The sequence below is a fragment of the Sinorhizobium prairiense genome, from assembly GCF_029201645.2.
In the GTDB taxonomy this organism is placed as follows: Bacteria; Pseudomonadota; Alphaproteobacteria; order Rhizobiales; family Rhizobiaceae; genus Sinorhizobium; species Sinorhizobium meliloti_A.
Map to the genome: position 1 here is coordinate 57,672 of NZ_CP104130.1, position 461,373 is coordinate 519,044.

The 461,373-nt window shown below is 58.7% G+C and carries 351 protein-coding genes and 94 pseudogenes (2 of these 445 running past the window's edge); 252 read left to right on the forward strand and 193 right to left on the reverse strand.

Features of this window, described 5'->3' with window-relative positions; genetic code table 11:
• The 4 genes and pseudogenes from N0Q91_RS00290 to N0Q91_RS00305 all read right to left on the reverse strand — a co-directional run.
• Positions 1–74, reverse strand: a pseudogene (locus tag N0Q91_RS00290) (SDR family NAD(P)-dependent oxidoreductase) (its annotated part extends 662 nt beyond the left edge of the window); the annotation flags it as partial.
• On the reverse strand, positions 71–610 hold the full coding sequence (locus N0Q91_RS00295) for a nuclear transport factor 2 family protein (RefSeq protein WP_275596241.1): 540 nt from the start codon (positions 608–610) through the stop codon (positions 71–73). The pseudogene N0Q91_RS00290 and the gene N0Q91_RS00295, both read right to left, overlap by 4 nt.
• A 124-nt stretch (positions 611–734) precedes the next feature.
• Positions 735–983, reverse strand: a complete 249-nt coding sequence (locus tag N0Q91_RS00300) for a ferredoxin (protein WP_275596242.1) — start codon at positions 981–983, stop codon at positions 735–737.
• 33 nt (positions 984–1,016) lie between these two features.
• Complete coding sequence (locus tag N0Q91_RS00305) at positions 1,017–2,195, reverse strand: cytochrome P450 (RefSeq protein WP_275596382.1); 1,179 nt, start codon at positions 2,193–2,195, stop codon at positions 1,017–1,019.
• 1,018 nt (positions 2,196–3,213) lie between these two features.
• Between N0Q91_RS00305 and N0Q91_RS00310 the strand changes: the two genes are divergently transcribed.
• Together N0Q91_RS00310 and rpoN are read left to right on the forward strand one after the other, a co-directional pair.
• Entirely contained in the window at positions 3,214–3,753 is a 540-nt protein-coding gene (locus N0Q91_RS00310) for a peroxiredoxin (RefSeq protein WP_085034634.1), read from the forward strand.
• 73 nt (positions 3,754–3,826) lie between these two features.
• Entirely contained in the window at positions 3,827–5,281 is a 1,455-nt protein-coding gene (rpoN, locus tag N0Q91_RS00315; RefSeq protein ID WP_275596243.1) for an RNA polymerase factor sigma-54, read from the forward strand.
• A gap of 37 nt (positions 5,282–5,318) precedes the next feature.
• Here the strand turns inward: rpoN and N0Q91_RS00320 are convergent, their stop codons facing one another.
• Positions 5,319–5,849 (reverse strand): nitrogen fixation protein NifQ, encoded by a 531-nt coding sequence (locus N0Q91_RS00320; protein ID WP_345774954.1) that lies wholly within the window; start codon positions 5,847–5,849, stop codon positions 5,319–5,321.
• A gap of 584 nt (positions 5,850–6,433) precedes the next feature.
• On the opposite strand from N0Q91_RS00320, the pseudogene N0Q91_RS00325 reads away from it, so the two are divergent.
• A pseudogene (locus N0Q91_RS00325) lies at positions 6,434–6,979 on the forward strand (hypothetical protein).
• Positions 6,980–7,305: 326 nt separating this feature from the next.
• Here the strand turns inward: N0Q91_RS00325 and N0Q91_RS00330 are convergent.
• Positions 7,306–7,695 (reverse strand): annotated as a pseudogene (locus tag N0Q91_RS00330) (IS110 family transposase); the annotation flags it as partial.
• A 185-nt stretch (positions 7,696–7,880) separates the two neighbouring features.
• Between N0Q91_RS00330 and N0Q91_RS00335 the strand changes: the two are divergent.
• The 5 genes from N0Q91_RS00335 to N0Q91_RS00355 all read left to right on the forward strand — a co-directional run bounded on the left by N0Q91_RS00335 (position 7,881) and on the right by N0Q91_RS00355 (position 11,357).
• Entirely contained in the window at positions 7,881–8,201 is a 321-nt protein-coding gene (locus tag N0Q91_RS00335) for an iron-sulfur cluster assembly accessory protein (RefSeq protein ID WP_275596246.1), read from the forward strand.
• Between the two features lie 135 nt (positions 8,202–8,336).
• The gene (locus N0Q91_RS00340; RefSeq protein ID WP_375341918.1) at positions 8,337–8,942 is read left to right on the forward strand and encodes an iron-sulfur cluster assembly scaffold protein; all 606 of its coding nucleotides are present in this window, start codon (positions 8,337–8,339) and stop codon (positions 8,940–8,942) included.
• A gap of 70 nt (positions 8,943–9,012) precedes the next feature.
• Complete coding sequence (gene nifS / locus N0Q91_RS00345; protein ID WP_275596247.1) at positions 9,013–10,203, forward strand: cysteine desulfurase NifS; 1,191 nt, start codon at positions 9,013–9,015, stop codon at positions 10,201–10,203.
• A gap of 21 nt (positions 10,204–10,224) precedes the next feature.
• On the forward strand, positions 10,225–10,437 hold the full coding sequence (locus tag N0Q91_RS00350; protein WP_275596248.1) for a hydroxymethylglutaryl-CoA lyase-like TIM-barrel protein: 213 nt from the start codon (positions 10,225–10,227) through the stop codon (positions 10,435–10,437).
• A gap of 50 nt (positions 10,438–10,487) precedes the next feature.
• Positions 10,488–11,357, forward strand: coding sequence for a hydroxymethylglutaryl-CoA lyase-like TIM-barrel protein (locus tag N0Q91_RS00355; protein WP_275596249.1), 870 nt, complete (start codon positions 10,488–10,490; stop codon positions 11,355–11,357).
• Positions 11,358–11,386: 29 nt separating this feature from the next.
• Here N0Q91_RS00355 and N0Q91_RS00360 read toward each other — a convergent pair whose 3' ends face one another.
• Together N0Q91_RS00360 and N0Q91_RS00365 are read right to left on the reverse strand one after the other, a co-directional pair.
• Entirely contained in the window at positions 11,387–11,626 is a 240-nt protein-coding gene (locus tag N0Q91_RS00360) for a hypothetical protein (RefSeq protein WP_275596250.1), read from the reverse strand.
• Between the two features lie 141 nt (positions 11,627–11,767).
• Complete coding sequence (locus N0Q91_RS00365) at positions 11,768–13,057, reverse strand: glycosyltransferase (protein WP_275596251.1); 1,290 nt, start codon at positions 13,055–13,057, stop codon at positions 11,768–11,770.
• Between the two features lie 1,109 nt (positions 13,058–14,166).
• Here N0Q91_RS00365 and nifW point away from each other — a divergent pair.
• The 11 genes and pseudogenes from nifW to N0Q91_RS00420 all read left to right on the forward strand — a co-directional run bounded on the left by nifW (position 14,167) and on the right by N0Q91_RS00420 (position 23,641).
• Entirely contained in the window at positions 14,167–14,550 is a 384-nt protein-coding gene (nifW, locus tag N0Q91_RS00370) for a nitrogenase stabilizing/protective protein NifW (RefSeq protein WP_275596252.1), read from the forward strand.
• A 191-nt stretch (positions 14,551–14,741) separates the two neighbouring features.
• A complete protein-coding gene (locus N0Q91_RS00375; RefSeq protein ID WP_275596253.1) occupies positions 14,742–15,593 on the forward strand; it encodes an electron transfer flavoprotein subunit beta/FixA family protein in 852 nt (283 codons plus the stop codon).
• Positions 15,594–15,608: 15 nt separating this feature from the next.
• Entirely contained in the window at positions 15,609–16,718 is a 1,110-nt protein-coding gene (locus N0Q91_RS00380) for an electron transfer flavoprotein subunit alpha/FixB family protein (protein WP_275596254.1), read from the forward strand.
• Between the two features lie 11 nt (positions 16,719–16,729).
• Positions 16,730–18,037 carry an FAD-dependent oxidoreductase gene (locus tag N0Q91_RS00385; RefSeq protein WP_275596255.1) on the forward strand — a complete coding sequence of 436 codons (1,308 nt, stop codon included), beginning with the start codon at positions 16,730–16,732 and terminating at the stop codon, positions 18,035–18,037.
• Positions 18,038–18,049: 12 nt separating this feature from the next.
• Positions 18,050–18,349: a ferredoxin family protein gene (locus tag N0Q91_RS00390; protein WP_275596256.1), complete on the forward strand. Its 300-nt coding sequence runs from the start codon at positions 18,050–18,052 to the stop codon at positions 18,347–18,349.
• Positions 18,350–18,517: 168 nt separating this feature from the next.
• Positions 18,518–20,202 (forward strand): annotated as a pseudogene (gene nifA, locus N0Q91_RS00395) (nif-specific transcriptional activator NifA).
• A 230-nt stretch (positions 20,203–20,432) separates the two neighbouring features.
• A complete protein-coding gene (nifB, locus tag N0Q91_RS00400; protein WP_275596257.1) occupies positions 20,433–21,914 on the forward strand; it encodes a nitrogenase cofactor biosynthesis protein NifB in 1,482 nt (493 codons plus the stop codon).
• A 31-nt stretch (positions 21,915–21,945) separates the two neighbouring features.
• A complete protein-coding gene (locus tag N0Q91_RS00405; RefSeq protein WP_085025965.1) occupies positions 21,946–22,140 on the forward strand; it encodes a 4Fe-4S binding protein in 195 nt (64 codons plus the stop codon).
• 75 nt (positions 22,141–22,215) lie between these two features.
• A complete protein-coding gene (locus tag N0Q91_RS00410) occupies positions 22,216–22,518 on the forward strand; it encodes a nitrogen fixation protein NifZ (RefSeq protein WP_275596258.1) in 303 nt (100 codons plus the stop codon).
• Entirely contained in the window at positions 22,515–22,727 is a 213-nt protein-coding gene (gene nifT / locus N0Q91_RS00415) for a putative nitrogen fixation protein NifT (RefSeq protein ID WP_085025963.1), read from the forward strand. The genes N0Q91_RS00410 and nifT overlap by 4 nt, the downstream gene beginning before the upstream one ends.
• Positions 22,728–22,765: 38 nt before the next feature.
• Positions 22,766–23,641, forward strand: coding sequence for an SIR2 family NAD-dependent protein deacylase (locus N0Q91_RS00420; protein ID WP_275596259.1), 876 nt, complete (start codon positions 22,766–22,768; stop codon positions 23,639–23,641).
• A gap of 143 nt (positions 23,642–23,784) precedes the next feature.
• Here the strand turns inward: N0Q91_RS00420 and nodD1 are convergent, their stop codons facing one another.
• From nodD1 to N0Q91_RS00485, 13 genes and pseudogenes are all read right to left on the reverse strand, one after another.
• The gene (gene nodD1, locus N0Q91_RS00425) at positions 23,785–24,729 is read right to left on the reverse strand and encodes a transcriptional regulator NodD1 (RefSeq protein WP_275596260.1); all 945 of its coding nucleotides are present in this window, start codon (positions 24,727–24,729) and stop codon (positions 23,785–23,787) included.
• 1,067 nt (positions 24,730–25,796) lie between these two features.
• On the reverse strand, positions 25,797–26,072 hold the full coding sequence (locus N0Q91_RS00430) for a hypothetical protein (protein WP_275596261.1): 276 nt from the start codon (positions 26,070–26,072) through the stop codon (positions 25,797–25,799).
• A gap of 701 nt (positions 26,073–26,773) precedes the next feature.
• Complete coding sequence (gene nodQ, locus N0Q91_RS00435; protein WP_018097134.1) at positions 26,774–28,675, reverse strand: bifunctional sulfate adenylyltransferase/adenylyl-sulfate kinase NodQ; 1,902 nt, start codon at positions 28,673–28,675, stop codon at positions 26,774–26,776.
• The gene (cysD, locus tag N0Q91_RS00440) at positions 28,675–29,574 is read right to left on the reverse strand and encodes a sulfate adenylyltransferase subunit CysD (protein WP_014989977.1); all 900 of its coding nucleotides are present in this window, start codon (positions 29,572–29,574) and stop codon (positions 28,675–28,677) included. Before cysD ends, nodQ begins: the two co-directional genes overlap by 1 nt.
• A 5-nt stretch (positions 29,575–29,579) precedes the next feature.
• Positions 29,580–30,338, reverse strand: coding sequence for a sulfotransferase (locus N0Q91_RS00445; protein ID WP_275596262.1), 759 nt, complete (start codon positions 30,336–30,338; stop codon positions 29,580–29,582).
• A 183-nt stretch (positions 30,339–30,521) separates the two neighbouring features.
• A complete protein-coding gene (locus N0Q91_RS00450; protein ID WP_275596263.1) occupies positions 30,522–30,659 on the reverse strand; it encodes a hypothetical protein in 138 nt (45 codons plus the stop codon).
• A 37-nt stretch (positions 30,660–30,696) separates the two neighbouring features.
• Positions 30,697–31,485 (reverse strand): nodulation factor ABC transporter permease subunit NodJ, encoded by a 789-nt coding sequence (gene nodJ / locus N0Q91_RS00455; protein ID WP_275596264.1) that lies wholly within the window; start codon positions 31,483–31,485, stop codon positions 30,697–30,699.
• Between the two features lie 4 nt (positions 31,486–31,489).
• Complete coding sequence (gene nodI / locus N0Q91_RS00460; protein WP_275596265.1) at positions 31,490–32,404, reverse strand: nodulation factor ABC transporter ATP-binding protein NodI; 915 nt, start codon at positions 32,402–32,404, stop codon at positions 31,490–31,492.
• 4 nt (positions 32,405–32,408) lie between these two features.
• Positions 32,409–34,118 (reverse strand): nodulation protein NodU, encoded by a 1,710-nt coding sequence (gene nodU, locus N0Q91_RS00465; protein WP_275596266.1) that lies wholly within the window; start codon positions 34,116–34,118, stop codon positions 32,409–32,411.
• 36 nt (positions 34,119–34,154) lie between these two features.
• A complete protein-coding gene (nodS, locus tag N0Q91_RS00470) occupies positions 34,155–34,772 on the reverse strand; it encodes a nodulation methyltransferase NodS (protein ID WP_275596267.1) in 618 nt (205 codons plus the stop codon).
• A gap of 17 nt (positions 34,773–34,789) precedes the next feature.
• A complete protein-coding gene (nodC, locus tag N0Q91_RS00475; RefSeq protein WP_275596268.1) occupies positions 34,790–36,148 on the reverse strand; it encodes a chitooligosaccharide synthase NodC in 1,359 nt (452 codons plus the stop codon).
• Between the two features lie 12 nt (positions 36,149–36,160).
• A pseudogene (gene nodB / locus N0Q91_RS00480) lies at positions 36,161–36,819 on the reverse strand (chitooligosaccharide deacetylase NodB).
• Positions 36,816–37,406 (reverse strand): NodA family N-acyltransferase, encoded by a 591-nt coding sequence (locus N0Q91_RS00485; RefSeq protein WP_085026084.1) that lies wholly within the window; start codon positions 37,404–37,406, stop codon positions 36,816–36,818. The pseudogene nodB and the gene N0Q91_RS00485 overlap by 4 nt, the downstream one beginning before the upstream one ends.
• A gap of 986 nt (positions 37,407–38,392) precedes the next feature.
• Between N0Q91_RS00485 and N0Q91_RS00490 the strand changes: the two genes are divergently transcribed.
• On the forward strand, positions 38,393–38,644 hold the full coding sequence (locus N0Q91_RS00490) for an acyl carrier protein (RefSeq protein WP_275596269.1): 252 nt from the start codon (positions 38,393–38,395) through the stop codon (positions 38,642–38,644).
• Between the two features lie 8 nt (positions 38,645–38,652).
• Entirely contained in the window at positions 38,653–39,864 is a 1,212-nt protein-coding gene (locus N0Q91_RS00495) for a beta-ketoacyl-[acyl-carrier-protein] synthase family protein (protein WP_275596270.1), read from the forward strand.
• A gap of 469 nt (positions 39,865–40,333) precedes the next feature.
• Here the strand turns inward: N0Q91_RS00495 and N0Q91_RS00500 are convergent.
• Positions 40,334–40,804, reverse strand: a pseudogene (locus tag N0Q91_RS00500) (NodA family N-acyltransferase); the annotation flags it as partial.
• Between the two features lie 239 nt (positions 40,805–41,043).
• Between N0Q91_RS00500 and N0Q91_RS00505 the strand changes: the two are divergent.
• Positions 41,044–41,970 carry a LysR family transcriptional regulator gene (locus tag N0Q91_RS00505; RefSeq protein WP_275596383.1) on the forward strand — a complete coding sequence of 309 codons (927 nt, stop codon included), beginning with the start codon at positions 41,044–41,046 and terminating at the stop codon, positions 41,968–41,970.
• Between the two features lie 196 nt (positions 41,971–42,166).
• Here N0Q91_RS00505 and N0Q91_RS00510 read toward each other — a convergent pair whose 3' ends face one another.
• The 4 genes from N0Q91_RS00510 to N0Q91_RS00525 all read right to left on the reverse strand — a co-directional run bounded on the left by N0Q91_RS00510 (position 42,167) and on the right by N0Q91_RS00525 (position 46,319).
• Positions 42,167–43,195: an LLM class flavin-dependent oxidoreductase gene (locus tag N0Q91_RS00510; RefSeq protein WP_275596271.1), complete on the reverse strand. Its 1,029-nt coding sequence runs from the start codon at positions 43,193–43,195 to the stop codon at positions 42,167–42,169.
• Positions 43,196–43,459: 264 nt separating this feature from the next.
• Complete coding sequence (gene hisC / locus N0Q91_RS00515) at positions 43,460–44,599, reverse strand: histidinol-phosphate transaminase (protein WP_275596272.1); 1,140 nt, start codon at positions 44,597–44,599, stop codon at positions 43,460–43,462.
• Between the two features lie 229 nt (positions 44,600–44,828).
• Complete coding sequence (locus tag N0Q91_RS00520; RefSeq protein ID WP_275596273.1) at positions 44,829–45,887, reverse strand: LacI family DNA-binding transcriptional regulator; 1,059 nt, start codon at positions 45,885–45,887, stop codon at positions 44,829–44,831.
• A 171-nt stretch (positions 45,888–46,058) separates the two neighbouring features.
• Complete coding sequence (locus N0Q91_RS00525) at positions 46,059–46,319, reverse strand: DUF2867 domain-containing protein (protein WP_375341914.1); 261 nt, start codon at positions 46,317–46,319, stop codon at positions 46,059–46,061.
• 895 nt (positions 46,320–47,214) lie between these two features.
• Between N0Q91_RS00525 and repC (N0Q91_RS00530) the strand changes: the two genes are divergently transcribed.
• Positions 47,215–48,483 carry a plasmid replication protein RepC gene (repC, locus tag N0Q91_RS00530; RefSeq protein WP_275596384.1) on the forward strand — a complete coding sequence of 423 codons (1,269 nt, stop codon included), beginning with the start codon at positions 47,215–47,217 and terminating at the stop codon, positions 48,481–48,483.
• Between the two features lie 1,546 nt (positions 48,484–50,029).
• Here repC (N0Q91_RS00530) and N0Q91_RS00535 read toward each other — a convergent pair.
• Together N0Q91_RS00535 and N0Q91_RS00540 are read right to left on the reverse strand one after the other, a co-directional pair.
• A complete protein-coding gene (locus tag N0Q91_RS00535; protein ID WP_275596274.1) occupies positions 50,030–50,539 on the reverse strand; it encodes a GNAT family N-acetyltransferase in 510 nt (169 codons plus the stop codon).
• 67 nt (positions 50,540–50,606) lie between these two features.
• Entirely contained in the window at positions 50,607–51,800 is a 1,194-nt protein-coding gene (locus tag N0Q91_RS00540) for a hypothetical protein (protein ID WP_244562497.1), read from the reverse strand.
• A 314-nt stretch (positions 51,801–52,114) separates the two neighbouring features.
• Here N0Q91_RS00540 and N0Q91_RS00545 point away from each other — a divergent pair, with 314 nt between their 5' ends.
• From N0Q91_RS00545 to tnpC (N0Q91_RS00555), 3 genes are all read left to right on the forward strand, one after another.
• Entirely contained in the window at positions 52,115–52,501 is a 387-nt protein-coding gene (locus tag N0Q91_RS00545) for a transposase (RefSeq protein WP_015008426.1), read from the forward strand.
• Entirely contained in the window at positions 52,498–52,842 is a 345-nt protein-coding gene (tnpB, locus tag N0Q91_RS00550) for an IS66 family insertion sequence element accessory protein TnpB (protein WP_003537853.1), read from the forward strand. Before N0Q91_RS00545 ends, tnpB (N0Q91_RS00550) begins: the two co-directional genes overlap by 4 nt.
• Positions 52,843–52,917: 75 nt before the next feature.
• Positions 52,918–54,537, forward strand: a complete 1,620-nt coding sequence (tnpC, locus tag N0Q91_RS00555) for an IS66 family transposase (protein WP_275596275.1) — start codon at positions 52,918–52,920, stop codon at positions 54,535–54,537.
• Here tnpC (N0Q91_RS00555) and N0Q91_RS00560 read toward each other — a convergent pair.
• A complete protein-coding gene (locus N0Q91_RS00560) occupies positions 54,534–55,391 on the reverse strand; it encodes a radical SAM protein (protein ID WP_275596276.1) in 858 nt (285 codons plus the stop codon). The genes tnpC (N0Q91_RS00555) and N0Q91_RS00560 overlap by 4 nt on opposite strands.
• Before the next feature lie 14 nt (positions 55,392–55,405).
• Positions 55,406–55,810, reverse strand: coding sequence for a hypothetical protein (locus N0Q91_RS00565; protein WP_275596277.1), 405 nt, complete (start codon positions 55,808–55,810; stop codon positions 55,406–55,408).
• Positions 55,811–57,023: 1,213 nt separating this feature from the next.
• Between N0Q91_RS00565 and N0Q91_RS00570 the strand changes: the two genes are divergently transcribed.
• The 5 genes from N0Q91_RS00570 to N0Q91_RS00590 all read left to right on the forward strand — a co-directional run bounded on the left by N0Q91_RS00570 (position 57,024) and on the right by N0Q91_RS00590 (position 62,584).
• On the forward strand, positions 57,024–58,049 hold the full coding sequence (locus N0Q91_RS00570) for a DUF3991 and toprim domain-containing protein (RefSeq protein WP_375341856.1): 1,026 nt from the start codon (positions 57,024–57,026) through the stop codon (positions 58,047–58,049).
• Positions 58,050–58,319: 270 nt separating this feature from the next.
• Positions 58,320–58,520 carry a DUF1419 domain-containing protein gene (locus N0Q91_RS00575; protein ID WP_275531946.1) on the forward strand — a complete coding sequence of 67 codons (201 nt, stop codon included), beginning with the start codon at positions 58,320–58,322 and terminating at the stop codon, positions 58,518–58,520.
• A 787-nt stretch (positions 58,521–59,307) separates the two neighbouring features.
• Complete coding sequence (locus N0Q91_RS00580) at positions 59,308–59,895, forward strand: hypothetical protein (RefSeq protein ID WP_275596279.1); 588 nt, start codon at positions 59,308–59,310, stop codon at positions 59,893–59,895.
• Positions 59,896–60,500: 605 nt separating this feature from the next.
• Positions 60,501–61,304 carry a sulfite exporter TauE/SafE family protein gene (locus N0Q91_RS00585; protein WP_275596280.1) on the forward strand — a complete coding sequence of 268 codons (804 nt, stop codon included), beginning with the start codon at positions 60,501–60,503 and terminating at the stop codon, positions 61,302–61,304.
• 254 nt (positions 61,305–61,558) lie between these two features.
• Entirely contained in the window at positions 61,559–62,584 is a 1,026-nt protein-coding gene (locus tag N0Q91_RS00590; protein ID WP_275596281.1) for an ArdC family protein, read from the forward strand.
• Positions 62,585–62,977: 393 nt separating this feature from the next.
• Here the strand turns inward: N0Q91_RS00590 and N0Q91_RS00595 are convergent, their stop codons facing one another.
• A complete protein-coding gene (locus N0Q91_RS00595) occupies positions 62,978–63,289 on the reverse strand; it encodes a winged helix-turn-helix transcriptional regulator (protein ID WP_375341855.1) in 312 nt (103 codons plus the stop codon).
• A gap of 209 nt (positions 63,290–63,498) precedes the next feature.
• Between N0Q91_RS00595 and N0Q91_RS00600 the strand changes: the two genes are divergently transcribed.
• From N0Q91_RS00600 to N0Q91_RS00635, 8 genes and pseudogenes are all read left to right on the forward strand, one after another.
• Positions 63,499–64,377 carry an SDR family oxidoreductase gene (locus N0Q91_RS00600; RefSeq protein WP_275596282.1) on the forward strand — a complete coding sequence of 293 codons (879 nt, stop codon included), beginning with the start codon at positions 63,499–63,501 and terminating at the stop codon, positions 64,375–64,377.
• A 519-nt stretch (positions 64,378–64,896) separates the two neighbouring features.
• A pseudogene (locus tag N0Q91_RS00605) lies at positions 64,897–65,201 on the forward strand (hypothetical protein).
• Between the two features lie 166 nt (positions 65,202–65,367).
• Entirely contained in the window at positions 65,368–65,640 is a 273-nt protein-coding gene (locus N0Q91_RS00610; RefSeq protein WP_085026101.1) for a CopG family ribbon-helix-helix protein, read from the forward strand.
• Complete coding sequence (locus tag N0Q91_RS00615; RefSeq protein ID WP_375341854.1) at positions 65,628–65,921, forward strand: type II toxin-antitoxin system RelE/ParE family toxin; 294 nt, start codon at positions 65,628–65,630, stop codon at positions 65,919–65,921. The genes N0Q91_RS00610 and N0Q91_RS00615 overlap by 13 nt, the downstream gene beginning before the upstream one ends.
• Before the next feature lie 49 nt (positions 65,922–65,970).
• A pseudogene (locus N0Q91_RS00620) lies at positions 65,971–66,971 on the forward strand (tyrosine-type recombinase/integrase); the annotation flags it as partial.
• Positions 66,853–67,815 (forward strand): tyrosine-type recombinase/integrase, encoded by a 963-nt coding sequence (locus tag N0Q91_RS00625; protein ID WP_375341865.1) that lies wholly within the window; start codon positions 66,853–66,855, stop codon positions 67,813–67,815. The pseudogene N0Q91_RS00620 and the gene N0Q91_RS00625, both read left to right, overlap by 119 nt.
• A gap of 94 nt (positions 67,816–67,909) precedes the next feature.
• A pseudogene (locus tag N0Q91_RS00630) lies at positions 67,910–68,017 on the forward strand (zincin-like metallopeptidase domain-containing protein); the annotation flags it as partial.
• 638 nt (positions 68,018–68,655) lie between these two features.
• Positions 68,656–68,967 carry a DUF736 domain-containing protein gene (locus N0Q91_RS00635; RefSeq protein ID WP_085026105.1) on the forward strand — a complete coding sequence of 104 codons (312 nt, stop codon included), beginning with the start codon at positions 68,656–68,658 and terminating at the stop codon, positions 68,965–68,967.
• Positions 68,968–69,262: 295 nt separating this feature from the next.
• Here the strand turns inward: N0Q91_RS00635 and N0Q91_RS00640 are convergent, their stop codons facing one another.
• A complete protein-coding gene (locus N0Q91_RS00640) occupies positions 69,263–69,388 on the reverse strand; it encodes a hypothetical protein (RefSeq protein ID WP_275531997.1) in 126 nt (41 codons plus the stop codon).
• Between the two features lie 342 nt (positions 69,389–69,730).
• Here N0Q91_RS00640 and N0Q91_RS00645 point away from each other — a divergent pair, with 342 nt between their 5' ends.
• Complete coding sequence (locus N0Q91_RS00645) at positions 69,731–69,865, forward strand: hypothetical protein (protein WP_275596284.1); 135 nt, start codon at positions 69,731–69,733, stop codon at positions 69,863–69,865.
• Positions 69,866–69,962: 97 nt separating this feature from the next.
• On the opposite strand, the gene N0Q91_RS00650 is transcribed toward N0Q91_RS00645, so the two are convergent.
• The 6 genes and pseudogenes from N0Q91_RS00650 to traC all read right to left on the reverse strand — a co-directional run bounded on the left by N0Q91_RS00650 (position 69,963) and on the right by traC (position 75,168).
• A complete protein-coding gene (locus tag N0Q91_RS00650; RefSeq protein ID WP_275596385.1) occupies positions 69,963–70,220 on the reverse strand; it encodes a WGR domain-containing protein in 258 nt (85 codons plus the stop codon).
• A 204-nt stretch (positions 70,221–70,424) separates the two neighbouring features.
• Positions 70,425–70,861: pseudogene (locus tag N0Q91_RS00655) on the reverse strand (thermonuclease family protein).
• 632 nt (positions 70,862–71,493) lie between these two features.
• Positions 71,494–72,537: pseudogene (locus N0Q91_RS00660) on the reverse strand (IS110 family RNA-guided transposase).
• A gap of 146 nt (positions 72,538–72,683) precedes the next feature.
• Positions 72,684–74,659 (reverse strand): annotated as a pseudogene (traG, locus tag N0Q91_RS00665) (Ti-type conjugative transfer system protein TraG).
• On the reverse strand, positions 74,652–74,867 hold the full coding sequence (gene traD / locus N0Q91_RS00670; protein ID WP_275596285.1) for a type IV conjugative transfer system coupling protein TraD: 216 nt from the start codon (positions 74,865–74,867) through the stop codon (positions 74,652–74,654). The pseudogene traG and the gene traD overlap by 8 nt, the downstream one beginning before the upstream one ends.
• 4 nt (positions 74,868–74,871) lie before the next feature.
• Entirely contained in the window at positions 74,872–75,168 is a 297-nt protein-coding gene (gene traC, locus N0Q91_RS00675) for a conjugal transfer protein TraC (protein ID WP_085026109.1), read from the reverse strand.
• Positions 75,169–75,421: 253 nt separating this feature from the next.
• Here traC and traA point away from each other — a divergent pair, with 253 nt between their 5' ends.
• The 4 genes and pseudogenes from traA to N0Q91_RS00695 form a co-directional block, all read left to right on the forward strand.
• The gene (traA, locus tag N0Q91_RS00680) at positions 75,422–78,733 is read left to right on the forward strand and encodes a Ti-type conjugative transfer relaxase TraA (protein WP_275596286.1); all 3,312 of its coding nucleotides are present in this window, start codon (positions 75,422–75,424) and stop codon (positions 78,731–78,733) included.
• Positions 78,730–79,296 (forward strand): conjugative transfer signal peptidase TraF, encoded by a 567-nt coding sequence (gene traF / locus N0Q91_RS00685; protein WP_275596287.1) that lies wholly within the window; start codon positions 78,730–78,732, stop codon positions 79,294–79,296. The genes traA and traF overlap by 4 nt, the downstream gene beginning before the upstream one ends.
• Positions 79,286–80,448 (forward strand): annotated as a pseudogene (locus N0Q91_RS00690) (carbon-nitrogen hydrolase family protein). Before traF ends, N0Q91_RS00690 begins: the two are co-directional and overlap by 11 nt.
• Before the next feature lie 16 nt (positions 80,449–80,464).
• Positions 80,465–80,769: pseudogene (locus tag N0Q91_RS00695) on the forward strand (lysozyme family protein); the annotation flags it as partial.
• 346 nt (positions 80,770–81,115) lie between these two features.
• On the opposite strand, the gene N0Q91_RS00700 reads toward N0Q91_RS00695, so the two are convergent.
• The 4 genes from N0Q91_RS00700 to N0Q91_RS00715 form a co-directional block, all read right to left on the reverse strand.
• Complete coding sequence (locus N0Q91_RS00700; protein ID WP_275596288.1) at positions 81,116–81,751, reverse strand: hypothetical protein; 636 nt, start codon at positions 81,749–81,751, stop codon at positions 81,116–81,118.
• A gap of 222 nt (positions 81,752–81,973) precedes the next feature.
• A complete protein-coding gene (locus tag N0Q91_RS00705; RefSeq protein ID WP_275596289.1) occupies positions 81,974–82,177 on the reverse strand; it encodes a hypothetical protein in 204 nt (67 codons plus the stop codon).
• A gap of 402 nt (positions 82,178–82,579) precedes the next feature.
• On the reverse strand, positions 82,580–83,275 hold the full coding sequence (locus N0Q91_RS00710) for a nucleotidyltransferase domain-containing protein (RefSeq protein ID WP_375341853.1): 696 nt from the start codon (positions 83,273–83,275) through the stop codon (positions 82,580–82,582).
• A complete protein-coding gene (locus tag N0Q91_RS00715; protein ID WP_275596291.1) occupies positions 83,163–84,146 on the reverse strand; it encodes a pentapeptide repeat-containing protein in 984 nt (327 codons plus the stop codon). Before N0Q91_RS00715 ends, N0Q91_RS00710 begins: the two co-directional genes overlap by 113 nt.
• Before the next feature lie 449 nt (positions 84,147–84,595).
• Here N0Q91_RS00715 and N0Q91_RS00720 point away from each other — a divergent pair, with 449 nt between their 5' ends.
• The 4 genes from N0Q91_RS00720 to N0Q91_RS00735 all read left to right on the forward strand — a co-directional run bounded on the left by N0Q91_RS00720 (position 84,596) and on the right by N0Q91_RS00735 (position 90,641).
• A complete protein-coding gene (locus N0Q91_RS00720) occupies positions 84,596–85,804 on the forward strand; it encodes an ABC-three component system protein (protein ID WP_275596292.1) in 1,209 nt (402 codons plus the stop codon).
• Positions 85,801–86,286: a three component ABC system middle component gene (locus tag N0Q91_RS00725; protein ID WP_275596293.1), complete on the forward strand. Its 486-nt coding sequence runs from the start codon at positions 85,801–85,803 to the stop codon at positions 86,284–86,286. The genes N0Q91_RS00720 and N0Q91_RS00725 overlap by 4 nt, the downstream gene beginning before the upstream one ends.
• Positions 86,283–88,253: a DUF3732 domain-containing protein gene (locus N0Q91_RS00730; protein ID WP_275596294.1), complete on the forward strand. Its 1,971-nt coding sequence runs from the start codon at positions 86,283–86,285 to the stop codon at positions 88,251–88,253. The genes N0Q91_RS00725 and N0Q91_RS00730 overlap by 4 nt, the downstream gene beginning before the upstream one ends.
• Positions 88,254–88,415: 162 nt before the next feature.
• The gene (locus N0Q91_RS00735) at positions 88,416–90,641 is read left to right on the forward strand and encodes a hypothetical protein (protein ID WP_275596295.1); all 2,226 of its coding nucleotides are present in this window, start codon (positions 88,416–88,418) and stop codon (positions 90,639–90,641) included.
• On the opposite strand, the pseudogene N0Q91_RS31170 reads toward N0Q91_RS00735, so the two are convergent.
• From N0Q91_RS31170 to N0Q91_RS00760, 6 genes and pseudogenes are all read right to left on the reverse strand, one after another.
• Positions 90,610–91,065 (reverse strand): annotated as a pseudogene (locus N0Q91_RS31170) (hypothetical protein); the annotation flags it as partial. The gene N0Q91_RS00735 and the pseudogene N0Q91_RS31170 overlap by 32 nt on opposite strands.
• Positions 90,986–91,282 carry an integrase core domain-containing protein gene (locus tag N0Q91_RS00740; RefSeq protein ID WP_527229540.1) on the reverse strand — a complete coding sequence of 99 codons (297 nt, stop codon included), beginning with the start codon at positions 91,280–91,282 and terminating at the stop codon, positions 90,986–90,988. The gene N0Q91_RS00740 and the pseudogene N0Q91_RS31170, both read right to left, overlap by 80 nt.
• A gap of 223 nt (positions 91,283–91,505) precedes the next feature.
• On the reverse strand, positions 91,506–92,306 hold the full coding sequence (gene istB / locus N0Q91_RS00745; RefSeq protein WP_275596090.1) for an IS21-like element helper ATPase IstB: 801 nt from the start codon (positions 92,304–92,306) through the stop codon (positions 91,506–91,508).
• A pseudogene (gene istA, locus N0Q91_RS00750) lies at positions 92,306–93,591 on the reverse strand (IS21 family transposase). The gene istB (N0Q91_RS00745) and the pseudogene istA (N0Q91_RS00750) overlap by 1 nt, the downstream one beginning before the upstream one ends.
• Positions 93,592–93,665: 74 nt before the next feature.
• A pseudogene (istB, locus tag N0Q91_RS00755) lies at positions 93,666–94,311 on the reverse strand (IS21-like element helper ATPase IstB); the annotation flags it as partial.
• Positions 94,312–94,350: 39 nt separating this feature from the next.
• The gene (locus N0Q91_RS00760; RefSeq protein WP_275596404.1) at positions 94,351–94,779 is read right to left on the reverse strand and encodes a hypothetical protein; all 429 of its coding nucleotides are present in this window, start codon (positions 94,777–94,779) and stop codon (positions 94,351–94,353) included.
• Here N0Q91_RS00760 and N0Q91_RS00765 point away from each other — a divergent pair.
• Positions 94,780–95,060 (forward strand): annotated as a pseudogene (locus N0Q91_RS00765) (transposase); the annotation flags it as partial.
• 238 nt (positions 95,061–95,298) lie between these two features.
• Here N0Q91_RS00765 and N0Q91_RS00770 read toward each other — a convergent pair.
• Together N0Q91_RS00770 and N0Q91_RS00775 are read right to left on the reverse strand one after the other, a co-directional pair.
• Positions 95,299–95,562, reverse strand: a pseudogene (locus N0Q91_RS00770) (transposase); the annotation flags it as partial.
• 180 nt (positions 95,563–95,742) lie between these two features.
• A pseudogene (locus N0Q91_RS00775) lies at positions 95,743–95,944 on the reverse strand (RHE_PE00001 family protein); the annotation flags it as partial.
• Between the two features lie 431 nt (positions 95,945–96,375).
• Between N0Q91_RS00775 and N0Q91_RS00780 the strand changes: the two are divergent.
• Positions 96,376–96,642, forward strand: a complete 267-nt coding sequence (locus N0Q91_RS00780; protein ID WP_275596296.1) for a lysozyme family protein — start codon at positions 96,376–96,378, stop codon at positions 96,640–96,642.
• Between the two features lie 64 nt (positions 96,643–96,706).
• Here N0Q91_RS00780 and N0Q91_RS00785 read toward each other — a convergent pair whose 3' ends face one another.
• The gene (locus N0Q91_RS00785) at positions 96,707–96,919 is read right to left on the reverse strand and encodes a helix-turn-helix domain-containing protein (RefSeq protein ID WP_275596297.1); all 213 of its coding nucleotides are present in this window, start codon (positions 96,917–96,919) and stop codon (positions 96,707–96,709) included.
• 205 nt (positions 96,920–97,124) lie between these two features.
• Between N0Q91_RS00785 and N0Q91_RS00790 the strand changes: the two genes are divergently transcribed.
• Positions 97,125–97,448 (forward strand): transcriptional repressor TraM, encoded by a 324-nt coding sequence (locus tag N0Q91_RS00790; protein WP_275596386.1) that lies wholly within the window; start codon positions 97,125–97,127, stop codon positions 97,446–97,448.
• A 3-nt stretch (positions 97,449–97,451) separates the two neighbouring features.
• Here N0Q91_RS00790 and N0Q91_RS00795 read toward each other — a convergent pair whose 3' ends face one another.
• The 13 genes and pseudogenes from N0Q91_RS00795 to traI all read right to left on the reverse strand — a co-directional run bounded on the left by N0Q91_RS00795 (position 97,452) and on the right by traI (position 108,486).
• Positions 97,452–98,156, reverse strand: a complete 705-nt coding sequence (locus N0Q91_RS00795; RefSeq protein ID WP_275596298.1) for an autoinducer binding domain-containing protein — start codon at positions 98,154–98,156, stop codon at positions 97,452–97,454.
• Positions 98,157–98,342: 186 nt separating this feature from the next.
• A complete protein-coding gene (locus N0Q91_RS00800) occupies positions 98,343–99,644 on the reverse strand; it encodes an IncP-type conjugal transfer protein TrbI (protein WP_275596299.1) in 1,302 nt (433 codons plus the stop codon).
• Positions 99,645–99,656: 12 nt separating this feature from the next.
• The gene (gene trbH / locus N0Q91_RS00805) at positions 99,657–100,094 is read right to left on the reverse strand and encodes a conjugal transfer protein TrbH (protein WP_275596300.1); all 438 of its coding nucleotides are present in this window, start codon (positions 100,092–100,094) and stop codon (positions 99,657–99,659) included.
• Positions 100,095–100,101: 7 nt separating this feature from the next.
• Positions 100,102–100,908 (reverse strand): annotated as a pseudogene (gene trbG / locus N0Q91_RS00810) (P-type conjugative transfer protein TrbG); the annotation flags it as partial.
• An 18-nt stretch (positions 100,909–100,926) separates the two neighbouring features.
• A pseudogene (locus N0Q91_RS00815) lies at positions 100,927–101,590 on the reverse strand (VirB8 family type IV secretion system protein).
• 20 nt (positions 101,591–101,610) lie between these two features.
• Positions 101,611–102,785 (reverse strand): annotated as a pseudogene (trbL, locus tag N0Q91_RS00820) (P-type conjugative transfer protein TrbL).
• A complete protein-coding gene (gene trbK, locus N0Q91_RS00825) occupies positions 102,779–102,970 on the reverse strand; it encodes an entry exclusion protein TrbK (RefSeq protein ID WP_275596301.1) in 192 nt (63 codons plus the stop codon). The pseudogene trbL and the gene trbK overlap by 7 nt, the downstream one beginning before the upstream one ends.
• Positions 102,967–103,770, reverse strand: a complete 804-nt coding sequence (gene trbJ, locus N0Q91_RS00830; RefSeq protein ID WP_275596302.1) for a P-type conjugative transfer protein TrbJ — start codon at positions 103,768–103,770, stop codon at positions 102,967–102,969. Before trbJ ends, trbK begins: the two co-directional genes overlap by 4 nt.
• Entirely contained in the window at positions 103,742–106,198 is a 2,457-nt protein-coding gene (locus tag N0Q91_RS00835) for a conjugal transfer protein TrbE (protein ID WP_275596303.1), read from the reverse strand. The genes trbJ and N0Q91_RS00835 overlap by 29 nt, the downstream gene beginning before the upstream one ends.
• Before the next feature lie 10 nt (positions 106,199–106,208).
• On the reverse strand, positions 106,209–106,508 hold the full coding sequence (gene trbD / locus N0Q91_RS00840; RefSeq protein ID WP_275596304.1) for a conjugal transfer protein TrbD: 300 nt from the start codon (positions 106,506–106,508) through the stop codon (positions 106,209–106,211).
• On the reverse strand, positions 106,501–106,887 hold the full coding sequence (locus N0Q91_RS00845) for a TrbC/VirB2 family protein (protein WP_275596305.1): 387 nt from the start codon (positions 106,885–106,887) through the stop codon (positions 106,501–106,503). Before N0Q91_RS00845 ends, trbD begins: the two co-directional genes overlap by 8 nt.
• Positions 106,877–107,854, reverse strand: coding sequence for a P-type conjugative transfer ATPase TrbB (gene trbB, locus N0Q91_RS00850; protein ID WP_275596306.1), 978 nt, complete (start codon positions 107,852–107,854; stop codon positions 106,877–106,879). The genes N0Q91_RS00845 and trbB overlap by 11 nt, the downstream gene beginning before the upstream one ends.
• An 11-nt stretch (positions 107,855–107,865) precedes the next feature.
• Complete coding sequence (traI, locus tag N0Q91_RS00855; protein ID WP_275596307.1) at positions 107,866–108,486, reverse strand: acyl-homoserine-lactone synthase; 621 nt, start codon at positions 108,484–108,486, stop codon at positions 107,866–107,868.
• Between the two features lie 372 nt (positions 108,487–108,858).
• Between traI and repA the strand changes: the two genes are divergently transcribed.
• The 5 genes and pseudogenes from repA (at position 108,859) to N0Q91_RS00880 (ending at position 114,070) form a co-directional block, all read left to right on the forward strand.
• Positions 108,859–110,076 carry a plasmid partitioning protein RepA gene (gene repA / locus N0Q91_RS00860; RefSeq protein ID WP_275596308.1) on the forward strand — a complete coding sequence of 406 codons (1,218 nt, stop codon included), beginning with the start codon at positions 108,859–108,861 and terminating at the stop codon, positions 110,074–110,076.
• Positions 110,073–111,110 carry a plasmid partitioning protein RepB gene (gene repB, locus N0Q91_RS00865; protein ID WP_275596309.1) on the forward strand — a complete coding sequence of 346 codons (1,038 nt, stop codon included), beginning with the start codon at positions 110,073–110,075 and terminating at the stop codon, positions 111,108–111,110. Before repA ends, repB begins: the two co-directional genes overlap by 4 nt.
• 234 nt (positions 111,111–111,344) lie before the next feature.
• Positions 111,345–112,601 carry a plasmid replication protein RepC gene (repC, locus tag N0Q91_RS00870; protein WP_275596310.1) on the forward strand — a complete coding sequence of 419 codons (1,257 nt, stop codon included), beginning with the start codon at positions 111,345–111,347 and terminating at the stop codon, positions 112,599–112,601.
• 129 nt (positions 112,602–112,730) lie between these two features.
• Positions 112,731–113,771: pseudogene (locus tag N0Q91_RS00875) on the forward strand (transposase).
• Positions 113,771–114,070: a hypothetical protein gene (locus N0Q91_RS00880; protein WP_275596311.1), complete on the forward strand. Its 300-nt coding sequence runs from the start codon at positions 113,771–113,773 to the stop codon at positions 114,068–114,070. Before N0Q91_RS00875 ends, N0Q91_RS00880 begins: the two are co-directional and overlap by 1 nt.
• A 1,314-nt stretch (positions 114,071–115,384) precedes the next feature.
• Here N0Q91_RS00880 and N0Q91_RS00885 read toward each other — a convergent pair.
• The gene (locus N0Q91_RS00885) at positions 115,385–115,819 is read right to left on the reverse strand and encodes a hypothetical protein (RefSeq protein WP_275596312.1); all 435 of its coding nucleotides are present in this window, start codon (positions 115,817–115,819) and stop codon (positions 115,385–115,387) included.
• Positions 115,820–116,042: 223 nt separating this feature from the next.
• Complete coding sequence (locus N0Q91_RS00890) at positions 116,043–116,960, reverse strand: recombinase family protein (protein ID WP_275596313.1); 918 nt, start codon at positions 116,958–116,960, stop codon at positions 116,043–116,045.
• Positions 116,961–118,399: 1,439 nt separating this feature from the next.
• On the opposite strand from N0Q91_RS00890, the gene N0Q91_RS00895 reads away from it, so the two are divergent.
• From N0Q91_RS00895 to N0Q91_RS00910, 4 genes are all read left to right on the forward strand, one after another.
• Positions 118,400–121,828 (forward strand): NACHT domain-containing protein, encoded by a 3,429-nt coding sequence (locus N0Q91_RS00895; RefSeq protein ID WP_275596314.1) that lies wholly within the window; start codon positions 118,400–118,402, stop codon positions 121,826–121,828.
• 964 nt (positions 121,829–122,792) lie between these two features.
• Positions 122,793–125,282 (forward strand): hypothetical protein, encoded by a 2,490-nt coding sequence (locus N0Q91_RS00900; RefSeq protein ID WP_275596315.1) that lies wholly within the window; start codon positions 122,793–122,795, stop codon positions 125,280–125,282.
• A gap of 9 nt (positions 125,283–125,291) precedes the next feature.
• The gene (locus N0Q91_RS00905; protein WP_275596316.1) at positions 125,292–127,127 is read left to right on the forward strand and encodes a GMC family oxidoreductase; all 1,836 of its coding nucleotides are present in this window, start codon (positions 125,292–125,294) and stop codon (positions 127,125–127,127) included.
• A 26-nt stretch (positions 127,128–127,153) separates the two neighbouring features.
• Positions 127,154–128,302, forward strand: a complete 1,149-nt coding sequence (locus N0Q91_RS00910) for a catalase family protein (protein ID WP_275596317.1) — start codon at positions 127,154–127,156, stop codon at positions 128,300–128,302.
• 88 nt (positions 128,303–128,390) lie between these two features.
• Here N0Q91_RS00910 and N0Q91_RS00915 read toward each other — a convergent pair.
• The 4 genes and pseudogenes from N0Q91_RS00915 to N0Q91_RS00930 form a co-directional block, all read right to left on the reverse strand.
• A pseudogene (locus N0Q91_RS00915) lies at positions 128,391–129,335 on the reverse strand (IS630 family transposase).
• 130 nt (positions 129,336–129,465) lie between these two features.
• Complete coding sequence (locus tag N0Q91_RS00920; protein WP_275596318.1) at positions 129,466–130,947, reverse strand: Dyp-type peroxidase; 1,482 nt, start codon at positions 130,945–130,947, stop codon at positions 129,466–129,468.
• A 1-nt stretch (position 130,948) separates the two neighbouring features.
• Positions 130,949–132,223, reverse strand: a complete 1,275-nt coding sequence (locus N0Q91_RS00925) for a hypothetical protein (RefSeq protein ID WP_275596319.1) — start codon at positions 132,221–132,223, stop codon at positions 130,949–130,951.
• A gap of 35 nt (positions 132,224–132,258) precedes the next feature.
• A complete protein-coding gene (locus N0Q91_RS00930; protein ID WP_375341919.1) occupies positions 132,259–132,681 on the reverse strand; it encodes a hypothetical protein in 423 nt (140 codons plus the stop codon).
• Between the two features lie 184 nt (positions 132,682–132,865).
• Here N0Q91_RS00930 and N0Q91_RS00935 point away from each other — a divergent pair, with 184 nt between their 5' ends.
• From N0Q91_RS00935 to N0Q91_RS00945, 3 genes are all read left to right on the forward strand, one after another.
• On the forward strand, positions 132,866–133,276 hold the full coding sequence (locus tag N0Q91_RS00935; protein ID WP_275596321.1) for a hypothetical protein: 411 nt from the start codon (positions 132,866–132,868) through the stop codon (positions 133,274–133,276).
• A 415-nt stretch (positions 133,277–133,691) separates the two neighbouring features.
• Positions 133,692–135,989: an AAA family ATPase gene (locus N0Q91_RS00940; protein WP_275596322.1), complete on the forward strand. Its 2,298-nt coding sequence runs from the start codon at positions 133,692–133,694 to the stop codon at positions 135,987–135,989.
• Entirely contained in the window at positions 135,986–136,897 is a 912-nt protein-coding gene (locus tag N0Q91_RS00945; protein WP_275596323.1) for an HNH endonuclease family protein, read from the forward strand. Before N0Q91_RS00940 ends, N0Q91_RS00945 begins: the two co-directional genes overlap by 4 nt.
• A gap of 200 nt (positions 136,898–137,097) precedes the next feature.
• Here N0Q91_RS00945 and N0Q91_RS00950 read toward each other — a convergent pair whose 3' ends face one another.
• From N0Q91_RS00950 to N0Q91_RS00975, 6 genes are all read right to left on the reverse strand, one after another.
• Complete coding sequence (locus N0Q91_RS00950) at positions 137,098–138,333, reverse strand: hypothetical protein (protein ID WP_275596324.1); 1,236 nt, start codon at positions 138,331–138,333, stop codon at positions 137,098–137,100.
• Positions 138,334–138,545: 212 nt separating this feature from the next.
• A protein-coding gene (locus tag N0Q91_RS00955; protein WP_275596117.1) for an IS630 family transposase occupies positions 138,546–139,491 on the reverse strand; the annotation gives its coding sequence in 2 pieces (ribosomal slippage) (positions 138,546–139,151 and positions 139,153–139,491; 945 coding nt in all).
• 164 nt (positions 139,492–139,655) lie between these two features.
• Positions 139,656–140,972: a hypothetical protein gene (locus N0Q91_RS00960; protein ID WP_275596325.1), complete on the reverse strand. Its 1,317-nt coding sequence runs from the start codon at positions 140,970–140,972 to the stop codon at positions 139,656–139,658.
• 71 nt (positions 140,973–141,043) lie between these two features.
• Positions 141,044–142,156: a T6SS phospholipase effector Tle1-like catalytic domain-containing protein gene (locus N0Q91_RS00965; protein ID WP_275596326.1), complete on the reverse strand. Its 1,113-nt coding sequence runs from the start codon at positions 142,154–142,156 to the stop codon at positions 141,044–141,046.
• Positions 142,157–142,222: 66 nt separating this feature from the next.
• Positions 142,223–143,569, reverse strand: a complete 1,347-nt coding sequence (locus N0Q91_RS00970; RefSeq protein ID WP_275596327.1) for a ComEC/Rec2 family competence protein — start codon at positions 143,567–143,569, stop codon at positions 142,223–142,225.
• Entirely contained in the window at positions 143,551–145,425 is a 1,875-nt protein-coding gene (locus N0Q91_RS00975; RefSeq protein ID WP_275596328.1) for a gluzincin family metallopeptidase, read from the reverse strand. The genes N0Q91_RS00970 and N0Q91_RS00975 overlap by 19 nt, the downstream gene beginning before the upstream one ends.
• 387 nt (positions 145,426–145,812) lie before the next feature.
• Here N0Q91_RS00975 and N0Q91_RS00980 point away from each other — a divergent pair.
• Positions 145,813–146,681 (forward strand): annotated as a pseudogene (locus N0Q91_RS00980) (RHE_PE00001 family protein); the annotation flags it as partial.
• Here N0Q91_RS00980 and N0Q91_RS00985 read toward each other — a convergent pair.
• Complete coding sequence (locus N0Q91_RS00985; protein ID WP_375341852.1) at positions 146,581–147,189, reverse strand: transposase; 609 nt, start codon at positions 147,187–147,189, stop codon at positions 146,581–146,583. The pseudogene N0Q91_RS00980 and the gene N0Q91_RS00985 sit on opposite strands and share 101 nt — an antisense overlap.
• A 104-nt stretch (positions 147,190–147,293) precedes the next feature.
• Between N0Q91_RS00985 and N0Q91_RS00990 the strand changes: the two genes are divergently transcribed.
• Positions 147,294–147,434 carry a phospholipase effector Tle1 domain-containing protein gene (locus N0Q91_RS00990; protein ID WP_375341851.1) on the forward strand — a complete coding sequence of 47 codons (141 nt, stop codon included), beginning with the start codon at positions 147,294–147,296 and terminating at the stop codon, positions 147,432–147,434.
• Positions 147,435–147,605: 171 nt separating this feature from the next.
• Here N0Q91_RS00990 and N0Q91_RS00995 read toward each other — a convergent pair whose 3' ends face one another.
• The 6 genes and pseudogenes from N0Q91_RS00995 to tnpA (N0Q91_RS01020) form a co-directional block, all read right to left on the reverse strand.
• Positions 147,606–148,226 carry a hypothetical protein gene (locus N0Q91_RS00995; RefSeq protein WP_275596329.1) on the reverse strand — a complete coding sequence of 207 codons (621 nt, stop codon included), beginning with the start codon at positions 148,224–148,226 and terminating at the stop codon, positions 147,606–147,608.
• A 451-nt stretch (positions 148,227–148,677) separates the two neighbouring features.
• Positions 148,678–150,743, reverse strand: a pseudogene (locus tag N0Q91_RS01000) (M3 family metallopeptidase); the annotation flags it as partial.
• Between the two features lie 146 nt (positions 150,744–150,889).
• Positions 150,890–151,168 (reverse strand): annotated as a pseudogene (locus N0Q91_RS01005) (IS3 family transposase); the annotation flags it as partial.
• A 268-nt stretch (positions 151,169–151,436) separates the two neighbouring features.
• Positions 151,437–152,999, reverse strand: coding sequence for an IS66 family transposase (gene tnpC / locus N0Q91_RS01010; protein WP_132082155.1), 1,563 nt, complete (start codon positions 152,997–152,999; stop codon positions 151,437–151,439).
• Positions 153,000–153,061: 62 nt separating this feature from the next.
• Positions 153,062–153,414: pseudogene (tnpB, locus tag N0Q91_RS01015) on the reverse strand (IS66 family insertion sequence element accessory protein TnpB).
• Positions 153,411–153,899, reverse strand: a complete 489-nt coding sequence (tnpA, locus tag N0Q91_RS01020; RefSeq protein ID WP_132082159.1) for an IS66-like element accessory protein TnpA — start codon at positions 153,897–153,899, stop codon at positions 153,411–153,413. The pseudogene tnpB (N0Q91_RS01015) and the gene tnpA (N0Q91_RS01020) overlap by 4 nt, the downstream one beginning before the upstream one ends.
• A 343-nt stretch (positions 153,900–154,242) precedes the next feature.
• On the opposite strand from tnpA (N0Q91_RS01020), the gene N0Q91_RS01025 reads away from it, so the two are divergent.
• Positions 154,243–154,878 (forward strand): DUF1326 domain-containing protein, encoded by a 636-nt coding sequence (locus tag N0Q91_RS01025; protein ID WP_275596330.1) that lies wholly within the window; start codon positions 154,243–154,245, stop codon positions 154,876–154,878.
• A gap of 2 nt (positions 154,879–154,880) precedes the next feature.
• Here the strand turns inward: N0Q91_RS01025 and N0Q91_RS01030 are convergent.
• A pseudogene (locus N0Q91_RS01030) lies at positions 154,881–154,991 on the reverse strand (non-homologous end-joining DNA ligase); the annotation flags it as partial.
• A 420-nt stretch (positions 154,992–155,411) separates the two neighbouring features.
• Here N0Q91_RS01030 and N0Q91_RS01035 point away from each other — a divergent pair.
• Entirely contained in the window at positions 155,412–156,017 is a 606-nt protein-coding gene (locus N0Q91_RS01035; RefSeq protein ID WP_275596331.1) for a hypothetical protein, read from the forward strand.
• A 155-nt stretch (positions 156,018–156,172) separates the two neighbouring features.
• Here N0Q91_RS01035 and N0Q91_RS01040 read toward each other — a convergent pair whose 3' ends face one another.
• Positions 156,173–156,316, reverse strand: a complete 144-nt coding sequence (locus N0Q91_RS01040; protein WP_275596332.1) for a hypothetical protein — start codon at positions 156,314–156,316, stop codon at positions 156,173–156,175.
• 300 nt (positions 156,317–156,616) lie between these two features.
• Here N0Q91_RS01040 and N0Q91_RS01045 point away from each other — a divergent pair, with 300 nt between their 5' ends.
• The 6 genes and pseudogenes from N0Q91_RS01045 to N0Q91_RS01070 all read left to right on the forward strand — a co-directional run bounded on the left by N0Q91_RS01045 (position 156,617) and on the right by N0Q91_RS01070 (position 161,686).
• Positions 156,617–157,078, forward strand: coding sequence for a transposase (locus tag N0Q91_RS01045; RefSeq protein WP_275596333.1), 462 nt, complete (start codon positions 156,617–156,619; stop codon positions 157,076–157,078).
• 262 nt (positions 157,079–157,340) lie between these two features.
• Positions 157,341–157,598, forward strand: a pseudogene (locus N0Q91_RS01050) (hypothetical protein); the annotation flags it as partial.
• Positions 157,598–158,941, forward strand: a pseudogene (locus N0Q91_RS01055) (conjugal transfer protein TraA); the annotation flags it as partial. The pseudogenes N0Q91_RS01050 and N0Q91_RS01055, both read left to right, overlap by 1 nt.
• A gap of 6 nt (positions 158,942–158,947) precedes the next feature.
• Complete coding sequence (locus N0Q91_RS01060) at positions 158,948–159,160, forward strand: hypothetical protein (RefSeq protein ID WP_275596334.1); 213 nt, start codon at positions 158,948–158,950, stop codon at positions 159,158–159,160.
• Positions 159,161–160,000: 840 nt separating this feature from the next.
• Positions 160,001–160,306, forward strand: coding sequence for a TRAP transporter small permease (locus N0Q91_RS01065; protein ID WP_275596335.1), 306 nt, complete (start codon positions 160,001–160,003; stop codon positions 160,304–160,306).
• Positions 160,307–160,708: 402 nt separating this feature from the next.
• The gene (locus N0Q91_RS01070; protein ID WP_085026239.1) at positions 160,709–161,686 is read left to right on the forward strand and encodes a winged helix-turn-helix transcriptional regulator; all 978 of its coding nucleotides are present in this window, start codon (positions 160,709–160,711) and stop codon (positions 161,684–161,686) included.
• Here N0Q91_RS01070 and N0Q91_RS01075 read toward each other — a convergent pair.
• From N0Q91_RS01075 to N0Q91_RS01090, 4 genes are read right to left on the reverse strand one after another with little or no spacing between them, the layout of a single operon-like run.
• On the reverse strand, positions 161,676–164,069 hold the full coding sequence (locus N0Q91_RS01075; RefSeq protein ID WP_275596336.1) for a xanthine dehydrogenase family protein molybdopterin-binding subunit: 2,394 nt from the start codon (positions 164,067–164,069) through the stop codon (positions 161,676–161,678). The two genes, N0Q91_RS01070 and N0Q91_RS01075, sit on opposite strands and share 11 nt — an antisense overlap.
• Positions 164,066–164,827, reverse strand: a complete 762-nt coding sequence (locus N0Q91_RS01080; protein WP_275596337.1) for an N-acyl homoserine lactonase family protein — start codon at positions 164,825–164,827, stop codon at positions 164,066–164,068. Before N0Q91_RS01080 ends, N0Q91_RS01075 begins: the two co-directional genes overlap by 4 nt.
• Positions 164,824–165,309, reverse strand: coding sequence for a (2Fe-2S)-binding protein (locus N0Q91_RS01085; protein WP_275596338.1), 486 nt, complete (start codon positions 165,307–165,309; stop codon positions 164,824–164,826). The genes N0Q91_RS01080 and N0Q91_RS01085 overlap by 4 nt, the downstream gene beginning before the upstream one ends.
• A complete protein-coding gene (locus tag N0Q91_RS01090) occupies positions 165,302–166,189 on the reverse strand; it encodes an FAD binding domain-containing protein (protein ID WP_275596339.1) in 888 nt (295 codons plus the stop codon). Before N0Q91_RS01090 ends, N0Q91_RS01085 begins: the two co-directional genes overlap by 8 nt.
• Positions 166,190–166,417: 228 nt before the next feature.
• Between N0Q91_RS01090 and N0Q91_RS01095 the strand changes: the two genes are divergently transcribed.
• On the forward strand, positions 166,418–167,218 hold the full coding sequence (locus N0Q91_RS01095; RefSeq protein WP_275596340.1) for an SRPBCC family protein: 801 nt from the start codon (positions 166,418–166,420) through the stop codon (positions 167,216–167,218).
• A 64-nt stretch (positions 167,219–167,282) separates the two neighbouring features.
• Here N0Q91_RS01095 and N0Q91_RS01100 read toward each other — a convergent pair whose 3' ends face one another.
• Genes N0Q91_RS01100 through N0Q91_RS01115 form a run of 4 tightly spaced genes read right to left on the reverse strand, consistent with a single transcriptional unit; the run spans position 167,283 to position 170,637 of the window.
• Positions 167,283–168,254: a branched-chain amino acid ABC transporter permease gene (locus N0Q91_RS01100; RefSeq protein ID WP_275596341.1), complete on the reverse strand. Its 972-nt coding sequence runs from the start codon at positions 168,252–168,254 to the stop codon at positions 167,283–167,285.
• 2 nt (positions 168,255–168,256) lie between these two features.
• Positions 168,257–169,144 (reverse strand): branched-chain amino acid ABC transporter permease, encoded by an 888-nt coding sequence (locus tag N0Q91_RS01105; RefSeq protein ID WP_275596342.1) that lies wholly within the window; start codon positions 169,142–169,144, stop codon positions 168,257–168,259.
• 34 nt (positions 169,145–169,178) lie between these two features.
• A complete protein-coding gene (locus N0Q91_RS01110; RefSeq protein ID WP_275596343.1) occupies positions 169,179–169,886 on the reverse strand; it encodes an ABC transporter ATP-binding protein in 708 nt (235 codons plus the stop codon).
• On the reverse strand, positions 169,879–170,637 hold the full coding sequence (locus tag N0Q91_RS01115; RefSeq protein ID WP_275596344.1) for an ABC transporter ATP-binding protein: 759 nt from the start codon (positions 170,635–170,637) through the stop codon (positions 169,879–169,881). Before N0Q91_RS01115 ends, N0Q91_RS01110 begins: the two co-directional genes overlap by 8 nt.
• A gap of 268 nt (positions 170,638–170,905) precedes the next feature.
• On the opposite strand from N0Q91_RS01115, the gene N0Q91_RS01120 reads away from it, so the two are divergent.
• From N0Q91_RS01120 to N0Q91_RS01160, 9 genes and pseudogenes are all read left to right on the forward strand, one after another.
• Entirely contained in the window at positions 170,906–172,114 is a 1,209-nt protein-coding gene (locus N0Q91_RS01120) for an ABC transporter substrate-binding protein (RefSeq protein WP_275596345.1), read from the forward strand.
• Between the two features lie 93 nt (positions 172,115–172,207).
• The gene (locus N0Q91_RS01125) at positions 172,208–172,975 is read left to right on the forward strand and encodes an enoyl-CoA hydratase-related protein (protein ID WP_275596346.1); all 768 of its coding nucleotides are present in this window, start codon (positions 172,208–172,210) and stop codon (positions 172,973–172,975) included.
• A 79-nt stretch (positions 172,976–173,054) separates the two neighbouring features.
• Positions 173,055–173,810: an SDR family NAD(P)-dependent oxidoreductase gene (locus N0Q91_RS01130; RefSeq protein WP_275596347.1), complete on the forward strand. Its 756-nt coding sequence runs from the start codon at positions 173,055–173,057 to the stop codon at positions 173,808–173,810.
• 21 nt (positions 173,811–173,831) lie between these two features.
• Complete coding sequence (locus tag N0Q91_RS01135; protein WP_275596348.1) at positions 173,832–175,358, forward strand: class I adenylate-forming enzyme family protein; 1,527 nt, start codon at positions 173,832–173,834, stop codon at positions 175,356–175,358.
• Between the two features lie 25 nt (positions 175,359–175,383).
• Entirely contained in the window at positions 175,384–176,544 is a 1,161-nt protein-coding gene (locus N0Q91_RS01140; RefSeq protein ID WP_275596349.1) for an iron-containing alcohol dehydrogenase, read from the forward strand.
• A complete protein-coding gene (locus tag N0Q91_RS01145; RefSeq protein WP_275596350.1) occupies positions 176,544–176,987 on the forward strand; it encodes an acyl-CoA thioesterase in 444 nt (147 codons plus the stop codon). Before N0Q91_RS01140 ends, N0Q91_RS01145 begins: the two co-directional genes overlap by 1 nt.
• A gap of 47 nt (positions 176,988–177,034) precedes the next feature.
• Positions 177,035–177,400: pseudogene (locus tag N0Q91_RS01150) on the forward strand (adenylate kinase family protein).
• A complete protein-coding gene (locus tag N0Q91_RS01155; protein WP_275596351.1) occupies positions 177,333–177,647 on the forward strand; it encodes an adenylate kinase family protein in 315 nt (104 codons plus the stop codon). Before N0Q91_RS01150 ends, N0Q91_RS01155 begins: the two are co-directional and overlap by 68 nt.
• Before the next feature lie 241 nt (positions 177,648–177,888).
• Entirely contained in the window at positions 177,889–178,242 is a 354-nt protein-coding gene (locus N0Q91_RS01160) for an acyl-CoA thioesterase (RefSeq protein ID WP_375341850.1), read from the forward strand.
• A gap of 210 nt (positions 178,243–178,452) precedes the next feature.
• Here N0Q91_RS01160 and N0Q91_RS31175 read toward each other — a convergent pair whose 3' ends face one another.
• The gene (locus N0Q91_RS31175) at positions 178,453–178,725 is read right to left on the reverse strand and encodes a hypothetical protein (RefSeq protein ID WP_527229542.1); all 273 of its coding nucleotides are present in this window, start codon (positions 178,723–178,725) and stop codon (positions 178,453–178,455) included.
• On the opposite strand from N0Q91_RS31175, the gene N0Q91_RS01165 reads away from it, so the two are divergent.
• The 5 genes from N0Q91_RS01165 to N0Q91_RS01185 all read left to right on the forward strand — a co-directional run bounded on the left by N0Q91_RS01165 (position 178,693) and on the right by N0Q91_RS01185 (position 183,697).
• A complete protein-coding gene (locus N0Q91_RS01165; protein WP_375341936.1) occupies positions 178,693–179,601 on the forward strand; it encodes an MBL fold metallo-hydrolase in 909 nt (302 codons plus the stop codon). The genes N0Q91_RS31175 and N0Q91_RS01165 overlap by 33 nt on opposite strands.
• 12 nt (positions 179,602–179,613) lie before the next feature.
• Complete coding sequence (locus tag N0Q91_RS01170; protein WP_104840808.1) at positions 179,614–180,741, forward strand: zinc-dependent alcohol dehydrogenase family protein; 1,128 nt, start codon at positions 179,614–179,616, stop codon at positions 180,739–180,741.
• Positions 180,742–180,759: 18 nt separating this feature from the next.
• On the forward strand, positions 180,760–181,536 hold the full coding sequence (locus tag N0Q91_RS01175; RefSeq protein ID WP_275596353.1) for an N-acyl homoserine lactonase family protein: 777 nt from the start codon (positions 180,760–180,762) through the stop codon (positions 181,534–181,536).
• Between the two features lie 111 nt (positions 181,537–181,647).
• Positions 181,648–182,337, forward strand: a complete 690-nt coding sequence (locus tag N0Q91_RS01180; protein ID WP_104840810.1) for a GntR family transcriptional regulator — start codon at positions 181,648–181,650, stop codon at positions 182,335–182,337.
• A gap of 130 nt (positions 182,338–182,467) precedes the next feature.
• Entirely contained in the window at positions 182,468–183,697 is a 1,230-nt protein-coding gene (locus N0Q91_RS01185; RefSeq protein WP_275596354.1) for an alpha/beta fold hydrolase, read from the forward strand.
• 33 nt (positions 183,698–183,730) lie between these two features.
• Here N0Q91_RS01185 and N0Q91_RS01190 read toward each other — a convergent pair whose 3' ends face one another.
• Positions 183,731–184,498 carry an SDR family oxidoreductase gene (locus tag N0Q91_RS01190; RefSeq protein ID WP_275596355.1) on the reverse strand — a complete coding sequence of 256 codons (768 nt, stop codon included), beginning with the start codon at positions 184,496–184,498 and terminating at the stop codon, positions 183,731–183,733.
• 134 nt (positions 184,499–184,632) lie between these two features.
• On the opposite strand from N0Q91_RS01190, the gene N0Q91_RS01195 reads away from it, so the two are divergent.
• The 19 genes and pseudogenes from N0Q91_RS01195 to N0Q91_RS01285 all read left to right on the forward strand — a co-directional run bounded on the left by N0Q91_RS01195 (position 184,633) and on the right by N0Q91_RS01285 (position 202,565).
• Complete coding sequence (locus tag N0Q91_RS01195; protein WP_275596356.1) at positions 184,633–185,142, forward strand: flavin reductase family protein; 510 nt, start codon at positions 184,633–184,635, stop codon at positions 185,140–185,142.
• 65 nt (positions 185,143–185,207) lie between these two features.
• Complete coding sequence (locus tag N0Q91_RS01200) at positions 185,208–185,621, forward strand: carboxymuconolactone decarboxylase family protein (RefSeq protein WP_199773440.1); 414 nt, start codon at positions 185,208–185,210, stop codon at positions 185,619–185,621.
• 60 nt (positions 185,622–185,681) lie between these two features.
• Positions 185,682–186,803: an LLM class flavin-dependent oxidoreductase gene (locus tag N0Q91_RS01205; protein ID WP_275596357.1), complete on the forward strand. Its 1,122-nt coding sequence runs from the start codon at positions 185,682–185,684 to the stop codon at positions 186,801–186,803.
• A gap of 127 nt (positions 186,804–186,930) precedes the next feature.
• Positions 186,931–188,100, forward strand: a complete 1,170-nt coding sequence (locus tag N0Q91_RS01210) for an ABC transporter substrate-binding protein (protein WP_104840816.1) — start codon at positions 186,931–186,933, stop codon at positions 188,098–188,100.
• Between the two features lie 73 nt (positions 188,101–188,173).
• Positions 188,174–189,451 carry an LL-diaminopimelate aminotransferase gene (locus tag N0Q91_RS01215; protein ID WP_104840817.1) on the forward strand — a complete coding sequence of 426 codons (1,278 nt, stop codon included), beginning with the start codon at positions 188,174–188,176 and terminating at the stop codon, positions 189,449–189,451.
• A 22-nt stretch (positions 189,452–189,473) separates the two neighbouring features.
• Complete coding sequence (locus N0Q91_RS01220; RefSeq protein ID WP_234828251.1) at positions 189,474–189,806, forward strand: GFA family protein; 333 nt, start codon at positions 189,474–189,476, stop codon at positions 189,804–189,806.
• A 400-nt stretch (positions 189,807–190,206) separates the two neighbouring features.
• The gene (locus tag N0Q91_RS01225) at positions 190,207–190,761 is read left to right on the forward strand and encodes an NADPH-dependent FMN reductase (RefSeq protein WP_104840819.1); all 555 of its coding nucleotides are present in this window, start codon (positions 190,207–190,209) and stop codon (positions 190,759–190,761) included.
• On the forward strand, positions 190,743–192,023 hold the full coding sequence (locus N0Q91_RS01230) for a bifunctional 3,4-dihydroxy-2-butanone-4-phosphate synthase/GTP cyclohydrolase II (protein ID WP_104840820.1): 1,281 nt from the start codon (positions 190,743–190,745) through the stop codon (positions 192,021–192,023). Before N0Q91_RS01225 ends, N0Q91_RS01230 begins: the two co-directional genes overlap by 19 nt.
• A gap of 294 nt (positions 192,024–192,317) precedes the next feature.
• Positions 192,318–193,001, forward strand: a complete 684-nt coding sequence (locus N0Q91_RS01235; RefSeq protein WP_375341864.1) for a GntR family transcriptional regulator — start codon at positions 192,318–192,320, stop codon at positions 192,999–193,001.
• Positions 193,002–193,092: 91 nt separating this feature from the next.
• Positions 193,093–193,980, forward strand: coding sequence for an NAD(P)-dependent oxidoreductase (locus N0Q91_RS01240; protein WP_234828232.1), 888 nt, complete (start codon positions 193,093–193,095; stop codon positions 193,978–193,980).
• Between the two features lie 94 nt (positions 193,981–194,074).
• Positions 194,075–194,503, forward strand: coding sequence for a carboxymuconolactone decarboxylase family protein (locus tag N0Q91_RS01245; RefSeq protein ID WP_275596358.1), 429 nt, complete (start codon positions 194,075–194,077; stop codon positions 194,501–194,503).
• A gap of 76 nt (positions 194,504–194,579) precedes the next feature.
• A complete protein-coding gene (locus N0Q91_RS01250; protein WP_275596359.1) occupies positions 194,580–194,963 on the forward strand; it encodes a hypothetical protein in 384 nt (127 codons plus the stop codon).
• Positions 194,960–195,856 (forward strand): alpha/beta fold hydrolase, encoded by an 897-nt coding sequence (locus tag N0Q91_RS01255; protein WP_275596360.1) that lies wholly within the window; start codon positions 194,960–194,962, stop codon positions 195,854–195,856. The genes N0Q91_RS01250 and N0Q91_RS01255 overlap by 4 nt, the downstream gene beginning before the upstream one ends.
• Before the next feature lie 25 nt (positions 195,857–195,881).
• Complete coding sequence (locus N0Q91_RS01260; protein WP_275596361.1) at positions 195,882–197,048, forward strand: ABC transporter substrate-binding protein; 1,167 nt, start codon at positions 195,882–195,884, stop codon at positions 197,046–197,048.
• An 89-nt stretch (positions 197,049–197,137) separates the two neighbouring features.
• Positions 197,138–198,694, forward strand: coding sequence for a sugar ABC transporter ATP-binding protein (locus N0Q91_RS01265; protein ID WP_275599827.1), 1,557 nt, complete (start codon positions 197,138–197,140; stop codon positions 198,692–198,694).
• Complete coding sequence (locus N0Q91_RS01270; protein WP_275596363.1) at positions 198,691–199,665, forward strand: ABC transporter permease; 975 nt, start codon at positions 198,691–198,693, stop codon at positions 199,663–199,665. Before N0Q91_RS01265 ends, N0Q91_RS01270 begins: the two co-directional genes overlap by 4 nt.
• A 12-nt stretch (positions 199,666–199,677) precedes the next feature.
• Positions 199,678–200,696, forward strand: a pseudogene (locus tag N0Q91_RS01275) (ABC transporter permease).
• A gap of 31 nt (positions 200,697–200,727) precedes the next feature.
• A complete protein-coding gene (locus N0Q91_RS01280) occupies positions 200,728–202,215 on the forward strand; it encodes an NAD-dependent succinate-semialdehyde dehydrogenase (protein WP_275596365.1) in 1,488 nt (495 codons plus the stop codon).
• 152 nt (positions 202,216–202,367) lie between these two features.
• Entirely contained in the window at positions 202,368–202,565 is a 198-nt protein-coding gene (locus tag N0Q91_RS01285) for a hypothetical protein (protein ID WP_275596366.1), read from the forward strand.
• 176 nt (positions 202,566–202,741) lie between these two features.
• Here N0Q91_RS01285 and N0Q91_RS01290 read toward each other — a convergent pair whose 3' ends face one another.
• From N0Q91_RS01290 to N0Q91_RS01305, 4 genes and pseudogenes are all read right to left on the reverse strand, one after another.
• The gene (locus N0Q91_RS01290; RefSeq protein ID WP_275596367.1) at positions 202,742–203,617 is read right to left on the reverse strand and encodes an N-acyl homoserine lactonase family protein; all 876 of its coding nucleotides are present in this window, start codon (positions 203,615–203,617) and stop codon (positions 202,742–202,744) included.
• A gap of 20 nt (positions 203,618–203,637) precedes the next feature.
• Complete coding sequence (locus tag N0Q91_RS01295) at positions 203,638–204,087, reverse strand: hypothetical protein (RefSeq protein WP_275596368.1); 450 nt, start codon at positions 204,085–204,087, stop codon at positions 203,638–203,640.
• A gap of 29 nt (positions 204,088–204,116) precedes the next feature.
• Positions 204,117–205,780: pseudogene (locus N0Q91_RS01300) on the reverse strand (GMC family oxidoreductase).
• Positions 205,781–205,853: 73 nt separating this feature from the next.
• On the reverse strand, positions 205,854–206,969 hold the full coding sequence (locus N0Q91_RS01305; RefSeq protein WP_104840833.1) for an NAD(P)-dependent alcohol dehydrogenase: 1,116 nt from the start codon (positions 206,967–206,969) through the stop codon (positions 205,854–205,856).
• Between the two features lie 294 nt (positions 206,970–207,263).
• On the opposite strand from N0Q91_RS01305, the gene N0Q91_RS01310 reads away from it, so the two are divergent.
• From N0Q91_RS01310 to N0Q91_RS01360, 11 genes and pseudogenes are all read left to right on the forward strand, one after another.
• Positions 207,264–208,373 carry an alcohol dehydrogenase catalytic domain-containing protein gene (locus N0Q91_RS01310; RefSeq protein WP_275596369.1) on the forward strand — a complete coding sequence of 370 codons (1,110 nt, stop codon included), beginning with the start codon at positions 207,264–207,266 and terminating at the stop codon, positions 208,371–208,373.
• Positions 208,374–209,080: 707 nt separating this feature from the next.
• The gene (locus N0Q91_RS01315; RefSeq protein WP_345774892.1) at positions 209,081–210,169 is read left to right on the forward strand and encodes a substrate-binding domain-containing protein; all 1,089 of its coding nucleotides are present in this window, start codon (positions 209,081–209,083) and stop codon (positions 210,167–210,169) included.
• A gap of 56 nt (positions 210,170–210,225) precedes the next feature.
• Complete coding sequence (locus N0Q91_RS01320) at positions 210,226–211,755, forward strand: sugar ABC transporter ATP-binding protein (protein WP_104840835.1); 1,530 nt, start codon at positions 210,226–210,228, stop codon at positions 211,753–211,755.
• A gap of 11 nt (positions 211,756–211,766) precedes the next feature.
• The gene (locus N0Q91_RS01325) at positions 211,767–212,708 is read left to right on the forward strand and encodes an ABC transporter permease (protein ID WP_275596371.1); all 942 of its coding nucleotides are present in this window, start codon (positions 211,767–211,769) and stop codon (positions 212,706–212,708) included.
• Between the two features lie 17 nt (positions 212,709–212,725).
• The gene (locus N0Q91_RS01330) at positions 212,726–213,712 is read left to right on the forward strand and encodes an ABC transporter permease (RefSeq protein ID WP_275596372.1); all 987 of its coding nucleotides are present in this window, start codon (positions 212,726–212,728) and stop codon (positions 213,710–213,712) included.
• A 67-nt stretch (positions 213,713–213,779) separates the two neighbouring features.
• Positions 213,780–214,877, forward strand: a complete 1,098-nt coding sequence (locus N0Q91_RS01335; RefSeq protein ID WP_275596373.1) for an NAD(P)-dependent alcohol dehydrogenase — start codon at positions 213,780–213,782, stop codon at positions 214,875–214,877.
• Positions 214,878–214,887: 10 nt separating this feature from the next.
• Positions 214,888–215,199 (forward strand): putative quinol monooxygenase, encoded by a 312-nt coding sequence (locus N0Q91_RS01340; protein ID WP_104840839.1) that lies wholly within the window; start codon positions 214,888–214,890, stop codon positions 215,197–215,199.
• A gap of 73 nt (positions 215,200–215,272) precedes the next feature.
• Complete coding sequence (locus N0Q91_RS01345; protein ID WP_104840840.1) at positions 215,273–216,538, forward strand: NAD(P)/FAD-dependent oxidoreductase; 1,266 nt, start codon at positions 215,273–215,275, stop codon at positions 216,536–216,538.
• Positions 216,539–216,602: 64 nt separating this feature from the next.
• On the forward strand, positions 216,603–218,483 hold the full coding sequence (locus tag N0Q91_RS01350; protein ID WP_275596374.1) for a methyl-accepting chemotaxis protein: 1,881 nt from the start codon (positions 216,603–216,605) through the stop codon (positions 218,481–218,483).
• Positions 218,484–219,146: 663 nt separating this feature from the next.
• Positions 219,147–219,299, forward strand: a pseudogene (locus N0Q91_RS01355) (iron-containing alcohol dehydrogenase); the annotation flags it as partial.
• Positions 219,300–219,389: 90 nt separating this feature from the next.
• The gene (locus N0Q91_RS01360) at positions 219,390–220,460 is read left to right on the forward strand and encodes an AraC family transcriptional regulator (RefSeq protein WP_275602496.1); all 1,071 of its coding nucleotides are present in this window, start codon (positions 219,390–219,392) and stop codon (positions 220,458–220,460) included.
• 793 nt (positions 220,461–221,253) lie between these two features.
• On the opposite strand, the gene otnC is transcribed toward N0Q91_RS01360, so the two are convergent.
• The 11 genes and pseudogenes from otnC to N0Q91_RS01415 all read right to left on the reverse strand — a co-directional run bounded on the left by otnC (position 221,254) and on the right by N0Q91_RS01415 (position 232,206).
• Entirely contained in the window at positions 221,254–221,895 is a 642-nt protein-coding gene (gene otnC / locus N0Q91_RS01365; RefSeq protein ID WP_104840843.1) for a 3-oxo-tetronate 4-phosphate decarboxylase, read from the reverse strand.
• Positions 221,895–223,168: pseudogene (gene otnK, locus N0Q91_RS01370) on the reverse strand (3-oxo-tetronate kinase). Before otnK ends, otnC begins: the two are co-directional and overlap by 1 nt.
• 4 nt (positions 223,169–223,172) lie before the next feature.
• A pseudogene (locus N0Q91_RS01375) lies at positions 223,173–224,648 on the reverse strand (aldehyde dehydrogenase).
• Positions 224,649–224,661: 13 nt separating this feature from the next.
• Positions 224,662–225,372, reverse strand: a complete 711-nt coding sequence (locus N0Q91_RS01380; protein WP_275596048.1) for a haloacid dehalogenase type II — start codon at positions 225,370–225,372, stop codon at positions 224,662–224,664.
• Entirely contained in the window at positions 225,372–225,698 is a 327-nt protein-coding gene (locus tag N0Q91_RS01385; RefSeq protein WP_104840847.1) for a putative quinol monooxygenase, read from the reverse strand. The genes N0Q91_RS01380 and N0Q91_RS01385 overlap by 1 nt, the downstream gene beginning before the upstream one ends.
• Complete coding sequence (locus tag N0Q91_RS01390) at positions 225,695–226,810, reverse strand: isocitrate/isopropylmalate dehydrogenase family protein (RefSeq protein ID WP_104840848.1); 1,116 nt, start codon at positions 226,808–226,810, stop codon at positions 225,695–225,697. Before N0Q91_RS01390 ends, N0Q91_RS01385 begins: the two co-directional genes overlap by 4 nt.
• Positions 226,811–226,822: 12 nt before the next feature.
• A complete protein-coding gene (locus N0Q91_RS01395) occupies positions 226,823–227,533 on the reverse strand; it encodes a GntR family transcriptional regulator (protein WP_085026216.1) in 711 nt (236 codons plus the stop codon).
• A 10-nt stretch (positions 227,534–227,543) separates the two neighbouring features.
• On the reverse strand, positions 227,544–228,413 hold the full coding sequence (locus tag N0Q91_RS01400) for an NAD-dependent epimerase/dehydratase family protein (RefSeq protein ID WP_104840849.1): 870 nt from the start codon (positions 228,411–228,413) through the stop codon (positions 227,544–227,546).
• Between the two features lie 31 nt (positions 228,414–228,444).
• Positions 228,445–229,386, reverse strand: a complete 942-nt coding sequence (locus N0Q91_RS01405; RefSeq protein ID WP_199773443.1) for an ABC transporter permease — start codon at positions 229,384–229,386, stop codon at positions 228,445–228,447.
• 28 nt (positions 229,387–229,414) lie between these two features.
• On the reverse strand, positions 229,415–231,025 hold the full coding sequence (locus N0Q91_RS01410) for a sugar ABC transporter ATP-binding protein (RefSeq protein ID WP_275596049.1): 1,611 nt from the start codon (positions 231,023–231,025) through the stop codon (positions 229,415–229,417).
• 50 nt (positions 231,026–231,075) lie between these two features.
• A complete protein-coding gene (locus N0Q91_RS01415; RefSeq protein ID WP_104840852.1) occupies positions 231,076–232,206 on the reverse strand; it encodes a substrate-binding domain-containing protein in 1,131 nt (376 codons plus the stop codon).
• Between the two features lie 131 nt (positions 232,207–232,337).
• On the opposite strand from N0Q91_RS01415, the gene N0Q91_RS01420 reads away from it, so the two are divergent.
• From N0Q91_RS01420 to N0Q91_RS01465, 10 genes and pseudogenes are all read left to right on the forward strand, one after another.
• Positions 232,338–233,063 (forward strand): haloacid dehalogenase type II, encoded by a 726-nt coding sequence (locus tag N0Q91_RS01420; RefSeq protein ID WP_085034743.1) that lies wholly within the window; start codon positions 232,338–232,340, stop codon positions 233,061–233,063.
• 30 nt (positions 233,064–233,093) lie between these two features.
• Positions 233,094–233,942: an SDR family NAD(P)-dependent oxidoreductase gene (locus N0Q91_RS01425; RefSeq protein ID WP_275596050.1), complete on the forward strand. Its 849-nt coding sequence runs from the start codon at positions 233,094–233,096 to the stop codon at positions 233,940–233,942.
• Between the two features lie 171 nt (positions 233,943–234,113).
• Positions 234,114–234,347: a helix-turn-helix domain-containing protein gene (locus tag N0Q91_RS01430; protein WP_275596388.1), complete on the forward strand. Its 234-nt coding sequence runs from the start codon at positions 234,114–234,116 to the stop codon at positions 234,345–234,347.
• The gene (locus tag N0Q91_RS01435) at positions 234,347–234,979 is read left to right on the forward strand and encodes a LysR substrate-binding domain-containing protein (RefSeq protein WP_275596051.1); all 633 of its coding nucleotides are present in this window, start codon (positions 234,347–234,349) and stop codon (positions 234,977–234,979) included. The genes N0Q91_RS01430 and N0Q91_RS01435 overlap by 1 nt, the downstream gene beginning before the upstream one ends.
• 63 nt (positions 234,980–235,042) lie before the next feature.
• Positions 235,043–236,140: a TRAP transporter substrate-binding protein gene (locus tag N0Q91_RS01440; protein WP_275596052.1), complete on the forward strand. Its 1,098-nt coding sequence runs from the start codon at positions 235,043–235,045 to the stop codon at positions 236,138–236,140.
• A gap of 55 nt (positions 236,141–236,195) precedes the next feature.
• Positions 236,196–236,759: a TRAP transporter small permease subunit gene (locus N0Q91_RS01445; RefSeq protein WP_275596053.1), complete on the forward strand. Its 564-nt coding sequence runs from the start codon at positions 236,196–236,198 to the stop codon at positions 236,757–236,759.
• A 12-nt stretch (positions 236,760–236,771) separates the two neighbouring features.
• Positions 236,772–238,109 (forward strand): TRAP transporter large permease, encoded by a 1,338-nt coding sequence (locus N0Q91_RS01450; RefSeq protein WP_275596054.1) that lies wholly within the window; start codon positions 236,772–236,774, stop codon positions 238,107–238,109.
• A 123-nt stretch (positions 238,110–238,232) separates the two neighbouring features.
• A pseudogene (locus tag N0Q91_RS01455) lies at positions 238,233–238,422 on the forward strand (hydrolase); the annotation flags it as partial.
• An 818-nt stretch (positions 238,423–239,240) separates the two neighbouring features.
• Entirely contained in the window at positions 239,241–239,795 is a 555-nt protein-coding gene (locus tag N0Q91_RS01460) for a FadR/GntR family transcriptional regulator (protein WP_275596055.1), read from the forward strand.
• A 175-nt stretch (positions 239,796–239,970) separates the two neighbouring features.
• The gene (locus N0Q91_RS01465; protein WP_275596056.1) at positions 239,971–240,852 is read left to right on the forward strand and encodes a beta-keto acid cleavage family enzyme; all 882 of its coding nucleotides are present in this window, start codon (positions 239,971–239,973) and stop codon (positions 240,850–240,852) included.
• 116 nt (positions 240,853–240,968) lie between these two features.
• On the opposite strand, the gene N0Q91_RS01470 is transcribed toward N0Q91_RS01465, so the two are convergent.
• Positions 240,969–241,670 (reverse strand): FadR/GntR family transcriptional regulator, encoded by a 702-nt coding sequence (locus tag N0Q91_RS01470; RefSeq protein WP_275596057.1) that lies wholly within the window; start codon positions 241,668–241,670, stop codon positions 240,969–240,971.
• Between the two features lie 149 nt (positions 241,671–241,819).
• Positions 241,820–242,611, reverse strand: coding sequence for an SDR family NAD(P)-dependent oxidoreductase (locus N0Q91_RS01475; protein WP_275602491.1), 792 nt, complete (start codon positions 242,609–242,611; stop codon positions 241,820–241,822).
• Between the two features lie 137 nt (positions 242,612–242,748).
• Here N0Q91_RS01475 and N0Q91_RS01480 point away from each other — a divergent pair, with 137 nt between their 5' ends.
• From N0Q91_RS01480 to N0Q91_RS01500, 5 genes and pseudogenes are all read left to right on the forward strand, one after another.
• Positions 242,749–243,237 (forward strand): four-carbon acid sugar kinase family protein, encoded by a 489-nt coding sequence (locus N0Q91_RS01480; protein WP_275596059.1) that lies wholly within the window; start codon positions 242,749–242,751, stop codon positions 243,235–243,237.
• Positions 243,165–243,425: pseudogene (locus tag N0Q91_RS01485) on the forward strand (four-carbon acid sugar kinase family protein); the annotation flags it as partial. The gene N0Q91_RS01480 and the pseudogene N0Q91_RS01485, both read left to right, overlap by 73 nt.
• Positions 243,408–244,100 (forward strand): nucleotide-binding domain containing protein, encoded by a 693-nt coding sequence (locus N0Q91_RS01490; protein ID WP_345774968.1) that lies wholly within the window; start codon positions 243,408–243,410, stop codon positions 244,098–244,100. The pseudogene N0Q91_RS01485 and the gene N0Q91_RS01490, both read left to right, overlap by 18 nt.
• The gene (locus tag N0Q91_RS01495) at positions 244,097–244,978 is read left to right on the forward strand and encodes a beta-keto acid cleavage family enzyme (RefSeq protein ID WP_275596060.1); all 882 of its coding nucleotides are present in this window, start codon (positions 244,097–244,099) and stop codon (positions 244,976–244,978) included. Before N0Q91_RS01490 ends, N0Q91_RS01495 begins: the two co-directional genes overlap by 4 nt.
• Before the next feature lie 165 nt (positions 244,979–245,143).
• A complete protein-coding gene (locus tag N0Q91_RS01500; protein WP_275596061.1) occupies positions 245,144–245,929 on the forward strand; it encodes an SDR family NAD(P)-dependent oxidoreductase in 786 nt (261 codons plus the stop codon).
• Positions 245,930–246,014: 85 nt separating this feature from the next.
• On the opposite strand, the gene pgi is transcribed toward N0Q91_RS01500, so the two are convergent.
• The 8 genes from pgi to N0Q91_RS01540 form a co-directional block, all read right to left on the reverse strand.
• Complete coding sequence (gene pgi / locus N0Q91_RS01505; RefSeq protein WP_275596062.1) at positions 246,015–247,640, reverse strand: glucose-6-phosphate isomerase; 1,626 nt, start codon at positions 247,638–247,640, stop codon at positions 246,015–246,017.
• Between the two features lie 58 nt (positions 247,641–247,698).
• Positions 247,699–248,961: a 3-oxo-isoapionate-4-phosphate decarboxylase OiaX gene (oiaX, locus tag N0Q91_RS01510; protein WP_275596063.1), complete on the reverse strand. Its 1,263-nt coding sequence runs from the start codon at positions 248,959–248,961 to the stop codon at positions 247,699–247,701.
• A gap of 33 nt (positions 248,962–248,994) precedes the next feature.
• A complete protein-coding gene (locus tag N0Q91_RS01515; RefSeq protein WP_275596064.1) occupies positions 248,995–249,861 on the reverse strand; it encodes an N-acyl homoserine lactonase family protein in 867 nt (288 codons plus the stop codon).
• 477 nt (positions 249,862–250,338) lie between these two features.
• Positions 250,339–251,379 carry an aldo/keto reductase gene (locus N0Q91_RS01520; RefSeq protein WP_275596065.1) on the reverse strand — a complete coding sequence of 347 codons (1,041 nt, stop codon included), beginning with the start codon at positions 251,377–251,379 and terminating at the stop codon, positions 250,339–250,341.
• A gap of 29 nt (positions 251,380–251,408) precedes the next feature.
• A complete protein-coding gene (locus tag N0Q91_RS01525; RefSeq protein WP_275596066.1) occupies positions 251,409–252,458 on the reverse strand; it encodes an aldo/keto reductase in 1,050 nt (349 codons plus the stop codon).
• Positions 252,459–252,514: 56 nt separating this feature from the next.
• Positions 252,515–253,498, reverse strand: coding sequence for a substrate-binding domain-containing protein (locus tag N0Q91_RS01530; RefSeq protein ID WP_275596067.1), 984 nt, complete (start codon positions 253,496–253,498; stop codon positions 252,515–252,517).
• A 37-nt stretch (positions 253,499–253,535) separates the two neighbouring features.
• Positions 253,536–254,522: an ABC transporter permease gene (locus N0Q91_RS01535; protein ID WP_275596068.1), complete on the reverse strand. Its 987-nt coding sequence runs from the start codon at positions 254,520–254,522 to the stop codon at positions 253,536–253,538.
• Positions 254,523–254,594: 72 nt separating this feature from the next.
• Complete coding sequence (locus N0Q91_RS01540; RefSeq protein ID WP_275596069.1) at positions 254,595–256,124, reverse strand: sugar ABC transporter ATP-binding protein; 1,530 nt, start codon at positions 256,122–256,124, stop codon at positions 254,595–254,597.
• 115 nt (positions 256,125–256,239) lie between these two features.
• Here N0Q91_RS01540 and N0Q91_RS01545 point away from each other — a divergent pair, with 115 nt between their 5' ends.
• Positions 256,240–257,253, forward strand: coding sequence for an L-threonylcarbamoyladenylate synthase (locus N0Q91_RS01545; RefSeq protein ID WP_275596070.1), 1,014 nt, complete (start codon positions 256,240–256,242; stop codon positions 257,251–257,253).
• Positions 257,254–257,432: 179 nt separating this feature from the next.
• Here the strand turns inward: N0Q91_RS01545 and N0Q91_RS01550 are convergent, their stop codons facing one another.
• Positions 257,433–258,413, reverse strand: a complete 981-nt coding sequence (locus tag N0Q91_RS01550; RefSeq protein ID WP_275596071.1) for an aldo/keto reductase — start codon at positions 258,411–258,413, stop codon at positions 257,433–257,435.
• Between the two features lie 184 nt (positions 258,414–258,597).
• Here N0Q91_RS01550 and tkt point away from each other — a divergent pair, with 184 nt between their 5' ends.
• From tkt to N0Q91_RS01585, 7 genes and pseudogenes are all read left to right on the forward strand, one after another.
• Positions 258,598–260,589, forward strand: a complete 1,992-nt coding sequence (tkt, locus tag N0Q91_RS01555) for a transketolase (RefSeq protein ID WP_275596072.1) — start codon at positions 258,598–258,600, stop codon at positions 260,587–260,589.
• Positions 260,586–261,607: pseudogene (locus N0Q91_RS01560) on the forward strand (class 1 fructose-bisphosphatase). Before tkt ends, N0Q91_RS01560 begins: the two are co-directional and overlap by 4 nt.
• 6 nt (positions 261,608–261,613) lie before the next feature.
• Positions 261,614–262,662, forward strand: a pseudogene (fba, locus tag N0Q91_RS01565) (class II fructose-bisphosphate aldolase).
• A 28-nt stretch (positions 262,663–262,690) separates the two neighbouring features.
• Positions 262,691–263,467 (forward strand): DeoR/GlpR family DNA-binding transcription regulator, encoded by a 777-nt coding sequence (locus N0Q91_RS01570; protein WP_275596073.1) that lies wholly within the window; start codon positions 262,691–262,693, stop codon positions 263,465–263,467.
• A pseudogene (locus N0Q91_RS01575) lies at positions 263,464–264,234 on the forward strand (triose-phosphate isomerase). The gene N0Q91_RS01570 and the pseudogene N0Q91_RS01575 overlap by 4 nt, the downstream one beginning before the upstream one ends.
• A 12-nt stretch (positions 264,235–264,246) precedes the next feature.
• Positions 264,247–264,721: pseudogene (derI, locus tag N0Q91_RS01580) on the forward strand (D-erythrulose-4-phosphate isomerase).
• Between the two features lie 144 nt (positions 264,722–264,865).
• A pseudogene (locus N0Q91_RS01585) lies at positions 264,866–266,154 on the forward strand (Re/Si-specific NAD(P)(+) transhydrogenase subunit alpha); the annotation flags it as partial.
• A gap of 419 nt (positions 266,155–266,573) precedes the next feature.
• Here the strand turns inward: N0Q91_RS01585 and N0Q91_RS01590 are convergent.
• From N0Q91_RS01590 to N0Q91_RS01605, 4 genes and pseudogenes are all read right to left on the reverse strand, one after another.
• Positions 266,574–266,765 carry a hypothetical protein gene (locus tag N0Q91_RS01590; RefSeq protein WP_275596074.1) on the reverse strand — a complete coding sequence of 64 codons (192 nt, stop codon included), beginning with the start codon at positions 266,763–266,765 and terminating at the stop codon, positions 266,574–266,576.
• Positions 266,766–267,929: 1,164 nt separating this feature from the next.
• The gene (locus tag N0Q91_RS01595; RefSeq protein ID WP_275596075.1) at positions 267,930–268,166 is read right to left on the reverse strand and encodes a hypothetical protein; all 237 of its coding nucleotides are present in this window, start codon (positions 268,164–268,166) and stop codon (positions 267,930–267,932) included.
• A gap of 488 nt (positions 268,167–268,654) precedes the next feature.
• Positions 268,655–269,202 (reverse strand): annotated as a pseudogene (locus N0Q91_RS01600) (flavin reductase family protein).
• Between the two features lie 21 nt (positions 269,203–269,223).
• Positions 269,224–269,494: pseudogene (locus N0Q91_RS01605) on the reverse strand (ABC transporter substrate-binding protein); the annotation flags it as partial.
• A 570-nt stretch (positions 269,495–270,064) separates the two neighbouring features.
• On the opposite strand from N0Q91_RS01605, the pseudogene N0Q91_RS01610 reads away from it, so the two are divergent.
• Both N0Q91_RS01610 and N0Q91_RS01615 read left to right on the forward strand, forming a co-directional pair.
• Positions 270,065–270,882: pseudogene (locus N0Q91_RS01610) on the forward strand (type IV toxin-antitoxin system AbiEi family antitoxin domain-containing protein).
• Positions 270,872–271,792 carry a nucleotidyl transferase AbiEii/AbiGii toxin family protein gene (locus tag N0Q91_RS01615; protein WP_275596391.1) on the forward strand — a complete coding sequence of 307 codons (921 nt, stop codon included), beginning with the start codon at positions 270,872–270,874 and terminating at the stop codon, positions 271,790–271,792. The pseudogene N0Q91_RS01610 and the gene N0Q91_RS01615 overlap by 11 nt, the downstream one beginning before the upstream one ends.
• A 222-nt stretch (positions 271,793–272,014) precedes the next feature.
• Here the strand turns inward: N0Q91_RS01615 and N0Q91_RS01620 are convergent, their stop codons facing one another.
• Positions 272,015–273,265, reverse strand: a complete 1,251-nt coding sequence (locus N0Q91_RS01620; protein WP_275596076.1) for an ROK family transcriptional regulator — start codon at positions 273,263–273,265, stop codon at positions 272,015–272,017.
• A 267-nt stretch (positions 273,266–273,532) separates the two neighbouring features.
• Between N0Q91_RS01620 and N0Q91_RS01625 the strand changes: the two genes are divergently transcribed.
• From N0Q91_RS01625 to N0Q91_RS01645, 5 genes are all read left to right on the forward strand, one after another.
• Positions 273,533–274,993 (forward strand): ABC transporter substrate-binding protein, encoded by a 1,461-nt coding sequence (locus tag N0Q91_RS01625; protein ID WP_275596077.1) that lies wholly within the window; start codon positions 273,533–273,535, stop codon positions 274,991–274,993.
• Positions 274,994–275,066: 73 nt separating this feature from the next.
• Entirely contained in the window at positions 275,067–275,996 is a 930-nt protein-coding gene (locus N0Q91_RS01630) for a carbohydrate ABC transporter permease (RefSeq protein ID WP_275596392.1), read from the forward strand.
• 1 nt (position 275,997) lies between these two features.
• Positions 275,998–276,828 (forward strand): carbohydrate ABC transporter permease, encoded by an 831-nt coding sequence (locus tag N0Q91_RS01635; RefSeq protein WP_275596078.1) that lies wholly within the window; start codon positions 275,998–276,000, stop codon positions 276,826–276,828.
• 29 nt (positions 276,829–276,857) lie between these two features.
• Positions 276,858–277,883 (forward strand): Gfo/Idh/MocA family protein, encoded by a 1,026-nt coding sequence (locus N0Q91_RS01640; protein ID WP_275596079.1) that lies wholly within the window; start codon positions 276,858–276,860, stop codon positions 277,881–277,883.
• Between the two features lie 76 nt (positions 277,884–277,959).
• Positions 277,960–279,126, forward strand: coding sequence for an ABC transporter ATP-binding protein (locus N0Q91_RS01645; RefSeq protein WP_275596080.1), 1,167 nt, complete (start codon positions 277,960–277,962; stop codon positions 279,124–279,126).
• A 664-nt stretch (positions 279,127–279,790) separates the two neighbouring features.
• Here N0Q91_RS01645 and N0Q91_RS01650 read toward each other — a convergent pair.
• Positions 279,791–280,504 carry a GntR family transcriptional regulator gene (locus N0Q91_RS01650; protein WP_275596081.1) on the reverse strand — a complete coding sequence of 238 codons (714 nt, stop codon included), beginning with the start codon at positions 280,502–280,504 and terminating at the stop codon, positions 279,791–279,793.
• Between the two features lie 459 nt (positions 280,505–280,963).
• On the opposite strand from N0Q91_RS01650, the gene N0Q91_RS01655 reads away from it, so the two are divergent.
• Complete coding sequence (locus tag N0Q91_RS01655; protein WP_275596082.1) at positions 280,964–281,647, forward strand: HAD-IA family hydrolase; 684 nt, start codon at positions 280,964–280,966, stop codon at positions 281,645–281,647.
• Positions 281,648–281,852: 205 nt separating this feature from the next.
• The gene (locus N0Q91_RS01660; protein WP_275596083.1) at positions 281,853–282,353 is read left to right on the forward strand and encodes a GNAT family N-acetyltransferase; all 501 of its coding nucleotides are present in this window, start codon (positions 281,853–281,855) and stop codon (positions 282,351–282,353) included.
• Positions 282,354–282,391: 38 nt separating this feature from the next.
• On the opposite strand, the gene N0Q91_RS31180 is transcribed toward N0Q91_RS01660, so the two are convergent.
• Positions 282,392–282,589, reverse strand: coding sequence for a hypothetical protein (locus tag N0Q91_RS31180; RefSeq protein ID WP_527229454.1), 198 nt, complete (start codon positions 282,587–282,589; stop codon positions 282,392–282,394).
• A 186-nt stretch (positions 282,590–282,775) separates the two neighbouring features.
• Positions 282,776–284,062 (reverse strand): DegT/DnrJ/EryC1/StrS family aminotransferase, encoded by a 1,287-nt coding sequence (locus tag N0Q91_RS01665; protein ID WP_375341935.1) that lies wholly within the window; start codon positions 284,060–284,062, stop codon positions 282,776–282,778.
• An 866-nt stretch (positions 284,063–284,928) separates the two neighbouring features.
• Between N0Q91_RS01665 and N0Q91_RS01670 the strand changes: the two genes are divergently transcribed.
• The 9 genes and pseudogenes from N0Q91_RS01670 to N0Q91_RS01710 form a co-directional block, all read left to right on the forward strand.
• Complete coding sequence (locus tag N0Q91_RS01670; RefSeq protein WP_275596084.1) at positions 284,929–286,020, forward strand: ROK family protein; 1,092 nt, start codon at positions 284,929–284,931, stop codon at positions 286,018–286,020.
• Between the two features lie 180 nt (positions 286,021–286,200).
• Entirely contained in the window at positions 286,201–286,803 is a 603-nt protein-coding gene (locus N0Q91_RS01675) for a hypothetical protein (protein WP_275596085.1), read from the forward strand.
• A gap of 213 nt (positions 286,804–287,016) precedes the next feature.
• Positions 287,017–288,047, forward strand: a pseudogene (locus tag N0Q91_RS01680) (IS110 family RNA-guided transposase).
• 1,100 nt (positions 288,048–289,147) lie between these two features.
• Entirely contained in the window at positions 289,148–289,741 is a 594-nt protein-coding gene (locus tag N0Q91_RS01685; protein WP_275596086.1) for a hypothetical protein, read from the forward strand.
• Positions 289,723–290,220: an L-histidine N(alpha)-methyltransferase gene (locus N0Q91_RS01690; RefSeq protein ID WP_275596087.1), complete on the forward strand. Its 498-nt coding sequence runs from the start codon at positions 289,723–289,725 to the stop codon at positions 290,218–290,220. Before N0Q91_RS01685 ends, N0Q91_RS01690 begins: the two co-directional genes overlap by 19 nt.
• Positions 290,221–291,045: 825 nt before the next feature.
• Positions 291,046–291,228 (forward strand): annotated as a pseudogene (locus tag N0Q91_RS01695) (carbamoyltransferase C-terminal domain-containing protein); the annotation flags it as partial.
• A gap of 121 nt (positions 291,229–291,349) precedes the next feature.
• Positions 291,350–292,636, forward strand: a complete 1,287-nt coding sequence (istA, locus tag N0Q91_RS01700; RefSeq protein ID WP_275596089.1) for an IS21 family transposase — start codon at positions 291,350–291,352, stop codon at positions 292,634–292,636.
• Positions 292,636–293,436 carry an IS21-like element helper ATPase IstB gene (gene istB, locus N0Q91_RS01705; protein ID WP_275596090.1) on the forward strand — a complete coding sequence of 267 codons (801 nt, stop codon included), beginning with the start codon at positions 292,636–292,638 and terminating at the stop codon, positions 293,434–293,436. Before istA (N0Q91_RS01700) ends, istB (N0Q91_RS01705) begins: the two co-directional genes overlap by 1 nt.
• A gap of 81 nt (positions 293,437–293,517) precedes the next feature.
• A pseudogene (locus N0Q91_RS01710) lies at positions 293,518–293,742 on the forward strand (type 2 periplasmic-binding domain-containing protein); the annotation flags it as partial.
• A 55-nt stretch (positions 293,743–293,797) separates the two neighbouring features.
• Here N0Q91_RS01710 and N0Q91_RS01715 read toward each other — a convergent pair.
• A complete protein-coding gene (locus N0Q91_RS01715; protein ID WP_275596091.1) occupies positions 293,798–294,856 on the reverse strand; it encodes a flavin reductase family protein in 1,059 nt (352 codons plus the stop codon).
• Positions 294,857–295,562: 706 nt separating this feature from the next.
• On the opposite strand from N0Q91_RS01715, the pseudogene N0Q91_RS01720 reads away from it, so the two are divergent.
• The 5 genes and pseudogenes from N0Q91_RS01720 to N0Q91_RS01740 form a co-directional block, all read left to right on the forward strand.
• Positions 295,563–295,610, forward strand: a pseudogene (locus N0Q91_RS01720) (hypothetical protein); the annotation flags it as partial.
• A 68-nt stretch (positions 295,611–295,678) separates the two neighbouring features.
• Positions 295,679–297,079 (forward strand): flavin-containing monooxygenase, encoded by a 1,401-nt coding sequence (locus N0Q91_RS01725; RefSeq protein ID WP_275596092.1) that lies wholly within the window; start codon positions 295,679–295,681, stop codon positions 297,077–297,079.
• A gap of 121 nt (positions 297,080–297,200) precedes the next feature.
• The gene (locus tag N0Q91_RS01730) at positions 297,201–297,626 is read left to right on the forward strand and encodes a transposase (protein ID WP_275596093.1); all 426 of its coding nucleotides are present in this window, start codon (positions 297,201–297,203) and stop codon (positions 297,624–297,626) included.
• Positions 297,627–298,202: 576 nt separating this feature from the next.
• Entirely contained in the window at positions 298,203–299,462 is a 1,260-nt protein-coding gene (gene ltrA, locus N0Q91_RS01735) for a group II intron reverse transcriptase/maturase (RefSeq protein WP_275596094.1), read from the forward strand.
• 80 nt (positions 299,463–299,542) lie between these two features.
• Positions 299,543–300,031, forward strand: a pseudogene (locus tag N0Q91_RS01740) (IS630 family transposase); the annotation flags it as partial.
• 104 nt (positions 300,032–300,135) lie between these two features.
• Here the strand turns inward: N0Q91_RS01740 and N0Q91_RS01745 are convergent.
• From N0Q91_RS01745 to N0Q91_RS01755, 3 genes and pseudogenes are all read right to left on the reverse strand, one after another.
• Positions 300,136–302,819 (reverse strand): annotated as a pseudogene (locus N0Q91_RS01745) (efflux RND transporter permease subunit).
• Positions 302,820–302,824: 5 nt separating this feature from the next.
• Positions 302,825–303,889 (reverse strand): efflux RND transporter periplasmic adaptor subunit, encoded by a 1,065-nt coding sequence (locus N0Q91_RS01750; protein WP_275596095.1) that lies wholly within the window; start codon positions 303,887–303,889, stop codon positions 302,825–302,827.
• The gene (locus tag N0Q91_RS01755; RefSeq protein ID WP_275596096.1) at positions 303,890–304,054 is read right to left on the reverse strand and encodes a hypothetical protein; all 165 of its coding nucleotides are present in this window, start codon (positions 304,052–304,054) and stop codon (positions 303,890–303,892) included.
• Between the two features lie 1,409 nt (positions 304,055–305,463).
• Here N0Q91_RS01755 and N0Q91_RS01760 point away from each other — a divergent pair.
• Positions 305,464–305,769: pseudogene (locus N0Q91_RS01760) on the forward strand (insulinase family protein); the annotation flags it as partial.
• Positions 305,770–306,026: 257 nt separating this feature from the next.
• Entirely contained in the window at positions 306,027–306,299 is a 273-nt protein-coding gene (locus N0Q91_RS01765; protein WP_275596097.1) for a hypothetical protein, read from the forward strand.
• 97 nt (positions 306,300–306,396) lie between these two features.
• Here N0Q91_RS01765 and hemN (N0Q91_RS01770) read toward each other — a convergent pair whose 3' ends face one another.
• Complete coding sequence (gene hemN / locus N0Q91_RS01770; RefSeq protein ID WP_275596098.1) at positions 306,397–307,842, reverse strand: oxygen-independent coproporphyrinogen III oxidase; 1,446 nt, start codon at positions 307,840–307,842, stop codon at positions 306,397–306,399.
• A 569-nt stretch (positions 307,843–308,411) separates the two neighbouring features.
• Between hemN (N0Q91_RS01770) and N0Q91_RS01775 the strand changes: the two are divergent.
• From N0Q91_RS01775 to N0Q91_RS01790, 4 genes and pseudogenes are all read left to right on the forward strand, one after another.
• Positions 308,412–309,495 (forward strand): annotated as a pseudogene (locus N0Q91_RS01775) (hydrogenase small subunit).
• A gap of 20 nt (positions 309,496–309,515) precedes the next feature.
• Positions 309,516–311,306 (forward strand): nickel-dependent hydrogenase large subunit, encoded by a 1,791-nt coding sequence (locus tag N0Q91_RS01780; RefSeq protein ID WP_275596099.1) that lies wholly within the window; start codon positions 309,516–309,518, stop codon positions 311,304–311,306.
• Between the two features lie 11 nt (positions 311,307–311,317).
• Positions 311,318–312,037 carry a Ni/Fe-hydrogenase, b-type cytochrome subunit gene (gene cybH, locus N0Q91_RS01785; RefSeq protein ID WP_275596100.1) on the forward strand — a complete coding sequence of 240 codons (720 nt, stop codon included), beginning with the start codon at positions 311,318–311,320 and terminating at the stop codon, positions 312,035–312,037.
• Positions 312,038–312,041: 4 nt separating this feature from the next.
• The gene (locus tag N0Q91_RS01790) at positions 312,042–312,647 is read left to right on the forward strand and encodes a hydrogenase maturation protease HybD family protein (RefSeq protein WP_275596101.1); all 606 of its coding nucleotides are present in this window, start codon (positions 312,042–312,044) and stop codon (positions 312,645–312,647) included.
• On the opposite strand, the gene N0Q91_RS01795 is transcribed toward N0Q91_RS01790, so the two are convergent.
• Positions 312,608–312,916, reverse strand: coding sequence for a hypothetical protein (locus N0Q91_RS01795; RefSeq protein ID WP_275596102.1), 309 nt, complete (start codon positions 312,914–312,916; stop codon positions 312,608–312,610). The genes N0Q91_RS01790 and N0Q91_RS01795 overlap by 40 nt on opposite strands.
• Positions 312,917–312,930: 14 nt before the next feature.
• Here N0Q91_RS01795 and N0Q91_RS01800 point away from each other — a divergent pair, with 14 nt between their 5' ends.
• The 13 genes from N0Q91_RS01800 (at position 312,931) to glmS (ending at position 324,613) form a co-directional block, all read left to right on the forward strand.
• On the forward strand, positions 312,931–313,227 hold the full coding sequence (locus N0Q91_RS01800; RefSeq protein WP_275596103.1) for a HypC/HybG/HupF family hydrogenase formation chaperone: 297 nt from the start codon (positions 312,931–312,933) through the stop codon (positions 313,225–313,227).
• Between the two features lie 118 nt (positions 313,228–313,345).
• Positions 313,346–313,786 (forward strand): thioredoxin domain-containing protein, encoded by a 441-nt coding sequence (locus N0Q91_RS01805; protein WP_275596104.1) that lies wholly within the window; start codon positions 313,346–313,348, stop codon positions 313,784–313,786.
• Positions 313,783–314,619 (forward strand): hydrogenase expression/formation protein, encoded by an 837-nt coding sequence (locus N0Q91_RS01810; RefSeq protein WP_275596105.1) that lies wholly within the window; start codon positions 313,783–313,785, stop codon positions 314,617–314,619. The genes N0Q91_RS01805 and N0Q91_RS01810 overlap by 4 nt, the downstream gene beginning before the upstream one ends.
• Entirely contained in the window at positions 314,616–314,828 is a 213-nt protein-coding gene (locus N0Q91_RS01815) for a rubredoxin (RefSeq protein ID WP_275596106.1), read from the forward strand. The genes N0Q91_RS01810 and N0Q91_RS01815 overlap by 4 nt, the downstream gene beginning before the upstream one ends.
• Positions 314,818–315,342, forward strand: a complete 525-nt coding sequence (gene hybE, locus N0Q91_RS01820) for a [NiFe]-hydrogenase assembly chaperone HybE (protein ID WP_275596107.1) — start codon at positions 314,818–314,820, stop codon at positions 315,340–315,342. The genes N0Q91_RS01815 and hybE overlap by 11 nt, the downstream gene beginning before the upstream one ends.
• Positions 315,339–316,451: a nickel-dependent hydrogenase large subunit gene (locus tag N0Q91_RS01825; RefSeq protein ID WP_275596108.1), complete on the forward strand. Its 1,113-nt coding sequence runs from the start codon at positions 315,339–315,341 to the stop codon at positions 316,449–316,451. Before hybE ends, N0Q91_RS01825 begins: the two co-directional genes overlap by 4 nt.
• Complete coding sequence (hypA, locus tag N0Q91_RS01830; protein WP_275596109.1) at positions 316,444–316,785, forward strand: hydrogenase maturation nickel metallochaperone HypA; 342 nt, start codon at positions 316,444–316,446, stop codon at positions 316,783–316,785. Before N0Q91_RS01825 ends, hypA begins: the two co-directional genes overlap by 8 nt.
• Positions 316,785–317,699: a hydrogenase nickel incorporation protein HypB gene (gene hypB, locus N0Q91_RS01835; protein WP_275596110.1), complete on the forward strand. Its 915-nt coding sequence runs from the start codon at positions 316,785–316,787 to the stop codon at positions 317,697–317,699. Before hypA ends, hypB begins: the two co-directional genes overlap by 1 nt.
• A gap of 3 nt (positions 317,700–317,702) precedes the next feature.
• Positions 317,703–319,979 (forward strand): carbamoyltransferase HypF, encoded by a 2,277-nt coding sequence (hypF, locus tag N0Q91_RS01840; protein ID WP_275596111.1) that lies wholly within the window; start codon positions 317,703–317,705, stop codon positions 319,977–319,979.
• On the forward strand, positions 319,970–320,197 hold the full coding sequence (locus N0Q91_RS01845) for a HypC/HybG/HupF family hydrogenase formation chaperone (protein WP_085026046.1): 228 nt from the start codon (positions 319,970–319,972) through the stop codon (positions 320,195–320,197). The genes hypF and N0Q91_RS01845 overlap by 10 nt, the downstream gene beginning before the upstream one ends.
• Positions 320,194–321,348 carry a hydrogenase formation protein HypD gene (gene hypD / locus N0Q91_RS01850; RefSeq protein ID WP_275596112.1) on the forward strand — a complete coding sequence of 385 codons (1,155 nt, stop codon included), beginning with the start codon at positions 320,194–320,196 and terminating at the stop codon, positions 321,346–321,348. Before N0Q91_RS01845 ends, hypD begins: the two co-directional genes overlap by 4 nt.
• Complete coding sequence (gene hypE, locus N0Q91_RS01855) at positions 321,345–322,388, forward strand: hydrogenase expression/formation protein HypE (RefSeq protein ID WP_275596113.1); 1,044 nt, start codon at positions 321,345–321,347, stop codon at positions 322,386–322,388. Before hypD ends, hypE begins: the two co-directional genes overlap by 4 nt.
• 398 nt (positions 322,389–322,786) lie before the next feature.
• Positions 322,787–324,613 (forward strand): glutamine--fructose-6-phosphate transaminase (isomerizing), encoded by a 1,827-nt coding sequence (gene glmS / locus N0Q91_RS01860; RefSeq protein WP_275596114.1) that lies wholly within the window; start codon positions 322,787–322,789, stop codon positions 324,611–324,613.
• Positions 324,614–325,442: 829 nt separating this feature from the next.
• On the opposite strand, the gene N0Q91_RS01865 is transcribed toward glmS, so the two are convergent.
• The gene (locus tag N0Q91_RS01865) at positions 325,443–325,868 is read right to left on the reverse strand and encodes a Ros/MucR family transcriptional regulator (protein WP_275596115.1); all 426 of its coding nucleotides are present in this window, start codon (positions 325,866–325,868) and stop codon (positions 325,443–325,445) included.
• Positions 325,869–326,145: 277 nt separating this feature from the next.
• Positions 326,146–326,355, reverse strand: coding sequence for a hypothetical protein (locus N0Q91_RS01870; RefSeq protein WP_085026051.1), 210 nt, complete (start codon positions 326,353–326,355; stop codon positions 326,146–326,148).
• A 614-nt stretch (positions 326,356–326,969) separates the two neighbouring features.
• Here N0Q91_RS01870 and N0Q91_RS01875 point away from each other — a divergent pair.
• The 4 genes and pseudogenes from N0Q91_RS01875 to N0Q91_RS01890 form a co-directional block, all read left to right on the forward strand.
• Positions 326,970–327,428: a transposase gene (locus tag N0Q91_RS01875; protein WP_275596116.1), complete on the forward strand. Its 459-nt coding sequence runs from the start codon at positions 326,970–326,972 to the stop codon at positions 327,426–327,428.
• A gap of 196 nt (positions 327,429–327,624) precedes the next feature.
• A pseudogene (locus tag N0Q91_RS01880) lies at positions 327,625–328,238 on the forward strand (hypothetical protein).
• A 722-nt stretch (positions 328,239–328,960) separates the two neighbouring features.
• Positions 328,961–329,906, forward strand: a protein-coding gene (locus N0Q91_RS01885) for an IS630 family transposase (RefSeq protein ID WP_275596117.1) whose coding sequence is annotated in 2 segments (ribosomal slippage) — positions 328,961–329,299 and positions 329,301–329,906 — 945 coding nt in all. Because the reading frame shifts where the segments join, the coding sequence is not laid out codon by codon here.
• Positions 329,907–329,914: 8 nt separating this feature from the next.
• Positions 329,915–330,094: pseudogene (locus N0Q91_RS01890) on the forward strand (hypothetical protein); the annotation flags it as partial.
• Positions 330,095–331,064: 970 nt separating this feature from the next.
• Here the strand turns inward: N0Q91_RS01890 and hemN (N0Q91_RS01895) are convergent.
• Entirely contained in the window at positions 331,065–332,417 is a 1,353-nt protein-coding gene (gene hemN / locus N0Q91_RS01895; RefSeq protein ID WP_275596118.1) for an oxygen-independent coproporphyrinogen III oxidase, read from the reverse strand.
• A gap of 254 nt (positions 332,418–332,671) precedes the next feature.
• On the opposite strand from hemN (N0Q91_RS01895), the gene fixL reads away from it, so the two are divergent.
• The 13 genes and pseudogenes from fixL to N0Q91_RS01960 all read left to right on the forward strand — a co-directional run bounded on the left by fixL (position 332,672) and on the right by N0Q91_RS01960 (position 345,284).
• The gene (gene fixL, locus N0Q91_RS01900) at positions 332,672–334,186 is read left to right on the forward strand and encodes an oxygen sensor histidine kinase FixL (protein ID WP_275596119.1); all 1,515 of its coding nucleotides are present in this window, start codon (positions 332,672–332,674) and stop codon (positions 334,184–334,186) included.
• Positions 334,179–334,790, forward strand: coding sequence for a response regulator FixJ (gene fixJ / locus N0Q91_RS01905; protein WP_275596120.1), 612 nt, complete (start codon positions 334,179–334,181; stop codon positions 334,788–334,790). The genes fixL and fixJ overlap by 8 nt, the downstream gene beginning before the upstream one ends.
• Before the next feature lie 101 nt (positions 334,791–334,891).
• Positions 334,892–335,251 carry a transcriptional regulator gene (locus N0Q91_RS01910; RefSeq protein ID WP_275596121.1) on the forward strand — a complete coding sequence of 120 codons (360 nt, stop codon included), beginning with the start codon at positions 334,892–334,894 and terminating at the stop codon, positions 335,249–335,251.
• 107 nt (positions 335,252–335,358) lie between these two features.
• Positions 335,359–335,997, forward strand: a complete 639-nt coding sequence (locus N0Q91_RS01915; protein WP_275596122.1) for a helix-turn-helix domain-containing protein — start codon at positions 335,359–335,361, stop codon at positions 335,995–335,997.
• A 292-nt stretch (positions 335,998–336,289) separates the two neighbouring features.
• Positions 336,290–337,906, forward strand: coding sequence for a cytochrome-c oxidase, cbb3-type subunit I (gene ccoN / locus N0Q91_RS01920; RefSeq protein WP_275596123.1), 1,617 nt, complete (start codon positions 336,290–336,292; stop codon positions 337,904–337,906).
• A 13-nt stretch (positions 337,907–337,919) separates the two neighbouring features.
• Positions 337,920–338,651 carry a cytochrome-c oxidase, cbb3-type subunit II gene (gene ccoO, locus N0Q91_RS01925; protein ID WP_085034713.1) on the forward strand — a complete coding sequence of 244 codons (732 nt, stop codon included), beginning with the start codon at positions 337,920–337,922 and terminating at the stop codon, positions 338,649–338,651.
• A 13-nt stretch (positions 338,652–338,664) separates the two neighbouring features.
• A complete protein-coding gene (locus tag N0Q91_RS01930) occupies positions 338,665–338,817 on the forward strand; it encodes a cbb3-type cytochrome c oxidase subunit 3 (RefSeq protein ID WP_085026062.1) in 153 nt (50 codons plus the stop codon).
• Between the two features lie 3 nt (positions 338,818–338,820).
• Complete coding sequence (gene ccoP / locus N0Q91_RS01935) at positions 338,821–339,690, forward strand: cytochrome-c oxidase, cbb3-type subunit III (RefSeq protein WP_275596124.1); 870 nt, start codon at positions 338,821–338,823, stop codon at positions 339,688–339,690.
• Between the two features lie 225 nt (positions 339,691–339,915).
• A pseudogene (ccoG, locus tag N0Q91_RS01940) lies at positions 339,916–341,486 on the forward strand (cytochrome c oxidase accessory protein CcoG).
• Positions 341,483–341,989, forward strand: coding sequence for a FixH family protein (locus tag N0Q91_RS01945; RefSeq protein ID WP_275596125.1), 507 nt, complete (start codon positions 341,483–341,485; stop codon positions 341,987–341,989). The pseudogene ccoG and the gene N0Q91_RS01945 overlap by 4 nt, the downstream one beginning before the upstream one ends.
• Positions 341,986–344,274, forward strand: a complete 2,289-nt coding sequence (locus tag N0Q91_RS01950) for a cation-translocating P-type ATPase (protein ID WP_275596126.1) — start codon at positions 341,986–341,988, stop codon at positions 344,272–344,274. The genes N0Q91_RS01945 and N0Q91_RS01950 overlap by 4 nt, the downstream gene beginning before the upstream one ends.
• Positions 344,271–344,432 (forward strand): cbb3-type cytochrome oxidase assembly protein CcoS, encoded by a 162-nt coding sequence (ccoS, locus tag N0Q91_RS01955; RefSeq protein ID WP_085026067.1) that lies wholly within the window; start codon positions 344,271–344,273, stop codon positions 344,430–344,432. Before N0Q91_RS01950 ends, ccoS begins: the two co-directional genes overlap by 4 nt.
• 162 nt (positions 344,433–344,594) lie before the next feature.
• Positions 344,595–345,284, forward strand: coding sequence for a Crp/Fnr family transcriptional regulator (locus tag N0Q91_RS01960; RefSeq protein WP_275596127.1), 690 nt, complete (start codon positions 344,595–344,597; stop codon positions 345,282–345,284).
• 420 nt (positions 345,285–345,704) lie between these two features.
• Here N0Q91_RS01960 and N0Q91_RS01965 read toward each other — a convergent pair.
• A pseudogene (locus tag N0Q91_RS01965) lies at positions 345,705–346,808 on the reverse strand (IS110 family RNA-guided transposase).
• A 369-nt stretch (positions 346,809–347,177) separates the two neighbouring features.
• On the reverse strand, positions 347,178–348,203 hold the full coding sequence (locus N0Q91_RS01970) for a leucine-rich repeat domain-containing protein (protein ID WP_275596128.1): 1,026 nt from the start codon (positions 348,201–348,203) through the stop codon (positions 347,178–347,180).
• Positions 348,204–349,094: 891 nt separating this feature from the next.
• Between N0Q91_RS01970 and N0Q91_RS01975 the strand changes: the two genes are divergently transcribed.
• A complete protein-coding gene (locus N0Q91_RS01975; protein WP_275596129.1) occupies positions 349,095–349,298 on the forward strand; it encodes a hypothetical protein in 204 nt (67 codons plus the stop codon).
• Positions 349,299–349,341: 43 nt separating this feature from the next.
• Here the strand turns inward: N0Q91_RS01975 and N0Q91_RS01980 are convergent, their stop codons facing one another.
• The 3 genes and pseudogenes from N0Q91_RS01980 to N0Q91_RS01990 form a co-directional block, all read right to left on the reverse strand.
• On the reverse strand, positions 349,342–350,007 hold the full coding sequence (locus N0Q91_RS01980; RefSeq protein ID WP_275596130.1) for a helix-turn-helix domain-containing protein: 666 nt from the start codon (positions 350,005–350,007) through the stop codon (positions 349,342–349,344).
• A 494-nt stretch (positions 350,008–350,501) separates the two neighbouring features.
• A complete protein-coding gene (locus tag N0Q91_RS01985; RefSeq protein WP_275596131.1) occupies positions 350,502–350,930 on the reverse strand; it encodes a helix-turn-helix domain-containing protein in 429 nt (142 codons plus the stop codon).
• A gap of 247 nt (positions 350,931–351,177) precedes the next feature.
• Positions 351,178–352,144 (reverse strand): annotated as a pseudogene (locus N0Q91_RS01990) (phytanoyl-CoA dioxygenase family protein).
• 780 nt (positions 352,145–352,924) lie between these two features.
• Between N0Q91_RS01990 and N0Q91_RS01995 the strand changes: the two are divergent.
• Complete coding sequence (locus N0Q91_RS01995; RefSeq protein ID WP_275596394.1) at positions 352,925–353,929, forward strand: LysR family transcriptional regulator; 1,005 nt, start codon at positions 352,925–352,927, stop codon at positions 353,927–353,929.
• A gap of 414 nt (positions 353,930–354,343) precedes the next feature.
• On the opposite strand, the pseudogene N0Q91_RS02000 reads toward N0Q91_RS01995, so the two are convergent.
• Positions 354,344–354,424: pseudogene (locus N0Q91_RS02000) on the reverse strand (type II toxin-antitoxin system VapC family toxin); the annotation flags it as partial.
• Positions 354,421–354,654 carry a type II toxin-antitoxin system Phd/YefM family antitoxin gene (locus tag N0Q91_RS02005; RefSeq protein WP_275596132.1) on the reverse strand — a complete coding sequence of 78 codons (234 nt, stop codon included), beginning with the start codon at positions 354,652–354,654 and terminating at the stop codon, positions 354,421–354,423. The pseudogene N0Q91_RS02000 and the gene N0Q91_RS02005, both read right to left, overlap by 4 nt.
• A gap of 976 nt (positions 354,655–355,630) precedes the next feature.
• On the opposite strand from N0Q91_RS02005, the gene N0Q91_RS02010 reads away from it, so the two are divergent.
• Together N0Q91_RS02010 and N0Q91_RS02015 are read left to right on the forward strand one after the other, a co-directional pair.
• The gene (locus N0Q91_RS02010; protein ID WP_275596133.1) at positions 355,631–356,710 is read left to right on the forward strand and encodes a glycosyltransferase; all 1,080 of its coding nucleotides are present in this window, start codon (positions 355,631–355,633) and stop codon (positions 356,708–356,710) included.
• 6 nt (positions 356,711–356,716) lie between these two features.
• Complete coding sequence (locus N0Q91_RS02015; RefSeq protein ID WP_275596134.1) at positions 356,717–357,013, forward strand: hypothetical protein; 297 nt, start codon at positions 356,717–356,719, stop codon at positions 357,011–357,013.
• On the opposite strand, the gene N0Q91_RS02020 is transcribed toward N0Q91_RS02015, so the two are convergent.
• The 5 genes and pseudogenes from N0Q91_RS02020 to N0Q91_RS02040 all read right to left on the reverse strand — a co-directional run bounded on the left by N0Q91_RS02020 (position 356,920) and on the right by N0Q91_RS02040 (position 362,316).
• A complete protein-coding gene (locus N0Q91_RS02020) occupies positions 356,920–357,165 on the reverse strand; it encodes an IS3 family transposase (protein ID WP_275599784.1) in 246 nt (81 codons plus the stop codon). The genes N0Q91_RS02015 and N0Q91_RS02020 overlap by 94 nt on opposite strands.
• A complete protein-coding gene (locus N0Q91_RS02025; protein ID WP_275596135.1) occupies positions 357,162–357,584 on the reverse strand; it encodes a DDE-type integrase/transposase/recombinase in 423 nt (140 codons plus the stop codon). Before N0Q91_RS02025 ends, N0Q91_RS02020 begins: the two co-directional genes overlap by 4 nt.
• 1,009 nt (positions 357,585–358,593) lie before the next feature.
• Positions 358,594–359,332 (reverse strand): annotated as a pseudogene (gene istB / locus N0Q91_RS02030) (IS21-like element helper ATPase IstB).
• Positions 359,333–359,362: 30 nt separating this feature from the next.
• A pseudogene (ltrA, locus tag N0Q91_RS02035) lies at positions 359,363–360,536 on the reverse strand (group II intron reverse transcriptase/maturase); the annotation flags it as partial.
• A 454-nt stretch (positions 360,537–360,990) separates the two neighbouring features.
• The gene (locus N0Q91_RS02040) at positions 360,991–362,316 is read right to left on the reverse strand and encodes a dicarboxylate/amino acid:cation symporter (RefSeq protein ID WP_275596136.1); all 1,326 of its coding nucleotides are present in this window, start codon (positions 362,314–362,316) and stop codon (positions 360,991–360,993) included.
• Positions 362,317–362,801: 485 nt separating this feature from the next.
• Here N0Q91_RS02040 and N0Q91_RS02045 point away from each other — a divergent pair, with 485 nt between their 5' ends.
• The gene (locus N0Q91_RS02045; protein ID WP_275596137.1) at positions 362,802–363,482 is read left to right on the forward strand and encodes an OmpW/AlkL family protein; all 681 of its coding nucleotides are present in this window, start codon (positions 362,802–362,804) and stop codon (positions 363,480–363,482) included.
• A gap of 543 nt (positions 363,483–364,025) precedes the next feature.
• Here N0Q91_RS02045 and N0Q91_RS02050 read toward each other — a convergent pair.
• The gene (locus tag N0Q91_RS02050) at positions 364,026–364,310 is read right to left on the reverse strand and encodes a helix-turn-helix domain-containing protein (RefSeq protein ID WP_345774953.1); all 285 of its coding nucleotides are present in this window, start codon (positions 364,308–364,310) and stop codon (positions 364,026–364,028) included.
• Positions 364,311–364,658: 348 nt separating this feature from the next.
• Entirely contained in the window at positions 364,659–365,909 is a 1,251-nt protein-coding gene (locus N0Q91_RS02055) for an MFS transporter (RefSeq protein WP_275596139.1), read from the reverse strand.
• A gap of 2,197 nt (positions 365,910–368,106) precedes the next feature.
• Here N0Q91_RS02055 and N0Q91_RS02060 point away from each other — a divergent pair.
• Both N0Q91_RS02060 and N0Q91_RS02065 read left to right on the forward strand, forming a co-directional pair.
• Entirely contained in the window at positions 368,107–369,249 is a 1,143-nt protein-coding gene (locus N0Q91_RS02060) for a cytochrome P450 (protein WP_275596140.1), read from the forward strand.
• An 85-nt stretch (positions 369,250–369,334) separates the two neighbouring features.
• A complete protein-coding gene (locus N0Q91_RS02065) occupies positions 369,335–370,096 on the forward strand; it encodes a flavodoxin domain-containing protein (RefSeq protein ID WP_375341920.1) in 762 nt (253 codons plus the stop codon).
• Here N0Q91_RS02065 and N0Q91_RS02070 read toward each other — a convergent pair.
• On the reverse strand, positions 370,093–370,389 hold the full coding sequence (locus tag N0Q91_RS02070) for a hypothetical protein (RefSeq protein WP_085027628.1): 297 nt from the start codon (positions 370,387–370,389) through the stop codon (positions 370,093–370,095). The two genes, N0Q91_RS02065 and N0Q91_RS02070, sit on opposite strands and share 4 nt — an antisense overlap.
• Before the next feature lie 1,294 nt (positions 370,390–371,683).
• Between N0Q91_RS02070 and N0Q91_RS02075 the strand changes: the two genes are divergently transcribed.
• Positions 371,684–372,493, forward strand: coding sequence for an EAL domain-containing protein (locus N0Q91_RS02075; protein WP_275596141.1), 810 nt, complete (start codon positions 371,684–371,686; stop codon positions 372,491–372,493).
• Between the two features lie 368 nt (positions 372,494–372,861).
• Here the strand turns inward: N0Q91_RS02075 and tnpC (N0Q91_RS02080) are convergent, their stop codons facing one another.
• Genes tnpC (N0Q91_RS02080) through tnpA (N0Q91_RS02090) form a run of 3 tightly spaced genes read right to left on the reverse strand, consistent with a single transcriptional unit; the run spans position 372,862 to position 375,261 of the window.
• Positions 372,862–374,451: an IS66 family transposase gene (gene tnpC, locus N0Q91_RS02080; protein WP_275596142.1), complete on the reverse strand. Its 1,590-nt coding sequence runs from the start codon at positions 374,449–374,451 to the stop codon at positions 372,862–372,864.
• 53 nt (positions 374,452–374,504) lie between these two features.
• Positions 374,505–374,858: an IS66 family insertion sequence element accessory protein TnpB gene (gene tnpB, locus N0Q91_RS02085; RefSeq protein WP_018857828.1), complete on the reverse strand. Its 354-nt coding sequence runs from the start codon at positions 374,856–374,858 to the stop codon at positions 374,505–374,507.
• Positions 374,839–375,261 (reverse strand): IS66-like element accessory protein TnpA, encoded by a 423-nt coding sequence (tnpA, locus tag N0Q91_RS02090; protein ID WP_275596143.1) that lies wholly within the window; start codon positions 375,259–375,261, stop codon positions 374,839–374,841. Before tnpA (N0Q91_RS02090) ends, tnpB (N0Q91_RS02085) begins: the two co-directional genes overlap by 20 nt.
• 1,236 nt (positions 375,262–376,497) lie before the next feature.
• Between tnpA (N0Q91_RS02090) and N0Q91_RS02095 the strand changes: the two genes are divergently transcribed.
• The 6 genes from N0Q91_RS02095 to N0Q91_RS02120 all read left to right on the forward strand — a co-directional run bounded on the left by N0Q91_RS02095 (position 376,498) and on the right by N0Q91_RS02120 (position 380,850).
• The gene (locus N0Q91_RS02095) at positions 376,498–376,800 is read left to right on the forward strand and encodes a hypothetical protein (protein ID WP_275596144.1); all 303 of its coding nucleotides are present in this window, start codon (positions 376,498–376,500) and stop codon (positions 376,798–376,800) included.
• A gap of 220 nt (positions 376,801–377,020) precedes the next feature.
• On the forward strand, positions 377,021–377,287 hold the full coding sequence (locus N0Q91_RS02100) for a hypothetical protein (protein ID WP_275596145.1): 267 nt from the start codon (positions 377,021–377,023) through the stop codon (positions 377,285–377,287).
• Between the two features lie 185 nt (positions 377,288–377,472).
• Positions 377,473–378,204 carry a calcium-binding protein gene (locus N0Q91_RS02105; RefSeq protein ID WP_275596146.1) on the forward strand — a complete coding sequence of 244 codons (732 nt, stop codon included), beginning with the start codon at positions 377,473–377,475 and terminating at the stop codon, positions 378,202–378,204.
• Positions 378,107–379,351, forward strand: coding sequence for an ATP-binding cassette domain-containing protein (locus N0Q91_RS02110; RefSeq protein WP_275596147.1), 1,245 nt, complete (start codon positions 378,107–378,109; stop codon positions 379,349–379,351). The genes N0Q91_RS02105 and N0Q91_RS02110 overlap by 98 nt, the downstream gene beginning before the upstream one ends.
• Positions 379,352–379,533: 182 nt before the next feature.
• The gene (locus tag N0Q91_RS02115) at positions 379,534–380,400 is read left to right on the forward strand and encodes an HlyD family secretion protein (RefSeq protein WP_275596148.1); all 867 of its coding nucleotides are present in this window, start codon (positions 379,534–379,536) and stop codon (positions 380,398–380,400) included.
• Between the two features lie 51 nt (positions 380,401–380,451).
• Positions 380,452–380,850 (forward strand): beta-barrel domain-containing protein, encoded by a 399-nt coding sequence (locus tag N0Q91_RS02120; RefSeq protein WP_275596149.1) that lies wholly within the window; start codon positions 380,452–380,454, stop codon positions 380,848–380,850.
• A 99-nt stretch (positions 380,851–380,949) separates the two neighbouring features.
• On the opposite strand, the gene N0Q91_RS02125 is transcribed toward N0Q91_RS02120, so the two are convergent.
• The 3 genes and pseudogenes from N0Q91_RS02125 to N0Q91_RS02135 form a co-directional block, all read right to left on the reverse strand.
• Positions 380,950–381,573 carry an FMN-binding negative transcriptional regulator gene (locus N0Q91_RS02125; protein ID WP_275596150.1) on the reverse strand — a complete coding sequence of 208 codons (624 nt, stop codon included), beginning with the start codon at positions 381,571–381,573 and terminating at the stop codon, positions 380,950–380,952.
• A gap of 154 nt (positions 381,574–381,727) precedes the next feature.
• Entirely contained in the window at positions 381,728–381,868 is a 141-nt protein-coding gene (locus N0Q91_RS02130; RefSeq protein ID WP_275596151.1) for a hypothetical protein, read from the reverse strand.
• Positions 381,869–382,506: 638 nt separating this feature from the next.
• Positions 382,507–382,670, reverse strand: a pseudogene (locus N0Q91_RS02135) (helix-turn-helix domain-containing protein); the annotation flags it as partial.
• Positions 382,671–383,094: 424 nt separating this feature from the next.
• Between N0Q91_RS02135 and N0Q91_RS02140 the strand changes: the two are divergent.
• A pseudogene (locus N0Q91_RS02140) lies at positions 383,095–383,396 on the forward strand (transposase).
• Between the two features lie 204 nt (positions 383,397–383,600).
• On the opposite strand, the pseudogene N0Q91_RS02145 reads toward N0Q91_RS02140, so the two are convergent.
• Positions 383,601–384,188 (reverse strand): annotated as a pseudogene (locus tag N0Q91_RS02145) (DDE-type integrase/transposase/recombinase); the annotation flags it as partial.
• Positions 384,189–384,252: 64 nt separating this feature from the next.
• On the opposite strand from N0Q91_RS02145, the pseudogene N0Q91_RS02150 reads away from it, so the two are divergent.
• Positions 384,253–385,060: pseudogene (locus N0Q91_RS02150) on the forward strand (IS110 family RNA-guided transposase).
• Between the two features lie 200 nt (positions 385,061–385,260).
• Here N0Q91_RS02150 and N0Q91_RS02155 read toward each other — a convergent pair.
• A pseudogene (locus N0Q91_RS02155) lies at positions 385,261–385,526 on the reverse strand (transposase); the annotation flags it as partial.
• A gap of 1,086 nt (positions 385,527–386,612) precedes the next feature.
• Between N0Q91_RS02155 and N0Q91_RS02160 the strand changes: the two are divergent.
• The 6 genes and pseudogenes from N0Q91_RS02160 to N0Q91_RS02185 all read left to right on the forward strand — a co-directional run.
• Positions 386,613–388,307: a carbamoyltransferase family protein gene (locus N0Q91_RS02160; protein WP_275596152.1), complete on the forward strand. Its 1,695-nt coding sequence runs from the start codon at positions 386,613–386,615 to the stop codon at positions 388,305–388,307.
• Between the two features lie 15 nt (positions 388,308–388,322).
• The gene (locus N0Q91_RS02165) at positions 388,323–389,582 is read left to right on the forward strand and encodes a glycosyltransferase (protein ID WP_275596153.1); all 1,260 of its coding nucleotides are present in this window, start codon (positions 388,323–388,325) and stop codon (positions 389,580–389,582) included.
• A gap of 3 nt (positions 389,583–389,585) precedes the next feature.
• The gene (locus tag N0Q91_RS02170) at positions 389,586–391,592 is read left to right on the forward strand and encodes a carbamoyltransferase family protein (RefSeq protein ID WP_275596154.1); all 2,007 of its coding nucleotides are present in this window, start codon (positions 389,586–389,588) and stop codon (positions 391,590–391,592) included.
• Positions 391,593–391,750: 158 nt separating this feature from the next.
• Complete coding sequence (locus N0Q91_RS02175; protein ID WP_275596395.1) at positions 391,751–393,478, forward strand: ABC transporter ATP-binding protein; 1,728 nt, start codon at positions 391,751–391,753, stop codon at positions 393,476–393,478.
• Positions 393,479–393,502: 24 nt separating this feature from the next.
• Positions 393,503–394,926, forward strand: a pseudogene (locus N0Q91_RS02180) (phosphomannomutase).
• Between the two features lie 24 nt (positions 394,927–394,950).
• A pseudogene (locus N0Q91_RS02185) lies at positions 394,951–396,024 on the forward strand (mannose-1-phosphate guanylyltransferase/mannose-6-phosphate isomerase); the annotation flags it as partial.
• A gap of 265 nt (positions 396,025–396,289) precedes the next feature.
• Here N0Q91_RS02185 and N0Q91_RS02190 read toward each other — a convergent pair.
• A complete protein-coding gene (locus N0Q91_RS02190; protein ID WP_275596155.1) occupies positions 396,290–397,297 on the reverse strand; it encodes a LacI family DNA-binding transcriptional regulator in 1,008 nt (335 codons plus the stop codon).
• Positions 397,298–397,411: 114 nt separating this feature from the next.
• Between N0Q91_RS02190 and N0Q91_RS02195 the strand changes: the two genes are divergently transcribed.
• The 6 genes and pseudogenes from N0Q91_RS02195 to N0Q91_RS02220 form a co-directional block, all read left to right on the forward strand.
• A complete protein-coding gene (locus N0Q91_RS02195; RefSeq protein ID WP_275596156.1) occupies positions 397,412–398,416 on the forward strand; it encodes a substrate-binding domain-containing protein in 1,005 nt (334 codons plus the stop codon).
• A 64-nt stretch (positions 398,417–398,480) separates the two neighbouring features.
• A complete protein-coding gene (locus tag N0Q91_RS02200) occupies positions 398,481–399,626 on the forward strand; it encodes an ABC transporter permease (protein ID WP_275596157.1) in 1,146 nt (381 codons plus the stop codon).
• Entirely contained in the window at positions 399,623–400,411 is a 789-nt protein-coding gene (locus N0Q91_RS02205; protein ID WP_275596158.1) for an ATP-binding cassette domain-containing protein, read from the forward strand. The genes N0Q91_RS02200 and N0Q91_RS02205 overlap by 4 nt, the downstream gene beginning before the upstream one ends.
• Before the next feature lie 42 nt (positions 400,412–400,453).
• Entirely contained in the window at positions 400,454–401,821 is a 1,368-nt protein-coding gene (locus N0Q91_RS02210) for an amidohydrolase family protein (RefSeq protein WP_275596159.1), read from the forward strand.
• Between the two features lie 31 nt (positions 401,822–401,852).
• Entirely contained in the window at positions 401,853–402,017 is a 165-nt protein-coding gene (locus tag N0Q91_RS02215) for a hypothetical protein (RefSeq protein WP_275596160.1), read from the forward strand.
• Between the two features lie 124 nt (positions 402,018–402,141).
• Positions 402,142–402,523: pseudogene (locus tag N0Q91_RS02220) on the forward strand (transposase); the annotation flags it as partial.
• A 107-nt stretch (positions 402,524–402,630) separates the two neighbouring features.
• Here the strand turns inward: N0Q91_RS02220 and N0Q91_RS02225 are convergent.
• From N0Q91_RS02225 to N0Q91_RS02255, 7 genes and pseudogenes are all read right to left on the reverse strand, one after another.
• Positions 402,631–403,419 carry a carbon-nitrogen hydrolase family protein gene (locus N0Q91_RS02225; RefSeq protein ID WP_275596161.1) on the reverse strand — a complete coding sequence of 263 codons (789 nt, stop codon included), beginning with the start codon at positions 403,417–403,419 and terminating at the stop codon, positions 402,631–402,633.
• 341 nt (positions 403,420–403,760) lie between these two features.
• Positions 403,761–404,768, reverse strand: a complete 1,008-nt coding sequence (locus N0Q91_RS02230) for a carbon-nitrogen hydrolase family protein (RefSeq protein ID WP_345774956.1) — start codon at positions 404,766–404,768, stop codon at positions 403,761–403,763.
• A gap of 6 nt (positions 404,769–404,774) precedes the next feature.
• Positions 404,775–405,157: pseudogene (locus tag N0Q91_RS02235) on the reverse strand (helix-turn-helix domain-containing protein); the annotation flags it as partial.
• 293 nt (positions 405,158–405,450) lie between these two features.
• Positions 405,451–406,903: pseudogene (gene istA, locus N0Q91_RS02240) on the reverse strand (IS21 family transposase).
• A gap of 174 nt (positions 406,904–407,077) precedes the next feature.
• Positions 407,078–407,430, reverse strand: a pseudogene (locus N0Q91_RS02245) (IS66 family transposase); the annotation flags it as partial.
• A gap of 80 nt (positions 407,431–407,510) precedes the next feature.
• Positions 407,511–408,134: a group II intron maturase-specific domain-containing protein gene (locus N0Q91_RS02250; protein ID WP_275596162.1), complete on the reverse strand. Its 624-nt coding sequence runs from the start codon at positions 408,132–408,134 to the stop codon at positions 407,511–407,513.
• Between the two features lie 68 nt (positions 408,135–408,202).
• Positions 408,203–408,562 (reverse strand): annotated as a pseudogene (locus tag N0Q91_RS02255) (IS66 family transposase); the annotation flags it as partial.
• Positions 408,563–408,876: 314 nt separating this feature from the next.
• On the opposite strand from N0Q91_RS02255, the gene N0Q91_RS02260 reads away from it, so the two are divergent.
• Complete coding sequence (locus tag N0Q91_RS02260; protein ID WP_275596163.1) at positions 408,877–410,058, forward strand: M24 family metallopeptidase; 1,182 nt, start codon at positions 408,877–408,879, stop codon at positions 410,056–410,058.
• 352 nt (positions 410,059–410,410) lie between these two features.
• Here N0Q91_RS02260 and N0Q91_RS02265 read toward each other — a convergent pair whose 3' ends face one another.
• On the reverse strand, positions 410,411–411,934 hold the full coding sequence (locus N0Q91_RS02265; protein WP_275596164.1) for a transposase: 1,524 nt from the start codon (positions 411,932–411,934) through the stop codon (positions 410,411–410,413).
• Between the two features lie 403 nt (positions 411,935–412,337).
• Here N0Q91_RS02265 and N0Q91_RS02270 point away from each other — a divergent pair, with 403 nt between their 5' ends.
• The 6 genes and pseudogenes from N0Q91_RS02270 to N0Q91_RS02295 all read left to right on the forward strand — a co-directional run.
• On the forward strand, positions 412,338–413,765 hold the full coding sequence (locus tag N0Q91_RS02270) for an ISNCY family transposase (protein ID WP_275596165.1): 1,428 nt from the start codon (positions 412,338–412,340) through the stop codon (positions 413,763–413,765).
• A 283-nt stretch (positions 413,766–414,048) separates the two neighbouring features.
• Complete coding sequence (locus N0Q91_RS02275) at positions 414,049–415,050, forward strand: IS30 family transposase (protein ID WP_275596166.1); 1,002 nt, start codon at positions 414,049–414,051, stop codon at positions 415,048–415,050.
• A gap of 124 nt (positions 415,051–415,174) precedes the next feature.
• Positions 415,175–416,545, forward strand: a complete 1,371-nt coding sequence (locus N0Q91_RS02280; protein ID WP_275596167.1) for an ISNCY family transposase — start codon at positions 415,175–415,177, stop codon at positions 416,543–416,545.
• A 358-nt stretch (positions 416,546–416,903) separates the two neighbouring features.
• Positions 416,904–418,330: pseudogene (locus tag N0Q91_RS02285) on the forward strand (ISNCY family transposase).
• A gap of 284 nt (positions 418,331–418,614) precedes the next feature.
• Positions 418,615–419,334 (forward strand): annotated as a pseudogene (locus tag N0Q91_RS02290) (IS30 family transposase); the annotation flags it as partial.
• 510 nt (positions 419,335–419,844) lie between these two features.
• A pseudogene (locus tag N0Q91_RS02295) lies at positions 419,845–420,503 on the forward strand (reverse transcriptase domain-containing protein); the annotation flags it as partial.
• Here N0Q91_RS02295 and N0Q91_RS02300 read toward each other — a convergent pair.
• Together N0Q91_RS02300 and N0Q91_RS02305 are read right to left on the reverse strand one after the other, a co-directional pair.
• The gene (locus N0Q91_RS02300; protein ID WP_275596168.1) at positions 420,455–422,497 is read right to left on the reverse strand and encodes a recombinase family protein; all 2,043 of its coding nucleotides are present in this window, start codon (positions 422,495–422,497) and stop codon (positions 420,455–420,457) included. The pseudogene N0Q91_RS02295 and the gene N0Q91_RS02300 sit on opposite strands and share 49 nt — an antisense overlap.
• Positions 422,484–422,663, reverse strand: coding sequence for a hypothetical protein (locus N0Q91_RS02305; RefSeq protein WP_015241704.1), 180 nt, complete (start codon positions 422,661–422,663; stop codon positions 422,484–422,486). The genes N0Q91_RS02300 and N0Q91_RS02305 overlap by 14 nt, the downstream gene beginning before the upstream one ends.
• Positions 422,664–422,969: 306 nt before the next feature.
• On the opposite strand from N0Q91_RS02305, the pseudogene N0Q91_RS02310 reads away from it, so the two are divergent.
• Both N0Q91_RS02310 and N0Q91_RS02315 read left to right on the forward strand, forming a co-directional pair.
• Positions 422,970–423,206 (forward strand): annotated as a pseudogene (locus N0Q91_RS02310) (transposase domain-containing protein); the annotation flags it as partial.
• Between the two features lie 3 nt (positions 423,207–423,209).
• Positions 423,210–423,778, forward strand: a pseudogene (locus tag N0Q91_RS02315) (IS1096 element passenger TnpR family protein).
• 66 nt (positions 423,779–423,844) lie between these two features.
• Here N0Q91_RS02315 and N0Q91_RS02320 read toward each other — a convergent pair.
• Both N0Q91_RS02320 and N0Q91_RS02325 read right to left on the reverse strand, forming a co-directional pair.
• Positions 423,845–425,255 (reverse strand): annotated as a pseudogene (locus N0Q91_RS02320) (aldehyde dehydrogenase family protein).
• A gap of 137 nt (positions 425,256–425,392) precedes the next feature.
• The gene (locus N0Q91_RS02325; protein WP_275596169.1) at positions 425,393–426,796 is read right to left on the reverse strand and encodes an aspartate aminotransferase family protein; all 1,404 of its coding nucleotides are present in this window, start codon (positions 426,794–426,796) and stop codon (positions 425,393–425,395) included.
• Between the two features lie 813 nt (positions 426,797–427,609).
• Between N0Q91_RS02325 and ehuB the strand changes: the two genes are divergently transcribed.
• The 4 genes from ehuB (at position 427,610) to ehuA (ending at position 430,724) form a co-directional block, all read left to right on the forward strand.
• Entirely contained in the window at positions 427,610–428,413 is an 804-nt protein-coding gene (gene ehuB / locus N0Q91_RS02330; RefSeq protein WP_275596170.1) for an ectoine/hydroxyectoine ABC transporter substrate-binding protein EhuB, read from the forward strand.
• A gap of 70 nt (positions 428,414–428,483) precedes the next feature.
• The gene (ehuC, locus tag N0Q91_RS02335; protein WP_275596171.1) at positions 428,484–429,155 is read left to right on the forward strand and encodes an ectoine/hydroxyectoine ABC transporter permease subunit EhuC; all 672 of its coding nucleotides are present in this window, start codon (positions 428,484–428,486) and stop codon (positions 429,153–429,155) included.
• On the forward strand, positions 429,152–429,817 hold the full coding sequence (ehuD, locus tag N0Q91_RS02340; RefSeq protein WP_275596172.1) for an ectoine/hydroxyectoine ABC transporter permease subunit EhuD: 666 nt from the start codon (positions 429,152–429,154) through the stop codon (positions 429,815–429,817). Before ehuC ends, ehuD begins: the two co-directional genes overlap by 4 nt.
• Positions 429,818–429,929: 112 nt before the next feature.
• Positions 429,930–430,724 (forward strand): ectoine/hydroxyectoine ABC transporter ATP-binding protein EhuA, encoded by a 795-nt coding sequence (ehuA, locus tag N0Q91_RS02345; RefSeq protein WP_275596397.1) that lies wholly within the window; start codon positions 429,930–429,932, stop codon positions 430,722–430,724.
• Here ehuA and N0Q91_RS02350 read toward each other — a convergent pair.
• The 4 genes and pseudogenes from N0Q91_RS02350 to tnpA (N0Q91_RS02365) form a co-directional block, all read right to left on the reverse strand.
• A pseudogene (locus tag N0Q91_RS02350) lies at positions 430,702–430,999 on the reverse strand (hypothetical protein). The gene ehuA and the pseudogene N0Q91_RS02350 sit on opposite strands and share 23 nt — an antisense overlap.
• Positions 430,999–432,522: pseudogene (tnpC, locus tag N0Q91_RS02355) on the reverse strand (IS66 family transposase). Before tnpC (N0Q91_RS02355) ends, N0Q91_RS02350 begins: the two co-directional pseudogenes overlap by 1 nt.
• Positions 432,523–432,677: 155 nt before the next feature.
• Positions 432,678–432,932, reverse strand: a pseudogene (tnpB, locus tag N0Q91_RS02360) (IS66 family insertion sequence element accessory protein TnpB); the annotation flags it as partial.
• On the reverse strand, positions 432,929–433,291 hold the full coding sequence (gene tnpA, locus N0Q91_RS02365) for an IS66-like element accessory protein TnpA (protein WP_275596173.1): 363 nt from the start codon (positions 433,289–433,291) through the stop codon (positions 432,929–432,931). The gene tnpA (N0Q91_RS02365) and the pseudogene tnpB (N0Q91_RS02360), both read right to left, overlap by 4 nt.
• A 95-nt stretch (positions 433,292–433,386) precedes the next feature.
• Between tnpA (N0Q91_RS02365) and N0Q91_RS02370 the strand changes: the two genes are divergently transcribed.
• Together N0Q91_RS02370 and N0Q91_RS02375 are read left to right on the forward strand one after the other, a co-directional pair.
• Positions 433,387–434,149, forward strand: a protein-coding gene (locus N0Q91_RS02370; RefSeq protein WP_275596174.1) for an IS5 family transposase whose coding sequence is annotated in 2 segments (ribosomal slippage) — positions 433,387–433,718 and positions 433,717–434,149 — 765 coding nt in all. Because the reading frame shifts where the segments join, the coding sequence is not laid out codon by codon here.
• 363 nt (positions 434,150–434,512) lie between these two features.
• Positions 434,513–436,027, forward strand: coding sequence for an ISNCY family transposase (locus N0Q91_RS02375; RefSeq protein ID WP_275596175.1), 1,515 nt, complete (start codon positions 434,513–434,515; stop codon positions 436,025–436,027).
• A 965-nt stretch (positions 436,028–436,992) separates the two neighbouring features.
• Here N0Q91_RS02375 and N0Q91_RS02380 read toward each other — a convergent pair.
• Entirely contained in the window at positions 436,993–438,162 is a 1,170-nt protein-coding gene (locus N0Q91_RS02380) for an MmgE/PrpD family protein (protein ID WP_275596176.1), read from the reverse strand.
• Between the two features lie 262 nt (positions 438,163–438,424).
• Complete coding sequence (locus N0Q91_RS02385) at positions 438,425–438,892, reverse strand: Lrp/AsnC family transcriptional regulator (protein WP_275596177.1); 468 nt, start codon at positions 438,890–438,892, stop codon at positions 438,425–438,427.
• Positions 438,893–439,065: 173 nt separating this feature from the next.
• Between N0Q91_RS02385 and N0Q91_RS02390 the strand changes: the two genes are divergently transcribed.
• Complete coding sequence (locus tag N0Q91_RS02390) at positions 439,066–440,271, forward strand: aminotransferase class V-fold PLP-dependent enzyme (protein ID WP_275596178.1); 1,206 nt, start codon at positions 439,066–439,068, stop codon at positions 440,269–440,271.
• A gap of 25 nt (positions 440,272–440,296) precedes the next feature.
• Complete coding sequence (locus N0Q91_RS02395; RefSeq protein WP_275596179.1) at positions 440,297–441,439, forward strand: M20 family metallopeptidase; 1,143 nt, start codon at positions 440,297–440,299, stop codon at positions 441,437–441,439.
• A 224-nt stretch (positions 441,440–441,663) separates the two neighbouring features.
• Here the strand turns inward: N0Q91_RS02395 and N0Q91_RS02400 are convergent.
• Positions 441,664–442,097: pseudogene (locus N0Q91_RS02400) on the reverse strand (DDE-type integrase/transposase/recombinase); the annotation flags it as partial.
• A complete protein-coding gene (locus N0Q91_RS02405) occupies positions 442,031–442,210 on the reverse strand; it encodes a hypothetical protein (RefSeq protein ID WP_275596403.1) in 180 nt (59 codons plus the stop codon). The gene N0Q91_RS02405 and the pseudogene N0Q91_RS02400, both read right to left, overlap by 67 nt.
• Positions 442,211–442,244: 34 nt before the next feature.
• Between N0Q91_RS02405 and N0Q91_RS02410 the strand changes: the two are divergent.
• From N0Q91_RS02410 to N0Q91_RS02435, 6 genes and pseudogenes are all read left to right on the forward strand, one after another.
• Positions 442,245–442,454 (forward strand): annotated as a pseudogene (locus N0Q91_RS02410) (transposase domain-containing protein); the annotation flags it as partial.
• Positions 442,454–442,721: pseudogene (locus N0Q91_RS02415) on the forward strand (hypothetical protein). The pseudogenes N0Q91_RS02410 and N0Q91_RS02415, both read left to right, overlap by 1 nt.
• Positions 442,693–443,160 (forward strand): IS66-like element accessory protein TnpA, encoded by a 468-nt coding sequence (tnpA, locus tag N0Q91_RS02420; protein ID WP_275596181.1) that lies wholly within the window; start codon positions 442,693–442,695, stop codon positions 443,158–443,160. The pseudogene N0Q91_RS02415 and the gene tnpA (N0Q91_RS02420) overlap by 29 nt, the downstream one beginning before the upstream one ends.
• A gap of 37 nt (positions 443,161–443,197) precedes the next feature.
• Positions 443,198–443,665 (forward strand): annotated as a pseudogene (locus tag N0Q91_RS02425) (IS66 family transposase); the annotation flags it as partial.
• A pseudogene (locus tag N0Q91_RS02430) lies at positions 443,665–444,004 on the forward strand (hypothetical protein). The pseudogenes N0Q91_RS02425 and N0Q91_RS02430, both read left to right, overlap by 1 nt.
• Positions 444,005–444,182: 178 nt before the next feature.
• Positions 444,183–444,354, forward strand: a pseudogene (locus N0Q91_RS02435) (transposase domain-containing protein); the annotation flags it as partial.
• 225 nt (positions 444,355–444,579) lie between these two features.
• Here the strand turns inward: N0Q91_RS02435 and N0Q91_RS02440 are convergent.
• The 10 genes and pseudogenes from N0Q91_RS02440 to N0Q91_RS02485 form a co-directional block, all read right to left on the reverse strand.
• On the reverse strand, positions 444,580–446,007 hold the full coding sequence (locus N0Q91_RS02440; RefSeq protein ID WP_275596182.1) for an aldehyde dehydrogenase family protein: 1,428 nt from the start codon (positions 446,005–446,007) through the stop codon (positions 444,580–444,582).
• 57 nt (positions 446,008–446,064) lie between these two features.
• On the reverse strand, positions 446,065–448,023 hold the full coding sequence (locus tag N0Q91_RS02445) for a hydantoinase B/oxoprolinase family protein (RefSeq protein ID WP_275596183.1): 1,959 nt from the start codon (positions 448,021–448,023) through the stop codon (positions 446,065–446,067).
• 3 nt (positions 448,024–448,026) lie between these two features.
• Entirely contained in the window at positions 448,027–450,078 is a 2,052-nt protein-coding gene (locus N0Q91_RS02450) for a hydantoinase/oxoprolinase family protein (protein WP_275596184.1), read from the reverse strand.
• 191 nt (positions 450,079–450,269) lie between these two features.
• Positions 450,270–451,595, reverse strand: coding sequence for an NAD(P)/FAD-dependent oxidoreductase (locus N0Q91_RS02455; RefSeq protein WP_275596185.1), 1,326 nt, complete (start codon positions 451,593–451,595; stop codon positions 450,270–450,272).
• Positions 451,596–451,988: 393 nt separating this feature from the next.
• Positions 451,989–453,116, reverse strand: coding sequence for a CapA family protein (locus N0Q91_RS02460; protein ID WP_275596186.1), 1,128 nt, complete (start codon positions 453,114–453,116; stop codon positions 451,989–451,991).
• A 57-nt stretch (positions 453,117–453,173) separates the two neighbouring features.
• Positions 453,174–454,032, reverse strand: a pseudogene (locus N0Q91_RS02465) (dipeptide ABC transporter ATP-binding protein).
• Entirely contained in the window at positions 454,029–454,913 is an 885-nt protein-coding gene (locus N0Q91_RS02470; RefSeq protein WP_275596187.1) for an ABC transporter ATP-binding protein, read from the reverse strand. The pseudogene N0Q91_RS02465 and the gene N0Q91_RS02470 overlap by 4 nt, the downstream one beginning before the upstream one ends.
• Positions 454,914–454,915: 2 nt before the next feature.
• Positions 454,916–455,826: pseudogene (locus tag N0Q91_RS02475) on the reverse strand (ABC transporter permease).
• Between the two features lie 13 nt (positions 455,827–455,839).
• Positions 455,840–456,844 carry an ABC transporter permease subunit gene (locus N0Q91_RS02480; RefSeq protein WP_275596188.1) on the reverse strand — a complete coding sequence of 335 codons (1,005 nt, stop codon included), beginning with the start codon at positions 456,842–456,844 and terminating at the stop codon, positions 455,840–455,842.
• An 889-nt stretch (positions 456,845–457,733) separates the two neighbouring features.
• A complete protein-coding gene (locus N0Q91_RS02485; RefSeq protein ID WP_275596189.1) occupies positions 457,734–459,344 on the reverse strand; it encodes an ABC transporter substrate-binding protein in 1,611 nt (536 codons plus the stop codon).
• Positions 459,345–459,610: 266 nt separating this feature from the next.
• On the opposite strand from N0Q91_RS02485, the pseudogene N0Q91_RS02490 reads away from it, so the two are divergent.
• Positions 459,611–460,518: pseudogene (locus tag N0Q91_RS02490) on the forward strand (DDE-type integrase/transposase/recombinase); the annotation flags it as partial.
• 574 nt (positions 460,519–461,092) lie between these two features.
• Here N0Q91_RS02490 and N0Q91_RS02495 read toward each other — a convergent pair.
• On the reverse strand, positions 461,093–461,373 hold the final stretch of the coding sequence (locus tag N0Q91_RS02495; protein ID WP_275596190.1) for a dipeptidase. Its footprint extends 715 nt past the window's final position; the window shows 281 of its 996 coding nt (coding positions 716–996); its start codon lies beyond the right edge, outside the window; the stop codon is at positions 461,093–461,095.

Below are 461,373 nucleotides of genomic sequence, written 5' to 3' on the forward strand. Positions count from 1 at the left end.
AAGTTCTCCTGACCAGCGTTAGTAATTTCACGCCAAAGGGAACCGTTGCGTACGGCGAGCAGCGATCGCCTCACCTTCGTGCAGGAGAGCGACGCTTGCAAAGCGCGTAGATCGGGTCGTCCGGATGCGATGTTCCGATCGGCTGTCGGAGACCGAACCGCTTTTTCTCTGAGGCCGTCTGCGGGGTCTGCTCCTCAAGCCAATCGTAGACCACCGTGCGCTCGGCAATTCGCCATTCCCCTTCCCTCTTCTCAAACAGGTCGCAGTATCGGCCGCAAAGGAGCGTCTGCCGGATTGTCCTTCCGCCGTCCGGTCCGCGTTGGAGCGCCGTGAAATAGCTCTCGACGGCGGCTTCTGTCGGGCTGATGAACTCGATCAGAACATTCGTGATCTGATGGACGTTGCGCGGTTCGGTCTTGAAGACACCGAGCGCGAACTCGATGAAGCCTTCCACGGAGCCGGAATAGGCGCCGTGATTGTCATTGGCATCGGGCCAGTAGGAGCTTCGCAGCGCCGCCTCGTCCGCCCGGTCTATTCCGCGGCAGTACCGATAGAGACAGTCGCGGATTGCCTCGCGGTCGAGCAATTCGGCGATTTTTTTGTGGTCCATGGTCTTGTCGCAAATTTTGAGTTGGAAAGAGGCGTTTCGGCGCAACCAGCCCAGCAGGTGCAATCTTCGTGTGTTCGGCGGTACGGCAGCCGCGCTCAGGCAAACCCGGCCTGGCCGCTGCGCTCTACTTGAACCCTCCACAGGCTTGATTGAACAATAACCGAGCAAGCAAGGCATCGGCTGTGCAATCGATTTCCAGCGCACGTTCGGGGCAGGATCGAGCGCCTCGTGACGCGAGGAGTTCGTCCCTCTCAGCTACCTCGATGTCTCCAGGTAGAACGTAACCCTCGTCATCCAGTTTGAAGATGTCCGGCGCTTGCGCCCAGCATCGGGCATGCCCTTGGCACTTGTCGTTGTGGACAATGATGCGCATGCGGTACCTCCGTGTGTTTGCCCGCGCCTATGGTCAGGACCAGTCCACAAACAGATTCTCGATTCCGAACACATGACCGCCATAGGTGATGGGTGCTGTACCTTCCTTGATACGGAAGTCAGGAATGCGGGATAGCCACTCCTCCAGGCCGATGACGATCTCCCGCCGGGCAAGGTGAGAACCAAGACACCGATGGGGGCCATAGGCAAAGGCGGTATGGCGGTTGTCTTCCCGTCCTAAATCGATCGTGTTCGGGCTCTCGAATTCGGCCGGGTCGCGATTGGAAATCATCGTGGCGCAGGAAACATAGTCCCCCTTGCGGATCGGCGCGCCATCGAAATCAATGTCTCTCGTTGCCACGCGGATCATCTGTACGGTCGAATAGGCGCGCAGCAATTCTTCGGCCGCGAGCCCGATGCGATCCGGTTCGCTCCGCAGCAATCGCTGGTCTTCGGGGTTGCGGGCGAGATGCGCGAGGTCAAATCCGATGGCCGTGGCGACCGTGTCGAGTCCTGCGACGAACAGAAGCACGCCAATGCCCCGGACTTCCTCATCGGTCAGCGGGCGACCATCGACCTGTGCCTCGACTGCGAAGGTCATGAAGTCATCAGCCGGTTCCTTGCGGCGCATGGCTGCAAGTTCGTCGATAAACGCCACAATCGCCAAGGCTGCCGCCGTTCGTTTGACATTATCTCCGTGGAGCAGATCCTTTCCCCAGCTGACAAATACGTCGAGCTGCTCGTCCGATAGCCCAAGAAAGCCGAGGAAAATACTGACGGCAAAGGGGAAAGCAAAATCTCTCATGACGTCGCAGCTTGTGCTCGCCTCGTAAAACCTGTCGATGAGCGAGACCGCGCGCTCACGGATGGCCGGCTCCAGAACCATGACCCGCTTGGGCGAAAACAGCGGGTTAAGTAGCGAGCGAAAAACGCCGTGGGCTGGTGGGTCGAGTTCCAGCGGTATCATCGGCCAGTTCTGTCCCAGAGCCGAGGCGAAGATGCTGCGATGGCTCGAGAACGTCGCGGTATCCTGTAACAATCGACGTTGGTCCTTGGCGCGAGTGATGACCCAGGTGCCCCGGCCATCTCGAGTGTTGTTTGGAGAATAAAAGATGGGCGGCCCGTCGTGGAGGCAAGCGACAGCTGCGTGAGGATCCCCGTTGGGCATGCGTTGCATGCCAGGCGACGTGAACAGGCTGAAGTCCCTCACCATTTCGGGCGGGACATGATCTGGAACCGGTTTGCGGGCCACGTGGTTTCTCCTCAAAGGTCATGCACTCATGCGCGCGTGTGAAATTGGCCCGGCGATCATCGGCGTTGATTACTGGCGAGGGCCGTTGGGCCTTGGATTCTGCTGCACCATGCGCCGACCCGCGCACCAGCGCAAAAGTGATCTGCCGCGAATCTAAGCAGCAGGGCATCCGGGTCGGTTCTCGTTCATGAAGGCTCAGCTTACGCGCGCTGAAGTTCAGATGTTGGTCAATCACCGGTGAGCTTTCCGAGGCACTGCGGACATCCGCCCTGCCACCATCGAAGCAAATTGCGTGCCGTTTAGGCCGCACCAATGGTCCACACCGGTTGCATGCCTTGCCTAACTGGTTAGGTCCGGTTTCCGACATAGTTGTTCCACTTCGAACATAAGGCGGTTTGCGGCTAGACACCGAAGAGCGCATGCAAACGCCGCGATGCAATCCGACCTCAAACACTCGCCTAAACATGAACCGGTGCAACCTGGATGATATGCGCCATTCGACAAACCTATCATAGAAATGGAGGCGACCCGTGACGGAAGAGTACAAGCCCCCTCATGACTTCGATTCTACGGCGCGCTTTTGGATACCAGTTCCTGATACCAATGCTGTTTGCGAAGCTAACCGCGAGCTTCACCCTGGACAACGGGCATAATTCCTCCTTTCCGCATTACTCATTGCTGCGTCATAGAACAGGCCGCCTCCCCTGGCGTACCCTTCTCTTGAGGTGGTCGCCAAGATATCTGACAGCTATCATTAGCCTCGACATTGTTGTCCGGCTTCGAACACATGAAGGTTCACTTCGGGACAACAAAGCAAACGCGACGACCCGCGCGAGCCAAGGCTGCTCGGCCTAAAAAGAGCGTGATCCCTCCCATCTCGAAATGGCATGGCAGTTGCACGACCGGCATGTAGTCGAAGGTCCGTACGCATCAGGCATCGAGAGCGATGCGTCCGTTTTCTTGTAGAGGAGCAATATTGATGACCATGAAGAGGAAGGTTCCCTTCGTCACCTTTCGCACGCGTGTTCGCGATGAGTCTATTGGTGGCGCAAACCCGTACCGTTGGGAAAACAAGACATCGGACGACTATTTCAGCGGCAAGCGCGTAATTCTGTTCTCGCTCCCAGGCGCCTTCACGCCAACCTGCTCCACCTACCAACTGCCTGATTTCGAGGACCTCTACACCGAGTTCAGGAAGGAGCGCATCGACGAGATCTACTGTCTCTCCGTCAACGATGCATTCGTCATGAACGCCTGGAGCAGGGCCCAGGGGCTGAAGAACGTGAAGCTCATTCCCGACGGCTCGGGCGAATTCACGCGCAAGATGGGCATGCTGGTTGCCAAGGACAATCTCGGATTCGGTATGCGCTCCTGGCGCTACGCTGCGATCATCAATAACGGCGTGGTGGAGCAGTGGTTCGAAGAGGAAGGCTTATCGGACAACTGCGAAGCCGACCCCTATGGCGTCACTTCTCCGCAAAACATTCTTGAAAGGCTTAAGGAACTGGCCGCCGCATGACCTAAGGAGCGATCATCTCACAGCTACCATCACGCACGGCCCAATGCGCCGCTCGGCAGGAGTTTCGCTCAACATGGAGTCCTCAGTAAGCCTTCTTCAGCGTCAGCAGCAATCGTTCGTAATGACGCCTCAACTCATCGCGTCGATTCGGCTGCTACAACTGGCGCATGCTGAACTGCATCAGTTCGTAGAGCAGGAGATGGAGAAGAACCCATTCCTGGAGTTAGCGTCGAACGATAGCGCGACCTCTGGCGATCTATCGTCGATGCCGGGAGAAGATCCAAACATCTGCACGCGGGAACACGACGTAGATGGGCCGAGGGCCGAGACCTCGGAACTGCTCACCCAGTGGAAATCGATCCGCGACACAGCCAATACCGCCGCGGCGGAAAGGCCTGCTCTAGAAGATTTTGTCGCCTCAACGGAAACACTGCACGACCACGTCGCTCGGCAGATCGCCCTCACTGCATTCACGCAGCAGGAGCGGCTGATTGCGAGCGAGCTTACCGATCATCTGGAGGACACTGGGTATATCCATGTAAACCTGTTGGAGCTGGCCCGGAGGCTGAATGTCCGAGAGGCTGATGTAGACCGGGTTCTCAAAACCTTGCAGCTCTTTGATCCACCGGGAATATTCGCACGAACTCTCAGCGAATGCCTTGAGATACAGTTGCGCCAGCGAGATCGATTTGACCCAGCGATGGCAGCGTTGGTCGCCAATCTTGAGATGCTGGCGCAACGCGACTTTCAGGCATTGACGCGGCATTGCGGAGTTGATGAAGACGACCTTCTCGACATGTTGCATGAAATTCGGACGCTCGACCCCAAGCCTGGTAACCGATATCAATCCGGAGGTCCGGACTATATCATACCCGACGTCTGGGTCCTGCCCTCGCCCGGTGGTGGATGGCAGATCGAGCTTAATCCGGACACGCTGCCCAAAGTGCTGATCAATCAGTCCTATTTTGCCGAAGTCTCTCGCCTGACCGCCCACAATCCAGCAGATCAGGCATTCCTGAACGAATGCTTGGAAAACGCAAGCTGGCTAGTTCGCAGCCTCGATCAGCGCGCCAAGACCATCCTCAAGGTAGCGACTGAAATCGTGCGCCAGCAGGATGTGTTTCTGGAACATGGCATCGCCCATCTGCGGCCGCTCAATCTCAAGACCGTCGCTGACGCGATTGACATGCACGAGTCGACCGTAAGTCGGGTGACATCGAACAAGTATATGCTCACTCCGCGCGGGGTGTTCGAACTAAAGTATTTTTTCACAGTCGCGATCGCCTCCACTCAAGGCGGGGATGCGCATTCCGCTGAGGCTGTCCGCCATCGTATCAAGGCGATCATCGCCGCAGAATCCTCCGATGAAGTGCTTTCCGACGATGAAATCGTCGCCCGACTCAAGGAAACCGGCATCAGCATCGCGCGCCGCACCGTCACGAAATATCGGGAGGCAATGAACATCCCCTCCTCCGTGCAACGCCGCCGCGAAAATCGTGTTCGCCGTCAAGGGCGATCAAGGGCCTGACTAAAGATCCCGCTCGCGATCCTGGTGAGCAGGTACCCTAGCCTTCCTCCGGACCGAAGCAACTCTTGAACTCTTTGCATTCCCGGCAAGTCGGTGCGGCACAGAGCGAAAAGCCTTCGGCCTCGCAGAGCTTGTGGTAGAGATACTTCTTCCACTTCATGTTGTTTGTGTTGCCCGCCGCCAATGTCGGGAAATGCGTCGCAAGCAAACGGCTGAGTTCGGACCGGTCGACGAGGCCGAGCTCCTCCCAGAGATGACCATCGCGCAAGGCACGCCGGGCGATGATTTTGGCAAAGCGGGCGCTTGTGGGGTCGGCGGGGCGGCCATGAGTCAATAGCAGGCGACGCAGAAGTTCTTCTTCCATGCCTGGCTCGGAGTCACGCACCTCTTCCAAGGAGAAGCCGTGAATGAGGCTTGTGGGGAAAATGCGGATCAGGATGTCCAGCAACTCGGCACGCGAAAGGCCGGTTGCCTCAGTCGCCGTAGCCTCACCGGCCTCTACCTCATCGAGCGCACGCGAAAGAACACAGGCAAGCACATGTTCCTCGAAATCCATCTCGAGGTCCATCCGCGGCCGTTCGCCAGTGCTGGGCGCTTGTGAGTGTCTTCGCCGACTGGGCTGATAGAATATTCGCACTCCGCGGGTGATGCCCGTTCCCGAGAAAATTCGCATCTGACGCCGATCTGACATGCTGCTTGTCCTTCCGTTGCCACCGATCGATGTCATATCGGTCGGCAGCTCCCGCCACCTTGTGACAAGGGACCTTCAAGAGTCGTGCCAGCCGTGCAGCAAGACTCTTGGAACTCATTTTCTACGCCTTTTCAATAACGTAGATGAGATACAGCAAGGATTGATCGAACAAAGTGTCTCGGAATCGACAAACGCGACATCGCCGCTCCTTTTGCCCCCGAGTACGGTTAGTCAGGGCTCTAGGCGAGAACGCGGCGCACCTGAGTGGCGATCGCGCCGTTACCCAAGACGGAGGACGAGGCCCTCGAGCCTGTGAGGCTGCGCAAGCCTGGGCGCTGCTTGGTACGGTCCTTGCTATTGACTCTGAAGCAGACGCAAGCGGTACGGCCGCAGTCGGGCCGCTCGCCGCAAAAATAAACATCTAGAAGGCTAGGTGCAGACCACAGGAGGAGCAGCAGCGGATGACGTGCATTGTCGGCTCAGTCAACAACGGGTCAGTTCACATCGGCGGCGATAGCGCTGCTTCGTCGGGCCACTCGCTTACCATCCGGGCCGATCGCAAGGTCTTCCGCAAGCAGGACTTCATCTTCGGTTTTACGACCGCTTTTCAGGATGGGCCAGCTGTTGGCGCACTCCTTCGAGCCGCCAGAAAGGCATGCCAAAACTGATGTTTTAGCTTTTATGGTAACCGAGTTTGTGAACGCACTCCGCCGATGTCTGCAAGATGGCGGCTTCGCACAGCGGCACAACGAAGCCGAGCAGGGTGGAACCTTCCTAGTCGGCTATGCCGGACGGCTCTTCAAAATCACCGCGGACTATCAGGTCGGCGAGTCGGTCGAAAGCCTTGAGGCCTGCGGATGTGGCCAAGAAATAGCATTGGGCGCGCTTTTTGCCTCCCCAACTCTCCGCCTCACGAAAAATTAACGATAGCTCTCAACGCGGCTGAGCGCTTTTCTACCGGCGTACGCGGCCCGTTTCACTTCGAAACGCTGGAACCGACCGAGTGAGTGAGGGTCGAAGTCAAGGTCGCCCTTATGGCACACTAGGTTAAGAGCAAGGTCCAGCAGCGCCGACACGCGCCCGACGGGCCCTTCCGCGGCGAGACTGCCGGGAGTGGCAGCCCCCGCAGGCAAAGCGTTATTCGACCCACCCCATCAAGGTGTCGAAACCTCCGGACAAGGGTTCGGCGAACCAATAACCGTATCGTGCAGAGCAGATGAAGTATTGACCGCGGCGAATTCGTGTTTGTCCTCTCTTCGACGATGTCGTCAATGGGACACAAACAGTGTTAGAGCCATCATGTTGTTTGTGCATGTTTTTTCCAAAAAAGAACTCGGAGCGCGACGCGAAGGTCCCGAGATTTCTCTTTTGGCGCCCAGGCTTCCGGCACCAGGTCGGCTCGAAGCAGATGCGCCAGCACTGTCGTATCGATCTTGTCGGTTTTGATCTTGGCGTCGGGGATCGCCTTGACCTTCAGCGGATGGGCGAGCACGACATCATCACAAATGTCGTCGAGCCAGTCGTACATCACCATCCAGTTGCGCGTCGCCTCGATGACCGCATGCGAGTTCTCGCGGTAGCGCTCGAGAAAGCCGCCAAGCGACTGGCGATCGTTCTTCACCCGACCTGAGCGCAGCGTCTTACCACTGCTGTCCTGCACAACCAGATGGCTGTAGGATTTGTGGTAGTCGACGCCGATATGGTAATTATAAGAGGCAGTCATGCTTCCAACTCCCTTATTGAGATCTGCGAAACCCCAATAGGATAAGCCGAAAGGCTGGAAGTGTGACTGTCCCTCGATCATCGACTGCATCTCAGTGATCCGTTCTCTCAACGGGCGCCACCTCTTTTGGCACGGTAGATGCTCGCTTACCCCCGAACGCATCCGGAACGAGGAGACACCGTCGAATGATCACGCTCACCGAGAACGCCGTCGCCATCATGAAGGCTGCGCTTTCCCGAGCCGCCGAGCCGGCGGAAGGTTTTCGCATCATGGTTCAGGCAGGCGGCTGCGCAGGCTTTAAATACCTGATGGGGTTGGAAAGCATGCCGCGGGAGGACGACACGGTCATCGAGGCCGATGGGGTTAAAGTGTTCGTAGACGCAGGCTCGCAGCCGCAGGTCGACGGTATGATCGTCGACTTCGTCACGGGCGTCGAATCCTCCGGATTTGTCTTCGATAACCCAAACGCGAGAGAGAAGTGCGCCTGCGGCAAGTCCTTTGGCTGAACACCTGACGCTGAGAGAAGGGTCATGTGGAACTCTTGGGAAATGGTCGAGGAATACTTCTTCGAGGTGATGAATGCTCGCGTTCTTGATGCCGCTAAGATTGGCGCCATCTCCTGCAGCGATGCGTTTGAACCGATGACTAGAAGCGATTCTGTTGCGGAAGCGATCACTACCGGGAAATCCCGGTTGTTGCGTTGCAGCTCTGCGATTGCCTCTTCGTCGGTATTTGCCGAACGCATCTTCGGAACGACAGGCTACGAAGCGCATCGACTCACTTATCGGGACACGGCGGGGTTCATCGACATAGTGCCGCAGGAAAGGACGCACCGTCCGGCAATGCGTTTTGCTGCGAGCGGCAATTTCCGCGGCATGGGGCGCGTCTGGTATCGCGAGAAATCCCTCTTCTGCGAGAGCTTCAGTGTCGATGAAGGGATGATCAGAAGGGCATCCGAACCAACTGTCTCACGGCCATCCCGCAAGTCACTTACGACACGGAGCCTCGTGGCAGCGAAGGCACGTGTTCCAAAGCAGTGGAGGAAATGCCCGTCGAGAGCAATGCAGCAGTGTTCGCCGAAGCCCTCGCTACCTGAGAGGAGGCGTGTACGCAAAACAAAGAACCCTGATGCAAATTCGACATATAGCATCACTGTCAAGGGCATGCGTTCACCTGGGGGCTGCCGAGACTGCGACACGCGTGGCCACCGCGGTGATCAAACTTCTGCCCGCCTCGGTCACCAATAACCGGACGCGCAACCAATGTGGTGGAGCAAATGAATGTTCATGTTGTTCGCCGCCGGCCGAGAGTGCATCCATGAGATCTGTCTATCTCGACAACAACGCGACGACACGCGTCGATCCTGAAGTGGTTGAAGCCATGCTACCATTTTTCACGGATCAATACGGAAATCCTTCTTCGGCGCACGCGTTTGGCTCTCCCGTCGGCGTGGCGGTGAGAAAAGCACGCCGGCAGTTGCAAGCGCTGATCGGCGCGGAGTTCGATTACGAGATCGTGTTCACCTCAGGCGGGACGGAAAGCGACAATGCAGCGATCCTTTCGGCGCTGGAGATGATGCCTGAGCGCACGGAGATGGTGACTTCTGCGGTCGAGCATCCGGCGGTGCTGACGCTCTGCGCGCATCTTGAGAAGACGCGCAGCGTCAAGGTATACAGGATCCCAGTTGATCGCCTCGGCCGGCTTGACCTCGACGCATACAAGGCCGCTCTGAGCCCACGCGTGGCAATCGTCTCGATCATGTGGGCGAATAACGAAACCGGAACAATATTTCCCGCGATCGAGCTCGCAAAATTAGCAAAGGAGGTAGGCGCCCTTTTCCATACCGACGCAGTCCAGGCCGTCGGCAAGGTTCCAATGGACCTCAAGTCGACCGCAATCGACATGGTTTCACTCTCCGGCCACAAACTGCACGGTCCGAAGGGGATCGGCGCCCTTTACATAAAGCGTGGCGTACGTTTCCACTCGCTGATTAAGGGAGGGCATCAAGAACGGGGCAGACGCGCGGGTACCGAGAATACGCCTGGCATAGTCGGGCTCGGCAAAGCAGCCGAACTCGCCGTGCAATTCATGCACGACGAGAACACACGGGTAAGATCGCTGCGAGACCGCTTGGAGAAAGGTGTTCTCAAGCGTGTTCCGTACGCCATCGTCACCGGCGATCCGCTGAAGCGGTTGCCGAACACTGCGAACATTGCCTTTGACCAGGTCGAAGCCGATGGCATGCTGCGCCTCCTCAGTCGTTATGGGATTGCCTGCTCCTCCGGCTCCGCTTGCAGCTCCGGCTCGCTGCAACCGAGCCATGTCTTGACTGCAATGGACTTCCCTCGTAGCGCGGCACACGGGACAATCCGGTTCTCCTTTTCGCGGCACAATAACGAGGAGGATGTGGACCGGGTTCTCGAAGTGATGCCTGGAATAGTCGAAAAGCTGCGCGACATGTACCGCTCTCGATCACCTGGCGAAGAACCACCGCCGGATCCGACCTGAGGAGAAGAGGCGGCCCGGCTCATGGAACGTCAAATCTTTTTCAACGACACGACCCTGCGCGACGGCGAGAAGGCGCCCGGCGTCGCCTTCACTACGGCAGAAAAGGTGGGAATTGCCGAGTCCCTCGCGGCCATCGGCGTCCCGGAAATCGAGATCCGCACGCCAGGCATGGGCGCCGAAGAGATGGAGGCAGTTCGCGCCGTGGTGACATTGGGCCTCCCGTTCGGCTCTTGACCTGGTGCCGGATGCTGTCAGAGGATCTCGACGCAGCAATTGAGAGCGGGGTGCCCGCCGTCAATCTGTCTCTGCCCGCATCGGATATCCAACTGACCCGCAAGCTCAGCCTTGACTGGGCAGGAGCGCTTGAAGTCGTCCAAAGGATGGTCGGGCACGCAGCCGCCCGCGGTCTCTTCGTCGCAGTGGAATGCGAAGATGCATCGCGGGCCGATCGGGCTCATCTCGCCGACGTAATCGAGACGGCTGCGCGCGCAGGCGCAAGCCGCGTTAGGCTCGCCGACACGATCGGAGTTCTCGACCCTTTCTCGACGTTCGATCTTGTATCCGAGATGGCGTCGCAATACCTGATGGATCTGGAATTTCAAGGCCGCAACGACTTCGGCCTTGCTACCGCCAACACGCTTGCGGCGATCCGCGCCGGGGCCCGTCATGCGAGCGTTACCGTCGGCGGGCTCGGCGAGCGCGCCGGCAATGCCGCGCTCGAAGAGGTGGCTGCTGCGCTGGCTATGCTCGACCGCGCGAATACCGGCATCGACCTCATAGCGTTACCCGAGCTCGCCGCCCACGTAGCCCGCGTTGCCGGCCGGCGGATACCAGCCATCAAGCCGGTGGTCGGCGCAGATGTCTTCACTCATGAAACAGGCCGGGATATCGCAGAGCTGCATAGGGAGCCCTGCACTTGTCAGAGACCCGACCCCGCCCTCATTGGCCGCCACCACCGGACTGTCATCGGCAAGCACTCCGACGCCACTGCCATTGCACATGTACTGAAGGAAAAAGGCCGCGAACTCGACCCGGACCTGACAGCCTCGAGTATCGCCCGCGTCCGCTCCAAGGCTTCCGAGACCAAGTCGACCATCGCTGAAACCCAACTGGTCAAGCTTTACGACGAACTGTGTCGTGCAGCACCTGATTGATCCCTTGGAAATGAGTGAGGCTGGTCATTTCACTCCACCAATTTCTTCGAATGGCAGCCATGTCGTGCGGCGAAAAAAGCCGTTTCGCCACCCTGCAGCCGGTCAAACAGGTTGATGAGCTGTTCGATATCGAGTGCAACATTGACGACCTGAGCGCCACTCAGCGGCGGGAGATCCGAAGAAACAAAGCACCCCATCGGCAAATCTGTTGCTCGGTTCGAAATGAAACACCTGACCGCCGCTACCCGGGCTGCCTGAGTATCGTCCAAGCTCGTCGAAATCACCTTAGCGCTGCCTGTGGCGGATTACGGGTAACGATATGCCGGTTCCTCCACTTTGCTTCAGGGGCGCAGAAACATCACGAAGCAACGTCTGCGTCAGGTATGCGCGGCCCGCTTAGCATGGAGCATCTACATGGACCTGATCACGTCGATCAGTGGATCATGCGGAAGGGCCGTCGATTCTATTGCACGCGAAAGAGCCTTGCCCTGATGAGAGAGGCTCGCTCGAATTTGGCGATCTGTGATAACCAGTTCTAAAAGCGACGCCAACTCAGCCACATCGTTGGGATCTTCGACGCGCAGGACATTTGTCCGATCCACCAGTTCGGCGGCGAAAGACACCTTCGAACAAATATCACCGCTCAACACCAGCGATGTGCCACACGCAAGCACCTCTCGGGGAACTTGAGGCTCATGAAACGTGATTGGAAAATTGTTTTCCAGGAATGTGATCACTGAGCAAGACCTTATAAAAGCCGGAACCTCCCACGGTGGAAGTGGTGGTAGGATGATTGTTCGACCTCTAAGCCGCTTCTTAGAGGCAAGGTGCTTAAATACCTGAACAAAGCGATTAGGTGCGGCACTCCACAGCGCGCGATACGCGACCGGGATGTTGCGACCCGCAAGAAGGTCCAGCGCATCAATTAGTCTGTAAGTCCCTTTCGCTGGGCCGATTTTCCCGTAACTGCCGACGATCGGATCTGAGCACCTCAACCCTTCCCTATTCCAATCTGTCAGCATCGTCAGGAAGTCGCGCTCGAAGCCGTAGTTGCTGAAGAACGCCTCCGCCTCTTCGACGAGTACCTCAAAGTCAAATCGGGTAGGGTCCCAGAACGAATCGTCGAGTCTCCTGCCGCGAGCTTGGACAAGGCTTTCTCGTCTGACGCCCGCATCCAAGAGAATCTGCACCGCATCTTGATTTTCGCTCGCCACCACGCGGCTTGCGGTCGCTAGGCAGTGGTCATAGAGTGGCGTCAAATCGGCAACTTTCCTCAACCGGCCAAGGTCGCTTCCGGCGTGCCGCAATACGACCTGTGTGTCGGCCAATCGACCAAAGATAGAAGCCGCAACGCCATAGGGTTCAAGATACCATCCAATCACCAAGTCGGGCGCACGCGACTTTGCGGCTGCGATGGCGTTTCCCAAAAGTTGACTTAGGTACGGCGATGCCCATGGAATGTAAGAGAGCCTTGGCACCGTCTTAACCTGCCGGATCACAAGCTTTCCCGCGAAGCGAGCAACCTTCGCCTCTATGCTGGATGCCGACGCCATTTGCCGGAATCCGTAACCCATGCTGTTGGAGTTAGAGATGAAGGTTACCGTGTGCCCCGCGGTCACAAGATCGGTTGCCGCTACCCAGGTTGCCTTGGAAACACCCCCCTGGATAGGAGGCATCTTGCCGAACATCAAAATATGCATGGCCCGTCCTGCTCGTTCTCAGCTGAGTAGCCTCGGCGAATGGCTCGGCTGATCTGGAAGCCGAGCCATTCGACGCGCTCCGTTTGCGTCGATGGAAAGCGGCACCGCTTCCACCTACTTGTTGGGATCAGCTGCCCTGCAGGGATCTTCAGCGGCTAGAGGGCGGTTATGCTCGATCCCGATCCCGTGCTCGCCCAGGAATAGAGTTTATTGGGAAGCGTGCGCCGTCGGCACCCGCTCGAGCCCGGGCGTGCCTCGTGGGCGGCGAGGACGCTGTGACACTACCGGGTACATGCCGAGCGTGATCCCATATCAAGTCGGCCGCCGGCCACCAAACGTTGGTCAACAATTGCGAGTGTCGACACCAATTGGCCAATCGGGGATCCCGATTCGCCGGCGTTGCTGCTTTGCCCTAGAAAGGGCATCTGACCCAGACCTGACATGAGGCTTTCCTTCCTTTGTTCCATGTATCCCGAGGGCGCCCACGACATGGTTTTCCATCGACAGTTTTGCCGCCTCGCCAAAATGGGGCTTCAACAGCCGTGCCAATTGCGCCGAAGCAAGCTCGGAAAGATCTTCTGCAGGCTGGTCAATGGTTTACGCAAGAGTTCAGCAGGAACTCAGGCCGAAGACACTTTGTCGCGGACTCGACAAACCCCCACAGTACGTGTCGGTTGCCCAACATCTTCCCGTCAATGGCGCACGAGATTCATGGCAGTGTCAGAGAGATTGCGCTGTGCCGCAGCGGTTTCTTCGTTTGGCACGGTCGCTGCAACATGACCGCAGACATGTGATGGACTGAGGAAAAATGGAGCCATTATTACGCCCACCGACACGCATTGCCGCCGCCAAGACTGCTTCTTCCCGCGCCAGCGAGCCGGCAGAAGGCTTTCGAAGCATTGTCCAGGCCGGCGGCTCGCGCGGGCTGCAAATACGGAATGGGCCTCTCCGACGTGCTTGGTGGGCATCCCGGTCGAATGCGGCGGGCTGCCGACGCGATCGCCCGCTTGCCGACCGCATTACGTCCCTCGAAGCCCGCACTTCGCGGCAGAAATCTCAGTTTGTAGGAACAAACTCGAGACCACTGTTTGCCGATCTGGGAGAATGCAATGAGCAGGTGTTCCAATAAGACTCATCATATTGGCGTAAAAGACGTCCTCGCGCGGCTGAAGAGCCTGTCGGCTGCAGAGGAGTTCTTCGCAGCGCTTGGCGTCTCCTATGACCCCAAGGTGCTTAACGTTTCGCGACTCCACATCATGAAGCGCATGGGCCAATACCTCGCGGAAGAGGACTTTTCCGGTCTACCCGACCAGGTGATCGCGGCCCGGGCCCACGCCATGCTGGAACGGGCCTACGAGGATTTTGCGACCTCCTCCCCGCTCACGCACCGGGTCTTCAAAGTGCTCAAGGACCACGATCCGGACAATCCCGCCACACCGGGCCGCGCCTTCATCCCGTTCGACTCCGCCCTGAAGCCGTTCGAAAAGGAATGAGCGCGTCGCGTTTGCGACACGACAAATGTCGGGAAGCCGACAAATCCAGTCATAATGCAGACACTCTTTGAAGGGAATACGCCCTTTTCTTTCAACTAGATAGAGGAGTTCGAAGCGTTTGGCACAAATGATGCTTTCAAGGAAATGAGTACCATGCGCGCTATCCAGATAGTCGGGAGTAAGACATCGCCATGCACATCGTAATCTGTATCAAGCAGGTGCCGGACTCCGCACAGATACGAGTCCATCCGGTGACGAACACAATCATGCGTCAGGGGGTGCCAACCATCATCAACCCCTATGACCTGTTCGCCCTGGAGGAGGCCCTCAGGTTGCGCGACTGCCATGGCGGCGAGGTCACCGTGCTCACCATGGGTCCGCCCATGGCAGAGGACGCATTGCGCAAGGCGCTTACGTACGGCGCCGACCGCGCCGTTCTTTTGACCGACCGACATTTTGCCGGCTCCGACACTCTGGCGACCTCATTCGCCCTTTCTCAAGCTATCGCGAAGATCGGCGAGACCTTCGGTGCGGCTGACATCGTCTTCACGGGCAAGCAAACGATCGATGGCGACACGGCCCAGGTCGGGCCCGGTATCGCCAAGCGCCTCGACCTTCTGCAGCTCACCTACGTCGCGAAGATCGTCTCGATCGATCTCAATGCGCGCGAGATCACGGTGGAGCGCCGCTCGGAAGGAGGCACGCAGACGCTGATGAGCAAGCTCCCTTGCCTCATCACAATGCTGGAAGGCACCAACGAGATCCGCCGCGGCTCACTCAACGACGCGCTACGCGCCGCGCGCAGCGAGATCGTGAAGTGGAGTGCGGCAGACGCCGGCATTGAGGACCTCACCAAATGCGGCCTGCGCGGTTCTCCAACCGTCGTCAAACGCGTCTTTGCCCCTACTGCGCGGGCCGACAAGGCGGAGCAAATCGACACCACCGAAAAGACGCCCCACGATCTTGCTGAAGAGTTGATCGCCGGGATCTTCTCGCGCCAGCCGGCGCTCGAAGACGAACTCGCCTTCGATGGCGACGATTGAAGGCAAGGAGCGACGATGTTGAGCACGAAACGAGACACCCCTCCTCCAGCCGCCGGCCGCGCCGGCATGAAGAAGGAGCTGCCCGAGCATTACAAGGACTATCGGCACGTTTGGGTTTTCATCGAGCTGGAGCGCGGCCAGGTCCATCCCGTCTCCTTCGAACTGCTCGGCGAAGGGCGCAAGCTCGCTGACAAGCTGGGTGTCGAGCTTGCCGGCGTCGTTCTCGGACCGCCGGGAGAGGCTACCTGGTGTGCCGTCTCCGAGGCCTTCGCTTATGGCGCCGACCTCGCCTACATCGTCGAGGCCCCGCTGCTCGCCGACTATCGCAACGAGCCTTTCACCAAAGCAATGACGGATCTTGTTGTTACCCACAAACCCGAGATTCTGCTTCTGGGCGCCACCACGCTCGGCCGCGACCTAGCCGGTTCCGTAGCGACGACCTTGTTGACAGGACTAACCGCCGACTGCACCGAACTTGACGTGGACACCGACGGCTCCCTCGCGGCCACACGGCCGACTTTTGGCGGCTCCCTGCTATGCACGATCTACACGCTGAACTGCCGCCCGCAGATGGCCACAGTGCGGCCAAGGGTGATGGCCATGCCGGAGCGCATGGATAAGCCGATCGGGCGTGTCATTCAGCACGACGTGCCGATGGTAGAGGAAGAGATCGTTACCAAGGCTCTCGGATTCCTGTCCGACGGCCAGTCGTTAAACGCCAATCTCGCCTATGCCGACGTCGTGGTTGCCGGAGGCCTCGGTATTGGCGCCGCGGAGAACCTGAAGCTTGTGAAAAATCTCGCACGTGCAATTGGGGCCGAATATGGCTGTTCGCGCCCCTTGGTACAGAAAGGCTGGATGCCGGCCGATCGGCAGATCGGCCAGACTGGCAAGACTATTCGGCCGAAGCTCTACATAGCGGCCGGGATCTCAGGCGCCATCCAGCACCGGGTCGGCGTCGGGGGCGCTGATCTCATTGTAGCGATCAACACGGACCCGAACGCGCCGATTTTCGATTTCGCTCATCTTGGCGTCGTAACCGATGCTATCCGCTTTCTGCCGTCATTGACGGAAGTCTTCACCCGTCGGCTGTCGCCGCACAGTCGCGACAAGCTTGCGAACTGAGGAACACGGCCATGACCGAGGAAAACTTCGACGCCATCGTTATCGGGGCCGGTATGGCCGGCAACGCAGCCGCTTACATGATGGCGAGCCGCGGCCTCAAAGTGCTTCAGCTGGAGCGCGGCGAGTATCCGGGCTCCAAGAATGTCCAGGGCGCCATCATGTACTCAAATATGCTCGAGAAGATCATCCCCGACTTTCGAGATGATGCGCCTCTGGAGCGGCATCTGGTCGAGCAGCGCTTCTGGATGATGGACGACACGTCCCACATCGGGATGCAATACCGGTCGGATGACTTCAATGAGTCAAACCCCAACCGCTACACGGTCATTCGTGCCCAGTTCGACAAGTGGTTTTCGCGCAAGGTGCGCGAGGCGGGAGCGACGGTTCTTTCCGAGACGACGGTGACGGAACTCGCCCGCGACACAGATGGAACGGTCATCGGCGTTCGCACCGACCGCGCCGGCGATGTGATCCTTGCGGACGTGGTCGTTCTCGCAGAAGGCGTCAATGGGCTACTCGGCACGCGGGCTGGCTTGCGTGAGACACCGAAGCCCGAAAATGTGGCGCTCGCAGTCAAGGAAATGCATTTCCTGCCCGAAGAGGTCATCGACCAGCGGTTCGGCCTTAAGGCCAACGAGGGCTGCGTCATCGAGGCAGCCGGCACCATCTCCCGCAGCATGGCGGGACTCGCCTTCCTCTACACCAACAAAGAGTCTATCTCGATCGGCATCGGCTGCCTCGTCTCGGATTTTGCCGCGACAATGGAGAGCCCTTATGTGCTGCTCGAAAACTTCAAGAACCATCCGTCGATTCAGCCGCTGATCGCGGGATCGGAGGTCAAGGAATATGCCGCTCATCTCATTCCGGAAGGTGGTTACAAGGCAATCCCGCAGCTCTTCGGCAATGGGTGGGTGGTCGTAGGCGACGCAGCGCAGCTCAATAATGCGGTGCACCGGGAGGGATCCAACCTCGCCATGACGTCGGGGCGCCTCGCCGGTGAGGCTATTCTTCAGGTCAAGAAACGCGGGCACCCCATGACAAAGGAAAACCTCGCCCTCTACAAGTCAATGCTGGACAAGTCCTTCGTCATAAAAGATTTGAGGAAATACAAGGATATGCCAGCCCTGCTTCACACCAATTCTCGCAATTTCTTCACGACTTATCCGCAGTTGCTGTCGCAGGCGGCACAGAATTTCATGCGGGTCGATAGCACCCCGAAGATCGACAAGGAACGGGCGACCATGGCCGCCTTCATCAAGGCTCGTTCGCGATGGGGGCTCGTCAGTGACGCACTACGCTTGGCATTCGCCTGGCGCTGAAGGAGAGATGAGATGACGATAGCAGTCACTAACTTGCGCGTAGAGGACAAGCTCTACCAGAACCGCTACGTAGTCGATCCAGGACGCCCGCACATTAAAGTGCGACCGCACCACTGGCCGAGCGCGAACCTGTTCGCCCTGACGAGTATCTGCCCGGCCAAATGCTATGAGTTGAATGACAAGGGCCAGGTGGAAATCACCGCCGACGGGTGCATGGAGTGCGGTACATGCAGGATCCTTTGCGAGGCAAGTGGTGAAATCGAGTGGAATTACCCGCGAGGCGGCTTCGGTGTCCTCTTCAAGTTCGGATAATCATCTCGCAGGTACTGCAAAACTCTCCCGCAGGTATTGAAAAAAACGCCGTCAGATTTTCAGGTTGTCAAAAATCTGCACAAAAGGACCTTGGAGTACTATGCTTCCAGAGTTCAGAACAAAAAGGTCGCTTGAGAGGAGCACCTGACAACCCCTGAGGAGTTTCAAATGCTGCACGGTCGGTTCGACGAAGGAGGGCGGTCTGAATCGACGGATCTCTCCGTCAGCGGAATTTACCAGATATCGAAAGTCCTGATGGCCCCCACCCGGCTGGAGATCACGCTCACTAATGTCGTGAACATCCTCTCCTCCATGCTGGAAATGCATCACGGAGCAATCGTCGTCCTCGAAGACGAAAACGAGCCAGTAATTAGTACGACTGCCGGGGTCACGCCCTCACCTCAATCCGGCGGTGACCGAGCTATACCGCAGACCATAGTAGACGAGATCGTTGCTACAGGGGCGCCCGTCGTCATACCGGATGCTAGCAAGTCGGAGTTATTCCAGGCTGATCTTCAGACGCCTCCGAGCGATGGCGTCATCCCCGGTAGCTTTATAGGTGTCCCGGTTAAGGCCGAGCGCAAAATTCTTGGGACACTATCGATCGTCCGCCTTAGGGGCGACGCCAGCTTTCCCCATGACGAGGACGTTCGCTTTCTCACAATGGTCGCCAACCTCGTCGGCCAGACGATTTGGCTTCATCGCGCTCGTGGCGTGGATGGTCAGCAGCTTCCGGAGGAGCAAGGCAGACGGGAGAAGTTCCCCGACAGTGAAAGGAACGACAACGGCGGGCGTCTGCCTGCCAAAGTTGACTGGATCGTCGGGGAAAGTCCCGCAGTCAAGCAGGTGCTCGCAATCGTTTCGGCCGTGGCACCGACCAATACTACCATACTCCTGCGGGGCGAAAGCGGCACCGGCAAGGAATTCTTTGCACAGGCCATCCATGAGCTTTCACGTCGAAGGACGAAACCTTTCGTAAAATTGAACTGCGCCGCACTGCCTGAAAGTGTTCTGGAGTCGGAGCTGTTTGGGCATGAAAAGGGCGCCTACACCGGGGCTATCTCGCAACGCGCGGGCCGTTTCGAACTCGCAAATGGCGGAACTCTGTTGCTTGATGAAATCGGCGAGATTTCCCCGCATTTCAGGCCAAACTGTTGCGCGTCCTGCAGGAAGGTGAACTGGAGCGTGTTGGCGGCACCAGAACGCTAAAAGTCGACGTTCGCCTCATATGCGCCACCAACAAGAATCTTGAGACGGCCGTGGCGAATGGGGAGTTCAGGGCTGACCTTTATTACCGCATCAATGTGGTGCCGATTGTCTTGCCGCCGCTCAGAGACCGGCCCGGCGACATTGCGCGTCTTGCAAGAGTGTTCCTCAAACGATTCAACAAGGAGAATGGCCGCGAACTCGCCTTCGCGCCGTCGGCGCTTGACCTCGTCTCGCAATGCCGCTTCCCGGGGAACGTCCGTGAGCTGGAAAACTGCATTCGGAGGACGGCCACGCTCGCCCAGTCAACGACGATCGTTCCGTCGGATTTCGCCTGTAGGAACAGCCAGTGCCTCTCTTCCCTCCTGTGGAAAGGAACCGATGGTTCAAACGACGGCTCCGCCATCGATGAGTTCTCGACCAGGCGCGCCGGCGCCTCGCAGGGCGAGCTATCCTCCAAAGCCTGTGATCCGAACGATTCTGGCTGCCCCGCGATAGGTCCCCGTCTGACGGAGCGCGAACGTCTGATCGACGCAATGGAGAAGTCGGGCTGGGTTCAGGCTAAAGCGGCTCGCCTCCTCCGCCTCACGCCGCGTCAGGTCGGTTATGCTCTCCGCAGGCACCACATCGAGGTAAAGAAGTTTTAAGCTGGGGTGAAGTCAACCGGCGGCCAGCCTCCCCCTCCTCCCCTCTTGTGCTTGAGGCACGACGCCTTCGGAACAGATATCTGTCCATTGTCGGAAGCCAGACAAAACGATGTCGGGAAGCAAATGGAGGAAATCGGACACGAGAACTAACCCATTGAAAAAAGCCCCTTTTTTTACTGGCATGGCGCTTGCTCTTTGAACCGCGACATTACGCAGCAACGGAGCCTTCAATGCCCGCACCGATGATTTCGCTTGAGAGCCTGACCAGCAGGTCAACAATGAACCAACTGCTGGCGACTGCGACGTCTGGTGCTTGCACATCCTCATCCTGCGGCTCGTCCGCAAAGCCGGACGACGTGGACTCGGCTATCTGGGAGAAGATCAAGGACCATCCCTGCTATTCAGAAGAAGCGCACCACTACTTCGCACGCATGCATGTCGCGGTCGCACCGGCCTGCAATATCCAGTGCAACTACTGCAATCGTAAATATGACTGCGCTAACGAAAGCCGGCCCGGGGTCGCGTCGGAAAAGCTGACGCCGGACCAGGCGCTCAGAAAGGTCATTGCGGTCGCCAATGAAGTCCCGCAGCTTTCCGTGCTCGGCATCGCCGGACCGGGCGATGCGTGTTATGATTGGGAGAAGACAAAGGCAACATTTGAACGAGTGGCCCGGGAAATCCCGGACATCAAGCTGTGCCTTTCGACTAACGGTCTAGCGCTGCCGGACCATGTCGGCGAGCTTGCTGCCATGAATGTTGATCACGTGACGATCACCATCAACATGATCGACCCCGAAGTCGGCGCGAAGATATATCCCTGGATTTTTCATGACCACCGCCGCTTCACAGGGCTGGAAGCCGCCAAAATTCTGCACGAGCGCCAGATGCTGGGCCTGGAGATGCTGACGGCGCGCGGCATCCTCACCAAGATCAATTCGGTGATGATCCCAGGCGTCAACGAAGAGCACCTGCTAGAGGTGAACAGATGGGTGAAGGAACGCGGCGCCTTCCTGCACAACGTGATGCCGCTGATTTCCGACGCGGCGCATGGCACGCATTACGGGCTGACCGGGCAGCGCGGCCCGCGGGCAACCGAACTGAAGGCGCTTCAAGATCGGCTCGATGGGGGCGCGAAGCTGATGCGCCACTGCCGGCAGTGCCGGGCGGACGCGGTAGGTCTGCTCGGCGAAGATCGTGGGCGGGAATTCACCCTCGATCAGATCCCCGATAAGGTGAGCTACGACGCCAGTAAGCGCGAGAGCTATCGGGAAGTGGTCGCGCGCGAGCGAGGCGATCACGTGGCGGCCAAGAGCGAGGCGATCGGAGTGGTCAAGGCGGCAGGCTCCGCCGGATCTCTTCTCGTCGCCGTTGCAACGAAGGGCGGCGGGCGAATCAACGAACACTTCGGACATGCGAAGGAATTCCAGGTTTATGAAGCCTCGGCGAGCGGGATCACCTTCGTTGGGCATCGCAAGGTCGAGCAGTATTGCCGCGGCGGCTGGGGTGAGGAACCCGCCCTTAAGACCGTCATCGCTGCGCTTGAAGGTATAGATGTCATACTGTGCGCCAAAATCGGAGATTGCCCTAGGGATCAGCTCACGGAGGCTGGTATCCGAGCAACCGACGATTATGGCTATGACTACATCGAGAGGGCCATCAGCGCGCTTTACGCCGCCGAATTTGCGGCCGAACCGCTGACGGCCACCGCTTGAGCCCTCATTCCAACCGAACCAGGAGCTGAATATGGCATTCAGGATCATCGCATCCCAATGCACCCAGTGCGGTGCCTGTGAATTTGAATGTCCCTCCGGCGCGATCAAGTTCAAAGGAGAGGCCTACGTGATCGATCCAAAAAAGTGCACCGAATGCAAGGGAGAATACGAGCTCCAGCAATGTGCCTCCGTATGTCCAGTGCCAAAGACCTGCGTTCCCGCCTAACCCGGACGGGTGTGCTTCCGGGGGCCCTCGAGCTCCTTCATCGACATCATGCACTTTAAAATGGGAAAGAACGCAATGGGCCTTTCACGCGAACAGGAGGTCGAGATCCGCAACCCGCCACGATTCATGCCGGGTGAGCGGGTCCGCGCTACCCGCCATATAAAGAATGACGGCACCTATCCCGGCAAAACTATCGGCGAAAACCTGGTGCGGAAGGGCGACGAGGGGTATGTGCGCGACATCGGTATCTTTCTCCAGCAGTTTTACGTCTATGCCGTCGAATGGGTCGATCGCGGCACCGTTGTCGGCATGCGCGCGCGTGAACTCAGGAGCGTCAAAAAAGCTGCCACCGTCCTCTCGGAAAGGATAGCCAAATGAAGGTCATGATCCGCAGAACCAGCACCGGTTTGTCGGCCTATGTTGCCAAGAAGGATCTGGAAGAGCCAATCATCAAGGTCGAGAAAGAAGACCTGTGGGGCGGGGCTGTAACGCTCAAGAACGGGTGGCGCATCGCCCTGCCCGATTTGCCACGCGATACGCGCCTGCCGATCACCGTCGAGGCCAAGAGAATCTTCGACGAGGACTGATACTGCAGATGCCAGGACACGCCGCAAGAGAAGACAGCATGAACTCGATCCTGACCTCGGAGCGGCTCTTGATCGTTCGCAACAGTAACGCCGGCAGGCGGCTTGAACTGCTGAAGGAAGCGCTGGCCGCCGACAGCATCATTCCCTATCTCGGTCCGGGTCTCCTGCTGCTCAACTCCGCGGAACCCACTATACCGCACACGCCGGAAGCCGTCGCCGCGGCACTTAACAGGCGGGCGCTCGCTCCTTCCAGAATACGCACCAATATGTGGTCGGTCGCGCAGTTCATTGAACAGCGTCGGCATCGCCGGACGCTTCAAACCTGGATGGCCGAGCTCTTCGCAGCCCCGGCGGCGCCGACCGCGCTTCATACCTGGCTCGCAACCCTGCCCCTCTCAGTCATCATCGATAGTTGGTACGACGGAACGATGCGCGCGGCCGTGGCGGAGACCGGCCGAACGGACGTGGTTGAGATACAAGGAGTCTCGCGGGCGAATGAAATCGGCGACATTTGGACGAAAGCCTACGATTTGTCCGGGAGGGAAGTCGAACTCGGATCAACGGCAAAGACGGTGCTCTACACGCCTCATGGCAGCGTCAGACCGGCCGCAAACTTCCTCGTCTCAGATTCCGACTATGTCGAAGTCCTGACTGAGATCGATATTCAAACGCCAATCCCTGAAGTGGTGAAAGACCGTCGCACCAGCCGCGGCCTATTCTTCCTTGGCTGCCGCTTCAACGACCAGATGCTGCGCATCTACGCCCGACAGATTATGAAGCGATCCAGCGGACCACGTTTTGCGGTGCTCGATGCGGCAGCGCTGACCAATAACGAGCGCCGTTTTCTTGCTGCAAGCGCGATCACGCTCATTGACATGCCGACTGGCGAAGCCGCGGCTCGGCTGGTCGGATGAGCCAAGTGCAGGGGACTGCCGACACGGAGATCCACCGAGACGCCGTTGTGGGCGCTCGACACGCGAATGACGTCGCAGGCGCATTTGCCGTGGCTTCGATCATCAAGGCTCATGAGACCGAAAAATGGCGAGCGGTTAGCATGTCAGGAACGTCTGAGACGTCTCTTGATCTCCCGTGGGGAGGCCATGCGGGACGCCTCCTGGAAGAACACCTCCCGCATCCAGAGGCTGGCCTGATCACTATTATGAAGGGCGGGCCACTGGACTGCCTGGGTGAATGCGGGCAATGGTAGCGGAAGTTCGACGATCCGCAGCGGTGTTGTTTTCGCGAATCGCTTGACCAGCCGCAAGGGCAGTGTCGCGATACGCTCGGTGCCCGATAGCATGAACGGAACCATGCCAAAACCCTGCACGACGACCTCGATATTTCTCTTGAGCCCATGCTCAAGCAGATACCACTCCTCGATAGAAGGCGTCCGGGCGTTCCCGAACTTCACCGCAACGTGCCCCATCGACATGTATTTCTCGAATGTAAGTCGATCTGTGAGTTGCTTGTTCGAGTGGCAGCCTACGCACACCAGGGTTTCGTCGAACAGCGTCGCCTTAGGATGCGTGCGCGACATGAACAATTCTGGGAAGATTAGAAAATCGGCGTTACCGCGCCGCAGGCACTCATCGAAATTATCGGCGAGAGGCAGCAATTCGAAGCAGACGGCGGGCGCTTCCCGAGCGACGCGCTTCACGACCTTTTCAAAAAAGACAAGTGCGGCGTAATCGGAAAGGATGACCCTGAAGCAACGATCCGATTGGGCTGGGCAAAACGGGTCGGAGGAAATGATGGAGATTTGGATGTGTAGCAGAGCCTCGCGGACTGCGGGCGCGAGCCGTTCCGCACGGGGGGTTGCAACGAGTTCGCGACCAATCATCGTAAACAGGTCGTCGTGAAAATAGGTGCGCAACCTGGCGACAGCCGCGCTCATGGCCGGCTGGCTCAGGTTGATACTGCGTGCCGCCGCCGTGAGGTTACGCTCGGTCATCAGGGCGTCGAGCGCGACGAGGAGATTTAGATCAAGGCCCTTGAACCGCATGTCTTCATCCGTGGCGAGGTGGCGAGAGAAAAGGTGACAAGGCTCGGCGTCGCGGTGCACGCCCGCGAAAGACCAGGAAGCAACGGCTCGCCTACATCGCAGCGGCCCTGCTTCGGACAGGATTTTCTCTTCGAGCGGGAGGATTGGAGGACCATGAGCCCGACCGCGCCGACTGCGCAGACGAAATAGGCAGCCGTCTAGTGACCAAAATCAAGCCGCTGCAGGAGATCTTTGTTTTTGGTTTAGTGGCGCAATCCATTCGCCCGGTGCCAGACAAAACTCCCGATCTGATCAATCGCCCCCGTCGGCATTTGCACTTAGACCATGCCGGTAAGGCCGGGAGCTCAGCCAGCCCAGGTTGACAGAGCGCAAGCGAGATTTCGGGCTTCTGAGAAAAGCAGAGAAAGTTGCGATAGGCCACTAGTGCTTCAGCCTCCGCCCGCCCTTCAACATCTGGCAAGCGTTGCGAGAGGCGTTTATGGGATCATCCGGTGTCCAGATGTCGACGGACTTGAGTACCGGCCCGTAGTGCGCAATGACAACGGTGAGCTTCGCCATCTTACCCCTCCGCTTCTTTAAAAGGGTTCGCTTAGTCTCGTCCTATCACCTCCGGCAGGAACCAGACTGGGGACCGAGCGGACACAAATCCGTTGCCACCCGGTGTAGAACCACAACGCGACGTATGAGTCGCACACAGACGGGCCTCAGTGCCCAGCTCCGTCAATGCAGCATTCCCCAAGACAGGTAAAATCGATTGTATGGATGGACTCCATTCTCGCGATGGATGCTAAAGACATGCGCCGGGAAGAGCAGCGAGCTTCACGGCTGAGGGGCCGAAGAGGTTTTCCGATCATGTGAAAGGATCGGGCGCTGAGACTAAACACTGGGCGCGGAAGGCTGCCTACCCGCGGATTGCCCCTCACTGGATTGAACAGACGGCGCAATCAAAGGAAAATTCCCTGCGCGAAGGGCCTCTCCCGCAGCGTCGCCGTCGAGCTTTCGACCGCGCGGCATCAATGGCCGCTCCAGCGGTGCGTGAGGCATGCGTCCGGTGAGGACCGCGGGTGTTACTGCTTCAAACCTTTACCCTTTGTCACAGGCTTGGGCGGCGCGTCACCCATTTCTCTGCGCACGTTGACGATGTGCTGAAGATTATCGACGCCGTCCTCCGTGAAGACAACGATAGGCTCGCTCAATTCTGAGGCTGGGAAGCTGTCGTAAGCGCTGAGGCGTCCGTCCTCGCAGAACATCTCGATGGAGCAATCGTGGAGAAAGTCCTCGTCCTCCTCGAGCATTTCGGCCACGTATCTAAGGGTGTAAAGAGAGGGGTTGCGGTATCCCATCGTCGGTCCAATCTCGATCAGGCAGCCCTCTTCGGCAGTCGCTTTATTTTAGAAGACCAATTTTCCACGGCAACAACTCTTCGTGCTATGCGACCGGCACGTCGGCAATGCGGGCCTCAGGTTCTGCAATCAGGTAGGGCAATCCTCGGTCTTCATTCAAGTGGAAGATTCTGCCACCCAAACGGATGCAAGTTCGTCCCAATAGCCAAAGGCGATGCGACTATCGCGCACAGCGAAGGCGCCACATCCTCGCCGGCCGATTGGATCGCGCCATTCAAGCACTGCGCTCATACCTATTTCATATATGAGCTCTGGAATGCAGGTCGTTCCCGCCACCGCGAAATCCTGCTCAAACATTTTCTAAATTGCAGAGCGACCTTCGATAGAACGCTGCTTTGCCGGAAGATGCACGGCGTCTTCACGATATAGTTCTGCAACGGCGACCGCGTCACACATCTTGAAGCGCCTAACCTACTTTTCGAGCACTTCACGCGGCTTCATCGGGATGTTCCTTTTCCGCCGGGTAGCATCATCGGAGCACGCCCTGAACTACGGCTCCCTGACAGTGATAGGAGCACTCGAAAACGCCTCGTCAGTTTCTTAAAAACGATTTTTCCGCATTCTGGCGCGGTCATCGTAGACGTCGAGAATTGCCGCACCCGCATCGAGCGCTATGCGCTCCAGCATTTCGCAAAGGGGCGTCATTTCTCCTCCATCCTGCGGTCAAGGAATTCCTCGATCGCGAGCGCCAGGTCGGTCGGTTCATGGCCGACGGTGCGTATATGGAGTTCCGGATTTTCCGGGGCCTCATAGGGCGAGGATACGCCAGTGAAGTTCGCGATCTGGCCGGCGAGCGCCTTCTCGTAGAGCCCCTTCGGATCGCGCCGCGCACACTCGTCGAGCGGCGTGTCGACGAAGATCTCGATGAACTCGCCCTCCTCCATCAATTCCCGCGCCATGCGCCGTTCGTCGCGGAACGGCGAGATGAAGGAGACGAGAACGATCAGACCGGCATCGGCCATCAGCTTGGCCACCTCCGCCACGCGACGGATGTTCTCTACCCGGTCCTCTTCGGTAAAGCCGAGGTCCCGGTTGAGGCCGTGACGTACATTGTCGCCGTCGAGCAGGTAGGTGTGCTTGCCCTGAGCGTGGAGGATCCTGTCGAGCTCGTTCGCGATGGTCGATTTTCCGGAGCCGGAAAGGCCGGTGAACCAGAGAACGGCAGGGAGCTGATTTTTCATGGCGCTACGCGCGCTCTTGTTCACCTCGAGCGCATGCCAGTGGACATTGTCTGCGCGCCGGAGCGGAAAATCGATCAACCCCGCACCGACCGTGGCATTCGTCACCCGGTCGACGATGATGAAATTGCCCGTCGCCCGGTTGTCTTTGTAGGCGTCGAAGGCGATCGGAGCCTGTGTCGAGATGTTGCAGACACCGACTTCATTCATCTGCAGCGACTTCGCCGCCTCACGGATGAAGCTATTGATGTTGACCTGGTGCTTGAGCGTGGTGACCGTCGCGCTGACGCTGTCGGTCTCCGTACGCAGGATGTAGCTTCGTCCCGGCATCATCGGGTTCGCATCGAACCAGATCACATGTGCCTGGAACTGGTCCGCCACGAAGGGCCGGGCACCGGGGGCGACGAGCATGTTGCCGCGGGACGCATCCACCTCGTCAGAGAGGACCAGCGTCACCGCTTCGCCTTCCCCTGCCGTCGCAAGCTCCCCGTCATAGGTCACGATCGCCTTGACCGATGTGCGCTGCCCCGTCTTCGCGACGACGACCGGATCGCCCACGGAAATCCTCCCGCAGGAGATCTGCCCGGCATAGCCCCGAAAATCCGCGTTCGGCCGCATGACCATTTGAACCGGGAAACGGAAAGGCTTTGCCTGGTCCGTTGGCTCGAGTTCTACCGTTTCCAGATATTCGAGCAGTGCCGCCCCTCTGTACCAGGGCGTATTGGCCGAAGCCGAGATGACGTTGTCGCCGTCGCGCGCCGAGATCGGGATCGGCCGTATGCTGGCAAAACCGAGCTCTTTGGCGAAAGCCATGTAGTCGGCGACGATTTCCTCGTACACCTGTTGTTGAAAATCGACGAGATCGATCTTGTTGACGGCCAGCACGACATGGCGGATGCCGAGCAGCGAGGCGATATAGGAGTGGCGCCGGGTCTGCTGGAGAATGCCCTGCCGGCTGTCGATGAGGATGATGGCGAGATCCGCCGTCGAAGCTCCGGTCACCATGTTGCGCGTATATTCCTCGTGGCCGGGCGTATCGGCGACGATGAACTTGCGTTTGGACGTGGCAAAATAGCGATAGGCCACGTCGATGGTGATGCCCTGCTCGCGCTCGGCCTCCAGCCCGTCGAGAAGCAAGGCGAGATCGATTTCCTTGCCGTTGGCGGCGCCGGGAGAGCCGACGCGCCCGAGGTTCGCGAGCTGGTCCTCGAAGACCAGCTTCGCATCATAAAGCAGCCGCCCGATCAGGGTCGATTTGCCGTCGTCGACCGAACCGCAAGTGATGAATCTGAGGATCGACTTGTTGTCGTGCTCGGCCAGATGCGCTTCAATGTCATGCGGCGGTATGGATTGAACATACGACATCAGAAGTAGCCCTCCCGCTTCTTTTTCTCCATCGCCCCGACTTCATCCGTGTCGATCAGCCGGCTCTGCCGTTCAGACGTGCGCACCGTCAGCATTTCCCGCAATATCTCGGGAACGGTGACAGCGTCGGACTCGACCGCCCCGGTCAGCGGATAGCAGCCAAGCGTGCGGAAACGCACGAGCTGTTCGGTAACCTCCTCTTCGGGTTGGATGGGCATGCGGTCGTCGTCGACCATGATCAGCATGCCGTCTCGCTTGACGACCGGGCGCCTGGCCGCGAAATAAAGCGGCACGATCGGAATTTCCTCGCGCAGGATGTACTGCCAGATGTCGAATTCGGTCCAGTTGGAAAGCGGGAAGACTCGCATCGTCTCGCCTTGCCCGACCCGCGTATTGTAGGTCTTCCACATCTCGGGCCGCTGGCGCTGCGGATCCCAGCCGTGCTGGGCGCTGCGAATCGAGAAGATGCGTTCCTTGGCGCGCGACTTCTCCTCGTCGCGCCGCGCGCCCGCGAGCGCCGCGTCGAAACCGTATTTCTCGAGTGCCTGCCGGAGCCCCATCGTCTTCATGACATGGGTGTGCACGTTGGAACCGTGCGTGAATGGGCCGATGCCCTGCTCGACCCCGTCCTGATTGACGTGGACGAGGAGATCGAAGCCGAGCTCTCGCGCCATCCGGTCGCGAAACTCGATCATCTCCCGGAACTTCCATTTGGTATCTACATGCAGGAAAGGAAAAGGCGGTTTGGCCGGATAGAACGCCTTCATCGCCAGGTGCAGCAAAACCGAGGAGTCCTTGCCGATCGAGTAAAGCGCGACCGGGTTCGAGAATGTTGCAACAACTTCTCGAATGACATGGATCGCTTCGGCTTCAAGTCGCCGAAGATGGGGAAGAGACATATCGCTCACCCCTGCGGGACTACTGCGTCATCAAGCTCGAAGAATCTGGCATAGGGTCCGCGAGCGAAGTGACGCCGCAACTCTTCGAAATTTTCGACCGTTTCGTCGAGCGGTCTGTTTTCTAGGCGCTGAAGGTTAGAGCGGCCAGAAAGTTGAAGTGCTGGAACGCCCAGAAATTGCCAAGCCACCTCCAGGCATCCGGCGGGTTCACGAATGAGCCTCTCGTAATCGATCTCAAGCAAGTTGGTCGAAGCGTAGGAGTGCGCCACTCGAGCGTGGAAATCATCAGCGGCCCTGAAGTAGTCTTCGCAGGAGGCGATCGACAATTTTACGCGTGGCGGTGGAGCCGTATCATCGCAGCTGAATTTCAGCCATTGCCGGCTTTGCCTTGCCTGCACCAGCGAGCGCAGCGATTCCAAGGTGTTTCTGCGAGATAACAGGATGACCTTGAGCCCTGGCCAACGGGCCAGCTCGTCAAAAAAGCGCGGACGTTCCTGAAACTGCGGTTCGTTGATCTTGCATCCAACATGCGTGACCTTCTTGTCGCTCGATGTAGGAAATCGCAAATAGGCGAGTTCCAGGAGCTCGCGATCGCTGCGTAGTAGGCGATCCTTATCCGGCCAATTCGCATCATACGTGTTGAGTAGCTCACCGTTGCTCAACACGTTCGGATGTTCATTCAGCAACTCTTCAAGGTAGTGCGTTCCAGTCCTTGGCATTCCAAGAATTGCAAATGGCTGAGGCGCCGGTTCGGTGTGGGTCATTGCATGTGTTCCCGACTTAAACTCGTTCGTGAAAGGTTGGGTGAAGCCCGCGCAACGAACTCCCCTCGCCCGAGTCGACGTGAGTTCCCCGCGGTTTCAACCCGCGTGACGCGTTGAGCAGTTCTCAAACACGCCCAGAGAGCGCCGACTTGGCGGCATTGCACCAGGAGGCCGCCGCCCGACTCATGGTGCTGTCGTTCCATAACGCTGATGGATCGATTGGATACCATCCAGGACTTCGCGTGACAGGCTGACTTCCAGGCTGCCCAGACCGAGCAGGCTTAACTTCAGACCGCTGGAGCCCAGTTCGCGAGACTGCATCGCGTTTCTCCTTCTCGTGTCGTGGTGGTGAGTAGCGTCAAGACATCAGGCGCCGACGAAACAATGCCGCGGACACGAAGAACGGCAAAAGTGCGTAGATGCAAAGCGCGCCGACATGCAGGCCCAGGCTATCCGCGGGGCGGCCAAGCATTGCCGGACGTATGAGGTCGATTGCATGCGCCAATGGCAAGAACTGCGCGACCTGCTGGAAGGCATGGGGCAACTGGGTGATTGGGAACACCGCACCGCACAGGAACAGCATTGGTGTGAGGACGAGCGTCTGGTAGAAAATGAAATAGTCGTAACTGGGTGCAAGCGCCGTGACGACCATCGCCAGGCTGGCGAAGGCAAACCCAGTCAGCACGATGATGGGCAGCGCATAAAGGACGGACGGCCACACCGCATACCCCAGCATGGTGGCGACGATCATAATTCCCGTACCGGCGAGAAATGCCTTGCTGGCGGCCCATGCCAATTCACCGAGAATAATGTCGCCGAGTGTCAGCTGTGTGTAGAGGATCCCTTCCCATGTGCGTTGAGCGTTCATTCGCGCGAAAGCCGCGTAAATCGTCTCGAATGTCGCAGACGTCATCGCGCTTGTCGCCACCATTCCGCCTGCCAAGAACGCAACGTAAGACGTGCCGTCAACGCGACCTACGACAAGGCCAAGGCCAAGGCCAAGGCCGAACAGGTAGATCATAGGATCGGCCAGGTTCCCGAGAATCGACGCAAGTGCCACTTTCTTCCAGGCCAGATAATTGCGTTGCCATACCGCGATCCAGTTCCAAGCATTGGCGGGCAGAGCCGCGGCACTTCCTTCACCCATCGGTTCACTTCTCCATCTCTCGCCCGGTCAGCCGCAAAAACACATCCTCAAGATTCGGCGGACGCTGCAGAACACGCAAACCCGCGCGCTCGCGCAGCCGCACCCGCACCTGCTCCGGATCGGCCGCGTAGCAAAAGAGTGTCTCGCCGCTCACTTCGATGCGATTTGCATATGGTCTAATCAGAGATTCCAATTCATGCGGATTGCCGCCGTAGATTTCGATGACCTCGCACCCGATCAGTTCATCGATCAGCGCATGAGGACGTCCTTCGGCAATGTTGCGGCCTCTTTCGAGCACGCAAATTCGATCGCATAACCGCTCAGCCTCTTCCATGAAGTGGGTCGTCAAAATGATCGTCTTGCCGCGCGCCAGCAGAGAGCGCAGGCGCTCCCAGATCAGATGGCGCGCGTGCGGATCGAGACCGGTGGTCGGCTCGTCCATGACAAGCAGCTGCGGGTCATTGATCAACGCTCGCGCCAATGTCAGACGCCGCTTCATGCCGCCCGAAAGTTCGGAGACGCGCGCATCCACCTTGCTCTCGAGGCGCGCGAACTCAAGAAGCGACGGCATGACCGCTTTGACCTCGCGCTTGTTCATGCCGAAGTAGCGCCCGTAGACCAGCAGGTTTTCGCGGACAGTGAACTCCGGGTCGAGGTTGTCGAACTGGGGCACCACGCCGATGCCCCTTCGCGCCAAGCGAGCCCGTGCCGGTACCGGCACCCCGAGCACCGTAATCTTGCCCGCATCGGGCGATGTCATGCCGAGGACCATACGCGCAATCGTGCTCTTGCCCGCGCCGTTCGGTCCGAGTAGCCCGAAGCATTCCCCCGGCGCAACGCTGAACGACAGCCCGTCGACCACGACCTTGTCACCATATGTCTTGCTTACGCCGGAAAGATCGATGGCTACCATGGACATGCGCTCATCTTACCGTGAGTGCGCCGTCGACTGGCGCTTCTTCGGTTGCGTGCGTTTTCGCGAACAGCAGGCCGTCGCACCATACGTGTTCAACGCGTCCCCACTCGCAGGCCGCAGCTGCATCCGGGAAAAAGCCCCTTCCATGGTAATTGGCACTGGTGTTGCAAAGCAGCGGAATGCCCGTGAGTTTTTCATACTCGACGAGTAGCTCGGCGACTTCATGTGGAGAGTGTCTGGATATCGTCTGCAGTCGCGCAGACCCATCAAGATGGACAACAGCCGGACTTTTGTCCTGCCACTCCACCCTCGTCTGATGATCGAACAACATGTAGGGATCCGGAGTTCCAGGGCTGAATATGTCCGGCGCGCGGTCCTCTAGGCATATCGGCGCCACTGGCCGGAAATGTTCGCGAAATTTGATTTCGTTGAGGAAATCTTTCATTTCCGGCGAAGTCGCGGCTGCGAGAATGCTTCTGCCGCCCAACGCCCGCGGTCCAAGCTCGGCACGCCCGGAAAGGAAAACCACGGGCTTATCGCTGGCGAGGATGGTCGCGAGTTCCTGCGTGCTGCACAGCAGGGCCTTCCATCCCGGCGGCACATACCCGATTTGCAAGGCCGGGCCATTGTAGACCGACCACTCCAGCGGCACGAAGCCTTGCTGCGCCACCATTGCACAGCAAGCCGCCCCGATTGCCGACCCGCTGTCATTCGGAAAAGGCGGTACCCAGACAGCATCGAAGACGCCGGTCTCACGAAGTGCACTGTTCCATTTGATGTTGAGTCCGCAACCGCCGGCTATACACAAGTTCTGCGGTCCCGGAAACGAATGCCGCCGCACGGCATCCGTCATTTCGAGGACAAGGAGACGCTCAAGAAAGATATGAAACGACGCGAGTACATCTTCCGGTGCCTTGGTCTCCAATCGGAGCACGCTGGCCTCGAAGAAATCATGCACAGCCGCGAGCGAGGACTCGGCGTCGGTGATGGTGGCGCGGTAGCGACTGGCAAGTTCCGTATCGGCCGCAAAGCGCTCCTCGTAAAGTTCCTGAAATATCGCGACGATCTCTTCATCAACCGACCCGAGCGCGATATAGGCCATCAGCTTTCCGGCCACCCCTAGATCCCAACCTACCCGGCTCGCCTTCTTATAGGGCCCGAAATAATGGCCCGCCGAAGCGTAGGCCTGGCCAATCATCGGGAAAAGGTTTTCGAGGAACCGTGCACCGCGGCCATCCACATGGTAAAGGCGCGGAAAGATACAGCCGTCCCACACCAGGCAGAACGCGGGCTCTCCGGCCTTGGCAAAGGGGCTGGTGCAGTATGCGGAGGCTACGTGGCCGGTAACATGTGGGTAGCTCTTATAAGAAAAAGCCAGGTCATCGAGAATCAGGCCGGAGCCGTCGAGGCATTCGAGAAGGCCGTTCGCATGGCGTTCGACATAAGGCGCCCCTTTGAGAACTAAGGGAGCCACGCCACTGAGAACTCGGAACTGCGTCTCGTCCTCGCCATCCCAGCCGTCGATCACGAATTGATCAACATCGCTCGGCTTTAGACCGTGTTGCGCCAAAGCGTCGACAACTGCGTCGAGATTATCGATGGTTTGATATCGCGGATTGTTGTCCCGCTTCTCCTGCTCTACGCAGAAGACGAGCCGTCCATCCTCGACAAGCGCGATCGCCCCGTCATGGGTCAGCTTGATACCACAGATGCGCATAGTGTCTCCATGTCTATCGTCGACGATTTGAATTCGTCAGGAAGCAGAAACCGGATTCCGGAAACGGGCGAGCAAGCAGTCTTCGTTGACCGCCTCACCCCGGCACTCGAGCTGCTCTACCTCGATCAAAGTTTCGTTCAGGATCGCGATGACCGTCTCAGCACCGGCAACGTGACCCCAGCGCCGGCAATTGGCATCCCGCGCCGATCCGAAAACCAGATGTCCGCCTGGCGCAAGCATCCGCACCAAATTGCGGACAGCCGCCCGCATCTCGGCTATTCCTCCAACATAGTAGAGCACTTCCGCCACAACGATCAGGTCGAAGACGTGATTGGTCGAGAACTGTTGAACATCGGAGACTATCCAGCTGATGTGCGGCGCGTCCTTCATCCGTCGGCGCGCCCTAGCAATAGCTTGAGGCACAACATCGATGACCGTGAGGCGTTGGCAGTGGGGTGCTAGCTGCACCGTGAAGGCGCCGGCAGCGCACCCCACTTCGAGCGCAGTTGCGATCAATCCTTGGGCAAGCGACAGCCGGAGCATTTGCGCATGACGCTCACGCTCGAACGGATTGGCATCGAGTCCCCATGGATCGTCTGCGGCCAGTTCCCGATCCAGCAATTGATAATTGTCGATCTGTGTCAAGGCGTTCACCCCGCGGTAAGTAGCTCTCACTCGTCCCTGCAAATGCACTCAGACGTCACGAGCCTTGAAGAATCGCGTGCAAGGTTGATCCTTCGAAGCGGCGTCGCACGTCCCGAGACTTCTGTACTGCGTGATTCAGTCTTCTGACGTTGGATCGGCGCCTGTTCCCCCTCTTTCTTAGAGGAGGGGCCAGCAGAGCCGCGCGACAGCCAGTCGCTATTGCTCAATGTGCACAAGGCGTAGGCCTTCAAGGGCAGCAACAGAAAGATGTTGATGAATGTGTGCAGAGAGAAGCCTAGAAATCGAAGTTGGCGGGCCCGAAACGCTACAATGCTGCAGCGAATCATGGTCATCGCCACAATCATCAGGACTGTCCACCAAGGCGGGGTCCCTGTCAGTGCGAGCTGTGCGAGCGCCGTTAGCACCGATAGCGCCAGCAGCAACGGTCCGAGATTCTGTCCGACCACGTCCAGCGTCAGAAAGCGATTAAGACCGGGCAATAGGCGCAGCCCAAGCAACGTATCCCGGAACGTGCTCCGCGCCCAGCGCAGTTGTTGGCGCAGATACGGTTTTAGCCTGTTCGGAACGACTGTTGCCGCGATGGCGCTTGGCACGTACTCGGTCCGGAAACCTGCCTTCAACATGAGAATCGTGAGATGGCGATCCTCACCGAAGTCGCTTGGCTTGCCCCGAAAAAATTGAGACTCGTACTGGTCCAGCAGCATGACGAGCGCAGAGCGGCGGTACATGGCACATGGGCCGCAGCAGCACATAACGGCACCGAAGCGAGCCTGTGCCGCGCGCTCCTCGTTGCAAGCCAGCCAGTACTCCATATCGATCAGCCGAGTCAGCCAACTCTCATTTCGATTACTGGCCGTCAACTGCCCCATGGCCGCGCCGACGGCCGGATCTTGCATCTTTGGTACAAGCTTCGTGATGACATCGGATGCGAGTATCGTGTCGGAGTCGACGTTTAGCACCATATCTCCAGCAGACCGGCGTATCGCGGCGATCTGTGCCTTGCGCTTTCCAACATTGTGGGGAAGCAGAATGATATTGAACCTGGGATCGCGTGCGAAGGTCTCGTGCACGGGTCGCAAAGCGTCGCGATTGCCAGAACCGTCATCAATCACATAGACGCGCATTTCCCCCGCGTATTCCTGATCCGCAATGGAAGCCAGGCACTCAGAAAGCGTGCCGGGATCCTCGTTGAAACAGGGGACGATGACATCCACGCTCGGCAGCTGGTCGAAGCCGGCCGGGCGCTCAGACGCCGATGAATCGGATACCGGCTGAGAGTAAACGGCTTGCATGCTTTTATAAGCAGTCGAGAGCAGCGCATAAAGCGAGATGGCGACAGTGCTGGTTGTATCAAGCAAGTTCATGGGATCTCTTCTTCAGTGATCTTGAGGAAGCGAGCGGATTACAAGGCCGCGGTCATGCAAGGCTGGGATTATGCTGGCTAGCGCCAAGATGGTCTGGTCGCGCAGATCGCGTCCAGTGCCGGGTTGCGACTCGCTGGGAGGACATCCGTCGTGCAAGAGCACGATTGCACCCGGCCGGATGGCGTCGAGCACTGATGAGACAATGGCGTCGACCCCGGGCGGGACCAGTCTCGAGGGTCTACCGACCAGTGGACCCCTCTCAGCCCAGCGTTCGCCGAGGCCGTGAGCACTTCATCGGTCCAGATGCCATACGGAGCTCGGATGTGCCGCACCGAGACATGCGAGGACGCAGTTTTGATGGCTCTGTTCGCCTCCAGGAGTTCACGCTGCACTTCGCCGGGTCCGCATTTGGACAGGTCCGGATGTGTCATCGTGTGGTTAGCGACTTCGTGCCCTTCCGCAATCATTCGTTGGATGAGGCTCGACTGGTCGGCGGCGTACTGGCCAATGACGAAAAAGGTCGCCGGCACCCGATGTTCAGCCAGAACATCCAGTATTGCCGGTGTGCAAAACGGATGAGGACCGTCGTCGAACGTCAAGTAAACGCTGCGCTGAGCGGCGCCGTCAGTGCACTCACTGTGCACCTCAGACAAGCAGTCGAGGTGGCTCATAGCTCTGGTCCGTTCCGGTCGATTATCTTGCCAGCGGGCCAGTCCGAGATCGACCGTCCAACAGGTAGGACGATGACAAGTGGGTCCTCGACGCGCGTGGGCGGCAGGTCGGTACGCGCGTGTGGGAGCGTGGAGCGTACACTAATCCCGGACATCACAGTCACCAGACCGTGTCGGCCGAACCGCTCAATGTGTTTGCGCAGCTGGTGGCGGACGGTACCGAATGCGAATGGAACTTGAAGCTCCTGCAGTGTTGGAAGCATGGCGTGGATCGAATGGGCGATTCCGAGTCCCTCAAGATCCGGACGCACCCCATACAAGCCGAGTTCAGCCACCAGCAGGTCGACTCCGTCAACCTTGATGAAACGGCGGAGTAAGCCCATGTGGGCCGCTACACCGCTCGAGTCATAGGCGATTGCACGAAGCTCAGGTCTTGCCCCGGCCCAGCTTTGACTGCCTTCGAACGGCTTCGCGTTAAAGGCCCCCGTCGGTCCATAGGTCCTTCGAAAGAACTCCGTGAGTTCGATATGCTCGGGGAGTTGCAACTCATTTTCCCAGCGTAGACTCCACCGCACCTCAGAGCGCATGCAAAGCCCTCCTTATTGTTTGCTGTCTTGCGAGAGGCCGATCACGCGATCGAAGCTGAGGGCGAATGGTGAATGTCACAGGCTGTCGTCAGCGATCGAAATGACATGTCATTAGACCACTTGAACCTTCGTAGCCCCGTTGCCGAGCTGATGGGCTGCCTCACCATTTCCGGTCCCTTCCTGCGCCACTCGTAAATGTGCCGTCCATGACCTTGATCTCTGTCAATTGTTGTTCTAATGCGGCAGGCTCATGAATTCGTAAAATCGATTGTTTGGATAGCAATCATCCACGGCATGGATACGTAAACCGCTTTGCTCTGGATCTCCTGATTGCGCTCGGCTCCCTGACGGGGCCTCACGGGTGAGGCGCGCAGCATCAAACGGAGCAAGCCGCAAACAGCGCGGCCGTCGCGGTTTTACACCTGTCTTCAATATGAACTGTGGACGATAAGAGCCTTCCCAATATCGAAGATTAAAGACGCGTGTCACCGCAGACGTTGACGTTACCAGCTGTCAATGGACATGGAACCTTGTTCCTCGCAAGCTCGTCCAGCCGCCCCCGCGTTGGACAGCCGGCAATTTGTGAGGGTCCCAAGCATATCTGCGATGCATTCAGCATATGGATGCATTGTATCCAAACAATTGATTTTACTAATCTTGGATTTAGCTACATGGATCAAAGCGCTAATTCTCGTGCGACGATACTTGAATCGTCGCGACCAACGTTAATTGCCGACATGTACGCTGGAAATGCGATCGCTACACAAAACAACATTGCAGTGGGCCTTCACTTCTAGGCACCGGACCTCACGCGAGATTCTTCGTGATTTTCTCGTCTAACCCGCCTTCGCTGCCACTAAAGCGGAATGAAGACTAACCATTCGTCCTGTTGAACAGACACAGAGTCCAGTCTGCAACGTCGGCAGACGTAACTAACTGGTCAGCTTTGTTGCGCAGGGAACTGAACGAGGAATTTGGGTAAGCTAATGGCTGATCAACTGGCAACCGAGATCATCGAAAAGATAAAAGCTCATGCGTACACCGACAAACAAATTACTATCCACTCCGAGCTCCAGTATCTCGAAATTCAGTCGCTCGAACTCACCGAGATCATGTTCGATATCGAGGAGTCCTACGGGATCCAAATTGAGTTGGATACTTCCGAGGCTTGGAGCAACCTCAAGAACGTCGGTGACCTCGTCGAGGCTGCACGTGCTTTGATTGCAGCTAAGGCTTAGCATTCATCATGGGCCGATCCCCTATCGTTATTACCGGCCTCGGCGGCATCTGCGGCATGGGCGTTGACGTGCCCGCCATCTGGGAGGCGATGCTCGCAGGCCGATCGGCCATCGGCGAGATCACCGCGGCGCCAATCCATCAGTCGAGAATCCGCACAGGGGCAGAGGTCAAGCAGTTGCCCGAGGTCGAGTTCGACCGCAAGCGTCTGGCGACGATGGACCGCTACAGCCTGCTGGCTGTTCTTGCCGCCGGCGAGGCGCTCCGCCAATCGGGGCTTACCGTGGACAAAACCAACACCGATCGCATTGGCGCGGTTGTCGGTACAGCCATCTTCGGCGCTGAGACGCTTGAAGAGAACTATCGCGGGCTCTTCATCGGCCGGAAATCACACACCAACGCCTTTGCGGTCCCTCGCGCCATGCCTGGCGCGCCGGCCAGTCAGGTCAGCATGGTCTATGGGCTGCGCGGGCCGGTGTTCGGGGTCACGTCGGCCTGCTCTTCGTCTAACCACGCGTTCATATCTGCGATCGACCAGTTGAGGCTCGGCAGGGCTGACGTCATGTTGGCCGGCGGCACCGACGCGCCGCTCGCCTTCGGTGTACTGAAGGGGTGGGAGGCCCTGCGCGCTGTCGCCCGCGAGACTTGCCGGCCGTTCTCGGCCGACCGGAACGGCCTGGTGCTCGGCGAAGGTGCGGGCATCGCGGTCCTCGAGACCTATCAGCACGCCCTCGCTCGCGGCGCCCCGATCCTCGCCGAGCTTGCAGGCACGGGAATGTCCGCAGACGCATCCGACATTGTCGCTCCGACCGTCGAAGGCCCGATGGCCGCGATAAAGGCCTGCCTCGCCGATGCCGGGCTCATGCCTGAGGACATTGACTATGTCAACGCGCACGGCACTGGCACCAAATACAACGACCGGCTCGAGACCCGGGCAATTCGCCGCGTCTTCGGCAGTCACGCCGATATCCTGTCGGTGTCCTCGACGAAGTCGATGCATGCCCACTGCATGGGGGCATCGGGCGCCCTTGAGCTGATTGCCTGTATCATGGCGCTCCGCGACGGGATCATCCCGCCGACAGCGAACTATCGGGAAAAGGATCCCGAGTGCGACCTCGACGTGACGCCCAACACTGCGCGCGAGCGCAAGGTGCGGGCAGCGATCAGCAATTCTTTCGCTTTCGGCGGCACCAACGCCGTGCTGGCAATTACCCCAACCTGATGGCTCCGGCGAAAAAAGTCGAACTGAAGCTAGAGCCATTTCTGCCGCAAATGCGGGCGGCCCGCGGGAGCTATTTTTCAAGCTCATGCAGGCCCGGCCTCACATGAACAAAGGGACGGCGGTCGTCGTGAACGCGATGACGGGCCCGCAACAGGCGCTTCGCACCGAAATTCCCAAAGGCATTAGGCGTAGTTGCTGGAGCAGCGCCCTGATGAGGCGGTTATCAGCAAGCCGATCAACCTAAGATAATCCGAAAGGCTGGGACCGGTTCAAAAGTCCCGCCATATAGAAGATCTAACGATTTTCATGACTGCACAGGCCTCGGCCAGGTAGGTACTCAGCCAAGCTGCCCGCGACAAGCATCCGAAATGCGTAGCCTGCAGGCATTCGCTGGGTCGGTTCGCTGGCCGCGTGTCTGGAATGGACGTTGTCTGGTGAGTACGTCAGGGCACTCTCGTACACAGGTCCCTCACAGCTCTGGCCCGTTACGTTCGATCATCGTACCGGCGGGCCAATCGGAGATTGACCGCCCCACTGGCAGAACGATGACAAGTGCATCTTCGATACGCGTGAGCGGCTTGTCGAGACGAGCGTCTGGCAGCGTGGAATGCACGCGAAACCCCGACAAAACGGTCACTGGGCTATCTCGGCCAAGCCTCTCCACATGCCTCTGTAGCGCGTGCCTAACGGTTCCGAAAGCGAATGGAACGTCGAGCTCCTTGAGTGTTGGAAGCAGGACCTGGATTGAATAGCCAATTCCGAGTCTTTCGAGATCCGGACGCACCCCATAGAGTCGAAGCTCCGCCACGAGCAGGTCGAGCGCGCCAACCTTGGTGAAGCGTCGCAGCACGCCCATATGAGCCGCTACACCGCTTGAGTCATAGGCGATTGCACGAAGCTCAGGCCGAGCCCCAGCCCAACTTCTACTGCCTTCGGCAGGCTACTCGGTTGAAAGCCACGCTCGATTGGTGCGCGTCTGCAGGGGGCGAGCGCGATGCGATGCCAGTCCATTGAGCTCGCACAACCCTCCAGCACTTACGGCTCCTTCCTGCGCCACTCGTAATTTGCCGTCGATGCCCTTGAATTCCTTGGATTGATAGCAATCTAATGCAGCAAGCCGATAAATCCGCAAATCGATTATTTGGATGGTACGCATCCTCGTCATGGATGGATGAAAACATGCGTTTTAAGGGTCTTGATCTAAATCTCCTCGTCGCGCTCGACGCCCTCATGGCCGAGCGTAGCCTCACTGCGGCGGCACGCAGTATCAATCTCAGTCAGCCGGCCATGAGCGCGGCGGTCGCGCGCTTGCGCACCTATTTCGACGATGAGCTCTTTACGAAGAGTGGCCGAGAACTGATCCCGACACCGCGCGCGGAGCGGCTTGCGCCCGCCGTGCGCGAAGCGCTGACGCTCGTGGAACTCTCAATCATTTCCTGGGATCCGTTTAACCCGGCCCAGTCGGATCGTCGCTTCAGAATCATCCTTTCCGATTACGCCACACTCGTGTTGTTCGAGAAGATCGTGGAGCGTGCGTCGCGAGAAGCTCCCGCCGTCAGTTTCGAATTTATGCCTCTTGCGGACGACTATGAGGATCTTCTCCGGCGTGGCGACATCGATCTCCTGATACTGCCTGAGATGTTCATGTCAGACGCTCATCCTCGAGCGAAACTGTTCGACGAGGTGCACGTGTGCATCGGTTGTCGCACGAACGAGGAGCTATCAGAGCCGCTTACATTCGAGAGATACATGTCGATGGGGCACGTTGCGGTCAAGTTCGGAAATACCCGCAAGCCAACCATCGAGGAATGGTATTTGCGCGAGCACGGCCTGACGAGACGTATCGACGTCGTCGTACAGGGCTTCAGTATGATTGCGCCCATGGTATCGGGTACCCAGCGTATAGGGACCATGCCTCTACGACTGGCGCAGCACTTCGCAAAAACGATACCCCTGCGGATCGTCGAGCTCCCGCTGCCGCTGCCCTCATTTACCGAGGCCGTGCAATGGCCTGCGCTTCACAATGGTGATCCGGCAAGCCTTTGGATGCGGGAGATGTTAGTACAGGAGGCATCCCATATGGATTTGCCGCCTAAGTTCACGTGATGTCTCGTCGCTCCTAGACTTCGAAGCTGCAGCGTCGGGTGCCGCGACTTGTCGAGTACGACGCGGGCCGAGGCCGGGCGATTCAGTTGGCGTTTCTTCGTGAAGCGCACCGGCGCAGGCGCTCATCGCTGAGGCCGCGGAGACCATTCATTGGAGACGGAGCGTGGCCGAGCTTTGAAGCTGAGGGTTTTCATCGTCAGCCAACTGGATCCATAATTTCCGATCGAATGATCGTTGCGGTGTATAGCGACGCCTCTAGGGGCAGATTTCCAAATGCGAGTTGACACAGAAGATAGTTAGCGCCTGCCGCTTCGAGCTGACCAAGAAGAGCTTGTCGCACAGAAGTCGCCGTTCCTACTACACACAATTCACTTTCAATCGCTGCAGCGAAGGTCAAGGGCAGGTTTGGTGGCGTCGGGATTTCATTGAGGTCGTAGAGGAATGTGAAGCTCTTGAGCCATTGTTCGTAAGCAGGCACCGCGAGCGCACGCGCTTCTTCCTCAGAGCGCCCAACGACGACCATGCGGAGCAAACCAAGGAATGGTGTTTGATCGTCCACGTCAATGCTGCGCTCTCGTTGGGCTCGGTAGGCGTCAGTTATCTTGCGGACTGTCCAGGAAGGACCAACGCACGCGATATTTGCGCCATTCGCAGCCGCCCAGCTTGCGGACTCGGGTCGGCTGGTGGCGATCCATGTCGGCGGATGCGGACGCTGATGAGGTCTGAGCGTCAACGGAACGCTGTTCAGCTCAAAATACTGACCTTGATAGGATAGCGTTCCGCCTCTCATGGCATCCATAAGTATCTTGGTAGCTTCCGCGTAGCGTTCCGGAGCCGCGTCCGCACCAATTCCGAAGTAACCCAACTCAATCGGAAGGGAGCCGCGCCCAAGGCCCAGCTCGAGCCTGCCGCCGCTCAATTGGTCCAACATGCAGATCTCTTCAAACGCGCGTAGCGGATGACAAAGACTAAGCAGCATTACCAGCGGGCCGACACGAAGATGGCGGGTTCGCTGTGCTACGCTCGACAGGAACAGATTTGGCGCCGGGCTCCTCCCATGAGGGGTAAAATGGTGCTCTGCGAGATGATACGCATAGAAGCCGAGGCGGTCACAGGTCTCGGCTAACGTCAGGCGATCCTCGTATTGTCGGGCGATATCGCTGCCATCCTCGTCCAGGTGATCGAAGATGCCGATGGCGAGTTTTGATGAAGAGGCGTTTTTCATTCAATTATCTCCAACTCTGGCGAAAATCTCGGCCGCTGCCCAAGCGACCACTGGCATTGATGTCTTTCTGGCTCGAGAATGGTCTTTGCTCCTCGGGTTGATATTGCTCCTCTCAGTGCGTCGCCGGCAGCGCCGTCTAGAAGCCGTCAACTCGCACGGCTTATCCCTATAGGAGCTTTGCTGAGCGGCTCCAGCGACAGGCGACGCCCCTTCCCCGTTCGCAGCGTTACGAAGCGAGGATGTCGGATTGCTTAAGTTTGAAGATCAGTGGAAGTGCACCCCTGGCTTAGCAGTCAGAACAACATCCGAGTCGTTTCGCAGCCGGCCGGAAATGTCGCTGACCGCGGCGAGAAATGCATCCATTTGGGGTTTTGTACCGATGCTCACTCGGATGCAGTTTTCCAGACCATCTTCAGGGAAGACGGCAACGAGTATCTTTCGCCTTTTCAGGGATGCTTGCCACCAAGTTCCGGCTTGTCCCGAAGGCGCTTGGGCCAGCAAGAAATTGGCGTGGGAGGGTGTTACAGAGAAACCAAGTTGCGACAGGGCGACGCTTACTCTCTGTCTTTCACTTTTGATATGTCTGTGGTTCCCTTCATAGGCGACGCGATGGGAAAGGATGCTGATGCCAACCGCGTGGCCGATCACGTTCATGTTGAAGACGTTCTGAAGATTGCGCAGCCTTCCAATAATCTCTGGATGACCAAAACCGAAACCAACGCGAATGCCGGCGGCGGCATAGCTTTTCGAGAATGTTCTCAAGACCAGAAGGTTGGAATAGCGATCGAGAAGGCGCAGCGCATTATCCGGTGCAAAGTCGACGTAGGCCTCATCGACGACGATCAATTGGTTCGATTGTGCTACGAGGCGTTCGATATCGGCCACCGGAACAAACGTGCCGGTAGGATTGTTCGGATTTGCTAAGAGAATGAACTTGGCATCTTTGGCGGGGCCGAAAAGCAATTGCTCTGTCGGCAGTGAATAAGCTTTGCTCAATGGGATCTCAAGAAATTGAGCACCCTGCAGCGTGGCGAGTTTGCGGTTAAATGAAAAACCTGGCGAAACCATCGCCACGGGGTCGCCAGGATTAAGGAAAGCCTTATAGATGAGCCCTAGCAGTTCAGATGATCCGTTACCGGCAATCACCTGTTCCCTGCCGAGGCCATAAGCTTTGGCGGCGGCTTCCCTCAAGCTGATGTTATCATCCTGCGGGTAGAGGTACTGGCGTTCGAGTGCCGCAAGGGCGCTTTGCATCACGGGTGGCGGCAGCGCAAATGGATTCTCATTCGTGTCAAGTTTGACACAGCGAGTATCAGGCACCGGCCAAGTAGACGGCAGAGCATTTAACTCACTCGCCTGCTGCGAAAGAGCTGAAAGCACGCTCTGCAATTTTGCGTCAGGCATATCTTTCTCCGTTTCAGTCCACTCGTGCGAAGCACCGCCGGTGGTTGAGTGATAAGCGGAGCGGGTGAGGCCCAGCTGGCGCTCCTCTCTGGAGAGCCGCCGAATCTTCTGCCTCAGATCGCCGCGCCGTAAAACACGCTCACGAGATCAGAGTGATGGAGGAGGGTCAACGAATTTTCTCAGCCAATGATAGGATTCTATCTTTAAATCTATCATCATGATAGTGTTCTCAAAACTCTCGGATCTCAGTCGGGTAGGAAATATTTTCCGGCAAGTAGATGTCGAACGGCAGGTCGATTTGCCCTGAAGGATCTGCAGTTCCGGTTTCGATTACCCGCGCCATCAACGTCGTCAGTTCGCGGCAAAGCCGCCGTAGCGGCGTGGCGATAGCCATCGTGATGACGCCTTCTACCAGCGCCGCCCGTGAGTCCGGTGTAATCTCATTGACGATCGCGACAAGATCCCGGCTTTCGCGCCCCTCGCGCAGAGCCGCGATGGCTCCCTCCATAGCGCCACCAGTCACATAAAGTCCGACGAGCTCGGGTTCATGGTGAATGAGATCGAGAGTAGCTTCATAGGTGAGCTGTCGTGTCCCAGGGCTGACCAACGTATCGAGCACCTCGAAGTTCCGCGCGTTCTCACGGAAATACGAACGGAATCCGATCTCCCGAAGCTCCTCTCCCTGGGAACCGTGACTCGCAACAAAGACCGCCACTTTACCCGACCGCCTTGCGGCTTTGGCTACCATCCAGGCGGCCGTTCGCCCAACCTGCCGATTGTTAAGCCCGACGTAGCCCGCGCGTGCGCCGGCGGCGAAATCGGAAAGCAGAGAGAAGACCGGGATGCCTTTTACCTTCAAATCTTCGACTGCTTCCGTGATCGTCGGGTGGTCCGGAGCGACCATGGCAATCGCATCGCAGCGTGCGCCCAAACTTTTCAGTAGCACGACCAGATCGCCGGGAGCGTTCGACGTTACGAACTCGATGGACGGAATGCCATGAAAAGAGGGTGCCGCATTCACTGCCGCCTGGACTTCGCACGCAAAGGCGGCAAAGAACGGGTGGGCGGGCTTCTTAAGAATAAAACCAAGCCGATAGTGAGGCAGATTGCGCTGCCTCCGCTGCTCCATGAGGAGAGCCGTAGGATAGCCGAGCGCGCGCGCCGCTTCGTAGACGCGCCGCGCGGTCTCTTCCCGTACCGGATGGCGGGCGTTCAAAAGCCGATCGACTGTCGCAACGCTGACTCCAGATTCGCGTGCGAGATCGCCAATTGTGGGACGCTTGGTCATGGCTTTATTTGATAAGTCGTCATTGGGAAGGATGCAAACGCATGATAGATATTGATGGGTGTCTATCAAACCATCCACGGCTTCTATGCTGACTTCCGATTGTATCGCGGCTGAAAAGCGACCGAGGCATAGACGCGAGAAAAGGAGCAAATGTGCACGGGCTGTTTCACTCTATGGTTGTTCATTTCCGTTCCTCTGAAACGCCATAGCCGGGTCGCAAACTCCCCTCAGCAAGGCCGGGACGATCGCCGTGAGCAAGGGCATCGCGGCGGCAAAACAGAGCCGCCCGACCGTGTTCCGGCGGCGCACCAAGGTAGTCATCCCGATGACCTGGCCGTCAGCAGGGCCTTCACGAACATCCACCACAATACGAAAATGCAAATGCCGGGCATCATACCCGAGCACAGTTTCCCGATCGTCGCTGTGCATCATCGGAATGCTGCCGATCAGGTCGGAATGCGTGGGTGCGGGGCTGCGTTCAGCCCGATGATAGCTGCCACACGGTTGCGCCATTCCAAAAAACTTTGCGCCCAGCCCGATGCGTTCCGAAGTGCTCGTAGAGCCGCTTCGGCGGCAGTCATCCGCTCGGCGAAAAGGAGAAGCTCGTGACGATCGGCCCAGTCTGCTCCCGGCAGCCAAGGGTTCGGCAGGCTGACGGCGACCCTTCGTGGTCTCATTAGTGCTTCCTTTCGGCTTTGCTGGCGCGTTGCCGGGGCGCTCGCCGCCACCCCGGATCGTCCATGATTGCTCCGGAAGCAGGTACCGGCTAGGAGGCGGCTCGTCGCAGCCGCGCGCAAATCGTCGCACAGTGCGTCCGACCAAAAAGCCGCAGCGGCTTTGGGATAACGACATGCATCAAAGCCCAAGGGCGTGCTGCATGAGCCATAAAGGCGCAACCCTGAGCACGGCGATGGCGTCAGTAGGCAGGCCGCATACTCAAATGCAAATCGGGTGGCAGCTCGCGTCCCGGCTTTGACGACGAGGCGAGCAGTCACGCTGGACTTTGCCGCCATTCATGGTCCACTCTTTCAGCGACGCCGCACGATTGTTGCCCCAAAAAGATCCTTCGGGTTATCGTCCGCCGCGAAAATGCGCCGAAGGTCATTCCGAGCTAGCAAAGTATTCCAATCTTACAACGGAGAAAAACCGGACCGGACCAGAAAAGAAAACCGCCCCGAAACGAAATCCGGAAGCGGTTTGCTAAAATCAATTTTGCCACAATCTGAGTAGCAAACCCCACTTCCCCCGTCAAGTTAAAAAACATCGTTTCGGTGAACGGGGTTGCTTTGTCTGGTCTCCAACACAGGAGACGACAGTGCAAGAACCGATGCCACCAAAGCGGTCGATCGGCCGTAGACAGACGCCCACTCGTGCCGAATTCCGCCGGCTGGCATTATCGGCTGAAATCGGGACCGTGACACGCGGACAGCTCGCCGTGCTTGCACAAAATCTGCCCTGCACGGGGATGGTCAATGCGACCGAAGCGTACCTTTTGACCACACTGATCAACACGGCACCTGCGGAAACGTTCGAGAAAGGCGGCCGGCCAATCATCTTCAAGTCGAACCAGCAACTCGCTTTCGAGATCAATCGTTCGGCCGGACGCGTGAGCCGGCTGCTGTCGAGCCTTTTTGACGCCGGGCTGATCACCATGCAGGACAGCGGCAACTACAAGCGATATCCCACCCGAGACGTCGAAGGAGTCATTGTCGACGGATGCGGGATCGACATGCGAATCCTCATCGTTCGTTACCGCGAGCTTAATGAACTCGTAAGGCGAGCCAGAGTCGAAAAGGCCGCCGCAAATGCCGCGCTGCGACGGTACCGTGGGGCGTTGCGTAACCTGCGACGTGCGCTTGCGTCCGCTTACTGCCTTCCCCAGCGCACGCGGGCGCGGCTTGAGGTGCGTCTTGAAAAAGTCATTACTTTGGTCGGCATCGCGACGCGGGCACCAAGCGCGCTATTACTTCGCGCGACCGCGCTTCTTGAGTGGTTTGTCGAGCGGGTCATGCGTCTCCCACGACGGCCTGAAGTTGCGTTCGTGCGATACGATTCGGCATGCAGGTGTGCCGGAAGCGGCATGCACAAACAGAATACAAGCCCTGATTCACTTGAAGAGAGTAACGATGACCAACGTTCGGCTACCGCTGGACCACTGACTTCGCCCAGGGTGGGCTCCGCCAGCGAAGGGGCTTCTGAAGCAAGCTCGAGGCGACGCAGGTGCGCAATCAATCAACCACGTCATTCGCGGCATGAGATGGTCGCACTGCAGGACATATTGCGAGCCATACCAGCACTAAGCACTTACGGTTTAGCGCCGCCCCGCAGTTGGTCCGATCTCGCCCGGCTCGCTCCGCAAATGTGCCGGATTGCCGGCATCTCGGACCATGCGCGGCGCCGCGCCGTCGATCAGATGGGCGAGCACCGGGCCGCCGTAGCCATCGCGATTACCCTGCAGAAGTTCGATCGGCAGGAAGTCTCCTCGCCGGACGGCTATCTGCGAGCAATGACGGAGCGGGCTGGCGCCGGCGAACTACACCTTTCCCGTTCGATCTTTGGGCTCGCAGCCCGCTACACCATGGAGCTGCTGCCTTAAGTTCGAAATGACATCTTGCACGGTAGACAGAAGAGCGTTCAAGTGCGCTCCTCCGTTGTCGCATGCCCGACAATATTCCGACAAACCTTACAACAGTCTTGAAGTATCACCCTGCTTCTAAACGACTTTCTCCTTTGGCACGGTACGTGCACGGCTATTCCCAGCCGCAGCACACGCAGGGAGAAGGGATTTGTCGCAAACTGATAGGCAACGACACGAGTGCTCCTCGTTTTCACACGCTGGCGCCGTGAGCGCCCCCCGCCGCCCTTCCTTACGCTGGAGGAAAGAAAGATGTGGCGCGCAAAATCCAATACATTCACCGGCAAAGCGGCGCTTGAGTCTGGGCATCGCTGGCAGCGGGAAGGGAACGCTGGTCGGTCAGTGGCACGCGACAGGCGCTTGGCCCTCGGACCAGTGGGAACTTGGTGCCGGATCGCTGCCGCACGATCCTGATGACAATGTCCGCATCTCCAGACGCGACTGCAGGATCGACAAGGACCGAACCTATACCGATTACCATAAGATGGCCAAGGAAGAAGCGGCTCGCCGAGATCGCATCGAAGCGGCAGCAATCTGCGCACGGCTACCCCTAGCGTCTATCGCCGGGGAGCAGGCCGGGCTCGACATCGTCGGTCTAAATATAAGCGCCGCTTTCCACGTCTGCGGAGCAACTGGCGGCCTGGACGACATCGCCTTCCTCATGTTTAACTGCAGAAATGGCGTCGCGGCCCTGTGGCTGAATAGGCGCTCAATGGCCGGGCAGACGATCGGCTGCGGGCTTCGCGGCCGGCGTTCGTCCCGCCGCCGGAAGTATAGTGGGTTTGCTCCGCGGCTACTGCAAACTTCGCTCCAAGGAGCCGAAAAGTTTCTGGCGGTCGCGCCAAAAGTCCGCACCAAGAGCGCCGCCGACGTCGTACAAAACTGCTCAAGGAGGACGCCGCGTCGGCCTCCATCACCGGCAGCACTCTCTCCCGGTGAGCGCGGGGCGAACGCAGTGAGTCGGGCATTTTCAAAGTCCGATGTGTCGGGCGAGCGAGATGCCGCAGGTCGCCGGCATCGTGCAGGGTCCACGCCCATGGCGTCAAAGCCGCTCTCCAACATATTCATGAAAGTGCGCCGGCCCTGACCGCCGCGCGCCTTCTCGTTAACACAATCCGCTCCATCGTCCGGCAGGTTTGAAACCGGGGCTTAGCTAAGGATTTCGTCCCCTCCCGCAAACGCCTCTCAAGCGGGTAAACTTGAGTTGGCTTTTCGTTTCGCAAAATCTCATCGAGGCCGGCGGCCATATACCGCGCGAAAGGCCGGACATGTGACCGCACCGGCCCAATGTATAAAATCGACCGAAAAAGCTCTTGCCACGCGTTCCACATATAGGGGCACGGTCAGGAGTCCATTCCGCTGTTGGCGGACTCGACGGTCCTATATCAGCAGCCGCGTGACCTGGGCATCATCAATTCCCTAAGCGGGTACCATTGCAGAATGGCCTACAATGCCCCAAGACGGCCTCGTCTGGGACGTCATGGCATTCATCGACTTCAGCATCGGCTCACAACCCATCGATCATGTGGGTGGGTCCTGCCTGGCCGGTGACGCGCTTCTCGTAGAAGATCACTGCATATCCGTGCAACATCCCTTCGCCGCGGCGAATATAGCCAGCCCTCTCATAAATTCTTTGAGCGCCTACTTGGATCTTTGTCGTGTCGAGCTTTATCCACTTGAATCCCAGAGCAACAGCTCGCGATTCCAATTCACTAAGAATCCTCCTTCCAAGCCCTCGTCTTTGAAAACCGGGATCGACCCGCATACGCTTCAGCTCTGCGACATCGTCGTCAACACGTTTCAATCCACCCATAGCAGCTAGCTGGGGACCAATATGCGCAACTACGAAGTCTCCACCTGACGCGATGTATGCTTCTTCGATATTGCGTAGATCATCCTCCCACATCCCTTCCGGGCCACGCACGCCAACAGCCTCAGATGCGCTTCTATGCAGATGCCATACATCATCGGCATCCCCTGACTCGAACCGACGAAAGGTCACTTCGACCTTAACCATCGCCCCTCCTTCTGATGTCCGACGTCTGCGAGCCTGTGACATGTTTTTACCTGGGCAAATGCCGCCGTTAGCTTTGACGTGCCGCCGTTAACAGCCGCTGTGAAAGCACAGCCTCAACACTTTCCGAAGCCTCAACTCCGACAATTGGACGGCCCGGATCAACCGTATATTTCAAAGCCGTACTGCGGTGCATCCGAGTAAACCGATCCAGCGCACAAACACAGGACGCGTGCAGCTTTCTGATTTCACTGTCGTGGCGTTCGATGACGGGCGAAACGGTTGCAACCTTGGGAAAGTCCGCTTTCCCTTCTAGCCAGCTTGGCTGGAGCCCCGCGCTGCCCTTGTCTGGTGACAACCAGCGGAATACCTCCTGAATGCATCCCTGCGGGTAGTATTCTGACAGCCGATATAAATCTATATAGAACTGCGGTTTCTGGTGGAAGAGTTCTTCACCGATCAGTAGCACCGAGACCGCCACGATGCGGGCAGAGAAACGCCCGCTTGGGCCCAGCCTATCCTTGTAAGGGTTTTTTCCATAAAACACACGAAATTGGCCGAATAGATCGGGCGCCATACGTTCATAAAAACGCGCCAGAACACAAATTGCTGACTCAAGGCGCTCCACGCATACCGCGAGGCATTGACGCGCATCCGCCCCGACCGCGTCACGCAACTCGAGCAGAGCGTCCATTGCTGACTGTAATTCACTCTCAATGAGTTGATGGCCCAGGCAAAAATCTCGCTCCTCGACTCCAGCCGAGCCGAGGCAATATACGCGTGGATCGCTCTGCAACGGATTGGTAAGAATCATATCCTCATAGGAGAGGACATCAATGCTCGGCTGCCTTTGACGACTTACGCGGGCAATATGGCTCAGCGGCTCTCCCACCGTCGTCGCGGCATCGACGGGATGAAGGCCGGCAAAGGCAGACATCTGATAAGCACAATTGACGAGGTACTGGATGTCTGTCTTAGCGAACCCGAACTCGGACTGGGGCAGATTCAGTAGCTGCGCCTCATAGTCCGTCTCCGCAATCATGGCGTTGATGCTGCATCCGAGCGCCTTAACCGCTTCATCTGGTCGTTCGCTGGCTTTTATCTCCGCAATACAGTACGGCAGTTGATCGGTGACAAAATTGCTGAGAAGCCCCAACGGGCGTATTCGCCCCCGGCGAGCAATGCTGTCGGTCAGATGAGAAAATATTCCCTGCGCCCCATAGGGCGGCTGTTCCGGCCTGGAAAGGGACAATTTGGTGACCATTGACGAGCGCGCTCCCGCTTCACCGAAAGACAGCTTGCATTTCTGCACTTGACCCGTATCTCGCCGCCGGCGAATAATCGTGCTTTTCGAGCAGATCAGTTCGTTTGTCTGTTATTCTGCTATCGTTGTACGCGACCCGTTCAAGCACATTGGCCGAGAAAAATAGCAGCGATACAGCGCCCGAATTGAGAATTCCGGCTGCAGTTAATGAAAGCACGCCATCGTTTGAGATGCAGAGTAAGCGCGTAGGGACCCCCACGTATCAATTGACGCGCTGATCGAGGATTTTCTGCATGAGTCATGCGGAGAATCCTATGAGCGACAGTGTGAATCAGCCACGAACATTCGAGGTTTTGACGGCGGCGCCGGTGCGGGCGCGGCGCAAGCCGCGAGACTGGCCGAACGAGGAGAAGGAGCGCCTGATTGCCGAGACGTTGTTGCCTGGAGCCAATGTCTCTGCGATCGCGCGCGCTGAGGGATTGGATCCCTCGCAGCTTTACGGGTGGCGTCGCAAGGCACTGTCATCGGGGTTGGTTGCGCCCCTGACGGAAACCGCGAAGAAGGAGGTCAAGTTCGCGCGCGTTGAGCCGGTGGCAAGCTCTGCGGTCGAAATCGTCCTCGGTGATGTCGTGGTGCGCGTCGGCGGCGATATCGAGTCGGATCACCTGGTGAAGATACTCCGAGCGGTCCGCAAGGCATGATCGCGTCCGGCGTTGTCGTTTACGTGTCGTGCCAGCCGGTCGACTTCCGCAAAGGTGCGGCATCCTTGATGGCTCTGGTCAGAGATGGCGGTCTCGACCCGTTCAACGGAGCGCTTTATGTGTTCCGGTCGAAACGGGCGGACCGTGTTCGCATCGTCTGGTGGGATGGCAGCGGTGTCTGCCTCTATTCGAAAACCCTCGAGGAGCAGAGCTTTTGCTGGCCGGGCATATCGGCCGCCAGGATACGTCTGGACCATTCGCAATTAATGGCGCTTCTGGCCGGTCTGGATTGGAAGAAGATCCGGCCAACCAAGGTCAGACGGCCGTTGCTGACGGGCTGAACAGGACTGCGGCAAGATGAATCATGTTGCTATAATGATTGGGAAAGCGGCTGTTTTTGTGCTCTATTCGCCCGCATGGATTTGCCCCTTAGCGACCTGCCGGACGACGTTGATGCGCTGAAAGCGATGGTTCTCGCGTTGGCGCGCGAACAAGCCGCGAAAGAGGTCCGGCTGAAGGTGGCCGAGGCTGAGATCGCGCGGTTGGAGGCGGTTGAGAAGAGCGCCACCGAGCGGATTGCCAACCTGACCTTGATCATGAAGGTTTTGCAGCGCACGCAAAATGGCAAGCGCTCTGAGCGGCTCCGCCTCGGGGTCAATGACGAGCAAGTCTCCTTTGCCTTCGAAGAGGTCGAAACCGGCCTATCGGCAATCCGCAGCGAGCTCGATCGCGCAGCCAAGGACAAGCCGAAGCGAGCGCCGCGTCCGCGCAAGGGTTTTGCCGCCCATCTCGAGCGCATCGAGGAGGTCATCGAGCCGGAAATCCCGGCCGGGTGCGAGGGGTTGTCAAAGGTTCTGATCGGAGAGGACCGCTCCGAGCGGCTGGACGTCGTGCCGCCGAAGTTCAGGGTTATCGTGACGCGTCGCCCCAAATACGCTTTCCGGGGCAGCGACGGCGTGGTCCAGGCCTTGGCGCCGGCACACATCATCGAAGGCGGCCTGCCGACGGAACGGCTGCTCGCCTATATCGCCGTTTCCAAATACGCCGATGGTCTTCCTCTTTATCGGCAGGAAGCGATCTATTTGCGTGATGGCGTCGAGATCAGCCGGTCGCTGATGGCCCAATGGATGGGGCATCTGGGCTTCGAACTGCAGATGCTGGCCGATTATATCCTGGAGAGGGTCAAGGAGGGCGAAAGGATCTTTGCCGACGAGACGACCCTACCCACTCTTGCGCCCGGTTCGGGCAAAACCACCAAGGCCTGGCTTTGGGCTTACGCACGCGACGACCGCCCCTATGGCGGAACCAGTCCGCCGATGGTGGCCTATCGTTTTGAAGACAGCAGAGGTGCGGATTGCGTGACGCGTCATCTCTCCGGATTCACCGGCATCCTGCAAGTGGATGGCTACTCGGCCTATACTAATCTCGCCAAGATGCGGGCCAAAACCGGCAGCAACGAAACGGTCCAGCTTGCAGGATGTTGGGCACATCTACGGCGCAAGTTTTATGACCTGCACATCAGCGGAGTCTCGCAGGCCGCCACAGACACTGTCCTGGCAATGACCGAGCTCTGGCGCATCGAGGATGAAGTTCGCGGTAAGGATGCCGACAGCCGCGCGGCCCGGCGCCAGGAGAAATCCTCGACCACCGTCGCCAGCCTCTTCGAGCTCTGGGAAAAGGAACTGGGCAAGGTCTCGGGAAAATCCAAAACCGCCGAGGCGATCCGCTACGCGCTCACCCGGCGCGAGGCGCTGGAGCGCTTTCTGACGGACGGTCGCATCGAAATCGACTCCAACATCGTCGAACGGGCGATCAGGCCCCAAACGATTACGAGAAAGAATAGCCTCTTCGCCGGCAGCGAGGGCGGTGGACGAACTTGGGCGACGGTGGCCACCTTGTTGCAGACCTGCAAAATGAATGGCGTCGATCCGCTCGACTGGCTCTCGCAGACCTTGACCCGCATCGCTCTAGGCTGGCCCGCATCCGAAATCGAAGCTCTCATGCCCTGGAACTTCAGGTCAGACGCCGTCAGCTAACCGCTTACGATGCAGACGAGTCCCGCCTCCCTCAGGATTTCAAGCTCCCGGCCAAAGCATTGTTCAAGGGGCACCCCAAATTCCCGCTCGAAGCGGGAGAGCAACACTCCGCTGCTTCGCAAGGCAAACATTAATGTTCTGCGCATGAGATCGTCTTGCGATAGTTCAACACCTTTCCACACTGGTTTTTCGCCCGCTTCGACTCTAGCCAGATAGCGATCTAAATCTGCTTCGTTATAGAACTGGCACTGACTCATGTAACCAAATCCTCCAACGCCAAACGGGACCAGATTATTGTCGTTCCAGGAATCGTATTTACGACGCTGTTGAACGGAGTGCGGCTGCGGCCGCTTGGTCCAGTAGAAAATCGGCCCATGTCGATAGCCAAGTCTCGTGAGGATGTGCTCTGCCATAAAATGCATAATGATGCGCTCTTTAGCCGGAGCGAATTGATATCGTCCTCGAGCCAATTGGCCGGCTATGGGATCCGTCGACTTAAACATCAACGGGAATATATTGAACTTCTCTATTCCCATATCCAATAGGCCGATAAGTGAGTCGTACCAGCTCCGGAGCGTTTGCTCAGGCAGCCCATACATGAGGTCGAGGGATAGATTCTCAACGCCCATCTCATTAAGTAATTTTACCGTTTGGGTCACCTCCTCCGCACCGTGCCCGCGATTTAATATGCGCAAGATATTTTGATCTAGAGTTTGAACGCCCAGAACGAAGCGGTTTACGCCGCCTCTAAGTAGAGTGGATACGCGGTCCGCAGCATCCGCATGCTTTACAAGTGAGGGATGCAATTCGAAACTTACTTCGGATTTGGACAAATCAAAGCGCTTGTTAATCATATCAAATAGCGATTTTAGTTGATGGTTGGCCAAATATGAGGGAGTGCCACCCCAAAAAAAGCGGTCTCAATAGCTCTGCCATCAAGCGCCGCCTCTGACCAACTCATCTCTTTATTCAAGGCCGCCAAATATCGTTCCACTCGCTCCGAGGAAGGATTTATTTCCTTGGCGAAGTGGCAAAAGGTGCAATACTGATGGCAGAAAGGAATGTGGAAATAGAGGTCAATTGACGATGCAACCTGAGTCAACAACTGTTCGCTGTTCAGCTCGCCCATTGCCTTGAGAGGAGGATATGTGCCGACGAGATAATCGTTGTACGTGTCAAGGTGCAAATTTCGCGACCTCAGCATATCTAGATTGATGTCGTACGAGCGGTCGATCGCAATTTCCAAAGCCTCGGAATAGCTCGGCGCGTTCATTTCTTTAGGACTCCTTTAGCTTTCGTGTGAAAGCAATGGGTGATGGCGCCACATTCGCGCTGCATCGCCGTCTTCTGATTGGGCAAAGAAGTGCGCTTCGATTCGCGCGATCCGGATTCCTTCTAACCGACGCTGCAAAGGCGTAGCATCTACGGTATTGGATCAAGCGATGAAGTGTCATTTGAACTCCTGCGGCGACTGGGGCACGTGGTCGTGCGGATCCTTTGCCGTCCTGCCCGCGCAATAGACGTGCCAACAGAGACTTTCATGCGGGCTTGCTCGAAAGACGGGAAAACCAGCACATCGCGTCGCCGCGTCGACGGAATACTTGCCCCTCAGCGTCGGCTTTCGGACATACGTGTCTTCAACCGGACACGGCTGAGCACGACATGTCGTTCGATGAGGTAATTGCTGTCGTTGGTCGGCGAACGACGCCGGCTAGGCAATCAAGGAGTTCGCAATCAGGTGATACGTCGGATTGGATGTGTCGCAGCGAGCAACTGCGATCTGCCGATGAGGTCACAAATGTAGTTTGAGGGTTCGATCCAGGCCCCTTGACAGAATTGTTGCGCAAGCGCACTGAGGTATTTGTGATCTGTAAAATTCCCCTTGCCCCAACATTCAGGCGTTGGATTCCTGCGCGCAGAAGGCGGAGGCTACCAATGAGATTCGCACAAGACACATACGTTTCGCCGTTTCAGATGCCGTAGCGGAGCTCAGGTTGTACTCGTGCGCTCGGAGAATAGCTGAGTTCACAAGCTCGACATGACCGCTCCCGGCGCAGTCCGAAAGACCCATCTTCTGTTATCGGCGTAACCTCCCTCAACGGTTCCGATAGTTTTTGCGCGTCGGCTACACAGGGCGCTGCCTGGCTGAGGCTCTCATCCTGCTTGACCCCCGATCGATCAAGGAGGCGATCGAGAAGGTGAGCCCATCTGGCTCTCGTTACATTCCGGGCCAAACAGATGACCGTGCAGAACGACACAGTCTCAATCGGAGCAGCAAAAGCCACCGGCATAACCTTCGGCCTGCCGCTTGCGAGCGGCAGGCCGCAAGGGAGGCTTCGCCGCGGCCGACCTTGCATGATTCACTAAATTGTGAGCCGCCCCCTTGCAGCCTTTGCTCTTCGCGGCCGCTCAAGCGGCGGACGGATAGTGCTGACGAATCGGAGGCGATCGCTCTCGCGATCGGAAGGAAAATGGAGAGACGAGAGATGGAAACGCTCCGCGGTAAGGTAAGCTGCGCCGCGGTGCTTGAACAGGCCGGCTTTGCCCACGACGCCAAGGAAAGCACCAGGCGGGCCATGAAGTTTCGGCGAGGCGGCGAGATCATTATCGTCACGCATGAGGGCCGTGGATGGTTCGACCCTCTCAGCGATGCAAAAGGCGATGTCTTCGGGCTCGTCCAGCATCTCGATCGCGTCGCCTTCCTGGAATGCGTTCAAAAGGTCGCGGATCTCGTGGGGTTCAAAATTTCCGGGCCCGAGTGGCAGCCTCGCATTGCTGATGACCACTCCGATCTTTCTCTTGCCGATCGTTGGCAGGCGCGACGCCTCCCTTGGCGAGGCTCATCGACGTGGCGCTACCTCCATGACGAGCGCTGTCTGTCGGTGGCTCTGCTCCGTGCAGCGATAAAGTGCAACCTCCTTCGCGAAGGCCCTCACGGCAGCATGTGGGCCGCACATACGAACCAGGCTGGTGAAGTCACCGGCTGGGAGGCGCGGGGTCCGCAATACCGGGGTTTCGCTTCCGGAGGAACGAAGGCCCTTTTTCGCCTCGGGTCTGGAACTGCACTGCGCCTGGCCGTCACGGAAGCCGCCATCGACGCCATGAGTCTCGCGGCAATCGAGGGATTGCGTGATGGTACGCTTTATCTCAGCACCGGCGGCGGCTGGTCGCCGACCACGGCCGCGGCGCTTCGCGAGCTGGCTCGGCGGCCCGGCGTCCAGCTCGTCGCGGCCACCGACGCCAATCCCCAAGGCGAGATATTTGCCGAGCGGTTGCGGATGCTCGCCGGTGATGCCGGCTGCGACTGGAAGCGGCTCCGGCCGTCGGAGGAGGATTGGAACGAAACGCTGCAGCTCAGGGAAAAGGAAGAGAGGGAAAGAAGAGAGGGAAAGGAAGGAAACAGGCAAAGGCGTGCCGCATACGGGCCACCCGCCAAGGGAGGCTTCGCCCGGCCTCAGCCGGGCCTTGACCCGGTCGGACGCGGTGCCGGCGGCCCGTTAATGAACGACTGAAGAGAATGGCGACGTCGAGAGGGCTGTGCCGCGTTTCGGTCCGGAATCCGCGCAAGGATCCACAGATGACCTCTTCTGCCGCAGTCCGCTAGGTGTTTCAGGGCGTCGCTAGCCGCCAGCGAATGTTCCGCATGTTTGATCGCCACGCCCAGGACCCAGTCGTTCCGGAAGCTGACGCGACCAAGCTCTTACCGCCGGCGAATGGTTCGAGATCGGCGACCGAGCATGATACATGTTCGACGTTTTGCCGCCGCTTGGATCCACGGCTCAATGTTCGGCATGCGCGAATCCCTGGCGGGCGCGGTGACGAGCGTGTTCTTCGCGCTCACAATCGACGAACAGACCCGCTATTTCCACGGCTACTACGACGTGTCCGACAATTCATCCGCGGAAACCATGCACGTCGCGATCGTCGCGCGAGAGCCGCCCCGTTCGGCTTCGTCATCGATGAGACACGGCATGCCGCCATGAGGGGTCCCCCAAGTTTCGCCGGTTGGCGCGGGAGGGCCGCGTGATATCCAGTTCCGAGCAGCAGGCCGCGCAGCTCGCCAGAATGGAAGCGGCGTGCGGCGGTAGACACAGCAACTCGAAGGCGAGGCCTGCCTCAACGCCACGGAATGGAACTCAGCCGCCTGATCCCTCAGAGGGAAGAGCAGCCGGTTACCACGGCAGAGGTGAGCTCCGGCCGTCTCACGCGCGAACCACTGCCGCCGCTGACAACCGGATAAGAAGCTGCACTTCAGATCTATGCCGCCAAGCATGGGCGGCGCTGGAAATCGATCCTCAACACGTCTGATGGGCGGGCCGTGGCACGATGACGGCGGTCTGCTGCGCCGGGTTCGCAACTCGCACGGTCCGACCTGGCTGCAACCCGTCGGCCGCCTGAGCCGGCGAAGTGAGGCGCGGCGTCGGCGAGCGGGAAAAGCGGAGACAGGTGGGAGCGCCCTCGTTTCATTCGAGGGCGTCATGATCCCTCCCCAGCCGGATGCCCTTCGTTTTGCTGCGGTCTGAACCGGCGGTCGCGCGCTAAAAGGCCGCTGACGCGCCGCGGTGCGGCCGGACCCCGCCGTCCTCCACAGAGCAGGCTCGCGTGCTCTTTCGAGGGCAGGTTGCCCTCTTCGCACGCAAACCGACTCCGCTCGTCCAGGTAGGGCCGGACCCTGAAGCGCCCGCCTTCCGCCGGTTCGGGATAACCGCACCGACGGGCGAGCCGGCATGGGGCCGGAACCGTTTCGGACGACTTCGAAAGGAAACGACCATGGCCAATCCCGCTACTTCCTCTCGCCAATCTGCGCGCTTCTTGCGACTGCGCAAGGGCGCCACCATCGAGATGGTCCGGCTGACTTGCCCCGACGCCGCGCAGGCGCTGAAGATCGCCGAGAGTTTCGGCACCGCGGTCATCGACAGCGACGGCATCCGCGACCTACACGAACGCCTTGTCATCGAGACCGCCGATGCGCTCGGCGACGGGCTTGGTGACAAAGCCATGCAGATCCACCTGCAGCGCATCGTCGGCGCCTTCGTCGGCTCCGCTCACGGCGCCGGCCAGTTCTATAGCCGGGCGGTCACGGAGGCGCGCGACGCCACGGCCAAGGCTGCAAACGATGCCCGCGACGAGGACCTCGACGGTCCCGTTGGGTATGATAGCGCCGCTCAGCGAAAGCGCGAATTTGCCGCCGACATGGGCGTGCAGGCCCATTCCCTTAGAATGGCGGCCGAAGGCGCTGTCGCCGCCTACGCTCAGGTGATCGGCGAAATCTGGAAGCCTTTCGACCGGCCGGTCGAACAGCCGGGCCACCCGCTCAACCGCAAGGCAGCTGAGGCGCAGATCTCGGCCTTCGATTAGGCGCCGGCGACGGGGCCCCGGCCTCGCCCCTCCGATCAACACGAGAACGGCCGGCTCCATGGCGGAGCCGGCCAGTTTTAATGTCGCCGACGCGGCCAATAAGGAAAACGAAAATCGGCAGATGGCACGCCCTGCGGCCCGTCCCGTTCGTCGGGTCTGCAGAAGCCGCCGGGGACGCAACGGCTCCGCCGTCCTCATTCGAGCATGACGTGATTCGACCATGACATGGCGAGCAGCCGCCTCAAGCCCATTGCGCCGAGGCGGAGGGACCAGTTCTATTTCAAAATTTCGACAAGGACTCGCGAACACGTCCGCCGACCCGGAGGCCTGATTAATACTTAACTTCCGCTATGCCGCTCCGCTGCGCGGAGATAAGAGCGAAACATAACCGTGAGCTGCCTTTCGGCCTCCTCGATACCATCGTCTGCTTCTTTGATCCCGGCACTGCCGCCCGCCTTAAGCGGTGGCTGGTGTCGACCCTCAAACGTCGATAGCCCCACTTTGCCAGCCGACTCGTCGCCCGAACGCCTGTATCACCCGCGACATCGACCGGCGTTGGCACGCTCGGTGCAGGAGATCAAAAGCTTGCTGAAGGAGAAACGCCCGTGACTGAAGCCGCCAATACATCGCTTACCCGTCATCCCGCTGCTGCCTTCAGCGGAGGAGCCATTATTGGCACACTTGGAGGCCTGATTGGCCTTGGCGGCGCCGAGTTTCGACTTCCGATCCTCATCGGATTCTTCAACTTCGCGGCCCTGGAGGCGGTAATCCTCAACAAGGCCACGAGCCTCGTCGTTGTCGCGACCGCGCTGCCCTTTCGGGCTGGAACAGTGCCGTTCAGCGCCATCGCCGGCAACTGGACCATCATTGCCAACCTTCTCGCCGGCAGCCTCTTCGGCGCCTGGTTCGGTGCGGGGTGGGCGACGAGACTTCGGTCAGAGACACTCTACAAAGTCATCGCGATCATGCTCGTGGCCATCGCGATCGTTTTGGTTCTGGCGCACGGTTCGACAGCGGGCCAACCTTTATTGACGGGAGTGGCGCAGCTTGTCGCCGGCGTCATCACGGGGTTCATCATTGGCATCGTCGCCGCGCTGCTTGGCGTTGCCGGAGGCGAACTGCTCATCCCGACGCTGGTTCTCCTCTATGGCGCGGATATCAAACTCGCCGGCAGTCTCTCGCTCGCGGTCAGTCTGCCTACCATGCTGGTCGGCTTTACCCGATACAGCCAGGACCAAAGCTTCTCGGTAATCGGCCGGAACAAGACATTCATGCTGATGATGGCGGCAGGATCGATCGCAGGCACGTTTATCGGTGGTTTGCTGCTCGGTATTGTCCCCACTGCGGTGTTGCTGCCGGCCTTGGCAATCATTCTCCTGATCTCCGCGGTGAAGGTGTGGCGGCATTAGCCGCGTGATCGCCGAGCTGATGGCACAGCAAATCCGACCATCCAACGCCGCGATCAAATGAAGCGCAGTCGTGCTTCCTCGCGTCGAGCTCTGCCCCGGCGTGGGCGGAGCGCGCGATGCCCGGCTCGCCCACGCAACGGCTGGTCGCCGTCCTCCGCTTACGCTGCGGCTCTGCGAGTGCGCAGTCGCGCCTAAGGCATCGCAATTCGCTGCTCCGACGCCGGGACAGGCCCGGCGGAGAAGGAGCACCGGTTATGACGAGACAAGAAAAACCCCACAACAGCCGCCCAGACGGGCGGCGGAAGAGGAAGAGAAAGGCCGGAGTCGGGCGGTCGGTTGATGGGACAAGAGAGGCTCGCACCGCCGGCCGCGGCGATTCGTCCCACACTTCAAGTTCGGCGAAGCGCGCCGACGTTTATTCCCGCGTCACGGCCGAGATCATCGCCGCTATCGAACAGGGCACGGGTGAATGGCGTGCGCCCTGGTTCCACAACGGGGCAAGTATCACCCGCCCGACCAACATCGCTTCCGGCAAGCGGTATCGCGGCATCAACACGCTGGCGCTCTGGGCGGCGAGCTTCGCGGCCGGGTACGGCGACGGCCTCTGGGGCACCTACAAGCAATGGCAGGACGCCGGCGCGCAGGTGCGTGAAGGAGAGCGCTCCACGACAGTCGTGTTGTGGAGGGAGATCCAGGCTTCACGGCAGGTCGACAATGGCAGCGACGATGATGGGCATCGACGGATGTTTGCCCGAGCATTCCCGGTTTTCAACGTCGAGCAGGTAGATGGATACGAGCGCCCGTCAACTCCCGTGCTGCCCGAGAGCGAACGTATGGCGCATGCGGAAGCCTTCATCGCCAATCTGGGCGTGAAGACCGTCTTTGGCGCGGCAGAAGCCTACTATCTCCCCTCGACCGATACGGTGTTCATGCCACCGTTCACCTCGTTTCGCGACGCCGCGTCGTTCTACGGCGTGTGGCTGCATGAGAATGGTCACGCCAGCGGCGCCAAGCATAGGCTCGACCGCGATCTCTCGGGTCGCTTCGGTTCGGCTGCTTATGCCGCCGAAGAATGCTGCGTGGAGATACTCAGCGGGCTTGTTCTCGCTGACTTGGGCATCGCCCATCATCCGCACCCCGATCATGCCGCCTATGTCTCATCGTGGCTCAAGGTCCTCAAGAAGGACCCAAAGGCCATCTTCACCGCTGCCAGCCAGGCGCAGCAGGCGGCTGACTGGATGCATACGCAGCAGCCCCAGGGCGAGGAGATGATGGTATGATCGGCATCATTTCCAGCCAATTTCACGAAGGGCTGGCTTTGTCAGGGGCAGTTGCTTCCTTTCGCCGACCTCGGCATTGCCAGCCCCGCCCCGATCCCGCCTCGTAACTTACCTCCTGGCTCAAGTAATGGCGAGCTAGCCATTCTTGAGCCAACTGGCAATATAAGCGGCGTGATCGTCGCGCGGCTCGATCGCAAGGCCAAGGTCAGCAGCAAAAAAGCCCTCCCTAGTTCGGCAACATATCCTGACAGTGAAGCAGCAAAGGCGCCTACTGGGCCCAAAGGGCACTCGCCCCTACTAAGAGCGCGGGATTCGGTCCGGTGTTCCGGATACGCAATGGGGTGACGCAAAACGCCGTGCGCCGGGCAACGGGCACGATTCTCCGGGCCGGCCTCAGGCCGCCTTCCGAAACTCCGCCCGCGCCTTGTCTATCTCCGGAAAATGCGCGAAGGCCCAGTCCACCATCGCCGAAAGCGGTACGAGGAGCCTGTGCCCCAACAGCGAGAGCTTGTACTCGACACTCGGCGGGGTGATGGGGAACACGGTCCGCTCGATCCGCCCATCGGCCTGCAGGTCGCGCAGCGTCTGGGTCAGCATGCGCTGCGAGATGTCGCCGATGTCGCGCCGCAATTCTCCGAACCGATAAGGCCGTTCCGCCAGCGCCGAGAGGATCAGCACGCTTCCACTTGCCGGCGATCTGATCAAGTACGCCGCGCACCGGGCATTGGCTCGCGTCGGGATAGGTCCGGCGCGCTTCGAGCATGTTCTCTTTAAAGCTGAGCCCTGGCCGCATGGTGGTTCTCCCAAGGTAACTATGGGGCTGAAAACTACCGTCTTGCGTCCTCAGCGATAGTTACTAACCTGCAGCTACACTCTAGTTGAGACAAGCTGCCAAATTGAATATGGAGTACGTGATGTCCCTTCCCACCCTCTTCGTCTCGGGCGCTGGCGGCAAGCTTGGCGGGCTCGTGATCGAGGCGCTGAAATCCCGCGGCTATGCCGGCAAGATTGTGGCCGGCACGCGCCATCCCGCAAAGCTCGCCGGGCTTTCCGGCGTCGAGGTGCGGAAGGCGGATTTCGCCGACAAAGCCAGCCTCGTCGCTTCGCTCCAGGGCGTCGATCGCTTCCTCGTCATCTCCACCGACCAGGTCGGCGGACGCCTCGCGGCCCATCTCACCGCCGTCGAGGCGGCCAAGGAAGCAGGCGTGAAGGAAATCTTCTACACCTCAATGCCCAATCCGGAGGCGCCCTCCGAGATCCCCTTCGCCCATGAGCACCTCGGCACCGAGAGCGCCATCAAGGCCACAGGCATTCCCTACACCATCGTGCGTATGGGCTGGTACATGGAGAATCTCCTGGGCATCCTGCCGAACAATCTCGAGTCCGGCCAGTGGTTTACCTCCACCGAGGGCAGCAAGACCAGCTATACTAGCGGTCCCGATTGCGCCCATGCCGCCGCCGGTGCGCTGCTCAAGGGCGCCGAGAACAAGACCTACACGGTCACCGGTCCTGCGGCGCTGAGCAACGCCCAGATCGCTGCCATCGCCACAGAGATTACCGGCAAGCCGCTAAGCGTGGTCGAAGTAAGCGACGAGCAGCTCGCTGCCGGCGCCAAAGCTGCCGGGGTACCGGATTTCGTCGTCGACCACTTCATCTTGCCGTTCGAGCGGTTTGCCCGCGCCGGTAAGGCCGCCCTAGTCACCAATGCGGTAGAAGCGCTCTGGGGCGAGAGGCCGCTTTCCGTTAAGGAATTCCTCAGCGCCAACAAGACCGCGCTGACGCGGGCGGCCTGACCCCGCAAGGCCGGTGGGGGAAGATACCTCCACCCTTGTTCCCCCGTATAGGTGTTTTCCCTCGTATAGGTATCCACTTCAGGCGCAATCCGGCCGAGGCTATGATCACGGTAGAAGCACTGGTTACGCGCCACGGGCTGGATGCTGATCACGGATGGGCTTCAGATGACCGCGATCTCGGGCTTTCTCGTTCGTGGATGAATGGAGAATTTTCCCGTATAAATCTGCGCTTCACATTCGCGGCAATCGTCGCTTGTGGCGAAAGCTCGTGCGTTGGCGTCGGGCTTGGTGCGGCACCTGGCAAGGACGAACCTCGGCTCTGGACGATCTCGAGTGCGGGCGCTCACCCAGGATGAAGAACGGGCCTGCGCTGGTTTTCGGACAGGCAAAGGACGGCCATGTTGCTCAGCATGTTCCCGTTCGTTGAGCTTGCCATTGCTGGCAGAAACCTTGAGCTTGCCCCCTGATATAAGTATCTCTCAGACGAGAGCAGAGATTTAGATAGGGCAGGATGCGGCAATGCTGAAAACCGATACCCGCCAAGCGAATTGGCGTCGTGCCAATCCAGGCAAATATGATGCTCACCTTGCTGTGCAGCGAGCAGTGAAGGCAGGCGAGCTGGAAAAGCAACCTTTGAGGTCTGCGGGGTCGAAGCGGTCGATGCCCATCATGATCAATACGATGAGCCTTTAAAGGTACGGTGGTTATGCCGGCGGCATCACACAAGGCTTCACCACTACGGCGAAGACATGTTTTTCGGTCGGGGATCGGCTTTAGAGACCGGACCAAACTGGCTGCCCTTGTTGCGGTCACGCCGCCAGTAACATGCCTCCAGCTTCCGGCGGCTAGCCGCGTTTAAGGGATGCCCCAGGTTACGCAAATAAAAATGCGCGCCGCTTTGGCCTCGGCCCACGCACGCGCTTGGGATGGACTCTGAAGCAGAGACGAGCTATCTTATCACTAGGTATCACTACGTGATAAGGCACCGCTATGGCAACGTCTCTCAAGATCGACGACACACTGAAAAGTCGCGTACAGCAGCTCGCCAGTCAGCGCCGCCGCTCGCCCCACTGGATCATGCTCGAAGCGATCCAACAGTACGTTGAGCGCGAGGAAGCACGCGAGAGCTTCAAGCAGGAGGCCTTGGCGTCCTGGGCCGCGTACAAGGAAACCGGCCGCCACCTCACCGGCGAAGAAGTCCGCACCTGGTTGACTACCTGGGGCACCGATGACGAAAAGCCGGTGCCAGAGTGCCACAAGTAATCGTCACCGAAGGCGCCGCGGAAGGCTTGGAGCGATGCCGGCGGTTCCTGGCCACTAAGGCCCCGGAAGCTGCCAGACGGGCCGGCCAGGCCATCGAGCGGCAATTCCTGCTGCTGGAGACGGCGCCCGACATTGGCCGGCCGTTCTCCGAAGCGCCTGAGCTGCGTGAGCTCGTGATTGCCTTCGGGGACTCCGGCTATGTGGCCCTGTACCATCACCAGCCGGCCGACGATGCGGTGTATGTTCTTGCCTTCCGGCACCAGAAAGAAGCGGGCTACTAATCAGAGATGAGCCGGGATGTGCTCGAATCACGCAAGAAGCGACTAGGCGATCTTGCGCGCTCTGCTCGCTTCCGATCCCGATCAGGCACTGGAATCGATACGAAAGTTACCGCCATTCGGCAGCGTTCTCGGAAACCTCATGCGCAACCACATCGCCCTGATGCGAGCCAGAGGTTATCGTTTCAGACACAGGAACGCTGGTTTTGGCGCTTCGATCGCTTCTTGCAGGCGCATCCGGAATTAGCGGGTGAGCCGGTATCGGTGATGCTGCAGCATTGGGCGGCGGCGCGACCGGGCGCCAACCACGCCGCCGAGTGCGAACGACTCGCTCGAGCCCTGAGTAAGGCACAGCATCACCTCGATCGCAACTCCAAACCGAGGCGCCCAGATCCGCGGCCGGCTCAGCAGGTCGCGCGGCAATGGCGCCGACCCCACATATACAGCCCGGAAGAGGTTCGTCGTCTGCTCGATATTGCGCGGAGCTATCCATCCCCGCGCGCGCCGCTGCGCCCGATCAGCCTCTATACCATGCTGGTCCTGTCCTGGCTTATTGCGCTGGATTGCGGCTGGGAGAACTCGCGCGCCTGAACCTTGCCGACGTCGATCTGCATGCCGGCACAGTCACCATCCGGGAGACGAAATTCTTCAGGTCCAGAATTTTTGCCCTTGGCCGACAGTGCGTTGTCGGCGCTGCGAGAATATTTGGAGGCGAGGCGCAAGGCGAAGGCGCCGCAAAGCCCAGATTCCGGCCTGTTCTGGCACGATCAGGGCAATGCGCGCTATACGTCTCACGGCATCGCGGGGTGCCTCGTCGATATCCTGCGGCGGGCTGCGATCAAGCCGCCGAAAGGCAAGATCGGGCCTCGCATCCACGACCTGCGTCACTCGTTCGTGGTGAATCGCATTCTTGAATGGTACCGCGCCGGCATCAATCCGCAGGACACACTGCCGTTCCTCGCGACATACCTGGGGCACCGCGACATCCACTCGACGCTGGTTTACATTACGGTCACGCAGGAGCTCTTGCAGCAAGCAAAGGACCGCTTTCGGACGTCGGCGCCGACCGATTGCTCAGCTTACAGTCAGCGCCTTCCTGCACCATACCGAGCAGGAACGCGGAGACACGATCGGCACGCGCAACGTCCGCCTGTCGGCATTGCGCAGCTTCTTCGGCTTCGTTGCTGGCCGCGAGCCGACCGCCATCGCACAGTGCACCGAAATCCTGCACGTTCCGATGAAGAAAGCGCCGATCCATGCACCGTGTTACCTGGAACCGGAAGAAGTGAAGGCAATTCGGGCCCAGCCCGATCGCTCTACGATCAAGGGCCAACGCGACCACACGCTCCTCTCCTTCCTCTACAATACCGGTGCGCGCATCCAGGAAGCGCTCGATGTTTGCCCGCGGGCAATCCGGTTCGACACACCGGCCTGTGTACGCCTGTACGGCAAGGGATGGAAAGAACGGTTGAGCCCTCTTTGGCCGGAAACGGTCTCACTGCTGAGATCCTTGCTCCAGCGGCAGCCGAGACGAGACGACGAGCCGATCTTCGTCAATCGGTATGGTATCCCGCTTGGTGCATCGGGCGTTCGCTTCAAACTGGCGGAATATGTCGCCCGGGCAATGAAGATCGCGCCAGGCCTGGCCTCGAAGCACGTGACGCCTCACAGCTTCCGTCATGCAACAGCGGTGCATCTGGTGGCGGCCGGGGTCGAGGTCACCGTGATCCGAAGCTGGCTTGGCCACGTCAGCCTCGACACCACAAACCACTACGCTCAGGCGAACTTGGAGACCAAGCGCCTCGCGCTGGAGCGGCTCGAAAGTCCGTCACGATCACCAAAACGGCCGTCATGGAAGCAAGACCAGAGCGTTCTTGCTTGGCTCGATAACGTTTAGCCGCAGCGAAATAATGTGGAGGAGATCTGGCTGCTGTGCCCCGCAAAAAAACGGCGACATAGAGCTCCTCCACATTATGAGCTGCTGCTGATTACTGAAGGTCCTGACCGACGACAGACCGGCGATATTCCAGGCGGCGGCACATGCGCAACGGGCCGCAAGCTTTCTGCATGGCCTGCAGGCGGAACACCCCGGGGAGCGGTTCGTGCGTGAAGCTGTTCAAAGTCGGTCGCTGGTCTCGCCGACGGCCGGCAACTCTTCCAGCTTGGTCGCGGTGAGCGTGTTGGGATCGGCCGGAAGGTCCAGTTTGGTCCAAGTCGCGGTTTCCGGTGGATTGGCTTGAGCTTCCGGACACGGCTTGATTTCGACGATAAACGGCTTTGTCTGCTGGCGGTAGATCCTGCAGGCGACGAATCGCGAGGCACGACGATACCGCGAAGAATGGGCACGCAATGCCCCCTGCTCAGCTGTTCTGGGGCGTTTGATTTGACATGTGGACGGAGCAACGGACCCACCGTTGCATGATTCCGGCAGGCAGTCGGAGAGCAGCTGTAATCGCCATATTCCTTCGATCACTGCGCCAGACCACGTCCTTCGCGCGCTCGATGAGGCATGTCTGATCGAGACCGGCTTCGCCTCGATCGTCTTCCCGCAACGGCCTTCCAAAACTTTCTTCCCCTGAGCGCGATGCGCTCATTCCTCGAGGGAACAACAAAGCTTCTTCTGGCCGCCCTCCACCTTGTTCCGGCCCTCCGGGTGCGGACCGATCGTCCCCGATCCTTGCGACAGCCATCGAGGCCGCGATGGGCGCGGCCCCGAAACAGCGAAAGGAATACGACAATGGCAACCATCGGCACCTTCACCACCTCCGAAACCGGCTTCAACGGCTCGATCCGCACGCTCGCCCTCAACGTGAAGGCCCGCATCGCCCGCATCGAGAACCCCTCCGACAAGGGCCCGCACTTCCGCATCTACGCGGGCAATGTCGAGCTGGGTGCCGCCTGGCACAAGCGCTCCGAGCAGACGGATCGCGACTACCTCTCGGTCAAGCTCGACGACCCGAGCTTCCCGGCCCCGATCTACGCAACGCTCACCGAGATCGAGGGCGAGGACGGCTACCAGCTGATCTGGTCCCGCCCCAGCCGGGACTGAGACCCAGACCAGGCCCCGCCTGCAAGGCGGGGCCATCTGGCTGCAAAGACAAGGCGGAAGCAGGCATCGAGCCTGGCCGGCTTTTTCGGTGCGATACGGAACCGGAATTTGTCTGCTCAGATGAGGCTATCGTGCCGCGAGGAAATGGCAGCCTCAAGGACGAGCGGTGCCCCCAATTTCGTCTCCGCTCCGGTTTCCTCCGCTCCAACAAAATCGGCTCCCCACGCGCCGGCTCCGCCGGTCGCTTCCACGCTCCTTGACCCCGTCATCTCTTCCTGCCCTGCGGCCTCGTCTTTCATGAACTCAAGGAGATGAGACAACGACCGTCGAACAGCACATCGAAGAACTGCGGGCCGAGCTCAAGAGCGCCTGCGATGCCATCGAGCGCCACCAGATCGAGGCTGAGCTTGAGCTCGCCCAAGCAAACCTGGTCGTGACGCTGGCCGAACAGGAGGGTGCGATGGAAGTAGGGCCGACCGTCTGAGCCGGCTCTTTTGGGCTGTTACATAAGCCGGGCCGCGGGGTCGACCGGCCTACCGGCTGTCATGGATTTCACCCCTCTACACTCGCCGGCGGCTGGCGCTGGATATGGTCGCGTCGCCTTCGGCTCCGCGGGTCTCTTCTCTGCGACGTCCTATTCTACTCCAACAACCTCGGCGCCTCTGGGATATCGGTTCTCCCGCTTGCAAGTCGCTTCGCGATCCTTGCCCCCTCTTTGCGCTGGAGTGGCCGATCTCCGTCATCAGACAAAGGAGATCACACTATGACATCTGACCAGGACCTTGCGCTCCAGACCAAGCTTTCCGGTTTCGCTCGATTCCTCGGCGCCACCGGCCGCCGGCTCCGCACTGGCGGCAAGGTGATCAGCCACCTCTTCCGCAAGGGAAGCTCGGACTGAACGTCGCCGTCAAGGTTCCGTTGTTGGTCGAAATCGAGGTCTTCTTCGCCTGGAAGCGGCGCCGATGAGGCGTCATGGCCCGATTAGCGAGCCTTTCTCATGTCGGCACGGAGGCGCGCGGGCGATAGCCGCGATTTCGCTTCTGTCGTAGCAGACCGAGAAACAGTTCTACCGCTTCCTCTTCCCGCCCGAAATGATGGATCATCGTCTGACCCTTTGCGCCAATGCGACCCCACGTCCTGAGCAGGCAAATATCCCCGAACAGGTTCGGCTCGATCGACATGGCGTAGTAGCGCGCCATGTTCTTTGCCGCATCCGTGCGTTCGACATAGAGGTGGTAGGGCTGCGAGATCATGAGATCAGAGTCGCCGATCCCGGCCATCGCGTCCAACGACATTTATGAATCGTTCGGTAGGGATCGATTCACATCGGTGATGATAAGCAAAGCCTCCTCAGGGATTTTTTGGGCGGGACGCCTGCGGCGTACGGCTCTACTCGCTGCGCTCAACAAACCGCGAGCGCGGTTTTGGCCATCCGGTGACGATCCTCCCGCGACGTCTTAGGCGCACCATCCATATCTTGCGCCGTCCCAGCGCCGGGCGAGGCCTTCATCGATGAGACTGTCTCCGAGCGAGCGCCCTCCTCGCGTGACGGTACGGAGTTTTGCGGCCATATTCGTCCTCGTCGCGCCAACCGGCCGACAGCAAGAATTTTCCGGCGTTGAGCAGCGCCAGCAGGCGTGCTTTCGCCGCCTCGCCTTTGATCCGTTCCGCCTCGCAGCGCGGCGGGCTGAGCTCCGGCGTGTCTATATCCGCGATGCGGATCTTCTCTCCCTTGAACCAGAAGGTGTCGCCATCGAGGACGCAGTTCATTCGCGTGTCGTCGCACAACGCACGGCGGACGACGTATCCGTTGGAGGTATTTTGGTCAGAGCGAGGACCCCGAGAGATCGCCGGCGCCGCCGAAGGCAAGCCATCCTCCCGCAGCAATGATGATGGCTTAGATGGCTGCTGTCAGCGATGTGCGCGGGCCGGTCTTTCCCGATCGGGGCGATTTGCACTGTGGGCGATTTCGATCGTTCCTGCTGCCGGACTTCCGCGCGCTTCTGAACGGAATAACATTCGATTTCGCCACTTGGCCTATCCTCTTCAGTTTGGCTCAACTTGTTCCGGACTCGGTTTTATCTGTCTTGACGGACATACAATCTTCAGGTGGTGTGCGAGGGGCGCGGCGCAGTCGGTCCCGCCTCCCCTTCGGGTAACTCAGTTGAGGCTCCTGCGGCAGCGCTCTTTCCCGCTCCTTGCACGACGAGAATTCCCGAAATCCCTCCCCTTGGGTGGCCGCGTCTCTAATCGGCGGGTCGAGGTCAAGTGCATTTCGAGCTTTCCACTTGGTGCGGCGTTCGACGTTTCTTCGCGGCCCGTGCTTCTCTCCGGGATCGGCAATCAGCCCTCCCACCATGGGGTTCAGTAGATGAAGTGGTCCAATCTATGCTGCAACCTGATGACGTGTCATCATCGGTATAGCGCCGCCCACGAACTCACATCACCATCGTCCGCGAAGGACGTCTTCCGCCGCGAGGCGGAACTTTGAATATGCTTTCCCTGATTTCGTGAGACCCAACTTTCTTACGCGGGCATGGGGCCGGCCGCTTCCCGCGTCCATCGGAATTTCTGTGCCGTCTACCCACATTCGATGCATCACCACCGCAAGTCTGCGCGCCAATGCAACGTTGGCTTTCTTTCTGCCATGCCGCCTGGCAATGTTCATTGCCCATGCTTTTAGCCAGCACCATTTCACCAAACGTGTCAGCATCGTCTGCGCCGCCTCATATAAAAGCGATCGCATCATCGCGTCTCCGCATAGGGAGATATGGCCGATCCTTTTGCTTTCGCCGGACTGGTTGAGCACCGGCGTGAGGCCTAGAGCGGCTCCCACCGACCGCGAATTGTGGAACCGGCTGGGAATGCCGATCGTCGCGACATAGGCTAACGAGACAACTGGCCCAACCCCGGGCACTGTCATCAGGCGCTTGCAAACTTGATCACGCTTCGCCTCCTGGACAACCTTCTTGTCCAGTTTGGCGAATTCCTCGCGCAGTTTGCGCCGTCCAGCGAGCAAAGGCTCCATGATCTCCAGCAGATCGGCGTCCGCCTCAACGAGCTCGCGTACCTTCTCCTCGAACGTCCCAGCGGACACCACGCCGACCTTAAGCCCGAAGTTGCGCAGGAGCCCACGCATATCGTTCTCGAGCGCGATCGCCTTTTCCTGCAGCAGCGAGCGAGCCGTCAGCAGGGCACGACGCTTCTGGCTTGTGAGCGTCTTCACGTGCACATTCTTGAAAAGACCGACCCGCATCATGTGCGCAATGCCGCGAGCGTCGTTGCGGTCACTTTTGTTCGTTTGCGAAGCTTTTAGGAAGCCCTTCGTATGACGCGTCTCGATGCAGAATACGGGGAGGCCGGCCTTCGCCAGTCCGTCGAAAAGCCATTGGGACATTGGTCCCGCTCCAGGCCAATACGCTCCAAGCTGAGTGCGGGATCGCTCAGGATAGTGACTAAATCTTCCGGGTGAGACACCACCTTTTTCTCTTGGCAGGTCCTTCCGCTTGCATCGACAATACAGACGCTCGTTTCTTTGACAGAGACGTCGAGGCCGGCGTAATGTTGCATGGCTGCGCTTCCTCTTTCTGATGCTTGTGGCTGTTACGAACAGACCACGTTTTATCATCAGCTCGGAGCGCAGCACCTCCCGTCCCGTCGGCGAAGATGGGGCACGAAGCCGATTACCCCATCTATGCTGATTTCTCCGATGCTCTTCATTTCTCCGGATCGACCCTGCTCGTTGCACTGGGCGTCGGCCGATCAGGCAACCTCGCTGCGTGGTTCTCGGCTTGGGAAAACCGGCTCGTGTCCACGCACCTCCTCATATCGTCACGCCGAAACCATATCGCGCGCCCGCATCTGAGCGGCGCGTTTCCTGCGGTGAAAACGATCTGTTCGTCGGCACGCATGCGCAGCACCTCATGCGGCTGAATCAGCGGTCTAGCTGCAAGTTGCTTCGAGCGCGTGCGCGATGACCCCTTCGACTGTAAGCTGCGGCTGACCTGATCGATCTCGACCGTAGTCGTGCCGCATCGGCGGGAAATGTAATCGGCAGTCTCCGGATCGTTGATCGCGGCGAAGGAAATCCAGCTGGCGCTCTCGAACCATTTGCTCGCCGCGTCCCGTCCGCCATAGGTCTCGCGCATCTGGCCGATCGACTGGTAGATCATGGTTAGCGTGATCCCATACTTACGACCGGCGTCCCGGGCGGTCTCTAGGATCCGCATGTAACCAAGGCGCGCCACCTCATCAAGCAGGAAGAGCGCCCTCCCCTGCATCGCGCCATCGCGGTTGTAGATCGCGTTCAGAAACGAGCCGATGATGACGCGCGCCAGGCCCGAATGCGTCTCCAGTGTCTTGAGATCGACGTTGATGAAGACGTCCGTCTTTCCTCCGGCAAGATCGCTCGTCGTGAAGGTCGTTCCCGAGACCAGGGCGGCATAGTTCGGGTAGGACAGCCAGTGCGTTTCCTTGACCGCATTGGCATAGACGCCCGAAAAGGTTTCCGGCGTCATGTTCACGAAGGCCGCGACATTTTCCTTCACGAAATCCGAGTCCGAATTGTCGTAGATCGACTGCAGGCGTTCGCGCAACTTGGGTTCCGGCTCGGAGAGATTCTTCGAACCTGCCGCAGCGTCTGGTCGTTTTCCGCGGTGTGGCCGGAGAGACAGACGTCAGCCATGAGCGCTGTCAGCAGTTGCAGAGCCGAGGCGCGAAAGAAGTCTTCGCGGACACCACGCGCGCCACCGCTGTCGCCCATGATCCACGATGCGACGGAGGCGATATCCTCTTCTTTCGCTCCGCCGAAGCGGCCGATCCAGTCGAGCGCGTTGAAACCAATCTCGGAGTGTTTCGGATCAAGGACGAAGACGTCGCGGTTGGCGGCGGCACGGTGGTTCGACACCATCGGCGCCACCTCGTTTGACGGATCGAGAACGACGAGCGCGCCACCCCATTTGAGCGCCGTCGGGATCGTGACTGACGTCGTCTTGAAGCCGCCGGAACCGGCGAAGACAATGCCATGCGATGAGCCGAACGAGCCGTCGAAGCAAAGCAGGGGCGACTTGCCGCCTGCTCCCCACGTTTCGGCGCTGTCGGCGCGAAACGATTGTGCCGCGACACTGTCCCTGTCGACACGGTAGCGCTCGCCGATGACGATGCCGCCGCTCTCGGGAAACAGCGTTCCGGCTTGCGACAGCTTCATCCAGTCGGCCTCACCGTGTAGAGCCCGCTTGCCGTAGATGCGCTTCGGCTCGGCCTTCGCGAAGGCGGCGTTGCCGGCAATCGCTACCCGCACGCCGAACAGCGCCGACATCAGCGTGGTGGCGACCCCGATCGAAGTCGCGGGATCGAGATAGTTGAAAATGGACTTGCCGGCCGGGACCTGTTCGGCGAATGCGGAGAGCCTCATTGCCTCGCGTATGGCTGCGATGAGGAGCGTCGCTATCGCACCAGCAACGACGCCCCGTCCAACCGTCCTGATCCTCATCGAGCCCGCGCTCGCGAACAGGAAGGAGATGCCGACGAGCGACACGACGACATAGGGCAAAGCGATGCCGGCGCGGCCGAGCGTCTGCCGTGCGGCATCCGTGTTGCCTAACGCGGAAAGCCATTGTTCGATCCCGGTCATGCCCACGGCCGCGACGACCATCAAGGCGCAGGGCGCAAGGAAAAGCAGGATCCTAGTCATCGCTCTCACCGAAAGCCTCTGCACCGATCGCCGTTAGCCGGGAGCGCTCCTGCTCGTCTCCCTTCAGCCGCCGGTTGGCGTCGATAAGGAGCCCAAGCAGCAGCGCCCGCTTTTCGTAGCGCAGCCCCGCCTTGACGATCAGTCCGCCGAGTTCGATCTTTTCTCGCGTATCCTTCTTGCGGGCGTCGGATGTCGCGGTTCGTCGCATCCGCTCAAGCCTCGCCAGCCCCGCCCTGAGCCGCGCCAGGCGTGTTCTGCGCGGAGAGCCTGTTGCTCTCTCCGGCACCGGCTGCCCTCTTCCCTCCGGTCGAACGGGCCTCGCCTCCGCGAAAGCGTTTCGCCAGATCCTCGAACGCCGCCTGAAGCTCGGCCTCCTCAACCTCGATCTCGCCAAGCCCGGCCTTGAGTGCGATCCGGCCGATGCGCTCGGCCTCGCGGGTCTCGGCGAGCTTGAGCTGCTCCTGGAGCTTGGCGATTTCGTCGCGAATTTTAATAGAGGGTTTTTTCATTTCGACGTCTCCTTTTGGTGCGAAAGCCTGTCTTTCGAACCCAACCTTCCGGAGCTGAGTGCGGAACGCACTACTGTGAATCATACAATCGCCAAGGGCGATGCCTTCGCGGATGATCCCGGCCGCTCGATGAGAGCGGCATCCAAGGGCGCAATTATACGTCGCTGGCGCGACGTTCTTCTTGAGGGCGCCTGGCGGGCCGATCTCCCCTGTCGAACACGTTGATTCGCTCGTAACCGGGAAAAACTCCGCCGTGCCCGTCCCTCATTTCTCCGTCAGCATCGTCGCTCGCGGCTCCGGCCGCAGCGCGGTGCTGTCGGCGGCTTATCGGCACTGCGCCAAAATGGGGTTCGAGCGGGAAGGCCGGACGATCGACTACACCCGCAAGCAGGGGCTCTTGCACGAAGAGTTCGTCGTCCCGGCTGATGCACCGCAGTGGCTGCGGGCGATGATCGCCGATCAACCGGTCTCTGACGCGTCCGAAGCCTTCTGGAACAAAGTCGAGGGTTGCGAGAAACGCGCCGATGCGCAACTCGCCAAGGACATCACGATCGCGCTGCCAATCGAACTTTCGACGGAGCAGAACATCGCGCTGATGCGGGATTTCGTCGAACGCCACGTCACCTCGAAAGGCATGGTTGCCGACTGGGTCTACCACGATGCACCCGGCAATCCGCATGTGCACCTGATGACAACGCTGCGACCGCTCACCGAAGATGGATTCGGGGCCAAGAAGATTGCCGTCCTCGGGCCCGACGGCAATCCGATCCGCAACGATGCCGGCAAGATCGTCTACGAACTTTGGGCCGGCAGCGCCGCCGACTTCAGTGCCTTTCGCGATGGCTGGTTCGCCTGCCAGAACACGCATCTGTTACTGGCCGGCCTCGATCTACGGGTCGACGGCCGGTCCTTCGAGAAGCAGGGGATCGAGCTCACGCCGATCATTCATCTCGGCGTCGGGGCCAAGGCCATCGAACGGAAATCAGCGGAAGCCGACCGCGATATTTCGCTGGAACGGCTGGAGCTGCAGGAAGAGCGTCGAGCCGAAAACGCGCGCCGCATCCAGCGACGTCAGGAGATCGTGCTCGACCTGATCACCCGCGAGAAAAGCGTCTTCGACGAGCGCGATATCGCCAGGATCCTGCACCGCTATTTCGACGATGCCGGCCGGTTCCAAAGCGTGATGGCGAGAATCCTGCAGAGCCCTGAAACGCTCCGCCTCGAGCGCGAGCGGATTGATTTTGCAAGCGGGCTTCGTGCACCGGCGAAATACACGACGCGGGAGCTGATCCGGCTCGAAGCGGAAATGGCCAACCGGGCAAGCTGGCTCTCTCAACGATCGTCCCATGGCGTTCGAGACGCCGTGCTGGAAGCAACGTTCTCCCGTCATTCCCGCCTTTCGCAAGAGCAGAAGACCGCGATTGCGCACATTGCCAGCGGAGAGCGGATCGCCGCTGTGATCGGCCGCGCCGGCGCCGGCAAGACGACGATGATGAAGGCGGCCCGAGAGGCCTGGGAGGCCGCCGGCTACCGCGTTGTAGGTGGCGCGCTTGCCGGCAAAGCCGCCGAGGGCCTGGAGAAGGAAGCTGGCATTCTGTCCCGCACGCTGTCGTCGTGGGAGCTTCGCTGGAACGAGGGCTGTGATCTGATCGACGACAAGACCGTCTTCGTGCTTGATGAGGCCGGAATGGTCTCGTCCAGACAGATGGCGCTGGTCGTCGAAACGGCAACGAAGGCCGGCGCCAAGCTCGTGCTCATCGGCGATCCGCAACAGCTCCAACCGGTTGAGGCCGGAGCCGCGTTCCGCGCCATCGCCGATCGCATCGGTTATGCCGAGCTCGAAACCATTTATCGCCAACGCGAACAGTGGATGCGCGACGCTTCACACGACCTCGCCCGTGGTGAGATCGGCAAAGCCGTCGAAGCCTATCGCGCACATGGGCACGTCAGTGGCCCGGAGTTCAAGGCCGAGGCGGTGCAGGCGCTGATCGCCGATTGGAACCGCGACCACGATCCAGCCAAAACTTCGCTGATCCTCGCTCATCTGCGTCGCGACGTTCGCATGCTCAACGAGATGGCGCGCGCAAAGCTCGTCGAGCGCGGCATCATCGACAAGGGATTTGCCTTCAGGACCGAGGACGGCAGCCGCGAGTTCGCCGCTGGCGACCAGATCGTCTTCCTGAAGAACGAGGGCGCGCTCGGGGTCAAGAACGGCATGTTGGCGAAGGTCGTCGACGCAGCGCCCGGCCGCATCGTTGCCGAAGTCGGAGAAGCCGAACACCGGCGTCGGGTCACGGTCGAGAGCCGCTTCTACAACAACGTCGATCACGGCTATGCCACCACGATTCACAAGAGCCAGGGTGCCACCGTCGATCGGGTGAAGGTGCTGGCGTCCTTGTCGCTCGACCGCCATCTCGCTTACGTCGCCATGACACGTCATCGCGAGGATCTTGTCGTGTATTATGGGCGAAGATCCTTCCCCAAGGCCGGCGGCCTGATTCCGATCCTGTCGCGCAAAAACGCCAAAGAAACCACGCTCGATTATGCGAACGGCAGCTTGTACCGCCAGGCGCTCCGCTTTGCCGAGGCCCGGGGGTTCCACCTCGTCAATGTCGCCCGAACGCTCGTTCGCGATCGGCTTGAATGGACCGTGCGACAGAAAGCGAGGTACGCCGAGCTCGGCGGACGTCTCGCGGCGATCGCCAGAAAGCTCGGTTTGTCCGCCGCCGCAGCCAGGACCTCTCAACCGCGCAACATCAAGGAGCCGAAACCTATGGTGTCCGGCATCGTCACCTTCGCGAAGTCTCTCGAGCAGGCTGTCGAGGACAGGCTTGCCGCCGACCCCGGCTTGATGAAGCAATGGCAGGAAGTCTCGGCACGTTTCCATCTTGTCTATGCCAAGCCGGAAGCGGCGTTCAAAGCCGCCAGTGTCGACGCGATGCTGAAGGACGAAGCTGCCGCAAAATCCACAATATCCAGGATCGGTTCGGAGCCGGAAACGTTTGGCGCGCTGAAAGGCAAGACCGGCATCCTCGCCAGCCGCGCGGACAAGCAGACCCGTGAACGAGCCGTCGCCAACGCGCCCGCGCTGGCGCGGAATCTGGAACGCTATCTGCGCCACAGGACGGTGGCGGAACGCAAGTATGAAATCGAAGAACGCGCCATTCGCCTGAAGGCGGCCGTCGACATCCCGGCTCTGTCGCCGGCGGCAAAGCAGACGCTCGAGCGTGTCCGAGACGCCATCGACCGAAACGATCTTCCGGCAGGGCTCGAATACGCGCTTGCCGACAAGATGGTAAAAGCGGAGCTCGAAGGATTTGCCAGAGCCGTTTCGAAGCGTTTCGGCAAACGGACCTTCTTGCCTCTTGCCGCCAAGGACACGGGCGGACAGGCGTTCCGGTCGGTGACGGCCGGCATGTCCGCAGGGCAGAAGGTGGAGGTGCAATCCGCCTGGAGTTCGATGCGAACGGTGCAGCAACTTGCAGCACATGAACGCACGAGCGAGGCGCTGAAGCAGGCGGAAACGATGCGGCAGACGAAGAGCCAAGGACTGACCCTGAAATGACGGCTGGAGCTGAAAAACGTCCACCGATCATCTCGCGACGGAGGCGAACGGCTAGCATTCTGTCGGTGGCCGCGGCCGCCATCGTCCTGATCGCAGTAAGTGGCTTCCTGGGCGGCTATCGGATTAATCAGACTCCGAGCGAGGCTCTCGGTCTCTGGCGCATTGTTCCGCTGCATCGTCCGCCGGGCGTCGGAGATTTGCTGTTTATCTGCCCCGCCGAGAAGGCCGGCATGCCGGAGGCGAGAGCGCGGGGATATCTCCGCTCCGGTCTTTGCCCGGGCGGTGTCGCGCCGCTCATCAAGACGGTCGTCGCCGTCGCTGGGCAGTATGTCAAAATCGGCGCCGAGGTGACAATCGATGGGCGTGCGCTTCCTTCTTCCGCTCTGGCAGAGCGTGACGGACAAGGTCGGCCGCTGAGGCCTTTTCCAGGGGGCGTCGTGCCGCACGGACATGTGTTCCTGCATTCCTCGTTCGTTGGCTCCTATGATTCCCGCTATTTCGGGCCTGTGCCGGCTTCGCGCGTTCTCGGTCTGGCGCAGGGGGTGCTGACCTATGCGCCGTGATTGGCGCCAGCCAACGCTGCTCATCGTCGCGTCAATCATCGTCGGCACGCTAGCATGGAGCGGCCATGTTTGCTGCTGCCGGTGGCGCTGGGATTCCCTGTTCTCTGGTCGCTGGCTCGAACGAGGTCGACGGCAACGCTCATCTCGGTCGGCTACTTTCTGGGGGCGTCACGTGGTCTGCCACAAGGTGCGGCGACCTTCTATGCATCGGATCTCTGGCCGGGACTGCTGCTTTTGATGGCGGCCTCTTCGAGCTTTGTCACAGTACACGCGCTGCTTTGGACGAAGGATCCCGGCAGCCGTCCGTTCCGCTATATGCTGGCGGCCGTCCTTATGGCGGTTCCGCCCCTCGGCATTACCGGATGGGCACATCCTATCACGGCGGCCGGCGTGCTCTTTCCAGAGTGGGGATGGTGGGGACTGGCTGCCATGACAGCCGGCCTTGCGGGCCTCGTTTCCCGTCTATCCTCGGCTCTCACTATCGTCCTCGGAAGCTTTTGGCTCTGGTCCGCCGCGTTGTGGACCGATCCGACGGTACCGCAAGCGTGGCAGGGCGTCGATCTCGAAATGGGTGCTTCACTTGGGCGGGACGCCAGCATGCAGCGTCACCGTGACCTGATTGCCACGGTGAGGAACCGAGCAGCGGGGGACGCCCGCTACATTGTCCTTCCCGAGAGCACCTTGGGTTTCTGGACGCTGACGGTCGAACGGCTGTGGACGCGGTCGCTGGAGGGGCGGGATATCACGATCGTCGCGGGTGCCGCGGTCGTCGACGCACGCGGATACGACAACGTGCTCATCACGCTGTCTGCCCAGGGCGGTCAGATCCTCTACAGGGAGCGGATGCCGGTGCCAGGCTCGATGTGGCAGCCGTGGCGGGCGCTTTTGGAAGAAAGCGGCGGTGCGCGGGCGCACTTCTTTGCGAACCCGATCGTCACTCTCGGCGCCAGTCGGGCCGCACCACTGATCTGCTATGAGCAACTGATCGTCTGGCCGGTGCTGCAATCGATGCTCAGTGATCCGGATCTGATCGTGGCTGCCGGCAACGGCTGGTGGACCAAAGGGACGTCCATCGTCGCCGTCCAGCGTGCCAGCACCGCGGCCTGGGCGAAGCTGTTCGCAAAACCGGTTGTTCTTTCCTTCAACACCTGATGCCCAAGGACACGCCATGCTCGACGCTGTCCTGATCAAAGACTGTGCCGACCCTTCTCTCAAGCCAGCGATCGTTGAGCAGTTCGTGACGGCGGCCGGCTCGACCGATCCCCGGCCCGTGACCGTCAGATCGGGTGGTCAATTGATCCTTGTGCCGACGGCCAAATCGGCCGACGAAGCGATGGCGATCGTGCGGCAATGACGCAGTTTCCAGTCGGCGTAGGTGTCAAGAAACCGGCGGACCTAAAGCGGAATCTGCTCGACGCTTGCCAAAACCTTCGCGAGGGCACGGCGATGTTCGCCAAAATCCTCAGGATCGTTATGTTGGAATTGGTTGCGAGGCAGGATTTGAATCTGCGGTCTTGAACGTATACGGACTCTCGACCTGCAGATTTTTGAAGAACTCATCACATTGAATATCCATGGTAATGTCCTTTACCATGGTATTCTGAGAACATTACTTCGATGAAACCCATCAGGCTATCATCATACATCTAGCAACAGATTCCATTGCCGATCGGCATTGAAGGCGACCTGACGATCAATGTCATCCACTGGAGACCACGCGCTAAAGAACTCGTCGACAAGTCCATCCATGGCTAGGGCTCCGAGGGACGCGGGGCCTGTGTACTTCCGACCGAAATACGCAACCCTGCTGTAATCCTCATCATCGATGAGAGATGCGGTGACACCCATCGTATTGCATGGTATGCCACATGTCATCGATATCGAGCAGAGCGAACTTTCTTTGGGGATGATACCTGTTTACCCGACTTTCGAGGCAGGCGAGATTGATTTGCGCCAAATCCGTCAGAACGCGGACGATATCTATCGCCTCTTCAACGGATACAATGTCATCACCGAATATGCGCAATGCCGTTGACGGGAATCTGTAGGAAAACAATTCCCGTTGGTCTTTAGCGGCGAGCAGCCTCGGTTTCACCGTATCTTCGTGACGCTGGCCGGGCCGTTTTAGCTTGTCGCCAGTCAGGTTGAGGATATTGCTGTGCGTCATTTCAATTGTCTTTTCACCCCGCCAATCAAGGCAGGGAAGGGTCAGAAGAAATGCGCGACTACAGTTTAAAATCGTGTAGTATCGGAGATATGGCAGCGTCACCTGTAAGTTTCGTTCTTCGGCATACTCAGCAGAGTTGGCAAGCACCGTAGAGCCCAACACGTATTTCAGTGCGATATAGCTTCGAATAAACCATTCGGTGTTGTGAACGTCTTCAAAAACACGCGCGATGGGATCAAGTAGATCACGCGTTCGGCTGATATAATTTTGAATCTCACTATCGAGCAACGAGTTGGAAGCTCCTTGTAGTTATAAGTGAAAACCGAGCCGGTCAGAGAAACGATTTCGTCAGAGTCCATTCAAACCATCCGAGTAGTGGTGTCCGTTGCACCATTCCCGCGAGCAACGAATTTATGATGCGGTTGGCAATCTATGGGCGATCAAGCTGCATACTTTCTCGTCAGGTTCAAGCCGTTGATCGATTTGATGCAGTTCCTCGACACCTGAGCATCAAGACGACCGGTATGGCTGCCAGTGTCCCCTGCCGACCAGTGCGACGATGACGATAGTCCAGATAGAAGGCAAAATCCCGAAGCCTGCCATTAATGCCGACATGACAAACGCTGCGACTGCTGAAGACACCTGCTTCGCCCGTGTCGACCAGCCGAGAAGCTTGCCGTAGCCACGGCGACCGAACAGTTCGAGCGGTAGCATGCCGTCTACCTACGGCCTCCGACCCAACTCTCAGCCGAGAAAAACCGCGACAGTCTCGCTACTCACCTGCATTCAACGGGTTTCCGCTGAAAAAAGGACAGCTCTTGGACTAGAAGATCGTGAACGCTCGCAAGGGAATTCAGCTCCCGCCGATCCGGTTCGAATACATCTTTACTGTCGTCTGCCATAAGTTCCGCTCTGGCCGACGCTTCTCTAAGAAGAGCCGCTATCCCCTCAACGCTCCGACCTTGCGCGTGAGCGCTAGCCCGCTTTTCCCAGTGATTAATTGCGTCACCGGTCATTCCGGATAAAGGACAACCTTGACCGAAAACGGCGTTTACCACCGACAGGAACTCGCGCTCTATTTTAATTCGAGATTCGAAGCGGGTCCGTCTTGTTTGATTATCCACTCGTTCCGACTCCCGATAACCTCTCGCTCAACACTTCCAACCATGGCCAAACGCGGGAGTGCACGTCAATAACGAACGCCGCGTCAACACCGTCCGGTGGCGGCGCGCCCCGCTGTCCCGCCATCCGGCAAAACATCGCCTGCTCAAACTCGACCTGGGACAACGGACAACGCGGCACCCCTCCAAGATTGAAGATGGAATACCTGGAAAAATCAGGCGCGTCACAGAGGTCCCAAGAAGCAGACATGGCAATATTGCGGAGACACACGTAGATCAGGCCGGCCTCATAGATCGCATTGCCTTGGTTGACGGCGATCTGTGCGGGTATCTCACGCATAACCTTGATGAACGATGCGACGTCCCTCTCCGTGTCTCTGTAAGGCGATGGGGTGCCAATTTTGGCCAAGAACCCTTGAGGATCGAAAAGCGGACGCGTCTCGCGATGGAGATGCCAGGCAAAAAGCTCACCATTGGCGAACATTTCACGCAGTCGGTTTTCGCCGTACCATGAGATCGAAGATTTCATACGACGGAGCGTAGCCGGCACGGTTGCCAGTACAACGTTCTCGGGGACCTTACCTTTGGCGTTTTCGACCACGGCAAGAATGTCGAGATCGCTGAGATGGTCCGCCTGACCTCTGCCAACAGATCCAAAAACATATGATGCGAGCAAAGTTCCGCCGTTCATCTGTGGGAGATCGACTTGTAAAGGACTGATATGAAGAGCCCGATGTAAATGTACCTATCGCCACGATCGCGAAATCGACCGCCGTGAAGCCAGCGAACGTCGGGTTAGGATTGAGATCAAGGAAAAGCCTGAAAACATAGTCGAGCGAGGCCAGCCCCTTCTCTGTTTCGCTCCAAGAAACACGCGGCAAGAGGCTCCAGAAATTTACGAGAGCGAGAAAACAAAGTATCGCGAAGCAGCTTGCTGCAAGCCGCCAAGGCCGTTCTCCGTGGCCCCATATAAGTCCACCCAACCACAGCCCTACCAGGTTCCCGCAGGCACGTGCCTTGGAAAGCATGTTTGGATACTTGTTTCTGTAGTAGCTGTCGTAACCCCTGAGGGCATACCTGTAGTGACGTTGTGCAGCCTCGATTTCCTGTAGGGTCAGGAGACCTAGGCTCGCGAAGTCGCCAGCTTCAACTGCGTTGGCCTTGAGATTCTGCAAGGATTCCCGTCGAATGTTCGGCTGATCCGGCAGCGATGCGATGATCTCGGCTGTATCGATCAGGCAAGTGCTGAAGCGCGCGAAACTGAAGTCGCATTTGTAGAAATTGGCGCTTTTGAAATTGCAATCGAAAAACTTGGTGCCGGAGAAGCGGCAATTGCGGAACACGGCATCGCGAAAGTAGCCACCGTCAATGATGGAATAGCTGAAGTCGCAGTTCTCGAACGTCGTCTTGAGGGCGTTTAAGTCGCATATCTCCGATGCCTTCCACGAGACATTGCGCACAGTCTTGCGTGCTACTGTAACTCGTTGAATGGCCGGCATGTCCGGTATTTTGTCGATGAGCGGGCGTTTGTCCGAAGTGTCGCCACTTACAAAATTATCCATAACCACTCACCGCGATCCAAGCCGATATGCTCCCCACTAGGAAGACACCCGTCCTTACTTGCCACCTATAGCCCGCTGTCGGCGTGCACATATGGCGTACCATTTTTCATCAATCAGATCACAAGTAGACCTACCCCCCAAAATATTTATGCAAAACATCAGAAAAACTCAAACCTAAAGTTGAACAAACGACAAAATCCGAGCAGATTGCTTCTGAATTTGCAGGTACTTGAAGGGTGTAGACTTAATGGCAGATAGTGCGAAGTTTTCAGCCGCGGTGTCGTTTATCGGTTACGTGTACCAATGTGAGTACCCCCTGTTCCGGGCTCTGGATACGGATAACACCGCTGATGGCGTTATCGAAGACCTCAGAACCAAAACCCAAAACCGACTGAGCTTCTTCGGTGCGGCCAGCGGCGCTTTAGAACAATTTACGAAAGCGCTTTTCTATGACAGACGATAGCAGCCATGCGGCCGGTCCAGCCGCCCTTGGCTTTTATTATCAGTCATTCTTTGCGTTGAAGACCCTGGTTGCATTAACAGGAGACGATGGAGCCGTTGCTATTGAAAGCGCGGACGACGTTGAGCTGAAAGACAACGGGCAGCGCCTTTTGTTCCAGCTCAAACACTCCCTCATATCTTCCCCATCGGCGATAACAATCAGTTCGAAGGGGCTTTGGCGGACGCTCAAGGTCTGGATCGACATCCTTCCCCGGCTGACGTTATCGGAGACGCAATTCTACCTTGTCACGGTCGCTCCTATCGCCGCAGGGAGCGTCTTGGAGGCTCTCGGCACACCCGAGGCTGACCGGAAACCACTTGTCGCCGCACTCGTCAACGAGGCAGAACGTGTCGTCGCCGAGCGGGAGGCAGCAGCCCAAGAAGAAAGGCCGCTTCCACACAAGGACCGGGTAGCGGGATGCCAAGCCTTCCTGAACCTGACGCCCGATGCCAGACTGAATTTATTGCGTCAGGCTCGAACACAGGCGGGCCATCTGCCGATCGATGAGATGGAGAGTGCGATCGCGCAGCTGCTGACGCTGATCAAGCCGGACGATCGCGAAAGTGTTGCACGACGCCTTATCGAGTGGTGGGATCGGCAGGTCGTCTATTCCCTCTGCGGGAAGAGACCTCAATTCATCTCGCGCGGCGAATTGCAAGAGCATATTACCGAACTGATCGGTGATATTGAGCATGACAGGCTTACCGCAGATTTCGAGACGATGGCCTATCCAGCCGACTATCAGCCAGACGGCATGCTCACCCGGCAAATCAGTTTGGTCGACGGCAAAAGTCATGATCTGGCTAAGGCAATTCGCGAAGAATGGAAGGCACGTCAGCAGCGTTCGCGATGGGTGAACGAACGACCCGGAATGGCGGCCCAGATCGCCTCCTATGATCATGTCCTCAAGGAACATTGGTCGGATAAGCAAGTAGAAATCGTCGAAATCTGTGAGGCGCTTGAGGAGGTCGAAAAGCGCAACAAAGGTCTTGGGCTTCTGCGGTGGGCACACAACGACGCGCCGACGACAATTCGACCGATCGTTGCCGGGTTCGAGGCCCCCTACTATATTCGAGGGAGTTATCAGGTGCTGGCGATCGACCGGGAGGTTGGCTGGCACCCCGAATACCTGGCCCTTTTGGCTGACGACGCATGAAGATCGCGCATGACCTTTATGCAGAGACAAATCCCGCCTTTGGCGCATACCTGCTCGTCTCCTTCGTGCGTGGTTTCGTCGAAGTCAATCCAAACGGCCCGGAACTGCCAGTCGCCTACCTGGCGTTGCCGCTCGCGATCTCAGGCGATTTGCATCCGAGTTTCGATCGAACGAACCGCAAGACAGGTCTTCAGGAATGGCTTGAGCGTAGCCCGCAAATCCAGGTCAATCTGGCTGAAAGATTAAACAGCTCTATGGATTTTGTCGCAGGCGCGATCCGGCTGGGCTGTTTCTCGCACGCGGTTAGACTGTCTGAGGGCGCGCGTCTGGTTGTGGGTACTCGAGGTCTGAAAAAGGATCTCACCTCCGGGCTTTCGGATGACCTCACTCAATCTGTGCGTTATGCCGACCGCCTCGGGTGTTGGAGCGCGACTGCGGGCTCGACAAAAACAATCTATGACATGATGGGACTGACCCTTTGAACCGCTGGAACATCGCCTCGATCTTCTTCCTCGGCCTTGATGGCCGGCATCGTCCTGTCACCTTTGAACCAGGCGTCAACATCATAACTGGCGCGTCCGGCACAGGTAAATCGGCTCTCATCAAGGCGATCGACTATTGTTTGGGGTCAAGCCGGTGCGAACTGCCCGCATATGTCCGAAAGCGCAGCATTGCAGTCGGTATCAAGTGGACTGCTGGCGAAGACGAGATGATTGTCGGCCGGCTGATTCCAGCAATGGGTCAGGGCACAAGTCATCAGATGTTCGCGAGCTCAGGACGCCATCTGCCTCTGCCGACAACGGTGGACCAATTCGAGGGGCCGACGACCCTCGACGCAGCCAAGGCCTTCCTCGAGCGCGCATTCGGCATTGGCGACCTGCCCGGGGAGCCTGACGCCTGGGGAAAGACGCGCGGCCGCGCCACTGTTCGCCACGTCACTCCGTACATGTTCGTCACCAAGGAGGTGATCTACAGCGAACAGGTACTTCTGCATGGTCTTGAACGCGCAGACAAGGCACCCGACATCGTCGCGACGATGCCGTATTTTTTGCGCGCAACCGACGAGGCCAGCGCCCTAAATGAGCGGCGGCTCCGCCAACTACAGCGAACCTTGGAATTGGAGGAGCGTCGAGCACGCACCCGTGCGACTGCGGCCAGTGCGTTTCGTGACCGCGCGTTCAGTCTTTTGGCGGAGGCAGAGCGATTGGAGATGGCCGAACCCACGCCAGCTGATACTCCGGATGCCGACTTATTGGAAAGGCTGAATGCATTGAACCAAGATACGGCCAAGGCAAAGGTCGTTCCAAGTGAAGGTCAACTTGCGGAACTGCACCGGGAAAGAAAGGCATTGTTGGCCGAACTTAGTGAGATCAGGCGCCAAGCTGCCGCAGCGCAGAGTGTCATGGAGGAAGTGTCGGGGTTCGAGGGCACAGTCCGCAAACAACGTGAGAAGCTAATGCTGGCTTCCCATCTTAAACTCGATGGTGTCGGGCATGTTTGCCCGGTCTGCGAGCAGCCGTCCGACGTTGGCGTCAACACCGTCGAAGCCTTGCGAGCAACCCTGTTCAAGGTGAGCAGCGAAAGTGCCGCTGTCGACCGAGTAAAGCCCAAACTCATTGAATTCGATGGCGCACTGCAGACCAAGCGCGCGGAGATTAATAGGGGTCTCAAGAGCGTTGACGACAAAATCAGGACTTGGCTGCGGCAGTCGGACGACGCCAGGATGTTCGCGAGTCTCGCTCATCTGCGCGCTCATCTCTTGGGACGCGTATCATTTTTCGTTGAGACGATGAATGATGAACGCCGACCCGATGGGCGTGACCTGACCGTTTTGAAATCGCAGATTCGAGAACTTGAAGGTCTGGTAGACCGCGACGCTCGTCTCGTCAGGTTGCGCCGTGCCGAACGCAAGATCTCGCAATATGCCACCGAGGCCTTCTCGAACCTTCCAACGATCGAGCCGTGCGTGGGATCTGAGCTATATTTCTCATCGTCAGAACCAGAAGTCGCGGTGATTGAGTCCGACAGCAGCATCGTGCTGCAGATGGCAGATGTTGGCTCTGACCAGAACTATCTCGCCATCCATATCGCACTTTCCTTCGCCCTCCAGCATTTCCTTGGCGAGGCCGGCTCGCCGGTTCCAGGTGTGCTGGTATTTGATCAGATCAGTCGCCCCTATTTTCCTGCAAAGGGCGAAGAGCAGCGCGACGAACGGACGATTACGGCTACAGGCGACGATGAAGAGGACGAAGACATCATTGCCATGCGACGCCACGTCGATTTCTTGTTCGCCGAAACCGCTCGGCGGGCCGGCCTGCAAGTTATTCTAATCGAGCACGCGTTTTTCGCCGATGATCCCCGTTATGTCGCGGCGACACGGGAACGGTGGACCCGAGCCTCCCGACGCGGCTTAGTCCCGAGCAATTGGCCCGTGCGTGCCGCCGATTAGAGGTAGTGGCTTGCTCCCCGCTGGCGGCTCCATTCAGCGATGGGTTGCCGTTGTTCGAGAACGAAGTGTCTGACGCAGATGGCACAGAGATTAACGGCGCCCGAAATCGTAAGCGGACGGGCTTGGCGGTCGTGAGAAAATAGTTAAGGGCAGTGTTATCAAATGGAACGGAAGCAGCTAACCGATGAAGAGGTAGTCGCCGCGCATCTAGCTGGGGGCGTCGCAACGGAACATTTTCGACAGACGCTAAATGCACTCGTGGAAGAGGCGACCGCCGTCGACGCACTGGAATTTCTAGCGCGGGGCGCAATGACGGTGATTATAAATAGATTGAATCAGAAGCCAGAGAAGAAAACGGACCTGCAGCTTTTTCATCTTGAATTGATGCAGGCGCTAGCCCTTTCGCGTCCGCGCGCGTCGGCCGATTCAAAAACCGATTACGCACTGGTCACGGAGCGTATCGTCGAACTGATCGCTCAAAATGCGCAAGCACATCAAGATCAGGCCAAAAGCAAGGTCTCGGCTGACGTGCTCGAGGACCTTCGACAGGAAATGTTGAACCTCATCCAACGTTGGACGCTGGCAGTAAGGGGCGCGCGACAAGGCTATCAAACTCGGCAATATGCCTTAGAGCTAGCGCTGTCGGTCAATGGATCGTTTCGGCATCACTACGGCTGCGACGCGACCGAAGTTGTCAAGGCACTCTCCGCAGTCATTGACGTTTGCGAAGACCGGATTACAGCTCATATGGAAGACATGCGATCGTGGATGATGCTGAAACATTCCGGAAAAGGGATGCTGGAGGCTTTCATCCGCAACCTCGAACCCGATGAACAGGCGGAGATATCGTCTCGCGCCGCGATGGTTCAACATGATCGCGAACAATTATTCGCACTTTTGTGGAACATCAACGAACATCGCTGGATGACGCTCTTCAAGTTTTCGTATCTTGATCTGGTCGCAACGGCACCAATCGAACAGAGGTATTCTATCATCGATGTGCTTTCGCAGTTGTCGCTGGATTTCGGCGACGTTACAGAGGCGAACCTCCAACACCTGCACCTTGATAATCCGGTCCAACGCAAACCGCTCATTAGGCTCGACGGTAACAACTTTTTTTGTGCTGGACCTCAGATCCTCGGTGTTCACTTGGCCGAGATTGTCGAGAACCTCTGCGGGACTGGGGACAATCTCAAGAGGGCCGCTGAGAAAGCCCGTGCCGACTGGCTTGAAGGTCGACTAAGCGCGACGGTGCGGCAATTCTTACCTCATGCAGATGTTCACGAGCAGGTAAAATGGAGCGATAACGGTGGCATAACGACGTGGGAATCTGACCTAGTGGCAATCATCGACAAGACCGTACTAATATTCGAAGCGAAGTCAGCTAAGATAAGTGCTCCTGCCCGCCGGGGAGCCCTCCGCAGCTTAAAAGCCGCACTGAACGACCTGATTGTCGCCCCTTCGGAACAGTCGCTCAGATTGAAACAATACATCCTCGGAGCAAGCGGTTCGGTATCATTCATCAGTCGCCAAGGCTCTTTGATCCTTCAGGCAAACGAGGTTCGCGACGTCATTCGAGTAAACATCGTCCACGATGCAGTTGGCCCTCTATCATCACACTGGCCACAGCTGAAGCACGCTGGGTTTGTTCCCGAAAACGCGGACATCGCTCCAACAATGTCGGTGTTCGATCTAGAAACGCTTTTCGAGCTTGTGCCCAGGGAGCTCGAACGCTGCCACTATCTCAGCAGAAGGGCGGAACTTGAGCGGAATGCAATCTATACAGCCGACGAATTGGATCTTCTGGCCTTGTATTCTAGAACCCGATTCAACATCGGTGAAGACGAATTCGATGGGAGGCATCATCCTTGGTACGGGTTATCCGGATCTCTGACGTACGTTCCAGACGAAAACCGTCGGGTTCGACTTTCCGCGATGTCTGCGATCACCACCGAGTTCTGGGCAAAGCTTTTGGACGCGCTTGAAGATAGGATGCCAGAAGGCTGGACCCGTTTTGGTCATCGCCTGCTGAACGTACATGTTTCCCACCAGAAGCAGATTGAGAAGTCCGTGAAAGAGGGAATGAAAAAGACGCGGAAACGGTCGGATCTTTTCTTTCATTCCGAATTTACTTTCGGCACGCGCGATAAGATGCAGACGATCTCAGTCGCTGTCGGCGCGGAAGTACCACCATGGCAGTTTGCCCTCAACCTGGTGACTTGCGCTGAGAGTGCACGTTCACAGGGAGATCAGGGCGACGTTTTGGTTCTATATTGGTTCATGCCACGTACTTCAGAACCATACGACTTTATTGGACTCGTCAAGCAGCGCCAAGCCCAAGCGCCCTACCCGCAACTCAATTTTGCCGGCACTTCCTCGTTAGGCTGACAATCCAATACGCAGAGTCGAGTACCTGAAATCGACAGTGGATTGCGTTGTCTCTATATCGAAAATCTCCTCGCTGTCGGACAGAGGCCGATCTGCTGCTGGCGTCAATGAATGTTTGCGCCTCCAAGTCGAAGATCAAGTTGCCCTGAATAGACACACTGGACCAGTGTCCAACGACGCGATCGTTTCGGGCTAACAGTTTGGAAGATTTTCCGGCGTTCGTCGTGACCTTGCCCCCAAGTTTTACCCAATTTTTGAGTTCGCTCCGGCGGTTTTGGGTCGCTGTATTCGAGGCGGTTGCGGCGGGTTGCGGTGCGGAGCCATTCCGGCTGCGCAGCACCGCATCACGCCGCGGGCTCATTGTCTGAGCGAACTCGGCAGGTGTCATCCAGCAGAGTCCGGAGTGTGGTCGATGATCGTTGTAATCGCTGCGCCAGTTTGAAAGCGCCGATCGAGCATGGGTTCAGTGACGAGAAGAGAGTTTCATTCAGGAACTCGTCTCGCAGCCGCCCATTGAAGCTTTCGATGAAGGCGTTCTGTATCGGCTTGCCCGGCTGCAATATAATGCCAGTCCACCTTGGTCCGGTCTGCGCATTCCGATGAAGCCGGCCATTGATTCCGAAACGAAGCCGGCCACCCATTCCGATTTCATTCCGACCACCATTCCGATCTGAAGCCGGCCAGTTGGTGCTCCCCTGGGTCGTTGTTTTGCATGGCGCGTGATTGTCGCGCGGTCAAGCGGCGGATGGAGTTTGACGCTACTTTCGCAAGCTCTCGCCGGACAGCTCGATACGGTAGGCGTTGTGGACATGTCAAGCGACACGAGGAATTGACCCCTTTGCCGACATCAGGAATTGACCCCCTTTACTGGCTGGACGTTTCGTTGGGTTCAAGCGCCGCTCCGGTCTTCTGCAGAAGGCCGGAGCGGCGCTTTTCGCGAAGCCGGTAGCTGTCGCCCCGGATGGTGATGACCGCGGAATGATGAAGCAAGCGGTCCAGGATCGCCGTGGCGACGACGGGGTCCCCGAAGACACCTCCCCATTCGCCGACGGATCTGTTTGAGGTGATCAGGATCGAGCCCTTCTCATAGCGCCGGGACACCAACTGGAAGAACAGGTGGGCGGCATTGGCCTCGAAGGGCAGATAGCCCAATTCATCGATGATCAGCAGTTTCGGCCGCGACAGAAGCGTCAACTGCTTGTCGAGCAAGCCGTCGCTATGGGCCTTGGCCAACGTCGCCACCAACGTCGCCGCCGTGATGAACTGCACGTTGTAGTTCTGGCGGATCGCCTCGCGGCCGAGGCTGACGGCAAGATGCGTCTTACCCGTTCCGGGCGGGCCAAGGAGCAAGAGCGTGTCGCCATGCGCAATCCAGCGGCAGGTCGCAAGCTCCCGGATCTGCCCTTGATCCAGCGAAGGCTGGGCATCGAAGTCGAAGCCATCCAGCTCGCGTACGAAGGGGAACTGGGCGATCTTGCTCGACATGGAGATACGGCGCTCATCACGCCGGGCGATCTCCCGCGATACCAGGAAGCCCAGAGCCTCGCGCAGGTTCATCTTCGAGCGAGCCGCCTCGTCGAGCAGCGTGTCGAGCTGGTCGCGGATCGCCGTCAGCTTCAGCCGGTCGAGCGTTGCGATGAGCAGGTCATGGTCCACCTTCGTCATCACCAGCCTCCTCCGACAACGGCTTCATATTCCGCAAGCGGCCGCAGCAGCGCCGCGGGCGCGATCTCGATCGGCGCCAGGCGCACGGGTCCCTCGACACCGGCAATGCCGACAAAATGGGATCGGTCGACAATCCGTTGCCGTCGCCCTCGGTTCAGGGCATGGTCGGCCACAACCTGGCCCGCATGGCGAATGATCACGCGACCGGCCAGCACCACGACCTGGACACTCTCGCCGATCAGGCGCCAGGGCACCGAATAGCTGTTCGTGTCGAGATCGATGGCGCAGTCGGCCTGAACCTTGCGGACCAGATCCCGCAACTGCCCGAACGCAGCCCTGCCGGAAAGCGGACGTAGCGCCCCGGCCTCCGCAGCAAAGCGTTCCGCCGGCGCAACACCGGTGGTGCCGTGTTCCCGCTGGTCGGCAACCTCGCGCGTCCACCGATCCAAATGCGCTTCGAATGCCGCCCAGGTCTCGAAGCGGCGGCCGGCGATCGCGTTCTTCTTGACATAGCCGACTCCGCGCTCGTCCTTGCCCTTCGTGCGCGCCCGATACGGAGCGCAGGCGCGCGGCCTCAAGCCCCAGTAACGGGCAAAGGCGTGGAGCCGGGCATTGAACCTGACCTCGCGTGTCACCGCATCATGGTGCTCGACCAGCGCCTTCGCATTGTCGATCAGCACTTCCGCGGGAACGCCGCCAAAGCGCAGGAAAGCGCCCTCCATCCCCTCGACCAGTCCGTCTGCCGCTGCCGCTGCGAAGCCCGGATATGCAGCCGGCGCGAATAGCCGAGCGTGGCGACAAACACATGAATCCGCACCCGCTCGCCGCCGATCCAGACCCGCGTGTCGCCGAAATCGATCTGCATCTGATGGCCAGGCGCCGTCTCATAGCGCACCGTCGCCCGCTTCTGCGCTTTCAGTTCACGCCGCCATTCCCGAACCCGGCGCTCCACCTGCCGTAGGCTGATGGCGATCCCGTGCTCGCTTTCCAGCTCCTGGCGAATGACGTCCGCGTTGCCTTCGTGGCGGAAGAAGCGCTCCCGCAACCACTCATCCAGACCATCCAGCGCCGACGCGCGCGGGCGTCCTTTGTAGGCAATAGTCCCGCCTTCCCGAAGATAACGGCGAACCGTATTGCGGGCGCACTTGAATTCCTTCGCTATCCGTTTGGCTCCCCAGCCACTCTTATGCAGACGCACCATCGACATCACTTCGTCAGGTTCAAGCATCGCATCTCCCCGCATCCCTCTCGGCAATGCAGGATTCATCGAATTCTCAATCGACATCTATTCCTCCTCTCTAACGAGAGGGGTCAGTTCTTGATGTCGCTAGGGGGTCAATTGTGCATGTCGCCCGACAGGACAAGGCGGTCGAGGATGGCATCGGCGATCGTTGGATTGCCGATCATGTCATACCAGTGATCGACGGGCACCTGGCTGGTGACGATGGTGGATCGCTTCTCGTAGCGGTCCTCGATGATTTCGAGGAGATCGCGACGCTGCTCGTTGTTGAGCCTCTCGGGACCGCAATCGTCGAGAATGAGCAGGTCGGTTCTGGCGAGTGCCTTGAGGACTTTCGGGTAGCGGCCGTCGCCGCGCGCGAGCGCAAGGGTGGCGAACAGCCTGGGCAGGCGATGATAGGCGACGGAGAAGTCCTCGCGGCCTGCTTTGTGTCCGAGCGCGCAGGCCAGCCAGCTCTTGCCGACGCCGGCAGGCCCGATCAGCAGGAGACTGTGATGTTGCCTGATCCAGTCAGCCGGCGAGCTTCAGGAAGAGATTGCGGTCGAGGCCGCGAGCGGCGCGGAAGTCGATGTTCTCGACCTGGGCGTCATGGCGGAGCTTGGCGGCACGGGCTCTCGCCTCGAAGCGTTTCTGGCGGCGCGCGGTCGTTTCCCGTTCGAGCAGGATCGTGAGCCATTCACCGTGCTCGAGTTGTCTCGCCTCCGGTTGCGCCTCTAGTTCGTGATAGGCGCTCGCCATGCCGGAGAGGCCGAGTTCGCGCAGCATGTCGATAGTGGGATTGGTCCAGCATTGTCGGTTGTCTCCTCAATGAAAGTAGCCGGGGCCACGCAGATTGGCGTGTTCCATGACGGCGGCAGGTTCGGTGGAATGCCGGGTGGCCTTGTGTGTGGCGATGAGCGCAGTGATGGTCTTGCAGGTCAGGCCGCCGATCTCGACGGCGCGTGCCGACACGGCCTCGGCGCGATCACGAGGAATCTCGCGATAGAGGCGCAGGATGCCGAGGCGGGTCCTGAAGCCCTGTTCGGGATGCGGCCGGCTGGCGAGGATTGCGGTGATCAGCCCTTTGGTCTCGGGGCCGATGGACGCAGCCCAACGCCGGAAGCGATCCGGCGTCCACTCGGCATAGCGCCGATGCGCGCTCGGCATGTGCACGGGGTCCGTCCCAAAACGCGGGCCCCCATAGCGGCGCTGATGCGCGGCGACGCGCTTGCCACGGTGGAATATCTCGATCATCCGGGCAGTGGCGCGTTGGGCGCGACCGCATTGCTGGCCGCCATCGGCGATGGGCTGCAGTTCCGCAAAGCCCGCGATCTAGCGGCCTGGCTGGGATTGGTGCCCAGACAATACTCGACCGGACGCGCGACCGGCTGGGGAGTTGGCTCGACGGCCTTGAGGCTCGAATGCATCCCAACAAAGCCGTCGTTGCCCTCGCGGCCAAGTTGGCACGCGTCGTCTGGGCCGTTCTGAACAAGCCGGGCGCACTCTACGAACGTAGGGATCCTGCTTTCGCTTGATGCTCTCGGCTCGATTGCAAGGCTCGGGACGAGTGATGACGAAACAGTGGATCAGCATGCCGTAAACCCTGCGCAAAAAAGCGGGCTTCGTGCCCGAACCACTTATTGGGAACGGCGTGCGCGGTTCTCATCATGGCCTCGCTGCAACCGCAGTCCACTCGCGAGAGGCCGGATACATTTACGCAACTGGAATCGTCATCTACGGCGTCGCGACCCCTTGCACGGACGGGGCGGACCATACATTCTTTCCCAAAAGGTCTTTCGAAGCGGCATTGTCGAGCATGGCGTCTGCCAGGAGCCGTTTCAGCCTTGTGTTCTCGTCTTCCAGCGTCTTCAGCCGCTTGGCTTCGGATACGTCCATGCCGCCGAACTTGGCCTTCCACTTGTAGATGCTGGCATCGCTGACAGCGTGCTTGCGGCAAAGCTCCGAGACCGGCGTGCCCGCCTCGTGCTCCTTCAGAATGCCGGTAATCTGTTCGTCCGTAAAACGGTTGCGTTTCATTCCCTGGTCCTCTCAATGGGCCAGAGCTTACTTCAAAATGGATTATTTCAACGGGGGCAAGGTCAGTCGAAGTCGGACATCGTCACCTGGACCGTCCCGATCACGCTATGGAGATTATAGAAGAGGGCGATTGCGAGCATATTCGATTCAACTTCCTGGATCGAGATAATGCTGGGATCCTCACCGGAGGCCGAACTCCAGCACAATCCGCGGCGAGGCCTGCGGCGTGACCTCAAACGTTTGCCATGAACAATCCAACCAGTTCCGGCAGTTTGAACGAGGGTTGTCGGCCTGATAACTTTCGCGCCATCAACTGCCGCGCCAGCGCCAGCCGGTCATGTTCCTTCAGCCCGATTTCTGCGGCCCCAGTCAGGGCGTGAGCAAAGCGCTTCGATTCACAAAGCAAAGGTAACAGCCAGTAAATTTGCTCCGGTTACCACCCTCGAAGCCATTTTGACCATCTTAGGCGATCATTAACCATCTGTATTAACGTCTTAACTCTGGCAAACGGAAGCCAATCGATAGCATACTTCCGTCATTCGGACGTCAGTTTTTGCAAGCTATGCCTATCGATAGGGCCCCAGTATCGATGTCAGGGTTATTCCGTGTATAACTTCAGCTCAAGGTCGGGTGTTATACATCTATTATCGGAGCGGCGAATTAATCGGGCGACAGCCGAACACCGTGCTTCGGCTATTTCCAAATCTACGCGGTTTTCGCAGCAAACGGCACTCTTGGGATTTAGAGGCACGGCGACGGTAGGCAATCTCGCCGGCCCAACTAAACTAAAAATTCCCCGTCGGTTAGACGGGGATGGTGACTGAGTTTCTAAGTGGTTCCGACGAACCGCGACGTATTACTGCAGAGGACGCCGCCTACGCATGGAAAACCGGAGGGTTCGAGGGCGTGAGAGTGCTTCAGGCTCCAGATCCGGGAGGCAACCTTACAACAGGATATGTGTCCCCTTTGCGTGCGGAAGACAAACACAGCGACGTCCACCCAAGAGATGCCACCGCCGACACGGCCGACACCGGCAACATCGGCCTGCGGATAGACCTGTCGAGGATCGGCGGCAACTGACGATGACCGATCCACGACCGGGAATGGCCACCGATTGCAAAGAAGATCTGCTCGCCTCGCGCAGTCAGCCGGATTTCGTCACGAGCGCGGCCGGCTCCACACCCAAAGCGTCGGCGATCTGACCGAGAACGGTGACGCTTGCTGAAGTATCGGCGCGCTCAATTTTTCCGATATGGCGCGCGCTCAGCCCCGAGAGGTGTGCCAATTCTTCCTGCGTGAGGTGTTTGCCATGACGTATCCGACGCAGGTTGATCGCCATGACCTCCTTGAGATCCATGATGCGAGCGGAACTCAAATAGGAAGAATCGTTCCAGGAACGATAGTTCCGATTCGTTCCCGCACGTGTTATTGGTTGTGTCGTCGCGCATTACTTTGCGTTGAATGGGCTGCAATTCAGACCGTGCAGTCATGGCGCAAACGATATATTGCGCACAGTAGTGTTCTTGTGAGTGGGTGACGAAATGAAAGTTGAGGACAAACGGATGCCCGAGTGTAACGCATCCGGGAAGGCCGAGGGAACCACAGAGGAAGGTTCTCGTTACAGCTCACTGAAGAAAGAAGAGCTGGCGGCTTTGGCGGTTTCTGCAATCCTCCAACACCGGCGTCTTCTTACCGCCGATGAAGCTGTCTATCAAGAATGGCTCCGCGCCAGCGCCGATCCGTCCGTCTCGAGCGCAGTTCTTCAGAGCCTGCAGGACGAACATCTGGCTCGGCAGAAAAAGTCGCACGCCCAGCAGGAAGAACTCTCTGAAATCGTCGAGGCGCTTGGGTATGTCCCTGATGTCCCCCCGGAGGATGAGGACTGATGCTCAGATCAGTCCGCGGTCTTTGACAATCGCAACAAGCTGGGCAACCGTTTTGGCGTCGAACTTTCGCCGCGCGCTATCCAGATAGTGCTGCACCGTCCTCTCTTTGATGCCCGTCAGCTTCGCGGTGTCCCCCGCGCTCCTCCCCTTTATCGCCCACATCAGGCACATGGCCTCCCTTGGGGAAAGCATACGCTTAGGTGCGACGCGCATCGAGGCGCCGATGATCTTCAGGCGGTAATGAATGGTCATGACCGCCTGTAGCGCCTTCCGACCGTCTTGCAGTTTCGAAATGTCAGCCTTCCGCTCCGATGACGCCAGGGTCAGCATCATCTTCGAGCCGAAGCTACCCTCGACCGGAATTGTCACCCCGCTATAGATGCCATGTTCGACAGCTTGGTCGCGAAACCGCCGGAGCTCGGAAGAGCCGCGATCCGGCCAGTCGTCCGCTGTCCAGGCAAACACGTCCATACGGCGCTTGGCCTCCGTGACGACAGGGTCGATACAAGCGTAGTGACTGTTGAGATAAACGTCCTGCCATGGCTTTGGATAGGAATTGAAGGTCCGGACTTCGAGGCCTTCGGTTTGCAGATAAGCGAAACGCTCGAATCCGCATGCCTGCGCGAAGCTTTTGACCGCGTGCTTGATCATACGTTCATCGTGCGCGGCTTCCGCCATGTCGATTAGGGAGCGAAAGTCTTCGTCCACTGCTGTTCTCCTACCCTTTGTTATTCTGGGAGCCTTCCACTTCGCCGTGCCAGGTGCCGGTTGTCCGGAGCCCACGCACATTCAACCCAATGTCGATCTAAAACACGAGGAAGATATGTAATACTTTTGTCGCGGTGTGGCTCGACGCGATGCTCGGAATGAGAGATGAGTGGCTCCTCTTCCGGTCTAGCGGCCGCTATATGCTGATGGAAAAACGATGTCCTGATCCACCAGCACATTGAACTTGTAGCCCGGGCGTATGCGGATAGACGGCTGGACAGTGAGGTCTTTCGAGATTGTCTCTTCAGCCACGCGACCGAAGCTCTCCGCGAAATTGCGTCGTGCCGCGTCCGACGCTGTATCCTGCGTCGCCAGGGTCGAGCTTTCGGGCATGGACATATCGATCCCGGCCCCGATCAGTGCGATCAACGCGGCTGAACCGAATGCCCGCCAGAGATGGCGATCCACCTTGTCCTTAAACCCGCCGTAGCCTTCCGCGTCGGTCCCGCCCATGCCGCCGATCTGCAGCGTCGATCCGTTCGGAAAGACAAGGTCGGTCCAGACGACAAGTACCCGCTGCTGGCCGAACGAGATCTTGGAATCGTAGCGCCCGAAGAGCTTCGCGCCCTGCGGAATGAGCAGCCGATAACCTGTGCCGCTGTCGTAGACGTTGTGGCTGACCTGCGCGGTAATGCGGCCCGGCAGGTCGGAATTGAGGCCGGTGATCAACGTCGCCGGAATGACCGAGCCGCGCTTCAGCTCATAAGGCGACATCTGCCGCACGACCTGGTGCGGCAAATAACCGACATCCTTGATGTCCTGGTTGACGAAGTCCTCCTTCGAGCTCTGGGCGTTCGGATCGACGTTCTGTCCCATCCACCCTGATTTCATGGCTGCCGCATAAAGGTCGGAGGCGCTGCCCGCCGTTGTGTCCGTGTTGTGGCGGCCGGTGACGTTGCCATCTGCCGACGCCTTCTCAGCATCGGAAATATCCACCTTCAGCGGGGAGTCGAGAGCGGTTGCACGCGCTTGGATGCGAGCCATTCTCTGGCGCTGAGCTTCACGTATATACTGTTCATCCTGCTCTCGTTTGAGGCGCGCCTTCCATTCCTCCTCGGATTCCATGCGTGGCCGCCGTTCTTCGCGCTTAACCGGGCGGGCCCCCGCGACTGGCTCCTCCTTCTCGACTTTCTGCTCGACAACGGGCGTCGGCTGAAACGCTTCGCGTCCGACGGGCTCGCCGATGATGCCGTCGGTGACCCCGCGCTTGAGCTGGTCGCCGAAGGTCGTCGCCGGCATGTTCGAGGGGCTGTCGATATCGTTGCCACGGTTGAAGGAAAGACCGCGCCATGACAGGCCGATCGCGACGATGCCGCAGAACAGCACGATGAGGACGATGGCGAAAACGATTGGCAAGCGATTAAGGCGACGCATACCCTGCTGATCGTCCGCCTGGTTGGACGCGCCGAGCTGGAGCGATTGCACCATGATCTCCTCCCCTCAGTTGCGCTTCATAATCGAAAGCGGACTCGCCGGCGTGGCGCCGGCCGCCGTCGGCGTATAGGCGCGGCCGAGTGCGATGGCGGGTGTCGTCAGTCGAGCAAGAACCTGGCCGCCGATCCCGTCGATCGCATAGGCAAGCTCTACCGGCTGGACGCCCTTTCCAGTCTTCCCATCGACGATAACCATGTATCCCCGGCCCCTCAGGGCAGCCTCGAGCGCAGTTGCGAATTCAGAACTGTCATTCTCCATCCTGATCGTCGTCGTGCTGGCAGGGCCGATCCGCTCGACGAGCCGACTTGCCATGTCGTCGGCAATGGCGCTTGCGGTTGGTCGGGACAGAGCGACTGGAGCGGTGCCGGCGGTCAGTGCGTTTTCGGCCGTCTGGCAGCTGGAAAGAAGTGTGGCAGCGATAAGCGCGAGCTGCAGCTTTCGCATGGTCATCCCCCCGCCGAATTGTGATCTTCTGCTGCCGCCAGCCGACGCCGGAAACGAGAACCGCCTTGTCGACCGCGTAGTCGACGATCATCATGTCGTTCTTCATTCGGTAGTTGACGATGCGGTTCTGGCCGCCGGAGACGACGAAAAGAACCGGTGCGTCCTGGCCGGAAATCGACTTCGGAAACTGGATGTAGGTTTTGACGCCATCAGTATAGACGCGCTTCGGCTTCCAAGATGCACCGCCATTGATCGAATAGGAGAAGTCCAGCTTGTCGGGCGCCGACCCGGGACCGCCGCCCGTCTCCAGACGTGCGTTGATGTCGGCGAGCTTTGTGGAGGCATCCTCGGGGTATTCGAAGCCGGTGCGGGCCATGTACTGGCTCGGATGCGACTTTAGCTGAATGTGATAGGTGCGCCGGGAGGTCGTGACGACCATGGAGGTCACCAGCCCCGGTTCAGCGGGCTTCACGATCAAATGGATTGCCTGCCCGCCGGTCGCGCCCGAGGTCGCTGGCTCGACCTTCCAACGGACGGTATCGCCGACGAGAACGTCTCGGACGATCTCGCCGCCCTGGAGTTCGATGTCGCAGACCTGTAGCGGAGAGCAGACGACGGAGGGCTGGGTCTGGCCGAAGAGGAAGATGACCTTTCCATCGGGGCCGGTGGTAACGAGGCCCGGCGTTCCCCGCCACTTACCGGAAATATTCGTTCCCTTTATCTCATTCGTCGTCATGCTCTGCGCCTGGCTGCAATCTACGAAGACGAGTCCTGCCATGCAACCGGCGACTGCGATCAATCCTGTTTTGTGCATCGGATAAATCCCCTGCCCTTAAAGCTGTGCTGTCCAGTCGAAATCCCGGACATAAAGACCGATCGGATTGAGGCGGATCGTTGCCTCGTCCTGCGGCGCCGTCAGCGTAACCGTTGCGATGCCCCGAAACCGGCGCGCGCCGGTTTCCTTGCCCTTGCGGTCGCGCTCGTATTCGGTCCAGTCGATCTGATAGGTCTGGTTGGAGAGCGCCACGATATTGTTGACCTCGATGGCGACTGTGGACGTCTTCGCCTTCTCGAATGGCGAGTTGCCGCGGAACCAAGCGTTGATCTTCTCCGTAGACGGATCGGAAGTCCTGAAGCAGCGCATAGGTCCGGTCGATATATTGCTTTTGCACCACGGCGTCCGGCGTGATCGAGCGGAAGCTGCTTACGAAGTTGCCGAGCGTGGCGCGCACCACGCGAACATCGGCATACTCGATCTGCTCCGGGAAGCCGGCTGTCACCGACGTCCCGAGTTTGTCGACCTCGACGATGTAGGGCACGAGTGTGACCTGCGTGCTCAGGTACATCGAATAGCTGAAGCCGATCACGGCCATGGACAGGCCAAGAATCCCGACAAGACGCCAGGCTGCCGCCGCTTTGACATAGGAGCCGTATCGCTCCGACCATTCCTGGCGCGCGGCGAGATACGGGTTTTCCGGGGCACGGTTCGCTGCCATCGATCCATCCCTTTCTGTTGCTAGTCGTTGCGTTCGGGATGTCGCTTTGGAGCGCTGTGCCCGCTGCGGCTCTCGGCGAGCTTGGCGTTGGCCAGCCCGAGGAGCGATCCCGCATAGGCACCCGGAGAGCCTATGGCCTTCTCCTTCGCCGCGGATCCCGTAGCCTTGCCGGCCGAGCCGATAGCGGCCCCGACGCCTCTGAAGGCGGATCCCATGACCGAAGCGCCGGCGGTTCGGGCGGCTTGCCCCGCCGCGAACCCTGCCCCTGCCGCACCCGCTGCTAAGAACCCGGCGCCAGCAACGAAGGACATCGCTTGGCCGCCATGGCGGATCGCTTCCATACCCCCGGAAACTGACGCACCCTGGATGACGCCCTGGATGATGCTTGGAACGTACATGGCGATAATGAAGACCACGACGGAAATACCGGCGATGGCAAGGGTCGTAACGAACTGATCCGACGTGGCCGTGGGAGCTTGGGCAAGACCAAGCAGGACGTTCGATCCGATCTTGGCGATCATCACCAAGGCCATGAGCTTCACGCCGACGCCAAAGGCATAGACGAGATAGCGAACGGCGAAGTCTTTCGTGAACCACGTACCGCCCAATCCGAGCATGATCATGCCCGCGAGCAGGCCGACATACATCTCGACCATCACCGACACGAAAATCGCCGCCACAAGCGAGAAGCAGATGACGACAACGCCCATCGCCAACACCGCTGCGATCGCCAGTGCATTGTCTTCGAATACCCCGAACTGCGCCTGTTGCGACATTTGCGAGGCAACCCGTATGCCGGCATCAAACACTTCCGCCGGCGAGGCTGAACCGCCGCCGGCGCCGATCTGGAAAAGACTATCGACGACGGCTCGGGCGAGTGTCGGGCCCTGATCGAGAACAAACGCGAAGAAGCCGACGAACATGATCCGCCTGACCAACTCGGCAAACCAGCTATCGAGCGCAGCCGCTTGGATCGCGAGCCAGACGGCCGCAATGCCGATCTCGATTGCGGCGAGGATCCAGAAAGCGATCTCGCCGCATCCATGATGGTGGTTTCCCACCCCTTCGCTGCGGACGAGACCTGATTTTCCAGTTCGGTGAGAACCTGTCCCTCTTGTGCGAAAGCCGGAACGCTACATGCGACGCAAAAGAGCCCCGTGATCAGGTGCGAACGCGTGAAAGTTACATTCACCATCTCGGACGCATCTCCTGCGCATCTTTAATGGGAGGCAGCCCGCTGCCGGAGCCGAAGAACCTCTCCTGGGCAGAGCGCTGCTCGTCGGTAAGAAGTTTGCCGCTGTCTCTGGAAGTGACGTTCAAGGTGATCGCCGCCATCGAAAGAGAGAGGGTAACGAGCAAGAGGGCGTTAGCGCGGTTCACCAGCGGGGCTCCATCTTTTGACCTTCAGGAATGCTCTTGACCTCCGCATTGAAGAACTTTTCACGCCGAGCCTGGGCCAGGTCCTTGTCAGTCTGTTCGGTCTGAAGCCAGGTGCCCATCATGGTCATTTGCTGGGAGACGAGGCCCCGAAGCTTCTGCATCTGCGCGACTTGTTGAGCAGCGATCTGGTGCCCGACCTGCAAGGCTTTCATCTGGCCGTCCGCCGTCTCGGACATCGATCGCAACGACGACATCGTGCTTTCCTCCCTGTCGAACTGATCGGTCGTGAGGCTTGCCGCCTTCAGCGTACTGGCGATCGTGTCGCGGTTGGTATCCGACCAGGTTTGATACGTGGTCGAGAAGCTCGCTGCTTTCGGCAGATTGGTCTTGAAGTTGGCATAGCTCTGGAACCGCTGCTGAAGCACGTCGTCGGCATTTGCCATCGAAAACGAAATGCTCTGAGCCTGGTCGACGATACTGCGGAGCTGATTGAGATCGCTCTCGACCTCACCCCAGATATGAGACGGTAGCGCGGCCGTGTTTTGGAGCAGGTTTCGATAGATGTTCAGCTGGGTTTCGATCTGCTGGGCAAGTTGACTGATCTGCGTGAGCTGGTTCTGGATTTGCTCGCCGGATTGCCCGACGAGCGAAACCAGTTCGCCGTTGTTGAGCAACTGGGTCCATTCGGTTGCGGCACCTGTCGCCGTGCCGGCTTGCACTGGTCTGGCTGCGGCGATGAACGCCGCGGCGGCCAGTAGGCCGGCGCGCCGGTTAGTCGAAGTTGAGCAGCGATGCGGCATCGTGAACTCCTCTCGTTTTCAGCCAGTGGATCGGCCATTCGCGGCCATGTTCGGCTTTCAGCGCGCGGACGCGCTTCAGGTCGTCCTTGCCGGAAGCGCCGACAAAGCTCAGCGCTACTGGACCCAGCGCCATGTCGAAGAGCCGCCGGCCTTCCGGGGTGACAACGTAGTATTCGCGCTTGACGGTCGCGCCCGCGACGATCTCGATCTGCCGATTGTTGAAGCCGATCCGCTCATAGAACTCCCGCGTTCCCGGCTCGCGGGCGGCGCCGTTCGGGAGGCAGATCTTCGTCGGGCACGATTCCTTCAGCACGTCGATGATGCCGGAGCGCTCCGCATCCGAGATGGATTGGGTCGCGAGGACCACAGCGCAGTTCGCCTTGCGCAGCACCTTCAGCCACTCGCGGATCTTGGCTCGAAACACGGGATGACCGAGCATCAGCCAAGCTTCGTCGACCACGATCAAGCTTGGCGAGCCGTCGAGGCGCTTTTCGATGCGGCGGAAAAGGCAGGTGAGTACCGGCACAAGATTGCGCTCGCCCATGTTCATGAGATGCTCGATCTCGAAAGTCTGGAAGGCACCGAGCGACAGACCGTCCTGCTCGGCGTCGAGCAACTGACCCATTGGCCCATCGACTGTGTAGTGGTGGAGCGCATTCTTGATCTCGCGCATCTGAACGCCGCTGAGGAAATCCGATAGCGATCGGCCCGGAGCGCTGGCCATCAACTCGATTTGCCGGGAAATGGCATTGCGATGATGGGGCCGAGTGGGCACACCTTGCAGCGCGACCAGCATCTCGATCCATTCCGCCGCCCAGGCGCGGTCCGCATCGCTTTCCAGATCGGAGAGCGGGCAGAACGCGAGCACCCTCCCCTCACCTTCGTTGTCGCCGCCGATCTCGTAGTGGTCGCCACCGACCGCCAGCGTCAACGGCAGAAGTGAATTTCCCTTGTCGAAGGCGAAGATCTGGGCCCCGTCGTAACGCCGAAACTGCGCGGCGATCAGCGCCAGAAGCGTCGACTTGCCCGACCCGGTCGGACCGAAGACGAGAGTGTGGCCGACGTCCTCGACATGCAGGTTGAGGCGGAACGGTGTTGAACCGCTCGCCACCTGCATCAATGGCGGCGAATTCGCCGGATAGAAGGGGCAAGGAGCGACCGGATTGCCAGACCAGACGGAGTTCAGCGGAATCAGATCGGCAAGATTGCTGGTGTTGATCAGCGGCTCGCGGATATTGCAGTACCAGTTGCCCGGCAAGCTGCCGAGGTAGGCGTCGGTGGCATTGAGCGTCTCAATCCGTGCTCCAAAGCCTTCCGCCTGGATCAGCCGGCGTATTGACTCCGCCTTTTCCTGGAGTGCCTCGCGATCTGCATCGAAGAGCACGATGACTGGCGTGTAGTAGCCATAAGCGACCAGTTGCGACGTGGCCCGTGCGATCGCGTCCTCGGTCTCGGCCACCATGGTCATGGCGTCCTGGTCGACCGACCGGCTCTGTGTCTGGAATAACTGGTCGAGGAACGGCCGGACCTTCTGCTGCCACTTCTTGCGTGTGCGTTCAAGCGTATGGCGGGCTTCTTCCGCGTCGAGAAAGATGAATCGCGATGACCAGCGATAGGTGTGCGGCATCAGGTCGAGACTGTTGAGGATCCCGGGCCAGCTCTCTGCCGGCAAGCCGTCGATCGCGACCACGCCGAGAAACCGGTTCTCGATCTTCGGCGTCAGGCCGTGCTCGAGCTCAGCTGTCGCGATCCAATCGAGATACATCGGTATATCTGGAAGCCGGATCGGATGGTTTTCGCCAGTCACGCAGAAGCGAACGAACTGCAGCAACTCATCATACCGGGCGAAGCGCGTCCCTCCCCTTTCGCTGACCTCGCGCGTTTCCATGCGTCGGATCGAAAGCGTGTTCGCCAGATACTGTTCGATCTCGCGGACGGCGTTCTTGAACATGAAGAGCACCGTGTCCGCATAGGATTTCTTACGGCTTTCCTCGTCGGAGTAGATGTATTTGCTGAGCGCGGTCTTCTTGGACTCCAGTGGCCGGTAAGTGAGGATCAGCGCGTGCTTGCTCTCGAAATGCCCCTGCTCACGGGCAAAATGCGCCCGGCGCTCGGCGTCGATCGCACGTGTGACCGGATCGGGGAAATGGCACCGATCCTCGGACGGATAGTCGATCGTCGGAATGCGGATCGCTTCGACCTGAATCATCCAGCCGCTCCCAAGCCGCGACAGGATCACATTGATCTGCCGCGACAGCTCGTTGCGTTCGAGGGCGGTCGCACTTTCGGAATCCGGGCCGGCAAAGTACCAGCCGGCCATAAGACTCCCGTCCTTGAGCAGGAGGACACCATTGTCGACGAGGCCGGCGTAAGGAACGAGATCGGCGAAGGAAGGGCCTGTGGCCCGGAGGCGTTTCAAAGCTACCACCACCGCCTCCTCAATGCCGCCGCCAATGCGAACTGGTCGCCTTGTAGTAGGGGCGGTAGGAAACATGCCTCATGTAGACTTGCCGCATCAGTGGATCGACTTTCGCCATCGTCCTGAGCAGCCCGACGATCAACACCCAGACGGCGGTACCGAAGAGCGCCGAATATACCGTCAGGACGACGAAGATCAGGATGACGGCAGCTAGACCGGTGAGCAGCACCAGTTCGCGATCGCCGCCCATCAGGAGGTTCGGGCGGGACAGAGCGCGATGAATGCGATTGCGCTGCAGTGCGGTCAGGGACTCAGCCATAGGCCCCCTCCCCTTCTCCGTTGAAGCCGAACGACTGCCTCTGCTCGTCCGTCAGTCCGATCGAAGCACCCGTCGCGCCGAACAGGCCGACGATTTGGGTGGCGCCGAGCAGGATGCCGGCGACGAGGACGACATAGACGAGCCGCCGCGCAAAATCGTTGAGCTCGCCGCCGAAAATGAGCATGCCCCCGGCAATCGCCATTGCTGCAAGGGCAATGGCGCCCGCGACAGGACCGGTGATCGACTCCTGAATTTGCTCCAGCGGCGCCTCCCACGGCAGCCCGCCGCCAGCAGAGCTGGCGAGCGCGGGAGCAAACGGCGCGAGAACCATGGACGAGGCAAGGAGCGCGGCGATGGCGACTGAAGCTTTACGCGACATGACGCACCTCCTGCTCTTCGGTCGGCTGGTCTGATTCGATCGCGTATTCGCCGCCCGCAAACCGCTCGACCTGAATGACGTCGCGTATACGCCGTCCGCGCGAAGTTCGTTCGATGGAGACGATAACGTCCACCGCCTCGCCGATGACCTCTTGCATAGGCTGCTGGCTTGCCTCAGCGGTCAGCTGTTCGAGCCGTCGCAGCGCCGATACGGCGGTATTCGAGTGGATTGTCGCCACGCCGCCGGGATGGCCGGTGTTCCACGCTTTGAGCAATGTGAGGGCAGCGCCGTCGCGGACCTCGCCGACAACGATCCTGTCCGGCCGAAGCCGCATGGTGCTCTTTAGGAGCCGCGCCATGTCGACAGTATCGCTCGTGTGCAGGAGCACGGCGTTGTCCGCCGCGCATTGGATCTCAGCCGTATCCTCAAGGATGACGAGGCGGTCTTCGGGCGCTGATTTGACGATTTCGTCGATGACCGCATTAGCCAGCGTCGTCTTGCCAGACCCCGTTCCTCCGGAAATGACGATATTGAGCCTGGCGGCAATCGCGCTGCGGATTGTCGACGCCTGATGGGCGGTCATCACGCCAGAACGCACAAATTCATCGATCGGGATCAGCCGTGAAGCCCGACGGCGAATGGTAAAAGCCGGCTTTGCCACCACTGGAGGCAGCAGTCCTTCAAAACGGTGGCCGCCGATGGGCAGTTCGCCAGAGATGATCGGTTGCTCATCATCCACCTCCGACTGAAGGGCATGAGCGACGGTTCCGATCACCATCTCCGCGGCGGCGGAGGACATTTCGCCGGCCGGCGCAACACCGTGACCGAGCCGTTCGATGAACAGCTTTCCATCGGGATTAAGCATGATCTCGACGACGGTCGCATCGTCCAGGGCGGCGCACAGGTGATCGCCGAGCGCGTCGTGAAGCTTGCGAACGAGTCGCGGATGAGAACGAAGCTGGTTCAAGGCGATCTCCTTTACGCTACCTGGCTAACGGTAAGTTCGTATCGGTAGTTCGGTGGCCGGAGCTTCTGGAATGTGTCCGCATCCGCGGGCAATGTGCCCGCTACGGCCATGGTTACGCCGATCTTCTCGGGAGCACTCAGGCGCTGCAGCGGCCAGCCAACGCGAGCGAGGATTCGCTCGAACCGAAGATCAGTCACGGTGACGATCTCGGTGTAGTTATTCCCCATGCACCACTCGATGATGCCCGTGAACATGGTCAGCGTGGCCTCATGGACGGAGCCGTCTGCCCTCCCCTCTTCGAGGGTTGTGTCGACGCAGAACCGGGAGCTCTCGATCATCGACGGATGGGCGTGCAGCCGGCCTTGCGGAAGCAGTGAGGGAAACACATCTGCCAGCATGGTCGGGCCTGTAGCAGGAAGAAGGCGTGCACATCCCGCCAGTCGGCCGGCCGTAGAGATGGCCAGGATGTAGGTCGGTTGCAGGTCGTCGAACGCATCTGCCTCACGGCCTGCCGCAACGTCGACGTCCCAGTTTAGACGGTCCGAAAAGACCTTGGCGCGCAGCTCGTGATGGCTGTGGAGAAGCTGGGCTTCTCGGACATTTCTCGGTCTTGAGATCGCGAGAACCTGCATGAATCTCTCCGTCGTTGTTGGACGACGAAGAAATCAGCACGAATCGGAATTCGGCGGCAGTTGTAGAATCCTACAAGGTTTTTGAGCCCGATTCGCTCGGTAACGCGATTCCGCTCCGTGTCGGACGGACTTCGCGCATGTTTCGATGAGGCCAACCTATGTACGATTCACAGTAAAACAGAAGGAGAACGTAGATGACCTGTGTTTTCTCTAAACCTCGGATTTAACACGGAAATCTTCATGTGCGCGGCCAGCCGCGATGGTGTGTGTTAACCGTTTGTTAACCAAGCAGCGTTTGACGCAACTCGGGAATCGGTTAACTCTACCCGCGACGGAAATTGGGCGACGATCATAAAAAAAGCGTCGCGAGTGATGACAACCATGAACATGCGGCCAGAAAACATGACCGAATCGTCCGCCGAGAAGATTAGCAGGCAGTCTCAATTGCTGTCCGCACAGCTGCAATCGCTGCGGGAGCGGATATACGAGCCGAACGCGATCAAAACGTTGAAGACCTACACCTCACGCGAGGTGGCTGGACTGCTCGGAATAGCCGAATCGACTTTGCGGCAAATGTCGTTGGATGGCGAGGGCGTCATCCCTGACCGCCACGACAACGGCCGTCGCGCCTACACGCTTGAGCAGATCAACGAGACACGTGAACATCTGGCGCGAAAGCGACCCCACGACGCGCTTGAGTTTCTCCCCCGCCGAAGAGGCTCGGACAAGCTGCAAGTAATTGCGGTCGCGAACTTCAAAGGGGGCTCGGCCAAGACGACAACAACCGTTCATCTCGCTCACTATCTGGCCATAGCTGGTTTACGTGTTCTGGCCCTCGACCTCGACCCACAGGCCTCGCTGTCGGCCATGTTCGGCTACCAACCAGAATTCGATGTCGACGAGAATGAGACGGTCTATGCGGCAATTAGATACGATGACCGGCGGCGCCCGATCCGAGATGTGATCCGGAAAACTTACTTTTCTGGTATCGATCTGATCCCGGCCAACCTTGAGCTTATGGAGTACGAGCACGAGACTCCACAGGCAATTGCCGATGGTCACGGTCGTGGAGATGAGATTTTTTTCCGACGTCTGTCTTCTGTCATTCGCGAAGTGGAAGCTGAGTACGACGTGGTTTTGATCGACGCGCCCCCGCAGCTCGGCTATCTGACGCTCGGGGCACTATGCGCCGCGACCGGGCTTCTGATCACCATTCATCCGGCGATGATAGACGTCGCGAGCATGAACCAGTTTCTGGCGATGATGAGCGACCTTATGTATGTCATCGAAGAACGCGGTGGCGTGCTGAAGCACGACTTCATCCGGTATGTCATAACCCGCCATAATCCAAACGACGGTCCTCAGGTCAATGTCGTAACTTTGCTTCGCTCTCTGTTCAAAGAGGATGTTCTTGCACCAGCAGTTGTCGAGACTACTGCGATCGCTAGCGCCGGCCTTGAGAAGAAGAGCCTTTATGAGATGAGTCGAGGAAGCGTCGGCCGCGATACTCTCAATCGCGCTTTGGAGTCAGTCGATTCTGTCAACAAAGAGATTCTTCGGCACATCAAAGAGGTGTGGGGCAGGGCATGACCAATCCGCGCGACCGCAATCAGCGAATGAAAAGCCTGTTCGCCAACGTAAATCCTGACGAGTTGGTCAAACCGTCGGCTACCATGTCAGCTGACGCGGAGAAGCGGCGTGTGGGCTCGGTCGCTGTCAAATCAATGGACAGGGCATTTGTCTCCATCGAGGAAGAAAACAAGCGGCTGCATGAGCAGCTGCTGTCCGCCGAGTCGATAATCGAGATCGATCCTGACAACGTAGTTCCCTCGTTCGTCAGCGATCGGCTGGATATTGAGGGAGACCGGACGTTTGAAGCGTTTGTCGAGGGAATAAGGGAGGCTGGACAAAAGCTTCCCATCCTCGTCCGTCCCCTCCCCGGCCGACCGGGCCACTATCAGGCGGCGTATGGCCATCGACGGCTTCGGGCGTGCCGGATTCTGAAGCGCTCGGTGAAAGCGATTGTACGAGATCTTTCCGACGAAGAACTGATCATCTCTCAGGGGATCGAGAACTCTGAGCGCCTGAACCTCTCCTTCATCGAGCAGGCTCTTTTCGCGCTCACTCTCAAGGAGAAGGGTTACAGCCGCGAGACGATCGCCGAAGCACTCGGCCGAAAGGAACAGAGAAACGTCGCCTATATTTCCTTCCTGACAAACGCCGCGGCGGCGCTCCCCGAAGATCTCATCCGGCTGATAGGCTCGGCGCCTTCAATCGGCAGACCGAAGTGGGAAAAACTTGGCGCTCTCATTCAGAACCGTTCGCTCAATGCGACGCAGCGCCATGCTGTCGAAGCCCTCACCTCGAACGAAGATTGGGCGTTGGCCGACAGCGATCAGCGCTTCTCGTTGGTTTTGGGGGCGTTAGACAATGGAGGGAAGCCAGAGAGTACCGTCACGGAGTTAGCGATCGAAGATGGCAGCGTGGTCGTCGCCAAACGATCTGGGAATGCAATGACTATCTCGATCCCTGAGAAGCGTATCCCAGGTCTATCCGCATGGCTTCTGGAACGCCTTCCAGATCTCGTGAAGGAATATCGCGCCACACAGAAAGAGGGCTCTTAAATGAGGTGACAGCCGAGTTGAAAAAGGGTCTACCGACGCCAATCGGTAGACCCTTGATCCATTAGCCAGCAGACCGAAACCGATCCGCGACATCACTTTAGCAATCTGATTCTAGGACGGCCCGGCCAAACAATCAAGTCTCTGTAACTCCAGAGGCCGATTTTTTGCGCCCTCCTGTTGGCTTCCCCAAGCACCGAAGATGGGAGCTGTGGCTTACGCCGCAGTGGGAATCCTATGTCCGAAATTACACCCGTCGCGTCTTTTAGACGTGTCACACCAGCCATCGTCGCAAGCAGTCGCTTGGCAATGGCTAATGATGTGCCAGATACCGCGAAAGGAGACGTTGCCGTGCTACTGAAGCAGGCAGCTCCAATCCTCGGGATAGACGGCACGACGTATCACGTTATGGATATTCTCCTGGGTCTATCGCGGCCAGAGGACTGGAAAGGGACCGGGCGGCCCATTGTCGCCGTCTCGAACGCAAAGCTGGCCGAGTACACGATGCGCTCTGAGCGCACGGTAATTCGGTGTATCCGCCGGCTCGTCGAGGCTGGCATCGCCGCTTACCGAGACAGTTCGACTGGCCGACGGTTTGTCTATCGTGACACAGGAGGTCGCATCATCGCTGGATATGGAATCGACTTCACTCCAGCGCGGGTGCGGTTTGCGGAGATTAAAGAGAAGGTGGAGGCCTATCGCGCAAGGCTCGCGGCAGAAACCGAAGCGCGACGAGACGTATCGCGTTTGGCCCGGGCAATAGAAGATCTTTGCGATGCCTTTCCGGAGGATGCCGCAGATTTGAGAAGCCGAGTTCAAGGAGCTGAATTGACCGCGAATGGCATCTTAGACAGAGCCGAATTGTATCGTTCGCTATATACAGAGGCCCTGGAGAGGATCGATGCGCGCAAGGGAGAGAACAAAATGGCAGCCGAGGGTGACATCAATGTCAGGGCTAATACATATACTATCTCTGAATCTTCCTCTGAATGTAAGGATGCACGCTCCGGCTCTAACGAGCGAACATATTTGCTAGACCGCAGGACAGCTGCCCCGATGGCTGTTGAAGCAACGCCCGGCGAGCAGGCTCTAGGGCTTCAAAACAGGTACCCTCACCCCTCGAGTGAGAATATCCAGACACAAGTGCTGGGTTCGGTCTCGATCGGACTCTTGCAGAGCGCATGCCCTGAAGCGCAATCGATGATCGGCGCCCGTTTCGACACTTGGTCCGCGCTGGGTCGGAGCGGTGAAATGTTGCGCCGAATGATTGGGCTTTCTGAAGGCGGATGGATGGACGGGCGGCGGCGCGTGGGTGCATATGCCGCTGCGGCAATACTGGCGACTGTTCTCGAAAAATCGTTGCGGGATCCAGAGCAGATTTCCAAGCCGGGGGGCTACTTCAGAGCAATGGTTGATCGTGCCGCCGAAGGGAAACTCAACCTTGAACGCAGCCTCTTTGGGTTAATCGAGGGTAAATACGCAGCTTACGCGTGAACGATAAGCCCGCCTCGCTTTCCTTGGCAATAGTTACAGCTGTAACTCGCGCCCTTTAGCAGTCGGTTGAAATAGGCCTTGGTGTGAAGACTTTGCCGACTTTAGAGTTGATGGAAGCGCGGCACTGACGTGAGGATCGGTCAACTCTTCAGCTATGTCGATCGGGAGGATCGTCTTCCATGTCATCATGCGCTGCGGGCGATGCGGCAGATCGTGGACGACGCGCTCGTTTTACCGGAACGGGACTTTGCAGCGCTCTATTCACCGATCGGGCGGTCGTCGATCCCGTGTGAGAACCTCCTGCGCGCCATGCTTTGCAAGCATTCTATTCGATCCGTTCTGAGCGGCTTTTGATGGAGCGTATGGAATACGGCCATCTGTTCCGCTGGTTTGTCGGCATCGGGATTAACCATCCGGCTTGAGAGCATTCGGTGTTTAGAAGAACTGCGACCGAGGCGACATCGCTGCCAAGTTCATGGTGGTGCGATCCAGGCGCACCGCAAACTAGAGCGGCCGCTGTGAACGGACCACTTCTCTATGGCTGGCACGCTGATCCAAGTCTGAGCATCGATCAAGATCTTCAGGCTGAAGGACGGCGCGGGCGAACCCCCATCGGAAGGCATGCGGAAGCCGACTTCCTTGACGGAAGGCGTTCCAACGAGACGCATGCTTCAACAACTGACTCACGAAGCGGGACTTTATCGGAAGGAGTTCAACCTGTTCTTTATGGGCCACGGGCTGATGGAAACCGCCATGGCTTGCTGGTCGGTGCCTGCCTGACGGAGGCCAGCGGTATGCCGAACGGGTCGCGGTGCTGCAGATGATCGACTCTTTTCTGACCGGTCACAAGCGATCATGCTGGGTGACCGACAAGGCCTATGACATAACGGACTAAGTCAAAGATTTGCGATCGATGAAGGTGGCGCCCCAGGTGGCGCAGTACGTCAATGGTCGCGGCTCGGCCATTGACGGGCGTAGGACGCGCCATTCTGGCTTTGGGTTTAGTTTACGTATCCGCAAGCGCATCGAGGAGGCGTTCGGCTGGATCAAGACAGTCGGGGGGCTGGACAAGACGAAGTTCCGTGGCCGCGACTGCGTCGGAAGGGCCCTCACCTGCGGGCACCGGCTTATGATCTGGTGCGGTTACCGAAACTGGTGGCGGTGCCGTGATGAGCGCGGCTTCAAACTGCCGCCTGATCGGCCGCTGGCGGATCGTCGAGGCCGATCTCTGGCACCTGGATTATCTCCAACTGGCTGAGCCTACCGCAATCACCATCGCGCCAGACGGTCATCGCGATATCGCCTTCGCGATCCAAGCGACGCTCGATATCGGATCCAACAGGTCCGTTGTGTCTTTCACGTGGTCCGGGTTTGACAAAAGGGACGAGGTTTCGGGCGACGTTCATACCGAATTGCTCGACGATGACTCGATCGAGGCGTACCACAATGTTGACCGAGGCCGCGTTTAAGGCCATACCAGAGACAAACTGCTAGGTCGCGCTGGAGGATGCAGAAAGCTGCAGGAGTTACAGCTGTAACTCGGAAGCTTGGTCTCCTCCGACTAAAGCAGGGCCAAAGTGCCCTGCCCCTTCCCGGAGACGTGTTTGTTTAAAGGAGGTCTCCGAACGTGAGAGGCGCACGTCAATGGCATACCCAGCGATTATGGGCTTGCTCGCACGGCTCCTTTCTGCGGCTCCAGTTTGCTGAACGCGGACGGGATCAGCAGGGTCCGACAACGGTTTCAAGCGCAGTGACATCGGCAGAAAGGTTGGTTTTGGAAGCGACCTGCGAAGGTAGCGGGTTCATTTCGTAGATTAGTACCAGTGTCGAGGACACTTCGTCCCGACGTTCGAAAGTTTGGACGATCCTTCGAGTGACCAGGTCGCAACAGTTTTCGGAAAGCTCAGGCCATTGCCGCGCCGAAACGTTGGGCCCGGCTCTAGCAAGGTTCCAGAACATAGGCGAGGCTTACGCTAATGAAGGGGGAGTTCTCAGTCGCGGCGATATGATCGCCTACAGACAATCTCAGCTATAGTTCTTGCCGGGGACTTATGCGCTCACGTTTCGTGTATTCCGGCGGCCGCGACACCCAGGTCAGCGTGGCGTCAATCGCTGAGGGTACAAACCTCGATCTGGGTGCGTTCATTGCCTAAGATGTCATGCAGGCGGCCGACCGTCGCTCAAGCCTTGCTTCCATAGTGGAGGATCACACTAACTCTGACCAGTGGAGACAGCACCGTAAGACAGACGAATTCCTCGTGATCGGCAGTCTTGCTATGGCCGAGATGGATCGAGAGCGAGGGGAGGGAGGCGCCGCGCTTGTCTTCGGCGTTCAGCTGCTCCTTGCGAAGGCCAGCGACCTCGCTGCGGCGCTGGCTGCCGGAGGCGAAGGTGACATCAGCATGGCGCCGTCGCGCAGATCGCGACTGTAGCCCGAGCAGGTGGCGAGCATATCCCTGACTTGGTGGCAGGGAAGGCGAAGGTGCCGTCGAGACTACGCAATTTCATTTCGTCAACGTCGACCGGCTGGCAAGGTTGGCGACACACAGTTGATGGTGCGTAAGGACCAGAAGATCTCCGAAATTGCCATCTCATAATGCTTGTTCGACCTGGACCGGCATGCCGTGTTCCGGATCGGCTCTCCACCGGCGCGGATCCCAAAGCTTACGGCCGACGAATAGAGGGGAGGGCAATCGAACGGCGATCTCGAATATAGGCGCGGTCGGAGGTGAGCGGGGCAGGGCGGTTCCTCCCATACCCTGATTGGCGAGCTGCTTGCGATGTCAAATCTCTTTGCCATGCAGAAGGATCGGAAAGTTTCCGATGAACACCGTCATCCACACCGCGATCGCTGTCAGCAGGAGGCCTTGGACACTTGTCGCGAGCAGCAGGCATATTTCACGGGGTTGCGCTGTGCCTGCATCCAGACACGGCCAAATGATCTCGCTGACGCACACGCCAATTGACAAGCCAAACACGACCGCACTGGCGCCTGTCAGAATACCGCCAACACGATCGCTCAGGGATTTTGCGACAGAACGGGTCTTCTTCCATTTGAAAACAGCCGATAGGGCTGCCGTGCAGATGATTACCACAGCCGTTTGATGGCCAGACTCGGCAGGTTTCCGATATACTCGATACTGATCTTGACCGCGGACTCGAGCGGCTCCAGCAGCCGCCGGATCAATCCGGGGAGAAGGCGACGGCAAATAGAACAAGAAAGCTCATGCAGGGCGGGGTGAGGTCCGCCCGCATTAAGTGTTGACGGCAGCGTCATTTCGGTGTTGGTGCAATTTGCGCCTCCTGCGGTTAGTTTCGGGTTCGAGCATCAGCTGGAATATGTCTCGCTCTTCCCAGTTGCCAGATTGGATGTCGCTGATTTTTACATTGACAATCGACGAGATACGCCCACATCGAGGGGCAGGCAGCTGAAATCCGCGCTCAAGAGCGAACGAGCCCGAAGCGACGCGCCTCGTCCAACAATACCCTGACGGAAGACGGTTGCCATTTTCGGCCGCCGCGCGGCGGCCGCTCATGCATCTGGTCCAATTGGGCGGCGATGTCGCGCAGCGACAGATCAGGATCGGCGATAGCAATGCCCGCAACGAGCCGCATCAGGTGATCCTCGCGGGGCCGCCGCGGCGATCGGGCAAGCAGTTCCGGTTCCGCGAGCTTCTCGCGCACCAATCGATGCACCGCCCGACGCAACCGTTCGACCGTCCACTGGTGGACCCTCCGGTTGAGGATCCGCACGATATTGTCCCAACTGTGCTGCGGGCGCAGTCGCCGTACGGTCGGCAGCCACGTGTGCGTCGACGCAATCAGCTCATTGAGGTAGGCCCGCTCGCGCGCCACTGAGACCGCACGGATTGCCTCCGGCCGGCGTTCCCGAAGCCCGGGATTGCCGGCGAGCCTCCCTCGAGCCTTGGCGGCCTTCATGCCGGACTTGGTCCGTTCGGCGATGAGTGCGCGCTCAAGCTGAGCGACAGCGCCAAGCACCTGCAAGGAAAACATGCCTTGCGGCGTCGAGGTATCGATCGGATCGCGCAGCGAGCGGAAATGCACGCGGCGCTTCTCGAGATCTTCAATAACGTCGAGCAAATGGCTGACCGATCGGGCAAGGCGGTCGAGGCGAACGACCACGAGCACATCGCCGGCGGCAAGATCCTTGAGAAGCTTCGCCAGCACCGGCCTTGCGCGTGAGCCACCCGATCCATGCTCCTGGTAGATGCGGTGACAACCGGCCGTCCGCAACTCGTCCACCTGCGCGTCGTTGAGCTGTTCGTCCGTCGAAACGCGGGCGTATCCGATCAGCCTTTGCGACAGGGGAGGGGGACTGAGGTTTGCAGCTCTTACCATCGTGTTTCTTTCGGCCGTTTCGGGGCGGTTTGTACAAATAAGACATGCGTGAGAAAACGTTCCTTTGTCAGCGTGTTTTACACTCGAAATAGAAGGCCGCACAGCGCAAAATCTGGTCGGTAACTAGCGTCGGTCGTCGATGGTCGGGAAATCGCGCCAGCGGCCTTCTGTGGCCGAAACGCAGTCAAGTTGACTGGTTCGAAGGATCGGGTACCACCCTGCGTTTCAGATGGACTTTGAGATGGAGAAATAGCCTGGCGACAGCTTCGCGCCCGACCGTTCGGACGAAGGTCAGTCCACTCGATCAGGCAAGCCGCTGAACAAGGACGAAAAAGGGCGGGAAAGCCTGGACTTTCCAAGCGAATCGGCAGATCCAGGACGACCGACAGGCGGGAAACCTGCTCCAGATCCGTCACTATCGATACTGGGTCCCTATCGATAGTAACCCAGCACGCAAATGGCCGTCCGAATGACGGAAGAGTTAGTCTGGTTAGCTTCCGTTTCTGAATTTTTCGCGCGTTAATTCATATGGTTAATAGATCATGAAAGTCGCTTCTTCGGCATGACCGAAAGTAACTGGGGCAGATTGGGTGGCAGTGCCGTTTTGATGTTCGCGGGCGTCGTGACGCGAGCGAATCGTGCAGTGCAGACGAGTCGATGACACCGGGTCAGAGACGGTGGATGGCAAGACGAACGCGGTGGGATTGACGAGTTCGAATGAAGGCATGCTGGTTGCGGTCAGTGACGGGTGTCCTGGGTACGACGGAGACCACATCGGGCCGGCTGGTGCCGTCTGCCTGCAGGGGGAGAGGCGCTTAGGCTTTTGCCGCGACAAGGGCGGCCAGCGGCGGAATGGCGGGGCCAACGAGGCATGGCGATCGCCGAGATCATGCCAGGAGACAGGCCGAGCTTTTCCTAGACAAAGCTACCGGGAATTGCCGATCGACTCTGGGTTGAATGTGGTGTTGATATGCTCCGGAGAAGCAAACTGATTCTATGGACCTGGAAGTGGCAACCACATCATACGAACTCACGAGATTAGATTCGAACACGTTTGAGCACCTGGTGAATTCATTAGCTCTTCAAGTCATTGGTGCTGGTCACACAGGCTTTGGGCCAGGAAGTGACGGCGGCCGGGACGGCTACTTTGAGGGTGCGGGAAACTACCCCAGCCAACGGGAGTCTTGGTCCGGAAAGTGGTATGTTCAGTCGAAGTTCCATGCACCTCACCTCTCAAAAGATTCACAGAAGTGGCTTCTGGAACAGATTGAAATTGAATTGAAAGCATTTGCGGACGCAAGTAGTAAACGTGAATGGCCAGATATATGGATCGTTGCTACGAATATCGACCCATCAGGAGTGCCCGAGACTGGTGCCTTTGACAGGGCGCGGCAGCTTGTTAAGAAATACAACTCCAAATTAGCGAAGCGCTTTCATATTTGGGGAGGGGCAAAAATATTGGACCTCCTAAGTCAAAACGAGCGCGTAGCGTCTTTTTTGGGGAATTTGTTACCGCGGGACATGTTATACGAAGCCTGTATCAGTTAATCACCAGCACAGTTGTACCTAGCTCCGACATCATTAGGCATTTCGTTGTTACTGAGTTCGATACATCCCGTTATACAAAACTTGAGCAAGCGGGCTCGGATACTGATAATCGCCCGTCAATACAGGAGATTTTCACCGACCTCCCGTTCGATGTGGGCGGGGGAGACACGGGCTTTGCCGCTTCAGCTTTAGCTAAGGCTTTGGCTTGCCCACATCAGATTCGCTCAGAATTTCCTGAAACGGATGCATGGGAAAAGTGGCAGAAGGATCCTGAACGGGCACGCGTTTGGTTCATCAAAGGTGGTCCCGGGCAGGGAAAGTCGACAATTACACAATACATCGCCCAGATTCAGCGAGCAAAGTTGATCTTGGAGAAGAACGGGCCTGCGATTAACGCAAGCCAGCGAAAGCTTGCATTGGATATAAAGAAGAGGGCTGAAAAAACGAACCTATGGCCACTGTCTCCGCGAATTCCGGTCAACGTTGAGCTAAAAGTATTCGCTCAATGGTTTGGTGAAAGGGCACGTGCGCAGGGTCGACGGATGTTGGCTTTCCTTGCGGATAAGCTCTCCGCAGATCTCGGACAGATCGTAAACCCAACCGCTCTCAAACAGACCTTCTCTCAAGGAAAGTGGTTGTTTGTTTTTGACGGCTTGGATGAGGTGCCTGGAGATATTAAGGATGCGGTTGCAGAGGAGGTTGTTCATTTCGTGGACAACCAGTTGATCGCATATAACTCGGATGCGTCGATAATTTGTACCTCGCGACCACAAGGTTACTCCGGACAGTTTGACGCGCTAGACAGTGCCGTTGTTAATCTTTCTAAGCTTTCTAAAGTAGCTGCTCTTACATGTGCCAAACCACTGCTTGAGTACAACAGGCCAACAAGCGAGAGTTATCTATTTATTGAAATTCTTCGTGAGGCATTAACTTCAAGCAGTGTTGCCGAATTGATGACGACGCCGCTTCAGTCACACATTATGGCTGTCATTGTCCGCGACGGCGGAAAACCTCCTGAGCGGAAATGGATGCTATTCAACAAATTCTACGAAATTATAAAGAAGCGGGAGGCGAACAAGAATTTTCCGGATCCAAAACTTGCACGCCTGTTGCGCGAGCAAGACCAGCTAATAAGAGCTGTCCATAATCGTTTGGGCTTCGAATTGCATAGAAGAGCTGAGACGAAGGGGGGGGCCACAACTTCCCTTGCCCGCGAGGAGTTCGAAGTAATCGTCCGCTCGGTTGTTGAAACTCTACATGAGAAGAATATCGATGAGACGGTGCAAACTGTGATGGAGGCTACCACCGAGCGACTTGTCCTAGTGAATACCCCAGAGTCCGGAGACAGTGTTCGGTTTGATATTCGGCAGCTGCAAGAGTTTTTTGCGGCTGAAGAAATCTACGACGCTGGCGATTCGACTACTCTCTTCGAGAGAATCAGCATTATCGCAGGAGACTCGCATTGGCGCGAAGTAACTCATTTCTTAATAAGTGCACTCATTGAAAACAAGCGCAAACCGGAGATTGCTGCCGCGGTAGTTGCCTTACGGGGGTTGGACGACGGGGAGGTGGCAGATACGCGAGCATTGACCCGGCGCCTGGCAAAGGGGGCGATCGTGGCCGCCAGGTTGCTTGCGGAAGGTGTTCTTGAGCATGACAAAAGGGTACGCAATCAGTTTGGCCCTTGCCTGCAGCCTCTGATGTCATCGCAAGATGCTTTTCTCTATTTATTCGGTGTTGCGGGAGAAGAATCCCGCTCATGGCTAATAGATGCACTACTGGATAATATTAGAGAGCAGGCCGAAAGCGAAAGCATAGGCGCCGCGATCACTCTAACACATATACTCCCAGACGAGGACAGCAGAGTTGCCTCTGCCAAGGAGCTTATATCTGGGAAATCCCTAAAGTATAGATCTGCAGTCTTTGAACACGCACCGTGGGGCGACCCCGGGCATGAGCAGTTTCCAGTCCATGGCTGGGTTTCAGAAATGTCGATGGAACTGCTCGAAGGAGAGCGCTGGTTTGAACTGCCTGGACATGCCATTCGCAATTGTGTCACTGCTGTCTTTACTTCCCCGCGTGGACTTCAAATTGTTGAAGACCGAATAGGTCCACAATTCTCAAAGATCGCCGCAGCTGTCTTTGGCTTCGGTGCGGGTGGCCGTCAGCTTCGGAGAACTAAGCGTACGAATAGGAGAAGGCCCTTCTTTGTTCAGTATCTCACGCGTCATCCAAATTTAGAATTTCACCAATGGCCGGAGTCGTTGTGGACTGAACTTCAGAGATCAAAAGGAATATTCTTTGGTATTTACCTCGGGTTTAAGTTACTGAGCGACCAAGATGATGCCGCGGCCCAGCGGCTCTTAGCCGCCGTTGGCGGGTGGGGTGGGTTAGCGTCTCTTCCCTCTTCATTACGCTCGCATTTTCGGCCCGCACAGCCGGCAAGCGTGGACGTCAAATCTGCCGATATACTGAAAGATAATCTCGACGGGGCGGAAATCGTCGTGTTTGCATCAGGGCATACTCCCGTCATTGATGAAGACTGGAACCTGCTCCTCAAGGAACACCCGTTTGCATTCATGCATTTCCTCGGGCGCAGTAAGATGACCCCCGCGATAAGGGAAATGCTCATGTCAGGGAATATAGTAGAAGCGCTTCCCCTTATTGCTTCGAATGACTACGCGTTTTCTGCACTGGTCTATATGCTGGGCGATATTGACTATCCTCTTTTGCGCGCTGCTGTGGTCTCCCTCATCAAGCGGTCTGCACCTGATCGCCCAACCCCCGATCAGTACGGGATAAGGGAGGCTCCTTTCTCGCTTGAGATGCCAGAGGAGCTGGTCCTTCTGCCTTGGGTGGCGGCGTCGGTCAGCGGGTACGCCGAGGGATTGGGGGGCGACGATGCCAATTCGGTAAGCGATCGGTTATCAAAGAGAGTTTCCGCATACGTCCACGATATCGAACTACTTCGTGTTGTTGCTGAGGACGAAAGTGAGACATTGGACATCCGCGGAGCAGCTGCGATTCTGTGCTGTTTCGTCGACCAAGCGTTTCTGCAAACGGCGTCAAAGTTGATCGTAGAGTTTTGTACACCCTGCAACAGTCAATGGTATCTGCCTGCGATTTGTAATGCCTTGACTCGCGCCGTGCGTGAACTTGACAGAACCGCTATGTCTACGCTGGCGCAACTGTTCGAGCGTTCCCGTGATGATTATGCAGGAAAGGCTGCCATTTTGGAGAACATTAGAGAATGGCGCGAGCTATCAGCTGGCGCCGTCAGCCGCAGCAATCCCGCGATTTGGGAGCCCCATCTTGTGTGAACTCCGGGGCAGATAACTGGCCCTGCAGCGGAAACAACACAGCTTTGTTCATCGGTGGGAGCGGCGCTCAGAACACTCGGCCTGGTCCAGGCCGACCGTTCGTTGCCGTGGCGTACCCACCAGAGGGGCGTTGTCGCTAAACAGCGATTATACGACGATACGACTTACGCCATTCTCGCTAACCGAAAGAGCCCGGCGATCAGCGGCAACATCAGCAGGAGTTTTGTCGCGCTCTCGACAACATCCACAGACGGTTCCGTTAACATAAGGGGACCGGTTATGGGCTCGCTGGCGCGCAGAAGCTTGATCCTACGAAGCTGAGCGCCGCAGGTGAAGGCACCGAGCGTCAGATGAAAGCCGAGGCGTATTGCAACGCGCTACCCATCAGGGACATGCCCTGTGCCTTTATCGCGCTGCAGCAATGGTCGAAGGGAGCCGTTCCTCACGAGCCCTGTGCACGGCTTGTTACGAGGATGGTAACCGCCCGATTGTGACCGCCTGCCGCGCCCCCCGTGAAAAGGATCGCTTGTCTGCAAGTTCAACTTGCAAACCATGCGACATATTGCGCGGTAGTTTGCCTGCGGGTTCTTGCCTTGCTTTTTGGCCACTAGCGCATTTTTGTCCACTGCGGCGTCTACCTGCGCCCGCAGTTCCTGGACATTGCATAAAGCTGCGCACCAATGGAAGGTGATCTTCACGGCGCTCGATAATTTTGACGAGATACACTATCAGTCATTTCCGGCAATCTCGGCGGTCGTTTAGACTCTTGGCTGATCCAGCCGGCACGCCTTGGTAAAGAAAGTTTATCGGTATCAAGCATTCTTCAGTGGCGTGCCGCAATAATTGTCTTCTACTTTATGGCGAATTTCTGTACAGTGCGAATGGGAGTGAGGGAAGTACAACCGCGGGCGCATTAGGGGGACGACCTCACGATGCGCGCCGGAAACAATCGGGGGCGTGTAACGTGACATGGCTATTTCGCACTGTCGTGGGCCTGGGAATCACTATTGCCCTGGCGGCTGCTCTTATCCTCTATCCCGTTGTTCACGATTGGTGGTATCCGCCTTTGCAGCCCGGCCATCTTCCCGACGAGGCGAAAGCCGCCGGCCGCAATGCGGCGTCGTTTCCCGCCGCCGACGAAGACTATTTTCGGGACATGGACCGCGGCATCACATTGACGGCCGACGAGATCAAGGGGCGCAATGCCTGGATCGTGTGGACCGGCGGCAACGACCTCTTCTGGGACGGCATGACGAAAGCGACCTTTGGGGGCTTCGATCTCCTGAAAATCGTAACGTCGGATCGCGATACGCGCTGGAAAATCCTCGGGCTCGTCAACGAGCCTTGTTTCGACAAGGCAACAGCCCCCGATCCCAAATATGGTCTGAATCTCGACGTGCGCCGGGCCGATTGTCCGGCCGATCCCTTTGCCAATGCCGAAAAATATCCGGGCGTTGCTGTCGGCGCGCGCGGCAAGACCGTTCCGGTCGGCTCGTTCTATGGAGAACCGTCCGGCATTGTCGGCCTGCGCCTGTTTCCCAATCCCGATTTCGATGAGGCTGCGGCCAAGCACTGGGACGCGAAGCGCTATTATTCCGATCCCAGCTACTATAACGACAAGAACCTCGTGCGTCCCTATCGCGTCGGCATGTCTTGCGGTTTCTGCCATGTCGGCCCGAGTCCAGTGCACCCGCCGGCCGACCCTGAGCGCCCGCAATGGCCCGATCTGAGCTCGACGGTCGGCGCACAATATATGTGGGTCGATAGACTGTTCATCTATTCGGCGGACAAGGCCAACTTCATGTTCCAGCTGGTGCACACCTACCGGCCAGGCGCAATGGATACCTCTCTGGTGTCCACGGACTACATCAATAATCCGCGGACGATGAATGCGATCTACGGTGTAGGGCAACGCCTGGGCTTGGCCCAGCAGCTGGGCAAGGAGAAGCTTGCCGGCGGCGAACTGGACAACAAGCATTTCAAGGATTACCTGCCGGACGGGCCTCTGTCCCAATCTTTCGCAGCACCCGACACGGTCTTCACGCCGCGCGTTCTGAAGGACGGATCGGATGCCGTAGGGGCGCTCGGTGCGCTCAACCGCGTCTATCTCAACATCGGCCTGTTCAGCGAGGAATGGCTGTTGCATTTCAATGCGGTGGTCGGCGGCAAACCGATATCGCCTATCAAGATCGCGGACGCCCAGAAGAACTCGAGCTATTGGCAGGCAACAGAAATGATGACCCCTGCCACGGCGCTCTTCCTCTTGAAGGCAGGACAACCCGATCTCCTGAAGGATGCACCTGGCGGGACGGCCTATCTCGGCAGCGACCAATCCGTGCTCGAGCACGGCAAGACCGTATTCGCGACGACATGCGCTCGTTGCCATTCGAGCAAGATGCCGCCATTGCCACAGGGACTGGATCTCGCCGCCTGCAACGGTCCGGGATATCTCGACTGTTTCCAGCGGTACTGGGACTGGACGAAGACCGACGACTTCAAGCGCCAGATGACGCAGATCGTCCTTCAGCCCGACTTCCTCGACGGCAACTACCTCTCCAACGAGCTGCGCATTCCGGTGACACTCCTGCGCACCAATGCCTGCAGCCCGCTAGCAACGAATGCGATTGCTGGCAACATCTGGGACAATTTCTCCTCGCAGTCCTACAAGCAACTGCCGTCGGTCGGCACAATCACCGTGCGTGACCCGTTCAACGGCCAACGCCGGCCCTACTCCATGCCGGCCGGAGGACGCGGTTACACCCGTGTGCCCTCACTGATCAGCCTTTGGTCGACCGGCCCCTATCTTCTGAACAATACGGTAGGGCCATTCGACGAGCGGCCGTCCGTCGAGGCGCGCATGAAGGTGTTTCTGGTATCGATCGACCAGATGCTTTCGCCCGAAAAGCGGGTCAAAGATAGCGAGCTTGCCGGCGAGGGCGTCTACAAGATCGATCGGACAACGTCGCGCAGCATCATAACCCTTCCGGAAGGGTTCGTGCCCGAGATCCTCCGTCCGCTGCACGGAACGCTCCATCGCTGGTTCCCATGGCTGGTGACGACCGGCGGCGACATCGTCATCGGCCCGATCCCGTCAGGTGTTCCCGTCAATCTCATCGCCAACCTGCAGCCCCTGGCGGAGACGAACGACGTCGGGCAGAACATCGACCATATCGCGCGGCTTGTCGCGCTTCTGCGCGGCCTCAAATCCTCGCTCGCCTCCGTTCCGGAAAACGCCAGCGACGAAGAACTACGCCGCCACTTTTCCGATCAGGCGCCGGCCATGCTTGCACTCGGCAAGTGCCCGGATTTCGAGGTCAACAGGGGGCACTATTTTGGTACCGCGGCGTTCAACGACGTCGATGGTTTGAGCGACGACGAAAAGGGTTTCGGGCCGGAGCCGGCGCTCAGCGACGACGACAAACAGGCCCTGATCGAATTCCTCAAGACGTTCTGACGATTCTCGATGAACGCATCGATCGGTCAGGCTGGCGAGGATTTCGACTACATCGTCATCGGCGCGGGCGCCGGCGGCGGGACCGTGGCCGCACGCCTTGCAGAGGGAGGATTTCGCACCCTCGTCATCGAGGCGGGCGACGATCCGCGCACGGCCGGCGGCTATAGTCTGGCGGACGAATATGACGTGCCGGCCTTTCATCCCTTCGCAACGGAAAACCCGGCTATCGCTTGGAATTTTCAGGTCAAACACTATTCGAATGCCGACGAGGTGCTTTATCCCCGCGCCAGCGCGCTTGGTGGCTGCACGGCCCACAATGCGATGATCCTCGTTCAGCCCCACGATGCTGACTGGGACGCCATCGCCGCCCTGACGGACGACGACAGCTGGGCCGCAAAGAACATGCAGCGGTACTTCCGGATAATCGAGGATTGCCGTCATCGCCCAATTTGGCGCTGGCTGTCGAAGCTCGGCATTACAAAGACCGGGCATGGCTGGAACGGCTGGCTGAAGACGGAGCGGGCGTTGCCTGCCTCGGCTTTGTTCGACAGCGTTCTGCGTGCCACCTTGTTCAGCTCGGCCGTGGCGGCGATCGCCAGCAGTCAGCATCCCCTAGCGGCCCTGCGCGCCCTGCTGCGCGGGCGCGCCGACGCCAATGATCGATCGATGATAAGGCAAGGCGCGGAGGGACTGTTTTACACGCCGCTCTCGACGACCAGCCATCGGCGCATTGGGACGCGCGAACGGCTGCTGCAGACCGCGCAAGACCATCCCGAGCGTTTGCTACTCGAAACGAACGCCCTAGCGGCGCGTGTCCTGTTCGACGCCGACAACAGGGCAATGGGTGTCGAATACCTTAGGGGCAGCTCGCTCTACCGCGCGTGCCCGACGCCGAATTCTGAACCGGGCGAGCTGCGGCAGGCCCATGCGCGCCGCGGAGTCGTCCTCGCTGGCGGGGCCTTCAATACGCCGCAACTGCTCATGCTTTCGGGTATTGGCCCGGCCGCGCATCTTGAAGCGCACGGCATTCCGGTGCGCGTTAACCTTGCCGGCGTCGGAAGCAATCTGCAGGACCGCTATGAGATCAGTGTCGTCAACCGGATCCGATGGCCTTGGCGAGCCCTAAAGGGGGCGCTCTTCAAACGCGGTGACCCTCTCTATGAAGACTGGCTGCAGAAGCGCAGAGGCATGTACATCTCCAATGGTGCGGCGATGGCCGTCGCGCGACGCTCGAGCCCGGACAAGGAATGGCCCGATCTCTTCTCAATGGCGCTTCTCGCCGACTTCCGCGGCTATTTCCCAGGTTATTCCAAACTCGTCTCCCGCCGCCACAATGTCCTGACCTGGGCGGTGCTGAAAGCCCATACGGAGAACCGCGCCGGCACGGTGTTGCTGCGCTCTCGCGACCCGCGTGATCCGCCGCTCGTGGAATTCCGTTATTTCGAGGAGGGCAGCGGCAACGCCGCCGCGGACCTCGAGGCAGTAGTTGCCGGCATCCGCTTCGCGCGCAAGCTGTCCGGTTTGTTAAAGGCGGTGGGCGTGATTGTTGCGGAAGAGACCCCAGGGGAGGACTTGCAGAGCGATCAGGAGCTCGCCGACCACGTGCGCGCCAATGCGTGGGGTCACCACGCTTCATGTAGTTGTGCCATCGGCCCGAGAGGGGCAGACGGCGTGCTCGATAGCCGGCTCCGCGTGCATGGCACGCATGGGCTATATGTGGCCGACGCTTCTGTTTTCCCGCGCATCCCAGGCTTCTTCATTGCGAGTGCCGTCTACATGGTCGCCGAAAAGGCTGCCGAAATAATCCAGGAAGACGCTAGGTGCGAAAGGGAGGCAAGCCGATGAGCTGGAAGCTCCTGCATGACGGGCTGGTGCGGCTGCTCAATCTGGAGCGGAGGATTGATCCTTTCTTTCGCCCGGCCGCCGACGCGCTGCTGCGGTCACCGGTCGCAAGCCTTGCTCAGGCGTGGCTTCGCGCGACGCGCGCCCGCCCGCCGGCAACCCCGGCTTTTGAATCTCAGGTCGCGGGCGAAGACGAATACCTCGAGAGCATCATCACCTCCATGGCTGCTTATATGAACGCCCAATACCAGCCAGGCAGCTACCAGCGCGCCGGCAACACAAAGACCCACGGCGTGGTGCGCGGGCGGTTCATCGTCAAGTCCGACCTGCCGGCCAAACTCCGCCACGGCGTCTTTGCCACGGCGCGCGAATATCGGGCCTGGGTGCGTTTTGCCGGTCCGGGGCCTGCGTCGCCCCCCGACATCGACGATGTCGGTGTGCTGAGCTTTGGAATCAAGCTGATGGGGGTCGAGGGACCGAAACTGCTTGACGACGAACGCTTCACCCAGGATTTTACCGGCATCAGCACACCGACCTTTACGACACCGAATGTCGTCGAAAACGCCAAGCTGCAGAAGTGGATCAATCGCGGCCTGCCGCTGTTCTATTTTATCAATCCGGCCGACTCGCATCTACTCGATGCGATCATGCAGGGGCTTTGGGCACGGACGCAAACGAGCCCGCTTGAAACCGAATACTGGAGCTGCGTGCCGTATCTTCTGGGCGAGGGGCAGGCCATGCGCTACTCGATCCATCCCGTCGGCGGCGGTCGCAGCCGCGTTCCCAACCTGCCGCGACGCCCGCCCGACAGCTATCTGCGTGAGGCGATGGCGGCGACGCTTCGGACTGGAAAGGCCAGCTTCGAGTTTCGTATCCAGTTGCAGACGCATCCGGCGCTGATGCCGATCGAAGATGCGTCAATCCTCTGGTCCGAACGTCTGTCGCCGTCGATCCCGGCCGCGACGCTGGTTCTGGAGCAGCAGATATTCGAAAGCCCCGCGCAGCTTGCCTTTGCCGATCGCCTTTCGTTCAATCCGTGGCACGCGCTCGCGGAACATCGGCCCCTGGGGAGCCAGAACCGCGCTCGCAAACGCATCTATCAAGAGCTGTCAAAACTGCGCCAAACGATGAATGACACTGTCCATGTCGAACCGACAGGCTCCGAGATATTTCGGTGACAAATATGTCATTCGCCTGATGGCATTGGCAAATTCGGCTGTTGTCGCGCAGGTCGGAAGGATCGAATCCACCTAGAGCGGGATGCGTTTAGGTTCGGTCATATCCAGCTTCCTTGAAATAGCTTGCGCATTCCTGCGGAGTGATGGTCTGCAGGATCGTCCGCAGTTCATCGCAGATGGCTTCGGTTGATCTGGCTTGCGCCTCGCGCAGCCAGTGCTTGATCTTGGCGAAGAGCTTTTCGATGGGATTGAGATCGGGGAATATTTCGGCAGGAAGAGCAAGCGGGCGCCGGCGTTGCGGATGGCGGTGCGGATCGCCGCGGCCTTGTGCGAGCCGAGATTGTCCATGACGACGACGTCGCCGGCTTTGAGTTCCGGCACCAGCACCTTCTCGACATAGATGCGGAACCGTTCGCCGTTGATCGGGCCATCGAGGAGGAAGGGGGCGCTGACGCGATCGGCCCTGAGCGCGGCGACGAAGGTCATGGTGTTCCAGTGACCGAAGGGGGCGTGGCCCAACAGCCGTTCGCCGCGCGGCGCCCAGCCCCTGAGCGGCGCCATGTTCGTCTTCGTCCAGGTCTCATCGATGAAGACCAGGCGGGATGGATCGATCCGGTGGCGATGCTTCAGCCATCGTGCCCGGTGGCGGGCGACGTCGGGCCGCTCCCGTTCGCTGGCGACCAGCGTCTTTTTTATAACTCAACCCCTCCTCATGCACGAACGTCCAGACGGCGCGGTAATCGACCGTCACGCCGCGCTCGGCCAATTCCGCCACAAGCCCGCGCAGTGTGAAGGCACGGTCGCGGCAACGCCAAAGCAGCCAATCCCGGTGCGGACCGGAAAGCACCCGCGGCTTGTGTCCGCCCATCTGGCCGGGGCCGAAACTGCCCGTCTCGCGAAAGCGCCGCACCCAGTCAATGGCGGTGCTGATGCCAATGCCAAAGCGTTGGGCCGCCGCCCGGCACGACAGGCCGTCGCGCGTCACCGCGCCAACGACACGCGCGCGAAGATCATCGGAAAAGGGTTTCGCCATCCAGGCCGGCCTCCCTTACCGGCCCAAATGATGAATCTGATTTGCGCCCAAAAGGGAATCCCTTCCCGACTCCGCCTAAACGCATACCGCTCTAGGCCCCGCCGTTGATAGTGCGTGTCACCGGGAAACCCTAGGGCAGCGATGCCAGATAACGGAGCGCCCTCAGGCCCGGCAGAAAGAAATAGGCTCCGCCGCGTACCGTTACGAAAGCGGGCATCCCCTCGATTCGGCACGGCGCGCCATCCTTCTGGCAGGTGAATCCGTCCGTGCGCGATCCGTCGCGAAGAGGCGCGCGGCTACCGACCAGCGGATCGGACTCGCCGGTGAGGCCGTCAAATTTGGAGCTCTCCAGCCAGGCATTCTGAATGAATTCAAACTGCCTCCCGATGTTGGCGTTGAGGCAGACGAAGTAAAGCCCGTTTGAGACGTCGCCCGTCGCGGCGGACGGGGCGTATTTGCGGCCCCGCCGCAGAATGCGGTGAAAGCGACTTGATGCAATCACGTCGCTTCGTGGTCCCGGGCGCGGGAGGCCGAGCAGGCGAAGCAACCTCCACAACCAGTTTTGCCGACCGCCCGGCACATCGGCATTGCGCGGATTTGCGCGGCGGATATGGGCGCCCAGCGGGCATGCCCGGCCCTCTGGGTCATCGTCGAAATCGAAGTCATTGAGCGCCTGTTTCTCGGCTGAAGACGCCGCCGTATCGCTAATTCGGACCGGCGCTAATGGCGCGCCCGCCCGCGTGCGGCCGACCATGCGTTCGGCGAGACGCGTGGCCGCGTCCCCTGGCCCTGCGACCTTTTCCAGGTATTGCCAGAACCCTTGCACATCCTGCTCTAGTTGCCTGATCACTAAGTACGAGCCGTTTCCGCCGAGGTCGCGACGTGAATCGCCTGCGAACGATCGCAACAGACCGGCTGGATCCGCGTCTGCGGAAACGAACGGCCTGTCGCTGACAAGCCCGTACTCATTGGTGTAGCCGAGCACGAATTCACCCGGCGCTATGGTGTTTCGATAGCGATATTCATCGCGTCTGTCTCGCGCCTGCCGCTGATGCCAATCGATTTCCGGCTGGCTCAATCCGTCGGGAAAGCCGAACGGCTCGTATCCGTCCATGATGCCGGTGCGCAGTTCTTGCACAAGACGAAATCCGGCGGCAAATCCGGCCGTTTCGATCGTCCGTCGCCAGTCGGCGAGCGTCCCGCTTTCCGCGTAGAGTATGACGATCGCGTCAAGTGTGCTGTCTGGTGCATCACCCCAAGCCCAGGAAGAAGGCGCACTCGAGCCAACGTCGCCGAGCCGGCGCGCGCGGCTCTCATCTCCACTCATTCCGGCTAGGAACTCGGCCGGAAAGGTCTCCAGGGCCTCGTTCGACAATCCGATACGCCGAAGACCTCCGGCGGTCAGGGCCACGTGCAAAGCAGTGGAAAGCTTTTCACCGAAGGCTGCACTTGTCACGGGCGCTGTGGCAAGCCACTCTTTGGCGGCCGCCACGTCGGCCACTGCGAGGACAAGAAACACCGCTTCGGTGAGCGTGCTGTAGCCGGAGCGCAAGATGCCCTGAATATCGTCGAGCTCGACTTTGCCGGCCGTGATCGAAGAACGCGGCCCCATGTTAGAGCTCCGCCAGCCATTGCCGGGCGAGGGCGTTGCTCATGGTCTCGGCTTCGAGCCCAAGCCTGACGCGGGCGTTACGGGCGATGTCTGCGGTCGTCAGGCCGGGATAGGCCTTATACCAGACCTCCGTGGGCAGTTGATGTCGGCGGATGTAATGTTTGAACGTCTGCTCGTCCTTGGCTCCGTCCAGTACCAAAAAGCGTGTCCGTGGGTAGCCTATGCCGTTGCTGAACACGAGATTAAGGCCGAAAGCGACCTTGTTAACAAAGTCGTCCATATACGCCTCCAGACTTCCGTCATAGTTGCTGCCGAATAACAGCCGCCTATGGTCATCGAGAAAAACCCAGCGCGCGAAGTGGATGGAGCCAACTCGCGCCAGCCTGCCCCTGGTGTAGAGATGGCGTGTGGCGAAGCCGACGATCCAAAACACCGCGATCAGGGTCCACAGGCGAAACCGACCGGGCTTCACCGTACCGAAGGCGCTGAATTGATTGGTGACGTCCAAATCCTCGCGGACGAAGAGTGTTCGTAGGTGTTGGGCGGACGGGCGGGCTGTCGCGCTGGCATCGCTGTTTTCTTTGCGGCGAAGGAAAACGAGATAGAAGGGCGCGACAATCAGAAGCAGCGGCACCAAGGCCAAGAGCAGGATGGCGCTGGCGACAAAATGCAGCATTTCACGCAAGCTTTCGCCAAGCGGTGTAGTTGGCAGGCTGGCCGTATACGGGCCATCTCTTTTCACACGCGAACGCAGGCGCCGATGCAAATCGGAAGGGGAAGCCGCTTGCTGCTGTTCTTGTGGCAGATAACGGAGCAACGCTTCCCGCAGGGCGGCCTCCTCCTGGACCTGTTGGACACTGCGGCCGGGCCAGTTGCTGTAGTTCACGGCCGGCTCGACATTGTGCGCGATAAGCCACGCCTCGAGCGGCACTGCCGCGTTGAAATCGAGGCAGTGCGCGAAAATCTTCGAAAGTCCTGGCCCGGCAATACGCACCAGGTCTTTGACGAATGCGTCCCGGGTGCCGTCGATGTCTCCCAGGAAGGCGAGCTTCGCAGGGATTTCGACATCGTAGACAGCATTGTCCGCTGCGGCGTTGTCATCGAGGATGACAAAACGTGCGAAATGCAGTCCCGGTAGGCGCGCAAAGGGGATCTCGACATTGTCGGGATCCGCAAAGCCGGGTAAACAGGTGAGTGTCGCCAACAACGCGCTGAGGGATTGCCTTCGTTCGGGGTCGAGCGGCGATACGAACATAAAGGTCGAGGACACCGGCATTGCGGACTGGTCCTAAAACTGCAATGCAAAGTCGATCAGACGGTTCTTCCCCAAAAGACCTTGCCGAGATAGAGATTGGGGCTGATCATTCGAATTTCGTCACGAATCCAGTGCGCCAGCAGGGACGTTTCGGAGTAATCGAGGACGATGCAATCCTTCTTATCCAGCCAGCTCGGTGCCCGATAGACCTTTGCGATGATCGCACTCAGCCCGAAGGGGAGGATGAGGTTTCGCAACAGACCCGATTTGGCGTCGAAGATCTTTCCTTGCCAAGCGAAATGATTGATAAAACTTGCGATCTTCGGGCTGAAGGTCGTGCCGGGTGCGACGATCGCCGTACCGGCACCTTCGCCGTCTGGGATCGGACCAGGTTCACTTTCGGTGAACAGTGTATCGAGATCGGCCTGAGTCATTTCGAGAAGCTGGGCAACTGTATGGGTATTTGCAGCTGACGGCATGGTCGGCAAGCTCCTTGTTTTGACTGTCATTCTCGGAATGCAAATCTAGCTACGTCGCTGATGTCGAAGACATAAATCTATGGTAGCATACATCTGCGGTATAAATCAGCATGGCGTCGGAACACGATGCAGACAAAAAGGTGAGAAAACCTGTTTTCGGAGAGTCAGATTTATTAGGGACATCATGAGAAGCTACGTCGGTCGATTTTGGTCGAAGTTCTTTTGGGCGGCGGCGCTGTTTAATTGGCTGATCGGGATACCCTTGATGTTTGCGTCGGCCTGGACTTTCGGGATCGCTTACTATGACGACCCGGCTACAGCGGGCATGGCGATCAACTTGTGGTCAGATTTCGGGTTTTGCGTCACGTTGATCGGTGTGGGTTACGCCATCGTCGCTGTCGATCCGCGGCGCAATCACGGGCTAGTCTGGCTTGGCATCTGTGCAAAGCTGTTCGATGTTGTGGTTTTAAGTTGGCGCTGGTACGCCGGCATCGCGCGCCCCATTGTCCTCCTACCGGCAGCAATCGACGGAGCCTTTGTCCTGGGCTTCATGCTGTTTCTGTTGACCATTCGGAAGCAAGCCCAGGCGGCGTGAGGCTGCCAGCGTTGAAAGTCGCGTCTACCTGAATGGCGGATCCACATCGTCTACAGTTGGCGCCCTCTTGCGCGGCTGACGCCGATGCCATTCGGAGCAGCACTGATCGGCATGTGCGTACCTGCCGCGAACAAATTGTCAGGGCACTCGCCAAAATGGAGGTTTATTGTTAAGGTTTCCCAATCGAAGTGCGGGCTGAGATGAGCGCCAATGAAGATGGAGCGATTCCTTTTTCTCCCGGGTCGCCCAGGTCTGTCCGATCAAAATAGGTGTCTTCGGTAACACCATTTCAGCTCTACGCTACTCAAGTCTGTTCACAGCCGCAGACTACTTCGTACACCACCTTCGATCGCGATTTTCTGTTCAAAATTCTAAAATGAAGTCATGCTGGTTGCAATAACGGGGAGTTGGCGCATTGCTCTATGTTTCGCGGGAGAAGGTCCGCATACCGGATATATTGACGGCGCCAAACGTCGAAGATCTTCGGCGGGACATTCAGAGATACGCCTCGAATATCGATGGCCTCAGGCAGCAGCGTGTCCGTATTGAGCAAAGTATCCTCGATGATATGAGCATTATAGGTACTCTCTCAGATTTGTTTCAGGGCCGCTGTGGATATTGTGAGCAGAGACTCGAACTTAGCCGGCGATCGCCGTTGGAACCTCACAGGCCCTTGGGATTGGCGCAAGGAAAGGACGGGCGGACTGACCAAGCTTACTACAGTTGGCTCGCCTACGATTGGGACAATATGGTCGCCGCCTGTGAGTCCTGCCGCAGGCGGAAACAGAACCAGTTCTTTGTCGACGGCAACCGGGGAGGAGTCAACGCGCCAGTTGGGGAGTTGAGATCGACGGAAACCGCGCTCCTGCTGGATCCCTGTTTCGACGACCCATCCGAGCATCTTCACTTTCAAACAGACGGCCGGATCGAACCCATGAGTAGGAAGGGAGAGGAAACCATATCAGTTCTTTCCTTGAACCGGCGCGAACTTGTGGATGCACGCCACGAGGCGTTGGTCGGCACCATCGAACGCCTGTCCCGCAATCCTCGCAGTTTGGCTGTCCTGCCTACGGGCGCTCCGAGCAAGCTGGCTGCCCATACATTCGGCGAAACTGAGCATCCTGGGGCCACGGCGTTGGCTTTGCTGAGTGCTGCCCTCATACACGGGAAGCAACTTAATGGGTTGATCGAGTTTATTGATGAACTAGCTCAGATGACCCCACCCCAACGTCGTAACTATCTGGAATTTTTGCTGACCGGGCCAGCCGAAGAGGTCTCGGTGCTTGAAGAGTCGTTCGGCCTCCCACCCCTCGGGCGACTACGTGGTCTTGCTGACATGCCAGCGGCTCGCGCGCCGATTGTGGAAGTTAAGATTCGAAACTTCAAGGGACTAAAGGAGATCGACTTCCGTTTACCTGATACCGTTGCGTCAGAATTATCGGATAGCGCTCCCTGCATGATCCTCCTCGGCGAAAACGCTACCGGAAAAAGTTCGGTACTCGAAGCGGTAACCCTCGCCCTTCTGGGGACGTCAGAGGCCAACGCGCTTGACGAATTGAATCCCGACGAACAAGTGAATCCTGCCGGATTGATCCATCGCCCCGACCTAGAGAATTGGGAGACTGTCTCCCAAAAACCAGTGCAAGTCGACGTCGGCTTCTTCGGCGGCAAAGCTACCGCGGTCCTGGCAGGTGGTGGTTCGGACGTCCGGTTTGAGGGCACAGAGGGTCCGTCAAAAATCGTCCTCGCCTATGGTCCACGCCGCTACTTTTCAAGAAAGCGGACCCGGCGATTTCGCGCGCCGGCCTATCGCGCTCGATCCCTCTTCGACCCCATGGCGACAATCCCCAATCCGGCGGATTGGCTCCGCAACTGCCCAGATGAGACGTTCGACGCGGCCGTTCGGGCGCTCAAAGAAATCCTTATGCTCAAGCCCGACGATTATTTCGCGAGAGAGGACGGCCATATCATTATCGAATCCTCTGGCGGGCGAACTCGCTTCGAGGACATGTCAGTCGGGTACAAATCCGTTATCGCGATGGCCACAGACATCATTCGCGAGCTCACGCGCTTCTACGACAATCTCGAATTTGCTTGCGCTACGGTTCTGATTGACGAGATTGAGACGCATCTCCATCCACGCTGGAAGATGCGGATCATGACATGTCTTCGCCGGGCATTTCCGCAGGTCCAGTTTGTCGTTACAACCCACGACCCTCTCTGTCTGCGAGGTATGCATGATGGTGAGGTTTTCGTGCTGCACCGCAGAGAGGGTGATGAGCTGATTGAAAAGCTCGAGAACCTCCCGACAATCAAGGGAATGCGTGCCGAGCAGATATTGACATCGGAATTCTTCGGTCTTGGTTCGACCGATCCCGAAACGGACGCCAAGCTTGCCCTCTATCACCATCTCGCCGCACGCGCTGACAATCTTACCGCTGAAGAGGGAGCCGACCTTGAGCGCCTGAGTTCCGACCTCCACAAGAATCTAGTTGTCGGCGATACGCCGCTGGAGCAAGCTCTCGTCGATGTCTTAAGACAGGCGGAGATCGATACACGGGCGCAGCTCGTGACCGCCTCACTGCCGCGCCGAACAGCTATTTTCGATAATGCCCTCGCGCTATTGAGGAGCAACATCACGGCGTCCCCGTCGCGTCGCAGTACGGCAGCAGAGTCGGAGGCGAAGCCGGACGAGAATGGGGCTGCGGAATGATACCTGTCGCTCGGCCTGCCTATGCTCCTCCGCGCTTAGATCTGACCAATCCGGAGAGTCCCGCTTCCCTCGAACTTGCTGGCATTATCGCCGGCCTCGGTGGCGATGGTAGTCCAGCCGTAGGGACCAAGTTCAATGCCTATTCACATAAGTCGGTTCGTGACGCACTCCAAGATATGTTCCACAACAAGTGCGCGTACTGCGAAAGTCAGATCGCCGGGTCGCAGGATACCGATATCGAACACTATCGGCCGAAAGGAGCTGTCACTGAGGCTGCGGGTCATGGGGTCACGCACCATGGCTACTGGTGGCTGGCGATGAACTGGACCAACTTGGTTCTCAGTTGTATGCACTGCAATCAGCGGCGTCGGCAGCTGATTTTAGAGGCCGGCATGACCGAGGAGCAAGTTCGGGCGCTGATTGAAGCTGATCGAACGGTCTCGGTGGGTAAGCTCGACTCTTTTCCGACTGAGGATTCGGTTTGGGTGACCTCACATAATTGTGACGTTACCATGGAAAAGCCGTTGCTGATTGACCCGACCAGGGTTGATCCTGACCTCCATCTTGAATGGGTACTCAACGAAGAGTTTTCGACTGTTCGCGCGCGCAACAGCAGCCCGGCAGGCGACGCATCGATCCGCATCTATGGCCTCAATCGGCGCCGATTGACGGAAGATAGGATGAAGAAGCTCCTCCTGTTGCGGATCAGCGGCAACAAGGCGCTGGCGGTCCTCAATCGCGCCGCGACTGCGCCAGATGACGCCGTTGCCGCGGTTTTGCAAGAGTCAGCGTTCGATCACCTCGAGGTCCTCAGGAACCATTGCGCCGATGATCAGCCGTTCGCAGGGCTCGCACGCGCCTATGTCCGTGAACTGGAGAGCCAGATAGCGGCGATGCGCGGACCGTAGGTTTCACCCATCCTTTAGCTTCAGGGCCTTTCGAAGCTGCTCGATGTGGTGCGGCACGACCGCGCCAATATGCCAACCTGTAGGAAGGGTCCAATATTTGGTATGCGTAAAGAACGGAGGCCAATATCTCCACCCAGCATTTCCTTCTTTGGGTTCCGGTAATACAGCGATATCGCGAATACCAAAAAACGTCGCACCATTCACAGCCAGGTTGAACTGTTTGCCGACCGGACCGGAGATGATATCCCCCAAAGGATTGCTTTGTGGCGGGAGTAGATGTTCGTCCATCGCGTGAATGCGAATAGTGCTGCGTGATGGGGCACCCGCGGGGCATCGACACCCGAAGTGGTCCGATAGGATATATGCCGCTTTTTGCCTGTCGCATCGTATTCCAGTGTCGGCGGGCAGGTTGGCAGAACACGCCTTTCCTGAAGCTTCCTGAGATCCGCTTTGTCGTAAGCGAGTAGAAATTCCGCGTGTGCTAGCGGTGACCCTAGGCTTATGAAGTCGGAAACGATCCACGGGTTCCCCTGCGCGTTCAACTCGGCTCGACAAAGCGCCTGCTGGGCTTGGAACGCATTGATATCCACTTCCTGCGGCTTGGGTTCTTCCCCAGAAGATGTTTCCACGCCAATCACCCGGCGAATTAAATCTTCCATCTTCGCCAGTTCCGGCTGCTCTTTTGCTGCAGTCATCCGCGTGTTGAGGCGCGCGAAGCAGTGGGTGAGAATGTCGTAAGCGACTATCGTTCCCAGCGAATGTCCGACGACCACCACCCGATCGTATTCGGGCGGTATCGTCGTTCCATCGGGCTTTATACCCATCAACGATTCCAGAAGCTGCACCCCCTTCTCGCGGATTTCTTGGCGGCGAGCGACATTGGGCGGACTCGCCTTGACGTAACGCGCAACGTCACCGAAGTATTTGAGGAGGAAGGTGCTGATGAAACCGCCGACTGATAGGCTTGCGATGCCTCCCAATACCGCCGAATACCAAGTCTTGCCGTCAGACGGAATCAACGACAGGACAAAGAACGTTGCCGCCGCGATCGTAGTAAGCCAAAGCATCACCCAGGCAAGGCCGAGCCCTTCCGGTACACGACTTGGCGAGCGCCAGAGAAGGTCCTTCAGCCAAGCGCGAAAGTGTTCAAATGTGGTCCCCTCCATGAGATGGGCCCAATAAAATTCGTAGAAGTGCGTCGAACCGCGTGCCGGAAGGCTTTCTGTGGCCAATCGTCGGAGTTCGTAGGAGCGACTATGTTTGTCCGGTTTGAACCAGATCGCGTTAGTTGTCCGAGCGCCCCCGGTAGATGAGTCGGGGCGATGGGCATCGATGAGCTCGGTGTCCGTTGCCCAAACCACCTCTGCGAAACTCATCAACGTCTCCATAGGAACTTGCTCTCCCATCCCATGGATCATTACAATCGCCTGCTTCATGCGCCCCCCGATCCATTTCCCAGACGCCAAGTATATGGCTCAAGTTGGAAAAACTTACACTTTCAAACTAAGCACTTTATAAGTGTTGCGGCCTGTCGTAAAAACCTCTGATATATTAAATTGAGCGCCCAGCGCCAGTCTATGTAAATACTCAGCCAGATTAAAATGGAAATGCAGGCGTCGTTGATTGAAGGTACTAGAGCGGGATGCGTTTAGGTTCGGTCATATCCAGCTTCCTTGAAATAGCTTGCGCATTCCTGCGGAGTGATGGTCTGCAGGATCGTCCGCAGTTCATCGCAGATGGCTTCGGTTGATCTGGCTTGCGCCTCGCGCAGCCAGTGCTTGATCTTGGCGAAGAGCTTTTCGATGGGATTGAGATCGGGGGAATATTTCGGCAGGAAGAGCAAGCGGGCGCCGGCGTTGCGGATGGCGGTGCGGATCGCCGCGGCCTTGTGCGAGCCGAGATTGTCCATGACGACGACGTCGCCGGCTTTGAGTTCCGGCACCAGCACCTTCTCGACATAGATGCGGAACCGTTCGCCGTTGATCGGGCCATCGAGGAGGAAGGGGGCGCTGACGCGATCGGCCCTGAGCGCGGCGACGAAGGTCATGGTGTTCCAGTGACCGAAGGGGGCGTGGCCCAACAGCCGTTCGCCGCGCGGCGCCCAGCCCCTGAGCGGCGCCATGTTCGTCTTCGTCCAGGTCTCATCGATGAAGACCAGGCGGGATGGATCGATCCGGTGGCGATGCTTCAGCCATCGTGCCCGGTGGCGGGCGACGTCGGGCCGCTCCCGTTCGCTGGCGACCAGCGTCTTTTTTATAACTCAACCCCTCCTCATGCACGAACGTCCAGACGGCGCGGTAATCGACCGTCACGCCGCGCTCGGCCAATTCCGCCACAAGCCCGCGCAGTGTGAAGGCACGGTCGCGGCAACGCCAAAGCAGCCAATCCCGGTGCGGACCGGAAAGCACCCGCGGCTTGTGTCCGCCCATCTGGCCGGGGCCGAAACTGCCCGTCTCGCGAAAGCGCCGCACCCAGTCAATGGCGGTGCTGATGCCAATGCCAAAGCGTTGGGCCGCCGCCCGGCACGACAGGCCGTCGCGCGTCACCGCGCCAACGACACGCGCGCGAAGATCATCGGAAAAGGGTTTCGCCATCCAGGCCGGCCTCCCTTACCGGCCCAAATGATGAATCTGATTTGCGCCCAAAAGGGAATCCCTTCCCGACTCCGCCTAAACGCATACCGCTCTAACGCTGAACTGGTAGCTAGCCCACGCCTCATGCGAGCCGACGAAACCGTGCAATCAGCAATCAAGTTAAGCTACGCCTGGTCCAGATTCTGGTAGCAGACGCTGTTGCCACATGGCGCACTAGGGATTCGAGTACCCGACCAGTCGAGATGCACGTGACCCGTCCCGTTGCCGCTCTTGCCACCTGTCCTCAGAGGGGTATCGAGTTGGACGAATCCTGCCTTATTATGATCCGCAACGGACCTAGTCGTGGGATGCCCATAGGTATTCGACGCCCCCGATGGGAAAAGGCCAAAACTGAAAACCGACCTACAGCGGACCGTCCCTCCCGCACTTGGTGGTAGCACAGCGTTCTTCCAGTCTCCTCCGTGATGGGTCGCCGCGATCCCTTGCAAGGTCAGGGGAGCCCGTGGACCAATGTGTTGGTAGGACGCGTCGGCTGGAAAAAAGAACGGTTTGCCCGCCTTGGGAGGATTGACCTGGACCCAATAGCCGGAATCGTTTCTGCTCGTACCAGTCGCGTGGTGAAAGAGCGCATTTCCGAACGAGAACGAAGCGACGCGGGTCACCAGCAGACGTCCGCCAGCGGACACGATCGACGCTGCGAAGGCGAGATGTGGCGAAGTTACGGACTGGAAAGGGGCGATCCAGGTCAGTGACAGCGATCGCGTGACGATCGGGCCGGACGACCAGTGATCATCGTGCCAATGGGACAAGACCATGACAGGTGGGGCGCTTAGGCAGAAGTGAGGAATGGCGTGCGGCCTCGTTTTAGTGTGCGACCTGCTCCCGCCTCCGAAATCGAAGTAGAGCCTCGGAATGCAGATGGCTTCGCTGAAACCGTTAGCCGAACCTTGGCCGACGTCGTAGACGGCCAGCCGTTCGATTTTCGGATGCTTGAGACTCGCGATGTGGGCGTCGAAGTCGTCGTCCGGAATCGCCCATTCATCCAGACTATGCATCTCATTCAGAGCGTCGGACTTTTGCGTCGAAACGACATGTGCCGACAGCACCGATACTGGCTCCGGATCGCCGTATAAGTTCCGGTAGAGCCTCGAATCGCCGCTTGGGGCAATGCGGATCTCTACCCACCGGTCTTCCTCGACCCGGTCGCCGGTTTCGACAATCCATGGCCCCCCTGCTTGACCGAATACGTCGATTTCGAGAAAGAAGATCGGTGCCACTGCGATTGCCCTTAAGCGGGTGTCGCCTCTGCCCAGTAGACCGAAGGTGTCCGGTCGATCGAACCAATCGGCGTCGATGGCGCCGAGCAGCAGCTCGTTCCTGCTTTTCTTGACGTCTTCCATTACGTCGTCCAATTTGGCGTAGAGGCGGTCCGGTCTGCGAGGAAGTTCTTGCGGCACCGGAAAAACCAGAAACGGGTTCATGGTGACCCTCCTGTCTTACTAAACCATTTTGCATCGAGCTGGCACATGTCGCAAAGCCTATGCTTCCGTCTTCAGGGCGCTTGAACGGGATAGACGCTGGATGCCCTGATGGCGTCCGGAGGCAAGCGGGCTGCGTAGCCTCCCGGGACCTGCCAAGCCGAATCATGGACTATCGGCATCGGTCCGAACTCGCGCCGCCGGGACCGATTGAGGCGCCAGCTCTCGCGTGCGGTGCCCTTGTCGAAATGGCGCTTGGGCACGAATTCAGCCAACCGCCATTTCCAGCTCAGAGAGTCGTGCATTCTTGCGCTCGCTGAAGGTTTCGCGTAGTCCGGGTTTGTTGTCCCAAGGATGGTCGACCTCGCGACAGGGTCGATGAACAGACCCGCCGCGGATGCTTCCTCCATCATCCATTCGAGAGAAATCTTCGACAGCCCGCTCTCTGCTTCGGGATAGCCGCCGCCGACGTCGCAGTGAACACCCGGAAACCAGACCTGTTTGACGTCTCGACCCGGCGGCGCAGCAAAGAGGTTTGTCCTGAAGAACGCGCGCCTCTCGTCGATTGCAACTGCGTGTCTTGTGATGGCGATATCGGGATTGTCCCGTGTATAGGGCAGCGATACCGGACTTCCAACCCAGCCGACCGAGCTCACGGTGTCCCAAACACCGACGAAGTGCGGTTTGCATTCAGCTCCGGCCAGTGTCGTCTTGAACTCACGGGCCAGTTGGAAATAGCCGCTGATCTGTTTCTTGTTTTTTCGATCGGCATCGTTGATGGCCCATAGCATCTTGACCATGTAGGGGACCAGCGCATCATTGCCGGGCATGAGGAGGCCATACATCTTGATCAGAGCAGCGAGTGCACGGGCCGTATAGGCACCTCTGCTGAAGCCAAATATGAACAGCCGATCACCCGGCCTGTAATGCCTCATAACGAAGACGTAAGCATCGACGATGTCGCGCTTCAGGCCGTAGCCGAAGGCGAGACCAGCGAGCTTGGCGAGCCGGCTCCCAATCCCGGTCACGAAGCCAGGCGGCGCCATCGTCCCGACGCCCGGGTGATAGAAAACCAGTTGCTGGCGATGGTCTTTCATGAGGGCGGAGCAGAGTTTGGAGACGTTGGTACGGTCGACCGCGAACTCGTTCGCGGTTCCGTCACAGCAGATGACGAGATTTCGGGTCATCGGAAGATCGCTTCTTGTTGAGTGTCAGCCGCTCGCGAGCTTATACAATGTCGTAAAGCGAGGTTCTCACGGGGGAATCTCCACATCGATGTAGCCGTCTTTTTCGATCAGACTGTTGAAATCGGTACGCGGGGGTTGCCCGTGCCCAATCCACGGCTTTTCGAATTCTTCGAATTTGTTGATTGTGGAGAGGTCGACGTCGGCAACTGCCAGCGCCGTGGCATAGTCGACCTTGTTGGCGATGCGTGTCCCGAGCTCGACGAGCAGTGCCGCCTCCGGGATAGTCTTGTATCGTCCACGCTCCGTCGAAACGATCGCAAACGCCGTAGGCGAGCCCGTTCTTGGAAGAACAGCGTTGAGGATATCCAGTGGCTCGTTGGGCTTGCCCGCATGGCGGCCGGGATCGTCGTCCCATGGCGTCGCGTTAGTGCTTCCGTGGTGACCCACTTTGAGGAAGTCGACGGGGTTGTCCAAGAGTGCTCGCGACTTCGCCCACATTGTGTTCCACGAACCGTTCCCCTTGCCGGGAACAAAGGCTGCGTCCCATTCCGCGTCACCGACGAAGAGCAGGCGCTTGTCGCGCCACTCGATCAGCAGGATGACGCTGGTGTTGTTCGTCACTTTCCCGTCCAGGTCGGCAAAGGCGAGCGCCGCCGATAGCATTCGGGTCCGGAGCGCTTGGAAATCGGACGCACTTATGTTCGACGGCTGTTGTGATGCGGATTTCGGGGTCGCTCCGAGAACCGCCCCGGCCTTCAGGGACTCGACCATTCCGAGGACACCTTGCAGATTGGGATCTTTCGGGTCGCCCAGATAGAAGTGGTCGATGTCGTTTTCCGGTCCGAGAATATTGAGCCTCGCCCCTTTGAGCGGCAGTTGCAAGGAGGAACCTGTGCTCATTCCGGCGTGGACGTAGATCGGCTGGATGTTGTTGGTCGCCGGCAGCGTCGTTCGGAGCGTCGTCATTGCGGTATCGTTGTCGAATTCGTAGGCGGTGAAGAGATCGGTCAACTCTGGGGCCAGATTCAGGCCCGCAGCCCGCTCTGCGACGCTTCCGGCAAAGGCATGCAATTTTCGCGCACCCTCAGCCTGCGCATGTTTGGGATTCATCGCCGCGCTCATCCAGATTGCCCCTATGGAGATGTCGTTCCACAGGGAAGGACCGAAGCCTGCAATGTGATCCTTGTGCTGATGCGTCACCACGAGAAGATCGAGTCGCCTTTTGCCTCCCACGGCGGGCAACATCTGCTTTAGCTTGCCCACCGCGGCCTCAAGGTACTGCATCCCACTCCAGGACCCGCAGTCAATGAGAATATGAAAATCCCGGTCGTCTTCGTGAGCATCAGGGATGCGGCAATAGATGCAGTCACCCAGGCCGACGTCGAATGCTCGCACTAAGAGCTTACGTGCCATTGCCGACCTCCGAGTTCGTCACTTGCGTCGTCGTGGATCGAAAAGTGGGGCGATAGCTCGAAGCGGATCGCCCCGTCGACTCTGCTAAAGCCGAAAGGTGGCGTGGCGCGGCTCAACAGTCCGAGCTCTCCGCCAATCGTCTCCCCGATCATTCCGGCTCTGATGCGTGCTTCCACGGCATTCAGAAATTCACCCAGGCGCGCCTGCCCCGCGGCTTGCTCGGCCCGCTCGGCCGAGCTGTTTCCCAGTGACTCGCTGCCCGGTTTACGTGACCAGTGAACGAGATTGCCGTTTTGGTCCAATACGAGAGTCGCGCCGCATGGCATACTCGTCCGCTCACCGGCAAATCTGCCGAAACGATCGCCCACGAGGACCACCTCTTCCCGCCAAATGTACTGCACCACGATCTGGTCGGGCATTTGCCGGGCCTCTGTCGTGAGCTTGCTTGCGCGGGCAATTTCGGCGACGACCACGTCCGCTGTAGCTGGGATGAAAAGATCTCTGCGGTTGTCGTCGAGGAAGCGATAGGCGCCCCCGCGTGAGGCACCGATCGAATCTATGCTGTGAAAAATAGCCAGTTGCGGACGGTCGAAAACGGCGGCAGTGGCAAGCAGAGGCGCGCGGTCGGCCTCACCGAGGATGCCGCGCTTGATAAACACGTCGAGCATCATAGCTTGATATCCGTTCGGATCTGTCGGGTTGGTCACCTGCTCCGCTCTCAGTACCGCCAGAGCATAGTCGCGAAACGTGACGTCGCAGGGAGGCAGTAGATCCAGAGGTTGAATCGCCATCATCTGCATGCGCTGGATCGTGAACCAGAACATTTGTGCGAGCGACGAAGTCTTGGCTGCGGGATCGGCGTTCAGTCGATCTTCCTGCCGTTGTTTATATTTTCCGAGTAGAGCGATGATAATGTCGAACATTGCGCCAGTCAGAACCTGGGAAACCAGGTGCGGTCGCAGTTCGCTTGCAACGTCTTGCATTGTGAGCTGATTGCGCGCGGATCTGAGATAGGGCTGTCCGACCACAGCATCCCCGAATTGTTGGGCAAGCGATGACAACAACGAGCCCGAAGCGAGGTCGCCGGCGCTTTCGACCATAACGGTCTCGCGAAAGTCATTGTTGCGAAACGCCATCAGGATCGCCGTCAGGTCTCCTAGGAACTCGTGAAACCCGGCTGTTTGGGAGAGAATGGATTCGAAATAATAAGGCCTCAGCCCGTCGAGTACGGCATGCCCGAATTCGTGATTGACGATATCGCTGGAGTGACAGGTGTAAATTCGCTGGCCGTCTCTTTCAAACCAGTAGAACTGAAGGGATTTGCTCTTGCGGTCATAGTAGGCGTTCTCACCGTAGCCGGCGGCCGGTACCAGGATCAGTCTGTTTCCTTCGAAACCCCAAGTGATGCGGCGTCCGAGGGCGAAACCGCTTTCGAAAAAATCGAGTGTGTGCTGAACTGTCCCCCAAACGCTGAGCTGCCGAAACTGGGGCAGGCATGTGGCGTGCTCATCCAGCGCTTCTCCGTTGGGCGCGACAAAAGTGTGCCTTTTCTGATCCCATTTCGCGGGTGGCGCCAACGTGCCCATGGTGGCGTCGTAGTCGACCACAGCAAAGCGTGCACTGGTGGGGCCATCTTTCAGCCCGGGTTCCCAAGGCACCAAAAAGTTCTTGTCGATCGCCGCAGCCGGATTGGTTTTGGCCACGAGTGGATCCTTGAAATAGACATTTACTGGAATACGGATCCCGGTTTCCTTTTGAACGTCGAGCGGCAGGAGGCGGCGCGCCGAGTAGAGTTTCTTGCGCGTCTCCAGAGTGAGCTGTTGCTTCATAATATTGCGACCCGAGGCTCTGCTCATATTCTTCTCCGGAGGGGCCGCGCTTCTAGTAAGTTCGAGTTTCCTACCGATAGAGCGTCTGAGTGCGATGCGAGAACGGTCTGGCAGAAGCGAGCTGTCGTCGGGTTTGCTAGTGGCCTGTTCTGCGGGCGCAGAACGCGCAATCTCCACCGTGGTTTCGACGAGTCCCCGTCCGCTGCTGCCCTAGATTGGCCTCGAATCCCCGATGGTAGCGCGGACCGACTAGCGACGCTGAATTCTACTAAGTTAGAATTAAATTATTCTATCATGAAGTGCATAGTATTGGCAACGCAATCTATTGCGGTTGGCTGGGATTGACGGACCGCGTAGCTAGCGACGTGCCCAAGCGGCTCCAGTGGCACTGCAGGGAGCAGCGGATCGTGTGTCAACATCCGCAACCCGACGCACGAGTTGACGATCGCCCGCGACGTGCTGCGGGGTGCAGCCACCCGGGTGGGCGCTCAGCCCCGATAGTCTCGCAGCCTCCGCGGGCAGGCGTGGCCTGCAGCATTCATGGTACCGACAGCGCCGTGGGAAATGTCGAGGCCACAGCGGATCTTGCTTCCGTCGAAGGAGGGGAAGTGGACTGCCGTACCCAGTCCCTTCGACGCCGAGCTTGCCGCCATCGATAAGGTGCTGGCGCGGTCCGAGGCGGCCATCACGGAGGTGATCACACCAACGCGGTCTTCTGTGAGTGAAAAGGACCCGCTGGTCTACGATCTCGATTGGGACGAGCGCCTCGAGCAATGGCGCGGCGTGCTCGCCATGATCAGCGATCTACCATTGGTGCTGCAGGCGATATTGCCCTCGACGCCTGGAATTTTTGGGCGTGCTGCAGCACGCGCCCTGGCTCGGCCGACTGCTGGCAGCGGCGATCCTTCGCCAGGCCGGCGTCACCTCCGGGGTGCATCTCGTTGCCTTCAATCTCGGCCTGAAATCCATCCCGTCGATCGGCGCCGGCATCGCGATCGCGAGATCCGGCTGCTCGCCATCGCCCAGGGGCTGACCGCCACCGCCGAGCCAGGCCTGAAGGAAATCGGCTGGCGCTGGCGCGGCAGATGATGGAGCGAAAACTGGCCGGCCGGCGAACCTCGTCAAAATTGCCGGAACTGATCGAGCTTGTCATCGCAAAACCGCTCGTCTCGGCCGGCATGGTCACCAAGATGCTCGACGTGACGCCGCAGGCGGCGCGGCGGATCGTCGGCGAGCTCGGCTTGCGGGAGATGACGGGCAGGGGGAGGTTTCGGGCGCGGGGGGGTAATTCGAGCCAGGAAAGCACTTGTAAAATACAGTTTCGGCGGCGCTCCGCGGATGGCATTCTCGTAGAGTTCGCCGATCCGGACGAGCGTTTCCTCGGCGATCGGATGCGTTCCGAGGCTGGTGGTCAAATCGAAGAACTTGCGGGTTTCCGGCGCAATCGAGGCATCGACCTTCAAGACGCGGCCACCTTTGCAGCCGACCTCGATGCGAGACGGCTTTGCCGGCCGTTTCGCTGTGACCTTCTCTGCTTCCGCGGCTCGATCCGTTTCGCTTTCCGAATAGCGCCACCGGCAACAGCGTCACGCCTGATCCACCCGGTGACCGGATGTCCCGACCGAGCTTTTTGCGCCAAGTGTAAATCTGCTGCGGGAGAATATCGTGCCGGCGGGCAATCTCGGCGACGCCAGAACCACTCACCTCAACCTCTTCCAGAATCCGAAGCTTGTCCTCGTCCGTCCAGACACGGCCGCGCTCGACGCCCGTCAGAATCTCGACCCGCCCCATAAGTTCACCCTTGGTTACGTCGCCAACTACGGAATTAGCGACGTAACTTCAGCGCGCTGGGCAAAATCTCAAAGGCTGCTTCACCGGACGCTTACTTTGGATCTTTGGATGAGAGGCGGGCATACTCTCGCACCAACCTCGCCGCGACGCCCGAGGATCGTGACGTTCGGCAGATTTGGTTTGCTGGCGCGCATTGTGATGTCGGTGGCAAGTTGTCGGAGGCCTGGCCGCAAAGAAAGCGTTGAGCTGGCCACGCGCGTTGCCTAGGCAGAATTAAATTGCAGCAGGCTTCAACATCATGGAGTTGATGATGGTCGCGATTTTGCCTTAAGGACGGTCTGCCACCGCTGCTTGAGCCTATCGCCGGTATAAATCGACAGGCGCAAAGTGAATTACCGCCAGCTTGGTAGCCAGGGTCACCTATCCTGCGGACTCCAAAAAAGTGGTATGATCCGATGCCGCGTATAGAAATAAAGGGCGCTGCTTGGGCAGGTATGACGTGTGCGGAACCACAGCTGATTATCGATTCTGTCCTCGCATATCTCGACCGGCTCCCTGAGTAGAAGATAATCTTTCCAACGCGACAGCACATCACCCGCCTTCGCCATCCGGCAGTAAATGATTATCTCACCGTGGTCACGGCCTTCGGCTGCTGATCCGAACCGGGTCGAAAGCTGCAAAAACCCTTTATGCAGCCAACCAAAGCTCTTGTGGATCTTTGCCTCTGCGATCCACAGAAAGCGGTCGCGGGCTCGCACAAGGATGTCGCAATGACCGCCCACCTGAATGTCATGGTTGGCGTCAATGGCAACAAACTTAAGCTGTTTTATGATTTGGACAGATAGCGCGTCCTCGCCGTGCTTCTGATTCAGGTGCCGATCGTTGACTAAGTCATCGTAGGCGAAATCGAGGATTTTTTCCAGGGCTGCGACGCGTCGGTCATTGGAACTCGCCAAGTGAAACGCCATGACTGCTCCATCGCATTGCTGCCCGAAGACCGCCAGGAGTTGCTGCAACGTCGGCTCAGTTGGGTCCATTATATGCATCCAAGAAAGTTCGCCGCAGTGTGAACTGTAGATAAACGAGGCATCTTGCGTTTTCAATCACCGTACCCGTTTGCGGGTGCTTCAGCGAATTGGTCACCAGAACGGATTCGAACTCTTCCTTCTTAAGTTGGAACTCCCTGAACTCGTCGTCGACGAGCTTCCCTGTAACCTCAAAGATGCCATCCTCAGCCGAAGTCAACGCAAAAAGTGCTTTGACGAAAAGTGGGTCGGTTGGCGAGATACCCGCAGCGCTCGCGATTGCGCTGACTGAGAGCGGCAGACGGCTGCGCCGACCGAGTCGAGCTGCTGCATGTTGAACGTCTTCGCACATGCGTACTAAAGCCTTATCTTCATGTCCGAATACACCCGTAAAGCCCAAGGTCTGTAGTTGGGAATCTTGGATCGACTCCTTTGGTGAAGATAATTCATAGAGATCGGCCCCTTCGGATATTGACAGGCCGAGCTTCTTCAGCATCGCATCCGGGCTCGGCAATCTGCCCCGGAAAGCGACGTATGTTTCTACGGGATCGATCGAGCCGCCCACAGAATAGATACTTGCCTTCAGCTTGGCAGCCATGGCTGAGTTGAAGGCATTGCCTGTATCCTCGAACGCGGCGAACGCATCGGCGTCCAGCATGTCAGACCAGATGTAGGAATAGTAGCCGGCGGCATAACCGTCGCTTGCAAAGATATGCAGGAAGTGCGGCGCGGATTGGCGCATCGAGAGTGATGCCGGCATGTTGATCTCCGTCAACATTTCCGCCTGTAAGGCCATAGGATCTTCGACGGCGCCGTGCCTGTGGAACGCCATGTCGACGAGTGCCGAAGAGGTAAATTCGACGGTCCTGCACCCAGAATTGAAAGCGCGCGCTGAAAGAATCTTATCGATCAGCGCTGCAGGCATCGGCTCCCCCGTTTCGTGATGGACTGCATATTCCTTGAGAATTTCGGGCACTGTCAGCCAATGTTCGTAAAGCTGTGAAGGAAGCTCGACGAAATCGCGAGAGACGTGGGTGCCCGAGACGGAGGGATAGGTGACATCGGATAGCATGGCGTGCAGAGCGTGGCCGAACTCGTGAAACAACGTGCGCGCATCGTCGAACGACAACAGCGCCGGCTTGCCTTCCGTGGGCCTTGCAAAATTGCAGACACTAGAAATGATGGGTAGCTCGCCGACATGCCCGTTCTTCAACGGCAGCTTGTGCTGGGACTGGAAGGCACTCATCCAGGCGCCAGATCGCTTCGTACTCCGAGCAAAGTAATCGCCTAGAAAGAGAGCAACGAGCTTATCCGATCGATCGCGAATCTCGAAAACGCGCACATCGGGATGATAGACCGCGATGTCCTTCACTTCGGTAGCCTTCACCGCGAACAGCCGCTCGGCCACGGCGAAGCAAGCCGCGATGATATTCTCCAATTGCAGATATGGCCTAAGGTCCGACTCGGAGAAGTTGAACAGCCGCCTGCGGAGCTTTTCCGCATAATAGCGCCAATCCCACGGTGTGACGTCGTAGTTCTTGCCTTCTTCGGCGATCAGGCGGTTAAGGCTTGCCTCTTCTGCCAAGGCCTTGGCTCGCGCGCTTTTCCAAACCACTCGGAGAAGCCCGTTCACCGCATCGGACGTCTTCGCCATCGTGTTATCGAGTTTCATTTCCGCGAAGTTACTGTAGCCGAGGAGTGATGCCTTTTCAGCCCTGAGAGCCAGTGTATCACGGATCAGCGCGCGGTTATCTGTCTGACCGCGGTGTGCACCGCGCGTCATCCAAGCCTTGAACGCTTGTTCGCGCAGATCACGTCGGTCGGAGAAGGTTAGGAAAGGCTCGATGATTGGCCGGAAGAGCGTCACTGCATACTTGCCATCTTTACCGAGCGCACCCGCCGCCTCCGCCATGGCCTCGCGCAGAAAGGGGGAATGCCTGCGAGCTCGTCTTCGCCGGAAAGGATCAAGGCCCAATTCTTCTCGTCAGCAAGGACGTTTTGGCCGAACATTGCGCCAAGACCCGCAAGAGTCTCGTTGATTGACGCTAACCTTTCCTGCTCCAGTTTCGCGAGCTTCGCACCCAAGTTAACGAAACCTTTCCAGTGCCGCTCGAGCACGCGGGTTTCCTCTGGCGTTAGTCCGAGCTTCTCACGGGCCTCCCAGAGTGCATCGATGCGGGCGAATAGGGCGTTGTTCGTGCCTATTTTCCTATAATGCTTCGCCATCCTCGGTACTATCTCTCGCTCCAGCGCCTGAATGCTGCCACTGGTATGAGCGCCTGCCTTGCCCCAAAATAGAGCCGAGACGCGTGAGAGTTCGATCCCGGCAATCTCCAACGCCACTACCGTGTTCGAGAACGTTGGTTCTTCAGAGTTGTTGGCGATGCTATCGATCTCCGCCGTGTGTGCTGCTATTGCAGCATCGAATCCGGACGCGAAATCATCGTCCTTGACCAGATCGAATCGTGGTAGACCGTGGTGGCCGTTCCAAGTCACTAGCGCGGGGTTGATCTGGAAATTTGGAGACATGCAAATATCCCTAGGAAGCGAGCGCGTCGATCATACATCGAACGGGGGTACCAGGAAATCGCAGGTTTGGCGGCCGGGGTCCGGTATCGGTGCGATGAGCGCGGCCGGAATGTATTGCAATCGTCGGCCCACTCGGAGAAGGCGCTGCGGGCATCGGTCTTAGCCTCGACCTGGATCGGCGCACGCCTGCCGATGGAACGCCGCTTGGCTTTCAGCTTGCGAGCCGAAAGATCTTCCTCAGAATACAGTCGGTAGGCGCGATTGATCCCGGACGGTTCTCCGTCCCGCCGAAACAGGGCGAATAACCACCGATAGCCGAAGCATCGCCGCTTCGCAGCGTCGACCCCCGACGGTCGGCATGACGGATAACGAATTGTCTTTCGATCAGCGGATATGATCTGGCGGGCCCGTCGTTCCGGGAGTCCACTGCCTTCAGTGTGCGACGGCGCTCTTCAGTAAATCTGCTTCTTGATACGTCCGTTCTTCAACAGGCCGAACGGCCGAACTCTAAGCCGATCTGAAGGAAATTACCCGGTAGTAGGTCAGGATCGCCAGCGCAAAGCGGACTACTATCGCATTGATGTTCTTGTTTTGTGCTTCGAAAATCGCATAATGTATGTAAGCGTGGCGTGATGACCGCGGGATGCGTTCGGTCTGGAATTGGATAGTGTCCACTGTGGAATTAGGTGGACACTATGATTGAGGAGACCACTTCCAAGGAAGAAGTTCGTCGATCCTGTTTGCTGGGTGATCGGCGATGCGATTGATGATGTCGGCGAGATAAACCTGCGGGTTGATGCCGCCCATTTTGCAGGTCTCGATGATGGTGTAGATGACGGCGGCTCGTTCACCGCCAGCGTCTGAGCCGCTGAAGAGATAATTCTTTCTTCCGAGGGCCAACGGGCGGATCGCTCGCTCGGCGGCATTGTTACTCATCTCAAGGCGCCCGTCGGTCGCGTAGACGGTAAACGCCTGCCAGCGCGACGTGATATAGCGGATTGCCTTTGCGAACTCGCTCTTGCCGCTGATGCGTGCAAGGGTGGTATCGAGATGGCGTTTCAGCGTTTCCAGCACGGGAAGGGATCTGGCCTGCCGAGTGGCGAACCGCATCTGTGGGTCCGAGCCGTTGACCTCTGCCTCGATCGCAAACAGATCCGATATCAGGTTCAACGCTCGCTCGGCTGCCGGCGAGCGGTTGCGCAGGAATTCATTGTACAGATCGCGACGTGCGTGTGCCCAACAGGTCACCTGCGTCAGTCGTGTTTGCCCAGTGAGTTCATCGGGCTCATACAGCTTGTCAAAGCCTGCATAGGCGTCTGCATGCAGAAAGCCGCGACATTCCGACAGCAGTTGATGGGCACGTTCTCCCTTGCGATCTTGAGAGTAGGCATAGAAAGCAGCGGGCGGTGCGGTCGATCCCCACGGCCGCTCGTCGCGTACGACCGTCCAAAGGCGGCCGGTTTTGGTCTTCCCGCGTCCGGGATCAAGAACCGGAACGGGTGTATCGTCGGCATGCACCGTTTCGCCTGCCCGGACATGGGCGCCGATCCTGTCACTCAGGATCTTGAGCAGCGCCGCCATCGCCCCGACCCACCCGGCAAGCGTCGAGCGATCAAGGTCGATGCCTTCTCGAGCATAGATGTCGCTCTGGCGATGCAGGGGAAGATGGTCGCAGTATTTGGAAACCAGAACGTGGGCGAGCAGGTTGGGACCAGGACGGCCACGTTCAATAGGCAGCGATGGCATCGGCGCCTGAACGATCGTCTCGCAGGCCCGGCAGCTCATCTTCGGGCGAAGATGCACGACCCGCTTGAAGTGCGAAGGCACATACTCCAGCACTTCGCGTTCATCCGTGCCGATCTTGCTGAAGACGGTCCCGCCGCACTTCGGGCAGGAACAGACTGGTGGATGGGTAATCGTCTCGCTCGGCAGATGGGCTGGTAAGGGTTTGCGGCCCAGGGGCGACTTGGTCTTCGCGGCGACTGCGGGCGGCGAGACCGATGAACGGTCTTGTGCCTGTTCGACGTCCGCCTGCGCCTCACTTTCTTCGAGGTCGGTGATCGTCAGTTCGAGCTGCTCGATCAGACGATCGAGTTTCTCTGACGAGCGGCCAAAACGCGCCCGCTTCAAGGTGGCAAGCTGCGCTTTCAGCTTCTCAATATAGAGATTCTTGGCATAAAGCTCCGCCTGCAACTGCGCGGTCAGCGCACGCAGTTCCTCCAGTTCGGCAAGCGGGTCGGAAGCAGCAAGAGACATGCGCCTCTGTAGCACAGGAGGCCAGGTCCATCTACGGTTTTGTTCGTAAAAACAAGGCGTTATTACGCCATCGCCGGCTTTGGCAGAGGGTCAGGCATCCGCGTTCGCCGCCAGTCCATCCCTTCGACGAGGAGAGCAAGCTGGGCTGCCGACATCTGCAGAACACCATCCACGATCGACGGCCAGACGAACTTGCCCTGCTCCAGTCGCTTGGCAAAAAGGCACATCCCGGTTCCGTCCCAATAAAGCGCTTTCAAATAGTCGCCTCTCTTCCCCGAAAGAGAAAGAGATGGCCACTGTAAGGATCGGCATTCAATGTGTTGACCACGTCCGCCGACAGACCATCGAACCCACGGCGCATGTCGACCGGCCGGCAGGCCAGGTACACCTTCGTCCCAGCGGCAATCTGGATCACGACGTCTCACCCAGCGCTGCAAGAACACGCCGCAAAGCCTTCTCGTTGACAAAGGCGTCAACTCGAACGCGAACGCCATTGGCAAGATCGATTTCGATGACGCCGGGGCGCTCGTCCAATGACGGCCCCTTGGCTGGCAACACCGATTTGGGCCGCGCCGAACTCTCCGCCGGAGGAACGGTCACAGAGGGGGCGACCGGTATTGTCATAGCAGGCCCTTCGTCATCGCCTCGTCCAAATACGCCGATCGGAATGAAGTCCAGGGTGGGTTTCGGCAGAAGCACAAGGGAAGCCGGCCGGTGACCGAGTTGTCCAGCCTCGGCTGCCCGCATCCAACGGAAAAGCAAGTTGCTGTTGACCCCGCGCCGGCGCGCCACCTCCGCTACCGAATTGCCCGGAAACTGCGCTTCCTCAACAATTCGCCATTTGTCTTCCAGCGACCAGTTTCGTCGACCGCGCTTCGTCGCTTCGCTTATTCCCGACATTAGATACCGCCATAGTGTCCACTTAGCACTTGGTGGACACTATCCCACTCCACGGCAGCCCCGGTAGGCGGTCATCAAGCCACGCTTACACTGTATTCGCTCTTCGACAGGTGCCTCCTGCCGCACCGTTCGTAGGGATGAAGGTGGCGGTCCGGAGATAATGATACAAATACCAGATAAGATCCCTTTATGAAGCGTCGAGTTGGCGACGCCAAAGCTATCGGAAAACAGTCCGGCGGCTTGCAAGCGCTTCAGCGATCCGCTGGACAGTCACGGCGTTCCTGGCCGGTCGAAGCAGTATCTGATACATTCTGCCTCTACGGGAAAAATCGGGGATGTTGCCATGGCCTATGTTGATTGGGCGATCAAGGGCCCCAAGATCGCATCGTGCAGTTGCGATTACGGCTGCCCGTGCGAATTCAACGGCAAGCCGACAGAGGGCCTGTGCGAAGGCCTCGAATGCATGTTTATCGAAGAGGGATGGTTCGGCGATCTGCGGCTCGATGGGCTGAAGTTTGCCGCCGTCTATCGCTGGCCTGGTCCCGTGCATGAGGGCGGCGGCGTCGTACGCGGGTTCTTCGATGCCAATGCGAACCAGGCGCAGATCGATGCCCTGTTCACCATCCTCGGCGGCAAGGAACAGGAGCCGACGACCGTTTTCAATATTTATGGCTCCACCATCGCCCAAGAGCTCGAGCCAATTTTCGCCCCGATCGAGTTTCACAGCGACATAGAGAAGCGCACCGGCGGCTTTCGCATAGACGGCCATCTCGAACTCGAACTCGAGCCGATCAGGAATCCTTTGACCGGCGCCCCCCATCGCGCGCGCATCGTCCTGCCGGAAGGCTTCGAGTTCCGCGAGGCGGAGATCGCAAGCGGTACGTTTAACGCCAAAGGCGAAATCGCAATGGGGCGGCAGAAGCGCTACGGCGCACTTTGGCGCGCCGCCTACGGGCCGTACGGCATCATCGAAGAGTGAGCAAGCGCACGCTGCAACGCACCGAAGTTGGATCGCCCCTTCTCGTCGAGCACGACCGCCTCGCCATCGGAGATCATGGCCTCATGCCCGAGCTGGCGCGCCTCGGCGGGGAGGATATCGGCGCTGTCGTTCAGCATCCGTTAGGATCTCAACCTTGGCCACCATACCTTGTTACGTCACAAATGAATCATCTGTGAGGTAACTTGCGCCACATAAGCTCCTTAACAAAACCAGCTCACCGGACGCTCACGGGGCGTTGTCGGCTACTCGAAGCACATGGGACCATGAAGGAACGCCGGCGCATCGGTCCTGAGAACGAAGTTGTGCAAACCTTGCAAATCACATGAGGTTTCCCATGGATTCCGCTCTCGCCGTGATAAGGTGTTGAAGGGCGCCTCTGCCGATAGGCGGCTTGTTAACCCGTCTTTCGCTCGGGCGAAAACAGGCTTCGAACCTATCCCGGTCACAAAGGATGATCGGGCGGGAAACAATAGCTCAACAGAATCTCCGTCCGGCTTGCTCAAGGTGGGATTATGAAAACACCGTGGAAATTCCTTGCCCAACTGACGTCGCGGCGACCGTCGGCGAAAGCGCAACAGAGTTCGATCGGGAATAGCGCCGATTCCAAGGCTTTCGAGAGCGAAGCGGAGCATACGCCCGCACTTCGGCTGAGTTTGAGGGTCGCTGCCAGCCCACCTGCTCATGATGAGGAAGTCTCGGTTGATCACGGGTCGATGGCATCGGATAAGGCGAAAGGCGATGACGATGTCGCGCAGGCGCTAAAACAGGCGATTGATGCTGAAGAGGCTCAAACAACTGCGCGTCATGACGTCGACCATTCAGGTGCCGAAGCGAATTCAATGGTTCCAAAAAGCGCGGCAAGCACAAAGTCGCGTGGCAAACCGCGGGTGAAGCGTCGAGAACGTGGTAAGAGCGCCAACGGCGAGTCGACTGCGCAGAGCGCTGTCGCCCCAAAGCCCCATCAAAGCTTGCAGCCCTCGTCTTCACGTGACTTGTTCTTCCATGAAGCGGCAACACTCGATGAAGAAATCAAAATGCTGAGGATCCACCTCGCTCAAAAGCTTCAGCTGCAGAACGGTCAGCTTAAGAAGATGCTCGAGCGATTCGACGTATCGTGAGCTTGGCGGCGCTCCCGATAAGCGTGCACTTGCGTCATCTTTGCCTGGTGGCGACGGCCTCGCCGCCGCCACTCACTTAAAAGAGTGCGAGAGCCTGCTGAGCAGGCATCCATCGATCGGCTCAGTGTGTACTCGCCGCTGGGCGCGCTGCATTCTCAGGACAGCCCCGCGACAATACTCAAGCCCAGGTCGTCGCGAATCCCTGCTTGATAGGCGTTGATGAGCTTTGCGGCGAGCGCTTCAGCTCCGTATTGCGTGTCCAAAGTGCGTCGGTCGAAAAACGGGAAGTAGAGGGCCAAGCAACTGACGTTGACGATCGCGCTTGCCGTGACGGCGGCGTGATCTCTAGGAGGAGGTGCCCTGCGGCATCCATACCGTTCGCGCTCGCGCCGAACCGTATGGGTCGCCACGTGCGTCAAGTTGGGCGGTGGTGGTAAGCAGGTCGCCGTTTATTTCACGTGAGAGCGGGGAGCCTCAGCGTCGATCGCCAGCCAGGAACAAGCAAATTCAACCATCCGTAAAGCAGAACCATGATGGTTGTGTTGACTCTGTGGTGCACTCGGCCGAAAACAGACGATCACTAAAGGAGGGAATTGCTGATGGCTGACGAGAGTAATGCGGCACCAGTTGCTGTGGCTGGGGCGACGGACGCAGAAGTGAAAGCACCGACGGCTAAGAAGCAGAGGTCGCCACGGCGTCCGAAGGCGGCTGCCGAGCCTGTTCCAGCTCAATCAAAGGCGCCGGCCGCTAAACGCAGAGGGTATAGCGAACAAGAGAAGGGCGAGAAGCTCAAGCTGATCGAGACGCAAGTCACCGGAGGCAGCACCCTCAAGGACGCTATCAAGAGCGCCGGCATATCGGAGCAGACCTACTATCAGTGGAAAGGTGCTGCCAAGCCCGTGGAAAAAAAGGGCACGAAGGGCACCAAGCCCATCCCGGCCGGCGATGAGTTGGCAGATCTTGTCCAGCTCGAAGAGGAAAACCAGAGGCTCCGCAAGAAACTGGCGGAAAAATTGCGAGCGGAAAATGCGGAACTGCGCAAGAGGCTGGGTCTGAACTAACAAGGACCGGAAATTCGCGGGGGACAGTCTCTTCGGCGTCCTCCCGTGTTGCGCCAGACGCTTATATTTGCTCCCCATTTGGCATTGTCGCGGCGAACGAAGCCCTGCTGTTCCCCCGCTCTTGTCGGGTGGAAGGCGCGCCGGCTGCGAGGCTGGCGAGCGGTTGAAGCGCGCAAGGAAGGGCTGTATTGGTGCGCCTGCAGGAATGCAGCGGCGCCAATCGGCGTTGGCTTTCTCAAGGTTTGCCTAGGATCGAAAATAGATGAAGACGCCACAACGGAGATTCGTTGTCGAATTCAAGTCAGGGCGACGACAGCCAAAAGCCCAGACGAACTCAATCTGGGGAGACACAGATCTCAAGACTTTGGCCCGCGAAGTGGAAGATGCGGCGCCGCATCTGTTCAACTCGAATGAAGGACCTGTAACGCCGGCCTCAGCTGAAGCTCGGCCGGCTGATCCGCTCAATGCAGGGTCTGTCAGCGAACGCGCCGACGATGTCGACGGTGCACGAGCAGCGATAAGCGGCCGCACGTGCATGCCCATGCCATCGTGGCGATGAAATCGGATTCAGGTGATCGCATCGAGACGACGCCTGCCGTGTTTCGGGAATGGCGATCCGTCATGGCAGAGAAGGCGCGGGATCACGGCATTGAGATGGAAATGACCGACCGGCGCGAGTTTGCCAGCCCGCCGGCATTCACGCGCACCCAGGTCCGGCCAGTGAGCCGCGAAGGCCGCACAGAGCATGTCGGGACGAGCGAGGCTGCGGAGGCGAGATATGACGCCAAGCGTAGCGGCCGACGCACGCTCGCCAAAAGCGACAGGAGTCGGCAATACGCCAAAATGGCTCAGGAAACATGGCAGAAGATTGCGGTGGTGGCTGGTGATCGTCAGGCGGTAGCCTATGCTACAGAGCATAGAGCATACTTAGAAACCGGGTTTTCAGCGGTGCAGACGCAAACCAGCGCCAGTGTCATTCATGCGGATTTCGGATCGAAGTTCCGCGCCAATTTGGTTACATTGCAGGAAATGGTTTTGGAGGGTCAGGAATTGCGCGAAACTTCACGAACAGAGTTTGAGACTTATGAGAAGAAGGTGGAGACGGCCTTGTTCAAGCTGGAGCGCACCGTTGCCCCAGAGGATCGGGCAGACTTTGACGAAGTAGCCAGCTTGGCCCGCGATTTCGTCAACCAGAAGCGCGAGCTGGTCGATCTCTACGAGCAGCGTAAGGAGGCATTGTCGGAGCAGAATGACGAAGAGCCGCGTGATCCAGTGAACGAGATGTGGGATGCCGCGGTCGTTAAACACGGCAAGGCAGTCGTCGAGGCCGGCAACGAAGCAATAATCGAAATCGAGCACTACAGAGAAGGGCTCGATCGGATCGAAGGCGGAGAGTTCGCTGCCAGTTCCAAGGCGGCATTCGAGGACGGTCTTAAACAGGCGATGGAGCGAGCCGCGCAATTGGCTGTTGAAGGAAACAGCTATATCCGAGAAGTTGCCGAGCAGGACCCCGATTTACAGCGGGCGATAGACCAGGCCGAAAATAAATCTGATCGTCCGGAGGAGGCGAAGGACAAGGCACCGAGCGGTGAGACCATCGACGAGCAGCAGCGCGATTTGCGGGGTGAGGAGGAAAATCGGCAGCCGAGCGACAATGACGCGCGCGAGGCTCACGAGCTCGCTTCGACGGTCGATGCTACAAATCGGCTGCAAGATCGTCTAAGTAAGGAGCGGGAAGCCGCGCAGCGTAGCGGCGAAACTACACGGACTGATCCCGCACAACAGCACATTCCTCGGCTCGAGGAGATTGAGCGGGAGCAGACGGAACAGAGGGAACGCGACCGCGACGATCGGGACCGTTAAAGGCACATGCTTAACGATAATCGGCAACAATACGTCATTCAGACTAACGATCCCAAAGGCGACGAATGGTTCGGTAAGGCCTTTGGCGGGATCGCCGTGGTTGTGCTGTTCCTGGCCATCGTCCAGGCGGTTTATGAGACCGTCGTCGCCTGGTATCAGGACACGATAGTTTGGCTAAACGACACCGCGACCTACCTTGCCGGGTTCTGGCCTTTTTGAGAGCTCAGCTCAGTTTTCGAGATCGGTACGACGCATGCCGGTCTCGTATCACCGGCCGGCGATAGAGACCGATCGCTCCTAAGACCCCGCATTTCCGAACGCGGTCAGCGCAGAAGATTCGGCGACATAGTGTTCATTGCCACGCTATTTACTGAAAAACAAAGAGCTCCTTTTTCAGATCGTCAGCCATCTTACCATTTCTGCGAAGGTAAATTACCCTCGAGTGACCGCTTGAGGTGCGATTCCCATGGTCGCAAAAGGGTGGAGGGCGGAAGTTCGCAACAAAAGCGCCGAAGGGCAACATTGCTCGCCAGCACCGGACATCGTCGTCGGATGTCTTTCCTACCTGCCCAACAGGGCTTATTAAACGGCACGTCTCGTCGGCTCCCAGCATATTTTTTCCAAACATATTAGGCCCGGTTGTGCACACCAGGCAGTGGGAAACATTCGTCGATCTGCTCGAGGTCTATTCTCTGGCCCCGGACTTTCGATCTCTAAGAGCCCTCGACCTCGGGTCCTAAATATTCCGATTCACGGCTTCATTCAGCCCGCCAAAAGAAGGGCTTGCCATCATGACCTCATAGCTTCTCCCTGCGGGCGGAGGAGCACGCGCGCGGAGTTCGTTGAAACGCACCTCAGACAACACTATGGAAGCTGATCGGCTTTCCCACAGGAAGCATGTGCCGCGCCGAGCGAACACGTGGGAGGATAGATCGGTGAGGAATACACGACTGCGTTGCGTTGGCACGCAAACGAGCAGGCTTGGCCGAATGGGGAGGCCATTATGACTGTTCCCGGAACCATCGAAGATGTTGTTGCGAGGACGTCGAACCTGCTGCAATGGCACGCAGGATAGAGAACGCCTTTGTAAAGCGACTAGAGATACCGGTAGCACTTCTAGTGCTTTTCGAAATTCTTCTGCTGTTGTCAGCCGTCGTCGCTCGGTACGTATTCCACGTGCCGCTGGTTTGGTCGGACGAACTGGCCTCAATCTCGTTCCTCTGGCTTGCCATGCTTGGTCCGGCCGTCGCCTTTCAACGGCAGGAACACATGCGCATGACGGCGCCGGTTATCGCATTGAAGGGCGAAACACGCGCTTCGTTGAATTGGTTTCTGTCGCCGCGGCACTCGCCTTCCTCGTACTGATCCTGCCCGCATCTCTGGAATATCCCAATCGAAGAGTCCTATGTTTGGACACCTGCGATGGATATTCAGAACTCTTGGCGCGCCTCGGCGCTGCCGACCAGCTTCGCGTTGATGCTTGTTTTCGCGGTGTTGCGACTCCTGCAGAGTTCGAATCTCCGACCCGCACTCGGCGCGGTTGCTGCCGTAGCGGCGGTCTTCTGCATTTTTTGGGCGCTGAAGCCGGTTCTCATTGGCCCTGGAAACCTGAACCTTTAAGGGCACCTTGGACATTGTTGTTTGCTGGGCTCGTTACAATTCGGTTTGGCCAATCCTCCATCGCGTACTTTCATTATTAGACTTCTTGACCTAACTTATAGCCGGATGCATGACTGCTTTCTGATGATGCGACCGGGTACTCTCTGAATGTTGAATAAAGACACGCTGATCCCTGAGCCCTCCAATGGGTCGAAGCCGGTGCCGCTGCAGCGGCAGTCATCCGTCCGGCGTACGATGGAGATCGTCCTCGATACGTGGAACTTCCTCATTCTTCGCGAAGCGTATTTCGGGGTCCGTCGGTTCGATAAGTTCCAGCAGAGACTGGGCATTCCGCGGCAGACCTTGTCGTCGCGCTTGTCCGCCCTGGTCGCAAACGAAATCATGAGTGTGGGACGGCGGCCCAACGAGCCCGGGCAGCAATATTTCCTGACGGAGCGAGGAAAGGATCTCTTCCCGACCATGCTGTCTCTGATGGAGTTCGGCGACAAATGGTTGGCGGGCGGCAGCGAGCCGCCCCTGCAGTTGATTCACAAGAGTTGCGGCTGCGCCTGCCGTCCGGTCACTGTTTGCGGCGAGTGCCTGGAGCCGTTCACGGCGCGAGAGGTCGCTCCCCGCGATGGGCCTGGCGCGGGTTACGCTCCCGTCGATACGCGCCCGACTTCGCGCCGCAGTTCCGATCCAACGCTCCTGGAACGGGTGCGGCCCTGTTCTGTCGCGCGGACGCTGGGGATCATCGGCGACAGATGGAGCTTCCTGATCTTGCGGGAGGGCTGGTTTGGTGTCCGCCGCTTCGAGGAGATGCGGGAGAACCTTGGCATAGCCACGAACATCCTTGCCGACCGCCTTGCGCGCCTCGTGCAGGCCGAGGTGTTTCGCAAGGTTCCCTATGGTTCAAGCGAACGGTTCGAGTATCGCTTTACCGAAATGGGGCTCGATCTCTATAAGCCGATGCTGGTGATGATGGCCTGGGGAGACCGCTGGCTTGCGGAGGGCAAACCTCCGATGCGCCTGCGCCACAAGACCTGCGGGCAGGACTTTTCGGCAATCGTCGTTTGCTCCGAATGTAAGAAGCGGATCACGGTGAAGGATACAGACTACATTCTGCGATATCCGTTCAATCTGTGACGGCAGCAGCGGGATCACGGCGCGCCTGCAGCATCTGGAATATCCGCTCAGGTGTGACGGGAAGCGTTTCCACCGAGACGCCGAGGTGGGAAAGCGCGTCGGACACGGCGTTTGCGATTGTCGCCGGCGCGCCGATCGTGCCTCCTTCGCCCATGCCGCGGAACCCGCCCACATTGTTGGGCAAATCCGCCTCAATATGCACAATGCCGATATCAGGCACATTGGTCGCCACCGGAACGAGGTAGTCCGCAAGGCTTGCCGCTACGGCCTGGCCCTGGTCGTCGTGCACGATTTCCTCCAGAAGAGCCGCGCCGATGCCCTGCGCCACCGCGCCCTGCACCTGGCCATCGACGATCATTGGATTAATGATTTTGCCGCAATCCTCGGCGACCACATAGCGCAGGACCTTGACGCCATAGGTTTCGGGGTCGACCTCGACCATGGCGAGGTGGGTGGATGAACAGGCGGTGCCGAGATAGGGATCATAGGTCTCCGATGCGGCAAGATCCTCGCGCTGATCGCGCGGAATGCGCCCCATCTGCGAATAGACGGCCGCTGCGATCTCTTTGAGCGTCATCGTGCGGTTCGAGATCCGGCTGATGACGATGCCGTTATGTATGTCGAGGTCGTCGATGCTCTGCTCCATAAGATAGGCGGCAGCGCGCAACACCTTGCCCTTGACGACGCGTGCGGCGAGGGTTGCCGCGCCACCGCCGAGAACCGCCGAGCGGCTGGCATAGGTGCCGCTGGACATCGGCACCAGCGCGCTGTCGCCATGCTTGACCTCGATATCCTCGAGCTTGCAGCCGAGTTCGTCGACGATCACCTGAGCAAGGGTGGTCTCAAGTCCCTGTCCGTGCGAGGCGATGCCGAAGGCGGCGGTGATCGCACCCGTCGCATCGATCTCGATTTTCGAGGTTTCCGTGCCGGTGTTGATGGGCATGCCGGGAGCGACGGAGATGCGCGAGCCGATGCCGGTCAGTTCCGCATAGCTTGCAAGGCCGATACCGACCCAGCGTCCATTCCGCCGTGCCTCATCCCTTTCGAGCAGGAGGTTGGGATAGTCGACATGCGCGCAGGCGCCTGCCAGGCACTCCTGAAACGCCGACTTGTCCCAGATGATGCCGGAGGCGGTCCGATAGGGGAACTCTTCGGCGTTGACGAGGTTCTTGCGGCGAAATTCGACTGGGTCCATGCAAAGCTTGCGCGCCGCCATGTCGATCAGGCGTTCCATCGCGAATGTCGAGGATGGCCGGCCGACGCCGCGATAGGGTCCGGTCGGCGGCTTGGGGGTGAGAACACCTCGGATACGGCCGCGGTAATGCTCCATCCTGTAAGGACCGGGCAGGAAACTCACCACCTGCACGGTTTCGAGGGCAGCGGTCCAGGGATAGATCGAATAGGCGCCGACATCGCCGATGACGTCGGCCCTGAGCCCGATCAGCATCCCGTCCTCCGTGACGGCGAGCTCGGCTTCTATCAGTTCATCGAAACCCTGGCTGGTCGCGGACAGGTCTTCCAGGCGATCGCTGATGAACTTGACCGGACGCTTAAGCTTGCGAGCAAGGGCGCAAACAAGGATCTCCTCTCCATACAATGACCCTTTCCCGCCAAAACTGCCGCCGACATCCGGCGCGATGACCCGCAGGCGCGTGCCGGGCAAGTCGAGGCATCCGGACAGGACATCCCGGATGACGCCGGGGATGTTCGACGAGGTGTATAGCGTCAGCGCCTGCTTTCGCGGATCCCATTCGGCAAGGTAGGATCGATTCTCCATGGCAACGGCCGTCTTGCGCGTCATCCGGAACCGGCCCTTGACGGTCACCGCGGCGCTCTCGAATGCGGCATCGACGTCGCCGCGCTTGAATTCCCGCCGGATGATCGTGTTCGTGCCGGCTTCCTCGTGGAGCAGCGGGGCGTCGTCCTTGACCGCGTCGACCTGCCGGATCGCGAAGGGCAAAGGCTCGTAGTCGACGGCGATATGCTCCAGCGCGTCCTCGGCAGCGTAGCGGCTTTCCGCGACGACGGCGACGACGGGTTCGCCGACATAGCGCACCTTGTTGCGCGCCAGCGGCCAGATGGGCGTGGCGTAATAGTCGGGCATGCGGGAGGTGGGGATCGCCGGCCTGACCTCGTTTTCCAGATCCGTTGCGTCGTAGATGGCGATGACCCCGGGAACGGAGAATGCCTCGCCGACATCGATGTTGAGGATGCGGGCATGCGGCTGGTCGGAGCGGCGTAGCGCGACATGCAGCATTCCGGCCGGCGCCATGTCGTCGACATATTGGCCCACGCCTGCAAGCAGCCGCGGGTCTTCGGTGCGCTTCACCCGTTTGCCGACAAGCTTGGGGCGGAGTTCGACGGAATGGTCGTGCAGGCTCATTCGTAAAACTCCGCGCCCTTCCGCAGGGCCTGCCACTGCGCATCGTCATGTCCGCAGACGATGGTCGCGCCCTTGTCCCGGAGGGCCTTCAAGCGCGCGAGCGCCGCCGCGGCGAGCTCCATGTTCCACGTGTTTCGCGGCGCGACACCCGCATCCATATTGGCCTGAAGGGGCGCGGCGTCAGAGGCGAGGACGAAGGTGCCGCTTTCCTGAAGCGATACATGCGCGACGGTCGTGCCGGGCGTATGACCTGGCATGGGAAGGAGGACAATGCGCCCGTCGCCGAAGACGTCGTGCTCCGCGCCGAAGGTCTGAAAGCCTTGCGGTTGGTCCCATTCCGGTTTCAGATAGCCCTGGTTCTCGGCGCTGTCGGCCCTTGCAGCGGCGACTTCGGCCTCATGGCAAAGGATCGTCGCGCGGCGAAAATACTGATTGCAGCCGCAATGGTCGGGATGCAGATGCGAGCAGATCACGACGTCGATGTCATCGGCCTCAAGACCGAGGGTTGCGAGTTGCCGGACAACCGTCTGCTCCTGATTGAATATCGGCGCCATTACCTTGGCCAGCCCGCCCCAGCGGGCTTGCGGATCCGTGGCAGCGTCAGGGTTGCAGCCGGTATCGAAAAGCACGTTCCCCTTCGGGTGCCTTATCAGGGTCGCATGGACGGGCAGTTCGATCGTCTCTTCCTTCGCCACGCCGGGCACGAAGATGGAGCGGCGCATGCGCAGCCGGCCGCCGGCGAGAAAATGCATCTTCATGTCAAAGGCCCTCTTTCTTTCGCCAGCTCCCGCACGGCGTTGACGATGTGTTCATAGCCCGTGCAGCGACAGATGTTGCCGGAGAGCGCCTCGCGGATCTGATCGTCGCTTTCGAGGGGATGGTGGCGCAGCATGTCGGTGATCGCCATGATGAAGCCGGGCGTGCAGAAGCCGCATTGCAGGGCGTGGTGTTGCCGGAACGCTTCCTGGATACGGCCGAGCCGTTCGATGCTTCCCTGTCCCTCGACCGTCTCGATCTCTACGCCGTCGGCCTGGACGGCGAGCGTCAGGCACGACCGCGCGCTCCGGCCGTCGAGAAGAACGGTGCACGCGCCGCAGACGCCGTGCTCACAGCCGACATGCGTTCCCGTGAGGCCAAGCTCATGACGCAGGAAATCGCTAAGCAGCATGCGTGGTTCAACCGTCGCGGTGTGGACCATGCCGTTCACGCTGACGCTCAGGGTGATCTTCTTTTCAGGCATTTGCACCGTCCTTGCGAAGGGTTGCCCGCGCCCAGGCGTCGCGCAGCGCACGCCGTGCAAGCGCGCCGGCCAGGTGCCTGCGATAGTCGGCGGATGCATGGATATCGGTATTGGGATGCAGGAGCTCCTTAAGGGCTTCCGAAACGTCCTGCAACAATGTCTCCGAGATCGCCTGGCCTTCGATCAGCGTTTCGATGTCCGGCAGGCGTAGCGGCGTCTCCCCGACCCCCATCATGCCGAACCGGACGTCACGTGCGACGCCATCGATGATCCGCAATGTGGTCGCAACGCAGGCCAGGGCAAAATCGCCGTCGCGCCGCGAGAACTCTTCAAACCCCCAGCCCGTTTCGGGCGGGAGCGTGTCGATTTCGATCGCTGTGACGAACTCGTCCTGTTCAAGCGCTGTCATCAGCGAGCCGACGAAGAACTCCGAGGCCGCGATCTGACGCTCGCCTCTGATCGAGAGGGCGGTCACAATGCCGTTTAGGAGGAGCGTCATCATCGGCATTTCGGCGGCCGGGTCCGCGTGGCAGACGCTGCCGCAGAAGGTGCCGCGATTGCGGACCGTCAGGTGCGCCACGTGATGCATGGCATCGCGAAGGATGGGGATGTGCCGGTGCACGAGTGCATCTGTCGCGGTCATGCGGTGCCGCACCGTCGCGCCGATGCGCAGCCGTTCACCGTGCTTTTCGATGCGATCGAGGCCGGCAATTCGGTTGATGTCGATCAGCACCGTGGGCTTTACCAGACGGAAGTTGATCATCGGCATGAGGCTCTGGCCGCCCGCGATGATCTTGCCGTCGCCACTCGCAGCGGCGAGGGCCTCGGCAGCCTCGGCTGTCGATGTCGCGGCGAAATACTCGAAAGGTGCCGGTTTCATTTCGTCATCACCCATAGGGCCGATGCACCCGGGTATTGTCCCGCTGTGGGCGCAACAGTGCTCCGGTACTGCACGTACAGCCTTGTCATTGCTGCTCCTCCCGGCCTTGCCACTCCCATGGCGAAATCCAAATTTAACTTGCATTATTAGACTTAAAATAAGATTGTCAAGGAAATCCAGCCGCCACGGCGCAAGACGGATTTTTGATAGGAATAAGGAGGAAGTTCCATGGACATGACTGGCCAGCAGCACATTCCTGCAAGCAAAGAGGACGTGTGGAGCGCTTTGAACGATGTCGATGTGCTAAAAGTCTGCATCCCCGGATGCCAGGAACTGACGAAGTCGTCGGAAACGGAAATGTCGGCCGTTGCAGTCATTAAGGTCGGTCCGGTGAAGGCCAGGTTTCAGGGCGCGGTAACGCTTTCCGACCTCGATCCGCCGAACGGTTATCGCATCACCGGCGAAGGGCAGGGCGGCGTGGCCGGATTTGCGAAGGGTGTAGCGGACGTTCGTCTTGAGGCGGTGGAAGGCGGAACGGTCCTTTACTATACGGTCGACGCTCAGATCGGCGGGAAGCTTTCGCAGCTCGGCGGGCGATTGATCGACGCCACCGCAAAACAGATGTCGGGGCAGTTTTTCAAGCGGTTTGCCGAGGAGATTCTTGCCCGCCAGGGTGCCGGCCAATCGGTCGAGAGCGCGGCTGATGCCGTTGCGCGAACCTCCCCCGGAACGCAAGCGACCGCCGTCGCATCGGCCGGGGAGAACGCTGCCGGCGCCTCGAGCATGCGTGCCGCGCCCACGCCAGCGCCAGCCGCCGGTAATTCGCTCAGCCTGCCGGTTCTCGCAGCCGTCGTTTTCGCCGCGGTTGTGGTTGCGATGTGGGCGATTTATGGAGGATTACTTCCGAGCATTGCGCCGCCGGCTGACGGTCCAGGGCGCATTTCACCGGATATGGCGAGCGTTGTTCAGCTCGTCATGGCCGCAGCCATCGGATACCTGTTCGGGTCCCGCGCAAGGCGCGCAAGCTAAAGCCTATAATAAACCGGGGCCGAAAATCGGCCCCGGTAAATTTGCTTGCATAAGAAGACTTCCTTCAAGGCTTCGAACGCTCAAGCAGCGCCTTCAGCTCGCCGAATACTCCCCGCCTGAACATCATCACGCACACGACGAAGAACAGGCCGATGATGAAGGTGATCGGCAGGCCGCTCGTCGAAAGAAAGTGCTCCAGCCCGACAACAATGCTGGCGCCGACGATCGGGCCGATCAGCGTGCCCATGCCGCCGAGAAGAGTCATCAGAATGACTTCGCCGGACATGTGCCAGGTGACGTCCACGAGGGAGGCGAGCTGGAAGGCAATCGCCTTCAGCGCGCCGGCGAAGCCGGAGAGCGCGGCGGAAAGCGTGAAGGCGATCAGCTTGTAGCGTTCCGGCTTGAGGCCAAGAGAGGTGACGCGCGTTTCGTTCTCGCGAATGGCCGAAAGGATATGGCCAAAGGGCGAGTTCACCATCCGCCAGATGATCACGAGCCCAAGGACCGTTCCGCCCAGGACGGTATAATACATCGCGGTGATGTTGCGGAGATCGACGATCCCGAGAAGATAACCTCGCGGCACGGCCTGGATGCCGTCCTCGCCGCCGGTGAAGGGCATCTGCACCGCCATGAAATAGATCATCTGCGCGAGGGCGAGTGTGATCATCGCGAAGTAGATGCCATGGCGGCGAATGGCGAGCGTACCGAACGCAAGGCCGAGAAGCGCCGCAAAGGCAGTTCCCGCGAGCACGGCGAGTTCAACGGGAAGCTGCCAGACCTTGGCGGCGTGGGCGGTGATGTAAGCCGCGCCGCCGAAGAAGGCGGCGTGACCAAACGACAGAAGCCCCGCATATCCGAGAACGAGGTTGAACGCAGCCGCGAACAGCGCGAAACAGAGGATCTTGATGAGGAACAGCGGATAGATCGCCAGCGGCGCACCTATCATCAGCAGGACCGCGAGGGCGAGAAGGAAGCCTCCGGTCGTCCGTAGCCGGCGTGGGGCCTCAAGGGAAGAAATCATGGTTGTGCTGTTCATGATCAAGCCTCGCGGGAGAACAGGCCGGACGGCCGGATGAGAATGACAAGTACCATCACCACAAACACCGCAATGGAGGATGCCGCGGGATAGAATGTTTTGGTCAGCCCCTCGATGACGCCAAGCGCCAGGGCGGTGACGATTGCGCCGCCGATCGATCCCATGCCGCCGATGACGACCACCGCGAAGACGACGATGATGACGTTGGATCCCATGCCGGGGCTGACCTGATAGAGCGGCGCCGCCAGCGCTCCGGCAAAGCCTGCAAGGCCGACGCAGAACGCGTAGGTCAAGGTCAACATGAGCGGAACGTTGATGCCGAAGGCCTGGACCAGGCCTGGATTCTCTGTCGCCGCCCGCAAGTAGGCGCCGAGCTTGGTTCGTTCGATCGCCAGCCACGTGGCGATGCAGACAGCAAGAGAGGCGGCGATCACCCAGGCGCGGTACATCGGCAGGAACATGAAGCCGAGATTGATGCCGCCTGTCAGTGACGGCGGTATCGGATACGGCTTGCCCGCGGCGCCGAAGATATGCCGAAAGAGCCCTTCGAGCATCAGGGCGATGCCGAATGTGAGAAGGAGGCTGTAGAGGTGGTCGACCCTGTAGAGGCGCTTGAGAAACAACCGCTCCACGACGACACCCAGCGCCCCGACCATCAGGGGAGCGGCCATGAGTGTTTCCCAGTAGCCGAGACCGAGGGCCGACAGCAGCAGCCAGGCGGCGAAGCCGCCGAGCATGTAGAAGGCGCCATGGGCGAAGTTGATCACGTTCAGCATGCCGAAGATGATGGCGAGGCCGAGGCTCAGGAGAGCGTAGAAGGAGCCGTTGATCAAGCCGAGCAGCAGTTGCCCGAGTAGAACGGCAATTGGAACCCCGAAGATATCAGTCATCGGTTCTACCTATCTGAAAGGTGCGCGTCATGGATCAGACTCCGAGATATCTGTTCAGCCGGTCCATGTTGGCGTCGAGAGCGTTGTTTGGAATTTCATCGACGACCTTGCCCTGATCGAGGACGTAATGGCGATCCGCGATGGAGGCTGCAAACCGGAGGTTCTGCTCGACCAGGATGATCGTCATGCCGCGCTCCTTGAGGATGCGCAGGGCAGCGCCGATCTCTTCGATGATCACGGGGGCGATGCCTTCGGTCGGCTCGTCGAGCAGGATAAAATCGGCGCCCGTCCGGAGAATCCGGCCAATGGCTAGCATCTGCTGTTCGCCACCGGAAAGGCGGGTTCCCGATGTGCTGTCCCGCCCTTTCAGGTTCGGAAAGAGCGCGTAAATCTCGTCGTTCGCTATACCGCCTGCCTGCCATGCCGGCGGAAACAAGAGGTTTTCCAGAACGTTGAGCGAGGAGAAGATGCCGCGTTCTTCCGGTACATAGCCAATGCCGAGGCGCGCAACCTTATGCGGTGCGATCTTCAGGAGGTCCGCACCCTTGTAGATGCAGGCGCCGCGCCGTTTCACGACAATGCCGATGAGACTGCGCAAGGTTGTCGTCTTGCCAGCGCCGTTGCGGCCTATAAGCGTGACGACTTCGCCTTTTCGTACGTCGAAGTCGATACCATGCAGCACATGGCTTTCGCCGTACCAAGCCTCCAGGCCCTTGACGTCGAGGAGGGGTGCCTCAGCCATGGCTGCCTTCCATATACGCCTTGCGGACTTCGCTGTCGGCGGAGACCTCCGAGTAATTCCCTTCCGCAATCACCTCTCCGCGGCGCAATACGGTGATGCGGTCCGAAAGGTCGGAGACGACGCCGAGATTGTGTTCGACCATCAGCACCGTTCGCCCCTTTCCGACGCTGCGGATCAGGGCGGCCGTCCGGCCGATGTCCTCCGTGCCCATGCCGGCCATCGGCTCGTCGAGAAGCAGGACCTCGGGGTCGAGCGCCAATGTGGTTGCCAGTTCGAGGGCACGTTTTCGCCCGTAGGACAGTTCGGCGGCTTTTGTCTGCGCCCGGTCGGCAAGGCCGACGCTGTCGAGTAATCTTGCCGCCTCCTCGTCGAAACGGCGGAGTGTCGCGTTTGAACGCCAGAACGCAAATGTTTCTTTTGCGCGGGCCTGCAGTGCGACCCGGACATTCTCATGGGCGCTGAGGTGCGGGAAGACGGATGAAATCTGAAACGACCGCACGAGACCCATGCGTGCGATGTCGGCGGGCGCCATTTGCGTTATGTCGCGATCCTTGAACAGGATCTGCCCACCGCTCGGCGACAGGAACTTGGTCAAGAGATTGAATAAGGTGCTCTTGCCGGCGCCGTTCGGTCCGATCAGCGCATGGATCGTGCCCGCGCGGATCTTCAGGTCGACATTCTTGACGGCGACGAAGCCGCCGAAGGAGCGCGTCAAAGCGCGCGCCTCGATGATGGGTGCGGTGTTCAGCACGATTCCTCCAATGCCGACTTTCTCATTCTCCGGGCAGGCGCCGAATGGGCCGCCCGCCTTCCCACTGTCCAGTGTCGGCATGATCAGGAAAACACACAAAGTCTAATAATGCAAGCTTGTGCTTTGCGAAAAAGTCTGCTTATCTTGCCGCATAAAGCCTGTTGTGTCGCAAACTCTTCAAGAGGCGCAGCGCAACCATAGTATGATAACGCAAGTTTCAATGGCGTTCTGGGAGGAGCTCAGCGCGCCGAGATCGGGAGGAAGAGCAATGAACAATAGACTTTTGCTGATGTCGTGCGTCGCGGCTGTCGGAGCCATGACCATATCCGCCGGGGCGCAGGATGGCGCGCCTGTTCGCATCGGCGTGCTGACCGATGTCAGCGGCCAGTTCTCGCATGAGGCGGGCGAGGGGGCGATCACCGCCGTGAAGATGGCGGTCGAGGATTTTGGTGGCAAAGTTCTCGACCGGCCGCTCGAAGTCGTTGTGGCCGACCATCAGAACAAGCCAGAAGTGGCGGTGTCCACGGCGCGCGAATGGTATGAATCGCAAGGCGTGACAATGATCAACAACCTGATCAATTCCGGCATCGCGCTGGCAGTCACGCAGGTCGCGAGGGATGAGGACAGGATCGCGATCGTCAATGGATCCGGCTCGTCCCGCCTGACGAACGACGGCTGCACGCCCAACAGCATCCATTATTCCTACGACACCTACGCGCTTGCGAACGGAACCGCCAACCAGCTGATCTTGCAGGGCTTGAAGAACTGGTTCTTCCTGACGGCCGACTATGCGTTCGGCCATGCGCTGGAGGCCGATGCGACGCAGATCGTCAAGGGCAATGGCGGCGAGGTCTCCGGCTCCGTGCGATATCCGATCGAGACCTCCGATCACAGCGCCTTCATGCTGCAGGCACAGGCTTCGCCGGCGCAGGTCGTCGCCATGGCGGGATCCGGTACGACCTTTGTCAATGCGGTGAAGTCCGCGGCCGAGTTCGGTCTTGCGGCATCCGGCAAAACGGTTGCGGGCTTGCTCGTCTGGGATACCGACGTTCATTCGCTCGGCCTCGAGACCGCGCAGGGCATGATCCTAACGAGCGCCTTCTACTGGGATCGCGATGATGCGACGCGGGCGTTTTCCAAGCGTTTCGAAGAGCGCGTCGGCCGCCCGCCTCATATGGGCGATGCAGGAGATTACTCTTCGACCATGCACTACCTGAAGGCCGTCGAGGCTGCCGGCACGACGGATGCCCAGAAGGTCATGGCGAAGATGCGCGAGACGCCGATCAACGACTTCTTCGCAACGAACGGCAAAATCCGCGAGGATGGCCGGATGGTGCACGATATGTATGTCTATCAGGTCAAGACGCCGGCCGAATCCAAGGGTGAGTGGGACATCCTGAAGCTCGTCACCACCATTTCGGGCGACGATGCTTTCCGGCCGCTTTCGGAAAGCCAGTGCCCGCTCGTGAAGAACTGACGCAAACAGCGCCCGGCGACGGCGCCGGGCGCATCTCCGTGCAGGGGACTGGTGCGCGTATCGGCATCCCAACGGCAGTCCGAGGGCAGGCAAATGAGCGATATTCTCGTTGAAAGCAACGGCGGGGTTGCGGTGGTCACCTTGAGCCGCCCCGGGCATAGAAATGCCGTTACCTATGCAATGTGGCGGCAGCTCGCGGAGCTGTTCGGCGCCTTCGACCGGGAACCGTCGGTGCGGTCGATCATCCTGACGGGTGCCGGCGCCGATTTCTCGGCTGGCGCCGACATCAGCGAGTTTGACGCGGTGCGCGATGGGCTCGAGGACAGCAAATCCTATGAGGTTGCAGTCGATGCCGCGGGAGACGCGATCTACCAGGTGTCCAAGCCGACGATCGCTGCCCTGCGGGGATATTGTCTCGGTGGTGCGGCGCATCTTGCCATGTCCTGCGATTTCCGGATCGCGGAGAATAATGCGGTCTTCGGAATTCCAGCGGCCCGCTTGTCGATCGTCTACGGGGTCTCCGCAACTCGCAAACTCTATGCGCTCGTCGGGGTGACGGAAGCAAAGCGCATCCTCTTCTCGGCCCGGCGCTTCGATGCCGGGCAGGCTCTCGATATCGGCTTCATCGATCAGGTTGCGGATAGCGCTTTGGCTGCCGCGCATGACCGGGCCGCAGAGCTGGCGGAAAACGCCCCCCTCACGATTGCGGGCGCCAAGTTCATTCTCAACGGTTGCGCGCGCGGGACGCTGGATCACGCAGCGGCCGACAGGCTGATTGACGAGGCAAGCGCGAGCCACGACTACATCGAAGGCCGGCAGGCTTTCAAGGACAAGCGTCCGCCCCGATTTCTCGGAAAATGACTCGACATCGCCCCCCGTGAACGGGGCGCAACAGATCGCGCTGCGCTGCAGCCGCCAGACCTATCAAGGAGATCGTGAAATGCAGACCAATTTAAATGGCAAGGTGGCGCTGGTGACCGGCGGCGGCAGGGATGTCGGCGGAGACATCGCCCGGTCTTTCGCCGCGGAAGGCGCCATCGTTGCCGTGAACTATAGCCGGTCGCAGGCCGAGGCGGAGACGGTGGTTGCTTCGATTAAGGCCGCCGGCGGAAAGGCGAGGGCGTACAAAGCCGATATCAGCGATAACGATCAGGTCAAGGCGATGGTCGCCGCCGTCAAGGACGACTTCGGCACCGTCGATGTGCTGGTCAACAATGCCGGATATGTCAAATATCAGCGGTTTGTAGACTCGACCCCTGAAGAATGGAAGAAGCAGATCGATGTGTGCCTCTACGGCGCGATCAATTGCTGCCACGCCGTTGCACCGCTGATGATCGGCCAGAATTCCGGCCGCATCATCAATCTCGTCGGGGACAGTTCCCGCATTGGGGAAGCCAATCTCGCGCTCGCCGCGGCCGCGCGTGGTGGCACGATCGCGCTCGGCAAATCGCTGGCCCGTGAATTCGGCCGAAACAACATCACGGTCAACACGGTTTCGCTCGGCCTGATCGAGACCTCCCATTCCGATCCGGAGTTTCTCGAGAAGAACCGTGAGAAGATCGTGAAGGCCTATCCTTTGCGCCGCATCGGCAGGCCCGATGACGTGGCGCCGATGGTGACCTTCCTGGCGTCCGAGGCATCGTCCTGGGTGACCGGCCAAGTGATCAGTGTCAACGGCGGTTTTTGCATGGTCTAACCGGAGGAGCGGGAGGATAACATGATACACTTCGAGCTTATCGCGCCGGTTGGAGCAATCCTTCGACGGAATGCGCGCCTGTATCCCGGGAAAACGGCCTTCGAGGACAGGAGGCGGTCGGTTTCCTATGACGCCCTGGACCGTGAGACCGACGAGCTCGCGTCCCGCCTGGTTGCGCTGGGTCTCAGGAAGGGCCAGGCCGTCGCGATCTTTCTGCCGAATTCAGTGAACTGGGTCGTCGCTTGCCTTGCCGTCGTGCGGGCGGGAGGGACCGCAGTTCCGGTGAGCATCGAGGCGACCGAGGCCGAAATCGCCTACCGCATCGGCGATGCGGAATGCGTGTTCCTGATCATGCCGACGGAAAAGCAACCTGTGGTGGACGCGCTGCTGCAGCGCTCTGACAAACCGCCCGTCGTGATTGCCGCGAACGAGGAGACCGGCTTTGGCGCGGCGGGGCGGGCGGATGCATTCGAGGATGACCAGGACATCGATCGCGCGGCGTTCATTGTTTATACATCCGGCACAACGGGCCAGCCCAAGGGCGTCCTGCTGTCGGTGCGCTCCATGCTCTGGGTGGCGGCGGCATGCTGGGCGCCGATCGCAGGGTTGAACGAGAACGACATCGTGCTCAACACCCTGCCGCTCTACCACTCCTATGCCCTCAACATCGCGGTTCTCTCCATCATCGCGACGGGCGCGAGCGAATATATCATGGAGAAGTTCTCGACCTCTCAGGCGACGGAACTGCTTAGGACGGGCCGCTTTACGTTCATGCCGGGGGTCCCGACGGTCTTCCACTATTTCCTGTCGGCCTGCCAGGCCAGCGGAGAAAGGCTGCTTTCATCCGTCCGCCTTTGCGTCTCCGCGGGGGCGATCATGCCGGGAACGCTGAACAGCGACTTTGAAGCGTTTTTCGACGTTCCGCTTCTGGATGGTTACGGCATCACCGAAACATCGACGATGGTGACCATGAACTGGCCCGGGAAATGGCGTGTTCCTGGTTCCTGCGGGCTGCCGGTCCCGGGCCTCACGGTCCGTCTGGTCGACCCGAAAACGGGTGTTGATGTGCCGGCGGGAGTGGAGGGCGAACTGATCTGCAAAGGTCCGAACCTGATGCAGGGTTATCACAATAAGCCGCTGGAGACGGAAAAAGCCGTCGTCGACGGATGGTATCATACCGGCGATCTCGCAAAGTCCGATCTCAACGGTTTCCTCACGATCACCGGCCGCCTCAAGGAACTGATCATCCGCGGAGGGCAGAACATCGCGCCGGCCGAGGTCGAGGAGACGATCCTTCTGCTGCACGACACGGTCATGGACTGCGCGGTGATCGGGATGCCTCACGCCATGTTGGGAGAGGTCCCCGTCGCCTGTGTCGTCGTCAAGGAAGGGCAGGCCTTCGATCAGGAGGATCTGATCCGGCACTGCAAGGCGCGTCTTTCTCCTTACAAAGTTCCCGACCGCGTCTACGTCGTGGCAGAGATCCCGCGAACGGGATCGGGAAAAATCTTGCGGGTCAAACTTCGCGAAAGCCTGCCTGCGGCGTGACGTAGGAAAGGCACAGGAGAGAACCATGAATCAATTTGTGTTCAGTACGACAAGTCAGGTCGTCTTCCGCCCCGGCGCCGCGGCCCAGATTGGCGGACTGCTCGGCCCCAAATTTGGCGAGCACATCCTGTTCGTCACCGATGGCGGTCTCAGAAGGCTTGGCCTGTGCGACGCCGCGCTCGCCTCCCTCTCGGGATCGGGAATTGCGGTCACCCTATTCGATGCGGTCGAGGCCGACCCGTCGCTGACGACGGTCGAGGCCGCGGTAGAGGTGGCGAAAGCTGCGGGCGTGACAGGCGTGATCGGCTTCGGCGGCGGTTCGTCGCTGGATGTGGCGAAGATCGTGGCGCTCCTCTGCGGCTCGGGCGAAGATATCGATGGCGCATGGGGCGTCGGCAACGCCAAGGGACCTCGGCTGCCGTTGGCGCTCGTGCCAACGACGGCCGGAACGGGCTCGGAGGTGACGCCGGTCTCGATCATCACGGTGGGTGGTGATGAGAAACGCGGCGTTTCATCGCCGATCATCCTGCCTGACGTCGCGATCCTCGATGCAGATCTGACCCTTGGGCTTCCGCCGCCGATCACGGCCGCCACCGGCATCGACGCAATGGTGCATGCCATCGAGGCCTATGCTTCCAGAAACGCGAACAACAATCCGCTCTCCAGGATGCTGGCCCGGCAGGCGCTCCAGTTGCTGGGCGCGAATATCGAGAAGGCGGTCTTCGACGGGAAAGATCGGGCGGCGCGCGGGGCGATGCTCCTCGGCGCCATGCTGGCGGGCCAGGCTTTCGCCAATTCGCCGGTCGCCGCCGTGCATGCGCTCGCCTATCCGATCGGCGGGACCTTCCATATTCCGCACGGGCTTTCCAATGCGCTCGTGCTTCCGCATGTCTTGCGCTTCAACGCGCCGGTGGCCGCCTCCGTCTACGCCGAAATCGCCGCTGATGCCTTTCCGGCTCTCTCTTCTGAACAGAACTTCCAAGAACGTTGCGCGGGATTTGTCGAGCGTCTAGCCGAACTGTCGACGAGCCTCGGGCTGCAGCCTCGGTTGCGCGACGTGGGCATCGGCGAAGAGCACCTCGCCGGAATGGCGCGCGATGCGATGAAGCAGACACGGCTGCTCGTGAACAATCCCCGGGACGTGACCGAGGCGGATGCCCTCTCCATCTACAAGGCGGCTTGGTGATGACTGAACGCACGGGACCCGGCAGGCGATTCGACTACAAGGTGTTTCGGTATATCGGAACGCGCTGGTCGGACAACGACGCATACGGGCATATGAACAATGTCGTCCACTACAGCCTCTTCGACAGCGCGGTGAATGGCTTCCTCATCGAAAGCGGTGCGCTGGACATCAAAGGGGGAGCAGAGATCTTCCTCGTCGTCGAAACAGGGTGCCGCTACCATACGGAAATGGCCTTCCCGGACGTGGTTGCCGCCGGCATCCGTGTCGCCAGGCTCGGAACGTCGTCAGTCCGCTATGAGATTGGCCTCTTCCGCAACGATGACGAGACCGCGGCGGCCGAGGGCTATTTCATCCATGTGAATGTCGACCGCATGGTGCGGCGGCCAGTGCCTTTCGGAGATGTGGCAAGACGGGTGCTTGAGCCGCTGCTTGTCGAAACATGAAGGCCGTCGGCAATGGAGAGCAAATACATGTGCAGGGGGATTTGACTATGGTGAACCTCGTTCTTCTCGGGCCTCCCGGTGCCGGCAAAGGCACGCAGGCTGAGCGCCTCGTGCGAGATTACGGCCTCTTGCACATCTCCACAGGTGATCTCCTGCGCAATGCAATCAAGGCGGAAACCCCGCTCGGCCGAAAAAGCGAAAGCGGCGGTCGATGAGGGAGACTTGTTCCAGACCAAGTTGTCGTAAGCCTCGTGGAGGAGCGGCTAATCGACAAAGAGCCCGGCCAGGGATTCATTCTGGACGGTTTTCCGCGAACAGTTGCACAGGCAGGCGCTCTGGAGCAGCATGCTCCAGAGCATGCAGGTGCCACTCGATCACGTCATCCTGTTCGATGTTCCTCTAAGCCTCCTTGAAGAGCGGATTGCCAAAAGAGCCGAAGAGTCGCGCGCCACAGGCGCGCCGCCGCGTTCGGATGACAGCCCGGAGGTCCTGAAGAAACGAGTGGAAGAGTTTGTGCGCGCGACGGCGGCGTTGTCGCCATTCTATGAGCAAAAAGCACTTCTTGGTCGGGTTGATGCATCGGAAGACATCGAACGCGTTGCAACTCAGATCCGGGATTTCTTGGAGCTAGAGCCAAGGCCCCATCAGCGGCAACCCTGAGCGCGTATATGTTTGCGATGGCTTCTTGTATTCATCCCTTAGGATGGCTCCGGGCTTTTGTCCTCGTGACTGAAGTCTGACATCCTGCGCCACGTCTGCGCATCTCTCGTCGACGAAGTTCCAGTTGTCCTTGTTGCGTCGGCCGAGGTCCGAGAAGGGGAAGCTCGGTCGAGGACAAACCCTGCCTTCAACAATGTTGCATCAAGCGGCGTTGGGGGCCGACCGCACGCGTGACGGCCAATTGAGCAGGGTGGAGGAGACATGGACGCGCAGCGACGCGGAGATGACCTTCCCGGACGTGGTCACCGCTGACATCCGTGTTGCCAGACTCGGAAATTCATCCGTCCGGTATGAAATCGGACTCTTTCGAAACGACGAAGAGACCGTGGCGGCCGAGGACTTTTTCGTCCATGTGAACGTCGACCACCTGGCGCGGCGTCCCGTGCATTTCGGGCATGTCGCCAGACGCGTGCTTGAGCCGCTGCTGGGCAGCGATGTGTTCCATAACCGCCAAGGTGGGCTGCTTGGCAAAGAGGCCCGGGAATTGGCGGAGCGGTTCGCCAGTGCCGCTAAGGACATCAAAGGACTATTGTAACCTCCCAACAGCACGCAGGCCAAGGCGTAGTCGTCCGTGAACTATCCGTACGCCTCTGATAACGTTCGCTGGTCTTTTATGACGCCGTCGGCAAAGCCATCCAGACCTGCTTCGCGCCTTGCCAAATCGATGGGAGGGGAAACGAGCTTGTCTACGGCTGCCTGTGGACTCGCGATTGGCCGTTGACCGCGGCTTGGCGCAGATCGAGGATCACGGGATCGCGATAGCCTTCCAGGTTGTTGGCACGGCGTCAGCAAGCGCCTTGCCAACGCCGTCACGCAGGCCGCGTGCTTTAACCGCAATGACTTCCTTCCGAGATAGTTGGCGTTGTTCCGCCCGGTAGCTCGGAGTTTCAACGCCGCAGTGTGTGCCCCTTCTATGAAACGTGAAACCACCAACAGCAATTGACAGATTATCATACAATCTGCCAAGAAGCTGTAGAGGAACACGATGGGAGGAAAATCGGTGTCTCTTAACAAACATCACCAAGCGAAGCTTCCCTACTTTTATCCATTTGGATTCGGCGACGGAAAAATCACTATCCTGTCCGACGGGCCGCTAGCGCTAGGCGACCCAGGAACGAACTTTTTAGGCGTAGACGAAAGCACGGTCAGCGGAATGCTAGAACGCAATTTTCTGCCGACGAACAATGTCGTGCTTGAGCAGAATGTGCCGCTTGTTGAAATAAATGGGAGGACAATTTTGTTCGATACCGGGATGGGTTCCTCCAAGGTTTTTGGCCCTACCACGGGTCAACTCTTAACCAGCCTTGAGGAAGCGGGCCGAGATCCGACGGAGATCGATGCCGTAGTTCTGTCGCACGCTCATATCGATCATACTGGCGGGCTCTGCGATGCGAGTGGCAATCTTAATTTCCCAAACGCCGAGATATTCATCAGTGAGCGAGACTTCACAGACTGGACGGATGGGTCGTCGATCGACTCTTCTTTTCACTTTCAGATCGAAAATGCCCGGAGAAACCTGCTCCCGCACAAGGACCGCACCTTCTTTTTCAAGGATGGGGAGGAGTTCTTGCCCGGTATCCAGGCGATTTCCGCCCCCGGCCACACGCTCGGCCATCACTGCTTTATGATTCAATCCGGAAACGATCGCCTCTGCTTCCTCGGCGATCTTACACATCATCATATCCTATTGATGGAGCGGCCGATGATGGAATTCAAATATGATACGGACCCGAAGTTGTCAGCGATATCTCGTACGCGCGTGCTGGACATGCTTGCGAAAGATCGAATTGCGGTGATGTCCTATCACTTCGCATGGCCGGGTGCTGGTCACGTGGTGCGGAATGGAGACGGATTCCGCTACATCCCGGCTCCAATGCAGTTGCTTGCAAATTGATAGGAATCAGACATGCAAACGCGTTCGGCAATCCTCAGGGAGTCGGGTCTGCCGAAGCCCTACTCCGATTCGAAACCCCTCAAAATCGAGCTTGTGGAACTGACGCCGCCTGGCCCTATGGAGGTCCTAGTCAAGATCAAGGCTGCCGGGGTCTGCCACTCCGACCTATCCGCAATCAATGGCGACAGACCGCGTCCTCTTCCAGTCGCTCTCGGCCATGAGGCATCTGGCGTCGTCGAAGCAACCGGGCCGGGCGTGGAGAACGTCGATGTTGGTGACCACGTGGTCATGTCATTTTTACCGGTCTGCGGTCATTGTTCATTCTGCGTTGAAGGCCGGGCAAGCCTCTGCGAACCGGGTTATGAGGCCAATGCTGCGGGGACGCTTCTGTCGGGCAGCAAGCATATCCGTCTGAAAGGATACGAAATTAACCATCACAGTGGAGTCTCTGCCTTTTCCGAGTATTCTGTTGTGTCGGCGAACTCGGTTGTCAAAGTGACCAAGGATATTGACTTGGCAGAAGCCGCGCTTTTCGGTTGCGCGGTTTTGACTGGCGTTGGAGCGGTGATGAACACCTGCGATGTCCGCCCAGGCCAAAGTGTCGCGGTAATCGGCCTCGGCGGTGTCGGCCTTTCGGCGATCCTCGGCGCCGTCGCGAGTGGAGCTGGCAATATCATTGCGATCGACCTCGTCCAAGCCAAGCTTGACCTTGCCAAGGAGCTGGGGGCGACCAAAACCTTTCTGGCGAGCTCGCCAGACATTGTGGCTCAGGTAAAAAGCGCGACGAGCGGTGGGGTAGATTACGCAATCGAGATGGCTGGATCCAAAAAGGCGTTCGAACTCGCATATGAGATTACCCGGCGGGGCGGGATGACCGCAACCGCAGGACTGGCCAATGTCAATTCCCGTTTCGAGATCTCGCCTTTGCCGTTGGTCGGAGAAGAGAGAACGATCAAGGGGAGCTATATGGGCTCGTGCGTGCCATCGCGCGACATACCCCGGTATATCGAAATGTATCTCAAAGGGAAGCTGCCAGTTGTCAAATTGCTGTCGAGCACCGGTCCCCTTGACGAGATTAACGAAGCGTTTGACCGCCTCGATCGAGCCGAGATCAATCGACACCTCGTCGTTATGAGCTGATATTGGGGGAGACTTCTCTTGCACGAGTGGAAAGCACTGGCCATCCATTATGGCACCGCGCAACGGCCAGTGAGTGATCTGGCGCTTGAGATCAATGACCTTCACGAAGCTGCATCACGCATCGATTATTTCGTGTGGCTAATCCGCCTTCCAAACCGCCTCATCCTCGTTGACACCGGTTTTAACGCCGAGGAGGGGGCAGCCAGAGGACGGACTCTGTTGATCCATCCGGTCGCAGCTCTGAGCCGCCTTGGCATCGAACACAGCGATATTACAGATGTCGTCGTGACGCACCTGCATTACGATCATGCAGGAAACCTTCCAGCCTTCCCCAAAGCTACTTTTCATATCCAGGACCGGGAAATGGCTTATTGCACGGGGCGATGTATGTGCCATGAGCGAATGCGTCGGCCCTTTGCCGCAGAAGGGGTCGTCGACGCGGTTCGGCTCGTTTTCCAGTCAAGGGTTTGCTTCCATGACGGTGATGCCGAAATCGCTCCGGGATGCAAGTTACACTTGGTGGGCGGGCACTCGAAGGGGCTGCAGGTTGTCACCCTGACGGCAGGCGACGCCTTGCTCGTCATCGCCTCGGACGCGCTTCATTTTCAAAGCTACCTTACGAACGATAACGCGTTTCCTTTATTTGCCGACTACGCAGAGGTAATGGAAGCATATAACAAACTTCGCATTCTCGCGGGGCGGAATGGCCTCATCATTCCAGGGCACGACCCTGTGGTACTCGACAGATTTTCGGCTTTGGCGACGGACCTCCCATTCGCTAGGGTCCTTCTCTAACGGCCATCCGCCCAACCGTTCAGATTTTTCGCTGTTTCGCAGACAATCGGGTTGTCCTACGAAACGAACGCGCGGTATACATTGAACCTGTGGCTTTGGGTTTGAATGTGAATGGGAACGATGGACCTTCAGATTGCGCGTAAGAACGCCTCCTTGCGGATCCAGGTCGAGGATAAGCTCCGGCAGGCAATTTCAAGCGGCCGTTTCCAGCCCGGGCAGCGGCTGGTGGAGCGAGAGCTGTGCGAACTTATCGGGGTCGGCCGAACCTCAATTCGAGAAGCCTTGCGCCAGCTGGAGGCCGAAGGGCTTATAACCAGCTACCCCCATCGCGGCCCGGTCGTCAGCACCATCAGCTACGACGAGGCCGTACAGCTCTATAGAGTGCGGGCGCTACTCGAGAGCTTCGCCGGACAGGAGTTCGCCGAAAAAGGTTCGGACGAAGATATCGCTGCTCTGCTCAACACCGTCGAAGAATTTGCGGCTGCTGCTGATCGCGGTTCCTCAACGCGAATCATTGAAGCGAAGACCGCCTTCTACGATTGCTTGATGACCGGCAGTAAGAACGTGTTCGTCAAGCAAATGCTAACATCGCTGCACAACCGTGTCACACTGTTGCGGCTGACGTCGATGACCCAGCCCGGTCGTCTGCAACACAGCGTTTCCGAGATAAGAGGAATCGCTGCCGCTATTCAGCAGCGTGATGGCGAAAAGGCCGCTGCGCTTTGCAAGCAGCATATCGAAACCGCGGCTAAAGTGGCCTTGGACTACCTGAGCAAGAACCCAGTCGAAACCCCAGAGTAAATCGACATAAACCGGCATGTTCGACCGGTTGAGATTGACAGATTGTCTGCCAATCTGCTTACGTTTCCTTGGGAGGGTGAAGCGCGAGCAGGATGGCCTCCCGGCAACGTCATTTTCTTAGGGAGGACCTATGGGCGCCCATGCCGAGCTAAATAAACGCATAGCCCTTGCGATTGATGATCCGGAATTGCCGCGACTGACTCCAGGTCTGACGACACGAATCTCGTTTCATGTTGGATCAGGAGCGTCGACGCTTGCTGTAGAGAACGGACTGGTTGCGTTCGATAGGGCGGTCGGAGATGCTGAGGTTAATCTGAGGGCCTCAGAGGAAGCCTGGGAAAAGGTGATGCAGGTGCCGCCGCCCGCAACCTTTCACTCGTTCACTGCCTTTCAACTAGCCAACCCCGAATTCACACTATCCGGTTCTCCTGTAGCAATCGCTCAAGCCCGCCCGGCTATAGAACGACTGTTCGAAATCGTTGTGGCGTCTCCGCCGATCGTTGTCGCAAAGGTCGATCGAAACATCGAACAGGTGACCGGACGATATAAACAGGTAAACATCGATGGGGTGGAGCACGACATCTACTACGAGGAAGCTGGAGCAGGGACGCCGATCCTCTTCCTCCATACGGCTGGGGCAGACAGCCGCCAGTTTCTGCCACAACTTTCCGACACCGGGCTCGCTCGCTCGAACCGAATGATTGCAGTTGATCTACCATTTCATGGACGCTCGATGCCACCGTTGAGTTGGGATGGCTCGCCCTATCAGCTCACGAAGGATCTCTATCTGTCCTGGTGCACGGCGATACTTGACCAAATTGTCGGGGACAGAGCAGTTGCCATCGGAGGATCGATGGGGGCTGCGATGTGCATGGTACTAGCCGCTGAGCGGCCGGAACGGTTGCTGGGAGTGATCGCCATAGAACCACCTTTCAGGTCAAAGGGGCGTCGCAATCCTTTTCAGCACAACGTCAATGTTCATGCGTCGCTTCACAACTCAGCCTATGTCCGCGGAATTATGAGTCCACTCAGCCCTCAAGCTGAGCGACGCCGTGCCAGTTGGATCTACTCGCAGGGTGCCCCAGGGGTTTATCCAGGCGATCTTTCCTTCTACAGCGACGAATTTGATGGGGCCGTCGTCGGTCCGAAGATCGACGCCAAGCGAACGCCGACCGTTCTCCTTTCCGGAACATATGATTACTCTGCGACGCCTGCAGACGGAGAAAAGCTCGCGGATCTTATTCCCGGGAGCCGTCATGTCGTCATGGACGGCCTCGGGCATTTCCCAATGTGCGAAAATCCCGATTATTTCCGTAGCTTTTTGGAAGACGCTATTCGGTTCGTCGAAGACAATGCCTAAAAAAGGGGCGGCATGAAAATGCCGCCCCTCCGTTCACTTCACCAAGTGGTTTCCGATCGAAGAACCACCGTCGACAGTCAAGATGCTTCCGGTCGCGAAAGTGGAGCGATCGGAGGCAAGAAAGAGCATTGCTTCAGCGATCTCTTCAGGTGTTCCCATTCGATCCATAGCGGCGCGTGCGTTGAAATCGCTACGAAGTTTCACCGGGTCTTCCGATTCGGCGAAGATCTTTGTGAAATAAGGCGAGTCGATCGTACCAGGGGCGACCGCGTTGACACGGATCCCTTCTTTCGCGTGATCCAAGGCCATCGCCCGCGTTAGCGAAGATATCGCCCCTTTTGACGCGACGTAGGCCGTCCTGTCCGCGATCGCTGAGGTCGCTGTGTAGGAAGTCGTGTTAACGATGGAACCTCCACCATTCCGACGCATCACGGGAATAACATACTTGGAGCAAAGGAATATACCTTTGACGTTGACTGACATAATTCGGTCCCAAGTTTCCTCAGTGATAGTCACGACATTACCGGTCGTTCCGAAGCCGGCATTGTTGACGAGCACGTCGATCCGACTCCACTTCCCGACAGTCTTCTGAACCATGCGCTCCACGTCTTGAGCCGAAGAAACGTCGACGCGAATACCGAAGGCATTTGGACCGATCTCGCCCGCTACCCGATGCGCTGCGTTTTCGTTGACATCAGCGACGGCTACGTAGGCGCCGTGGTTCGCGAAGAGGAGCGCCGTTGCTCGGCCTATTCCGCTACCTCCCCCTGTGACGATACAAACTTTTTGATTCAAATCCATCGCGGCTCTCCTCTTAATTCGCTGACGTGAGAGAACAGTTTTGCAGACAATCTGTCAATCACGATAAACTGGTTGACAGATTGTCTGCTAATCTGTTTATTCGGCTCTACTGAGTTCGACCGCGGGGGGATGATATGGCCGATACCAGCACCGACGCGCAGTCGGCATTCAAGGCGGCTATGCGCCGGTTCACATCAACCATTTGCTTGATCACGACCGAGCTTGGCGGCGTTCGTCACGGCATGGCTGCGACCGCAGTTCAGTCGGTTACGGCCGAGCCACCGACTGTTCTCGTCTGCATCAACCAGTCTGCTTCGATAAGCCAGCCTTTGAAGGCTTCTGGAAAATTCGCCGTCAACATGTTGCACCTTTCACATGCGGGCCTTGTGCCGCTGTTCAGTGGAAAGCTGAAGGGTGAAGAGCGCTTCCATCACGGCAAGTGGCTGTCTCTCGACGGCATGCCGGTCCTGTCCGATGCACAGGCCGCGTTTGTCTGTCAGCTAAAAGATGTTGTTCACGTTGGAACCCATGATGTTGTGCTCGGAGAAGTCCTCGAAGCACGGTTCATCGAGTCGATCGCACCGCTTCTCTACGAGAACGGCCAACTCGTCAGGTCGTCGTCCATCAGCGGACCGGCGGCATAACAGGTCGCCTTGACGACCAATCAAACAACTCATGGAGAGCCCAACGGGCGACAAGGAGATAAAGGGTGAGCAACACAGCAACCGCAAGAGTGAATGGACGTGAAATTAGTGAACGCTTTGAGCGTGGGCTAAAGACAAGGCGCGAAGTTCTGGGAGGCGCCTATGTCGATGCGTCGGTCAGCAAGGCAACCGACTTCAATTGGCCGATGCAAGCCCTTGTTACGGAATACTGCTGGGACGAAATTTGGAACCGGCCCGGGCTGGAGCGCAAGCAGCGCAGCATTCTTAATCTAGGAATGATCTCGGCACTCAATCGACCCCATGAGCTGAAGCTGCATGTTCGCGGGGCGATCAACAACGGTCTTACCAAAGAAGAGATCCGGGAGATTTTCCTCCAGGTTTCTATCTACTGCGGTGTTCCTGCGGCAATCGACAGTTTCCGCGTGGCGGCGGAAGTCTTCGAAGAAATGGGCATCTGATTATCCAAGTCTTTTATGCGCGGCTGAGCACCATATGGTGCCAGCCGGAGGAGGAACCAAGTGACTGCACAAGAAGATTTCCGCTCTGCGGGAAACCCAATGTTTAATGACAACAAGCTCAAGCTTGGAGTGTTCGGAACCAACTGCTCGAATGCTTGCGCCATCACGCTCGCCGAGACGACGTTTGAGCCGACTTTCGACCACAATGTTGACATTGCCAAGAAGCTCGAGGCTGCCGGTTGGGAGTGCATGGTGCCGATTGCGCGCTGGCGTGGTTTTGGCGGTCTCTCGAACTTCAATGGCGTGAACATGGATACGTTCACCTGGGCAGCCGCTCTCGCTGCGGTCACCACGAAGCTCCAGTTCTTTTCAACGACGCACATTCCGACCCTGAACCCGATCGTCGCAACCAAGATGGCGACAACAATCGACCACATCTCGAAGGGGCGTTACGGCCTCAATCTCGTTACCGGCTGGTTCACTCCCGAAATGGAGATGTTCGGTGTTCCGATGATGGAACACGACACACGCTATGAATACGCCACCGAATGGATGGAGATCGTTGAAACTCTCTGGAAACGGAATGGCGTCACCTTCGAAGGTGAATTCCTCAAAGTCAAGGACGCCTTCAGTGAGCCCAAGCCTTACAATAAGGCGGGTCGACCGCTTCTGATCTGCGCCGGCGCCTCTGGCAAGGGAATGCACTTCACCGCCAAGTTCTGCGATTTCAACTTCGGCTTCATGCAAGACATGGAATCCGGTGCCGCCTGGGTCAAAAAGGTGAAGGACCTGGCGCGCACTGAGTACGACCGCGATCTCGGTACGTTTACGGCCTGCCCTGTCGTCGTTCGCGAAACGGAACAGGAAGCGAAGGAATATTACGACTACTACGTTAATCAGAAGGGTGACTGGGAGGCGTGCGAGAACATCTGCGAAGTCCTCCAGGTGCAGTCTCAGAACCACTCCGCCGAAATGTATCAAAAATTCAAGGAGCGCTTCATCGCCGGTTGGGGTGGATACCCGATCGTCGGCAATCCAGAACAAGTTGCCGACAAGCTCGTGGCTCTCAGCAACACAGGTGTCAACGGCGCCTTGCTGACGATGGTCGACTACAATGAGGAGCTTCCCTTCTTCAATGAGCGGGTCATGCCGCTGCTCAAGCAGGCCGGCCTGCGCAAGTGAACACGTCTGCGGGATGGCGACTGCCGTCCCGCCACGAGCTCCGCCGGAGTTCCGGCAAGACTTCCGCGGCTGGCGACCAAAAGGGTCGGCGGTTTGAGCGGACCACAAAGGGGGAGGAGGCCCTATAATGCTGAAGAAAGTCGTTGCAGCGCTTTTTGCGCTGTCGAGTCTTTATCAAATGAACGGAGTGGCGAGGGCTGACGGGCTCGATTCGCTGCCGCCCGACCAGAAGGCGCTCTACGAGAATATCGATCCTGCAATTCCGCTTGGGGGAACGGTATGGAAGGATTTTGTCGCGAAGCGTCCACCGCCGTGGAAAATTGGCTATGCGTCCACATATGCCGGTAACACCTGGCGTGCGAACATCCTGGACGAATTCACGAACGTATTGCTGCCGAAATACAAGGAGGCAGGCCTAGTCTCCGAGCTTATCGTCACGCAGTCTGACCTCAAGGACGCTGTCCAAATCCAGCAGATGCGGCAGATGGTTGACGATGGTGTTGATGCGATCATCATTTGCTGCTCGAACATCACCGCCCTCAACAAAACCATCGAGTATGCCCATTCCCAAGGCGTCCCGGTCTTTTCAGTGTCGGGTTATGTCACATCCCCATATGCGATTAACGCCACCGAGAACAACACGGACGGTGGCTACAAGGCTGCTGAGTGGCTTGCCAAGGAAATTGGCGAAAAGGGCAACATCCTGATGGTGTCCGGTATTCCCGGTTTCGCGTCATCGGACAGCTTCGACATTGGCGCGAAAAAGGCCTTCGAACAGTTCCATGATATCAGCATTGTAGGGAATGTAGCAGGGAAGTGGACCGATCAGGTTGCCCAGGTCGAGGTTCAGAAGTTTCTTGCCACGAATCCTGCTAAGATTGACGGCATCCTTGTTCAGTCCGCGTCTGAGAACGGTGTCCTTAACGCCGTACAGCAATCCGGTCGCGATATGATGCCTATCGTGCTTGGTGGCGAAGCTTCCGCCGCCTGCTATTGGCGGAAAAATCCCGACTTTATCAGCAAGAGCTTCCATTTCTGGCCGCCGCGCTCTGATGCCCGCCTCGTGTGGGATGTAATGATGCGGACGCTAGAAGGCCAGGGACCGAAAATTCAGTCCATTCTTCGCCCTGCTCTTCCTTACACGATCGATGATGTGAAAGGGGTACTGACGGACGATTGCGATCCAAACTCAACCGATTGGATTGAGCCGAAGGATAACGGCTGGTGGCCCGCAGACGTCGCCGCAAAGTACTTCGAACGCCCTGAAGATCCGTTGGCTTGGAGGCCGAAGAAGTAACCAGGTTTCTCCTGCTGGAGACCTCCCGGCCTTCCGCGTCGGTTGCAACAACCGGCGCGGAAGGAAACTAGACATGGCTGGAAACAGTGTGCCGGACTTTCACAGAATCCAACGTCTACCACCTTATGTTTTCGAACAGGTCAACCGTTTGAAAGCAAGCGCGCGAGCCGCCGGTGCTGACATCGTCGACCTCGGCATGGGCAATCCCGACCTTCCCACTCCCCAGTCGATCGTCGACAAGCTCTGCGAGGTGGTGCAGGACCCGCGCACCCATCGCTATTCCTCGTCCAAGGGTATTCCGGGGCTGCGTCGCGCCCAGGCGGCCTATTATGCCCGCCGTTTCGGTGTCAAGCTCAATCCCGAGACCCAGGTCGTCGCGACACTCGGCTCGAAGGAAGGCTTTGCCAACATGGCGCAGGCGATCACCGCGCCGGGCGACGTGGTCCTGTGTCCTAACCCCACCTATCCGATCCACGCTTTCGGCTTCCTGATGGCCGGCGGCGTCATCCGCTCGATCTCGGTGGAGCCGGACGAGAGCTTCTTCCCGCCGCTCGAGCGGGCCGTGAAGCACTCGATCCCGAAGCCTCTGGCGCTGATCCTCAATTATCCGTCCAACCCGACGGCCCAGGTCGCGACGCTCGATTTCTACAAGGACGTCATCGCATTTGCGAAGAAGCACGACATCATCGTTCTGTCGGACCTCGCCTATTCGGAAATCTATTTCGACGACGTGCCGCCGCCCTCAGTTCTGGAAGTGCCGGGCGCGATCGACGTGACGGTCGAATTCACCTCGATGTCGAAGACCTTTTCGATGCCCGGCTGGCGCATGGGCTTCGCGGTCGGCAACGAGCGGCTGATCGCGGCGCTGACGCGGGTCAAGTCCTATCTCGATTACGGCGCCTTCACGCCGATCCAGGTGGCCGCGACGCAGGCGCTGAACGGCGACGGCAGCGACATCGCCGAGGTCCGCAACATCTACAAGCGCCGCCGTGACGTGATGGTCGACAGCTTCGGCAAGGCCGGCTTCGAAGTGCCGCCGCCGCCGGCGACGATGTTTGCCTGGGCGAAGATCCCAGAAAAATTTCGTCATCTCGGCTCGCTTGAGTTTTCCAAACTGCTTGTCGAAAAGGCGGATGTCGCGGTCGCTCCGGGCATCGGCTTCGGCGAGCAGGGCGACGACTATGTGCGGCTGGCGCTCGTCGAAAACGAGCACCGCATCCGCCAGGCGGCGCGCAATATGAAACGCTGGCTGGGCCTCGCGCATGAAAAAGACGATCTCAACGCAATTAACAGTGAAAGGACACCCGATGCCGATCTTGGGATCATGTCAATGCAAGGGCGTTACATATGAGGTTCAGGAAATCGACGGACCGATGTGGAATTGCTTCTGCCAAACATGTCGAAAGTCACACGCCGCTGACCATAATACCGCTGCAAAGGTGAAAAGCGAGCACTTCAAGATCCTGACAGGTCAAGACATGCTCAAGAGTTTCGAATCGACGCCTGGAAAGCTACGATGGTTTTGTTCAACATGCGGCTCACATGTTTATGCGGAGCGGCCGGCTAGCCCAGAGCTCAAAGTCCTTAGAGCTGGCACCTTTGACACTGATCCTGGCAACGTGCCGATGTCAAACGTGTGGGTCTCCCATGCGAAAGCCTGGTTGGGGCATGATCCGTCGAAACCAAGCTCACCCGAGTTCCCGTAAGCGACCTGGCTTATCCTATCGGTTCGGAACTGAGGTGGAGATCGTGATCGGTTGCGTGCTTCAGAACGAGCGGCAAGACATCTCTTTTCCGCCCCAGTTTTCGGAGAAGCTTTCGCGCGCAGGACGGCTTGTGCAATGGGGACTTCGTAAAGCTCGTGGGTGTCGGCGCGCACCTGAAGGGAGCCCGACGCCGGCTGGGGCTGAATGACGAGCCATTCACATCGAGCTCTGGAGGCGTAATCCAGTCAGAGTTTCGCTGTGACGTCTCTGAAAACGGCATTCAAGACCATCCGGAATTTAATGCGTGTAGAGGGCGGTTCCAGCTTCAAGACTATTTTAGCCGTTGTGAATTGTAGGATTGTCTGATAATTTTATTGCTGCGTAGAAGTGGGCTCCAAAAATGAAAATTGTTGCGATAACAGGGAATTTAACGCGTCCATCGAAAACTCGGGCTGTCGCGGACTACGTGGTCGGCCGAGCTCGATCATGTGGAGACGTTGTGAACTGCTGGGATCTTGTCGACCTTCATCCGCACCTTGGGGCGACAATCTGGCCTTCCGATGCCGCTGAGAATGTTAAAGCCGCCCTTGAAGATGTTGCGACCAGCGACCTTCTCATCGTCGGTAGCCCTGTCTACAAGGCATCCTATACCGGCTTGCTGAAGCACTTTTTCGATCTCATCGACATGAAGGCGCTTAAGGGCCGCCATATTATAGCTTTCGCGACGGGGAAAGCTCCGGCTCACGGGCCGCTGGTGGAGGTCTCGATGCGGGCCTTATTCGATTTTTTCGATGCGCAGATTGACGGTAAGTTCATATTTGCCCTCGACGAAGACTTTGATAATGCAGTGCTCTCCGAGAACCTGCGCGCGGCCGTGGATGACACGTTCGATAACGCACGCCGGGCCGTTAGCGCCTGGCGTGCAGGAGGTTACCAATGGCCTTTTCCAGCATAGATGATGCTATCCAGGCGATCGCGGCGGGCAAGATGGTCATCGTGGTCGATGATGAAAACCGCGAAAACGAGGGCGACATAGTCGTTGCCGCTGAAAAAACCACAGCTGAGCATGTTGCTTTCATGATGCGGTACGCGAGAGGGTTGATCTGCGCGCCTCTTGCGGCCGAACGCCTCGACGACCTCGAGATCCCGCTGATGGTGACGCGGAACTCGGATTCGATGCAGACGGCATTTACGGTCTCGGTCGACTACAAACGCGGCACCACCACAGGTATCTCCGCCGAAGACCGCGCCGCGACCATAACTTCACTCGTTGATCCCGCCACGCGCCCAGAAGACCTTTCGCGACCAGGCCACATCTTTCCTTTGCGCGCAAACCGCCTTGGCGTCCTGGGCCGTCCGGGCCATACCGAGGCTGCCGTGGATCTTGCACGCCTAGCGGGTCTTGCACCGGCTGGCGTCATCTGTGAAATTGCCAATGACGACGGAACCATGTCGCGGCTGCCCGAACTCGAGAGTTTCGCGAGCGAACATGGTCTTCATATCATAACGATTGATTCCCTGGTTGAGCACTGCCGGAGCCGCGGTGCACAGGTCAAGCGATACGCGCAGTCTCGGATGCCGACCCGCTTTGGCGAATTCGATGCGATCGCTTATCGCCACGCTGCGACCGGAATTGAACACATTGCTCTAGTCCTTGGGGATCTCACCGAGAGGGAGAATGTCCTGGTTCGCGTGCATTCGGAATGTCTGACGGGTGAAGCATTCCGCTCTTTGCGGTGCGATTGTGGGCAGCAACTCGAAATGGCTCTACGGGCGGTTCAGTTGGCGGGTGCCGGTTGCGTGATCTACATGCGCGGCCAGGAAGGCCGTGGTATCGGGCTTGGAAACAAGATCGCAGCGTATCGCCTGCAGGATCACGGTTCCGATACTCTCGAAGCAAATCACAGGCTCGGCTTTGCGTCCGATTCTCGGGACTATGACGCAGCGGCGCAAATGATCCGCGACCTAGGCATTAACACGGTTCGTCTTCTCACAAACAACCCGGCAAAAATCCAGGCGCTTCGAAGCGCAGGCGTGAATGTATCATCCAGACAAAGTTTAATCGCCACGTCCAGTGCATCCAATGTCAGTTATCTTCGGACTAAGCGAGATCGGTTGGGTCACCTTCTCGACCACGACATACCAGCTGAACAGGCTGGTAGCGACAACATTGTTTCAATGTGGAGTTCGCAGGTCTTTTCGGGGCCACTTGGTTAGCCGGGCCACCAGAGTACGGGGATGCCGTCCGTCTCTAGCCAGCGATGAGAACTGGAGACCTAGTTTTTAGCGGACGTACTCTCGCCGGAGCAGACTGGCTGCCATTGGATCTCGCGACATGCGGGATGCGTGAAAAATCCAGCGGAGTTGAATCAACCGGGTAGACACGCGGGCTCGAGTCAGACCGGCCAGCCGATTATCAGCTCTCAGACAATCCGCATTGATATCTTGTCCGAAAGCCGCCATATGTAGCCGAACGGTGGCATGGCATATAGCCTTTATTTGGTGATGGTGATGGAGTCAGATCTACAGATTGCGAGACAGAATGCGACCTTGCGCGTCAAGGTCGAAGATACCCTGCGACAGGCGATTGCAAAAGGCCGTTTCAAACCCGGGCAGCGCCTTGTCGAGCGCGAGCTCTGTGAGATGCTCGGCGTCGGAAGGACTTCAGTTCGTGAGGCTCTGCGTCAGCTGGAGGCCGAAGGTATCATCACCAGTTTCCCTCACAAGGGACCGGTCGTGAGCACGATCACCTATGAGGAAGCTGCGCAACTGTATACGGTGCGCGCGCTGCTCGAGGGTTTCGCCGGGCAGCAATTTGCGGAAAACGGCACGGCGGCAGATATTGCAACACTTCAGGCTGCGGTAGTCGAGTTCGAGGCCGCCGCTGCAAGCGACGTAGGAAGCCGATTAATCGACGCGAAGAACGCTTTTTACAATTGCTTGATGGACGGCAGCAAGAATGTGTTCGTCAGGCAACTGCTGACATCTCTCCACAACCGGATCAACTTGCTGCGCATGACCTCGATGACACAGCCGGGCCGCCTTGCTCACAGCATTGAAGAGATCAAAGAAATCGCGGAAGCCATCAAGAATCGCAACGGTCCGCTGGCTGCGGCTGCCTGCAAGCACCACATCGATCAAGCTGCGAAGGTAGCTTTGGAATATCTCCGGAAGAACGCCGCTCACGAATCTTGAAAATTAAGATTGACAGATTGTCTGATAATCCGTTTACTCCACTCAGAAGAAGAGCAGGCGTTTTGATGCCTGTCTGAAGTCGGAGGAAGAATTGTCAACGACAGTCAAGGCAGCGCGCGTGGCCTTCATCGGTCTCGGCGCGATGGGTCAGCCTATGGCCCAACACCTCATCTCGGCGGGTTTTGAAGTCCTCGGATTCGATCTCTCGCAGGATGCGCGGCAGGAACTTGCAAAAGCAGGCGGCCGAGCCGCGGAGACGATTTCAGACGCCATGAAAGGCGCCGATTACGTCATTACCATGCTTCCCAACGGCAAGATCGTCCGGGGTGCCCTCCTGACCGGAAATGCCTGCGACGGCCTGAAGCCAGGTGCTCTTGTCATCGACATGAGCTCTTCTGCGCCGAACGACACTCGTGAACTCGGGGTTGAACTCGCTGCGCGAGGGTTTAGGCTGGTGGACGCGCCAGTATCCGGCGGCGTCAAACGCGCCGTTTCGGGGACTCTGACCATCATGGCGGGCGGCGTCGAAACCGACATAGAAGAGGCGGAGCCGTTCCTCAAGGCGATCGGATCGCAGGTGTTTAAGACGGGTCCGGTCGGATCGGGCCATGCTATGAAGGCAATCAATAACTTCGTTTCTGGCGCAGGGGTACTCGCGGCAATAGAGGCCGTGGTTCTCGGCCGTTCGTTCGGCTTAGAGCCTAATACGATCGTGGACATTCTGAACTCCTCGTCGGGCAAAAACAATGCGACGGAGGTGAAGATGAAGCAGTTCATCCTATCCGAAACATTCGGCTCCGGTTTCGCGCTTGGACTGATGGCGAAAGATATCCGTATCGCTGCCGACCTCGCTACGACGCTCGGCCTGCGCCTGGAAGCTCTTGCAAGCACCGCTGATGCTTGGGACGCGGCGCAGAAGGAGCTCGGTCCTGCGGAGGATCACACCCGCATCATCCAGTACGTGACGGACCACGCGTAGACCCGCTGCGGCGATGAAAACCCACAATCAAATTGACAGATTGTCTGATAATCTGTAAAAAGTATGGAAACGAAAAGCTAGGGAGCTTTGTTGAATGACCGTTTTGGAAACAGCGACAGTCAGGACCGGCGGTACGGATCGGCCAGTGCCGTCTGAGCAATTCGCCCACGGCCTCGCGACCCGTCGTGAAGTTATGGGTGACGAATATGTCGACGCCGCTCTTGGGAAAGCGACCGACTTCACCTGGCCTATGCAGCAACTCGTGACTGAGTACTGCTGGGACAACATCTGGAACCGGCCAGGCCTCGACAGGCGTTCTCGGTCGATTCTCAACCTGGGCATGATCTCGGTTCTCAACCGTCCTCACGAACTCAGGGGACACGTTCGGGGTGCGATCAACAACGGCCTCACGAAAGAAGAGATCCAGGAGATTTTCCTACAGGTCGCGATCTATGTCGGGGTCCCCGCAGGGATCGACAGTTTCCGGCATGCCCAAGACGTTTTCAACGAGATGGGCATCTGAATTTGCCGTCCTAGGAAGTGCCGGCAGCACCGTAGGCGCGGATTGACCGCACCGATTAACCAGGGAGGAGCCGAAGATGGCTATAGATCTCGACAAGTTCAAGAAACTTGCGCTGGAGGACTTCGAGTTCAAGCGCGAAACCCGCTATCTCAACGGCATCATCAAATGCGACTTTCCGACCCGCAGCGTCGCCCTTCATTTCGATGACGGCAAGCTGCTGAAGGTTGAAGAAGCGGAATACGAAGACGACAAGTGCACAATCGTCATCCGCGGCACGGCCGAACAGTGGGAAGCTCTGCTCCAGCACAAACCACTTCCGTTCTACCAGTGCCTGCAGTCGTCGAACATCAAGCACGGCCTCTATCTCAGCAACAACAACGAAACCTTCGCGTATCTGCCAGCTCTCAACCGCATGACGACCCTGATGCGCAACGCCCGTCCGGAAGGAGTAGCAGCATGACCAAGCACGATCCCATCACCGGCCGTTACATCTATCTGACGATCGAAGACATCGAATACCGCGTCTACTACGAAGAAGCAGGGCAAGGTATCCCGCTCCTCGTCGGCCACACGGCCGGTTCTGATGGACGTCAGTACCGACATTTGCTGTGCGATGAGGAGGTGACGAAGAATTTCCGGGTAATTGCTTTTGACCTGCCCTATCACGGCAAATCGCTCCCCCCTTACGGCGTTCGCTGGTGGGAGAAGGAATACAACATGACGAAGAAGTTCATGATGGACTTCCAGCTTGTGTTCTCAAAAGCGCTGGGTCTCGATCGTCCTGTTTACATGGGCAGCTCGATGGGTGGCCACCTCGCCATCGATCTGGCGTCGAACTACCCGGACAATTTCCGAGCGACGATCTCGGTCGAAGGCGCCTTGCGTTCCGCCGCAGAGTATGTCGACGTAGGTATGGCGGGTATTCGCAAAGAGTTCGACAATCCCAATGTCAACCGCACCTCCATCGGCGCGGCGATGATGCTGAACATCTCACCTTATTCGCCGGAGGCAAATGTCCGGGAAATCCAGTGGGAGTACAGCTGCGGCGGTCCCGGTATCTTCGCGGGCGATCTCTATTACTACTATTACGATCACAACGTTTCGCAGGAAGAAGCAAGCAGGATCGATACGTCGAAGTGCATGCTCTACTTCCTTACCGGCGAATACGATCCCAACACATCGCCAGCCGACACCAAAATCGCCGCTGACCTCGTCAAGGGTTCCAAGTTCTGGACGATGGAAAAACTTGGGCACTTCCCGGTCACCGAGGACTACACGGAGTTCCGCAAATACCTGCTGCCGATCCTCGAGGAGATCCAGCAGTCATCCGCGACGCCGGCGAAGGTCGCCTGAAAGCGGTTTTGGGAGGAGCATGTCAATGAAAGGGATTTCTAAAACGATTCTTGGGGCGCTGGTTTCCGTCAGCGCCCTGGCGAGCGCGGCCTACGCTGACGGCGTCGACCAGTTGCCCGAAACCGAAAAGAAAATCTACGAGATCGTCGATCCGCAGATTCCGCTTGGCCCGAGCGCCTACAAGGACTTTAAGCCCAAGAAAGGTCCGCCGTGGAAGATCGGTTACGCGAGCAGCTACGCAGGGAACACCTGGCGCGCGGCCGCCCTCGATGCTGTGATGAACGAACTTCTTCCCCGCTCGAAGCAAGCAGGCCTTGTTTCGGAGGTCGTGGTCACGCAGTCCGATCTCAAGGATTCAGTGCAGATCCAGCAGATGCGCCAGATGGTGGATGACGGTGTCGACGCTATCATCATCTGCTGCTCGAACGTCACGGCGCTCAACCAGACCATCGAATATGCCTACAAGGCGGGTGTTCCGGTCTTCTCCTTCTCCGGTTACGTGACCTCGCCGTACGCTATAAACGGCGCTGCAAACCACGCACAGGGTGGCGGCGAAATGGCAACTTGGCTTGCCGAGAAGATTGGAAAGAAGGGCAACGTTCTTCTCGTTTCCGGTATTCCCGGCTTCGCCTCGTCTGACAGCTTCGACAAGGCTGCCAAGGAGGCCCTTGCCAAGTATCCAGACATCAACATCGTGGGCGAAGTGGCTGGAAAGTGGACCGACCAGGTCGCTCAGGTTGAAGTTCAGAAGTTCCTGGCGACGAACCCGACCCAAATCGATGGTATCCTCACGCAAGGCGCACAGGAAAACGGCGTTCTCAACGCTATGCTGCAGTCGGGACGCTCGATGGTACCAATCACGCTCGGCGGCGAAGCTTCGGCCGCGTGCTATTGGCGGAAGAACCCCGAGTGGATCGATGCAGGCTTTCACATCTGGCCGCCGCGCCGCGAGATGCAGCAGATGTGGGAGATCATGCTCCGCACGCTTCAGGGACAGGGGCCTAAAGTGCAGTCCTTCCTGCGACCGGTTCTGCCATTCACGATCGACGAGGTGCGTGCAGCTATCCCCGAAGATTGCGACCTTAACTCGACGGACTTCATCGAGCCAAAGGCTGACGGATGGTTCCCGGCTGCCGTAGCGGACAAGTATTTCGAGCGACCAGCCGACCCTTGGAAGCCCGTGGCCAACTAAACCTCAAGCCGCCCGGCGAATAAGATTGCCGGCCGGATGACAATGAGGAGTGACCGCCGGCGGCGGAGCTTGCGGGTGGAGGTTCTGCAATGAACAATGAAATCACTATCAAAATGGTCGAGGTCGCCAAGGCATTCGGAGAGACGAGGGCGTTGAAGAAGTGCGACTTCGAGGCCCGGGCCGGCGAGGTCCACGCGATCGTCGGTGAGAACGGTAGCGGCAAGAGCACCATGGCAAAAATCATGTCTGGCGTGCTGCATCCCGACGCCGGTAAGGTAGCAATTCTCGGGGAGCGCGTCGCATCGCCAATCGACGCGAAACGCGTCGGCCTCGCCACGATATTCCAGGAAGTCCTGGTGGCTGAAGAGGCCAGTGTCTTCGACAACCTCTATGTTGGACGCGATGGTATCTTTAAGCCCGAGAAGAACAAGGGCGATCGGAAGCTTGAGGCGCAGAATATTCTAACGCGCCTTGTCGGCAAACCAGTCGATATCGAGCAGATTGTCGGCAGCCTGCCATTGAGCGTCAAGCAATGGATCGTAATTGCGCGCGCGATCCTTCGAAAACCGAAGGTTCTGATCCTCGATGAATCCTCCGCGGCTCTTGACCTCGATTCTACGATCCGCCTTCACGAAGAAATCGACCGTCTGCGAGCGGGTGGAGCGACGGTGCTGATCGTCACTCACCGCATCGCTGAGCTCGTCCGCATCGCCGATCGCGCGACTATCCTTCGGGACGGGGTCACCGTTGGGGTGCTGGAAAAGCATGAGATCACCGAAGAGAACCTGTTGGCGATGATGACCCCAGCCGACCGGCGGGCGAGTGAGGCGACAGAGTACGCATCTAAAAAGGACCGCGAAGTAGCACCGGCGATCCTGTCGGTGCGAAACCTTGCCGCTCACAGGGCGGCGGCTCCCTTCGACTTCGACCTCCCGAGGGGAGCAATCGTCGGCGTGGCGGGTCTTGACGGACAGGGGCAGGATGCGTTCGTGCGCGCTGTCGCGAGAATCCTTCAGCCTTTCGGAGGCGATGTCCAAGTCCGATCTGCCGACACAGGCAAAATGACCTCGATAACTACTCTCGATGAGGCGACCAAGTTTGGCATTTCTTACGTGTCTGGAGATCGAAAGCGGGAAGGCATCTTCCCGCAGCAGAGCATCTTCGAGAACTTGGCGATCGGCGTCTACAGGAAGAACCTAGGACCGCTTGGCGTTATCAAAAAACAATCGCTTAAGCCGATGTTCAAACGGGAAGTTGATCGCCTGCGCATCAAGATCGGCAGCCCCTCTAATAAGATAACGTCCCTTTCTGGAGGCAATCAGCAAAAGGTGCTGATTGGACGGGCATTTGCGAACGATCCCCAAGTCATTGTCCTCAATGATCCGGCACGCGGTGTCGACCTCGGAACCAAACGAGACCTTTACCGCGAGCTGCGCTCTTTCGCCGACAAGGGCGGAAGCGTCATCTATCTTTCCAGTGAGATCGAGGAGTTTCTCGGCTTCGCCGACCGCGTCGACGTCTTCTTCGCCGGCAAGCTCTTCCGGTCGCTTGCTGGTGACGATATCGCCGAAGAGCCCATCCTCGCGGCGATGTTCGGAAAGTCTAAAAACGCCTCCGTTGAGTTCGAAGTGGAAAGGACCGCATGATGTCCGGCAACGCAATTCGACAAGTCACGCAGGATCGATCGCTCTTTGTTCCTGCGGCACTTTTCCTAGTCCTGCTGGTCGCTGTGGCGATCCGCGGGCCTAGCTTGTTCACCACCAACGGTCTGGCGGGCGCAATCCTGGTCGCTTCGCCCCTAATTCTCACTGCGCTTGCGATTACACCAATCGTGATGGCGGGCAGGGGAGCAGTGGACCTCTCTGTCGGTCCGTTGATGGGCTTTATCAACGTCACCCTGATAACTTGGCTCGTCGGCAATGGGATCACCAATCCCGTCGTTGTAATTTGCTGGGCAGTCGTTCTCGGTGCGGCGTTCCAATTGCTACAGGCCCTAATCATCATCTACGTGCGCGTGGCCCCGATCATTGTGACACTATCAGGCTTCCTCGTCCTGTCCGGCGTCAATTTGATGGTAATGTCTCGTCCTGGTGGCGTTGCGCCAGACTGGATGATGTCGTGGGGTGCAGGCACGAGCGTCATGTCGCCTGTGCTGGCGCTCCTGATCGCAGCCTACGCGCTCTGGGTGGTCATAAGACGCACAATGTTCTATCGGAACCTGTGCATGACAGGTGCCGATGAACGCATGGCCTACACGAGCGGTGTTCAGGTCGACCTGGTGCGCATCATTGCCCACGTTATCGGCGGCGTCTTCGCAGGTTTGGCAGCTCTGAGCTACACGGCTCTGATTTCCTCCGGCGACCCGACACAAGGCAGTACTTACACGCTCCAGGCGGTCACCGCTCTCGTCCTTGGCGGAGCGAGCCTTTCCGGCGGTCGGGGCGGGGCGCTCGGTTCAACGCTTGGCGCGATCAATATGTTCATGATCTCGTATCTCCTCTCCACATTCAACTTTGGCACGGTTTCCGGGTTCGTCACTCAGATGGCCTTTGGTCTGATCCTCGTCGGATCGCTCCTCGTGAATGTCTTCGTCATCAGCCGCCGCTCCGCCGCTTGAGGGAATAAGGAAATGGTTACCAAGGTCATGACTTCTGAGATCGTCTCAGCACAGCGCTCAAATCCAATCGGTACGCACAAGAGCATCTCGATCGGCTTCGCGCTTCTTGCCTGTCTTCTGCTGCTTGGTGCACTGCTGGTCCCCGGCTTCGTCTCGTCGCAGAACGCGCGCTCGATACTTCTCCTGGCTGCGTTCCTCGGACTCGCGTCTGTCGGACAGACGCTGTGCGCTCTAGTGGGCGCGCTGGATCTTTCGATCCCGTACATCATCGGGGGTGCCAACATCCTTCTACCAAGCCTAATGGTGGCAGGACTGCCGGCTCCTGTAGCCATACTTTTGGTGGTGTTGCTGGGCGCCCTCATCGGCGCTGGGAATGGCGCTCTGAGTTTCAAGCTCCAAGGCCAGGCACTGATCATGTCGCTCGGAGTCGGCTTCGCCGCGGTTGGCGCGGTACAGATCTACACGTCGCTCGGCTCGCAGTTCGGCGGGACAGTGTTCGCGCCCGTCCCCGTATGGCTGCGCAACATTTCAGCATTCAACGGGACATTCTTTGGTCTGCCGATTCCCCTGTCATCATCATCTGGGCTGTCGTCGCCATCGCGCTGGGTTGGGTCATGTACAATACTTGGTTTGGTCGTAGCATCTATGCCATCGGAGGAAGTCGGACTGCCGCCGCGCGCCTTGGAATCTCCGAGTTCAAGGTTTGGACGGTTATCCATAGCGTCAGCGGTGCGATGTCCACGATCACAGGCATGCTGCTCCTCGGTTTTTCGGGCGGCGGGTTCGTCGGGGTCGGCGATCCGTATCTGTTCACCACCGTCGCTGCGGTCGTAATTGGTGGAACATCACTGCTTGGTGGGGCAGGCGGTTACGGCGCCACCGTTCTCGGCGTACTCGTGCTTACCGTGTTGACGTCCCTTCTCGTGGGACTGGGCCTCAGTTTCCCTGCGCAGCAGGCCGTCGTCGGTCTGCTGATCGTGCCGATGGTCGCGATCTATGCCCGATCGCCCCACATCCGAAACCAGATCTGAAATCTCACATAGGCATTCGAAAGGAACACTGATGGCCGTCTCCAACACTCTGCGCAACCGTCTAAAAGATGCCTCTCTCGTACGTGAAGAAATGCTCGTGGGAGGCGTCTGGCAACGGCAGGGAGCAGGCGGTGAGCGGATCGAGGTGCAGAATCCCTCCACTCTCGACATCCTTGCATCTCTTCCCAGCGCCGGCTTGGAGGACGTGCGTGTTGCCATTGCCGTCGCGAAGGAGGCACAGAAAAAGTGGGCAAACCGCTCCGGGAAGGAGCGGGCCGGGATCATGCGGAAGTTTTATGAAGCCGTTGTGGAGAACGCTGAAGACCTTGCCGTGATCCTAACGTCTGAGATGGGCAAGCCGCTTGCCGAAGCTCGCGGCGAGGTCGCTTACGGCGCATCTTACATCGAATGGTTCGGTGAAGAGGCGAAACGCGTCTACGGTGACACGATACCGGGACACCATGCCGATAAGCGTCTTCTCGTCCTGAAACAGCCAGTCGGTGTCGTCGCCGCTATTGCGCCCTGGAACTTTCCATCAGCGATGGTCGCCCGCAAGGTCGCGCCGGCTCTCGCTTCCGGCTGCGCCATCGTATTCAAGCCCGCCGCGGAAACTCCGCTTTCGGCTGTCGCGCTTGCAATCCTGGCCGAACGTGCGGGAGTTCCTTCCGGTCTATTCAGCGTGATCCCGACAAGAAACGCGAGGATGTTTGGGGAGGAAGTCTGCTCGAACCCAATCGTCAAGAAGCTTACGTTTACCGGTTCGACGGAAGTCGGACGCATCTTGATGGCGCAGGGAGCACAGAAGATCATGAAGCTGAGTCTCGAACTCGGCGGCAACGCTCCTTTCATTGTCTTCAACGACGCGGACCTCGACGAAGCGGTGGAAGGAGCGATGCTATCCAAATTCCGCAACGCCGGGCAAACATGCGTCTGCGCGAATCGTCTGTATGTTCAGAGCGGCATCTACGACAAGTTCGTCGAAAAGCTTGCCAGCCGCGTCGCCGGGCTTAAAGTCTCAGACGGATTTGAAGATGGAGCGACGATCGGCCCGTTGATCAATGACGAGGCGGTGACGAAGCTTTACAACCATATCGAGGACGCGGTTGACCACGGAGCATCCGTCGTTGTCGGCGGCAAAAGACATGAGAACGGTGGGACCTTTGTCCAGCCGACCCTTCTGTCTGGAGCGACGAAGGATATGAAGGTCGCCCGCGAGGAAACCTTCGCGCCGCTGGCACCGGTCTTTAAGTTCGAGACCGCCGATGAAGTCATTGAGCTCGCCAATGATACCGAGTTTGGTCTTGCCGCCTATTTCTATGCGAACGACCTTCGTAACGTCTGGAAGGTCACCGAGGCGCTTGAGTACGGCATGGTCGGCGTCAATACGGGCCTAATCTCGACCGAAGTGGCTCCGTTCGGTGGCGTAAAGCAGTCGGGTTTCGGTCGCGAGGGCTCGAAGTATGGCATGGAAGACTTCTTGTCCATGAAATACGTCTGCCTCGGCGGCATGAGCGCTTGAGCAAGTCGAGGAGGTGCGTCGAAGGCGTGCCTCCCTGTGAGAGCTCGCAATCAGGTGAATAGGCGATCTCCCAAAACACAGCTGCGGATGCCGCCTTTTTCTAATCTCTTGGACAGGTCCTGGAGCTGAACCGCTCTTCAATGAGGTTCCACATGACAGAACAAGCATCGGCCGAACACTTCACGAAAGTCACCGGGAGCGATCGCGATTTCTCGGCGTTCTACAACTTTGACGACTTCACCCAAGAAAAAGCCGATAGTGTCGATCTCACCGCTCGTGCAAGCATCGAAGGCGCCAATGGCTTCGGTCGGGTAAATGCATCGCGCGTGAAGATCGCTGACGACGAATGAGCCTAAATATCCCGTCTGGGGAGACGCGGCAGCTTTGCAGGATTCCTCACTGGCGTGGAACCGCTCCGGGCGCCAGCGGGGCAGGGAATAGCATCGTTAGATGGCCGTTAGAGAAATAGTCGGGCGAGAAGGCCATGCACTACGCGCCATCCCCGCCCGACCACGCCTTGGGAGCGTTACACGTACGATTGCTGCCCCTCGGCAAGGACCACCTCGATCAGGTAGTGTCCGTTCTTGGTCGTGCGGCTCGGATACATCTTCGTCATCGCGGGCTCATGTGGTATGAGAACTCGACGGATGTCGAAGTCAGCGCACTTCATGATCTCGTGCGTCGCAAAAATGAGCTTCGTTTGACTGCCAAAGGCAAGGCCGACCGGAAGATACATCGGGTCACCGGCGATCCCACCGTGCAGATTGTCATGGCGATAGAGTAGGTCGCCCGGGTACACGAAGACGTCGTCGCTGTCAGATTTCCCGTCGTTGCGGATGACCACATATTGCGATCCTGCGGTATGAGTGTCCCGCGCGATCCTGACGTCGATGCCGGGTAAAATGTTGTCGACATTGCCGTCAATGCCGCGCATTCGTCCCTCGCGGGCGAGTTGGACAGCGTAGAGCATGTCCCCCGTATCAGTGGCGGTGAGCAGCCATCGGAAGCGGCGGTCGAGCGCCATAATCGAAACCCAAGCCGCGAGTTCTTCCTGCTGGATGTGGAAGGTCGCGTTAGGGAAAAGTTCCAAACCGCCCATGTGGTCGAAATGCGCATGCGTCAGGATAACGTGGTCGATCTGCTCGGGAGTACAGCCGACCTCGGCGAGCACTTCCTTTGGCGAGAACCAGTTCTGAACGTTGAAGCGCTCCAGGAACTCGCGGCCATGGGATGCATAGTTCACGCCACAGTCCACCAGGATTGTCTTCCCGTGACCCTTCAGAAGGGTGTAGCAGTAAGGAAGCTTTTCATTCCCCATGTTGTGTCGACCGTAGACGAGAGAGCTGGTAGGTGCGTCCGGTACCCACGCGAACTCAAGCATCCATATTGAGTAGTCAGGCAAGGTCTCCTCCCAATCCTGATTCAACTGATAACGGTTTTATGAAGCGCGCAGCACGAATGCTGTAAGTCCACCAGCACAAACCCCGGTAGGCATTTCGACGCCTTTCTTAATTCCGACCACGCTGCCTGTAGAGGCGCGAGCGGATCACGGGCGGATGCCAAGCCTGCCAGCGTGCGGTCTATATCCTCCATCGCGACCCGCAGGAGTTTCCCGGCGTTGGCGAGATGCCCGTGAAAATGCTGGCTGCGAGGTGTGGACCGTAGTGCGCGGAACTCCTCATTTCCCGCCTTTATGAGCCCGGCTGCCGCGGCATGGACCTCCGCGTCAAGCACATGGCGGGACTTCGCGATGGCGAGAAGGACCAGCAGCCCGGCCAGTCGGTTGGCCGCACCATGGAAATTTTCGAAGCACACCTGGGCTGAAATAGTATAGGCCGATGTTGCGTCGTCCAGCACCTCGACGACGCGCATCGAGTTCGTCTGGGATACGGCCACGCTCCTCATGCGGCATGTTCCTCCCGGGTTTCGAGCGGCGCGGCGCGCCGCCCCAAGATAAGATCAGCCGCCTTCTCCGCGATCATCAGCGTCGTGGCGTTGGTGTTGGCAGACGGCATCAAAGGCATGATTGAAGCATCTGCGATCCGAAGGCCGGACAGCCCATGTACCCGCAGCTGTGAGTCAACCACAGTCCCGGGGTGGAGCGCGGCCCCATCCGGGTGGTGCCGATCATGTGGTAGACAGTCGTGCCCTTCTGGCGCGCAAAGTCGAGGAGCTCGTCGTCGCTCTCGAGATTTGGCGTCGGAGACGTCTCAGCATCCATATATCTGCTGAGAGCGTTGGTCCGGAACAACTGTCGCGCTAGCCGCATGCCGCCAAGCAGTGCCATTTGATCTGTCTTGTGCGTGAGATAGTTGGGCTGGATCGCCGGAGGCTCGAAGACGTTCGACGACTTGATATGGGCGAACCCGAGGCTCTCAGGGCGCTCCTGCCAGACGCCGAGCGTCAGGCCAGGATGCGTGTCCAGCAACCCGACTACGCCTTCGCGGAAGCTTGCCGGCGCGCACGCGAACTCAAGATCTGGCCTGGGCAACGAAGGATCGGACTTCCAGAAGATGTGAACAAGTGACGGGCTGACCGCAAGTATGCTCGGCTTCCCGAAAGCCCAGCGAGCGATCTGGCCAAGCAGGGCAGGGCCGTAGGCTAAATCGTTGATGGTCGTTGACCCTTTTACGCGGGCAACCATGCGAACGGCGTAGTGATCGCGGAGGTTGTTGCCCACGCCCCAGAGCTCATGGAAAACCTTGACCCCGGCGCGCCGCAGAACGTCCGCTGGTCCGATCCCCGACAGTTGGAGAAGCTTGGGCGTATTGAGCGCGCCTGCGGTGAGGATTACCTCTCGCGTCGCGCGGAGTTCGCGTCGAGCTCCGCCTGGTCCTCCCGTGATATATGCGACGCCAACAGCCTTTGTGCCCTCAAAGAGTATGGAGGTGGCTTGGCTATTCGTGCGGACGTCCACGTTGCCACGCTTCATTGCCCTGCGAAGGAAGGCTCTGGCGGAGCTGTGCCTGAATCCTTTGTAGATCGTCCGCTGAAAATATCCTGCGCCATCCTGGCTAGCGCCGTTATAGTCCGGATTCCGGGGAATTCCCAACTCTATTGCCGCATCGATCAAGGCCTCGCTGACGGGATGGTGCCAGTCCAAATCGGTGATCGGCAACTCACCGTCGCGTCCGCGATAGCGTTCATCGGCATTACCGATACGACGCTCCGATCGTTTGAAGTAGTGCAGGATTTCCTTATAGCTCCATCCAGGATTTCCTTCAGCGGCCCAGTTGTCGTAGTCTACGGCCTGCCCCCGGACGTAATTAAGACCGTTGATCGAACTTGATCCGCCAAGTACTCGTCCCTGTGGCAGGGAAAAACTCCTGTTGTTCGTGCCCGGATTCGGTTCGGACATGAAGTTCCAGGTGAGTTTTTTGCTGTAGATGTTCTTGATATACCCGGCGGGGACATGAATCATTGGATTGTTGTCCTTTGGACCCGCTTCCAGAAGACAGACTTTGAAACCTGCGTCGCTCAATCGATTCGTAACGACACACCCGGAAGTTCCGCCTCCGACTACGACGTAATCGAACGTCTCTCCTTCAGCCTGCGCGTTTGCCATCTCTCCTCCGAATGCAAATGCTGTCCCATGGTGCCGCAAGCGTCGTCGCGGCCCCTGTATGTCTCGGACGTGACTATGAAGCCCTATGGTTCATGCGCAGGATTGGCTTAATTATCTTCCCGCTTTCTGAGTCGGCCATCGCCTCGTTGATGTCGTCGAGATCGTAAAACTGGACGAGCTTGTCGAACGGGAATCGACCTTGCTGCCAGTACTCAATCAGGCGGGGAACGAATTCAGACGGAATGCTTTGTCCTTCGACGATCCCGACGAGGGTGCGGCCAAACAGGAAGTTGCCGATGTCGATGGTGCCTTCGGTGCCGAGCGCGGAAGAGCCGACGAGTCCGCAAGTTCCCGGCGTGCCGAGGCAATCGACGGCCTGCCGGAAAACCTTAGGCGAGCTCGTGCATTCCAGGCTGAAGTCCACGCCGGCCGGAGCTAGTTCCTTGATGGCCTTGACACTGTCTTCCTTGCGGGCGTTGATTGTATGTGTCGCGCCGAGTTCAAGGGCAAGCTCGAGACGCTCATCGTTGAGATCGACGACAATAACGGTCGTGCACCCTGCGATCCTGGAGGCCATGACTGCCGCCATCCCGACCGCTCCTGCACCGAAGATCGCGATTGAGGACCCGGGCTTCGGCTTGAGGCAGTTTAAGACCGCGCCCGCGCCGGTCTGGAGTCCGCAACCGAGCGGGCCGATAAGCTCGAGGGGGACGTCCTTGGGAACCTTGACCGCGTTACGCTCGCTGGCGATGGCGTATGTTGCGAACGAGGACTGTTCGAAAAAGCAACCGCTGATCTGCTTGCCATGGGAATCGTGGATGGGGCAGGTGCCGTCGGGACGAGTGCCGCGGAAGTTTCTTCCGAAGAAATCCTCGCAATAATAGGGCGTGCCGGTAAGACACTTTTCGCACTTGCCGCAGTAGGCGTAGCTAAGGGCTACGTGGTCACCGGGAACGAGTCCCGTGACTTCGCTCCCAATCGCCTCGACGACGCCGGAGCCTTCATGTCCGAGGACGACCGGTTGCGGTACGTCGTATCCCTGATCTCGGACGACCATGTCCGTATGGCAGACGCCGGAGGCGACGATTCGTACTAGGATTTCGTCCGCCCGCGGTTCATCAATCCCAATGCACTCCAAGACGAGAGCCTTCGCCTTCTCTCTCGAAATTGCAGCATACGCTTGCTTCATAGAATGAGCTCCTCCAGTGCGCCTCAGCGCAATAGTGCGCGAAACTACGCATCATCAGACAATCAGTCAATAATTTTTGGAAGTGCCCTGCCGAGATCTATGCTGCCAGAGCCCTTTTTCATCTTTGTGTCGAGAGAACGCCGTGGTTACGGTAGCTTGGTCCACATCTTACGAGCGGTCTGGTTCCCCGGCTCGCCAGCGGCAAGGTATAATATTGACAGATTGACAGACGACTACTACCCATTTCCCAGTCGGGAAAGCAACGTCACCTGCAAATGTCAGGAGGAGGCCGGAATGTTCGAAGCGCCGAAAGCGTGGTCTAGTCGCTCAATGAAAGCCGCGCAGATTGAGGGGGTAAGGGGACGAATCGCGGTTGCGGAGGTAAGGGTTCCGGAACTGGAGCCAGATGACGCTCTCGTTAGGGTCGTCGCGTCGGGTATTTGCCGCAGTGACTGGCATTTGTGGAACGGCGACTGGGAATGGGTCGGCATGAAACTTCAGCCCGGAGCCGTTCTCGGGCATGAGATCGGCGGCGTTGTCGAAGCCGTCGGATCAAACGTCAAGTCCGTCCGCCCAGGGCAACGCGTCACGGTGCCGTTCAATCTGGCGTGCGGGCACTGCCACCATTGCTCTCGCGGGGAACAGAACATCTGCGACAACGCGGCTGTCCCGCATCTCATCCCAGGATCAGGCGGTTGGGCGCAGTACATGCGCGCGCCCAACGCGAACCTGAACTGCGTACTGCTTCCGGAGGGGGTGGACGAACTTACTGCTGCGGCGCTTGGTTGCCGCTACATGACTGCGTGGCGTGCGATCCAGAGCCGAGGCGCCCTGCGCGGTGGAGAGAGTGTCGCCGTTTTTGGGTGTGGTGGCGTCGGGCAGGCCGCGATCGAAATCGCAGCATCGCTCGGCGGACGTGTCATCGCTGTCGATGTCGATGATGCAAAGCTCGCGAAGGCAAAGGAAATCGGCGCGCATGCCGTCGTCAATGCTAAGGGTCTTTCTTCTGAGCAGGCCGGCGGAGCAGTTAGGAGAAACACCGAACGAGACGCCGGGGTCGACCTTGCGGTCGATGCGCTCGGTAGCGTCGCGACGGTACACGGCGCTCTCCATTCGCTACGCAAAGGCGGCCGCCTGTCCCAGGTTGGTCTAACATCCCAGGAGGAGAAAGGCGTCGTGGCGGTTCCGATGGATATGATCGTGCTAAAAGAGCTTGAAATTCGCGGCAGTCTCGGCAACCCCCAGAGCGAGTACGACGACCTCCTCAGCCTCGTCGCATCGAGGAAACTCAACCCGACTTCACTGGTCAGTCGAACGGTTTCGCTCGGTGACGTCGAATCGGTTCTACATGACATGGATAGCTTTAAAACGAGCGGCTACGTGGTCATCACGGACTTCGATTGAGGCTGATGTCGGGCGAGGTGGTCCGGCCGCGGCATCATTCGTCTTCTGTCAGAACGAACTTGTCGGTAAGAGTCAGGACGTTTCCAGTGCGAACGAACTGCCCTCATCGAGTTCCCGTGAGCTACAAGTATTACCGTCTGCCCCCTCAGCAGCAACGGAATGACCTCGCAAAGTAAGAACGGTACAAAGCTCGTGCGCTGGTGTCGCGGATGCCACCGGGTGGCCGGGTGCTAAAGGAGCGCCGCAAACCCAACGTTTTCGCGCCTCATCCTTGTTCATCCCTGTCAGCTCGCCGTAATCTCGCTCGTTCAATGCCTCGGTCTGAGACAGCTCCAAGCGGTCGCCTTCAATGAAAGTGGCGCGTCCTTCCAACCCGTGAATTCGTTCCGCTCATTCCCCTCGCTTTGCCTATGGCGGACGATGACGAAGGTTGATGACAATTAAGTGCCTTCAAGTTCCGCAAGTCACATGATTGTCTTATTGTCTCACTTGTTGGCAGATTATTGAAAAGTAGAAGACATATCAATCTGATAGGAACTTTCATGGCCCACATTCACTAGTTTCTGACCGAGCTTATTGACAGATTGTCTGAAGATTTATAAGGATGCAACTGCCGTGCTGAGGAGCGTCCGGCAACAGCTGGAGACAGGCGGCTCTCGCGCTAGCAGACAAAATTGGCCGCCCAGGGCGGTAGAGGAGGAGCTTTTATGAAAAGACGCACATTCCTACAGGCGGGCAGTGCTTTGCTCGCCGCCGGCACGTTCGGGGTGCCGAACATTCTTCGCGCCGCGAACGATATCCACATCCTTCCCGACACTTGGCCCTCCGAGGGCGATAACCCGATCGTTGAGGCGGGCAAATTCGCGAAGCCTGGTCCCTGGAAAATTGGCCACAGTCATTATGGTCTCGCAGGGTCGACCCACACCTACCAGACTGCCTTCGAAGCGGAATTCGAAATCACACGCAATAAGGACCGCGTCACCGATTACCAGTTCCGCAGTGCGGACTTGAACCCGTCAAAGCAGGTGGCCGATATCGAAGACCTCATCGCGCAGAAAGTGGACGCGATTGTCATCGCTCCGCTAACCACGGGTTCGGCCGTAGAGGGTATCAAGAAGGCCAAGGCAGCGGGCATACCAACCGTGGTCTACCTCGGCCGCGTCGATACCGACGATTTCACTGTTCAGGTGCAGGGCGACGACTTCTACTTCGGGCGCGTTATGGCCCAGTTCCTCGTCGACAAGCTCGGTAACAAGGGCAAAGTTTGGGTCCTGCGCGGCGTTGCCGGCCATCCAATCGATGCCGACCGCTACAACGGCGCCATGGAAGTCTTCAGCAAGTCCGGTCTCGAGATCACTTCGACGCAGCACGGCAGCTGGTCCTACGAAGATTCCAAGAAGATCGCGGAAAATCTCTATCTCTCCGACCCTGACGTCGCAGGCGTTTGGACCGATGGCGCGAATATGTCGCTCGGCGTTCTGGATGCTCTTCAGGAAGCCGGTGCGTCAACGATCCCACCGATCACCGGCGAAGCCCTCAATGGTTGGATGCGTCGTTGGAACGACGAAAAGCTATCGTCGATTGGACCGATTTGCCCGCCGGCACTTTCCACAGCCGCGCTGCGCGCCGCGTTCGCGCTTCTCGAGGGAAGGCCGATCAATCGCAACTGGACGAATCGTCCCAAGCCAATCACCGACGAGACGCTCTCCCAGTTCTACAGGGCAGATCTCACCGACGCGTATTGGGCTCCTACGGAAATGCCGGACGAGAAGCTCCTTGAGTACTTCAGGGCCTGAAGCAAGCCGGGCGCGGGTTTTCCGCGCCCGCAACTCAAACACATACGGAAGTTCTCATGAGCATGCTTGTCGAAATGGTCGGCATCAATAAGTCGTTTGGCGCCACGAAGGTCCTATCCGACGTTCGCTTCTCGCTGGAGTCCGGCTCGGTGCACGCTCTGATGGGCGAGAATGGCGCGGGTAAATCTACGCTGATGCGAATTCTGTCAGGCGTTTATCAGCCCACCTCTGGAACCGTTCGGCTTCGAGGTCAGGAGGTCAGATTTCGCGCTCCCAAGGAAGCACGTCTCGCCGGGGTATCGACAGTATTCCAAGAATTTACTCTCGTACCCAATCTAACCGTCGCTGAGAACATGTTCCTCGGTCACGAGCCACGGCGTGCCGACGGCTCCATCGACAGGGCGGAGGTAATCGACAGGTCACGCCGTCTGCTATCAGACGTGTTCCCCCAGCTCGACCCAACGGCAATCGTCGACACGCTGACGGTCGCTCAGCAACAGGCTGTCGAAATCGCAAAAGGTCTCACATCGAATGCGGATGTCTTCATCTTCGACGAGCCGACGGCGGCGTTGAACTCGGCTGACGTCGAACACCTGTTCAAAGTGATCCGGGACCTGAAGGGTGCGGGTAAGGCCGTTGTCTACATCTCACATAGGATGAACGAAGTTTTCGAACTCTGTGACAAGATCACAGTCATGAAGGACGGAGCGTGGGTCAAGACCGCGAGGGCGGAAGACTTCAACCTGCATTCCCTTGTCGCGACGATGGTCGGTCGCGAGCTACAGAACTTTTTCCCGTCGCGAGCCGGTGAAATGGGTGACCATATGCTGGAGGTTTCCAAACTTCGCCTCGACGCCGAAGGGCCGGAGGTTCAGTTCTCCGTAAAAAGAGGAGAAATCCTCGGGCTTGCTGGGCTTGAGGGGCAAGGACAACGCGAAATTATGAGAGCGTTAGTCGGCGTGGAGTCAGCGAAATCCATCTCTGTCCGACGGAGCATTGCCGACGCATCCATGCGTGCTGTAGACGTCTCTTCCGGCTTCTCCAACGCCATCTCCGCAGGCATCGGCTTCATACCTGAAGACCGTAAACAGGAAGGTCTGTTTCTCCGTCTGCCAATTTACGACAACATCGCGCTGGGCAAGCAACTAAACCGGCGCATGGCTAGTGTCGCGTGGAGATCCGTTTCGCGCGTCCGCGAAATCATCAAGTCGCTGCACGTGGCTGCAGCCGACCCGGACGCACCCGTTGGAAAGCTCTCCGGCGGAAACCAGCAAAAGGTCCTGCTCGGGCGCTGGCTTCTCTCAGGCGTAGACATTCTTGTGATCGAGGAGCCGACACGCGGCGTCGACGTCGGCGCGAAGGCTGAGATCTATCGCCTGCTCCGTGACTTCAGCGAGAGCGGCGGAGCTGTGATCGTCTCCTCCCGTGAACTCGCCGAACTCATCGGCCTCTGTGACAACATTCTGATCGTTCACGACAGGAAGATCGTGGGCCAGACGCCAGCGGCGGGAGCCACCGAAGAAAGTATTCTTGGTACAGCGTTGGGTTCTCATTCCACGCATGATCAGCGCGCTGCGGTTCATTGAGGAGGAGTTTTATGAATACCGTCGCAAGTTACCTTAGGGTTCCATATCGGGCAGGTGCGATCCGGCTTTCGATTGGGACGCTCCTCCTGATGGTCGTCGCATCAATTATCTTCCTGCCCGGCTTTCTCGCGGGCGAAAACCTCTCGAACCTGCTTGCGCAGTCGACCACGCTTGTCATCTCGGCGCTGGGCCAGACGTTCGTGATTCTGACCGGTGGTCTTGACGTTTCGGTAGGCTCGATCATCAGCATGACGACTGCGATAATGACCCTGGACATGCCCGCCTTTATGCGAATCCTACTCTGCATCGCGGTTGCAACTGCGTTCGGCTTGGTCAACGGCTACGGCGTCGCACGCCTGAACGTCCACCCGATCATCATGACTCTCGCGACTATGGGAATTGGCCAGGGTCTTGCCCTAATCATACTTCCGATTCCTGGGGGTAGGGTGCCGGATTGGCTTTCGACGTCCGTGGCGGGCTCGATTGGCCCGGTGCCGAACACTTTGGTTTGGCTCATCGTTGCTTCGCTCGTCGCTGCCTGGATCCTCTATCGCCGACCGTTTGGGCTCTATCTTTTCGCCGCCGGTGGCAATGAATTCAACGCCCGTATGAACGGCGTGCCGGTGGAACGGACGATCATCAACGCCTATGTCCTGTCGGCCCTCTTCGCCTGCGCCGCAGGGATGTTCCTGACTGGGCGGCTCGCGTCGGGCGATCCCAAGGGCGGAGCCACTTTCGGGATCGAGTCGGTTACGGCGGTCGCACTCGGCGGCGTTCACCTCGCCGGCGGCATCGGAAGCGTCTTCGGTACGGTCGTAGGAGCCGCGATCTTGGGTCTCATCAACAACGTAATGAACCTCGCGAATGTGTCCGCCTTCCTGCAATCGGTGGCTAAGGGCGGGCTGCTCCTCGTGCTCGTTGTATCGCAGCGACGCAAAACAATCGGACTTTGAAAAAGAGGGACACCTCGATGACCACCGTTAATTCCAAGCCGGGTGCGCCATCCGCCTCGTTTAACGGCAAGCGCGTTGTTTCCTGGATCAGCGGCTTGCCTCCGGCTTATTATGTGCTTTCCATCCTCATGGCCGTAGCGCCTGCCGTGAGCGCGACCCTTATCAACCCGAACTATTGGTTTGTGATCCTAAAGCAGTCCGCCCCACTTGGCATCGCGGTGCTGGCCCAGTCTCTGGTGATGAGAGTTCGGTCGATCGACCTCTCGGTCAGCGGTGTATTCGCTTTCGCGATTTACCTCGCGAGTTCGGGCCTGTTGAACAGCTATCCGCCCCTCCTGACAGTGGCGATGCCTATCATTGTCGGCTTGCTGGTCGGTATCATCAATGGTGTCCTTGTTGCCTATGTCCGCGCGTCCGCAGTAATCTCAACGCTAAGTGTCTCGGCAATGCTGATTGGTATCATTCAGTATATGAGTGCGGGCAGGGCGCCGGGTTCTACGCCAACATGGTTGCGCGTGCTGACGAACGGCAACGTGTACGGACTGTCGTATTCCGTCATCATCTGGGTCGCGACCTCGGTCCTTGTAGCCATCGCTTTCCGCTTCTTGATCATCGGTCGCTACTTCCGTGCAGTAGGTGATAACCCTCGCGCCGCCGAGACAACGGGCATTCCGCTTGCCCGAACGATATTCGTCTCGCATGTGACGGCTGGATTCCTGACTGGGATAGCCGCACTTGTTCAGATATCCGCCTTGGCCGTCGGCACAATAAAGCCAGGTTTCGACACCTTCATGAACGCATTGGCCGCAACGATCCTTGGCGGCGTCACGTTCGGCGTCGATCGTGGCGGCGTTGCTGGTCCGTTTGTCGCGGTGGTCGCCTTCAGCTTCCTGTTCGCAATGCTGACTGTTTTCGGCATCCAGGAACCAGGAAAGCTCATTGCTCAGGGCCTGATCATCGCGCTGGCTGCGATCATCTACGGAGCTCGCGCAGGCCGCATCTGAGCCCGCGCACCGAGTTGTCGATTGGTTTCATTCCCGCGCCTTCGCTAGACAAAGCAGGAGAGAAGAAATGGTCAAGATCACTGCGGCTGTTGCCGTGAAGCCGAAGGCTCCACTGGAGTTCCGGGACTTGGAACTGGCTGATCCTGAGGGGAACGAGATCCTTGTCCGCACTGTCGCAACCGGTATTTGCCACACCGATTTGCTCCTGAGAGACGGCATCTTCGGCCCCGCGGCTCCCGTCATTCCGGGACACGAAGGCGTCGGGATTGTCGAGGCAACCGGGCCGGATGTGCAGGGATTGAAAGTAGGCGACGCTGTCGCCCTCAGTCAGAGTTCATGCGGATTCTGCCCAGATTGCCGACGATCGCATCCCATGAACTGCCAGAACTACACGCAGTACAACTTGACGGGTCTGCGGGCAAACGGGAAGAGAGCCATCGTATGTGACGAGGTGGGCAGCAATTTCGTAGGGCAGTCTTCCTTCGCGACCCACATTCTGGCGACAGAGAACAACGCCGCTCTACTCCCCTCGGAGGGATTCGACCTGACAAATGCAGCCCCACTGGGCTGCGGCATGGCAACCGGGGCGGGCACTGTCATAAACGCCATGAAACCGGAGATCGGCTCTACGATTGCTATCTTCGGTGCGGGGGCCGTTGGTATGGCGGCAATCATGGCCGCCAGAGTGCGTCAATGCAGCAAGATCATAGTCGTCGATCTGAACCCACAGCGTCTCGAGATGGCCAAGGAGCTGGGCGCGACGCACGCCGTCAACGGCAAGGACGCCGATGTGGTGGAACAGATTCACGCGCTGACCGGCGGTGGCGCTGACTTCGCCGTTGAGGCCGTCGGTATCATTCCAGTTATCCTAAGTTCCATCAAATGCACGCGGCCCGGCGGACATGTCGTTCTGCTCGGCCTGGATGCGCTCGGCAAGGACATCCCAATTCCGCTCGATCTCATGGTCTTCAACCGCAAGATTCAGGGCGCAATCCTTGGCGACCAAATCCCGCAATTGTTTATCCCGCAGATGGTTCAGCTCAATCAGGTAGGCCTGTTTCCATTTCAGAAGCTGATCACGAGGTATCCGTTCGAGAAGATCAACGAGGCTATCGCGGATGCCGAGGCGGGTCGCGTTATCAAGCCGGTCATCGTGTTCAACTAGGAGCCAGTCGATGTCATCCACGAAATCCGCGGAACAGCACCTCATCGTCGAATTCAAGACCACAACACTGAACAGGGGACGCGTGAAGGAACTCCTCCTGGAATTCATCGGACCGGCGCGTGAAGAGTCAGGGTGCCTTTATTACGACCTCTACCAGCGCTCGGACGAGCCCAACACGTTCTACATCCTTGATGGCTGGGCGAACGAGGAGGCGGTGGCCCGGCACGGCAAGCATCCCAACGTGGTCCGCGTTCTGGAACCGCTCCTGCCACTGCTCGTCAGTCCCCCGTCTATCATTGTGAATAGCCGAGTAAGCGACTGACGGACACTCGTTCGTGGCTCGTTCAAACGGCGCTTGGGGTGAGACGCACCCCGGCCATTCTCGTGGAGTGAAAATGGCGCAACATCGCGTAGTGGTCGTAGGCGGAGGCTTCGCGGGTCTCCAACTCGCCAGGGACCTCAAGTGTCCCGAAACTTCCATCACGATCATTGATCGGCGCAACCATCACCTGTTTCAACCGCTGCTGTACCAAGTCGCGACAACGGTGCTTGCGACATCGGAAATCGCTTGGCCGATAAGGACCCTGTTCCGCGAACGAAAGGACATCTCTACGCTGCTCGGCGAAGTCGTCGGGATCGACACAGAGCAACGCACGGTATTGCTAAAGGGCGGGCCTTCGGTGCCATACGACACTCTCGTTCTGGCCACGGGAGCGCGCCACGCATACTTTGGGCGTGACGAGTGGGAGCCCTTTGCGCCCGGCCTGAAGGCGCTCGAGGATGCGACGACGATACGGAGACGCCTCCTTCTAGCCTTTGAGAAAGCCGAATTGGAGGCTGACCCCGAGCGCAGGAAGGCCCTTCTGACCTTTAGCATCATCGGTGCCGGGCCGACTGGCGTAGAGATGGCGGGCATCATTGCCCAGCTCGCTCATAGAACTCTTGTGGAGGAGTTTCGAAGCATTGACACATCGTCGGCCCGCATTCTGTTGATCGAGGCTGGGCCGCGAGTTCTTCCGGTCTTTCCGCCCGCGCTGTCGGATTATGCCGCCAAGTCGTTAACGAAGATGGGTGTTGAAGTCTGTACCGGCCGCCCGGTGACCGCATGCGATGAAGAAGGCGTGACGATCGGAGACGAGTTCGTTCCAAGCCGGACGGTCATTTGGGCAGCAGGCGTTCAGGCGTCCAAGGCCGCCGAATGGGTTGGGGCAGAGAAGGATCGCGCGGGAAGGGCGCTTGTCGAACCAGACTTGACCGTTTCGGGGCACCCGGAAGTCTTCATCGTGGGCGACACCGCTTCCGTAAAAACCGACGACGGCAATCCAGTACCGGGCATCGCGCCCGCAGCGAAGCAACAGGGGAAGTACGTTGCCGCGGTCATAAAGGCGCGGCGTCTACAAAAACCAGCACCCGCGCCGTTCCGCTACAGACACCTCGGCAACCTGGCGACGATTGGCCCGAGTTCGGCTGTCATCCACTTCGGGAAACTTCAACTGAAGGGTTCTCTCGCTTGGTGGATATGGGGCTTGGCCCACATTTACTTCCTGATCGGCACGCGCAGCCGAATGGCCGTCGCACTCAGTTGGCTCTGGGTCTTCATGTCTGGACATCACTCGGCGCGCCTTATCACGCAAAAAGAGACACTCAAAGACGAAGTCTAACGGCAACAGGCTGCGCGGCGCCTATCGCGTCTTCATTTATCAACGACATACAGGGGGCTTTACTATGTCGTTTCTTGCAAATGTCAGCATCAAACTTAAAATGCTTCTGCTGGTGGCGCCGATCTGTGCGATCGGTATCGCCGGGCTGACGTTTGTGTCGCTCAATTATCGGAGCGCTTCCCAGAGCTATGTCAGCTTCATTGCTGAGGACGAGGCAGCGGCTATTCAGATGGCGCGGGCGAGCCAACGTCTTACTGCGCTGAGTTACAACGCGTATCAAGTCATGTCCTATGACACCAAGGATCCGAGCATCAAGAAATTCGCTCTCTACTATGAGAACAACAAGGCGAAGCTGCTTTCGGAACTTCGAGCTGTCAAGCGGTTGGTTCCCGATCATAAGGAGAGCATCGATAAATTCATCTCTGCCGCAAATGGCATTCTCGAGCTGACCAACAAAGCGGTCCAACTGGCACTTAAAGGAGACACCGAAAACGCCAATGCGCTGCTGCGTCAGGCGGACCCGATGATAGCGGATCAGGTTCTTGGTATTCGTGACTGGACTGATAATTTCACAAACGCGATCGATCTCAAGAGCCAGCAATTGGCGAACGGCGCCGACAAAACAAGCCTGTATTCGCTGGTCATCATCACAGGCCTGTTTGCTGTATTACTGGCGGTGTCGATCTTCATCGCCTCCCGGTACGTGACGTTGCCGCTTGTTCGCCTGAGGGATCGAATGATGTCACTGGCGGATGGCAACACGGACGACGAAGTTTCGGGCGAGGAGCGGCGGGACGAGTTGGGAAGCATGGCACGAGCGGTGTCCGTTTTCCGGAGGAACGCTATTGAGCGAGCACAACTCGAATACGAAAGCGAGGTAGTGCGCGACGCAGCGGAAAGAGACCGGCAAACCCGCGAGGTGCGTGACGCGGCCGATGCGGGTGCGGCGAAGCTAGCTGTAAGCACACTTGGCTCGGCGCTTCAGCGGCTTTCGGACGGGGACCTGATCCACAGGATCGAGATACCTTTCAGAATGGATCTGGATGCACTTCGCTTCGACTACAATGCTTCGGTCGAGAAACTCCTTGCGGCGCTGTTGTCAGTGAATCAAAACGCCCGTCTGATCGATAGCAGCTGCGAAGAAATCCGTTCGGCGTCCCATGACTTGTCCAGCAGAACGGAGCGGCAAGCGGCGTCGCTACAGGAAACCGCAACAGCGGTCGGACAGGTCACGTCCGCCATTCGTGACAGCGCCATTCGCGCTGCTGACGCGAAAGTCTTGGTCGCACAAGCGAAGGCGGGTGCGGAGGCGTCTGGTGTCGTCGTTCGGTCTGCGGTCGAGGCAATGCGCAACATCGAAAGATCTTCGGCCCAGATCACGACTATCATTGGGGTCATTGATGAGATCGCCTTCCAGACGAACCTCCTTGCCTTGAACGCGGGAGTTGAAGCCTCCCGCGCCGGCGAGGCGGGTCGAGGCTTCGCAGTGGTGGCTCAAGAGGTCAGAGAATTGGCGCAAAGATCCGCGACAGCTGCCAGGGAAATCAAGCAACTGATTTCAAGTGCAAGCGCACAGGTGGAAAAAGGTGTCACTCTCGTAGATGAGACTGGGAGGAGCTTAGACCAGATTATAGTTGGGGTCGCCGAGATCGATCGGCATGTTGCAGCGATTGCCGGGTCGGCCCAAGAGCAATCCATGACCTTGGCAAACATCAATACTACCGTCGCTTTAATCGATCAGGAAACTCAGAAAAACGCGGCGATGGCAGAGCAATCCGCGGCTGCTGGCAGCATGTTAGCGTCTCAGGCGGAAGAACTTACCGGTCTCTTACAGCAGTTCAAGATTCATCAAACCGTGCCCGAGGAAGACAATCCTCCGGCATCTTACGACGTAGCGAGCGCGGAGGTTGTCGTGTTGGATAGATCGCGCGTGATGGGAGCGTAGGTTGTCGGGGCCGGAGGAAGCGACTAAGCCTCATCCTCGGCGATCAGCGCTTCACAAAATCACCGGTTCTATAAACCGCGTTACCTTAAATGTTACAACGCAACAATACGATCACCAAATAGGAGAGTTTCCCCAGCCTCCTCCCGAGGCGCCTTGGCTGCCGCTGGACAGGTCCCCCGCGGCAGTCCTTTTTTCTCCGAGCATCTCCTCGAGAAGCCGGACTCGGCCATACAAAGGCTTATGTCGCGTCCATCCGGCAGGTAAGGGACGCCTATGAGGCAACTGCAATATGACCGTTTGTCCCTAGAGTTTTTGGTTTCTCAATCAAAAACCAACCAAGCCGCTTCGAACCATAGCGGCGAGAGGATGGTCGTCGTGATCGCTCAAAGTTCCCGTCTGCCTCGCGAAGGCAGCACCTGGGTGCCGCCACACAGGTCCCGGCGGCAGCCACTTTTTGAGGTCGCGGAGCAGCAGACGGTGGCAATGCTCGGGGTGTTGGCCTCGGTCTTGCGGTCGCCACCACGATGGGCTACTCCGGCATGCCTCGTTGCGCCGGCGCTGATCGGCTTTATTGCCGAGCACATTAGCTTTGCTGTCGATTTCACCTGTTTGCCGCTGCTGTTCATCGTCGTCTTGGCTCTGTCGCACCACGCCTTTATGCCCGGGTTGCAACCCCGGCTGCGGGATGTGGGCATCGGCGAAGAGCACCTGGCCGGAATGGCCCGCCATGCGATGAAGCAGACACAGTTGCTCTTGAACAATCCCCGGGAGGTGACCGAGGCGGACGCCCTCTCTATCTACAAGGCGGCCTGGTGATGATGGAACGCAGGGACCTGGCGAGTGATCCGACTACAAGGTATTTCGGAATATTGGGCTGGATCCTCTTGTCACAATGTGAGGCTGAGCATGTCACATTCGCGCCTTGATGGCCCTCGCTTTGGAAGCACCTCCGTCACTCGGAGGAATGGAAGAGAAAATACTATACGGGGAACAGATCCGGATTATCTTTCCTCATTTATTTCGACGCCGCAAAGTTTATGTCAAGGGTCGTGTGCAGTAATTGTGGAGGAGCGAAGCCCGCTGGCGTTTGATTGCAGCTTTATATCGACAGATAAATTCGCGGTGGCTATCTCAAAATACGATGGAAAATTGTCAATCTCGAGGGATGGAACAAGCGACAAAGTACACCTTTTTTTGCCCATTAGTGGGAGTGCACGGTTTAGCTGCTTTCGCGAGAGCATTGTATCAGTTCCTGGTCACGGCACCTTGTTGGAAGGGGAACGTACCTCCAGCAGTATGCAATTCAATGGCTCTCGTCATCACTTGGCGCTTATCGTAGATCGCCAATTCATTCGGAAGCAATTGGCCTTTCTGCTTGACAGAACAATAAGCGGCGACATGCACTTTCAACCTTACGTCAATCTGACGGAGGGAGCCGGCAGTGGATTCATGAACATTGCCATGGAAGTGTACCGCGGTCTGACAAACGATTGCTGGCTGCAGAAATCGCCGATAAGTCTCAATTCCCTGTGTGAGACACTAGGGTATCTCCTTATCGAAAACTGTTCGCATCAATATAGTGACGAGCTTTCGAGACCAGGTCCAGCACCCACACCTAAGCATGTCAAATGGGCGATCGAGTTCATGGAAGAGCACATGTCCGCCCCAATTTCGTTAAACGATATTGCCTCCGCATCGAAGGTGAGTGCACGAGCGCTGCAACAAGGCTTTAAGCAATTCCGCAACACCACGCCCATGTTATATTTGCGCGATCTCCGGATGTCGGCCGTTCATGAGGATCTGCTCCAGACAGGTGAACAGTCCAGTGTTACCGAGATAGCCAGAAAGTGGGGTTTTGCTCACCTTGGGCGTTTTGCTTCTGACTACAAGAGGCGTTTTGGACAGCTACCATCCGAGACGGCCAATGAACGGCGCGGGGTTTGCCGGAGACCCAACTCGTCACAAGACGACGAATAAATCCTCCCAAAGTCTGCGCCCGTGCCGTGCGAATGGTGACGGAGGATCAAGCGAGCATACCTCTCGCTGGGTAGCGATGTGTGCGGGAATTGGCGGAGCGGTCCGCCAGTGCCGCTAAGGACATCAAAGGAATATTGAAACCTCCGAACAGCAGGTAGGCAAAAGGCGTTACTCTGGTTGCCGATACAGGCAAGGCTCAGGCTCGCATCGTGGCCAGAGTGCTGAAATAAATGCGATTGTGTCCGAAATTGCAGCTTCTCCACAGGAATAATCGGTGAGCATTAACGAGGTAATCGCCGCCATTACCAAATTGATCAGTTTACCTAGCAAAATGCCGCAATGGTAGAAGAGTTCACGGCCACAAGTCATACCCTTCCAAGTGCTCCACCTCATAGGCAGGTTCCGGATTGGTGGCGAATTCAATACTCAGCAATTCCATAGCTTACTTTTTAAGTAGGCGGCTTAAGAACTCAGGACCTAGCACTACTTTGGGAGGTGAACGCATTGTTTTCCAAGATGGATTGATGCTGCGCGCTCCGATGAAGGGGGCGCGTCACGGTGGGGTGGCATGAGGTGTTCATGGACTGGCTTCAGCCGTTTCTGGCGCCGCTGGCACAAGCGGCGGCGCGCCGGATGGGGTGCCGTGTTGGGCTGTCGGTCATGGCGAGCTTTGACGTGGGACCCGGGAGTCAGGAAATCAGTTTCGATAAATCCGGACCCTACAGGCGTGCGCCCCCTTCCCAAAAGGAAAATGTCCTCAAACACCGATGAGGCGCCCTCAACGCCCAAGTGTCTAAATGGACTTGGCGAGTTCTTCGCGCTGAGCCGGAGTCAATGGTCTCAGTTCCCGGCCTTGAAGCGTCAGGAACAGTTTCGCGGTTTCCTCCAGCTCCTCAGTCGCGTACTGCGCCTCCTCAAGCGACCTCCCAGCCACGACAGGTCCGTGGTTCGCCATGAGGACGGCGTTGCTTGTCGCGGCGGCCTCCTGTACCGCCGCGGCCAGCTTCTCGTCTCCGGGACGGAAGTAGGGCACCAATGGCAGGGTGCCGACCCGCATCACGTAGTAGGCGGTCAGGGGAGGCAGCGCATCCTTTTCATCGATGTCTTTCAGGATGCTGACCGCCACCGAGTATGTTGAGTGGAGGTGGACAACGGCCTTGCCGTGCGGCCGTGCGCAATACATGCAGCGGTGAAGGAAGGCCTCCTTGGTGGGCTTGTCCCCGCCGAGGTGAACGCCCTCCGCGGAGAAGAGCGAAAGTCGCTCAGGCACGAGGCTTCCGAGCGAAGCATTCGTGGGCGTCATCAACATCCGTCCATCCGACATCTTCACGCTTATGTTGCCGGTCGAACCGGATGTCAGGCCGCGGTCGAAAATGGATTGTCCGGCCCGCACGATGTCGTCGCGGGTCCTGGTTTCCTCGGACAGTGTAGCCATCAGAGTTTGTCCCAGGCGTGGACGAAGAAGTCGGGCGCGCCGAAGTTCCCTGACTTCAGCGCAAGCGAAATCCGGCCGGGCGCCGTCGGTGAGCTGACCCAGGGGACTCCGGGTGCGATCTCGTTTCCAATGTCCAGTTGGTTGATCCCAAGGGATTTCACGACGGCACCCGACGTTTCGCCACCCGCGACGATCAGCTCGGAGACCCCCCTGTCGACGAGTTCCTTGGCGATCTTGGACAGTGCACCTTCGACCATGGTCCCTGCCTCAGCCACCCCGAATTTCGCCTGGTTCGCCTTCACCTGGTCGGGCGCTGCGGTGGCGTAGAATAGGACGGGCTTTTGGCCAAGTCGGTCCTTGGCCCAATCGAGCGCTTCCTTGACGACGTCTTGGCCCCTGGCGAGTTGCTCGACGTCGATGCGAAAGCCCTCATGGTCCTGCAGCATCTTCTCCACCTGGCCGTTGGTCGCGGCAGAGCAACTTCCGGAGATCACGGCGCGGGAGCCTCCCTGCAGGGCTGAGGGTGCCAGCTCCCGCGCCGTCGCCGCACCACCTCCGACCATCGTCCTCGCAAGTCCATATGCGAGACCGGAAGCGCCTGTGAGGAGGGGCGCGTCGTCGAACGCGGCGGCGATGACCTCAAGGTCGGCGTCGTCCATGGCGTCGAGAACCGCGACCCCGTACCCGTCCGCGCGCGCCTTCGACACCCAGGCACGCACCGCGTCGACGCCTTGCTTGACGGTCTCGTGATAACACCCAGCGACTTTGTGCGACGTCTGCGGCGCGAGAACCCGCACCAGATTCGAATCCGTCATCGGAGTGAGCGGATGGTTCTTCATGCCGGATTCGCTGAGCGGGATGTCGCCGACGAAGAGGTTGCTCTTGTAAATGGTGCGGGCGTTCGCCGGGAACGCAGGGCACGCGGTTGTCAAGTCGCCCCCAGCTCGGCGAGCATCGCGTCCAGTACCGGACCGATGTTGCCCCGTTCGGTGGAGTCGAATGTGGAGCAGTATTTGAAGTAGAACTTCGCCGCTCCCCGATGTTGAAGCCAGCGCAAGGCCGCGATGGATTGCGCGACGGCGTCGGATGGATCGATGGTCCTCGTCTTGAGAGCCACCACGATCGCGTCGGCATCGACTTCAAGTTCTTCATTGGGAACGTCGATGAGCACCGTGGTCTTCATTCCGCTCTTGGCGAAAATGCCCGCGACGTCGGTCGCTCCGGTAAAGTCGTCTGCCACGCAGCCGATCAGCAGCTTACGATCCTTCTTCATCCCATCACCTCATGATGAACGGGTTGGCGACACTCTCGGCTGTGGAGATCATGACGCTCTTGGTCTGCAGGTAGTTCTGAATGGACGCCATGCCGTTCTCCCGGCCGATGCCCGAGTGTTTGTAGCCACCGAGCGGTGACATGTAGCTGATGGTCCGGTAGGTGTTGACCCAAACCGTGCCCGCCTGGATGGCAGCCGAGACCCGCAGCATGCGGCGCATGTCCTGAGTCCAAAAGCCGGCGGCCAAACCGTAATTCGTGTCGTTCGCGATATGGATCGCCTCTTCTTCGGTGTCGAACGGAATAACGGCGAGGACCGGACCGAAGACTTCCTCCTGCGCGATACGCATGGAATTCCGGACGCCGGCGAAAATAGTGGGCTCCACGAACCAGCCATTGCCGAGCTCGGGATTGGACGGGCGTCCGCCGCCCAGGAGGCACTCCGCGCCTTCGCCCTTGGCGATGTCGATGTAGCCCAGGATTTTCTCGAGTTGGGGGCGTCGTAACCGGACCGACCTGCGTCGAGGTCGAGAGCGGATCGCCCATCCGGGCCGTTTTGGCGAGCGCTATGACCCTCTCGAGAAACTGATCATGGATTTTGCGTTCGACAAGGAGGCGCGAGCCCGCGATGCAGGTCTGGCCCGTGGCGGCGAAGATGCCCGAAATGACGCCGTTGACGGCGTTGTCTATTTCGGCGTCCGCGAAGACGATGTGCGGGCTCTTTCCGCCCAGCTCGAGCGTGACCTTCTTGAAGTTCCGGGCGGCCAACTCTCCGATCTTGCGCCCCGTGCCTTCGCTTCCGGTGAACGCGATCTTCGCGACGTGTTTATGGGCCGTCAGCGTCTCGCCCAGGTCGGCCCCGAAGCCCGTGACGACGTTGAAGACGCCCGGGGGAAGCCGGCCTGCTCAACGAGCTTGGCAAATTCCAGCGTTGAGGCCGAGGTGAACTCCGACGGTTTCGCGACGAAGGTGTTTCCCGCCGTGAGAGCGGGAGCCAACTTGTAGGACAGAAGCAGGAGAGGGGAGTTCCAGGGCGTGATGCCGACACAGACGCCCAGCGGCTCGTTGCGGGTGTAGTTGAAGGTCTCGGGCTTGTCGATCGGGATGACCGCGCCCTCTATCTTGTCCGCCAAGCCGCCGAAGTAATAGTACCACTGCGGGATATACTTGAGCTGGAACAGCATCTCGTTGATGAGTTTGCCGTTGTCCGTCACCTCGATGCGGGCGAGGCGCTCGGCGTTCTCCGCGATCAAGTCGCCAAGGCGGCGGAGGAGGTGGCCGCGGTCGGTCGCGGTGAGCTTGGGCCAAGGCCCGCTGGTGAAAGCCTTATGCGCCGCCTCGACCGCCCGTTCAGCGTCTTCCTTCGTTCCCTTGGGTATGGCTGCCCAGACGTCCCCAGTATAGGGATTGCGGGTCTCGAACGTCTCGCCGAGCGCCGCGTCGACCCATTGGCCGTCGATCAACATCTTGTAGGTTTGCATTTGCATTTTCCTTCTAGCAGCCAAGCCGGCGCGCCAAGTCTTCGAGGTCGTCGGCGGCGTAGTCCCAATCTTGCTCGGCCTTGAGGTCCGTGGTCTGGCCCGGTCCGTATTCGTTGGGGCGGGCGATGAAGGCGGTCCTGAGGCCAAGCGCGCGCGCGGCCGCGAGGTCGTAATTGTGGGCGGCGCACATCATCACCGCGGACGGTTCGAGGTAGAGCAGTTTGCAAACCCCGAGATAGGTTTCGGGGTCGGGCTTGTAGTGTCGGAAAAGCTCGCACGAAAACACGTTGTCCCACGGGAGGTCCGCATGCTTGGCCATGTTCACCAGGATGGCGACGTTCGCGTTCGACAGCGGGCCGATGATGAACTTCGTCTTGAGGCGGTGAAGCCCACGAGAAGCGTCCGGCCAGCCGTTCAGTCGATGCCAGACCTTGTTGATGTGCATCATCCGCGCCTCATCGAGAAGCGGCAGGCCCATCTCGTCGAACACAGACTTCAACGCGTCGAAGTGTAGCTCGTCGAGGTTCGTCCAAGGCAGCTCTCCCGAGCGCACCCGGGCTTTCTGCGGATTATAGCGGTCGCGCCAGCGGTCGACCACATCGGCCCAGTCGACGTTCAGACCTTGCTCCACGCCCCAAGACGTGAGGTCCGAAATGATAGAGCCACGCCAGTCGACGACGGTGCCGAACGTGTCGAAGACGATCGCTTTGATACCGTCCGCCATCAATTTCCCCCGTTCGGCGCCGCGATGCGCTCAAAGGTCTGGACCTTCTTCTCAAGCACCCATGGTTGGCTGGCTTCGCTGAAGCTAAGAAAGTGCGCCGACTTGAGATGGAAGTCGAAATCCGCTCGGCTCCCGTAAACCTCGTATAGATGGATGCGTTCGGGCTGTTCGGGGTTCTGGCAGACGTCAAACACTGAGCAGCCAGGCTCGTCGCGCAGGGACGTCGTAGCATTCTCCATCATCGCGTCGCGGAATTGGTTCAGGAAACCCCCGCGAACGAGGAATTCCACCACGACGACATAGCCATCGGTCTGCGGGCTGGTCATGCGACCTCCTTCCGGGCCGCGGAGAGCGAGGAGATGACCGATCGGGTCATCTCGGCGCAGTTCGCGTTGCCGCCGTACTCCATGGGGATGGCCAGCTTGGTCGAGAGCGTGTGCTCCACCGCGCCTTCCATGAGGCGAGCAGCGTCCGCAAGCGTCGGTTGGCCGAACTTCGCCGCCAGCCAATCGAGCATCATCGCGGCCGAAAGGAACATGGCGCTGGGGTTCGCGCAGCCCTTGCCCGCAATGTCAGGGGCGGTGCCATGGGCGGGCTGGAACAGGCCGTGTTTGTCACCGATGTCGGCCGAAGGTGCCATGCCCATGCCCCCGATCAGTCCCGCGGCGAGATCGGAGAGGATGTCGCCGAACATGTTCTCGGTGACGAGGACATCGAAGGTCCAGGGCTTCTTGACCATGTTGAGCGCCAACGCGTCGACATAGGCATGATCCTTCGTGAGACCTGGATGGCGGTCGGCCACTTCGTCGAACACCTTGCGGAAGAAAGCCATCGACTGGAAAACGTTCGCCTTGTCGACGCAGGTGACGTTGCCCGGCTTGCCGCGGCGCTTGCGCTGCCGCGCGATGTCGAAGGCGAACTCGGTCACGCGCGCCGTTCCCGACCGCGTGATCTGCATGGTGTCGTAGGCTTCTTCGTCATTCCGGATTTCCCCGCGCCCGCGGGCATAGAACAACCCTTCGGTCTGCTCGCGCACCAATACGAAGTCGATCTGTTCGGCCCGGGGATCGGTCAGGACCCGGGGCAATCCGGGAAACCAGCGAATTGGCCGAACGCCCGCGAAGAGACCAAGCTCCATGCGCAGGTCGAGCTGCGGAATGATTTCCGTGCCATCGGGGAAGCGGATGTCGGGCCAGCCCATCGCCCCGAACAGAATCGCGTCTGACCTTCGGCAGGCCTCGAGCGTCGAGGCGGGCAGAGCGTCGCCGCTTTCGGCATAGTACTGCGCACCCGCATTGTGGGTTTCGAACGCGAGGGCGGGAGCGCCCGCCATTGTCGTGGCGGCGTTCACAAGCTCCAGGCATGCGGGCATGACCTCCCGGCCGATGCCGTCGCCCGGAAGCACGGCGATCGTTAGCGTGTCATTCTTCATAGTCATTTTTCGATCCAATCAGAGATGGTTGAGGCCGAGGCGCTCGAGGAGGTCCAGGAGCTCGCGGCCAGCGCGCTGTCTGTGCTCGCGATGAATGGTGCCCGCCTTCTCGACGTCGCCGGCTCGTATGGCGTTGACGAGCTCCGCGTGGTCGCGCGTGGAGTTCACGGGTTTAGGCCGCATCTTGAGGGTCAGCATCCGGACGCGATGCGCGCGGTCGATGAAGTTGAGCACCACCGACTTGAGCATCTTGTTGCCGCTGAGCTCCAGCAGTTGCTCGTGGAACCGGGCGTCCGCTTGCGCCCACCTGTCGAGATCGTCGCGTTCGAGCGCCTTGTCCATGTCGGCCGTCGCGCGCTCCAAGCCCTTGAGCTGTTCCTCGGTCAGGTGGCGCGCCGCGGCCAGCTCGGCCGCGGTGCTTTCGAGGGACGTCAGGATGTCGTAGATTTCCTTCATGTCCGACGGCGAGACGGGCAGCACACGCATGCCGTGCCGGGGGACGACAGAGACCAGGCCGTCCTGCTGGAGGCGCATCAAAGCCTCCCGGACCGGGGTGCGGCTCATTCCCAACGTGGACGCCACCTCCTGCTCGGTCGCCTGGTACCCCGGCGGCCATTTGTTATCCAGGATCAGCTGACGGATTTTCAGATGGGCCGTAGCAGTCATCGTCTTGGCTGCCACCTCGTCCTTGATCCCTTCGCTCACTTCAATCGCCTTCTCAGCGGCCATCTCGTCCCCCTCAGTACCGCATCGAGCTGACGTACCGACGCCAGCCGTGCTCCGGTTTGTAACCCAGCACAGATTTCGCTTTTTCAATAGAAAGCAACGTCTCGTTCGGGCCGATCTCCCGCTTGAACGGCACGCCGGGATAGAAGCGCTCGACCAGGGTCTTGTTGGGAGTGGTCATCACCCCGTCTTCGTTGGCGATGATGAACACCTCGGCCCCCTTGCCCTCCCATTCCAATGATCTGCGGATCGCCTGTGCGCCATCGCGGGCGTCGATGTAGGTCCACAGGTTGAAGCGGCGGCTGCCGGGATCGTTCTCGAAGTCAGGGAAGGCAGCATACTCGCTTTCGTCCATCACGTTCGAGAAGCGCAGGCAGACGATCTTGAGATCCCTGTCCCAACGGCAATATTGCTTCGCCATCTCCTCGCCCAGGTGTTTCGAGAGCGAGTATGAGGTCTCGGGGCGGGACTCGTATTCCTCGTCGGCGGGGAAATAATCCGGCTTGATAGTGTATGGGATGCCAAGCAGGGTCTCGCTTGAGGCCCAGACCACGTTCTTGATGCCGAGAAGTCTGCACGACTCGAAGACGTTGTAGGTCGACATTGTGTTGATCCTGAAGACGTCTGCCGGTGGCACCCGGCCAGGCATCGGGATCGCCGCGAGATGAACTACGGCTTCGGTCTTGCGGTTGTGATCCCAATCGTAGCCAGTGGTCGCTTCAAGCGTCGCCTTCATATCCTCGAAATCGACCTTCACGAACGGGCAGAGGGCGTCCTTAGGCTCGACAGTATCGGCATTGATAACGTCATGTCCATTTTCGAGAAGGTCCTTTATCGTAGCGCGCCCCAATTTGCCGCTGCCTCCAGTGACAAGAACTCTCATGTGCATTCTCCTTGCAAATTAACTTTAAATCTCAACGTCCGCGCCCGATGGCGACGGCGAGTATGATAAGCATCCCGCGGGCGATCAGCTGCTGGCTGTATTCCAGGCCTCCGAGGATGAGTCCGTTGTTGATGATCCCGATGAGGAGCGCGCCCACGATCGAGCCGACGACCGTCCCCCTTCCTCCGAAGAGGCTGGTGCCGCCCAGCACGACGGCCGCGATCACCGACAGCTCATCGCCTTCTCCGAGCTGGAAGCGGCCGGACTGCAGTCGGCCAGCGTAGAGCATCCCAGCGATGGCCGCAGCCACGCCCGTGATCATCAGCACCTGAAACTTGACGCGCTTCACATTGACGCCGCTGTAAAGTGCGGCGACCGGATTGCCGCCCGCCGCCATGACCTTGCGACCGAACGGGGTCTTGCGGATCGCGAGATGCGCGATGGTGCCGAGAACGGCGACCCAGATCACGAGGACCGGGATGAGTCCGATGTTCCCGGAGCCAAAAGCGTAGATGAAGGTGTCGTCGATGACGGGGACGGGGGAGGTACCGCTCACCCACATGCCGACACCTCTGGCAATGCCCATCATACCGAGCGTGACCAGGAACGAGGGTATGTTGAGGTACGCCGTCAGCGCTCCGTTGATGGCTCCAACGACAAGACCGAGGCAGAGTCCCGCGACGATGCCGAACACAAGGCCATATTGCATCAGGACCATGCCCGCGACCACCGAGGTGAGGCCCGCGATCGCGCCGACCGAAAGATCGATTTCACCCGCCGAGAGCACGAAGGACATGGCCATCGCCATGATAGCGATGATCGCCGTCTGGCGCAGGACGTTCAGCAGGTTGTTCGGAGACAGGAACCCGCGGTCATGGAGCAGGATGGCGAAGACAATGAAAATCACCACGAAGCCGATATAGACGACGTAGTCGCGCCAGTTGCCGTACCAGGGCTTCGATGAAGTGGCCATGACCGGCTCCGCTTTCACGATGGTTGTTTCAGTGGACATTTTGACTAGCTTTCTGGATGGCGACCTGGAGGCCGAGTTCCACGCGGATCATGCTCGACTGCGATTCGTCGCCCTCCGTGGTTGCCCAGGCGTCGATTTCCGATCGGCTGATCTCCCGGGCGAGGCAACCGTTGCTGAGCACCAGTATCCGGTCGCTGGTCGCCAACAGCTCGGCGGGCTCCGACGAGATCACGATCACGGACTTTCCGCTGCTCGCGATGCTCCTGATCAACTCGACGATCTCCGCCTTGGAGCCGATGTCTACGCCCGCAGTCGGCTCGTCGAGGATAACGACGGATGGGTCGGTCGCAAGCCACTTGGCGATGACGATCTTCTGTTGGTTTCCGCCCGAAAGGTTACGGACCTTGTTATCGGCGTCCGGTGTCTTGATGCGCAACCGCGAGATCAATTCCGAGGTGAGATCACGCTCCCTCCGGCGATTGAGGAACGGACCGCTGGCGAGTTGGGCCAATTGCGGAAGGCCGAGGTTGTGTCCGACGGTTAGTTCGATGACAAGACCCTGGTCATGACGGCTTTCCGGCACGAGCACGATACCGGCTTCGATGGCTTCGGCGGGCGACCGGAACTCGAGAGCCTTGCCGTCGAGTTCGACCGTGCCGTCGGCCTTGGCATCGACGCCGAACAGCACCCGCGCCAGTTCGGTCCGTCCGGCCCCCATCAGCCCGGCGATACCGAGAACCTCGCCCCTGTAGAGATCGAATGAGACGTCATTCGGCTTGCCGTGCTTGCCCGAGAGGGAACGCACCTTGAGCGCGGGCTGCGTGCCGCGGTCGATCTCGTGGGGTTTGTACTCGAACCCCGTCACCCGCTTACCGACCATGTTCTGGACGATGGTATCGAGCGTGAATTCCGCGATGTTGCCGGACGTGACGTTCTGCCCGTCGCGCAGGATGGTAATCTCGTCCGCAATCGTCATGATCTCGGTCATGCGGTGGGAGACGTAGACGATCGCAGTGCCGTCCGCCGTCAGTTTGCGCAGCATCTTGAAAAGGATGTCGACTTCCTGCGCGCTCAATGCCGACGTCGGCTCGTCGAGGATGAGGACGCGCGCCTTCTGGGAGATGGCTTTCGCGATCTCGGTTAGCTGCGCCTGCGCGGGGCTCAACTCCGAGACGCGCGTCCTCGGATCGATGTTCAGGTTCAGTTCGCCGATGATCTTGGCCGCGTGCTCGACTTCCCGCCGCTCATCGACCAACAGGGTCATGCGGCGGGGTTCGCGGTTCAGGAAGATGTTCTGCGCGATGGTCAGCGTGGGGATGAGGCTCAGGTCCTGGAAGATCATCTCGATTCCGAGCCTACGGGAGTTCTCCGGGGAGACTGCCGTCAGATGCTCGCCGAAGATCTCGATTGAACCTTCCGTGGGCTTCACCACGCCCTGCAAGATTTTGAGCAGCGTGGATTTGCCCGCGCCATTTTCGCCAATCAGGGCGTGGATGGTGCCCGGGCGAATCGTCAGGCTCACACCCCTGAGCGCGTGGACGCCGCCGTAGGATTTCTTGATGTCGGTCATCTTGACCGCGGCGACATCTCGCGGGGCCGCGCTCGGCGCGTGCATGGGCTGTGTCATGGGCTGTGTCATGGGCTCGCCTCTCAAAGTGGACGGCCGAACAGCCGTCCACTTCTTTCGGATCAGTTCATCGCCTTCACGAGGATGTCGGGAGCCTGGTCGCCGTTCGATTGGGGCCAAGCGTCGATGAGATTGTCGCGCGTCACGGCGAGCGCGGGGAGTACGACATAGGGAGGCGCTTCCTTCCCAAGCAGGGCGTAGCCCGCCAGAATGCCTTCCGCATAGCCCGCGCCGAACGGCCGCTGCGAACCCGTCCCCTTGACGTAGCCGTCCTTGGCCATGTCGAGCGAGATGTTGACGCCGAGGTCGCAGGTGGTGATCACAAGATCGGTGGATGCTCCGGCAGCGCGCGCCGCGGCGAGCACGCCCTCGGTCGGGACGTCCCACACAGCCCAGAGGCCGTTGAGGGTGGGATGGGCCGTCAGCATCGCGGAGGCGATGCGCTCGGATTCGCCAGCGAAGTCGGGGCCGCCGACGCCGCTTTCGTCCACCACCTTGATGTCGGGGAACGCAGCGATTGCTTCCTTGAAGCCCACCACGCGCTCTTTGGTCGCGAACAGGTCGGAAGCGTGCGGGATCAGGCCGATCTCACCCTTGCCGTTGAGGGCTTTGGCCATGAGGAGCGCCGCGACCTTGCCCATGCCCCGGTTGTCGGAGGACACGAGACTCACATAGTCGGCACCCGGCTTCATTCCGGCGGCCGCCTGGTCGAGGAACACGATCTTGATGCCCGCGGCGGCGGCTTTCTTGTAGGCCGCGGCCGTCGCAGACTGCTCCGCGGGGACAGAGATGATGATGTCGGGTTTGAGCGCCATCACGCTCTCGATGTCGGCCACCTGCTGTTCGGCCTTGTAGCCGGCGTCGGTGGTCGCGATGATCTTGATGCCGAGTTCGTCGAGAGCCTTCTTCTGGCCAGCCATCTGGGCTTTGGCCCAATCCGACGCCGTATAGTGCATGACGATCGCGGCCGTCGCGTTCTTGGCCTTGATCTGCTCGATCTCTTCGGGCATCAGCTTGAGGTCGCTCGCGAGGACCGCCTTCTCGCCGTTCGGGCCATCCGCGGGACTATTCTCGATTTCCTTGATCTGCTGGGTGACGTCGATCGCGTAGGCGTTCGGCGCGAAAGACGCGCTCAGCGCGACAGCGGCGGCCATCATAAGACTGCGAATCGACATTGAAGTTTCAATGCTCATATCAATCCTCCCGGGAGCGAAATCGAAATGCGTGACTTTGCATTCGATAATGCATACGTTAATGTATTGCTTGTCGATGTCAATGGGATTTATTTGGAGAGCGGGATAGCGACGAACGAGGGTGCAAAGCGATGGAGCGAGATTTCAGCGAAGTGAAACTGTTGGGCTTCGACGTGTTCGGCACATTGGTCGACTGGAGGTCGGGTGTCGCGCGCGCGGTCGCACCTTTTCTCGAAGCGCGCCATATAGCGGCTCCCCCCGCGGAGTTCGCTGACCGCTGGCGCTCGCTTTACGAGCCAGCGATGGAAGCTGTGAGGTCGGGAATGCGGCCGTGGCTGCCTTTGAACGAGTTGAACCTCGAGAACCTCATCGCGGTCCTCGCGCAGGTCGGGGCCGACGTCGCGGCGATCCCGATGGAGGAACTTGAGGAAATCAACAAGGCTTGGGACCGGCTTGATCCCTGGCCGGACTCAGTCGAAGGTCTGACGAGACTGAAGTCGAAATACAAGCTTGCGCCGATCTCCAACGGTCACATCGGCGGCATGACAAACCTGGCCCGGTTCGCCGGGCTGCCGTGGGACATGATTCTCGGAGCTGAGGTGACGCGGACCTACAAGCCCCAGTCCGCGACTTACATCGGTTCGGCACTCAAGGCGGGTCTCGAGCCGGGGCAGGTGGCGATGGTGGCGGCCCACAACTACGACCTCGCCGCCGCCCGGCGTGCGGGGCTGAAAACAGTCTTCATCACGCGGGCCACGGAACACGGACCGGGTCAGAAAACCGACTTGCAGGCGGATAGCGACTGGGATGTCGTCGGCAATGACCTGGTCGCGATCGCCGACGCGCTCGGCTGCTAAGCGAACAACGCAAGAACGGAAGGATAATCGATGAACCATACAGCCAACAAGATCATCGCACCCGGACGGGTCGCCGTCATAACGGGTGCGGCAAAGGGGCTCGGGGCCGCGATGGCGCGCCGGCTCGCGGCTGAGCGGATGCGCCTGGCGCTCTTCGACAGCGACGAAGACGCCTTGAAGGCCTTCGCATCAAGCTTGAGTGTCGACCACATGGTCGTCGTAGGCGATGTTTCGAACCCCTCGGACCTGCAGCGGCTCAGGGATGAGACGCGGGACCGTCTTGAAGACGTCGCGCTTCTGGTCAACAACGCGGGGATCACGAAGGGTGCGGGGCCGTGGGACGATCCGGCGCTCTGGAGGCGGCAGCTCGAAGTCAACTTCTTCGCCGTGGTGACCGCGCAGCATCTGTTCGTGCCGGGCATGATCGAGCAATCGCTTCCCTCGGCAGTCGTGAACCTTGGGTCGAAGGAAGGAATTACTACACCTCCTGGCAACGCGGCCTACTCGGTCAGCAAGGCGGGTATCAAAGTACTCACTGAGCAGCTCTCCCACGAGCTTCGCAAGGCGACGAACGGGCGCGTCTCGGCGCATCTTCTGGTACCTGGCTATACATGGACGCCGATGAATTTCCCGGGTTCGGACTTCGCCCCGGGCAGTAAGCCGGAAGAACCATGGACCGCGGAGCAGGTGATCGAGCTCTTCCTAGAGCGCTTCCGAAACGGCGACTTCTACATCATCTGCCCCGACAACGCAGTCACTCCGGCCCTGGACGCCAAACGCATCCGTTGGGCGGCGGAAGACATGGTGCGCAACAGGCCCGCGCTCTCGCGCTGGCACCCCGACCACAAGGAAGAGTTCGCCCGCTGGCTGGCGGAGTGATTGAGATCGGAAGACGGAGGAGTCCGACAAGGCGACGGTCACGAGCGTTTCGATCGGCCTACGGCGCGATTGGTATCGGTGTGGGTTCTAGTCAAACCGGACGCCGCGTCACCTATCATAAGCGTGACGAAGGCTTCGCATCTCGACGACGCCGTGGCCGCTTTAGACCTGGTGTGGGACCACGAGACCAGATCGGATCGGGCCATCCAGTCCCTCGTCGCGGCGGGGACGAGGGGTTCTTTCCTGGAGGCCGCGGCCCAGCTGACGCCGTCGGCCGTCAGCCACCAGATCAGGCTGATGGAAGGGGACCTCGGAGAAAAGCTCTTTCACCGTATCGGGCGGAACGTCACCCCTCACCGAGATCGGCGATACGGTATCACCGTGACTTGTCCGAAGCGCTGTTGATGATCGAGCGCGCCACCGACAAAGTGTGCAGGCGCAACAGCGTCGACGTCCTGAGCGTCGGCTGCGCTCCGAGCCTCGCGCCGCTATGGCTGATGCCCCGACTTCCGCGATTCGAGTCGCTCCATCCCTCACTCGAAATCCGGCTGATTTCCTCATCGGAGCCAACCAAACTGAGCGACGGTTCCGTGGACGTCGATATTTGCTACGGCAGCGTGCCCCGTCTCGGCTCCATCGCGACCGAGGAGTGTCCCCTCGAGACGATCGTGGTCGCGTGCGCTCCCGAGGTCGCGAACGGGGAGAGGCCGATACGGCGGCCTTCGGACCTCGTCGGCTATACGCTAATCAAGTCGGAGCAAACCCTCTATAGCTGGCTTCAATGGGCCAAGGATCACGGTCTCGAGATCGATCTGAACCGGGATCGCGTTTCCGCGATGCGTTCATGTCGATCGCCACAGCGGTCGAAGATCGCGTCGTCTGCTTGGAAAACTATTCGGTTGCTGCAGCGCGATGGTCCAAACCTTGAGGTTTCCATATCGACGGGGCGAGTGCTTCTGCGCAAGAGCCTTCGCCGGCTCCTCTCAACGAAGTTCTTGACAGCCGGGAGGCTACCTGTTTGTCTGGTTGTGGTATGAGGTCATACCACCAGAGCTCTAAGAAGCCGAGGAGGGCGGAAGGAGCGCTAGAGGGAGGATTTTATGAAAACTAAATCGCTCATTTGCGGTGGCATTGCCGCGTTGATCGTCGCAATGACCACTTCGGCCCAGGCCGAGACCAGAACGCTTCGCTTTCAATCGGCATATCCGGCATCCAGCACGATTTACACGTCCGCGGAAACGTGGGCGAAGCGCGTCGAAGAACTCTCGGGCGGTCGGCTGAAAATCGAGTTCATGCCCGCAGGCACTATCGTCCCTGCGTTCGAGGTGCTGGACGCGGTCAACAAAAACGTGATTGATGGCGGCCATTCCACTGTCGCTTATTGGGTCGGCAAACATCGGGCAGGAACACTCTTCGGCGACGCTGCCGGGGGGCCGTTCGGCATGGACATCCTCGACTACGTCGGTTGGCTTTACGAGGGAGGCGGTATTGAGCTTTACCGCGACTATTATCGCGTAGAGTTGAAGACCAACATCGAAGTAATCCCGTCCGTCACGAGCGCAAATCAGGCGCTGGGATGGTTTGCACGCCCGGTTGAGAGTTGGGCGGACCTTAAAGGACGGAAATGCCGCCAAACTGGCGTGACAGCTGAAGTTTTCGCCTCTTCGGGTATGTCTACGGTGAACATGCCCGGCGGCGAGATCGTCCCGGCAGGTGAGCGAGGTGTCATTGAATGTGCTGAATTCGTAGGCCCGGCCGAAGATATGGGCATCGGGTTCCAGACGATCTGGAAACATTTCTATCCAATGTCGACACACAATCCCGCGACGATCGTCGATTTCCTTGTGAACGGTGACGTCTGGAACTCGCTGGCTCCCGATCTCCAGGCCATCATGCAGGCTGCCGCAAGCGAAGCGACCCTGAGGTCGCATATCCGGAAGGGCAAGCTCGACGCCGATGCGCTTGACAAGATGCGCAACGAAGACGGCGTGACCGTTCACCGTACTCCCGACGACGTTCTACAGAACATTCTCGCCTCTTGGGACGAAATCGCGAAAAAGGAAAGCGAGAACAACGCCTTCTTCAAGAAGGTATATGACTCCCAACGCGACTACGCGTCGAAAGTCGTCCCCGCAAAGCGGCTAATCCAGGCTCCCTACAACCTCGGTGCGGACCATTACTGGCCCGAAGCTAAGTAGGATTTACAAGGCGCGGCTGAGCCGCGCCTTCTTCTCGATTGCCTGGAGATAATTCGTGAGCAAACCTGCACCCCCATTTCCGCCCGCCGCACTCCGGGCGATCAAGATCATCGATGGCTTCACCGAAAAGTTCGTACTTCTCGTCGCTGTCCTCACTATCCCGTTGGTTCTATCCAACACCGTGGAAGTCGTCTCGCGCTATGTATTTTCGTCTCCGACGATCTGGGCAGCTGACGCGACGGTGATGTCATATGGCGCGATGTTCATGCTCGGGTCATCATACGCCCTGCTGAAGGGTGCACATGTGAGAACCGACATATTCTGGGATAGCTTCAGCGATAGAAAGAAGGGCGCGATCGACGCCGTCTGCTATGTCGCCCTGTTTCTCCCGGTGATGGCCATCATCTTCCATATATCGCTGGACGACTTCCTTTACTCTTACGAAATCAACGAGAAATCCACCCTGAGCCTATGGATGCCAGCTATCTGGCCGCTGCGAGGCGTCATCCCACTGACCGCGATTCTTCTCTTTTTCCAGGGAATTTCGGAACTGCTCAAGTCACTGTTCGCGGTGACCACCGGGCGGGCTTTCGAGACCCACGAAAAGATCGAGATCTGAAAGGTCAACACGATGAGCTTCAATGACATTCTCAGCATTGCCATGCTCGGTGGCATGCTCGCTTTTATATTCATCGGCTTTCCGATCGCGTTCACGCTTCTTTTTATCGCACTTGTCTTGGGCTCGATCGGGATCGGTGTGAACATAACCTTCAGCCTCGCCTATCTACAGATTTTCGGGACCATGAAGGACGACATTCTCCCGGCAGTCCCACTCTTCATATTCATGGGCTACATGACCGAGCAGGCGGGCCTGATGAACCGATTGTTCGGCTCCATGCGGCAGATCATGGCTCCCTTGAACGGGTCGCTATTTCTTGCCGTGCTTCTCACCGCGACAATCTTCGCAATGGCGACGGGAATCGTCGGAGCCGCGGTGACCGTCCTCGGCATCATGGCCGGGCCGATGATGATAAAGGCAGGCTATGACGAGAAGTTGTCAGCGGGTGCAATCGCAGCCGGTGGCACGCTCGGGATCCTCATTCCCCCAAGCGTGATGCTCGTTGTAATGGGACCGACACTCGGAGTGCCCGTGAACCAGCTGTATGGAGCCGCGATGGCACCCGGCTTCATGCTGGCTGTGTGCTATGCGACCTACTGCGTCGCACGAAGCTATGTAACTCCCCGCGTTGGTCCGCCTCTGCCAATCGAGGAACAGGTCGGGAGCGCGATCGAGATCGTGCATGAGTTCGTCGTCGGCGTTCTACCGCTGTGCCTGCTTATCGTTGCAACTCTCGGCTCGATTCTGTCCGGATTGGCCACTCCTACGGAGGCCGCGTCTTGTGGAGCGGTGGGGGCAACAATCTTGGCACTCGCTTACCGCAAGCTAAGTTTAGGGACGCTGAAGAATGCCGCAATGGCCACTGTAGTTACCTCGAGCATGGTTCTCCTCCTGGCGGTAGCGTCGAATGTATTCGGCGCTGTCTTCACTCAACTAGGTGGAGCGGCGATCATCACGGACGTCGTTACGAGCATTCCTGTCTCGGATATGTGGAAGCTCGTAATTATTATGGCGATCATATTCGCTCTTGGTTGGCCCTTTGAGTGGCCCGCCATTGTTCTGGTGTTTCTCCCGATCTTCACGCCGATCGTCCTCCAGCTCGACTTGGGACTGACGAAGCCGGAACTCCTGCTTTGGTTCGGTGTACTTGTCGCGGTTAATCTCCAGACCGCATATTTGAGTCCGCCGGTGGCGATGTCGGCATATTTCTTGAAGAACGTCGTTCCTCAATGGAGCCTGAAATCGATCTACAGGGGGATGGGGCAGTTCATGGTGATCCAGATAGTGTTCTTGATCGCCCTGCTGATGTGGCCGTCACTAGTGCTTTGGGTTCCGTCCGTCCTCAAGTAAACCCGCGAGCTACTATTGCTTCACCCCGGCTGGTCGGCGCCGGGGTGAGTTCGCGACAGCAGCGTCGCTAGGCGTCGTTGACGAAACGGTATCTTTGGCGCGCCGCCGATCGTTAAAGAGTAGCCTATTGCTGGAATCCGCAAGGCTATCGAGGGTCTCGAGTGCGAGTGTCGCGTCGCAATGTCGAGCCAGCCTAAACGCATCCGCCAATCGCTGACCATCACCGCGCTCATCGATCTTTTCGAGTCCACAAACTTCTCCGCCACCATGGTGAAATCTGCCGCCCGAGCTCTTCCTGCGTGCTAGCCGAGAATAGGGCTATCAGCCGAAGAATTAGGTAAGACAGTCCGGCGGCATGTCGCGCTGGCATCGGGATCCGGAATACGAAGCCTTCAAGAAGGCTTCCGACGCTTCAAACTGACAACGCCCACGTCTTATCTGCAGTATCTGAGGCTTGACGCCGTTCACCAATAACTCTTGCAAGCTAAGCCCTCGCAAACGGTGTGTGACATCGCTCCTAAATGGGGCTTCCCTCATTCCGGCCGCTTCTTCGCTGACTACCGAAAGCGTTTCGGGCAAGCACCTTCGCAAACTTTGCAGTCGTCGAGTTTTCGCACCCGACCACAGGGTTAGATCTGAGGTCTGCAGACCGCATAGGGCATCGGGAAGAGCCCCCGATGTAGCGCGCGATTCCATCCTGGCGAAGGTATTCCGAAACAAGCATACACAGGAACGCGCGAACGCAGCCGCTGCCGACCGGGGATACGCTGAATGTCGACTGTGGGTCTTACCGCCAGGCTGCTGCCCCTTCACGCAAGACGTGAAGCTCGTGGATGAAAAAATTGAGACCGGCTCGCCAACTCTGTCGCGTTTGTTTGTTCACAGTACGACTTCTGGTTCCAGAATCTTGCCCGATGGTATAACGTAATACCACTAACGGGCTGAAGATGAAAGATTTGGAAGGATGAGAGTGTTGGACGAGCCGAAGAAGACTCAGACGCGCCTCGAGCTGGCCTTGGACTACATCACCGGGGAGATTGCCCGGGCAATCTAAAGGCAGGCGACAAGCTTCCAAACGAGAAGGAGCTGGCCGAGCAGCTAGGCATAAGCCGTACCCCAATTCGCGAGGCGATGAAGACCCTTTCGGTGGCGGGCCTCATAGACATTCGGCACGGTCACGGAAGCTATGTGCGAGAAGGGCCGGGCCTGCCGTCGACGCCGCTCACCCTCTTTCAGCTCTACCTTCAGGATTCCACCCCCGAAATGCTGATGGAGCTTCGGGATATCTTCGATCGCAATTGCACGGAAATCGCAGCACAACGGCGAACGCAGGACGATCTGGCGAAGATGCGGGAATGCATCAATCGTCTGAAGGCACTAACGGCCCAGCCAGACGCTTCCTTGGACGACATGTTGAAGGCCGACCTCGATTTTCACCGCGCTATCTATGAGGCCAGCGGCAACATACTGATCGTGACCATTGCCGAGTTCGTTCTGAACATGGTTGCGCCCTGGGTGAAGAAATCGCTGGATGTAAGCGGGCGCGTCCGCGCCGTCGAGCTGCACGAACAGATGTATGACTCGATACGCGATCGCACGGTCGGCCAGACAAACCGCTTGAGCGTCGAAGCCAACATGCAGCACTTCAAGCAATCGCTGGACACGGCAACTTCAAAAGCGGGATAAAAATACGCCTACAAAATACCGTAAGTCCCGGATCCAAGGCGATCAAGGAGTATTGGCCGCGAATGGTCAAGTGCAAGGCGGCTGTTCATTCGCCGCTGCAGACGGCCTGCTTTCACACGAGTCTATCCGTCCGCTCAAGAGTAGTGGGGCCGAAAAGGAGGTCAGGGTAAGAAAGATGCCAGTGAAGCGAAAACTGATCATCGAAGCGCGCTTGAACGAGTACATGCCGCGCACCGCGAATCCGAACGTGCCTTTCACAGCGGAAGAGATTGCATCGGAAGCCGCGAAAGCGCGGGAGGCGGGCGCGAGCATCGTTCATTTTCATGCGAGAGACGCGGAGGGTGCGCCGGCCCACGGCGCAGAAGACTATGCGAAAGCGATCAGGGCGATCCGAGATGTGTGTGATTGCCTGGTCTATCCGACGCTGGGCCAGATCACGAAGGAAGGTTGGGGAAGCCGTCTTGCTCATATCGAGGTGCTAGCCAAGGATCCGGCCACGCGCCCCGATATCGCTCCGATCGACACGGGCAGTACAAATATCGACCGTTTTGATCCGGAAGCCCGGGATTTCCTTTCCGACACGATGACCTATCGAAACGATGTCGCGACCTTGAAGCTGTTTGCCAAAAGGCTGCCGGAGCTCGGTGTCAAGCCGCAGTTTGTGAGCTGGACGGTGGCCTTCACGCGAACCTTCGTGGCCCTTAGAGAGATGGGTCTCGTCGCTGCTCCTGCGTACTTGATGTTCGAGCTGACGGATCAGGGCATCCTCGGAGGCCATCCTGGGACCGTCATGGGACTACTTGCTCACCTCGATTTCCTGCCGGCGCAGCCGCTCGAATGGAGCGTCTGTAACAAAATCGGCAACATTACCGCCCCGGCAGCGGCAGCTATAGAAATGGGCGGCCATGTCTCCGTCGGCCTCGGCGACTATGGCTGGCCGGAGTTGGGTACCCCCAACAACGGGGATGTTGTCCGGCACATCGCAAATCTCGCGTGGGCCATGGGCCGCGAAATTGCCGCCCCGGATGAAGCGCGGGAGATGCTTGGGTTGCAGTAAGGCTCCCGCAGCCGCGGTTCTACGGCTGCAGCTGTCGCTCGCAAGTGCCGCCACCACAAGCCTGCCAAATGTCCCGAGGCCAAGCAGACCGCGAATTCAGTGAACGGCGCCCACTCTCATTCTTGATCGAGCGACTGCATGAAGTGCTTCATGTTCGCGTCGACGCTCATGCGGTTCTGCGGGCCTATCTCCCGCTTGAGAATGGCATCGTAGATCTGTTCATGGAGATCGACCGCTCTCACGCGGCCGCTGACATCAAGCGATTTTCGGACCCATGGGGCGACCATGTTCAAAACGAACTCGGCTACCGTCATAATGAGTTTGTTTCCGGTGGCCTCATAGATAGCTCGATGAAAATCCAGATCAGCCTTCAACATGTCATCCAGCGACGCGTCGGGCTGCTCCGTCAGCGCCTTGAGCCTGTCGATGCATTCACGCATCCTCGCGAGATCTTCGTCGGTGCGGCGCTGCGCGGCGAGTTCTGAGCAATTGCGGTCGAAGATGTCCCGCAGTTCCATCAGCATTTCGGGCGTCGAATCCTGAAGATACAACTGGAACAGATTGAGGGGCAGCGCGGGAGCGCCCTTTTCCTCGCGAACATAGCTTCCGTGGCCGTGCCGAATATCGATCAAGCCGGCGACGGCGAGCGTCTTCATCGCTTCGCGAATAGGAGTACGACTAATTCCCAGCTGCTCGGCCAGGTCCTTTTCGTTTGGAAGCTTGTCGCCGGCTCTTAGATTGCCGTTGGCGATTTCATTGGTAATGTAGTCCAACGCGAACTCAACCCGCGTCTGCGGTTTCTTCTGACCATTCAACACACAGTTTCCCTTTCAGTATCCAATCTGCACCGCCCGCAGAGTCGGGGTGGTCGTGAGACCTTATACCACCCCGGCCGGATACTCGTAAAACAAATGTCAAACGGCAGAAGAACACCTGCGGCAAGACGCCCTGTCCAGCTCGCGAGGTATCACGTTTCGTCGCCGAGCTTTTTCGATGTCTTGGGATCAAACGGGAACAACAGTCCTGCGGCTAGGAAGCCGCCGTCGACATTCAAAGTATGGCCCGTGATGTAGCGCGCTTCCTCGCTAGCGAGAAAGACAGCGGCATCGGCAATCTCCTCCGGCTCGCCATAGCGCCGCTGTGGAACCAGACGGTGATAGGCTTCCCTGGTCTCGATGGTGTGCATGGTACGCGAAACTTCCGTCAGAATCGGTCCGGGAGCGATTGCGTTCACATTGATGCCGTGGTCGGCCAGTTCAACGGCCATGACCTTGTTGAGCAGCTCGACGCCAGCCTTTGACGCGCCGTAAGCGGACCGGCCGACCCCGCCCTTTTGTCCAGAGAGTGAAGCGATGTTCACGATCGAGCCGCTCTTGCGTTCAGCCATTGTTCGCGCGACTGCCTGCGACACCAGGAACGTGCCCGTGAGATTGATGCGAACGACGCGCTCGAACTCTTCCCTCGAACTTTCCAAAAACAGGGTTGTCGCGCCAATCCCGGCATTGTTCACCAAGATGTCGATCTTGCCGAAGCGCGCAAGCGCTTGATTCACCAGACCGCTCACGTCTTCATCGACGGAGATATCCGCACGAACCGCCAGCGCAGCGGAACCGATTTCCTCTGCAGTGAGCTTGGCCGCTTCCTCGTCGCGGTCGCAGACCACGACTTCAGCCCCTTCGCGGGCAAAAGCAACGGCGATGGCCCTGCCGATGCCGCGGGCGGCGCCCGTCACAAGGGCTGTTTTCCCGTTCAATCGCATTGATGACCTCCCAAAAAGTTCCGGTTGCGATAAAGGTATGAGGTATGATCTTGACCATGATATGATCCTTCCTTATTAGTGCTGTCAAGTGGTTGTGAATGCGCGGACATGCGGAAGGGCCGCCGGGAGGAAGATTCATGGAAGGGAAAAGGCCGCTCGTTGGCTTTTACGGCGACGATTTCACCGGTTCGTCGGAAAACCTCGCGCAGTTTCACCGAAACGGGCTGCGAACCAGACTGTATCTGCGGGTTCCTTCGCAGGAGGCGCTGGCGGAAGCAGCTTGCGACCTGGATGTCGTGGGATTTGCGGGAACGGCGCGCGCACTGGACAACTCGCAGATCACTGCCGAAGTATTTCCAGCCTTCAAAGCGCTCCAATCGTTAGGCTGCACGTTCCTGCAGTACAAGATCTGCTCGACCTTCGATTCCGCCCCGCAGGTCGGCAACTTCGGGTTCGCCGCGGAACAGCTCGCGGGGGAGGAGGCGAATACGACCTGGTTGTCCTGGCTGCAACGCCCGACTTCGGCCGTTACACGGCGTTTGGCAACCACTATGCGAAGTTCGGCTCCGAGATCGTGCGACTGGATCGGCATCCGAGCATGTCGAACCATCCGCGTACTCCCATGAAGGAATCTGATCTCCGGCGGCACCTGGCGGACCTGTGCTCGCTCGATTTCGCCAATATATTCCTGCCGGAGATCCGGGACGAAGCGACGCTGTCGGAACGCCTCGAAAATTTTCTTTCCGACGGGAAGGGCGTTGTTTTCGATGGCGTGGACAATCGCGATCTCGAGAATATTGCCAGCGCGCTTTGGGAGCACCACAAAAGCCGGCCGGTTTTCGCGATAGCGGCCCAGGGTCTTGCTCAGGCGCTCGGCAAGCAACTGGCGAAACAGAAGAATCCGCTCGACCTTCTCGACGTCGGTACAGCCATCGCACCCGCGTCGAACCTGCTGGTGCTGTCGGGCAGCTGCGCCATTCAGACGGGCCGCCAGATCGACGCTGCGGTTCAGGCGGGGTGGGCGACGCTCGAACTCAATCCGCTCGAGCTTACCGACAGTCGGGCGGTCGCTTACAAAATCGAAGTCGTCAAACCGCAGATCATGGCCCATCTCGCCAATGAGCGGCCGACGATCGTCTACACCGCACGTGGCCACGCGATGGACCGCGACAGGTTCGAGGACATTCCGCCCCAGCTCATTGGCGAAGCCTATGCCAATCTCATGATCGCGGCCAGAAAGGAGACGGGCGTCCAGCGTGTTGTCCTGGCCGGCGGCGACAGTTCTAGCTACGCGGTCCGGCAGAGCGCGGCGGAGTCGCTGACCATCAAGGTCTTCGATCGGGTTCAGCACGGTCATCTTTGCGAGCTGATGGGTGGGGGATTAGACGGCCTCGAGGTTCTCCTCAAAGGAGGTCAGGTCGGCGACGACGATTATTTTATGCGCGTGCTTCACGGCACCGAAAAGCAGCACGAGGAGGCTTTAAGATGAAGAAGCTTATCCTGGAGGCGCGTATCAACGAGTATGCGATGCGCGACCACAATAGGAACGTTCCTTGGACATCCGACGAGATTGCGGAAACCGCAGCCAGGGTGCGTGAAGAAGGCGCGTCGATCCTGCACTTCCACGCGCGAACCGTAGACGGTCAACCGTTGAACACGTTCGAAGCCTACGACGAGATCATCCGCAAGGTGAGGGCGAAATCGGACATTCTCATCCTCCCGACACTGGGCTTCATCTCGAATGACGCCGACGCTCGCAAAAGGATAGACAACGTCGTCCGGCTCGCGGCGGATCCGGCAACCAAGCCGGATATCGCGCCGATCGACACCGGCAGCGCAAATCTGGAGAGCTACGACCGGGGCAGCGGAGAGGTATCCTTTGTTGATCGTGTCTACGCCAACACCACCGACTCGCTCATCCACTATGCTCGCGAGCTCAAGCGAGCGGGCGTCAAGCCCAAGATGGTCAGTTGGTCTGTCGGTTTTACGCGACGCGCGCTCATGCTGATGGACATCGGACTAATCGACGAACCGGGGTACATGCTCTTCCACATGACGGATGGTAAAACCATCACCGGTCATCCCGGCACGGTCCAGGGCCTAGATGCCCACTTGACGTTCCTGCCTGAGGACCGGCGCATCGACTGGACGGCGAACGTTTTGGGTGGCAACCTCCTCGCGCTCGCCGATGCGATTGCCAGGCGCGGCGGCCATCTTGCCATTGGAATTGGCGACTACCCCTATCCGGAACTCGACTACCCCCCGAACGAAGTGCTGATCCGCGAAACTGTTCGTGTCATCCGCGCGGCAGGACGGGAACCGGCAACTCCGGACGAGGTCCGCGCAATGCTTGAACTGAGTTCCTGAGGCTAGCGTCGCACCATTGTGTCTGGGCATGGAAGCTATCCCCATGCCCAACCGCGACTGCCCAGGCTCGCGACGACGAAGTCATGCGTCGTCTCATGTTTGCAAGAACATTCGGTACGGCGGGGCTGCGACCTGTTACGCATACGCTCGCGAAAAGGGACGAGAATGAGCACTGAACGGCCTCTGGCAATGGTTACAGGCGCGTCATCGGGAATAGGATTCGAAATCGCCCGACAGTTTGCGCAGAACGGATTCGATGTCGCTCTGTCGGGCTCCAGTGAAAGGATCTTCCTTGCCGCGGAGAAGCTTCGAAACGGCGGCGCTGAGGCATTTCCGCTCCAGGCCGACGCCGGAACCTACGAAGGCATCGAAGCCTTCTGGGAATTCATACTGCAGTTGAAGCGACCGATCGAAGCATGCGCGTTAAACGTGGGCATCGCGGTAGGCGGAGCATTCACGGAGACCTCTCTCGAGGACGATCTGCGCGTCATCGCGGTCAATGTCACCGGAACGGTCCACATGGCAAAGCACGTCGTCCGACACATGGTCGCGAACGGCAACGGCCGTATCCTGATCGTGACGTCTGTTTCGGCGACGTCTCCCACACCCTTCGAGACGACTTACGGTCCCTCCAAGGCATTCGGCTTCCCGTTCGCAGAGTCGCTTCGTGAGGAGCTGAGGGGCACTGGCGTCACGGTCACGGCGTTGCTCCCCGGGGCCACGAACACTGATTTCCATGCCAATGCTGGCATGGCCGACACGCCGATCGGAAAAGCGATGAAAAACGATCGGGAACTCGTCGCGAAACAGGGGTTCGATGCTCTAATGAACGACATTGACCATGTCGTGGGTGGAGACGATGCGACCAAACAGGTGGTGATCGAAAATCGCAAGCTGCCAGAGACCGTCAAAGCGGCGCGCCATGCCGCGATAGCGCGAATAGGAAGGTAACCAACCTATAGCTCGTGCGGCCTACCGGAGCGCCGGTCAGCGAACGCTGGTGGCTCTAGGCATTTTGCGATAGGCGGACTGGCATTCAGCGCAAAGCCTTCAGCAGCGCTGCAACCAGCCCGGCGGTCGAGGAATCGTGACTATCGGCGCTCTCCTTGCCTTCGACGACCGGCAGCAGGCCTGTCGCCAGTTCCTTGCCGAGCTCGACGCCCCACTGGTCGAATGAATTGATGTTGAAGAGCGCGCCTTCGACAAAGACGCGATGTTCGTAAAGCGCGATCAGACGGCCGAGCGCGAAGGGGTCGAGCTGATCGTAGACGATGGTCAGCGACGGCCGGTTTCCGGTGAAGACGCGGTGGGGTGCGATTTTGCCGGCCTTTGCCTCGTCCATACCCTTGGAGGTCAGCTGCGCCTTGGCTTCCGCCAGCGTACGCCCCTTCATGAGGGCTTCCGACTGCGCCAGGCAGTTCGCCATCAGGAGCTGGTGCTGATGACGCAGGTCCTTTTCGTGGCCGTTCGCCGCGATCATGAACTCGGCGGGAATGACATCGGTTCCCTGGTGGATGAGCTGATAGAAGGCATGCTGGCCATTGGTGCCGGGCTCGCCCCAGACCACGGGACCGGTTGCGAATTCGACCGGCTGGCTGTCGAGCGTCACGCCCTTGCCGTTCGATTCCATGTCGAGCTGCTGCAGATAGGCCGGGAAGCGCGTCAGCCGCTGGTCGTAGGGCAGGATCGCCCGCGACGGATAGCCGAGAACGTTGCGGTGAAAGAAGCCGATGAGCCCGAGGAGCATGGGAACATTCCGGCGAAGCGGCGCGCTGCGGAAATGCTCGTCCATGGCGTGGCCGCCATCGAGGAAGCGGCCGAAATTCTCCTTGCCGATCGCGATCATCAGCGGCAGGCCGATCGCAGACCAGATGGAATAGCGCCCGCCGACCCAGTCCCAGAAGCCGAAGACGCGGGCGGCATCGATGCCGAAGGCGCCGACCTTATCCAGGGCGGTGGAGACGGCCGCGAAGTGATGACCCACCGCCGCCTCGCCGAGCTTGCCGGCGATGAAGGCGCGGGCAGTCGCCGCATTGGTCATCGTCTCGATCGTGGTGAAAGTCTTGGAGGCGACGATGAAGAGAGAAGTCTCGGGATCGAGGAGCTTCAGCGTGTCGGCGATGTGGGCGCCGTCGACATTGGAAACGAAATGCAGCCGCGGGCCGTGATGGAAGGGGGCGAGCGCCAGGGTCGCCATGACCGGGCCGAGGTCGGAGCCGCCGATGCCGATATTGACGACGTCGGTGATTTTCTTGCCTGTGGCTCCTTTCAGGGCACCGGAACGGACGTCGTCGGCAAAGGCGCCCATCGCATCGAGAACGGCGTTGACGTCGGGCATGACGTCCTTGCCGCCGACGAGGATCGGCCTGTTCGAGCGGTTCCGAAGTGCGGTATGCAGTACGGCGCGTTCCTCGGTGATGTTGATGATGTCGCCACGGAACATGGCATCACGTTTCTCTTCGACCCTGGCGGCTTTCGCCAGCCCCTCGAGACCGTCGAGAACCTTGTCGTTGACGGCGCATTTCGAATAGTCGAGGAGGAGATCCCCGAGCCTCGTGCTGAAGCGCGAAAAGCGGTTCGGATCGGCCGCGAAGGCGGCGCGGATATCGGTCGCATTGGTGGCCGAAACCGCGGACTTGAGCTGTTCGACGATGTTCTTCATGGGGATTCCTGCAATCCGAGGCGCGGGCTAAAGGCGGTCATTTCCCGCGAGGGAAGCTTCAATAGCGGTTGCCGAATTTGGCCAATGCCTGCTTGAGCTCGGGATGGCTCTGCGCGTATGAATCTAAATCAATACCCTCGCGCGCGGCTTCCCATGCTTGTCGAACGGCTTTGACGCCTGCACCTGGACCTCCTGGATGACTGACGACGCCACCACCGCAGAGGTACAGGAGATCGAGCGTCCTGCCGGTTCGACGATATGTCTCAGGGGCTTGTCCACCCCATTGACCCGAGCAAACGACCGGCATGGGCTTCTCTCCTCCGGTCGCGAAAGGGGCGACGAGGTCGTGGAAGGACTGGACAAACGAATCGTCGGGCTCCCAGTACTTGGATCCTATGCCGTTGATCTGGAATTGGTCGACGCCGAGCAGCTGCCAGTACTGCTGGTAAACAGAGAAGTTCATCCCCAGGCCGGGGTGGCGGGTGAGAATGTCCCATCCGTTACGGTGGGCATGCAGCGCCAGCCTTGAGCGCCTCCTCAAGAACAGGAAAGCGCCTTGCCCGATAGAGTTGATGTTGATCACGGCCGCGTTTCCGCCGGAATCGGCGACGACGTCGTGGTTTCTCATCATGACGTCGGGATCGACATGGGAGATATTGAAGGCATACATTACCTTCTTGCCGGTCCGTTGCTCATGGTCCTTGATAAGAGGCATGATCGCTCTCACCCGCTCCTCGAGCGGCGAATAGGGCGGGCCGCAGAGCTTCTCATCATCCTTGATGAAATCAACGCCCGAGGAAATAAGCTCGCTTACCATCTCGGCCGTTTCGTTGGGACGCAGACCAAGCGCCGGCTTGATGATCGTGCCTATCAGAGGGCGGTCGAAGACGCCTGTCAGCCGCCGCGTCCCCGCTATGCCGAACTGCGGCCCGGGGTAGGAGACGCCGAACGCATGCGGCAATTGCATGCGTAAGACACGTATGCCGGTAAAGCCCCGGATCGAGAAGACTCCGCCGATCGTGATCGTCATCAAAGCGGCAAGATCATCACCGACCGCTTCAATCGGAAAGGCGATGTCGGCTTCCGCCCGCCGATAGGAAGGTCCCAGCGCGTTTTGCGGGATCGAAGGCACGGAAATCGGGGAAAGCTCACGGACGTCAAGCACGCGGGCGGCGACCCGCGCCTTCAGCTCCGGCGTCTCCCCCGGAAGGTCGACGAACGTGCCCGTCGACTGATCGCTGGCGATCTTGCTTGCGAACGACCGAGGATCGCCGTCGCATTCGATCAGATACGTCATGACGACGCAGTCGTCTCTATTCATGTCGTGCTCACTGTCGTAATCAAAGCAGAAGGATCAAACTCTCGATTGCTCTCCGTCCGCGACGCAGATCTCGACTATCCGCAGTCCGTGATCGCTCAAGCGCGTCGGGTAGATTTCGGCCAATTTTTCCTCATGCACTGGAATGATCCGCCGCTCGTCATTTCCGACGATGCCCAGCATCTCTTCGGCTGCCTCGATCAGCTTGGTCTGGCTGCCGTTCGCAAGCCCTGGGGGAACGAAACAAGGATCGAGTTGATCGTCGCCGTTAAGGTTTCGGTAGGTGTAGACGACGTCTCCGGACAACACCAGCCTGTCATCGCCGCCTCCGTTTTGCACCACCACATATTGGGAGCCTGCGGTATGAGTGTCGTGGGCGGGATACAGGTGAATGCCCGGAAGCACATCTTCCCGCGGTCCTTCGACAAGTTCCAGTCTGCCCTCGATATTCGCCTGGGTAAGATAAAGTATATCGGCGGGGTTCAGCCCGGCCAGCAGCGTTCGAAACCGGCGACCCTTGGCAAGAATCCACATCCAGGATTCGAGCTCCTTCTTCTGGATGAAGATCTTTGCATTGGGAAAGAACTTCAGGCCGCCAATGTGATCGAAATGGGCGTGCGTAATGAAGATGTGAGTTACGTCTTCAGGCCGCACGCCACATTCGCCGAGGACGATGTCCGGCGACGTCCATCCGGTTACTCCGATCGAGTTCGCGATCTCTCCTCCGAAATCGTTCGCATCGTGGCCAACGTCCACCAACGCAACGATGTCGGCCGTCCTTATCAGAATGTATGCGAATGGCAGATTCATCGTTCCCTGGTTATGGGCGCCGTAATAGACGCCGCTTACCGGGTGAACAGGGCTTCGGGCATACTCAAGCACCCAAACGGAATGTGCTCCCATGTCTTTCCTCCACGTTTGCCAATACAGGCACTGCGCAACATCCGCTTACGTCGAATGTCATGGTGCCCAACAGCGCAGATGCCCGTTTCAATTCTAACGAAGCTCTCAACAGCAACTTCAAGAGTTCGGTATCCTGTCTTCGTAGTCGTCCCTCGAGCCCTCGCTGGGCCTGCAAAAGGTCAGAGCGGACCCGGCAAAGATGCCGAGTTACATGTTCATTTGCCGCCAAGCGCCTCCTTCTGTCGCCCCCCTGTCCCACCGAATCCAATATATCGGCGGCACGGCACGACAGCTGGGCGAAGAGCAGATTCATGCCGGGCTCTCTCAAGCCTAGCTGCATGAAGGAAAACAGTGCGAGCACCTCGCCGTAAGCCCTGACCAGGGTCTCCAGTTCAGTCCGCTGCTCCTGCAACTCAACAGCGTTTGCGACTTCGTTGCAGGAGAACGGACTAAGGTCCCGCAGATAACCCATAACCGTCACGCCACCGCAGGGAGTGGCGCAGTTGCGGGCAGCAGACCAGCGGATCGCAGTGCGGTCCAGAATGCGGGCGGAATACGCTCGTTGATTGCCGCCGCGTTCTGATCGACCTCAGCACTGCTTTTCGCTCCCATGACAAGTGTGGCCACGGCCGAGTGGGCATATACGAACTGCATGGCAGCAGCCGGCAGGCTCACCCGGTATTCCTCGCATACCGCTTCGATCGATTTGACGCGGTCGAGGACCGCAGCCGGGACTTTCCCGTAGTCGTATGTCGCCGTTGCGCCAGCGGTTCCGCTTGCCAAAATGCCCGAATTGAAGATGCCGCCTGCTATGATTGAAACATTTCTCGACAAAAGCTCATCGAAGTCCGTGTGCAGGGGTTCGTGGTTGAGCAATGTGTAGCGTCCGGCCACCAGGGCGCAGTCGATAGGAAACTCCCGGGAGACGCCGACGACGGAATCCGTTTCATTGACTCCGAGGCCGACCGCCGAGACGCAGCCGGTGGACCGCAGCTCGTCCAGCGCCTTGTACCCTGAAGCTCGCAACTGATCCCAGTAGAATTCGCTTTGATCGCCGTGCCAGGCGCGCCCGACATCATGGACGAGCAGGACATCGATGTAGTCGAGACCAAGACGCTGCTGGCTGTCCTCGAACGACCTCATGATTCCGTCGTAGGTGTAGTCGTATGTATCCAGGAAGGGCAGGGGATCGATCCACTCGATTCCATACACGGTGTCGAGCTTTTTCGTGCGGCTGGCGGGCTTGAGGACACGGCCGACCTTGGTGCTAACGACGACGTCGTCTCGCAGCTTGTTCACTCTCAGGGCATGGCCCAGGAAGTGCTCGGACTTCCCGAAGCCGTACATGGGGGCGCAATCGAAGTATCGAATGCCGGCAGCGTAACCAGACAGGATCGTCTGCTCGAACTCGTCGTATGATACTTCCGCGTTGAAGCCTGAGATGGGAACCGTTCCAAGCCCCAGTGAGGTTACCCGGACATTCGATTTGCCGAGCGGGCGCTGTTTCAGGTCCGACATCACAATATTCCTTTCTTGATTCGAAGCTGTCAGGCGGCCGATGCGATGATCGGAGCCGCTTCCGGGATGAGGCCGTTTGCCTTGAGCGCGGACCAGAACCCTGGCGGGATAGTCTCCGAAATCGCCTTGACGTTCGCCTCGACGTGGGCGGTGCTAAGGGCGCCTTGGACCACCGCAGTGACGGCCGGGTGCGAGTAGACGAATTGCGTCGCCGCCGTCGCAAGCGAAATGCCAAATTCGCCGCAGACTGCCTCGAGAGCTTCAACGCGCTTCAGGATTTCGGGGCTGGCTGTCTGATAGTCGTACGTTCGGACCGCAGCCGCACCTTTGCTTCCCTCTGCCAGGACGCCGGAATTGTAGACGCCGCCTGCAATGATTGCGATCCCGCGGCGCTGAGCCTCGGGGAAGAAGTCTTCAAGAGGCTGATGGTTGAGTAGAGTGTAGCGGCCCGCGACCAACGAGCAATCAAGATCAAATTCGGCTGCGACTTGTAGAACGGACGCGGTCTCGTTGACGCCGAGCCCTATCGCCTTGACTGCTCCGCTGCTGCGAAGCTCGTCGCAGGCCCGATAGCCGCTCTGGCGGAGCTGCGAGAGGTATAGGTCGTAGCGGTCGCGATGCCAGACGCCGCTGACGTCGTGGAGATAGAGAATGTCGACACCATCAACGCCCATGCGCTGCTGGCTGTCCTCGAATGAACGCATGATCCCGTCGTAGGTGTAGTCGTATTCGTCCACGTAAGGCAGCGGGTCGATCCAGTTGATCCCGTAGAGGCTCTCCGCCCGCTTCGCGCGGCTCGCCGGCTTTAGGATACGTCCCGCTTTCGTGCTGATGACCACGTCACCGAGGACGCCGTTCACGCGCAGCACATGGCCCAGACTGTGCTCGGATTTGCCGAGGCCATAGAGCGGCGCCGTATCAAAATACCGCACGCCCAGCTCGTAGGCCTTCATGACCACCGCTTCAAAATCGGTGAACGGGACGCTCACCCCGCAACCGCCCAATGGCGAGGTACCAAGACCCAGTGAAGTCAGTTCGACCCCGGTGTTACCGATCTTTCTCTTCTCTAGCACAGTCATATTTCACCTTGATCTGAGAGTGGCGAGCCCTTCGAATGGGGGCTCGCCCATACTAATCACATGTACTTTTTGACGTTTTCTTTGTCCAAGATCAGCCACGGAACGACGTAGTCCTTCTGTGTGCCGTCCTTCCACTCCATCAGGTCGTTCCATACCTCCGATTGCGGCTTGTAATCCGCGCCGATTACCTGACGCAAAGCAAGATCTACTGCACCTTGCCCTTCCGCCCTCGCATATTTGTAAAGGGTGACCGCCATTTCGCCGTTCTCGACGGCGCGTTTTGCGTCGGGGATGCCGTCGATCGCAATGACCGGAACCTTGCTGAGATCAACGTTGGCTGCCTTCATGGCTTCAATGGCGCCGAGCGCCATCTCGTCGTTCTCGGCGAGCACGCCATTGATCTGGTCGGGGTAGGCGGAGAGCCAGTTCTCCATAAGAGCCTGGCCCTCGGCGCGGCTCCAGTTGCCGCTCTTGTCGGCAAGCATCTTGAGGTTCGAATGCGCTTCGAGCCCGGCGTCGACGCCGGCGCGACGTTCAATCTGGGCCGACTGGCCGATAGGCCCTTCCATCAGGACCAGATTGCCGCCGCTCGGGAGGCGCTTCGCCATTTCCTCGGCGATGATCCTGCCGCCTTCGCGGTCGTCGACGATAATCGACGCGGTATAGTTTTTCGACGAGGTTTTGAGCGCGGAGACGATTACCGGAACCTTTGCCTCGGCAGCCTTGTCGATGGCCGGGGCGGAAGCTTCGAGATCGAACGGGGCCATGATGATCGCATTGAACTGCTGGGTCAGCGCGGTATCGATCTGGTTGGCCTGGATCAGCGGATCGTATTTTCCATCAAAAACCGTGATCTCGACCTTGCCCTCCTTGACGGCAGGGTGGTTCTGGATCTCTGTGGACCAGGCCTTCATGTATTCGCCCGCCTCGCCGAAAGAAAGTGCAGCAATACGGATCTTCTCTTGGGCTGCGGCGAGGTTCGCACCGAGTAGCATCGTCGAGGCTGCGATCGCGGCAATGAACGTACGTCTGTTAATCATATTCTCCTCCGATTTTTCTTGTTGCTATTGGCAACGGTTACTTGCGTATTTGATCTGCGATCACGGCTAAGACTATGATGGCTCCTTTCAATAGTTGCTGGTAATATGACGACACGCCCATCAGATCCATCCCGTTGTTGATGGTGCCTATGATCAGTGCGCCGAAGAGGGTCCCGACGAGCGAGCCGCGTCCGCCGGAGAGACTCGTGCCGCCGATCACGACTGCTGCTATGGCGTCGAGCTCGTAGCCGATGCCCGCCTGCGGCAGTGCCGCTGTCGTGCGGGCCGTCAGCACGAGTCCGGCAAGCCCGGCGAGCAGACCGCAGATCACGTAGGTGGCGGCGATGATGATACGGGTCGAGATACCGCTGGTCCTGGCCGCTTTTTCATTGCCGCCGACGGCATAGACGTAGCGTCCAAAAGTCGTCCTCGAGAGCGTGAGCCAACCAATCAGGAACACGGCGAAGAAAATGAGGACGGGAACAGGGAGGCCGAGGACGTTTCCGCTGCCGATCCACCGCAGCGAAGCGGTAAGGTTAGCGATCGGCCTTCCGTCAGAATAGATCAGAGTGAGTCCCCTGGCCATGCTCAGCATCCCGAGCGTCGCGACAAAGGGCGGCACGTTGATCCGGGCGATGAGAACCCCGTTCGCGAGGCCGACGATGGCTCCGGTACCGAGCGCTGCAAGAATACTCCAGATCACAAGGTGCTCGTTCCCGGTTGTCACCAGATTGGCTGCCAGCATTCCGGCGAGTGCCATGACCGATCCGACCGACAGGTCGATGCCCTTTGTCAGGATGACGAACGTCACCCCGATGGCGAGAATACCGTTGATGCTCGACTGGCGAAGAAGGTTGAGCCAGTTGTTCCAGGTGAGGAAGTACTGGTTCAGCGAGGTGAAAAGCACGCAGATTGCGAGAAACACCAGAATGATGCTGAACGACTTTATGAAGTCCTTGGTGATCTCGGCTTTCCTGCGCTCCGACGGAGTGCCGGTGGCGATTTTGGTGATGTTAGCGTTCATTTGACTCGTCCTGAATACGGCCGCGACACCGGCAGCAGTAATGCTTGCCGAACCTGAGGGAGCGCAGGCTCCTCAACTTGCGAGCTCCATGATCATTTGCTGGGTGGCGCCATGGCCGTCGATGACGTCGACCAACGTTCCTGCCTTGAAAATCGCAATCCTGTCGCTGACCTGCAGGATCTCCGGCGCCTCGGACGACACGACGAGAACACCGTGACCCTTGGCGGCGAAGTCCCGCAGGAAGGCGTAGATCTCCTGCTTGGAGCCTTCGTCGATGCCGCGGGTGGGCTCGTCGCAGATCAGAAGTCGGGGATTAGTTGTCAGGCATCGCGCGAAGACGACCTTTTGCTGGTTTCCGCCGCTGAGATTCTCGACCGCTAGCTCGGAGGAGCTGGTCTTGATCCGCTGGGAGCGGATCATCTCCTCGACGACTTCGCGTTCCTTCTGCTGCTTCACGAAGCCGCTGACCGCCATCAGGGAAAGGGCGGAAAGCGTGATGTTGTGGGCGATCGAAGACGACAGGACCAAGCCGCTGTCCTTGCGGTCCTCGGAGACCATCGCCATGCCCATCTTGATCGATTCACGCGGCTTGCCGCGCGGAACCGGCTTTCCTGCAAGCATCACCTCGCCGGATGTCGGCGTTTCCATCCCGTAGACCGCCTCCAGGAACTCGGTCCGGCCGGAGCCGAGAAGGCCGTAGATTCCGAAAACTTCGCCGGCGGCGACGGAGATCGAAATGTCCTTGAATTCGCTCTCGCGGGACAGGTTCCGGACCTCAAGCAAGATGGGAGCTCCCGCGTTCGGGCGCTCTTTCTCGACGATCTTGACCTCGCGCCCGACGATATGAGTGACAAGCTCCTTGCGGGTGGTGTCCTTCATGGAGCCGCTTACGATGTAGTTGCCATCGCGGAAGACCGTGAACTCGTCAGCGATTTCGAAGATTTCCGAGAGCTTGTGCGAAACGTAGATAATGCCCGAGCCACGATGCTTCAGACGGTCGATTGCCGCGAACAGGATGTGGGCTTCATGCTCGCCGATCGCGGAAGTCGGCTCGTCCATGATGACGATATCCGCATCGAAGCTCAGCGCCTTGGCGATCTCGACCAATTGGGTTTCCGCCAGGCTGAGGTTTGACATGCGGGCGTTGGCGCGGATCGGAAATCCGATGTCGTCCAGGAGCTTCTGCGCCTGCTTTTCCAATGCGGCGAAATCGATGAAAGCCCCAAGACGTTTGGGCTCCCTTCCAAGATAGATGTTCTCGGCGACCGTCATTTCCAGGACCGGAGAAAGCTCCTGGGTGATGATGGCGATGCCGTGATCGAGCGCCTCGCTCGCGGAGCGGAAATCGACGACTTCACCCTTAATCTTGATGCTGCCCTCGTCCCTGCGCAGAAGACCCATGACTATGTTCAGGAAGGTGGACTTCCCAGCCCCGTTTCCGCCGCACAGTGCGTGGACTGTTCCCGGACGAAGCCTCAGGCGCCCGTTACGCAGCGCCGGAACGCCATGAAACGCCTTCGAAACGCCATCCGCCTCGAGCAGAAGACCGTTTCCGGTTGTCGAGTGTTGCGTGGTGTCGAATGTGACACTTCCCGTTGTCATGAAACCTCCCAAAGGCCAACTCCCATCAGCCAAGAGAGAAGGTATAAGGTCATACCTATTTTGACAAGCGGTTTTTTTCCCATTATTCGAACGACGAGACGGAAGGGGTTTTTCAATGATCATTGATGTCGCAGCCGATCCCGCAGCGGGGATCGCCTCAGCTGTCGAGGCGCTCGGGCGGGGCGCTGTTATCGCGATGCCGACCGAGACCGTTTACGGCTTGGCCGCCGACGCCACGAATGAAGCCGCGGTATCCCAAATCTTCGATATCAAGCATCGACCGAGCTTCAACCCGCTCATCTGCCACTGCTCCGATCTCGAGATGGTCAGCGAATACGCGATCCTGGATCCGGTCAGTCTTCGTCTTGCGGAAAGGTTCTGGCCGGGGCCGATGACGTTGGTGCTCAACTCGAACCCCGGTACGCTTCCATCCGTGACCACGGCCGGCCTGACTACCGTCGCCATCAGAATTCCCATGGGATTCAGCAATGGCTTGATCACGTCCTATGGAAGGCCGCTGGCGGCGCCGAGCGCCAATATCTCGGGAAGGGTGAGCGCGACGACAGCAGCCCACGTCGCGAGCGAATTCGGCGATGGAGTGCCGTTGATCCTCGATGGCGGCCCGACGAAGATCGGCGTCGAGTCCACTATCCTGAGGGTTTGCGAAAATGGCATCGAGTTGCTTCGGCCTGGCGGGCTCCCGGTCGAGATCGTCGAGCATGCTGCAGGTCTTCAAGTCAGCGTCCCAGACCCGTCCGGCAAAGTGCTCGCACCGGGAATGCTGACGTCGCACTATGCTCCGCGCGCGATGGTCAGGCTGAACGCCACGCGCGTCGGGCCGGGCGAGACGCTCCTCAAGTTCGGCGATGCCATTGTCCCAGGCGAAGGGGCCTGCGCACGCGTTTTCAACCTGAGTCCGGAGGGCGGTCTCGAGGAGCTTGCGGCGAAATTGTATGCGACCCTCAAAGAGGCCGACGATGCCGGGGCGGAATCCATAGCAATCGTTCCCATACCGGACGAGGGCTTGGGGCTGGCGATCAACGACCGGCTCCGTCGAGCTGCGGCGCCGCGAACCCTGACACTGGGCGAACTCAAGCAGGCGGCCCTTCGAAATGAAGAAGCCGGGTGATGCGAAGTTTCGGCAAGGGGGGCCACGGATTGTTCCGCCGCGCCTTGCTACCGGGCGGGTTCTTGAGGGGAGGCACGTCATCCGGCATGAAGGCGACCCGACGGGTCGCACACGGGCGCCAGTTGCCAGGCGTCTTGCACTTCAGACTGCGGTCACAGCGTCCGACGGCGAAAACGTCCTCACATCAGGCCGACCACATCGTGGGGTACGTAGGGAGCTTCAAGCCGCTGGATTTCGTCGTCGGTCAATTTGACGGCCAGCGATCCCACCGCGTCCTGCAGATGGCTGGGCTCGGTGGCTCCGATGATGGGGCAGGTCACACCCTGCTTTTGCAGCACCCACGCCAAGGCTATTTGCGCTTGAGGCAGGCCGCGTTCCGCAGCAATCTTGGCAACTTCGTCCACGACGACCCGATCTGCGGCAGCAGCCTTCTCGTAGAACCTGCCGGTGACGTTGTCCGTTTCCGCGCGTTTGGACTGGGATCCGCTTCCCTTCGTGAGAATACCGCGTGCGAGCGGGCTGAACGTCATCACGCCGATGCCTTCGGCGCGGCACAGCGGCAGCATCTCGCGCTCCTCCTCGCGATAGATGAGATTGAGATGAAGCTGCATTGATGCGAACGCCGCCCAGTTCTTGCGCTTGGAGATCTGGATCGCCGTTGCGAACTGCCACGCGTACATGTTGCTCGCGCCGATGTAGCGAACTTTCCCCGCCTTCACGATGTCATTGAGCGCCTCGAGCGTCTCCTCGATGGGCGTTTCGCTGTCCCAGAAATGCGTCTGGTACAGATCGATGTAGTCCGTTCCCAGGCGACGGAGACTGTTATCGACCTCAGACAGGATCGCTTTGCGTGACAGGCCGGCGCCGTTTGGGCTGGCGTTCATCCGCCCAAAAACCTTGGTCGCCAAAACGATTTCGTCACGCCGGCCGTGTTCCTTCAACAGCTTGCCGACGATCTCCTCGCTGGTGCCGTCGGAATAAACGTTCGCCGTGTCGAGGAAATTGATCCCGGCATCCAGCGCCTGCTGGAAAAGCGGCCGCGCCTCGGCTTCGGCAAGCGTCCACTGGTGATTGCCCCTTTCAGGTTCTCCAAAGCTCATACAACCCAAGGCCAAACGCGAGACCTTGAGTCCGGTCGCTCCCAAGCGAACATATTCCATGTTTTCACTCCTTAAGGTATGAGGTATGATCATCTATAGCAAGGGCGTGGCTCGCCGTCATTAGAATTTTCGCGAATTGTTACGAATTATATCATAATCACAAACTTTGTGTGCCTTTGATATCTGATGTTGTGATCTTCGGAAAAACGCGTCACATTAGGGATAGTTAAAGAAGGAGGAAGAGTTGACAGCAGTTTCGGTCCGCGATCTCGCAAACGCTATCCGCGTCCTATCAATCGACGGCGTTGAGGCGGCAAATTCCGGTCACCCCGGCATGCCGATGGGCATGGCCGACGCGGCGGCCGTTCTCTTCGGCAAGCACCTCAAATTCGATGCGCGTGAACCAGGCTGGCCGGATCGGGACCGGTTCGTCCTGTCGAACGGCCATGGCTCGATGCTGCTGTACAGCCTTCTCTACCTGACCGGTTACAAGGAGATGACCCTCGCGGAGATCCGCAATTTTCGCCAGTTCGGCTCGAAAACGCCGGGCCACCCGGAATACGGCCACACCGCCGGCGTCGAGACGACGACGGGACCGCTGGGGCAGGGCATTGCATCCGCCGTCGGTATGGCTATCGCGGAGCGGCGCCTGAGCGCGGAATTCGGCACTGCGCTCGTCGATCACCACACCTATGTCTTCTGCGGTGACGGATGCCTCATGGAAGGCGTCGGCCAGGAAGCTGCCTCGCTGGCGGGCCATCTTGGACTCGGCAAGCTGATCGTCCTCTACGACGACAACTCCGTCACGATCGACGGTTCGACTGCGATTGCATTTTCGGAAGATGTGCTAGCGAGGTTCGATGCATACGGATGGCACACGCAACGCGTAGATGGCCATGATGCTGAAGCGATCGACGCGGCGATCTCCAACGCGAAAGCGGAAGCATCGAGACCGTCCCTCATCGCTCTGAAAACCATCATTGGATTCGGTTCTCCGTCAAAGGCGGGAAAGAGCTCGGTGCACGGCGCGCCGCTCGGCGCGAGCGAAGCCGCCGCGACAAAGACGGCCTACGGCTGGACGGCAGATGCTTTTGAGATTCCGACGCCGATCCTGGACACATGGCGCGCGATTGGCGCGAAGGGCGCGAAGTCCCGCAGGGAGTGGCAAGCGCGGCTCGAAGCAGCAGAACCGGACGTCAAAAGCGAGTTCGAGCGTCGCACCGCGGGATCGTTGCCACCGCACTACGAGGAGACGGTGAACGCCGCCAAGGCGAAGCTGCTCGACAAGCCGCAATCGGTGGCCACGCGCAAGGCAAGTCAGATCGCCCTGGAGGCGCTGACGGAGTTGCTTCCCGAAATGATTGGCGGCTCGGCGGACCTTACTCACTCGAACTTGACGCGTGTTCCGGCCGTCGACAGCGATTTCACCGCCATTAGAAGCGGGCGTTATGTCAGCTATGGCGTGCGGGAGTTCGCCATGGCCGCCGCGATGAACGGCATGGCGGTTCACGGCGGCTTCATACCGTATGGTGGCACCTTCCTCGTATTCTCGGATTATTGCCGCAATGCCATTCGTGTGGCGGCTCTGATGGGCGCGCGCTCCATCTTCGTGATGACGCATGATTCAATAGGTCTTGGCGAAGATGGCCCGACCCATCAGCCGGTCGAGCATCTCGCCAGCCTCAGGGCCATGCCGAACTTGCATGTGTTCCGGCCCGCGGACACGATCGAAACGCTGGAATGCTGGGACTTGGCGATAACCAGCAAGAACACGCCGTCCGTTCTGGCGCTCTCGCGGCAGAATGTTCCTCAGCTTCGCTCGGAGCGTGATGGCACCAATCGCTGCGCACGAGGCGCCTACGTGGTGCGGGAGGCCAGTACGGAACGTGCCGTCACGCTCATCGCGACTGGAACGGAGGTCGCGCTTGCGGTCCAGGCCGCCGAAGAGCTCGAAGCGAGAAACATTCCAGCTGCGGTCGTCTCGATGCCGAGCTGGGACCTCTTCGAAAAGCAGGCCAAGGACTACCGGCACGCGGTGCTGGGAGACGCGCCCCGCATCGCAGTGGAAGCGCTCTCGAAGTTTGGCTGGACCAGGTATGTGGACAGCGAAGACGACGTGATTGGGATGTCCGGCTTTGGCGCGTCCGCGCCGGCGGAGACGTTGTACGAAAAGTTCGGGATTACCCGTGAGTCGATAGTCGCGCGCGCCGTTGCAAGGGTGAGGGGGGACGAATGAGCACTCCGGCAACTCTCGCCAGCGACGAAGCCTCCTTCCAGCACGAGTCGGTCGATGAATACCTCTCGACATGGGCGGGTGAGGACGGGTCGCGTCAGCGCGTGACCGCACTTATCAACGGAGTCTTGGACGCAGCATGTCTTCTGTCGGAGCGTATCGCGACCGGTTCGCTGGAAGGCGATCCGGCGCGACTCCTCGGATCCAATTCCGCCGGGGACGCGCAAAAGGCCATCGACGTTGCTTCGCACGCGCTGTTCGTCGAGATTCTGGAACGGGCAGGGGCCGGATGGGTCCTCTCCGAAGAGGCTGACGAGCCTGTTGTGTTCAAGGGTTCGGGGTTCGGTGTGGCTATCGATCCGATCGATGGTTCGGGCAACGTTGGTCTGGGCGCTCCGGTGGGCACGCTATTCTCGATCATTCCATTCACCGAAGCTGAAGACCCGTTCTTAATCTCTGGCAGGCGGCAGGTCGCCGCCGGGTATGTCTCCTTCGGCAACACGGTCGACCTCGGCGTCTCCGTCGGAGACGGCATGCTGCTTGCGACGATGCATCCGCAGACCGGCGAGTTCTTGATCGTGAGAAGGCAAGTCCAAGTACCGCCGGACACGTCGGAACTTGCTTTCAACGCTTCGGTTCACCGCCACCTTCAATCTGGTCTCAGCCTGTATGTTCAGGACTGCCTGGCGGGCAGGGAGGGACCGCGCGGCCGCGACTTCAACATGCGCTGGCTGGGATCGGCAGTCGGAGAACTCCACCGAATCCTGCTCAGGGGCGGTGTTTTCTTCTACGCCGCCGACAAGCGACCGGGGTATCAAAATGGACGGCTTCGCCTGGTGTACGAGGCAAACCCGATCGCGTTCCTGATGGAACAGGCCGGGGGCGGGCGACGGACGGCACTTCGGCCATTCTGGATAAGGTCCCGACCTCCCACCATTGCCGCACACCGCTCGTCTTCGGTTCGGCGACCGAGGTCGATCTAATCGCGAGCTATCTCAATTCCAATCCAACCAGCGAGTGAGACTTCATGGCCAGGATCACCCTCCGCCAACTGCTGGACGACGCCGCCGAACAAGGGTACGGCGTCCCGGCGTTCAACATCAACAACATGGAGCAGGCGCTCGCCATCATGGAAGCGGCCGATGACACCGATTCGCCTGTCATTCTGCAGGCGAGCCGCGGCGCGCGGGCATATGTCAACGACATCATGCTCAAGCACATGATGGATGCGGTGACAGAGATCTATCCGCATATTCCCGTTTGCGTCCATCTTGACCACGGAAACGAACCGAGCACCTGCGTCACCGCAATTCAACACGGGTTCACTTCGGTGATGATGGACGGATCGATCCGCGCTGACGGGAAGACCCCTGCGGACTGGGACTACAACGTAAAGGTCACGAAAAGCGTCAGCGAAACAGCCCATTGGGCAGGGGTTTCGGTGGAAGGGGAGCTTGGGGTTCTGGGCTCGCTCGAGACCGGCATGGGCGAAGCCGAAGACGGTCACGGTGTCGAAGGCAAGCTCGATCTGCATCAGCTTCTGACCGATCCCGACGAGGCCGCCAAATTCGTCAAGGAGACGAAGGTGGACGCGCTCGCCGTCGCAATGGGCACCAGCCATGGAGCCTACAAGTTCTCGCGTCGCCCGGACGGAGACGTTCTGGCGATGGATGTTATCGAGGCGATCCACCGGAAGCTACCGAACACGCATCTTGTCATGCATGGTTCTTCGAGCGTGCCGGAGGAGTTGCAGGAAATCTTCAATAGCTTCGGCGGAAGGATGAAGCCAACTTGGGGCGTGCCGCTCGAAGAAATTCAGCGAGGCATCCGGCATGGCGTTCGAAAGGTCAACATCGACACGGACTGCCGGATGGCCATGACAGGGCAGGTACGCAGAGTGCTTGCCGAAGACCCGACGGAATTCGACCCCGCAAGTACTTGAAGGCTGCAATGACGGCGCTTTCGAAGCTCTGTCGCGAAAGATTTGAGGCCTTCGGAACGGCCGGACGCGCGAGCTCGATCAACGTCATCCCACTTGCAGAAATGGCGAAGCGGTATCGGGCAGGTTCGCTATAGGTCGAGGCGATTTAGAACGGAGACGTTGATGAAGCGGGACGAGCGCAGGCAGCAAATCATCGAGATGCTGGTCGAGAACAAGACCGTCGATCTCGACGAGCTTGCCGATCATTTTGCGGTGTCGAAGATGACGATCCATCGTGATCTCGACGATCTCGAGCAGGAAGGCGTCCTGCGCAAGGTCCGCGGCGGTGCGACGATCGACGCAGGAACGCGGTTCGAAAGCGACTTCCGAATTCGCGCGCGCCAAGACAACGCGGCCAAGATCGCGATGGCGCAGGCCGCTTTGAAGCTGGTCGAGCCGGGTATGACGGTAATGGTCAACGACGGCTCGATGGCAGCCGTGCTCGGCGCGATGCTGCCGCAGAAGCGGCCGCTCACCCTGATCACCAACAACGCGGAGATCATGGAACGGCTGAAAAGCGAGGCCGGCATCACGCTGATCGGACTCGGCGGCATGTATTCGGCTAAATTCAACGCTTATCTCGGCATCGTCACCGAGGATGCGCTTTCCCGGCTGAGGGCGGACATCGCCTTCATTTCAACCCCCGCCATGAGCGGCAGGATCGCCTATCACATGGACGACAATGTCGTGCGTGCGAAGCGCGCGATGATTTCGTCGTCGGTCAGGGCCTGCCTCTTGGTCAACCATCAGCGGTTCGGCCACACCGCCTTGAACGTCCTGGCAGACGTAGCTGAGTTCGACGCAGTCATCACCGATTGCGCGCCTGGTGCTGCTGTCCTGGACGAATTTGAACGGGCGGGCATCAAGCTCACCATTGCATCGACGCAGGATCCGACATGACCGGCAAATCGCGCTTCTGGATTGGCACCAGGCTGGAAGATGAACAAGACGCTTTCCGAGGCCGAGCATTTTGTGTGGAGCCTCAAGGCCGCAGACCCGACGCGTGATCCGCGCATCCAGCGCTTCGTCATTCCGGCTTTCACCGTCCTTCGCGAGGTCAAGGCGATGCTCGCCCAAACCTCCGTCAAGGTCGGCGCGCAGAACATGCACTGGGCCGACCAGGGCGCGTGGACGGGCGAAGTCTCACCGCAGATGCTGAAGGACTGCAATATCGATCTGGTCGAACTCGGCCACTCGGAGCGGCGTGAACACTTCGGGAAGACCGACGAAATGGTGGGCTTGAAGACCGAAGCCGCCGTCCGGCACGGTCTTATTCCGCTGATCTGCATAGGTGAGACGCTGAGAGACCGCGACAGCGGTAACGCACCGGAAATCCTGGCTGCCCAGGTGCGCGGGGCGCTTTCGAAATTGACCGCTGCGCAGAAGGAGGCCGAGGTCCTCCTTGCCTATGAGCCCGTATGGCCATCGGTGAGAAGGGCATCCCGGCAATCGCCGAGTACGCCGATGCGCGTCAGGCGGAAATTATCGCCGTCGCCGAAGAGGTGGTCGGTCGAAAGATCCCCTGCCTCTACGGCGGGTCGGTCAATCCGCAGAACTGCGAAGAACTGATTTCGAGCCCGCACGTCGACGGGCTGTTCATCGGCCGTTCGGCCTGGAGCGTCGAGGGGTACCTCGACATCCTTGCGAAATGCGCCGCCAAACTCTGAGGAGAAACACAAATGAAGGTTGCCATTGCAGGAGACAGCGCAGGCGAAGGTCTCGCCAAGCTTTTGGCCGAACATCTGAAAGGTCGCTTTGACGTCTACGAAGTCTCGCAGACCGAGGCGGGTCCCGATCCCTTTTACGCCAATCTGTCGGAGCGCGTCGCCTCCGGCGTGCTCGACGGCACATACGACAAGGCCATTCTCGTTTGCGGAACCGGAATTGGCGTCTGTATCGCAGCGAACAAGGTTCCGGGTATCCGTGCGGCCCTGACACACGACACCTATTCCGCCGAGCGTGCTGCCCTTTCGAACAACGCGCAGGTCATCACCATGGGTGCCCGTGTTATCGGACCGGAGCACGCTAAGTCGATCGCAGACACGTTTTCTGGGCAAGACGTTCGACGAAGGCGGCCAGTCTGCGGGCAATGTCAGGGCGATCAACGACCTAGACAGCAAGTATCGTCCCGGCGTGCCGAGTTCGAGCAGTTAAGACGGATAGACGTCGAACCGGCGGCGGCGAGCGCTTCGCGCAATTGGTTTGGATCAACTCGGGGTGAGCACATGCATTTATCCCGTATTTGATCCAAGTCGAGCCGTCGAGCAGGTGACAGAGATGTAACGTAGGGAGGTGGCAGTGCGCATCGGGGCTTTAAGAGAACGGCATCAAGAGGAAGCGAGAGTAGCGCTGACCCCTGAATCTGCGGTCCAATTAAGAAAGTTGGGCCATAATTGCTTTGTCGAGGCGGGAGCTGGAAGCAGGTCGGGTATTTCAGACAATGCATATGCTCTGCGGGCGTAGAAGTCGTGCCCGACGCAATGGCTCTCATCGCAGCTTCCGATGTCGTCGTGAAAGTTCGCAGTCCCGAAGGGGACGAAGCGAAGAGCCTAAAAGACGGTCAAACGCTGATTTCCTTCCTGTGGCCGGCCCAGAACCCGGATCTTCTCGAGACCTTCCAGGAAAAGAACATCACGGCCGTTGCCATGGACATGGTGCCACGCATCTCGCGTGCACAGAAAATGGACGCGCTGTCCTCCATGGCCAACATCGCCGGGTATCGCGCCATCATTGAGGCGGGCGACCAGTTCGGCCGCTTCTTCACTGGCCAAGTGACGGCTGCTGGCAAGGTGCCGCCGGCAAAGGTTCTCGTAGTTGGTGCTGGGGTAGCTGGGCTTGCAGCGATTGGTACGGCTGTCAGCCTCGGTGCCATAGTAGATGCCTTCGATGTTCGTCCCGAAGTGGCCGAACAAATCGAAAGCATGGGTGCGAACTTTGTCTTCCTGGAATTCGAACCAAACCAGGATGGCGCTGCAACGGGCGGCTATGCCGCGCCTTCCTCGCCGGAATTCCGCGAGAAGCAGCTTGCGAAATTCCGAGCGCTTGCGCCAGATATAGATATCGTCATCACCACGGCGCTTATACCTGGTCGTCCAGCTCCCAAACTCTGGCTGGAAGACATGGTCGCCATGATGAAGCCGGGCTCTGTCATCGTCGACCTTGCCGCCGAGCGCGGCGGCAACTGCGATCTAACCGTTCCCGATCAGCGTATCGTCTCGCCGAACGGTGTGACCATCATCGGCCTTACCGATTTCCCGAGCCGCATGGCGGCTCAGGCCTCCATCCTCTATTCGACGAACATCCGCCACATGCTGGCGGATCTCACGCGGGCAGCGGAAGCCGTCGCCTTCCGCAAGCAAACGACTAGTCAGGTGGGGCTGCTCGTTGTTGGCGCTCTGCTCCTCGCCTTGATCGGGTCCTACGTGCCGTCTGAGTTTATGGCAAACCTTGTGGTCTTTGCTCTCGCTTGCTTCATCGGATTCTCGGTGATCTGGAACGTAAGCCATTCGCTGCACACCCCGCTGATGGCGGTTACCAACGCCATCTCTGGCATCGTGATTATCGGGGCTCTTTTGCAGATCGGGGCGGCCGTCGATGTTTGCGGCAACGCCCCCGTGGTTTGATAGTAGTCGTATAGAAACTGATCGTAGTGCGGGTTGTCCATCGGATCTGTGGCCCAGTAGCAGAAACCAATGCGAGCTGCCGAACCAAACATCTCGCTTGCGACACCAACGACACCGCGCCAAAGCTCTGCATGCTCTTCGCTGTAGTCATAATAGCCTTTAAAGCGATCGGCCGAGAGGCCACAGAGCCAGCAGCCGACAGTGCAGCCTTCGCTCAGCTCGAAGGCGATAATGGGGTGCGTGATCGACGGCGCCGATCCGTCCAATTCGTCGTTGCAGCGCCGCATCTGGCGCTCACGCCAGGCATGAAATCGGGGTTGATCTTCGACATATCGCCTTCGACGCGTAGGCGGTCGCGATGGCGCAACATCGGGCGGATATGGTCATCCCACATCATAGCCAATGGCCAGGGAAGACTCCGGCTTGAAGCGGTATTTCAGGTGGTCACTGCGCCAGAGCGGCAGCATTTCCATTGGGTCAACTTCGATGCCGTAGCGCTCTGTTACCGCTCCAGGCGCGTCAACGTTCTCCGAAAGCGCCCTTCGGAACTTTATGTCACCAGACAGCCGTTCCATGAAGCGCTTGACGTGTGACAACGTGCGCCGGTCAAAATTCGGTCGGCAGTGTTCGCCCGAGGGTACAGGTGGGCCCCTGAAACCATATCTTGCAGGCTTGATGGCATGTTTCATTCTCGATGAGGTTGGTCTTCATGTTCTCTTAGCACCGGCTCGGCCGAGTCGATGCCGTCAGGTCCAAGATAACGTCAAGTCGCTACCGCAACAACAACTCCAATAAGTACAACGACCGCGGCGAAGCCAGGGAACTTTTCCTCGACCGGCACAGGGCCCGTGGCTACGGCCTTAATTGCACCAGCCAACGCTGTGGTCCGTACAATGCCGGGCAACGCCGCAACGCTCGAACTATGCTTGTGGTCCGCAGTCGCGTCGAGCCTCTTACTAGTTACCTTCTGTCGGTTGTCCAACCGTAGATAGCTTTTCACCTCGTCAGGCGTGATGTTGTAGTCGAGGCTCTTTCCTACCGCTACGATCGATGCACGGCCTGTAGCAGTTAGTCTGACGTTTTCAACCAGGCTCGCTTTTTTCCCTAAGTCGTTAACGCTCTACGTCAGTTTGTTGCATAGCTGATTTCCGCCTTTGCTCAATGTTCGTCTCGCTCTCGCAAGCGCTCGGTGATGATGCCGTGAACGAGGCAAGCGGCGTACCAATCTGAAAACTCCTGACTTTGCGCGTTGTCTGACCGTGCACATTGTCAACTTGCTGACATTTGGCTCCCGAACTCGACAATTGGCCGGCTCCAAAATGTCGGCAACCGTGCATTTTTTCAGTCAGCACTCTGCGCGCGCCAGCTCAGTTGCGGATACCCTTGGTCGATTCCTTTCATTGAGGCATCGGGAGATACCCTGCCGATGACGTACCACCTGCGAAAAAGTGAAAGTCGTGGAGAACCAAAGGGGTAACGCGATAGCGTTGCCCTTCCGGTGCCCAGCCTGAGCGCTTGGTCGAAGTCTCGTCGATAGAGATCAGCCGCGCCAATGCCTTGGTCAGGAAGCGCCGGCGTCGCCGGATCCAGAGGTCACGCCCCGGGGCGATCTGCGGGCGCTGCTGCTTACCTGGCTCGCAGGGGCTTCTTATGACTGAAGTCGAGTCGGTGGAGAAGACGGCCAACGTTGGAGCGCTGCACGATGACGGCGGCGAGTTCCAGGCATAGTTCGTTCAGCGTCAAGTCGACTTCTGCGCCAACCGCTCGCGGACCCAGTTGCCACGCGCGTTCCGCTGGCCGCCACCCAGATCTTTGCCGCCGCGTGGTAGCGAACCGGTCAAGCGTTTGAGCGTCACCAGGTTGTTCACGAAAAGCTGCGATGCCCGGAAGTGTCGGGCCGCGGCCCGGTGGCCGTGACCTTCCTCGACAAATGCAACGACACGACTACGCAAAGCAAGCGGATGTGATTTGCCCATGGTGTCCCTCCCGTCAAAGCGAGGGGACCTCAGCCAACCTCGATGCGGGAATCCTGAATCCCAAAGATCGCGACCCGCTTTCGGCGCCGCGCCAAAGGGGTCTGACGAGTTCAAGATTACAGACGGAGTTTTTTGGAGCGAACTGCGAAGCGGAGCTTTGGCATGCAGAGTTCTGCGGAAGCAGAAGCGCTCGCCACGAAGCTGATCGGGGTCTATCCATTCTCGACGAAGCAGGCTCGGCCGCCATAAGGCCGTCCCGCCGGCGCCGTGCGCCTCGAAAAGAAGTCCATTCAGTTTCCACTCGCAGGCGGAAACGGCCGCCAAAGTGCGTAGACCTCCGAGGTGCGGCTGCAACGCCCGAGGAGTCCTTTGCAATCGGGGCTAACGAGTGTGACGTCGAAGGGTGCGTGACGTCAGACTGCATCCCAGCGTTAGCCCTTCAGCCCGCAGAAGCACCTTCAGAAGACCTCGGGCCCAAGTACTTCCGTCTAGCCACCTGGAGAATGATACCGGCCATCGCGGTATATCAACGAACACCATTGCCGATGCGAATACCGATGACCCTGCCGATGACGATAGAATGGCTGTAGCGGATGATCGCCTCCTCGACCTCGCAGTCGATGACCGCCGCCGCATCCTCAAGGACCGGTGCACCGCTCAGGAGGCGGGTCCATGCAGCACCGCGGTAACGTTCCGGTCCCGTCAACCCGCCCCGTCCGGCGAATTGGTTTGCGAGCGTTTCATGGTCTTGGCGCACCACATTGATGCAGAAATGCCCGTACCGCTCGACGACAGGCCATGTTGAGGAGGATCGGTTGAGGGAAACGAACATGCGCGGCGGCTCGATCGAAAGCGCGGTCGCCGACGTCACGGTAGCTCCCGTGCGGGTCTCTCCCTCACCTGCCGTTACGATACTGACCCCGCCGCCCAGCGCGCGCTGAGCGCGCTTCAGCCCCTCGGCGTCGGCAGAAGGGTTGGCAACACGGCTGGTGGCAGGTTCCTTGTCGGAGGTACTTGGGGAAGATTGTGCGGCCATTTCAGTCTCTCCTTCGGTTCATTCGGCGCCGACGACGGTCTTCGCATCGGTGGCACAGGTGGCGACCGGCGGGCCGCCCGGGGAGACGGCGACGGTGAACTTGCCCGGTGTCACGACTTGAAGTCCTTCGGGATCGCCGCAATTGCCGCGGGGTCCTTGTCTGCGCGGACGCGCGCCGGCTGATCGGGGAAAGGTCGAAGATATCGTTAGTGGCGCTTACCGCCGAGAAGCCGAGTGTGGATGCTGTGAGGCCCTCGGCAACAAGACTGACGGTTTTCCTGATGAGAGACATGATGGCTTCCGTGTTCGGGGAGTAATCACGTGGGGAATGAAGGAGAAGCTCGCGCCAGAAGAAGTCAATTCTTCGGCAAACCGGGAGGGTTGGTGCTTCCTTAATCGCCTCGGCGGAAAGATTCCAGCGTGAAAGCACCTTGGCGTAGCTGCCATTGTTGATCTGCTCGTTGGGCGCGGCGGTGATGGTATCCGCCAGCCCTGAGCCTTCTCTGGTGACGCGGCGATCTCTGCCGTCTGCGGTCAGCTAACGGAAAAACCGCCGACAAACTCGGTGTTCTTCCGCAAAGAGCTGCCGGCAAGCGAAGTCAATATTACGGCGAGGAGGCGGTGCTTGATGTGCCACCAGTCCGGGCGCGCCGACGCCCATCCCGGCCTCAAGAAGGGCGCAATCCAGCCTCGGCAATGAAAGGATTAGGCCCGGTCCGCCTTTCCCACGGACCGGCCGTAATCAGTAAGGGGGCTTCTCCTCTTTAAGCAAAATTGATTTTGTGTCCTCTCAGTACCCTCTTTCTCAATTTTTCAAAGAGCCTCTGGTCTGTGTCTTCAAATCTATGCTATCATGTGCACCATGAGTACACGGAAAGCAGAAAAGCTAAAGAATGTCTTGGAAGCAGTCCCGGCGGGTTTTGTCGTGGACGCACGTTGGCTGGACAATCAGGGTGTTAGCCGCTTCCTCACCCGGAAGTACATAGGCAGCGGCTGGCTGGAGCGTGTTGAGCGCGGCGTCTTCCGTCGCCCGGCGCCGCAGCCGGCTCCGCTCGACTGGCGGACTTGCCTGCTCTCGCTCCAGCACATCATGAGCTACAAAATCCATGCCGGCGGTATCACTGCCCTCAGCGAGCAGGGCTATCGCCACTACCTCCCTTTGGGAGCTCCTGCACCTGTGTGGCTCTATGGCGACGATATCCCGTCATGGCTACCGCGCCTGAAACTCGACGCACCCCTGACCACCCGCGGCACATCTCTATTCACTGACCCCGATTTGGGCCTCACCGAGAACAAATCTGCCAACGCTCTTACGACGTCGTGGGGCTGGGCGATTCGGATGTCGTCACCGGAGCGTGCCATACTGGAAGCTCTCGACGAACTGCCCGCTCACGAGAGCTTCCACAATCTCGACATGGTGTTTGAAGGACTGGCCACACTCAGTCCGCGCCGCTTGGCGGCACTGCTGCAGAGTTGCCGGAAGATCAAGGTCAGGCGCCTGTTCTTTGTGTTCGCGGATCGCCACAAGCATTCCTGGCGCGAACGCCTCAATCCCGATCACTTCAAGCTTGGAGCGGGTGATCGTGCCCTGGTGAAGGGCGGCAAGATCCACCCCGCTATCGCATCATGGTTCCTTCGGAGTTCGCCGAGGCCCCAACGGGAGCTGCCGATGGCCCGTGAACCATATGCCGCCCAGGTCGGGCTGCTGGTGCGGCTTCTCCCCTTCATAGCCGCGGAGAAGGTCTTTGCGCTAAAGGGCGGAACGGCGATCAATCTGTTTTATCGCGACATGCCGCGGCTCTCAGTCGATATCGACCTGACCTATTTGCCGGTCCGCGACCGTGCTGGTAGCCTGGCCGAGATCGATGAAGCGCTAAATCGCATTACCGCCGCAGCCAACGGCGGCATTGCGGGGCTTGACGCCCGGCGCGTCGCCGGCGGCGGTGGGGGCGCCACCCGCATCCGCGCCCGGCTCGGCAGCGCCGAAGTCAAGATCGAAACTTCGCCCGTCACACGTGGAGTCGTCCACGACCCCGAGCCACGCGGTGTCTCGCGCGCGGTCGAAGATGAATTCGGATACGCCTCTATTCAGGTTGTATCATTCGAAGACTTGTTCGGCGGAAAGCTCCATGCAGCGGTCGATCGCCAGCATCCCCGGGATCTCTTCGACGTCAAACTGCTCTACGACAATGAAGGGCTGACCGATGCGCTTTTTCGCACATTTCTGGTTTACGTCGCCAGTTCGCCGCGCCCGGCCCACGAACTACTCTCACCGAGTCTCAGTTCTCTTGACGAACCTTACGCCTTGGAGTTCGTCGGGATGACGACCATTCCGGTCACTCTCGACGAGCTCGCGTCGACAAGAGACCGGCTCATCGCGGATATCCGTGCTCGCCTTGCTGAAAGGGACACGCAGAAGTTTTTGCTGAGCCTTCATGACGGCGCGCCGGATTTTGATGTTATCGGCCTGCCGCAGGCATCCACACTCCCAGCGGTCCAATGGAAACTCTTGAACCTGCGCAGACTCGTCGCGGAAAATCCCGAAAAGCATGCCGCGCAAAGAGCTTATCTGGAACAGCTCTTTGCGTGAACGAGATGAGGAGAGGGTCGATCTGAAAACGGAAAGGGCCCGGAGGCTCGATTCGGCCCGAGCATTGCCGCGCGAAGCCGTAATCGGATTCGACACGCTCGTAGGAAAGGTGGCGCCCGAAGGTGGCAGATGGGCCAGCTGCCAGCCGCTCTGGCGTACCGCCAAACTCGGCCCTTCCTACCGCAATTCGTCGGGGCTCTACTCGACAGGATCTTCTACCCTCTAGATGACCAACTTGAGGTGGCTGGACAAGACCAGGCCGGCGGCCCCGCGCAACGCGGTATGCCCTTCGCCGATCCCGTTGACAGTGATGGAAATCTCCTGGTTCGGCCGCTTCCTGACCAGGCGTTCGACATGCTGCCTGACGCGCTCAGCAGCGCCTGCGCCGCCCCCTGCGATGTCGCCGTGCAAGACATAGGAATTGAGGGACAGGGTCTGTTGCAGGTTGAGAATCCCGAAAGCGACATTGCGGGTGTAGCGATCAAGTAGATCATCGGCGGCCTTCGATCCTTCGGCCGCCTCTTTAAGGAGGCGAGCGCAGGTGACGCCTTCGGGGTTCACCATGCCCAGGCGAGCCGCTTCTCGCCGTAGCCAGGGCAGTGCGGCGACGGTTTCCCAACATCCGTGCTTGCCGCAATTGCAAAGTTCGCCATCAATCTGGACCACCGTATGGCCAAGTTCGCCGCCGGAGCCCGCAAGCCCCCGGTAGACCCGGCCGTCGATGTAGAAGGCACCGCCCAGCACTTCACCGGTATAGATGGCTGCAAAGGTCTGCTGGCCTCGTCCTGGGCCGAACCAGCGATCGCCGACGAGGAGCGCGCGGGGGTGGTGATCGATGACCACGGGAAGCGAAAAATGCTTCTGCAGGATGTCGACCAGGGGAAGGCCGCTCAGAACCGGCGCGAGATTGACGGCAAGGATCACTCCGTTATCGCTGTCGATCATGCCTCCCGAGGCAATGCCGATCCCGAAGGGTGCCTGATGGGCTTGGGAGAGCGTCGCGGACAAGGTGTCCTTCATGATCGCCAGGAACACATCCCTGTCCCCATGAGGATCGAATTCTGCCTTGGTGAGCGCCTTGATCTCGCCGCTCAGCGTCACGAGACATGTCTGGATCCTGCCCGGCAAGAGAAGCACTGCGCCCAGCATCGGGGCTTCCGGATTGAAATAGATCGGACGCGCCGGCTTGCCGCCCTTGAAGTGGGAAGGCACCGCGTCGCCTTCGACGAGCAAACCTTCTTCAATCATCGGCTGGACGATGCCGGTGATCGTCGTCCGGTTGACGCCTGCCAGGCGGGCAAGCTCCGCGCGGCTTTTAGGACCGTTGTCGTATAACGCCTGCAGCACCCGGCCGCGATTGATCTCGCCCAGCGTCGACTGAGAAACGAGCGTTACGTTGCCACCTTCGCCAGTTTCCTTGTGGGAATGACTGCGCTGCCCCAGCGAATAGGATGGCTGATTTTCAAACTTCACATGCATCTCCGTTTTGCCGTCGGCGTTTCTAGCCTGTGACCGCTTGCTCGACCAGATGGCGCCCGCGTTCTCATTCCAGGAGCGGTCGAGAGCGGGAGAGGCCGCTTCGCTGGAAGCTCTGTGACACTTCTTGACAGTACCATAAGTTTGTGCGACGTACAAACAAACTGCAACAAACGGCAGAAGAGGGGTAACAATCTCGAGCGAGCAGGGCGCCAGCTGGCATCCTCGATCGAGCTTGGCTTACAGACAACTGAGGAGGCATTCATGACATTCGATATCGGAAATATGTCGCGCCGGAACATGCTGAAGTCAGCATCCGTCGCGGCGCTGCTGGCGTCAGGGGCAGGCTCGCTGGTGGCGCCACGACGTGCCGCCGCCGCCGACGCCGTGCGGGTTCTCTCGGTCGAAGACCCGTTCTTCTTCGCAATGAAAGCAATGATCCCGGACTACGAGAAGGAGACCGGCATCAAGGTCGAGCTAGAAAGCCTCTCCTATGATGCCCTGCAGACCCGACTCGTCTCCGCGTTCGTCGCCAAGACGTCGGATGCTGATGTCATCGCCGTCGATCAGATGTGGCTCGGCCAGTATCTCGACAATGGCTGGATCGTCCCGCTCAACGACTTCATTGCCAAGGACGGCGACATCGATCTTTCGGATTTCATTCCCGAGGTTCTCTATTCCGCGAACATGTGGCGCGGGCAGATCGGCACGCTGCCGGTCGCGGCCTATGCGCAGGGCGTCATGTACCGCAAGGACATCTTCGACGAGTTCGGCATCGCCGCACCGCCGGCGGAGAGCTCGGAAGACTGGACCTGGTCGAAATATCTCGAGACGCTGAAGGTGCTCGAAGGCAAGACGTTCGGCGGCAGGCCGCTGTTCCCGACGGTGGTCTGCGGTTCGCAACCCTCTCCGATCAGCCATATGTTCACTCAGCTTTCGGTCAGCCATGGCGCGAACTGGTTCAAATCCTTCCCCGGCGCTCCGTGGGATTTCTCGCCAGAACTGACTGGGCCGGCCTGGGTAAAGTCGGTCGAGATCTACCGCCAGCTCTACAAGCTCTCGCCGCCCGAGGCGATCAACTATGTCTGGTTCGACGCCGGCACCCGCTTTGCCAAGGGCGATATCGGCATGTTCTACTGGTGGACGCCGTATTTCTACCTGGTAAAGAATTCCGGCTACATGACCGGCAAGAAGTCGGATGTCATGGACAAATACGCAACCGCAGCCCTGCCGAAGGCCGAGGGCCTGCCGCAGACCGTCAGTCTCGGCGGCTACAGCCTCGGCGTTCCCTCGAGCTCCGAACGGCAGGCGGCGGGCTACGCCTTCATCAAATGGGCGACGTCGAAGGCGACCCAAAAGAAGATGGCGCTCTGGCCGGACCTCAACTATCAGTTCTCCGACTTCGCCCGCGCATCGCTCTACGAGGATGAAGAGGTGAGGGCGGTCTATCCTTATCTCGACGTCCAATACGCGATGATGAAGCAGGGCAACGGCAAGATCACCCGTCCGCCCGTTCCGGGCTACACGGCCGTCGAGAGCGTGCTCGGCCTCACATTGAACCAGCTGCTGACCGGCAGTGAAGATCCGCAGACGGCGCTCGAGCGCACCAACGGCCTGTTTGAAAGCATCCTCAAGGGCAATCTGATGATCCCTTACCAGAAGGAGAGTTTTTCTGACACGCTCGACGGGGCGAAGGCCCTGATCGGCACGCTAAGCAAGGCGTAATAGCGTTCTCCTCGTGCCGGCGCGGCAACGCTTGCGCCGGCAGCATCGAGTGAAGAAGAACTGGACCTCGATCATGCACTCTGGAACCGTTGCCTCGCCGCAGGCGCTTGCGCCCGCCCGGAAGAGCTTTGTCCTGCAAAACCTGCCCTACCTGTTGATCGCGCCCTCGGTCGTCATGCTGCTGGCACTAATCGCCTATCCGCTGCTTTTTGCGCTCAAATCGAGCTTCTATTTCTGGAACCTGCAGGTCGGGCCGCAGCCCTTGGCCTTCGTCGGCTTCGACAACTATGTTCAGGCGCTCAATGCTTTCGACTTTCGCGCGGCGCTTACCAATACGCTGATCCTCTCGGTCGTCGGCACCGCGATCGAGTTCGGGCTGGGCTTGGCGATTGCGCTCGTCTTGCTCAAGGCGCTGCCCGGCATGAATGTCGTGCGCGCGCTTCTGATCCTGCCGACAACGATCGCGCCGATCGTCGTCGGCTTTCTCTTCCGCTATCTTTATGATCCCGGCGGTGGCCTGGTGACCTGGGTGCTGCAGTCTCTTTCGCTGCCTATTCCAGCGGAGGGTATTCTCGGCTCGCCCTCGACGGCGCTCGCGGCCATCCTGTTCGTCGACATCTGGCAGTGGACGCCCTTCTTCGCCATCGTTCTCTATGCGAGCCTGCTCGCCGTCCCAGACGAGATCATCGAGGCAGCCACGCTTGATCGCGCCTCGGCCTGGACGATCCTGATGCGCATCAAGCTGCCGCTCATCCGGCGCACCGCGATCATCATTGTCATGCTGCGCTTCATGCAGATCTTCAACACCTTCGACACCGTGCTGGTACTGACCCGCGGCGGACCGGGGACTTCGACGCGCACGCTCGGCTATTCGCTCTACGAGCAGGGCCTGGTGAACTTCAATGTCGGGCTGGTCAGCGCGATGACTTGGATCACGGTGCTGATCGTCAACATCATCGTCGCCCTCTACGTGTTCTTCGCCTTCCGCAATGAGGAGTGGTGATATGTCAAGACGCACGACGTTCTACACTGCGCTTACCTATGCTGCCGGCCTCCTGTTCCTGGCGGTCTTCATCGGACCGATCCTGTGGTTCCTGGCGCTCGCCATCCGTCCGGCCGAAACGGCGTTCGTGATGCCGCCGCAGCTCGCCTTCGAGCCGACACACGATGCCTTTAGGCATATTCTCGTCGACCCAGGCACCAATGCGCCGCAACTGGTGAACTCTCTCATCGTGGCCATTGGCGCCGTGCTGCTCAACCTGCCGTTCTCGGTACCGGCGGCCTACGCGCTCTCGCGCTTCAAGCTGCGCGGAAAGAAGAACATCATGCTCTGGTATCTAGGGCTGTTGATGGCGCCGCCGATCGCCTTCCTGATCCCCTATTTCGTGCTGATCAACCGGATCGGTCTGCAGGGCTCCTACTTCTCGATCGTGCTGGTTCTGCAGACGCTGACGATCCCGTTTTCGGTCTGGCTGATGAAGAGCTTCATCGACGAAGTTCCGGCTGAACTTGAGGAAGCCGCCCGCGTCGACGGAGCCCGCTGGCATACGATCATGTGGCGGATCACGCTTCCGATCGTTCGCCCCGGCATCATCGTCACATCGATGTTCGCCTTCGTCTTCGCCTGGAACAATGCCGCCTTCCCGCTGGTGCTGAGCTCGCGCTCCACCGCCACGCTTCCGATCGGAACACTCGGATATTTCGCCACCAGCGGCGTGACCTGGAACTACATCGCCGCGGCCGCGGTGCTCGCGATGATCCCGCCGATGATCATCTTCCTGGTGTTCGACCGCTACGTCGTCAGAGGCCTCACCTTCGGTTCGGTGAAAGGCTGATCGCCCCCTTTTGAATGGAGTAGAATTGAATGAGCAAACTTCGCATGGGCGTCATCGGCGCCGGTCTTTGGGGCAACAACCACGCCCACACCTTCAACGTCCTGCCGGAAACCGAACTCGTCGGCGTCTGCGACCTCGATGAGGGCAGGGCGCTCAAGATGAAGGAGAATTTCATCGCGGCTGAGGCTTTCACCGACTACCACAAACTGATCGCCAGCGACCGCATCGACGCCGTGTCGGTGGCGACGCCGGACTTCACCCACACGCCGATCATCCTGGCGGCGCTGAAGGCCGACAAGCATGTCTTGAGCGAAAAGCCGCTGGCGACGACCGTCAGGGAAGCCGAGGAGATCGCCGAGGCGGCCGCGAAGTCCAAGGGCAAGCTGATGATCGACTTCCACAACCGCGTGAACCCGATCCTGGCGCAGGTCCGCGACATGATCCAGGACGGTCAGATCGGCTTAGCAAAGCATGGCACCGCGCGGCTTTCGAACACGACGTTCGTGCCGTTCCAGATGCTGAGTTGGGCTGCGAAGTCTTCAGCGCTCTGGTTCCTGGGCAGTCATCTCGTCGACGTCCTGCGCTTCATCCTCGCAGACGAGGTTACCCGCGTCTACGCTGTTGCCCGTTCAGGCATCTTGTCAGCCGGCGGCGTCGATACAAAAGACTTCCACGCCTCGATCCTGGAGTTTTCAAAGGGTACGGTCGTGACCATGGAGAACAGCTGGATCCTCTCGCGCGACAACCCCTCTATTGTCGATTTCAAGATCGAGTTCGTCGGCGAGAAGGGCCAGATCCAGGCGGATCCAACCCATAACGGCGGCCTTCGCCGTGTCATTGAAGGCGGCCTGAGATACAACGATTACATCGGCGTAACGCCCACCGGCACAACCCGGATCGGCGGCTTCGTGCAGGAGTCCATCGCCCGCTTCGTCGATAGCGTGGTGCGCGATGTGCCCTTGCTTGCCGACGCCAATGACGGCCTCGCTAATACCAGGGTCCTGGCGGCAATTGAGGCGTCGGTCGAAGCTGGCCACCCCGTGACCATCGGCTGATGTCGTGACCAATTCCCGAGGCATTCCTTCCAACGGACGGCTTGCCTCGCCTTTTCACACTGGGAGTAGAACTTATATGGCGTCCATGACCTTTGACGGGATTGGAAAAACCTATCCGGACGGGACCGTCGCCGTCGCCAATGTGAGCTTCACGGTTGCCGACGGCGAATTCGTCGTCCTGGTCGGGCCGTCGGGCTGCGGCAAATCCACCCTTTTGAGAATGGCTGCCGGGCTCGAACTGCTGAACAGCGGCCGGCTGCTCATGGACGATCAGGATGTCGGCAACACCGAGCCGCAGGATCGGGACATCGCAATGGTGTTCCAGAACTATGCGCTCTATCCGCATATGAGCGTCTACGAAAACATGGCCTTCGGCCTACAGCAGCGCAGAATGCCGAAGGACAAGATCGACAGGCTTGTGCGCGATGCGGCCGAAATGCTGGACCTGACACGCTATCTGCAGCGCAAGCCGGGCGCACTGTCGGGCGGCCAACGGCAGCGCGTGGCCATGGGCCGCGCGATCGTCCGCCACCCGATGGCCTTTCTGATGGACGAGCCGCTCTCCAACCTTGACGCCAAGCTTAGGGTCCAGATGCGGGCTGAGCTTAAGCTCCTGAACCAGCGTCTCGGCGTCACCACGCTCTACGTCACCCATGATCAGGTCGAGGCGATGACGATGGGCGACCGCGTCGCGGTGCTCAAACCGGTTGGCGATGCCGGGGAAAGCAACCTGCAGCAGATCGACACGCCGCAGCGGCTCTACGATATGCCGGCGAATATCTTCGTCGCCGGCTTTATCGGTTCGCCGGCGATGAATTTCGTGCTGGCCAAACTCCAGGCGGAAGGGGCAGGCCTGCGCGCGGCAATCGCGGGGACCGGCATCTCCTTTCCGGTTCCCGCGAGCGCTGCGTTGTCTGCCTATGCCGGCCGCCAGGTCGTCGCCGGCATACGGCCGGAGATGTTTCTTGTGTGCCCCGAAGCCGAGGCGCTGTTCAACGAGCCGATCCCGGTCGCCGAGGCGCTCGGCGCTGACACCTATGTCTTCTTCGACATCGCGTCCCCGCCGGTCGACGCCAGCGAAGCCGACGACTCGGAAGAGTTCAAACGCAAGGGCACCAACCGACTGGTGGCGCGTATCCCACCAGCAGCGACGCCCGCACCCAATCAGCGACTGCCGCTGACCGTGGACCTGCAAAAGCTGCACTGGTTCGATCCCCTGACAGGAACGGCTATTCGCGATTGATCAGAATGGAAGATCAAGCAGCTCGTTCGATCTTACAACCGCTTCCCGACCCTCCCAGGGTGCCTTGGCTGCCGTCGAATAGGTCCCGACGGCAGCCCTTTTTTGGTACAGCATTTCGGAGCCGGGGGTTCCGGGACGTCATCAGCAACATCATCAGGAGTTGCGTGTGAAACACGTACCGTTGGGGAGTTCTTCCTACTAACTTATGGCTACCTTCGGCCTGATAGCGCTCCGTGGCCGAGCTTGGAATTTTCGTTGCAAAACTTGAGAACTGATTCTGATGACGAGGTCACAGACTGAATTTCTGCCAGGTGTTCATGACGACGTGGAAGCTCTCGCCCTTTGAAAGATCGTGCCTCCTGTGGATATCGCTGGGCAGGACCGTCTCAGAAATCGCCTTGCTTGAAGGCAAGAGCGAAGCTGAAATTCACCTGTGCCTCCACAGAGCGCTTGTCTCCCTCGGGGCGGCCTCGATGGAGGATGCCCTTAAGAAGGCGGATCTCATTTAGCCCGCATTTGGCTCTTTCCCTTCTTGGGGTTAACGGGCGTGCCGCAGCTTTGTAGGCACAATTACAACCCTGCGCCGGAAGCATGTACCCAATGTTGGACTAAACGTCTGCTGCTCTGGCAAGGGCATCGAATTTCGGGACAGCTCTGGCGGAAGTCATCGCTGTACACTCATGAACTGCTCGCTGTAGAGGTACGCATTCAGCGATCGGCCGTTCATAACCTGCACAACATGTGTTAGAGCGCGTCGTTCGAAATCAAGATGGCTCATTAATGCGGATTGCACCACGCTCGTTGCTTTGCCGAGTTGGGTCATCGCATCCTGCAGAGTTGCGAGGCTTCGCCCGAAAGAATGGGAATGCTCAGATGCTGTTATTTCCACGCGTAGGGGGTGTGTGCAAAAACAGAATTTGTCGATGATTTTGCACATCTCACAATTCGATGCCCTCTGGCCGATTTCGGTGAAGATCGCTTCCGCCCGACGCGCGGGTCCGGCCGATGACAGTGCTTCAGAAGGTGCCGTTTGATAGCGAGCCTGAGGCTCCGCACGGGCGAGTGCGAAGGCTAGGATCTCGCGTGCCACTGCATACGAGTCTGCTATAGCCCGATCGGTGAGGGGCCTCGTGAAGTAGCCCTTGTGCGGGATGGATATGACTTTTCCCTCAGCGGCAAGTCGGATAAGTGCTTCGCGTACCGGAGTTCTCCCAATGTTGAGTTTGGCTGACAGCTCGGCGTCGCTTAGCTGTTGCCCCGGCACAAGCCCGTAGCTGTAGAGCAACTGAACTACTGCATCATAGGCTGCGTCCGCCTTTCCTCGCGTCTTCGGTGCCTCAATTCCACGACACTGAGCGACTTTTTCACAGAACCACATCTCCTCACTCTCCTTTGTCGATGTCCTTTGACACTCTCCTACAGGATGCCAGAAACAAGTTTGTAGGGCGCACATTCCACATAATTGGCGTGGGAGCAACCGTGCTTGAGACGGCACTAGATGCCGGAATTGCTATGCTCGGCTAGGCATAAGACCGCAGTTCGATGGATTATATTTTCAAATATATTCCGCATGTTGCTCGATTATTGTAACCTAGGCCTTCACGCTCGTCGCACGGTAGTCTTAACCCGAGCGAGACAGCGGACTCGAAGAGGCCGATAGATCGTGAATCATTTCGTGCAGATATCCGTGTCGGCTTGGCTTCCTTTGGGCGAGAGTGAGTGCCGATGGCCCTGACCAAGCAGCACAACTTCTAAACTGCAAGCGACTCTTCCGCGCTGACCGGGAGGACTGGGGGAGATCTGTCGAATAGCTTGGACCGTAAAGAAAGCTTAACGAATGAATGAATGCATGCCCGCCTGCGAATTCCCAGAACTTCTCATTTTCGATTGCGATGGGGTTCTCATCGACAGCGAAATCATCTCCACCGAGGTGCACGTCGAGGCTCTCGCGAAATCAGGGTACGCCATAACTGCTGACGCTTATAATAGCCGCTTCATCGGCATGACCGATCAGCAAAGCTACTCGATCATCGAAGCCGAGGCGGGCCTGCGCCTGTCGAATGACCACCACCAAAGTGTGATGGCGGAGATCGCCAAGCGATATGCGTGCGAACTCAAAGCCATCGCGGGCATTCAACAGGCTTTGGACGCCATCCATCTGGCAAAATGCGTGGCATCGAGCAGTGATCCGGAAAAGCTGCGATTTGGACTTCAGATTACAGATCTTTACGACTGTTTTGCGCCTCACGTCTTCAGCGCGTCCGAGGTTCCGCGCGGCAAGCCCGCCCCCGATCTCTTTCTGTTCGCAGCGGAGAACATGAAAACACAGGCTGCCAACTGCCTGGTCATTGAAGACAGCGTTGCTGGGGTTCAAGCGGCGGTGGCAGCCCGGATGCGCGTGATAGGTTTTGTCGGTGGTTCTCATTGTGTCTCCGGCCTTGCAGAAAAATTGCTGGAAGCAGGCGCCACGAGAACCTTCAACCACATGGCAGTTTTACCGGAGATTCTCAGGGACCTGTAGTTGAACAGTTTCTACTGTACGGAGTTGCTCACGCAGTCCACTGGTGTACCAAGTGCGATGGGAACTGTTGGGCACTCCGGGCATTGACCGGCAGCAAAGGCGGCAATCACTGTGATGTCTCTTAATCGGCGACCCGGAGACTAATTTGCCGCTCTATGAGCTTGGACGCCGTAACACTTTGAACAAAAAAGAGGACTAGTAGGCGATGCACGGCGGTAGCAATATCATAGTCGAGTATCTGGAAACATATCCGAATTTTATTCCTGTGTGTGCAAGCTGGGCTTTCGGGCAATGGGGCTGCCATTCGAATGGCTCATTCGCGCAGGCAGAGCGTGAGTTCTTCGAAGCAGCACAAACACAATCAATTCCCCTAACTTTGATCGCGATCGAGGCTGGCAAACCTGCAGGCATGGTTAGTCTGTGGGAAAGCGATTTCCGAGGAAGGTTAGATTTGACTCCGTGGCTTAAGTCGCTCTACGTCCATCCATTCCACCGCAATAGAGGAATAGCATTGTTGTTAATTAGGAGGCTGGAACAAGAGGCACGGCGTCTCGGTTATCAAAGCATTTACCTGACAACCGAGGACGCAAAAAACCTGTACACAAAAAACGGTTGGCAGGAGATAGAGTACGTGAACACACCCTACGGCGAAGCGGCTTTGATGACTAAGGCTCTGACGCGGGCCAACTACGCCTGTGTAGAGTAACCACGGATGCAAATTGCGACTTGAAGTACTCTTCGCGCCTAGAGCTTGCCTTGGCGCCCTGGAGGGAAGTCCGTAGCAGTGCTTAGCCGAGCGTGCCCAAGGGCGACGCGACGGTCCGGCGATATCCAGTGGCCGAACCCGTCAGGGCCACGGTGGTGAAGGCTGTGCGTAGCGCGTTGCAGTGCTTCATTCGAGATCGGATCGCGGTGGGAGAATAAGGCGACAATTCCACACATGCTGGTCTGTGTCCTTCTTGCATTTTGAAATACTCAGGTTCTCGCCCTCAGACCTGCGACACCGCCGACCCGATCTCTACCTGTTCAGGCCATTCGTCCCGGCACTGCTCGCATTACGGTCCCAAGGTTCTCGACACCGCTCCTTACCGACGCAGGGGCGGCCATACCGAAAGGATACGGCCCCACTCAGAAGCTAGACGGCTGTCGCATGCCTTTTCCAACCAGTCTAGGAAGAGCCTTCCAGACCTTGTGAAAGGCTGCAGCGTAAAGTTCCATCACGTCGGCATCATTCGGCGGAGCGATCTCGGATATGTAGAACATCGTGTCCAAAAGTTTCATAGTGTTTGGGAAATCGGCAGCCCTCCAACTGTCCTGGACGTTGGGGAGATATTCGAACACAGGTTTCCTAAGCCAGACCCAAACAGGCACACCTTCAGCCTTGAGCAATTTCACTACGAAATCCCTTCCCGCGGGACCCGAGTCGAAACCGAGGGAATTCGGTTCGATGCGAAGAGGAAAGTTCAGCATTGACTGATGTTGATCCGACGGATTGAAGAGTGGCAGTAGTCCGGGAAGTTCTCTGAGCATGCTCCATAAAAGCTGCCCGTTACTTCTTCGCTTTTCCAGCTGCGCATCCAGATTTGTTATTCGCATGTTTGCTATAGATGAGGAAAAAACGTTAGGACGATAATTATATCCCTGTGCGCAAGGGGAGAATATGCGCTCACCGTCTCGAGCTGAGCTCGCGAGTGACACGCGATCGACATGCTCGATCAGATTGCGGTTTTCAGTAAGGATGAATCCTAGCTCGCCAGCTCCCAGATGCTTGGCCCCGTTTCCCGATAAAGCGAGAGCGTCGCTCTCGAGATGCGCTCCGTTGAAGATCGCTTTGGCGGCTGCGATTGTCTGGCAGACATCGTCAATCAACGCGACGCCTTGGCCGCGCGCAGATGATCTTGCGTCGGGAACAAGAATGTTATTGCCAAAGAGATGAGTGATGAGCAGTGCGGCGACGTTCGGTGCAAGCTTGTCGGCGGCGGCCTTTTGATCGATGCCGGCCAAATCTATATCGACATCCACGAAGACCGGCCGCAAACCACAAATCGCGATCGGCCCCACCGCTCCGGGCCAATTCAGGGCTGCGGTCACCACGCGATCACCGCAGTTCTTGAAGTAGTCGAGTGCAACGTGGATCGCCGCCGTACCACTACCGACGGCCCGCACCATCCACTTCCCGGTCCACATGGAGAGGTTTTGCTCCAACTCAGTCACAATTGGATGGTTGACCCGATGATATTTCCCACTCTCCACTACTCCGCGGAGAGCATCTAAGTGCTTCTTCTGTGCGGCCGGCCAAGCGGTTATGCGCTCAGGGGGAAGCACAGGATTGCCGCCAAAGAAAGCCAGCTTCATTTCCGGGGAGGCCGAGTTGGCTTGGCTGGCGTCGGTATCAATGTTGGCACGTTTATTCATCCATTTCTCCGGGGTAAATCAGGGATGTGCAAGTCATTCTGTGGACGACAGAATTTACGATAAAACACGTTCGTCTCAATGCAACAGAATGGGAAAAATATATTCGGTAATATACTTTGCATTTTCTGCGGATGATCAATAAGCTGCCGGGGTGTTTCCGAACAAATATGAAGGTGTACAAAAATGCGCTTGGCGTTGCCGTCCCGTGGCGCCGGGACAACATCCCGGGGTGATCGGCTCGTGAAAAACTCAGTGATATCTTCCGCGATGAAACCGAAACCGAACCATGTATCCACAGTTGTGGGCGGCGGATGTTGCCAGCAATTTTCCGCCCCGCTCGTCGGTCAAGCGGCGCGTCCCTGGATTGGTGTCCGTGCGATAGCACCGGATCAACCGTCATCTGGTCCTGGAAACCTAACAAGGCTCTCCAATGACGGGAAAATTGTCAAGGAGCTGGAGTGGTGTGTCTGGCCCTAGAGCAGGAACGAAATACCGCAGGCCCCGAAGGCAGTGGAGCGACCTCGGTGTGCACAGAGCCATTATTCAGGCGACCCTGCTCTCGACCAATTGCGATCCACTAAACGATCAGCTGCCTAAGTTGTCTTTCGTCTTCGCGAAGGACCTGACATGCCGGCAACAAACTTTTGGCGCAACGGGATTACGCGATGGATCTTCTGATAAGACGACTAAGGCAACAAGACTTAACCGAACATGCGACCACTCCTGGTAATCGTGGCAGGACCGGTTCCGTAGGATCAGTTGAGGAAGGCCAAAACAGTCATCGATCATCGCCGGCTCAATCGCTAATTTCAGCGGGAACGTTAGGGCCCGCAAATCGCGGGCGTCTACTCCAGGCCTTGTATGACATGGGGCCGTCTAGCAGAGCGGATCTGGCGCGCTTTACCGGCGTCAGTCGAGGAACCATAGGCGGGATTGTTCAACCTCTGCTTGATCAGCGCATTCTCGTAGAGGGAGAAGCGATCCCTCCTAACCAAGCCGGCGGAAAACCGGCCACTAAATTGTGGTTCTCCAAAGAGGCAAAACCTATATGCGCGGTTCTCTTGATGCATGATCGTGTGCATACGTGCTTGGTTTCGCTGGAGGGTGAGATCTATGCCAAGAATGTCGCCGAGGTGCCGCAAGATCTGACGAGCGCTTCGGACGTGTTCCAGATTGTCAGCGGCTGTGTCGAAAGGACCAACACATCCAGTAGCTATCCAATGTTGGGGATCGGCGTTGCAGTTGCAGGAATAATCGATGCGGAAACCGGTTCAATTGTAGACACCGGCCCTGTGCCGTATCTCGACGGATTTCCAATAAGAGCGGAGTTGACCAAAAAGTTTGGGGTTCCGGTCGTCGTCGACCAAGACACCAGGGCTTTGATTGTTGGCGACCGATGGTTTGGACAAGGGCGTGGCCGGAGAAACTTCGCGGTGGTTTACATCGGTGAAACTCTAAGAGGGGCACTGTTCCTAAACGGACATCTTCATCGGGGAGCCGCGGGGGCAGGTGGCGAAATTGGTCATACGATCGTGCAGCTCAATGGTCGGGCATGCCACTGTGGACGACGCGGATGTTGGGAAACACTCGCAACGCTGAAGTGGATAAGGGACAAAGCCGACGCAATAGGGCTGCCGCAACCTCACGCGCTCAACGCTGGCCGTTTGGTGATGCTAGCCGACCAAGGCGTTGAAGAGGCCGTGGACTTACTGGAAGAGTACGCATTCAATGTTTCGGTCGGGTTGTCTAATCTTCAGCATTTAATAGCACCAAACTGCATTATTCTTCATGGAGACGTCGTGGATGGGGGAAAACGGATGCTCGGTCTCATTGAAAGGAGCTTTCGGGATCAGCTAATCGATCGCCCTGGTGACGAGGTTATGCTAGCCCTTGGCGAAAGCGAAAATGTGGCTGCCCTGCGAGGTGCAGCTGGACTCGATTCTTTCAGAACTGCTTAATTTCGTTATCTGACCAGCGAGTGAAGGCACTGTTCATGTCGTCGGAACCGGAGCCGGCCTGATCTTATCGGAACCATCGGAACGTGCACTGTCACACCGATCCTCTTAGTCTCCCCGCTTAACCGCACACATCCGCATCACAAACCCGATGTCCTCCCCAAAATCGAAGCCATTAATCTTATGAAAACACCGTGGAAATTCCTTCTTAAGTTGACGTCTCGGCGACCCTCGGCGAAAGCGCAAGACAGTTCGGATGGCTATGACGCCGGTCCCGAGGCTGTCGAGCGCAAAGTGGAGCACACGTCCACACTTCCCACCAATTCGACGCAAGCTGTCAGCCCACCTGGTCACGCCGAGGATGTCTCAGTTGATCAAGTGTCAGTCGCATCGGACAAGGCGAAAGGCGATGATCATGTCGGGGAGGCAGCAAAGCCGCCGATTGATTTTGAAGGGGCGCAACCGCCTGCGCGTCATGAGCCCGATCATGCGGGTGCAAAAGCGAATTCGACGGAGCCAATAAGCACGGCGGCCACTAAGTCACGAAGAAAACCGGCAATAAAGGGACGAGAAAGTAGTAAGAAAGCCAGGGCGCATCTAGCTCCGAAGAATGCCGCTTTAAAGCATAATCAAAGTTTGCAACCCTCATCCTCAAGGGATTTGTTTTTCCATGAAGTCGCAACACTCGACGAGGAAATCAAATTGCTTAGAACCCAGCTGGCTCGAAAGCTTTATCTGCAGAACGTTCAGCTCAAGAAGATGCTTGAGCGATTCGAACCTTCGTGAGCTTGTGTCATGCTCCGTTCAGTTTGCGTCACCTTTGCCCGGCCGCTCGCCGACCTTCACTGAAGGAGCCCCTTTTATCGATCGGAAGACAGGTTTCCCACTCGAAGTGTTTGAGATGCGCGACAAATGGATACCCCGTCGGGGCAATGGTATGGACCCCGCCCTCGCGGCGAGGTGGAATCTCGAACGTCAACTGCGATGAAGGAGGATGTCATGCAGGTCGTTCGGATAGGTCTGGATTTGGCGAAATATGTCTTCGAGGTTCACGGCGTCGACAACCACGGGAAAGTCGTTGTGCAAAAGAGGCTGCGTCGCGATGCGGTGGCCCGCTTCTTCGCCAATTTGCCGACGTGTCTCGTCGGCATGGAGGCTTCGAACGGGGCGCACTATTGGGCTGGCGTGCTCACCGAGCTTGGCCATCAGGTGCGGCTGATCAGCCCGCAGTTCGTGACGCCATACGTCAAGTCGAATAAAAACGACCGGAATGATGCGGAAGCCATCTGCGAAGCGGTCGGCCGGCCGTCGATGCGCTTCGTGCCCCGGAAATCAACCGACCAGCTGGCGGTACAAGCCGTCCATCGCATTCGCCGGCGTCTGGTCGCCGACCGGGTCAGGCTCGTCAATCAAATACGCGGTCTTCTGTCCGCGCATGGCATCGTCATTGCCCGTGACATCGCGCAGCTGCGGCGTGGCCTCGCCTCCATCGTCGGCAACGACAATGACGGCCTCAGCGAGATGGTTCGCTCGCTCATGAGGGAGTTGCAGACGGAACTGGCCGAGCTTGATCGACGCATCGCAACCTATGACCGGCGAATACGGGAAATCTTCGGCGCCAGTGAGCAGTGCCAACGGCTTGGGAAGATCGAAGGCATCGGCCCTGTGACGGCAACAGCCTTGATCGGCGCCGTGGGCGATAGAACCTGCTTCAAGAACGGCCGTCAGTTCGCGTCCTGGCTTGGCCTGGTGCCGAAGCAGCGATCCAGTGGAGGGCGAGCCCGCTTGTTCGGCATCAGCAAACGCGGCGATCGCTATCTGCGTACACTGATGATCCATGGCGCTCAAGCCGCTTTGAGCCGGGCTGGCGGCAAGCAGGATCCGCGAAGCCTCTGGCTCGGCAAGATGCGGCAACGGCGGCATCCCAACGTCGCGGCCGTGCGCTTGCCAACAAGAATGCGCGGATTGTGTGGGCTATGCTCTCGGGCGACACGGATGCTTCTGCGGGTGTCAATTCAGTCACGCGATAGGCTGCCATGTCGCTCTTCATTGTTGCTCCTTTCCAAGAACTCAAATGAGAAGATCAGTCAGGACTGCCAGTCGGCAGCTCCCGGCGGCGCGCAATTAGAGACGCAAGAGCCGTGCCAACGCAGGAAGAGCCGAAGGGCCTCAGAAAGACTGTTCTGCATATGATCAATGGCTGCCCCAAGAGCGCCGCGATACCCCGGACCGAACATCACCGTGTCGCAACTCGACAAACCTGAGTGTCGGTTCTTGAATGACCGTCCTGCCGAGGAGCCGACAGGTCCACGTTCGGGGAGAACAGCACAGCTGGGGCGAAGAACCTCTGCAATTACCGAGCGGACCCGTCCGCGTGCCTAGGGTAGGCCGTCCATTTATGCTATAGTGCAGCACGTTTGCGTCGACTTTGAGTAGCCCCTGGCGGACGAATGTAGGTCGTGGGCGCGGGACGCCAATTGCCGCGGTCATGTTCCTGCGCCACGCGAAACCTGCCGCGGCATCAAACGCCGGCTCCCATTTCTCGATCTCCTTATTGGTTATCTGCCCGGTCCCGGGTTCGATCGTCCCAATGGCGCGGGATGATGTGACACCGCCGGTGATCTGTTGCGTTCACTGCAGCGATTTCGAGGTTCAGCGCGGGGCCTGGGCGATGACGTGCTCCGTTGCCGGCAAAAACGGGACAGGTTTGCTGAATTCGCGGGGCGATTTGCGGATGCTTGTCGCCTGCGACAGCAGTACATCCTCGAGGAGCCTCGGCCTGCCGGAAGCTCTCGCCAGTCAGCGTCTGCCATGAGGATTTCGCCGCCCCGGCCGCCGGTCTCTTCAAAAGGCGTTATATGGCGGGTTGTCTGTCCTTGATCGACGTCAAAGCATTGTTCTTTCCAATCCCTTAGCCTCTCAGGTTCATGGAGAGACGGCGGTGAACAGACAGCGGTCATCGGCGACCGCGCCGCACTCGTGCTCGCACGCGCGGCGGCACTATCTGGCGAGGGTCCGCGAAGCGATCGCGGCTTTCGCGCATCAGGTGTTCCAGCTTCGTTTAAACGATAAGTGAGCCATTTTAGCTGGAATACTTCGACGAGTGCTATGGATCGAGAGGAGAGCAGTGGTGGGCTTTCTTGAAACGAGCTTGGAGCTGTTTCAGCAAAAATATTCGCCTGACTTAGGTCCTGAACAATACGCGAAACACACCGGGGTTGATCGAAACGGTAATTCGATGAGTGGCGCGTTGTTATGGGCTAAGGCTGAAACTCAGAGGATCAGGAATGCACTCGACACTGGAGCCACCAATATGGTGGAAGCTGAGATCAAGTTGGCACAAGAACTTCAGCGGAGAGTGCGAGATTATGTGCAATGGTATCACCAAAACGAGCGATCTCGTAAAGGCGTGTCGGTTCTGGAATATGGCCCCGGAACAGTCCGAGCATTCCAACAAAAGACGCTTCCCCTTGTGACAGACTTGCGCGGCGAGACCTCACGTTGCTTACTGATCGATCGGTCGAACGAGTTCCTTGGGAACATAGCTGAATCACTGTCAGCTTTCGGGTTAAAAATCGACTTTATACGAGATGATATATTCTCTGGGCGACGCTACTTTCTCGACGATGAAGTGCCTTTTGTCGTCATGTTTGGCCGGACATTTGGGAATCTTGCTGCTTGCATAAGTGATGCCCCCCGGCGGAAGTGGTCGTCCAGGCGCTGAAGAAGATATCGAACTGCGCTAAGCGGTGCTGGGTTGCAATCTCAATTGGCTCAGATCTGAGGAGGGATGCTGCAAAGTCATACTATGAAGCGCATCCAGAATTTCAGCTAAATGTTTTCTACAGAATGAAAGCAGAGTTACCTATCGACGGCAACTTCGATCCAGAGGTCTTTGAATACGAAGCAGATATCAGAGGTGATGATGAATTTATGCAAGTAGTACACACCGCCATCGTAAAAAGGAATTCATCATTTTGCCTCAAGGGCGGCAATGTCAGGTTATCACGCGGTGATCGGCTGCATCTAAAGAACTCGTTTTCCTTTTCTAAGGCATTTTTCAAACAATGTGCGCGCCTGGCAGGGCTCGCGTCGATCGATGTGATCTCAGATAACACCGGCTCAGACATTCACGTGCTCGAGAAGGCGACTGAAAGTATCACAGAGGAGACCAGAGTAGCGAGTTGTCGAGAGATAATGTGAAGCAGTTGGAACAGCGCCGTTAAATAGCAAAACCACGACAGGCTATCAGCCGTGACATGGCAACTTCCCGGGGCAAGTGAGCCGAACGCGAGAAGCAGGATGTTTTCGTCGACGTCGCGGAGGAAAGCGGCGGCGCTCTCCCGTCAGCGACCTGTCATCCCTGTCCAGTCGCCTTCGCGAGTTGAGGCGGCGGCCACTGCCGTGAAAACAGATGCTGGGATGCACTTCCTCCTCCAGTCAAGCAATGTCCAGCACGGCCGCGAGAACCTTCTCCAGCGGCGGCGTTTTGTTGATGTAGAACGCGTTCGATGCCCGACGAATGTCAGGTATGCGACATATCGGTTTCGACCAACCGCGTTGCATTTATAAGAGGTTCTTCCCTTTGGCACGAATAATGCTGGGTCATCAGAAACCCCCGTGAACCCGTTAATGACGCCCGAGCCAAGTGATAGCTCAATCTTCTCTAACTATCGTGATCCCGATTCAGAGTCGGTCGATGACAATGCTGGGTCGAGCTGCGGCTGGGGCGGGAGATCCATTCCAACTTCGCAATCGTTCAACCTCGTCGGGGGCGGCGGCTTTTTGAGGCTTCCACCTCCAGTCCTCCACGCCATTAGACGAATAATTTCCTCCCGGTTATTTGCAGGGGATCCCCGGCAAAAGTGGCGCCACTGCTATAACCGCCTGGCACCCAGAAGTTACTAAGCATTGAGAACGAACGGCGCATCCGGTATGGCATGCCTCTTGCGCTATGACCTGTGACGTTCACTCCAACGGAGAAGTTAATGTGCAGATCCCCTTCTCTGATGACGTGGTCGGTGTCGCCAACTTGCCTCAGCGTTGCTGGGTGAGAAGGTGATTGGTTGGATACAAGGCAATTGCGAAATCGGGCCCCGTGCACTCGGCAACCGATCAAGTCTCGCGGCGCCCTTCTCAAAGGCAACCCGCGAGCGGCTAAATCGGATCAAGAACCGTGAGGGTTTCCGTCCGATCGCGCCGTTTGCCGTCCTCATGCAGCACTGTTCGACGATGTACACGTTTGCGTAGGTTATGCCATGTCGGGCGACATGCACAATTGACCCCCTAGCGACATAAAGAACTGACCCCTCTCGTTAGAGAGGAGGAATAGATGTCGATTGAGAATTCGATGAATCCTGCATTGCCGAGAGGGATGCGGGGAGATGCGATGCTTGAACCTGACGAAGTGATGTCGATGGTGCGTCTGCATAAGAGTGGCTGGGGAGCCAAACGGATAGCGAAGGAATTCAAGTGCGCCCGCAATACGGTTCGCCGTTATCTCCGGGAAGGCGGGACTATTGCTTACAAAGGACGCCCGCGCGCGTCGGCGCTGGATGGTCTGGATGAGTGGTTGCGGGAGCGCTTCTTCCGCCACGAAGGCAACGCGGACGTCATTCGCCAGGAGCTGGAAAGCGAGCACGGGATCGCCATCAGCCTACGGCAGGTGGAGCGCCGGGTTCGGGAATGGCGGCGTGAACTGAAAGCGCAGAAGCGGGCGACGGTGCGCTATGAGACGGCGCCTGGCCATCAGATGCAGATCGATTTCGGCGACACGCGGGTCTGGATCGGCGGCGAGCGGGTGCGGATTCATGTGTTTGTCGCCACGCTCGGCTATTCGCGCCGGCTGCATATCCGGGCTTCGCAGCGGCAGCGGCAGACGGACTGGTTCGAGGGGATGGAGGGCGCTTTCCTGCGCTTTGGCGGCGTTCCCGCGGAAGTGCTGATCGACAATGCGAAGGCGCTGGTCGAGCACCATGATGCGGTGACACGCGAGGTCAGGTTCAATGCCCGGCTCCACGCCTTTGCCCGTTACTGGGGCTTGAGGCCGCGCGCCTGCGCTCCGTATCGGGCGCGCACGAAGGGCAAGGACGAGCGCGGAGTCGGCTATGTCAAGAAGAACGCGATCGCCGGCCGCCGCTTCGAGACCTGGGCGGCATTCGAGGCGCATTTGGATCGGTGGACGCGCGAGGTTGCCGACCAGCGGGAACACGGCACCACCGGTGTTGCGCCGGCGGAACGCTTTGCTGCGGAGGCCGGGGCGCTACGTCCGCTTTCCGGCAGGGCTGCGTTCGGGCAGTTGCGGGATCTGGTCCGCAAGGTTCAGGCCGACTGCGCCATCGATCTCGACACGAACAGCTATTCGGTGCCCTGGCGCCTGATCGGCGAGAGTGTCCAGGTCGTGGTGCTGGCCGGTCGCGTGATCATTCGCCATGCGGGCCAGGTTGTGGCCGACCATGCCCTGAACCGAGGGCGACGGCAACGGATTGTCGACCGATCCCATTTTGTCGGCATTGCCGGTGTCGAGGGACCCGTGCGCCTGGCGCCGATCGAGATCGCGCCCGCGGCGCTGCTGCGGCCGCTTGCGGAATATGAAGCCGTTGTCGGAGGAGGCTGGTGATGACGAAGGTGGACCATGACCTGCTCATCGCAACGCTCGACCGGCTGAAGCTGACGGCGATCCGCGACCAGCTCGACACGCTGCTCGACGAGGCGGCTCGCTCGAAGATGAACCTGCGCGAGGCTCTGGGCTTCCTGGTATCGCGGGAGATCGCCCGGCGTGATGAGCGCCGTATCTCCATGTCGAGCAAGATCGCCCAGTTCCCCTTCGTACGCGAGCTGGATGGCTTCGACTTCGATGCCCAGCCTTCGCTGGATCAAGGGCAGATCCGGGAGCTTGCGACCTGCCGCTGGATTGCGCATGGCGACACGCTCTTGCTCCTTGGCCCGCCCGGAACGGGTAAGACGCATCTTGCCGTCAGCCTCGGCCGCGAGGCGATCCGCCAGAACTACAACGTGCAGTTCATCACGGCGGCGACGTTGGTGGCGACGTTGGCCAAGGCCCATAGCGACGGCTTGCTCGACAAGCAGTTGACGCTTCTGTCGCGGCCGAAACTGCTGATCATCGATGAATTGGGCTATCTGCCCTTCGAGGCCAATGCCGCCCACCTGTTCTTCCAGTTGGTGTCCCGGCGCTATGAGAAGGGCTCGATCCTGATCACCTCAAACAGATCCGTCGGCGAATGGGGAGGTGTCTTCGGGGACCCCGTCGTCGCCACGGCGATCCTGGACCGCTTGCTTCATCATTCCGCGGTCATCACCATCCGGGGCGACAGCTACCGGCTTCGCGAAAAGCGCCGCTCCGGCCTTCTGCAGAAGACCGGAGCGGCGCTTGAACCCAACGAAACGTCCAGCCAGTAAAGGGGGTCAATTCCTGATGTCGGCAAAGGGGTCAATTCCTCGTGTCGCTTGACATGCCACGAACGCGCAGCTATCACAGGCATTAAATTCGAGAAATACATGTCGATGGGGGTCAAATTCGGCAACGCCCGGAAGCCCTCCGTCGAAGAATGGTATTTGCTCGAGCACGGTCTGCAGAGACGGATCGAATTCGTCGTGCAGGGCTTTAGCATGACTCTGCCGGTGGTATCAGGCACCGAACGCATAGCGACCGTGCCCTTGCGGCGAGCCGTTGCTACAACAATTCCAAGAGAAATTGCTGAACTCAACGTCGCCGACGGCTGCGGCGGCCTCGGCCGCCTCGACAATCTGGCCCGGACGCTCACGCGTCGAGCACGACGTCGCTCGTTGGGATGGCCTGGCAGGTCAGGCAGACGGCTGAATCATCCGGTTCGGTTCTATGGAGGTGGCGGACAGTTCCGGACACGATGCGAACGGGGCAGCTCTCGCATTGGCCCACGCGGCAACCGCTCGGCAGTGAAAGGCCAAGCTTCTCGGCAAATTGAAGCAATGGCCCTTGTGCCGCAGACCACGAAGCCGGGGCCTTGCGAGACTGCGAAAATGTCACTGCATATTGGCGACCATCATCAACAATCGGGCCTGCTGGCGAACGGACGACCTCGCTGAAGATGTCGAAACGCGGTATGCCGCGCGCCACAAGGTCATCGGCAAAAACCTTCATCATACCGGGCGGCCCGCACATGTAGACCCGAGGCTTGCGGTGGATCACGTCGTTCGGCACGACTTCCGCGCTGACCCAGGTGCTGCTGGAATAGTCACGGCCTTGTTCATCATCGGGCAGCGGAGCGTCATAGTGATCCCTGACCCGCAGGCCGGGCAGGCGTTGGCGATGCTCGGCAATTCTGTTCCGGAAGGCATGCGTTCTGCTGTTCAAATTGCCGTAGAAGAGCCAGATTTCGGTGTGGTCGCCATCCGGCAGCGATTCCAGAAGGCTGATGAACGGCGTGATGCCGATGCCACCGGCGAGCAATATGAGAGGTTGCGGCGAGTTACGCGGCAGAACGAAGTTCCCGCGAGGCGCCTTTAGCTCGACTATGTCGCCTACTTTCAGTTCACGGTGTATATGGCCTGACATCCGGCCTTCGAAGTTCGTGCCATCCGGTGCAACGCCCTTCTGATGCCGGCCAGCGATACTGTAGCTCTTGCGACCTGGGACATAGGCTGCTCCGGTCAGCGAACAGGCACGAATTGTCTGAACATCGTCATTAATGCGAACCTGAATGCTGGCCGGGCCGGAAATCAGGCATCTGCGGGCTTGCCCGCAGATGCGGTAGTCCGATATGCGACAATCTTGGACATCTTGAATAGCCGGTTCGGTCGATCGCGTTGTATTCGAAGGACTTTTTTCTTTGGCATGCATATTGCTCGCAGGCATTTGCAGACAAGTCACGGACCGACGATGCTTGCACGGAGATGTCGAAATGCCAGCACAATGCTTTCTGCCGGGACCTAGGTCCGATCATCCTAGAGCAGAACATGCTCGATCCAGAAGAAGGAAGAGGCCGCACGCGCCGAGGGCTTTGAGCCGAGCCCACGCAGGCGCATTTGTCCCGCATCTGCCCGCGCCGCCGGAACGAGGGCGCAGAGCAATCGTTCGCCAGTTGAGTCGGATTCTCGCGACTGTAGGAGCCTGAATCATGGCTGGCTCTACGGACCTTGACCTGTTCCGCCAACGCATCGCCGAGGCACTCCCTTCGGCCAACATCCCAACTCTGCTACTCCTTCTGTACCAGTTCACAGGGCAAGAGTGTTGGCTGAGCCCGCCGTTTATTCCCGTGAAGAGTCGCTTTGATGAAAACGATTCCGGCGGTTTGGCAGTCGAGTTGCAGACGGAGGTTCGCGATGCAGCACTGTCCGCCATCATGGCTTGGCGCCAGGGGGCACACATCGCCAAGCCGAAGCTGGCGGCAGATGAGTTGATACGCATGCTATCTATCTCAGAGGCGGAGCCTATTCCGCCGGAATACGCTGACATGATGATCCACAAGCTGCGGAGGTACTCAGGCGCGGTGCCCGATCCAGTATGCTTGCCGGAAGGTTTCCGCGTGCTCATCATCGGGGCTGGCATGTCTGGTCTAGCAGCCGCAATTCGGCTGCGACAACTGGGCGTTTCCTACATCCACATCGAAAAGCAAGATCACACCGGGGGGTGTGGCACTCACATCGCTACCCCGGCTGCGGAGTGGACACGCCCGGACATCTCTACGCCTACACTTTTGCCGCTGGCAACTGGAGCAAGTTCTTCCCGCTTCAGCAGGAAATCGACGACTACTTCAACCGGGTTGCCGGTGAATTCGGCATCGAGAGCTCTATCCGCTACTGCACCGAGTGCCTTGTCTCTCGCTATGACGAAGAGAGCCGGACCTGGCATTCCCGGCTACGCCTGCCCGACGGTACGGAAGAAACCCTCGTAACCAATGTGGTCATTTCGGCCGTGGGAGGCTTCACCACGCCGAAATGGCCGAACATCTCGGGCCTCCGTGACTTCGAGGGCCCGGTGGTACACACCTCCGACTGGAACCCTGAGGTCGCGCTCGACGGCAAACGGGTGGCAGTGATTGGCAATGGGGCCTCCGCAATGCAGGTTGTACCTGCCATTGCAGACCGGGTGGGTGCGCTGGCAATCTTCCAGCGTTCACGCCAATGGGCGGCGCCCTTCGCGAAATTTCGAATGCCGGTCCCGGAGCCGGTGCAGTTCTTGCTCCGCGAGGTGCCACAGTACGAATGGCTGTACAGACTGCGGTTGAGTTGGGTTTTCGACAGTCAAGTGCATGAGGCCCTGCAGAAGGACCCGGCCTGGCCGCATCCAGAGCGTTCCGTGAATGCGGTAAATGACCGCCAGCGCGAGACTTATACGCGATATCTCGAAGAACAGCTGGCCGGGCGCCCTGACCTTCTAGCCAAGGTGATCCCGCCGTACCCGCCATTCGGCAAGCGGATGCTCCTGGACAACGGCTGGTACAAGACCCTACTCAAGCCGCATGTGACACTCGTAGACGCCGCGGCCGAGCGCGTAGCGGGCAAGTCGATCCATGGGATCAATGGTGAAACGCATGAGGCAGACGTTCTCATCGTCGCGTCGGGCTACGACATCACACGCTTCTTACTTCCGGTTGAAGTGATCGGACGCAACGGCGTGACAGTGCGTGAGGTCTGGAACGATGACGACTGCCAAGCTTATCTTGGCACCGTTGTGGCGGGCTTTCCGAACTTTTTCATGCTGTACGGCCCCAATACTGCGCTCGGCCATCGCGGCAATTTCATGTTCACGATCGAGAGCCAGATCGATTACGTGCTGAGCGTTCTGCGCCAGATGGGCGAGGAGAAGCTCGTTGAGGTCGAGTGCCGGCAAGATGTGTATCAACGCTACAACGAGACAATCCAAGAAATGCACCAGCGGATGATCTGGAGCCATCCCGGTATGTCCACCTATTTCCGCAACGACAGAGGGAGAATTGTAACGAACAGCCCCTGGCGCCTGATCGATTATTGGAACCTGACGAAGGAAGCGAATCTCGCTGACTACCATACTGTATGCCACGTCGGCTCTCGACCAGAGGGCACGGTTGAGGCGGTTCGATGAGGCGGTCAAACACCCGCTCATGAGTAACTAGAGTCGGTCAGCCTTAAGCTGAATCGAACCGGGATTCCCTTTTTGCTGCGATTGTGATTCAAGATCATTGCTGGTGAGGAGGCCAGCAATGATGGCGCGACCTCTTTCTCTTGATTTACGCCAGCGCGTCGCCGACGCCTTGGCAGGAGGCATGACGGTGCGGGCGGCAGCGTTGCGCTTTGGAATATCAGCGGCGACGGCGGTGCGGATCGGCCAGCTCGACCGGTCCGGCCGCGGTTTGGCGCCGGCCAAGATGGGTGGCCATGTCAAACCGATGCTGCGGGGCGCGGCGGCCGATGAGGTTCACCGTCGGCTGGCGGCCAAGCCCGATTGGACGGTGCGGGCGCTTGCCGCCGATCTGAAGGCGGCCGGGATCGATGTCTCTCATGACACCGTTTGGCGTTTCCTGCGCCGCGAAGGCAAGACATTTAAAAAAAACGCTGATCGCCAGCGAACAGGACAGGCCGAAGGTGGCGCGGTTCCGAAGCCGCTGGAAGGCCCATCAACATCGACTTGATCCGCGCCGCCTGGTGTTCGTCGACGAAAGTGTGCTGCAGAGGCACGGAAGGAGTTCAGTATGAACTGACGCTGTGTCGTAAAGCTGTGTGAATGATGGAGGATGGCCCTCCGGGATCGGCTTTCAGGAGCGGGTCTCAAACCAGTCCGAGCTGCTGCGGTAAAGAGCCGTGGTGGTGAGCGTCGGATGAAAAGTTCGGACGAGATCCGAGCAGGTGCGTGTCCGAAAGACGAACGAAAGTGAACCCTCCGAAGACGCGTCGTTAAGAAATTCAAGCGTCGTCGAAACCAGGACCGTTTCGTCATCCTGGGATAAGCCCGCCAGGCGCCTGATGACTGGGCGGGCGGCGACCGGCGTAGAGGGGGCGTGAGTCGGACACAGGCTTTCACGCGGAACTGCAGGAACCAGGCTCCTGATGCCAAGGGAGAAGCCCAAGCGGAGCAAACCGCAAGGCGAGAGTACCGATGCAGGAGACTGGGGCGGACCGATCCGTATGAGCGTTGAGGGCCCTGTAATGGGGTCGGAGCAAAGGGGTCGGATCAGGTGGTCGTATTGCTTGGAACAACTGGAAACAGGATGACTTCGATAGATACGACAGACAAGCCGTTTCGAATTGAGAAGCGGCAAGTGTACGAAGCTTACAAAGCGGTCAAAGCCAACCATGGCGCAGCCGGAGTGGACGGTGAGACCTTGGAGATGTTCGAGAAAGACCTTGCGAGAAATCTCTACAAGATCTGGAATCGGATGTCGTCCGGGACCTACTTTCCGCCACCGGTGCGCGCCGTCTCCATTCCGAAGAAGACTGGTGGCGAAAGGGTTTTGGGTGTGCCCACGGTCAGCGATCGGATCGCACAGATGGTGGTCAAGCAGATGATTGAGCCGGATTTGGATTCCCTCTTTCTTCCGGACTCCTACGGATACAGGCCGGGAAAATCGGAGCTGGATGCCGTTGGGGTGACGCGTCAGCGGTGCTGGAAGTACGATTGGGTTCTGGAATTCGACATCAAAGGGCTGTTTGACAATCTTCCGCATGATCTCTTGCTGAAGGCGGTCAGAAAGCACGTCAAATGCAACTGGGCTCTGCTCTACATCGAAAGATGGCTGGTCGCGCCCATGGAAAAGAACGGAGCAGTCATTGAGCGCACACGTGGTACCCCGCAAGGGGGCGTGGTCAGCCCAATCCTCTCGAATCTCTTCCTGCATTACGCGTTCGACGTCTGGATGACTCGGACGCACCCCGATCTTCCATGGTGTCGGTATGCCGATGATGGTCTTGTGCACTGCCGGACCGAGCAAGAAGCACAGGCCCTCAAGGCTGCGCTTCAAGCCCGGCTGGCAGAATGCGGACTTCAGATGCATCCGATCAAGACCCAGATCGTCTACTGCAAAGATAATCGGCGTCGGAAAAGGTATCCGACCGTCAAATTTGACTTCCTTGGATACCAATTCCGGCCGCGACAGGTGGCGACGGCGCAGCAGGATGAGTTCTTCTGCGGCTACACCCCGGCGGCCAGCCCGACGGCGCTAAAGTCGATGCGGGCCACGATCAAGAGCTTGAACATTCCGCGGCAAACGCCGGGGACGCTGGCTGAAATCGCCAAACAGATCAATCCGCTCCTGCGGGGATGGATTGCCTATTATGGGCGGTTCAGTCGTTCGGCTCTGTTCTCTCTGGCTGACTACGTCAATCGGAAGCTCAAGGCCTGGATTATGCGAAAGTACAAGCGCTTTCGGTTCCACAAAACTCGGGCTTCGCAGTTCTTGCGGCAACTTGCTCGAGATAATCGGGGCCTCTTCGTACACTGGCAGGCGTTCGGAACGAACCTGTTTGCCTGATGGGAGCGGTGTGAATCGAGAGGTTCACGCACCGTTCTACGAGAGGCCGGCAGGTGAAATCCCTCCGGCCTACTCACCCCTGGGTCAAAACCAACATGACGCGCACCCGCGGCTGGTGTCAGCGCGGCCAGCCGCTTTTCGCCAGAATACCGCATGGCCATTGGAAGACGCTGACCTTCCTCGCCGGGCTGCGCCACGACCGCATCGTCGCGCCCTTCGTGCTCGATGGCCCGATCAACGGCATTGCCTTCACCGCCTGGGTCGAGCAATGCCTGGCACCAACCCTCAGTCCCGGTGATATCGTCATCCTCGACAATCTCGGCAGCCATAAGGGCAAGCCTGCGCGCAACGCCATCCGCGATGCCGGCGCCCATCTGTTCTTCCTGCCGCCTTACAGCCCCGATCTCAATCCGATCGAGATGATGTTCGCCAAACTGAAGACCCTGCTGCGCAAATCCGACGAGCGCAGCGTCGACGCGACATGGAGACGCCTCGGCGAAGTCCTCAAAGCCTTCAACCCGCACGAATGCGCCGCCTATCTCAGGCATGCAGGATATGTTTCAACATAAACCTGACAGACTCTAGCTGGCTCGCTTAAGGCCGGTGTTGACGAAGTGGGGTGGCGCAAACGTGCGCTGCTCGTCGGTCTCTCAGGCTGATATGCCCGAGCAGGTCATCTCTGGGCATGTCCCCGATTAACAAAGCTACGTTTGAAGGCGAGCGGCTGGCAATTGCTGAACGCATCCGTTTCCTGCTCATGGGCCTTTTTTCGTGCGAGCCGTTTCAGTGCCTCGAGCAAATCATCGACGTACGTGAAGATGATGGGGATAACAATAAGGCTAAGCAGCGTTGACGTTATCACACCGCCGATCACCACAATGGCCATGGGCTGTCGGAAACTTGAATCGCCTCCCGTTAGGCTAAGAGCAACCGGAAGCATGCCCGACGCCATGGCAATGGTCGTCATGACAATGGGACGCCCCCGCTTGTGGCAGGCATCCACGAGAGCATCGAACCGCTCCATTCCCTGGCGGCGCGACACGATCGCGTGTTCGACGAGCAGGATCGAGTTCTTCGCCACGACGCCCATCAGCATAAGCAGACCGATGACGACTGGCGTCGAGAAGCTGGTCCCGGTCACCACTAGCGGCAGCAACGCGCCTCCGAGCGAGAGCGGGAGGGCCATGAGGATGGTGAACGGTTGCAGGAAATCGCGAAAAAGCAGAACAAGCACCGCATACCCCCAGTGCGGCTGCGCGTGAAAGGTCCGGCGTGATCTGAATCTCGGGCGCCTGCCTCGAGGCGGTCGAAGTCACCGCTCCAATACCGTTCAGCGTACGGAGTTGCTTCTCAAGCGCTTCGCTTGCTTTGTCAAGGACATGGGAGTCATCGCTGGCAAGGCTGAAGACGAGCTGCGTACCGTTGCCGCCACTACCGACCGCAACCCGCACTCCGGGAGCACGGAGAGGGCCGAGCGGATATCGTTTTCGATCTCCGACTGCCTGCGATCACGCTCGTTCAGCGGCGTCAGCATGACGTCAAGCGTTGCCGTTTCAATACTGGGCCCGGGGCTATCACCCGACGATGCCGAACCGACGGACGAGAAGACATGTGTCACATCGCGAAGCTTGCCCACGATGTCTGCCACCTTCTTGGTCGTCCTGTCCATTTGGTCGATGGTCGCGCCGGGCTGCTGGACCAGCGTCACCTGGGTTCGCGCATCGTCGGCAGCCGGCAGGAAGCCCGATTTCAGGAAGGGGATGGTAGAAAGCGAGAGCGCGACAAAGATTGCCGTCACGAAGAGCGTTTTGTTCCTGTGGTACAAGGACGCCTTCACAATCGCCATGTAGGCGCCCATGATTCGTCCGTCCCTTACCTCGGTGGAATGCGGCTTCATGAAATAGGCAGCCATCATCGGGGTTAGCAGGCGCGCAACGACCAGAGAGGCTAGTACGGCGACTGCGGCGGTGATGCCGAACTGGCGGAAGAGCAGCCCTGGTATGCCGCCCATGAATGCCGTCGGCAGAAAGACCGCGACGAGTGCGAGCGTAGTCGCAATAACTGCTAACCAGATCTCATTGGCCGCTTCGAGGGCGGCATCAATCGGCCGTTTGCCCATCTGGAGGTGGCGAGCGATATTCTCGATTTCCACGATAGCATCGTCGACAAGAATGCCGGCCACCAACGACAGTGCAAGCAGAGTAATGATATTGAGACTGAAGTCGGCGAGGTACATGGCGAGGAAGGTTGGTATAACGGACAATGGCAGTGCGACGGCCGACAATGCCGTCGCGCGCCAGTCCCGGAGGAAGAACCAGACGACCATGACGGCGAGGATCCCCCCTCAAACAACATGTGCATCGAACCCTGATAGTTCTCGAGGATTGCTCCGTCTCTACTGTAGACTTCATCGATCTGCACGCCGGGATTTTCGGCGGCGAACTGTGCTACCGCCCTGTCGACGTCGGAGGCGACGCCCGTGTCCGAGAATCCTTTTGAGCTCTTGATCGCCACAGCGATCACGGGCTGTCCGTCGAGATAGGCCAGCGAGAATCGGTCCGCGAAGCTGTCAGTGACGGATGCGACATCGTCGAGGCGGACCTGCTGGCCGTTCGCCAGCGGAATTTGCAATCCCTTGAGGTCTTCGACGGACGCGACGGCGCCGACCGTTCGCAACGTTTGGCGTGTGCCGCCGATTTCGCCAAGCCCACCCGACGTAGCCGCCTGGACCGACTTCAACTGTTCTGAAACAGCCGCTGCCGTGACCCCGAGTGAGGCCATCGTCGCTGGATCGAGGTCGACATGAACTTCGCGCTCGATACCGCCGAACCGGCTCACCTGCCCCACTCCAGGTACCGACAGAAGTGCCTTTGTCATATTGTTGTCGACAAACCAGGAAAGTTCAGTTTCGTTAAGGGTCGAGGACCGGACGGCGTAGGTGACCAGCGCAGCGCTCTGCATAGTGATTTTGGTGACGCTGGGCGTCTGCATCTGCGCCGGCAGATCTGCCTTTACACTGTCGACCGCATTGCGGACTTCGTTGAAAACCTCATCACTGTTTCTCTCCCGCTGGAAAGTGACGTTGATCGATACGGTGCCGTCGGCGATCGTCGTTGCGATGTGGTCGATTTGGCTCAGCGAAGCGAGCCGGTCCTCGATAACGCGGGCAACCTCTGTCTCGAGCTGCGTCGGCGCCGTGCCCTCTAGGGTCGCGGTAATGCTGATCCTCGGAAGGTCCATATCGGGGAAGTATTGGACCGGCAACCGCTCGAAGGCCAACAGCCCACCAATGGTCAGCGTTGTGAAGAGCAGTATCGCCGGTATAGGATTGAGGATCGACCAAGCGGAGAAATTCATCAACCTTACTCGGCGATATTCACGAGGTTATGGTCCGACAGGAACGCTCCGCCCGATGCCACGATCCTCGAGGACTGATCTATGCCGGAGATGATCTCGACTTCGCCATCCTTGCGCCGGCCTGTCTCCGCCCGGACACGTTGCACCCGTCGGTCGTCGCTGACCCTAAAGACGTAGCTTATCCCGTCGCTGAACACGATCGCCGTCTCCGGAACCGTGAGGGCCGAAGTCGTCTTCAGCTCGATGCTGCCGGTAACATAAAGACCGACACGCGGATGAACGTCGGTGGGAAGGGTGACATAAACCATGGCGCGGCCGGTCTCGGTGCTGACAGACGGTCCGACAAGCCTCACCTTGCCGCGGATGGGGCGCTCATCCGGGCCGTTGACCTCGACGCCCTGTCCTTCGGAAATACGTGAAAGGTAGCGCGCCGAAACTTCAGCTTGCCATTCGACGCGCTGCTGACGGATCAGGCGGAAAAGCTCGGTGCCAGTCGAAACGACTGCACCGAGATCTGCCGTCCGTGACGATATCAGCCCGTCGTCAACGGCGGTGACGGTCGTCTGAGCGAGCTTGATCTTCTGGCTGTCGAGTGCGGCCTTCTGGGATTCAAGACTTGCTATTGCCATCTGCTCGTCAGTTAAACGCTCGGCGATCTTCTCGTCTGAAATTGCTCCCGAGGGGCGAAGCTGCCGGGCTCGATCCGCGTTCGCCTTGGCCTTTGCTAAATTTGCCTTGGCAGTCTCGACGGCCGCGGCTTGCTTGCGAAGGTCCGCCAACACGCTCTCCTGCGAAAGCCGGACAAGTGTCTGCCCCTTTGTCACTACCGATCCGACATCGACCAGAACGTCTGTTACGCGAAGGCCGCTCGTTTCGGAGGCGATAACAGCTTCCTGCCATGGTTTGAGCCACCCGCTAGCAGGAACTGTTTCCGGCCAGTCCCTTCGTGTTGGCGTGACCAATGAGACCGTAAGGGCGGGTGCTGCCGGCTGATCCGCCATGGAACTCCCGAAGGGAAGCAGTGCTGTTGAAACGAGGATGATGGCGAGTGGGATAAAGGGCTTTCTCAACTATAAATCCTCGTAGGTCATGGCATCAGCACATTCCCAAATCCGCTTCAGCGCCATGGATTTGTTCTTCCGCTCGATCGCCGTCACGTGGCGGCAGGGCCTCCAGGCGATGACCGATGTCGCCGTGTTCAGGAGCTGCCGGTCAAACACGTCAAAGCGCTGCACGACGGTTCCGGGCGGGCTGATCAGCCGGATGTATCTGGCCTCCCCGGAAGAGCGGGCGTTGGGCAGTCCGGACTGGCGGTGGTATCTGACGTTGAGCGTCCGCAGCGTCTGGCAGGTTGGACAACGAGTTGTTGGAGGCGTGGTGCCATTGAAGCCTGACCGGGTGTGTCTCGGGCCAATGCCTCGGCGGGTTCAAGGCGGCATCGAGCCACCGATGCGAAATGTTACCTTCGGCCGAGCGGGGCCTGACCTGTATTCACCGTTGCCGTCTCTTCGGTAGCGTAATCAAGAGAGTGCATGCTAGTCCCCGTTGACCGCTCCTCCCATGCATGCTGCTCCGCCTTCGGTTCACGTCTATCTTCATGCAACACGCCGCAGCATAATCACAATCGATTGTTTGGATGGAAGTCATCGAGGCGATGGATACATAGTGAGATGTCCGCCAGCTATCCGGTGCCCGTGCAGCGCCGACGCATGGCAGATCCGATGTCGTAAATGAAGGCGAGACCTTGGATCGAGCGCATCTATCCGCTGAACGAACGTTCTCGATAGTGCGCCCAGGGTTTCATTGAGGGCAAACCTTCGACGGGCTCTCGCCGCCACGGAGACATCGCCATTTGCCATTCATGCGCGGACCGACTCGCCGAGCATGATGAGAGAAGGCGTCCATATTCCAGGACGGCCACGCGGCAGCCTTTCTCCACAAGCGTTAGCGCAAAAGCTCGGTTGCGCCGAGCGGGCAAGCAACCGGGCCCATTCCTACGTTCCGTCACGGTTGAGACCGAAACGCTCGCACTGCACAACAAAGTGCGCGCCGTCGAACCGATTCGGGTCAACGCTGTCCTTCGCGGCACGGCGAGCCGCGGGTCGCACCGGTCGATCATGCCGCACACCTCGAGCATGTGCGGCCGAGGTTGACGGGATTGGTGAATCGATCTCCGGAACGAGGCCGAGGTGCGACTCGGGCACGACGCTCAGCAGAGTGATGCCAGAGCGGTTCTCGCCGACGAGCAGACTGGGTTAGAGGGCAGGGCCAGAGGAGGGGAAATGAGCCCGGACATAACTCTTCGCACCTGGGCCTCAGTTCGAGGTTTTGGGGGGCTCGGCGTGCAACGCGTCTCTATCGAAATTGTCCGATGTACGACGATGTTAGAACAGCGACATCGTTGGTTCGGGCGACTACCTTGTATTTAAACGAGTTTCTCCTTTGGCGCGCTTTGTGCCTCATGTTTGTCGATGTCGCCGCTGGCGTGGAGCGGCCGATCTTCGATGAGGTTGCACTGACTGCGTGCCAAACAAGGCGAGTCGAGGCAGCTGTCAGGCCGACGATCTTGCCTCCGGGGGGTTGATGATGCATGCCGTAATACATCCGCGGATCCTTGCATTTGCCCTGGGCATGGTTGCGCCTGTTCACGTCCAGGCTCTGGAACGAGGTACGCGAGAAGCGCGGGCTTGCGTACGATATCCGATCTGCCCTCGTGAACGACGACCATGCCTCGGCGCTCGTTATTGGTACGGGGGCCCGCCCGGATCGGGCCGCAGAGACACTCTCCCTCATTCGCGCCGAGGTGAGGCGGATCGCAGACGAGGGCGTCAGCAAAGAGGAGCTCGAAGCGGCGAAGCTCGAGGACGTCCAGTCGGCCGCAAAACGGCTTCTGTCCGCCGAACCCGCCGTGATGATCGTCGGACCGCCCCTTGAGGATAGGAGGGGATGAGGGGCTCACAGAAGCCCGCTGGTCTCCATTCCGTTACCTATCGGGAATAACAGTGCAAGATGTCATTCCGTTGAGATACAGCCACGTCGACTAGCGCTAATATGCACCAGATCAAAACCCCCCTGTGCTATCCGGCGCGACTGCACCCGCGCCAGGCTAACTAATGACTAAAGCTGCATGTTAGAGCTCAATCGCGCGGAAGCATCGTCAGTGCTACTGCGGCCAACTTCTGTCTGGCTGCATCCTCTGAAGAAGGCATGCTCGAAGCAGCAGCAGCCGAAGGAAACGAAGGTCCAGTCGCCCTTTCGCCCACACACGTCGCATGGGGCGTATTCTCTGCGCGGATGATCGACGGACAGCTTGAGGTCAAGCCGCATGCGGGCGACATGGACCCCGACCGAAACATCCAGAACTTCCCCGCGGCACTCCGCCACCGCGCTCGCATCGGGCAACCGATGGCGCGCAGGGCCTGGCTGGAGAACGCTCGCAGCTGGACGATCGGCGCGAACGGAATGAATTGGTTGAGTTGATTTCCTGGTATTGGCGCTGCGTTAGCTATGGGCACAGGCATGATTCTGTTGCTCGCCACACCCCCCCATGGCAGTCGCAGACGCCGCCACCACGGCTCTAGTAGGGGGAGCGGTCGAGATAAGCGTCAAATGCGGCAGCAACAGATCTAAGCTCAAAAAAATGCTCCTGCCGCACGATGACGAGACCATTGTCAATGTCCACGATCCCGTCCTCGGCCAACGGAGTCAGGCGCTCAGCTCTATCCAGAAGGGGGGTTGGATCAAATCCGTGAGCGGCGCTGATTGCGGGCACGTCCGCCTCCAAATCGCACATTAGCCGCTCGATGATATCGGCTCGCACGCGATCTTCAACGCTGAGACGGTAGCCACGTGATGTCGCCAAGTGGCCGGCTGCGATGTGTCGGCTATACGAACTCTGTGCGATTTCGTTTTGCACATATCCTTTGCCGAGACGACCAATAGCCGACGGGCCGAAGCCAATCAGGGTTGGGCAGGTGTCGGCCGAGTAGCCCAAGGAATTGCGCCGCAGCCGACCGGCTCTCTGCGCGACCGCGAGCTCGTCATCCGGCAAGGCGAAATGGTCGAGCCCGATCTGACGATATCCCGCGGCAATCAGCGTATCGGCGATGGCCGCTGCCTGTTCAGCGCGGGCAGCAGCGTCCGGCAGTGCTGTCTCATCGATTAGGCGCTGATTCTTTCGATAAGACGGAACGTGCGCGTAGCCGAATACCGCAAGCCGGTCGGGGCGCATGGCGACTGCTGTCGTTGCGCTCTGGACACAGGAGTGCACCGTTTGATGCGGGAGACCGTACATGAGGTCGAAATTGATGCGGCTTACTTTATGCCGGCGCAAGTTTTCGACGGCAGCCGTCACTACCGCCTCGCACTGGACCCGATTGATCTTCGTTTGGACAGTAAGATCGAAGCTCTGCACGCCGAGGCTCGCGCGATTTACCTCGGCTACTTCCAACGCTTCGGCCATTTTCGGCGTGAACGTGCGAGGGTCGATCTCGACAGCGACGGTAGCCGCTTTCTTAAAAGCGAAGCGGCGGCGCAGAAGCTGCATCAGGGCGAGAAAATCAGCGGGCGGTATGCTAGTTGGCGTTCCACCGCCGAAATGCACGTCGCTGACGGGGAGCGGCTGTGGCGTTTGCTCCGCGACCAAACGGATTTCCTCACGTAGAACAGCAAGGTACTCGACAATTGAAGCCTCCCGACGAGTGATCCTGGTAGGAAAGCCGCAATACCAGCACATTGACCGACAGAATGGAACGTGGAGATAGAGCGACACAGCCTCGCCAGCTGGCAGGCCTTTCAGCCATTCTTCGCAAGTCTCGACGCCGACCGTCGGGGAAAACTCCGGTACAGTTGGATAGATCGTGTACCAAGGCAAGCGCGCATCATAATGCTTTGCATGGAGGGAGGTCGGCGGCGTGATGGTTCGTCTCCAGCCGGACCACGAGGATGTCCGGATCTCACGCGTCTTCTCCCGTTGCATCGAATGCAATCCCCCCGTCGTGATACTTTTTTCGCCGTCAGCCATCACGGTTTTCCGCCATCCGAATGCCAGTCGGCCGCATTCAACAAGGGGTTCAAAACTCATGCCAATTCCATTGGCATCGGATAGACGGAGTTTGCGAAACCTTCTCAGTTAATTAGCTTTCAACTGATTAGGAGCGGTCAAACGACCCATGTCGCGGATTCGACAATCACGACAGAATTGTGGGTAATCGTCTTCACCTTGCGTGGGGCGACAACCGCCCGTTCGACAATGGACAAACCGTAGCCGACAACTGACCGGGGGAGCGGGACAGCATAGTGCCCGAATCGCACCGAACGATGTTGAAGAAGACCGCGAGATCGCGGGAAGGGCCGAAGACGAGCCCATCGATTATGCGTCCTTAATCGATCCGCCGCTATCTGACATCTCCTATGTCGTTTGAGGACGACGATCACGCATCGTTGGGACGCCCACCCTCTTCGTTTCTCCTCTCAACAAAGCGCTAGGGACAAGGTCCACGTGAACTGGTCCGCTTCTTGCCAGTAAGTCCCTGTGACAAAGCCCGTTGCCAAGCCCGACGTGGTTGACGACAGGATTGCTGGAGGAGCGCGATGGCAACTGCTGAAACCTTCTACGATGTCATCCGCCGCCAGGGAATCACCCGACGAAGCTTCACCACGTTCTGCAGCCTGACGGCCGCGAGCCTTGGCTTCGGTCCAGGCGCGGCGGCCGCCATGGCCGAGGCGCTCCAGACCAAAGAGCGCGTGCCTGTCGTCTGGATGCATGGGCTCGAATGCACCTGCTGTTCGGAGAGCTTCATCCGTTCTGCCCATCCGTTAGTAAAGGATGTCGTGCTGTCGATGATCTCGCTCGATTATGATGAAATGATTATGGCCGCTGCCGGCTATCAGGCCGAAGCCATTCTCGAGGAAACCAAGGAGAAATATAAGGGCAAGTACATCCTGGCCGTCGAGGGCAATCCGCCGCTCAACGAGGACGGCATGTTCTGCATCAACGGTGGACGACCTTTCGTCGAGAAGCTGAGGTGGATGGCAGAGGATGCGTTGGCGGTCATCGCCTGGGGCGCCTGTGCCGCCTGGGGCTGTGTACAGGCGGCTAAGCCGAATCCCACCCAGGCAACTCCGATTGACAAGGTGATCCACGGCAAGCCGATCATCAAGGTTCCGGGCTGTCCGCCGATCGCCGAGGTGATGACCGGCGTCGTCACCTTCATCACCACATTCGACAAGTTGCCCGAGCTCGACCGTCAGGGGCGGCCGAAGATGTTCTATTCGCAGCGCATCCACGACAAATGTTATCGCCGCCCGCATTTCGACGCCGGCCAGTTCGTGGAGGAGTGGGACGACGAGGGCGCGCGCAAGGGCTACTGTCTTTACAAAACGGGCTGCAAGGGGCCGACGACCTACAACGCCTGTTCCACGGTGCGGTGGAACGGGGGCGTTTCATTCCCGATCCAGTCGGGCCACGGTTGCATCGGTTGCTCCGAAGAAGGCTTCTGGGACCAGGGCAGCTTCTATGACCGGCTGGCCAACTTTAACCAGTTCGGCATCGAGTTCCAATGCCGACAAGATCGGCTTGACCGCGGCGGGCGTCGTCGGTGGCGCGATCGCCGCGCATGCCGCGGTGACCGTCATCAAGCGCGTGACCACGAAGCGCGAGAATACCAAGGCATAGCACGGGCAGGAAACACCGCCATGACGATCGATACTCCGGCAGGCTACACGCTGGACAATTCTGGCAAGCGCATCGTCGTCGATCCGGTCACCCGCATCGAAGGCCATATGCGGGTCGAGGTCAATGTCGACGAGAACAATATCATCCGCAACGCCGTGTCGACCGGAACCATGTGGCGCGGAATCGAGGTGATCCTCAAGAACCGCGATCCGCGCGACGCCTGGGCGTTCACGGAGCGCATCTGTGGCGTCTGCACGGGCACGCACGCGTTGACGTCGGTGCGAGCGGTGGAAAACGCGCTCGGCATCACTATTCCCGAAAACGCCAATTCCATCCGCAACCTCATGCAGCTTGCCCTGCAGGTTCATGACCATGTCGTACACTTCTATCACCTGCACGCGCTTGACTGGGTGGACGTGGTGTCGTCGCTCTCGGCTGATCCCAAGGCGACCTCGGCGCTGGCACAGTCGGTGTCCGACTGGCCGCTTTCCTCGCCCGGTTATTTCAAGGACGTCCAGAGGCGGCTCAAGAAATTCATGGAGTCGGGCCAACCCGGCCCGTTCAAGAACGGCTATTGGGGCAATGCTTCGTACAAGCTACCGCCCGAGGCAAACCTGATGGCCTTGACGCACTATCTGGAGGCTCTCGATTTCCAGAAGGAGATCGTCAAGATCCACTCGATCTTCGGCGGGAAGAACCCGCATCCGAACTGGCTGGTCGGCGGCGTGCCCTGTCCGATCGATGTCGACGGAACCGGTGGCGTCGGCGCTATCAACATCGAACGGCTGAACATGGTCACGTCCGTCATCGACCAGCTGATCGAGTTTAACGACAAAGTCTACATTCCCGACATCATGACCATCGGCTCCTTCTACAAGAACTGGCTCTATGGCGGCGGTCTTTCCGGCAAGAATGTGCTCGCCTATGGCGACGTGCCGGAGCGCGCCAACGACTATTCGGAAGCGAACCTAAAGCTGCCGCGGGGCGCAATAATCAACGGCAATCTCGCGGAAGTGCATCCGGTCGACCATGGCGATCCTGAACAGATCCAGGAATTCGTGGCGCACTCGTGGTACAAATATCCCGACGAGACCAAAGGCCTGCATCCCTGGGACGGCGTCACGGAGCCGCATTACGAGCTCGGGCCCAACACCAAGGGCACCAAGACCAATATCGAACAGCTTGACGAGGGCGCGAAATATTCCTGGATCAAGGCGCCACGCTGGCGCGGCCACGCCATGGAGGTTGGGCCGCTGGCGCGTTGGGTTATCGGCTATGCCCAGAACAAGGCCGAGTTCAAGGAGCCGGTCGACAAGGTGCTCAAGGATCTCGGTCTGCCGGTATCGGCGCTCTTCTCGACGCTCGGGCGCACCGCTGCCCGCGCCCTCGAATCGAGCTGGGCCGGCCAACAGATGCGCTACTTTCACAACAAGCTGATCGCGAACATCAGGGCCGGCGATTCCTCCACTGCCCATGTTGACAAGTGGAGGCCGGAGACGTGGCCCAAGGAGGTCAAGGGCGTCGGCTTCACGGAGGCGCCGCGCGGTGCGCTCGCGCACTGGATCAAGATCAAGGACGGCAGGATCGATAACTACCAGTGCGTCGTTCCCACGACATGGAACGGCAGTCCACGTGACCCCGCCGGCAACATCGGCGCCTTCGAGGCGTCACTACTGGATATGCCGATGTCCGACCCCGCCCAGCCACTCGAAATCCTGAGAACCATCCATTCCTTCGATCCCTGCCTGGCATGCTCGACTCATGTCATGAGCCCGGACGGGCAGGAAAGGACCAGGGTCCAGGTCCGGTGAGGAGGTTGGTCATGACTCTCGCTGAATCACGCCCCGCCAACACCGATGCTAAGAAGGCAGTCGAGCGCCTGAGCGTTTACGTTTACGATGCACCTGTGCGCATCTGGCACTGGGCCAACGCCTTCTCGATCCTGACACTCGCGCTGACCGGCTACTTCATCGGCTCGCCGCTGACGTCTGCGTCCGGGGAGGCGAGCGCCAACCATCTGATGGGCAGTATCCGCTTCATCCACTTTGCGGCAGCACAGATCCTCACCGTGCTCCTGATCTTGCGGATCTATTGGGTCTTAGTAGGTAACGTGCATGCCCGGCAGATCTTCTACGTACCCATCTGGAGCGGCCGTTTCTGGAAGCAATTGTCGCATGAAGTGCGCTGGTACATGTTCATGGCACGCCAGCCGAAGAAGTATGCAGGGCACAATCCGCTGGCGCGGTTCACCATGTTCCTCATGTTCACTCTGCCGCTGTTCTTCATGGTGATCACTGGCTTTGCGCTCTACAGCGAAGGCGCAGGCCGCGACAGTTGGGAATATGTGGTCTTCGGCTGGGTGTTCTCGATGTGGCCGAATAGCCAGGATATCCGCGCCAACCATCATCTCGGAATGTGGGTCATCCTTATCTTCGTGATCGTCCACATCTACGTGGCCGTGCGCGAGGACATCATGAGTTCGCAAAGTATCATCTCGTCGATGATCTCGGGTGAGCGGCTCTCCAAGGAGCTGGAGGACTAGAGGGGTGCTCCATCGTCAAAGCGCCATTCGCCCCGCGCCCCGCATCCTCGTGCTCGGTATCGGGAATATCCTCTGGGCCGACGAGGGATTTGGTGTGCGTGCGGTCGAGGCCTTCCACAAGGCCTATGAAGTGCCTGCCAACGTCACCATCCTCGACGGCGGCACCCAGGGCCTCTATCTGGTGCAGTTCGTCAATGAACACGACCGGCTCATCGTTTTCGACGCGATCGACTACGGCCTCGTCCCAGGAACGATGAAGGTGTTGGAAGACGATGAAGTGCCGAGTTTCACCAGCGCCAAGAAAATGAGTCTGCACCAGACCGGCTTCCAGGAAGTGCTGAGTGCGGCAGATCTCATGGGGCACTACCCCGAGCGCCTGATTCTGATCGGCTGCCAGCCGCTTGATCTCGGAAACTGGGGCGGTCCGCTCACGGCGCCGGTCAAGGCCGTCATTCCGGCGGCCGTCGACACCGCCAGCCGGATCCTGCGGGACTGGGGCGTCTGCGTTGCCACGAGGCCGGAGGGGGCCGTAGTTGCGCCGCTTCTCGAAAACGATATCGACGTGGAAGGCTATGAGCGCCGTGCCGAACCGGCCGCGTTGAACCAGTGAGGAAGGATCCTGTGGAAACGCTCTTCCATGGCCATGCCCATGGCACGCCGGAAATGACGCGTGTGGCCGGCGATATGGGCCGGTGGCACGGCGGCCAGGTCGGCATCGGGCTGGCCACGCTCGGGTTCGGCAAAGCCGGGCAGGTCGCCGCCGCCGATGGCGATCGCCTGTGCCGACGCGGCTCTGCTTGTGCCTGCGCATCTCACGAAGCGAAGGCTGTTGGGACTCGCACTGCGGCGCTGTTCGCGCGCCCCCCAATACTGCAGCATGGAGGAGGAGCGGCATGTGCATAGGCATTCCCATGCGGATCGTCGCCGCCAATGAGTTTGTCGCGCAGTGCGAGCGTCATGGCGCAATATCCTTAATCTCCCTCTTGCTTGTTGGCCCGCAGCTGTCCGGAACCCATGTCCTCACTCATCTCGGCTCCGCCATCCGGGTGCTCGACGCCGAAGAGGCCCGCGCGATCGACGACGCGCTTGCTGGCCTTGTTGAAGCCAACGAAGGCCGCTCCTTCGAAGCGCTCTTTAGCGATCTCGTTTCCCGCGAGGCCGAATTGCCGCCGCATCTTCGCACCGAGTGAAACGAACGTTCCAAGCTGGAAAATCGAAATTCCAGCCGATCGCCTATTTCCTCAGTCTGGCACGCCGCTTGCAAACCATCGTTCGGAACATTCTGAGTGCTGATTTGTGGAGGAGACAATGCCATCTATCCTGGTCCGCGCCGTGAGCGAGCGGGTGCTATCGGTCGTCGATGAGACGGATATCGATGCCCGGGTCGTACGGTCATCGGGCGAACCCGACGACCCCGGGCTGGTCTTCACCGGTAATCCCGCGCGGCCCGAGACTGAGGACGTCGCGGTCGTTCGTCCGGAACTCCCGCAGTTCGCCCGGAGCCCCCTGCGTGGCTCATTGGTTCGCCGGAAAGCCGAGGGCAAGCTCAAGGCACGCTTGAACGTGGTCGTGCCGATCTTGACTGTTATGGGACGTGAGCGGCCGGCGGGCGCGCCCGGCAACGTCCGCGGCTGGTCGGAGTATGTCGAAATATTCGGCGCCTGGCTCTCTTGCGTCGGGTCAGTCAAGGCGCCCTTAGACGGGCCTAAGGTCAAGATCACGCATGCCGGGAAGGCGATCGTGCGATGAAGCCCGGTTTCTGGCTCGCCCCGGAGGGTGGGGGACGCGTGATGCCGCTGGACGCCGAACCTCTCCGCGCCCGCAAGCTCAATTTGCTCGCGACAAATACTGCCGAGGAGCGGATCCTCCGATGTTGGAGGACAGCGTTGCTTCTGCCAGCGCTCGCCGATGCGCTTGCGCTTCATAAGGCCGACCGGCCGAGCCAGCTGTTCGACATCACCGACTATCCAGAGGACGACCGGGAACTGATCACCCAGATCCTCGGTGAGGGCGAGATTGCCGGCGTCGCGGTGCTGGAAAACGGCGTCACCGCGCAGATGCAGGAGGCTGTCATGGCCGGCGTCTGGCGCGTCCGCTTCACCGTCGGCAACGGTCGGCTCGTTGGCGACTATATCGAGGTGGGGAGCATTCCCGCCGCCGTCAGGCTGGCCTGTTCCCGGCTACCGGTATTGATCGGCCACGGCGCTGCGCCGGCTGGCGCCATGAATGTCATGCCCTTGCTCACCGAAATTGGTGACCGCATCACCCGCCATCGCGACAGCGACCCTGCCCATATCATCACCTTCTCGCTCTTCCCCATGAGCCCGGAAGACATGAGCTTCCTGCAAGATTCACTCGGTGTCGGGCCGGTGCGGCTCACTTCGCGCGGATACCGAACCTGCCGAATTGTCGCGACCGGCGCACGCAAGGTCTGGTCCGTGCAGTTCTATAGCGTCATGGACACGATCATCCTCGATACGCTGGAGATCTGCGACACACCCGCGATCGCCATTGCCGCCGAGGAGGATTTCCATGACTCTAAGATGCGGCTCCGGGAGATGGAGGAGACCTATTTCAAATGAGTGGCCTCCAGTGTTTCGGCAAGCGCGCGGTCATATCTGGCGAAAAGATGGAATGCGGTATCTGCTGCCATGTCTATGATCCCGCCGCCGGCGACCCGGTGTCGCAAATCCCACAGAGCACTCCCTTTGCCGACCTGCCTAAGGACTGGTGCTGCCCGAACTGCGATGCGCCGCAATCGAAGTTCATGAGGCTGGGCGATGATCGCTGACCTCACCGAGGGCGCCGAACTCGATCCGGCGCTGGCGGTCGGCGAACGGCTCGTGGCCCGCTACCGACACATTCACGACACCGCCATGACTGACGTGCCGATCTGCAATTGCGCGCTCAGGGTCGCGGCCACAGGCTTCAGGACCTATCGCGACCGTGCTTTCGGCATTGTGACCACACCTTGGTTCATGAATCTCGTGGGCGTGGATCTCCCTGAAGGGACACCTGCCGCGCCCGCAGCCATTGGCACGACCCTGCGTATCGGCCTTCCCGCGGGGGAAGTCGAATTCATTGCCGGCGAGCTCCATGCGATCGGCCGCGTCGATTCCTGCGCGCTGCTCTCGCCGGTCGTCGAATTCGCTACGATGGAAGCGGCGCTCGAGACCGCGGAGGAGGCCGCCCGTGCCTTCTTTAATCCCGCTACGCTCGAGCCTGCGCCGGCACCAGCTGCAGTCGTCAACCGGCGGGACCTGTTGCGCGGACGTTTCCACAGGTGCGAGGAGGCCTCGGGATGACGTTCCTTCGGGGGCCAGGAACGATCAGTGTTGAGGTGATGGTGTCGCGCGGAGTTGCCTCTTCCCTCGCAGTGAAGGCGAACCGGCCGCAAGGCCTAACCCGCATGTTCGTCGGCCGCCGACCAGAGGAGGCGCCCGCGCTCGCACGGCAGCTGTTTTCGCTCTGTGGCTTCTCACAATCGGTCGCCTCAAGGCTCGCTATCCTCAATGCGGCCGATCTACCGATGGGGCAAGGGGAGCGCGTCGCCGCCGCCGCAGGTCTGCACGCCGAGCGGATCTTCGAAACTCTGCGGGCGCTGATCCTCCATTGGCCTTCGCCATTGCCGAGCGAGCTCGCGGCGACCGTCGGCAGATGTCTGCGAGAGGCACTGGTTATCTCACAAGCGATCATTGCGCAGGCGAGTACCGGCAAAATCAACCCCCAAAATCTCGCTTCGCCAGTCGATCGCCTCTGCTCAGTGGCCAAGGCGATGGGAATTTCCGACCCGGGCGACATGCCCTCGTCGGACTCGGCCTGCGCAGCAATGCTGCAAGACATAGACAACGATCGAGTTTTTGCTGGCCGGACGCCCGATGGGCTGACCGTCGAAGATGACCCGGAGGTCATCGCCCGCCTTATTGATGAACCCGAATACATCAACCTGCCGCATCTTCCCGACCGCGTTGTTGAGACGGGGGCCTGGGCGCGGCGCCTCGCATGCGGAGCTGCCGCGAGCTCCCATCTCGCGCAGCGCTTCCTGAGCCGGATTGACGATGTCAGCTACTGCCTCGAGCAACTGAAGGCTCTTGCGGGCACCGGCGAGTATGACTGGGCAACGCTCGCCTGCGGCGCACCGACGACGCGCGCGGGTGGCTATGGAGCCGTGGAATGCGCGCGCGGCCGGCTCTATCATCAGGTTGAGATAGGCAACAACGGCAAGCTCTCCGCCTATCGCATTCTTGCCCCGACCGAATGGAACTTTCACCCGGCCGGTCCTTTCGTCGAAACACTTCTGCGGTCGCGGATCGGATCAGGCGATTCCGCAGCCCGGTCAGTCTGCCGGCTCGCCCTCCTGTTCGACCCTTGCGTGGCGATCGAAGTCGGCATCCGTGGGGCCGCCCATGCATGAGATGTCGCTGATAGAAAGCGTAATCGAGATTGTCTGCGAGACCGCGCGGCTGAATGGCGCAAGGCGGATCAAGTCGGTTCGTCTCGATATCGGCGTGCTGAGCCACGTCGATTCTGACGCGTTGCTCTTCTGCTACGAAGCGGTGCGGCGCGGCACGCTCGCTGGGCGGGCGAAACTCGAGATCAATCGCATCGCCGGCGAAGCCTGGTGCCTCGATTGCGGCAAGACAGTAGCTTTGCAGGAGCGGTTCGGCGCCTGCCCCGACTGCGGGCGGCATCGCGTCCAGATGACGGCAGGCGACGAATTGAAGATCAGAGACATGGAGGTGATTTGATGTGCACGGTATGCGGTTGTGGATTCTCACCCATCGAAGACTACAAGCACGAGGCCGGCAGCCACAGTGATAGCCATGGCGGAGGGCTCGACCATGACCATCATCACCACCACGGTCACGATGACCATGCTCACGATCATCGCCACCGCAACGGCGCGCATGATCACCATCATGCAGAGGAAGGCTCGGCCCAGCGCCGCAACGGCATTGCCGGCGTGCATGTTCCTGGCATGAGCGAGGAACGGATCATCCAGGTCGAGAAGGAGATCCTCTCGAAGAACGACGCTTATGCGGCCGAAAATCGGAGGTATTTCGTAAGCCACGACATTTTCGCGCTCAACTTCGTGTCCAGCCCGGGCTCGGGTAAGACCAGCCTGCTTGTGCGGGCGATCAAGGAGCTCAGGGGCCGTATGACGATCAGTGTTATCGAAGGCGATCAACAGACGTCGAATGACACGGCCCGCATTCGCGAGACAGGCGCCCGCGCGATCCAGATCAACACCGGCAAGGGCTGTCATCTCGACGCTCATATGGTCGGCCGTGCGGTCCAGGACCTCGCACCCGAGCCGGGCTCTGCGCTCTTCATCGAGAATGTGGGTAATCTTGTCTGTCCCGCCGCTTTCGATCTCGGCGAGGCTCACAAGGTAGTGGTGCTCTCGGTCACCGAGGGCGAGGACAAGCCACTCAAATACCCCGACATGTTCGCCGCCGCCGACCTAATGATCCTCAACAAGGCGGACCTGCTTCCGCATCTAGATTTCAATGTCGAGCTCTGCATCACCAACGCGCTGCGTGTCAATCCGCGGCTGCAGACCCTGATTGTCTCCGCCCGAACGGGTGAGGGGATGGGGGCCTTCTATGCCTGGCTCGAAGCATCCACTGTGCCGGAGGCCACGCCGTCAAAGGTGGTGTGAACAATGGCGCGGGTGCTCACACGACCGAGCGAAACTCGGATCCGACGGCTTAGGCTGCGGGTACGCGGCACCGTGCAAGGGGTCGGCTATCGGCCTTTCGTCTACAGGCTCGCGCGCGAGATGCGGCTCTCCGGGTTCGTCCTTAACGACAGTTCGGGCGTGCTGATCGAGGTCGAGGGCCTGGACGCAGACAGCTTCTCCGAGAAGATCCGAACTCAGGCCCCGCCGCTCGCCCGCATCGATGCCGTCGATGTGCTGGAGCTGGAGCCGGCCGGCGACAATCAATTCGAAATCCTCGAGAGCCTCGGCGGCAGGACTGCGACCCGCATCGGTGCCGACGCCGCGATTTGCGAGGAATGCCAGCGGGAGCTCAAGGATCCAGGAAGCCGTTTTTTTGCCTATCCCTTCATCAATTGTACCCAATGTGGGCCGCGCTTCACCATCACGCGCGCGCTTCCCTATGACCGAGCGCAGACCTCCATGGCCTCGTTTTCGATGTGCGGTGCCTGCGCGGCGGACTATGACGACCCGGAGAACCGGCGCTTCCATGCCGAGCCCGTCGCCTGTCCCGATTGTGGTCCGAGGCTCAGCCATCCGGTGACCGAGTTGGCTACGCGGCTCGAAGGTAGCGCGATCATCGCACTGAAGGGGATCGGCGGATTCCACCTGCTCTGCGATGCCCGCAACGATGCGGCCATCGATCTCCTCAGGCTGCGCAAGGGCCGGGACCAGAAGCCTTTCGCCGTCATGGTACGGGATATCCCGGCAGCACGGCTAGTCGCGGAGCTGACCGACGCCGAAGAGGAATTGCTGACCTTGGCGGCGAGCCCGATCGTTCTGGTCAAGGCCGTTGCCGGCGAACTCTCCAGTCGCTTAGCTCCCGGACTCGGGCGGATAGGTCTCATTCTGGCCTACGCACCGGCGCACTTCCTGCTCTTCGATGAACTCGCCCGTCTTGTGCCAGGCTGTCTCCCTGCTTTGGTTGCGACCAGCGCCAATCCCCGCGGTGAGCCCCTCGTCGCCGACAATATGGATGCCGAGTTCCGCCTATCCGCGATCGCCGACCTGATCGTCACCCATGACCGCGACATCGTCATGCGCGCCGACGACTCCGTTATGCAAGTGATTGACGGCGCGCCTGCCTTTATCCGCCGCGCCCGCGGTTTCGTGCCAGAGCCCATTGACCTCGGCGAAGACGGACCTTCCGTGATTGCCACCGGTGCAGACCTCAAGAACGCGCTCTGCGTCACGCGCGGACGTGAGGCCTTCCTGTCGCAGCATGTGGGCGGCCTCGACAATAGGGAGGCGATACGCTTCCAGCGTGAGGCGGCGGCCCATCTCTGTTCGATCCTTGATGTGAAGTTGGAATTCGCGGCCCGCGACATGCATCCGGATTTCCGTTCGGTGCGGATGGCGGAGAGCTTCGGTCTGCCGGTGGTGCTGGTCCAGCACCATCTCGCTCATGTAGCTGCGGTGGCCGCGGAGCATCGACTTGCCGGGCCGGTTCTCGGGCTGGCGCTCGACGGTCATGGTTTTGGCGCCGACGGCAGCAATTGGGGCGGCGAGATGCTTGCGGTCGAGGGACATCGCTGGCTGCGCACGGGATCGCTCCTGCCGCTGCCGCTGCCGGGTGGCGACCGGGCCGCGCGCGAACCCTGGCGCATGGGGGTCGCGGCGCTTCAGGCGGCCGGCCGCATCGACCTGGCGCTGACCCTGGCGCCGGCTCATTCCGGGGTGGCGCAATTGACGGCGATGTTCAGCCGCGGCATGCGGCCCCCCGTTACGAGCAGCCTCGGCAGGCTCTTCGATGCCGCCGCGGCGATATCGGGTATTCGCCTCGTCCAGACCTACGAGGGACAGGCGGCGATGGAATTCGAGGCGCTGGTTCGGACGCCGCGCTGCCTTCCGGGTGGATACGCCATCAAGGATGGGGTGCTCGACTTCCGGCCGCTCATCCTGCATCTGGCTGAGGCAGGGATGGGCGGCGCCGATGCTGCCGACCTCTTCCATGGCACGCTGATTGCCGGCCTTGCAGATTGGACGACCAAGGGTGCGGCAACCCTTGGCACGCAGCAGGTTGCGCTCAGCGGCGGATGTATGACGAACCGCGTCCTTGCGAAGGGTCTAGCGCAAGCGCTGCGGGAGCGCAGCTTCCTGCCATATCTGCCACGTCTGGCCCCGGCCAATGACGGGGGAGTTGCGCTTGGACAAGCCGCCCATGCGCGGCAGGTCATCATGGACAAGCATGTATCAGCGTTGGAGAGCCCTCCATGTGCCTAGCCATACCGGTCAAGGTCACCGAAGTGCTGCCCGACAATATGGCGAGAGTCACGCTTGACGGCGTCTTGAAGGTCATCTCGACGGCCCTGATCGACGATGTCCGACCGGGCGACTACGTCATCCTCCATGTCGGTTATGCGCTGACGAAGATTGATCCTGAGGAGGCGCAACGAACGCTGGCGCTGATCCAAGAGGCTGCGAGAGGTGACGCGCCATGAAGTATATCGATGAATATCGCGACGGCAGGCTCGCCAAGGAAATTGCGCATCAGATCGCGGCGATCGCGGAGTCGGCCCGCTCCTATTACTTCATGGAGTTCTGCGGCGGGCACACGCACGCGATCTCCCGCTACGGTCTTGAGGATTTGCTGCCCGACAATGTCCGGATGATCCATGGCCCAGGTTGTCCTGTTTGCGTGCTGCCGATCGGTCGGATCGACGCGGCAATCGCGCTTGCGATCCGTCCCGAGATCACGCTTTGTACCTATGGCGACCTGCTGCGTGTGCCGGGCACAAACCGTTCAAGCCTGCTCGAGGCCAAGGCGGGCGGCGCCGATATCCGCATCGTCTATTCGACGCTCGACGCGCTTAGGATCGCCAAGGCCGAGCCGGAGCGCGAGGTGGTGTTCTTCGCGATCGGGTTCGAGACTACGACGCCGCCAACCGCGCTCGCACTCAAGACGGCGATCGCCAAAGGCCTCGGAAATTTCTCAATCTTCTGCAACCACGTGCTGACGCCGGCGGCGATTCACAATATCGTGGAAAGCCCGGACGTGCGCGAATTAGGCACGATCAAGATCGACGGCTTCATCGGCCCAGCTCATGTCAGCGCCGTGATCGGCACAAAGCCCTACGAAATCTTCTCCGAGAAATATTGCAAACCGGTCGTGGTGGCAGGCTTCGAGCCACTCGACGTCATACAGGCGATCCTGATGCTGGTGCGCCAGATCAACGACGGCAGGCATGTGGTCGAAAACCAATACATCCGCGCGGTAACCAGACTCGGCAATGAGAAGGCGCAGGCGGAGGTGGCCAATTTCTTCGAGCTGCGCGAGAGCTTCGAATGGCGAGGTCTTGGCGAACTGCCTTTGAGCGGACTGCGGCTGCGACCACAATATGCGGCCTACGATGCCGAGAGGCGCTTCTCGATGGTGACCTCAAGGGCCAAGGACAATCCGGCCTGTGAATGCGGCACCATTCTGCGCGGAGCGAAACAACCTGCCGAATGCAAGCTGTTTGGCACGGTCTGTACGCCCGACACGCCGATAGGGTCCTGCATGGTGTCGTCGGAAGGCGCCTGCGCCGCACACTGGAGCTATGGCCGCTTCCGCGAGAAGGCGAGGACGGATGCCGTGAGGGTGGTCGCATGAACAACGCCTGCAAGCGAAAGCTCAATGTTGCGGAGGGCCGAGTCGACCTCTCGCATGGCGCCGGCGGATGTGCGATGAGACAACTCATCGAGGGCATCTTCCACGAAGCTTTCGACAACATATGGCTGCGCGCCGGGAACGACCAGTCAGCCTTCGCCGTTTCGGGCGGCCGCATGGTGATGACCACTGACGGCTATGTCGTCTCGCCGCTGTTCTTTCCCGGCGGGAATATCGGCTCGCTCGCGGTGCATGGTACGATCAACGACATCGCCATGGCCGCTGCTCAACCACTCTATCTCTCGGCAAGCTTCATCATCGAGGAGGGGTTTCCGCTCGCCGATCTCAAACGCATCGCCGACAGCATGGGCGCGGCTTCGCGCGAGGCCGGTGTGCCGATTATCACCGGCGATACCAAGGTGGTCGAGCGCGGCAAAGCCGACGGTGTCTTCATCTCGACGGCCGGCATCGGCAGGGTCCCGGACGGGCTCGATCTGCGCGCCGATGCCGCCCGGCCGCACGATGTGGTCATCCTCTCCGGCTCGATCGGGGATCATGGCGTCGCCGTGATGTCAAAACGCGAGAACCTGCAATTTGATGCGGCGATCGTCTCAGACAGCGCCCCCCTGCACACGCTGGTGGCGGCAATGGCCAAGGCCGGTGGCAGGCATGTCCGGCTGATGCGGGATCCCACACGCGGCGGCATCGCCGCGACGCTCAACGAAATCGCGAGCCAGTCGAAGGTCGGCTTCCATATCGATGAAGAAGCGATCCCGATTAAGCCGGAGGTGGCCGCGGCGTGCGAGTTGCTCGGGCTCGATCCGCTCAATATCGCCAACGAGGGCAAGCTTGTCGCTGTCGCCGCGCCGGAAGGCGCCGAAGCAATTCTGGCGGCGATGCGTGCACATCCCCTCGGGCGTGAGGCGGCCCTCATCGGACATGTCGTCGCTGACGACGACTGCTTCGTGCAAATGTCGACCTCCTTCGGCGGCGGCCGGATCGTCGACTGGCTGTCGGGCGAGCAATTGCCCAGAATCTGTTGAGAGGCAGACACGATCCTGCTTCTCTGCCACAGCTTCAATTCTCTATTCTACCGGCTGCATGTCGCGAAATGCTCCGTCATCAGCGCTTCGGGCGCAGCTTGCTGTTTGAGCCAATGCCTTGAAACGCATCAGCGTAGTGCATCCATGACGCAAATGGGTGTTATCCACACAATCAATTTTGCCAATCCATTGAGGGCTATTAGAACGCGCTGAAACTAACGAAGATCAAGCCCATCGGCGCGTAGCTTCTACCAGCCGGCATTTCGCTCGGCCGATTGACGATAGTACGTGACACGCAGCGAACGATCGCCTGTGCGAGGCGGGAGCTATTGATATAGCCCCGCCCAGACGGGGGATAAGTACGCCGGGGTCGGTGTAGAAGGAACGCGAAGAGCAATATGTGCGGGATTGTAGGCATCGTCGGGCAGCAGCCGGTCTCCGAACGGCTGGTCGGTGCATTGAGGCGCCTGGAATATCGCGGCTACGATTCGGCCGGCGTCGCGACGATCCACGGTGGAGCGCTCGATCGCCGGCGGGCGCAAGGCAAGCTCGTCAATCTCGAGGCAAGGCTGAAAGAACAGCCCCTGGCCGGCACCATCGGCATAGGCCATACACGCTGGGCGACCCATGGCGCACCGACCGAACGTAATGCCCACCCACATTTCACCGACGGTATCGCAGTCGTACACAACGGCATCATCGAGAATTTTGCTGAGATGAAGGACGAACTGGCCGCGGCCGGCGCCGAGTTCGACACGGAGACCGACACCGAGGTCGTCGCGCATCTCCTCGCCAGATTTCGCCGCGATGGCTTTGGACGGCGCGAGGCGATGTTTGCGACGCTGAGGCGGCTAAGGGGCGCCTATGCACTGGCTGTCCTTTTCGAAGATGATCCGTTGACTATCATGGCAGCCCGTAATGGCCCGCCGCTGGCGATCGGTCACGGCGATGGCGAAATGTTCCTCGGCTCCGACGCCATTGCGCTCGCGCCCTTTACCGATGAAATCACTTATCTCGTCGATGGCGACTGGGCGATCATCGGCAAGACCGGTGTCCATATCTTTGATAACGACGGCAATGTCGCTGACCGGCCGCGTCAGGTTTTCTCGAACGCCGCTTCTATGGTCGACAAGGGGAACCATCGTCACTTCATGGAGAAGGAAATCTATGAGCAGCCGGAGGTCATCTCCCACGCGCTCAGCCATTATATAAACTTCAACGAAAATCGGGTGGTGCCGGTTTGGAACGACATCGACTTCGCCAAGATCCCACGCCTGGCAATTTCAGCCTGCGGCACGGCCTATCTGGCCGGGCTGATTGGTAAGTACTGGTTCGAGCGCTATGCGCGCCTGCCGGTCGAGATCGATGTCGCGTCCGAATTCCGGTATCGTGAAATCCCGCTCTCGCCGCAGTCGGCCGCTCTCTTCATCTCGCAGTCGGGCGAGACCGCCGACACATTGGCGTCGCTGCGCTATTGCAAGGAGCAAGGTCTCAAGATCGGTGCCATCGTCAACGCCCGCGAGTCGACGATTGCGCGAGAGTCCGACGCTGTGTTCCCGATCCTGGCCGGTCCCGAGGTTGGCGTCGCCTCGACCAAGGCCTTCACTTGCCAACTGGCCGTCCTCGCCGCGCTCGCGCTTGCTGCTGCCAGAGCGCGCGGAACTATCAGCGAACAAGAGGAACAGGCGTACGTCACCAGCCTCGCCAACATGCCGCGCATCATGAGGCAGGTACTCAACAGTATCCACCCAGAGGTCCAATTACTGTCACGTGAACTGGCGAAGTGCCGCGACGCACTCTATCTGGGCCGAGGCACCAGCTTCCCTTTGGCTGTGGAGGGTGCTCTTAAGCTCAAGGAGATTTCCTACATCCACGCGGAAGGCTATGCTGCCGGCGAACTGAAACATGGTCCGATTGCTCTCGTCGACGAGAACATACCGGTGATCGTGATTGCGCCCCACGACCGCTTTTTTGACAAGACCGTCTCCAACATGCAGGAGGTGGCGGCCCGCGGCGCACGGATCATCCTGATCACTGACGAGAAAGGCGCTGCCATCGCGAAACTCGGCACGATGCACACACTCGCACTTCCAAATGTCGATGAGATCATTGCGCCGATGATCTTCTCGCTACCGATACAGTTGCTCGCCTACCACACGGCTGTCTTGTTGGGCACCGATGTCGACCAGCCGCGCAATCTCGCAAAATCGGTAACTGTCGAATGATCATCAGGTCGAAAACGGACGAAGTCGGGAGTCCATGGGCGCTGTGACGCCGCAGCCTTGCGGGGCCGCCGTAGGAGCTTGCGGATGCTTAGTTTCCTATCAGGTCATACCGATCAAGATTTATCGATGTGTCGGTAACGCTCCATTAGAGTAGCTAATTGAATTGACCGTGGGCGATCCGCCCGCTCAAGAGCGGCGACGCTGTGGCTGAAGGAATAGCGCCGGTGATCAGCGGTTTGGAATTGATATTGCCGAGGTGATCAGTTCCAGAGCGCGATCGAAAACAGTATCTGAAAACGATCTCGCGGCGCGCCCCTGTCTCGGTGCCAGCGCCGATAGCCTCGGCGCTGCAATTTACAACAAGGTGCGCCGTCGAGGCGACCGGCAGACAGACCAGCACGACCCCGCCACGAGTTCGCGGTTCCGGTGAAACCTACAAAGCGGGGCCGCAGCGATCAAGCAGGCCGTCCGCGCGCGGATGTGAGTCCCGCGCGCCACTGTTGAGATCGTCACGGAAACGGTTGCGCCGCGCTGCTATCTGCGGCCGCCCCCCGCCGAAGCGTGGCCGGATTTCTAGCGTAATCAGGAATCCGGCGGCACGCACGATCGTCGGTAGGCGCTCAGTTTGGCAGGATTGTATGCTTCCTAACACCAGAGGCTGCAACGCGCCAAAGCTCCGCGGCATAATCCAACGTGGGATTGAATCCGCAATCCAAAAGGATAGAACCACTAGGCAGCCGCGCAAGTTGTCCAACAGGTTCACAGCCTCTTTGAGAGAGGGGTTCCGCAACGCCTCAGGCCGATCTCTTGCCAGACGAAGCGGCAGGTTCTAACTCGGTGCCCGCCGTTTCTTGCCTAAGCCTGCCGCACGCGCGAGCGCGGAACGTCGCCGAGCATAGTCAGGAGCAATCATCGGGTAGTCAGCGGGAAGATCCCACTTTGCACGATATTGCTCCGGTGTGAGCCCGTACTTTGCCATCAGGTGCCGCCTCAGCGATTTGAACTTGCGGCCATCCTCGAGGCAGACGATGAACTCGGGTGTCACCGACTTCTTGATTGGAATGGCGGGGCGACGTTCTACAACAACAGTTTCGGCCTTGTCTGGCTGAGATGTGCTGCTCAGTGAGGAATACGTCCGCTCAATAAGGTTAGGCAAATCCGCGGCAGGAACTGCATTGCGGCTCAGATAAGCGGCCACGATTCGGCTCGTCAACTCAAGCCTCCGTTCCTCATTCTCCGAACTCGATTCGCTCAACGTAGTCTCCTTTGTTTGCAATTCGTTCAGATTCGCTCAGCGTGCAGGTATTTCGGTCGGAAGGAAGGCGGGGACAGACCTGGTTTGTCTTTTTTGACAGACTACCATCTTTTTCTTTGTCTCGACCTGTCGATATCTTTCGCGTTGCCAGAGTCCGACACGCTTCCCATCCTTGTGTACTCCGAGCACGGAAGCGCGCCGAGCGATGGCATCACAGCTCGCCGCATGAGGCAAGCGAGTTGTCATGGAGCTTCAGCCCTCTGGCGACGCGAAACGATCACGTATTACCCGTTAGGCCATCAAACACTTCCAACAACGCGTCACTGATGGCCTTGCCAAGCGTCACTGCAGTATCCATCACCGCTTCTTCGTTCATGTCACGAGCGGCCATGGCAAACGCCGCGCCCTCCGACGTCACAATCTCCTGCGCGCGTTGGATTGCCCACAGGGCAAACTCACTACGGCTGCTGATTTCCACGGTTTCCATGAATTCTCCTGGTTGCTGGGACGGATGCTATATAGCGAACCGGGAGGGATAACGCAGTCTCTAAAAGTCGATTTGAGCCATGAATATGAGTTAGCAGGATCAAGCAGCAATTCGATCTGTTTGTTACGAACGAGGCAGCACGGGCGAAGGCGACTTGTTCGTCGGGGGTGCACCTCAGCCCTCGACCGCACTGAACGAAGATGAGATCGTGCGGCAACTCCAGGCGACAGCCGGTAGCGCATCCCAAAAAGCTCGAGGTGCGCTCCGTCACTGCGACTATGCGCCCCGAGTTGCCCCTGAGAGGCGTTGTCGTCGACGCCGAACCATCCGCCTCAACCAGCGCAAGGACATGATCATCGAGATCGGCGCTGCTGTTTCTCAGTCCACTGGCCGACCATACCGGAAGTGGACGGCACTTCACGGCGGCCTGCAACAGCAGACGAAGGCGATCAAGGTGAGACATGGCGTTCCAATTGCGAAGTCGAAAATTCTTCTTGCGACATTGTGTGGCGGCAGAGGCCCAAGATTAAGTATGCAATAAGTAGGAGTTTGACCGTCTGTTGACTCTGTAGTTCACTCAGCCCAAAACAGGTGATGGCTAAGGAGGGTTCAGGATGGCTGACGAGAGTAACACAGGACCAGTTTCTGCAGTTGCAGAGACGAATGCTGAAGTGAAAGCGCCAACGGGTAAGAAGCAGAAGTCGCCAAAAAGCCAGAAGACGGCTGCCGAACCAGTTCGCGCTCAATCGAAGGCGCCGGCCGCTAAGGCCAGAAGGTATGGCGAACAAGAGAAAACCGAGAAGCTCAAGCTGATCGAGACGCAAGTCACCGCAGGTAAAAGCACACTTAAAGACGCCATCAAAAGCGCCGGCATATCGGAGCAAACCTACTATCAGTGGAAACGGACCGCAAAGCCCGCTGAGCAAAAGCCCGAGAAGGCCGTTCTGGCAGGCGACGACGAGCTAGCAGATTTCGTTCGACTGGAAGAGGAAAACGAAAGGCTCCGCAAACTTCTGGCGGAAAAGTTGCGAGCGGAAAATGCCGACCTGCGCAAAAGGCTCGGACTGGACTAAGCCGATCTAGGACTGCGCAGGCCCGTCACTCCCGGCTTGAATTTGTCCATGACGGGCGATTAGTCACGCAAATGTTCCCGCGGCTCGCGCGCTAGGCAGTTGAAGCGCGAGGCGAGGAGATATATGGGTCCGCGGCCAGGAGCGCAGTGGCGCCGATTGGGTTTGGTTTCTTAGGGATGCTTAGGGTTCAGGGTATATGAAAGTGCCACAACGGAACTTCGTCGTCGAATTCAAGTCGGGGCGTCGACAGCCGAGGGCCAGGACGAACTCAATTTGGGGGACACCGACCTCAAGGCTCTGGCTCGCGCAGTAGAAGAAGAATCGTCCCATCTGTTCAATTCAACTGAAGTACCTGTCACGCCTGGTGCAGGTGGAGACTTGATGCCTCAGCAGGTCGATGTTGGTTCTGCAACCGAACACCCCGGCAATGTCGACGTTGCAGCAGAAGCGGTGCCGCTGGCCGATGCCGCAGGAACTGAAGAACAAAAGCGGCGTGAGGCCGAGCGTCTGCCTGACAAGCCTATTGCAGTGGTAGATGAGACCCAGCCGGTGTCGGGGCCGCAAGCAACATCAAGGGGCCCTTCTCGAAGGCGCGCCAAGCATGCACCCGCCCGGGCGATCGCGTCTAGTTCGACCCGTCCGAACGAGCGTCAAAATGGGCAATCCGCGACCGCTGACAATGCGACCTCGTTGGAGGATCTGGCCGCCCTTGATGCAGAGAACAAGCGACTAAAGAGACTGCTGGCTGAACAGCTTTATGCACAGAACTTGCAGCTCAAGAGGATGCTTGAGCGGTTCGATGTCACATGAGGAGGGGGTGCCGCCACAGCTGCCGCTAGTCGAAAGTGTGATCGTGGCTGCGCAGCGGTTGTCGATTCAGACGTATACACCGCCGAAATCCTACATCGCCGGAACTTTGGGGTACATTTTCCCGCGATCAGAGCGGGCCGCCCGCTGTGCTCTAACGAAGCGACATCCGAATTAAAATCTCCGAAAGCCTAGGCGATGGCCTATTACAAAAAGTAGGTCCGGCAGGGAACCTACCGAGGCGTGGAGGCGCACCGGATCAAGGTCTCATCGATAATGTAGCGTGTCTTCAAACTGAAACCTTTCCCTGGTAGTGAGAGGAACCGTTGGCCCGACCCAACGACGTGTATTTATCGGAAAAATTGATTTCGCGCAAAGACCGGCGCCGACGCATGGAGATCAATGCGGGTGCTTTTGTAAAGCGGAGGTTTTGTCACAGCGACAGCAATTTTTTGACAAACCGCAAGGGAGGGCAGGCCTAGCCGGATTCTAGCAAGAGGAGGAGCGTGATTATGGCGCAGGCACATGGAGGTTTTACACCTGGCAAGGCGGGCACGGTGGAACTGACCGACGCGGCCTCTGCGGCGGCGGATTTCCGCATCGAAAGAAAGGAGGCGCGAAAATGGCGCATTAGAGCGGTATGCGTTTAGGCGGAGTCGGGAAGGGATTCCCTTTTGGGCGCAAATCAGATTCATCATTTGGGCCGGTAAGGGAGGCCGGCCTGGATGGCGAAACCCTTTTCCGATGATCTTCGCGCGCGTGTCGTTGGCGCGGTGACGCGCGACGGCCTGTCGTGCCGGGCGGCGGCCCAACGCTTTGGCATTGGCATCAGCACCGCCATTGACTGGGTGCGGCGCTTTCGCGAGACGGGCAGTTTCGGCCCCGGCCAGATGGGCGGACACAAGCCGCGGGTGCTTTCCGGTCCGCACCGGGATTGGCTGCTTTGGCGTTGCCGCGACCGTGCCTTCACACTGCGCGGGCTTGTGGCGGAATTGGCCGAGCGCGGCGTGACGGTCGATTACCGCGCCGTCTGGACGTTCGTGCATGAGGAGGGGTTGAGTTATAAAAAAGACGCTGGTCGCCAGCGAACGGGAGCGGCCCGACGTCGCCCGCCACCGGGCACGATGGCTGAAGCATCGCCACCGGATCGATCCATCCCGCCTGGTCTTCATCGATGAGACCTGGACGAAGACGAACATGGCGCCGCTCAGGGGCTGGGCGCCGCGCGGCGAACGGCTGTTGGGCCACGCCCCCTTCGGTCACTGGAACACCATGACCTTCGTCGCCGCGCTCAGGGCCGATCGCGTCAGCGCCCCCTTCCTCCTCGATGGCCCGATCAACGGCGAACGGTTCCGCATCTATGTCGAGAAGGTGCTGGTGCCGGAACTCAAAGCCGGCGACGTCGTCGTCATGGACAATCTCGGCTCGCACAAGGCCGCGGCGATCCGCACCGCCATCCGCAACGCCGGCGCCCGCTTGCTCTTCCTGCCGAAATATTCCCCCGATCTCAATCCCATCGAAAAGCTCTTCGCCAAGATCAAGCACTGGCTGCGCGAGGCGCAAGCCAGATCAACCGAAGCCATCTGCGATGAACTGCGGACGATCCTGCAGACCATCACTCCGCAGGAATGCGCAAGCTATTTCAAGGAAGCTGGATATGACCGAACCTAAACGCATCCCGCTCTAGTGTTCTTTCGCGTAGAGCAAGCCGATGGTTCGAGACTAACTTCGTTAGGAACACTCAAGAGGGGCAGGCGTTCGAGACTGGTCTTGCCGAAGCGAACGCCTTTATCCGAAAAGCGCGGATGGATGGCTTTAGAGTCGAATATATCGGACCGCTCGCACGATCATATTTCTAACTCTTCTGACGTTGTTCGGACGATTTCACTTCACGTTGGGAAAGCCGCGACACTTCCGAAATAGCCCAGTCGTCACCGCCGTTGGCCGCGCCAACAGCAGCAGAAAATCTCCTCACTCGATATCCGACTCTGGCACGTCGGCCGCGTGGGCAGAAGCTGCTCTGTCCTGAATGCCATGTCCTCAAGGCCATGCTGGGTAAGCGTGTTTTCAGATCGAGCTCTCTCGCGAGGATGCTGGCCTCTCGAACGAGATCGTCCGTGGACTTCTACCGAATGTTCGGCTGAACAAATGAACCAGACCATTTGTCGCCACCCTATAAGGCTTAAGCTATCGCCTGAGGGGCTGGTGGCCACGCGCTCACGGATTGCGCTTGCAGTCGAATCAGCGGCAGCGAGAGCTGTAGCAGGTCGAACAGGCGCCCTCTAAGGTCTTCGGCCACTCCGTTCACCTTGTAGATGTCGTCGTGTGAAATTTCGGCCCACCGGGGGACCACACCTGTACTTCGCAGGTATGAAGTCTCGCGAAAAAGTCTGACTGACACCTTCGACCTCGATGCAAAAGTTCACATGAACTGCTCTATAACCGGTCGCCTTCGGCCTGGCGATCTGATCTTGAACTTCGATCCTTTCGGGAGGGGAAGGCAGCGCCTCCTTCAAGAGTTAAACGAACCGATGGACGTGCTCAACATTGTTGCAGGACCACACGGGACCCGATGAGATCTCGGCATTGCGACAGTGCTTCTTCCGCATCCCAGTTGTTCTTCGCCGCCTTTCGGGCCACGCTCGCGACAGACTTGATCCTATCCGAGCGAAGCTCCAAACGAACAAGAGACTGTCCTCGACGATGCGACCGTTTTCCGGATGACCGAGCGCAGCCGGTAAACAGCGCAGTCTATCTCTCTATAAAGCTAACGAGCCTTTTGGTCGATTCGTTGTCCCACCCCATGCCGTCTTCTTCATTAACGCAGCTTCAAGCCGCCTTGGTGCAGCTCCGCGTCGATTCGTCCAGGTAGGCATCGAAAGCCGCAGCGACTGTACGGATCAGGAAACGCGCTTCCTCCCGCAGCCGTATGACCCCGCCCTCGATTTCAAGAATTCCTTCGCTCTCCAGCATGGCGAGTCTTTCATTCCGTTCTAGAAGGGCGGTATGCTCGAAGCCGTGCGCGGCGGCGAGTGCCGGAACGTCGACGCGGAAGTCGCACATCAGGCGCTCGATAATGTTTGCCCGCAGCCGGTCCTCGGTCGACAAGCGGTAGCCTTTCACTGTGGCAAAACGCCCCGACGCGATCCGTTGCGCGTAACCACTAAGGAGTACCTCGTTCTGGACATATCCGCCTGCCATGCGGCCAACGGCCGATGCGCCAAAGCCGATAAGCGTCTCGCAGGCGTCGGTGGTGTAACCCTGAAAATTGCGGTGCAGTTGCCCGTTTGCCTGCGCAATGGCCAGACTGTCGTCCGGCCTGGCGAAGTGGTCGAGGCCGATGCGTCGGTAGCCGGCCGCCACGAGGTTTTCCGCAATCGCCTCTGCCTGAGCAAGACGATCTTCCGCACTCGCGAGCACGCTTTCATCGATCAATCGCTGATGCTTCTTGAGCGATGGCACGTGGCCGTAGCCGAAAACGGCGAAGCGGTCTGGCTGCATTTCAAGCGCCAACTTGATCGTCTCTATGCAGGATTCAACCGTCTCGTGCGGCAGTCCATAGATTAGATCGAAATTGATGCTGTCGACCCCCGCTCGGCGCAGGTAGGAAACCGCATTGATCGTCTGTTCGACACTCAGTGCTCGATTTATCGCCTTCTGCACCACCCGATCGAAGCTTTGCACCCCAAGGCTTGCACGACGGACGCCTGCTTTTCCAAGAACCGCCGCCATCTCCTGCTCCAGGGTCCTTGGATCGATCTCAACGGCGATCTGCGCAGTAGTGGCGAAATCGAAGTGCTCGTGGAGAAGCTCGATTAATGCCAGCATTTCCTTCGGCCGCATGATTGTTGGAGTTCCTCCGCCAAAATGCACATGGTCGATGTTGAGCGGCGCTTTCGTGCTTGCGGATACGAGGCATATCTCCTTGCGCAGCATGTGGAGGTATTCGTCGATCGGCAGATCGCGTCGCGTGATCGTCGTGTGACAGGCGCAGTACCAGCACATCGACCGACAGAAGGGAATGTGCAAGTACAGCGACGCCGGCTTCTCAAGCGGCAGATCGGCAAGCCAGTCGGAGTAGGTGCTGGCGTCCACACCGGGTGAGAATCGCGGCGATGTCGGGTAGCTGGTGTAGCGGGGCAGGCGCGCATCGCCGTATTTTGCAGCAAGAGTTGGTTGCATGCGAAGTTCCTTCTCTAAATGGCGATGTGCCGCACTATAGCGATGCGCTTCGCGTAGCCCATTGATCGAAAGCAAGGGACATTCCGACTTCATGTGGATTATGCCCGACGGTAGAGGTGCGGCAACATAGCCCCAATCCCGGGATGGCTGACGACTGCAGCATAGTCTATGGAATAGACAGTGTGCGCTTCCGGTGTCTCCTCGTTCAGTAGGCTGGGCACAGCAACAGCAACAAATCCTCTGGTGGATCAGGAATGCATTCGCAAAGCGTCGATTGGAGGGTCCGCCTAGAGCAAATGCTTGCCAGATGGCGTGGGGAGCGGATCGCAGCCTACATAATCGTGACTGCGGTTCCACTAGCCATTCTTGGGCTGAGATTAGCGCTGTCATCGGTCATCGGCGACAGCCTTGTTCTGTCCTCGTTTATTCCCGGTATGCTGATCGTCGTGATTATCGGCGGGCTGAAGCCAGTCGCACTTGCAGCCGGGACCTCGATTTGCGCGGCGATGTTTGTTCATTGGCTCGAGGATGTTGCCTACCCAGGGCTTGTCGAGTTGGTTGTTTTCGGTTTGGCAGTGCTTCTCATTGCATGCCTAGGAGAGGTGCTGGAGGCAGGCAGACGCTCCATCGACAAGACAGAGGCTATCGTTAAGGCCCGCGACGCACACCTTAGATCCATACTGGACACAGTACCAGACGCAACCGTTGTCAGCGCGGCCGATGGTACGATTGTTTCCTTCAACGCCGCCGCCGTGCGGCAGTTCGGCTATGCAGAAGAGGAGGTCACCGGCGAAAACCTCCGCATCCTCATGCCAGAACCCTACCGGCATGAACACGACGGATATATGCAGCGATACATGAGGACCGAGGAAAAGCGCATCATTGGTATCGACCGCGTCATCGTCGGGCGGAGGAAAGACGGATCAACATTTCCGATGAAACTCGCTGTAGGAGAGATGAGGTCCGGGGGCGAGCGCTTCTTCACCGGCTTCATCAGAGACCTGACCGAGCGGGAGGAGTCGGCCGCAAGGCTTGAACAAATCCAGGCGGAATTGGCCAGGCTCGCCCGTCTCAAGGAGATAGACGAAATGGCCTCAACGCTTGCGCATGAGCTGAACCAGCCGTTATCTGCGATCGCGAACTATGCTCATGGTTGTAGGAGGCTGTTGCGCGATATGGACGCCACCGTTGCAACGCGGATGCGCGGCGCGCTGGAGGAGGTGGCGAGCCAATCCCTGCGCGCAGGGCAGATCATCAAGCATCTCAGGGAGTTCGTCACGAAAGGTGAGACGGATAAGACCCCCGAGGACATCCGTAAACTGGTGGAGGAGGCTGGCGCGCTGGCTCTCGTCGGTTCCCGTGAAAATGGCGTTCGCACGGTATTCGAGTATTTGCCTGGTGCCGAAATGGTGATGGTCGATCGGATCCAAGTTCAACAGGTGCTAATCAATCTCATGCGCAACGCGATAGAGGCGATGCGCCACGTAGAGCGCCGCGAGCTCATTGTTCGCACCATGCCAGCTGGCGCGGGCGAGATCGCGGTGACGGTGAAAGACACAGGCGTTGGAATTCCCGAGGAGATCAGCAGAGAGCTTTTCAAGCCATTCGTTACGACGAAGCGGAGCGGAATGGGGATTGGTCTCTCGATTTCCAAGCGTATCGTCGAAGCGCATGGCGGCGAGTTGACCTTCTCGCAAAATGCAGCCGGAGGCGTTACCTTCCGGTTTACGCTTCCCGCCTATGTGCAGCGGATCGATGGAAATGACTGATTATACAGTTCACATTGTCGATGACGAGGAGCCTGTTCGCAAGTCGCTTGCCTTTATGCTGACGATGAACGGTTATGCCGTAAAAGTGCACGAATCGGCAGCCTCCTTCCTTGACTTCGCCCCGAACATTCGCGAAGGAATTCTGCTCACGGACCTTAGGATGCCCGACATGTCAGGGGTCAGTCTCATCCGCAAACTCGGCAACCAAAAAATAAAGATGCCCGCCATCGTGATCACGGGACATGGCGACGTGCCAATGGCAGTCGAGGCAATGAAAGCGGGAGCGCTGGACTTCATTGAAAAGCCTTTCGAGGACTCGCTGATCGTGGAAGCTATCGAACGGGCATCAGAGCATTTGACTACTCCCGCGGTGGCCGCCGAGATCACAGACGTCCAGGCGCGTCTTGACACACTCAGCGTCAGAGAACGGCAGGTGCTTTCAGCGGTAGTATCTGGTCTCGCCAATAAAACGATTGCATACGATCTCGATATTAGTCCCCGCACCGTGGAGGTGCACCGCGCGAACGTTATGTCAAAAATGAGGGCAAAGAGCCTCCCGCATCTTGTGCGCATGGCCATCGCGGCCGGTTTCGGCTCTTCATAGTCTTCGCCCGATTGATCTGGCGCAATGCGGCTGCGGGTCGCAAGCGTTCAAATGGCGCTTAACCTGCGGGCAGATGCACGCAGATTGCGCGGAACACGAAGTTGTCAGTTGCCAGGATCATCGTCGTCGTTGCAGCGGACCGGGGCCTCCGGCGATCCCTTGCGTTCGCGCTGGAGGTTGAAGGTTACTTTACGGAGTCCTACGACGCTTTGTGGAAGGCTGAGGCCTCCGCCAAGCGGGCGCTCTGCACCATCGTCGACGATGAGATGTTGAAGTCCGAGCCGCAAACAGCAAAGTTTCTGGAGAGGCCCGATCTCCGTGTCGTCCTACTCGTTGATGGAATGACGGCGTTCAAAGAGCACGGCGACACGATCGTTTTGACGAAACCGATCAACGGCTCCGATCTCGTGCGCGCAGTGAACGGTCTAGAACGGATCGCGCTTCATAGAGACAAAATATGAGGCGACTGGGCGGCGGGCGATCTAAGTAGTTTCACTTAGTGGATTAACCGAGTTTATCGCCGAGGCGCGAATTGGCAATCTTGCCCCGAAAGATAGGGGGATATGAGATGGACGCCGCCTCCAGACCTTCAGAGTGGAGCCATGAAGCGCCCGACAATATCGCAAGGGCAAGAATTCTAGGCCCGCACCTCGTTGCGACATACAAGCCTGGCCGAGAAATATATGGCCAAGGCGATACCGTCGCCAAGTGCTACCAGATTGAAACCGGGACTGTCCGTGTATACCGTCTCCTCTCCGACGGTCGAAGGCAGATTGTAGCCTTTTGCTTTGCAGGGGAGGTGTTCGGCCTCGAAGCGGGCTCGACCCATCGTTTCTTTGCCGAGGCCGTCACCGAGACAACGCTGGCTGCCTTTAGGCAAACTACGGTGCAGGAGCATTCACGGGAACTCCTTGAGCTTGCCCTCGATGGTATGGCGCGGGCTCAGGAGCACCTTTTGGTCGTCCGCCGGCAATGTGCGGTGGAGCGGATGGCCGCGTTCCTATTAGATCTCTCAAACCGGCTGGGGGCCCTCCAGCAGCTAAGATTGCCGATGTCACGGCAGGACATTGCGGACTATCTCGGTCTGACAATCGAGACAGTATCGCGTGTCATTGCCAAACTGAAGGAACGAAGCATAATCGCGTTACGAGACTCAAGGGCGATAGACATCATGAAGCCGGGTACCCTCCGTTCGCTCTGCAATTGAGAGTGAATTGCGGTGCTGGCCTTAGCGCCAGCCCTTGTTATTGTTGTTCTGTGAATTGAAGGCTGAGCGACACTGTGGGGCTCCTCAGAGAGGCGCGGGTCGAGTGTGGATGGCTGCGCTCCTCCCGCAAATGAGCCGCCCGGGCACCTTAACGACCTCCGAGAAGGTCCGCCCCGATCTTGATCTGAATCAAGGTGTGCAAGTCCCGCCTCTGACAATTCTCCGCGAGGCTTCGGCAGATATGGTGTGGAACCTGCGCCGGCGAGCGCCAGGACAAGTTGGGGATCCAATCATGACATACACAGTCGAGATGATCGCGCTCGCCATCGGCGCCTTCCTGGCGCTGATCGGCGCCGGCTTTGCCCAGGACCATCTCTTTCAAGCGCATATGTGGGTACTGTTCTTCGCGCTATTGGGCGGCACCTTAGTGCTTATGCACCGCACGGATTTTCGTGCGGTTGCTGCTGCGGGTCTAACTCGTCAAGCCAAATATTTCGACGAAGTTGTGAAATACGGCGTCATCGCCACGGTGTTCTGGGGTGTGGTCGGCTTCCTCGTTGGCGTCGTCGTCGCATTGCAGCTCGCCTTTCCTGACCTTAACGTGGAGCCGTGGTTCAACTTTGGCCGCGTCCGTCCGCTGCACACCTCCGCCGTCATCTTCGCCTTCGGCGGCAACGCTCTGATCGCAACCTCCTTCTATGTCGTCCAGCGTACGAGCCGCGCCCGCCTCTTTGGCGGCAATCTCGGCTGGTTCGTCTTCTGGGGCTACCAGCTCTTCATCGTGCTAGCAGCCACGGGTTATCTCCTAGGCATCACCCAGGGCCGCGAATATGCAGAGCCGGAATGGTATGTAGATCTGTGGCTGACCGTTGTCTGGGTTGCCTATCTCGTCGCATTCCTCGGCACCATCGTGGTGCGAAAGGAACCGCATATCTACGTCGCGAACTGGTTCTATTTGGCCTTCATCGTCACTATCGCGCTGTTGCACGTCGTCAACAATCTCGCCGTACCGGTCTCGTTCCTCGGCTCTAAGAGCTATTCGGCTTTCTCAGGGGTGCAGGACGCGTTGACGCAGTGGTGGTATGGGCACAATGCCGTCGGCTTCTTCCTGACCGCGGGCTTCCTTGCGATGATGTACTACTTCATCCCCAAGCAGGTGAACCGCCCCGTCTTTTCCTACCGCCTGTCGATCATTCATTTCTGGGCGCTGATCTTCATGTACATCTGGGCCGGCCCCCACCACCTGCACTACACGGCCCTGCCGGACTGGGCGCAGACGCTGGGCATGGTCTTCTCCATTATGCTGTGGATGCCCTCGTGGGGCGGCATGATCAATGGCGTGATGACGCTCTCGGGCGCCTGGGACAAGATCCGCACCGATCCGGTCGTCCGCATGATGGTCATGGCCGTCGCCTTCTACGGCATGGCGACCTTCGAAGGACCGACGATGTCGATCAAGACGGTTAATTCGCTCAGCCACTATACCGACTGGACGATTGGCCACGTGCATTCGGGAGCGCTCGGCTGGAACGGTCTCATCACCTTCGGTGCTGTCTACTATCTCGTGCCGAAGCTCTGGAACCGCGAGCGGCTTTACAGCGTGCGCATGGTCAACTGGCACTTCTGGCTCGCGACTCTCGGCATTGTTGTCTATGCCGCCACTATGTGGGTCGCCGGTATCCAGGAAGGCCTGATGTGGCGCGAGTACGACGACCAGGGCTTTCTGGTCTACTCGTTCGCGGAAACGGTCGCTGCCATGTTCCCCTACTATGTCATGCGGGCTGTCGGCGGCGTTTTCTACCTCTCCGGCGCCGTGCTCATGGCCTTCAATGTAACGATGACGATCCTGGGACGTGTCCGCGATGATGGTCCGGTCATCGGTTCTGCGCCCCTGGCCATGGCGGAATAAGAGGGCGCTGCCGATGAGCATTCTTAACAAACACGCGATACTTGAGCGCAACGCGACACTGCTGCTAGTCGCCTCGCTGCTGGTCGTATCCATCGGCGGCATCGTGGAAATCGCGCCGCTTTTCTACCTCGAGAACACGATCGAGAAGGTGGAAGGGATGCGGCCCTATTCGCCGCTGGAGCTTGCCGGACGGGACATCTACATCCGCGAGGGCTGCTATGTCTGTCACAGCCAAATGATCCGCCCGTTTCGGGACGAGGTCGAACGTTACGGCCACTACTCGCTGGCGGCGGAGTCGATGTACGATCATCCGTTTCAATGGGGCTCGAAGCGAACAGGCCCGGATCTCGCCCGCGTCGGCGAGCGCTACTCCAACGAGTGGCACGTCCAGCACATGACCGAACCGCGCTCCGTCGTGCCGGAATCGGTCATGCCGAGCTATGCTTTCCTCAAGGCAACGCCGCTTGAGTTGAAGAATGTCGCGATGAAACTTAAGGCCAACCGAGCGACCGGCGTGCCCTATACAGACGAAATGATCGACAACGCAGTCGCCGACCTCAAGGCCCAGGCCGATCCAGATGCGGACACATCCGGGGTCGAAGCCCGCTACCCCAAAGCGGAGTTCGGCGATTTCGACGGCGACCCGCGGAAGCTGACCGAAATGGATGCGCTGATCGCCTATCTCCAGATGCTCGGCACACTTGTCGACTTCTCCATCTATGACGACGCTGCCGGCTACCGATGAGGAGGAGAAAGGCATGGAAACCTATACGGCGATGCGCCATTTCGCCGACACCTGGGGCCTTCTTGCGATGGTGCTCTTTTTCCTCGGCGTTATCACGTTCACTTTCCGGCCAGGCCGCAAGAAGTCCGTTCAAACGGCCGCCTCCATCCCGCTTAAGGAGGACTGATTGATGGTGGACAAGCACAAGCATGTGGACGAGGTCAGCGGGATCGAAACCACCGGGCACGAGTGGGACGGTATCCGCGAACTGGACAACCCGATGCCGCGCTGGTGGGTCTACACGTTCTATACGACAATCATCTGGGCGATAGGTTACGCGATGGCCTATCCCTCCTGGCCGCTGCTGACGGACACGACCAAAGGCGTACTCGGTTATTCGAGCCGCGCTCAGGTCAGCGCTGATCTGGCAGACGCCAAAGCGGCAATGGCCGGTTACAACGAGCGGATCGCTGCGAGCACGGTGGAGGAAATCATTGCGGATCCGCAATTGCAGCAGTTTGCGATTTCGGCCGGGGCCTCAGCATTCAAGGTAGACTGTGCCCCGTGCCATGGTTCGGGCGCGGCCGGCGCAAAGGGCTTCCCAAATCTTAACGACGACGACTGGCTCTGGGGCGGCAAACCCGAAGAAATCTATCAAACCATCGCCCATGGTATCCGCTACTCTCGCGATCCCGAGACGCGAGTTTCCGAGATGCCCGCATTTGCCGACATGTTGACGTCGGAGCAGATGCGCCAAGCCGCGGCTTTTGTCGTGAGCCTTAGCGCGACCCCGTCGAAGCCTGAGCTCGTCGACAAAGGCAAGCAGGTTTTTGCGGAAAACTGCGCCTCCTGTCACGGCGATGATGCGAACGGAAACCGGGAGATGGGGGCGCCGAATCTCGCCGACTCCATATGGTTGAAGGGCAAGGGTGAGCAAGCGGTCATCAATCAGATGAAGGCGCCGAAGAATGGAGTTATGCCTGCCTGGTCGGCGCGCATTGGCGACACGACGGTCAAAGAGCTCGCGGTCTTCGTCCACTCGCTCGGTGGTGGCGAGTAGAAGGTCAGTCTCTTTAAGGCTGGACGCCGGCGATCGCGGATATGATGGAGGCAACTGTGCGTTCCCACAGCATGTCCAGCCTGGCGCTTCAAAGGCGACGCATGTACATCGCGTCGTCTCATACCCAGCGCGAGAATTGGCGCGAACTTGACTCAGATCAAGGTTTGCAGCTTGTGCAACGGGTAAAGGTCGGCTTGCAGGCGAAATTGCCGGGACTTGCCCCAGATGCTCCAACCGCCCATGATAAAGGCCTTCGTCGAACGGCTCGATGCCGAACCGGTCAATGCCGCGCGCGTGCGAAGGCCACTTTATCAGAAGCGACGGAAGATTTTTCCGAAGCGGGCGGAGGGGCGCTTCCGCCGGTTTAAGTGGTTAGCCATGCTGCTGACACTCGGCATCTACTATCTGACACCATGGATTCGCTGGGACCGCGGCGCGCATGCGCCTGATCAGGCGGTGCTCGTCGATCTTGCGGCGCGACGCTTCTATTTCTTTTTCATCGAGATCTGGCCGCAGGAGTTCTTCTTCGTCGCGGGGCTTCTCGTCATGGCGGGTCTCGGCCTTTTCCTGGTGACCTCGGCGGTCGGGCGAGCCTGGTGTGGCTATGCCTGTCCACAGACCGTCTGGGTCGATCTCTTTCTCGTGATTGAACGCTTCATCGAAGGCGACCGCAACGCCCGCATGCGCCTCGACGCCGACCCCTGGACGTTCGACAAGATCCGCAAGCGTGTGACCAAACATGCGATCTGGCTTGCGATCGGGGCTGCGACGGGGGAGCTTGGATCTTCTATTTCGCCGATGCGCCATCGCTTCTGAAAAGCTTGGTCACTCTCAATGCGCCACCGGTCGCCTATTCCACGATCGCCGTTCTGACGGCAACGACCTACGTCTTCGGCGGGCTGATGCGCGAACAGGTCTGCACCTACATGTGCCCCTGGCCGCGCATCCAGGCCGCGATGCTCGACGAGGATTCGCTCGTCGTGACCTACAATGACTGGCGGGGCGAGCCGCGCTCGCGGCACGCCAAGAAGGCGGCAGCGGCGGGCGAGCTCGTTGGCGATTGCGTCGACTGCAACGCCTGCGTCGCCGTCTGTCCCATGGGCATCGACATCCGCGATGGACAGCAGCTCGAATGCATCACCTGCGCGCTCTGCATCGACGCCTGCGACGCGGTGATGGACAAGCTCGGCCGCGAGCGCAGACTGATCTCCTATGCGACGCATAGCGACTATGCCGCAAATATGGCGCTGGCGACCGGCGGCGGCACCGCGCCGGTCGATCCGAGACGCGTGCGCGACGTCGGGGGCGCCTTCGTCGACAAGGTGCGGCATCTCGACTGGCACATCATCTTCCGGCCTCGTGTTCTTATCTATTTCGGCGTCTGGGCGCTTGTCGGGCTCGGCCTTCTATACGGTCTGCTCACCCGCGACCGACTGGAGCTCAACGTGCTGCACGACCGCAATCCGCAGTTCGTCGTGGAATCGGACGGTTCGGTGCGCAACGGCTACATGGTGAAGCTGCTCAACATGATTCCCGAGCAGCGCACCGTCCGGCTGACGATGGACGGCATGCCCGCTGCGACGATGCGTGTCGCAGGACGCGCTGCAGGAGCCGGCCGTAGTTTTGCGATCACTGTCGAGCCGGACAAGGTCACGTCGCTCAAGCTCTTCGTCACTCTGCCAAAGGGCAAAGCTGCCGAGGCGGAACAGGGCTTCGCTCTAGTAGCCGAGGATCCGCCCAGTCACGAGCGCGACGTCTATCAGGCCAATTTCAACGTTCCGGGAGTAGCAAAATGAGCGGCATGATCACGAAACAGCGTAGCCCGTTGCGCGGGTTCACCGGCTGGCACATGGTAGCCGTGATGTCCCTGTTCTTCGGAACAATCATCTCCATCAACGGGATGATGGCGTGGAACGCCAGCCGGAGTTGGAGCGGCCTTGTCGTTCCGAACGCCTATGTTGCCAGCCAGCAGTTCAACGGCAAGGTGGCCGAGGCCCGGCATTTCGCCGCAAGCGGGATCGAAGGCAGGTTCAGCGCGACGGCCGGCGAAGTCCGCTACATCCTGGTCAGGAACGGCAAGCCGCTCTCGGCAGCAGGCCGGGTTCTCGCCGTGCTCAGGCGGCCCGTCGAAGAGCATGAGGACCTGGAGATCGAGCTTGCTCGCGAGGCAGACGGCGTATTCATCGCGAGCCGCGGGGTCAAGCCGGGTCAATGGATTGCCGATCTCAAGGTCATTGCAGGCGAGGCGACAGTTTATCGCCAGGCCGTCCGGTTCGTCGTGGCGGGAGAGAGGGAATGAATTGCTGTGTTGCGGGCGCGGAAACAGTGCCGAACGTCGAGCGAATAGTTTGTGCACTGCCGACTGCCGAGGAGCTTTGGCTCGTAAGTCGAGCGCTTGGCGATGGGTTGCGCCAGAACGAACTCAGCGTCCCCGGAGTTCATTGCGGTTCCTGCATCACAACGATCGAGACGGCGCTGAACGGCAGGGCTGAGGTCGCGCGGGCGCGCGTCAGCCTCTCCTCGCGACGGATTACGATCGTCTGGAGGGAGGAAGTTGGCGGCAAACGGACCGATCCGAGCGAATTCGCCGGAGCCATTCGCAATTGCGGTTACGACCTGCATCTCTTCGCAACGAGCGAGGAGGAGGAGGCCGATAAAACTTTGAAGCAGTTGATCCGCGCCGTCGCAGTATCCGGCTTTGCCGCCGCCAACATCATGCTGCTTTCCGTTTCCGTCTGGTCCGGCGCGGATGCCGCCACTCGCGATCTCTTCCACTGGATCTCGGCGATGATCGCCGCACCGGCGCTCATCTATGCCGGGCGCTTTTTCTATCAGTCCGCCTGGAACGCGCTCCGCCATGGCCGCACCAACATGGACGTCCCGATCGCGCTTGCGGTCACTCTTTCCTATGGCATGTCGCTCTACGAGACGATCGGTCACGGGGAGCATGCCTGGTTCGACGCCTCCGTGAGCCTGCTTTTCTTCCTGTTGATCGGCCGCACCCTCGATCACATGATGCGAGGCCGCGCCCGCTCCGCGATCACCGGTCTTGCCCGCCTTTCGCCTCGCGGTGCCACGATCATCAACTGCGACGGCTCGCGCGAATATCGCGCCGTCGACACGATCAAACCAGGCGAATGCCTCGTGATCGCGCCGGGTGACCGCATTCCAGTCGACTCGCGCGTTCTCGCCGGCGCGAGCGACATCGACCTGTCGGTCGTCACCGGCGAGAGTGCGCCAGTCGCGGTTGCCGAAAGCGATGTCGTGCAGGCGGGAACGCTCAATCTGACCGGACCGCTGACGCTTGAGGCAACCGCTTCAGCGCGCGACTCCTTTGTCGCGGAAATCATCGCGCTCATGGAAGCGGCCGAAGGCGGGAGGGCGCGCTATCGCCTGATCGCCGATCGCGCCGCCCGGTACTACTCGCCGGCTGTCCACCTCCTGGCGCTGCTGACCTTTATCGGCTGGATGATCGCCGTGGGCGATGTCCGCCACGCCATGCTGTCCGCAGTGGCGGTGCTGATCATCACATGCCCCTGCGCCCTCGGGCTTGCGGTCCCGGTGGTCCAAGTCGTTGCCGCTGGCCGCCTCTTCCAGGGTGGGGTCATGGTCAAGGACGGCTCCGCCATGGAGCGGCTCACAGAGATCGACACCGTACTCTTGGACAAAACCGGCACACTGACGATCGGCAGGCCGCGACTCGTCAATGCGCATGAGGTCGCACCGGGGGTGCTGGCAACGGCGGCCGCACTCGCCGCACATTCACGCCATCCGCTCGCAACGGCGCTCTACGACGCCGCGGGCGCGGTGGCGCCTCTTTCCGGAGACATCCGCGAAACACCCGGTGCCGGACTCGAGGCGAAAACCGACAAAGGCGTGTATCGGCTCGGCAGCCGCGACTTTTCGGTCGCCAAGGCTAACATCCAGAGTGGACAATCGGAGACAATCCTGTCGCTCGATGGCCGGGAACTCGCCTGCTTCCGTTTCGAAGACTGGCTGCGCCCGAACGCGGCCGAGGCGATCGAAAGCCTCCGCGATTTCGGTCTTTCCATCGGCATTCTCTCCGGCGACCGCGAACCCGTGGTGGCAGCTCTTGCTGGCAAGCTCGGCATCGCTTATTGGCGCAGCGAGCTTTCACCCCGAGGAAAGGTCGAGGCGTGCACCGGCGTCGCCGCAGACCAGCACAGGGTGCTGATGGTTGGGGACGGAATAAACGACGCGCCGGCCCTGCGTGCGGCGCATGTGTCGATGGCGCCCGCGACTGCGCCCGACGTTGGCCGGCAGGCGGCGGACTTCGTCTTCATGCATCCGGAATTGTCTGCGGTTCCCTTTGCCATCGAGACGTCGCACCGCGCCGGGCGGCTGATCCGTCAGAACTTCGCACTGGCGATAGGCTACAATGTTATCGCGGTGCCGGTGGCCATCCTCGGCTACGCGACCCCCTTCGTCGCCGCAATCGCCATGTCCACGTCGTCTCTGATCGTCGTCGCCAACGCTTTGAGACTGAAGGGCAACGCCTTGGCTGGTATCAGCGGCTCCGAAGCGCGGTCGTCCCATCTACAGACAAGGGGAGCCGTCGCATGAACACCCTCGTCTATCTCATTCCAATTGCGCTTACCTTAGAAGGTTTCGGTCTCGCCGCGTTTCTGTGGGCGCTGAAAAGCGGGCAGTACGACGATCTCGACGGTGCATCTTGGCGCGTGCTCGACGAAGGCGATGGCAAACCAGGAATTCTTCGATGACGACAGTGGCTTTGCTGAACAGTTGGAGCAAGCAATGACTTGAGATCGGGCCCGTCACACTGGCGTAGTTCGGAGCGATGCCATGCTGTTTGCAGCTGTTTGGCAGAGCCCATTAACTCTCGAAGGGTCAACGACCACACTGCAGGATTTGAAGCTCGTATAATGAGAACGTTACGATTGACCTTGAATGACAGGACCATGCTCTTGGGGTCTCGGTTCTTTGCCGGGCTGCCGCGTTCGACGGGCGAGGCTATCTTGGAGGACGTGACCGTCTCTACTCATAAGGAGCGCGATCTTCTGTTCCACCAGGATGAGAACGTCGATGAGGTTTTTTGGGTTCTTTCGGGTTTGATCCGCCTTTACAGGGTGGGCAAGGATGGCCGGGAGGCCGATCTGGCCATCCTGCCGATGGGGGAAATGTTCGCCGAAAGCGCCATGTTCCTTGGGCACAGGGCAACTGCCAGTGCGCAGGCCGCCCAAGCATCTATCGTCGCGAGGCTGGACAGCCGCAAGCTTCGCCACCTTGTCTCCGATCCCGATGTGGCGCAAGCGTTTATCAATCTCCTCTATCACCGCGCTAAGATGACGGAAGACATTCTTGCGCAAGATCGCTTGCTTACTGGCATTGAACGGGTAGCAAATTACATCCTCAGTCAGTGCCCGGCGGGTTCGACTAACTTTTCCTTTCGCCTGCCGTTTCAAAAGTATGTGCTCGCAGGCAAACTTGGCCTCGCTCCGGAAGGCCTATCGCGCGCATTTTCGACCCTGCGCCAAGCTGGCGTCACCGTAAATGGCAAGACAATTGAAATCCGCGACCGGCACGCGCTCGAACAGTTTCAACGTGGCGGCTGACATACGAGCATGAGGAGCAAGCGATGGCCGCTTGAGTCAGCCGATTAGCACATCAGACGCGGATCTAAAGATATCCTCGGTCCTTTCCACTCTCGTGTTCGCCTTTTCAAGCAGCAGGAATAGAAATTCTCCCGCCCGATTTCTCGGACGTCGTGTTTCGTATGAGTACGTCCTGGGGAAGGCAGGAGGCACGGTCAATGAACGACGGTTGATCATGCTCTGATGCGCGGGTTGGTTACCGCCGGACCTGATGCGTCGCGGAGCGTCCTCGGTCTAGAAGCCAGCGTCGGATATATCCGGCTGATAGTGGAAGCGAGGGTTCTCCTGCCGTGACCGTGCCCCCAGCCTTGCACAGGTGCACATGGCTTTTCTGGTGGGTTCGTTACTCTTCCTCTTTGCTTACCTAAGATTTGGCGATGTTCAACGCGTTGAGACCTGGCATGCAATTGCCCAGACGAAGCCCGATAATTCGCGCGCTATCGCCGTGGGTTACGGTCGTGGTCGGCTTTCCGGCCTTCGTCAGCTTGCGATAGCGGCCGCAGAGCCGCTCCTGCGCCTTCCATGCCGTGTCGCGAACCATTTTTGGAAGTTGCTCCTGGCGGATTAACTGGTCGCGGCTCACCCTTGCGGGAAACCGGTAGCTCCAGGCCGCCTCGATCAACATGCGCCGGGCCGTTCCATTTCCCGCTTTCGTAATGCCGCCTTGGCGTCGAGTTGCTCTGCTCGAATGCTCTGATGGTACGAGCCCCAGATAGGCCATGAGTGACGCGGATTGGTAAAGCGACTGATATCACCCAATTCGGAAATCATCGTCGCAGCGGTCACCAAAGCCATGCCGCGGAGCGACTGCAGCGCGTGGACGACGGGTGCCAACGACCACTCGCTCAACATCATCTCAGTTCGCTTCGTCAGCCGGTCGCGCCGGTCCGTCGCAGCCTCGATCGTGGCGAGATGATCTTCGAGCACAATGAGGTGGATTGGTTGCTCGAAGCGAAGACCAGCCAGCCAACAGCGGTGCATCTGCGTCCAGGCTGGACGGCCATAATGGCAGCCGTGGCGCAATAAAAATCCACTGAGTTGTTGGCGCGCTTGTCGCAGGCTGCGTACGGCAGCAAGGCGTGCCCGCACCAGATCACGCATCGCCTCATGGGCGCGATCGGGGATCCACACGGCGCTCAGCTCCCCAGCGCGATGAAGCCTTGCCAGATTATTGGCATCGCGACGGTCCGTCTTGATGCGATCGCCTGCCTTTCGAGGGATCAAAGACGGGGCCACGACCACGCAGTCATGGCCAGCGGCAGACAGCTGCCGCTGAATGCCGTAGCCGCAAGGTCCTGCTTCGTAGCAAAACTTCAGGGTCCGGTCCGACTGCGAAAGCTTCGCCAGCATGCGGGCCAAGGCCGTTGGTGTGTTTACGATCTGGCCAAACGCGCGCACGTCACCGCGCTTACCGCCATCGGCAAGCGCCACCGAAATCGTTTCTTTGTGAACATCCAATCCGACGTTTGTGATAGTCTCGTCCATGGCCCGTCTCCTATGGCATGAGGCTCTACGAGAGGATCGCTCTCGCAACCCTCGATACCTGCATATTGTGAGACGGGTGTTTGCTCCCGGCTTTTGATGGTGCATTGTTTTCTTGTGAATGGAAGGAGGCACTATGGTCCCGGTTCTACATGGCAGCGGCACGACGACAGAGGCAGGCAATCGCCTGTCAGATCCTCGGCCACCCGGTGCCTGAACTCGTCGTCTATCAGGCACGGCCCCCAGCTGATCGACTAGGCGCACAATATTCCCACGCGAGCGGCTCTTCCGCCCACTTTCCGGGAGGTGCGTTTCGCAGTTCGCCGCTGCCTTGCAACACCCGCCCTTGGTCTTCCTCCGTTTCCCGTCCATCTAGAGAAAGACTAGCGGGCCTCGATAATCTGCTGCACACACGGCTGCCACCACGTTCGCTCGCACCCAATTGGGAAGTGGGTTAGATTCCAGGAAAACTAGGCACTCAGAGCTTGGCTGCGCCAGCAATTTGTCGGGAAGGCTGATCAACAGGTTGCACCTGGCGTTGAGGCTCCGGAGCCCGACCGGCAGGTCGTTGGGCAGATCGGTCAGCCGATTGCCGGCGGCGCGGAGGGTCCGCAGTCCGGCCGGGAGCTTTTGGGGAAGATTGGTCAGTTGATTGCCGCTGGCGCTGAGCCTCTGAAGGCCGGCCGGGAGGTTGTCGGGAAGGCTGATCAGCCGATTGTCGTCGACGTTGAGCGTCTGGAGCCCGGACGGGAGGTTGGCGGGAACGTAAGTCAGTTGATTGCCGTCGGCGTTGATCGTCTGGAGACCGATCGGGAGATTGTCTGGAAGGCTGGTCAACTGGTTTCCACCGGCGCCGAGCCACCGAAGCCTTGCCGAGAGGACATCGGGCAGACTGATGAGCCGATTGTAGCTGACCTCGAGGATCTGGAGCCCGGCCGGAAGCCTGTCGGGCAGGCCGGTCAATCGGTTGTACCTGGCGTTAAGCGTCTGAAGCTCGACCGGGAGCTCGCCCGGCAGATTGGTCAGCTGATTGCAGCCGACGTTGAGCACCTGGAGCCCGGCCGGAAACTCGGCGGGAAGGGTACTCAGGTCCAGGCATGATAAATTCAGCGCTGCACTGAGATCGCCGGCATTCACCCAAGCGCTAATTCGCCTCACCGCCTCTTGCCGGCCCTCATTTTCCCCTTGACCCTCTTCGGAAGCCCAGGCTTCCAGCATCTGGTCCAGCGATGTTGCCGGCAGGACTGGGCCGAGATTTGGATAGGCGGCAAGGTCCGAGAACGACGGTCGCGTCCCCCTCAAGTTCTCGATGGCGGCTGTGGTGAGATCACCTTGATTGGCCGCATATTGCCGGGCGTCTGCTTTGGAAGTATTGCCATCGCATGGCGTTTTCATCATTGGAGTCTCTCCAGTACTGACCACGGAAGTGCCGGAAGCTGGTGACCGACGATCCCTTCTCATCCACGGTTTCGCTCAAAACGGCGGCCAAAGCAGCGGATCGGTTCCAGCTAGATCAGCGGCGAAGCGGAGCCAGAATCCTCGGCCTCGAGCTCATTCTGTATGAAGAAAACACGCACTGGCCTCGGAGTCTCAGTGCTTTACCGCATTCGCTAGTCACCGCCAAACCGCTGTTGTCACCTCCAGTATCGTGTGACATGCAACATTCCCTCGGATTAGCAAAATTCATTGTTTGGATGGAACCTATCGGCGCTCTGGATATCAGATGCATGCGTTGCCAGCGCTTGGAGAAGACCTGTCGGCGTGCAAAATGGGGCCCTGTCAAGCGAAACGAGGAATAGATCAAGCCGCGCCTCGTCGGCCCTGTCACCGGATGGTATGACGCGTCCGAGGTGACCTGCATTGGCGGAAATACGCCATCAATGTACGGCCGAGGCACGGTAGCCAAGGAAATTCCGCCTCGGCGAGCTCAGCGCATGAACATGGGGACAAGCTGTTGTGAGCGACGGTGGAAACACCAGTATCGCGGCCGGAGCCCCGCCGCTCGTTCTAGTGTCGGACGCACTGACGAGTTCGACGATCGAAAAGATGCGAGGCGTGCGCCCTTGCACTGATGCAGGGGTATTGTTTTTTTTGGCAATGCTACGCCAGCACGTCAAGACGTGGTTCCGATTCGCTCACCGTCCGGCACGGGGGATCGGCGCGCTCAGTGTCGCCTGAAAGCTCCGTGGTGGCGACGGTGCGTCACGAGGTTGCGGTAGAGTACGTTTCTCGGGCGACATCATCAGGGTCTCCAACGAAATCGGCGCCTGCCTCGCCGGCGTCACGCGGTTGGAAGGCATTCGGCGCGGCGTGATCCAGCTTTCGACAAAGCCGGTCGATACCAACGAAGCGAGGCCGCTCTGCGTTGCCGTCAATGCGCTCACCCGCCACATCGGCGTCTCGGCGCTGGCGCAGGGCCTCCCCGGCCAAATGACGACGGTTCAGGCAGGCGGTTCGACGGCAACTTGCCGCAAATCCGTGCCTTTGATATGAACCGGCATGATCACAGATGGAGGTGCCTTGCGGCCGTTCAGCCCTATGCCTTCCGAGGGCCCAAGCCCATTGTAGGACTTGCGCTGTCTATGACATGGCGGCGCATATAGACTTGGGGACTGCTGCCCATTTCGGTGCGAAACGCATACACGAAAGCCGATGTCGAGCCGTAACCAAGCTCTATGGCGACCTGTGTCACGCCCAGACCACCCCCAAGGGGCTCTATTGAACGGAATAGCCGCAGGCGTCGTCTCCATGATCGCAGGCTCATGCCCAGCTCCGTCTTGAAGCGGCGCGCCAATGTGCGAGGGGAGATGTTCAGCGCCAACCCCCACTCCTGCGGGCTTCGGTCATCTGTCGGGTCCAGGTAGAGTGCCTCACAGAGCACGGTCAGCGGCGCGTTACGTGGCCACGGCAAAGCCGATGGCAACGGTTGGACCCGCACAAGCTGATCGAGGATCAGCCCTGTTACGCGACCCGAATAGCCATCCTTATCCTCCGTTCCCTCGAGTTCCGTTGCCTCGATAATCAACGCCTGCAGCAATGGTGACATCAAGAAGGCCGTGGGGACTTTCGGCAGGTTTGCACCGGCTTCATCCGCTGCGAGCCGGCCGCGCCAGCGCGTATCGCGCGGCGATGCAGGCGGCGTACGAGCCTTCACGGCTTCGCCGCTCCGCATGAGGGCGAGGAGGAGCATATCCTCGATCAACTCGCGCTACGCGCCGCTGCCGCCGATGCGCACGACCTCGGCAGCAACCGGCTCCAGGATACGGGCGCAGCCTGCGTAGTCCTCCTCTGCGAAGGCCCAAGGCGGCGCGGCAGATCGCCGGCACGATTGGCCCGGCGGCCAGCGCCCCTGCCTCGATCAGGCCGTCAACGCCTGCGCCCGCTGCTCGACCGCGGCCCTGTCACCGATCGCCGCCGCGATAAGGGGCCATGCGGACATCCGCGAAGGCAAAGCCGGCCTTCTGGAAATATTCCCCCGAATAGGTTGCCGCCGCCGCCCATAGCCCCGCCGGCACCGTGTGTCATAGCCTGGAGCCGCCACAGGAAAGAAGCCGTATCGCTGACCACATTGACCGGCATTCAGTCCGTAACCGACGGCTTCGCCGCCTTGGGAGAGGCGAACACGATCTCATAATCCGCAGGCATCAGAAATAATGGGGACCATGTTCGGTACTTGGCCTCTCATATAGCCTGATCTCAATCGATCCCGTCTGCGATAGCCTTTAAGAGGCTAATGGCCCGACTTCTAACGTTCGCATCGCCGATACGGGAGAAGGCCCTTATCAGTGCAAGTCCCTCTTTGCTTGACGCGAAGTCGATTATTCCAGGTTGAAGTGATTTTACGGCGCCGCTGCCGACGCCGTTCGTGCCGCCGCCAGGCACATCTTCGAAGAAGTAGGATACCGCTACTTCCAGCGCCTCGGCGATCTGTTGTAGGCGACTCGCTCCGACTCGATTGATGCCCTTTTCGTATTTCTGGACCTGCTGAAACGTCACCCCGATCTGCTCGGCAAGACTGATCTGTGACATTCCCTTCCAAACTCGACCCATGCGAATTCGACGGCCGACATGAATGTCTACAGGCTGGGGCTTCGCTTTTTTCTGTTCAGGGTTCGGGCTAAGCATGCATTTCTCCGTGATTTACTGCGCGATGGGTATCTCCCCCGACCTATCGCGCTCTGCTGTTGCTTCCGCCTTGATGCCGATGTTGGCGCCGGCACTTCTCTTTAGATGGGTTCTTTCTATTTACTGTCCGTTGGACCATAGGAGTGGCTGTTGCCGAGAAGCCAGGCCCTGTATAGGAAAAGTTTCATTCTTGAAACCCCAAAACTTGGATTGCATAATCAGCATGTCCCTACCGCCACGACATTAACTACCGAATGACTGGCTCACCATGGTATCGTCGCTTCGACGGTTTCGAGACGCCAAATCCGACCTCCATCATTAGACGCGGCTTGTCCTTTGACAACGTGCCCATATGGAAGCCGAATGGATCTTCGACGAAGCCTGAGCCCGCCTTGCCGGTCAAAGTGATGGCATTTTCCTCGCCGTAGAAGGCCAGGACTTCCTCGGCGGCATGGCCGACGAGGAGCGTCAGTTGATGCTTCAACCGCCTGCGATTGTGGCTGCCGCGCACGTAGACATGAGGACCGGAAGTGGCATCCACGTCCGACAGATAGAAGAAAAACTTCAGCATTCGCCAGTCATCGAGGTCGAAGTGGAACTTGAAGGAAGCACGGCTGAGATCCGCATCTGAGGCATTTCGTGCCGGGAAGCTCCACCACGTCCTTGTGGTGATCAGCCTCGCTTCGCCGCCGAGATAGTGCCTTGCAACGTTGAGAAGCAGGGGGTCTTGCTGCACGGCTAATGCGGCGCCGCATTGCAGAACCCGCTCATAATGATGGCCGCTCAAAATAGTCCGGCCGAAACGGCGCTCGGCTTCGGCATGATCGCCGGCCAGGAACTCGAGCCGGCGCTCGAAATTGCCGAAGCAGGGTGTCTCGTGCCCAAAGCGCGCAATTTCCTCTTGAATCGGGCTTGGCAGAGTCAGGCCCGTAAAGATACCTGTTCTTCTCAGTTCCGCCGCGATCGCTTCTGCTCGGAGGTCGCCAAAAATGGATGGCGCAACACTCTTGTCCTGCACCACGCGTCTTGCGGTTAGCCAATGCGCCTTGCGGAATGGCATCAAACGCGCCAGTAGGAACATCGGCAGCCAAGCCGGGTTCTCCCGCACATGCCGTAAGATACGTAGGAACTCGGGCAGCCATCCGGCGGATAGTCCCGCCGCTGCGGGCGATTGCTTCGAGGTCCTTCGGATCAGAGTGAGCGGAACTAATCATTCTATTGCCTTTCGTACGTTATACATTCCAATGCCCGCCATTCCGTCGCAAATGACGCACAGCAGAGCCCAAAATCCGGGCGAGCCGCTCGATCAAGCACTCGATATCGGCGAAGTGACTGCGAAGATCGCGCGTTCGTCATCGCAGAGATCCCAGCTGTAGGGCTTGAGCGTCTCAACATCGTTTTCGCCTTTGTGCAACTCGGGGCGGATCGTACCCGAAAGCGGCATATGGCCAAGGAGACATCGGAAATGTTCGACCCACCTGCGCTCGCGGCGTGGTTGTTGTAATGCAACATTCCGTGCGATTGGGAAAAATCGAATGTTTGGATTGGACACATCCAGGCTATTGATAGTCGGAAGGTGTCTCTTCAGCATGTGAGGTTCAAGCGCGCGGCGACTTTGCGCGTCGGTAACCGACACGCCGCATCTAGTTGAAGAGCTTCTTGCATACGATCTCTACTGGCGTCGGGCAGCAAGCACTTTCCGGGCTGCGATGCCGTGCGGCTCAATACCCAGATTGCTCCGGTCCTCCGTTGAGCCCGGATCAAGGCCGGGCGGTAGGAGTTGGTCCAAGGACATAACCTGCTGTGTGCCCATGTGCGATGAACCGCTTGTCGGGCTCGCAGCAACGCTGGACGCCAAACTGTCATCTGATCGCGTCGGCCGCCGCGTGCGTAAATGCGCCTGCGGCCGCCTTGATTTCGGACAATTTGAATTACTAATTAAGGGAGGTTTTAGTTTGGGGTGGAAACCATCCGCGATATGGATAGATGAACGCATGCGATTCAAGGGCCTGGATCTGAATCTCCTCGTTGCACTCGACGCTTTGATGACCGAGCGCAATCTCACGGCGGCGGCGCGGCGCATCAATCTCAGCCAGTCGGCGATGAGCGCGGCCGTTGCCCGGTTGCGCACCTATTTTCGTGATGAGCTGTTTACCATGGCTGGGCGCGAATTCATCCCGACGCCGCGCGCGGAAGGGCTCGCCTCGGCGGTGCGCGAGGCTCTGCTGCAGATCCAGCACTCCATTGTTTCGTGGGAACCGTTCAAACCGGACCACTCAAATCGCCGCTTCAAAATCATGGTTTCCGATTACGTCACACTCGTGTTTTTCGAAAAGATCGTGGAGCGTGCGGCGCGGGAAGCGCCCAGCGTCAGCTTCGATTGTCGGCCTCCCGCGGACGACAATGAGGACCTTCTCCGGCGCGGCGACGTCGATCTGATAATTCTGCCGGAAACGTTGATGTCGAGCACTACTCCTCGAGCAAGACTGTTCGACGATGTACACGTTTGTGTGGGCTGTCGCTCGAACAAGCAGCTGTCGGAGCCCCTTACATTGGAGAGATACATGTCAATGGGGCATGTTGTGGTCAGGTTCGGCAATAGCCGAAGGCCAGGCCTCGAGGAATGGTACTTGCTCGAGCACGGTCTGAAGAAACGTATCGATGTCTTCGTACAGGGTTTCAATATGATTCCGCCCATGCTGTTGGGCACCGATCGGATAGGAACCATGCCGTTACGGCTAGCGCAGCATTTCGCAAAAACAATACCGCTGCAGATTGTCGAGCTTCCGCTGCGAGTTCCCACAATTACGGAGGCCGCTCAATGGCCTGCGCTTCACGATAGTGATCCGGCCAGTCTTTGGCTTCGCGAGATGTTAGTAGAGGAGGCGTCGCGCATGGATTCGCCGCTTGCCACGGCCGAGCCCCTCGTCGGCCGGACCAGCACGAGTATTGACCTGCTCACCTCGGATCTGCGGACTTCATCAGGGGCAGGGCTCTAAAAAGCGGCATGCCATCCGTGCTGGTTCAGGCAACGGAAGGCCCAAGCGCGTTCAGTTGATTCGGCGGCCGAGGACCCGACAGGAGCGCTCGGAGTTCCGAGCGCGTGCCCTCTTCAGATCGCACAAACGAACTCTCAAATGGCGCTTTCATTCACTACGCTCCCGCCGCGCATGTTGTGTTGGCGCAGTTTGCCGCTCCCGACTGGTTTGGCGCAGCACGATGTGGTTAAGACTGACTTCTTCAATCAATCGCGATATGGTGGCGCTTGGTTCTAGCGTTGATCCCCTGCGGTAACATGGTGTTGGAAAAATCCAGTCCAGGCGCAACATAGACGTGTGGGTGGTCCGCCACTACCACCTTCATGTAAAGCGTTATGAACACTCCCGCGGCGGTCGGCGCCCAGCGAACTTTCAAGCGGTTGCCTTGGCCGATAGGCGCGCATCGCCGGTCAGCGACCATGCCCACGCATGGGTGTCGAGAAGGACAGTCGTCACGCTTCGCCTTCCCAAAGCGCCAACTCATCCTCACCCATTGGCTCGAAGAAATCCGGCCCGTCTCCTGTAATCTTGTCTTTAAGTAGCCCGATAGTGAACTTGTTTTGCGGGATGGCCACAATCCCGGCAACAGGGGTTTTGCCCTTGGCGATGACAACTTCTTCGCCAACCTTCGCCGCCTCGATAAGTTTGGACAAGTTCGTCTTGGCGCTGTGAAATGTAACCTGCATGGAAACGCCGATTAGCTAACTTGGCCAAAGATAGTGCTTTTCCATCTTGAATTCAGCCTAACTTTCATGCCGGGCAGAAGTGTCGCCAGCTGCGCATAGCTTCTTCTTCGTTCTCGCCGCTGTCTTTGCTGTTTGGCATCGGTTCTCAGCACCGGAATGGCAGGACGCTTACCGGTCATACCATCAGCCACTGCTTGAGAATAGCTTCTCGCCGCGTTCGGCTTCCATAAGGCGGCTGAACGATCGGCGGCGGAAAGGACCGCCGTGCGGACCTGGAAATCACGCAGGCCTATTCCCCCGAAGTCTTCAGCTTTTCCAAGACGGTTAAAACGTTGGCTTGGATATCGAGGCATAAATCCAAGTATTCGCCTATCAGCTCCTCACGGTCAGAAAATCCCTCCGATGCTTTTCCAGCGCCTCCGCCGCTACAGCATAAGCTTCGAATAGGTCGTCCAACTCGCGGCTCTTAGCGTGGTAAAGGAGTTCTCGATGGCGAGGCAGGGCGAGGGCCAAACGGGCCCTGCCACTTCGTAGAAGTGACATTTTTTCAATCCAATAGCATGGTCCTCGGCCCGATGGTGGAGTTTGATCACCGGGCGCGTCTCGTGGTGTCAGCTCACCAGGATAATCCTACCACTACCAGAGTCCGGCCGGAAGTCGCGGGAATTCAACGCCACGCTGGGCGGAGGCATAACGCCAGGCGCGGGGCGTCGTTGCCTTTGATGAAGCCTAAAGCTACGCAGAACAGGCTGATGCCGCTGAGACTCTCGTCTGGTCAGTTCGAAGTAGTGGCCATAGGTGGCCAGCGAACGACTGCCCGTCCGTCCGGCAGGAGTGCCGCTGCGAGCTCCTACGATGCGCGAAGCCCAGTCTGAACAGCAACGTATCCTTCGCACAACTCCGCAAGAAGACTCCACCGCGCGTTTCGTAAGATGGGGCCTACCTCGAAAACGTCTCTATGAAGGAGAACAGCGGTATGAAGGTTCTGTTTGCCGGCGGGAATGGATACTATCCGGAATTCAGCGGCGGCGTTCAATCGAGCACCCACCACCTCGTCCAGCAACTGCGCGACCGCGGCCACGAAGCAGGCGTTCTGGCCTCCCTTTTCGGCGATGGCTTCTTCGGATTCAAGGCGCGCGTAAAGCTGAAATTGTCCGGGGGCCCCGGCGTCCTCGACAACTTTCCCGGATACCCCGTCGTGCGCGCCTGGCATCCCTGGGAAGCGGCTGCTTTCGCCGTACAGAAACTCCAGCCCGATGTCGCCGTTGTGCAGTGCCACAAATCCGTGCCGATCGGAAAGGCCCTCCAGGTGCACAACGTGCCGCGGGTCGTCTATCTCAGAAACGTCGAGTTTCACGAGCTCGCCGGGGACCTCAGGGAACTGACCTCCGCTCTCTACATCGCCAATTCGGAATTCACAGCCGGCGCCTACAAGCGGAAATTCGGCATGGATTCGGTCGTCATCCCGCCGACGATCAATCCCGACAGAACCCAGTCGACTCGGGAATATGTGACCTTCATTAATCCCTACAAGGAAAAGGGTTTCGAACTCGCGGTCCAGATCGCCGAGCGGTGCCCGGACATTCCTTTCCTGTTCTTGGAAAGCTGGAAGCTCGCCGACGACCACCGAGCGGAGATCGAGAAGATCATCGCGCCGTTGAAGAACGTCCGACTGGAAAACCGCACCAGCGACATGAAGGCGATCTACGGGCGGACGAAGATCCTGCTTGCGCCGAGCAAATGGGAGGAGGCCTGGGGGCGAGTCGCCTCAGAGGCGCATTGCAGCGGAATTCCCGTTGTCGGCTCGAGCCGCGGCGGATTGCCGGAAGCAATCGGCGAGGGCGGCATCATCCTCGACTACGATGCGCCGCTCGAAGAATGGACCGGCGCGATCCGGAAGCTCTGGAGCGACGACGCCGAATATCAGCGGCTGTCGGCGGCCGCGTCGAAATTCGCCGAGCGTCCGCTCATGCAGCCCGCGCGGCAGTTCGCGGCCTTCCTCGAGGTTCTGGAGCGCGCCGCACAGAGCCGCCCCGCAGCGCTCAAGGCATCCTGAGACGGCATGCGCATTGGTTTTGTCGTCGGCCAGTTTCCGCAGCTCTCTGAAACCTTCGTCATCGGCCAGATGCCCGGCCTGCTGCGCCGTGGTTTCGAGGTCGATGTCGTGTGCAACGGGATCACGGACAATGACTTTCCGGATCGGCATCAGGAGCCGCTGGCAACCCTTCTTGCGCGAACGCGCGACTGGTGGGGCGCCGCGGCGTGTCAATCGGCACTGAACTTTGACCCCCATTGGACTGCGCCCCTTGGGGTGGACAAGGATCGGGCTGCTGATTTGCCAGTCTGCCGGATGTGTTGATCCTCGAACTGTTTGGGGCTCAAGTAGCCGAGCGCTGAACGGAGCCGGCGCTTGTTGTAGACCTCCTCGATGAAGTGGGGAAGGTGTTCGGTGGTGTCCTCGAAGGTTTCGAATGCCATCGGCTGGACCGCCTCGACCTTCAGCGTTTTCATGAAGCTCTCGGCCTTGGCGTTGTCGTCGCGGCCAGTGTCTCGCGGTAGAGCTCGGCAGCATACTGTGAGCCGCGGTCGGAATGGTGGACCACGCCCGGCGGCGGCTTTCTTCTGTCAATGGCCGCCTTCAAGGCGGCCACCGTCAGCCGTGCGTCGATCGACCGACCGATGGCGTAACCGACGATCAACCTCGACCAGGCATTGAGGATGATGGCGACGTAGATGAACCGCGTCGGCAAGGCGACATAGGTGATGTCGCTGACCCAAAGCTGGTTGGGACCGCTCGGGATGATGTCCTTCGCCAGGTTCGGGAAGATCGGGCCGTCGTGATCGCTGTCGGTCGGGGCGATGAACCGTCGCCTGATCTTCGGATGCAGATCGTGTTCGCGCATGAGGCGGCGAATCTTCTTGTGGTTCACGACAATACCCTGCTGCCGCAGGGCCGCACCGACGCGGCGCTAGCCGTAGAACTCGAACTCGTCGCAGATCGCGAACATCGCTTCGACGATCGCGGTGTCGTCGGCCGGCCTTTGACCTGCAACAGCCCGGACCTGACTGCGGCCGAAACCGAAGGGACGCGGCCGCGCTGCGGTGCTCCATCGGCCCAATGCGTACGAGCTCAGCTCATTTAAACCAAGGCACGAACAAGCGAGATCATCGAGGAGACGCCCACCTGCAGCGCGATAAACATGGTGAGACGTAATCTCATCCAGATTGTCGCCCTACACCCACCTCCCGGGAGAAGGCGAATGCTTTGGCCAAAAAGTGAAGAAGGCTCGACCGCGCCTCCGCGTTAGATTGGCCACCGCCCCATCATCAACCAGACCACAATCCACCTCACTTCTTGGTGCCGACTTGACAGCCATTACTCGACTCGCTGGGTGAGCGACGGGTTGCTTTCAAACCAGCGCATTGCCTACGAGGGCGCTCGAAAACTGCGCCTGATAGAGCCCGCCTTCCCGGCGATTTTACCTGAAAGCAAGTGCCCAGGGATACGTCTGGGAGGCGTCGAAACACCGGTTCTGGGGGACCCGATGTCTAGGTTTACGTATCCCTGGGCATATACCCTTATGCAACATCCCGCACGAACCGCAAAATCGATTGTTTGGATGGGGCCGATCCACGCTACGGATGATGAAGACACGCGTGGGACACCGCGAGAAACAACAGTCATGCAACACTCTCTGTGTTGATCTTACGATTATCTATACTGCGTTCGCTGCGAGGGGGATAACTCACCTCGAGCCAGGAGCTGTCTTCATATCTTCCGAAGGGGTCTGGTCTGCGTATTCCGCTGAAGCCGGCCGCTGATTCCGAAACGAAGCCGGCCACCCGTTCCGATTTCATTCCGGCCAGCATTCCGATTTGAAGCCGGCCAGTCGATGCTCCCCTGGGTCGTTGTTCTGATGGCTCCTGATTGTCGTGCGGTCAAGCCTCGGATGGAGACCGACGCTGCTTTCGCAGGCTCTCGCCGCTGAGCTCAATGCGATAGGCACTGTGGACGAGGCGGTCGAGGATGGCGTCGGCGAGTGTCGGATTGCCGATCATGTCGTACCAGTGATCGACGGGCACCTGGCTGGTGACAATGGTGGAACGCTTCTCATAGCGGTCCTCGCTGATCTCGAGGAGATCGCGGCGCTGTTCGTCGTTGAGCTTCTCGGGCCCCCTGTCGTCGAGGATGAGCAGGTCTGGCGAGCGCCTTGAGGACCTTGGGATAGCGGCCGTCGCCGCGCGCGAGCGCAAGGGTGGCGAACAGCCTGGGCAGGCGATGATAGGCAACGGAGAAGTCCTCGCGACATGCCTTGTGTCCGAGCGCACAGGCCAGCCAGCTCTTGCCGACGCCGGCAGGCCCGATCAGCAGGAGACTGTGATGTTGCCTGATCCAGTCGCAGCCGGCGAGCTTCAGGAAGAGATTGCGGTCAAGGCCGCGAGCGGCGCGGAAGTCGATGTTCTCGACCTGAGCGTCATGGCGCAACCTGGCGGCACGGGCTCTCGCCTCGAAGCGCTTCTGGCGGCGCGTCGTCGCCTCACGCTCCAGAAGAAGAGCGAGCCATTCGCCATGCTCGAGGCTTCTCACTTCCGGTTGGGCCTCGAGCTCGTGAAAGGCGCTTGCCATGCCGGAGAGGCCGAGCTCGCGCAGCATGTCGATGCTGGGATTGGTCAGCATTGTCTTGGTCCTCAATGAAAGTAGCCGGGGCCACCATCGGCGGCTGTTTGCCGCGACCTGCCGTGCCACATCGGGCTTGGCGCCCATGGCCAACAGTGCCTTGTAGATGGTTTTGCCGCGTTTCCAGTGTTTAAGCTGGATCACCCGCAGCCGATGCCGCATCCATTCCGCCAGGCCGCTGAGGACCCGCGGAGTTTGCGCCAGACGGAAGTAGGCTTTCCATCCCAGAACATAGACGGGCAGGCGTTCGGCCACCTCCTGCATGCTGCGCCCACCGGATCGGCGGGTCAGTTGCCGGATGCGGCGTTTGAACGCCTGGAGCGGTTTGTCGGCCACCTTGCGCTTGATCACGCCGCCCGGGGCCACCCCGTTCGCCCGCCTTGCGGCTGCCAACGTAAACGTTGCAGTCGTCCGCATAGCGCACGAAGCAATGGCCCCGGCGTTCCAGTTCCTTATCCACCTCATCGAGCAGCACATTGGCCAGAAGCGGCGACAGCGGCCCGCCTTGCGGCGTGCCCATCACCCGCTCCTGGACCACGCCATGGTCCATGATGCCGCTGTTCAGATAGGCCCGGATCAGGCGGATAACCCGCTTGTCCGATATCCGTTTGCTGAGGCGGTCGATCAGGATGTCGTGGTTGACCCGGTCGAAGAACTTCTCCAGGTCGACGTCCACGACAATTCGCCGGCCCGATTGCACAAGGGATTGCGCCGCAAGCACGGCCCCATGCGCACTGCGGCCCGGACGGAAGCCGTGGCTGTGCTCGCTGAAAGCGGGATCAAGGAGCGGCTGCAGCACTTGCAGCAGCGCCTGCTGGATCAAGCGATCCGTCACCGTCGGGATGCCGAGCTCGCGCTCGCCGCCATCCGGTTTCGGGATCGTCACCCGTCGCACCGGCATCGGCCGGTACGTTCCCGCCAGAACCCGTTCGCGGATGTCAGGCCACGCCGTGCACAGATGAGTCGCGGTCGCCTCGATGGACAGACCGTCCGCACCAGCCGCACCCTTGTTGGCCTTCACCCGTTTCCAGGCTCTTTGCAGGTTCTCGCGCGCCAAGGCCGCTTCCAGCAGCCCCGGCCCTGTGCTCTGCGCGTCACAGCGCGGGCAGGTCGCTTCATCGCTGTCCGGTTCAGACAGGGCTTCACCCCGTCTCCTCCCGGACCGCCCCGCTCTCGCGGGCATCTGATGCCTGGCTTCCTGCATCGCTATGCCTCAAGCACTCCTCTTCGTTCGGTCCTTCGCCGCGGATACGGCTACTACGACCTCTGCTGACTTCTCGCTCCGGCTCGACACCGTCGCCCGTTCAGGCGCAAGGCGAGATCTCCCCAGGTAAGAACGCACTCCTTCACTGCACCACCGCCGGATCTACGCCGCCGCCCCTTGGTCACAAGAGCTTCGCGGTTTCTGGCCCGCTCGCCCTGGTCGGCAACGCCTCATATCCGGTTCTTGTCCATCGGCACGCAGCTTCGATCCACGCTTCCTCCCCACGGTCGGTCGCCCTTCCGCAGTTGCGCTTCACTTCGCTCACTGCGACCAGCTCACGGTGGGACTTTCACCCACAAGAGGGCGCCCATGCTGGGCGCACAACAAAAAGGCGCGATCTGGAGAACCAGACCGCGCCAAGCCGCACGAGTGTGCGGTGTTGCCCTGGGAGGCATTACTCGGCTGGCTGCACTATCGTCGTGTTGGTTCCGGCCCGCCCTTTACGTGCAAGCGCCTCGGAAAGCTGCGCCTGGTCAAGCTCTCCTTCCCACTTCGCGACCACCAGCGTCGCAGCCGCATTACCAATAGTATTCGTAATTGCGCGGCATTCCGACATGAAGCGGTCGATGCCGAGGATCAGCGCCATGCCGGCGACCGGCACCGAGGGAACGACGGAGAGCGTGGCAGCCAGCGTGATGAAGCCGGCGCCGGTGATGCCGGCGGCACCCTTCGAGCTGAACATCGCGACGAGGAGCAGCAGGATCTGGTCGCCGTATGAGAGCGGCGTATCGGTCGCCTGGGCGATGAATAGGGCCGCCAGCGTCATGTAAATGTTGGTGCCGTCGAGATTGAAGGAGTAGCCGGTCGGAATGACCAGGCCGACGACCGAGCGCTTGCAGCCGGCCTTCTCCATCTTGTTCATCAGGCCCGGCAGTGCGGCTTCAGAGGACGAGGTGCCGAGAACGAGCAGCAGCTCCTCCTTGATGTAGCGGATGAGCGAGAGGATCGAGAAGCCGTTATAGCGTGCGACCGCGCCGAGCACGATGAAGACGAACAGGAACGACGTCAGATAGAAGGTACCGATCAGCATGGCGAGGTTGGCGATCGAGGCGACGCCATATTTGCCAATGGTGAAGGCCATGGCGCCGAAGGCACCGATTGGGGCGGCCTTCATGAGGATCGCAACGAGCCGGAAGATCGGAAGCGTCAGTGCCTGCAGGAAATCGACTACGGGCTCGGCTTTCTTGCCGACGATCGCCAGCGAAATACCGAAGAGCACCGAGATGAACAGCACCTGCAGGATGTCGCCCTCGGCGAAGGCGCCGACAAGCGTCGTCGGAATGATGTTCATTAGGAAGCCGGTGATCGACTGCTCATGGGCCTTCGCCGCATAGGTGCTGATCGCCTTCGCATCGAGCGTGGCCGGATCGATATGCATGCCCGCACCCGGCTGCACGACATTGGCGACGATGAGACCGACGACGAGCGCGAGGCTGGAGAAGGTCAGGAAGTAGATCATCGCCTTGCCGGCGACGCGGCCAACCTTGGCGAGATCGGTCATGCCGGCAATGCCGGTCGCGACCGTCAGGAAGATGACCGGTGCGATGATCATCTTGACGAGCTTGATGAAGGCGTCGCCGAGCGGTTTCAGCTCGGTACCGATGTCCGGATGGAAATGCCCGAGCAGGATGCCCGCGGCGATCGCGGCCAGCACCTGAACATAGAGGTGACGGTGAAAGGGTGTCTTGCCGCGGGTCTCCGCAGAATGCTCGATGATCATGTGATATCCTCCACATGGGCTCCCCGTCCGGCAAAGCGCCGGGCCTCCCGGGCCACTTTTCCGAGATCGACAGCTGCTGCCTTCTGGAGTCACCCAGCAAGCGGCGTGCCAACTGGACCTCGATCGAGCAGCCGCGCGCAGGTTTTACTGTGGGGTTCGCGCCGAGGAGTTCAGATGATGAGCGAAGGGCGACGAGCTGCTGCCGGGGGGCAGTGGCTGATGTGCTCGGCGGCATTCTCGAGCCGGACAGTAAGTACCGCAGCGCCTCGCGCTTCAATCGAGTGAGAATCCTGTATTCTGCCCACACCGGAATGAGATAGCTGCAAAGCAGCACGACAAGAGCATTGCAGCCGCTGATTTCCCCGGCCAGCCAGATCCCCTGCTGCGACAAACAGTCTAGTTCCATTTGATCGAGCTCAAACCGCGGCACCATGAACGGTGCTATTTCCCCCGATCTCCACGAAACTGGATCGAAGGAGACAAGAATGACATCCAGCAACATCGTCCGCGCCATCATCACCGCCGCAGCATTGGTTGCCGACTGCACCGCAGAGGCAACGGATCTGAGCACGCCACAAGCTGTGGCGCCTGCCGCTGCAGCACCGGCAGTCAGCCCGTGGCAGATACGCTTGCGGGGGCTTAATGTGATCACCAACGACTCGGGCCGCGTCTACGGATTGCCTGGATCGGATCTCTCCTTTTCGGATACCGTCATACCGGAATTCGACATCTCGTACTTCTTCAACGAGAATATCGCCGCGGAGCTCATCCTCGGCACAACCCATGCCAATGTCCACGGCAGCGGCTCGATTTCAGCGCTCGGAGGAATCGGCAAGACTTGGCTGCTGCCGCCAACCCTGACCCTTCAATACCATTTCACCGATTTTGGCACCTTCCAGCCCTACGTTGGCGCGGGCGTCAACTATACGCTGTTCTACAATCAATCAGGCAAAAGTGCCCGCAGCCTTGATGTCAAGAACACCTTCGGGGTCGCCCTCCAGGCCGGCTTCGACTATATGGTCGACGACCATTGGGGCGTGAACTTCGACGCGAAGAAAATCTTCCTGAGACCGGACTTCGAAGCCAATGTCGGTGGCGCCGGCGTCAGCGGCAAGGCTAAACTCGATCCATGGCTAATTGGCGCCGGAGTCACTTACCGCTTCTAGTCGGGCGGAATTTCTCGCGGCCAGAGCATGGATTCATAACGACCTGATCCAGATGCGTGTCGCAGCCGGCATTGTGGACGCGAGAAACTCGATGCGATGCCACTTGCGTTCGCGGCGTGACATCCCAGTGGCGGCGATCACCCAGAGGCGCAGCGTTTCGTAGCTCCCGGCGTCGATCAGTTCCTCGCCGGCCGATGTGGCCGAACCCGGGTCATGCTCACGCAGACGTCGAACATCAGGTTGCGGTGGTCCTCGCCGTAGCGGCCAGTGTTAGGCTGGTTTCGCTTCCTTGAGAATCGAAGCGCAGATCGAGAAAGACAATCCCGTCGCAGCGGCCCGCGTGGTGGCGGCGCCGATCGTGCCGGTCGTTGATATGTTGGTGGACTGCCTGCATGGGGGCCGCATAACTATCCGCTCCCAACGGTTCTACCAGAAAACACGCCGCACATGGTTCCGCTGTCTAGGGCGGCGCGTCAGAAATGCCCGCGGATGGTTGGTTGGATTTGAAGAACTGACCACAGCAGCGGCCACGAGTGAGGTTAGTCATTCGGCGCTCTGTTCCTTCAGATGCCGATAAAGCTGTGCGCGGCTGATGCCGAGCAGCTCTGCCGCACGCCGCTTGTTGCCTCCCGGTTTTTTCGAGAGTAGCCCGGATTTCTTCCTGCGCCTGGGCTCGGATGCGGCGCTTGAGGAAAATTTTCGCGTCAGGCGCGCCTTGAAAATGGCTGCAGCGTTGCGCGAGATTACATGCTCCGCTTCGTTCGTCATTGTAGAAGCGCGGCAGCCAAGAAAGCGGTCGCAGAGCCGACGAATACAACCATTGCGCATCCGCGCAACATGTTCATCCGGCGCGTTCGTTTGCCGGTCCAATCATAACCCATCACCCAGTTCCCTGCAGCATCATGCCGGATTGGCACATGATGGTAGGAGCCTCCTAAAAAATGGAAAACTTTATGGCTCTGGAGACCACTTCCGTCTCGGCCGAACTCACGTTCCGGCATGAGGGCGGCTACTTATCCCTGTCGCTGTATCCTCACGCACCAGCCGGTCTTCCGAGCGGCTGGAGGGCGCCTTGAAAGCGCCTGAGTAACGGGGACGGCTGCGGAATTCTCGAGCCTGATGTCCCTTTGTGGTTGGCTCTCGGCCACACCCGCTTGGCCGGAGCCACATAGGACTTCAGCTAAAAAAATGGGAAAGATCATTTGCTGTGTCTGAAGCGGCCACTCCTCCAGTAGGCCGAGCTTGCGCTGCTCGCGACGTCAAGATGGCTAGCGCGGCCGAAACCATGAGCAAAGCCGCACTTGCGCTGAAGGTCACCTGGTAACCACTCATGTCGAACAATAAGCCCCCGACGGTTGCGCCCATGGTGATCGCGAACTGAACGACTGCGACCATAAGTCCGCCTCCGGCTTCGGCATCCTTCGGCAGTGTTCTCGCCAACCAGGTCCACCAGCCCACCGGCGCTGACGTGGCGAACAGCCCCCAGATGCCCAATAGCAGTGCCGCTGCATCGACCCAGCCACCGATGGCCACAAGAGCTACGGCGATCGTCGCCATCAACGTCGGAATAAAGATCAGCGTCCGATAGAGACCATTCTTCAGGAACGCGCCAATGAGCATAGTTCCGATGAACCCGGTCACACCCATAACCAGCAGCACGAGCGACAGTGTTGCAACGTCGACATGGGTCACCGTTTCGAGGAACGGCCGCAGATAGGTGAACAGCGCGAACTGGCCCATAAAGAACACGCTGACCGCTGCCATCCCCAGGACCACCACTCGCCGGCTCAACAGTTTAAACACGTTTCCGGATGCCGCCCGCTCCTCGACTTTCATGGGAGGAAGACTCAGGAACTGCCAGACGAAAACGATCAGTGCGACCGGGACGATACAGAAGAACGCCCCGCGCCAGCCGATGAGGCCGCCGAGGAAGCTCCCCAGCGGCGCGGCAATGACCGTCGCTAACGCATTTCCGCCGTTGAAGATCGCCAGCGCCCGCGTCACCTGATCGTCCGGAACAAGCCGCATGGCGGTCGCGGCGGACATCGGCCAAAATCCGCCGATGACGACCCCGGTGAGCGCGCGGCCAACCATGAACGTCACGTAGTTTGGGGCGACCGCTACGATCATGCCCGCGACGATCATCACGGCCGTCAGCGCTAACAGCAAAACCTTGCGGTCAAGTCGACCGACCAATGACGAGATGAAGAGGCTTGTCAGAACCGCAAAGGCCCCGCACACGGAAATCGCCTGTCCGGCTTGGCCCTCGGTTATCGCCAGATCTGAGGCAATCAGAGTAAGCAGGCTAATGGGCATCGACTCCGACGCAATGAGCGCGAAAATACAGAGCGATGTCGCGAATATCGCGCCCCATGCCGCGGGCCGCTTCTCGACTCCGCCGCTTTCAGCTGAGACTTGCACCAACATGGTTCTTGACCTCGAATGTAGCAGCGAGGCGCGTCCTGCCTTTCATGGCCGGGTGTATCCGGAAAGGCAGGGTTTTAGTGGCGCAGAGGCTGGGCCGATACGATAGTCCAGGCGCCCCCAACAGCGACTAGCGCTTCTAAATGGTATCTAGTTATGGTCTACGGTTATGAGTCGAATGGAATCGGCGCGCGAACTGCGAGCTCACCACAAGGGTAGGCGAAAGTACGCCGGCGCCGCAAAAGCGAGCGGTGCTGGCGGCGTATGCGCAGCACTTGCATCGTTCGCCAGCACCTTTGGCTGTTCGCGGTTCTGATCTCTCTGAACGAACGGGGCGGGCGGTAAAGCGCCGATCTTGTTGCAGCGGCGTTGAGCGTCTCCTCTGAAAGAGCCTGCACGCGGGTGCAGCCGAAGGTCCGCCACGACGCGGTTGCGAAATTGGCGTCTGTGGAAAGACAACCGCGGCAAACGCGCCCGGGCAGCATTCCCAGACGTCTGGAACGTTCTGAATGATCTGGCCGTAGCCCGCGGCAGAAAACCATGTCTTAACATTTCGACATCCCCGCGCGATATCTTTGGACCGGTTGACGCGTCTGCAAATGCCTCACAGCAATATGCGTGCCACCGGAAACCTTTCTGACATGAGCGCCTAGAACGAACTGGCTGTGTCGCATGTGCAACATTGTCCTACATCGAACAATGCCAAGCGACACATACCTGTTGCTCGTCACGTTGCCGAAAATGCACCGCCGTCTGCAATCGTCAGGAACGTGCAGCCGACGACCCCACTTCCGTGCCAACGCGCGAGGCGTCGGGACGGAGACCCGATTGAAGCGGTTCCAAGCTTTCCTCTCGTGCGGCTGTTCGGCGACCGGCGCACCTACGAGCCGCTGACACACCCGCTCCTGTTCTGACAGGCTGCGAGCGCGGGCTGGCCAGCCTCGATCCTGAACAGCGCCTAGTTGGAAGCGTTCCGGATCGTACTCGAACCCCTCCTCAGCTTATCCTGGGCGCGCGATTTCTTGTTTACCCACGCGACCCGGCCGATCCACGGCTCGTGGAAGCGTGAAGAATTTGATGGCCTCCGGAACAAGCTATTCAACACAACGGCGCTTCATAGGCATCCCCGCGCTCCGGGCCGTGCTGGATCCTTCTTGACGAGGGCGTAGGAAGCGGCGATGTTCCATCACGAGACGAGGAGCAGCCATGATGACTTACGAGTGGCAAGACACTCTCTTGCACGAGGGGGATCTCGCTAGGCGCGCGGCGGCAATAGTGCCGAGGATGCTAGCGCATCCACTGATCACTCTCGACCAGATCTTACGACTTCGAGGTCACATCGACGACTGCATCGACCCGGCTCGGGACGCTGCTTGCCGAAATGGAGAATGCTGGTGTCGACCAGGTTTTTCTCGGGGCGGCGCACACTATTCGCGATGCATGGCAGAGCCTTGCTCATAAAGCCGCTGAGAGGTCGCGATTGTTCGAGATTGACTTCGTCGACGTCCATCCCACGCTGTCGGATAACAAAGATCAGGGCGTAGCCGCGCATTAGTTGATCAGCCTAACGCGAATGATCGACCACGAGAACATGCGGGTCAGTCCACGCCTGGACTTTCGGTCTTCAACCGACCTCAGCAAGGCCGGGGCAGGGACCCATGGAAGGTGGGTGGCATCCTTGAGACGCTCGCAGTGATGCTTGACATAGCAGATTCACTTGCACGCGTAAGCGTCTTCAAAATCAAGGAAAACCGTTTCGAGGCGTAGCGAGCTACTGTGGTAGATTCAGGCTACGATCCGTATATCGGTCGGGAGAAGGCCGACGCCAACGACGGCTCATCCTTGGAGCCTATGATCCGCGGTTTCAATAAAATCTTTCTTGAGAAGAGACCCAGTACGAAGCGTGCCGTCCTCCAGTGTCTTTCGTCGCGAGCAGAATCTTCGGCCGAGGGGCACAAATAATGCTGCCTCATTACCCGAGGTCGATGAAGCCTCGCGCAGAGATATGGGTGCCGTGGTCGATCGGCCAACGCATTGAGGAGGCGCTAACATGAGTAAACTCGAAGAGATTCCGCAGCGGAAAGGCCTTCCCGTCCTTGGCCACACAACTTCAGTCCATCGGAATGCACCCGTCTAGAGTCTGATGCGCCTGTCGAAGGAACTCGGCCCAATGTTCCGTCTGCAAACCTGGGGACGCAACATGATCATCGTCGGGAGCCAGGAACTGACCGCAGAGCTCTGTGACGAGACCAGATTCTGCAGGGCGCTGCACCCGCCCCTCGCGGAGCTCAGAATGATCGGCAAAGACAGCCTTTTCACCGCAGAGAACAAAGAAACGAACTGGGGCAAGGCACACCGGCTGCTGGCGCCCGCCTTTGGCCCGCTTGGTCTGAGGAGCATGTTCAGCAAAATGATCGACGTGGTTGACCAAATGCTGGTGCGATGGGAACGCTTCGGCTCGGATTCCGAAATCGACGTAGCCGACAACATGACGCGCCTTGCGCTCGACACAACCGCGCTATGTGCTTTTGACCACCGTTTCAACAGCTTCTACCAGAACGAAAGGCACCCTTTCGTCACGGCGATGGAACGCGCCCTTAAGGAGGTGTCGAGCCGCGCCCGATTCCCGCCGGCGAAGCTGATGTTTTTGCGCGACCGGCGTTTCAAGGCTCACACACAGACGCTCCGCGCCTTGGCGGATGACTTGATCGATAAACGGCGACTCGATCCTCGGCTTGGTGAGCGCTCCAATCTTCTTGATATCATGCTGACGACGAAGGACAAGGAGACGGGGAAGATGCTGAGCCGGGAGAACATCGGCTATCAGTTGATCACTTTCCTGATCGCAGGCCATGAGACTACGAGCGGACTCCTCAGTTTCGCGACTTGGCTGCTGCTCAAAAACCCCGAGGAACTGGCGAGCTTGCAGGCCCATGTCGATGACGCTCTCGGCGGTGAAGCTCCGACGGCGCAGGACCTGGGCAAGCTCGATTACGTCGAACGAGTGCTGATGGAGACCTTGCGGCTTTGGCCCACGGCCCCAGGCTTCGGGGTGCATCCGGTTGAGAATACGACCCTCGCTGGCAGATACCGGCTGACGCCGAACGACATTCTGCTCATCCTTTTGCCCATGCTTCACCGCGATCCAAAGGTTTGGGACGAGCCTGACGTTTTCAGGCCGGCACGCTTCGACCCCGATAATGCCAAGGACGTGTTCCAGCACGCCTGGAAGCCCTTCGGCAACGGTCAGCGGGCCTGCCTCGGCCGAGGCTTCGCCATGCAGGAGGCGGTGCTGGCCATGGCGATGATGCTCCAGCGTTTCGACATCGCTGGTCGACAGTAGCTATGAGCTCGTTGTCGGCGAGACGCTGACGATGAAGCCTGTTGGCCTCCGCATAAGGGCGGAACGCCGAAACTTGTCGACGGGGATGCCGCGTTGCAGCGCTCCAGCCGCCTGCAAAGAGCCAATATTAAGGAGGGTGCCTCCTTCGACCGACCGGAGGCCGCTGCTCATACTCTATGGCAGCAATACAGGCACGCCAGAATCATTCGCGAAACGGATCGGTAGCGAGGCTGCGACACGGGGCTACGCGCCGGTCGTTGCCCCGGCCGACGACTACGCATTCGGAGTTCCAGTTGACATCCCTTTCGTCGTCGGTACGGCCTCCTACGAAGGACTGCCGCCGAACAACGCGAGACGGTTCGTCGCCTGGGCCGAGAGCCTCCCGCCGGACACCCTCGAGGGCCGGCCCTTTGCCGTGTTCGGGTGCGGCAACCGTCATTGGGTGCAGACTTGGCAGGCGGTTCCCAAGCGCCTCGAAGCCGCCCTTGCCAAGGCGGGGGCACTTCCTGTCGTCGAATGTGGAGAGGCGGACGCCGGGGGCGACGTGTTAGCCAGTTTCGACGCCTGGTCCGCCGGGTTGTGGGGGCTCTTGCGACCGCCCTTGGAGGGAGGCTCGACGCGAAATACTGAGGTTCGGGGGAAGGGCGCGCGGCAGACTTGCGCAAGGCGCCGCCGTCGGGCTTCAACTCGAACGACTGCGTGGCCGGATGCCGACCACCAATCGGCGGCTGCACGGTTCGTAGCCGGATTTCAACGACGATACCCCATGCCGCTCCACGCTCCATCACCTCTATCGAGGCGCCAAACCATCCACATTCCGAATCCGCATTCAACGAAGGTGCTCTAAGTGAATACCGAAACGAGAACGGACAGCCAGATCAAGACGACTCCCAACGCCAACGCTCGTCTGGCGGCTATGACCTTCTCCTCGCCGTCGGCTGCAACGGGGGTCGTCACAATCCAGGGCACCGAGCCAAGCGCTGCGAACCCGGCGAGCGCTAAAATCACAATGACAAGATCAGCGCTGCGCCAGCCGTCGGGCTCATACAATCCCCAGTAACCCAGAAACGCCATTCCCACTGCGAACATGGTGGCGGAGGCAGAGCAAAGTCCCGCAACAGCACCTGATGGCGCACGCATGTAGCATCCTTTCCGTTCAGTCGATCCAAAGGCGACATCCGTATGGCGCAAACCGCCTTTGCAAGTGTGTCGCAGTGCGCCGTCTCAACTTAATCGGGTTCTTCCGCACACTTAGCGCACGAGGATTCACGTACCCGCGGATAAGTTCATTGATTCGGACTCGAAGTTCAACATTCTTGTAGGAACGAATCTTCCCCGCTGGCTAAGAACAAGGATAGAGACCCGGCGCCGCTGGCATGCTCACATTGGTTGATGTCGTGGGCCATGTAACCGAGGTTGGCCCCTATATACGGTCTGACAAATCTCGCGGGTTGGGTCGAACGACGATTCACGAACAGCCGCGGTTATCGTTGGAGGTGAAGCCTCTGGCGATGCGTTTACCGATTCCGGCCCCATTGGCCGATTTCACTGGGGTTTACTTCACTTTGTGGGATGATTGAGGACATGGACCAGGTAGCATTCCTGGCCCGCAGAAGCTCAGCGCTGGCTCAGTTGTTATTGTCTGACCATCAGGTGACTGTAGCAGATGCCGTCAGGCTTCTACGGCCTCTTCTAAGTTCTTCGACACCCTTCAACTTACCTTGTTGAAGCGAAAGCATATCGGTGATCCGGCGTCTCAGCGGACGCAGCCTCTTTCATGTGCCCCCAGAAGCGCGGGGCAAGGCCGGCACGCGATCTCGTGAGGTCGGTGACATACGGGCAGACGTCGGGCGACGGCAACGCGCCATTCTCCTTAACGGCCATCATCGCTCAAAAGGGCTGCAGATCTCGACAGGGGCTGCGCGCCGATGCGATTAAGTTCCAAAATTGGTCGAATTCCGCATCGGGGCAGCGACAAACGCAGGGTTCCGGCGTCGCGGGCGTCATTTTGCAATAAATCGATCAGGAGTATACCGCAAAATGGGGGTGCTGAAGGGACACCGTTGGGGGGTGGGAAAGACTATTCTTATATCCGATTTTGAACATATCTCCGGTCCACGGTCCCTCTAAGTTCCCCCAGCTCGACGGACCTGCTGCTCCTCGTTGCGGGAAGTACGCAACCATAAGCGGCAACAAGAGCCCGTACAGCGCAAAAGGGGGGTCTGGATCTCACCAGCGGGCGTTGTGAGCGGATGTGAGCTTCTGTGCCTGGGAGTAGTTGTGTTGGTGTGAACGGCTCAGCCAGGGAGGCAGCTGTAGTTAGTGTGTCGCTGCACTGTGGCTCTGACGGATTGCAACTGAGGTTGGCGGTGGGGTAGGAACAGCAGCCTGCTGCATGCAAAGTTCAGGAAAGCGCAATAGAACAAGGGCGAAGATGATCTGCAATGAACTCGACAATATCGTTCGTACCGTCCTCCAGGCGGGGCAACAGAGGCGGATTGGCTTTTCGATCCAGCAAGTGAATTCCGTTAATGCACACCATGAAGTTCTTTATTCCGAATGTCTGGCGAGACTTGTGAAGGTCGACGGCACCGTGATTACGGCCGGCGAATTCATGCTCGCCCTGGAAGCATCGGGGGATGCGCCTAAATTGGATCGACATATGTTGAATTTGGCGGTCGACTGGTTGTCCAACAATCCGTCCGGACCCCTCGGCTGCAACATATCAGCGTTGAATTTCTCAGATTCAGAAAATCGTGCGGCTCTCTACGACCAGCTCTATCGACACCGGTCGCTTGCCCCTCGGCTGGTCTTGGAAATTACTGAGCGCTCGCCCATCGCTCAACTGTCCCGCACAGCGGAGTTCATTCGCGACATCCGGAAGTTAGGTTACAGAGTTGCGGTTGATGATTTCGGCGCCGGCTTCTCAACTCCCGAAGCCATCTTTTCGATCGCCGTTGATATAGTGAAGGTTGATTCGTTTTTCGTGCAGTTGAGTAGTCGTGCAGATGCTGCCCGATTGCTGCACCATATGGTAGGGCTGGCGTCCTGCGTGGCCCCGACGATCGTCATTGAAGGGGTTGAGACTTACGCGCAGCTTGGGCTGGCAACGGCGGCTGGTGCTACCCACGTGCAGGGTTATCTCCTTTCAGAGCCGACCCTGTCTCCGATATATCCGGGATGCGTACGCTCCGACGTCATGAACATTGGAGAAATGGACACCAAGCGCAACAGAGACGTATAAAGGAAAGAGGATTACCCGCATTCACGCAAATGCGTCATGAACACCTCGCCGGATGTTTGATAACCAGGCATTTGCGGGCAGCGAGTTCAAATGATGGGCGCTGGCCGACGGCAGACAGACCCGTTCGCAGCAAAACCAGTGCGCGCGGGGAGATGAAGGTTCGATGCCACCCGCCGACGCTACATTCATCAGTTGCGCGTAAAGCGGCAGAGCCAAATTGGGGGGAGGTAGTGCCATTCAGGCCAACAACAGAGAAATTCACATGGACGCTTGGTCGCAAGGCTCCAACGTAAGCGCGATTTTCCATGCGCATTGACGGCTGTGGCACCGCTGAATCGCCCTCGCATCGGTAGCGATATCCGGCTCTATTACGCCGCAGAGGTTTTGGAGAAGTTGAACGGTAGCAGGTCGCCGATGTCGGCCGCTTCGTCGCGCTGCGGCAACTCAGTGAGCACGTGGCGCAGCCAGGTGAGTGGGTCGACGCCACAGGCGCGGCAAGTCAGCATCAAACTATAGATCACTGCGCTGGCCTTGGCTCCGTCAGCGGTATCGCTGAACAGCCACGATTTTCTTCCGGTGGCAAAAACTCTGATGTCGCGTTCCAGAATGTTGTTATCAATCGGCATCCTGCCGTCGCTGGTGTAGCGTGTCAGGTAATCCCACTGGTTCAGTGTGTAGGACACAGCGTCGCCGAGCTTGGTATCCGGCACGACCTTCGGCGCGATGTTGTCGAGCCACGCCTTCAGGGCGGTCAGGACAGGCAAGCTGTGTTGTTGCCGGAAACGGTGAATGCAGTCGGCCTGCGTTTCACCGACGTCGGGCTTTTCGTCTCGAGCCTGCCTTTCGATCCGGTAGAGCTGCTCGAAGAACCTGAGAGCTTGCTCCGGCGGGCCGCCACCTTTCTTTCTGGCTTTGAGGGCCTCAACGAAGCGCCGCCGGGCATGAGCCATGCATCCGACATGGGTTGCGCCATGCAATGTGCGCCACGCGGTGTAGCCATCGCTCACCAATATGCCGCGGTAGTCACCGAGGAAGGTCTGCGGGTGGATCTGGCCGCGGCCAGGCTGATAGTCGAGCAATACGATTGGCTGGTGACTGTCCTCGCCGCTGCGGTACGCCCACATATACGAGGTGCTGGTGGCCTCCTTGTCCTTTTCTTTGAGGACCTGAACCGTCGTCTCATCGCCATGAATGAGAGGCTGCGATTGAAGCCGCAGTTTCAGAGCGTCATAGATGCGGTGCAGATGCCTCTCGCTCGAACCGATGACCCAATGAGCAAGAGCGCCACGGCTGATCGGAACGCCGGCCCGCTCGAATGTCTGCGCCACGCGGTGGAGCGGTGTGCCATCGACGTACTTATGGACGAGCGCGAAGGCCAGTGTCGAGGCCGTCGCGATGCTGCCCGGCAGGGGTTGCCTCGGCATCGGTGCGATCACGACGGGCGTGTTGATCCCGGTGCGATCGCAATGGCGGCAAGCGTACTTGAACCGCACATTCTGCAGGACCTTTGCCTTGACCTCGATATGGAGCTGCTCGGTCACGGCCTCGCCCATGCGATGCATTTGACTATCGCAGCATGGACAAGCCTTCTGATCGTCGGGAAGGTCATATTCGACACGCTCACGCGGCAAGTCTTCCGGCAGAGGTCTGCGGCCCCGCTTTTTACCCGCAGTGCTATCGACCGCCGGCAAGCCTGTATCCGGGAGATCGGCGACGTCGTCGCCATAATCACGATCATCGTCGTCTGCGGCCTCTTCGGCTTCGTTGAAGAGGCGATCAACGTACTTTTCGCTGCGCGGAGCAAAGCGATGGAGCCTTGCGAGCGCCAATTCCTCTTCCAGCTTGACGACCTGTCGCGAGAGCGCTTCCTTCTCGGCTTTAAGCGCAGCGATTTCGGCAGCATTTGCCGCCAACTGCGCCATCAGCACTGCAATGTCAGGATCGCCGGCTCGTACCATCCGATTCTTGAATCTGAACCGCCCCTCTGCGTCAACAGCTCAATTCGCCACCTTCAACCGGCGATCTGATATTGCCGCACCGGATGGCGGATCATCGCGTCGATATCGATGCCGTCGAGAATCCAGTGGAGCTGTTCTGTCGTCAGCACAACGACCGGCACCTCCCGGCGGGGCCAACGGAACCTGTCTTCCGTCAATTTCTTCAGGACCATCACAAAACCGGACCGATCAAAAAACAGGAGCTTCATCCGGTCGTGACGGCGATTGCAAAAGGCAAAGACCGCGGGAGCAAAGGGATCGAGCTCCATTACCTCCTGCACCAGAACCGCAAGGCTGTTGATGCCCGCGCGGAAGTCGATCGGTTCCCGATGCAGGTAGACCTTGAGGTCAGCGCCCAGTCTGAACATGGCTCAACGCTCCTATAATCGCCGCCAGTCCATCAACATCGCTGCATTCCACCGTCAGGCTGACCCCGTTCGGCAGTAGCGCGTTCACCTTGGATGCATGAAAGCGCTTGCCCAATGGCTCCGTCTTCGTCAGTCGATCGCTGGCAGAAGACGAGTGCATATCCGGAGCAATCTGAACCGGAACGAACGCCGAGACCAAAGGCAAAGGACGCTCCTCTCTGGCCTTCTTCATCCACTTCCGAACGAGATTTGCATTGACGCCATGTTCCAGCGCCAGCCGCGAGACCGAAACGCCGGGCTCTAAACACGCCGCGACAAGCTGATCTCTTGAGGCAGGGTCATATCGACGGCGACCGTCGCGACCAACAAGCCGCACCTGCAGTTTAGGAGCATCTTCATCCATGATTTGGTGTCCACCTATCTTTTGGTGGACACTTCATGCCTCAGAGCACTGCGCTTCAGAAGGCGCGCAGAAATTCGCGCTTACGCTCCAACTTTAATGGTGGCACTGACGATCGCATTAATCGCGGTCTACGTGTTCAACCTTCTGGTAACGGCTGACCAAATAAGTCCAGCTGCCTGTTTCTAGCCTTTCCGCTCCTTGAAGAAACCGGGGCGGCGGATACAAAACTGTCACAAACTTCTTATTCGGAAGTTCTAAAACAGGAGGCAGATGCCAAAGTTTCCTCGACGAAGAAGGTGGCAGTCGCATGACTGGCGCCGCGAACAATCGTCCTCGGGGGTATGAGGCTCGATCGCTTATTTAGATAACAAGGCGGCTTGCAATTGAAGTTTGTTCTAGATCGCAACCTGTGCTAGGTACAGGCAATTTTGTTGGTATGGGCGGGATCCTACAGAAAGTTAGTGGCCATAAACGATCTACCCTGCGGATGGAGCAAAGCATATTATAATACTATAGGATATAGCCGCAGCTCGCTTGCAACGAAAGGAGTAGTACGAAATAGACGTTCATTGTCGTCATACATTCGTTAATACGGGTGACATAATAAAATGATATTTGATTGGCAAAATACTTATTAATAGATGCTATTTTTTACTAGTCACTGACGCCATGTAGATGGGGGAGTACAATGTCCAACAAATCAGAACGAAGATTCGTTCTTGTTATCGACGCAATGGACTTACGTCGGGCAGGGATTACATCACTGGTGGACGAGTGGGCTGGTGCGAACGGTCTCGAGACCGTTGGAATTTCTCCCGACGAGATGCCGTCGCACAGCCAATTGGCAGAGGTAGTGCGATTTGTCATTTGAGCGTAGGAGGATCGTCCCTTCGCGAGGGCTCTGCAGAACTGGGCGAAGAGCGCGCGCGAGCTGTTTCCGAACGCGCCGCGCGCAATCATTTCCGACAGAATGGAAGCCGAGGAGGCGATCGTGGCCGCCCAGATTGGCAAACAGGCCTTCCTCTCCACGAGCATGGAGCCTGGGATCGCTCGCCAGGCGCTGACTTTTGTCCTTGGTGGTGGAACATTCTTTCCTCGCGAGGCCCTCCTCCACCAATGCCAATCGACTACGCTCTCTGTGAAGAGCCAGGCGCACGATTATAAGAGTGAAAATGAGGGACTGACGCCGCGTCAGAACGAAGTGCTCGAGCAGCTGCGATCGGACAAGGCGATCGCTTGGCCATTTTCGGACTGGAAGACGTGTCACGCGGGCGAGGCGCGTTCACCATGCAGCGTTCGTCCCGCGATGCGGATGACATCGTGATCACCTTCGATAGTGTTGACCGCCGCTCCGAACTGACGCTGGACGAGTTTTTCGCGCTGAACCCGGGTTATGGCGGCATGCCGCGCAGGGGGATCTTCAACTACCCAGAAGCGGGACTGCTCGGAGCGATCTCGCTTGATGCTGACGACGGTCTGGACGTGCAGGAGTCTCAATTATTCCTGCAACTCGGCGGCCTTTTGTCCTTGCTCGGATAACAGCCCGCACGGCGAGTTCCGTACGCCCGAGCCAAGCGGCCCCGCCGCCGCTCCCAAAGACACAGCTACTTTCGCCTGACTCTCCCACAAAGACTTATAGCGATTCCGAGCCTTGGACCTTCCAGGACCATTGGACGTATGCAACATTTGAACGTCTGATATCGACCAACGTCAGGTGTATGGTGTTTTGACGAAATAGATCAGATGGGGAGGAGTGCACATGTCTACGACCCGTACATCCATCGTAAGCACCGGCGTTTCGACCTCAATCAGCGAAGCCGGTAGCGATCCCTGTTCCGAAACCTCCTATGCCTCTGAGACCACGGTGTTCTTCGGGGATTCGTCAAACGCCGAGGGCACAGGGTTCGGCGTGGGAGTTCAGGCCGATGCCACAGCCGTGGGGACCGATACGTTGGCCCAGCTCGAGGTAAACGCGACCGTTTCCGACGGCACATATGTTGACTCCGCGTCGGCCTCCGTAGTGTGATCGCGGCTGCGCAGTAGCCCGACGGCGATGCTTACGCGGTCGCAACTGCGCTGCTGGAGGTTATGGCGGGGCCGACATCTACTTTGGCAGCAGCCACTCGACGAGCTATACGGTCCAGGACGAAACAGGGTCGACGACAGTGTCGGAAACGACGACATCACGGTGGCAGCCTCGAGTACCGGCCAATGACTATCTCGACGGCGGCGCGGGGCAGCGACACGCTGAACGGCAATGCGGGCAACGATATCTTGCGCGGCGGGTCTGGCGCGGAGATGCTGAACGGCGGGGCAGGCACCGACACCGCCGACTATTCCACCTCCGCCGTTGCCGTGACCGTTTCGCTTCCCTCCGACCCCGGCCGGACATCGCGCGGTTACGGAGGCGACGCCGCCGGCGACACGCTGAGCAGCATCGAGAACCTGGCCGGTTCAGCCGGAAGCGACCTGCTCACCGGCAATCGACTCGACAACCAACTCGTCGGAAATGCCGGAGAGGATATCCTGCGCGGCATGGACGGCAACGATCTCCTCGTAGGCGACGGCATGGTCGATGTCGATATCGACGGTGTGCCGGACGACGAGAACATGGACGGCATTCCGGACGGGGTGGATGAAGACGAGGCCGGAGCCGATGATGTCCTTGACGGCGGCTTCGGCAACGACGTGCTGCACGGCGGATACGGCGTCGATTTGCTCAACGCCGGCGACGGCGACGACGTCCTCGACGGCGGAGCTGGCAACGACACCCTCTCGGCGAGTCTTGGCAACGACACCCTACGCGGCGGCGCTGGCGACGACTTCCTCAACGCCTCGATCGGCAATGACATTCTTGAAGGCGGCGACGGCAACGACGAGCTCCTGGCAGGCTCCGGCGACGACGTTTCTGAACGGCGGCGGTGGCGACGGCGATCCCCTTAACGGCGGCGACATTCTGAATGGCGGTGATGGCGACGACATGATGTTAGCAGGCACTGAGCCCGACCAGATGGATGGCGGCGCGGGAAACGACACCGTGAGCTATGCCACTGGCGGCGCCGTCGGTATCAATCTGGGAACTGGCGTCGTCAGCGGCGCGGCGGCCGGTGACGTTCTGGTGAACATCGAGAACATCATCGCCTCGAGCAAGGATGACATCCTGGTCGGCGACGGCAAGAACAATACCTTCACCGGCGGCGCCGGAGCCGACCAGATCGTCGGCCAGGGAGGACTCGACACCTCCGACTACTCGACCTCAGCTGCCGGCGAAGTCGCGATGGGAAGCTGGCGGAACTTCTTGGCGACGCGGATCGCGTATGACCGCCTGAAGTCGCGCCTGCAGGGTATCGCCGCGGAAGCCCAGCGGATACGCCTGCCCGAACCCTATGGACAAATCTCCCTCAACCATGTCTCCTACTTTGCGCCCGCGACCAAGGCGCATGTGATAGACAATGTCAGTTTCCGCCTGACGCCTGGCGAGGCCCTGGCGGTGATCGGACCATCGGCCAGCGGCAAGAGCACGCTGTGTCGCCTGATTGCCGGGATTGCCGCACCATCGGGTGGAGAAATCAGGCTCGACGGCTCCGAGCTCCACCACTGGAACCCGGAACAGCTGGGCCGCTATGTCGGCTACCTGCCGCAGGACGTGGAGCTGTTTTCCGGCTCCATCCGCGACAACATCTCCCGCATGGCCAGGGCGGATGACGACGAAGTCGTTGAGGCAGCGATGCTGGCGCACGCCCACGAGATGATCCAACGCCTTCCGCAAGGCTACGAGACGCCGATCGGCGATGCAGGCGCACGGCTGTCGGGTGGCCAGCGGCAGCGCATCGGCCTGGCGCGTGCCGTGTTCGGAAATCCCAAGATCATCATCCTGGACGAACCCAACGCGAATTTCGACCAGTCCGGCGAGACAGCGCTCGCCGCCGCGGTGAGGGCGCTGAAGGAGCGCGGCGCCGCCCTCATGATCGTCGGCCACCGCCCCTCGACCCTAGCTCAGGCCGACAAGATCCTGTTCCTCCGTGAAGGCCGCGTCGAACTCTTCGGCGCGCGTGAGATGTCCTCGGCAGACTTCAGCTGGCGGCGGTGAGGCAAAGCGCCCCGAGCCGCAACTGCGCGGTGCCGCCGCGGCTCCGCCGCGCCTCACGGAAAGGATCGGCGAATGAGCCGTGCAGACGACAAGGATTTCGCTGAACGCTTCATATCCTCAAATGTAAAGGGTATTCCTGTGGCAAGCGGCAGTCGAATGTAGTTGCGCTTCCAGGGAACAGGATGCCACGCCAAGAGGCCCTGCCGGAATCCCTCACGGTGCGCGAGGTAATCAAGGGTCCGGTCCGGCTTGGTTTTGCCGTAATCGTCATCTTCGTCCTTGGCGGCCTTGCGTGGTCGCTGCTTTCCCCGATCGCGTCCGGAGCGATAGCTCCCGGCGTCATCAGCCCGGACGGAAGCCGGCGGACCGTACAGCACCTGGAAGGCGGAATTATTCAGGCGCTGAAAGTCGGGGACGGGGACTTAGTGCGGGCCGGCGACCCGATCGTGGTCCTTCAAAGCACTCAGGCGGCCGCGGCGAACGAACTACTTCTGGAGCAGTCGAGAACCCTTTCGGCAACGCGGCTGCGCTTGCTTGCGGAACAGGCGGGCAACGATGCGATCCTCTTCCCGAAGGAAATGTTGGCCGAGGACGATCCTGGGCTGCGCGAGGTCGTTCAGAGGCAGATCTTTGAAATGCGCCGTGCGTCATTTGCGGCCCAGCTGCAGGTTCTCGACGACCGGGAGAACCAGTTGAGGGAGCAAATCAGCGCCCTGAATGCACAAGTAGAAAGCGCCGACCGACAGATCGAACTTACCGCGAAGGAACTCGCAGGAAAGGGGAAGCTGCTCAGTAAGGCACTCGTCACCGAGCCAGAAGTACTGACACTTCAGCGATTCCAAGCCGCCCCCCAGGGCGAGCGTGGTCGGTATCTCGGCTCGATCGCCGAGATCAGGCAGAAGATCGGCGAAATCGCGACCCAACGCATCCCACTGCGCGCCACGCGCTCGGAGGAAACGTCGACGGAACTCGAAAGAGTGCGCGCGGAGCTGGCGAGCGTCTCGGAGCGCCTCAATGCAAGCCAGGGCGTCCTGCTCGAACGACCGTGACCGCTCCGGTCAGCGGCAAGGTCGTGAACCTGCATTTCAAGTCAATCGGCGGTGTTATCCTCCCCGGCGAACTCGATACTCGAGATCGTGCCGACCGAGGAGCGCCTGCTCATCGACGCGCGGATAGCTCCTGGCGATATTGATGTCGTGACAGTGGGGCTTACCGCGACTGTTCACCTCACCGCATTTTCAAACAGGGGCCTGCCGCGTGTGCAAGGCGTGGTCCGAAGTCTCTCTGCCGATCGCATCGTCGACGAGGCGACAGGCCAGGCCTGCTATCTCGCACGCGTGGAGGTGCCGCACGAAGAGCTTGCCTCCCTCGACAAGGGCATTGTCCTCGTTCCGGGAATGCCTGCGGAGGTCTTGATCGCGACGGCCGAGCAAACCGCCTTCGACTACACGATCGAACCTTTTGGGGCGGCCTTTCGCAGAGGCTTGCGGGAAAGCTGAGGCCGCGCTCGCGGGGACTTGACGTGATCACCAACGGTTCCGGTCGCGTCGACGGATTGCGGGGTTCGGATCTTCCTGAAATCTGCTGGACAGCAAGACCTAGCGCGGAATCATAGCGGACACGTTTCTATCCATCTCGCTTGAGCTTTCCGATAGAGCCCGCTTCACACCTGCACGATCCGGCCCCGGTCGGTTTTGGCTCATTTTACGCTTTCCTTCCATATTTACGATCGGCATCCGCATTCCCACGATGCCTCCAAGTTGTGCGGTGATGAACGCTGCGGGTGCATCGCCCACGGACCACGGCTTTTCCCGACCCTCTTCATGCAGGTTGGTGAGACGGTCAACAACATCAAGGAGACGATCTGGATTGTCGAAAAACTCTGACGGTCCCGAGGCATGGACGGCCGCATAATTCCAGGTCGGAACCACTTTGCCATGTTCTTGTTTAGAGAGGTACCAGGATGGGGTGACATAAGCCTCGGGGCCGACAAACACGGCCAAGGCGTTTCCGATTGCTGGCATGCGCCACTGGTCATTCGCCCGCGCGAGGTGAGCGTACAGCACGCCATTTTCACCCTTTTCTTCGGCGATAATCATCGGCAGCAGGGTCGCCATAGGTCCGTTGACAGTAGCGGTGATGAAGTTCGCGGTACGACATTGCCGCATCGTGGCATGCAGATTGTGGAGATCATCCATTACAAAAGCCGTTGGGCTGTACATCGAATTCTCCTTGCTTTGTAGCTCTTATGAGGCCTCTCGGGCTTATGAGGAACTCCAGTCTTGGTAGTGGGCCAGTTGCCACTAAGCCGCAGGAAAAACGGGGGGGCAATGCGCAAGATTGCAGTGACCTTCGCGACCAGATCATTCACGGCATCTACCGGTCTGGCCACAAGTTTTCCCTCTGATTGACGCTTGATGCGCCTTCTGCCGCCGACAGCGAGCCCGAACGGACCTTGTGGGCGGTGTCGATGACGCTGACGGCATAACTGTCGGCGATAACCTTCAGCTGTTCCATCGGAATCGCGATTCGCCACGATGGAATTGGCCAGCGCGGCCGTAGAAGGAGAAGAGAAGGTCTATATCGCGACAAAGGCCGCTGTCAGGAGAGCAATACAGGCAAGCAATGCGTACGGTCATAGTGCCTCTCAAGGCGTTGGTTTTTTCCACAATGGCATTCGTCGCGCAAGCGTCCGTTCTGCCCTTCGGGCAGCCGAGGCGGTCAAGTGGCTCGAAAGGCGCAGCAAATCGGGGCGATTATCCCACAACGCGATCTCTACTATGACGCCTTGAGGATGCTATTTTCAAGGGCACTACAATCGTATCGAGTTCCAGCCCTACCGATTGAGATACATCAGTTTTATGCAGCTGATCCTTTCCCCGGTTGCCGTGAGGGGAGCAAGAGCTCGATCGGCTCAGAGGCAAAATCGCTCATGCGCGGCTGGGACCTCGTTTTGAGTGCGGCGGCGATCCACGCACTTCCAATTCCAGGCAATCACGTAACCATCATAAGCAACCCAGAAACCGCAAAGCTATGGCACGCATGTTATCGAGAGCCTTAAATAGTTCGCCGACAACGCACGCCACGGAGAAGTGACTATAGCGCACTTACCACGCTCCAAGCTCCTGCCTCCGATCAGCCTGCATCTGAGATCGGGGCACCTGCCGATCCTCAAAAGCACTACGCTTGAGCTCGCGGAAAATCGTCGAACGATGCCGCCCAAGCTTCTCGGCGATGAGAGCGGCGCTCAGGCCGGCCGCTCGCCAGCGAGCGACCCGCGACGTTCATCCACATCGATCTGTCGCAAGTCGCGCTTCATCCTTGAACCCACCCCGCTACACGAACTATCCAAGCTGATTAGAGATGCGGCGCCGCCAGCCAGTTAGAACTGCGGCACTCAGATCTCCACTAGTGCTGACGCCAGCCCCCGATCCGACCAGCTAAGCCGGGTTACTCACCAACGGGACCTTGCATTTCATCAGTTGAGGTAAACGGTGACGATCGTGAGGGGTGAACTGCGAATATAATAGACTTGGACAGCCCGATCGCATCGGTCACTGGGCCGCTTCCGTCAAGCCAGCTCCGCTGCCGCCGGGCAGGCGTCAGCGGCGTCGCTATATCGTTGACCCGTGGATCGCCAGATTCATGGTTGGCATCGTTCAAATGAACTGAGCCGGCGCCGCGAGACGATCCCTGGAATTGGCCCAATCACCGCCAGCGCGATCACCGCGACAGGGACAGACGTGTCGCTCTTCAGATCCGGCCGACAGTTGGCGGCGTGGATAGGCTTAGTGCCGCGGCAAACTCATCGGGTGGCAAGGACCGCCTCGGAAGGATCAGCAAACAGGGCGATCCCTATCTCCGCCGGCTTCTCGTCGTCGGGGCGCATGCGGTCCTCCGCTTCAGCCGCAAGGCCAAAGCGGCGCCGACACGTTGGGCCGCTGAGCTTCTGGGCGAAGAAGCCGTACAACGTGGTCGCTGTTGCCTTGGCGAACAAAATGGCCCGGATCGTCTGGGCGTTGATGGCGACGGTCAAACGCTTTGAGGCCACCGCAGTCAAATGAGCATTCGCGATGGATACAGAAGTCGGTGAGGTGCTGATGGTGTGATGACGAACGGTCGAGCCGGGATCGGACAAACCCCTCAGTGGGTGCCGCTTAGAAGCGCGTTGACCTGTCTGGGATCCGATCTGCGGACTTCATCAGGGCCAGCGGCATGAACGCGCCGCAACTAAAGGCCGTAGACATGCCGACCAGGCGAGGATCGCGTTCGACGTGAACTCCGTCCCATGGTCGGAGACAATCATGCCGGTTTGCCGCGCCGTTCGAGGAGCGCTGTCAATTCCCGTGCGACGCGACGCCCGGAAATGGACGTATCGGGGATGGCTGCCAAGCATTCGCGCGTGACGTCATCGACGACGTTGAGGACGCGGAAGCGCCTGCCGCAGGCGAACTGGTCGTGGACGAAATCTAGCGACCAGCGGGCTTTGGCCTGCGCTTCAACGAGGATCGGCGCACGCGTGCCGGCGGCACGCCGTCTGGCTTTCCGCTTGCGGACCGAAAGCCCTTCCTCGCGATACAGCCGATAGATGCGGTTTGACCCCGGACGGCTCTCCCTCCCGCTTGAGGAGGATGAACCGCCGCCCGTAGCCGAAGCGCCGTCGCTCGGTTGCGAGTTCTCGCAGCCTCGCACGCAATTCGATCTCCAGCGGTCGACATGACCGATAGCGCACCGTCTTCCGGTCAGCGGATATGATCTGGCAGGCCCGCCGCTCCGAGAGACCCATGACGGCCTTCAGATGCGCGACGGCTTCACGCTTGGCGGCAGGCCCTACCATAATGGGATGGTCCGCCCCGTCCTCCTCGCTCATCATGAGGCGGCCAAACCTAAGCAGGAAGCAAATGGCTCATCGCAATCTGCCGCGGCCGGCCGCGGTCTATGGCATTGATATCGGCAAGAATATCTTCCACGTGGTTGGTCTGAGCCGCGACGGTACACCCGTTCAGCGGGTGCGCTTTCGACGCGACACCCTTCACCAGTTCTTTGCTCGCGCAGATCCGAGCATAGTCGGCATGGAATCCTGTGCCGGGTCGCGGTGGCTTGCCCGCAAGATACAGGCGCTCGGCCACAAGGTCCATCTGATCCCCGCGCAATTTGTGAAGCCCTACGTCAAGTGGAACAAAAACGACATCATCGACGCTGAAGCGATCGCCGAGGCGGCGATTTACACGCCGATCTCCTGCGCCTCGAAGAGCGCATCCGCCAAGTCACCAAGGAGATCGAAGCGATAGCCGATCGCGAAGACGTTGCGCGCCGGTTGATAACGATCCCGGGGATCGGCGCGTTGGGCGCGACCGCATTGCTGGCCGCCATCGGCGATTGGCAGCAGTTCCGCAAAGCTCGCGATCTAGCGGCGTGGCTGGGATTGGTGCCCAGACAATACTCGACCGGAGGAAAGCAAACGCTGCTGGGGATCAGCAAGCGCGGCAATCGATACGTCCGAAAGCTTTGGTGCATGGCTCACAGTCGTGTTTCCGACATCTCGACAGCACGCGCGACAGGCTGGGGAGTTGGCTCGACGGCCTTGAGGCTCGAATGCATCCCAACAAAGCCGTCGTTGCCCTCGCGGCCAAGATGGCACGCGTCGTCTGGGCCGTTCTGAACAAGCCGGGCGCACTCTACGAACGCAGAGACCCTGCCTTCGCCTGAGGCTTCCAGCTCGATTGCAAGGATCGGGACGAGTGATGACGAAACAGTGGATCAGCATGCCGTAAACCCTGCGCAAAAAAGCGGGCTTCGTGCCCGAACCATTTATTGGGAGCGGCGTGCGCGGATCTCATCATGGCCTGGCTGCAACCGCAGTCCACTCGCGAGAGGCCGGATACATTTACGCAACTGGAATCGTCATCTACGGCGTCGCGACCCCTTGCGGGGCGGACCATACATTTTTTGCAAGAAGCTCGCGGAGTGCGGCGGCGTCGAGCATCTGCTCGGCCAGCAGCTTCTTCAGCTTGGCGTTCTCCTCTTCGAGCGCCTCCAGGCGCTTAGCCTCGGAGACCTCCATGCTGCCGTATTTGGCTTTCCAGTTGTAAAAAATCGCTTCTGAAATCCCATGCTTGCGGCAGAGGTCGGCCACCTTCGCGCCAGCCTCCTGTTCCTTCAGCACCGCAATAATCCGCTCTTCCGTAAATCTCTGCGTTCTTCATGCGTCCGTCCTGAATAGGCCGGCCAAGTAGAGACGGTTCCATTCCTGAGACAGCGTTCAAAGAGCTTCTTGCAGAGTCAAGCACACGGGCAAGATTGCTTACCGGCAATTTCGGACGCACCTCGATTGACAATGTTGGCGTCAGTGGAATGAGTCCGACGTAGGGGCTAGCAGATAGTACCAGTTTGTGGCCTCTGAACTGCATAAACAGCAGCCCCATTTTCTCGATATGCGGATAAATTTCGAGCTTTCCGTCAACGACGATGTTGGCCAGCTATAGATCGAGCGATTTGCGTGAGTCCAGAACCAGGACGTTCTTGTGATTCTTTGCTAGCACTTCCACCGGTTATGTCTCACCTTCCGGCTGCGCCTGCGCGGAAGATCGAGAGCTGAAGCACGACATTGTCGAAAGCGTTACAAAACTGTGTCCGGAGACGAACGGCCAGAATCGGAGAAGAAAAGCCAACATATTGAGGCAACGACATTCATTGGGTTGGCATGGCTCTTGCTTTTTTGAACTGCGACGTTCACAGCAACGGAGTCGTTACAACATGAACCGCGCACGTCGGCTCCTAGATTTCCTGGCGGGTTTCAGGAACACCGTTGAACCTGAAGGCGCGGCGCGACCAAGTCGTTGCATCCGGCTGAGACGGCGGGGCAACTCGGGGCCAGGGCCCTAAGGCCATGCGCCTGAGCCAAAGTATGATGCCGCTCGCGTCTGACGTGCAGGGCTGGATGAGAGCAAGCGAAGTTCGCCCCTGCCAAAAGAGCATGGCCCTTGTGAGGGCACCTTAGACTAGCGGACCACGGCTCGTGCCATCCTGCCCTGATCAGCCGCCTGAGGAAGAATATAAAGTCAATCCTATGGTGGGCTTTAGGGCGAGGCGTGCAAGCGGCCCATCGCGCTTTCGCGGAGAAACTGGCGAATTGCTGGTGAAGACACGCGGCATTGCGAGCAGGGAGTAACATAACCGGTACCTTGGCGGTTTGCGGACACTGGACGCGGTGAGGATTACACGCGGCTAGCTGGTTACGTTCGGTGAGAGGCATGTTGGGATGTTGATCGAGCAAAATATCATCAAAGCGAAGAGCGGGTGGGTCGCCGGGGTCAACCACGGCTCACATGACGCCTCGGTTGTCCTGTTGTATGAGGGGAAAACCGTTGTCTTCATCGAACAAGAGCGGCTGTCCAGACGAAAACATGCTGCGGGCGAGTCCCCCGGTCAGGCGCTCCTCGAATGCTTGCACTACGCAGACATCACGGTTCGTGACCTCGATTGCATCGCACTAGGATCCGATCATGACGCTTTGGCGCGCTGGCTGGGGCTGAGCGAGGAGGAAAGAAAAACGGTCCTTCCCTACGACTCGTTTGAACACCTCTTCGCCGGCACACAGTTCACCCAGGATGATATTCCCCCAATCATACCGGTTCGGCATCACCTGTCTCATGCGGCAAGCGCCTTTTTTCCAAGCGGATTTGAAACCGCCGCTGCTCTGGTAATGGATGCCATGGGTGAGGATGGCTCGAGTGCGATCTACAAGTGCGTCGACAACAAGCTAGAGCTCAAGAGTTTCTATGGGGTCGAGGATTCGCTCGGCTTTTTCTATGAAGCAGCCTCCGAATATGCTGGGTTCGGTAAGATGGAGGCGGGTAAGTTCATGGGGTTGGCCTCATATGGCCGGCCAACCATGAAAATGCCTATCGAGCCGGACGTCGACGCAACAGGCCAGATCTGGACACGGCGCACACACGCGAATGCTGTCGGCCGCGAAGGTATTAATCTTCGCCATGCGGACTTGCTGAAACACTTCCAGTCCCACCATTTTCCATACTCCGCCGGTCTGTCCGACGAGCTTATGGGATATGCGGACTTCGCCGCATCTGCGCAGCACGCACTTGAGAAATGCGTGCTGGCACTGGCCCGCCGCGCGGTCCAGGAGACGGGTTGCCGGAATATCGTCTTGGCCGGCGGCGTCGCACTTAATTGCTCCGGCAATGGACTGCTGGCTCGATCAAACATCGCGCAGAACATCTATGTCCAGCCAGCCGCAAGCGATGCCGGCGTTGCACTCGGCGCAGCCCTTCTCGTTTCCTCTGAACTTTACGGTTCCAAATTCATGCCAAGCCGTATGACACATCCATACTGGAGCCTTGAGGACACGGACGAGCATGTAGAACGTGCGCTGCTTGATGCCCAATTGCCGTTCACTCGCCTTTCCAACGAGGAGGTCAGTCAGGCTGTCGGGGACATAATTTCCGATGGCGGCATCGCCGCTTGGCATCAGGGACGAGCAGAGATCGGGCCACGCTCATTAGGCGCTCGCAGTCTGCTAGCCAATCCTCGTAAACGGCAGACGCTCATCAAGCTGAACAAAATAAAGGAGCGCGAATTGTGGCGGCCATTCGCACCCAGTGTTCTGGAAGAGAGTTTCGATGGATACTTCGATGGCATTCCTAATCCCTTCATGATCGTGGCCGCATACGTCAAAGAACACGTCCGCAACAGGATACCAGCAGTCGTACATGTGGATGGATCCGCCCGCCCTCAGGTGGTCACCAAGAACACCAACCCAAAATACTGGCTGGTCTTAGATAGGGTCAAGGAAAAAACAGGGATTCCAATCGTCATCAATACCTCGCTTAATGGCAAGGGGGAACCTATATGCTTCCGCGCCGAGGATTCTATACAGTTCTTCCTGAGGAAAGACATCGATGCTCTAGCAATTAACAATTTTCTCGTAAGAAGGTAACAGGAGGAGTAGACCGTGCATGGGTTGTTTCCCGCTGAACACGTGTTCTATCAGTCGCGCTCGTCCAACCCTGGTGCACGAAGTGACCGTCCGGCTATTTTGTACCTCACAAACAAGTTTTGCTTTCCTCCAAATTCTGGCGGGGCGGTGAGGGAATCCAAGCTGCTTGAACCCTTGCTGGGGAGGTTCGACGTTCATTATGTTGGGTTTACGCACAATTTCGATGCTGACTGCGCCAACGCGCTCAATCTAGTCGACAGGTTCGGCTCGATAACACTCTTGAGGCACCAGGAACCAGACCTTCCACTTGACGTAACGTCATTTAGACTTCGCGAACATTATTCACCGTTCGGTGAAGATTTGGTCATCAAATTAATTGACCGCATCAGACCAAGTACCATCCATGTCGAAGGGTGCTTTCTGATGCGTTATGTGCCAAGGGGGCTTCCTTGTCGGATTGTCCTGACGGAAGAAAACATTGAGTTTGAACTTGATGCAGGTCGTTCCGCGGTAAGTGGGAGGAAGCCACCTGGAGCGCATACATCAGATATCGTGCGCAGAATTGAGCTAGATGCCTGGCGCGCAGCAGATGTTTGCATTTTCGTTACCCCGGAAGATGAACGGACCGCTAAGTCAGTCATACCAGAGCTGAACACGCGTTGTCTCGAGAACTCGGTAGATGGGGATCTATCGAAGGAGGCTATCTGGACATCAAGGTCCCCCTCGCCGACGCCAACGGGATTGTATGTTGCCAATTATACTTGGCCACCAAGCGAAGACGGCGCGTACTTTCTGATCGACGAGGTTTGGCCGCTAATCCTGGATATTGTGCCTGAAGCCCACCTGATTTTGGCCGGGACAGGGATGAGCGCTGAGCTCGAAGCGCATACTGCGCAAGCGGAGCAAGTCACCTATGTCGGACCGTTTGAAAAATTCGCTGATGTTGCTAACGGCGCTCATGTCTTTTTATGCCCTCTCAGATTTGGAGGGGGAAGCAAGATTAAAGTAATCGATGCCCTTTCCCACGGTCTGCCCATCGTCGGCACGAAAGAGGCTCAACGCGGCTTTCCCGTCGGCATCAAGGAACTGATCTTCTGCGGGGAGACTGCCATGTCAATCGCGCTGTTAACTGCGTCATTGTTCGATGCTCGTCGTGCGCGCGAAAAGATGGCCTCAAGCGCCTCGACGGCCACCCATCTGCTGCCGACTTGGCAGTCGATTGCGGGCGAACTCGCAAACATATGGCAAGTTAATCCAGTCGACGGAGGTAACTGAACGATGTTCATCGTAGGTTTCAGCGGTGGTCCTAGATACTCCGAGCTGGATGACGATTATGCAAAACTCTCGCCACTTTATTTTCATGATGCTGCCGCTGCGATCGTAAAGAATGGTCAGCCAATCTTTGCAGTAGAAGAGGAGAGGCTTTCCCGACAAAAACACACCAATCGCTTCCCCGCTTTGGCAATAAGAGCGTCGATTGATGGTGCTGGATGTTCGATTCAAGACATCGAAAAGTTCGCATTCTTCTTTAGCGAAACTTTTTTTGAGGCCAATTTGACCAAGGATACCACTATATTGGGCATAGAAAAAAGAGAGGGAGTGCGTGATATCCTCACGAGGAATATTTCGGGCGCGCTTGGTACCGACATCAATCGCGAGAAAATCGAGTTTGTCAGGCACCATCATGCCCATGCGGCTGCGACATATTTCGGCTCAGGTTTCACAGAAGCCCTGATTCTTGTCGTCGATGGTAATGGAGAAAGCGAATCACTTAGCATTTTTAGTGGTATCAAGGATGAAATCAAGGAAGTGCATAGTTATCCAGTGAGAGGCTCGCTTGGATACTTTTACCGTTATGCCACTCAACTGCTCGGTTTTTCGAATTTTGATGAGTATAAGGTAATGGGGCTAGCTCCGTATGGACAATCTCAGAGGTATTTCTCACTCTTATCCGAGCTTTACAAATTCAATGCTGACGGATCGTACGACCTCGACATCGCCACACTTGGGGATCTCGCCTACAACGTTGGCATTCTCGGCCAAGCAGAACCACGCACGACGAAATGGGAACGGAAGACTCATTTCGCCGCCGCGGTCCAGCAGTTGCTAGAGGTTGTCGTCGTTGATATTCTCTCTTGGTGGCAAGCTAAGCTAGATCTGAAAAACCTGTGCCTTTCAGGCGGAGTCGCGCAGAACTGCGTGATGAATGGTCTAATCGCCAACACGAAGAAATTTGAGAACATTTTTGTCCATCCGGCGTCGCACGATGCTGGCGCTGCGCTCGGTGCGGCGATCTATATAGCCAAGCAGCGGCCATCAGCACATGACGCCCCTGCCGTCCCGTATTCTCCCCTCCTCGGCCCTAAGCTCCCTCAGAATGAGGATATTCGTCGCGAGATCGAGACTTGGGAAGGAGGGCTGCGTATTGTTGAGTGTGATGACGTCTTCGAGGCCGCAGCTGAAAAAATTGCTGAAGGTAAAATAGTCGGCTGGGCGAGAGGCAGATCCGAGTTCGGGCCGCGCGCGCTTGGCAACAGAAGCATACTTGGAGACCCTCGACCTCGAGAAAACTGGCAACGGATCAACCTCGCGATCAAGCAGCGAGAGAGCTTTCGCCCATTTGCACCAGCAGTCCTTGCGGAGGACTTCAATGACTATTTCATCCCGCTACCATCGAATCCAAACATGGAACACATGGTCTTTGTGACCAAGGTGCGAGAAGAGAAACGAGCCGAACTCGGCGCCGTCACTCATATCAACGGGACAGCGCGGGTACAAGTCGTCACGAAATCTGCTAACTCCGATTTTTGGAGGCTCATATCGGCTTTCAAGGATAGAACGGGCTGCCCGGTACTTCTCAATACCTCGTTTAATAACCGATATGAACCCATCGTCCAAAACGTGACCGACGCCATTCGGACATTTTTGACGACCGATTTAGATCACCTGCTTATCGAGAACACCATGGCCGAAAAGAGCTCAGACGTGAGGAGCCTTATCGCAACCGCCAGCCTAAGACTTAGTGACGCTGCATGGGTAGAGGAGATTACGACGGTCAGGCAGCGTAGAACCCTCCTGAGGCGCGCTCCAAGTCATACCCGTGAGTTGAAAAACTGGCATTTAGCGCGATATTTGCGTGAATTCGGGAGCGAATTCTCGCTGGTAGCGCACCTCGTCGACAGCGTCTCGCCAAAGCATCGTGGTCAACTCACTGAGGAAATATTCTTGCTCTGGCGAGAGCGATTCATCGATGTGCGGCCAGAACGTGTTGCACATCTGCTCTAAACCACTCTTTAGCAGCTCTCTTTGCAGTATCTGTTTGGCGGCTCAACGGCCTAAAGCACGCGTTTGATCGAAGAGAAGCCTAAAACGCGCCGGATCGTTCGGCGTGCTTCGGATCGGGAAAGTCTAACATCATGTCGTACGTATATCTGTTTTCTCAGATGTGGAGATACTCATTCGGAGAGAGACGCCTAATAATAACGTTCTATATATTACATTCGCTCGCTAGCGCGTCTGAGTTACTTTACCCAGTTGTACTCGCACAAATTATCAATTCGGTCCAGCTATTAGATCCGAACGAGGTCTTATCCAGGATTATCTCCTGGCTCTGGGTTTGGATTGGCCTCTTTGTTACTTTTAACCTTTTTCACAGGTTAGGCCGTTATATTGAGTTCCACGTCGCCTATAACGCGAAAGCTAGCTTTATCCGCGATGCTTACCGAAATATCTCGACCCGCTCCGTTGCATGGCACAATAGTCACCACACAGGCGATGTTCTTGATAGAATAAATCTTGCATCTAGCGCTTTGTTTAACTTCACGACGATGCAATTTGTTTACGTGGAATTTTTTACCTGTTTCTTGGGTTCGTTTGTGGCGCTCAGTATTTTGGTGCCAGCTATTTCAATTTATACGTTATGCACTGCTTTTATAGTGCTTCTATTGATACGCCATTTTGATTTAAGTTTGGCTTACTGGTATCGCGTGATCAACGACAACCGGCATAAGGTATCTGCAACACTCGTCGATCTAATGTCGAACATAATCACAATTCTTGCCTATCAGATTCAAGAATATACGGAGGCGCGCCTGGCTGCGTCCATTTCCGACGGTTACGCGCCTAATATGAGGGCGCACGGCTTTGTAAACGCCCTAAAATGGTTTGCTGTTACTCTGCTAATGACATTGCTGCAGGTTCTTGGTGTCTTCTATTATGTTTATATACAAATCCGGTTAGAAGGCGCCGTACTGGCTGGCAATATTACTGCCGTATACCAATACATTGATCGGTTTACAAGTACGTTTCGATCGTTTGCTCAGGAATACCAGAAGATAATCCAATGGGAGATTGACATGGAATCCCTGGCCGATTTCGATTCCGGTAGTCACATTCAATCATCGTTCAGCGGATCAACTCTTCCCCGTCACTTTCGCGCTGTTGAAGTAAACGATCTTCGATTTATGCATGATTCGAAACGTTCATCTATCCGATGCTCGTTCTCTTTTGCGGCAGGCGAAAAAATTGCCTTGGTGGGCGAAAGTGGTTGCGGAAAATCGTCGCTATTGATGTTGCTCGCCGGCCTTTACACTCCGGATAACGCCGACGTTTCGATCGACGGGCAAAACGTTGAAAGCCTCCAGTCGATTGCTGCGATGTCGACATTGATTCCGCAGCATCCCGAGATATTCGAGGAGACAATCTTGCGCAATATCACGCTTGGAAGGCCGGCGTCCGAGGAGGCGATAAAACGGGCGCTTGCCTTTTCCACCTTCGATAAGGTTCTGAGTGGTCTGCCGGACGGTCTCGACACCGTAATGAGCGAGCGTGGTGCAAGCCTATCAGGAGGGCAGAAACAGCGCCTTGCATTAGCGCGGGGCATTTTTCATGCCGAAGACAGCATTGTGATACTGATGGACGAGCCGACCAGCAGCGTTGATTCCAGCAACGAGCTCTCAATTTATACGCATGTTATCAGAAAGTACAAAGACAATGTCGTGATCGCCGCAGTGCATAACATGAACGTAACTAAGCTGTTCGACAGGATATGCATCCTTGAAAGAGGCAGTATCATCGACGTCGGCACATTCAGAGAACTGAGTAAAAGGAGCAATGTATATCGCCGTCTTTTGGCGCAAGGAGATAGGCCGGAGTATCTCCATGATATTTGATCCTTGTGTCTATAGGCGAATTCGTTGAAGTTCGGAACCAGCGGCCTGCGTGGCCTGTCTATTGATCTAGTTAGCGCCGGGGCGTCGCTCTATGCGAACGCCTTCGGGCGATATCTCATTGGGAGCGGCAAGTCCAAGGTGGGGGATCCCATCTTCATTGGCCGCGACCTCCGAAATTCCAGCCCTGCGATTGCTAGAATTTGCTTCAACGCCCTTGGCGGCCTCGGCTTTAGGATATCCGACTGCGGGAATGTGCCCACGCCGGCGCTGGCGCTCTACAGCATGGCTAACGGAGCGCCGAGTGTGATGGTCACGGGATCGCATATCCCGCCTGATCGCAATGGCATCAAGTTCTACAAAGCGGACGGCGAAATCGATAAGGCGGATGAGGTGGCGATCACCGGATTGGCCGCTGACGTACATCCAGCAGATGCAAATGCCGGTGCACTTGCTGTCGCCGAAGACTATTCATCCGAGTGTCTCGATCTCTTCTATCACCGGAACGTTAGCTTGCTGGCCGAACGCGCGTTGGCAGGGTTAAAAATCGGCGTTTATCAGCACAGCACGGTTGCCCGTGATTTGATCGTCGAGATACTGGCTCATTACGGAGCGGAGGTCGTGCCGCTCGGTCGTTCCATGAACTTCATACCAGTGGATACAGAAGCGATTTCCAGTGAGGTAATCTCGCTTTTGGTTGGCTGGACTCGCGACCATGGCCTTGACGCCATCGTATCTGCCGACGCCGATGGCGACCGGCCGCTCGTTGCCGACGAGGGGGCATTCCGCTGCGCGGGGACCTTCTTGGGGTGATGGTTGCCGAATTCCTGAAGGCTGATGCGGTCGTCACCCCTGTTACATCCAATTCAGGGATCGAGACGCTTGGTTTCTCGGTCGCGCGAACCAGAGTCGGCTCTCCATTCGTCATCGGCCGTATGAAGGAGGCTATTGCTGCTGGAAAAAGGCGAGTGGTTGGCTTCGAGGCGAATGGCGGATTGCTGCTGTTAAGCGCATTTAAGGCGGGCCGATATACGATCGACGCCTTGCCGACTCGCGATTGCATGTTGCCCATCTTGGTCGCAGCCTCGCGTATAGCTGTCCTGAGAGAGCCGCTTTCTGCAATCGTTCGGTCGTACAGTCTGCCGTTTACGGCGTCCGGCCGGCTGGAGAATTTCCCCACCGAAGCGAGTGCTCACCTACTAGACCGTTTGCGCGCATCGGAGGCCAATCTCGCATTCTTCCTGCAGAGAATGGGCCAGGTCTCATCAACCAGCGACATCGACGGCCTTCGCGTGACTTTGAGGGACCAGCGGATAGTTCATCTTCGCGCTTCGGGCAATGCGCCGGAGATGCGCTGCTACGTCGAAGCGGCGACGGAAAAAGCCGCTGTGCAACTGCTCGATGCCGCTCTCGATCAACTGAGAGAGTGGATGAACGACACGGACGCGTAGCAGGCGAGCCTCGAGGGGATGTAATTGACCAAGAAAATTGTTCCGGTGATAATGGCGGGCGGCAGAGGCAAGCGGCTCTGGCCGCTTTCCCGTGCCGCGGCGCCAAAGCAATTCATCCGCTTCATTGGCAGTCAAACGCCATTTCAGAACACGTTAGCGAGGGTCTCCGATTCCGCGGTCTACGAGCCCGCGATTGTCGTCACAAACGAGAAGTACCGCTTCCTTGTGGCAGAACAGGCGGGTGAATTGGGTGTTGACCTAGCCAGCATGGTGCTCGAACCGGTGGCGCGTAACACTGCCGCCGCGATTGCGGCCGCAGCTTTCGAAACGTCGAATCTCTTCGGCGAAAACGCCGTTATGCATGTCCTGCCCTCGGATCATAGGATCGTCGTCGACGAGACCTATATAAGCGCAAGCCTCACCGCTCGCGCCGCGGCGGCAGACAGCAAGCTCGTGACTTTTGGCATCACGCCAACTCAACCTGCTACCGGTTATGGTTACATAGAGGTCGGAGATACCCTTCCGAGCGGGGCTCGTGCGGTAAAGCGCTTTGTGGAAAAGCCTGCTTTGGATGTCGCGATTGAAATGCTGTCCGCCGGCCGGTTCTGTTGGAATTCCGGCATGTTCATGTTTGCCGTCCCGATGTTGCTTTCGGAACTGGAAGAGTTTTCTTCCGATGTGCTCGCGGCTGCCAATTCTGCGGTCTCCCGGGCCGTGAGAAAGCCCGACTTTCTTCGTCTCGACCGCCAGGCTTTCGAGAAAAGCCCAAGTATTTCGATCGATCACGCCATCATGGAAAAGACCTCAAATGCGGCTGTGGTTCCCTCTGCCTTCAAATGGTCTGACCTTGGCAGTTGGGACTCAGTATGGAAGACAGGTATGCAAGATGAGGACGAAAATGTCACCTCCGAAGGTACAACGCTGGTCAGGACAAGAAGCTCTTTGGTCATATCTCATGGTCCGCATCTTGTCGTAAGCGGACTTGAGGATCTCATCGTTATCGCTAGCGAAGACGTCGTGTATGTAGGCCGCATGGAGGATAGCCAAAATGTCAGCAAGGTCGTCGAGCACCTAAAGACTAAGCCGACGACATCGAAGCTCACCTGACATGGAAAATGTATTGCCACGACCCTATCGAGCCGATCAGGCCGTTGGCGGCCAGTGTCTCGCGAGAGCCCGGCAGAACCACTGCGTGCCGCGATCGCAATGGTGCATCACACCTGGTGCGGCCTACCGGTCGATGCCGTCGACCACGACCGCCCACCCCATGCGTTTGATCCACCGCCGTCGTTTCAGTTGGAACTTCCGCGGCTAGATCGTCTTCGTTATCTCCTATGACGACGGGATTGTTCGTATCAGCAATTCAGCAATTCTCGCGCAGGTAGATACGAAACCCGACCTGGCCGATTTGCCCCTCATACCTGCCGTAGTGAGCGAGGAATTTTTGCAACGCGAGCCGAGCCTCAGAGGCATGATCCTGGTCTATCACCGCGTCGAGGAAGCCACTCTTGAGCAAAGTTCTATTTTCGGCCGTCAGCTCATGAGTGATGAACGTGATATTGCTTCTATTCGAATGCTGGAGGAATTCTGATATCTCTCTACTCCCCACGGATATATTGTATATACCGACGATATTTTTGTTTTTGGCTAACGCTGACTTCACCTGAAGCTCTGTCGAAACCTTATCCTCTCGGCTCTCGATTGGTTTGGCCAAGGTGCAGTTCGGGAATCGATCCCGCAAAACAGATCGAAAGCCCATCTCTCGCTGCTCGTGAGCATGGAAGGATTGAAGACCTGAAATCAACAGAACCTCGCCCTTCTTCGCGCCGACAAAGCGCCCCATCAACTCACCAGCAACCCTTCCTTCTGCACGTGCATCGACACCGATGTAGTCGATGCTCCCAATGTCGGGTATGTCTGAGGCCAACGTGAATACTGGCAGCGATGTGGCCAGTTTTGTTAGGAGCTCTCGAATTTGAGGATGCTCGAATACGTCCAACAGCAGTCCATCACAGGCGCGTGCTGCAGCTTCGATTTTCTCCACGACATCTCGATAATCGAGCCGTTCAAAGAAATAGAAAGCGATCTGAACATTTAAGTAGCTGTAGTCCGATGCGCACTGTTTAAGCGCCGAGACCATTCCCTCGTAGAAGGGATTTCTGCGGGTCTGCAGCAGAACGCCCAATTTCAAAATGCGAGTTGGTCGTAGGCTGAGCGTCCTGTCCAGGCGAAGCTCGCGCGCCCACTTGAGAACCTTTTGTTCCGTCTCCGCCTTCACATTCCCACGACCATTGATCACGCGGTCGACTGTGCCGATGCTGACGCCGGCGGCAGCAGCAACATCCGCAAATGACGCCCTTTTTCCAGCCATTGGAGCTCCATTGTTGGAATCCAAACATTATGGAAGTTTCTAACGCGATGCCAACAGTATAGCATTAGGGTGTTATAGAAGCCACAAAAGTGGCCCACCAGAGGATGGAACAACATGGATATCGATACACACACCGCGCCCTCCAAAAGACGGCGCTCGCTTCTTGGCAGGTTGTCGATCCTGATCGTCGGCTTGGCCTGCGCAACCGCGGTCGCATCGGCCGAAGAGCAGCGCTTGAAGATCGTTCACGTTGGCGTTGCGGCGCCCACCGGCTTCTTCGCTTATCTGAACAAGGGTGCGGAGGATGCGGCGCGCGATCTGGGAGTGGATTTCACTTATGTCTTTCCCAGCAACTCCACGCTCCCGGCTCAAGTTGAAACCATCACCGCCGCCATGGCGTCCGGAGCGGACGGGATCATCATCAACGGCATTGGTGACGACAAAGCCTATCATGACGTGATCGAGCAGGGCAAAGCTCAAGGTATTGCCTTCGGCAGCGCATTGGGTCCGCAGGCCGGCAAGGGAACGGAACTGCGCGATCAGAATGATCCCTTCCTGTTTCATGTCGGTGCCGACGAATATGCCGGCGGCGTCCTGATCGCCAAAAAGGTCCTAGAAACCGTCACTTCGGGCCATGTCGTCGTGGGCAATCCCCAGCCGGGCGACAGCGCGACATGCCAGCCGCGCGCCGCCGGTGTCGTCGACACGTTGAAAGCGGCGAATGTCTCGGCCGAGGTGCAGGAACTCACCCTCGATCCAGGCCAGATCGCCGAAACGATGAGCAACTACCTTCGCGCCCATCCGGACACCAAGGCGATGGTCTCCGCATGCTCGCCGATCGCTCCCTATCTGGAGGCGAAGGAAAGGGCCGAGCGGTCCGATCTCGCGCTCGCGGGCTGGGATCTCGACGAGACGGGTGTCGCGGCGATCAAGTCCGGCGAACTCAATTTCACGATTGACCAACAGCAATACTGGCGCGGCTACATGCCCGTGCTATTGATGGCGCACTACCTGAAGTATGGGCTCATCCCGGCGAACGCGTTCCTCACTGGTCCCGCGATCGTCGATCAATCCAACATCGACAAAGTCGCTCCGCTTGTCCCTGCGGGTTACCGGTAATTCGGTTCGGATCTCGGCCTCAAACTTATGCCGAGACCCCGTTCGTCATTGGATTGGATGCAAGATGTCCCAGAAACACCTGTCTAGCCGTTCCAGGGAAGCAGCAGAGCGAGCCCGTGAACTGCTGTTGCGGCCTGAATTCACCGCAGTAGGCGCTGCGATCGTGGTCGTTGCGGTCTTCAGCTACATGACGCCCTTGTTTTGGACGATACCAACGCTTGCCTCGATCAGCAGTGTCGCGGCCGAATTGGGTATTGTCAGCATTGGCATGACGATTCTGTTAATCGCCGGCCATTTCGACCTATCGGTTGGCGCGATCCTCGGGCTGGCCTCCTTCTTCGTCGTCACCCTGATGAACGACTTCGGTCTGTCGCCGATTTTGACAATTGTTCTGGCCGTCGTCGGGGCAACTTTGCTCGGTCTGATCAACGGCATTCTCCAGACGCGCACAGGCATTCATTCGTTCATCATCACGCTCGGCACGTCTCTCGTCTACCGCGGTATGCTTCTCGCCTTTACCGGTGGCTTCCCAAAGGCCGTCGAGATGCCGCGCGGCGTTTCCAACATCATCGCCGGACCGATGCTCTATGGCGGCATGAGAATGTCCCTCGTCTGGTTTGTCCTGATCACAGCTCTCGCGACCGTCCTGTTGCTCAGAACGCGCCTTGGCAACTGGATTCAGGCTGTTGGTCAAAATCCGAAGGCCGCCCATAATCTCGGCGTCAACGTCACACGCACAACCGTGATTGCGTTCATGTTGTCCGGCGGACTTGCCGGTATCGTCGGCGTCATGCAGGTCGCAAGGTTCGCCAGCGTGGACGCCATGCGCGGAACCGGCATCGAGCTGCAGGCCGTTGCGGTGTCCGTGATCGGCGGAACGCTGCTTTCGGGCGGCTACGGCTCCGCGATCGGCGCGATGATGGGCGCAATCGTGCTGGCCTCCATCCAGACAGGCCTCGTGCTCGTCTCCGCACCCGGCTTTCTCTACACAACGATCATGGGTGTGATCGTGGTGGGCGCGGTTCTCGTGAACAACTGGTTCAGCAGCCTCGTCTCGCGCATCGCGCCGATGACCGGCGAGGACACGGAAGGCGATCCCGCGCAGCGCGTCTCGGCGGTTCCGGATGGCAAGGGGCCACCTCAAGCACGAGAAGAGGGCGCGACCATCTTCCGGGGTGCGCTGTCGGTGAAGCGGGAGGTACAGCGATGATGACTCAATATCAGCCAAATGGCGCGGCCCAATCGCTTGAAGAGACAGCGCCGGTTCTCGAAGCCGTCAATATCGCCAAATATTTCGGTGCGACAACGGCTCTCTCCGACGTCTCTCTGAAGGCCTGGGCCGGCAAGGTGACGGTATTGCTCGGCGATAACGGCGCCGGCAAATCGACCCTGATCAAGATCCTCTCAGGGGTCTATCGTTCTGATGCCGGCGAACTCTTCTTCAAGGGGAAGAAAGTGACGCTCAGCGGGCCTGACGAGGCAAGGGCTCTCGGCATTGCCACATGCTACCAGGATCTTGCCGTCTGTGATCTGCTGTCCGTCACGCGCAACATCGTTCTGGGGCAGGAACCTACGAAGGGCTTCTGGAAGTTTCGCATCTATGATGCGAAAGCTGCCGATCGCCTGGCACGTGAAGCGCTCAACGGGCTCGGTGTCCGGCTGAGAGGCAATCTTCGCTCCCGCGCCGCGACACTGTCCGGCGGCCAGAAACAGTCGCTCGCGATTGCCCGGGCGATGTATTTCGGTTCGTCTTGCCTCATCCTCGACGAGCCGACCGCCGCACTCGCGGTCCGGCAGGCGACACGCGTCATGGAGCACATTGATCGGGCCCGGCAGATGGGCAACGCCGTCATTCTCATCACCCATAACTTCAACCACGCGCTGGAGATTGCCGATCACCTGGTGGTGTTCGCACGAGGGCGCGTCATCGGCTCGTTCGAAAGGGGCGAGGCGACAATGCAGATGCTGACCGAGTTGGTATCGCGGGAAGCCTGACGGCTTCCCGACCATCTCCGTCGGTTCCGAAAGGGCAATGCCATGCACTCCGAACTTGAAGAGTTCATCGCGTCCAGCACGCTTTGCAACACCCACGAACACACCGAATACGAGCGGTTCTATCGCGACTCCCGGCATGACGTGCTGACGCATCTGTTCGACAACTATGTCGTGTTCGACCTCCACTCCGCAGGCGCAAGCCAGAAGAGTCTCGATGCGCTTATTGATCCAAGCGATCCGGACGTCGCGCGGCGGTTTCGCGACGTCCAAACCTACTGGGACAGGATCCACTTCACCGGCTATGCGGAGGGGGTCAAGCTGGCGGCCAAGCGCCTCTTCGGCATCGATGTGTTGACTCCGGAAGCGCTTTCTGCGGCTCAGGAAACTAGCGCGTACAAGGGTGAGAAGGACGAGCGGCTCACGCTTCTCAAGGACGTTGCGAACCTGGATCATGTTCAGATCGATACGAATACCCGCCCATTCCCGCCGGAAATGATGGGGCAGGATTTCTTTCTCTACGATCTCAACATGTTCGATTTCTGCTCCGGTAGGCCGGACTTCGATGTCCTCGAGGGCCAACTTGGCACGGATGCGACATCGCTTGAGGAACTGGGAGGCGCAATCGGAAGGCTGTTTGACATCAGCGCCCGCTATGCGGTAGCGGTCAAATCGCAGCACGCATACGTCAGAACTTTAAAATGGGAGCAGCGGAGCGATGCAGACGCGGCAATCTCATTCGGCGCTGTCCGCCGGTTAGGAAAGGCCGCGCCGGAACCCGATCGCCTGTGCCTGGGAGATTGGTGCATGTCCCGCGTTGCAGAGATGTGCGCACGGCACGATCTGCCATTCAAAATGCACACCGGGTATTTCACCAAGAACAACTTCATGCCGACGGAGAACCTCCGAGCCGGAAACATGGACGTGTTCTTGAAGATGCATCCGAACACCCGGTTTGTGTTGATGCACATCGCTTACCCGCATTCCGACGAATTGATCGCGCTTGCCAAGCATTACACGAATGTCTCCATCGATATGTGCTGGGCATGGAGCATCAACCCTCTGCATGCCAGCGAATTTCTTCGGCGCTACCTACGCGGCGCTCCCAAGAACAAGCTCTTCGTATTCGGTGGAGACACCTTGCTTCCGACATCGTCGGTTGGCTATGCGATGCAGTTCCGCAAGTGGTTCGGCAGAACTCTAGGACGTGAAGTTGCCGACGGCACAATGTCCGAGGATGAAGCCGTTCAACTGGCTGAGTTCTTCATGATCGATAATCCCTACGACTATTACGATCTGATCAGAAGGAAAGAGATAGTACGCACCTCAGACGCCGACAGCATCGCAAAGCTCGGCCATCAGGGGGCGTTCGGCGCAACACCGAAAAGCATTCGGGACAGCGGGAGAGCCTAAGCCTCCCTACATACATGCTCCGGGGCTGTCGATGACAGAATTCCTCACCGCCTTTTCGCTGATCATGCACCCACTCACCGTCTTCGTCACATTGCAGGTCTGGAACGGCCGCTCTACCGGCAGTACGCCGTTCATTCGGCCATACGGTCGCCCGGCTGGAGGAGCTTCACCTTCGGACCCGGTCGCCGACACCTAAGTCCGACGGCTATTTCGAATCCGACCGTCACTGAACTGTAGTGGCCCCATAAATCCTCGAACGCGATCTCCCACTTGTTAAGTCCGAGGAGTGATTTCGTCGTTACGAGTAGTCTAACCCGAAGATAGAAGTGCTGTCCGGACCTGAGCGCCGCCGCTGGTCGACGGCCGAGAAGCTTGCCATAGGGCCAGGGAGACGTATGAGCCGGATGCAACGGTGAGCATCGTCGCTCGGCGTCACGGCATCCAGCCAAACCAGTCAATTGGCTCAAGCTCGCAGCCCAGGGCGCTTTCACGGCAACAGCATCTCAGGAAGATGCCGTTCCGGCATCTGAATGTCGAGCACTCCAGAACCAGGTCAAGGAACTGCAGCGCCTTCTCGGCAACAAGACGATGGAACGCGAAATCCTCGAGGAAGCGCTTGATCGCAACGGGCTCAAAAAAACATTTTTCGCGCTCGCTCTCATTGCCGAAGGGCAGTTCGCGATAACGGCTGTGTGCGAGACCTGTTGCCCAATCCAATTTTGCCGGGCGTGTGAAGCAAATCCCTTCCACTGTCGTGGCGGCTAACTTGCAGCGTGCCAACTGCTATGTCGGAACCTGAGACGGAGGCTTCATCGAACGCGCCGGAACCACTCGTTTTCCTGCATGACTCTGATCACTTCCAAATTGAAATGGGCGATAACAAGTTCCTGCTGTGTCCCACCCATGACGAGGACCTTGCCCAAGGGGTCAACAGCGAAGGACCGTCCATCATCTTTCGGCAGCGGGTAGTTTGCGACCGCTGCTCCTACGACCGATTGGAACGCAAGTGCACGCACCCCTGCCACGCGCACGTCTCCGACAGCGGGATCATCCGAAAGCCGGCAGCTGTTCGGAATAAGAATAATCTCCGCGCCCCCGCGCACGAGATCCGACGCAGCGTCGGGGAACTCTCGATCCATGCAGATCAGTATTCCAACGGCGACTTCTCCCGCATCGGTTCTCAATTTTGCGACGCTCGAGCTTTCGCCAGCAGCACACGCCTTCTCCGGAACGTCAAAGAAACAGACATGACGTTTCCTCTGGTGCAGGATGATTTCACCTGTTCTGTCGATCAGTACGGCAGAATTGAAAGGCTTGTTGGGGCCTAGCTCGAGGAAGGTCGCAACGACCGCTAGCCCGTTGCTGCGCGCAGCGTGCCTAAACTTCTCGACATAACCACCATCAATTGGAACTGCCGCGTCAATCCAAGCCAGCCGAGACTCTTCACTTTCAGAATCAAACCGGCTGTATCCGTTTGAAAACATCTCCGGAAATACGATGATTTCTGCGCCTGTTTCTGCAGCTGATGCGCAGATCGCGTCAATATCGACATTATTCATGACCTGCGCTAGCGCCACACGAAGCAGCTTGGCTGCCATTGCGTTCTCTCCTGATGATGACGTTGAATCCAGCCGCAGCCGGCTTTGCCCGCCTAGCGGCAATTCTGTCCCTGAGAAAGAGGGGCCCGGTGTGAGCTGCCGTCCACCACCGGGCCCAAGCCGCCAAGGGAGGAAGGTTTGGCGGATAACTTCCTCGCAATTTGCAGATCTTGCTTCGTCAAACGAAGCATATGCGATTTCAAGCCATGGCGAGGCAGATCGTACGTGTTCCGGTCGGCATTTCCGGAATGAGTCGCCGTCTGAAGCGTCGCCACCGCTGCAAGTCTGGTAAAACGGCGGACGTCTGCGCTTTGCCCGAGCGCACCGCAAGAGAGCCTACGCTAGTTGATAAGAGAATGCGGATCTGGCCCCGCTTCCACGATCCTCTCTGTGAGAATCTGGTAGGTGTCAGGGCGGCGGTGCCTTCCTCCCCAGATTGCGTTCTCGCGATATGAACGCAGCTCATCCAAATCGACGTCAAAGGTGAAGATACCTTCCTCGGGTCCGCCCTCAACCATCAAGATTTCGCGATATTGGGACTGCTTGTTGTCGTCAGAGCTCCTGGCATCGGTGTTTGAAAAAGCGATCGCGGATATTCCAACGGATCTGCCGTTCCCATGGCCGGCGGAACTGGGATAGTTGGTCATCGCAAGAACGATTTTGTTCTCGAATGCGCGCGTCTTCAATTGACCCAAACGGTGGTCATCGAGATGGCAGGCGTTCGGCACAAGGACAATCTCGGCACCCTTGAGCGCCAAAATACGCGCGGCCTCGGGAAACTCGCGATCGTAGCAGATCATCGCTCCGACAATCACGGGGCTCGATCTAGTATGGAGCGGCGCGACATAGAAGTCCTCTCCAGGTGCGCAATTTCTTTCCAGAGCATGTAGGCAAACATGCACTTTGGCATATTTCAGAACGATCTCTCCGCGCATATCGGCCAAAGCAAACGCGTTTCTCGGTCCTCGGTCTGAGGCTTCCAAGAATGAAAAGCCAATTGCGATACTCAGTTCCTTGGCAAGCTCTCGAAAACCCCGAACAAATTCGCTGTCCCAACTCATCGAAGAGTCGCGCCACTCTTCGAGACTTCCTTGCGTGGCAGGATCAAAGAACCGGTAGCCATGGCTCCAAATCTCCGGGAGGAGGCAGATATCGGCACCGAGTTTCTGCGCCCGACGACAACCTTCGGCGCCGATCTCAAAAGATTCCCTGGGCGACTCACCCGGATGCAGCTGCAAAAGCGCTATTCTGATGCTTGTCAACCTACCTACTCCAGCCATTGAACGATTGGCATCAGGATAGATGATGGTTTTAGATAACCAAGGGGCTTTTTGATCGGATTCCAACATTTTCTTCGTCCGCCGCTGCTTGCGCGACAACCACAGGCCGGCCTCCGACATCCATTGGCGCAAGGTCTCGCGCGACACCGTCAGACCATCATGCTCCGCAAGCTTCTCGGCCGCCAGCGTCGGACCAAAGTCCGCATAGCGCTCGCGCACGATCGCAATGCATAATCGCACACGCCGTCACAAATCCGATTGTTCGATGGGCGGCCGATCGCCTTGTGCCGGATCGACGCCGCACCGCCAGCGCTGATCCGATCCAGCAACCGACGCACCTGTCGGGTACTCAGATCAAGCACATGTGCCGCCGACACCAGCGTCATGCGCCCGGCGATCACCTTCGACAAAATCTCGATCCGCTGCAGATCGCGCTCGCTCATCGCAATCAATCCCATCCGCAATCTCCCACGTCATCAAAACGCGGGGAGAGTGACATTCTTACTTTGTAGGAACAGGACACTTTAACTTTGCGGCTACAAGATTTGTCAAAGCTGTTTAAAGACGCGACAAAGTAGGCAACTTAGAAACGCGACAACATCCTATCCATTACTACTGCATTTGCAAGTTGCTATATTTACAAAGTACGGAGACGCAAGCCGCCGGCCGGGTGGAGCTGGTCAGGGTTGCGCAGCCCGGTCGGCGGCGGATGGCTCCAGCTGCAAGATAAACTTTAGCTTTGACATCCCGATCACTCCGCCGCTTTCAGCTGCGCAAGGGCTTGCTGGCGCTTGGCGATGACCACCAGATCCTTGGTAAAATCCGTCTTCCGGCCAGGCTTCGTGCCGCGCTTTTGATAGCCATTGCTCTGGCTGCCGTCGCGAATGCCGAACATATGGTCCGTCTGGCCGGTGCGGCGCGGCCCGCCCTTGCTGCGCTGTTGCTCTCGTCCGGCCTGCATCTCGGCCACCACCGCCAGCATGTCATCGAGGCGCTTGTTCTCAACCACCTCGCAGCGGTGCACCGAGCGCAGCGTGTCGAAGGTTCTGTAGGGCAGGGACGTCCCCTCATGGGTGACCTCGAGGCGACCATCGGGATAGTCGCAGACAATGACCTTCTTGCCGGCCAGCGACGTGGCGAGGTCGGTCGGATCGAGGATGAACATCACCTTGTCATAGCGCAGCGTCAGCGACTGCGACAGCTTGCGGATCTCCTTGCGGCACATGGCGCCATCGAGGTTCTCATGCGCGGCAAACGGCCGGTGCATGTCCTTCGGATTGCGCGGCGCCTTGCCGAAGCGACGATTGAAGTCGGCCATGAACTCCGGCGCATAGGCATTGGCCGCGGCGATCGTGTCGATGCCGCGCAGCCGCAGCTCCTTGACGAGCCGATCCTGCAGCGTCTGGTTGGCGCGCTCAACACGCCCGTTGTCGCGAGGCTTTCGGCTGCGGGTTGGCAGGATCGTGGTGTCGTAATGCGGCCATCGCGGCAAAGGTCGCGTTCAGCGTCGGCTCGAACCACAGCGCCTTGGCGACCCCCGCCTTCAGATTGTCGCAGACGATCGCCTTGGTGACCCCGCCGAAGAAGGCAAGCGCCCGCACCTGGCCGTCGATCCAATCGGGCAGCTTTTGACTGAAGCTGGCAAAGGCGAAGGTCAGGTTGGAGGCGCCCAGCACCGCGACAAAGATCTGCGCCGGGAAAATGACGCCGGTCGCCGGATCGATCACCGGCACCGTCTGCCCGGCATAGTCGGTCTGCATCACCGCGGCCGCGGCATACCGGTTGCGGAACGTCGGGCTCGCCCGCCGCCGGAAGGCGGCGAACCGGTCGCAGAACCACGTGAAGCCGTAGCCGTCGGGATGAGCGGCGCGATATTCCTGCCACAGAAGCGTCAGCGTCACCCCTTCGCGCTTCAGCTCCCGGGCAACCAGCGCCCAGTCCGGCTCCCTCAGGTCCTGCGGCGGGCGGCCCATTCGGTGAAACAGACGCCGTTCCAGCGCCGCATCGTCATCGTAGGCCGGCGCCAACGGCCAGCTCGACAGCCCCGCCTCCCGCGCCCGCAGCAAATAGGTCGAAACCGAGGTCTTGCCGATTTTCAGCCGCTCGGCCACCTCGCGCACCGACAGGCCCTGTTCATAGGTCAGGCGCAGGATCGTCCGGATGTCCCTCACGCTCGTTCGTCTCGCTTGCTTCCGTCTTGGCATGGCCCCTCTCAACGTCTCGTGAGGGGCCAGATTGCCAGAACGGCGCAGCCGAGGACCGACCATCAAATCCGCCCGGTAACTGTCCGGGACTTAGCGGGATCGCTGTCCGCGACTTAGCGGAATTGCTGTCCGGGACTTACTGAAATCGGTGTCCGGGACTTAACGAAACACGCAATAGATCTCGGCAATCCTGGCAAGGATCGACAGCGCCTCCGAGGAGCCGGTCAGTTTGACGACATCGACGAACTTGCGCCGCGCATGGGCAAGGCAGAACGCCAGCCGCATGGGGGCGACATTGCTCTTCCCCGGCGCTTGGCCATGGTCTTATAGGCTTGGTAGCCATCGACTTGAAGCACGCCGCCAAACGACGATACTTGCCCCTCGACCTCACGGGCGCTGCGGCTTTCGGCAAAGATATAGGCGACCGCCGGTGGCGCCGGACCATTCCATGGGCGATCATCGATGGCCTGTGCCCATAACTGGCAGAGCTTGGTGCGTTTGCGCCCCGGATCGAGCCGCGGAAGCGGCGGGTGAGTAGCCCGGAGGGATTTCACCTGCCGGCCTCTCGTAGAACGGTGCGTGAACCTCTCGATTCACACCGCTCCCATCAGGCAAACAGGTTCGTTCCGAACGCCTGCCAGTGTACGAAGAGGCCCCGATTATCTCGAGCAAGTTGCCGCAAGAACTGCGAAGCCCGAGTTTTGTGGAACCGAAAGCGCTTGTACTTTCGCATAATCCAGGCCTTGAGCTTCCGATTGACGTAGTCAGCCAGAGAGAACAGAGCCGAACGACTGAACCGCCCATAATAGGCAATCCATCCCCGCAGGAGCGGATTGATCTGTTTGGCGATTTCAGCCAGCGTCCCCGGCGTTTGCCGCGGAATGTTCAAGCTCTTGATCGTGGCCCGCATCGACTTTAGCGCCGTCGGGCTGGCCGCCGGGGTGTAGCCGCAGAAGAACTCATCCTGCTGCGCCGTCGCCACCTGTCGCGGCCGGAATTGGTATCCAAGGAAGTCAAATTTGACGGTCGGATACCTTTTCCGACGCCGATTATCTTTGCAGTAGACGATCTGGGTCTTGATCGGATGCATCTGAAGTCCGCATTCTGCCAGCCGGGCTTGAAGCGCAGCCTTGAGGGCCTGTGCTTCTTGCTCGGTCCGGCAGTGCACAAGACCATCATCGGCATACCGACACCATGGAAGATCAGCCCGAAAGGCGCGCCCGTGTCGCATCGCCGACGCGGAGACGCTTCCAATGTTTACAGATACTTAAAGAAGGAGTGCGCAATGACTTCAGGCCCGGCTATGCCGCGTAGGGCGCGTTCGGCGGCATTGTTCGAGAGACAGACACGCCCGTCGTCGAGGAAGAGGGTGAAGGCAGGCCAGCGTTTCAGCAGGTAATCGAAGGCCTTGGCGAGATCATCGTTGCGAGACAGCTTGGCACGTTGAGCCTTCATCCACGCTTCCAGGTCGAGAACCAGAGGCAGGCTCCGATCCTGACGAACGGCCTTTCGGACCTCCGCGCTCTGACCGTTGATCTCGCGCTCGATGTCGAACAGGGCATCGATCCGTTGCACCATTTCCAGTGCGATCGGCGATATGACGGCCGGCTTCTTGCCCTGCGCTTTTCGGCGCGCATTCGCCTCGACGTCGGCCAGCTTCGGAATAGGGAAGCATTTGATGACGCGTCGTCGCTACGAACTGACTGATCACGAATGGGTCGATCATATCGCCGTTGTTGCCCAACAAGCCACGCGGCGTTGCCCGCGCTGTCTTGCAATTCCGCTTCGCAAGTCGAAGCACCCATGCAGCTGGTTTTCAAAGCGAATTTTAGCATTCTATCCGCCCCCATGAGCAGTTTTGCTGCGTATTTACAGCTTTTTTGCTCGAAAACGGCTGCATTGCGCCGTTAAAGTTACGATGGCTTACCGGAAGGCAGGCATGCTGGGATCGCGTAAGGCGGAAAGGGTGGACAATGAAATTCGAAAAAGCATTCACGGCGGAAGAATACAGACGCCGGGTACGTGACGTTAAGCGTAGAATGGAGGAGGCGGGCCTGGATTTGCTTGTCTGCCAAGACCCGGCAAACATGTGCTGGCTTACTGGCTATGACGCTTGGTCCTTCTACACGCCACAAGTCGTTTTGGTACACCATGATTCGGAAATGCCAATTTGGGTTGGGCGCCTCGTTGACGTGAATGGTGCAAGGGTCACCACCGACCTCCCAGATGAGAATATTCTACATTTCCCTGACTCTCTCCTTCATCACCTTGAACTCCATCCTTATGACGCTCTATGCGATATCATAAAGTCGAAAGGCTGGGGATCATGCCGGATCGGGGTGGAGCTTGATGCCCATTTCTACACCGCGCGTGCGCATCAGCATATGGTCAACGGCCTTCCAAACGCTACGTTTCTTGATAGCCGAACTCTCGTAAACTGGGCCCGATTGGTGAAATCGGACGCTGAGCTTGTTTACATGCGAGAGGCTGGCGAGATCGTGACCAGCACGATGCACGCGGCTATTGCGGCTCTACGTCCCGGCGTACCTGAATCGGACGTTGTCGCCGAAGTCTACGCGGCTCAAACAAGAGGCGTAAACGGCAAGTATGGAGACTATACAAGCATTTGCCCGTTAGTTCAGGTCGGCGAGAAAACGAATGCGCCCCACCTGACTTGGTCGGCTGAACCTTTGCCGTCGTCCGGCCTAGTTTCACTGGAGCTTGGTGCAGCACGCCGTCACTATCACGCCCCACTGACCCGGACCGTTTCTATTGGCAAGCCGGCTGATGAAGTTACAAGGCTTATTCATGCTATTGTCGAAGGTGGAGACGCTCTGCTGGCGATGGCAAAGCCAGGTGTTATCATTGATGAACTGAACTCGGTGTGGCTCAGCGTTCTCGGCCGATACGGCTACACGAAGAAAACCCGTTCTGGATACTCCATCGGTATCAACTTCCCACCGGACTGGGGCGAGCGTACGGTAAGCATTCGTGCCGAGGACAAAACTGAGCTTCAAGCGGGCATGTGCTTCCACTTTCAGTCGGGCGTAAGGCTAGAAGGCTTCGGCGCTGCCGTTTCTGAGCCCTTTGTCGTCACGGACAAAGGTGGCGCAAGGCTTTCTCACGTAGAACGCAGCCTGATCGTTGTAGATTGATGGTCAGGGGATATCGGCCACAATAGAATTGCAACGAGCGATCCTCGATCCGGCGTTGCAGCGCGACAACCAAGATGAGACGCGTATTGCCTCACCCAAGAGTGTTCCCAGAGAATAATGCCGTTGCCTCACTCGGATGTTCTCGAATGCCTCACGGGTTGTTCCGATCGTGTCCCCGCACCTGGTGCAGGTGACGGAGGTAGCGAAGCCGCTCGCGAGCGCGCCCTCAATAGCGCTGTAGCGAGCGGGCGGCTTCGCGGGCGGTCATCATGTTTTGCGTAGGGTCGGGTTGTCGAAGGCCAACCTGGCGGTATGAGCGCGGATGCCGATCCGGTATTGTTCGGTAACGATCTCACTGCACGACCTCTACGATTTGCGTCTGCCGCGCGACATCGGCGAATGGCCCGAACACCAGCGCATTGGCCTGTGTACTGCGCCAGATCTTCATTCGACGCTGCACGGTCCGAATGAGGCCGTCGGGATACACGCCGGGGTATTTGACCTGCAAGCGTTCAAGCAACTCTCGCGAAGTTCGCCAAGGCTCCGCCTCGAACCATTCCTCGAGTTCGGCAGTGACGGCGAGTAGAGGATCGGGCCTCCGCCGCTCTCGCTTGGCCGCTGGCTTGGAGCGGGCAGTCGGTTTCACTTCACCACCACGCCAAGCAATCCGTAAGCCAGACAGAAAGTCTTCGAGCGGTAATGCCTCGCCGTCGGTGGCAGGCGAACCATCAGGCTTGTCAGCAATTTCGACCAATCTCTTTTGCGCCAGGCGTATGTCGCGGAGCAGCCGGACCGGATCGAGTGTCAGGTACATCGCCTTGAGCCGAAGGCATGTATCCTCCGGCGTGCGTGGGTCGTCAAGCAGCCGCTGATAGGGCGTGGCGGGACGATGATAGCGCTTGACCACCTTGGCTCCGTCACGGTGCTTTTCTTTCAGCTTGAATGATGGCTGAAAGAAATTCACGAACAACCGCATTGACGAATAAAGCTTGGCCAGCTCCCGAGTGGCTCGCAGCCCCTCGAAGCGTCGGTATCCAACGATCTTGCGCACGATCGCGCCATTCTTCTGCTCGACAAATGCCTGATCATTCTTTCGGTAGGGGCGGCAACGGGTGAGTTCGATATTATCGCGCAAGCAATACTCATGAACACTCTCGTTCATGAATACACTGTCGTTGTCGGTGTCGAAGCCCAGCAGCGGGAACGGCAGCAACTTGCGCAGTTCGGCCAACGCAGTGATCAGTACCGTTTGCTCGCGAACCAGCAGCGGCGCGCATTCCGTCCAGCCCGTGGCTATATCGGTCAACACCAGCGTTTGAGAGAAGGCACCCCTCGCGTACGGGCCGGAATGAGAAACGAGATCAGCCTCGACAAAGCCGGGTGCGGGGTCATCCCAATCCGAGAAGGTTCGAACGGGAACACTACGCCGAATCGCCGTTGATCCTTTCCGGCGCCGCGGACCCGTGGCGTTCGCTTTAATCTCCTTGAGGACCCGATCAATCGTCGCTGGGCTCATCGTCAAGAGTTGCCGGCGCGTCTCGCAATTCATATCGCCGTGTCCATGACGTTCCATCGCTTCGATCAGTGTTGGCAACAGGGGGTGTAGTCGCTTGCCGCAAATTCGATCCGACGCCTCCCAAACAACGACGAGCGCTGCCCGCACGTCATCGCCGTAAACCCGGCGCCCTGGCCGAGGACCACCCTTCGCCGGTTCGCGGTCTCCTCGCAGCAGTCGCATCGCATGCTTGCGGTGAAAGCCCGTGAGCGCCACGAACTCGTCTAACATCCTCGCCTTCTCGGCCCGCCCACCTAATACATAGCGACAACTGATCGCCGCAACCAATTCCGCACGTGTCGCCATGCTTACCTTCCTCATCACAGCTCCCGAGGTTGATTCGTCGGGAGCAATTTAGATGAGGCAATAACCCATTCTCAGGGAGCAGTTCAGGCGAGGCAATGCGGATCTCAGCCAGATTGTCGCTCTACACGGCGTGAAGACCAGTAGCGCCGGATCCCATATACTTTTAGTTGGCAGGTCGGCGCTGACTTTCACTTCTCCAATGTTAATACGCGGTGAACGAACAGGCGCAAAGCCGCCTATCAGTTCCATAATAAACCTTATGCGATGTTTTACTGTAGCGGCAGTTTAGAGATGCGACATATGAGCCAGTTAGAGATGCGACAGTCGTCGCCTCTCGGGATGCTGGTCAAACGTCAACGTTTGGAAGGAAGACTGGCGACGTGAAGCGTGGTTGAGACCATGAGCGTTCGGAGTCGTCATGTCTTGTTTGATCACCATGTCGCAGAAGGAATTGCATCGTCTTGAACTCATACAGCGGATTCGCGGTGGCAGCCTGACCGTCGTCGAGGCGGCCGCGTTGCTTCGTCTCAGCCGCAGTCAGGTCCACCGGCTGTTGCAGGCCTATGACCTGGACGGCGCCGACGGTCTCGTGTCGAAGAAGCGCGGCCGTCCGAGCAACCGGCGTCATAGCGAGGATTTCCGCAACCTGGTGCTCGATCTGGTGCGTGAGCATTACGGGGATTTTGGACCTACGTTGGCCGCCGAGAAGCTGCTGGAACGCCACCGGATTGCCGTCAGCAAGGAGACGCTGCGTCAGTGGATGATGGAAGTCGGCCTCTGGGTGTCGCGACGCGAGCGCAAGAAGCGGGTTTTCCAGCCGCGCGGCCGGCGCGATTGTTTCGGCGAACTCGTTCAGATCGACGGCTCGCTTCATTGGTGGTTCGAGAACCGCGGTCCCAAATGCGCCCTGCTCGTCTATATCGACGATGCCACCGGCAAGCTGTTGCACTTACGCTTCGCCGGATCGGAGAACACCTTCGACTATCTGCACGCGACGAAGGCCTACCTGCAGCAATGGGGCAAGCCGATCGCCTTCTATAGCGACAAGCATGGCGTCTTCCGCACCACCCATGCTTCCAAGAAGGACAGAACCAGTGGCCTGACGCAGTTCGGACGAGCCCTTTATGAACTCAACATCGACATCATCTGCGCCAACACCCCGCAGGCCAAGGGACGCGTCGAGCGCGCCAACCAGACGCTGCAGGATCGCCTCGTCAAGGAACTGCGGCTGCGCGGCATCGACACGATCGCCGCGGCGAATGCCTATGCGCCGGAGTTCATGGCCGACTTCAATCGCCGCTTTGGCAAGGCGCCGCGCAATCCGAAGGACATGCACCGGCCGTTTGCCGCGCATGAGAACCTCGATGGCGCGATGTGCCGCAAGGAGATCCGCAAGCTGTCGCAGTCGCTGACGCTGCGGTATGACAAGGTGATGTTCATCCTCGATCCGACCGACCTCGCCACGGCGCTGGCCGGCAAGAAGGTCATTGTCTGCGACTATCCCGACGGTCGCCTCGAGGTCACCCATGAGGGGACGTCCCTGCCCTACAGAACCTTCGACACGCTGCGCTCGGTGCACCGCTGCGAGGTGGTTGAGAACAAGCGCCTTGATGACATGCTGGCGGTGGTGGCCGAAATGCAGGCCGGACGAGAGCAACAGCGCAGCAAGGGCGGGCCGCGCCGCACCGGCCAAACGGACCATATGTTCGGCATTCGCGACGGCAGCCAGAGCAATGGCTATCAAAAGCGCGGCACGAAGCCTGGCCGGAAGACGGATTTTACCAAGGATCCGGTGGTCATCGCCAAGCGCCAGCAAGCCCTTGCGCAGCTGAAAGCGGCGGAGTGATCGGGATGTCAAAGCTAAAGTTTATCTTGCAGCTGGAGCCATCCGCCGCCGACCGGGCTGCGCAACCCTGACCAGCTCCACCCGGCCGGCGGCTTGCGTCTCCGTACTTTGTAAATATAGCAACTTGCAAATGCAGTAATAATGGATAGGATGTTGTCGCGTTTCTAAGTTGACTACTTTGTCTCATCTTTAAATAGCTGTGACATTTACTGTAGCCGGGTACATTCTATTTCCAAGTGCGACATGCCAATGATTTCAACGGGTTCCCCTTGGAGATTTTGGAATGTCCCGACGCTATTCGCAGCTGAATCTGACTGATCGACGCCGCCTCTTCCACTTTGTCGAACGCAAAGTGCCGATCAAAGAAATGGCGCGCGAACTTGGTCGTCATCGATCGACGATTTACCGTGAGATCAGGCGCAACACCTTCCACGATCGCGAGCTGCCCGACTATAGCGGCTACTTCCCGACCGTTGCTGACGATATCCGCAAAGAGCGGCGGCAGCGTTTGAGGAAGCTTGTGCGGCACCCGCAATTGCGCGAACTGGTGATCGAGCAGCTGAAGGCACTTTGGTCACCGGAACAGATTGCCGGTCGTCTGCTCGCCGATGGCGTGAGCGCCGTGCGGGTCTGCACCGAGACGATCTATCGCTTCATCTATGGCAAGGAAGATCAGGCGCTGGAACTCCATCAGCATCTGGCGGAAGGCCGCCGCAAACGCCGCCCCCGCGGCTCGAGGAAACCCCGCGACGGCACTTTTCCTGCTGCCTGCAGGATATCGCAACGTCCTGATTTCATTGGTAATCGTTCGCAGTTCGGTCACTGGGAAGGCGACTTGTTGATCTTCCAGCGTGACTTGGGCAACGCCAACGTCACGTCCTTGGTTGAACGCAAGAGCCGCTACACCGTCATGATCAAGAACCACAGCCGGCATTCACGACCAATCATGGACAAGATCATCGAAACGTTCTCTCCCTTGCCAGCCTTTGCCCGGCAGAGCTTCACCTTTGATCGCGGCACGGAGTTTGCCGGATTCAGGGCTTTGGAAGAGGGCATCGGCGCGCGGAGCTGGTTCTGCGACCCCAGTGCGCCTTGGCAGAAAGGTGCCGTGGAAAACACCAACAAGCGCATCCGCCGCTTCATGCCTGGCGATACCGATCTCTCCGCTGTCAGTCAGCAACAGCTCGTCGCCCTCGCCCAACATATGAATGCGCTCCCGCGCAAGTGCTTGGGCTATCGAACGCCCACCGAGGTCTTCATCGCGCATTTGCGCGAATGCGCGTAGTGCCCTACTCTTCACCCGTCAATGTTGCACTTGGATTAGATTCTCCCCGCAAAGTTAAAGTGTCCTGTTTCTGCAAAGTAAGAATGTCACTCTCCCGGCGTTTTGACGGCGTGGGAGATTGCGGATGGGATTGATTGCGATGAGCGAGCGTGACCTGCAGCGCATTGAGGTTTTGTCGAAAGTGATCGCCGGACGCATGACGCTGGTTTCGGCAGCGCATGTCCTGGGCTTAAGCACGCGCCAGGTCCGCCGCTTGCTGGAGCGGATCCGGACGGATGGTGCAGCATCGATCCGGCACAAGGCGATCGGTCGGCCATCGAACAATCGGATTTGCGACGGTGTGCGGGATTATGCCCTAGCGATCGTGCGCGAACGCTATGCGGACTTTGGTCCGAGCTTGGCAGCCGAGAAGCTTGCTGAGCGCGATGGTTTGCGGGTGTCGCGCGAGACGCTGCGCAGCTGGATGGCGGATGCCGGACTCTGGCTGTCGCGCAAGCAGCGACGGACGTTTCATCAGCCACGATTGCGACGTGAGGCCTATGGCGAACTGGTGCAGATCGACGGGTCGGAGCATCGCTGGTTCGAGGATCGCGGGCCGCCGTGCTCGCTTTTGGTGTTCGTCGATGATGCGACCGGCAAGTTGATGCAGTTGCGGTTCGTGCGCTCGGAAAGCGCGTTCACCTACTTTGAGGCGCTGGCGCTTTACCTTAGGCAACATGGGGCACCTGTGGCCTTTTACTCCGACAAACATTCGGTGTTTCGGGTGGCGAAGAAGGATGCCAAGGGTGGCCAGGGCATGACTCAGTTCGGGCGTGCACTTTGCGAGCTAAACATCGAGATTCTTTGCGCAAATTCCAGTCAGGCCAAAGGTCGCGTCGAGCGGATGAACCGGACGCTGCAGGATCGGCTGGTCAAGGAATTGAGGCTGGCGGGTATCGACGGCATGGAGGCTGGCAATGCGTTTCTGCCTGGCTTCATGGAGCACTACAATGCGCGGTTTGCGGTTGCCCCTGCCCGACCCGATGATCTGCATCGGCCCATGAATCTGGCGCCCGATCGGCTCAAAGAGATCCTGTGCAAACGCGAGCAGCGCTATGTCGGATCGCAACTGACGTTTTCGTTCGAGCGCCAGCGGATCATGCTTGAGGAGACCGATGTGACGCGCGGTTTGGCTGGACGCTATGTCGAGACCTATGCCTATGCCGATGGTCGATTGGATGTGCGGTGGAAAGGCCATTGCCTGCCCTACCGGGTGTTCGATAAGGACCAGCGGGTGACGCATGCGGCGATCACCGAGAACAAGCGGCTTTCCGATGTGCTGGCCTACATCAAGGAGCGCCAGGACGAGCGGCCGCCGAAGGTGAAGACCAATAGCGAGAGGATCGGTTACAAACCGAGTGGCCGCAAGCCGGGACGTCGGACCGATTTCACGAACGATCCAGCGGTCATTGCCCGACGGCGACAAGCGCTCTCCGAGCTCGATGCGGCGGAATGATCCGCCGTCGCAAGGTCTCAAAGCTAAAGCCGGTTGGTGCGCCTCACCCGCCCCCTCCCTTCCCTTGCAATCCGATCCAGCCGGTCCGGTCGGGGGCTTGCCTCAGTGCCATTGGGATGTCGCGTGTCGCATTTCTAAATGGTTGGTGGCGCACTCACAGTGACATTTTAACTTTGCGCAACAGCGGACATTTCAACCTGGCCGCCACATTTACTGTAGCGGCAGTTTAGAGATGCGACATATGAGCCAGTTAGAGATGCGACGTCGTCGCCTCTCGGGATGCTGGTCAAACGTCAACGTTTGGAAGGAAGACTGGCGACGTGAAGCGTGGTTGAGACCATGAGCGTTCGGAGTCGTCATGTCTTGTTTGATCACCATGTCGCAGAAGGAATTGCATCGTCTTGAACTCATACAGCGGATTCGCGGTGGCATCCTGACCGTCGTCGAGGCGGCCGCGTTGCTTCGTCTCAGCCGCAGTCAGGTCCACCGGCTGTTGCAGGCCTATGACCTGGACGGCGCCGACGGTCTCGTCTCGAAGAAGCGCGGCCGTCCGAGCAACCGGCGTCATAGCGAGGATTTCCGCAACCTGGTGCTCGATCTGGTGCGTGAGCATTACGGGGATTTTGGACCAACGTTGGCCGCCGAGAAGCTGCTGGAATGCCACCGGATTGCCGTCAGCAAGGAGACGCTGCGTCAGTGGATGATGGAAGTCGGCATCTGGGTGTCGCGACGCGAGCGCAAGAAGCGGATCTTCCAGCCGCGCGGCCGGCGCGATTGTTTCGGCGAACTCGTTCAGATCGACGGCTCGCTTCATTGGTGGTTCGAAGGCCGCGGCCCCAAATGCGCCCTGCTCGTCTATATCGACGATGCCACCGGCAAGCTGTTGCACTTACGCTTCGCCGGATCGGAGAACACCTTCGACTATCTGCACGCGACGAAGGCCTACCTGCAGCAATGGGGCAAGCCGATCGCCTTCTATAGCGACAAGCATGGCGTCTTCCGCACCACCCATGCTTCCAAGAAGGACAGAACCAGTGGCCTGACGCAGTTCGGGCGAGCCCTTTATGAACTCAACATCGACATCATCTGCGCCAACACCCCGCAGGCCAAGGGACGCGTCGAGCGCGCCAACCAGACGCTGCAGGATCGCCTCGTCAAGGAACTGCGGCTGCGCGGCATCGACACGATCGCGGCGGCGAATGCCTATGCGCCGGAGTTCATGGCCGACTTCAATCGCCGCTTTGGCAAGGCGCCGCGCAATCCGAAGGACATGCATCGGCCGTTTGCCGCGCATGAGAACCTCGATGGCGCGATGTGCCGCAAGGAGATCCGCAAGCTGTCGCAGTCGCTGACGCTGCGCTATGACAAGGTGTGTTCATCCTCGATCCGACCGACCTCGCCACGGCGCTGGCCGGCAAGAAGGTCATTGTCTGCGACTATCCCGACGGTCGCCTCGAGGTCACCCATGAGGGGACGTCCCTGCCCTACAGAACCTTCGACACGCTGCGCTCGGTGCACCGCTGCGAGGTGGTTGAGAACAAGCGCCTTGATGACATGCTGGCGGTGGTGGCCGAGATGCAGGCCGGACGAGAGCAACAGCGCAGCAAGGGCGGGCCGCGCCGCACCGGCCAGACGGACCATATGTTCGGCATTCGCGACGGCAGCCAGAGCAATGGCTATCAAAAGCGCGGCACGAAGCCTGGCCGGAAGACGGATTTTACCAAGGATCCGGTGGTCATCGCCAAGCGCCAGCAAGCCCTTGCACGGCTGAAAGCGGCGGAGTGATCGGGATGTCAAAGCTAAAGTTTATCTTGCAGCTGGAGCCATCCGCCGCCGACCGGGCTGCGCAACCCTGACCAGCTCCACCCGGCCGGCGGCTTGCGTCTCCGTACTTTGTAAATATATCAACTTGCAAATGCAGTAGTAATGGATAGGATGTTGTCGCGTTTCTAAGTTGACTACTTTGTCTCATCTTTAAATAGCTGTGACATTTGTTGTAGCCGGGTACATTCTATTTTCAAGTGCGACATGGCAATAAAAACAATGGCTTGCCTCTTGGAGATTTTTGGATGTCGCTCTGCTATTCGCAGCTCACCCTTTCCGATCGCCGACGTTTGCATCAGCTCATGGAACGCAAGGTTCCTGTCGGTGAGATCGCCCGCCAACTCGGTCGGCATCGATCAACGATTTATCGTGAGCTGAAGCGCAATAGCTTTCATGACGCCGAGTTTCCGGAATACAGCGGCTATTACGGCGGCATCGCCAACGACATCTCGAAGGAGCGTCGGCAACGGCTTGGCAAGCTCAGGCGCCACCCGCAATTACGTGAACTTGTCATCGAGCAGCTGAAGGCGCTTTGGTCGCCGGAGCAGATCGCCGGTCGCCTGCTTGCCGATGGCGTAAGCGCCGTCCGTGTCTGCACCGAGACGATCTATCGCTTTATTTATGGCAAGGAAGATTATGCGCTGGAGCTCTTTCGGCATTTGCCGGAAGGCCGCCGCAAGCGCCGCCCACGCCGCGCCCGCAAGCCCCGTGACGGCTTGATCCCGTTTGACTGCAGGATCGCTCAACGTCCTGATTTTATTGCCGATCGCTCGCAGTTCGGCCATTGGGAGGGCGATCTCCTGATCTTCGAGCGCGCGCTCGGGAACGCCAATGTCACCTCGCTGGTCGAGCGCAAGAGCCGCTACACGGTGATGATCAAGAATGGCAGCCGCCACTCGCAACCGCTCATCGGCAAGATCGTCGATGCCCTTGCTGCAGAGGCACGGAAGGAGTTCAGTATGAACTGACACTGTGTCGTAAAGCTGTGTGAATGATGGAGGATGGCCCTCCGGGATCGGCTTTCAGGAGCGGGTCTCAAACCAGTCCGAGCTGCTGCGGTAAAGAGCCGTGGTGGTGAGCGTCGGATGAAAAGTTCGGACGAGATCCGAGCAGGTGCGTGTCCGAAAGACGAACGAAAGTGAACCCTCCGAAGACGCGTCGTTAAGAAATTCAAGCGTCGTCGAAACCAGGACCGTTTCGTCATCCTGGGATAAGCCCGCCAGGCGCCTGATGACTGGGCGGGCGGCGACCGGCGTAGAGGGGGCGTGAGTCGGACACAGGCTTTCACGCGGAACTGCAGGAACCAGGCTCCTGATGCCAAGGGAGAAGCCCAAGCGGAGCAAACCGCAAGGCGAGAGTACCGATGCAGGAGACTGGGGCGGACCGATCCGTATGAGCGTTGAGGGCCCTGTAATGGGGTCGGAGCAAAGGGGTCGGATCAGGTGGTCGTATTGCTTGGAACAACTGGAAACAGGATGACTTCGATAGATACGACAGACAAGCCGTTTCGAATTGAGAAGCGGCAAGTGTACGAAGCTTACAAAGCGGTCAAAGCCAACCATGGCGCAGCCGGAGTGGACGGTGAGACCTTGGAGATGTTCGAGAAAGACCTTGCGAGAAATCTCTACAAGATCTGGAATCGGATGTCGTCCGGGACCTACTTTCCGCCACCGGTGCGCGCCGTCTCCATTCCGAAGAAGACTGGTGGCGAAAGGGTTTTGGGTGTGCCCACGGTCAGCGATCGGATCGCACAGATGGTGGTCAAGCAGATGATTGAGCCGGATTTGGATTCCCTCTTTCTTCCGGACTCCTACGGATACAGGCCGGGAAAATCGGAGCTGGATGCCGTTGGGGTGACGCGTCAGCGGTGCTGGAAGTACGATTGGGTTCTGGAATTCGACATCAAAGGGCTGTTTGACAATCTTCCGCATGATCTCTTGCTGAAGGCGGTCAGAAAGCACGTCAAATGCAACTGGGCTCTGCTCTGGTCGCGCCCATGGAAAAGAACGGACCAGTCATTGAGCGCACACGTGGTACCCCGCAAGGGGGCGTGGTCAGCCCAATCCTCTCGAATCTCTTCCTGCATTACGCGTTCGACGTCTGGATGACTCGGACGCACCCTATCGCGGCTTGGACCGTCGCAGAAGCCAGGTCGCTGGCCCGGATTTGGTACAGCGCGCCGGGAACCACCTGCTCAGCAGACAACACCTTCGTCTTGATCAGGTGGCGTATCCGATGGTTGGTAACGCCCAAGGCCGCCGCAGCCTCTGTCATGGTCATCCACTCGCCGTCCTTGTCTGCTGATTTGTACGCGTGGATTGCGCGTACGCGCCTTACAGCAGCGACACGGTGTGCCGTCCAGGTTTTTCCTTGCCCCGTGGGCATGCCCATTCGATTGAGCGACGCGGCGATGTGTTCATCCGACCAGCGCCCGGCCATGCTGCGCATAACCGCCAGCGCATCCTCCGTGGTGGCACAACCGTGCTCGCCGCTCTGGGGTTTGCGTACTTTTAGCTCGGAATGCTGACCACCCTTCCAATGGATCGTCAGCACCACCTCACGCACCGCATCGTCGACATCAACGACAATGTCGGCAATCAAGGTACGGAGCAATTGCTGGCGCGCGCGCATGGTCACATCGGGTGAATCCCAGGCAGCCTGTAGATTATCGGCAAGGTTCGTGAAGGTGTCTGGGTCGACCTCGATGGTCGAAGGACTGTCGGCAGGCTTGCGCACCTCCAGGTCCCGCACGCGGCGTAACGCAGTCTCCCAATTCTTCTCAAGCTGCGCAGCAATCAGACGGTTGTCGGGGTCACATGCCGCAGAGCGCCGCTCGGCAAGGCTAGCCTCGTAGCGGGCCTGCCGCAGTTCCAAATCGTGAATGTGGCGCTGATCTTCCTGTCGCTCCCGGTGCATCCGCTCTGCTTCAAAGGTCGCCTCGATTGCTAACGGTTCTACCGCGCGCAACAACTCGCGCGCAACCGCCGCGTCGACCCGCGGGCCGCCGAACGTCATGCATCGCGGCAAGCCCATCATCAGATTTGGTTTGTCGCAGCGATAGACCGGCCGACTTTGCGGATTGCCCCTATAGGCAACACTTAGTCGCCGCCCACACCGTCCGCAGGTCAGGAGACCCGATAATAGCGCCTTGCCGCCGCGGCCCGATTTGGTCCCGCCCGAGCGGCCATAATTGTTGAGCGCCAGTTGCTGTTGGTTGCGCTCGTACTCGTCCCAGGTGATGTAACCTTCGTGATGGTCTCTGATCATTATCTCCCACGTGCCAGCCGGCTTGCCGTGCCCGTAAGTCCGCCGCGCCCGTCCATCGACGATGGCAGTCCGCTTCTCGCTCTTTCCATAAACATAGACGCCGGCATAGAAGGGGTTTTTGAGGATGCCGATCACATTACGGTAGCGGACTGGCGTCCAAACGAAGCTGGTCATGCGACCTTCATCGGACGGCCGTGGGAAATGGACCTGATCCTTCGTCATCGACAGCAGCACCTGACGTGCACTTCCAAGCTCATGGAAGCGGGTGAAGATGGATCGGATTACCTCCTGCAGACGCAGATCAGGATCAAGCCCGAGCCCGGCCTCTCTATGCCAGATGTAGCCGAACGGTACAGAAAGGCGCAATTCGCCGCGCCGCGCCTTCGATCTGGCGGCATCGAGCATTCGGGCTCTTAGCACACCCAATTCAAACTCGCTGATACTGCCCTTCATGCCCAGTAGCAGACGATCGTTGGGCCGACATGGATTGTAGACACCGTCATGGTCTATGACGCGGGCTTCAACGAGACCGCATAGTTCGAGCAGATGGTGCCAGTCGCGGCCGTTGCGTGCGAGCCGTGAGGCATCGAAACACAAAACGGCACCAACTTTGCCGGCGCACAACAAGGCGACGAGACGATCAAAGCCGGGGCGTGCAACCGTTCCGCTGGCAGAGCGTCCGAGGTCGTCGTCGATGACCTCAATGTCGCCGAAGCCGCGTTGTCGCGCGACGTCAACAAGATCATACTGCCGTCGCTGGCTTTCCAGATTGGTCATGACCTGCGACTGAGTGGATTGCCGCACATAAACGACTGCCTTGAGCGCGAGTAGCGCTGCCGGAATCAAGTCAGTGCTGGTCATCGTTGAGCTCCTCGACGACCAGACCGGCAGCCTGCATCAGCAGGCAAGCCAGTGTTGATGTCGCCTGCTTGCGCTCTTTGTCGCTCAGTCCGTCGAGTGTTCGCGTCTTGAATATCAGGTCGAGCTGTCGGCCCGACGCCGGCACCAGCGTATTGCGGGATCTCATCTTCTTCCTCCTGAGTGATTCTACGTCCACCTCGGAAGAGTGCAGGCATATCGCCGCCTGTGACCAGCCCGTTAAGTTCGATCAGCGCCGCAAGATCCACGCGTGCCAGACCCAACGTCATGCCGGCGCACACCACAGGATCAATCATCCGTCCGGCAATCGAAACCACGGCACCTGTCGGCCCTAAAACATGCAGAAACTGACCTGTCGCTCGTTCGTCGACGCGGCGAACGCTAACCTTTTGGCCAAAATATGGATGCCAGCGATAATGAACCTCGACTTCATCGCCGACATGGGCAGAATGAACGGGGGATGGCGCTGGGCAGGAAATCCTGGTTATTCGCCGGATCGGACCGCGGCGGCCAGCGCGCCGCCGCCATGTACAGCTTGATTGTCTCGGCCAAGATGAATGACGTCGATCCGCAAGCCTGGCTCGCCGACGTGCTTCACCGCATCGCCGGTCATCCCGCGCATCGGATCGACGAGCTCTTGCCCTGGAACTGGAAGAGCGCTTCGCCGGCGGCGCACAAGCTGGCAGCCTGAAAGATGCCGGCTTCTCTGGTCCGCCTGAAGGTCACCCTCGACCACGTCGAACCGACGGTGATGCGGCGCGTTGTGGTGCCGTTCCGCATCAAGCTCCATCGCCTTCACGAGGTGCTGCAGGCGGCGATGGGCTGGAGCAACAGCCATCTTTACGAATTCCGCATCCGTGACGTCGGCTTTGGTCTGCCTGATCAGGACTGGGGAGATGGCCCGCTCGATGCGCGCAAGATCTCGCTGCTGGCGGCAATCGAAGATATCGGCGCGAAATCGTTCAAGTACCTTTACGACTTCGGCGACGGCTGGACGCACAGCATCACGATCGAGCGCACCTGTCCCGTCATCGGCCTTGCGGAGCCCATGCTCCTCGAAGCAACCGGACGCTGCCCTCCCGAGGACATCGGCGGGCCATGGGCTATCAGGAGTTCCGCGAGGCGCTCGCCGATCCGACGCACGAGCGGCACGCCGAGTTCGTCGAATGGTGGGGCAGCGAAGATTACGATCCGGACAAGGCCAACTTCGCCGAGCTCAACAAAGCCGTCGACGATCTGGCCGCAAAGTGGGCCCGCAAATAACGCCGAAAAATCTGAAAGTCCTCCAGGCTGCGGTCTTTGCCGGATGCTTACCTCAATACGCCGTGTTTATCCACGATTGATGCAGACAACCTTCGGTTGCGTCATCTCTTCATAGGCGAAGCGGACGCCTTCACGGCCCATGCTGCCGTATTTCGAACCGCCGAACGGCATGGCGTCAAAGCGGTAGTCCGAGGAGTCGTTGATCATCACCCCGCCGGCTTCGATCCTGCTTGCAGCTTCAAGTGCGACAGACAAGTTGCTGGTGAAGATCCCGGCGTGTAGGCTGTATTCGGGTTCGTTGGCCAGTTCGATCGCTTCATCGAGCGTGGCAAATGGCGCAAGCATGACGACAGGCGCGAACACTTCCTCGTGCCACAGGCGGCAGGTCACCGGTGTGCCTTCCAGCACGGTCGGGTGATAGAGCGATCCTTCCCGCTTGTGACCGCAGAGCAGTTTCGCGCCGGCAGCAATGGCGTCATTGACTGCTGCTTCGGTGCGTTCGGCGACTTCCTTTGAGATCATCGGACCGACATCTGTGTCCTCCCTGAAGCGGATCGCCAGCCTTGAGCTCCTTCGTCGCGGTGACGAAAGCGTCGCGAAACCGCTCATAAAGCTCAGCCTGGACGAGAACGCGCTGGGCGCCGATGCAATTCTGGCCGGCGGCCCAAAAAGCGCCGGACACGCATCCCTCGACCGCCTTGTCGAAGTCGCAGTCATACATGACGATGACCGGCGCATTGCCGCCAAGCTCCATCGCCAGTTTTTTGAGGCCCGCTTTGCGGCTGATCGCTTCTCCCGTGGCGAACCCACCGGTAAACGAGACCATCCGGACGTCACGCGCGGACACCAAAGCCGTGACGATCTCCCTGTCACCATGAACGATCGTTATGATCTCGCGAGGCAAACCCGCTTCCAACAGGGCTTCGACAAGGTTGATCGAGGAAAACGGCGTCAGGTTCGACGGTTTCAGCAGAACCGCGTTGCCGCCGGCGATCGCAGGGCCAAGCTTGTGCGCGACCAGGTTCAGCGGATCGTTGTAGGGTGTAATGGCGGTGATAATGCCGAGCGGCTCTCGCGTGAACCAACCCTGGCGCTGTTCCGATCCAACATAGGCATCGAAGGGCACGATCTCACCGGCATTACGCTTTGCCTCTTCGGCAGACAGCTTTAGCGTGTTGACGCAACGAAGCACTTCCTTGCGCGCCTGGACGATCGTCTTCCCAGCTTCGCGCACGATGGTTTCGGTGAACGCTTCGCGGCGGCTCTCGACGATTTGCGCGGCCCCTTTCAGGATGCTGGCGCGCTTGTGTCTCGGCAGCTTGCTGGAGAGCTCAGCCCCGCGACGAGCGCGGGCGAGGAGTTCGCCAATTTCGCTTGCATCAGTGGCCTCAATCGTTCCCAGCACAGACCCGTCGTAGGGGCTGTGAACAGTGATCGGAGCCAAGCTGGTGGTGATATGAAGTTTGGCAGCTGTCATTGGCCGGCTTCCTCTTGCGTGTTGATGCGCCGTCTGCCTGACGGCTGAGCTTGTCGGTCGGGGCAAAGAGAATTCCCTGCCGTGCTCTCAGTTCGATCGATGCGATGGCTGCGGTCGGAGCTACCGACCGCCTTCCGTCAGATCTTCTGACCGTTGAGAACGAGGTCGTCGATGACGCAGCGCACGGCTTTCTCGGCGATGGCGACGATCTCGTCGATTTCCGCCTTGGTGATGACGAGCGGCGGCGCAAAGCCGAGGATGTCGCCATGCGGCATGGCGCGGGCAATCAGACCACGATCGCGAGCAGCCTTGGAGACGCGGGCGCCGACCTTCAGCCACGGATCGAAACGGGTCTTGTTCTCGCGGTCGGCCACGAACTCGATTGCGCCCATCAGGCCGACGCCGCGCACTTCACCGACGATCGGCAGCTGTGCGAACTTCTCTTTGAGCTGGGCCTGGAAATAGGCGCCGACCTCGCGGGCATTGCCGGGCAGGTTTTCCTTCTCGACAATGTCGAGCACCGCGTTTGCGGCAGCCGCACCGATCGGGTGGCCAGAATAGGTGTAGCCGTGCGAGAAAGCACCGACCCTGTCGGCTCCCTCTTCCATGACCTTGTAGACCTTCTCACCGACGATCGATGCAGAAAGCGGGAAATAGGCTGAGGTGAGACCCTTGGCCACGGTGATCAGGTCGGGTTCGATGCCGTAGTGCTGCGAGCCGAACATCGAGCCCGTGCGGCCAAAGCCGGTGATCACTTCGTCGGCGATCAGCAGAACGTCGTGCTTCTTTAGCACCGCCTGGATTGCTTCCCAATAGCCTTCAGGCGGGGGCGTAATGCCACCGGTACCAAGCACCGGCTCGGCGATGAAGGCGCCGACATTATCCGGTCCGAGCGTCTCGATCATCTCGTCGAGCTCGGCGGCACGGCGGGCAGAGAATTCGCGTTCGGTCTCGCCGGGGTTGGCACCCCAGTAGTGATGCGGGACGCCGGTGTGATCGATCTGCGGCAGCGGCAGGTCCATGTGGTCGTGATAAAAGCTCATACCGGTCATCGAGCCGGACACCACGCTGCAGCCGTGATAGCCGCGTTCACGCGAGATGATCTTCTTCTTCGTCGGCTTGCCGCGCAGGTTGTTGTAGTACCAGACGAGCTTGGCCTGGGTCTCGTTGGCGTCCGAGCCTGACATGCCGTAGAACACCTTGCTCATCCTGCCCGGCGCCATCTTCACAAGCCGGTCTGAAAGGATCGCGAGTTCGTCCGTCGTGTGCGCCGCATAGGTATGATAGTAGGCGAGACGATAGGCCTGGCGCGAGATCGCCTCGGCGACCTCGGTGCGGCCATAGCCGACATTGACGCAATAGAGACCGGCAAAACCGTCGATCAACTGGTTGCCGTGCGCATCCTGGATGCGGATCCCCCTCCCCGTCTCGACGATCGTCGAATCCCCGAGCTTACCAGTAGCGAAATCCTTCAAATTGGTAAATGGATGAAGGACAGCGTCGCGGTCCATCCGCGCTAATTCGGTAATATCAGAAGTCATAAAAGCCTCGAATTCTCATGGGGTTTACGCGTGTAAGTTGATCAGGCTTGTTTAGGAGAGCCATGTGATTGATGCTGATCGTAATAGTGCGGGCGCACAGTTTTTCTTCAGTTAGTGAAAATTTGTGCCTAATTCCTGCGTATTTTCCGCCGCTACGTGCAAAATCGGCAGTTACTTCCCTGCATATACGATTGTCGTTGACGGCACACACTTTAGCAGGTTTTGCGGCGCGTTGTGCGATCGCAGTTAGGTGGGTCAAGCTTTTCAAACTAGGCAAACGATGCCGGCCTGCTTAGACGAGGTATTTCAACCTCATCTTTTGCGTTAGCCCGCTCTGTCCCTGCTTCAAGTGGTTGGCCGCGCAATTATGCTATGCATTTGTGTGTCAAGCATTCCGCACGGTTGGAAGGTTTATGAAGCGCCTGGTGGATTAGCGCCGACCCGGCACGCTAGGCGGCGTACACGCGACAGCCAGCCGACTTGCTGCACTTGCGGCAGGGAATGTGCAGTTTTCCTGCATTCACAGCCGCAGTTCGGGCAACAATATCGATTTCGGCTACGCTACATTCTCATGGTGGGCAACGAACTATCCAGAACTAAAAAAAGAACTGTCCGGAACTGAAAACGGCACCTGCGCGCATTTCAATGGGAACCGCGGCATCATGATCCATAGAAATGGAAGTGAGCCTCGTCTCGGATTTGGTGAGACGAGCGGCACAACAAGGGAGGTAGTACTCGATGGAAGATCGGGCGCACGACAACAGCAGGAATAAAGCAATGAGACGCGCAATTCTTAGGGGAGTGGCGGTCGCCATGGTCTCGATGACCATGATCTCGGTCCCCGGTGCGGCTTCGGCACAGTCTATACGGGAGAAGATCCAGAACGGGGAAACAATCCGTATCGGGTTTTCGAACGAGGCGCCATGGGCCTACCCTGGCGGAAATAGCGAGCCACTTGGGTCAATCAACGCTATAACGCTGGACGTCTTGAAAAAACTAGGCGCGACCAAAATCGAGCCAGTCGTGACTGAATGGGGTTCACTCGTCCCCGGCCTGCAGGCCGGGCGCTTCGACATCATCACAGGCGGCATGTATATTCTGCCCGAGCGCTGCCGCAATGTACTGTTCAGCGAACCGGTCGGCAAGATAACCGATGGTCTAGTAGTGCCTACGGGGAACCCGGAAGGCCTCCATTCACTTCCGGATTTACAAAAGAAGGGACTTACCATCGCCACGGGTGCGGGCGGGAATGGCGTAAGGGAGGCGCAAAAAGTTGGCATAGCCGACGAAAAGATCATGCAAGTCGCCTCAGCGGTTGAAGCTGTGCAAGCAGTGAAGGCGGGCCGCGCCGACGCCGCCTACGGCGATTACCTCACGATGAAGAAATTTACCGGCAAGGACGACGGCATCGGTATGGCGGACCCATTCACTCCCCCGTCTGTCGGATACCCGGGCCTCGCGTTCAAACCCGGCGACCAGGCGGCGGTCGACGCCTTTAACGAGGTGCTGAAGGAGTATATCGGCTCGGAAGAGATGATGGAATCTGTCAGCAAGTACGGCTACGATAAGGCTACCCTGCCGGACGGCCCCAAAACCGCTGAGCTCTGCAAAGGATAGGGAGCCGGCGGTCGTCGCCCAAGAACTCACGCGTCTCCCACTTGGGGAGACGTTCAGGGGGAACAACATATTGAACGAATTCATAGTCGGCTTTAGCGTGGCGGCGCTCGCCAAAGGTGTCGTGAACACCGTTATCATAACCCTCGGCTCATCTTTGGTCATGACGGTGCTGTCGCTGCTCGTCGGGCTGGCCCGGGTTTCGCCTCGCTGGCCACTGCGTTGGATCAGTGTTGCCTATATCGAGTTCTTCCGCGGAACGTCGTTGCTGGTGCAGGTCTACTGGTGGTTCTTCGTTTTACCGGTCTTCGGCTTGTCGCTTTCGCCGTGGTTTGTCGCGGTTCTCGGAATCGGTATGAACGCCTCCGCTTACGGAGCTGAGGTGGTGCGCGCGGCGATCCAAAGCCTCGACCGCGGGCAATTTGAAGCGAGCACCGCTCTGAACTTCACACGTCTCACAATGATGCGCCGCATCGTGCTGCCGCAAGCAGTCCGCGCGATGCTGCCGTCTTGGGGCAACTTGTTGATCGAAGTGCTAAAAGGGACGTCGCTTGCTTTCTTCATCACCATCACCGAGTTTACGGCTGCCTCGAAACTGGCCGCAGACGCCACCGGTAATTACCTGCTGTTCTTCGCCGTGGCGCTAGGTGGCTATTACGTGATCGCACGCGCGCTCATAACGCCCTTTGTGCGCTGGCTGGAGCGGAGCCTCTCGGCTGGGTTCGTGCGGGAGGCGTTGGCATGAACATCTGGAACTGGGCCTACGTCTGGGAGGCCCTCCCGTATCTGTATCGCGGTGCAATGATAACCGTTCAGGCCACCCTGGTTGGGTTCACCATTGCGCTGGTGCTCGGGCTGATCATCGCATTGATCCGCCAGTCGCCAAACCGTTACATCTCCACCGTCATGGCTGAGATTGTGGAGTTCATCCGCTCAACTCCATTGTTGCTGCAGCTGTTTTTCGTCTATTTCGTCGGCCCGCAGTTCGGCGTTGTAATTCCGGCCTGGATCGCTGGCGTCGGCGTGCTAGGTATCCACTATGCCGCGTTTTGCTCCGAGGTCTTTCGCTCAGGCATCGAGAGCGTCGACGGCGGACAGTGGGAAGCGTGTACTGCACTGAACCTGTCGCAGGCGCGTACATGGCGAGCCGTCATTCTGCCGCAAGCGATTCCTCCAATCGTGCCCGCGCTAGGCAACTATTTGATCGGCATGTTCAAGGATACCCCTGTCTTAGCGGCAATCGCGATCCTTGAGATGCTCCAGCAAGCGAAGAACTTTGGCGCGGAAAATTACCGTTACGTTGAAGCGATTACCATGGTCGGCTTCTTTTATCTTGTGATTAGCCTCATAGCTTCGGCCATCGTGCAGTCGGTGAGTTTCTGGCTTAACCGCCGCTACCATCTATAATAGGAGTTCCGTCATGAGCGAACATATTGTCCAGTTCAAGGACACTTCGAAACAGCATGGGGCGTCCGCCGTTTCTAACCTCGCGAGCAACGACAAGACCACAAATCAGCCAATGGTCCGCTTCGAGAACGTCGCAAAACGCTACGGCAGTCTGACCGTGCTCGATGAGTTAAATCTCGACGTCGCGCGCAACGAGAAAGTCACGATCATCGGCCCCTCGGGGTCGGGCAAGACCACAGTGCTCCGCATGCTGATGACGCTGGAGCGCATCAATGACGGAGTGATCTGGGTTGGTGGCGAACCGCTTACGCACGTGCAGAAGAACGGCAAAATGGTGCCCGCAGGCGATCTTCACCTGCGGCGTGTCCGCGGTAAGATTGGCATGGTATTCCAGCACTTCAATCTATTCCCACACATGACGGCGCTGCAGAACTGCATGGAGGCGCCTATCTCAGTTCTCGGGCTGTCCAGACGAGAAGCTGAAGCCCGGGCCGCAGATCTGCTCGACATGGTGGGGCTTGCCGACAAGAAGAACCATTTCCCGATTCAACTCTCGGGCGGGCAGAAGCAGCGGGTTGCCATAGCCCGGGCGTTGGCGATGCGGCCGAAGGTAATGCTGTTTGACGAAGTAACGTCGGCACTCGATCCGGAACTCGTCGGTGAGGTGCTCAACGTCATCCGCAAGCTCGGCGCCGAATACGACCTCACCATGCTGATGGTCACGCACCAAATGGGCTTCGCGAAGGAATTTTCCGACCGCGTCTGCTTCTTCCACGGCGGCAAGATCGTCGAACAGGGCCCGCCCGAGCAACTCTTCGGTGATCCCCAAACCGAGCGGACGCGGCAGTTCCTCCGTGCCGTGCTCGAAGGTAACCGCCCGGTTGTTACCGCGGAGATTTCGCTTTGATGCGAGCGATGAGTTCCTGGTCATCGACGAAGTCTTCGAGGAAGTCGTTCCATTCGTCAGCGGTGCGACGAGCATGGGCAAGCATTTGCTCCAGCTCTTCGATTCCGCCGCGGGTAAGCGAGAGTTATTGCCTCGTCCTGCCCGGCGTAGACGCTGATGATGCTGCCGTAGCTCAGGTTATCATCGTTGCTGACGATCGCCTGAAGGAGTTCGGAATCTTCGTCGAGCAATTTGGCGACGTAATCGATGCTGAACACATGGGTCACGGTTGCCATCAGGCGGCCTCGGCGCAGGTGGCTATGACAGATGCCCAGTTCCAGGGCAGCAGCTCATCGAGCCTATTGATCTTGTGATCGTGAATGCGGTCGAGCACGTCGGCCAGATAGGCCTGCGGATCGAGGCCGTTCATCTTGGCCAGGGCCCGCTCGGCGGCATTGTTGTCGATGGCGACACGACCATCTTCCAGGAACAGGCAGAAAGACGACCAGCGGCTCAGGCCATAACGGAAGGCTTGCGCCAAATCGCCTTTGCCCGGAATACGGGCCAGTTGCGCTTCGGCCCAGACACGCAAGGCTTCGACCTTGGGCTTGCTCTGCTTCTGACGCGTAGCAAGACGGATGTCGACAGGCTGACCTGCAATCTCTCGCTCGATGTCGTAAAGCGCACCGATACGGTCGAGAGCCTCGCAGGCGATCTCGGATTTGTTCGATGTCCAGATATCGTGGAAGTCGCGTCGCCAGTGCGCCCAACATGCCGCTTCTCGGAAGCGAGATGTCCCATCCGCTCCAGGGTCATAAAGCTTCCCGTAACCTTTGTAGCCGTCTGCTTGAAGAATGCCGCTCGCCTGCCTGAGGTGATGATAAACGTGCTCTTCTTTCCAGTCGGGAGCAAAGTAGTAGACAGCGCCCGGTGGAGCAGCACCCGCCCATGGACGTTGATCGCGGACATACGTCCAGATCCTGCCCTTCTTCACGCCCTTGCCTAACCCCTTGTCTCGAAGAGAACGGTCGAGCACCCGGATCGGGGTATCATCGGCATGAAGAAGGTCGCTTCCCATGATCGCGGTCTCGATCCGCTCAATCAACGGCTGGAGCACCCGCATGGCGCGACCACACCAATCGACCAGCGTGCTGTCGGGAATGTCAGCGCCCATGCGAGCGAAGATCTCGTTCAGACGGTAGAGTGGCAGATGGTCGTCAAACTTTGAGACCAAGATGTAAGCCAGAAGGCCGGCACCCGCCATGCTGCCCGGTATTGGACGGCTAGGTGCTGGCAACTAAACCATCTTCTCGCAGCAACGGCAGGATTTCTTCAGTCGGGCGACCTCGATGACCTTCATCTGCGCGGCGATCATGTCGAGGATTTCGCTTACGTCTTCGCCCACAAGACGCAATTCACCGCCACAAGCGGGGCAACACGAGCCTGGATCCAGTTCTTTACGCTCGCGAACTGCCTTGTCCGACACGCGTGGGCGACGGCGCGTCACTGTCTGCTTTTGAGCATCCGTAGATGCGGCAACCTCATCAGCTTCGTCGATCGACCTGGTGCTGTTCTCCGACGCAGCGATCAACAGATCCTCCAGAGCCAATTCCAGCTGCTGGATTTCTCGCTCGATCTTTTCGGAGGACTTGCCAAACACCTGTTTCTTCAGCTTGGCAATGCGAAGCCGCAAGGTCTGGATCAATTGGTCATGCGCCAGCAATGTCGCGGACATCTTCGCATTTTCCGCCTGCAAGGCGGCGATCATCGCCTTCAGGAAGGCGGGATCGTCGGGAAGATTTTGGCTCGCGTTCGACATGAGCCTGACTAGCATAAGCCAGGCGGAATGGCCATAAAACGCGTAGATTCAGAGGCGTAAAATCAACAGACGCGTGCCGGCGGCGCACCCCAGTTGGGTCGTCGCCAATCGATCCCCTCCCACAGCATGGCCAGTTGCGCCGACGTCAGCCGAGCCGTTCCATCAGCGTGTCGACGGCCACGGAAAGCGGCCTCTCTGGAGGACCTTGTAATAAAGGCAGAAGCCCTGGCCATCAAAAAAAGGAGCTTCAAACGATCGCCACGTCGCCCCCGAAAGGCGAAGACCGCACCTCCTGTCGGCTTCTGGCGCAACACGTCCTGCGCAAGCGCAGCCAGACCTTCTATCCCCTTACGCATGTCGGTGGCTCCACAGGCAAGATAGACCCGAACCCCGGTCCCTGGTCCAATCATGCCGACTCCACCGCCCGGATAAGCCGCGTCAGCGTGGCGGCATCCACGCCGCTGTCGAAGCAAAGGCTGCGACCGCAGGCCAATCGCAACTCGATCATCCCAGAGGGGTCCTGCTGGTCCCCACGGCGCTCGGTCTGCGTCCCATTCATCTCCACGGGAACAAACACCGCATTCGCAGAAGGCGACAACAGTCCCTTCTTCTTCAGCTCACTGCGCCAGGTGTAAATCTGCTGTCGTGTCACACCGTGTCGCTGCGCAACCTCAGTCACCGTCGCCCCGCCGATCCCAACCGACATGATAATCTCGAGCTTCTGTTCGTCGCACCACCGGCGCCGCCGTTCCTGCCCAAGAATTTCCACCCGAATCGCAATCCTCGCCTACAGCGTAAACTCATAAAATTTCTTGGCATTTATCGGCCGCCGTGATTCAAGGCTTTGAAATAGGGAAGCATTTGATGACGCGTCGTCGCTACGAACTGACTGACCACGAATGGTCGATCATATCGCCGTTGTTGCCCAACAAGCCACGCGGCGTTGCCCGCGTTGATGATCGGCGGGTACTGAATGGCATCCTCTGGCGGTTTCGGACGGGCTCGCCTTGGGCGGAAGTTCCGGAACGCTATGGCCCGCCGACGACCTGTTACAACCGCTTCGTGCGCTGGCGCAAAGCCGGGGTATGGGATCGGCTTCTTGAAGCGGTGTCCAAGGCCTACGATGGCGACATTGTGATGATCGACTCGACCTGTGTCCGCGTTCACCAGCACGCGGCCACGGGAAAAAGGGGGTGGAGACGATGGTGGCATGGGACGTTCCCGCGGCGGGCTTACGAGCAAAATCCACGCGCTCGTCGATGCCGAAGGTCGCCCGGTCAATCTGCGTCTGACCGGTGGACAGATCGCCGATTGTGCCGAAGCCGACGCGTTGACGGATGAGCTTGGCGAGGGGGACATCCTGCTGGCCGACAAGGGTTATGACACGAATGCCATTCGGGCTAAGGCCGCCGAGCGAAAGGCCTGGGCCAACATCCCGCCGAAGAGCAATCGCAAGGGCTCTTTCGTGTTCTCGCGCTGGGTCTATCGGCAACGCAATCTCGTGGAACGGTTCTTCAACAGGATCAAGCAGTTCCGAGGCATCGCAACCCGATATGACAAGAGCCCGGAAAACCACCTCGCCGCCGTAAAGCTCGTCGCAACAAGAATATGGTGCCAAAGTTTATGAGTCGACGCCGTAAGACACGTCGCTAACGACGACGTTAAAGACGTCGTTAAAGACGTCTCTTTAGGCCATCACGACGATAGCCGGCAGGCGGTGACAACCGGTCGGTTACGCTCGAAGCGATATAGCCTGAGAGGCAGCAGCCGCGATCGATAAGTAAACGGGCATACTCAGGCAACGCACCCGCAATGCCATCTCATAGCATCGGCAGTGAGTTGACCGAATATGAGACCAGGTTCGGCGGGACGCGGGTGCAGCGCGACAACCAAGATGAGACGCGCATTGCCTCGTCGAAACTGTTCCCGAATATTCAACCGTTGCCTCACATAATTTGCTCCCTACCGAGGGGTATGAACAGGGGCGACTATGGGACAGCTGAGCATGGCGACGAGGAAAGAACTGACGGCGGCGGTTTCGGAGCGTTATCGTGCTTCGACGCGAACGGAGAAGGCGAGAATTCTGGATGAATTCGTCGTCATCACGGGTTTTCACCGCAAGCACGCGATGCGGCTGCTGCGGCGCCACGGGAGAGAGTCTACAGGTCGGCGAGCGCGGCCGCGGGTTTATGATGAAGCGGAACGCAATGCGCTCATATTGCTGTGGGAAGCGTCTGACCGGGTCTGTGGGAAGCGGCTGAAGGCGTTGCTGCCCGTCCTTGTCGAGGCGATGGAACGGCACGGTCATTTTAACCTCGCGCCTGAGATCCGCGGCAAATTGCTGGCGATGAGCGCGGCCACGATCGACAGGACGCTGGGACCGATCCGAGAGGGCTTGGGACGTCCTCGACGGCGGCCCGCGGCGCACGCCCTGCGACGGAGCATTCCCATTAGAACGTCGGCGGATTGGGACAATCCGGCGCCAGGCTTCGTTGAGGCGGATCTCGTCGCCCATTGCGGCCCTTCGGCTCGCGGCAGCTTCATCCAAACCCTTGTTCTCACCGACATCGCGACTGGCTGGACGGAATGTGCGCCGCTGCTGGTTCGCGAGCAGACGCTGTTGAGCAGCGTGCTCACAGAATTGCGCAAGCAACTGCCGTTCGCGCTTCTCGGCCTGGATACGGACAACGACACCGTCTTCATGAACGAGACGCTGAAGGCTTACTGTGACGCCGCCAATATCGTCTTCACGCGCTGCCGTCCCTACCGCAAGAACGACCAGGCCTTTGTCGAGCAGAAGAATGGCGCCGTGGTGCGCAGGATGGTCGGATATCGTCGGTTCGAGGGGCTGGAGGCCGCCACCCTGTTGGCGAAGCTCTACCGTTCAGCGCGGCTGTTCGTGAACTTCTTTCAGCCATCGTTCAAATTGATCGCGAAGCAGCGCGACGGCACGCGTGTGCGCAAGACATATAGTCCGCCAGCCACGCCGCATCAGCGTCTGGTTGCTGACGCTCGCACGTCAGATGCAGTCCGCTTCCGTCTGCAAGAAATCTACGCCGGGCTCGATCCTGTCCTGCTATTGCGCGATATCCGCGCCCTGCAGGAGCGACTCGCCGCGCTTGCCGACACTCCGCCGGCCATGCGCACTGACGGGGTAGCTCAGCCGATCGACCTTTTCCTGGCGAGTTTGCGGACTGCCTGGAAAGACGGAGCTACCCGGCCGACAGATCGCCCGATTGTAAAAGCCAAAAGAGGACGGCGGCGTCCTGACCCTCTCGTCAAGGCGACTGCCGACTTGCGAAATTGGTTCGAAGCCGAACCATGGCGAACCGGCAGTGAACTCCTGTCACGTCTGCAGGCCGAGTATCCCGGCGATTACCCCGACAAACTGCTTCGAACGCTTCAGCGCCGGCTGAAGGTCTGGCGAAGTGAACAGGCGGACGCGTTGCTGTTTGGCCCCTTCAATACGGAGCTGCCGATCCAGGAGCTCGCCAGGCCGCACTGAGGCGCCGTGGAGCTCGCGAAGGAGGCCGGGCGCTGCGAAACCCCTGCCATCTCCGCGCCCGACCTCCTTCGCTCCAAGTCGGGAGCAAAGTGGATGAGGCAACGTTCAAACCTCGGGGAGCATCGTTACGTGCGGCAATACGTGATCTCAGCCAGATTGTCGCTCTACACGCGGGACAGCTTCATTGATGGCGGCAGTCCGTTTGCCCATTCTTCGCGTTAGACCGGATAAGGACTTGCACGGCTGCACCAGCAACCGAAGTGATAGAAGCCACGGCTATGCCGAGTGCAGCCACAGAGCGTAAGATTACCCTCGTTGGTTTCCCAGCCTTGATCTTGTGGTGTTTACATTCAACCATCAAATTAGTCTCCGTTACGTTCCGTTAGTTTTGTTGATCGCGAGATTAGCAGGCTTAGAAAGGCCTATTCACGCAAACTAAGGACCTATTCGGCAGCAAAACGGCGTTATCCTTGAACGGCATTGAAGGAGACAGCTAACAGAAACAGCGATTTGAGCTAACCGCAGGAGCAATCGTTCGGCGCCTCTGACGGGGGATTAGCAATCAGCTCCGCTGAGAAACTTCGGCGCGACCGCCATCGCCCCAGCAGGTGCTCGGGGATGTTAGAGGAGACTCAGGTCGGTCCCTGCAGTTGTTGGCAGCTCCACGACTCGCGGGGGCAATTGCTCTGACGTGAAAATGAAGCCCTGAGCAGCTCGCGGTTCTTCTTGGAAGATTCACTACCTGCCGCCGACAAGCAGCTTAAAGAGTGGGTCCAACGAGGATCGCTGATCAAGACCGTCGACGAACTCCCCGATCAAATCGAGCTGTTTATCTGAGAACGGCAATAAGGCTGTTTCAGCGCAGGCTTTTAGTTTCCGGATGCCGTCTGCGAGCGAGGCTGGATTTTCGGGATGACCGAATGGCGTGTCGATGCGAATAAAATGTTCGGCACCACCCTTGAGCTTTACATGGATTGTTGTGGGGGATTCTGATGCCGACCGTGTGTCCGGTCGATCTCTGGATCGACTTCGACCCTAGTGGCCGCCATGATACGACGAACGCCTGGGTCCCCAAGTGTTTCGCGGCGAAAATCGCCGATGCCGACTTGGCCGTGTTGCGCGGCGACAGAGATGACGTATGGGAGACTAAAGCGCGCCGCTACGGGGTCCGTGGGATTCCATTTTTCCGCATGCGGCTGGACGATGTAGCTCTCAAAGGCGAGACGGTTTAGCCCTACTTCGATTGATTCAATATCTTCACCGGCGAATTTGTACTTCTCACGTAACTGAAGCAACCCGTCGACGCCGGGATGCATAGCTCTGCAGGTAGGCCAAGGCTTGAAGCTGATGGAAGTGTTCACATAGTCGTGGCCGAGTCCATCCATGAGCAAATGGAGGTCATACTCTGGCTCGAAGGCTTTGTAGAAGCCATACTTTCCAAAAAATGGCTCGCGCGGCCCGTTAAGACCGACCATAGCTGAAAGAGCCGACTCCAATCCCGAGCGGGCTCGCAATCCCTGCTGCAGGGACACCGTGTGTGCGCCTTCCTCATACATTTGCACCTCGCCCGCTGCATGGGCGTATGCGATACCAAACGCATTCCGCGTTTTCTCCTCGTCGAGCCGTAGCAGCTTGCTGCTAACTGCAGTCGTTCCCCAGACAGCGACCATATTGTCGCGCCCAGTACTTAAAGAGTTGGTGGTGACGCTACGTGCAAGACGCATGTGCAGATCCATAGCCGTCGCGAGAGCCGCGAGCAATTCGCCCCCAGTGATAGATGGATCGCGTTCGGCTAGCGCCAGCGCAGGCGGCACGTTATACGCACTAGCGTGGCAGCCGTTAATGCAAAGCTCGTAGGTATCATCAAAGTCGACCGCCCGGGCGATGGTGGCGTTGACAAGGACCGCCTGACACGCCGGCAGTTTTTCCCCCGAAACCCAGACGGTGCACTCTGGAATGCCACCCGAGAGAGACCCTAATTGTCGAGCATAGTGCGCGATCGGGTCGTTCGATCCGCCTATCGCGCTCGCGAGCGTATCAAGGATGGAGAGTTTCGCTCGTTCGATCGCCTCCCTGGGCAGTGTCTCCAAACGAGAATCTAGGACATGCTGGATAATTTGTGTCGTCGCATCCATTACCGATCCCTTTGGCTGCCAATGCACATTTGCGTTTTAGCGTTCTTCTGCGGATTCCCGACCGAAACAGCAAGTGACCGTCGCCGTTTCTCTGACATCTGAAACTCGTGCCGTGCCACGACAATAGCAATGCAGATGGGCCGCCGCGCGCAAATATGTCTATATCGGTGCAGGAAACCGGCGTTTTATCGCGTTCTGCGCACAGATGCAGCACGATCCAGAATCTATGCAACAAGGTGACGGGCAAGTCCGATGATGGTCTTCAGTCGAGATCGATTGGCAAGATGAAAGATGCTTTAATACGGTCCATGACAACGGTCGTCTTAAAGTTTTTAATGTCTGCGTTCTCATAAAAAAAACGCCGTGTGAAGGCTTCGTAGTCGTCCATGTCAAGTGCAGATACTATCAAAACGAAATCCGATTCTCCGGTAACATAGTAACCACTCGTTATTTCTGGCGTGCGGCGGATTGTCTGCTTAAATCTGTCAATAATGTCCGATCTCTCTCGCTCAAGGCTTACGGATACTAACATGCACAGAGGCCGCCCAATTGCTTTGGGCGAAATGATGGATACGTCAGCCTCTATGACGCCGATCTGCCGAAGGCGCTTTAAGCGACGCTGACATGCTGTCGCTGAAAGTCCAGCTAATTCGCCCAACTCCTCGGTGGTGAGACGGTTGTTGCGTTGCATGAGATCGAGCAGTTTCCGGTCAATTTTGTCAAGGTTCATCGAATTCTTCACGATCGCTTTTCTATCCGCAGGAAATCTGCGGCCAAGCAGGATTTTATACCGATAAACGCCTCGGATAAAAGGTAATACTGCAGCATTCGAGAGTCAATTTTTGGCTGAATGAGTCCCAACTCCGACGGGTCGGAATTCCGTCATTACCGAGAAGAGCTTAGATGAGCGCCACCCAAAGTTCCCTGCGTTCGATCGACAACATCCGCAGTGAGTTTCCAGCAACTAAGAAATACATCTATATGGATGTTGCGAACCAAGGTCTTATTTCCAGAACCACATTAGGTTCGTTCGAAAAGCACCTCCAGAATCGGCTAAGCGGCGTCAACGATGAGCTCTTTCAACTCAGAGAGGTAGAAAGAACACGTGCTCGTTTCGGCAGCTTTATCGGCGCTGATGCCAATGAGATCGCTATCACGAAAAACGCGTCCGAAGGGATCAACATTCTAGCGAACGCCTTCGACTGGAAGGCCGGGGACAACGTAATTTTGTGCCCTCAGCTGGAACACGCCAACAATATTTTGCCTTGGCTGCAGATCAGAAAGAAATTCTGTATTGAGCTGCGAACCGTCGAGTCAGTCGACGGGTCGTTCCCAGTCGAGGCCGCCATCAATTCAATAGATCGGTCTACACGGATCGTTGCTCTGTCAACTGTAACAATGGTTCCTGGCTACCGCACGATGATGCGGCCAATATCCGACGCTTGCCGATCCAACGGCACTTTTCTCCTGGCTGACGGGACACAGTCTGTGGGGATCTTGGACACGAATGTGGACGACCTCGGCGTCGATGGCTTGTCCGTGTCGACTGTAAAGGGCTTGATGGGTTTATATGGATCAGGTTTCTTATATTGCCGCCGGGATTGGGCGGAGCAGCTTGAACCGGCATATTTGACGCGATTCAGCATTGATCTTGGTGATGCGCCAGAATCGGCGCCTATCCTCGACATACCAAAGCTTCGCGCGGGCTCTCCCAGGTTTGATGTTGGGCATTATAACTTTCCCGGGCTGATTGCGGTTGATTCTTCAATTCACCAATTAGCTGAAATAGGGACTGACGTGATAGATGCACACGTCACCAAACTGGCGGAACGTCTATCTCAAGGCTTGATGGAGATGGGGCTGCCCGTCTGCCATTCTTCAGGCGGTCATCAGCCAGGAAGCATTGTAGCGGTCGGCGACGTGGGGACCGCATTGGGCAAGGCAGAACCTGCTCCTATGGTTCGTGAGCTCCATAACTTCTTGCTTGAACGAAACGTAGCAGTTTCCGTGCGGCGGGGGCTCCTGCGATTTTCCTTACATGTCTACAACACTTCAAACGAAGTGGACCAGGTACTAGATTTCTCCTCCGCTTGGCTCAAGAAAGCTTAGTCCAGACTACCCAACGAGGTTTGTTATGCAGCCACATTTCAGTAAGACGGTCGCACTCCTACAAGATTTGGTAAAGATCGAAAGCATTAACCCGTCTCTCGCCGCCACAGGGAGTGGAGAGCAGCGGGTCGTAAACTATCTCAAGGGCTTCTGCGAGTCGCTTGGTCTGCCTTATGACATCCAAGAAGTAAAAGACGGTCGGCCCAACTTCCTGACGTGGGTTGAGGGAAAAAATCCAGACCGGAGACTGCTGTTCATAGCACATTCGGATACCGTTCCTATCGATAACTGGACTTCCGATCCGTTCTCGGGGGAGGTCAGGGATGGCCGGCTCCATGGTCGCGGTAGCTGCGACACCAAAGGATCGCTCTCCGCAATGTTGACTGCACTGGCCTCGATGGCCGAAAAGAAACCAAGCTGCACCATTGTTGTCGCCGCTAGCATTGACGAGGAGTACAGAAAGATCGGAGCACGCGCTATCGCCCTCTCTGGAACTTCTTATGAGGCGGCGGTCGTTGGCGAGCCGACAGAGCTTCAGTTGGTTGTGGCCCATAAGGGATCAGTTCGATGGCAAGTTGAAGTTGAGGGTGTTCCCGCCCACACATCAAAACCGCATCTTGGAGTAAACGCGATTACAGGAATGGCAAAAGTCATTCTAGCCCTGGACGACCACAACAGAGAACTTTCGGCTCGCCAGCAGGCTCTTGTAAGTCCTCCAACTCTTACCGTTAGCTTGATCGAAGGAGGTCTCGAACTTACAACCGTTCCGCCGTCCTGCAAGATCTGGATAGATCGAAGGCTGGTGCCGGGTGAGCGGCCGGATGACGCTTTGCGGGAGGTCGAAGCAATATTCCATACCTTGCGGGAGAAAGAAGGCGTGAAGGTCAGATCGCTGCTGCCGGCACTTGAAGATCCCGCTCCCACCAGCGCCGAAAACAGCCAGATCGCTCTCAAAGCGGCACAAGCATGCGCGGCCGTGGCGGGCACCGGCGAATATATTGGCGTACCTTATGGAACAGATGCTAGCCAGTTATCTCTCGCGGGAATCCCCTGCATTGTTCTTGGTCCCGGCAGCATCGATCGAGCGCATACAAATAACGAATTTGTTGAGTTGGACCAATTGGAAAAATCGGTCGAGATTTATCGTCGGATCATGGTGGAGTATTGAAGGATCTGTTGTGATTTGCTCTGATAGCTAGCCCAAAAGTGCCAATTTTCATGGAAGCTGATGGGTTGGCTGATTGCCGCGGGGGCACGAAGACCTTCGCGGCAGCACTGTCGGGTGCTAAAGCGTGTGAACGGTCGACATCAGTCTTCGCATGATGGCATAGCGGGACGAGCCATCATCAATGGATGACGCATTCAACTGAACAGCAAGCAACCCCATCAAACGGAGGTGAACTGCGATCCTTGGTCTTCCGTGTTGAAGATGTCAGGCTTGCCGTAACGAGCAAGCCCTTCCTCGACACCTTCAATGCAGAAGTCCGCTTCAATCGTGATCGAGAGCCGCCACGATAGAACTGCCGAGCTGAAGTAGTCCACGACAGCGCAGAGATAGTCGAAGCCCGCGCCGTCGGAACATAGGTCAGGTCCATGGCCCAGACTTGATTGGGTCCGTTGACCGCCAGTTTCCGAAGAAGATAGAAATAGACCTTGTGCCAGGCGCTTGTTTTGACGTATTGGGGCGATGGTAGATCGCCTCGATGCCCATCTTCCTCATCAGCGTGGCGACGTGCAGCCGCCCAATCACCAGCTCCCCTCAAAAGCCGTTGCAACATCCGGCTTCCCACAAACGGGTATTCGAGATGCAGTTCGTCGATCCGGCGCTTCCCGCTTCGGCAACGGCAACGGAAATGTTATGGACGTCCAGTCCAATATATGCATCGTAGTCACTCATGACGGATACATCCTTCTCCCGACCGAAATGGCCGATGGCCATGCTGCCTTCAAAGCACGGCTTTCCAAGAAGAAATGGTCATAGCATCTGGCTCTTCGCCGGCTCGCACAAGGGCGGCGAGCGCATCGCGAATATCCTGACACAGCCAAACTGCATGGCCACAATCCGGTGACCTACCTCACGGATGCCCTGAACCCGGATCAAGGATTACCTGGTAGACAGACTTGAAGACCTGCTGTCGTGGAATATGCTTCGGGCGGTCTCCACTACGCAAAAGGCCGTCTGATGGCGCGTTCGATGCACATTCTATACGATCGAAGACGCGGCCGCCATGATCGGCGAAAGCCTCGAGCTGCTCAGAGTGATCTCCGCCAACTCGGAAAATATCGATTACGGCGAAATGGTGCACGTCCACAACGGGACCGAGGAAGGCACAACCGGCTTTACGGATCGCGGCGTCGAAAGCCTCCAGGAACTCCTGGCTGATATCAGGACATGGGACGGAGGAATTCGTAACCGACCGGTTGTCACCGCCTGCCGGCTATCGTCGTGATGGCCTAAGAGACGTCTTTAACGACGTCTTTAACGTCGTCGTTAGCGACGTGTCTCAGGCGACGATTGCGATTCGGGTGGAAATTCTTGGGCAGGAACGGCGGCGCCGGTGGTGCGACGAACAGAAGCTCGAGATTATCATGTCGGATGGGATCGGCGGGGCGACGGTGACTGAGGTTGCGCAGCGATACGGTGTGACACGACAGCAGATTTACACCTGGCGCAGTGAGCTGAAGAAGAAGGGACTGTTGTCGCCTTCTGCGAATGCGGTGTTTGTTCCCGTGGAGATGAATGGGACGCAGACCGAGCGCCGTGGGGACCAGCAGGACCCCTCTGGGATGATCGAGTTGCGATTGGCCTGCGGTCGCAGCCTTTGCTTCGACAGCGGCGTGGATGCCGCCACGCTGACGCGGCTTATCCGGGCGGTGGAGTTGGCATGATTGGACCAGGGACCGGGGTTCGGGTCTATCTTGCCTGTGGAGCCACCGCGACTTCCACGATATCTGGACATCGAACAAATCCGAGATCGCCTGCGAGGCTCTCGACCGTATCGGTGCGCTTTACGACATCGAGCGAGAGATTGCAGGTCAGCCTGTCGACATCCGTCTTGCTACGCGTCAGAAGCAGAGCAAGCCCAAGGTCGAAGCCTTGCGTGTCTGGGCCGAAGCGCAACTGGCCCGTATTCCGGGCAAAGGCGATTTGGCGCAAGCCTTCCGTTATGGCCTGAGCCGCTGGTCGTCTTTCTGCCTGTTCCTGGAAGATGGTCGTGTCGCCATCGACAACAATGCCGCCGAGCGGGCCCTGGCCAAGATGAACGGCCTCGATCCGCAGGCCTATCTGGCCGACGTGCTCGACCGCATTCACGATCACAAGATCAATAGGCTCGATGAGCTGCTGCCCTGGAACTGGGCATCTGTCATAGCCACCTGCGCCGAGGCCGCCTGATGGCAACCGTGACCCATGTGTTCAGCATCGATTACGTCGCCAAATTGCTCGACGAAGATTCCGAACTCCTTCAGGCGATCGTCAGCAACGATGATAACCTGAGCTACGGCAGCATCATCAGCGTCTACGCCGGGCAGGACGAGGCAATAACTCTCGCTTACCCGCGGCGGAATCGAAGAGCTGGAGCAAATGCTTGCCCATGCTCGTCGCACCGCTGACGAATGGAACGACTTCCTCGAAGACTTCGTCGATGACCAGGAACTCATCGCTCGCATCAAAGCGAAATCTCCGCGGCAACAACCGGGCGGTTACAGGAATTCGGCAGTTCTTGGTCGATGAACAGTGCGATCCTGAAATCATCGCGCGCATCATTCCGACGAGTTAAAGCGAGACCCTAAACTACGCCTCGACGAAATCAGAAAAATGCATTCGCGGGACGCTCACCATGAACGTTGAAGCCGACCTCACCATGGAAGACAAGGCGCTGATGAAGCAGCAGCCCGCCGGCCAAGTGCCAAGATTGCATAGCCTATTCAGCCTGAAGCGACGGTGGCGGCAAAACCTAGGCGACAATCGGAACGCTTCTGCAAACAGCAAAGATGAATGCTGTTGATCCGCAAGCCTGGCTTACTCAGGCACCCGAGCGCCTCGCAAATGGATGGCCCAGCAGCGAAACCGACGGCTTGATGCACGCCGCCTACACCGCCCTTCCGGCTCGAACAGACCGAGGCTCATTTTCAGTTCTTGGTCGCTGCGCCGTTCAGTCATGCCTTTACTAAGCCGGCTCACATACACATGCCCGCATTCTCCTGCAAGAACAAGCAGAGAAAGCTTCAATAACAATACTGTGAACGTGGAGGAGGCGCCTCACTTCCTAGTAAGTGCTCGTTACTGGTGAAGTATACGACGCTCGCCTACTCGGCTGGATTTGAACCAAGAACTGCCTTGACTTCGAGATATTCTTCGAGGCCGATCTTGCCGTTTTCTCGGCCGTTGCCGGATTGTTTGTATCCACCGAAGGGCCTCGCCGCGTCCCGTATGGGGTAATTTATGTGGATCATTCCGGCGCGTAGACGGCCAGCGACCCTGCGCGCTCGGTCAAGGCTAGAAGATGCAACATAGCCAGCTAGGCCGTAGACGGTGTCGTTTGCGATCTCGACGGCCTCATCCTCATCAGAGTAAGGTATTATCGTCAGCACAGGGCCGAAGACTTCCTCGCGAGCGATCTTCATTCTGTTGTTCACACCAGCGAAAACTGTAGGTTTTACAAAGTAACCACTGCTGCGCCCAGAGGGCCTACCCAGTCCGCCAGTCACGAGCTCAGCTCCTTCCTCAATGCCCGACCGGATCAGATGCTGCACTTTGTCGAATTGCGCCTTTGTGGAAACCGGGCCTAGGCTTGTCTCGGGGTCCGACACGTCACCAACGCGCAAGCTTTCCGCAGTGTTTTTTGCAATAGCCTTGGCGTCGTCGTGGAATTTGGCTGGAACGAGCATTCGTGTCGGCGCGCTACACGCCTGACCACTATTGCGCATCACCCGATGAACGCCATTTGACACCGCCCATTCTAAGTCTACATCGGGCAGAAGAATGTTGGCTGACTTACCGCCGAGCTCCTGGCTAACGCGTTTTACCGTTCTCGCAGCAGTCTGAGCAATACGTATACCGGCGGCTGTCGACCCTGTGAACGACATCATGTCCACACCTGGGTGCGCCGACAGCGCTTCACCAACAACTGCCCCTTGCCCCTGGATCATATTATAGACACCCGCAGGGACTCCCGAGGCATCAATAATCTCCGAGAAAATAATAGCGCATAGGGGCGCCATCTCGGACGGTTTAAGCACCATCGTGCATCCAGCTGCAAGCGCCGGAGCAACTTTAGTGATGATTTGACCAACCGGCCAGTTCCAAGGCGTAATCATGCCGACGACGCCGATAGGCTCCCGCAAGATGCTGTCGAAACCCTGCGTTTCCTCGAAATCATAGCTTTGCAAAATTTCGATGGTTTTCTCTATTTCAGCAGACGCGTCGTGCCAATCGCGAGCGACTTGTAGCGGAGCACCCATTTCGCGGCAAAGGACGTCAACTATATCGTCCTTTCTCCTTCGATATTCATGCAGTATGTTACTCAACAACTCCGTTCGATCACGTTTTGATGTCCCCGAGTACAAAGGGAATGCGGCCCGTGCAGCGGCCACCGCCCGTTCAACATCATGCGATCCACCACCTGCAATCCAAGTCAACGTCGTCTCGGTCGACGGGTCGACGACCGGCAGCATAACTGGTTCTATCGGGTCGACCCAGCTTCCATTGACATAGTGCTCTTTTTCGTGCTGCACGAAGCTTCTCCAAACCGGAATTATTTTGCAGATGGATGAAGTAGATTTCTCTATTGGCTAAGCCGTTGACGCCTGCATCTGTCGGATCAATTTAGCGACTGTGTCGCTCACTGTGGCGGCCTCGACTGGCCCTGGGGTCGCGTCCAGCGCCAATCGAGCTTCGCGCTGTATCGCTGCGCGCAATCCGGAGGGCGCCTGCAACACAGCATTCGCAAATGCTGCGCTCGCTTCGGCCGACCAATGTGCCTCGTACTCGCCTCGGGCATGTCCATACACAAATAGCGGCGCTTCAGTCGGAGGCGTTTCGGCACGCCGTCGCTCCGTTGCCGCAACGTCCAGCACACCATCGCGGATTATCACACCGTAGATCTTTGCAGCCTCCTGCTCATCCAACATTCCGTTTGTAACGTCCTCGACGACCAACGCAACGGTGCGTTTGGCCGGATCGCCGAACCCTCCACCCGATGGGGAGATCATTCGGAGCACATCGCCGCGCTGCACTTTCAGCAGGCCAACCTGTCCCAGAGCCTTTTCTTCGCCGGCGCGCAGTAACCAGGCCTCGCCACTTCTACCGGGATGTCCACCTAGAACCGCCCAAGGCTCAAACCGTTGCCGCTGCAGTCCACGCACGTTAATCTCGGCCTGATCGATCAGGCATTCCAGCTCTATGCATACCGAAGCCCCACCTCGGTACTGTCCATGTCCATGACTGGACGGCACCAGCGCATGCTGGCGGACCAGCAGCGGAGTTTCGGATTCCACACTCTCGATTGGCGTGCTCTTCAAAAAGCCGAGCATTGTGTCGGTCGCATCGACGCCATCCGCACTAACACGGCCGCCTGAGCCGCCAGAAAACGGCTCCACAACCGAAACGCGCTTACGACCAGCGGTGTCTTTCCAAGCCACGCTAATAATACCGGCCTGGCCGGCCCCACCTGCGGTGATGCCGCCGGGGATCGCTTGGTTCAAACAGCCCATCAAGGCATCATAGCAGCGCATGGCAGTCACCCAGCGATTGCCCATCGCTGCGGGAAACTCAGCATTCATTACCGTGCCAGAAGGTGCGTGAGCACGAATTGGCCGCATTACCCCACCGTTGGGCGGGATCGAAGGCTCCATCGTCATGATGTAATTTACAAGTGCCCCGCACAGCATCGAATGCGCGAGACCACCTGAATTGAAGTTCAAGGCGGCGTTCACCTGTGGATCGCTGCCTGCAAAATCGATCTCTGCCTCTTCACCCCTAATGCGCAATTGGCAGTGAATATGGATGGACTCATTCACAGTGAGGCCCTCGAGATAGTCGGAGAACCCATATTCGCCGTCATGCAGCCCTGCGATCACTTGACGTGCTTTCGTCTCGGCATAGTCCAACACGTCATCGATGCCCCGGCGGAACGCGTCAATGCCGACACGCTCGCACAACTCGCCCACGCGCCGTTCAAGCAGACGCATCGCCGCCATCATTGCTTCCAGGTCGCCCCACACTTCTTCGCCAATGCGAGAGTTGTCTTTTATAAAGTTGGCCACGTCATGGTTCAATTCGCCGGCCCACATCAGTTTGGTAGGACGGATGCGAAATCCTTCCTGGAAGCACTCATTTAACTCAGGCGAGATGCTAGTCGGAACCGCTCCGCCGATATCAGTGGCGTGGACAAAAGACCAGGCAAATGCAATGAGCTCGCCGCGATAGAAGACCGGCTGAGCCATATGAATGTCCATCTGGTGCGTCACCAGCCCCCTGCTACTGAAGGGATCGTTGGAAATCACGACGTCGCCCGGTACGAGATCAGAGAAATGCTCGATCAGCCCAATAATCGAGTCTCCGGCATTGTCGGTAGTGCCGCTGAGCAGCGGGAATGCAAAAAATTCGCCGCTCGTCCGTGCCAGCGCGACCTGGAAGTCCTGCGTCTGCTTCACAAAGGTAGTGTGTGCAGTCCGGTAGGCGAGCGTGGCGGCTTCTTCTGCGATGGCAGAGAAGCGGTTTTTCATAATTTCAGTGCGTGCAATGTCCATCGCTCAGTCCTCTTTCGTCAGCATGATGTCGCCGAGCGCACCGATCACGGCGCGAAAGCCCGGGGGCACCAAAACAGTCGACAAATCGTGTTCAATTACGGTCGGTCCGGAATGTGCCCAGCCCTCTCCGAGATCCGCGCGGGAAAATATTGGGCAATCCGGCCACCATTTCCGTTGGAACCGTAGATCACGGTGCGATTTGGGACTTGCAGAATGGTCGGCAACTTTCCCCTCCGGCGTCGCATGGGGTTTCACCTGCCGGCCATAAGTCCTCACCATCAGTTCATTGACAGCTACAGGGGCATTTACATCCGCATAGCCAAACAGTTTCTCGTGTTCGGCATGGAAAGCGGCCGCAAAAGCGGCCAAACCTGCGCCGCTAACCACAGCATGAGTTACGTCCACCGGAATGGTAAACGACTGTGCCGCATAACGCGCTTCGGCCAAATACAACGTGTCGATTTGCTGGACCTGACCCCGCGGCGCCTGGTTCACCACCCAGTCTTGGCCCTCACGCGCCAGTTCCTCGAAGATTCGCAGCATCGAATCTGCGTTCATAGTTGTGCCAGCAACGCTCCGAACTGCATCGTGCACCAGATCAGCCGCCAGGCAGCCAAACGCACAAAAGACCGAAGAAAGCCGGGGCACAAGGACGCGCTTGATGCCCAGCTCTTCGGCGAGTAGCGGTCCGTGGATGCCACCTGCGCCGCCGAAGATCATAAGGGTGAGATCGGCCGAACCAATGCCGGCGCGCGCTAGGAAGGGTACCACCTTCGCCAGCATATTGCTCGTGCCGATCTCAATGCAGCTTTCTGCTGCGGTGATTGCATCACAGTCACCTGCTTTCGCGATAGGCGCCATTGCTTGTTCTGCCAGCTCCCTAGACAAGGGCAAGCGTCCGCCCAGCAAGCCGCGCGGCGAAAGATAGTTGCAGAGCAGGTATGCGTCAGTCATCGTCGGTGCGGTGCCTCCAGCCGCATAACAGGCCGGACCGGGCTTTGAACCAGCACTGCGCGGACCCACTTTCAGCACCTTGCCGTCCAGCCACGCGATTGATCCGCCACCCGCGCCCATCGCCTCGATGGCAGTCACAGGAAGAAGCAACGGGAAGTCGCCTACTTCCGCTTGAGCAGTAAGAGTTGGGCGCCCCACCTGTACGAGTGCTACGTCGGTCGACGTACCTCCCATGTCCATCGTAAGAACGTGGGGGTTCTCGGTCCACTCTGAAAGCGCGCGTGCAGCGGTCACACCGGCCGCCGGACCTGACAGCAACGTGTGCACGGGCAGGCGGCAGGCCTCTGCCGCCGACATCACCCCGCCATTTGATTTCGTGACCAGTAGACGCCCATTTGGCAGACGGCGCTTCAGGAAACTATCGATCTCCCCAAGATAGTCTTCCATCACGCGCTTCACGTAAACATTCAGCAACGTGAGCATCGCGCGCTCATACTCAGACTGCTGCGGCCAGATTTCGTGTGACGCCATAATGTCAAGATCGGGGAAGTTATCGCGGGCAATCTCTAGCAACTGCGCCTCATGAACGGGGTTACGATAACTATGCAAAAGGCACACCCCAACTGCGGTGGCGCCACGTTCGATTGCCTGAGAAAGAGCTGCTATAACAGAATCAGCGTCCAACGGCGTTTCAACGCTGCCATCGGCGCGGAGACGCTCATTCACCTCGAATGCCATTGGCCGGGGCACCAGGGGTGTCGTTCTACCGTTGAATAAATCCGTCGGCTTATCTAAGCGCAGACGAGCGATATTCAGGATGTCCCGATAGCCCGTCGTGGTGATCAATGCGATCGGCGGCTCTGATCGTTCGATAACCGCGTTCGTACCGACAGTGGTGCCGTGTACAACCAGAACCGGGTCGTCCGGCCCCACGCGGTGGCGCTCGACAATGCGGGCCAGGCCCTCGATAACCGATTTGGCAAATTGAGGACGGGAGGTTGGAATCTTTTCTGCATCGATTTGCCGATAACCGTCGGCTTCATCGCGCCAAATGGCAAAATCGGTGAACGTGCCACCGATATCAACTCCAATCCTTAGCATAATCTGTTCCTATTGCTATGCGGCTTCAAAATCGCGCCTCGAAGGGACTTGACGATCCTGGATACCTAGCGATCGGTACCCATTTGCTGAATTCTAACGGTAGAAAGAGGCGATTTACCTCGATATCGGCTCTACGTGCGCCGGAAACCAGCGTTTTTACGCGCGTTTGCGCATTTATCTTCCTACATGGCCTACGGCGCCATCGGCTTGAGTTTCGACCCGTCTGAGAACCGCGACCATCTGAAGTCCGTAGGATCGACGGTCGGGGGCCGCCCCGTGACGATATCCGCGATCAACTTCCCTGCTGCTGGTGCGATTCCGAACCCATGACCTGAAAAGCCGGTTGCAACATGAAAGCCGGGGACGGCATCCACCGCGGATATGACCGGGATGGCGTCGGGCGTGACATCGATATAGCCGGCCCAACGCTGCGCAATTCCAGCCTTGTTCAAAAACGGAAATGCCTTGCGGGCGTTTGCAAGGCCGAGCTCGCAGCTTTTCTTCGAAGGCATTGGATCAAGCACGCGGCAGTATTCAAAAGGGCTCGCCTCATCCATCGTCCACCGATTCGGCACTCTCGCCTCTTCAACGAAACGACTTCCCAGACGGAAATTCAGCCCTCGCCACTCCGTCCGCAGGGCCGGGAGAAAATCGCGCGCGTAACGAAATGAGCTGGGCACTATGTCAACGACACTGGTGGTCGAAGCGACGGTGTATCCCCCATCTTGGCGTTTGCGAATGGCAAAATTGCTCGCCCACACCGCCTCCTCCGGGCCGTCTTCGACCGGCGTCGTACGCAGGACGGTACTCATGACGTTCAACTGCGGCAACTTGAGACCAAACCTCCCGCAAAACAGGTTCGACCAGGCACCTCCAGCAAGCACGACCGCCTTGCAGGCAATGAAGCCTCGTTCAGTGATGACGCCCGAGACGGCGCCGTTCGTTGTCTCTATACCACGAACCGCGCACTCGGTGAGGAGGACGGCACCGCGCTCGCGCGCGGCCTCCGCAATAGCCGAGGCGGCCTTCTGCGGCTCAGCGCGGCCGTCCCCCGGCGTATAAAGCGCTCCTTTAACATCAAGATTGGAGCCTGGGAGGAGGTTACGCAGTTCCGAAGCTTCTAACATGCGTGACTCGATTTGGTATTCCTTCAGAAGGCGTCCCCAACGTGCGTGCTCTTCGAACTCTTTGTCGCCCGCACAGGTGAACACAATTCCCGCCCGATTGTAGCCCACATCCCGACCCGTGCGGGCCGAGAGCCTATCCCACATGCGCAACGCTTCAGCCATCAGTGGAATCTCACGCGGATCCCTGCGGGAGATGCGTACCCAACCCCAATTGCGACTAGACTGCTCTTGGCCGATCCCACCCTTTTCGCACAAAGCCACGCGCAGACCACTTTCGGCGAGTTCTAGTGCAGTGGACGCGCCGACAATGCCGCCGCCGATGACGACGCAATCCACCTCCTTTGGTAATTCAATGTCTCCCTGAACAGGAACAACGAACGGTCCGGGCATACTCAAGAACTCCTCGAGCTAGTAGATGATGGAAGATTCTGCAACGCTTTAGATTGGTGACCTGCGAACCTCATACGAGCGGATCTCAGCGTATAAGGCTCCAGACGCCGATGCTGCCCTGACGGATCGCTGGCCCTTTGTACCAGCCATCTGACCCGAGACGAAACCGATCGTCTCCCGAAAGCGCCGGATTGTCGATCGACGCCTGATGCCATGCAGAGCCGCTTTGCCGCCGCTGAGCACGACAGCCCCTGATGCTCAGAACGAGGTCTCGCTCGCCAATTCCGGCTTGAGCAGTGCTGCTAGTCGATCGGTCACGCTAACAAGTGTGATCAGACAGATCATAAAAGGCTGCCGACTACCCCGATAGCCGCCTAGGCTGGCTTTGGAGCGCTAGTCTTCCGCCGCTGAATACGCACAGCCAAGTCTGTGCGATAGTGTATAACTCGTTTTCAGACCGGCATCGGCGCTTATCCTGGTGACATAATCGACGACCTGCTGGGCTTTTGGATCATCCTTCCTGAATGGAATGGCGTGATTTTCTTTATTGATCAAACACGGATAAAAACCAGCCGATTGCAAGGACTTGCCGTCGAAATCGCAAGCCGCAACCATCGTCATCCGAGCGTCTGGGTGAAACGGCGAAAGCGGATAACCTTCGCGCGGATAAATTGCGTACTCACTTTCCTTCTTCATTTTGTCTAGATGTGGCTCCATCAGTTCTAGCCCGGGCAAATCAAACACAAAATGCCCGAGCCCGTAATAAATCGGCTTTCCTTGATAAATTTCGATACCGCGAACGAAGTGGTGATGGTGTCCGAGGATGATGTCAGCGCCAGCTTCAACCGAAGCATGCCCTAATATTCTCTCATACTCGGTAATATACGAGGGAACACACAAGCCCCAGTGATGGCTTACAATTACAACATCAACCTTCTTTCGAAGGTCCTCAATCAAGGATTTCATGTATTCGACGTCTTCCGGCCACGGAAATGTTCTAACGGCGGGAACTGTCCCCGGGTCGAAGTAGGCCCATTCAGGAAGGTAATAGTGCGAGTGAACGCGGATAGCTGAAAGCCCGGGTGCTGAGCCGCGAGCCTCATAACCGGGACAGTATACGCAGGCAAAGCTAAGGAAACCAACGGAAACCCCGTGGTGGTCAATTATAGCGGGCGCAGTCGCTTCAGACTTATTAGCGCCGGCGCCGATCGTCGCTATTCCTTGCGATTGTAGAAGTTTGATGGTGCCGCTCAAGCCTTCGTACCCGGCATCAAGGATGTGGTTGTTCGCTAGTGCCATCACATCAAAGCCGGCTCTTCCGAGCCCGCGGCCATTCGCCTCTGCTGAAACCACCCGCCACCCCGCGCTGGGAGCAAACCGGGGCTGGTCAGTATATGCGCCCTCGCAGTTTCCAAACACAAGGTCCATGCTGCCCAAGAGCTGGTCGCAGCCATTGAACGCGTTCGCCGGATTGTCACGGTTTACAAAAACGTCGCCCACCGCGCCTAAGGTCCAAATCATCGAGTTCGTCCTTTCTTAATCATCTTGAGGTCGCCAGCTGCGCCACCGGCACGGGCATCATAACGGTGCCAGAGACGGTCTCTTGACTTGCTTCTTATGAGCTATCCGGATCCTGATGGAGTCCAGAGTGGCGCGCGGCGTCGCTGCAATAAGCATTTTGGTATAACTATGTTTCAGGGTCGGCAAAGACTTGCTCGCGGGGGCCATGTTCAACCGCCTCACCGTGATACATCACCATCACATCATCGGCGATGTGCTTCACGACCGACAGGTCGTGGCTGATGAAAACATAAGTCAATTGAAACTCATCCTGAAGGTCGGCCAATAGATTCAGCACTTGCGCCTGTACAGAAAGATCGAGCGCTGACACAGGCTCATCAAGCACCAGCAGGCTTGGGTTGAGCATCAACGCTCGCGCAATAGCTATACGCTGGCGCTGGCCCCCAGAAAACATGTGCGGGTAGCGATTGAAATGGATTTCCTGGAGACCGACCTTTTTCAGCATCGCCATCGCGCGATCCCTGCGCTGGCTAGCCGAAATATCAGTATTGAGCCGCAGGGGCTCGGCGAGGACATCTCCTATCTTCTGGCGCGGGTTGAGCGAGCCATAGGGGTTTTGGAAAACGATCTGGACTTTGCAACGGAGCTCGGGCGTAAGCTTGCGCTTGGCTATATCGATCCTCTGGCCGTCGATGAAAAGCTCACCGGAAGTCGCTGGATCGATCAGCGTGATGATACGGGCCAAGGTGGATTTTCCACAGCCGCTCTCACCAACGATCGCGAGGGTCTTGCCCCTTTCGATAGAGAGGTTGATACCCTTGACCGCGTGGACAACTTTGGCCTTCTTGAGCATGCCAGGAGTAAGCTGATAGTCGCGAATAATGTTGCGCCCTTCAAGGACGATCGGTCTGGTCATAGTGGCGCCCCCACCGGCGGTGTCTGGACTGCGGTTGTTTCATCAGCCACGTAATAGTCGATAAAAAGTTCGGTGATGGTCGGCAGCCGATCGCCGGTCGCATTCTCGGGCAATGCAGCGAGCAACGCCTTGGTGTAATTGCTTTTGGGATTTTCGAAGAGCGACAGCACGTCGGCCTCCTCCATTTTTCGCCCCTTGTACTGCACTACCACGCGATCCGCCGTTTCGGCCACGACCCCCATATTGTGCGTGATTATGATAAGGCCCATGCCGTGTTCGGACTGCAGCCGCATCAAAAGGTCGAGAATTTGCTTCTGTATAGTCACGTCGAGTGCAGTCGTCGGTTCGTCTGCAATGAGCAGCTTTGGGTTGCAGGCGATTGCAATGGCGATCATGACGCGTTGACATTGTCCACCCGACATCTGATGGGGGTAGTGACTGATCCGCTCGGCGGCATCGGGTATACCGACGTCATTGAGGAGTTCGATAGCCCTCGCGCGTCGCGCTGTCTTGTCCAGTCCCATGTGTAGGCGCAACACTTCCTCTATCTGGAAACCTACGGTGAAGCACGGGTTGAGACTGGCAATCGGTTCCTGGAATATCATGGCAATGTCCTTGCCAATTAGCCTTCGCCGGTCGGTGGAGCTCATCTTGAGCAGATCGCGCCCATTGAATGTCATCTTGTCCGCGCTTACCTTCGCCGTCCACGGGAGCAACCCCATCGCGGCCAGCATTGACACCGATTTCCCCGAGCCGGACTCTCCGACAACAGCAAGCACCTCGCGTTCACTTACCATGAGCGACACTCCGTCGACGGCGCGAAACGTGCCCGCAGCCGTTTGGAATTCGACCACCAATTTCTCTATTTCTAGCAGTGCCATCGTCACGACCTCTTCAGCTTGGGGTCAAGAGCACCACGCAAACCATCACCCATCAGGTTGATCGCGAGCACAGTGATCAGGATTGCAAGGCCGGGCAGTGTGACTACCCACCAAGCACGCAGGATGAACTCGCGCGATTCGGCAAGCATGGTTCCCCATTCCGGCGTCGGTGGCTGTGCACCCATGCCCAGAAACCCCAGCGCCGCAGCGTCTAAGATCGCGCTGGAGAAGGAGAGAGCCGCCTGGACTATTAAAGGCGACATGCAGTTTGGAAGAATGGTTTTGAACATCAGATACAGCGGACCCGCGCCGGCCACCTTAGCCGCCACCACATAATCGCGAGTTTTTCGGCCATGACGGCAGCCCGCGTTAGGCGCACGAAATGCGGCTGAAACACTAGCGCGACTGCGATCATCGCGTTGGTGAGACCGGGCCCGAGCACGGCGACTAGACCCAGCGCCAGCAGGAGAGACGGAAAGGCGAGGGTGATGTCCATGACGCGCATTATCACGGTGTCGATCAAACCGCCGAAATAACCGGCGATGACGCCGATGAGTATTCCGCCCACCAACGCTATAGTGGTAACGAAGACGCCGATGAATAGCGAATAACGGGCACCGTAAAGCAGGCGCGAGAGCACGTCACGGCCAACCGGATCCGTGCCGAAGAGATAGGTCGCATGCCCCCCATCTTGCCAGAACGGTGGAAGCAATACCGCGTCCCGATATTGTGCGTTGGGCAGATGGGGAGCAATCATTGGCGCGAGAACTGCGACGATCACCAAAGCGATGAAGATGAGAAGACCGATGACGGCGCCTCGGTTTGCCGAGAAATAGTACCAGAATTCGGCCAGCGCTACCTGGCGCGGCGATACATCCCCGGCGGCGGAGACGCTTGTGGCGGTGTTAGCCATTGTACTTTCCTTCTCAATGCCGGATGCGTGGATTGATTAGCCCGTACATCAGGTCAACGATGAGATTAACCATCATGACAATGCCGGCAATTATCAAAAACCCGCCTTGTATGACCGGATAGTCACGTCGAAAGATTGAATCGACAATCCACTTGCCGATCCCGGGCCAGGAGAAGATGGTTTCAGTCAGGATCGCTCCAGCCAGTAGAACGCCGACCTGCAGCCCGATCGTCGTGATGACAGGAATCATGGCATTGCGCAGTGCGTGAACTCCGATAACGCGGAAAGGGGTGAGACCCTTCGCGCGCGCCGTCCGCACATAGTCCTCGGATAGGACTTCAATCATCGCCGAGCGTGTTTGACGAGCGATCACGGCCACCGGGATAGTGCCAAGCACGACAGTCGGAAGAACGAGGTGACTGAGTGCCGACCTGAACGCGCCTGCTTGCCCGGAAAGGAGCGAGTCTATCAACATGAATCCGGTGACGGGCTGGAAGAAATACGTCAACGAGATGCGGCCGGACACCGGTGTCCACCCCAGAACCCCCGAGAACAGAATAATCAGCAGCAGACCCCACCAGAAAACAGGCATGGAAAAGCCAACAAGGACAGTTCCCATGATAGTCTGATCCCAGAACGAACCACGTTTTACCGCCGCCAGTACACCGGCCGGAATGCCAAGCATGACTGCAACCAAGATAGCGCAGAACGAGAGTTCGAGTGTTGCAGGAAACAGTTGCAAGAACTCGCCCAAAACAGAAGTCTTGGTAGTAATCGAGGCGCCAAGGTCACCATGTAGAATATCTACAATATATTGAAAATATTGAGTGACATAGGGCTTGTCGTAGCCAAACTGCTTGGTCAGCGCCTCATAACGCGCAGCCTCCATGACGCGTTCACCAGACATCAGCATGACAGGGTCGCCAGGCAGAAGGCGAATAAAGCCAAATGCAACTATGGTGACCCCGAGAAAGGTTGGAATCAGAACTGCCAGACGGGCGAAAACAAATCGCAGCATCCGTTACGCCCCCGTCCCACAGGCCTTATTCGTGTTGCCGCCTATCCAAAGTCCAGCGTCAACCAGCGCCGCCGCGAAGATCGGTTCCTGCATTACTCACCTCCCTGATTGGCCAAGCCCCTCCGAGGCTCGCAAGCTGATCTTAATCAGAACTATCGGCTGGAAGCAGGCGAATATGACAATCACATTGCAGTTTTTCTTCGCCAAATCGGTTGATTCCGCTGGAGATGACACGCCGACCAGATACCCGTCTACTGGACAGACGATCCTGAAAGTGACTTAATGGCAGGGAAAAACGGCTTTCGGCCACCTAGCGCATTAATGAGGGCGTCGGTCGGGCCGACCTTTCGTGCCAGCGCTGTTAGGAAAGAACCGCGGCAGAGAATAGATCGCTCTGATCCTTTTCGGCTGATTTGCCGACATTGGCTTGACACGTAGAGATGTATCCCGGCCAGGAGACCGGATAAATCCCTCATCGTCATTCCTCTTCCCAATCATGCGAGGGGTCGAAATGCTCTAACAATAGCAGTGCCAACAAACGTTCCTCTGTCAAAACCCGTTTGTTAAGTTGTTTAGGCCCGGGTAACCGAGCGAAAAGTGAGCCCTTTACCAGCTTGTTGGAAGATCGAGCACATATGACTGATTACAGCCGATGATCAATGCATCATCACGCGCAGGGATCCATGATGCGTTCACGGACATCAGATTGTCAGGTCGCCGCCAAACGACGACAGAAGGCAAACGCAATGATGGGAGTCCGGAGGGAATTTCGGTGCTGCCAGCCGGGCGAATAGACGCTGAGTATCCTCAGTGCTTCCCATGGGTTCGTTCGGCGCACGCGACAGAAAGGGACATCCGGTGCGGATGTCCCTTCGACGGATGTGGCAGACTATTCCTGGATGTCGACTTCGGTGAATATGAAATCACTAGTTGGCATCTGGATGAAGCCGTCGACATTCTTGCGCATCGGAACAGCTATAAGCGAGTGGGCGATGGTCAGCCATGGCGCTTCGCGTTTGAACACGACCTGAGCCTGTTCATAGAGTTTGATCCGCTCTGCTCGGTCTCCGGATTCCCTGGCCTTGGTCACCAGTTCATCGAATTCTTTGTTGCACCACTGCGCTCGGTTATTGCCGCCAACTGCACCACAGCTCAATAGCGTATAGAAGAAGTCGTTCGGATCGCCGGTTCCCGTCCAGCCGAGCGTGACTGCGCCGTCACGATCTTTCGCGGCTGACCTCTTCCAATATTCGCCCCAATCCATTGTAACGATCTCGGCTTTGACACCGATATTCGCCAGATCCGCCTGCATCAACTCGGCGGCACGGCGTGCGTTCGGCATGTATGGGCGCGACACCGGCATCGCCCAAATCTTCATCGACAGGTTCTTCACGCCTGCTTCAGCCAACATCTTCTTGGCCACTTCAGGGTCGAATTTGTCGTCTTCTATTGCGTCGTTGTACGACCACATAGTCGGCGGGACCGGGTTTTTAGCAATCGTGGCCCGGCCTTGAAACACAGCATCCACAATTGCCTGTTTATTGATCGCCATGTTTAGCGCCTTGCGCACCTCGCGATTGTCAAACGGAGCCTGCGTGGTGTTATAGCCTAGGTAGGAGACATTTAGGCCCTCCTGCTCGAGAACCTTGAAGTCCGCATCTTCCTTCATCGCCGCGACGTCGGCAGGATTCGGGTTTGACATGATCTGGCATTCGTTGGCCTTCAATCTCTGATAGCGAACCGAAGCGTCGGGGGTGATGGCGAACACCAGATCATCGATCGGCGGTTTGCCTCCCCAATACTCCGGGTTTGCCCTATAGCGCACCACCGCGTTCTGCTGGTACTCGACGAACATGAAGGGGCCGGTGCCAAGCGGCTTTTGGTCCATCTGGTCCATCTTGCCATCGGCCTGAAGCTTCTCGGCATATTCCTTTGAAAGAACCGATGAGAACGGCAGCGCAAGATTGACGAGGAAGGGGGCTTCCCTTCGTTTAAGGGTGAACTTGACGGTCATGTCGTCCACCTTCTCGATCTTGTCAAGCACATCAGGCATGCCCGAATCCGCAAACCACCCCCACGAACCCGACGGAATATACTTATTCCACGGATTGTCCGCTTTCCACTGACGCTCAAACGAGAAAATGACATCGTCGGCATTCAACGCTCGGGTCGGCGTGAAAAAATCGGTGGTCTGGAATTTTACGCCCGGACGAATCTTAAAGGTGTACTGAAGGCCGTCGTTGGAAACTTCATAGCTTTCGGCCAGGGCCGGCTGGACCTCGGTTGTGCCTTTCTTGAACTCGAGAAGGCGATTGTAAATCGTGTTTGCGGAAGCATCAACTGTGTTGCCGCTGTAGTAAAGTCCTGGGTCGAAACCTTCAGGTGATGCTTCAGAGCAGTAGACGAAGGTCTTGGCATTCGCTATGCCTCCAAGCAGTGTGGCGGCCAGCAATGCCGCCGTGAAATTTTTTTTCTCATCGCGCTCTCCCTGTTTGACCAAGCCCCTCTGAGGCTCACAAGCATGTTAGTTGGAACCCTAAGCGGGAAATGACCGAATGTGGCGCTCAGCGCGCAGCTTTTCTTCGTCACAGGGAATATTTTTGCGTAGATCGTGCTCTGATCTGGCTTGCATCGAGTGTGGCTCACCCTGCCCTGCCACCGGTGGTTTTCTCCAGATTGGTCAGAGTCCGGCGTATTAATGATCTGAACCCTTCAAACTGGACCTCTTTCGGTTAGAGTTCCTGGCGGGAAAAGGAACGGACGACGATGAAGGCATCTCAGTTTTCGGACGCGCAAAAGGTTTCATTCTGAAGCAGGGTGATGGGGGCGTGCCGGTCGCGGAGATCTGCGGCGAGGCGGGAAACAGCCAGGCGGCCTGTTTCAATTGGAAGAAGAAGTATGTCTGCATGTTGCCGCCGGAGATGAAGAAGCTGAAGCAGCTTGAGGACGATCGGTCGAAGAAGATCGTTGCGGACCTGACGCGGGACCGCGAGATGCAGCAGGATGTCATTCGGCGAAAGCTTTAAGGCCTGCTCGGAAGCGGCAGGTAGTGAAGGGCATGTGTCAGGATTGGGCGATCTCGATCCGGCGAGCCTTTGGGGCGCTGAATTCTGATCGGTCCACCTACCACTAGACCTCTCTCCGTTCCGCCCCAGGCCGGTCTGGAACGACGCATCCGCGAAATTTGTGAGACCAGTGTGCGCTACGGCTATTGTCGCGTGCACGTACTCTCGGAACCCGCGAGCGAACCTATCGTATTTATAGGGACTTGGGCCTGGAATTGCGGAACAAGACGCCGAAGCGCCGGGTCAAGGCCAAGCTGCGGGAGGACCGGCAGGTGGCGACAGGCCCGAACGACGTCTGGGCCGTGTGCTTCGTTCACGACCAGCTCGCCACCGGCAAGAAACTGCGGGTGCTGACGGTGGTCGATACCTTCTCGCGTTATGTACCGGTGCTCGATCCGCGCTCAGTTACCGCGGCGAAGATGTGGTGCAGACGCTGGAACGAGTATGCCGGCAGGTCGGCTATCCGAAGACGATCAGGGTGGATTAGGGCACCGATTTGTGTCCCGCGATCTCGACCCGTGGGCCTAGGCCAAGGGCGTCGCCCTGGACTTCTCACGACCGGGAATACCCACGGACAACGCCTTTATTGAAGCCTTCAACGGCGGCTTCCCGTGATCAATGAACGCACTGCCCTTCTGGGTGCGAGTGGCCGCCACCTCAACGATCCGTTCGATTGGCGATCTCGCCATTTCATCACAAGCTTGCCGGCATCCAGTACTCAGACCGAAATCGCGGAAAATCGCCAGGACGGTCTCAACGATCGCCGGAATTGTCGACATTGGGCGCGCATCGCCGTTCAACAGGACCTCAGAAGCTGATTGAAATACGTCGCCCTTTGGGGCCGGGGTCGCGCCCTGCGATCAGTCGCCAATCGTCTCCTCGCCGTCGCCTGTGCTGTGCTCAAAGCTGGCACCACCTTCGAGCCCTCTCTCGGCGCAAAAAAATTCGCTTGCTTAACGGCGGGTGTCCCCCGATCAGCCATTATCTCCTCAAGATAACGCGGGTTGATATGCAGGCCAGATACCAGCGCACACAAAGCAGGGCACTGAATACGGCTCTTACATCTGGTCCTCGAGATGTCGAAGGAGGCTTCCCATAGCGACGGTGGTCAAAACGTTTCAACACGTCCAACATATCTTGTCTACGACAAGGTCCCTGACAGCGGCAGTCGAACTCCAACGGGCTACTCCCAGTTCATCGCTGCGACCCGCATGAAATTGCCACCGAGGATTCCGCTAATGTCCTTGTTCGAGTAGCCCCGAGCTGACAAGGCGGCGGTGAGTTTCGGGAATACTTCAATGTCGATAAAGCCAAGGTCAGATCCACTTGGATAATGTTCCGGCGGCCAGTAGTTTTTAGCGTTGTCGAATTGCAACGCGTTCGTGATTTCTGCAAAGTCAGTTCCGATGCCCACATGTTGCGGACCGACCAGCTCACAAAGATAATCGATGTGGCGAGCGAGAA

What these genes read in the sequence shown, in the direction of transcription:
- N0Q91_RS31180 (WP_527229454.1), bottom strand. Translation starts at nt 282,589, where the DNA reads ATGTGTGGAATTGTCGCCTTATTCTCCCACCGCGATCCGATCTCGAAT.
- N0Q91_RS00430 (WP_275596261.1), bottom strand. Translation starts at nt 26,072, where the DNA reads ATGGGATACCGCAACCCCTCTCTTTACACCCTTAGATACGTGGCCGAA.
- tnpA (WP_275596143.1), bottom strand. Translation starts at nt 375,261, where the DNA reads ATGGATGAAGATGCTCCTAAACTGCAGGTGCGGCTTGTTGGTCGCGAC.
- N0Q91_RS00540 (WP_244562497.1), bottom strand. Translation starts at nt 51,800, where the DNA reads ATGGTCACCAAATTGTCCCTTTCCAGGCCGGAACAGCCGCCCTATGGG.
- N0Q91_RS02450 (WP_275596184.1), bottom strand. Translation starts at nt 450,078, where the DNA reads ATGCTAAGGATTGGAGTTGATATCGGTGGCACGTTCACCGATTTTGCC.
- N0Q91_RS00320 (WP_345774954.1), bottom strand. Translation starts at nt 5,849, where the DNA reads ATGGACCTCGAGATGGATTTCGAGGAACATGTGCTTGCCTGTGTTCTT.
- N0Q91_RS00385 (WP_275596255.1), top strand. Translation starts at nt 16,730, where the DNA reads ATGACCGAGGAAAACTTCGACGCCATCGTTATCGGGGCCGGTATGGCC.
- tnpB (WP_018857828.1), bottom strand. Translation starts at nt 374,858, where the DNA reads ATGTTCAGACTGGGCGCTGACCTCAAGGTCTACCTGCATCGGGAACCG.
- N0Q91_RS01545 (WP_275596070.1), top strand. Translation starts at nt 256,240, where the DNA reads ATGATCATTGATGTCGCAGCCGATCCCGCAGCGGGGATCGCCTCAGCT.
- N0Q91_RS01075 (WP_275596336.1), bottom strand. Translation starts at nt 164,069, where the DNA reads ATGAGCCTGCACGACCATTCCGTCGAACTCCGCCCCAAGCTTGTCGGC.
- N0Q91_RS01170 (WP_104840808.1), top strand. Translation starts at nt 179,614, where the DNA reads ATGCAAACGCGTTCGGCAATCCTCAGGGAGTCGGGTCTGCCGAAGCCC.
- N0Q91_RS00650 (WP_275596385.1), bottom strand. Translation starts at nt 70,220, where the DNA reads ATGATCTCGCAGCCCTACCACCTCTATGTCGAACGCACGGATGCGGCA.
- N0Q91_RS01065 (WP_275596335.1), top strand. Translation starts at nt 160,001, where the DNA reads ATGGCACGCAGGATAGAGAACGCCTTTGTAAAGCGACTAGAGATACCG.
- N0Q91_RS01660 (WP_275596083.1), top strand. Translation starts at nt 281,853, where the DNA reads ATGCACGGCGGTAGCAATATCATAGTCGAGTATCTGGAAACATATCCG.
- N0Q91_RS01625 (WP_275596077.1), top strand. Translation starts at nt 273,533, where the DNA reads ATGACATTCGATATCGGAAATATGTCGCGCCGGAACATGCTGAAGTCA.
- N0Q91_RS01260 (WP_275596361.1), top strand. Translation starts at nt 195,882, where the DNA reads ATGAAAGGGATTTCTAAAACGATTCTTGGGGCGCTGGTTTCCGTCAGC.
- N0Q91_RS01500 (WP_275596061.1), top strand. Translation starts at nt 245,144, where the DNA reads ATGAGCACTGAACGGCCTCTGGCAATGGTTACAGGCGCGTCATCGGGA.
- N0Q91_RS02265 (WP_275596164.1), bottom strand. Translation starts at nt 411,934, where the DNA reads ATGAGGAAGGTAAGCATGGCGACACGTGCGGAATTGGTTGCGGCGATC.
- nodQ (WP_018097134.1), bottom strand. Translation starts at nt 28,675, where the DNA reads ATGTCGTATGTTCAATCCATACCGCCGCATGACATTGAAGCGCATCTG.
- N0Q91_RS02110 (WP_275596147.1), top strand. Translation starts at nt 378,107, where the DNA reads ATGACATTCTTGAAGGCGGCGACGGCAACGACGAGCTCCTGGCAGGCT.
- N0Q91_RS00300 (WP_275596242.1), bottom strand. Translation starts at nt 983, where the DNA reads ATGCGCATCATTGTCCACAACGACAAGTGCCAAGGGCATGCCCGATGC.
- N0Q91_RS01225 (WP_104840819.1), top strand. Translation starts at nt 190,207, where the DNA reads ATGAAAATTGTTGCGATAACAGGGAATTTAACGCGTCCATCGAAAACT.
- N0Q91_RS02210 (WP_275596159.1), top strand. Translation starts at nt 400,454, where the DNA reads ATGCACTCCGAACTTGAAGAGTTCATCGCGTCCAGCACGCTTTGCAAC.
- N0Q91_RS02115 (WP_275596148.1), top strand. Translation starts at nt 379,534, where the DNA reads ATGCCACGCCAAGAGGCCCTGCCGGAATCCCTCACGGTGCGCGAGGTA.
- N0Q91_RS01330 (WP_275596372.1), top strand. Translation starts at nt 212,726, where the DNA reads ATGACCACCGTTAATTCCAAGCCGGGTGCGCCATCCGCCTCGTTTAAC.
- N0Q91_RS01960 (WP_275596127.1), top strand. Translation starts at nt 344,595, where the DNA reads ATGAGAACGTTACGATTGACCTTGAATGACAGGACCATGCTCTTGGGG.
- N0Q91_RS31175 (WP_527229542.1), bottom strand. Translation starts at nt 178,725, where the DNA reads ATGTTTGTTAAGAGACACCGATTTTCCTCCCATCGTGTTCCTCTACAG.
- hypF (WP_275596111.1), top strand. Translation starts at nt 317,703, where the DNA reads ATGGCGCGGGTGCTCACACGACCGAGCGAAACTCGGATCCGACGGCTT.
- N0Q91_RS00420 (WP_275596259.1), top strand. Translation starts at nt 22,766, where the DNA reads ATGAACTCGATCCTGACCTCGGAGCGGCTCTTGATCGTTCGCAACAGT.
- N0Q91_RS02395 (WP_275596179.1), top strand. Translation starts at nt 440,297, where the DNA reads ATGCAGCCACATTTCAGTAAGACGGTCGCACTCCTACAAGATTTGGTA.
- N0Q91_RS02015 (WP_275596134.1), top strand. Translation starts at nt 356,717, where the DNA reads ATGCGCATTGGTTTTGTCGTCGGCCAGTTTCCGCAGCTCTCTGAAACC.
- N0Q91_RS01715 (WP_275596091.1), bottom strand. Translation starts at nt 294,856, where the DNA reads ATGCATGCCAAAGAAAAAAGTCCTTCGAATACAACGCGATCGACCGAA.
- N0Q91_RS02275 (WP_275596166.1), top strand. Translation starts at nt 414,049, where the DNA reads ATGTCCCGACGCTATTCGCAGCTGAATCTGACTGATCGACGCCGCCTC.
- N0Q91_RS02045 (WP_275596137.1), top strand. Translation starts at nt 362,802, where the DNA reads ATGACATCCAGCAACATCGTCCGCGCCATCATCACCGCCGCAGCATTG.
- repC (WP_275596310.1), top strand. Translation starts at nt 111,345, where the DNA reads ATGTCCGAAATTACACCCGTCGCGTCTTTTAGACGTGTCACACCAGCC.
- N0Q91_RS02125 (WP_275596150.1), bottom strand. Translation starts at nt 381,573, where the DNA reads ATGTACAGCCCAACGGCTTTTGTAATGGATGATCTCCACAATCTGCAT.
- N0Q91_RS00705 (WP_275596289.1), bottom strand. Translation starts at nt 82,177, where the DNA reads ATGCTACCGCTCGAACTGTTCGGTCGCCGTGGCTACGGCAAGCTTCTC.
- N0Q91_RS01870 (WP_085026051.1), bottom strand. Translation starts at nt 326,355, where the DNA reads ATGGAAACCGTGGAAATCAGCAGCCGTAGTGAGTTTGCCCTGTGGGCA.
- N0Q91_RS01130 (WP_275596347.1), top strand. Translation starts at nt 173,055, where the DNA reads ATGCAGACCAATTTAAATGGCAAGGTGGCGCTGGTGACCGGCGGCGGC.
- N0Q91_RS01385 (WP_104840847.1), bottom strand. Translation starts at nt 225,698, where the DNA reads ATGACCAGCCCGCAGACCGATGGCTATGTCGTCGTGGTGGAATTCCTC.
- istB (WP_275596090.1), top strand. Translation starts at nt 292,636, where the DNA reads ATGACGAAGGTGGACCATGACCTGCTCATCGCAACGCTCGACCGGCTG.
- N0Q91_RS00610 (WP_085026101.1), top strand. Translation starts at nt 65,368, where the DNA reads ATGGCAACGTCTCTCAAGATCGACGACACACTGAAAAGTCGCGTACAG.
- N0Q91_RS00905 (WP_275596316.1), top strand. Translation starts at nt 125,292, where the DNA reads ATGAACGCATCGATCGGTCAGGCTGGCGAGGATTTCGACTACATCGTC.
- N0Q91_RS01970 (WP_275596128.1), bottom strand. Translation starts at nt 348,203, where the DNA reads ATGATGAAAACGCCATGCGATGGCAATACTTCCAAAGCAGACGCCCGG.
- hemN (WP_275596118.1), bottom strand. Translation starts at nt 332,417, where the DNA reads ATGCAACCAACTCTTGCTGCAAAATACGGCGATGCGCGCCTGCCCCGC.
- traF (WP_275596287.1), top strand. Translation starts at nt 78,730, where the DNA reads ATGACGGCTGGAGCTGAAAAACGTCCACCGATCATCTCGCGACGGAGG.
- N0Q91_RS02160 (WP_275596152.1), top strand. Translation starts at nt 386,613, where the DNA reads ATGTTGATCGAGCAAAATATCATCAAAGCGAAGAGCGGGTGGGTCGCC.
- nodU (WP_275596266.1), bottom strand. Translation starts at nt 34,118, where the DNA reads ATGCGCATCTGTGGTATCAAGCTGACCCATGACGGGGCGATCGCGCTT.
- N0Q91_RS00780 (WP_275596296.1), top strand. Translation starts at nt 96,376, where the DNA reads ATGGTGACTGAGTTTCTAAGTGGTTCCGACGAACCGCGACGTATTACT.
- N0Q91_RS01475 (WP_275602491.1), bottom strand. Translation starts at nt 242,611, where the DNA reads ATGCGATTGAACGGGAAAACAGCCCTTGTGACGGGCGCCGCCCGCGGC.
- N0Q91_RS01515 (WP_275596064.1), bottom strand. Translation starts at nt 249,861, where the DNA reads ATGGGAGCACATTCCGTTTGGGTGCTTGAGTATGCCCGAAGCCCTGTT.
- N0Q91_RS01765 (WP_275596097.1), top strand. Translation starts at nt 306,027, where the DNA reads ATGCTCGAAGCAGCAGCAGCCGAAGGAAACGAAGGTCCAGTCGCCCTT.
- N0Q91_RS01085 (WP_275596338.1), bottom strand. Translation starts at nt 165,309, where the DNA reads ATGCCTGAAAAGAAGATCACCCTGAGCGTCAGCGTGAACGGCATGGTC.
- N0Q91_RS02305 (WP_015241704.1), bottom strand. Translation starts at nt 422,663, where the DNA reads ATGAGATCCCGCAATACGCTGGTGCCGGCGTCGGGCCGACAGCTCGAC.
- N0Q91_RS01220 (WP_234828251.1), top strand. Translation starts at nt 189,474, where the DNA reads ATGTGGAATTGCTTCTGCCAAACATGTCGAAAGTCACACGCCGCTGAC.
- nifS (WP_275596247.1), top strand. Translation starts at nt 9,013, where the DNA reads ATGAGATCTGTCTATCTCGACAACAACGCGACGACACGCGTCGATCCT.
- trbH (WP_275596300.1), bottom strand. Translation starts at nt 100,094, where the DNA reads ATGCGAAAGCTGCAGCTCGCGCTTATCGCTGCCACACTTCTTTCCAGC.
- N0Q91_RS01670 (WP_275596084.1), top strand. Translation starts at nt 284,929, where the DNA reads ATGGGGCCGTCTAGCAGAGCGGATCTGGCGCGCTTTACCGGCGTCAGT.
- N0Q91_RS02190 (WP_275596155.1), bottom strand. Translation starts at nt 397,297, where the DNA reads ATGGCTGGAAAAAGGGCGTCATTTGCGGATGTTGCTGCTGCCGCCGGC.
- ltrA (WP_275596094.1), top strand. Translation starts at nt 298,203, where the DNA reads ATGACTTCGATAGATACGACAGACAAGCCGTTTCGAATTGAGAAGCGG.
- oiaX (WP_275596063.1), bottom strand. Translation starts at nt 248,961, where the DNA reads ATGAATAGAGACGACTGCGTCGTCATGACGTATCTGATCGAATGCGAC.
- N0Q91_RS00365 (WP_275596251.1), bottom strand. Translation starts at nt 13,057, where the DNA reads ATGCATATTTTGATGTTCGGCAAGATGCCTCCTATCCAGGGGGGTGTT.
- N0Q91_RS00565 (WP_275596277.1), bottom strand. Translation starts at nt 55,810, where the DNA reads ATGAACGCGCCGAGCTATTCCGAGGCTTTGGAAATTGCGATCGACCGC.
- istA (WP_275596089.1), top strand. Translation starts at nt 291,350, where the DNA reads ATGTCGATTGAGAATTCGATGAATCCTGCATTGCCGAGAGGGATGCGG.
- N0Q91_RS00720 (WP_275596292.1), top strand. Translation starts at nt 84,596, where the DNA reads ATGACAGACGATAGCAGCCATGCGGCCGGTCCAGCCGCCCTTGGCTTT.
- N0Q91_RS01460 (WP_275596055.1), top strand. Translation starts at nt 239,241, where the DNA reads ATGAAGACCCTTTCGGTGGCGGGCCTCATAGACATTCGGCACGGTCAC.
- N0Q91_RS00725 (WP_275596293.1), top strand. Translation starts at nt 85,801, where the DNA reads ATGAAGATCGCGCATGACCTTTATGCAGAGACAAATCCCGCCTTTGGC.
- N0Q91_RS01195 (WP_275596356.1), top strand. Translation starts at nt 184,633, where the DNA reads ATGGCCGATACCAGCACCGACGCGCAGTCGGCATTCAAGGCGGCTATG.
- N0Q91_RS01945 (WP_275596125.1), top strand. Translation starts at nt 341,483, where the DNA reads ATGAGCGGCATGATCACGAAACAGCGTAGCCCGTTGCGCGGGTTCACC.
- N0Q91_RS02385 (WP_275596177.1), bottom strand. Translation starts at nt 438,892, where the DNA reads ATGAACCTTGACAAAATTGACCGGAAACTGCTCGATCTCATGCAACGC.
- fixL (WP_275596119.1), top strand. Translation starts at nt 332,672, where the DNA reads ATGCATTCGCAAAGCGTCGATTGGAGGGTCCGCCTAGAGCAAATGCTT.
- N0Q91_RS01425 (WP_275596050.1), top strand. Translation starts at nt 233,094, where the DNA reads ATGAACCATACAGCCAACAAGATCATCGCACCCGGACGGGTCGCCGTC.
- N0Q91_RS01810 (WP_275596105.1), top strand. Translation starts at nt 313,783, where the DNA reads ATGAAGCCCGGTTTCTGGCTCGCCCCGGAGGGTGGGGGACGCGTGATG.
- N0Q91_RS01465 (WP_275596056.1), top strand. Translation starts at nt 239,971, where the DNA reads ATGCCAGTGAAGCGAAAACTGATCATCGAAGCGCGCTTGAACGAGTAC.
- N0Q91_RS01265 (WP_275599827.1), top strand. Translation starts at nt 197,138, where the DNA reads ATGAACAATGAAATCACTATCAAAATGGTCGAGGTCGCCAAGGCATTC.
- N0Q91_RS01730 (WP_275596093.1), top strand. Translation starts at nt 297,201, where the DNA reads ATGGCGCGACCTCTTTCTCTTGATTTACGCCAGCGCGTCGCCGACGCC.
- N0Q91_RS01190 (WP_275596355.1), bottom strand. Translation starts at nt 184,498, where the DNA reads ATGGATTTGAATCAAAAAGTTTGTATCGTCACAGGGGGAGGTAGCGGA.
- N0Q91_RS01060 (WP_275596334.1), top strand. Translation starts at nt 158,948, where the DNA reads ATGCTTAACGATAATCGGCAACAATACGTCATTCAGACTAACGATCCC.
- N0Q91_RS01305 (WP_104840833.1), bottom strand. Translation starts at nt 206,969, where the DNA reads ATGAAGCAAGCGTATGCTGCAATTTCGAGAGAGAAGGCGAAGGCTCTC.
- N0Q91_RS02405 (WP_275596403.1), bottom strand. Translation starts at nt 442,210, where the DNA reads ATGGCCATCGGCCATTTCGGTCGGGAGAAGGATGTATCCGTCATGAGT.
- nifT (WP_085025963.1), top strand. Translation starts at nt 22,515, where the DNA reads ATGAAGGTCATGATCCGCAGAACCAGCACCGGTTTGTCGGCCTATGTT.
- N0Q91_RS00410 (WP_275596258.1), top strand. Translation starts at nt 22,216, where the DNA reads ATGGGCCTTTCACGCGAACAGGAGGTCGAGATCCGCAACCCGCCACGA.
- N0Q91_RS00920 (WP_275596318.1), bottom strand. Translation starts at nt 130,947, where the DNA reads ATGGGGCCGCGTTCTTCGATCACGGCCGGCAAAGTCGAGCTCGACGAT.
- N0Q91_RS02250 (WP_275596162.1), bottom strand. Translation starts at nt 408,134, where the DNA reads ATGCGACACGGGCGCGCCTTTCGGGCTGATCTTCCATGGTGTCGGTAT.
- N0Q91_RS01350 (WP_275596374.1), top strand. Translation starts at nt 216,603, where the DNA reads ATGTCGTTTCTTGCAAATGTCAGCATCAAACTTAAAATGCTTCTGCTG.
- N0Q91_RS01140 (WP_275596349.1), top strand. Translation starts at nt 175,384, where the DNA reads ATGAATCAATTTGTGTTCAGTACGACAAGTCAGGTCGTCTTCCGCCCC.
- N0Q91_RS00580 (WP_275596279.1), top strand. Translation starts at nt 59,308, where the DNA reads ATGGCCAATCCCGCTACTTCCTCTCGCCAATCTGCGCGCTTCTTGCGA.
- N0Q91_RS01915 (WP_275596122.1), top strand. Translation starts at nt 335,359, where the DNA reads ATGGACGCCGCCTCCAGACCTTCAGAGTGGAGCCATGAAGCGCCCGAC.
- N0Q91_RS01035 (WP_275596331.1), top strand. Translation starts at nt 155,412, where the DNA reads ATGAAAACACCGTGGAAATTCCTTGCCCAACTGACGTCGCGGCGACCG.
- N0Q91_RS01930 (WP_085026062.1), top strand. Translation starts at nt 338,665, where the DNA reads ATGGAAACCTATACGGCGATGCGCCATTTCGCCGACACCTGGGGCCTT.
- traC (WP_085026109.1), bottom strand. Translation starts at nt 75,168, where the DNA reads ATGAAAAAACCCTCTATTAAAATTCGCGACGAAATCGCCAAGCTCCAG.
- N0Q91_RS02455 (WP_275596185.1), bottom strand. Translation starts at nt 451,595, where the DNA reads ATGCCCGGACCGTTCGTTGTTCCTGTTCAGGGAGACATTGAATTACCA.
- N0Q91_RS00740 (WP_527229540.1), bottom strand. Translation starts at nt 91,282, where the DNA reads ATGGGTGGCCGGCTTCGTTTCGGAATCAATGGCCGGCTTCATCGGAAT.
- N0Q91_RS02460 (WP_275596186.1), bottom strand. Translation starts at nt 453,116, where the DNA reads ATGATTTGGACCTTAGGCGCGGTGGGCGACGTTTTTGTAAACCGTGAC.
- N0Q91_RS01440 (WP_275596052.1), top strand. Translation starts at nt 235,043, where the DNA reads ATGAAAACTAAATCGCTCATTTGCGGTGGCATTGCCGCGTTGATCGTC.
- N0Q91_RS02005 (WP_275596132.1), bottom strand. Translation starts at nt 354,654, where the DNA reads ATGCAGGTTACATTTCACAGCGCCAAGACGAACTTGTCCAAACTTATC.
- N0Q91_RS00880 (WP_275596311.1), top strand. Translation starts at nt 113,771, where the DNA reads ATGAGCGCGGCTTCAAACTGCCGCCTGATCGGCCGCTGGCGGATCGTC.
- hypE (WP_275596113.1), top strand. Translation starts at nt 321,345, where the DNA reads ATGAACAACGCCTGCAAGCGAAAGCTCAATGTTGCGGAGGGCCGAGTC.
- tnpB (WP_003537853.1), top strand. Translation starts at nt 52,498, where the DNA reads ATGATCGCGTCCGGCGTTGTCGTTTACGTGTCGTGCCAGCCGGTCGAC.
- N0Q91_RS00790 (WP_275596386.1), top strand. Translation starts at nt 97,125, where the DNA reads ATGCCCGAGTGTAACGCATCCGGGAAGGCCGAGGGAACCACAGAGGAA.
- N0Q91_RS01180 (WP_104840810.1), top strand. Translation starts at nt 181,648, where the DNA reads ATGGGAACGATGGACCTTCAGATTGCGCGTAAGAACGCCTCCTTGCGG.
- N0Q91_RS00570 (WP_375341856.1), top strand. Translation starts at nt 57,024, where the DNA reads ATGGAAACGCTCCGCGGTAAGGTAAGCTGCGCCGCGGTGCTTGAACAG.
- N0Q91_RS01615 (WP_275596391.1), top strand. Translation starts at nt 270,872, where the DNA reads ATGGCCCGTGAACCATATGCCGCCCAGGTCGGGCTGCTGGTGCGGCTT.
- N0Q91_RS01245 (WP_275596358.1), top strand. Translation starts at nt 194,075, where the DNA reads ATGACCGTTTTGGAAACAGCGACAGTCAGGACCGGCGGTACGGATCGG.
- N0Q91_RS00295 (WP_275596241.1), bottom strand. Translation starts at nt 610, where the DNA reads ATGGACCACAAAAAAATCGCCGAATTGCTCGACCGCGAGGCAATCCGC.
- N0Q91_RS00525 (WP_375341914.1), bottom strand. Translation starts at nt 46,319, where the DNA reads ATGATGCACAGCGACGATCGGGAAACTGTGCTCGGGTATGATGCCCGG.
- N0Q91_RS02325 (WP_275596169.1), bottom strand. Translation starts at nt 426,796, where the DNA reads ATGACTTCTGATATTACCGAATTAGCGCGGATGGACCGCGACGCTGTC.
- N0Q91_RS02300 (WP_275596168.1), bottom strand. Translation starts at nt 422,497, where the DNA reads ATGACCAGCACTGACTTGATTCCGGCAGCGCTACTCGCGCTCAAGGCA.
- N0Q91_RS01815 (WP_275596106.1), top strand. Translation starts at nt 314,616, where the DNA reads ATGAGTGGCCTCCAGTGTTTCGGCAAGCGCGCGGTCATATCTGGCGAA.
- N0Q91_RS00785 (WP_275596297.1), bottom strand. Translation starts at nt 96,919, where the DNA reads ATGGATCTCAAGGAGGTCATGGCGATCAACCTGCGTCGGATACGTCAT.
- N0Q91_RS01145 (WP_275596350.1), top strand. Translation starts at nt 176,544, where the DNA reads ATGACTGAACGCACGGGACCCGGCAGGCGATTCGACTACAAGGTGTTT.
- N0Q91_RS01780 (WP_275596099.1), top strand. Translation starts at nt 309,516, where the DNA reads ATGACGATCGATACTCCGGCAGGCTACACGCTGGACAATTCTGGCAAG.
- N0Q91_RS00380 (WP_275596254.1), top strand. Translation starts at nt 15,609, where the DNA reads ATGTTGAGCACGAAACGAGACACCCCTCCTCCAGCCGCCGGCCGCGCC.
- N0Q91_RS01165 (WP_375341936.1), top strand. Translation starts at nt 178,693, where the DNA reads ATGGGAGGAAAATCGGTGTCTCTTAACAAACATCACCAAGCGAAGCTT.
- N0Q91_RS01645 (WP_275596080.1), top strand. Translation starts at nt 277,960, where the DNA reads ATGGCGTCCATGACCTTTGACGGGATTGGAAAAACCTATCCGGACGGG.
- N0Q91_RS01255 (WP_275596360.1), top strand. Translation starts at nt 194,960, where the DNA reads ATGACCAAGCACGATCCCATCACCGGCCGTTACATCTATCTGACGATC.
- N0Q91_RS01340 (WP_104840839.1), top strand. Translation starts at nt 214,888, where the DNA reads ATGTCATCCACGAAATCCGCGGAACAGCACCTCATCGTCGAATTCAAG.
- N0Q91_RS01845 (WP_085026046.1), top strand. Translation starts at nt 319,970, where the DNA reads ATGTGCCTAGCCATACCGGTCAAGGTCACCGAAGTGCTGCCCGACAAT.
- N0Q91_RS00375 (WP_275596253.1), top strand. Translation starts at nt 14,742, where the DNA reads ATGCACATCGTAATCTGTATCAAGCAGGTGCCGGACTCCGCACAGATA.
- N0Q91_RS01795 (WP_275596102.1), bottom strand. Translation starts at nt 312,916, where the DNA reads ATGCTGCAGTATTGGGGGGCGCGCGAACAGCGCCGCAGTGCGAGTCCC.
- N0Q91_RS01400 (WP_104840849.1), bottom strand. Translation starts at nt 228,413, where the DNA reads ATGAGAGTTCTTGTCACTGGAGGCAGCGGCAAATTGGGGCGCGCTACG.
- N0Q91_RS02055 (WP_275596139.1), bottom strand. Translation starts at nt 365,909, where the DNA reads ATGTTGGTGCAAGTCTCAGCTGAAAGCGGCGGAGTCGAGAAGCGGCCC.
- N0Q91_RS01535 (WP_275596068.1), bottom strand. Translation starts at nt 254,522, where the DNA reads ATGAACGCTAACATCACCAAAATCGCCACCGGCACTCCGTCGGAGCGC.
- N0Q91_RS01520 (WP_275596065.1), bottom strand. Translation starts at nt 251,379, where the DNA reads ATGTCGGACCTGAAACAGCGCCCGCTCGGCAAATCGAATGTCCGGGTA.
- tnpC (WP_275596275.1), top strand. Translation starts at nt 52,918, where the DNA reads ATGGATTTGCCCCTTAGCGACCTGCCGGACGACGTTGATGCGCTGAAA.
- N0Q91_RS01345 (WP_104840840.1), top strand. Translation starts at nt 215,273, where the DNA reads ATGGCGCAACATCGCGTAGTGGTCGTAGGCGGAGGCTTCGCGGGTCTC.
- traD (WP_275596285.1), bottom strand. Translation starts at nt 74,867, where the DNA reads ATGCGACGAACCGCGACATCCGACGCCCGCAAGAAGGATACGCGAGAA.
- nifW (WP_275596252.1), top strand. Translation starts at nt 14,167, where the DNA reads ATGAGCAGGTGTTCCAATAAGACTCATCATATTGGCGTAAAAGACGTC.
- N0Q91_RS01525 (WP_275596066.1), bottom strand. Translation starts at nt 252,458, where the DNA reads ATGACTGTGCTAGAGAAGAGAAAGATCGGTAACACCGGGGTCGAACTG.
- N0Q91_RS01380 (WP_275596048.1), bottom strand. Translation starts at nt 225,372, where the DNA reads ATGGCGGACGGTATCAAAGCGATCGTCTTCGACACGTTCGGCACCGTC.
- N0Q91_RS01080 (WP_275596337.1), bottom strand. Translation starts at nt 164,827, where the DNA reads ATGAAGATGCATTTTCTCGCCGGCGGCCGGCTGCGCATGCGCCGCTCC.
- rpoN (WP_275596243.1), top strand. Translation starts at nt 3,827, where the DNA reads ATGGAGTCCTCAGTAAGCCTTCTTCAGCGTCAGCAGCAATCGTTCGTA.
- nodI (WP_275596265.1), bottom strand. Translation starts at nt 32,404, where the DNA reads ATGTCCATGGTAGCCATCGATCTTTCCGGCGTAAGCAAGACATATGGT.
- N0Q91_RS02175 (WP_275596395.1), top strand. Translation starts at nt 391,751, where the DNA reads ATGTGGAGATACTCATTCGGAGAGAGACGCCTAATAATAACGTTCTAT.
- fixJ (WP_275596120.1), top strand. Translation starts at nt 334,179, where the DNA reads ATGACTGATTATACAGTTCACATTGTCGATGACGAGGAGCCTGTTCGC.
- trbD (WP_275596304.1), bottom strand. Translation starts at nt 106,508, where the DNA reads ATGGCTGAGTCCCTGACCGCACTGCAGCGCAATCGCATTCATCGCGCT.
- ccoN (WP_275596123.1), top strand. Translation starts at nt 336,290, where the DNA reads ATGACATACACAGTCGAGATGATCGCGCTCGCCATCGGCGCCTTCCTG.
- N0Q91_RS02480 (WP_275596188.1), bottom strand. Translation starts at nt 456,844, where the DNA reads ATGCTGCGATTTGTTTTCGCCCGTCTGGCAGTTCTGATTCCAACCTTT.
- repB (WP_275596309.1), top strand. Translation starts at nt 110,073, where the DNA reads ATGACCAATCCGCGCGACCGCAATCAGCGAATGAAAAGCCTGTTCGCC.
- N0Q91_RS01985 (WP_275596131.1), bottom strand. Translation starts at nt 350,930, where the DNA reads ATGCTTAGCCCGAACCCTGAACAGAAAAAAGCGAAGCCCCAGCCTGTA.
- N0Q91_RS00450 (WP_275596263.1), bottom strand. Translation starts at nt 30,659, where the DNA reads ATGCAGTCTCGCGAACTGGGCTCCAGCGGTCTGAAGTTAAGCCTGCTC.
- N0Q91_RS02445 (WP_275596183.1), bottom strand. Translation starts at nt 448,023, where the DNA reads ATGGACATTGCACGCACTGAAATTATGAAAAACCGCTTCTCTGCCATC.
- N0Q91_RS00535 (WP_275596274.1), bottom strand. Translation starts at nt 50,539, where the DNA reads ATGGTTAAGGTCGAAGTGACCTTTCGTCGGTTCGAGTCAGGGGATGCC.
- N0Q91_RS01235 (WP_375341864.1), top strand. Translation starts at nt 192,318, where the DNA reads ATGGAGTCAGATCTACAGATTGCGAGACAGAATGCGACCTTGCGCGTC.
- N0Q91_RS00645 (WP_275596284.1), top strand. Translation starts at nt 69,731, where the DNA reads ATGACATCTGACCAGGACCTTGCGCTCCAGACCAAGCTTTCCGGTTTC.
- N0Q91_RS00305 (WP_275596382.1), bottom strand. Translation starts at nt 2,195, where the DNA reads ATGGTGAGGGACTTCAGCCTGTTCACGTCGCCTGGCATGCAACGCATG.
- N0Q91_RS01950 (WP_275596126.1), top strand. Translation starts at nt 341,986, where the DNA reads ATGAATTGCTGTGTTGCGGGCGCGGAAACAGTGCCGAACGTCGAGCGA.
- N0Q91_RS01415 (WP_104840852.1), bottom strand. Translation starts at nt 232,206, where the DNA reads ATGAGCATTGAAACTTCAATGTCGATTCGCAGTCTTATGATGGCCGCC.
- N0Q91_RS02380 (WP_275596176.1), bottom strand. Translation starts at nt 438,162, where the DNA reads ATGGATGCGACGACACAAATTATCCAGCATGTCCTAGATTCTCGTTTG.
- N0Q91_RS00965 (WP_275596326.1), bottom strand. Translation starts at nt 142,156, where the DNA reads ATGACCCGAAATCTCGTCATCTGCTGTGACGGAACCGCGAACGAGTTC.
- traI (WP_275596307.1), bottom strand. Translation starts at nt 108,486, where the DNA reads ATGCAGGTTCTCGCGATCTCAAGACCGAGAAATGTCCGAGAAGCCCAG.
- ehuD (WP_275596172.1), top strand. Translation starts at nt 429,152, where the DNA reads ATGAACATCTGGAACTGGGCCTACGTCTGGGAGGCCCTCCCGTATCTG.
- N0Q91_RS00975 (WP_275596328.1), bottom strand. Translation starts at nt 145,425, where the DNA reads ATGAGCAGAGCCTCGGGTCGCAATATTATGAAGCAACAGCTCACTCTG.
- N0Q91_RS00800 (WP_275596299.1), bottom strand. Translation starts at nt 99,644, where the DNA reads ATGGTGCAATCGCTCCAGCTCGGCGCGTCCAACCAGGCGGACGATCAG.
- N0Q91_RS02230 (WP_345774956.1), bottom strand. Translation starts at nt 404,768, where the DNA reads ATGTTGGAATCCGATCAAAAAGCCCCTTGGTTATCTAAAACCATCATC.
- ccoS (WP_085026067.1), top strand. Translation starts at nt 344,271, where the DNA reads ATGAACACCCTCGTCTATCTCATTCCAATTGCGCTTACCTTAGAAGGT.
- hypB (WP_275596110.1), top strand. Translation starts at nt 316,785, where the DNA reads ATGTGCACGGTATGCGGTTGTGGATTCTCACCCATCGAAGACTACAAG.
- N0Q91_RS01210 (WP_104840816.1), top strand. Translation starts at nt 186,931, where the DNA reads ATGCTGAAGAAAGTCGTTGCAGCGCTTTTTGCGCTGTCGAGTCTTTAT.
- hybE (WP_275596107.1), top strand. Translation starts at nt 314,818, where the DNA reads ATGATCGCTGACCTCACCGAGGGCGCCGAACTCGATCCGGCGCTGGCG.
- glmS (WP_275596114.1), top strand. Translation starts at nt 322,787, where the DNA reads ATGTGCGGGATTGTAGGCATCGTCGGGCAGCAGCCGGTCTCCGAACGG.
- N0Q91_RS00930 (WP_375341919.1), bottom strand. Translation starts at nt 132,681, where the DNA reads ATGCCGTCAGCTGCAAATACCCATACAGTTGCCCAGCTTCTCGAAATG.
- N0Q91_RS00935 (WP_275596321.1), top strand. Translation starts at nt 132,866, where the DNA reads ATGAGAAGCTACGTCGGTCGATTTTGGTCGAAGTTCTTTTGGGCGGCG.
- N0Q91_RS02130 (WP_275596151.1), bottom strand. Translation starts at nt 381,868, where the DNA reads ATGGAACAGCTGAAGGTTATCGCCGACAGTTATGCCGTCAGCGTCATC.
- N0Q91_RS00735 (WP_275596295.1), top strand. Translation starts at nt 88,416, where the DNA reads ATGGAACGGAAGCAGCTAACCGATGAAGAGGTAGTCGCCGCGCATCTA.
- N0Q91_RS00590 (WP_275596281.1), top strand. Translation starts at nt 61,559, where the DNA reads ATGACGAGACAAGAAAAACCCCACAACAGCCGCCCAGACGGGCGGCGG.
- N0Q91_RS01395 (WP_085026216.1), bottom strand. Translation starts at nt 227,533, where the DNA reads ATGGCCGCTGAGAAGGCGATTGAAGTGAGCGAAGGGATCAAGGACGAG.
- N0Q91_RS00520 (WP_275596273.1), bottom strand. Translation starts at nt 45,887, where the DNA reads ATGACCAAGCGTCCCACAATTGGCGATCTCGCACGCGAATCTGGAGTC.
- N0Q91_RS00485 (WP_085026084.1), bottom strand. Translation starts at nt 37,406, where the DNA reads ATGCGCTCTGAGGTGCGGTGGAGTCTACGCTGGGAAAATGAGTTGCAA.
- ehuB (WP_275596170.1), top strand. Translation starts at nt 427,610, where the DNA reads ATGGTCTCGATGACCATGATCTCGGTCCCCGGTGCGGCTTCGGCACAG.
- otnC (WP_104840843.1), bottom strand. Translation starts at nt 221,895, where the DNA reads ATGGCTACACTGTCCGAGGAAACCAGGACCCGCGACGACATCGTGCGG.
- N0Q91_RS00490 (WP_275596269.1), top strand. Translation starts at nt 38,393, where the DNA reads ATGGCTGATCAACTGGCAACCGAGATCATCGAAAAGATAAAAGCTCAT.
- N0Q91_RS00600 (WP_275596282.1), top strand. Translation starts at nt 63,499, where the DNA reads ATGTCCCTTCCCACCCTCTTCGTCTCGGGCGCTGGCGGCAAGCTTGGC.
- N0Q91_RS02100 (WP_275596145.1), top strand. Translation starts at nt 377,021, where the DNA reads ATGTCTACGACCCGTACATCCATCGTAAGCACCGGCGTTTCGACCTCA.
- nodC (WP_275596268.1), bottom strand. Translation starts at nt 36,148, where the DNA reads ATGAACTTGCTTGATACAACCAGCACTGTCGCCATCTCGCTTTATGCG.
- N0Q91_RS02020 (WP_275599784.1), bottom strand. Translation starts at nt 357,165, where the DNA reads ATGAAAACGCTGAAGGTCGAGGCGGTCCAGCCGATGGCATTCGAAACC.
- N0Q91_RS01155 (WP_275596351.1), top strand. Translation starts at nt 177,333, where the DNA reads ATGCTCCAGAGCATGCAGGTGCCACTCGATCACGTCATCCTGTTCGAT.
- N0Q91_RS01045 (WP_275596333.1), top strand. Translation starts at nt 156,617, where the DNA reads ATGGCTGACGAGAGTAATGCGGCACCAGTTGCTGTGGCTGGGGCGACG.
- N0Q91_RS01640 (WP_275596079.1), top strand. Translation starts at nt 276,858, where the DNA reads ATGAGCAAACTTCGCATGGGCGTCATCGGCGCCGGTCTTTGGGGCAAC.
- N0Q91_RS00760 (WP_275596404.1), bottom strand. Translation starts at nt 94,779, where the DNA reads ATGATCGAGATATTCCACCGTGGCAAGCGCGTCGCCGCGCATCAGCGC.
- N0Q91_RS01270 (WP_275596363.1), top strand. Translation starts at nt 198,691, where the DNA reads ATGATGTCCGGCAACGCAATTCGACAAGTCACGCAGGATCGATCGCTC.
- N0Q91_RS01800 (WP_275596103.1), top strand. Translation starts at nt 312,931, where the DNA reads ATGTGCATAGGCATTCCCATGCGGATCGTCGCCGCCAATGAGTTTGTC.
- N0Q91_RS00505 (WP_275596383.1), top strand. Translation starts at nt 41,044, where the DNA reads ATGCGTTTTAAGGGTCTTGATCTAAATCTCCTCGTCGCGCTCGACGCC.
- N0Q91_RS01995 (WP_275596394.1), top strand. Translation starts at nt 352,925, where the DNA reads ATGCGATTCAAGGGCCTGGATCTGAATCTCCTCGTTGCACTCGACGCT.
- N0Q91_RS00715 (WP_275596291.1), bottom strand. Translation starts at nt 84,146, where the DNA reads ATGGATAATTTTGTAAGTGGCGACACTTCGGACAAACGCCCGCTCATC.
- N0Q91_RS00495 (WP_275596270.1), top strand. Translation starts at nt 38,653, where the DNA reads ATGGGCCGATCCCCTATCGTTATTACCGGCCTCGGCGGCATCTGCGGC.
- N0Q91_RS01120 (WP_275596345.1), top strand. Translation starts at nt 170,906, where the DNA reads ATGAACAATAGACTTTTGCTGATGTCGTGCGTCGCGGCTGTCGGAGCC.
- N0Q91_RS01110 (WP_275596343.1), bottom strand. Translation starts at nt 169,886, where the DNA reads ATGGCTGAGGCACCCCTCCTCGACGTCAAGGGCCTGGAGGCTTGGTAC.
- N0Q91_RS01825 (WP_275596108.1), top strand. Translation starts at nt 315,339, where the DNA reads ATGACGTTCCTTCGGGGGCCAGGAACGATCAGTGTTGAGGTGATGGTG.
- N0Q91_RS00445 (WP_275596262.1), bottom strand. Translation starts at nt 30,338, where the DNA reads ATGACCCACACCGAACCGGCGCCTCAGCCATTTGCAATTCTTGGAATG.
- N0Q91_RS02470 (WP_275596187.1), bottom strand. Translation starts at nt 454,913, where the DNA reads ATGGCACTGCTAGAAATAGAGAAATTGGTGGTCGAATTCCAAACGGCT.
- N0Q91_RS01285 (WP_275596366.1), top strand. Translation starts at nt 202,368, where the DNA reads ATGACAGAACAAGCATCGGCCGAACACTTCACGAAAGTCACCGGGAGC.
- ehuA (WP_275596397.1), top strand. Translation starts at nt 429,930, where the DNA reads ATGGTCCGCTTCGAGAACGTCGCAAAACGCTACGGCAGTCTGACCGTG.
- N0Q91_RS02170 (WP_275596154.1), top strand. Translation starts at nt 389,586, where the DNA reads ATGTTCATCGTAGGTTTCAGCGGTGGTCCTAGATACTCCGAGCTGGAT.
- N0Q91_RS00635 (WP_085026105.1), top strand. Translation starts at nt 68,656, where the DNA reads ATGGCAACCATCGGCACCTTCACCACCTCCGAAACCGGCTTCAACGGC.
- N0Q91_RS02270 (WP_275596165.1), top strand. Translation starts at nt 412,338, where the DNA reads ATGTCTTGTTTGATCACCATGTCGCAGAAGGAATTGCATCGTCTTGAA.
- ccoO (WP_085034713.1), top strand. Translation starts at nt 337,920, where the DNA reads ATGAGCATTCTTAACAAACACGCGATACTTGAGCGCAACGCGACACTG.
- N0Q91_RS00970 (WP_275596327.1), bottom strand. Translation starts at nt 143,569, where the DNA reads ATGGCACGTAAGCTCTTAGTGCGAGCATTCGACGTCGGCCTGGGTGAC.
- N0Q91_RS02010 (WP_275596133.1), top strand. Translation starts at nt 355,631, where the DNA reads ATGAAGGTTCTGTTTGCCGGCGGGAATGGATACTATCCGGAATTCAGC.
- N0Q91_RS01875 (WP_275596116.1), top strand. Translation starts at nt 326,970, where the DNA reads ATGGCTGACGAGAGTAACACAGGACCAGTTTCTGCAGTTGCAGAGACG.
- N0Q91_RS00350 (WP_275596248.1), top strand. Translation starts at nt 10,225, where the DNA reads ATGGAACGTCAAATCTTTTTCAACGACACGACCCTGCGCGACGGCGAG.
- N0Q91_RS00945 (WP_275596323.1), top strand. Translation starts at nt 135,986, where the DNA reads ATGATACCTGTCGCTCGGCCTGCCTATGCTCCTCCGCGCTTAGATCTG.
- N0Q91_RS01320 (WP_104840835.1), top strand. Translation starts at nt 210,226, where the DNA reads ATGAGCATGCTTGTCGAAATGGTCGGCATCAATAAGTCGTTTGGCGCC.
- N0Q91_RS02390 (WP_275596178.1), top strand. Translation starts at nt 439,066, where the DNA reads ATGAGCGCCACCCAAAGTTCCCTGCGTTCGATCGACAACATCCGCAGT.
- N0Q91_RS01310 (WP_275596369.1), top strand. Translation starts at nt 207,264, where the DNA reads ATGTTCGAAGCGCCGAAAGCGTGGTCTAGTCGCTCAATGAAAGCCGCG.
- N0Q91_RS00575 (WP_275531946.1), top strand. Translation starts at nt 58,320, where the DNA reads ATGTTCGGCATGCGCGAATCCCTGGCGGGCGCGGTGACGAGCGTGTTC.
- N0Q91_RS00845 (WP_275596305.1), bottom strand. Translation starts at nt 106,887, where the DNA reads ATGTCGCGTAAAGCTTCAGTCGCCATCGCCGCGCTCCTTGCCTCGTCC.
- N0Q91_RS01635 (WP_275596078.1), top strand. Translation starts at nt 275,998, where the DNA reads ATGTCAAGACGCACGACGTTCTACACTGCGCTTACCTATGCTGCCGGC.
- hemN (WP_275596098.1), bottom strand. Translation starts at nt 307,842, where the DNA reads ATGGCTGACGGCGAAAAAAGTATCACGACGGGGGGATTGCATTCGATG.
- pgi (WP_275596062.1), bottom strand. Translation starts at nt 247,640, where the DNA reads ATGAAGAACATCGTCGAACAGCTCAAGTCCGCGGTTTCGGCCACCAAT.
- N0Q91_RS01100 (WP_275596341.1), bottom strand. Translation starts at nt 168,254, where the DNA reads ATGAACAGCACAACCATGATTTCTTCCCTTGAGGCCCCACGCCGGCTA.
- cybH (WP_275596100.1), top strand. Translation starts at nt 311,318, where the DNA reads ATGACTCTCGCTGAATCACGCCCCGCCAACACCGATGCTAAGAAGGCA.
- N0Q91_RS02195 (WP_275596156.1), top strand. Translation starts at nt 397,412, where the DNA reads ATGGATATCGATACACACACCGCGCCCTCCAAAAGACGGCGCTCGCTT.
- N0Q91_RS02070 (WP_085027628.1), bottom strand. Translation starts at nt 370,389, where the DNA reads ATGCGTGCGCCATCAGGTGCTGTTGCGGGACTTTGCTCTGCCTCCGCC.
- N0Q91_RS01420 (WP_085034743.1), top strand. Translation starts at nt 232,338, where the DNA reads ATGGAGCGAGATTTCAGCGAAGTGAAACTGTTGGGCTTCGACGTGTTC.
- N0Q91_RS01315 (WP_345774892.1), top strand. Translation starts at nt 209,081, where the DNA reads ATGAAAAGACGCACATTCCTACAGGCGGGCAGTGCTTTGCTCGCCGCC.
- N0Q91_RS01805 (WP_275596104.1), top strand. Translation starts at nt 313,346, where the DNA reads ATGCCATCTATCCTGGTCCGCGCCGTGAGCGAGCGGGTGCTATCGGTC.
- ccoP (WP_275596124.1), top strand. Translation starts at nt 338,821, where the DNA reads ATGGTGGACAAGCACAAGCATGTGGACGAGGTCAGCGGGATCGAAACC.
- N0Q91_RS02040 (WP_275596136.1), bottom strand. Translation starts at nt 362,316, where the DNA reads ATGATCATCGAGCATTCTGCGGAGACCCGCGGCAAGACACCCTTTCAC.
- N0Q91_RS01125 (WP_275596346.1), top strand. Translation starts at nt 172,208, where the DNA reads ATGAGCGATATTCTCGTTGAAAGCAACGGCGGGGTTGCGGTGGTCACC.
- N0Q91_RS01325 (WP_275596371.1), top strand. Translation starts at nt 211,767, where the DNA reads ATGAATACCGTCGCAAGTTACCTTAGGGTTCCATATCGGGCAGGTGCG.
- N0Q91_RS00710 (WP_375341853.1), bottom strand. Translation starts at nt 83,275, where the DNA reads ATGAACGGCGGAACTTTGCTCGCATCATATGTTTTTGGATCTGTTGGC.
- N0Q91_RS00995 (WP_275596329.1), bottom strand. Translation starts at nt 148,226, where the DNA reads ATGGACCCAACTGAGCCGACGTTGCAGCAACTCCTGGCGGTCTTCGGG.
- N0Q91_RS01530 (WP_275596067.1), bottom strand. Translation starts at nt 253,498, where the DNA reads ATGATTAACAGACGTACGTTCATTGCCGCGATCGCAGCCTCGACGATG.
- N0Q91_RS01595 (WP_275596075.1), bottom strand. Translation starts at nt 268,166, where the DNA reads ATGGGCAAATCACATCCGCTTGCTTTGCGTAGTCGTGTCGTTGCATTT.
- repC (WP_275596384.1), top strand. Translation starts at nt 47,215, where the DNA reads ATGCCACCAAAGCGGTCGATCGGCCGTAGACAGACGCCCACTCGTGCC.
- N0Q91_RS01540 (WP_275596069.1), bottom strand. Translation starts at nt 256,124, where the DNA reads ATGACAACGGGAAGTGTCACATTCGACACCACGCAACACTCGACAACC.
- N0Q91_RS02280 (WP_275596167.1), top strand. Translation starts at nt 415,175, where the DNA reads ATGGGATTGATTGCGATGAGCGAGCGTGACCTGCAGCGCATTGAGGTT.
- N0Q91_RS00560 (WP_275596276.1), bottom strand. Translation starts at nt 55,391, where the DNA reads ATGATTAACAAGCGCTTTGATTTGTCCAAATCCGAAGTAAGTTTCGAA.
- N0Q91_RS01215 (WP_104840817.1), top strand. Translation starts at nt 188,174, where the DNA reads ATGGCTGGAAACAGTGTGCCGGACTTTCACAGAATCCAACGTCTACCA.
- N0Q91_RS01590 (WP_275596074.1), bottom strand. Translation starts at nt 266,765, where the DNA reads ATGGAACGGCTGTCTGGTGACATAAAGTTCCGAAGGGCGCTTTCGGAG.
- N0Q91_RS01655 (WP_275596082.1), top strand. Translation starts at nt 280,964, where the DNA reads ATGAATGAATGCATGCCCGCCTGCGAATTCCCAGAACTTCTCATTTTC.
- N0Q91_RS00405 (WP_085025965.1), top strand. Translation starts at nt 21,946, where the DNA reads ATGGCATTCAGGATCATCGCATCCCAATGCACCCAGTGCGGTGCCTGT.
- N0Q91_RS02225 (WP_275596161.1), bottom strand. Translation starts at nt 403,419, where the DNA reads ATGGCAGCCAAGCTGCTTCGTGTGGCGCTAGCGCAGGTCATGAATAAT.
- N0Q91_RS02060 (WP_275596140.1), top strand. Translation starts at nt 368,107, where the DNA reads ATGATCATCGTCGGGAGCCAGGAACTGACCGCAGAGCTCTGTGACGAG.
- N0Q91_RS01280 (WP_275596365.1), top strand. Translation starts at nt 200,728, where the DNA reads ATGGCCGTCTCCAACACTCTGCGCAACCGTCTAAAAGATGCCTCTCTC.
- N0Q91_RS01570 (WP_275596073.1), top strand. Translation starts at nt 262,691, where the DNA reads ATGAAGCGGGACGAGCGCAGGCAGCAAATCATCGAGATGCTGGTCGAG.
- N0Q91_RS01495 (WP_275596060.1), top strand. Translation starts at nt 244,097, where the DNA reads ATGAAGAAGCTTATCCTGGAGGCGCGTATCAACGAGTATGCGATGCGC.
- tnpC (WP_275596142.1), bottom strand. Translation starts at nt 374,451, where the DNA reads ATGGTACGAGCCGGCGATCCTGACATTGCAGTGCTGATGGCGCAGTTG.
- cysD (WP_014989977.1), bottom strand. Translation starts at nt 29,574, where the DNA reads ATGTCTCTTCCCCATCTTCGGCGACTTGAAGCCGAAGCGATCCATGTC.
- N0Q91_RS00335 (WP_275596246.1), top strand. Translation starts at nt 7,881, where the DNA reads ATGATCACGCTCACCGAGAACGCCGTCGCCATCATGAAGGCTGCGCTT.
- trbJ (WP_275596302.1), bottom strand. Translation starts at nt 103,770, where the DNA reads ATGCCGCATCGCTGCTCAACTTCGACTAACCGGCGCGCCGGCCTACTG.
- tnpA (WP_132082159.1), bottom strand. Translation starts at nt 153,899, where the DNA reads ATGTCGGGAATAAGCGAAGCGACGAAGCGCGGTCGACGAAACTGGTCG.
- N0Q91_RS02215 (WP_275596160.1), top strand. Translation starts at nt 401,853, where the DNA reads ATGACAGAATTCCTCACCGCCTTTTCGCTGATCATGCACCCACTCACC.
- N0Q91_RS00545 (WP_015008426.1), top strand. Translation starts at nt 52,115, where the DNA reads ATGAGCGACAGTGTGAATCAGCCACGAACATTCGAGGTTTTGACGGCG.
- N0Q91_RS01070 (WP_085026239.1), top strand. Translation starts at nt 160,709, where the DNA reads ATGTTGAATAAAGACACGCTGATCCCTGAGCCCTCCAATGGGTCGAAG.
- N0Q91_RS01480 (WP_275596059.1), top strand. Translation starts at nt 242,749, where the DNA reads ATGGAAGGGAAAAGGCCGCTCGTTGGCTTTTACGGCGACGATTTCACC.
- N0Q91_RS02105 (WP_275596146.1), top strand. Translation starts at nt 377,473, where the DNA reads ATGACTATCTCGACGGCGGCGCGGGGCAGCGACACGCTGAACGGCAAT.
- hypA (WP_275596109.1), top strand. Translation starts at nt 316,444, where the DNA reads ATGCATGAGATGTCGCTGATAGAAAGCGTAATCGAGATTGTCTGCGAG.
- N0Q91_RS00390 (WP_275596256.1), top strand. Translation starts at nt 18,050, where the DNA reads ATGACGATAGCAGTCACTAACTTGCGCGTAGAGGACAAGCTCTACCAG.
- N0Q91_RS00340 (WP_375341918.1), top strand. Translation starts at nt 8,337, where the DNA reads ATGACTAGAAGCGATTCTGTTGCGGAAGCGATCACTACCGGGAAATCC.
- N0Q91_RS02200 (WP_275596157.1), top strand. Translation starts at nt 398,481, where the DNA reads ATGTCCCAGAAACACCTGTCTAGCCGTTCCAGGGAAGCAGCAGAGCGA.
- N0Q91_RS02075 (WP_275596141.1), top strand. Translation starts at nt 371,684, where the DNA reads ATGATCTGCAATGAACTCGACAATATCGTTCGTACCGTCCTCCAGGCG.
- N0Q91_RS01390 (WP_104840848.1), bottom strand. Translation starts at nt 226,810, where the DNA reads ATGACTATGAAGAATGACACGCTAACGATCGCCGTGCTTCCGGGCGAC.
- N0Q91_RS02050 (WP_345774953.1), bottom strand. Translation starts at nt 364,310, where the DNA reads ATGCGCAATGGTTGTATTCGTCGGCTCTGCGACCGCTTTCTTGGCTGC.
- N0Q91_RS01360 (WP_275602496.1), top strand. Translation starts at nt 219,390, where the DNA reads ATGTCACATTCGCGCCTTGATGGCCCTCGCTTTGGAAGCACCTCCGTC.
- N0Q91_RS01295 (WP_275596368.1), bottom strand. Translation starts at nt 204,087, where the DNA reads ATGCGCGTCGTCGAGGTGCTGGACGACGCAACATCGGCCTATACTATT.
- N0Q91_RS01025 (WP_275596330.1), top strand. Translation starts at nt 154,243, where the DNA reads ATGGCCTATGTTGATTGGGCGATCAAGGGCCCCAAGATCGCATCGTGC.
- N0Q91_RS01405 (WP_199773443.1), bottom strand. Translation starts at nt 229,386, where the DNA reads ATGGCCACTTCATCGAAGCCCTGGTACGGCAACTGGCGCGACTACGTC.
- N0Q91_RS00950 (WP_275596324.1), bottom strand. Translation starts at nt 138,333, where the DNA reads ATGAAGCAGGCGATTGTAATGATCCATGGGATGGGAGAGCAAGTTCCT.
- N0Q91_RS00985 (WP_375341852.1), bottom strand. Translation starts at nt 147,189, where the DNA reads ATGGGGCGGGTCGAGATTCTGACGGGCGTCGAGCGCGGCCGTGTCTGG.
- N0Q91_RS00310 (WP_085034634.1), top strand. Translation starts at nt 3,214, where the DNA reads ATGACCATGAAGAGGAAGGTTCCCTTCGTCACCTTTCGCACGCGTGTT.
- repA (WP_275596308.1), top strand. Translation starts at nt 108,859, where the DNA reads ATGACAACCATGAACATGCGGCCAGAAAACATGACCGAATCGTCCGCC.
- N0Q91_RS01665 (WP_375341935.1), bottom strand. Translation starts at nt 284,062, where the DNA reads ATGAATAAACGTGCCAACATTGATACCGACGCCAGCCAAGCCAACTCG.
- N0Q91_RS01230 (WP_104840820.1), top strand. Translation starts at nt 190,743, where the DNA reads ATGGCCTTTTCCAGCATAGATGATGCTATCCAGGCGATCGCGGCGGGC.
- N0Q91_RS01630 (WP_275596392.1), top strand. Translation starts at nt 275,067, where the DNA reads ATGCACTCTGGAACCGTTGCCTCGCCGCAGGCGCTTGCGCCCGCCCGG.
- hypD (WP_275596112.1), top strand. Translation starts at nt 320,194, where the DNA reads ATGAAGTATATCGATGAATATCGCGACGGCAGGCTCGCCAAGGAAATT.
- N0Q91_RS01435 (WP_275596051.1), top strand. Translation starts at nt 234,347, where the DNA reads ATGATCGAGCGCGCCACCGACAAAGTGTGCAGGCGCAACAGCGTCGAC.
- N0Q91_RS01090 (WP_275596339.1), bottom strand. Translation starts at nt 166,189, where the DNA reads ATGAAACCGGCACCTTTCGAGTATTTCGCCGCGACATCGACAGCCGAG.
- N0Q91_RS02065 (WP_375341920.1), top strand. Translation starts at nt 369,335, where the DNA reads ATGCCGCGTTGCAGCGCTCCAGCCGCCTGCAAAGAGCCAATATTAAGG.
- N0Q91_RS01550 (WP_275596071.1), bottom strand. Translation starts at nt 258,413, where the DNA reads ATGGAATATGTTCGCTTGGGAGCGACCGGACTCAAGGTCTCGCGTTTG.
- N0Q91_RS00890 (WP_275596313.1), bottom strand. Translation starts at nt 116,960, where the DNA reads ATGGTAAGAGCTGCAAACCTCAGTCCCCCTCCCCTGTCGCAAAGGCTG.
- N0Q91_RS01135 (WP_275596348.1), top strand. Translation starts at nt 173,832, where the DNA reads ATGATACACTTCGAGCTTATCGCGCCGGTTGGAGCAATCCTTCGACGG.
- N0Q91_RS01450 (WP_275596054.1), top strand. Translation starts at nt 236,772, where the DNA reads ATGAGCTTCAATGACATTCTCAGCATTGCCATGCTCGGTGGCATGCTC.
- N0Q91_RS01335 (WP_275596373.1), top strand. Translation starts at nt 213,780, where the DNA reads ATGGTCAAGATCACTGCGGCTGTTGCCGTGAAGCCGAAGGCTCCACTG.
- N0Q91_RS01185 (WP_275596354.1), top strand. Translation starts at nt 182,468, where the DNA reads ATGGGCGCCCATGCCGAGCTAAATAAACGCATAGCCCTTGCGATTGAT.
- N0Q91_RS02260 (WP_275596163.1), top strand. Translation starts at nt 408,877, where the DNA reads ATGAAATTCGAAAAAGCATTCACGGCGGAAGAATACAGACGCCGGGTA.
- hisC (WP_275596272.1), bottom strand. Translation starts at nt 44,599, where the DNA reads ATGCCTGACGCAAAATTGCAGAGCGTGCTTTCAGCTCTTTCGCAGCAG.
- N0Q91_RS01650 (WP_275596081.1), bottom strand. Translation starts at nt 280,504, where the DNA reads ATGTGGTTCTGTGAAAAAGTCGCTCAGTGTCGTGGAATTGAGGCACCG.
- tnpC (WP_132082155.1), bottom strand. Translation starts at nt 152,999, where the DNA reads ATGTCTCTTGCTGCTTCCGACCCGCTTGCCGAACTGGAGGAACTGCGT.
- N0Q91_RS01410 (WP_275596049.1), bottom strand. Translation starts at nt 231,025, where the DNA reads ATGACACAGCCCATGACACAGCCCATGCACGCGCCGAGCGCGGCCCCG.
- N0Q91_RS02375 (WP_275596175.1), top strand. Translation starts at nt 434,513, where the DNA reads ATGGGACAGCTGAGCATGGCGACGAGGAAAGAACTGACGGCGGCGGTT.
- N0Q91_RS01250 (WP_275596359.1), top strand. Translation starts at nt 194,580, where the DNA reads ATGGCTATAGATCTCGACAAGTTCAAGAAACTTGCGCTGGAGGACTTC.
- N0Q91_RS01095 (WP_275596340.1), top strand. Translation starts at nt 166,418, where the DNA reads ATGGACATGACTGGCCAGCAGCACATTCCTGCAAGCAAAGAGGACGTG.
- N0Q91_RS00510 (WP_275596271.1), bottom strand. Translation starts at nt 43,195, where the DNA reads ATGAAAAACGCCTCTTCATCAAAACTCGCCATCGGCATCTTCGATCAC.
- nifB (WP_275596257.1), top strand. Translation starts at nt 20,433, where the DNA reads ATGCCCGCACCGATGATTTCGCTTGAGAGCCTGACCAGCAGGTCAACA.
- nodD1 (WP_275596260.1), bottom strand. Translation starts at nt 24,729, where the DNA reads ATGCGGTTCAAGGGCCTTGATCTAAATCTCCTCGTCGCGCTCGACGCC.
- N0Q91_RS00925 (WP_275596319.1), bottom strand. Translation starts at nt 132,223, where the DNA reads ATGCCGGTGTCCTCGACCTTTATGTTCGTATCGCCGCTCGACCCCGAA.
- nodJ (WP_275596264.1), bottom strand. Translation starts at nt 31,485, where the DNA reads ATGGGTGAAGGAAGTGCCGCGGCTCTGCCCGCCAATGCTTGGAACTGG.
- N0Q91_RS02205 (WP_275596158.1), top strand. Translation starts at nt 399,623, where the DNA reads ATGATGACTCAATATCAGCCAAATGGCGCGGCCCAATCGCTTGAAGAG.
- N0Q91_RS01675 (WP_275596085.1), top strand. Translation starts at nt 286,201, where the DNA reads ATGAAAACACCGTGGAAATTCCTTCTTAAGTTGACGTCTCGGCGACCC.
- N0Q91_RS00960 (WP_275596325.1), bottom strand. Translation starts at nt 140,972, where the DNA reads ATGAACCCGTTTCTGGTTTTTCCGGTGCCGCAAGAACTTCCTCGCAGA.
- N0Q91_RS01105 (WP_275596342.1), bottom strand. Translation starts at nt 169,144, where the DNA reads ATGACTGATATCTTCGGGGTTCCAATTGCCGTTCTACTCGGGCAACTG.
- istB (WP_275596090.1), bottom strand. Translation starts at nt 92,306, where the DNA reads ATGACGAAGGTGGACCATGACCTGCTCATCGCAACGCTCGACCGGCTG.